The 458,615-nt window shown below is 65.7% G+C and carries 403 protein-coding genes, 1 tRNA gene, 2 pseudogenes and 1 riboswitch (2 of these 407 cut by a window edge); of the genes and pseudogenes, 218 read left to right on the forward strand and 188 right to left on the reverse strand.

The window, feature by feature from the left end; all coding sequences use genetic code 11:
* From AUL30_RS00840 to AUL30_RS00855, 4 genes and pseudogenes are all read left to right on the forward strand, one after another.
* Positions 1-630, forward strand: the 3' portion of a protein-coding gene (locus AUL30_RS00840; protein WP_062225838.1) for a low temperature requirement protein A. Its footprint begins 558 nt before the window's first position; only the last 630 of its 1,188 coding nucleotides appear in the window; the start codon falls outside the window, past its left edge; its stop codon occupies positions 628-630.
* 177 nt (positions 631-807) lie between these two features.
* Positions 808-1,167: pseudogene (locus tag AUL30_RS00845) on the forward strand (amidohydrolase family protein); the annotation flags it as partial.
* Between the two features lie 216 nt (positions 1,168-1,383).
* Positions 1,384-1,917, forward strand: a complete 534-nt coding sequence (locus tag AUL30_RS00850; RefSeq protein ID WP_062225842.1) for a hypothetical protein — start codon at positions 1,384-1,386, stop codon at positions 1,915-1,917.
* Entirely contained in the window at positions 1,917-2,375 is a 459-nt protein-coding gene (locus tag AUL30_RS00855; RefSeq protein ID WP_062225844.1) for a DUF421 domain-containing protein, read from the forward strand. The genes AUL30_RS00850 and AUL30_RS00855 overlap by 1 nt, the downstream gene beginning before the upstream one ends.
* On the opposite strand, the gene AUL30_RS00860 is transcribed toward AUL30_RS00855, so the two are convergent.
* A complete protein-coding gene (locus AUL30_RS00860; RefSeq protein ID WP_062225846.1) occupies positions 2,369-3,439 on the reverse strand; it encodes an NAD/NADP octopine/nopaline dehydrogenase family protein in 1,071 nt (356 codons plus the stop codon). The two genes, AUL30_RS00855 and AUL30_RS00860, sit on opposite strands and share 7 nt — an antisense overlap.
* Before the next feature lie 211 nt (positions 3,440-3,650).
* Here AUL30_RS00860 and AUL30_RS00865 point away from each other — a divergent pair, with 211 nt between their 5' ends.
* The 11 genes from AUL30_RS00865 to AUL30_RS00915 all read left to right on the forward strand — a co-directional run bounded on the left by AUL30_RS00865 (position 3,651) and on the right by AUL30_RS00915 (position 14,851).
* Positions 3,651-4,757, forward strand: coding sequence for an extracellular solute-binding protein (locus AUL30_RS00865; RefSeq protein WP_062225848.1), 1,107 nt, complete (start codon positions 3,651-3,653; stop codon positions 4,755-4,757).
* 22 nt (positions 4,758-4,779) lie between these two features.
* A complete protein-coding gene (locus AUL30_RS00870) occupies positions 4,780-5,754 on the forward strand; it encodes an ABC transporter permease (RefSeq protein WP_062225850.1) in 975 nt (324 codons plus the stop codon).
* On the forward strand, positions 5,754-6,545 hold the full coding sequence (locus AUL30_RS00875) for an ABC transporter permease (protein ID WP_062225852.1): 792 nt from the start codon (positions 5,754-5,756) through the stop codon (positions 6,543-6,545). Before AUL30_RS00870 ends, AUL30_RS00875 begins: the two co-directional genes overlap by 1 nt.
* A complete protein-coding gene (locus tag AUL30_RS00880) occupies positions 6,545-7,627 on the forward strand; it encodes an ABC transporter ATP-binding protein (protein WP_062225854.1) in 1,083 nt (360 codons plus the stop codon). Before AUL30_RS00875 ends, AUL30_RS00880 begins: the two co-directional genes overlap by 1 nt.
* On the forward strand, positions 7,624-9,117 hold the full coding sequence (locus tag AUL30_RS00885) for an NAD(P)-binding domain-containing protein (protein ID WP_062225862.1): 1,494 nt from the start codon (positions 7,624-7,626) through the stop codon (positions 9,115-9,117). The genes AUL30_RS00880 and AUL30_RS00885 overlap by 4 nt, the downstream gene beginning before the upstream one ends.
* A 33-nt stretch (positions 9,118-9,150) precedes the next feature.
* Positions 9,151-9,630 (forward strand): CMD domain-containing protein, encoded by a 480-nt coding sequence (locus AUL30_RS00890; protein ID WP_062225866.1) that lies wholly within the window; start codon positions 9,151-9,153, stop codon positions 9,628-9,630.
* A 1-nt stretch (position 9,631) separates the two neighbouring features.
* Entirely contained in the window at positions 9,632-10,207 is a 576-nt protein-coding gene (locus tag AUL30_RS00895) for a peroxidase-related enzyme (RefSeq protein WP_062225867.1), read from the forward strand.
* A complete protein-coding gene (locus AUL30_RS00900; RefSeq protein WP_244490666.1) occupies positions 10,204-11,568 on the forward strand; it encodes an MATE family efflux transporter in 1,365 nt (454 codons plus the stop codon). Before AUL30_RS00895 ends, AUL30_RS00900 begins: the two co-directional genes overlap by 4 nt.
* 172 nt (positions 11,569-11,740) lie before the next feature.
* Positions 11,741-11,992: a hypothetical protein gene (locus AUL30_RS00905; protein ID WP_157069797.1), complete on the forward strand. Its 252-nt coding sequence runs from the start codon at positions 11,741-11,743 to the stop codon at positions 11,990-11,992.
* A 263-nt stretch (positions 11,993-12,255) separates the two neighbouring features.
* Positions 12,256-13,128, forward strand: coding sequence for a BUD32 family EKC/KEOPS complex subunit (locus AUL30_RS00910; protein ID WP_157069799.1), 873 nt, complete (start codon positions 12,256-12,258; stop codon positions 13,126-13,128).
* An 85-nt stretch (positions 13,129-13,213) separates the two neighbouring features.
* Entirely contained in the window at positions 13,214-14,851 is a 1,638-nt protein-coding gene (locus AUL30_RS00915) for an FAD-dependent monooxygenase (RefSeq protein WP_062225873.1), read from the forward strand.
* Here AUL30_RS00915 and AUL30_RS00920 read toward each other — a convergent pair.
* Positions 14,782-15,507, reverse strand: a complete 726-nt coding sequence (locus AUL30_RS00920) for an aspartate/glutamate racemase family protein (RefSeq protein ID WP_062226482.1) — start codon at positions 15,505-15,507, stop codon at positions 14,782-14,784. The two genes, AUL30_RS00915 and AUL30_RS00920, sit on opposite strands and share 70 nt — an antisense overlap.
* 418 nt (positions 15,508-15,925) lie before the next feature.
* Between AUL30_RS00920 and AUL30_RS00925 the strand changes: the two genes are divergently transcribed.
* The 6 genes from AUL30_RS00925 to AUL30_RS00950 all read left to right on the forward strand — a co-directional run bounded on the left by AUL30_RS00925 (position 15,926) and on the right by AUL30_RS00950 (position 24,568).
* A complete protein-coding gene (locus AUL30_RS00925) occupies positions 15,926-19,726 on the forward strand; it encodes a vitamin B12-dependent ribonucleotide reductase (protein ID WP_062226483.1) in 3,801 nt (1,266 codons plus the stop codon).
* Positions 19,727-20,083: 357 nt separating this feature from the next.
* Complete coding sequence (locus AUL30_RS00930; protein WP_083507588.1) at positions 20,084-20,932, forward strand: ABC transporter permease; 849 nt, start codon at positions 20,084-20,086, stop codon at positions 20,930-20,932.
* Entirely contained in the window at positions 20,929-21,687 is a 759-nt protein-coding gene (locus AUL30_RS00935; protein ID WP_062225875.1) for an ABC transporter ATP-binding protein, read from the forward strand. Before AUL30_RS00930 ends, AUL30_RS00935 begins: the two co-directional genes overlap by 4 nt.
* Positions 21,688-21,715: 28 nt before the next feature.
* Entirely contained in the window at positions 21,716-22,762 is a 1,047-nt protein-coding gene (locus AUL30_RS00940) for an ABC transporter substrate-binding protein (RefSeq protein WP_062225877.1), read from the forward strand.
* 4 nt (positions 22,763-22,766) lie between these two features.
* Complete coding sequence (locus tag AUL30_RS00945) at positions 22,767-24,134, forward strand: LLM class flavin-dependent oxidoreductase (protein ID WP_244490667.1); 1,368 nt, start codon at positions 22,767-22,769, stop codon at positions 24,132-24,134.
* 2 nt (positions 24,135-24,136) lie between these two features.
* On the forward strand, positions 24,137-24,568 hold the full coding sequence (locus tag AUL30_RS00950; protein ID WP_062225878.1) for an OsmC family protein: 432 nt from the start codon (positions 24,137-24,139) through the stop codon (positions 24,566-24,568).
* Here AUL30_RS00950 and AUL30_RS00955 read toward each other — a convergent pair.
* Complete coding sequence (locus tag AUL30_RS00955) at positions 24,565-25,146, reverse strand: DUF1349 domain-containing protein (RefSeq protein ID WP_083507589.1); 582 nt, start codon at positions 25,144-25,146, stop codon at positions 24,565-24,567. The genes AUL30_RS00950 and AUL30_RS00955 overlap by 4 nt on opposite strands.
* Positions 25,147-25,283: 137 nt before the next feature.
* On the opposite strand from AUL30_RS00955, the gene AUL30_RS00960 reads away from it, so the two are divergent.
* Positions 25,284-25,529: a hypothetical protein gene (locus AUL30_RS00960; protein ID WP_062225882.1), complete on the forward strand. Its 246-nt coding sequence runs from the start codon at positions 25,284-25,286 to the stop codon at positions 25,527-25,529.
* A gap of 21 nt (positions 25,530-25,550) precedes the next feature.
* Here AUL30_RS00960 and AUL30_RS00965 read toward each other — a convergent pair whose 3' ends face one another.
* Positions 25,551-26,282 (reverse strand): FadR/GntR family transcriptional regulator, encoded by a 732-nt coding sequence (locus AUL30_RS00965; RefSeq protein ID WP_062225884.1) that lies wholly within the window; start codon positions 26,280-26,282, stop codon positions 25,551-25,553.
* 164 nt (positions 26,283-26,446) lie between these two features.
* Between AUL30_RS00965 and AUL30_RS00970 the strand changes: the two genes are divergently transcribed.
* The 6 genes from AUL30_RS00970 (at position 26,447) to AUL30_RS00995 (ending at position 32,786) form a co-directional block, all read left to right on the forward strand.
* Positions 26,447-27,430 carry an arabinose ABC transporter substrate-binding protein gene (locus tag AUL30_RS00970; protein ID WP_062225886.1) on the forward strand — a complete coding sequence of 328 codons (984 nt, stop codon included), beginning with the start codon at positions 26,447-26,449 and terminating at the stop codon, positions 27,428-27,430.
* Positions 27,431-27,495: 65 nt separating this feature from the next.
* Positions 27,496-29,010 carry an L-arabinose ABC transporter ATP-binding protein AraG gene (gene araG, locus AUL30_RS00975; protein WP_062226486.1) on the forward strand — a complete coding sequence of 505 codons (1,515 nt, stop codon included), beginning with the start codon at positions 27,496-27,498 and terminating at the stop codon, positions 29,008-29,010.
* 6 nt (positions 29,011-29,016) lie between these two features.
* Positions 29,017-29,958 (forward strand): L-arabinose ABC transporter permease AraH, encoded by a 942-nt coding sequence (gene araH / locus AUL30_RS00980; RefSeq protein ID WP_062225888.1) that lies wholly within the window; start codon positions 29,017-29,019, stop codon positions 29,956-29,958.
* Positions 29,959-29,963: 5 nt separating this feature from the next.
* The gene (locus tag AUL30_RS00985) at positions 29,964-30,860 is read left to right on the forward strand and encodes an aldose 1-epimerase (RefSeq protein ID WP_062225889.1); all 897 of its coding nucleotides are present in this window, start codon (positions 29,964-29,966) and stop codon (positions 30,858-30,860) included.
* On the forward strand, positions 30,857-32,005 hold the full coding sequence (gene dgoD / locus AUL30_RS00990; protein WP_062225891.1) for a galactonate dehydratase: 1,149 nt from the start codon (positions 30,857-30,859) through the stop codon (positions 32,003-32,005). Before AUL30_RS00985 ends, dgoD begins: the two co-directional genes overlap by 4 nt.
* A gap of 4 nt (positions 32,006-32,009) precedes the next feature.
* The gene (locus tag AUL30_RS00995; protein WP_062225893.1) at positions 32,010-32,786 is read left to right on the forward strand and encodes an SDR family oxidoreductase; all 777 of its coding nucleotides are present in this window, start codon (positions 32,010-32,012) and stop codon (positions 32,784-32,786) included.
* 18 nt (positions 32,787-32,804) lie between these two features.
* Here AUL30_RS00995 and AUL30_RS01000 read toward each other — a convergent pair whose 3' ends face one another.
* Positions 32,805-33,752, reverse strand: a complete 948-nt coding sequence (locus AUL30_RS01000) for a DMT family transporter (protein WP_202814468.1) — start codon at positions 33,750-33,752, stop codon at positions 32,805-32,807.
* A 119-nt stretch (positions 33,753-33,871) separates the two neighbouring features.
* On the opposite strand from AUL30_RS01000, the gene AUL30_RS01005 reads away from it, so the two are divergent.
* Entirely contained in the window at positions 33,872-34,780 is a 909-nt protein-coding gene (locus AUL30_RS01005) for a LysR substrate-binding domain-containing protein (RefSeq protein WP_062225897.1), read from the forward strand.
* Here AUL30_RS01005 and AUL30_RS01010 read toward each other — a convergent pair.
* From AUL30_RS01010 to AUL30_RS01050, 9 genes are all read right to left on the reverse strand, one after another.
* Positions 34,777-35,910, reverse strand: a complete 1,134-nt coding sequence (locus AUL30_RS01010) for an extracellular solute-binding protein (RefSeq protein WP_062225899.1) — start codon at positions 35,908-35,910, stop codon at positions 34,777-34,779. The two genes, AUL30_RS01005 and AUL30_RS01010, sit on opposite strands and share 4 nt — an antisense overlap.
* A 45-nt stretch (positions 35,911-35,955) precedes the next feature.
* Positions 35,956-36,723 (reverse strand): enoyl-CoA hydratase/isomerase family protein, encoded by a 768-nt coding sequence (locus tag AUL30_RS01015; RefSeq protein WP_062225901.1) that lies wholly within the window; start codon positions 36,721-36,723, stop codon positions 35,956-35,958.
* A 4-nt stretch (positions 36,724-36,727) separates the two neighbouring features.
* Positions 36,728-37,939, reverse strand: coding sequence for a CaiB/BaiF CoA transferase family protein (locus AUL30_RS01020; RefSeq protein WP_062225903.1), 1,212 nt, complete (start codon positions 37,937-37,939; stop codon positions 36,728-36,730).
* 28 nt (positions 37,940-37,967) lie between these two features.
* Positions 37,968-39,248 (reverse strand): TRAP transporter large permease, encoded by a 1,281-nt coding sequence (locus AUL30_RS01025; protein ID WP_062225905.1) that lies wholly within the window; start codon positions 39,246-39,248, stop codon positions 37,968-37,970.
* Between the two features lie 3 nt (positions 39,249-39,251).
* Positions 39,252-39,815 carry a TRAP transporter small permease gene (locus AUL30_RS01030; RefSeq protein ID WP_062225907.1) on the reverse strand — a complete coding sequence of 188 codons (564 nt, stop codon included), beginning with the start codon at positions 39,813-39,815 and terminating at the stop codon, positions 39,252-39,254.
* A gap of 77 nt (positions 39,816-39,892) precedes the next feature.
* A complete protein-coding gene (locus AUL30_RS01035; protein WP_244490668.1) occupies positions 39,893-40,870 on the reverse strand; it encodes a TRAP transporter substrate-binding protein in 978 nt (325 codons plus the stop codon).
* A gap of 64 nt (positions 40,871-40,934) precedes the next feature.
* Positions 40,935-41,378 carry a MaoC family dehydratase gene (locus tag AUL30_RS01040; protein ID WP_062225909.1) on the reverse strand — a complete coding sequence of 148 codons (444 nt, stop codon included), beginning with the start codon at positions 41,376-41,378 and terminating at the stop codon, positions 40,935-40,937.
* A gap of 119 nt (positions 41,379-41,497) precedes the next feature.
* Positions 41,498-42,547, reverse strand: a complete 1,050-nt coding sequence (locus AUL30_RS01045) for a LacI family DNA-binding transcriptional regulator (protein ID WP_157069800.1) — start codon at positions 42,545-42,547, stop codon at positions 41,498-41,500.
* 120 nt (positions 42,548-42,667) lie between these two features.
* Positions 42,668-43,330 (reverse strand): GntR family transcriptional regulator, encoded by a 663-nt coding sequence (locus AUL30_RS01050; protein ID WP_062225914.1) that lies wholly within the window; start codon positions 43,328-43,330, stop codon positions 42,668-42,670.
* 140 nt (positions 43,331-43,470) lie between these two features.
* On the opposite strand from AUL30_RS01050, the gene AUL30_RS01055 reads away from it, so the two are divergent.
* From AUL30_RS01055 to AUL30_RS01085, 7 genes are all read left to right on the forward strand, one after another.
* Positions 43,471-44,598, forward strand: coding sequence for a sugar ABC transporter substrate-binding protein (locus tag AUL30_RS01055; protein ID WP_244490669.1), 1,128 nt, complete (start codon positions 43,471-43,473; stop codon positions 44,596-44,598).
* Positions 44,599-44,664: 66 nt separating this feature from the next.
* Entirely contained in the window at positions 44,665-46,224 is a 1,560-nt protein-coding gene (locus AUL30_RS01060) for a sugar ABC transporter ATP-binding protein (protein WP_062225918.1), read from the forward strand.
* 56 nt (positions 46,225-46,280) lie between these two features.
* A complete protein-coding gene (locus tag AUL30_RS01065; RefSeq protein ID WP_244490698.1) occupies positions 46,281-48,317 on the forward strand; it encodes an ABC transporter permease in 2,037 nt (678 codons plus the stop codon).
* A gap of 5 nt (positions 48,318-48,322) precedes the next feature.
* On the forward strand, positions 48,323-49,108 hold the full coding sequence (locus AUL30_RS01070; RefSeq protein WP_062225923.1) for an SDR family oxidoreductase: 786 nt from the start codon (positions 48,323-48,325) through the stop codon (positions 49,106-49,108).
* The gene (locus AUL30_RS01075; RefSeq protein WP_062225925.1) at positions 49,108-50,055 is read left to right on the forward strand and encodes a 3-hydroxyacyl-CoA dehydrogenase; all 948 of its coding nucleotides are present in this window, start codon (positions 49,108-49,110) and stop codon (positions 50,053-50,055) included. The genes AUL30_RS01070 and AUL30_RS01075 overlap by 1 nt, the downstream gene beginning before the upstream one ends.
* A 22-nt stretch (positions 50,056-50,077) precedes the next feature.
* A complete protein-coding gene (locus AUL30_RS01080; RefSeq protein ID WP_062225927.1) occupies positions 50,078-51,037 on the forward strand; it encodes a BKACE family enzyme in 960 nt (319 codons plus the stop codon).
* Positions 51,038-51,080: 43 nt separating this feature from the next.
* Positions 51,081-51,959: an SMP-30/gluconolactonase/LRE family protein gene (locus AUL30_RS01085; protein ID WP_062225929.1), complete on the forward strand. Its 879-nt coding sequence runs from the start codon at positions 51,081-51,083 to the stop codon at positions 51,957-51,959.
* A gap of 5 nt (positions 51,960-51,964) precedes the next feature.
* On the opposite strand, the gene AUL30_RS01090 is transcribed toward AUL30_RS01085, so the two are convergent.
* The 5 genes from AUL30_RS01090 to AUL30_RS01110 form a co-directional block, all read right to left on the reverse strand.
* Positions 51,965-53,521 (reverse strand): GMC family oxidoreductase, encoded by a 1,557-nt coding sequence (locus AUL30_RS01090; RefSeq protein ID WP_062225931.1) that lies wholly within the window; start codon positions 53,519-53,521, stop codon positions 51,965-51,967.
* Entirely contained in the window at positions 53,518-54,087 is a 570-nt protein-coding gene (locus AUL30_RS01095) for a gluconate 2-dehydrogenase subunit 3 family protein (protein WP_062225933.1), read from the reverse strand. Before AUL30_RS01095 ends, AUL30_RS01090 begins: the two co-directional genes overlap by 4 nt.
* On the reverse strand, positions 54,080-55,936 hold the full coding sequence (locus tag AUL30_RS01100; protein WP_083507646.1) for a glycoside hydrolase family 15 protein: 1,857 nt from the start codon (positions 55,934-55,936) through the stop codon (positions 54,080-54,082). The genes AUL30_RS01095 and AUL30_RS01100 overlap by 8 nt, the downstream gene beginning before the upstream one ends.
* Positions 55,933-56,934, reverse strand: coding sequence for an SDR family oxidoreductase (locus AUL30_RS01105; RefSeq protein WP_062226489.1), 1,002 nt, complete (start codon positions 56,932-56,934; stop codon positions 55,933-55,935). Before AUL30_RS01105 ends, AUL30_RS01100 begins: the two co-directional genes overlap by 4 nt.
* A gap of 145 nt (positions 56,935-57,079) precedes the next feature.
* Complete coding sequence (locus AUL30_RS01110) at positions 57,080-57,994, reverse strand: LysR substrate-binding domain-containing protein (RefSeq protein WP_062225935.1); 915 nt, start codon at positions 57,992-57,994, stop codon at positions 57,080-57,082.
* Positions 57,995-58,165: 171 nt separating this feature from the next.
* Here AUL30_RS01110 and AUL30_RS01115 point away from each other — a divergent pair, with 171 nt between their 5' ends.
* The 6 genes from AUL30_RS01115 to AUL30_RS01140 are packed head-to-tail and all read left to right on the forward strand — an operon-like array spanning position 58,166 to position 65,912.
* On the forward strand, positions 58,166-59,701 hold the full coding sequence (locus tag AUL30_RS01115) for an ABC transporter substrate-binding protein (RefSeq protein WP_062225938.1): 1,536 nt from the start codon (positions 58,166-58,168) through the stop codon (positions 59,699-59,701).
* A gap of 15 nt (positions 59,702-59,716) precedes the next feature.
* Positions 59,717-60,631 (forward strand): ABC transporter permease, encoded by a 915-nt coding sequence (locus AUL30_RS01120; protein WP_062225940.1) that lies wholly within the window; start codon positions 59,717-59,719, stop codon positions 60,629-60,631.
* 17 nt (positions 60,632-60,648) lie between these two features.
* Positions 60,649-62,628, forward strand: coding sequence for a dipeptide/oligopeptide/nickel ABC transporter permease/ATP-binding protein (locus AUL30_RS01125; protein WP_192842985.1), 1,980 nt, complete (start codon positions 60,649-60,651; stop codon positions 62,626-62,628).
* On the forward strand, positions 62,615-63,664 hold the full coding sequence (locus AUL30_RS01130; RefSeq protein WP_062225945.1) for an ABC transporter ATP-binding protein: 1,050 nt from the start codon (positions 62,615-62,617) through the stop codon (positions 63,662-63,664). The genes AUL30_RS01125 and AUL30_RS01130 overlap by 14 nt, the downstream gene beginning before the upstream one ends.
* A gap of 50 nt (positions 63,665-63,714) precedes the next feature.
* A complete protein-coding gene (locus tag AUL30_RS01135) occupies positions 63,715-64,920 on the forward strand; it encodes an NAD(P)/FAD-dependent oxidoreductase (RefSeq protein WP_192842986.1) in 1,206 nt (401 codons plus the stop codon).
* Positions 64,921-64,961: 41 nt separating this feature from the next.
* Positions 64,962-65,912 (forward strand): M14 family metallopeptidase, encoded by a 951-nt coding sequence (locus tag AUL30_RS01140; protein WP_062225948.1) that lies wholly within the window; start codon positions 64,962-64,964, stop codon positions 65,910-65,912.
* Positions 65,913-65,929: 17 nt separating this feature from the next.
* Here the strand turns inward: AUL30_RS01140 and AUL30_RS01145 are convergent, their stop codons facing one another.
* The 9 genes from AUL30_RS01145 to AUL30_RS01185 all read right to left on the reverse strand — a co-directional run bounded on the left by AUL30_RS01145 (position 65,930) and on the right by AUL30_RS01185 (position 78,638).
* Positions 65,930-66,583, reverse strand: a complete 654-nt coding sequence (locus AUL30_RS01145; RefSeq protein WP_062225950.1) for a histidine phosphatase family protein — start codon at positions 66,581-66,583, stop codon at positions 65,930-65,932.
* The gene (locus tag AUL30_RS01150; RefSeq protein WP_062225952.1) at positions 66,580-67,683 is read right to left on the reverse strand and encodes an ABC transporter ATP-binding protein; all 1,104 of its coding nucleotides are present in this window, start codon (positions 67,681-67,683) and stop codon (positions 66,580-66,582) included. The genes AUL30_RS01145 and AUL30_RS01150 overlap by 4 nt, the downstream gene beginning before the upstream one ends.
* A 16-nt stretch (positions 67,684-67,699) precedes the next feature.
* Positions 67,700-69,409, reverse strand: coding sequence for an ABC transporter permease (locus AUL30_RS01155; RefSeq protein ID WP_062225954.1), 1,710 nt, complete (start codon positions 69,407-69,409; stop codon positions 67,700-67,702).
* A gap of 86 nt (positions 69,410-69,495) precedes the next feature.
* Positions 69,496-70,812, reverse strand: coding sequence for an ABC transporter substrate-binding protein (locus AUL30_RS01160; RefSeq protein ID WP_062225956.1), 1,317 nt, complete (start codon positions 70,810-70,812; stop codon positions 69,496-69,498).
* Between the two features lie 157 nt (positions 70,813-70,969).
* Positions 70,970-72,310 carry a sigma-54-dependent transcriptional regulator gene (locus AUL30_RS01165; RefSeq protein ID WP_062225958.1) on the reverse strand — a complete coding sequence of 447 codons (1,341 nt, stop codon included), beginning with the start codon at positions 72,308-72,310 and terminating at the stop codon, positions 70,970-70,972.
* Positions 72,307-74,205, reverse strand: a complete 1,899-nt coding sequence (locus AUL30_RS01170; RefSeq protein ID WP_062225960.1) for an ATP-binding protein — start codon at positions 74,203-74,205, stop codon at positions 72,307-72,309. The genes AUL30_RS01165 and AUL30_RS01170 overlap by 4 nt, the downstream gene beginning before the upstream one ends.
* Positions 74,202-75,455: an ABC transporter substrate-binding protein gene (locus AUL30_RS01175; RefSeq protein ID WP_062225962.1), complete on the reverse strand. Its 1,254-nt coding sequence runs from the start codon at positions 75,453-75,455 to the stop codon at positions 74,202-74,204. The genes AUL30_RS01170 and AUL30_RS01175 overlap by 4 nt, the downstream gene beginning before the upstream one ends.
* 115 nt (positions 75,456-75,570) lie before the next feature.
* A complete protein-coding gene (locus AUL30_RS19155) occupies positions 75,571-77,958 on the reverse strand; it encodes a sensor histidine kinase (RefSeq protein WP_083507593.1) in 2,388 nt (795 codons plus the stop codon).
* Positions 77,955-78,638, reverse strand: a complete 684-nt coding sequence (locus AUL30_RS01185; RefSeq protein WP_062225964.1) for a response regulator transcription factor — start codon at positions 78,636-78,638, stop codon at positions 77,955-77,957. The genes AUL30_RS19155 and AUL30_RS01185 overlap by 4 nt, the downstream gene beginning before the upstream one ends.
* Positions 78,639-78,749: 111 nt before the next feature.
* On the opposite strand from AUL30_RS01185, the gene phnD reads away from it, so the two are divergent.
* The 4 genes from phnD (at position 78,750) to AUL30_RS01205 (ending at position 83,891) form a co-directional block, all read left to right on the forward strand.
* Positions 78,750-79,703, forward strand: coding sequence for a phosphate/phosphite/phosphonate ABC transporter substrate-binding protein (gene phnD, locus AUL30_RS01190; RefSeq protein WP_244490671.1), 954 nt, complete (start codon positions 78,750-78,752; stop codon positions 79,701-79,703).
* 95 nt (positions 79,704-79,798) lie between these two features.
* Entirely contained in the window at positions 79,799-81,595 is a 1,797-nt protein-coding gene (locus AUL30_RS01195; RefSeq protein WP_062225966.1) for an ABC transporter permease, read from the forward strand.
* Complete coding sequence (locus AUL30_RS01200) at positions 81,595-82,692, forward strand: ABC transporter ATP-binding protein (protein WP_062225968.1); 1,098 nt, start codon at positions 81,595-81,597, stop codon at positions 82,690-82,692. Before AUL30_RS01195 ends, AUL30_RS01200 begins: the two co-directional genes overlap by 1 nt.
* Before the next feature lie 35 nt (positions 82,693-82,727).
* Positions 82,728-83,891, forward strand: a complete 1,164-nt coding sequence (locus tag AUL30_RS01205; RefSeq protein WP_062225970.1) for an ABC transporter substrate-binding protein — start codon at positions 82,728-82,730, stop codon at positions 83,889-83,891.
* A 42-nt stretch (positions 83,892-83,933) separates the two neighbouring features.
* Here AUL30_RS01205 and AUL30_RS01210 read toward each other — a convergent pair whose 3' ends face one another.
* A complete protein-coding gene (locus AUL30_RS01210) occupies positions 83,934-84,503 on the reverse strand; it encodes an ABC transporter ATP-binding protein (RefSeq protein ID WP_062225972.1) in 570 nt (189 codons plus the stop codon).
* A gap of 95 nt (positions 84,504-84,598) precedes the next feature.
* On the opposite strand from AUL30_RS01210, the gene AUL30_RS01215 reads away from it, so the two are divergent.
* The 7 genes from AUL30_RS01215 (at position 84,599) to AUL30_RS01245 (ending at position 91,228) form a co-directional block, all read left to right on the forward strand.
* Positions 84,599-85,282 carry a GntR family transcriptional regulator gene (locus AUL30_RS01215; RefSeq protein ID WP_062225975.1) on the forward strand — a complete coding sequence of 228 codons (684 nt, stop codon included), beginning with the start codon at positions 84,599-84,601 and terminating at the stop codon, positions 85,280-85,282.
* 32 nt (positions 85,283-85,314) lie between these two features.
* Positions 85,315-86,247 carry an alpha/beta hydrolase gene (locus tag AUL30_RS01220; protein WP_062225977.1) on the forward strand — a complete coding sequence of 311 codons (933 nt, stop codon included), beginning with the start codon at positions 85,315-85,317 and terminating at the stop codon, positions 86,245-86,247.
* An 84-nt stretch (positions 86,248-86,331) separates the two neighbouring features.
* Positions 86,332-87,483, forward strand: a complete 1,152-nt coding sequence (locus AUL30_RS01225; protein ID WP_157069853.1) for an ABC transporter substrate-binding protein — start codon at positions 86,332-86,334, stop codon at positions 87,481-87,483.
* 70 nt (positions 87,484-87,553) lie between these two features.
* Positions 87,554-88,477 carry a carbohydrate ABC transporter permease gene (locus AUL30_RS01230; RefSeq protein WP_062225982.1) on the forward strand — a complete coding sequence of 308 codons (924 nt, stop codon included), beginning with the start codon at positions 87,554-87,556 and terminating at the stop codon, positions 88,475-88,477.
* Positions 88,474-89,307 (forward strand): carbohydrate ABC transporter permease, encoded by an 834-nt coding sequence (locus AUL30_RS01235; protein ID WP_062225984.1) that lies wholly within the window; start codon positions 88,474-88,476, stop codon positions 89,305-89,307. Before AUL30_RS01230 ends, AUL30_RS01235 begins: the two co-directional genes overlap by 4 nt.
* 47 nt (positions 89,308-89,354) lie before the next feature.
* Entirely contained in the window at positions 89,355-90,236 is an 882-nt protein-coding gene (locus tag AUL30_RS01240; RefSeq protein ID WP_062225985.1) for a sugar phosphate isomerase/epimerase family protein, read from the forward strand.
* Positions 90,233-91,228, forward strand: a complete 996-nt coding sequence (locus tag AUL30_RS01245; protein ID WP_062225987.1) for a Gfo/Idh/MocA family protein — start codon at positions 90,233-90,235, stop codon at positions 91,226-91,228. The genes AUL30_RS01240 and AUL30_RS01245 overlap by 4 nt, the downstream gene beginning before the upstream one ends.
* A gap of 9 nt (positions 91,229-91,237) precedes the next feature.
* Here the strand turns inward: AUL30_RS01245 and AUL30_RS01250 are convergent, their stop codons facing one another.
* Complete coding sequence (locus AUL30_RS01250) at positions 91,238-91,648, reverse strand: winged helix-turn-helix transcriptional regulator (protein ID WP_062225989.1); 411 nt, start codon at positions 91,646-91,648, stop codon at positions 91,238-91,240.
* Positions 91,649-91,729: 81 nt separating this feature from the next.
* Between AUL30_RS01250 and AUL30_RS01255 the strand changes: the two genes are divergently transcribed.
* The 3 genes from AUL30_RS01255 to AUL30_RS01265 all read left to right on the forward strand — a co-directional run bounded on the left by AUL30_RS01255 (position 91,730) and on the right by AUL30_RS01265 (position 95,591).
* A complete protein-coding gene (locus AUL30_RS01255) occupies positions 91,730-92,461 on the forward strand; it encodes an SDR family NAD(P)-dependent oxidoreductase (RefSeq protein ID WP_062225991.1) in 732 nt (243 codons plus the stop codon).
* Positions 92,462-92,745: 284 nt separating this feature from the next.
* Complete coding sequence (locus tag AUL30_RS01260) at positions 92,746-93,963, forward strand: porin (protein WP_062225993.1); 1,218 nt, start codon at positions 92,746-92,748, stop codon at positions 93,961-93,963.
* Between the two features lie 302 nt (positions 93,964-94,265).
* Positions 94,266-95,591 (forward strand): MFS transporter, encoded by a 1,326-nt coding sequence (locus tag AUL30_RS01265; RefSeq protein WP_202814469.1) that lies wholly within the window; start codon positions 94,266-94,268, stop codon positions 95,589-95,591.
* A gap of 60 nt (positions 95,592-95,651) precedes the next feature.
* On the opposite strand, the gene AUL30_RS01270 is transcribed toward AUL30_RS01265, so the two are convergent.
* Entirely contained in the window at positions 95,652-96,431 is a 780-nt protein-coding gene (locus AUL30_RS01270; RefSeq protein ID WP_062225997.1) for a GntR family transcriptional regulator, read from the reverse strand.
* Between the two features lie 422 nt (positions 96,432-96,853).
* Between AUL30_RS01270 and AUL30_RS01275 the strand changes: the two genes are divergently transcribed.
* From AUL30_RS01275 to AUL30_RS01295, 5 genes are all read left to right on the forward strand, one after another.
* Positions 96,854-98,035, forward strand: coding sequence for a CaiB/BaiF CoA transferase family protein (locus tag AUL30_RS01275; RefSeq protein ID WP_062225999.1), 1,182 nt, complete (start codon positions 96,854-96,856; stop codon positions 98,033-98,035).
* Complete coding sequence (locus tag AUL30_RS01280) at positions 98,032-98,814, forward strand: enoyl-CoA hydratase (RefSeq protein ID WP_062226001.1); 783 nt, start codon at positions 98,032-98,034, stop codon at positions 98,812-98,814. The genes AUL30_RS01275 and AUL30_RS01280 overlap by 4 nt, the downstream gene beginning before the upstream one ends.
* A gap of 47 nt (positions 98,815-98,861) precedes the next feature.
* The gene (locus tag AUL30_RS01285) at positions 98,862-99,836 is read left to right on the forward strand and encodes a Bug family tripartite tricarboxylate transporter substrate binding protein (RefSeq protein WP_062226003.1); all 975 of its coding nucleotides are present in this window, start codon (positions 98,862-98,864) and stop codon (positions 99,834-99,836) included.
* A gap of 62 nt (positions 99,837-99,898) precedes the next feature.
* Entirely contained in the window at positions 99,899-100,381 is a 483-nt protein-coding gene (locus tag AUL30_RS01290; protein WP_083507596.1) for a tripartite tricarboxylate transporter TctB family protein, read from the forward strand.
* Positions 100,382-100,385: 4 nt separating this feature from the next.
* A complete protein-coding gene (locus AUL30_RS01295) occupies positions 100,386-101,903 on the forward strand; it encodes a tripartite tricarboxylate transporter permease (protein ID WP_192842987.1) in 1,518 nt (505 codons plus the stop codon).
* A gap of 37 nt (positions 101,904-101,940) precedes the next feature.
* On the opposite strand, the gene AUL30_RS01300 is transcribed toward AUL30_RS01295, so the two are convergent.
* Positions 101,941-102,336 (reverse strand): VOC family protein, encoded by a 396-nt coding sequence (locus tag AUL30_RS01300; RefSeq protein WP_062226492.1) that lies wholly within the window; start codon positions 102,334-102,336, stop codon positions 101,941-101,943.
* A 173-nt stretch (positions 102,337-102,509) separates the two neighbouring features.
* Here AUL30_RS01300 and AUL30_RS01305 point away from each other — a divergent pair, with 173 nt between their 5' ends.
* From AUL30_RS01305 to AUL30_RS01330, 6 genes are all read left to right on the forward strand, one after another.
* Positions 102,510-102,902 carry a GCG_CRPN prefix-to-repeats domain-containing protein gene (locus AUL30_RS01305; protein ID WP_244490672.1) on the forward strand — a complete coding sequence of 131 codons (393 nt, stop codon included), beginning with the start codon at positions 102,510-102,512 and terminating at the stop codon, positions 102,900-102,902.
* 62 nt (positions 102,903-102,964) lie between these two features.
* Positions 102,965-103,450 carry a hypothetical protein gene (locus tag AUL30_RS01310; RefSeq protein WP_062226007.1) on the forward strand — a complete coding sequence of 162 codons (486 nt, stop codon included), beginning with the start codon at positions 102,965-102,967 and terminating at the stop codon, positions 103,448-103,450.
* Between the two features lie 128 nt (positions 103,451-103,578).
* Positions 103,579-104,307, forward strand: a complete 729-nt coding sequence (gene gntA / locus AUL30_RS01315) for a guanitoxin biosynthesis heme-dependent pre-guanitoxin N-hydroxylase GntA (RefSeq protein ID WP_062226009.1) — start codon at positions 103,579-103,581, stop codon at positions 104,305-104,307.
* A complete protein-coding gene (locus AUL30_RS01320) occupies positions 104,304-104,912 on the forward strand; it encodes a DUF1989 domain-containing protein (RefSeq protein WP_062226010.1) in 609 nt (202 codons plus the stop codon). The genes gntA and AUL30_RS01320 overlap by 4 nt, the downstream gene beginning before the upstream one ends.
* Positions 104,913-105,051: 139 nt before the next feature.
* Positions 105,052-106,800 (forward strand): DEAD/DEAH box helicase, encoded by a 1,749-nt coding sequence (locus AUL30_RS01325; protein WP_407638251.1) that lies wholly within the window; start codon positions 105,052-105,054, stop codon positions 106,798-106,800.
* A gap of 136 nt (positions 106,801-106,936) precedes the next feature.
* Entirely contained in the window at positions 106,937-110,149 is a 3,213-nt protein-coding gene (locus AUL30_RS01330; RefSeq protein ID WP_062226014.1) for a helicase-related protein, read from the forward strand.
* Between the two features lie 3 nt (positions 110,150-110,152).
* Here the strand turns inward: AUL30_RS01330 and AUL30_RS01335 are convergent, their stop codons facing one another.
* Both AUL30_RS01335 and AUL30_RS01340 read right to left on the reverse strand, forming a co-directional pair.
* Complete coding sequence (locus tag AUL30_RS01335) at positions 110,153-111,256, reverse strand: HPP family protein (protein ID WP_062226016.1); 1,104 nt, start codon at positions 111,254-111,256, stop codon at positions 110,153-110,155.
* Between the two features lie 157 nt (positions 111,257-111,413).
* The gene (locus AUL30_RS01340) at positions 111,414-112,088 is read right to left on the reverse strand and encodes a GntR family transcriptional regulator (RefSeq protein ID WP_244490673.1); all 675 of its coding nucleotides are present in this window, start codon (positions 112,086-112,088) and stop codon (positions 111,414-111,416) included.
* Positions 112,089-112,386: 298 nt separating this feature from the next.
* Here AUL30_RS01340 and AUL30_RS01345 point away from each other — a divergent pair, with 298 nt between their 5' ends.
* The gene (locus AUL30_RS01345; RefSeq protein ID WP_192842989.1) at positions 112,387-112,860 is read left to right on the forward strand and encodes a DUF4142 domain-containing protein; all 474 of its coding nucleotides are present in this window, start codon (positions 112,387-112,389) and stop codon (positions 112,858-112,860) included.
* Positions 112,861-112,935: 75 nt separating this feature from the next.
* Here the strand turns inward: AUL30_RS01345 and AUL30_RS01350 are convergent, their stop codons facing one another.
* Complete coding sequence (locus AUL30_RS01350) at positions 112,936-113,844, reverse strand: PhnA-like protein (RefSeq protein WP_083507598.1); 909 nt, start codon at positions 113,842-113,844, stop codon at positions 112,936-112,938.
* A 174-nt stretch (positions 113,845-114,018) separates the two neighbouring features.
* On the opposite strand from AUL30_RS01350, the gene AUL30_RS01355 reads away from it, so the two are divergent.
* Both AUL30_RS01355 and AUL30_RS01360 read left to right on the forward strand, forming a co-directional pair.
* Entirely contained in the window at positions 114,019-114,558 is a 540-nt protein-coding gene (locus AUL30_RS01355) for a hypothetical protein (RefSeq protein WP_062226020.1), read from the forward strand.
* A 45-nt stretch (positions 114,559-114,603) separates the two neighbouring features.
* Complete coding sequence (locus tag AUL30_RS01360; protein ID WP_062226022.1) at positions 114,604-115,527, forward strand: bile acid:sodium symporter family protein; 924 nt, start codon at positions 114,604-114,606, stop codon at positions 115,525-115,527.
* A gap of 9 nt (positions 115,528-115,536) precedes the next feature.
* Here the strand turns inward: AUL30_RS01360 and AUL30_RS01365 are convergent, their stop codons facing one another.
* The 4 genes from AUL30_RS01365 to AUL30_RS01380 all read right to left on the reverse strand — a co-directional run bounded on the left by AUL30_RS01365 (position 115,537) and on the right by AUL30_RS01380 (position 119,036).
* On the reverse strand, positions 115,537-116,445 hold the full coding sequence (locus AUL30_RS01365) for a 3'-5' exonuclease (RefSeq protein ID WP_062226024.1): 909 nt from the start codon (positions 116,443-116,445) through the stop codon (positions 115,537-115,539).
* A gap of 73 nt (positions 116,446-116,518) precedes the next feature.
* A complete protein-coding gene (locus AUL30_RS01370) occupies positions 116,519-116,851 on the reverse strand; it encodes a hypothetical protein (RefSeq protein WP_062226026.1) in 333 nt (110 codons plus the stop codon).
* 113 nt (positions 116,852-116,964) lie between these two features.
* A complete protein-coding gene (locus tag AUL30_RS01375) occupies positions 116,965-117,741 on the reverse strand; it encodes a porin family protein (protein ID WP_062226028.1) in 777 nt (258 codons plus the stop codon).
* 65 nt (positions 117,742-117,806) lie between these two features.
* Entirely contained in the window at positions 117,807-119,036 is a 1,230-nt protein-coding gene (locus AUL30_RS01380) for an ROK family protein (RefSeq protein WP_062226030.1), read from the reverse strand.
* Between the two features lie 178 nt (positions 119,037-119,214).
* Between AUL30_RS01380 and xylF the strand changes: the two genes are divergently transcribed.
* The 6 genes from xylF (at position 119,215) to AUL30_RS01410 (ending at position 126,002) form a co-directional block, all read left to right on the forward strand.
* Positions 119,215-120,258 carry a D-xylose ABC transporter substrate-binding protein gene (gene xylF / locus AUL30_RS01385; RefSeq protein ID WP_062226033.1) on the forward strand — a complete coding sequence of 348 codons (1,044 nt, stop codon included), beginning with the start codon at positions 119,215-119,217 and terminating at the stop codon, positions 120,256-120,258.
* 62 nt (positions 120,259-120,320) lie between these two features.
* Complete coding sequence (locus tag AUL30_RS01390; protein WP_062226035.1) at positions 120,321-121,622, forward strand: sugar ABC transporter permease; 1,302 nt, start codon at positions 120,321-120,323, stop codon at positions 121,620-121,622.
* A complete protein-coding gene (locus AUL30_RS01395) occupies positions 121,619-122,422 on the forward strand; it encodes an ATP-binding cassette domain-containing protein (RefSeq protein WP_062226036.1) in 804 nt (267 codons plus the stop codon). The genes AUL30_RS01390 and AUL30_RS01395 overlap by 4 nt, the downstream gene beginning before the upstream one ends.
* Before the next feature lie 30 nt (positions 122,423-122,452).
* A complete protein-coding gene (locus AUL30_RS01400; protein WP_062226037.1) occupies positions 122,453-123,214 on the forward strand; it encodes an SDR family NAD(P)-dependent oxidoreductase in 762 nt (253 codons plus the stop codon).
* A gap of 106 nt (positions 123,215-123,320) precedes the next feature.
* Positions 123,321-123,983, forward strand: coding sequence for a YdcF family protein (locus AUL30_RS01405; protein ID WP_062226038.1), 663 nt, complete (start codon positions 123,321-123,323; stop codon positions 123,981-123,983).
* A gap of 153 nt (positions 123,984-124,136) precedes the next feature.
* Positions 124,137-126,002 (forward strand): putative bifunctional diguanylate cyclase/phosphodiesterase, encoded by a 1,866-nt coding sequence (locus AUL30_RS01410; protein ID WP_062226039.1) that lies wholly within the window; start codon positions 124,137-124,139, stop codon positions 126,000-126,002.
* 110 nt (positions 126,003-126,112) lie between these two features.
* Here AUL30_RS01410 and AUL30_RS01415 read toward each other — a convergent pair whose 3' ends face one another.
* The 3 genes from AUL30_RS01415 to AUL30_RS01425 all read right to left on the reverse strand — a co-directional run bounded on the left by AUL30_RS01415 (position 126,113) and on the right by AUL30_RS01425 (position 127,852).
* Positions 126,113-126,322: a hypothetical protein gene (locus AUL30_RS01415; RefSeq protein WP_157069802.1), complete on the reverse strand. Its 210-nt coding sequence runs from the start codon at positions 126,320-126,322 to the stop codon at positions 126,113-126,115.
* Between the two features lie 107 nt (positions 126,323-126,429).
* Positions 126,430-126,639, reverse strand: a complete 210-nt coding sequence (locus AUL30_RS01420; protein WP_062226041.1) for a cold-shock protein — start codon at positions 126,637-126,639, stop codon at positions 126,430-126,432.
* 193 nt (positions 126,640-126,832) lie between these two features.
* Entirely contained in the window at positions 126,833-127,852 is a 1,020-nt protein-coding gene (locus AUL30_RS01425; RefSeq protein WP_062226042.1) for an LLM class flavin-dependent oxidoreductase, read from the reverse strand.
* 286 nt (positions 127,853-128,138) lie between these two features.
* On the opposite strand from AUL30_RS01425, the gene AUL30_RS01430 reads away from it, so the two are divergent.
* The 8 genes from AUL30_RS01430 (at position 128,139) to AUL30_RS01465 (ending at position 137,320) form a co-directional block, all read left to right on the forward strand.
* Positions 128,139-129,233 (forward strand): transporter substrate-binding protein, encoded by a 1,095-nt coding sequence (locus AUL30_RS01430; protein WP_062226044.1) that lies wholly within the window; start codon positions 128,139-128,141, stop codon positions 129,231-129,233.
* Entirely contained in the window at positions 129,230-129,835 is a 606-nt protein-coding gene (locus AUL30_RS01435) for an ANTAR domain-containing response regulator (protein WP_062226047.1), read from the forward strand. Before AUL30_RS01430 ends, AUL30_RS01435 begins: the two co-directional genes overlap by 4 nt.
* 1 nt (position 129,836) lies before the next feature.
* Positions 129,837-130,715 carry an ABC transporter permease gene (locus AUL30_RS01440; RefSeq protein ID WP_062226496.1) on the forward strand — a complete coding sequence of 293 codons (879 nt, stop codon included), beginning with the start codon at positions 129,837-129,839 and terminating at the stop codon, positions 130,713-130,715.
* A complete protein-coding gene (locus AUL30_RS01445; protein ID WP_062226049.1) occupies positions 130,715-131,635 on the forward strand; it encodes an ABC transporter permease in 921 nt (306 codons plus the stop codon). Before AUL30_RS01440 ends, AUL30_RS01445 begins: the two co-directional genes overlap by 1 nt.
* 84 nt (positions 131,636-131,719) lie before the next feature.
* Positions 131,720-133,309: an ABC transporter substrate-binding protein gene (locus AUL30_RS01450; RefSeq protein WP_244490699.1), complete on the forward strand. Its 1,590-nt coding sequence runs from the start codon at positions 131,720-131,722 to the stop codon at positions 133,307-133,309.
* Positions 133,299-134,243 carry an acetamidase/formamidase family protein gene (locus AUL30_RS01455; RefSeq protein ID WP_062226053.1) on the forward strand — a complete coding sequence of 315 codons (945 nt, stop codon included), beginning with the start codon at positions 133,299-133,301 and terminating at the stop codon, positions 134,241-134,243. Before AUL30_RS01450 ends, AUL30_RS01455 begins: the two co-directional genes overlap by 11 nt.
* On the forward strand, positions 134,240-135,994 hold the full coding sequence (locus tag AUL30_RS01460; RefSeq protein WP_157069804.1) for an ABC transporter ATP-binding protein: 1,755 nt from the start codon (positions 134,240-134,242) through the stop codon (positions 135,992-135,994). The genes AUL30_RS01455 and AUL30_RS01460 overlap by 4 nt, the downstream gene beginning before the upstream one ends.
* A 108-nt stretch (positions 135,995-136,102) precedes the next feature.
* Complete coding sequence (locus tag AUL30_RS01465) at positions 136,103-137,320, forward strand: YeeE/YedE family protein (RefSeq protein WP_062226057.1); 1,218 nt, start codon at positions 136,103-136,105, stop codon at positions 137,318-137,320.
* Positions 137,321-137,325: 5 nt separating this feature from the next.
* Here AUL30_RS01465 and AUL30_RS01470 read toward each other — a convergent pair whose 3' ends face one another.
* The 7 genes from AUL30_RS01470 to AUL30_RS01500 form a co-directional block, all read right to left on the reverse strand.
* Complete coding sequence (locus AUL30_RS01470; RefSeq protein WP_062226059.1) at positions 137,326-138,192, reverse strand: EamA family transporter; 867 nt, start codon at positions 138,190-138,192, stop codon at positions 137,326-137,328.
* A gap of 2 nt (positions 138,193-138,194) precedes the next feature.
* Entirely contained in the window at positions 138,195-138,875 is a 681-nt protein-coding gene (locus AUL30_RS01475) for an ABC transporter permease (protein WP_062226497.1), read from the reverse strand.
* 5 nt (positions 138,876-138,880) lie between these two features.
* Positions 138,881-139,552 carry an ABC transporter permease subunit gene (locus AUL30_RS01480; protein ID WP_062226060.1) on the reverse strand — a complete coding sequence of 224 codons (672 nt, stop codon included), beginning with the start codon at positions 139,550-139,552 and terminating at the stop codon, positions 138,881-138,883.
* On the reverse strand, positions 139,549-140,925 hold the full coding sequence (locus AUL30_RS01485; RefSeq protein WP_062226061.1) for a M20/M25/M40 family metallo-hydrolase: 1,377 nt from the start codon (positions 140,923-140,925) through the stop codon (positions 139,549-139,551). The genes AUL30_RS01480 and AUL30_RS01485 overlap by 4 nt, the downstream gene beginning before the upstream one ends.
* A gap of 55 nt (positions 140,926-140,980) precedes the next feature.
* The gene (locus tag AUL30_RS01490) at positions 140,981-141,760 is read right to left on the reverse strand and encodes a transporter substrate-binding domain-containing protein (protein WP_062226062.1); all 780 of its coding nucleotides are present in this window, start codon (positions 141,758-141,760) and stop codon (positions 140,981-140,983) included.
* A 66-nt stretch (positions 141,761-141,826) separates the two neighbouring features.
* Positions 141,827-142,960: an aminotransferase gene (locus tag AUL30_RS01495; protein WP_062226063.1), complete on the reverse strand. Its 1,134-nt coding sequence runs from the start codon at positions 142,958-142,960 to the stop codon at positions 141,827-141,829.
* Between the two features lie 32 nt (positions 142,961-142,992).
* Positions 142,993-143,940 (reverse strand): ornithine cyclodeaminase, encoded by a 948-nt coding sequence (locus AUL30_RS01500; RefSeq protein ID WP_062226064.1) that lies wholly within the window; start codon positions 143,938-143,940, stop codon positions 142,993-142,995.
* A gap of 108 nt (positions 143,941-144,048) precedes the next feature.
* On the opposite strand from AUL30_RS01500, the gene AUL30_RS01505 reads away from it, so the two are divergent.
* Entirely contained in the window at positions 144,049-144,618 is a 570-nt protein-coding gene (locus tag AUL30_RS01505) for a helix-turn-helix domain-containing protein (protein ID WP_062226065.1), read from the forward strand.
* Between the two features lie 61 nt (positions 144,619-144,679).
* Positions 144,680-145,891, forward strand: a pseudogene (locus AUL30_RS20040) (MFS transporter); the annotation flags it as partial.
* Between the two features lie 94 nt (positions 145,892-145,985).
* On the opposite strand, the gene AUL30_RS19160 reads toward AUL30_RS20040, so the two are convergent.
* Positions 145,986-146,942: a LysR family transcriptional regulator gene (locus AUL30_RS19160; RefSeq protein ID WP_083507599.1), complete on the reverse strand. Its 957-nt coding sequence runs from the start codon at positions 146,940-146,942 to the stop codon at positions 145,986-145,988.
* 117 nt (positions 146,943-147,059) lie between these two features.
* Between AUL30_RS19160 and argH the strand changes: the two genes are divergently transcribed.
* Genes argH through AUL30_RS01535 form a run of 4 tightly spaced genes read left to right on the forward strand, consistent with a single transcriptional unit; the run spans position 147,060 to position 150,968 of the window.
* Positions 147,060-148,478 carry an argininosuccinate lyase gene (gene argH / locus AUL30_RS01520; RefSeq protein ID WP_062226068.1) on the forward strand — a complete coding sequence of 473 codons (1,419 nt, stop codon included), beginning with the start codon at positions 147,060-147,062 and terminating at the stop codon, positions 148,476-148,478.
* A 14-nt stretch (positions 148,479-148,492) separates the two neighbouring features.
* Positions 148,493-149,329: an amino acid ABC transporter permease gene (locus tag AUL30_RS01525; protein ID WP_062226498.1), complete on the forward strand. Its 837-nt coding sequence runs from the start codon at positions 148,493-148,495 to the stop codon at positions 149,327-149,329.
* Between the two features lie 3 nt (positions 149,330-149,332).
* On the forward strand, positions 149,333-150,106 hold the full coding sequence (locus AUL30_RS01530) for an amino acid ABC transporter ATP-binding protein (RefSeq protein WP_062226069.1): 774 nt from the start codon (positions 149,333-149,335) through the stop codon (positions 150,104-150,106).
* A 22-nt stretch (positions 150,107-150,128) separates the two neighbouring features.
* The gene (locus AUL30_RS01535; RefSeq protein WP_062226070.1) at positions 150,129-150,968 is read left to right on the forward strand and encodes an ABC transporter substrate-binding protein; all 840 of its coding nucleotides are present in this window, start codon (positions 150,129-150,131) and stop codon (positions 150,966-150,968) included.
* Positions 150,969-151,082: 114 nt separating this feature from the next.
* Here the strand turns inward: AUL30_RS01535 and ssb are convergent, their stop codons facing one another.
* Complete coding sequence (gene ssb, locus AUL30_RS01540; protein ID WP_062226071.1) at positions 151,083-151,643, reverse strand: single-stranded DNA-binding protein; 561 nt, start codon at positions 151,641-151,643, stop codon at positions 151,083-151,085.
* A 247-nt stretch (positions 151,644-151,890) separates the two neighbouring features.
* Here ssb and uvrA point away from each other — a divergent pair, with 247 nt between their 5' ends.
* Entirely contained in the window at positions 151,891-154,767 is a 2,877-nt protein-coding gene (gene uvrA / locus AUL30_RS01545; protein ID WP_062226072.1) for an excinuclease ABC subunit UvrA, read from the forward strand.
* Here uvrA and AUL30_RS01550 read toward each other — a convergent pair.
* Positions 154,729-156,261: a bifunctional ADP-dependent NAD(P)H-hydrate dehydratase/NAD(P)H-hydrate epimerase gene (locus tag AUL30_RS01550; RefSeq protein ID WP_062226073.1), complete on the reverse strand. Its 1,533-nt coding sequence runs from the start codon at positions 156,259-156,261 to the stop codon at positions 154,729-154,731. The genes uvrA and AUL30_RS01550 overlap by 39 nt on opposite strands.
* 136 nt (positions 156,262-156,397) lie before the next feature.
* Here AUL30_RS01550 and AUL30_RS01555 point away from each other — a divergent pair, with 136 nt between their 5' ends.
* Both AUL30_RS01555 and glnA read left to right on the forward strand, forming a co-directional pair.
* Entirely contained in the window at positions 156,398-156,736 is a 339-nt protein-coding gene (locus AUL30_RS01555; RefSeq protein WP_062226074.1) for a P-II family nitrogen regulator, read from the forward strand.
* 44 nt (positions 156,737-156,780) lie between these two features.
* Positions 156,781-158,190, forward strand: a complete 1,410-nt coding sequence (gene glnA / locus AUL30_RS01560) for a type I glutamate--ammonia ligase (protein ID WP_062226075.1) — start codon at positions 156,781-156,783, stop codon at positions 158,188-158,190.
* Positions 158,191-158,855: 665 nt separating this feature from the next.
* On the opposite strand, the gene AUL30_RS01565 is transcribed toward glnA, so the two are convergent.
* Positions 158,856-159,737 (reverse strand): alpha/beta fold hydrolase, encoded by an 882-nt coding sequence (locus tag AUL30_RS01565; RefSeq protein ID WP_062226076.1) that lies wholly within the window; start codon positions 159,735-159,737, stop codon positions 158,856-158,858.
* Positions 159,734-160,990 (reverse strand): serine hydroxymethyltransferase, encoded by a 1,257-nt coding sequence (locus tag AUL30_RS01570; RefSeq protein WP_062226499.1) that lies wholly within the window; start codon positions 160,988-160,990, stop codon positions 159,734-159,736. The genes AUL30_RS01565 and AUL30_RS01570 overlap by 4 nt, the downstream gene beginning before the upstream one ends.
* Before the next feature lie 255 nt (positions 160,991-161,245).
* Between AUL30_RS01570 and parE the strand changes: the two genes are divergently transcribed.
* Positions 161,246-163,288, forward strand: coding sequence for a DNA topoisomerase IV subunit B (gene parE, locus AUL30_RS01575; protein ID WP_062226077.1), 2,043 nt, complete (start codon positions 161,246-161,248; stop codon positions 163,286-163,288).
* Positions 163,288-163,806 carry a hypothetical protein gene (locus tag AUL30_RS01580; protein WP_062226078.1) on the forward strand — a complete coding sequence of 173 codons (519 nt, stop codon included), beginning with the start codon at positions 163,288-163,290 and terminating at the stop codon, positions 163,804-163,806. The genes parE and AUL30_RS01580 overlap by 1 nt, the downstream gene beginning before the upstream one ends.
* Positions 163,807-163,845: 39 nt before the next feature.
* On the opposite strand, the gene AUL30_RS01585 is transcribed toward AUL30_RS01580, so the two are convergent.
* The 5 genes from AUL30_RS01585 to AUL30_RS01605 all read right to left on the reverse strand — a co-directional run bounded on the left by AUL30_RS01585 (position 163,846) and on the right by AUL30_RS01605 (position 170,081).
* Complete coding sequence (locus AUL30_RS01585; protein WP_062226079.1) at positions 163,846-164,871, reverse strand: acyltransferase family protein; 1,026 nt, start codon at positions 164,869-164,871, stop codon at positions 163,846-163,848.
* 91 nt (positions 164,872-164,962) lie between these two features.
* A complete protein-coding gene (locus AUL30_RS01590) occupies positions 164,963-165,895 on the reverse strand; it encodes a sugar phosphate isomerase/epimerase family protein (RefSeq protein WP_062226080.1) in 933 nt (310 codons plus the stop codon).
* Between the two features lie 38 nt (positions 165,896-165,933).
* Positions 165,934-167,445: a glycerol-3-phosphate dehydrogenase gene (locus AUL30_RS01595; RefSeq protein WP_062226500.1), complete on the reverse strand. Its 1,512-nt coding sequence runs from the start codon at positions 167,443-167,445 to the stop codon at positions 165,934-165,936.
* On the reverse strand, positions 167,445-169,091 hold the full coding sequence (locus AUL30_RS01600) for an FGGY-family carbohydrate kinase (RefSeq protein ID WP_062226081.1): 1,647 nt from the start codon (positions 169,089-169,091) through the stop codon (positions 167,445-167,447). The genes AUL30_RS01595 and AUL30_RS01600 overlap by 1 nt, the downstream gene beginning before the upstream one ends.
* 27 nt (positions 169,092-169,118) lie before the next feature.
* Positions 169,119-170,081 (reverse strand): sugar-binding transcriptional regulator, encoded by a 963-nt coding sequence (locus AUL30_RS01605; protein WP_062226082.1) that lies wholly within the window; start codon positions 170,079-170,081, stop codon positions 169,119-169,121.
* Between the two features lie 474 nt (positions 170,082-170,555).
* On the opposite strand from AUL30_RS01605, the gene AUL30_RS01610 reads away from it, so the two are divergent.
* The 9 genes from AUL30_RS01610 (at position 170,556) to AUL30_RS01650 (ending at position 185,002) form a co-directional block, all read left to right on the forward strand.
* Positions 170,556-171,212 (forward strand): DUF2291 family protein, encoded by a 657-nt coding sequence (locus AUL30_RS01610; RefSeq protein WP_062226083.1) that lies wholly within the window; start codon positions 170,556-170,558, stop codon positions 171,210-171,212.
* Positions 171,209-172,744 (forward strand): sugar ABC transporter ATP-binding protein, encoded by a 1,536-nt coding sequence (locus AUL30_RS01615; protein WP_062226084.1) that lies wholly within the window; start codon positions 171,209-171,211, stop codon positions 172,742-172,744. The genes AUL30_RS01610 and AUL30_RS01615 overlap by 4 nt, the downstream gene beginning before the upstream one ends.
* Before the next feature lie 29 nt (positions 172,745-172,773).
* Positions 172,774-173,865 carry an ABC transporter permease gene (locus tag AUL30_RS01620; protein ID WP_062226501.1) on the forward strand — a complete coding sequence of 364 codons (1,092 nt, stop codon included), beginning with the start codon at positions 172,774-172,776 and terminating at the stop codon, positions 173,863-173,865.
* 125 nt (positions 173,866-173,990) lie between these two features.
* Complete coding sequence (locus AUL30_RS01625; RefSeq protein ID WP_062226085.1) at positions 173,991-174,941, forward strand: D-ribose ABC transporter substrate-binding protein; 951 nt, start codon at positions 173,991-173,993, stop codon at positions 174,939-174,941.
* Positions 174,942-175,036: 95 nt separating this feature from the next.
* Complete coding sequence (locus AUL30_RS01630; protein WP_062226086.1) at positions 175,037-175,891, forward strand: DeoR/GlpR family DNA-binding transcription regulator; 855 nt, start codon at positions 175,037-175,039, stop codon at positions 175,889-175,891.
* Positions 175,892-175,973: 82 nt separating this feature from the next.
* A complete protein-coding gene (locus AUL30_RS01635) occupies positions 175,974-177,503 on the forward strand; it encodes an FGGY-family carbohydrate kinase (RefSeq protein WP_062226087.1) in 1,530 nt (509 codons plus the stop codon).
* Positions 177,503-178,276 carry a DeoR/GlpR family DNA-binding transcription regulator gene (locus tag AUL30_RS01640; RefSeq protein WP_083507600.1) on the forward strand — a complete coding sequence of 258 codons (774 nt, stop codon included), beginning with the start codon at positions 177,503-177,505 and terminating at the stop codon, positions 178,274-178,276. The genes AUL30_RS01635 and AUL30_RS01640 overlap by 1 nt, the downstream gene beginning before the upstream one ends.
* Positions 178,273-179,934 carry a glycerol-3-phosphate dehydrogenase/oxidase gene (locus AUL30_RS01645; RefSeq protein ID WP_062226089.1) on the forward strand — a complete coding sequence of 554 codons (1,662 nt, stop codon included), beginning with the start codon at positions 178,273-178,275 and terminating at the stop codon, positions 179,932-179,934. Before AUL30_RS01640 ends, AUL30_RS01645 begins: the two co-directional genes overlap by 4 nt.
* A gap of 85 nt (positions 179,935-180,019) precedes the next feature.
* Entirely contained in the window at positions 180,020-185,002 is a 4,983-nt protein-coding gene (locus tag AUL30_RS01650; RefSeq protein ID WP_062226090.1) for an Ig-like domain-containing protein, read from the forward strand.
* Positions 185,003-185,067: 65 nt separating this feature from the next.
* Here AUL30_RS01650 and AUL30_RS01655 read toward each other — a convergent pair whose 3' ends face one another.
* The 4 genes from AUL30_RS01655 to AUL30_RS01670 form a co-directional block, all read right to left on the reverse strand.
* The gene (locus AUL30_RS01655; RefSeq protein WP_062226091.1) at positions 185,068-185,505 is read right to left on the reverse strand and encodes a 6,7-dimethyl-8-ribityllumazine synthase; all 438 of its coding nucleotides are present in this window, start codon (positions 185,503-185,505) and stop codon (positions 185,068-185,070) included.
* 74 nt (positions 185,506-185,579) lie between these two features.
* Positions 185,580-185,709, reverse strand: a riboswitch (FMN riboswitch).
* Between the two features lie 68 nt (positions 185,710-185,777).
* Complete coding sequence (derI, locus tag AUL30_RS01660) at positions 185,778-186,239, reverse strand: D-erythrulose-4-phosphate isomerase (RefSeq protein ID WP_062226092.1); 462 nt, start codon at positions 186,237-186,239, stop codon at positions 185,778-185,780.
* Between the two features lie 17 nt (positions 186,240-186,256).
* The gene (locus AUL30_RS01665) at positions 186,257-187,021 is read right to left on the reverse strand and encodes a triose-phosphate isomerase (protein ID WP_062226093.1); all 765 of its coding nucleotides are present in this window, start codon (positions 187,019-187,021) and stop codon (positions 186,257-186,259) included.
* A 3-nt stretch (positions 187,022-187,024) separates the two neighbouring features.
* The gene (locus AUL30_RS01670) at positions 187,025-187,792 is read right to left on the reverse strand and encodes a DeoR/GlpR family DNA-binding transcription regulator (RefSeq protein ID WP_062226502.1); all 768 of its coding nucleotides are present in this window, start codon (positions 187,790-187,792) and stop codon (positions 187,025-187,027) included.
* Positions 187,793-187,953: 161 nt separating this feature from the next.
* On the opposite strand from AUL30_RS01670, the gene fba reads away from it, so the two are divergent.
* Positions 187,954-188,991 carry a class II fructose-bisphosphate aldolase gene (gene fba / locus AUL30_RS01675; RefSeq protein ID WP_062226094.1) on the forward strand — a complete coding sequence of 346 codons (1,038 nt, stop codon included), beginning with the start codon at positions 187,954-187,956 and terminating at the stop codon, positions 188,989-188,991.
* A gap of 3 nt (positions 188,992-188,994) precedes the next feature.
* On the opposite strand, the gene AUL30_RS01680 is transcribed toward fba, so the two are convergent.
* From AUL30_RS01680 to AUL30_RS01695, 4 genes are all read right to left on the reverse strand, one after another.
* Positions 188,995-189,957: an aminotransferase class IV gene (locus tag AUL30_RS01680; RefSeq protein ID WP_244490675.1), complete on the reverse strand. Its 963-nt coding sequence runs from the start codon at positions 189,955-189,957 to the stop codon at positions 188,995-188,997.
* Positions 189,958-190,020: 63 nt separating this feature from the next.
* Positions 190,021-190,485, reverse strand: a complete 465-nt coding sequence (gene queF, locus AUL30_RS01685; RefSeq protein WP_062226096.1) for a preQ(1) synthase — start codon at positions 190,483-190,485, stop codon at positions 190,021-190,023.
* Between the two features lie 84 nt (positions 190,486-190,569).
* Positions 190,570-192,369: a monovalent cation:proton antiporter-2 (CPA2) family protein gene (locus AUL30_RS01690; protein WP_062226097.1), complete on the reverse strand. Its 1,800-nt coding sequence runs from the start codon at positions 192,367-192,369 to the stop codon at positions 190,570-190,572.
* Positions 192,370-192,414: 45 nt separating this feature from the next.
* Positions 192,415-193,089 (reverse strand): HAD family hydrolase, encoded by a 675-nt coding sequence (locus AUL30_RS01695; protein ID WP_062226098.1) that lies wholly within the window; start codon positions 193,087-193,089, stop codon positions 192,415-192,417.
* Here AUL30_RS01695 and AUL30_RS19900 point away from each other — a divergent pair.
* Both AUL30_RS19900 and AUL30_RS01700 read left to right on the forward strand, forming a co-directional pair.
* Entirely contained in the window at positions 192,994-193,287 is a 294-nt protein-coding gene (locus AUL30_RS19900; RefSeq protein ID WP_192843005.1) for a hypothetical protein, read from the forward strand. The genes AUL30_RS01695 and AUL30_RS19900 overlap by 96 nt on opposite strands.
* Complete coding sequence (locus tag AUL30_RS01700; protein WP_062226099.1) at positions 193,284-193,730, forward strand: YqaA family protein; 447 nt, start codon at positions 193,284-193,286, stop codon at positions 193,728-193,730. The genes AUL30_RS19900 and AUL30_RS01700 overlap by 4 nt, the downstream gene beginning before the upstream one ends.
* Here the strand turns inward: AUL30_RS01700 and AUL30_RS01705 are convergent.
* The 6 genes from AUL30_RS01705 to AUL30_RS01730 all read right to left on the reverse strand — a co-directional run bounded on the left by AUL30_RS01705 (position 193,727) and on the right by AUL30_RS01730 (position 200,764).
* The gene (locus AUL30_RS01705; RefSeq protein ID WP_062226100.1) at positions 193,727-194,617 is read right to left on the reverse strand and encodes a PfkB family carbohydrate kinase; all 891 of its coding nucleotides are present in this window, start codon (positions 194,615-194,617) and stop codon (positions 193,727-193,729) included. The two genes, AUL30_RS01700 and AUL30_RS01705, sit on opposite strands and share 4 nt — an antisense overlap.
* A gap of 39 nt (positions 194,618-194,656) precedes the next feature.
* Positions 194,657-196,147 carry a sensor domain-containing diguanylate cyclase gene (locus AUL30_RS01710; protein ID WP_062226101.1) on the reverse strand — a complete coding sequence of 497 codons (1,491 nt, stop codon included), beginning with the start codon at positions 196,145-196,147 and terminating at the stop codon, positions 194,657-194,659.
* Between the two features lie 117 nt (positions 196,148-196,264).
* Positions 196,265-197,737: a M81 family metallopeptidase gene (locus AUL30_RS01715; protein ID WP_062226102.1), complete on the reverse strand. Its 1,473-nt coding sequence runs from the start codon at positions 197,735-197,737 to the stop codon at positions 196,265-196,267.
* 9 nt (positions 197,738-197,746) lie between these two features.
* On the reverse strand, positions 197,747-198,574 hold the full coding sequence (locus AUL30_RS01720; protein WP_062226103.1) for a carbohydrate ABC transporter permease: 828 nt from the start codon (positions 198,572-198,574) through the stop codon (positions 197,747-197,749).
* Positions 198,574-199,449 carry a carbohydrate ABC transporter permease gene (locus AUL30_RS01725; RefSeq protein WP_062226104.1) on the reverse strand — a complete coding sequence of 292 codons (876 nt, stop codon included), beginning with the start codon at positions 199,447-199,449 and terminating at the stop codon, positions 198,574-198,576. The genes AUL30_RS01720 and AUL30_RS01725 overlap by 1 nt, the downstream gene beginning before the upstream one ends.
* A gap of 97 nt (positions 199,450-199,546) precedes the next feature.
* The gene (locus tag AUL30_RS01730) at positions 199,547-200,764 is read right to left on the reverse strand and encodes an ABC transporter substrate-binding protein (RefSeq protein WP_157069858.1); all 1,218 of its coding nucleotides are present in this window, start codon (positions 200,762-200,764) and stop codon (positions 199,547-199,549) included.
* 215 nt (positions 200,765-200,979) lie between these two features.
* Between AUL30_RS01730 and AUL30_RS01735 the strand changes: the two genes are divergently transcribed.
* The 7 genes from AUL30_RS01735 to mazG all read left to right on the forward strand — a co-directional run bounded on the left by AUL30_RS01735 (position 200,980) and on the right by mazG (position 206,991).
* Entirely contained in the window at positions 200,980-201,732 is a 753-nt protein-coding gene (locus AUL30_RS01735; RefSeq protein WP_062226106.1) for an SDR family oxidoreductase, read from the forward strand.
* A 13-nt stretch (positions 201,733-201,745) separates the two neighbouring features.
* The gene (locus AUL30_RS01740; protein ID WP_062226107.1) at positions 201,746-202,816 is read left to right on the forward strand and encodes an ABC transporter ATP-binding protein; all 1,071 of its coding nucleotides are present in this window, start codon (positions 201,746-201,748) and stop codon (positions 202,814-202,816) included.
* Positions 202,813-203,721: a MurR/RpiR family transcriptional regulator gene (locus tag AUL30_RS01745; protein ID WP_062226108.1), complete on the forward strand. Its 909-nt coding sequence runs from the start codon at positions 202,813-202,815 to the stop codon at positions 203,719-203,721. The genes AUL30_RS01740 and AUL30_RS01745 overlap by 4 nt, the downstream gene beginning before the upstream one ends.
* Before the next feature lie 17 nt (positions 203,722-203,738).
* Entirely contained in the window at positions 203,739-204,233 is a 495-nt protein-coding gene (locus AUL30_RS01750; protein WP_062226109.1) for a hypothetical protein, read from the forward strand.
* An 84-nt stretch (positions 204,234-204,317) separates the two neighbouring features.
* Positions 204,318-205,361: an NAD(P)-dependent alcohol dehydrogenase gene (locus AUL30_RS01755; RefSeq protein WP_062226110.1), complete on the forward strand. Its 1,044-nt coding sequence runs from the start codon at positions 204,318-204,320 to the stop codon at positions 205,359-205,361.
* A gap of 35 nt (positions 205,362-205,396) precedes the next feature.
* Positions 205,397-206,098: an SDR family oxidoreductase gene (locus AUL30_RS01760; RefSeq protein WP_062226111.1), complete on the forward strand. Its 702-nt coding sequence runs from the start codon at positions 205,397-205,399 to the stop codon at positions 206,096-206,098.
* 29 nt (positions 206,099-206,127) lie between these two features.
* The gene (gene mazG, locus AUL30_RS01765; protein WP_062226112.1) at positions 206,128-206,991 is read left to right on the forward strand and encodes a nucleoside triphosphate pyrophosphohydrolase; all 864 of its coding nucleotides are present in this window, start codon (positions 206,128-206,130) and stop codon (positions 206,989-206,991) included.
* A 12-nt stretch (positions 206,992-207,003) separates the two neighbouring features.
* On the opposite strand, the gene hflX is transcribed toward mazG, so the two are convergent.
* The 8 genes from hflX to dusB all read right to left on the reverse strand — a co-directional run bounded on the left by hflX (position 207,004) and on the right by dusB (position 217,565).
* Positions 207,004-208,383, reverse strand: coding sequence for a GTPase HflX (hflX, locus tag AUL30_RS01770; protein ID WP_062226113.1), 1,380 nt, complete (start codon positions 208,381-208,383; stop codon positions 207,004-207,006).
* 12 nt (positions 208,384-208,395) lie between these two features.
* Positions 208,396-208,629 (reverse strand): RNA chaperone Hfq, encoded by a 234-nt coding sequence (hfq, locus tag AUL30_RS01775; protein WP_039194400.1) that lies wholly within the window; start codon positions 208,627-208,629, stop codon positions 208,396-208,398.
* A gap of 186 nt (positions 208,630-208,815) precedes the next feature.
* On the reverse strand, positions 208,816-210,192 hold the full coding sequence (gene trkA / locus AUL30_RS01780; RefSeq protein ID WP_062226114.1) for a Trk system potassium transporter TrkA: 1,377 nt from the start codon (positions 210,190-210,192) through the stop codon (positions 208,816-208,818).
* Positions 210,193-210,208: 16 nt separating this feature from the next.
* Positions 210,209-211,570, reverse strand: a complete 1,362-nt coding sequence (gene ntrX, locus AUL30_RS01785) for a nitrogen assimilation response regulator NtrX (protein ID WP_062226115.1) — start codon at positions 211,568-211,570, stop codon at positions 210,209-210,211.
* A gap of 22 nt (positions 211,571-211,592) precedes the next feature.
* Entirely contained in the window at positions 211,593-213,821 is a 2,229-nt protein-coding gene (locus tag AUL30_RS01790) for a sensor histidine kinase NtrY-like (RefSeq protein WP_062226116.1), read from the reverse strand.
* 75 nt (positions 213,822-213,896) lie between these two features.
* The gene (gene ntrC, locus AUL30_RS01795; protein ID WP_062226117.1) at positions 213,897-215,345 is read right to left on the reverse strand and encodes a nitrogen regulation protein NR(I); all 1,449 of its coding nucleotides are present in this window, start codon (positions 215,343-215,345) and stop codon (positions 213,897-213,899) included.
* Positions 215,345-216,475: a two-component system sensor histidine kinase NtrB gene (locus AUL30_RS01800; protein WP_062226118.1), complete on the reverse strand. Its 1,131-nt coding sequence runs from the start codon at positions 216,473-216,475 to the stop codon at positions 215,345-215,347. The genes ntrC and AUL30_RS01800 overlap by 1 nt, the downstream gene beginning before the upstream one ends.
* A 4-nt stretch (positions 216,476-216,479) precedes the next feature.
* Complete coding sequence (gene dusB, locus AUL30_RS01805) at positions 216,480-217,565, reverse strand: tRNA dihydrouridine synthase DusB (protein ID WP_083507601.1); 1,086 nt, start codon at positions 217,563-217,565, stop codon at positions 216,480-216,482.
* Positions 217,566-217,760: 195 nt separating this feature from the next.
* Here dusB and AUL30_RS01810 point away from each other — a divergent pair, with 195 nt between their 5' ends.
* The 3 genes from AUL30_RS01810 to AUL30_RS19620 all read left to right on the forward strand — a co-directional run bounded on the left by AUL30_RS01810 (position 217,761) and on the right by AUL30_RS19620 (position 219,865).
* The gene (locus AUL30_RS01810) at positions 217,761-218,948 is read left to right on the forward strand and encodes a bifunctional 2-C-methyl-D-erythritol 4-phosphate cytidylyltransferase/2-C-methyl-D-erythritol 2,4-cyclodiphosphate synthase (RefSeq protein WP_062226119.1); all 1,188 of its coding nucleotides are present in this window, start codon (positions 217,761-217,763) and stop codon (positions 218,946-218,948) included.
* The gene (locus AUL30_RS01815) at positions 218,938-219,432 is read left to right on the forward strand and encodes a CinA family protein (RefSeq protein WP_062226120.1); all 495 of its coding nucleotides are present in this window, start codon (positions 218,938-218,940) and stop codon (positions 219,430-219,432) included. Before AUL30_RS01810 ends, AUL30_RS01815 begins: the two co-directional genes overlap by 11 nt.
* Before the next feature lie 163 nt (positions 219,433-219,595).
* Positions 219,596-219,865 (forward strand): hypothetical protein, encoded by a 270-nt coding sequence (locus AUL30_RS19620; protein ID WP_157069806.1) that lies wholly within the window; start codon positions 219,596-219,598, stop codon positions 219,863-219,865.
* 16 nt (positions 219,866-219,881) lie between these two features.
* Here AUL30_RS19620 and AUL30_RS01820 read toward each other — a convergent pair whose 3' ends face one another.
* The 9 genes from AUL30_RS01820 to eno all read right to left on the reverse strand — a co-directional run bounded on the left by AUL30_RS01820 (position 219,882) and on the right by eno (position 229,130).
* Positions 219,882-220,331 carry a type II toxin-antitoxin system RatA family toxin gene (locus AUL30_RS01820; RefSeq protein ID WP_062226121.1) on the reverse strand — a complete coding sequence of 150 codons (450 nt, stop codon included), beginning with the start codon at positions 220,329-220,331 and terminating at the stop codon, positions 219,882-219,884.
* Positions 220,332-220,340: 9 nt separating this feature from the next.
* Positions 220,341-221,318: a lipoyl synthase gene (lipA, locus tag AUL30_RS01825; RefSeq protein WP_062226122.1), complete on the reverse strand. Its 978-nt coding sequence runs from the start codon at positions 221,316-221,318 to the stop codon at positions 220,341-220,343.
* Positions 221,319-221,425: 107 nt separating this feature from the next.
* Positions 221,426-221,680: a GlsB/YeaQ/YmgE family stress response membrane protein gene (locus tag AUL30_RS01830; RefSeq protein ID WP_062226123.1), complete on the reverse strand. Its 255-nt coding sequence runs from the start codon at positions 221,678-221,680 to the stop codon at positions 221,426-221,428.
* Positions 221,681-221,807: 127 nt separating this feature from the next.
* Entirely contained in the window at positions 221,808-223,259 is a 1,452-nt protein-coding gene (gene lpdA / locus AUL30_RS01835; RefSeq protein ID WP_062226124.1) for a dihydrolipoyl dehydrogenase, read from the reverse strand.
* 43 nt (positions 223,260-223,302) lie between these two features.
* A complete protein-coding gene (locus tag AUL30_RS01840; RefSeq protein ID WP_062226125.1) occupies positions 223,303-224,694 on the reverse strand; it encodes a pyruvate dehydrogenase complex dihydrolipoamide acetyltransferase in 1,392 nt (463 codons plus the stop codon).
* Between the two features lie 56 nt (positions 224,695-224,750).
* Complete coding sequence (locus tag AUL30_RS01845; RefSeq protein ID WP_062226126.1) at positions 224,751-226,199, reverse strand: pyruvate dehydrogenase complex E1 component subunit beta; 1,449 nt, start codon at positions 226,197-226,199, stop codon at positions 224,751-224,753.
* 14 nt (positions 226,200-226,213) lie between these two features.
* A complete protein-coding gene (gene pdhA, locus AUL30_RS01850) occupies positions 226,214-227,305 on the reverse strand; it encodes a pyruvate dehydrogenase (acetyl-transferring) E1 component subunit alpha (RefSeq protein WP_083507602.1) in 1,092 nt (363 codons plus the stop codon).
* A gap of 163 nt (positions 227,306-227,468) precedes the next feature.
* The gene (locus tag AUL30_RS01855) at positions 227,469-227,777 is read right to left on the reverse strand and encodes an FtsB family cell division protein (RefSeq protein ID WP_062226127.1); all 309 of its coding nucleotides are present in this window, start codon (positions 227,775-227,777) and stop codon (positions 227,469-227,471) included.
* A 72-nt stretch (positions 227,778-227,849) separates the two neighbouring features.
* Positions 227,850-229,130 carry a phosphopyruvate hydratase gene (gene eno, locus AUL30_RS01860; RefSeq protein ID WP_062226128.1) on the reverse strand — a complete coding sequence of 427 codons (1,281 nt, stop codon included), beginning with the start codon at positions 229,128-229,130 and terminating at the stop codon, positions 227,850-227,852.
* A gap of 182 nt (positions 229,131-229,312) precedes the next feature.
* Here eno and AUL30_RS01865 point away from each other — a divergent pair, with 182 nt between their 5' ends.
* Together AUL30_RS01865 and AUL30_RS01870 are read left to right on the forward strand one after the other, a co-directional pair.
* On the forward strand, positions 229,313-232,906 hold the full coding sequence (locus AUL30_RS01865; RefSeq protein WP_192842990.1) for an FG-GAP-like repeat-containing protein: 3,594 nt from the start codon (positions 229,313-229,315) through the stop codon (positions 232,904-232,906).
* A gap of 108 nt (positions 232,907-233,014) precedes the next feature.
* Positions 233,015-233,713, forward strand: a complete 699-nt coding sequence (locus AUL30_RS01870) for a glutathione S-transferase (RefSeq protein WP_062226130.1) — start codon at positions 233,015-233,017, stop codon at positions 233,711-233,713.
* A 1,327-nt stretch (positions 233,714-235,040) separates the two neighbouring features.
* On the opposite strand, the gene kdsA is transcribed toward AUL30_RS01870, so the two are convergent.
* The 4 genes from kdsA to tpiA all read right to left on the reverse strand — a co-directional run bounded on the left by kdsA (position 235,041) and on the right by tpiA (position 239,104).
* Entirely contained in the window at positions 235,041-235,874 is an 834-nt protein-coding gene (gene kdsA, locus AUL30_RS01875; RefSeq protein ID WP_062226131.1) for a 3-deoxy-8-phosphooctulonate synthase, read from the reverse strand.
* Between the two features lie 22 nt (positions 235,875-235,896).
* On the reverse strand, positions 235,897-237,525 hold the full coding sequence (locus AUL30_RS01880) for a CTP synthase (RefSeq protein ID WP_062226132.1): 1,629 nt from the start codon (positions 237,523-237,525) through the stop codon (positions 235,897-235,899).
* Between the two features lie 114 nt (positions 237,526-237,639).
* Positions 237,640-238,233: a preprotein translocase subunit SecG gene (secG, locus tag AUL30_RS01885; protein WP_062226133.1), complete on the reverse strand. Its 594-nt coding sequence runs from the start codon at positions 238,231-238,233 to the stop codon at positions 237,640-237,642.
* A 112-nt stretch (positions 238,234-238,345) separates the two neighbouring features.
* On the reverse strand, positions 238,346-239,104 hold the full coding sequence (gene tpiA / locus AUL30_RS01890; protein ID WP_062226134.1) for a triose-phosphate isomerase: 759 nt from the start codon (positions 239,102-239,104) through the stop codon (positions 238,346-238,348).
* Between the two features lie 200 nt (positions 239,105-239,304).
* Between tpiA and AUL30_RS01895 the strand changes: the two genes are divergently transcribed.
* The 6 genes from AUL30_RS01895 to lexA all read left to right on the forward strand — a co-directional run bounded on the left by AUL30_RS01895 (position 239,305) and on the right by lexA (position 245,532).
* On the forward strand, positions 239,305-241,197 hold the full coding sequence (locus AUL30_RS01895; protein ID WP_062226135.1) for a SurA N-terminal domain-containing protein: 1,893 nt from the start codon (positions 239,305-239,307) through the stop codon (positions 241,195-241,197).
* Positions 241,194-242,228 carry an anthranilate phosphoribosyltransferase gene (gene trpD, locus AUL30_RS01900; protein ID WP_062226136.1) on the forward strand — a complete coding sequence of 345 codons (1,035 nt, stop codon included), beginning with the start codon at positions 241,194-241,196 and terminating at the stop codon, positions 242,226-242,228. Before AUL30_RS01895 ends, trpD begins: the two co-directional genes overlap by 4 nt.
* A complete protein-coding gene (gene trpC / locus AUL30_RS01905) occupies positions 242,225-243,037 on the forward strand; it encodes an indole-3-glycerol phosphate synthase TrpC (protein ID WP_062226137.1) in 813 nt (270 codons plus the stop codon). Before trpD ends, trpC begins: the two co-directional genes overlap by 4 nt.
* Positions 243,034-243,528, forward strand: a complete 495-nt coding sequence (gene moaC, locus AUL30_RS01910) for a cyclic pyranopterin monophosphate synthase MoaC (protein WP_062226138.1) — start codon at positions 243,034-243,036, stop codon at positions 243,526-243,528. Before trpC ends, moaC begins: the two co-directional genes overlap by 4 nt.
* Positions 243,525-244,730: a molybdopterin molybdotransferase MoeA gene (locus AUL30_RS01915; protein ID WP_062226139.1), complete on the forward strand. Its 1,206-nt coding sequence runs from the start codon at positions 243,525-243,527 to the stop codon at positions 244,728-244,730. Before moaC ends, AUL30_RS01915 begins: the two co-directional genes overlap by 4 nt.
* A gap of 76 nt (positions 244,731-244,806) precedes the next feature.
* On the forward strand, positions 244,807-245,532 hold the full coding sequence (gene lexA, locus AUL30_RS01920) for a transcriptional repressor LexA (RefSeq protein WP_062226140.1): 726 nt from the start codon (positions 244,807-244,809) through the stop codon (positions 245,530-245,532).
* Here the strand turns inward: lexA and AUL30_RS01925 are convergent.
* Positions 245,489-247,708: a ComEC/Rec2 family competence protein gene (locus AUL30_RS01925; protein ID WP_192842991.1), complete on the reverse strand. Its 2,220-nt coding sequence runs from the start codon at positions 247,706-247,708 to the stop codon at positions 245,489-245,491. The genes lexA and AUL30_RS01925 overlap by 44 nt on opposite strands.
* Before the next feature lie 173 nt (positions 247,709-247,881).
* On the opposite strand from AUL30_RS01925, the gene gltX (AUL30_RS01930) reads away from it, so the two are divergent.
* Both gltX (AUL30_RS01930) and gltA read left to right on the forward strand, forming a co-directional pair.
* Positions 247,882-249,306 (forward strand): glutamate--tRNA ligase, encoded by a 1,425-nt coding sequence (gene gltX, locus AUL30_RS01930; protein ID WP_062226142.1) that lies wholly within the window; start codon positions 247,882-247,884, stop codon positions 249,304-249,306.
* A 177-nt stretch (positions 249,307-249,483) separates the two neighbouring features.
* A complete protein-coding gene (gene gltA, locus AUL30_RS01935; protein ID WP_062226143.1) occupies positions 249,484-250,773 on the forward strand; it encodes a citrate synthase in 1,290 nt (429 codons plus the stop codon).
* A gap of 313 nt (positions 250,774-251,086) precedes the next feature.
* Here the strand turns inward: gltA and lpxB are convergent, their stop codons facing one another.
* The 14 genes from lpxB to AUL30_RS02005 all read right to left on the reverse strand — a co-directional run bounded on the left by lpxB (position 251,087) and on the right by AUL30_RS02005 (position 265,485).
* Positions 251,087-252,265: a lipid-A-disaccharide synthase gene (lpxB, locus tag AUL30_RS01940; RefSeq protein ID WP_062226144.1), complete on the reverse strand. Its 1,179-nt coding sequence runs from the start codon at positions 252,263-252,265 to the stop codon at positions 251,087-251,089.
* Between the two features lie 3 nt (positions 252,266-252,268).
* Positions 252,269-253,171 (reverse strand): LpxI family protein, encoded by a 903-nt coding sequence (locus AUL30_RS01945; RefSeq protein ID WP_157069808.1) that lies wholly within the window; start codon positions 253,169-253,171, stop codon positions 252,269-252,271.
* Positions 253,141-253,947, reverse strand: a complete 807-nt coding sequence (gene lpxA, locus AUL30_RS01950; RefSeq protein WP_062226145.1) for an acyl-ACP--UDP-N-acetylglucosamine O-acyltransferase — start codon at positions 253,945-253,947, stop codon at positions 253,141-253,143. Before lpxA ends, AUL30_RS01945 begins: the two co-directional genes overlap by 31 nt.
* Positions 253,948-253,951: 4 nt before the next feature.
* Entirely contained in the window at positions 253,952-254,419 is a 468-nt protein-coding gene (gene fabZ / locus AUL30_RS01955) for a 3-hydroxyacyl-ACP dehydratase FabZ (protein ID WP_062226146.1), read from the reverse strand.
* Positions 254,416-255,471: a UDP-3-O-(3-hydroxymyristoyl)glucosamine N-acyltransferase gene (lpxD, locus tag AUL30_RS01960; RefSeq protein ID WP_062226147.1), complete on the reverse strand. Its 1,056-nt coding sequence runs from the start codon at positions 255,469-255,471 to the stop codon at positions 254,416-254,418. Before lpxD ends, fabZ begins: the two co-directional genes overlap by 4 nt.
* A 147-nt stretch (positions 255,472-255,618) precedes the next feature.
* A complete protein-coding gene (gene bamA, locus AUL30_RS01965; RefSeq protein WP_062226148.1) occupies positions 255,619-258,036 on the reverse strand; it encodes an outer membrane protein assembly factor BamA in 2,418 nt (805 codons plus the stop codon).
* Between the two features lie 213 nt (positions 258,037-258,249).
* Positions 258,250-259,389, reverse strand: coding sequence for an RIP metalloprotease RseP (gene rseP, locus AUL30_RS01970; RefSeq protein WP_062226149.1), 1,140 nt, complete (start codon positions 259,387-259,389; stop codon positions 258,250-258,252).
* 34 nt (positions 259,390-259,423) lie between these two features.
* Positions 259,424-260,275 carry a phosphatidate cytidylyltransferase gene (locus AUL30_RS01975; RefSeq protein ID WP_062226150.1) on the reverse strand — a complete coding sequence of 284 codons (852 nt, stop codon included), beginning with the start codon at positions 260,273-260,275 and terminating at the stop codon, positions 259,424-259,426.
* A 3-nt stretch (positions 260,276-260,278) separates the two neighbouring features.
* The gene (locus tag AUL30_RS01980) at positions 260,279-260,965 is read right to left on the reverse strand and encodes an isoprenyl transferase (protein ID WP_062226151.1); all 687 of its coding nucleotides are present in this window, start codon (positions 260,963-260,965) and stop codon (positions 260,279-260,281) included.
* 68 nt (positions 260,966-261,033) lie between these two features.
* Positions 261,034-261,591, reverse strand: a complete 558-nt coding sequence (gene frr, locus AUL30_RS01985; RefSeq protein ID WP_062226152.1) for a ribosome recycling factor — start codon at positions 261,589-261,591, stop codon at positions 261,034-261,036.
* Between the two features lie 42 nt (positions 261,592-261,633).
* Positions 261,634-262,341 carry a UMP kinase gene (pyrH, locus tag AUL30_RS01990; RefSeq protein WP_083507606.1) on the reverse strand — a complete coding sequence of 236 codons (708 nt, stop codon included), beginning with the start codon at positions 262,339-262,341 and terminating at the stop codon, positions 261,634-261,636.
* Positions 262,342-262,626: 285 nt separating this feature from the next.
* On the reverse strand, positions 262,627-263,553 hold the full coding sequence (tsf, locus tag AUL30_RS01995) for a translation elongation factor Ts (protein WP_062226154.1): 927 nt from the start codon (positions 263,551-263,553) through the stop codon (positions 262,627-262,629).
* Between the two features lie 195 nt (positions 263,554-263,748).
* Positions 263,749-264,534, reverse strand: coding sequence for a 30S ribosomal protein S2 (gene rpsB, locus AUL30_RS02000; RefSeq protein ID WP_062226155.1), 786 nt, complete (start codon positions 264,532-264,534; stop codon positions 263,749-263,751).
* 162 nt (positions 264,535-264,696) lie between these two features.
* Positions 264,697-265,485 carry an EipB family protein gene (locus tag AUL30_RS02005; protein WP_062226156.1) on the reverse strand — a complete coding sequence of 263 codons (789 nt, stop codon included), beginning with the start codon at positions 265,483-265,485 and terminating at the stop codon, positions 264,697-264,699.
* A gap of 94 nt (positions 265,486-265,579) precedes the next feature.
* Here AUL30_RS02005 and AUL30_RS02010 point away from each other — a divergent pair, with 94 nt between their 5' ends.
* The 4 genes from AUL30_RS02010 (at position 265,580) to AUL30_RS02025 (ending at position 268,550) form a co-directional block, all read left to right on the forward strand.
* Positions 265,580-266,047, forward strand: coding sequence for a RidA family protein (locus AUL30_RS02010; RefSeq protein ID WP_062226506.1), 468 nt, complete (start codon positions 265,580-265,582; stop codon positions 266,045-266,047).
* A gap of 13 nt (positions 266,048-266,060) precedes the next feature.
* Positions 266,061-266,783, forward strand: a complete 723-nt coding sequence (locus AUL30_RS02015; protein ID WP_062226157.1) for a glycerophosphodiester phosphodiesterase family protein — start codon at positions 266,061-266,063, stop codon at positions 266,781-266,783.
* A gap of 54 nt (positions 266,784-266,837) precedes the next feature.
* Positions 266,838-268,028, forward strand: a complete 1,191-nt coding sequence (locus AUL30_RS02020; RefSeq protein ID WP_062226158.1) for a GNAT family N-acetyltransferase — start codon at positions 266,838-266,840, stop codon at positions 268,026-268,028.
* A gap of 96 nt (positions 268,029-268,124) precedes the next feature.
* On the forward strand, positions 268,125-268,550 hold the full coding sequence (locus AUL30_RS02025; protein ID WP_062226159.1) for an HIT domain-containing protein: 426 nt from the start codon (positions 268,125-268,127) through the stop codon (positions 268,548-268,550).
* Here the strand turns inward: AUL30_RS02025 and AUL30_RS02030 are convergent.
* From AUL30_RS02030 to AUL30_RS02050, 5 genes are all read right to left on the reverse strand, one after another.
* Positions 268,543-268,905: an AzlD domain-containing protein gene (locus AUL30_RS02030; protein ID WP_083507608.1), complete on the reverse strand. Its 363-nt coding sequence runs from the start codon at positions 268,903-268,905 to the stop codon at positions 268,543-268,545. The two genes, AUL30_RS02025 and AUL30_RS02030, sit on opposite strands and share 8 nt — an antisense overlap.
* Entirely contained in the window at positions 268,902-269,654 is a 753-nt protein-coding gene (locus tag AUL30_RS02035) for an AzlC family ABC transporter permease (protein ID WP_407638259.1), read from the reverse strand. The genes AUL30_RS02030 and AUL30_RS02035 overlap by 4 nt, the downstream gene beginning before the upstream one ends.
* 105 nt (positions 269,655-269,759) lie before the next feature.
* Entirely contained in the window at positions 269,760-272,243 is a 2,484-nt protein-coding gene (clpA, locus tag AUL30_RS02040; protein WP_062226160.1) for an ATP-dependent Clp protease ATP-binding subunit ClpA, read from the reverse strand.
* Between the two features lie 8 nt (positions 272,244-272,251).
* Entirely contained in the window at positions 272,252-272,644 is a 393-nt protein-coding gene (clpS, locus tag AUL30_RS02045) for an ATP-dependent Clp protease adapter ClpS (protein ID WP_407638252.1), read from the reverse strand.
* A 257-nt stretch (positions 272,645-272,901) separates the two neighbouring features.
* Positions 272,902-273,252, reverse strand: coding sequence for a phasin family protein (locus AUL30_RS02050; protein ID WP_062226161.1), 351 nt, complete (start codon positions 273,250-273,252; stop codon positions 272,902-272,904).
* 290 nt (positions 273,253-273,542) lie between these two features.
* Between AUL30_RS02050 and AUL30_RS02055 the strand changes: the two genes are divergently transcribed.
* Complete coding sequence (locus AUL30_RS02055; protein ID WP_062226162.1) at positions 273,543-275,117, forward strand: D-alanyl-D-alanine carboxypeptidase; 1,575 nt, start codon at positions 273,543-273,545, stop codon at positions 275,115-275,117.
* Positions 275,118-275,149: 32 nt separating this feature from the next.
* The gene (locus AUL30_RS02060) at positions 275,150-275,416 is read left to right on the forward strand and encodes a hypothetical protein (RefSeq protein WP_062226163.1); all 267 of its coding nucleotides are present in this window, start codon (positions 275,150-275,152) and stop codon (positions 275,414-275,416) included.
* Between the two features lie 14 nt (positions 275,417-275,430).
* Here the strand turns inward: AUL30_RS02060 and AUL30_RS02065 are convergent, their stop codons facing one another.
* Positions 275,431-275,868: a DUF1489 family protein gene (locus AUL30_RS02065; RefSeq protein WP_062226164.1), complete on the reverse strand. Its 438-nt coding sequence runs from the start codon at positions 275,866-275,868 to the stop codon at positions 275,431-275,433.
* A gap of 101 nt (positions 275,869-275,969) precedes the next feature.
* Here AUL30_RS02065 and AUL30_RS02070 point away from each other — a divergent pair, with 101 nt between their 5' ends.
* Together AUL30_RS02070 and AUL30_RS02075 are read left to right on the forward strand one after the other, a co-directional pair.
* Positions 275,970-276,677 (forward strand): DUF599 domain-containing protein, encoded by a 708-nt coding sequence (locus AUL30_RS02070; RefSeq protein WP_062226165.1) that lies wholly within the window; start codon positions 275,970-275,972, stop codon positions 276,675-276,677.
* Positions 276,674-276,949, forward strand: a complete 276-nt coding sequence (locus AUL30_RS02075) for a DUF3253 domain-containing protein (RefSeq protein WP_062226166.1) — start codon at positions 276,674-276,676, stop codon at positions 276,947-276,949. The genes AUL30_RS02070 and AUL30_RS02075 overlap by 4 nt, the downstream gene beginning before the upstream one ends.
* On the opposite strand, the gene AUL30_RS02080 is transcribed toward AUL30_RS02075, so the two are convergent.
* Entirely contained in the window at positions 276,932-277,723 is a 792-nt protein-coding gene (locus AUL30_RS02080; RefSeq protein ID WP_062226167.1) for a YdcF family protein, read from the reverse strand. The genes AUL30_RS02075 and AUL30_RS02080 overlap by 18 nt on opposite strands.
* A 165-nt stretch (positions 277,724-277,888) precedes the next feature.
* Here AUL30_RS02080 and AUL30_RS02085 point away from each other — a divergent pair, with 165 nt between their 5' ends.
* Positions 277,889-278,872 carry a heparan-alpha-glucosaminide N-acetyltransferase gene (locus AUL30_RS02085; RefSeq protein ID WP_062226168.1) on the forward strand — a complete coding sequence of 328 codons (984 nt, stop codon included), beginning with the start codon at positions 277,889-277,891 and terminating at the stop codon, positions 278,870-278,872.
* A gap of 3 nt (positions 278,873-278,875) precedes the next feature.
* Here AUL30_RS02085 and AUL30_RS02090 read toward each other — a convergent pair whose 3' ends face one another.
* Both AUL30_RS02090 and mgtE read right to left on the reverse strand, forming a co-directional pair.
* Positions 278,876-279,268, reverse strand: a complete 393-nt coding sequence (locus tag AUL30_RS02090) for a MerR family transcriptional regulator (RefSeq protein WP_062226169.1) — start codon at positions 279,266-279,268, stop codon at positions 278,876-278,878.
* A 67-nt stretch (positions 279,269-279,335) separates the two neighbouring features.
* Positions 279,336-280,751 carry a magnesium transporter gene (gene mgtE / locus AUL30_RS02095; protein ID WP_062226170.1) on the reverse strand — a complete coding sequence of 472 codons (1,416 nt, stop codon included), beginning with the start codon at positions 280,749-280,751 and terminating at the stop codon, positions 279,336-279,338.
* A 137-nt stretch (positions 280,752-280,888) separates the two neighbouring features.
* Between mgtE and AUL30_RS02100 the strand changes: the two genes are divergently transcribed.
* Complete coding sequence (locus AUL30_RS02100; RefSeq protein ID WP_062226171.1) at positions 280,889-281,539, forward strand: precorrin-8X methylmutase; 651 nt, start codon at positions 280,889-280,891, stop codon at positions 281,537-281,539.
* Here the strand turns inward: AUL30_RS02100 and AUL30_RS02105 are convergent.
* Positions 281,532-282,716 (reverse strand): CaiB/BaiF CoA transferase family protein, encoded by a 1,185-nt coding sequence (locus AUL30_RS02105; RefSeq protein ID WP_062226172.1) that lies wholly within the window; start codon positions 282,714-282,716, stop codon positions 281,532-281,534. The genes AUL30_RS02100 and AUL30_RS02105 overlap by 8 nt on opposite strands.
* A gap of 300 nt (positions 282,717-283,016) precedes the next feature.
* On the opposite strand from AUL30_RS02105, the gene AUL30_RS02110 reads away from it, so the two are divergent.
* On the forward strand, positions 283,017-283,967 hold the full coding sequence (locus AUL30_RS02110) for a crotonase/enoyl-CoA hydratase family protein (RefSeq protein ID WP_083507610.1): 951 nt from the start codon (positions 283,017-283,019) through the stop codon (positions 283,965-283,967).
* Between the two features lie 15 nt (positions 283,968-283,982).
* On the opposite strand, the gene AUL30_RS02115 is transcribed toward AUL30_RS02110, so the two are convergent.
* The 3 genes from AUL30_RS02115 to AUL30_RS02125 all read right to left on the reverse strand — a co-directional run bounded on the left by AUL30_RS02115 (position 283,983) and on the right by AUL30_RS02125 (position 289,466).
* The gene (locus tag AUL30_RS02115) at positions 283,983-286,517 is read right to left on the reverse strand and encodes a sensor histidine kinase (RefSeq protein WP_062226173.1); all 2,535 of its coding nucleotides are present in this window, start codon (positions 286,515-286,517) and stop codon (positions 283,983-283,985) included.
* Positions 286,518-286,560: 43 nt separating this feature from the next.
* The gene (locus AUL30_RS02120; RefSeq protein ID WP_062226174.1) at positions 286,561-288,711 is read right to left on the reverse strand and encodes a two-component system response regulator; all 2,151 of its coding nucleotides are present in this window, start codon (positions 288,709-288,711) and stop codon (positions 286,561-286,563) included.
* 176 nt (positions 288,712-288,887) lie between these two features.
* Positions 288,888-289,466, reverse strand: a complete 579-nt coding sequence (locus AUL30_RS02125; RefSeq protein ID WP_062226175.1) for an NADPH-dependent FMN reductase — start codon at positions 289,464-289,466, stop codon at positions 288,888-288,890.
* Positions 289,467-289,668: 202 nt separating this feature from the next.
* On the opposite strand from AUL30_RS02125, the gene AUL30_RS02130 reads away from it, so the two are divergent.
* The 3 genes from AUL30_RS02130 to AUL30_RS02140 all read left to right on the forward strand — a co-directional run bounded on the left by AUL30_RS02130 (position 289,669) and on the right by AUL30_RS02140 (position 294,009).
* Complete coding sequence (locus AUL30_RS02130) at positions 289,669-291,084, forward strand: UDP-glucose dehydrogenase family protein (RefSeq protein ID WP_083507611.1); 1,416 nt, start codon at positions 289,669-289,671, stop codon at positions 291,082-291,084.
* Between the two features lie 233 nt (positions 291,085-291,317).
* Positions 291,318-292,436: an HlyD family secretion protein gene (locus AUL30_RS02135; protein ID WP_062226176.1), complete on the forward strand. Its 1,119-nt coding sequence runs from the start codon at positions 291,318-291,320 to the stop codon at positions 292,434-292,436.
* A gap of 10 nt (positions 292,437-292,446) precedes the next feature.
* Positions 292,447-294,009: a DHA2 family efflux MFS transporter permease subunit gene (locus tag AUL30_RS02140; RefSeq protein ID WP_062226177.1), complete on the forward strand. Its 1,563-nt coding sequence runs from the start codon at positions 292,447-292,449 to the stop codon at positions 294,007-294,009.
* Between the two features lie 22 nt (positions 294,010-294,031).
* Here AUL30_RS02140 and AUL30_RS02145 read toward each other — a convergent pair whose 3' ends face one another.
* On the reverse strand, positions 294,032-294,406 hold the full coding sequence (locus tag AUL30_RS02145; protein ID WP_157069810.1) for a hypothetical protein: 375 nt from the start codon (positions 294,404-294,406) through the stop codon (positions 294,032-294,034).
* Between the two features lie 102 nt (positions 294,407-294,508).
* On the reverse strand, positions 294,509-295,273 hold the full coding sequence (locus tag AUL30_RS02150) for a WecB/TagA/CpsF family glycosyltransferase (RefSeq protein WP_062226179.1): 765 nt from the start codon (positions 295,271-295,273) through the stop codon (positions 294,509-294,511).
* Positions 295,274-295,544: 271 nt separating this feature from the next.
* Between AUL30_RS02150 and AUL30_RS02155 the strand changes: the two genes are divergently transcribed.
* On the forward strand, positions 295,545-296,096 hold the full coding sequence (locus tag AUL30_RS02155; RefSeq protein WP_062226180.1) for an NADPH-dependent FMN reductase: 552 nt from the start codon (positions 295,545-295,547) through the stop codon (positions 296,094-296,096).
* On the opposite strand, the gene AUL30_RS02160 is transcribed toward AUL30_RS02155, so the two are convergent.
* Both AUL30_RS02160 and pcsA read right to left on the reverse strand, forming a co-directional pair.
* Positions 296,087-297,067: a quinone oxidoreductase family protein gene (locus tag AUL30_RS02160; protein ID WP_062226181.1), complete on the reverse strand. Its 981-nt coding sequence runs from the start codon at positions 297,065-297,067 to the stop codon at positions 296,087-296,089. The two genes, AUL30_RS02155 and AUL30_RS02160, sit on opposite strands and share 10 nt — an antisense overlap.
* Positions 297,064-297,795, reverse strand: coding sequence for a phosphatidylcholine synthase (gene pcsA, locus AUL30_RS02165; protein ID WP_062226511.1), 732 nt, complete (start codon positions 297,793-297,795; stop codon positions 297,064-297,066). Before pcsA ends, AUL30_RS02160 begins: the two co-directional genes overlap by 4 nt.
* Before the next feature lie 220 nt (positions 297,796-298,015).
* Here pcsA and AUL30_RS02170 point away from each other — a divergent pair, with 220 nt between their 5' ends.
* Entirely contained in the window at positions 298,016-299,215 is a 1,200-nt protein-coding gene (locus tag AUL30_RS02170) for a UbiH/UbiF family hydroxylase (RefSeq protein ID WP_062226182.1), read from the forward strand.
* 54 nt (positions 299,216-299,269) lie between these two features.
* Complete coding sequence (hspQ, locus tag AUL30_RS02175) at positions 299,270-299,611, forward strand: heat shock protein HspQ (protein WP_062226512.1); 342 nt, start codon at positions 299,270-299,272, stop codon at positions 299,609-299,611.
* A gap of 15 nt (positions 299,612-299,626) precedes the next feature.
* On the opposite strand, the gene AUL30_RS02180 is transcribed toward hspQ, so the two are convergent.
* Positions 299,627-300,220 (reverse strand): TetR/AcrR family transcriptional regulator, encoded by a 594-nt coding sequence (locus AUL30_RS02180; protein WP_062226183.1) that lies wholly within the window; start codon positions 300,218-300,220, stop codon positions 299,627-299,629.
* A gap of 69 nt (positions 300,221-300,289) precedes the next feature.
* Between AUL30_RS02180 and AUL30_RS02185 the strand changes: the two genes are divergently transcribed.
* Positions 300,290-300,883 carry an NAD(P)H-dependent oxidoreductase gene (locus tag AUL30_RS02185; protein WP_062226184.1) on the forward strand — a complete coding sequence of 198 codons (594 nt, stop codon included), beginning with the start codon at positions 300,290-300,292 and terminating at the stop codon, positions 300,881-300,883.
* Between the two features lie 93 nt (positions 300,884-300,976).
* Here AUL30_RS02185 and AUL30_RS02190 read toward each other — a convergent pair whose 3' ends face one another.
* Positions 300,977-301,612: an invasion associated locus B family protein gene (locus tag AUL30_RS02190; RefSeq protein ID WP_062226185.1), complete on the reverse strand. Its 636-nt coding sequence runs from the start codon at positions 301,610-301,612 to the stop codon at positions 300,977-300,979.
* 190 nt (positions 301,613-301,802) lie between these two features.
* Here AUL30_RS02190 and AUL30_RS02195 point away from each other — a divergent pair, with 190 nt between their 5' ends.
* Entirely contained in the window at positions 301,803-303,638 is a 1,836-nt protein-coding gene (locus tag AUL30_RS02195; RefSeq protein WP_062226186.1) for an extracellular solute-binding protein, read from the forward strand.
* A 103-nt stretch (positions 303,639-303,741) separates the two neighbouring features.
* Positions 303,742-305,280: a cryptochrome/photolyase family protein gene (locus AUL30_RS02200; protein WP_062226187.1), complete on the forward strand. Its 1,539-nt coding sequence runs from the start codon at positions 303,742-303,744 to the stop codon at positions 305,278-305,280.
* Here the strand turns inward: AUL30_RS02200 and AUL30_RS02205 are convergent.
* The 8 genes from AUL30_RS02205 to AUL30_RS02240 all read right to left on the reverse strand — a co-directional run bounded on the left by AUL30_RS02205 (position 305,274) and on the right by AUL30_RS02240 (position 312,786).
* The gene (locus tag AUL30_RS02205) at positions 305,274-305,639 is read right to left on the reverse strand and encodes a TfoX/Sxy family protein (protein WP_062226188.1); all 366 of its coding nucleotides are present in this window, start codon (positions 305,637-305,639) and stop codon (positions 305,274-305,276) included. The two genes, AUL30_RS02200 and AUL30_RS02205, sit on opposite strands and share 7 nt — an antisense overlap.
* Positions 305,640-305,646: 7 nt before the next feature.
* The gene (gene sufA / locus AUL30_RS02210; RefSeq protein ID WP_062226189.1) at positions 305,647-306,027 is read right to left on the reverse strand and encodes a Fe-S cluster assembly scaffold SufA; all 381 of its coding nucleotides are present in this window, start codon (positions 306,025-306,027) and stop codon (positions 305,647-305,649) included.
* Positions 306,028-306,081: 54 nt separating this feature from the next.
* Positions 306,082-306,465: an SUF system Fe-S cluster assembly protein gene (locus AUL30_RS02215; protein ID WP_083507648.1), complete on the reverse strand. Its 384-nt coding sequence runs from the start codon at positions 306,463-306,465 to the stop codon at positions 306,082-306,084.
* Between the two features lie 11 nt (positions 306,466-306,476).
* Complete coding sequence (locus AUL30_RS02220; protein ID WP_062226191.1) at positions 306,477-307,721, reverse strand: cysteine desulfurase; 1,245 nt, start codon at positions 307,719-307,721, stop codon at positions 306,477-306,479.
* Positions 307,722-307,782: 61 nt separating this feature from the next.
* Positions 307,783-309,018, reverse strand: coding sequence for a Fe-S cluster assembly protein SufD (gene sufD / locus AUL30_RS02225; RefSeq protein WP_062226192.1), 1,236 nt, complete (start codon positions 309,016-309,018; stop codon positions 307,783-307,785).
* Position 309,019: 1 nt separating this feature from the next.
* On the reverse strand, positions 309,020-309,775 hold the full coding sequence (sufC, locus tag AUL30_RS02230) for a Fe-S cluster assembly ATPase SufC (RefSeq protein ID WP_062226193.1): 756 nt from the start codon (positions 309,773-309,775) through the stop codon (positions 309,020-309,022).
* An 84-nt stretch (positions 309,776-309,859) separates the two neighbouring features.
* A complete protein-coding gene (gene sufB, locus AUL30_RS02235; RefSeq protein WP_062226194.1) occupies positions 309,860-311,389 on the reverse strand; it encodes a Fe-S cluster assembly protein SufB in 1,530 nt (509 codons plus the stop codon).
* A 158-nt stretch (positions 311,390-311,547) separates the two neighbouring features.
* Positions 311,548-312,786, reverse strand: coding sequence for a cysteine desulfurase family protein (locus AUL30_RS02240; RefSeq protein WP_244490676.1), 1,239 nt, complete (start codon positions 312,784-312,786; stop codon positions 311,548-311,550).
* Between the two features lie 166 nt (positions 312,787-312,952).
* Between AUL30_RS02240 and AUL30_RS02245 the strand changes: the two genes are divergently transcribed.
* Both AUL30_RS02245 and tyrS read left to right on the forward strand, forming a co-directional pair.
* Positions 312,953-313,627, forward strand: a complete 675-nt coding sequence (locus AUL30_RS02245; protein ID WP_062226196.1) for an alpha/beta hydrolase — start codon at positions 312,953-312,955, stop codon at positions 313,625-313,627.
* Positions 313,628-313,688: 61 nt separating this feature from the next.
* A complete protein-coding gene (gene tyrS, locus AUL30_RS02250; RefSeq protein WP_062226197.1) occupies positions 313,689-314,930 on the forward strand; it encodes a tyrosine--tRNA ligase in 1,242 nt (413 codons plus the stop codon).
* Positions 314,931-314,948: 18 nt separating this feature from the next.
* Here the strand turns inward: tyrS and AUL30_RS02255 are convergent, their stop codons facing one another.
* The gene (locus AUL30_RS02255) at positions 314,949-318,290 is read right to left on the reverse strand and encodes an AsmA-like C-terminal region-containing protein (RefSeq protein ID WP_062226198.1); all 3,342 of its coding nucleotides are present in this window, start codon (positions 318,288-318,290) and stop codon (positions 314,949-314,951) included.
* A 200-nt stretch (positions 318,291-318,490) separates the two neighbouring features.
* Here AUL30_RS02255 and AUL30_RS02260 point away from each other — a divergent pair, with 200 nt between their 5' ends.
* Positions 318,491-318,961, forward strand: coding sequence for a peroxiredoxin (locus AUL30_RS02260; RefSeq protein WP_062226513.1), 471 nt, complete (start codon positions 318,491-318,493; stop codon positions 318,959-318,961).
* Positions 318,962-319,030: 69 nt separating this feature from the next.
* Here the strand turns inward: AUL30_RS02260 and prfB are convergent.
* From prfB to AUL30_RS02275, 3 genes are all read right to left on the reverse strand, one after another.
* A protein-coding gene (gene prfB, locus AUL30_RS02265; protein ID WP_157069811.1) for a peptide chain release factor 2 occupies positions 319,031-320,159 on the reverse strand; the annotation gives its coding sequence in 2 pieces (ribosomal slippage) (positions 319,031-320,089 and positions 320,091-320,159; 1,128 coding nt in all).
* A gap of 87 nt (positions 320,160-320,246) precedes the next feature.
* Positions 320,247-322,658: a penicillin-binding protein 1A gene (locus AUL30_RS02270; RefSeq protein WP_062226200.1), complete on the reverse strand. Its 2,412-nt coding sequence runs from the start codon at positions 322,656-322,658 to the stop codon at positions 320,247-320,249.
* A 232-nt stretch (positions 322,659-322,890) separates the two neighbouring features.
* Positions 322,891-324,081, reverse strand: coding sequence for an N-acetylmuramoyl-L-alanine amidase (locus AUL30_RS02275; protein WP_062226201.1), 1,191 nt, complete (start codon positions 324,079-324,081; stop codon positions 322,891-322,893).
* 491 nt (positions 324,082-324,572) lie between these two features.
* Between AUL30_RS02275 and AUL30_RS02280 the strand changes: the two genes are divergently transcribed.
* Complete coding sequence (locus tag AUL30_RS02280; RefSeq protein ID WP_062226202.1) at positions 324,573-327,302, forward strand: Rne/Rng family ribonuclease; 2,730 nt, start codon at positions 324,573-324,575, stop codon at positions 327,300-327,302.
* Between the two features lie 130 nt (positions 327,303-327,432).
* Here the strand turns inward: AUL30_RS02280 and AUL30_RS02285 are convergent, their stop codons facing one another.
* The gene (locus AUL30_RS02285) at positions 327,433-328,605 is read right to left on the reverse strand and encodes a pyridoxal phosphate-dependent aminotransferase (RefSeq protein ID WP_062226203.1); all 1,173 of its coding nucleotides are present in this window, start codon (positions 328,603-328,605) and stop codon (positions 327,433-327,435) included.
* A gap of 107 nt (positions 328,606-328,712) precedes the next feature.
* Here AUL30_RS02285 and AUL30_RS02290 point away from each other — a divergent pair, with 107 nt between their 5' ends.
* From AUL30_RS02290 to aat, 5 genes are all read left to right on the forward strand, one after another.
* Entirely contained in the window at positions 328,713-330,083 is a 1,371-nt protein-coding gene (locus AUL30_RS02290; protein WP_083507618.1) for a M48 family metalloprotease, read from the forward strand.
* A 37-nt stretch (positions 330,084-330,120) separates the two neighbouring features.
* Entirely contained in the window at positions 330,121-330,876 is a 756-nt protein-coding gene (locus AUL30_RS02295; RefSeq protein WP_062226204.1) for a DsbA family protein, read from the forward strand.
* Between the two features lie 89 nt (positions 330,877-330,965).
* A complete protein-coding gene (gene accB / locus AUL30_RS02300) occupies positions 330,966-331,454 on the forward strand; it encodes an acetyl-CoA carboxylase biotin carboxyl carrier protein (RefSeq protein ID WP_062226205.1) in 489 nt (162 codons plus the stop codon).
* 85 nt (positions 331,455-331,539) lie between these two features.
* Positions 331,540-332,892 carry an acetyl-CoA carboxylase biotin carboxylase subunit gene (accC, locus tag AUL30_RS02305; RefSeq protein ID WP_062226206.1) on the forward strand — a complete coding sequence of 451 codons (1,353 nt, stop codon included), beginning with the start codon at positions 331,540-331,542 and terminating at the stop codon, positions 332,890-332,892.
* A gap of 4 nt (positions 332,893-332,896) precedes the next feature.
* On the forward strand, positions 332,897-333,574 hold the full coding sequence (aat, locus tag AUL30_RS02310) for a leucyl/phenylalanyl-tRNA--protein transferase (protein WP_083507619.1): 678 nt from the start codon (positions 332,897-332,899) through the stop codon (positions 333,572-333,574).
* A 4-nt stretch (positions 333,575-333,578) separates the two neighbouring features.
* Here aat and AUL30_RS02315 read toward each other — a convergent pair whose 3' ends face one another.
* A complete protein-coding gene (locus AUL30_RS02315) occupies positions 333,579-334,226 on the reverse strand; it encodes an outer membrane protein (protein ID WP_062226207.1) in 648 nt (215 codons plus the stop codon).
* A 176-nt stretch (positions 334,227-334,402) separates the two neighbouring features.
* On the opposite strand from AUL30_RS02315, the gene uvrC reads away from it, so the two are divergent.
* The 4 genes from uvrC (at position 334,403) to AUL30_RS02335 (ending at position 337,840) form a co-directional block, all read left to right on the forward strand.
* On the forward strand, positions 334,403-336,448 hold the full coding sequence (uvrC, locus tag AUL30_RS02320; protein ID WP_062226208.1) for an excinuclease ABC subunit UvrC: 2,046 nt from the start codon (positions 334,403-334,405) through the stop codon (positions 336,446-336,448).
* A 75-nt stretch (positions 336,449-336,523) separates the two neighbouring features.
* Positions 336,524-337,105, forward strand: coding sequence for a CDP-diacylglycerol--glycerol-3-phosphate 3-phosphatidyltransferase (gene pgsA / locus AUL30_RS02325; RefSeq protein WP_062226209.1), 582 nt, complete (start codon positions 336,524-336,526; stop codon positions 337,103-337,105).
* Between the two features lie 26 nt (positions 337,106-337,131).
* The gene (moaD, locus tag AUL30_RS02330; RefSeq protein ID WP_062226210.1) at positions 337,132-337,383 is read left to right on the forward strand and encodes a molybdopterin converting factor subunit 1; all 252 of its coding nucleotides are present in this window, start codon (positions 337,132-337,134) and stop codon (positions 337,381-337,383) included.
* A gap of 1 nt (position 337,384) precedes the next feature.
* Positions 337,385-337,840: a molybdenum cofactor biosynthesis protein MoaE gene (locus AUL30_RS02335; protein WP_062226211.1), complete on the forward strand. Its 456-nt coding sequence runs from the start codon at positions 337,385-337,387 to the stop codon at positions 337,838-337,840.
* A 70-nt stretch (positions 337,841-337,910) separates the two neighbouring features.
* Here AUL30_RS02335 and ndk read toward each other — a convergent pair whose 3' ends face one another.
* Complete coding sequence (gene ndk, locus AUL30_RS02340) at positions 337,911-338,333, reverse strand: nucleoside-diphosphate kinase (protein WP_062226212.1); 423 nt, start codon at positions 338,331-338,333, stop codon at positions 337,911-337,913.
* Positions 338,334-338,422: 89 nt separating this feature from the next.
* Positions 338,423-339,112 carry a glutathione S-transferase family protein gene (locus AUL30_RS02345; RefSeq protein ID WP_062226213.1) on the reverse strand — a complete coding sequence of 230 codons (690 nt, stop codon included), beginning with the start codon at positions 339,110-339,112 and terminating at the stop codon, positions 338,423-338,425.
* A 110-nt stretch (positions 339,113-339,222) separates the two neighbouring features.
* Here AUL30_RS02345 and AUL30_RS02350 point away from each other — a divergent pair, with 110 nt between their 5' ends.
* On the forward strand, positions 339,223-341,109 hold the full coding sequence (locus AUL30_RS02350) for an ABC-F family ATP-binding cassette domain-containing protein (RefSeq protein ID WP_062226214.1): 1,887 nt from the start codon (positions 339,223-339,225) through the stop codon (positions 341,107-341,109).
* A gap of 43 nt (positions 341,110-341,152) precedes the next feature.
* Here AUL30_RS02350 and AUL30_RS02355 read toward each other — a convergent pair whose 3' ends face one another.
* Positions 341,153-341,605: a DNA polymerase III subunit chi gene (locus AUL30_RS02355; protein WP_062226215.1), complete on the reverse strand. Its 453-nt coding sequence runs from the start codon at positions 341,603-341,605 to the stop codon at positions 341,153-341,155.
* A gap of 7 nt (positions 341,606-341,612) precedes the next feature.
* Entirely contained in the window at positions 341,613-343,106 is a 1,494-nt protein-coding gene (locus AUL30_RS02360; RefSeq protein WP_062226216.1) for a leucyl aminopeptidase, read from the reverse strand.
* Positions 343,107-343,348: 242 nt separating this feature from the next.
* Here AUL30_RS02360 and AUL30_RS02365 point away from each other — a divergent pair, with 242 nt between their 5' ends.
* From AUL30_RS02365 to rsmA, 6 genes are all read left to right on the forward strand, one after another.
* Positions 343,349-344,539: an LptF/LptG family permease gene (locus tag AUL30_RS02365; RefSeq protein ID WP_062226217.1), complete on the forward strand. Its 1,191-nt coding sequence runs from the start codon at positions 343,349-343,351 to the stop codon at positions 344,537-344,539.
* Positions 344,536-345,618 (forward strand): LPS export ABC transporter permease LptG, encoded by a 1,083-nt coding sequence (gene lptG / locus AUL30_RS02370; RefSeq protein WP_062226218.1) that lies wholly within the window; start codon positions 344,536-344,538, stop codon positions 345,616-345,618. The genes AUL30_RS02365 and lptG overlap by 4 nt, the downstream gene beginning before the upstream one ends.
* A 52-nt stretch (positions 345,619-345,670) precedes the next feature.
* Positions 345,671-348,067, forward strand: coding sequence for an LPS-assembly protein LptD (locus AUL30_RS02375; RefSeq protein ID WP_244490677.1), 2,397 nt, complete (start codon positions 345,671-345,673; stop codon positions 348,065-348,067).
* Positions 348,068-348,172: 105 nt separating this feature from the next.
* The gene (locus AUL30_RS02380) at positions 348,173-349,102 is read left to right on the forward strand and encodes a SurA N-terminal domain-containing protein (protein WP_083507620.1); all 930 of its coding nucleotides are present in this window, start codon (positions 348,173-348,175) and stop codon (positions 349,100-349,102) included.
* Between the two features lie 6 nt (positions 349,103-349,108).
* Positions 349,109-350,146, forward strand: coding sequence for a 4-hydroxythreonine-4-phosphate dehydrogenase PdxA (gene pdxA / locus AUL30_RS02385; RefSeq protein WP_062226220.1), 1,038 nt, complete (start codon positions 349,109-349,111; stop codon positions 350,144-350,146).
* Entirely contained in the window at positions 350,143-351,000 is an 858-nt protein-coding gene (gene rsmA / locus AUL30_RS02390; RefSeq protein ID WP_062226221.1) for a 16S rRNA (adenine(1518)-N(6)/adenine(1519)-N(6))-dimethyltransferase RsmA, read from the forward strand. Before pdxA ends, rsmA begins: the two co-directional genes overlap by 4 nt.
* Here the strand turns inward: rsmA and AUL30_RS02395 are convergent.
* The 8 genes from AUL30_RS02395 to fabD all read right to left on the reverse strand — a co-directional run bounded on the left by AUL30_RS02395 (position 350,986) and on the right by fabD (position 358,150).
* On the reverse strand, positions 350,986-351,660 hold the full coding sequence (locus AUL30_RS02395) for an endonuclease III domain-containing protein (protein ID WP_244490678.1): 675 nt from the start codon (positions 351,658-351,660) through the stop codon (positions 350,986-350,988). The two genes, rsmA and AUL30_RS02395, sit on opposite strands and share 15 nt — an antisense overlap.
* Before the next feature lie 8 nt (positions 351,661-351,668).
* Complete coding sequence (gene gmk / locus AUL30_RS02400) at positions 351,669-352,346, reverse strand: guanylate kinase (protein ID WP_062226222.1); 678 nt, start codon at positions 352,344-352,346, stop codon at positions 351,669-351,671.
* Positions 352,343-353,230 (reverse strand): YicC/YloC family endoribonuclease, encoded by an 888-nt coding sequence (locus AUL30_RS02405; RefSeq protein ID WP_306302728.1) that lies wholly within the window; start codon positions 353,228-353,230, stop codon positions 352,343-352,345. The genes gmk and AUL30_RS02405 overlap by 4 nt, the downstream gene beginning before the upstream one ends.
* Before the next feature lie 22 nt (positions 353,231-353,252).
* The gene (gene mltG, locus AUL30_RS02410) at positions 353,253-354,371 is read right to left on the reverse strand and encodes an endolytic transglycosylase MltG (protein WP_306302729.1); all 1,119 of its coding nucleotides are present in this window, start codon (positions 354,369-354,371) and stop codon (positions 353,253-353,255) included.
* A 207-nt stretch (positions 354,372-354,578) separates the two neighbouring features.
* Entirely contained in the window at positions 354,579-355,841 is a 1,263-nt protein-coding gene (gene fabF, locus AUL30_RS02415; RefSeq protein ID WP_062226224.1) for a beta-ketoacyl-ACP synthase II, read from the reverse strand.
* A gap of 237 nt (positions 355,842-356,078) precedes the next feature.
* Positions 356,079-356,315 carry an acyl carrier protein gene (locus AUL30_RS02420; RefSeq protein ID WP_060601679.1) on the reverse strand — a complete coding sequence of 79 codons (237 nt, stop codon included), beginning with the start codon at positions 356,313-356,315 and terminating at the stop codon, positions 356,079-356,081.
* A 150-nt stretch (positions 356,316-356,465) separates the two neighbouring features.
* Positions 356,466-357,203, reverse strand: a complete 738-nt coding sequence (gene fabG / locus AUL30_RS02425) for a 3-oxoacyl-[acyl-carrier-protein] reductase (RefSeq protein ID WP_062226225.1) — start codon at positions 357,201-357,203, stop codon at positions 356,466-356,468.
* A gap of 2 nt (positions 357,204-357,205) precedes the next feature.
* Positions 357,206-358,150: an ACP S-malonyltransferase gene (gene fabD / locus AUL30_RS02430; protein ID WP_062226226.1), complete on the reverse strand. Its 945-nt coding sequence runs from the start codon at positions 358,148-358,150 to the stop codon at positions 357,206-357,208.
* Between the two features lie 336 nt (positions 358,151-358,486).
* Between fabD and rpsF the strand changes: the two genes are divergently transcribed.
* The 10 genes from rpsF to AUL30_RS02480 all read left to right on the forward strand — a co-directional run bounded on the left by rpsF (position 358,487) and on the right by AUL30_RS02480 (position 368,337).
* Positions 358,487-358,921, forward strand: coding sequence for a 30S ribosomal protein S6 (rpsF, locus tag AUL30_RS02435; protein WP_062226227.1), 435 nt, complete (start codon positions 358,487-358,489; stop codon positions 358,919-358,921).
* Positions 358,921-359,169: a 30S ribosomal protein S18 gene (rpsR, locus tag AUL30_RS02440; protein ID WP_039193423.1), complete on the forward strand. Its 249-nt coding sequence runs from the start codon at positions 358,921-358,923 to the stop codon at positions 359,167-359,169. Before rpsF ends, rpsR begins: the two co-directional genes overlap by 1 nt.
* 134 nt (positions 359,170-359,303) lie before the next feature.
* On the forward strand, positions 359,304-360,254 hold the full coding sequence (locus AUL30_RS02445) for a hypothetical protein (RefSeq protein WP_062226228.1): 951 nt from the start codon (positions 359,304-359,306) through the stop codon (positions 360,252-360,254).
* A 30-nt stretch (positions 360,255-360,284) separates the two neighbouring features.
* Positions 360,285-360,875, forward strand: coding sequence for a 50S ribosomal protein L9 (gene rplI, locus AUL30_RS02450; protein WP_062226229.1), 591 nt, complete (start codon positions 360,285-360,287; stop codon positions 360,873-360,875).
* A gap of 238 nt (positions 360,876-361,113) precedes the next feature.
* Complete coding sequence (locus AUL30_RS02455; RefSeq protein ID WP_062226230.1) at positions 361,114-362,595, forward strand: replicative DNA helicase; 1,482 nt, start codon at positions 361,114-361,116, stop codon at positions 362,593-362,595.
* Between the two features lie 38 nt (positions 362,596-362,633).
* A complete protein-coding gene (gene alr / locus AUL30_RS02460) occupies positions 362,634-363,761 on the forward strand; it encodes an alanine racemase (protein WP_062226231.1) in 1,128 nt (375 codons plus the stop codon).
* A gap of 5 nt (positions 363,762-363,766) precedes the next feature.
* Complete coding sequence (gene radA / locus AUL30_RS02465; RefSeq protein ID WP_062226232.1) at positions 363,767-365,158, forward strand: DNA repair protein RadA; 1,392 nt, start codon at positions 363,767-363,769, stop codon at positions 365,156-365,158.
* Positions 365,159-365,221: 63 nt separating this feature from the next.
* On the forward strand, positions 365,222-365,836 hold the full coding sequence (locus tag AUL30_RS02470) for a CvpA family protein (RefSeq protein WP_062226233.1): 615 nt from the start codon (positions 365,222-365,224) through the stop codon (positions 365,834-365,836).
* Positions 365,837-366,085: 249 nt separating this feature from the next.
* Positions 366,086-367,567 carry an amidophosphoribosyltransferase gene (purF, locus tag AUL30_RS02475; protein ID WP_062226234.1) on the forward strand — a complete coding sequence of 494 codons (1,482 nt, stop codon included), beginning with the start codon at positions 366,086-366,088 and terminating at the stop codon, positions 367,565-367,567.
* A 29-nt stretch (positions 367,568-367,596) separates the two neighbouring features.
* Positions 367,597-368,337 (forward strand): SDR family NAD(P)-dependent oxidoreductase, encoded by a 741-nt coding sequence (locus AUL30_RS02480; RefSeq protein ID WP_062226235.1) that lies wholly within the window; start codon positions 367,597-367,599, stop codon positions 368,335-368,337.
* Positions 368,338-368,350: 13 nt separating this feature from the next.
* Here AUL30_RS02480 and pssA read toward each other — a convergent pair whose 3' ends face one another.
* The 4 genes from pssA to AUL30_RS02500 form a co-directional block, all read right to left on the reverse strand.
* The gene (pssA, locus tag AUL30_RS02485) at positions 368,351-369,154 is read right to left on the reverse strand and encodes a CDP-diacylglycerol--serine O-phosphatidyltransferase (RefSeq protein WP_062226236.1); all 804 of its coding nucleotides are present in this window, start codon (positions 369,152-369,154) and stop codon (positions 368,351-368,353) included.
* 10 nt (positions 369,155-369,164) lie between these two features.
* Positions 369,165-369,863: a phosphatidylserine decarboxylase gene (locus AUL30_RS02490; protein ID WP_062226237.1), complete on the reverse strand. Its 699-nt coding sequence runs from the start codon at positions 369,861-369,863 to the stop codon at positions 369,165-369,167.
* A gap of 62 nt (positions 369,864-369,925) precedes the next feature.
* Entirely contained in the window at positions 369,926-371,755 is a 1,830-nt protein-coding gene (locus tag AUL30_RS02495; RefSeq protein WP_192843002.1) for an ABCB family ABC transporter ATP-binding protein/permease, read from the reverse strand.
* Positions 371,756-371,936: 181 nt separating this feature from the next.
* Complete coding sequence (locus tag AUL30_RS02500) at positions 371,937-373,169, reverse strand: LysM peptidoglycan-binding domain-containing protein (RefSeq protein ID WP_062226239.1); 1,233 nt, start codon at positions 373,167-373,169, stop codon at positions 371,937-371,939.
* 200 nt (positions 373,170-373,369) lie between these two features.
* Between AUL30_RS02500 and AUL30_RS02505 the strand changes: the two genes are divergently transcribed.
* The 5 genes from AUL30_RS02505 to AUL30_RS02525 all read left to right on the forward strand — a co-directional run bounded on the left by AUL30_RS02505 (position 373,370) and on the right by AUL30_RS02525 (position 379,366).
* Positions 373,370-374,752 carry a BCD family MFS transporter gene (locus AUL30_RS02505; protein WP_062226240.1) on the forward strand — a complete coding sequence of 461 codons (1,383 nt, stop codon included), beginning with the start codon at positions 373,370-373,372 and terminating at the stop codon, positions 374,750-374,752.
* 77 nt (positions 374,753-374,829) lie between these two features.
* The gene (locus tag AUL30_RS02510) at positions 374,830-375,978 is read left to right on the forward strand and encodes a DegT/DnrJ/EryC1/StrS family aminotransferase (protein ID WP_062226241.1); all 1,149 of its coding nucleotides are present in this window, start codon (positions 374,830-374,832) and stop codon (positions 375,976-375,978) included.
* Positions 375,979-376,158: 180 nt separating this feature from the next.
* On the forward strand, positions 376,159-377,568 hold the full coding sequence (locus AUL30_RS02515) for a circularly permuted type 2 ATP-grasp protein (RefSeq protein WP_062226242.1): 1,410 nt from the start codon (positions 376,159-376,161) through the stop codon (positions 377,566-377,568).
* Between the two features lies 1 nt (position 377,569).
* Positions 377,570-378,511 carry an alpha-E domain-containing protein gene (locus AUL30_RS02520; RefSeq protein WP_062226243.1) on the forward strand — a complete coding sequence of 314 codons (942 nt, stop codon included), beginning with the start codon at positions 377,570-377,572 and terminating at the stop codon, positions 378,509-378,511.
* A gap of 114 nt (positions 378,512-378,625) precedes the next feature.
* The gene (locus AUL30_RS02525) at positions 378,626-379,366 is read left to right on the forward strand and encodes a peptidase (RefSeq protein WP_062226518.1); all 741 of its coding nucleotides are present in this window, start codon (positions 378,626-378,628) and stop codon (positions 379,364-379,366) included.
* Here AUL30_RS02525 and AUL30_RS02530 read toward each other — a convergent pair.
* Complete coding sequence (locus AUL30_RS02530) at positions 379,363-379,722, reverse strand: gamma-butyrobetaine hydroxylase-like domain-containing protein (protein WP_062226244.1); 360 nt, start codon at positions 379,720-379,722, stop codon at positions 379,363-379,365. The two genes, AUL30_RS02525 and AUL30_RS02530, sit on opposite strands and share 4 nt — an antisense overlap.
* A 119-nt stretch (positions 379,723-379,841) precedes the next feature.
* On the opposite strand from AUL30_RS02530, the gene moaA reads away from it, so the two are divergent.
* From moaA to AUL30_RS02575, 9 genes are all read left to right on the forward strand, one after another.
* A complete protein-coding gene (moaA, locus tag AUL30_RS02535) occupies positions 379,842-380,864 on the forward strand; it encodes a GTP 3',8-cyclase MoaA (RefSeq protein ID WP_062226245.1) in 1,023 nt (340 codons plus the stop codon).
* A 145-nt stretch (positions 380,865-381,009) separates the two neighbouring features.
* Entirely contained in the window at positions 381,010-381,222 is a 213-nt protein-coding gene (locus tag AUL30_RS02540) for a YMGG-like glycine zipper-containing protein (protein WP_062226246.1), read from the forward strand.
* A gap of 254 nt (positions 381,223-381,476) precedes the next feature.
* Positions 381,477-382,400, forward strand: coding sequence for a DMT family transporter (locus AUL30_RS02545; RefSeq protein WP_244490679.1), 924 nt, complete (start codon positions 381,477-381,479; stop codon positions 382,398-382,400).
* Positions 382,400-383,599, forward strand: a complete 1,200-nt coding sequence (locus tag AUL30_RS02550) for a multidrug effflux MFS transporter (protein ID WP_244490680.1) — start codon at positions 382,400-382,402, stop codon at positions 383,597-383,599. Before AUL30_RS02545 ends, AUL30_RS02550 begins: the two co-directional genes overlap by 1 nt.
* Positions 383,596-384,201 (forward strand): molybdenum cofactor guanylyltransferase, encoded by a 606-nt coding sequence (gene mobA, locus AUL30_RS02555; RefSeq protein ID WP_157069813.1) that lies wholly within the window; start codon positions 383,596-383,598, stop codon positions 384,199-384,201. Before AUL30_RS02550 ends, mobA begins: the two co-directional genes overlap by 4 nt.
* Positions 384,202-384,306: 105 nt before the next feature.
* Complete coding sequence (locus tag AUL30_RS02560) at positions 384,307-385,104, forward strand: ABC transporter substrate-binding protein (protein WP_062226248.1); 798 nt, start codon at positions 384,307-384,309, stop codon at positions 385,102-385,104.
* 72 nt (positions 385,105-385,176) lie between these two features.
* Positions 385,177-385,887, forward strand: a complete 711-nt coding sequence (locus AUL30_RS02565) for an ABC transporter permease (protein ID WP_062226249.1) — start codon at positions 385,177-385,179, stop codon at positions 385,885-385,887.
* On the forward strand, positions 385,884-386,675 hold the full coding sequence (locus AUL30_RS02570; RefSeq protein WP_062226250.1) for an ABC transporter permease: 792 nt from the start codon (positions 385,884-385,886) through the stop codon (positions 386,673-386,675). Before AUL30_RS02565 ends, AUL30_RS02570 begins: the two co-directional genes overlap by 4 nt.
* Before the next feature lie 60 nt (positions 386,676-386,735).
* Entirely contained in the window at positions 386,736-387,614 is an 879-nt protein-coding gene (locus AUL30_RS02575; protein ID WP_062226251.1) for an NAD(P)-dependent oxidoreductase, read from the forward strand.
* A gap of 30 nt (positions 387,615-387,644) precedes the next feature.
* Here the strand turns inward: AUL30_RS02575 and AUL30_RS02580 are convergent, their stop codons facing one another.
* On the reverse strand, positions 387,645-388,130 hold the full coding sequence (locus tag AUL30_RS02580) for an Lrp/AsnC family transcriptional regulator (protein WP_062226252.1): 486 nt from the start codon (positions 388,128-388,130) through the stop codon (positions 387,645-387,647).
* 159 nt (positions 388,131-388,289) lie between these two features.
* Here AUL30_RS02580 and AUL30_RS02585 point away from each other — a divergent pair, with 159 nt between their 5' ends.
* The gene (locus AUL30_RS02585) at positions 388,290-388,997 is read left to right on the forward strand and encodes a retropepsin-like aspartic protease family protein (protein WP_062226253.1); all 708 of its coding nucleotides are present in this window, start codon (positions 388,290-388,292) and stop codon (positions 388,995-388,997) included.
* Positions 388,998-389,019: 22 nt separating this feature from the next.
* Here the strand turns inward: AUL30_RS02585 and dusA are convergent, their stop codons facing one another.
* Positions 389,020-390,063 (reverse strand): tRNA dihydrouridine(20/20a) synthase DusA, encoded by a 1,044-nt coding sequence (gene dusA, locus AUL30_RS02590; RefSeq protein ID WP_157069815.1) that lies wholly within the window; start codon positions 390,061-390,063, stop codon positions 389,020-389,022.
* A 145-nt stretch (positions 390,064-390,208) separates the two neighbouring features.
* Here dusA and AUL30_RS02595 point away from each other — a divergent pair, with 145 nt between their 5' ends.
* The 7 genes from AUL30_RS02595 to AUL30_RS02625 all read left to right on the forward strand — a co-directional run bounded on the left by AUL30_RS02595 (position 390,209) and on the right by AUL30_RS02625 (position 397,458).
* The gene (locus AUL30_RS02595; RefSeq protein ID WP_062226254.1) at positions 390,209-390,391 is read left to right on the forward strand and encodes a hypothetical protein; all 183 of its coding nucleotides are present in this window, start codon (positions 390,209-390,211) and stop codon (positions 390,389-390,391) included.
* Between the two features lie 86 nt (positions 390,392-390,477).
* A complete protein-coding gene (locus AUL30_RS02600) occupies positions 390,478-391,926 on the forward strand; it encodes a cryptochrome/photolyase family protein (RefSeq protein WP_062226255.1) in 1,449 nt (482 codons plus the stop codon).
* A 97-nt stretch (positions 391,927-392,023) separates the two neighbouring features.
* Positions 392,024-393,061: a cysteine synthase A gene (locus tag AUL30_RS02605; protein ID WP_062226256.1), complete on the forward strand. Its 1,038-nt coding sequence runs from the start codon at positions 392,024-392,026 to the stop codon at positions 393,059-393,061.
* 14 nt (positions 393,062-393,075) lie between these two features.
* Positions 393,076-393,939, forward strand: a complete 864-nt coding sequence (gene sseA / locus AUL30_RS02610; RefSeq protein WP_062226257.1) for a 3-mercaptopyruvate sulfurtransferase — start codon at positions 393,076-393,078, stop codon at positions 393,937-393,939.
* Positions 393,936-394,508 (forward strand): GNAT family N-acetyltransferase, encoded by a 573-nt coding sequence (locus AUL30_RS02615; protein ID WP_062226258.1) that lies wholly within the window; start codon positions 393,936-393,938, stop codon positions 394,506-394,508. Before sseA ends, AUL30_RS02615 begins: the two co-directional genes overlap by 4 nt.
* Before the next feature lie 34 nt (positions 394,509-394,542).
* A complete protein-coding gene (locus AUL30_RS02620) occupies positions 394,543-396,450 on the forward strand; it encodes a bifunctional 2',3'-cyclic-nucleotide 2'-phosphodiesterase/3'-nucleotidase (RefSeq protein WP_062226259.1) in 1,908 nt (635 codons plus the stop codon).
* 15 nt (positions 396,451-396,465) lie between these two features.
* On the forward strand, positions 396,466-397,458 hold the full coding sequence (locus tag AUL30_RS02625; protein ID WP_062226260.1) for an alpha/beta hydrolase: 993 nt from the start codon (positions 396,466-396,468) through the stop codon (positions 397,456-397,458).
* Positions 397,459-397,479: 21 nt separating this feature from the next.
* On the opposite strand, the gene ilvA is transcribed toward AUL30_RS02625, so the two are convergent.
* Positions 397,480-398,733, reverse strand: coding sequence for a threonine ammonia-lyase IlvA (ilvA, locus tag AUL30_RS02630; protein WP_062226261.1), 1,254 nt, complete (start codon positions 398,731-398,733; stop codon positions 397,480-397,482).
* Positions 398,734-398,825: 92 nt separating this feature from the next.
* Entirely contained in the window at positions 398,826-400,655 is a 1,830-nt protein-coding gene (gene ade, locus AUL30_RS02635) for an adenine deaminase (RefSeq protein WP_157069817.1), read from the reverse strand.
* A 116-nt stretch (positions 400,656-400,771) separates the two neighbouring features.
* Between ade and AUL30_RS02640 the strand changes: the two genes are divergently transcribed.
* Together AUL30_RS02640 and AUL30_RS19625 are read left to right on the forward strand one after the other, a co-directional pair.
* Complete coding sequence (locus AUL30_RS02640) at positions 400,772-402,208, forward strand: aldehyde dehydrogenase family protein (RefSeq protein WP_192843003.1); 1,437 nt, start codon at positions 400,772-400,774, stop codon at positions 402,206-402,208.
* A 139-nt stretch (positions 402,209-402,347) separates the two neighbouring features.
* On the forward strand, positions 402,348-402,515 hold the full coding sequence (locus tag AUL30_RS19625) for a hypothetical protein (protein ID WP_157069819.1): 168 nt from the start codon (positions 402,348-402,350) through the stop codon (positions 402,513-402,515).
* A gap of 69 nt (positions 402,516-402,584) precedes the next feature.
* Here the strand turns inward: AUL30_RS19625 and AUL30_RS02645 are convergent, their stop codons facing one another.
* The 7 genes from AUL30_RS02645 to AUL30_RS02675 form a co-directional block, all read right to left on the reverse strand.
* Complete coding sequence (locus AUL30_RS02645) at positions 402,585-403,352, reverse strand: PRC-barrel domain-containing protein (protein WP_062226263.1); 768 nt, start codon at positions 403,350-403,352, stop codon at positions 402,585-402,587.
* A gap of 479 nt (positions 403,353-403,831) precedes the next feature.
* On the reverse strand, positions 403,832-404,590 hold the full coding sequence (locus AUL30_RS02650) for a glycosyltransferase family 25 protein (protein ID WP_192842992.1): 759 nt from the start codon (positions 404,588-404,590) through the stop codon (positions 403,832-403,834).
* Positions 404,591-404,764: 174 nt separating this feature from the next.
* The gene (locus AUL30_RS02655) at positions 404,765-405,274 is read right to left on the reverse strand and encodes a hypothetical protein (protein ID WP_062226265.1); all 510 of its coding nucleotides are present in this window, start codon (positions 405,272-405,274) and stop codon (positions 404,765-404,767) included.
* 72 nt (positions 405,275-405,346) lie between these two features.
* Positions 405,347-406,063, reverse strand: a complete 717-nt coding sequence (locus AUL30_RS02660; RefSeq protein WP_062226266.1) for a hypothetical protein — start codon at positions 406,061-406,063, stop codon at positions 405,347-405,349.
* A gap of 77 nt (positions 406,064-406,140) precedes the next feature.
* Positions 406,141-407,169 carry a hypothetical protein gene (locus tag AUL30_RS02665; RefSeq protein WP_157069821.1) on the reverse strand — a complete coding sequence of 343 codons (1,029 nt, stop codon included), beginning with the start codon at positions 407,167-407,169 and terminating at the stop codon, positions 406,141-406,143.
* A gap of 44 nt (positions 407,170-407,213) precedes the next feature.
* Entirely contained in the window at positions 407,214-408,743 is a 1,530-nt protein-coding gene (locus tag AUL30_RS02670; protein WP_244490681.1) for a hypothetical protein, read from the reverse strand.
* 16 nt (positions 408,744-408,759) lie between these two features.
* Positions 408,760-409,728, reverse strand: coding sequence for a glycosyltransferase family 2 protein (locus tag AUL30_RS02675; protein ID WP_062226268.1), 969 nt, complete (start codon positions 409,726-409,728; stop codon positions 408,760-408,762).
* Positions 409,729-410,023: 295 nt separating this feature from the next.
* Between AUL30_RS02675 and AUL30_RS02680 the strand changes: the two genes are divergently transcribed.
* The gene (locus AUL30_RS02680; RefSeq protein WP_062226269.1) at positions 410,024-411,625 is read left to right on the forward strand and encodes an O-antigen ligase family protein; all 1,602 of its coding nucleotides are present in this window, start codon (positions 410,024-410,026) and stop codon (positions 411,623-411,625) included.
* A gap of 18 nt (positions 411,626-411,643) precedes the next feature.
* A complete protein-coding gene (locus AUL30_RS02685; protein ID WP_192842993.1) occupies positions 411,644-413,005 on the forward strand; it encodes an oligosaccharide flippase family protein in 1,362 nt (453 codons plus the stop codon).
* Positions 413,006-413,584: 579 nt separating this feature from the next.
* Here AUL30_RS02685 and AUL30_RS02690 read toward each other — a convergent pair.
* The 4 genes from AUL30_RS02690 to AUL30_RS02705 are packed head-to-tail and all read right to left on the reverse strand — an operon-like array spanning position 413,585 to position 418,131.
* Entirely contained in the window at positions 413,585-414,433 is an 849-nt protein-coding gene (locus tag AUL30_RS02690) for an ExeA family protein (RefSeq protein WP_062226271.1), read from the reverse strand.
* 45 nt (positions 414,434-414,478) lie between these two features.
* Entirely contained in the window at positions 414,479-415,300 is an 822-nt protein-coding gene (locus tag AUL30_RS02695) for a P-loop NTPase family protein (protein WP_062226272.1), read from the reverse strand.
* Positions 415,301-415,311: 11 nt separating this feature from the next.
* Positions 415,312-416,850 (reverse strand): GumC family protein, encoded by a 1,539-nt coding sequence (locus tag AUL30_RS02700; RefSeq protein WP_157069823.1) that lies wholly within the window; start codon positions 416,848-416,850, stop codon positions 415,312-415,314.
* 60 nt (positions 416,851-416,910) lie between these two features.
* Complete coding sequence (locus AUL30_RS02705) at positions 416,911-418,131, reverse strand: polysaccharide biosynthesis/export family protein (RefSeq protein WP_062226274.1); 1,221 nt, start codon at positions 418,129-418,131, stop codon at positions 416,911-416,913.
* A 314-nt stretch (positions 418,132-418,445) separates the two neighbouring features.
* Here AUL30_RS02705 and AUL30_RS02710 point away from each other — a divergent pair, with 314 nt between their 5' ends.
* The 4 genes from AUL30_RS02710 to AUL30_RS20045 all read left to right on the forward strand — a co-directional run bounded on the left by AUL30_RS02710 (position 418,446) and on the right by AUL30_RS20045 (position 423,439).
* Complete coding sequence (locus AUL30_RS02710) at positions 418,446-419,438, forward strand: glycosyltransferase family 2 protein (protein ID WP_062226275.1); 993 nt, start codon at positions 418,446-418,448, stop codon at positions 419,436-419,438.
* A 351-nt stretch (positions 419,439-419,789) separates the two neighbouring features.
* The gene (locus AUL30_RS02715; protein ID WP_157069825.1) at positions 419,790-421,007 is read left to right on the forward strand and encodes a glycosyltransferase family 2 protein; all 1,218 of its coding nucleotides are present in this window, start codon (positions 419,790-419,792) and stop codon (positions 421,005-421,007) included.
* Positions 421,008-421,146: 139 nt separating this feature from the next.
* On the forward strand, positions 421,147-422,580 hold the full coding sequence (locus tag AUL30_RS02720) for an undecaprenyl-phosphate glucose phosphotransferase (RefSeq protein WP_062226277.1): 1,434 nt from the start codon (positions 421,147-421,149) through the stop codon (positions 422,578-422,580).
* 142 nt (positions 422,581-422,722) lie between these two features.
* Entirely contained in the window at positions 422,723-423,439 is a 717-nt protein-coding gene (locus AUL30_RS20045) for a helix-turn-helix domain-containing protein (protein ID WP_244490682.1), read from the forward strand.
* Between the two features lie 17 nt (positions 423,440-423,456).
* Here the strand turns inward: AUL30_RS20045 and AUL30_RS02730 are convergent, their stop codons facing one another.
* Both AUL30_RS02730 and AUL30_RS02735 read right to left on the reverse strand, forming a co-directional pair.
* Positions 423,457-424,107 (reverse strand): 4'-phosphopantetheinyl transferase family protein, encoded by a 651-nt coding sequence (locus AUL30_RS02730; protein ID WP_083507623.1) that lies wholly within the window; start codon positions 424,105-424,107, stop codon positions 423,457-423,459.
* A complete protein-coding gene (locus tag AUL30_RS02735; protein ID WP_062226279.1) occupies positions 424,104-428,690 on the reverse strand; it encodes a MupA/Atu3671 family FMN-dependent luciferase-like monooxygenase in 4,587 nt (1,528 codons plus the stop codon). The genes AUL30_RS02730 and AUL30_RS02735 overlap by 4 nt, the downstream gene beginning before the upstream one ends.
* Before the next feature lie 306 nt (positions 428,691-428,996).
* Between AUL30_RS02735 and AUL30_RS02740 the strand changes: the two genes are divergently transcribed.
* Positions 428,997-435,455 (forward strand): type I polyketide synthase, encoded by a 6,459-nt coding sequence (locus AUL30_RS02740; RefSeq protein WP_062226280.1) that lies wholly within the window; start codon positions 428,997-428,999, stop codon positions 435,453-435,455.
* 230 nt (positions 435,456-435,685) lie between these two features.
* Positions 435,686-437,377 (forward strand): GMC oxidoreductase, encoded by a 1,692-nt coding sequence (locus AUL30_RS02745; protein WP_062226281.1) that lies wholly within the window; start codon positions 435,686-435,688, stop codon positions 437,375-437,377.
* A gap of 22 nt (positions 437,378-437,399) precedes the next feature.
* On the opposite strand, the gene AUL30_RS02750 is transcribed toward AUL30_RS02745, so the two are convergent.
* Positions 437,400-438,599 (reverse strand): glycosyltransferase family 4 protein, encoded by a 1,200-nt coding sequence (locus tag AUL30_RS02750; RefSeq protein ID WP_062226282.1) that lies wholly within the window; start codon positions 438,597-438,599, stop codon positions 437,400-437,402.
* A gap of 120 nt (positions 438,600-438,719) precedes the next feature.
* A complete protein-coding gene (locus tag AUL30_RS02755; protein WP_062226283.1) occupies positions 438,720-439,556 on the reverse strand; it encodes a UDP-2,3-diacylglucosamine diphosphatase in 837 nt (278 codons plus the stop codon).
* 167 nt (positions 439,557-439,723) lie between these two features.
* On the opposite strand from AUL30_RS02755, the gene AUL30_RS02760 reads away from it, so the two are divergent.
* On the forward strand, positions 439,724-442,033 hold the full coding sequence (locus AUL30_RS02760) for an NADP-dependent malic enzyme (RefSeq protein WP_062226284.1): 2,310 nt from the start codon (positions 439,724-439,726) through the stop codon (positions 442,031-442,033).
* Between the two features lie 60 nt (positions 442,034-442,093).
* Here AUL30_RS02760 and gltX (AUL30_RS02765) read toward each other — a convergent pair whose 3' ends face one another.
* Together gltX (AUL30_RS02765) and AUL30_RS02770 are read right to left on the reverse strand one after the other, a co-directional pair.
* Positions 442,094-443,476, reverse strand: a complete 1,383-nt coding sequence (gene gltX / locus AUL30_RS02765; RefSeq protein ID WP_062226285.1) for a glutamate--tRNA ligase — start codon at positions 443,474-443,476, stop codon at positions 442,094-442,096.
* 37 nt (positions 443,477-443,513) lie between these two features.
* Complete coding sequence (locus tag AUL30_RS02770) at positions 443,514-443,831, reverse strand: hypothetical protein (protein WP_157069826.1); 318 nt, start codon at positions 443,829-443,831, stop codon at positions 443,514-443,516.
* 160 nt (positions 443,832-443,991) lie between these two features.
* On the opposite strand from AUL30_RS02770, the gene AUL30_RS02775 reads away from it, so the two are divergent.
* A complete protein-coding gene (locus AUL30_RS02775; RefSeq protein ID WP_083507624.1) occupies positions 443,992-444,639 on the forward strand; it encodes a DedA family protein in 648 nt (215 codons plus the stop codon).
* A 90-nt stretch (positions 444,640-444,729) separates the two neighbouring features.
* Here the strand turns inward: AUL30_RS02775 and AUL30_RS02780 are convergent, their stop codons facing one another.
* The 5 genes from AUL30_RS02780 to rpiA form a co-directional block, all read right to left on the reverse strand.
* Entirely contained in the window at positions 444,730-446,112 is a 1,383-nt protein-coding gene (locus AUL30_RS02780; RefSeq protein WP_062226287.1) for a class II 3-deoxy-7-phosphoheptulonate synthase, read from the reverse strand.
* Positions 446,113-446,300: 188 nt separating this feature from the next.
* Positions 446,301-446,936, reverse strand: coding sequence for a gamma-glutamylcyclotransferase family protein (locus AUL30_RS02785; protein WP_062226288.1), 636 nt, complete (start codon positions 446,934-446,936; stop codon positions 446,301-446,303).
* Positions 446,933-448,327 carry a glutathione-disulfide reductase gene (gene gor, locus AUL30_RS02790; protein ID WP_062226289.1) on the reverse strand — a complete coding sequence of 465 codons (1,395 nt, stop codon included), beginning with the start codon at positions 448,325-448,327 and terminating at the stop codon, positions 446,933-446,935. The genes AUL30_RS02785 and gor overlap by 4 nt, the downstream gene beginning before the upstream one ends.
* Before the next feature lie 134 nt (positions 448,328-448,461).
* Entirely contained in the window at positions 448,462-448,950 is a 489-nt protein-coding gene (locus AUL30_RS02795) for a DUF2059 domain-containing protein (RefSeq protein ID WP_244490683.1), read from the reverse strand.
* Positions 448,951-449,089: 139 nt separating this feature from the next.
* Positions 449,090-449,788, reverse strand: coding sequence for a ribose-5-phosphate isomerase RpiA (gene rpiA / locus AUL30_RS02800; protein WP_062226291.1), 699 nt, complete (start codon positions 449,786-449,788; stop codon positions 449,090-449,092).
* A gap of 148 nt (positions 449,789-449,936) precedes the next feature.
* On the opposite strand from rpiA, the gene AUL30_RS02805 reads away from it, so the two are divergent.
* Both AUL30_RS02805 and AUL30_RS02810 read left to right on the forward strand, forming a co-directional pair.
* Positions 449,937-450,629: an HAD-IA family hydrolase gene (locus tag AUL30_RS02805; protein WP_244490684.1), complete on the forward strand. Its 693-nt coding sequence runs from the start codon at positions 449,937-449,939 to the stop codon at positions 450,627-450,629.
* A gap of 68 nt (positions 450,630-450,697) precedes the next feature.
* Positions 450,698-450,772 (forward strand) — tRNA-Val (locus AUL30_RS02810).
* Between the two features lie 381 nt (positions 450,773-451,153).
* Here AUL30_RS02810 and AUL30_RS02815 read toward each other — a convergent pair.
* Positions 451,154-451,720, reverse strand: coding sequence for a LysR substrate-binding domain-containing protein (locus tag AUL30_RS02815; protein ID WP_062226293.1), 567 nt, complete (start codon positions 451,718-451,720; stop codon positions 451,154-451,156).
* Positions 451,721-451,746: 26 nt separating this feature from the next.
* Here AUL30_RS02815 and AUL30_RS20050 point away from each other — a divergent pair, with 26 nt between their 5' ends.
* From AUL30_RS20050 to AUL30_RS19630, 4 genes are all read left to right on the forward strand, one after another.
* A complete protein-coding gene (locus AUL30_RS20050) occupies positions 451,747-452,100 on the forward strand; it encodes a hypothetical protein (protein WP_062226294.1) in 354 nt (117 codons plus the stop codon).
* A 79-nt stretch (positions 452,101-452,179) separates the two neighbouring features.
* The gene (locus AUL30_RS20055; RefSeq protein ID WP_407638253.1) at positions 452,180-452,512 is read left to right on the forward strand and encodes an ABC transporter permease subunit; all 333 of its coding nucleotides are present in this window, start codon (positions 452,180-452,182) and stop codon (positions 452,510-452,512) included.
* A 79-nt stretch (positions 452,513-452,591) separates the two neighbouring features.
* The gene (locus AUL30_RS02830) at positions 452,592-453,155 is read left to right on the forward strand and encodes an amino acid ABC transporter ATP-binding protein (protein ID WP_062226524.1); all 564 of its coding nucleotides are present in this window, start codon (positions 452,592-452,594) and stop codon (positions 453,153-453,155) included.
* 505 nt (positions 453,156-453,660) lie between these two features.
* Complete coding sequence (locus AUL30_RS19630; RefSeq protein ID WP_157069828.1) at positions 453,661-453,921, forward strand: hypothetical protein; 261 nt, start codon at positions 453,661-453,663, stop codon at positions 453,919-453,921.
* On the opposite strand, the gene AUL30_RS19180 is transcribed toward AUL30_RS19630, so the two are convergent.
* Together AUL30_RS19180 and AUL30_RS02835 are read right to left on the reverse strand one after the other, a co-directional pair.
* Complete coding sequence (locus tag AUL30_RS19180) at positions 453,918-454,910, reverse strand: GSCFA domain-containing protein (RefSeq protein ID WP_083507626.1); 993 nt, start codon at positions 454,908-454,910, stop codon at positions 453,918-453,920. The two genes, AUL30_RS19630 and AUL30_RS19180, sit on opposite strands and share 4 nt — an antisense overlap.
* 112 nt (positions 454,911-455,022) lie before the next feature.
* Positions 455,023-456,297, reverse strand: a complete 1,275-nt coding sequence (locus tag AUL30_RS02835; protein WP_083507627.1) for a polysaccharide pyruvyl transferase family protein — start codon at positions 456,295-456,297, stop codon at positions 455,023-455,025.
* A gap of 220 nt (positions 456,298-456,517) precedes the next feature.
* Between AUL30_RS02835 and AUL30_RS19185 the strand changes: the two genes are divergently transcribed.
* Positions 456,518-458,615: the 5' portion of a capsular polysaccharide export protein, LipB/KpsS family gene (locus AUL30_RS19185; protein ID WP_083507628.1), read on the forward strand. The gene runs 230 nt beyond the window's last position; only the first 2,098 of its 2,328 coding nucleotides appear in the window; it begins with the start codon at positions 456,518-456,520; its stop codon lies off the right edge, out of view.

Raw genomic sequence — 458,615 nt, forward strand, 5'->3', positions numbered from 1 at the left:
GGCTTCGCCCTGCCCGGTCTGGGCCGATCCTCGACGCGCGACTGGACGATCGAGGGCGGGCATCTTGCCGAACGCTGCCAGCTTTTCGTCATCGTCGCGCTCGGCGAAACCCTGCTCGCGACCGGCGCCATGCTGGCCGACGCACAAAGCTGGGATATGCAGGTTGTCTCTGCGATGCTGGCAACCTTCGTCGGCACGATCGCCATGTGGTGGCTCTATTTCGGAACGTCGAGCAAGGATGCCGTCGCCACGATCACCCGCTCGGAGGATCCAGGCCGCATCGGCGCCTATTTCCACTATGTCCACGCGATCCTCATTGCCGGCATCATCGCGACCGCGGTCGGCAATGACCTCGTCATGGCCCACCCGCATGACGGGGTGAAGCCTGCCTATGGCCTCGTTCTGTCGCTCGGACCGATCATCTATCTCGTCGGCAGCGCGATCTATAAGAAGATCGTCTACGGTAAGGTCGCTGTCTCACACATTGTGGGTGTGATCCTTCTTGCGGGGTTGATCCCCCTTCTCCTGGACACCCACCTTCTGGTTGCGGGGTGGCTGACCAGCATCGTGCTGATCGGCATCGGCTTATGGGAAGGCCGTATCCGACGACCCGGCAAGCTTGGCGCCTGAGGCCAAGCCCTCCGGCACCTCACGGTCAAAGGTCGAAACGACCGTAAGCGGGTGACCCCCGTCGATCCGATGCTGATGGTCTGGTCTGCAGGGACCCGAAAGTCTAGAAGCGGGGTGATCGTCGGCCGCGACGAGCGCGTCGACGTCATGACCGCCCTGTAGGCCGCAACGCCGGTAGCGGTATGGCAGTATCGCGAGGAAGACAAGAAGGGCTCCATCGAAATCGGGAAGTTGGCGGATCTCGTGATCCTCAACCGAAATCCGGTGACTTCGAAGGTCGACGACATCCCTGGCATCAAGGTCGTCGAGACGTTCAAGGAAGGCGTCAGCGTCTACAGCCGTACGGAACAACAAGGCGGTCTCCCCGGGCCCATGGGTCCGCGGCTGGGCGCAAAAGCCACCAGGACGGCATTCCGTGTCGATGACGGGCAAGGTATGATCCTCGGCTGCTTCTGTTGCGGTGGTTTCGCCGGTCTGGACGCAAAGAAAGCGGCGGAAGCGATGACGCTGGTTGCCGATAGCCGTTTGTTCGCGTGACGCCGGCGGCTGTCCCCAATATTCCATAGCGTTGTCCTGCGGGGAGTGGCGACCATCACCGGGACCGATGTCGTCTCCAGCAGCGGCCGGACCCTTTTTACATTCGAAAAGCCGGCTTAGGGCACGGGACTGCCTGGCCGGCCATGCGACCACGCTGGACGGCCATGCAGTGCAGCCTAATTCAAGGCTCAGGAATGCTGAGCGGACATTGCGCCCTTGCCCGAAGACAGACCCTCCTTTCCCGATCGCCTGGAAGACCGCCACATCGCGCCGCGCGGTGGGTTCCATCGGCATGCGAGCGTCATTTCCGTTGCCGTGCTCGGGGCCCTCATGGCCGCGGCGCTGGCCGGTGTCTTCGGCGGGCATGCGCCGGACGACATCGTCGTCGAGGGTGACGGTGTCCGGCTGCGCATCACCTTCCCGGAGACGATCCGCAATGGCGAGTTCTTCGAGACGGAGTTCGAGGTCACGGCCAGAACAAACGTGGAGGACTGCGTCCTTGCCTTATCGCCGTCGCTGATCCGCCGGCTGACGCAGAACTCCATGATCCCGGCGGCGGCCGACGAGACCTTCGAGGATGGGCTCTACGCCTTTTCCTACGGGCCTCTGAGCCAGGGCGAGACACTGAACGTCAAGGCGGACTTCCAGATCAACCCCGATCTGTTCCTCGGCAATGCCGGCTCCGTCGCCGTTCGGGACGGAGCGCGGCGCATCGCGGAGGCCGCCGTCACCATGAGGGTATGGCCGTAATGGATATCGTGCTGCGCGCGAGCGTGATGTTCGCCATCCTGTATGCGCTGATCCGGCTGCTCGGCAAGCGGGAGCTCGGCCAGATGACGCCCTTCGAGTTCGTCGTCCTGGTGGTCATGGGCGATCTCATCCAACAGGGCGTCACCCACAATGATTTCAGCCTGACGGGCGCGACGCTTGCCATTGCGACATTCGCCTTCTGGGGACTGGTCCTGAGCTGGACGACCTATCTGTTCCCGAGGGCCGAGCGCTTCCTGGACGGCGAACCGCGCATCGTCATCCGCGATGGCGAGTTGATCGAGGAGAACCTTCGCCGCGACAGGATCACCCGCGCCGAGATCGAAAGCGAAATGCGCCTCGCCGGGATCGCCACCATGCGCGATGTGCAATGGGCGATCCTCGAGCCGCAAGGCAAGTTCAGCTTCATCCGCCGACCCGGCGGAGCGCAGGATCAGTAGCCCGATCGCGTCAGGGCCTCCAGCGCCTCGCGCGACAGACTGTCCAGCGCCAGGGCGGGCAGAAGATCGTTGTCCTGCGTCAGGTCGCGGCCGCATGCGGCCGAAAAAATCGCGATCCCGGCCTCGTGCAGCGTTGCGGGGCGACCGGCGATCCTGCCCAGGAGCGCCGTCGGGTACAGGCCGAAGGGCACATCCTCATAGATGTAGCGCGAATCCATCGTGGCCGGCCCGGAGCCATTATGGCCCTGCCGGTGCATTTCCTGGTTCATGGCGCTCACGCTGTCCTCCGGGACATGGAACGACAGGGAGAAATGCTGCCGGACCGTGCGGACCTCACGCCCGAAGCAGTCTGCGATCGCCAGACGTTCGGCGTCCAGCGCTTCGATGAAACGGCCGACGGCCGGTGTCACATGCTCCGCCTGGCTCCACACCTCGCCCTTCTCCATGCGCGTGAGGTTGAGGAGCGCGATGCCGAGATGATTCTGCGGATTGAGATTGGACAGCGCAATAGCCATCAACCCATCCCGCGCGACAAACCTGTCCCCGAACAGATCGACGAGGAGGCGACCGCAGGCCTCAGCATCGCCGTCCGGCAGGCAGGCATAATCGACCTTCTTGCGCACGGTCGCGACATTCACGCTGTCATCCCCGCCGAGCCGCCCCGTCGTCAACGTGGTCCCCCAGGCAATGATCGGCAGCTTGATGCCGCGTTCCGCCATGAGCCGGGAGAGATACAAGGCACCGAAGGAGGCGTGCGAGGAGAAGATGACCGTCTGCCCGTTCACGAGATAGGGCGCCACGGCATCGAGCACCGCCTTGTGGCCATAGGCCGGCAACGCAACCAGAACGACCTGCTGGCCCGCAACAGCGGCCTGCGCCGATCCGGCCCAGCCCACGGCGAACTCCCCCTCAATGGCCTTGCGGGCGGTGAGCAAACCGCCGGCGGAAAGCGGCTTGAGGCTCTTTCCGGATGGCGACCAGACAGTCGGCTCGTGACCGCTCTGCGCCAGATAGGCCGCTGTACCGGCGGCTACGGCGCCTGCGCCCAGAATACCAACCTTCATCGTGTCGACTCCCGCGTTAGAACCCTTACCTGGATATCCGTCAGGACATACGTTGTGCAACCACAGGTTTGCGCATAATCTGGGCACGAGATGAGATTCCGGGAAAGGAAGACGGCTTCGCAATGCCAGGAGTTCTGGAACGGTCGTTTCCGACAGCCCGCGCGAAAACCGTCACCCATGGTCCATCGCACTTCAACCAGGAGATAATGTAATGAGCTTCGACCGGCCTAGCAGACGCTCGACCCTGAAACTCATGGGTGGGGCCGTCGGGCTCCTTGCGACGCCGTACATCATCCGCCCCCGCCCGTCCTGGGCGCAGTCGAACACGTTGAACATCACCACGTACGACAAGTTCATCCCGGAGGATTTCCTGCAGCGCTTCCAGCAGGAAACCGGCATCAACGTGCAGATCCGGCTGACGGACGATCAGGGCAAGCAGTACAACCTCCTGGCCGCCGAGGGCGCCAACCCGACGACCGACATCGTCACGGTGGTCGGGCACCGCTATTCGCAGTTCCTGAACTCGAACCTTCTGGCGCCGATCGATACGGGCCGGATCGCCAGCTGGAACAAGCTGATCCCCTCCTACCAGGATGCGCCGTGGCTGCGGATCGACAACTCGATCTGGGGCCTGCCCATCCTGGCCGGCTTCGAATGCCTGGCGCGCAACACCGACTATGTCGAGGATGTGGACAGCTGGAGCGTCATGTTCGACGATGCCAACAAGCAGGCGACGTCCTACATCGTCAGCGACTTCCTCTCCATCACCATGAAGTACATGGGGTTCGACGGCGATTACGTGACCTATGTCGACAAGCCGCAGGAAGCCCAGGAGGCGACCAACAAGGCGCGTGACTTCCTCATCGCCAACAAGGACAAGGTGCGCCGCTATTACGACGCCGGGTCCGAGGTGCAGCAGATGTTCATCAACGAAGACATCTACGTGGCGCAGGCATGGTCCGGGCCGATCTCCAAGCTGATCATGGAAGGCCATCCGATCGCCCAGTCGGTGCCGAAAGAAGGCACCTACGGCTTTGTCTACACGTTCAACGTGGTCAACAACGCGGCCAATGCCGACAATGCCTACAAGTTCCTGGAGGCGGTCGCCGCTTCGCCCGAAGTGGGCGCCGCGATGACCCGGCAATCGGGCTTCAGCTCCACTTTTGCCGGGGTGGATCAGATCCTCGACGAGCGCGAGCGCGCGGCGTCCGTGCTGCCGCCGGAACAGGTGGAGCGGATCACCTTCTTCTCGTCCATCAACCGCGACATGAAGAACGAGATGATCGACAGGGCCGTTGCCGAGATCAAGGCGGCCTGATCCGGTGACGACTCCCGAAAAGTTGAGCGGCGCTCCCCCCTCGGGGGCGCCGGCTCGCGCAAATGCGCGCTACGCTGGTTCCTGGGGCCGGCTCGTCGCCTCCCCGACCTATCGCAACACGTTCGGACGCCTGTTCGACAGCCGTACCGGGCGGCTCGCTCTCCTGTTCAGCGTGCCGGCCATCTGGTTGATCGTGTTCGACCTCGGGCCGGTGTTCCAGCTCGTGCGCATCAGCCTGATGAGCCAGTACCCCATCGTCCACGAGGGCGGTTCGGCGCTCACACTCGACAATTTCCGCGTCTTCTTTGCGGAGCCGCTCTACTTCACGCCGCTGATCCGCTCGGTCCTGTTCGCCTTTGCCGTGACGGCGGTCACGCTCCTCGTGGTCTATCCGGTGGCCTACTACATCGCCAAGATCGTCCGGCCCGAAAACCGCACGCGCGCGCTGCTCCTGCTGCTGATCCCCTTCTGGGCGGGTGAGATCATCCGCACCTATTCGGTGATCATGCTTCTGGCCAATCGCGGGGCCGTCAATTTCGCTTTGCGGGAGCTGGAGCTGATCACCCGGCCCATCCCCATGCTCTACAATTACTATTCGCTGTCCTTCGGCATCGTCTACCTGGTCTGCCTCTATATGCTGCTGCCGCTCTATTCGGCCCTGGAGAAGATCCCGACGCCTCTTTTGCACGCCGCCGCGGACCTTGGCGCCGGGCCTTTCACACGATTCCGCCGAATCGTCCTGCCCCTGTCGCGCGATGGAATCGTGTCGGGCTGCTCGCTCGTCTTTCTGACGACGATCGGTGTCTTCGCAACGCCGATCCTTCTGGGCGGCCCTTCCACCGGATTGTTCCCGGAGACGATCGCATCCTTCTTCCATGGCGCCAGTGACAGGTGGCCGGTCGGCGCCGCCATGTCGGTGGTGATGCTGGTCCTGTCGCTCGGCATTGCCGGCATGTTCATGGCGATCGTCGGTCGCCGCAACGTAAGGTTCATGTGATGGGACGCCTCGCAGACGGGCCACGACTGGCCCTCTCCGCCGCCTACTGGATCTTCGTCCTGTACCTCCTCGGCCCGCTTCTCCTGATGACGGCGCTGAGCTTCAAGGACGCGAATTTCATCTCCTTCCCCATCGGGGATACGACGCTGGCCTGGTATGCGCAGGTGGTCCAGGATCAGCAGTTCCTGTCCGCGCTCTGGTATTCGATCCTGATCGCCGCGGCGGTGACGCTGGTGTCCACCGTGGTCGGCGTCTGGATCGCCATGCTGGTTTCGGCCGAGAATATCTGGTTCCGCGCCGGGATCTTCGCCATCGCCTGCCTGCCGGCGGTGGTTCCGGGCATGATCTCGGCCATTTCCATCCGCATCTTCGTGGCGACGATCGACATGCCGACCGGCACGGCGGCGATCATCCTGGGACACAGCATCCACGCCGTGCCCTTCGTGATGATCATGGCGCTGACCCGGCTGCGCACCATGCCGGCCAATCTGGTGGATGCGGCCCGTGATCTCGGCGCCGATGCCTTCGTCGCCTTCTGGCGGATCACGCTGCCCTATCTCAAGCCGGCCATTTACGGCGGCATGATCTTCGCCGCGCTTCTGTCCATCGATGATTTCGTGCGGACCTTCTTCCTGGGCGGCTATCGAACCACCATTCCCATGCTCATGTTCGCCAAGCTGCAAGGCGGCATGAGCCCTGAAATCAACGCCATGGCGACGCTGATCCTTGTCGCGACGGCCGTGATCGGCCTTTACGCCGAATATGCGACCCGCCGGGCGAGGAGCCGTTAATGACCAAGGTTGCCGAGTTCATCGACGTCACGAAGATCTATGGCGGCGCCACGGCGGTCGACAGGCTGAACCTGTCGATCGAGCCCGGGCAGTTCGTCACGCTGCTGGGGCCTTCGGGCTGCGGAAAATCCACCACGCTGCGCATGCTGGGCGGTTTCGAGATTCCCGATCATGGGCGGATCATGCTCGGCGGACGTGACGTGACGCGCGTTCCGCCCAATCGGCGCAACGTCAACATCGTCTTCCAGGACTACGCCCTTTTCCCGCACATGAATGTGCGCCAGAACATCGCCTTCGGGCTGGAACTGAAGGGCATGGCATCGGACGCCATCGAGCGGCGCGTGCGCGAGCTGCTCGACCTCGTCGAACTTGGCCCCTTTGCCGAGCGCATGCCGACCGAACTGTCCGGCGGGCAGCGCCAGCGCGTCGCCCTCATCCGGGCACTCGCGCCCGATCCTGAAGTGCTACTCCTCGACGAACCCTTGTCCGCGCTGGACGCCAAGCTGCGCCACCAGATGCAGGTGGAGCTGAAGAGCATTCAGAAGCGGACCGGCAAATCCTTCCTCTTCGTCACGCACGACCAGGAAGAGGCGTTGACCATGTCGGACCTGATCGTGGTGATGAACAAGGGGCGGATCGAGCAGATGGGCGCGCCGGAAGCCTTGTACCGCAACCCGGAAACGCGCTTCGTCGCCAACTTCATCGGCGATACCAACATCCTGTCCGGCCGGATCGCCGGAACGGATGGCGCGCGGATCGTCCTGGACTGGGGGCCGCGGCGGGTCGTTGCACGCGCCTGCGCCACGCCGGCAGGCGCAGGCAAGGCGGCGGAAATCGCCATTCGTCCGGAAGCGATCACCCTGTCCGCCGCCGCGCCGTCGCTGGACAACGCCTATCGCGCCACCGTGCGCGAACGCATCTTCAAGGGCAGTCATTCCCTCGTATCCGTGGCGCTGGAAGACGGGGCCGTGCTGGATGTCGTCGCCGATGCGTCCGGTGCGACGGAACTGGCCAACGGCCCGGTCTGGGTCGGCTTCTCGGCCGAGGATGCCGTGGTCCTGCCGGCGGGAGCCCCGTCATGACCGACCCGCTCACCGCCGCCCCGCCGCGCCTGCCGGACGCTGATGCGCGGCTGGCGGGTCTGGAAGCGCGTCTGGCCGAGGATCTGGCTCTCCTGAACTACCCACCGGCCAACTGGGTCCCGCCGCGCCGGGCGCAAGGAGACGACAGGCCGGTCAGTGACGTGGTGGTGATCGGCGCCGGAATGTGCGGCCTCGTGGCCGGCTTCGCCATGCTGCGCGCGGGCCTGTCCAACATCCGCATACTCGATCGGGCGCCGGCGGGGCAGGAAGGCCCCTGGGTCACCTATGCGCGGATGGAAACCCTGCGCTCGCCCAAGCAATTGCTGGGGCCGGCCTATGGCATGCCCTCGCTCACCTTCCAGGCCTGGTACAGGGCCAATCACGGCGATGCGGCCTGGGATGCCCTGTTCCGCATTCCGCGGCCCATGTGGATGGATTACCTCAACTGGTACCGCAAGGCGCTGAACCTGCCGGTGCAGAACGGCATGGACGTGACCCGCGTTATCCCCCGGCCCGACGGGCTCTTCGAGCTGGAGATCGCCCATGGCAGCCGGCCCGGGGTGCTGACACGGCGGGTGGTCATGGCCGGTGGCCGCGAAGGGCTCGGCCGGCCGACCATCCCGGAATTCGCCAGGCGCCTGCCGCGCGACCGCTGGGCCCATTCGTCCGATAGGATCGATTTCGACGCGCTGAGGGGCAAGCGCGTCATCGTCATCGGTGTCGGCGCATCGGCCGTCGACAATGCGGCCGCCGCACTGGAAGCCGGCGCGCGCGAGGTGCGCCTTCTGGCGCGCCGGCCGGTCATGCCCACCGTCAACAAGCTCATGGGCGTCGGCTCCTATGGGCTGACCGCAGGCTTTGCGGCCATGGCGCCAGAATGGCGCTGGCGCATCATGGCCTATGCGAACCGGCAGCAGACGCCGGCCCCCAGCAACTCGACCCGGCGCGTCAGCCGCCACCCGAACGCCTATTTCCACTTTTCCGCAGGCATCGCAGAGGCCCGCGCCGCCGATGGCGAGATCGTCCTGACGACCCGGTCGGGCCGAACCTTCCATGCGGACTACATGATCCTCGGAACCGGCTTCACCGTCGATGTAAGAGCCCGCCCGGAAATCCTTGAGATGGCAGATGAAATCGCCCTCTGGAAAGATCGCTACACGCCCCCGCCGGACGAGGCCGACGAGGCCCTGGCGGCCTATCCCTGGCTGGTGGAGGATTTCTCCTTCACGGAGCGCCAACCGGGTGCGGCGCCCTATCTTGCCCGCATCCACTGCTTCAACTTTGCCGCGTCCTTGAGCCTCGGCAAGGTTTCGGGCGATATCCCGGCCATCAGCGAAGGGGCGCAATGGCTGGTCCGGGGCCTGTCGGCGGCCTTGTTTAAGGACGATGTCGACGCGCACTGGCAGGCGCTCCTGGCCTATGAGAAGCCAGAACTGACGGGCGACGAATGGACCGATGCCGACGCGCAGGCCACAGCGCGCAGCGCCTGACGCCCGCGAGGGACCCGCAATGAGGATGAAGTGATGGAAGATGCAATCGACCGGATCGCCGGGATCGCCGAAGGGTCGGACCTGTTCGACCTGCGCGGAGAGCGGGAGGAGATATTGCGCCTCAGCCAGACGAGCTTTGCCGCGAGCCTCTTGCCGCAGGATGCGGGCGATCTGCCGCCTGCCCTGCGCGCCGCGCTTGCCGCACGCATGTCCCGGCTGACGCAGGATGCGGCGGCGGCGGCGCTCTATGACGGCATGATCGGCGATGCGCCGGAGGCGATCCGCGCCCTCGCCGATCCGGCTCACAGCCCGGCTGATGCGCAGCTTGCCGCGATGGCCGAGCGCGCCGACAAGCTGACCCTGACCCCCGAAGCGGCGACCCGGGAGGACGTGTCCCGGCTGCAGGCGGCCGGCCTGTCGACCCGTTCCATCGTATCCTTGACCGGGCTGATCGCCTTCGTGAATTACCAGTTGCGCGTTGCGGCCGGTCTTCGTGCGTTTAAGGGGAACTGACATGGCGCAGGCTTTGAAGGACTTCACGCTCGATCCGGTTGGCTGGCAGCCCTATGTCGAGCCAGTCAGGCTGGACGAGGCAAGCGAAGCGCAGCGCGACGCGTTGAAGGTGACGCCGTCCAATCGCAAGATTTCCGATTACGTGCTCGTGCTGGCCCATGATGCAGAGATGCTGCGGGAGCGCACGCCCCTCTTCAACGACATCATGTATGCCAAGGGCGGATTGTCGCGCGGCGAGCGGGAGCTCGGGTCCCTTTCGGCATCGGTCATGAACCATTGCATCTACTGCGCCTATGTCCACGCCACGCGCTATATTGCCGAAACGGATCAGCGCGAGGTGGTAGAAGCGCTCTATGCCGACAAGGACGCCGCGCGCCTGCCGGAGCGCGAGCAGGCCATCGTCGACTATTCCATCAAGCTGACGCGCGCGCCGCATAGCCTGGACAGGTCCGACACGGAGCGCCTGCACGCGGTCGGCCTGTCGGATCTGGAGATCCTCGATCTCATCCACGCGGTGGCGATTTTCGGCTGGGCCAACCGCCTTATGCACACGCTGGGCGAAGCGATCGAAGGGTGACGACCGGCACGCTGCCTGACACAGGTGATGCGGCGGGGGGCAGTTCGGCCACCCGCCCGTTCCACGTGACGAACGGGTCCGTTCTTTCCATCGCCATTCCGATGATGCTGACCCATCTGTCGACGCCCCTGGTCGGGCTTGTGTCGACGGGCGTGGTGGGGCAGCTGGGTGATGCCGCGCTGGTCGGCGGGGTGGCGCTGGCGGCGGTCATCTTCGATGTGGTCTTCGTATCCTGCAACTTCCTGCGGGGCGCCACGACCGGCTTCACGGCCCAGGCGGTCGGCGCGCAGGACCGCGCCGAGGAGCAGTCGATGCTCGCCGGCGGCATGGCGATCGCGCTGGCGATCGGGCTCCTGATCCTGGCCTTCCACGCACCCATCGGCAGGCTCGGACTTTCGCTTCTGAACGCCGATGGCGCTGTCGCCGAGGCGGCGATCACCTATTTCGCCATTCGTGTCTGGTCGGCGCCCTTCGTCCTGTTCAACTACGTCGTCTTCGGCTGGATCCTCGGCCGGGGAGAGGCCGTGGCGGCGCTCCTTCTGCAAACGCTCCTGAACGGGCTCGGCATCGGGCTCGCCGTCTGGCTGGTGCTGGTGGCGGACCAGGGCGTTGCCGGAGCGGCCTGGGCCTCGCTGATCGCCGAGGCGCTGACATCGCTGGCGGCGGTGGGTCTTGTTCTCAGCCGCTGCGAACGCGGTTCCTGGCAGCTTCACCGCCTGAAGGATCTGAGCCGCGTGAAGCGTCTCTTCAGCGTCAATGCGGACATGCTCGTGCGCTCGGTGGCGCTTCTGGTCGGCATTTCCTTCTTCACGCGGGAAAGCGCCCAGTTCGGAACCGACATTCTGGCCGCGAACACCATTCTGTTGCGCTACTATTTCCTGGCCGTGTCCTTTCTGGATGGCGTCGCTGCCGCCGCCGAGCAATTGGCGGGCCGCTCTGTCGGGGCCCGTGACCGCGCCGCCTTCGAGCGGACGGTGCGGCTGACGACGATCTGGGGCGTCGGCTTCGCGGTGGTCATGGCGCTCGCCATTTTGAGCACCGGGCCGATGGTCATAGACCTGATGGCGCCGACGCCTTCGGTCGAAGCGGCGGCCCTCGCCTTCCTGCCCTGGGCCGTCGCCCTGCCCCTGTCGGGCGTGATCGCCTTCCAGATGGACGGAATCTTCATCGGCGCCACCTGGTCGCGGGAAATGCGCAACATGATGCTCCTGTCGCTCGGCATCTACATTGCCGTTGAGAGCTTCGCCACGCCGGCGCTCGGCAATCATGGCCTATGGCTGTCCCTGCTCGTCTTCCAGGGGGCCCGCAGCATTTTCTTTCGACTGTGGATGATCCGGCTGGTTCCCCGCACCTTCGCCTGAGGGTGGGCGCCGCAAGTTGCTGGCGGCGCAATACTTTATGGGGCGGCGGTCATGCCATGCAAATTGGCTCGCCAGCTTAGCATGTATGTGCGCGTTCCAATTGTGTTCTTGACGTCACAATTGATCCTCCCAAGTACCGTCGCCATAAGGGACAAACCTGATGGAGATGGAAATGCGCCGACTTCGCACTGCACTTGTGGCCACCGCTCTGGTTTCGACACTCGGTCTTGCCGCCTGCAACAAGAACGAGAACGCGACGGAGACCACGCCGCCCGCCGGAACGGCGACCACGCCGCCGGCCACCGGCACCGATACCGGCACGATGGGCGGAACGACCGGAACCACCGGTACGGGGACGACGGGCACTGGCACTACAGGAACTGGCACCACGGGCACCGGTGGCACGACGACCCCCGCCCAGTAAGCAGGACCCGAAGAACGGGATGGGCTCCGGCCCATCCCGACATGCTGCACCCGCGGTCATGCAATCGTGACTGCAAGGCCCGCGCCCGCAATCGCTGGGCTCCTGCGCGTCCAGGGCACTTGCGGGCTCGCTCGAAACCCCTTCTCTCGAATACAGTGTGACAGAACAACTACAGGTTGTTCGCCTGCTCTCTGTTACAGTTCCATGACATGGGAACGACGCAGGCTGTATCGGCTATGTCCACTCCGCCGCAGAACGGGCCGATGACACTCGAGCAACGTGCCGCTGCACCCGGTCCCAGGATCGAGCGGCATGTCGATAGCGGGCGTGTCGTCTGGATCAAGCGGCTCGGTGTCGAGCCGCCCGGCTTCGGGCAGCGCCTGCATGCGGCGCTGTCGCGCCTCATGCCCGTTGCAAGCTGGCGTGCCTCTCGGCTCGTTGACGGACAGGGGCTTCTGGAGCGGGAACTGCACAAGCGCGCCGCGTTTCAGGACAATGGCTTCAAGATCCCCCCGCTTGTTCTGGTGTATGGCACGACGCTCGTCACGCTCGATGTGGGGCCGACGATTCTCGACCGCCTGCGGATGGCCGATGCGGCCGACGACATCGCGCTGAACGAGCGGCTCGTCGTCCTCCTGGCTGCGGAACTCGGCAGGCTGCATGCCGCCGGCCTGTGCCATGGCCGGCCCCACCCGCGTGACATGGCGCTCGACGGCAACGAGATCGTCTTCTTCGACTTCGAGGAGGAACCGGAGGCGGTCATGCCGCTTGCGGATGCGCAGGCACGCGATGTGTGGCTGATGTTCTTCCAGCTCACGGCGCTGACCCGATCGTCGCGGGCCGTGCGCCGCGCCTTCTGGGCCTATCGGCGGCAGGTCGGCTCGGATGTCCTTGTCAGCCTGGACCGGATCCTGCGCTTTTCCCGCCTTCCGCTGCGCCTGTGCCGGGCCGTGGGACGCATTCATCTGGGCGGCGACATGCGCCGCTTCATGGGGGCGACCCTGTTCCTGACCGCAGCGATGATTGCCCCGGACGTGCCCCATGCGCAGGGCTGGCAGGAGCGGCCCCAGCAGCCCGCCATGCGCAGTGTCATGCAGGACCGCCCGGAGGACGAGGACGGCACGCCCAAACATTGAGCCTTCATCGTCCGCCGGTGCTTGCAACGCCGGAACTCACGGTTCAATCATGCCGGGGATGCAACTCCGGATTGTGAGGAGTGTGATGGCGGGGGATATTCTCGTGGTCGGGGCGGGGCCTGTTGGCCTTTCGCTCGCGCTTGGTCTTGCGCGGCATGGCGTCGCCTGCCGCATTATCGACAGGCTGGTCGAGCCGCTGCCCTACTGCCGGGCCATCGGCATCACGCCCCGCACGCTGGAAGTTGCGGAGGCCATGGGCTTTGCCCGTGACATGGTCGATGCCGGCCTGTGGCTGACGGGCATGCGCTCCGTCGTCCAGGGCTATCCGGCACAGGATCGCCTGGCGCCCAACCTCGGCCTGCCCTATGCCGAACTCGGCCTTCCACAATATGAAACGGAACGCATTCTGACATCCCATCTGGAAGCGCATGGCGTGCGCGTCGAGCGCGGCCTGACGCTGACTGCGCTGAACCAGGATTCAGATGGCGTCGACGCTGTCCTCGATGGGCCGCAGGGCGGCGCTGCGCGCTTCTCCTATGTGGTCGGCTGTGACGGCGCACACAGCGCCGTGCGCAAGCTTGCGGGCATCGGTTTCGAGGGCGATGCCTTCCCTTGGCCTTTCATGCTGGGCGATGTGCGGATCGACTGGGATCTTCCCTACGGCCACGCGTTGCGGGCGCTGCGCCTGCACGAGGATGCGCCGCCGGACATGTTCATTGCCATCCCGCTGCCGGAGCGGGGCCGCTACCGCGTGTCCATGATGGCGCCGGAGGCTTTGGTCGGCTCCGGCGGATCGGACCACGGCATCCAGGCCGAGATGAAAGGGCCGAGCCTTCAGGATTTGCAGGCCATTGCCGATGACCTTCTGCCCGGCAAGCCGCCTCTGTCGGATCTGCGGTGGTCATCCATCTTCAAGATCAGCATGCGGCTGGCGTCCCGGTACCGGCAAGGCCGGCTCTTCCTGGCCGGAGACGCCGCCCATATCCATCCGCCCACCGGCGGCCAGGGCATGAACACCGGCATACAGGACGCCTTCAACCTGGCATGGAAGCTTGCCGCTGCCGTCACCGGCCGTGCGGCACCGGCACTCCTGGACAGTTACGAGGCGGAGCGCCGCCCGGTCGGCGCGGATGTCGTGGCGCGCACACGCGCCGCGAGCGAGGGCTATGGCCGCGAGGGCGGCCACAAGCCGGACCCGCTGGTGGACGCACAGATCCGCGTCCAGTACCGGGAGAGCCCCATCGTCATGCACGGCAATGCGCCCTTGCAGGAAGACCGGCTCGGCGCAGGCGATCGTGCGCCGGACGCGAACGGATTGCGACGGCGCGGCCTCGGCTTTCCGCTCCACCTCTTCGAACTTCTCAGCGACACGCAGCACACGCTCCTGATCCAGCCGGGCCCGGATGCGGCCACCACGCCGGAAGCTCTTGCCGGCGATGTCGAAACACTGCGGGCTGCCGCCGGCGGCCGCCTTGGCGCGGTCGTCATCCTGCCGGCGGGCGCACAAGCGGTCGAGAGCGGCCCGGACCTCCTGCAGATCGTCGATGCGGAAGGTTCATTCGCCGCGGCCTATGGCGCGGGCGTGTGGCTGGTGCGGCCGGATGGCTATCTGGGGTGGTGCGCCGACGGGCTGGGTGAGCCCGGGCTGCGCGCCTATTTCGAGACGATCTTCGCCCCATCCGCCGTGCCCGACAGCGCCCAGTCGACGGCGGCTGTTGCGTGAAGCGTCGTGGTATCGAAGAGCGGCAGCGGCGTATCGCCCGGCTGCACCAGGAGCATGATCTCCGTGCAGCCCAGAATGATGGCCTGCGCGCCGCGGTCCGCCAGGCGCGCCATGATCTGCGCGTAAGCCTGGCGTGATTGCGGGCGCACGATGCCCGCCACGAGTTCGGTGTAGATGATCTCGTGCACGCGGGCGCGGTCGTCCGCGTCCGGCACGATCACGTCGAGCCCGTGCCGTTCTGCGAGCCGGCCCTTGTAGAAGGCCTGCTCCATCGTGAAGGCCGTTCCCAGAAGGCCGACCTTCCGAATGCCTTGCGCGCGGATCGCCTCTCCCGTTGGGTCGGCGATGTGCAGTAGCGGAATGCGAATCGCCGCCGTGACCTCGTCGGCCAGCCGGTGCATGGTGTTGGTGCAGATCAGGACAAAGTCGGCCCCGCCCCGCTCCAGCGCCACGGCCGATTCGACGAGCTGGTCGGCCAGCGCCTCCCACGCCCCTTCATGCTGCAGCTTCTCGATCTCCCCGAAGTCCATGGACCACATCAGGCTGCGGGCCGAATGCACGCCGCCCAGGCGCTGACGCACGTCCTGGTTGATGATTCGGTAGTATTGGGCCGTGCTTTCCCAGCTCATTCCGCCGATCAGGCCGATGCACTTCATGACGCTTGCCTCCAGCATATCCCTCGCATGAGTGGATAGTTGGCTTGGTGTGCAACTGTCCACAGAGCTGTCATGGCAAGTGGCTATGATGGGTTTGCCCGTTATCCACAAGCCAGTGGCTGAGAAACTCAGACTTTTGAGGACGGGGTCGAAGGACCGATTGCCGCCTGCCGGGGACGGCGATAGCTTGCCCTTTCAGGCCGCAAGGGATCGGCAAAACTGGCGTCGATGTGGCCAAAATACGCCTTGCCTCCTGCCACGGATCAGCGGTAACCACTATATATAGAAATCTGCGCCGCACGCGGCACAAGGTTTAGTTAATCAAAGCCGTTCATGGTTGGGGTACTGCAAGGCGGCCCGGATGGGCCCTGCAGTGTGGAACCAGCCAGACGTTGCCGGAAAGGATCGAAGGATGGGCATGAAGATCGAGCGCCGCTACACCAAGGCGGGCCAGAGCCCCTATGCGGATGTCGAGTTCCGCAAGGCCACGAGCGAGATCCGCAACCCTGACGGGTCCGTCGTCTTCCGGCTGGAGGGAATCGACGTTCCCGCGCAGTTCAGCCAGGTCGCGAGCGACATCCTGGCGCAGAAGTATTTCCGCAAGGCCGGCGTGCCCAAGACGCTCCGCAAGGTCGAAGAGAACGACGTTCCCTCCTGGCTCTGGCGCTCGGCGGCCGACGAGGATGCCCTGGCCGCTCTTCCGGAGGAGGAGCGTCGTGGTTCGGAAATGGATGCGCGCCAGGTCTTCGACCGGCTGGCCGGCACCTGGACCTATTGGGGCTGGAAGGGGGGCTACTTCGCGTCGGAAGAAGACGCCCTCGCCTTCCGCGACGAGCTGGCCTTCATGCTCGCCACCCAGAAGGTCGCGCCCAACTCTCCGCAATGGTTCAACACGGGCCTGCACTGGGCCTATGGGATCGACGGTCCCGGCCAGGGCCATTTCTATGTCGACTACCGGACGGGCGAGCTGACCCGCTCCGCCTCCTCCTATGAGCACCCGCAGCCGCATGCCTGCTTCATCCAGTCGGTGGACGACGATCTGGTGAACGAAGGCGGCATCATGGACCTGTGGGTCCGCGAGGCGCGCCTGTTCAAATACGGTTCGGGCACGGGCAGCAACTTCTCGGCGCTGCGCGGCGAAGGCGAGCGCCTGTCCGGCGGTGGCAAGTCATCCGGCCTGATGAGCTTTTTGAAGATCGGCGACCGTGCGGCGGGCGCCATCAAGTCGGGCGGCACCACGCGCCGGGCGGCCAAGATGGTCGTCGTCGATATCGACCATCCCGATATCGAAGCCTACATCCAGTGGAAGGTGCGCGAGGAAGAGAAAGTCGCGGCGCTCGTCACCGGGTCGAAGATCGTCTCGCGCCACCTGAAGGCCATCCTGTCGGCATGCGTCAATTGCGAGGGGCCAGAGGGCGACTGCTTCGAGCCGATGCGCAACCCGGCGCTGAAGCGCGCGGTGCGCGATGCCAAGAAGGCCCAGGTGCCGGAAAACTACATCAAGCGCGTCATCCAGTTCGCGCGGCAGGGTTTCACCGACATCGAGTTCCCGGTCTACAACACGGATTGGGATTCGGAAGCCTATCTGACCGTGTCGGGCCAGAACTCCAACAACTCCGTCCGCGTGACGGACGAGTTCCTGCGCGCCGTGGAGGATGATGGCGAGTGGAGCCTGAAGGCGCGCATCACCGGCAAGGTGACCAAGACGGTCAAGGCGCAGGAGCTTTGGGACCAGATCAGCTACGCGGCCTGGGCCTCGGCCGATCCCGGCATCCAGTACCACACGACCATCAACGACTGGCACACCTGTGCCGCCGCGGGCGAGATCCGGGCCTCGAACCCGTGCTCGGAATACATGTTCCTGGACGATACGGCCTGCAATCTCGCTTCGCTGAACCTGATCCAGTTCCGCAACGCCAAGGGCCAGTTCGATATCGAGAGCTTCGAACACGCCACGCGGCTCTGGACGATCGTCCTGGAAATCTCGGTGACGATGGCGCAGTTCCCCTCTCGGGAGATTGCCCAGCGTTCCTATGACTACCGCACGCTCGGCCTTGGCTTTGCCAATATCGGTGGCCTTCTGATGACGGCGGGCATTCCCTACTCCTCGACCGAGGGGCGCGCCATCTGCGCGGCCATCAGCGCCATCATGACGGGTCAGTCCTACCGCACCTCCGCAGAAATGGCCGGCGTGCTCGGCGCCTTCCCGGATTATGAGCGCAATGCCGATGGCATGCTGCGCGTCATCCGCAACCACACCCGCGCCGCACAGGGCATTGCCAACGGCTATGAGGGCCTGTCGATCGATCCGGTCCCGCTGGACCACGCATCCTTGAAGGACCGCAAGCTGTCCGCCCGCGCCAAGGCCGTCTGGAACGAGGCGCTGGAGCTGGGGCAGAAGAACGGCTTCCGCAATGCGCAGGTTTCGGTCATCGCGCCGACCGGCACGATCGGCCTCGTGATGGATTGCGACACGACGGGCATCGAGCCGGATTTCGCGCTGGTGAAGTTCAAGAAGCTCGCCGGCGGCGGCTATTTCAAGATCATCAACCGTGCCGTGCCCGACGCGCTGCGCACGCTGGGCTACCGCGAAAGCGAGATTGCCGAGATCGAAGCCTATGCCGTGGGCCACGGCAATCTGGACCAGGCGCCCGCCATCAACCCGGGCAGCCTGAAGGCCAAGGGCTTTGGCGATGAACAGGTCGCTGCCGTCAATGCCGCGCTCAAAAGCGCGTTCGACATCAAGTTCGCCTTCAACAAGTGGACGCTGGGCGAAGATTTCTGCCGCGACGTGCTCGGCATCAGCGACGAGCAGCTCAACGATTTCAGCTTCGAGCTGCTGCCCTTCCTCGGCTATTCGCGCAAGGATATCGATGCTGCCAACATCCACATCTGTGGGGCGATGACGCTCGAGGGCGCGCCCTTCCTGAAGGACGAGCACCTGCCGGTCTTCGACTGCGCCAATCCGTGCGGCCGCATCGGCAAGCGCGCTCTGTCGGTCGAAAGCCACATCCGCATGATGGCGGCGGCGCAGCCCTTTATCTCGGGTGCGATCTCCAAGACCATCAACATGCCGAACGATGCGACGGTGGAGGATTGCGCCGCATCCTACATGCTGTCCTGGAAGCTCGCCTTGAAGGCCAACGCGCTCTACCGCGACGGCTCCAAACTGTCGCAGCCGCTCAACGCCTCTCTCATCGCCGATGACGAGGACGATGACGACCTGGTGGCCGAGGCCACCGAGGCGCTCCTGGCCAAGCCAGCGCCGGCCCGCGCCGCCGAGGTTGCGGAGCGGATCGTTGAGCGGATCGTGGAGCGGGTGATCCGCGAGCGCGAGAAGCTGCCGAACCGCCGCAAGGGCTACACGCAGAAGGCCATCGTCGGCGGACACAAGGTCTACCTGCGCACCGGCGAGTTCGACGACGGGCGTCTGGGCGAAATCTTCATCGATATGCACAAGGAAGGCGCCGCCTTCCGTGCGATGATGAACAACTTCGCCATCGCCATTTCGCTTGGCCTGCAGTTCGGCGTGCCGCTGGAAGAATATGTGGATGCCTTCACCTTCACGCGCTTCGAACCGGCGGGCATGGTCCAGGGCAACGAGCTGATCAAGAATGCGACGTCCATCCTGGACTACGTGTTCCGCGAGCTCGCCGTCTCTTACCTAGGCCGCCACGATCTGGCGCATGTCCAGCCCGAGGATGCGACCGCATCGACGGTCGGACGCGGGGTAGAGGGCGACAAGCCGGCCAACCTTCCCGTGTCGCATGGCATGGTCCGCGGCAACACGGCGAAGTTCCGGGTTGTCTCCTCCAGCGAACCCGCGGGCTCGGCCGCCTCGCCCGCATCGCGCCCCACAAGCGTCCAGCCCACGGCCCTGCGCGGCCAGCAGCCCACAGCCGCTGCACGCGGTGTCGTGATGGGCGCAGGCGGTGCCGGCGCGGCAACGGCCTTCAAGCGCAACTTCGAAACGGCGCCGCTCGACGTCGCCGCTCCGGTGGAGGATGTGTCGCCGGCCCAAGGCCTGTTCGATCAGCCGGTCGAAAAGGGCGCGACGGCCCGTGACATCGCCAATGTCACCACCGCCGAACGCCGCGCACAGGCACTGATGAAGGGCTATACGGGCGAAAGCTGCTCGGAGTGCAACAACTTCACCATGGTCCGCAACGGCACCTGCCTGAAGTGCGACACCTGCGGCTCGACAAGCGGCTGCTCCTGATCTGACGGGCCGCACCGCGGCAGAGGCTTCATCACGAGCATAAGCGAAAGGGGCGGCTATCCGCCCCTTTTGCGTTTCATGCCTTGGCATGCGATATCCGAACGCTGCGCGAGCCTCTGATTCCAAGCGCACAGAATTCCTCGTGTCTTGGACATCGCATGGGCAGCTTCCGCATCATGTTTGCGCCGGCTGCCGCTGAGCAGAAATCTTCTTCTCCACGTGTCTCAAACTAAGCAAAGCGCCACCACGCCAGCGCGCTTTCGCCAATCTACAAATAGTCTATCAATTTAATGCAATGATGGCTGGCGGCCGCGCCTTTCGGGCCAAGCAGTCTCAGAATGCAGGACGCAGTTGGCGATGACGCAAGCGGAAAACGAGGCCATCCTGCGGGGAACCGGTGACGATCGTCCTGCGCGAAGCATCGATTGGCGACGGTTCGGATGGCACCTCCTGCCCTGGCTGCTTCCGCTCGGCCTGGTCCTACTCTGGCACTGGGCGTCGACGACGGGTGAGTTGAGCCGAAACGTCCTGCCGGGACCACTGGAGGTGGTGCAGGTGGCCGGGGCGCTTATCGAGCGCGAGCAGTTGCAGCACCATATCCTAGTCAGCCTGCGCCGGGTGGCGCTTGGTTTCGCGCTTGGTGCCTCCGTCGGGTTGGCGCTCGGGATCGTCGTCGGCCTGTCGACGACCGCCCGGCAACTGGGTGACCTGACGATCCAGATGGTCCGCACCGTACCGCACCTCGCGCTGGTGCCGCTGATGATCTTCTGGTTCGGCATAGGGGAAGAGCCGCGCATTCTCCTAGTGGCGCTCGGCGTGGTCTTTTCGGTCTATATCAACACCGTCGCCGGCATTCGCAGCGTCGATCCCCGTCTGGTCGAGATGGGGCGCAGCTACGGCCTTTCACGGGCGCAGCTCGTCTGGTCGGTGATCCTGCCGGGGGCTTTGCAGCAGATCCTGACCGGAATTCGCTACGGGCTGGGCGTCGCCTGGCTCACCCTCGTCGTCGCCGAAACGATCGCCTCCCGCGAGGGGCTTGGTTTCCTGGTGCAGGATGCGCGGGAACTGCTCCGCCTCGATGTCATCGTCCTGGCGATTCTAATTTACGCTCTTGCCGGTTGGCTCGCCGATCTTCTGACACGCCGCCTGGAAGCGCGCCTTCTGAAGTGGCATCCATCCTACGGTGCCGGGGCGAAGGCACGATGAGCGGCGCGTCCATCCGGCTGCAGAATATCGAGCGCAGCTTTGCCGGCAAGCGCGTCCTCAGGAATGTCAGCCTGGACGTGCCCGCTGGCGCCTTCGTATCGCTGATCGGGGCGAGCGGCGTCGGCAAATCGACCCTTCTTAAAATTGTGGCGGGGCTGGACAGGCAGGCCGGCGGGACGATGACCCTCAGCGCGGGGACGGACCGTGCGGATGTGCGCATGATGTTCCAGGAAGACCGGCTGCTGCCGTGGCGCACCGTGCTCGGCAACGTCACGCTCGGCACCAACGGGCAGGATGCCGAAGCGGCGGAGCTGCTGCGCGCGGTCGGTCTTGGCGGGCGTGAGCAGGACTATCCGTCCGTCCTGTCCGGTGGGCAGCGCCAGCGCGCCGCCCTGGCGCGCGCACTGCTGCACCGTCCGGATGTGCTCCTGCTGGATGAACCCTTCGGGGCGCTGGACGCACTGAACCGCGCCGCCATGCAGGAGCTTCTGTCCAGGCTTCTGGCGCAGGCGCCGCGCACCGTTCTTCTGGTGACCCACGACGTGGAAGAAGCGCTGCTTCTGTCCGACCGCGTTATCGTCATGCGCGAGGGGCGTATCGTCCGCGACCTGACGCCGCCCGGCCAGCGGCCAAGACCACGCGGCGACGCCGAACTGGCCCTTCTGAAGGAGGAACTCGTCGCCAGTCTCCTGCAGGACGATGAGACAGCGTCACCCTCGCTGGGAAGCAGCCATGCCCATGCTCGCGCAAGCTGAAACAACAGCGATATAAAGGAAGATTCCCATGCTGACCTTGGACAGACGGAGCCTGCTTGCCTACGGCTCCTCCACCTTTGCGGCCTTGAGCCTAGGATTGCCGGCGCGCGCGCAAGCCGGGCCGGACGTCACCATCGCCATCATCGGCGACGGCAGGACCGGCCCCTGGGCGGCCGCGCGCGCTAACATTACCGGCTTCCGTTTCGAAGAAGCCATCGGCGCGACGGCACGCTGGCAACCCGGCTTCACGGCCTCGCTCCCCGTCATGGAAGCCATCCGCTCGGGCGATGTGGACTTCACCTTTGCGACCTCGACCGCCGTCGTCAACGCGATCGATGTCGGCGTGCCGATCGTTCCCATTGCGGCCTTCCCCCTGCCCGTCGATACGGTGGACGGATTGGTGCGGGCCGATTCCGGCATTGATGGGCCAGCCGACCTCAAGGGAAAGCGCGTCGCCTATCAGCGCGGGACGACGGGGCATTTCAGCCTACTGAAGTATCTGGAGAGCGGCGGCGTCGGCTTCGACGAGATCGAGGGTGTCAGCCTGTCCGGCGCGGACGGTTTCACCGCTTTCTCGCAGGGCGAAGTCGATGCCTGGTTTCACTGGCAGCCCGCCGCAACGATTGGGCTCGCACGGCTGGGGGACCAAGTGCGCAGGCTGGAACATGTGCCGACCTATGACTACGCCTTCTATGTCGCGCGGGAGGGTTTCTACGAGGCCCATCCCGACGTCGCCATCCGTCTTGCCGCGGCCGTCCGCGAAGTGCAGCGCCGGATCAACGCCGACCCTGCCGGCACCGTGGCGCTGTGGGCCGCCAATGGCGGCTTTGCGGCCGGCAGCATCGAGGCACAGGCCTTCGAGACGCTCCTGACGCAGAAGCGGGTTTCCGAATCGACGGCGGTGGACCTTCACCCTGTCGACGAGCGGGCCGCCAAGGCGACGCAGGTTCTGGCCGACAGCTTCCATAAGCATGGCGTGCTGCCCCGGCCGGTCGATGTCAGCGCCTTCCTCCTGGATGCCCGGTTCGATGCCCTGAGGGGATCGGTGGCCGAAATCCTGGCAGCAAAAGGCTGACGCCATGACGACCTATGCCGCACAAGAGATGCATCTTGCCGCCTTCATCATTGCCGGTCCAGGCCGGCCCGGTGGCTGGCGCTACCCGCAGTCCGAGGATGGGTGGCTCGACCTCGATTATTACAGGCGCATCGCCGAGACGCTGGAGCGCGGGCGCTTCGACCTGGCTTTCTTTGCCGATATCCTGGCGGTTCCGAACCGCTACCAGGCTTCGATGGACAGCCAGCTCCGCTACGGCGCGCTCGGTTCGCTGCGGCTGGAACCCCTGCAGGTTCTGGCGACCATGGCGGCGGCAACGCGCCATCTCGGCCTCGCCGCCACCAAGTCGACCTCCTATTACGAGCCGTTCGATGTCGCCCGGGGGATCGCGACGCTCGACCACTTGAGCGCGGGCCGGGCGGCATGGAACATCGTGACGTCGTTTCAGGACGCGGAAGCCCGCAACTTCTCACGCGGGGCCCACATTCCACGTGACAGGCGCTACGACCGCGCGGACGAGTTCCTGGAAGTCACGCACAAGCTCTGGGACAGTTGGGAGGACGGCGCACTCGTCGCCGACCGGCAGACGCCGCTCTTCGCTGATCCCGCCCGGGTTCACCCGATCGGCCATGAGGGCGAATGGTTCAGTGTCGACGGCCCGCTCAACGTGCCGCGTCCGCCGCAAGGCTACCCGGTCCTCATTCAGGCCGGGGCATCCGAGCGCGGCCGCGACTTTGCGGCGCGTTGGTCCGACGTCATCTTCGTCACCCATTATTCGCTGGACAGTGCCATCGCCTTTTCGACCGAGATGAAGCGCCGGGCCGAACTCCATGGGCGCAACCCGAAGGACCTGAAGATCCTCCCCGGTATCACCCCGCTTGTCGGAGAAACGGAAGCGATCGTCCGGGAGCGCAAGCAGGTGCTTGCCGAGCGCATCGAGCCCGAAGCCGGCTTATCCACCCTCTCCTACCATCTCGATGTCGACCTGGCGGCCTATCCGCTGGACGAGCCCCTGCCGCAACTGAATGTGCCGGGCGTGACCGGCCATTATGACGAGATGCGCGAAGCCTCGGACAAGGGCGCGCTGCCGCTTCGTGAAGTGGGCCGCATGTATGCCAATCGCTATGAGGGCGATTTCGTGGGAACGCCCGAAGCCGTCGCGGACCGGATGCAGGAATGGCATGCGGCCGGCGCCTGCGATGGCTTCATGGTCGCCGCGCATTGGCAGCCCGGCGCCTTCGACGATTTCGTCCGCCTGGTGGTGCCGGAACTGCAGCGGCGCGGCCTGTTCCGCAAGGAGTATACGGGCCGCACGCTGCGCGACCATCTGGGACTTGCCCGTCCGCCGGCTGGCTCCTGGCGGACCGAACGCAAGAAAGCAAAGGCAGCGTAACGATGACTGAACTCGATCCCGATATCGCAAGCCGCGTCAGCGGCCATGCCGATCGCCGTTTTGGCCGTGTCGTGCTGTCGGCTCGGCAGAACCATTTCGTCTCCGACGGGCGCGTGTCCCACGGTGGCGCGGGCGAGGCCATTTTTGCCGGGGAGCTTCTCCTGGCCTCTCTCGTGGCCTGCGGTCTTGGCATCGTTCACGAGACGGCACATGACCGGCAGGAGCCCAAACCCGATGTCGAACTGACAGCCCAGTTCCTGCGCGATCCGCAAGACGGCACCCGCTTTGCCGCGCTAACGCTGATTTTCGACTTCGCGGAAACGAAGCGCCCGCTGGCCGAACTCTATGTAGCGGCGTTTACGAGCCGTTGCCCGATCTACAACACATTGGCGCGCGGCGGGCCGATCGATGTGGAGATCAGGGCGCCAGGCTAACTCAGATCGTGCAGGTCCTTGCGCAGATGCTTCGTCAACGTAAAGTCGGAGAAGCGCACGGAAAGCCCGCCGCGTTCGGGCGTGCAGCAGATGGGCCCGACGCTGTACCGCTCGGTCACGGGGAACGGGCATAGCCGCACCAGCGGCCAGCGCGTTCCGTCCGTGGAGGCCTGGACGCGCAGGACCCCGGCAGCCAGCGAGACTCGCATCCAGACATCCGTCGGATCGCCTTCGAAACGGCCTGCCGCCCAGTCGGATCGCTCATCGGTCAACACGCTGCCAAGGAGCGCATGGCCGTCTGAATATTCGAGCCCGGCTTTGATCCAGTGCCGCGCATCGATCCGCACCATGATGCCCGCCTGGTCGTAGAGGTGCTCGAACTGCGCCCGGATGCGGAGCTGCGCAGTGAAGCCGTCGGCCGTCTCGAAGCCGAGGAAATGGCCGCTGTCCCGCGTGAAGCCGTAATGCGTCTCGCGCCAGAAATCACCGCCGGCATCCGTCACCACGGACAGGCCGGACGCGGTGCGTTCGGCCTGTCGCGGTTCGTTCAGCCAGGTGCCCGTGCGAAAATCCGTCATTGTCGCAAACTCTCTCATCATGCTGCTGCCGACGTTTAACTGCGCCATGATTGAAGATACATCCGCCTTGGCAATGGCGACCAGGTCGCTTAGGTGAGCCGGATCGCGGATCGTGAAACAAGCCACCGGAGAAACCCGTGCCCGAAAAGACGCTGTTCATCGTCCAGCAGTTCGAACGCAAGGGCAAGCGTCTGATCGCCGGGCGGCTGATGGAGTTCAAGACGGCGGAGGAAGCCGAAGGGCGGGCCGAGCGGGATGCCACGCGGACCGTCGGCGTCGTGGCGCTTCAGCAGACGATCGATACGGACACCGGTGAAATTGTGGAGGATCCGGTCATCCTTGCCCGCTACGGCGAACTGCCGGCCGATTTCGACCGGGATTAGGCCGGCGGCCGGACAGGCAGCTCAGCGCAGGCGGCTGAGGTCGCGCGCTGCCGTTTCCAGCATCTCCTCCGAGGCGCGGCGGGCGGCGGCGCCGTCCCGCATCCGCAGTGCCTCGACGAGGCGGCCGTGCACATCCACCGTGTGGAGGTGCGATTCCACCGAGCGGTTGGCGCGGTCGAGCGCACGCGTCAGAGCCGCATCGATGACGCCGGACAGCTGCACGAAAACGCGGTTGCCGCTCGCCCGCAACAGGATGCGATGATACTCGGCGTCGGCGGCGGTAAAGGTTTCGTCGTCATGCGGCTCGGCGTCGCGCATGATCACCCAGGCCTCATGCAGCGCGGCGATCTCTGCCAGGCTCGCACGTCTGGCAGCAAGTTCGGCCGCGAAGGGCTCCACCGCCCGTCGCGCTTCCAGAACAGCGGCCAGAAGCTCGGCGTCCACGACCGCGTCGCCCATCCACTCCAGAAGATCGGCGTCGAGAAGGTTCCACTCAGCCCGCGGACGGACCATCGTGCCGGCGCGGGCCCGGGCCCGCACCACGCCTTTCGATTCCAGCGTCTTCAAGGCTTCGCGCACGACAGTCCGGCTGATCGCGAACTCGCCGCAGAGGTCCTGCTCACGTGGCAATGTCGAACCTTCCGGAAAGCGCCCCTCCACGATCGCGCGCGCGAGCGCCGCAACGAAATCCCGCCCGACACGTGGCCGCGGACCCGCCTTGTGCGGTTTGATGTCGGTCGAGGCGAGTGGCATGGGCGCATAGCTCCTGTCTTGGCCGCCACTCTTCACCCATTTTGGCCAGTCCGACAACACTCCGAATAAGTCATACATTGCGATTGACTCGTCAGACCAGCCGAGCTTAGGTTCCGTCATGCGCCATGGGAGAGTATCGGCGCGAGCCATTCGGGAGGAAGCTCATGAAATTCTGGAAGCAGGCAATCCTTGCCAGCGCGGCCCTGCTGGTCGCGGTCGGCTCGGCCGGGGCGCAGGACGTCAAGATCGGCTTCGTCGTGAAGCAGCCGGAGGAACCCTGGTTCCAGGACGAATGGAAATTCGCCCAAGAAGCCGCCAAGGAGAAAGGCTTCACCCTCGTCGAGATCGGCGCCGAGGATGGCGAGAAGGTCCAGGCGGCGATCGACAATCTGGGTGCGCAAGGCGCGCAGGGCTTCATCATCTGCACGCCCGACGTCAAGCTCGGACCCGGCATCGTCGCAAAGGCAACGGCCAATGACCTGAAGCTGATGACCGTCGACGACCGTCTCGTGGACAGCGCGGGCGCGCCGATCGAGGACGTGCCGCACATGGGCATCTCCGCCACCAAGATCGGCGAGACGGTCGGCCAGGCCATCGTCGACGAGATCAAGGCGCGCGGCTGGGACATGGCCGAGGTCGGCGCGATCAAGGTTTCCTACGACCAGCTGCCGACCGCCGTCGACCGGGTCACCGGGGCGACGTCGGTCCTGGAGCAGAACGGCTTCCCTGCAGCCAACATCTACAATGCACCGCAGGCCAAGACCGACACGGAAGCCGCGCTGAACGCCGCGACGACCGTCATCAACGCCCATCCCGAGATCGAACACTGGGTGGCCGTCGGGCTCAACGACGAGGCCGTCCTGGGCGCGGTACGGGCGACGGAAAGCGTCGGCATCCCCGCCGCGAACGTCATTGGCGTGGGCATTGGCGGTGCGGAATCGGCCATCAACGAGTTCAAGAAGCCGAGCGTCACCGGCTTCTACGGCACGGTGATCATTTCGCCCAAGCGCCATGGCTACGAGACTGCGCTCAACATGTATGAGTGGATCGCGAACGGGAAGGAGCCCGAGAAGCTCATTCTGACCAGCGGCCAGCTCGCCACCCGTGGCGACTACGAGGCCGTCCGCAAGGATCTCGGCATCCAGTAAGGCACGGGACGGCCGCCGGCGCCCCTGCTTGGGCCGCCGGCCGCTCTTTCCATCCGGGGGTGATCATGGCCTTTCTCGAGTTCAAAGGGCTGTCCAAGTCCTATCCTGGCGTGCGCGCACTTTCCGATGTCGGCTTTTCCGTGCCCGCCGGCCACGTCCACGGCCTGATGGGAGAGAACGGCGCCGGCAAATCGACGCTGATCCGCATCCTGTCCGGCGACGCGCGGCCTGACGAGGGCACGATCCGCATCGACGGCGTCGAGCAGCGCTTTGCGTCCGCCCGCGATGCCTTCGATGCCGGCGTCGTCGTTGTCCATCAGGAGCTTCAGCTCGTTCCGGAACTGTCGGTGGCCGAAAACCTGCGCCTTGGCCGGTTCCCGGCCCGCGCGGGCATCGTCGGCTTCCGCGCCCTGTATGACGAGGTTGCCCGCACCCTGCAGAGCATCGGCGTCGACATCGACCCGACAGCAAAGGTTGCGAGCCTGTCGATCGGCGAGCGGCAGATGGTGGAGATCGCCAAGGCCGTGATGATCGACGCGCGGGTCATCGCGCTCGACGAGCCGACCTCGTCCCTGTCCTCCCGCGAGAGCGAAATCCTGTTCCGCCTGATTGCGCGCCTGCGCGCGGCCGGCAAGGTCATCCTTTACGTCTCGCATCGGCTGGACGAGATTTTCCGCTTGTGTGACGGGTGCACGGTGCTGCGCGACGGGCGGCTTGCCGCCCACCACCCGACCATGGAGCACGTGACCCGCGAGACGCTCGTGTCCGAAATGGTCGGGCGCGAGATTGCCGACATATGGGGCTGGCGGCCGCGGGCAGCCGGTGCCGTGCGCCTTTCCGTCGACAATCTGTGCGGCGCCCGCGTTCCCGAGCCACAATCCTTCGAGGCGAAGGCCGGTGAAATCCTCGGCTTCTTCGGCCTGGTCGGCGCCGGGCGCTCGGAACTGATGCGCCTTGTCTACGGCGCGGACGCCGCGACGGCGGGAACCGTCAGGATCGACGGCGAGGCGCTGTCACCGGTAACGCCGCGCCGGGCGATCCGCGCCGGCCTCGTCCTCTGCCCGGAGGATCGCAAGGCCGACGGCATCCTGCAGGGCCGCTCCGTTGCCGAGAACATCGCCGTGTCCTCGCGCCGCCACCATTCGCCGATGGGCATCGTGCGTCCCGCGCGCGAGGCCGAGACGGCCGACCGCTTCATCGCCTCCCTGCGCATTCGCACGCCATCGCGCCGCCAGGATATCGTCAACCTTTCCGGCGGCAACCAGCAGAAGGTGATCCTGGCCCGCTGGCTCTCCGAGCCGGACGTGAAGGTGCTGATCGTCGACGAGCCGACGCGCGGCATCGACGTCGGCGCCAAGTCGGAAATCTACGAGATCCTCTACGCGCTGGCCGAGAAGGGGATCGCCGTTGTCGTCGTCACCAGCGAGTTGCCCGAGGTGATCGGTATTTGCGACCGGGTGCTCGTGATGTGCGAGCGGCGCATCGCCGCCAGTTTCACGCGCGGGCAGCTTTCGGAAGCCGCGCTCCTTGCCGCCGCGCTGCCCGACCGCACGACACCCCGCTTTGCCGAGAAGGCCTGACCCGTCATGATCAAACGCATCCTCCTTGGCGAGCAGGGCTTGCTTGTCCTCTTCATCCTCGCCTTCGCCATCGTCTCGCTGACGGTCCCGAATTTCCTGACCGAGCGCAACATACTGGGCCTCCTTCAATCGGTCGTGACGATCGGCATCGTCGCCTGCACGATGATGTTCTGCCTCGCCTCGCGCGATTTCGACCTTTCGGTCGGCTCCATCGTCGCCTTTGCGGGCATGGTCGCGGTGATGGTCTCGAACGAGACGGGCTCGATCCCGCTCGGCCTTCTTGCCGCACTCATGGCCGGCACGCTCGTCGGTTTCGTCAACGGCATCGTCATTGCCAAACTGCGCATCAACGCCTTGATCACCACGCTGGCGACCATGCAGATCGTGCGTGGGCTCGCTCTGATCGCCTCGGACGGGCGCGCCGTGGGCATCAACGACCCGGCCTTCTATTCCCTGGCGCTGAGCCGCTTCCTCGGCATACCGACGCCGGTCTGGATCATGGCGATCCTCTTCGTCGTCTTCGCCTTCGTCCTCAACCGCACGGTGTTCGGGCGCAACACGCTGGCCATCGGCGGCAACCCGGAAGCTTCGCGCCTTGCGGGCGTGGATGTCGACTGGGGCCGTATCGGCATCTTCGCGCTGCAGGGGCTCGTCTGCGCGATTGCCGGCATTCTCCTTGCCTCACGCATTACGAGCGGCCAGCCGAATGCCGCGACGGGGCTCGAACTTTCAGTGATCTCGGCCTGCGTGCTGGGTGGCGTGTCGCTGGCAGGCGGCCGGGCGACGATGAGCGGCGTCATCGTTGGCGTCCTGATCCTCGGCATCGCCGAGAATGTGATGAACCTCCTGAACATCCAGGCCTTCTACCAATATGTCGTGCGCGGCCTGATCCTGCTCTTCGCCGTGCTTCTCGACACGCTGCGCTCGCGCGCCCTTGGACGACGCTGAGACGCATGGCCGCACTCTCGCTTTCCGCCGACGGGATCGAGGCGCGCGTCTCGACGCTGGGCGGGCGCGTCCTTTCCCTCGACTGGCTTGGGGCGGGAAACGGCCGCGTGCCAATCCTGTGCGCGGCGGCGGAGGGGGCAGGCGCCAAGGATCGGTCCGCCTTCCCGCTCGTCCCCTTCGGCAACCGGCTTGCCGAAAACGCCTTCCTTTTCGGCGGGCGTCTGCACAGGCTGGCGGCGAACACCGCCGATCCATTCTACCTGCATGGGGATGGCTGGCTTGCGGAATGGCACATTCTGGAAGCCGGTACAGCCGCCCTCACCCTCGGCTTTTGCCAAAAGGCCGGCCCCTATCGCTACGCGGCCCGCCAGGCGCTGGCGATCGAGGACGGCGCCATTCGCCTGACGCTGACGGTGGAGAACCGCGGCAAGGCACCGATGCCCTTCGGCATGGGTTGGCACCCTTTCCTGCCCCGCACGCCGCAGGCGCGCCTGCAACTGCGTGCCCGAAGCTTTCGAACCGAAGAAGCCGGACACCTGCCCGGCAGGACGGCGCCTCTGCCCGCCGATCTCGACTTCGCCGGTCCCGCGCCCCTTCCCGAACGTTGGGTCAACAACGCTCTGGAGGACTGGGACGGGCATGCGCGCATCCTCTGGCCGGAGCGTGGCGCCGCGCTGGCAATGGTTGCCGATCCAATCTTCGCCCACGCCTTCCTGTTCGTGCCGGACCGTGCCACGTTGCCCGGCCGCGAATGGTTCTGCCTCGAGCCGATGACCCATCGTGCCGGCGCGCACGGCCATGCGGATGGCGGCGGGCTCGTCGCCCTTTCGCCCGGCGAAGCCCTGTCCGGCGCCCTCCGTCTTGTCCCATCAGCCCTTCCCTCCGGGATCGCAAGCTCATGAAGATCACCAAGCTGACAACCTTTCTGGTGCCGCCACGCTGGCTGTTCCTGAAGATCGAGACCGATGAGGGCGTCACCGGCTGGGGCGAGCCGGTGGTGGAAGGGCGCGCTGCCACCGTCGAGGCGCTGGTGCACGAGCTTGCCGACTACCTCGTCGGCAAGGACCCGATGCGCATCGAAGATCATTGGACCGTTCTGTACCGAGGCGGCTTCTATCGCGGCGGGGCGATCCACATGAGCGCCTTGGCCGGGATCGACCAGGCGCTTTGGGACATCAAGGGCCGCGCGCTCGGCCAGCCGGTCCACCAGCTTCTTGGCGGACGGTGCCGCGACCGGATCCAAATCTATTCCTGGGTCGGCGGCGACCGGCCCGCCGACGTTGCAGCAAGCGCGCGACAGGCTGTGGCGAACGGATTCAAGGCCCTCAAGCTCAATGGTTGCGAGGAGCTTCAGATCGTCGGCGACCATGCCGCGATCGATCGCGCGGTCGAGACCATCGCCACCGTGCGCGAGGCGGTCGGCCCGCATATCGGCATTGGCGCCGATTTTCACGGCCGAGTCCACAAGCCGATGGCGAAGGTGCTGGTGAAGGAGCTCGAGCCCTATAAGCTGATGTTCATCGAGGAGCCGGTGCTGTCCGAGCATCGCGAGGCACTGCGGGAGATCGCCAACCATTGCTCCGTGCCGATCGCGCTCGGCGAGCGGCTCTATTCCCGCTGGGACTTCAAGGGCGTCCTCCAGGATGGTGTCGTCGACATCATCCAGCCGGACGTATCCCATGCCGGCGGCATCACCGAATGCCGCAAGATCGCGACCATGGCAGAGGCTTACGACGTGGCGCTGGCGCCTCATTGCCCGCTTGGCCCCATCGCGCTGGCCGCCTGCCTCCAGCTCGATGCGGTGAGCTACAATGCCTTCATCCAGGAGCAGAGCCTGGGCATTCATTACAATGCGGGGAGCGACCTTCTCGACTACGTCTCGAACCCGGAGGCCTTCGCCTATCAGGATGGCTTCGTCGCAATCCCGGACGGGCCCGGCCTCGGCATCGAGGTGGACGAGGCCCATGTCATCGAAATGGCGAGAACCGGCCATCGCTGGCGCAACCCCGTCTGGCGCCATGCCGACGGCTCCTTTGCGGAATGGTGAGCGCATGGCTGGCCGCCTGCAGAACAAACGCATTATGATCACGGGCGCCGCCCAAGGCATCGGGCTCGCCATCGCGCAGGCCTGCCACCGCGAGGGCGCCGCGCTTCTTTTGCTCGACCGGGATGGCACGCTCCTGGCAACAACCACCGAGCGGCTGCGGGCGTCCGGCGCGACCTTGTTCGAGGCGTCCGCTGACATTACCGACGCGGATGCGGTCGCACGGGCGGTTGGCGACGGTGCTGCAGCGATCGGCCCCCTCAATGCGCTCGTCAACAATGCCGGCATCAACGTCTTTTCCGAGCCGCTCGCCATGGACGATGCGGCGTGGCAGCGCTGCTTCGACGTTAATCTGAAAGGCGCCTGGAACTGTTGCCGTGCCGTTTTGCCCGGAATGATCGCCGCCGGCGGTGGCGCGATCCTCAACATCGCATCCACCCACGCCTTCACGATCATCCCGCACACCTTTCCCTATCCGCTCGCCAAGCATGCGCTCCTGGGCATGACGAAGGCGCTCGGCCTCGAATACGCGCCGCAGGGCGTACGCGTGAACGCGCTTGCGCCAGGCTATGTGGAGACGCAGAAGGTCATCGACTACTGGAACACGTTCCCCGACCCGCAGGCCGCCAAGGCGCAGACGCTGGCGCTGCACCCCGGCGGGCGCATCGCCACGCCGGAGGAGATCGCACTGGCCGCTGTCTTCATGATCTCCGACGAATGCCCCTTCATGAACGCCGCCTGCCTGACGGTCGATGGCGGCCTTAGCGTCCGACAGCATGAATGATGCATGAAGTGCCGGACTTCACGTCTGGCATCCGTCGATTTGCGATCTTGCATGGCGTGCCGACTGAAGCACCGCCACGCCGAAAAGGATCAACCCCATGGCCGCCGCATCGCGCCACCGGACCGGCTCGCCGACGAACAGGGCTCCGATGGCAAGGGACTCGACAGGCGGTATGTAGGTGACACCGGACGCCGCCACTGCCCCGAGCCGGTCGACGATCCGATAGTAGAGAATATAGGCCAGCCCCGTCCCGCACAGGCCAAGACCAAAGACCAGGCCGAGCCAAGCGCGCCTATCGGCAAAGACGGCGCCGACGCCGGCCAGATCGGTCGTGACGAGCAGGGCCAGAAGGGCGATCCCGGTCTGGTAGGTGGTCAGCGCCAACGGCGGCAATCCGAGCGGGCTGATGAAGCGGCGGGCATAGACGAAGGAGGCGCCGACGCTGAAGGAGCCTGCGATCATCCAGCCGATGCCGGCAGGATCGACGCTGCCGAGCGCCGGGTCCCAGGGCCGCGCGATCAGAAGAATCCCCATGAAGCCGAGGAGCGTTCCGCCGATCGACCGTGCGTTGATTGGCTCGGAGCGCAGGAAGACCATGGCCGTGACGAAGGTGAAGATGGGTATGGCCCCGCTCAGCATCCCCGCCACGCTGGACAGGAGGAGGACCGTGCCCTTGGCGAAGGCGATGTAATAGAAGGCCGTCGCCAGGACCGACATCACCGCGAAATGATGGACGTAGCGTATGTGTTTCCAGTGGAGGGCGCCGCCGGCAAGGCCTGCAATAGCCAGCGGCACGAAGCCGAACAGTACGCGCATCAGCACGATCTGCTCAGGAGAAATCAGCACGGCCGCCCATTTGGTGAAGATGAAGTTCGACCCCCAGATAAGGCCGAGAGCGGCGAAGGCCGCATAGGCCGGTGCGAAACCGTCCCCTGACATCGTGCTGGCAGCAATCCTTCCGGCCATGCCGAACCTCCCCTGCATCGGAGCCGTTGGAAAAGCTCCTGTCAGTTGTGGATATGGCATTGCCGGGGCACCCTGAACTATGCAGGAGTTGGCTCTCGATGCAGTAGGAAATCTCCTGGATGGGCCGCGCCCCGACACGCTTACCGCCCCTCAATGCCCTGCGCGCCTTCGAGGCATCGTCGCGGCATCTGAACTTTCGGCTGGCGGCCAAGGAACTCGGCGTCACGCAAGGCGCTGTCGCCCAGCATGTCCGCAAGCTCGAGGCCGAGCTCGGCCTGCGGCTCTTCGATCGGCTGCCACGCTCACTTGCCCTGACAGTGCCGGGCCGCAGTTACGCCGCCCAACTGCGCCGAGCCTTCGAACTGATGCATGAGGCCACGGTGGCGCTTCGCCCGGAGCCGGATCGGGTGACGATCAGCGTCACCCCCACCTTCGCGTCCAAATGGCTCCTGCCCCGCCTTCCGCAATTCGGGCAGGCCCATCCCGATATCGAACTGCGCATCCTGGCGACCGAAAGCCTGTCCAACTTCCAGAGCGACGGCGCCGATATCGCGGTCCGGCAAGGGCAGCCGCCCTTCGGGCCGGGGCTGTCGGCAGACCTCCTGTTCGAGCAGGAGGTCATTGCCGTTTGCAGCCCGGCCCTGTTACCGGCAGGAGACCCCTTCCTTCCGATCCATTCGCTCGATGCGGCAACGTTTCTGAACGACGCGCATGATCTATGGCCGGAATTCTTCGACCGGGTTCTCGCCCGCCATGTGCCGGCGAGCGCCCGGCAGCTCCGCTTCAGCCAGACTTCCCTTGCCATCGACGCCGCGGCCGCCGGCCAGGGGCTGGCCGTCGCGAGCCGCTTCCTCGTCGAGGGCGAACTGACCTCCCGGCGTCTCGTGCAGGCGCTGCCGGGAGCGATGCGCGGCACCATGGACGCGCATGTCGTAACCCTGCGCAAACCGCGCAACCCGCGCGCGACCGCTCATGTCAGGCAATGGCTTCTGTCGTATCGACCGCAGGGCGCGGACGCTGCCCGCTAGGCTGCCTGCGCCGCCCGATACAGTGCATTCAACGCGCGCACGGTGTCACGCGCGCCCTGCCCTTGCGCCAGCGCATGGGCCAGGCAGTCGGATGCCTGGACCTGGAACAGCATGTAGCCATTATAGCGCGGCCGCAGATACGAGGTTTCGAGCGCCGTGCGTGTCTTGCGATAGAAGTCGCAGACGTCCCGGTTCACGGTATCGTCCTCCCAGGCGGCGGCGTGGGCCGGTTGCCCCCCTGCGGCAGCGTAGGGCCCCTTCTGCGCCTCTTCCCCGGCGAGCCAGTAGGCAAACTCCATCGCCGCGTCGATATTGGCCGAGCGGGCCGAGACGGCAATCCCGGTGCCGCCGAGGGTCCCACCAATCCCCCCTTCGGACCCAGCCGACGGCACGGGCGCGAAATCGAGCCGGCGTTCGCGGAACCCGTCACGCGCATAGCTGACATAGCCATAGGTCAAGGGGATGGACGCAATGCGGCTGTCGGCACGTGCCATCGCCTCGCTCGCCTCGATCGGATCCATGTCCAGGCTTTCGCGCGGGATCAGGGTGAGAAGCTGCTGCAACAGGTCGTAGACCCGTACGCCGGCATCCTCGTCCACGAAGCGATCCGGGCTTTGGGCGCAGGGCGTTCCAAGATTGGCGGAAAGGGTGAAGAAGCACATGATCGCATGGGGATTGCGCAAGGGAACGAGCACGCGCCCCTCCCGCGCCAGATCGAAGATCTCCTCCAGTCGGCCGGGGGCCGTCGACAGAAGATCGGGCCGGAAGGCCTGGACCTGCGTGGCCGCATCGATGGGCAAAGCCCATTGACGACCTTCCCAGGTGTAGCTTGCAAATGATGGGCCAACGCTTCGCCGTGCCAGGGCCTGGCTCGCCTCTGCCCAGTTTGGTGCATCCAGTGGGTGGAGGCAGCCTTCGGAGGTGATCTGGCCCACATGCGGATGGTCGATCACGATCAGGTCGTAGGCGCGGGCCAGCTCCTCGACCGGATAGCTTTCGAAATCCTGCAGCGAGCGCTTGTCCCAGACGAGCTCCACGCCGGTCCGTTCGCGCCAGATGCGCGAACAGGCGATCATCGGGTCGTAGCCGCGTGGATGGCTCCACGTCATGCCTTTCAAGGTGACGGTCATGAAAGATCCTTCGGAAGGGTCGGCGCAGCGTGCCGGTTGGTCCTGTCAGCGCCGGTGGAAGACCGGCGCACGCTTGTCCTTGAAGGCGGCGCGTCCTTCCTGGGCGTCATCCGTCGCAAAACAGATGGTCTGAAGGTCCCGCTCATAGGCAATCGCCTGCTCCTGCGGCATGTTGTAAGCCGCGCGCAGGTTCTGCTTGGCCGTTTCGGCTGCGATAGGTGCGCGTGCGGCGATCGTCTCTGCAAGGCTGCGGGCGCGCGCCATGAGCGCATCACCCTCCAGGACCTCGCTGACGAGGCCCCAGTCCAATGCCGTTCGCGCCGGAACGGGATCGCCCGTCATCAGCATGATCGCGGCATTGGACGGGCCGATCGCATGTGCCAGGAAGGTTGCCATGCCCCCGCCCCCGATCCAGCCAAGCTTGATCTCGGGCGCCGCAAAGCTTGCGGTCTCGGAGGCGATGCGGATGTCGCAGCTTAAGGCCGTTTCCAGCCCGCCGCCGAAGGCATAACCGTTCACGGCACAGATGGTCGGCTTCAAAAGCCTTCGGATGGCATCGCAGTAATCCGGTCGGTTCCGGAACGCCCAGGGGCTGGCATAGCCATCGAGCTCCCGGATATCGGAGCCGGCGCAAAAGGCGCGCGTGCCGGCCCCGGTCACGATGACGACGCGGATCGTATCGCTGTCGTTGCAGGTTGCCACTGCGGCGAGGATGTCGTCCGCCATATCCGGCGTCACGGCATTCAGCTTCTGCGGCCGGTCGAGCGTGATGGTCGCGATCGGCCCGTCGATGTCGAAAAGAATGTCCGCCATCGGATCAGATCCTCGTCTCGCGCAGGACGCCGGCGTCCAGGAGTTCGTCAACCCGCTCCGGAGCGAAGCCGGCTTCGGAGAGAACCTCGCGCGTGTGCTGCCCGACCAGCGGCGTCGGCAGGTCCACGCGCGAGGGTGTCTTCGAGAAGCGGATGGGGAAGCCTGGCACCTTCACGCGGCCTTCGGTCGGATGGTCGTATTCGACGAAAGTGCCGTTGTGCCGGATCTGCGGATCGTCGAGGAGTTCGGCATAGCCATAGACCGGCCCGCACCAGATATCGGCCGCCCGCAGGAGCTCCAGCCATTCCGCCGAGCTGCGCGTCTTCAGCCGCTCACGCGTACGGGCGAAGATGTGGTCCCGCTGCGACCAGCTGTCGGTTTCGTCGTCCATTGTCAGGAAGGATGGCTCGCCGATGATTTCCCCGAAGGCCTTGAGCGGCGGGAAGGCCACGATGATATGACCGTCGCTCGTTTCGAACGCCCCATAGGGCGCCCGGATATAGACATGGGCATGCGGTTCGGCAGAACGCTGTTGCGGCTTGCCGGCGACGGTGAAGACCGAAAGCTCCTGCATCTGAATGGTGGCGATGGCGTCCAGCATGTTCACCTGGACGAGTTGGCCCTCTCCGGTCCGCTCCCGGTGCAAGAGGGCCGCGAGCGCGCCCTCGAAGGCGTTGTAGGCCGCCACGGCATCCACGAGGTACTGGCCCGCCGCCATGGGTGGCTCGCTCTCGCGGCCGGCCGAGCGCATGGCGCCGGACATGCCCTGCAGGATCAGATCCTGGCCGGGGCGGTTCACATAGGGCCCATCCTCGCCGTAGCCCGACATGGATACATAGATGAGGCGCGGGTTGATGGCCGACAGAGTCTCGTAGTCCACACCAAGGCGCTTTGCGACGCCGGGGCGATAGTTCTGCAGGAACACGTCGGCGTCCTTGACGAGTTGCAGAAGGATCGCCTTGCCCTCCGGCGATTTCAGATCGACGGCCAGTGAGCGCTTGTTCCGGTTGAGCGACAGGAAGGACACGTTGATCGCGTTGCCCTGCGCCCCGCCGGCCGATACGTGGCGCTGCCACTCGCCGGTGACCGGCTCGACCTTGACCACATCGGCTCCGAGGTCGCCCAGGCGCTGGGCGGCAAAGGGGCCGGCCATGGCAATGGAACAGTCGAGGACGCGGTAACCGGACAGGACGCCGGCCTTGTTGGACTGGTTCATGATATCCTCTTGAAGGCTGTTTTCCGGGTCAGCGGAAGTAGGTCGGCAGCCACATGACGATGGGCGACCAGTAGGTAATGACGAGCAGCATGAGCCCGAGCGGGATGTAGAAGGGCAGGATCGCCCGCACCATCTGCGAGAAGCGGATGTTGGCGATGTGCTGGCAGATGAACAGGATGACCCCCATCGGCGGCGTGATCGCGCCGATCAGAAGATTGACGATCATGATCACGCCCAGGTGGATCGGGTCGATGCCGTAGGCCGCCGCCAGCGGCAGCAGGGCGGGCGTCGCGATCAGGAGGACGGCGGTCGTTTCGATGAACAGGCCGACGATCAGAAGCGCGACGTTGACGATCAGAAGGAAGACGACCCAGTTCGCGCCGATGGACTCGAAGAATTCGAGCAGGCCCGACGTGTAGTTGCCGACCGAGATGATCCAGCCGAAGGGCACGGCCGATGCGATGATGAGCGTGAGGATGCCGGACGTCACGGCGCTCTGTCGGATGTGCATCATCAACGATGCCACCGTCAGGTCTCGGGTCCAGAAGCCGAGGATAATAGCGTAGATGACGGTCAGTGCGCCGAGTTCCGTCGGCGTGGCGAAGCCGAGCAGCATGCCCGCCGTCAGGAAGATGGGGGCGACTAGGGCCGGCAGCGCGCGCCAGAAGCTCGTCATGATGAAGGGTATGTTGGCGCGCGGCTCGGTCGGGGCGACGACCCGGCCCGTCGCTGCCAGCACCCAGACCAGGATCATCAGGGACAGGCCCATGGTCAGCCCCGGGATGATGCCGGCCAGGAAAAGCTGCGTCAGCGAAACCTGGGCCGTCACCGCATAGACCACCATGATCACGCTGGGCGGAATGACCGGGCCGATGATGGCGGACGCGGCGGTACAGGCGGCCGCGAAGGGCGCGCTGTAGCCGCGCTCCTTCATGTGCTTGATCTCGATCGTGCCGAGGCCCGCGGCATCGGCCTGCGCCACTCCGGACATGCCGGCAAACACCATGCTGCCGAAGATGTTGACCTGTGCCAGGCCACCGCGCACATGGCCGACCAGCGCCACGGCGAAAGCGTAGATGCGTTCGGCGATGCCGGCGCCGTTCAGGATATTACCGGCCAGCACAAAGAGCGGGATGGCGATCAGCGGGAAGCTGTCCAGCCCCGATGCCATGCGCTGAACCACGATCTGGATCGGCAGCGGCGACGCCAGGTCGATATAGGCCAGCGACGACAAAAGCAGCGCTATGGCGACCGGCACCTCGATGACGAGGAGCAGGAGAAAGGCCGCGAAGAGAAGAAGGATCGCCATGGCTCAACTCGCAGGAAGGGGAACGTCGTGCTCTTCCACCGGGAAGGGCTCGACAAGGGGTTGGATGTCGCCGAGCGCCAGCAGGCGGTACAGCCGGGCAAGACTGCACAGGGCGGTGACGAGCGCGAAGTAGAAGAGCGGGCCAGAGAAGAACCAGGCGCGCGGAACGTCGATCGGCAGCGATATGGTGGAGCTGCGCGCCTCGATCGCCATGACGCTCGGCGTGATCCAGGCCAGATACGCGCAACCCGCCGCAGTGACCGCCTGGCTGACGATCAGAATGTTGCGCAGGCCCCGCTCGCCGAAACTGTGGCTGATCAGCTCCACCTTGATCAGCTTGCCCTGCTTGGCCCCGTAGGACGCGCCGAGAAAGGTGATCCAGATGAAGGCGTAGACCGCAGCCTCTTCCACCCAGGTGATGGGGCGGCCGAAGGCGTAGCGTGTCAGTGTCTGGAGGGCGATGGCGACGATGATGAAGATCATCAGGCTCGTCAGCGCCGAGATTTCGATGCGCGCAACAAGCCGCACCAGCCGGGCAAGAACCCGGTCGATCCTTTGGGCCGTCATTCGACTGACTTTCGAAAGAGACAATGGTCGGAACGGGCGCGAGCCGGTGGCGCTGGTGCGGGCCGGCTCACCCACCGTCAGTTCAGCGCCTGGACCTGCGCCCAGAGGCCCTTGGGCCAGAAACCTTCCTCTTCGAGTTTCTGGACGGCAACTTCGGATCGTTCGCGCAGGGGCGCCACGTCGATTTCCGTAACGGTCGCGCCTTCCGCAGCCATTTTTTCCAGGGTTTGCGCCTGTTCGGCCGTGACGGTTTCCGTCTGCCAGCGCACGGCGTCCTGCGCCGCCTTGGTCAGCAGTTCCTGGATCTCGGGCGTCTGGCTCTGGAACCAGGCTTCATTGACCGAAATCTGCGCGATGATCCGCACATGGTCCGTGCGCACCACATGGCGCGCCGCCTCATGGAACTTGGCGCCGTACAGGGACGAGATGCCGCCTTCCGCCCCTTCGACGACACCGGTCGACAGGCCAAGGAAGGTTTCGCCCCAGGCGACGCGTGCCGGCGCAGTGCCCAGTGTTTCCCAGAGCGTGAGATAGGTCCGGATTTCCGGCACCCGCATCTTCAGCCCTGCAAGATCGTCGAGGTTGGCGATCGGACGCGTGGCGACCAGCACCCGGACCTGGCCCGGCGCGGCGGCGAGAACGCGGATCCCCTCCTCCGTCCGCAGTTTTTCGACAGCATCCGTAAAGATCGGGCTGTCGATGAACGCCTGCACATGGGCATTGTCCCGAAAGAGGAAGCCCCAGCTGGCGATGTTGAGCTCCGGCACCCAATTGGCGAAGAAGCTGAGATCGTCGCCGTAGAACTGAACAGCGCCGGTCATGACCTGCTCGATCACCTGCACATCGTTGCCGAGCTGCTCGCCCCGGATGAACTGCAGCTCGATCTCGTCTTTGCCACGCTCGTTCACCAGTTCGACGAAGTGCCGGTTCTGCCGGTCGTAGACCCCCTCCAGGGGGTCGGCGCCGCCGAACACCGCACTGACCTCTGCACGCGCCATTTGCGTGCCGGCCAGAAGCGCGAGCCCCGCCAGCAGGATGGTCCTTCTGATCGTCATGATGTTTCTCCCTCCCCGTTGCGAATGCCTGGCGCCCTCCTCGGCGCTGCACAGCATTCCGGCCCTAAGCCGCTCGTTCGACAATGCGAATGTGATCGCTAACAAGAACCGTCTCGCCGCGTTGATTGAGGACCTCGCAGCGCTCCGTCACGCGGCCGCATTGCGGGCGCTTCGGATCGTCTTCCTTGGCGACGACGGTGATCCGCGTGCGGATCGTGTCACCGATCATGACCGGGCGCACGAAGCGCAGCCGGTCGTGTCCGTAGCTGAAGGATGCGGGGTTTATCTCTCCCGCTGCCAGGCCGATGCCGATGGCAAAGATCATGGTTCCATGCGCGATACGCTGCCCGAAAGGGGTTTGCGCGGCGAACTCGGCATCCACATGATGCGGAAAGAAGTCGCCCGTATGCCCGGCATGGGTGACGATATCGCTTTCGGTAATGGTGCGCGATGCCGACATGCGAACATCGCCGATCCGGAACGCGTCGAAATACTTGATCTGCGACATCGGCCCTCCCAAGCCCCATCGGCAACGCCGGGTCAGAACCCGCACCCTTGTGATGTCGTCAGTAGTGTTAGCGGTATCATTCGTAGCCGTCAAGCGGCCTTGATCGTCTCTCTTTTGCTTTACGCGCTGCCACGGCGGATCAACCGAAACGGCATGACCGTCTGTCTTGGGCGCTCGCTGTCGCCATCGATCCGTGCCAGGATTTCGCGCGCCGCGAGGGCGCCCATTTCCTCGAAGGGAACGGAGATCGTCGTCAGCGATGGAATGAGTGCGTCGCCGTAGTCGTAATTGCCAAAGCCGCATATGGCGATCTGATCGGGAACGCCTATGCCCCGCCGGTTGCATTCCAGGAGCGCCGAGATGGCCATGTTGTCGGCGCTGAAGAAGATGGCCTGCGTCAGCGGTTCGGCCGCAAGGACCCTGTCCAGCGCGGCGATCCCGTCCGCCTGGCGCATCGGCAGATCGAGCTCGACGCGGACCACCGGCGCGAGACCGTCCTGCGCCAGCCGGTCGCAATATCCGGCATAGCGGGCATTGGCCCGGAAGTCCTGATCCTGCCGCCCGCCAACGAAGGCGAGCCGGGACAATCCACGCGTGCGGAACAGTTCCGCCACCGTGCGCCCGGCCTGGAAATTGCTGAAGCCGACGGACATGTCCATGGCGGGGCTGTCGCCGTCGAACGTCTCGACGATGGGTACGCCGCTGCGCTTCAGGAGCGCCGTGGTGCGTTCGGTGTGCTCTGTCCCGGTGAGGATGAATCCTTCGGGCTGGCGTTCCAGGAAGGATTGCACCAAGCGCTCCTCCCGCTCCTGCGAATAGTCGCTGTTGCCGATCAGCGTTGAAAATGAGCGCTCCTCCAGGACGCGCACGATGTGGTGGACTTCCTGGGCATAGACCGTTGCGGACAGACTCGGAATGATGACTGCCACGATGCGGCTGGCGCTGGAGGCCAGGAGCCGGGCGGCGCTGTTGGGAATGTAGTTCAGTTCGACGATGGCCCGCTCGACGAGCTGGCGGGTGGATTCGGCAACGAGCTCCGGCCGGCTGATCACGCGGGACACCGTCTGGGTCGAGGTGCCGGCAAGGCGGGCGACATCGCGCATCTTCACGCCGGAGGCGGAGGGCCGTTTGGTGCGGGGCTTGCCGGTCGGTGCTTTGCCTTGGGTCACTTCGATTCTGTCCCGGGTCGACGCGAAACGCTCAGGTCCCGCCGGGATCAAGCGGCGGACCAATCCTGATCTTTGGCACCAAACCGTGTTCAGGGGAACCGTCGCGCAGAAGCCCGACCGTCAGATGAGATCGCAAAGCACGTCGTAGGCGCCGCGCAGATCGTCCACCAGGGCGGCGGTCGCCGCATCGGCATCGCCCGTGGCGAGCGCGTCGTGCAGTGCCTGGTGGCGGCTGTTGGAGATCTGGAAGTTTCCCGATTCCCGTAGCAGGTGGAAATAGGGGCTGATCTGCAGCCATAGCCGTTCGATCATTCCAAGGAGGATCGGCGAGCCAGCCTGCGAATAGATCCGGAAGTGGAAATCGTAATTGGCGCCGACATAGAGCGCGGTATCGCTCGTCGCCTCGGCATGCCGAAGGCGCGCCAGGATGCGGCTGAGATCGGCCTGGAAGTCGGCGTCGGGCCGTGCGGCAGCCCAGCGTGTCGCCGTGGCCTCGACATCGAGCCGAACCCGCGTCAGATCGTCCAGGCGGGCGCGCGTCAGCTTGGGAACGCCGATCGTGCGGCCACTGATGACCGTCAGTGCCCCGGTTTCGGTCAGCCGCGTCAGCGCCTCGCGCACCGGCATGGGGCTGACATCGAAAGCGCTGGCCAGGCTTGCCACGGTGATCGACTGTCCGGGTGCAATTCCCCCCTCCAGTATCAGCTCGCACAGGCGGCGGAACACGCCGTCCTGCAGGGTTTCCTTCCGCAAGGGGGACAGGCGTTCGGAAAGCGCCGACATGCACGTACTCCGTTGATTTGCAGCGCACACAATAGCGCGCAAAAAGACGGACTTGAAGAGCGCACTGATTTTTGATCTAAAATCAAAATGCGACGCGAAGAGCGGTCACGGGGAGGTGATCCGGCGCGCCCAGGGAGGATATGATGAACACTGCGACCCGATTTGGGGCGTTGGCGGTGGCGCTCGGCCTGACGGCTGCCTTTGCGCCCGGCGCCCTTGCCCAGGAAAAGCACAAGATCTTCCTGTCGATGAGCTACATCGGCAATGACTGGCAGGCCGAAGCGTCGAACATGGTCAAGGCCATGGCCGCCTCCGCCGGTATGAAGGACAAGGTGGATCTGGAAGTTCAGGTTGCCGGCCCGAACGCGCAGCGGCAAATCCAGCAGATCAACGCCATGGTCCAGGCCGGGGCTGACGCGATCGTCGTCTACCCGATCTCGCCGACGGCGCTGAACCAGGTCGTCAAGAATGCCTGCGCCAAGGGCGTGAAGATCGTCGCCTATGATGGCGAGATCACCGAGCCCTGCGCCTACAACGTAACGATCGACCAGGCGGAAGCCGGGCGGCGGACGGCCGAATGGCTTGCCGAGCGCCTGGGCGGCAAGGGTGACATCGTTCTCGTGACGGGCGTTCCCGGAACATCGGTCGACACGGCCCGAACGGCGGCGGCCAAGGAAGTCTTCGCCAAATATCCCGATATCAAGGTTGTCGGCGAAGCGGTCGGCATGTGGAGCCAGGCCGTAGCGCGCACCGAGCTTTCCAAGCTGCTCGCCACGCGCAACTGGGATGGCATCGACGGGCTCTGGATGCAGGTCGGCTGCTACACCGCCAATGCCATGCAGCTGGAAGCCGGACGCACCGCCGAGCAGTTGAAGCCCTGCGCGGGTGAAGGATCCAATGGCGGGCGCATCCAGATGCTGCCGGCCGGGACGGAGGTCGAGGGTGCCGATGGCCCCTACGCCCCGCTCGGCGCTCCGCGCATCTCCTATGCCTCGCCCCCCTATTCCGGTGCTTACGCCCTGAAGCTCGCGGTCGAGATGCTGGACGGCAAGACCGACGTACCCCAGCACACGACCCTGCCGCTGCCGATCGTCACCAACGATACGGTCAAGCTGTGCGATACGGGTACGTGGCAGGAAATGAAGGATGGCTGCAACGCGTTCAAGCCTTCGCTCGTCGCCAATCCCGGCTGGTTCGCATCGATCTTCTCCGATCAGACGCCCGAACTCGGCCTGAACGCGGCGCTCGTCGGTCAGCCCGAGCAGTGAGACGAGACGCCCGGGCGTCTGCCGCCTTGCGGCGACGCCCGACCCGCTTTCGCAAGGAGGTCGACCGTGTCAGACACGTCCCCACCGCCGGCCATCAGGCTCGAGGCCGTGTCCAAGGCCTTCGGCGCCACCAAGGCCGTCACCGATGTCAGCTTTTCCGTGGCGCGGGGTTCGGTCCATGCGCTTCTGGGTGAGAACGGGGCCGGCAAATCCACGACGATGAAGCTCCTGTCCGGCCTGATCGCGCCGGATACGGGGCACATACAGATCGACGGCAGGCCGGTGCGCCTGGCAAGCCCGCGCGACGCGCACCGCGCCGGCATCCGCACGGCCTTCCAGGAACTGACCCTGGTGCGGGACCTGACCGTCCTCGACAATATGATGCTGCCGAATGCACCGGTTTCGATCCTGGGCACGCTGCGCCGTGGCGCAGTGGCCGATGACGTGCGGGCGCATTTCGAGCGCCTGCGCATCCATGTCGACTTGCAGGCAGAGGCCGGCAGCCTCGATCTGGCCATGCGGCAGAAGATCGAGATTGCCCGCGCGCTCTATCGCCAGCCCTCCATCCTCTTACTGGACGAGCCGACATCGGCTCTTGCGGGCAGCGACGTCGCATGGCTGGGCGGCATGATCGCCGAAGCGCGCGGGCGCGGCGTGACGGTGCTGTTCATCTCGCACAGGATGCCGGAGGTGCGCGATTTCTGCGATACGATGACGATCCTGCGCAACGGGCGCCATATCGCCAGCGGCGCCGTGGCGGACTTTACCGATGCCGAGGTCATCGAGCGGATCATCGGGCGCTCGCTCGACCAGACCTTCCCGCCGCGCCCCGACCGCAGCACGGCGACCCCGCCCGAACCCGTCCTGGAAACGCGTGGGCTCAGCGCCGGAGCCAAGCTGACGGGGGTGGACCTGGCCCTCGCGCCGGGTGAGATCCTGGGCGTCGCGGCGCTCCAGGGCATGGGGCAGCTCGATCTTTTCTCGGCCTGTTTCGGGGCCGTGCCGGTGACCGCCGGCACCCTCCTCGTCGATGGCCGCGCCGTGCATCTGTCGGCGCCCGCCGATGCCCTCCATCCATCGCTGCGCATCGGCTTCCTGCCGGAAGACCGCAAGACTCAGGGCCTGTTCCTGAAGCTCGACGGGGCGACCAACGCGACCTTGCCCGTCATCGACCGCTTCGCACGCAGGGGCCTCATCGACCGGCAGGCCGAGCGCGCCGCTGCGGAGCGCGTCTTCGGCACGGTGGATGTCTCTCCCGTCGCCGCCTTTACGGAGGCCGGGGCCTTTTCGGGCGGCAATCAGCAGAAGATCGCCATTGCCAAATGGCTGGTTGCGGAAAGCCGCATCCTGCTCCTGTTCGATCCGACGCGCGGCATCGATGTCGGCACCAAGCACCAGCTCTACGAATTGATGCGCAGCTTCGCCGATGCCGGCGGCGCGGTGCTGTTCCACTCCACCGAAATCCCCGAACTCGTCCATCTGAGCGACCGTGTCGTCGTGCTCTACGAAGGCCGGATCGTGTCCGAGCTGAAGGGCGCGGCGATCGACGAGCACGCAATCATGGCTGCGGCCCTCGGCGGCAATGCCGCCGCGCCGGGCAACGTCCACTCCGGAGCTGCGGCATGACCGATCGTCTGGCAGGTACGAGCGCGCAAAGGGCAAGCGCCCGCCCCGCTGCGCCGATGCGCTGGCTCGCCCGCAATCGGGGGCCGCTGGTTGCGCTCCTGGTCTTTGCCGCGCTCTTCGCGCTGGTCGACTGGATCAGCCCCGGGCCGATGACCTATTTCGACATTTCCTTCCAGGCGAGCGGCGGCACGCCCCTGGCGCTGGCGGCCATGGGCCAGACATTGGTGGTCCTGTCCGGCGGCTTCGACCTGTCGGCAGGCGCCGTCATTTCCCTGGTGAACGCCGTCCTGGCCGCCAACATGGACCCGGCCGACATGGAGGCCTCCGTAATTGTGTGGACGCTGGCCGGCATCGGCACGGGTATGCTCGTGGGCGCCTTCAACGGTGTCTTCGTCGCCTTCCTGCGGTTGCAGCCCATCGTCGTCACGCTGTCGAGCATGTTCATCGTGCAGGGCGTCACACTGCTCGTCCTGCCGCAGCCCGGTGGCTTCATCTCGCCCTCGCTGGGCAACCTCTATATGGGCGATGCCGTGCCGGAACTCCTGCCGGCCTCGCTCGTGCTCCTGGGGTGCGCCGCACTGTTCTGGCTGTGGCTGCGGCGCACCGGCTTCGGCGTCGCCCTCTATGCGGTGGGCAGCGATCCGGCGGCTGCCGCCGCAACCGGCGTGCGCGTGCCGCTCGTGCGCTTCGGCGCCTATGTCCTGGCCGGTGGCTTCTACGGTCTGTCCGGTGTGTTCGTCAGCGCGCAGACGGGTTCGGGCGATCCGCTGGTGGGCAATTCTCTGCTCCTGTCCATGTTCGCAGCCGTCGTCATCGGCGGCACGCGGCTCGGCGGTGGCAAGGGCGGGCTGACGGGCACGATCTTCGGCGCCTTCGTCCTGATGATCGTGGTCAACATCCTGCTCGCGCTCAACGTATCGGCCTATTACGCGACCATCGCGGAAGGCGGCGTGCTCCTGGCGGCCGTGCTGGTCGGTTCGTTCGGCCGCGGCTCGGTCCTTAACGCGCAACTCGCGCGCCTTCGGGGCGTTCTGGCGGCCCGGCGCTCCGGCACCCATGTCACCCAGCGCCCATCCGCCGACCGGCACCTGCCCTTCGTGGCGCAGCAGGGGCGCGAGCGTCCGACAACGGACCGGATCGCACCCCCGGCCTTCCTGAGGGCGAACGCGACCACGCTGCGCTTCGCGCTGCCGGCCTATCTGTGCCTTGTCCTCGTTCTTCTGGCCACGCAGTTCATCCTCGGCAACACGCTGACGAGCTGGAGCTTCTGGAACTCGCTTCTCGTCCTGTCCACCTTCCTGGTCATCCTGGCGCTGGGCCAGGGCAGCGTCATCCTGACGGGCGGGCTGGACCTGTCCGTGCCCTGGATGATCGGCCTGTCCGGCATTCTCCTGGCCGGCACGGTGCAGGGCTCCGACGCCGCCATGTTCTATGCCGTGCCCTTCGTGTTCGGCATCGCGGCCCTGATCGGGCTTCTGAACGGGCTCGGGGTCGTGGCGCTGGGCCTGTCGCCCATCGTGGTAACGCTGGCGGCCAATGGCATATTGCAGGGGATCGCCCTCATCTATTCCGGCGGGACGCCGTCGGGCTTTGCCTCGCCCGCCCTTCGCTGGCTCATGACGGGCCATATCGGCCCCATCACACCGGTGCTTATCCTCCTTGCCGTCTTCCTCGTCGCCGGGACGCTCATCCTCGGCCGCACGACGTTCGGCCGCCGGGTCTATGCAGTCGGCAACAGCCTGGAAGCGGCACGCCTGTCCGGCGTGCGGACCGGTCGGATCGTCGTCGGCGTCTATGTCCTGTCGGCCTTGTGCGCCGCGCTGGTCGGCATGCTCCTGACCGGTTTCTCGGGACAGGCGAGCCTTGGCATGGGCGATGATTACCTTCTGCCCTCCATCGCCATCGTGGTGGTGGGCGGCGCATTGATCACCGGCGGCCGGGGCCACTTCCTCGGCATGGTCGGTGGCGCACTCCTGCTCACCGCACTGCAAACGCTCCTGGCCGGTACGACCCTGCCCTATGCTTTCCGCGCCATCTTCTTCGGATGCGTCGTCCTGGCCGCGGTGATCGCCCTCAAGGAAAAAAGGACCTGACGCTCATGGCGACAAGTTTCGTAAGCGGCCTTCAAGGCCAGCGTGTCATCGTCACCGCCGGTGCGGGCGGCATCGGCGAGGCCGCGGTGCGCCTGTTGCACGATCAGGGGTGCCGCGTCGTCCTGTGCGACGTTGCGCAGGATGCGCTCGACCGCATTGCGGCCGAGCTGCCGGGCGTCACCTGCATCCGGGCGGATGTGTCCGATGAAGGCGATGTGCAGCGGCTCTTCGACACCGCCTTGAGCGTGCTGGGCGGGCTCGACGCGCTGATCAACAATGCCGGCATCGCCGGGCCCACGGGCGGCATCGAGGACATCGCGCCCGCCGACTGGCGCCGGTGCCTGGATATCGGCCTGACCGGGCAGTTCCTCTGCGCGCGGCTCGCCGTACCGGCCATCAAGGCGGCGGGTGGCGGCGCCATCGTCAACATGTCGTCCTCTGCCGGGCGGCACGGCTATGCTTTCCGCACCCCGTATGCGGCGGCCAAATGGGGCGTGATCGGCTTGACCCAATCGCTCGCCAAGGAGCTTGGCCCGCACAATATCCGCGTCAACGCCATCCTGCCGGGCATCGTCGAAGGGCCGCGCATGGACGGCGTCATCCGCGACCGCGCCGAAAAGGTCGGCATATCCTTCGACGCGATGAAGACCCGCTATCTGGAGACGGTCTCGCTCCGCCGCATGGTGACGCCGCAGGATATTGCCGGCTCGATCGCCTTCCTTCTATCCGATGCAGGGCGGAATCTGTCCGCCATGTCCTTCAACGTCGATGGCAATGTGGAGACGCTGTGATGGAGCGCGTCGCCATTGTCGGAGCGGGGCTGATCGGCCGCGCCTGGGCCATCACCTTCGCGCGGGCCGGATGCTCCGTCCGGCTGTATGACCCCGATCCGGCCGCCGTGCCGAATGCCCTCTCCTATATCGCCTCCGTCGTCGACGATCTGGCGACAAGCGACCTTCTGTCCGGGCGCAGTACGGCGGCGGTGCTGGACGATATCGTCGGCTGCGACAGCCTGGCCGATGCCGTGGCGGGCGTGCACTGGGTCCAGGAGTGCGGGCCGGAGAAGATCGACATCAAACGCGCCACCTTCGCGGAGCTGGATCGGCTGGCGCCGCCGGATGCGATCCTGGCGACCTCATCCTCGGCGCTTCTGCCCTCGGCGATATTCCCCCAATTGCAGGGCAAGGACCGTTGCGTCGTCGCCCATCCCATCAACCCGCCCTATCTCGTACCGGCGGTCGAGCTGGTCCCGGCACCGTGGACGGACCCGCGCGTGATGGAGCGCGCGGCCGATGTGCTGCGATCCATTGGCCAGGTGCCCCTGGTCATGGAGAAGGAGATCGACGGCTTCATCATGAACCGCCTGCAGGGCGCGCTGCTCGACGAAGCCTTCCGGCTGGTCGAAGGCGGCTATGCCAGCGCGGCCGATGTGGACCGCGGCATTGCCGACGGGCTTGCCCTGCGCTGGAGCTTCATCGGCCCGTTCGAGACCATCGATCTGAACGCCCCGGGCGGCATTGCCGACTATGTGGCGCGCTATGGCCCCATGTATGCGCAGCTTGCGCAGTCCATGGCCGTGCCGCCGGACTGGGCCCGCGCGACGGCTGAGGGCATCGAGGCCGAGCGCCGCGCCGCACTGCCCAGCCATGCGCTGACGGACCGCCAGCGCTGGCGCGACCGCCGCCTGATGGCGTTGCGCGCCCATAAGAAAACCGCCGATACGCAATTCGGCTCCTGACCGACAGACCGAGGATAGATCCATGCCATCAGATGCCAAGCCGACCACCGCCGCTCCCTCCGGCAAGGTCATCATCACCTGCGCGGTCACCGGGGCCATACATACGCCGACCATGTCGCCGCATCTTCCCATTACGGCCGACGAGATCGCCACCGACGCCATCGGCGCGGCGGAAGCCGGCGCGGCCATCCTGCACCTGCATGCCCGCAACCCGGAAAACGGGCGCCCGGACCAGACGCCGGACGCCTTCGCGCGCTTCCTGCCGCGGGTGAAAGCGGCCACCAACGCCGTCATCAACATCACGACCGGGGGCAGCCCCTATATGAGCGTTGAGGAGCGGGTGCGCCCGGCGGCAACGTTCAAGCCGGAAGTGGCGTCGCTTAACATGGGGTCCATCAACTTCGGGCTCTACCATCTGGCCCCGCGCTACGAGACCTTCCGCTTCGACTGGGAAAAGCCGCATCTGGAAGCCACGCGGGATCTGGTTTTCCGTAACTCCTTTAAGGACATCGAGTACATTCTTGAGACGTGCTACGACAATGGCACGCGCTTCGAGTTCGAGTGCTACGACATCGCCCATCTCTACAATCTGGCGCATTTCGCCGATCGCGGCCTCGTGCGGGCGCCGTTCTTCGTGCAGTCGGTCTTCGGTCTCCTGGGCGGCATAGGCACACACCCGGAAGACGTGATGCACATGAAGCGGACGGCCGACCGGCTGTTCGGGTCGGATTATCGCTGGTCGGTGCTGGGCGCGGGGTCGAGCCAGTTGCGGATTGCCGCCCAGTCGGCGGCCATGGGCGGCAATGTGCGCGTGGGCCTGGAGGACTCGCTCTGGGCGGGCAAGGGCAAGCTGGCGACCTCCAGCGCCGAGCAGGTCCGCATGGTCCGCCAGATCATCGAGGGGCTGGGTCTGGCCATCGCCACGCCGGACGAAGCCCGCGCCATCCTGCAACTGAAGGGCGGCGACAAGGTCTCCTTCTAGAGCCCGCAGCGCCGCCGGCGCCAAGACAAGAGGACGAAACGACATGCGCATTGAAGTTCTTCTGGACGTCAAGACGACGCTCGGCGAAGGCCCCCTCTGGGATGCCGAGCAGGAGCGGCTCTATTTCATCGACAGTTTCGACGGACGGGTCTTCCGGACCACCGTCGACGGCGCGGAGGTGCGCGCCTGGGACGTGCCCGGCAAGATCGGCTCCATGGCGCTGCGCAAGGATGGCCAGGGCGCCATCGTATCGCTCCAACAGGGCTTCCATGCGCTGGACTTTCGCAGCGGCGATTGCGAGCTGATCCACGATCCTGAGCCGGACAAGCCCGCCAATCGCATCAATGACGGCAAGGTGGACCGCCGCGGCCGCTTCCTTGCCGGGTCCATGGACACGATGGAGGAAGGGCCGTCCGGCGCGCTCTATCGGCTCGATCCCGATTTCACCGTTCACACGGTGGATACGGGGATCATCTGTTCCAACGGCCCCTGCTTTGCGCCGGATGACCGCACCTTCTATTTCGCCGATACATGGACAGGCGAAATCTGGGCCTATGACTACGACATCGAAACCGGCGCGGCGACCAACCGCCGTGTCTTCGCCAAGGTCGATACGTCCCGTGGCGGAGCGGCCGACGGATCGACCGTGGATGCCGAAGGCTGCCTGTGGAACGCGCTCGTCTATGATGGGCGCCTGGTGCGCTACCGGCCGGATGGCACGGTGGACCGCATCATCGACATGCCCGTCAAGAAGATCACCAGCGTCATGTTCGGCGGTCCGAACCTGGATATCCTTTTCGTGACCTCCATGGCCAAGCCGCCGCTGCCACGCTTTCCCGGTGACGGCCCCCAGCGCGGCAGCCTCTTTGCGATCCACGATCTGGGCGTCAAGGGTATCCCCGAACCGCGCTTCGGCGCCTGATGCCGTCAGGCCGGGCGGCCGGACAGGAAACTGTCGGCCGTCCGCAGGCTGAGCGCCATGATCGTCAGGGCCGGATTGGCAGCCAGGGCGCTCGGAAAGACCGAGTTGTCGGCGATCCAGAGATTGGGAACGTCGAAGGACCGTCCGAACGGATCCACCACGCCGGCATCGGCATGCGTGGCCATCCGGCATGTGCCGATCGTATGGGCGGTGCGTTCCATGACCCAGATGTCCGACGCCCCGGCCTCTTCCCACAGGGAGCGCATGAAAGCGACGGCATGGGCTTTCAGCGCACGCTCATTATCGCCGTAGGAAAAGCGGATCAGCGGCTTGCCCATACCTGACCCGTCCACCTCGTCCGACAGGGTCATGATATTGCTGTCGCTGGGCAGGCATTCGCCGTTGATGCCGATGCCGGCCAGCCGGTTGTAATCGTGCAGGTAATCCACGAGTTCGCGGCCCCATAAGCCGCGGCCGCGCGCCACTTGGTCGGCAAAGGTCTGCAGCACGACGCCAAGGCTCTGAACCAGGTAGCCGCCGGCAAAGTCGGCATCCTTCGGACGGATCATGTCCTCTGTGATCAGAGATGACGGATAGCCCCGGTTCATCCGTGTCTCGTGGTCGAAAGTGCCCCAGACCTGCGTGGCGACATGGGCCGTATAGTTGCGGCCGACCTGGCCGCTCTTATTGCCGATCCCGGTGTGCAGCAGGAGCCGCGGCGTTTCGATGGCACCCGCGCATAGGAAGACGGCGCTGCATTTCTGCCGGTGGTCGCGCCCTTCCTTGCGGTAGATGACGGCGCTGATGCGTCCCTGCCTGTCCGTTTCGAACCCATGCACCATGCAGTCCGGGCGAATTTCCGCGCCGGCCTCGACCGCCAGCGGCAGGAAGGTCACGTCCATCGACGCCTTGGACCCGTTGCGACAGCCCTGGTGGCAATAGCCGCAGCCGACGCAGGCATGGCGCGTTCCGTGCCCGTCCTGCTGCATGGGCCTCGACACCAGCGCCGCCGGTGCATCGGCATGCGTGATGCCGAAGCGCGCGCAGGCCTGCGCCATAAGCTGGGCCGGCGTGTTGCGCGCGACGGGCGGATGAATGTAAGCGCGGGTCGGATCCCAGGGATAGGAGGCCGGGCCCGACACGCCGATGAACCGCTCGACGGCGTCGTAATAGGGGACGAGTTCCTTGTAGCGGAGCGGCCAGTCGACCCCGTGCCCGCTGTCCGACTTCAGGCGGAGATCACGCGGATCGGCACGCGGAACGAAGGCGCCCCAATGGAGCGTCGATCCTCCGACGCCGATGCCGCTATTGTTGGCGCCGAAGGCTTCCGGCGTGTCGCCGCCGCTGATCCGCTCGTCCATCCAGTAGAGACTGCCCGAGGCTGTCTCGTCGGCGACATATTCGGTTTCCGGGTGGCGGTTGGCACCGGCTTCCAGCGCGACGACCCGCAGGCCCGCCTTCGCCAGCCGCGACAGGAGCGGCGCGCCGCCCGCGCCGGTGCCGATCACAACGGCATCGACGGTTTCATCCTCGTTGTAGCGCGCCATGGCGTCGAGATTCATCGGACATCCTCGATCTCGCGGTCCGTCCAGCCCTCGAAGGCTGCGCCGCTATGGGCACCGTTTGCGTGTCCCTCGTAGCCGATGGACGACATGGTGGCGGGATGCGCCACATAGAGCCGGACAGCATCGGACAGAAGCTCGGTAAACCAGTCGCTCAACTGCCCTGCCGTCATCGGCGCACCGGCGGGTGCATCGAAGGCGCCCTCCGCCACCTTCGCGAGCATGGCAGCCTGCCGGTCCGCCACCAGATCGGCAAAACCCGAAGCGCCGCCGGCCCGGGCGGCGGCGTCGAGGCTCGTGAGCGCATCCCGATGGGCGCGCGCATCGTCCGGCATCGTCTCCAGCCGCCACCCATTGTCGGAACCAGCGGCAAGGTCGGCATCGATCCGCTGCGCCAGATCGAGCCCGGCTATGGAATGCGGCACCATATGGGCGAGCACGGCCCGCAACGCCATGAGGTGGGATGGCGACAGAACCTTGGGCGCAGAGGCCGGGTCGTCGGCCTTGGCACGGTGTGCCAGAATGGCCTGGAGTTTTGCGGAAATGCGGCCGGCCGGATCACGCATCGCTCTGCCCTTCCTCATCATCGGGCGACTGCCCATAGGCGGTCGACATGGCCATGATATGCGCCAGGTGGCTGAGCCCCTGGGGCATGTTGCCCAGGAAGGCCCCGCTTTTTGGATCGACCATTTCCGGCAGGATCCCCGGCCCGCGAGCGAGGCTTTCGCCCAGCATGCTCAACCGTTTGCGGGCAGCCTCACCCTCGCCCAGCATGGCCCAGGCTTCGGCAGCCCAGTAGGAGCAGGCCAGGAAGCAGCCCTCTTCCTTTTCCGCGCCCGAATAGCGGTAGTGGAAGATGCCGCTGCCGAGCTCCCGGTCGATCGCCTCGAGCGTCTTGCGCAGCCGGTCGCGGCCATCGAAGCCGAAGCGCACCGCCAAAGCGAGCGATGCGTCGATGCGCGTCGAGCCCGGATACATGACGAAACTGCCGACAGACTCGGACCAGCAGTTCGTTTCGATCCAGTCCTGAATGCGGTCGCGCTCGCGCAGCCAGCGCTCCCGGCACGTCGTCGGCAACTGCCCGTCATCGGCCAGTTCCACGGCCCGCGCGAGCGCCTGCCAGCAGCTGATCTTCGACATGGTGTAATGCTGGATATCCTCCAGCTCCCATATGCCGGAATCGGGTGTGCGCCACAGGTCCGCGCATTCGTCGGCCAGGCGCGACAGGGTAGCTGCGCTGCGCGCGTCCAGTATGTTCCCGCGCTCCACGAAGCGGGATGCCGTCTCGAAGATATCGCCGTAGACGCCATGCTGCTTCTGCTTGGTCGCCGCATTGCCTGTCACGACGGGCCGCGAGCTGCGATAGCCCGGCATATCCCATTCCCGGATGTCGGTGACGAGCCCGCCATCGAGCGTGTAGCAGACCTGCGTTCCGTGCTCTTCGAGCTGGTTGAGAAGCCAGGAAAAGGCGGCCTTGGCTTCGGCCTCCGCGCCGGCTGCCAGGAAAGCCTTGATCGTGTAACCGGCATCGCGCACCCAGGCGAAGCGGTAGTCGTAATTCTTCGGCCCGCCGATCTTTTCGGGCAGTGAGGTCGTCGGTGCGGCGGCGATTGCGCCGGAGGGAGAGAAGAGCAGGAGCTTGAGCGCCAGCGCGCTGCGCACGAAGGCATCGCGATGCGCGCCATCATGGGTCACGCGCTCCGCCCAGACGCGCCACTCATCATGCGATATGTCGATCCGGGCGTCGATCTCGTCGATCGGCGGCACGACCAGCGGGCCGTCGCTGCAGGCCACGATGGCGACGACGCGCCGTTCCCCGGCGCTCACCGTGAAGGCGCCGCTGATGCATTCGTCGGACCAGTCGAAGGAAAGGCCATCCGTATGCAGGAACAGGCCGACGACCTTGCCGACATTGAAGACGACCTGCTTGCCGATGGTGGAATGATACGGGTTGACCGTATCCCCGCGCCGGCCCGGCCGCATCAGAAGGTTGAACCGGACCGATCCGTCAATGCCTTCGATCCGCCGTCCGAGCTCCGCCCAGGGGAGCCGCCCGGCCGTACCACTGTTGAGGGATTCGGTCAGGATCGCGGTTCCGCCCGCGGTCCGGAACGTCGTCTCCAGCACATTGCTTCCGTCCCGGTAGTGCTGCTCCACCTCGAAGGGCACGTCGGGGCTGATCGAGAACCGGCCGCCATTCTCGCCGTCCAGAAGACGGTCGAAGAGCGGCGGCGAATCCATATTGGGCACGCACCACCAGTCGATGGAGCCGTCTGCGCCCGACAGGGCGACCGAACGCCCCTCGCCGATCGCGCCGTAATCCTCCAGCGCCAGGTAGCCGTCGATCCGCTCGCCGGGCTTGCCCGGCACGGGCGTGCGAGACGCCGGGAAGAAGCGATCGAGGACCGCGTTCATCGGAACCGCCGCGCGGTGCAACGGGACAGGGCGCCGCCGATGAGCGCGCCCATTCCCACCAGCCCGCCGGCCACGGCCAGCTTGAACGCCGTGGCGCCACGGCTCGTCACGAACTCCGACGGCAGTCCGACCACATCCGCGCGGCGCGGCCCGTCGATGCGGGCCGGGCCGGCCACCGGCTCCGCCAGGTTACCCGTCCGGGGTGGCATGGGATCGCCCATCTGCGCCTCCATCATGGAGGCGGCCTGACGGTCGGCGAAGGCTGGCGCAAAGCGTTGGCCGAGTGCCATCATGATCGTGGAGCGTCCGACCCAGATTTCACGCTGGGGGGACCGGACGGCGGAATAGACCGCCTCCGCGCACAGGCGCGGATCGAACAGGGGATCGGGAATGACCTGCTCATGCCCGGTGCGATTGCGGGCCCAGCCAGGCTGCGGCGTGTTGACGCCCGGCAGGTAGACGACCGACAGGGTGATGGGCGAGCGCTCCGCAATCAGCTCAGCGCGCACACTGTCGGTAAAGCCGCCCACGGCCGCCTTGGCCGCGCAATAGGCTGCCTGAAGCGGCGCGGCCCGGAAGGCGAGCCCGGACGAAACCTGAACGATCCGGCCCCGGCCCTGCCGGCGCATCTGGCGAAGCGCTGCGAGCGTTCCGTAGACTTGCGAAAAATAGGTGGAAGCCGTGACCTGCCGATATTCTTCCGGCGTGATCTCGGCGGCCGGGGCGACGACCGTCGTCATGGCATTGTTCACCCAGGCGTCGATGCGCCCGAACCGGTCGATCACCTGCCGCGCCGCCGCTTCGACCTGCTCGACCTCTGCCACATCGGTCGGCAGGTCGATGACCGTGCCGCCCTTGCCTTCCAGCCCGGCTCTGGCCTGTCGCAGCCGCTCGGCATCCCGCGCCAGAAGCGCCACTGCCCAGCCTGCCTTAACGAACCGTTCGGCGATGGCAAGGCCGATGCCTGCGCTTGCGCCCGTAATCACTGCAACCTTCATATCGTCGCGTACCTTGTCTGCGCCGCCGCGGAAGGTCCGACGCGAGAGGCGGCGGAGGATCGGATGCGAACGGTCTTTGGCACTGCACAACGCATGACGGGGCGGGATGTTCGCCGCCTAAGAAATTTATCTGCGTGAAGCGGCGTCAGTCGGCCGCGGCGGCGACGATGGTGTCGATGGGCGGAATGCGCCGCATATGGTCGATCAACTCGTGCTCCATCAGTGATGGGGGCCGTCGCTGCGACCGCAGGAGAGAGATCGGCATGGAGATGCGCGGTTCAAAGCGCCGGCAGACGAGGCCGGGCCTGCGGCAGTAGTGATAGGTTTCGGCATCGACCAGACCGATCCCGACCCCCTCGCCCACCAGGTTGCAAAGCGTGCTTCCGAGCGAGACATGCAACCGCCGTTGAATCGTCACGCCGCTGGAAGCCAGCACGCTGTCGAGCTGCCGGGTGATGACATCGGTCGGCGACAGGGAAATAAAAGTCTGTCCGGCGAGGTCCTGCGGCTGGATAAGCTTTTGCGCGGCAAGCGGATGGGCCCGTGGCAGCACGACGCCCACTTCGATATCGACGATAGGCGTCCGCTGGATGGCGGGGTCGTTGGTCGAGGCTTGCGCCAGGCCCATGTCGATCCGGCCCTGGCCGACAAGCTGCGCCATCTGCGGGGATGAGAAAGCCTCGAAGGTCATGTTCGCCTCCGGGAAGCGCTCGATGAAGCGCGCGACGACCAGAGGCAACCACCGGTTGGACAAAGCCGGGATGACCCCGACCACGAGGCGGCCGTGCTTCAGGGTTGTCAGGTCACGCGCCACGCCGGACAGGTAGCGCAGCCCGCTGAAGCTGCGCTCGACCTCCGTATAGAAGGCGCGGGCTTCGACCGTCGGCACAAGGCCGTTCTGTGTTCGCTGGAAGAGCGGAAGGCCGATCTCGGCCTCCAGCGCGCCCAGCGCCTTGCTGACAGCCGGTTGCGAGATGCGCAGGCTGACGGCGGCCCCGGTGATGCTGCCCTGCTCCATCACCGCCTTGAAGAACTCCACCTGCCGATGTGTCAGCTTCATACATAGCCTCAGGTTATGGCAGTCGGAACATTATGAATTTGACGCAATTGCTAAGGGCGTACAAGCTTCCATCACCCACAGAAGAGATGCGCTTCCAGGCCCCGCCGACTGGCGGATGGCCAACGGAGAAACTTTGTCGAAAACCAGACCCTCGGTTGCGGAGATCATGTCATGACGAAACTGACGCACAGCATCCTTGCCAGCATGCTCGCATCGTTGATCTCCACCACCGCGATGGCACAGGTGCCCGCGCCCGCAGGCACGCTGACCGTTGCCGTCGGCGCCGATCCGGAAACCTTCGACCCGCATTTCAACGATCTGCCGACCGGCAACACGGTCGACCTGCATGTTCTGGAAGGCCTGTTCCGGCTGGACGCCGAGAACAACGTCGTCAACGAGCTCGCCACCGAACACGCCTTCTCCGAAGACGGGCGGACCTTCACCGTGAAGATCAAGGAGGGGCGCACATTCTCCAACGGCAACCCGCTGGATGCAGAAGCCGTGGCAGCGTCCTTCAACCGTCTTCTCGATCCGGCTGTCGGCTCGATCTATCGCGGCCTCTATTCCTCGATCGAACGGGTCAGTGCCGAGGATCCGACGACGGTGGTGTTCCATCTGGCGGAGCCGAACGGCCATGTCCTGCTGCTCCTGTCGTCCACCAACGCCACCATCATCGATACCAAGGCCCTGGCCGAGATGGGTGCCGAATACAGTCGGAAGCCGGTCGGCAGCGGCCCCTACATGGTCGACAGCTTCGTGGGTGGCGAGCGTTACCGCCTCGTTCCGAACCCGACCTATTCCGGTGATTTCCCGGCGACGCTCGAGGCGATCGACTTCCTCGTGGTGCCGGAGGACGGCTCACGCATGGCGCTCCTGGAAACCGGAGAGGTCGACGTGGCCGAGCGCGTTCCACCCGAATCCATCGAAACCATATCGAGCCTGGACGGCATGCAGGTGATGACACCGCCGAGCATGTTCTCCATCAATATGGAGATCGTCATGAAAGGGCCGATGGGAGACCCCCGTGTCCGCGAGGCGCTGAACCTTGCGGTGGACCGCGAGGGGATGATCCAGGGTATCCTCGGCGGCCTTGCGACGCCCTCGGTCACGATGCCGGGACCCGGCACGCAGAACGAGTTGCGCGTGACCTTCGATCCCATTCCCTTCGACCCGGAGCGCGCCAAGGCGCTGATCGAGGAAGCGGGTTACGCGCCGGGCGAGCTGTCGATCACCATGGTCTGCCCGAACGGCCGCTACATCAAGGACGCGCAGATCTGCCAGGCATTGCAGGGCTCGTTCCAGGCCATCGGCGTTACCGCAGCGGCGCAGGTCGTGGACCGCGGCACCTGGACGGAGATCGTCAGCCAGCCCGTGGCGGAGCGAACGGACAATATGGCGATGCTCGGCCGCGCAACGGCGGGCATGGACTACACGCTGTACCGCCTCTTCAAGTCCGGCGTCAGCGCCAACACGACGGGCTATGCGAGCCCCGAAGTCGATGCGCTGCTGGCGGAGGGACGTGCGGAGACGGACGTCGCCAGACAGAAGGACATTTACGGCCAGATCCAGCGCAAGATCTGGGAGGATCGGCCCTTCGTGTTCCTCTGGTACCAGACCCAGGCCATCGGCATCGCCGATCGTGTCACGGGGCTGGAGATCCAGCCCAACGAGACCATGCATTTCGACAAGGTGGCCGTATCGAACTGAAGCGGAGAGCCGGCCATGTTCGTCGTCAAACGCCTGTTGGCATCCATCCCGACCCTGTTCATCGTTTCCCTTCTGGTCTTCTGGTTCATCGACCTCATCCCCGGTGATCCGGCCCGCATCCAGGCCGGGCCGATGGCCACGACGGAGGAAGTCGAGGTCATCCGGGACCGCATGGGATTGAACGAGCCGGCGCTCGACCGTTACGCGAACTTCCTGACGGGGATCGTCAATCCGCAAACGGCGGTGTCGTTGCGGACGGGGCGGCCGATCTCCACCGAAATCGGGGAGCGCCTGCCCAATACGCTCATCGTCGCCATTGGCGGCCTGATCGTCGGCCTGGTGCTCGGCGCCATCGGGGGTGTGGCAAGTGCGCTGAAGCAGGGCGGATGGGTCGATACGATCATCTCGCTCTTCACTTTGGCGGGCATTTCCATGCCGATCTACTGGCTGGGGCTTCTCTGCATCTGGCTTTTCGCGGTTCGCCTCGGCTGGCTGCCGGCGGCCGGTGCATCGACACCCGCCCATTTCGTGCTGCCGATCCTGGCCGTCGCCACCCGGCCCGCCGCCATGTTCAGCCGTCTCGTCACCGCAAGCCTCCTGGAGGTGATGGGCAAGGACTACCTCGATACGGCCCGCTCCAAAGGCCTCAGCGAAATGCAGGTGATCCTGCGGCATGCGCTGCGCAACTCCTTGATCGCCGCCATATCGGTGGCCGGCGTGCAGTTCGGCGCCATGCTGGGTGGCTCGGTCATCACCGAAACGGTCTTCGGCATTCCGGGCGTCGGCCGTCTCCTCGTCGATGCCGTGTCGCGCGCGGACTACCCGGTGATCCAATACGCGATCCTGATGTTCGCCTTCTTCTTCGTGGTCATCAATCTGGTCACGGACATCCTGACCCAGTGGCTCGACCCACGGGCGCGCACCGCATGAGACGGGGGATGAAGACCATGACCGTGACCGCCGTCACACCGCTGGACGAGGCGCAGGCGCGCCCGGCCGGAACGAAGGCCCGCGCACGGCGCAACAGCGTGCTGCGCGCCCTGTTGCGCCAGCCCAAGGGCCTGATCGGCCTGTCGCTTGTCACCCTCTTCATGCTCATGGCGATCGTTGGCCCCTTCGTGGCGCCGTACGACCCTTACGCGCAGAGCTTCGCCACCACGCTCCAGGCGCCTTCGCTCACCCACTGGTTCGGCACCGACCAGCTCGGCCGGGACGTGTTCAGCCGCATCCTGACGGGCGCCCGGACCTCGCTCGGCATCGGCATCGGGGGCGTTGCCATCGCCTTCCTGATCGGCGTGCCCATCGGCATGTTCGCCGCCCTGCGGGCGGGCCGCGCGGATTTCCTGGTCATGCGCGCGGTGGACATCATGATGAGCTTTCCCGACATCGTCTTCGCCCTGGCGATCGTGGCGGTGCTCGGCGCCAATACGCAGAACGTCATCATCGCGGTGGGTGTCGTCTCCATCCCCGTCTTCGCCCGGACGGCCCGCGCCGTCACCAGCAGCATCCTGGCCGAGCCCTATATCGAAGGCAGCCGCTCGCTCGGCTGTTCGCCGGCACGGATCGTTCTGCGGCATGTCCTGCCCAACATCTCCGGCATCCTGCTCACCCTGGCGAGCCTTCTCTTCGCCACCACGCTCCTGTCGGCATCCGGCCTGTCCTTCCTGGGGCTCGGCACCCAGCCGCCGGAACCGGAATGGGGCACGATGCTGGGCGAAAGCCGCTCCTACCTGCGCTCCCATCCGCATCTGGCGACCTTCCCGGGCCTGTGCCTTGCGCTGGCCGCCCTCGGCTTCAACCTCCTGGGCGAGGCGCTGCGCAACATCTTCGACCCCACCTCGGTCCGTCATTCGCCGGCGGGGTCCATCTTCTCGGCCTTCCTCGGTGTGCGGCCGGTACGCCGCGCGCCCGGAAGTGACCGCACGGCCGGACGCGACGAGGCACCTGTGGAAGCGCGGGGCGTACGCGTCGCCTTCTTCGCCGACATTCATCCGATCGAGGTGCTGCGCGGCGTCGACTTTACCGCCGCGCGCGGTGTGACGACGGCCATTGTCGGGGAATCCGGTTCGGGCAAGAGCACCTTCCTGCGCGCAGTCGCCACGCTCCTGCCGGCGCAGGCCAGGGTGACGGACGGCACCATCGGCGTCGGCGGAACCGACGTGACGGGCTGCACGCCGGCGCAGATCCGCGAGCTGCGGCGGCGCCGGATCGGCATCGTCTTCCAGGATGCGGCGAGCGCTTTGAACCCGGTCATGACTGTCGGCGCGCAGCTCATCGAGGCGATCCGCGAAGGGTCGGACATGCCGCGTAAGGATGCATGGAGCAAGGCTGCCGCGCTGCTCGGCGATGTCGGAATTGGCGATGCGCAGAACCGGCTGGCCATGTATCCGCACCAGTTCTCCGGCGGCATGAAGCAGCGCATCGTCATCGCCATGGCGCTCGCCCAGGATCCCGACATCCTGTTGGCGGACGAGCCGACCAGTGCACTCGATGTCACCATCCAGCAGCAGATTCTCCTGCTCCTGCGCACCATCCAGCGCCGGCGCAACATGACGCTGATCCTGGTGACGCACGATCTGGGCCTCGTCGCCCGATATGCCGACGACGTGGCGGTCATGTATGCGGGCGAAGTGGTGGAGTTCGGCAGTGTCGCCGATGTGCTCACGCGCCCGGCACACCCCTATACGCGCGCCTTGAAGGATTCCTCGCCGGCAGAGGCGGGCAGCGGTCTGCGCAGCCGGCTGCCGAGCATTGCCGGCGAACCGCCCTTCGTCGGCGCGCTGCCGCAGGGCTGCGCCTTCCGCCCGCGGTGCCGGCTCGGCAACGGCCGGTCCGTCTGCGCACAGAGCGCACCGGCGGCCCGGCGCGTCTTCGCCCGCCTCAGCGCCTGCCATTTTGCAGAGGAAGAGTTCGATGCAGCATCCTGACGCCGCCCGGTCCTCTGCGCCCATCGTGGCGGCGAATGGCTTGAGCATGCACTTTGCCGAGCGGACGCGCTTTCTCGGCCGCGTCAAGGGAAACCCGCTCCGCGCCGTGGATGGCGTCAGCTTCCACCTGGAACGGGGCCGCTGCTTTGCCGTGGTTGGGGAATCGGGTTCGGGCAAGAGCACGCTGGCGCGCATGCTGGTGGGTCTGCTGCGGCCGACGGCGGGTGACGTCGAGCTGGCCGGGACGCGCCTGTCCACGGTGGACGAAGCCGGGCTGCGGGCCATGCGCCGGCGCGTGCAGCTCGTCCTGCAGGATCCCCGCGCCTCGCTCGACCCGCGCATGCGCATCGGCGCCGTCCTGGAGGAAGCGCTGATCGTCCACGGGCTCGGCCGGTCCCGGCAGGAGCGGCAGGACCGGATCATGCGCGCGCTGCGCCAGGTGGGGCTCGATGCCCAACATCTGGACCGCTTCGCCAACGAGCTGTCGGGCGGGCAGCGCCAGCGTGTCGCCATTGCCCGGGCCATCATCGTCGAGCCAGAGATCCTCGTCCTGGACGAACCCGTCAGCGCGCTGGACGTCTCGGTCCAGGCGCAGGTCGTGAACCTTCTGATGGACCTGCAGGAACAGCTCGGCCTGACCTACGTGATCATCACGCACGATCTGGCGCTGGTGTCGCACATGGCCGACAGCGTGGGCGTCATGTATCTCGGCGCCTTCGTGGAAAGCGGGCCGGTATCGGCCGTCGTCGCAGCGCCGCGCCATCCCTACACCAAGAGCCTCCTGTCGGTCGTGGCGACGAGCGATCCGCGCATCGAGCGCGACAAGCCCATCACCATACTGGAGGGGCAGATACCGAGCCCCCGCAACATGCCTTCCGGCTGCACCTTCCACACGCGGTGCCCGCTTGCCCGGCAGATCGCCGCGCAGGAGGGCGGGCAGACGGCCGTGCCCGCGCCCTGCGCCACCCAGAAGCCGGAACCCCGCCTCGTCCAGGGCCGGACGCTCACCTGTCACTACGCGGAACGGCTGGGCTGACCCGCCATCCGCTCCTATCGGCATCCAACACGAAAATGATTGGACTGAACATGAGCCAGCATATGCAGAGTTTTGAAACCGTCATCGTGGGTGGCGGCATCTATGGCGCCAGCCTTGCCTATGAGCTGTCCTCCCTCGGGAGGCAGGTCCTGCTCTTGGAAGCCGGCGAAATCGCCTCCGGCGCATCGGGCGGGCCGGGCGAGCGCGGCGTGCGGGCCAACAACCGCGATATCCGCGAACTGCCCGTCGTATCCCTGTCGATCGACCGCTGGCAGGAATTCCAGGATGCCTTCGAGGGCGGCGTCGGCTACCGCCGCGTCGGCGGATTGCAGGTCTTCGACCAGCCCTACGGCCTGCGTGAGCATGAAATTCGCGGCCGGCTCGAAGCGCGCGCCGCCATCCAGACCGCGCTCGGCACGCCGACCCGCATCCTGACCCGCGACGAAGTGGTGGAGATCGAGCCGGAAATGACCCGCTCCATCATCGGCGGCGTCTACTGCCCCAATGACGGGGTGGGCGACCACACCTTCGCGACACGCCAGTTCGCCAAGGCGGCAGAGGCCAAGGGCGCCACCATCCGGACCGGCGCACGCGTGGTGAAGCTCAATGCGGCCAATGGCCGGATCCGCTCCATCAGCCTGGCGGACGGGGAAGAGATCGGCGTCGGGGACAAGATCTTCCTCCTCGCCAATGCCGGGGCGCCGGCCCTCCTGGCCGAGCATATCGCCGGGGAGCTCCTGCCCCCGACCTGGAACCTGATGCCGCAGATGATGTATGTGACCAATCCGGAAAACCGGACGATCAAGCATCTCCTGTCGCATGCGCACCGCCGGCTGGCCATCAAGCAACTGCCCGATGGAACCATCATGCTGTCCGGTGGCGTAAGCGTGACCCACAAGGAGGGCCGCGTGGACACCGGCTCGCTCAGCTCCACGGCGATCAACCTGACCGACTCCATCATGACGCTGCCCTTCCTCGACCGGTCGCAGTTCATGCAGGTGGACGCCACGCGGGTGGATACCAATGCGCTGGACGACATCCCCATCATCGACAATCCGGCGCATCTGCCGAACCTCTTCTATGGCTATGCCTGGTCGGGGCATGGCTTCGCCATCTCGCTGGGTTTCACCAAGCTCTTTGCCGACTGGTCGCAAACGGGTGAGAAGCCCGAACTCCTCGAACCCTTCTCTCCGGCGCGCTTCCACCTTCCCGCCCCGGTCAAGGCCGCGCCCCGCCGCATGGCGCTGAGCGCGTGACGCCGCAGAACCCGACGGAGACAGACATGGATACAAGAGCGATGACAGAGCCTCGGCGCACCGAGCGCGACCTTCGGGACGTGATCGCGCAAGGCCGCGACTTCCTGCCCGAGACGATGACCGTGATTGAGAATGGCGAGGGCCCGACCGTCCTTGTCTGCGGCGGCATCCATGGGGACGAGTACGAGCCGCAGATCGTGCTGCGGCAGGTGGCGCGGGAGATCCGGCCGGAAATGGTGTCCGGCCGGCTCATCATCATCCCCTCCATCAACTTCCCCGGTGCGCAGCGCGGTCAGCGCCTGTCCACCCTGGACGGCGCCAATATGAACCGCACCTTCCCGGGCGCGGCCGATGGCAGCCCGACAGAGCGCCTCTCGCACTTTCTGAGCCAGGAGCTGTTTCCCCGATGCGATCTGCTGATCGATCTGCATACGGGCGGCAACGAGTACCGGGTCGTTCCATTGATCTTCGGCTTTTCGGACGATCGGTGCCGCACCGGCCCGGCTGAGCTGGAAAGCCAGATGGAGGCCTGGGGCTACCGGTTCATCCAGTATGTCGAGGGCGTCCCCTCCACGGCGGTCGGCTGCGCCCTGGCGCAGGGGCTCGCCTCCGTCGAAACGGAAGGCGGCAGCGGCGGGCCGATCGATGGCGCTGAACTATCCGAACTGCACGGCAATCTCATGCGCGGCCTTGCGCGGGCCGGGGTGATCCGCTCGGGGCCGCCCGCCAGCACGGCGGAGCCCATCCGCGTCCGCGTTGGGCCGCAGAACCAGTATCCCGCCCCGCGCGACGGGATCGTCGAGCACCATGTCGCCCTGGGCGACTACGTGCGCAAGGGGGCGCGGCTCGCGACACTGCATCCCGTCAGCGACAATGGCGACGAACCGCTCGTCATCCGTTCCGACGTCGATGGCTATGTGCTGCGGCAGAACGCCAACGCCTTCGTGAAGGCCGGGGCGCTCGTCGGCAATACGGGCTCGCCGGTGGATTAAGGGCGCCCGCGTCTCGGCTACAGGGCAGCCATCGTGCCCGGGCTCCGGCAGCCGAAGCGCAGCAGCGCTTCGGCCGTCGGGGCGATCGGCGTTTCCCGCCCGGGACACAGCCGGAAGGCAGTCGTCTGCGCCGCGCTATAGGCCAGGGCGTCCGCAGGGCCGACCCCGGAAAAGATACGCCGCAGCACATGCAGGCACACGCTGTGCGTGACGAGGACGTGCGGCCTGCCCTCCTGCAGTTTCGACAGGAAAAGTCTGAGGCGATCCTCCACGACGGCGCGGCTTTCGCCCCCACCGGCTGCCACGCTCCAGGCATCGGCGCGGTAACGCTTCCAGCCATCCGGATCGGCGTTGCCGATCTCGTCCCGCGTCAAGCCTTCCCACCGGCCGAAACCCATTTCGCGCAAGGCAGGATCGGGCCGGAAAGCGCGGAACGGTAAATTCCAGGCATCCGCCAGAAGGGATGCCGTCTGGACGGCCCGCGGCAGCGGGCTCATCCAGAACGCCATACGCCCGCTCGGGTCGATGGCCGGCTTCAGCGCCTCTGCCACGGCCCGTGCCTGCCGAACGCCTTCAAGGGTCAGGGGTTGGTCCTGCCACCCCTGGATCCGCCCTTCCCGGTTCCACTGCGTTTCGCCATGGCGAATGACGATGAGCTCCAGCCCGCTCATTCGGCAAGCCAGAGCGCGGAGCGTGGATCGAGCGATACGAAGGTCTGCGTCCCGGTATCGAGGAGCCGGTCGCCCGCCTGGAACGGCACGTCGACGAGGACCTCCGTCTGCCCGACCATCAGCCCGTAGCGTATGGTCGCGCCCAGGAACTCCCGGTGGCGCACCACGGCGTCGAGGCTTGTTGCGCCCGGTGCATCAACACCGATCCGCGCATATTGCGGCCGGAAGACCAGCCGCGCATTGTCGGGAACCGTCGCATCCTGCGGGATCGGCACGCGGCCGCCTCCCTCCACCTCGAAGAAGCGGCCTGCACCCTCACCGCTGACCCGCCCGGCCAGGATATTGGCCGTGCCGAGAAAGTTGGCAACGAAGAGGTTGGCCGGCTGCTCGTAGAGCTCCATCGGTGTGCCGACCTGCTGGATGCTGCCTTCGTTGAAGACGGCGATGCGGTCGCAGACCGTGTTCGCCTCCTCCTGGTCGTGGGTGACGAAGATCGTGGTCAGGTGCAGGCGCTGCTGCAGGTCCCGCAGCTCGCGGCGCACGCTGAGCCGCATCTTCGCATCGAGGTTCGACAAAGGTTCGTCGAGCAGGAGAACCTTCGGCTCGATGGCGATGGTGCGGGCCAGCGCAACCCGCTGTTGCTGGCCGCCCGACAATTGCGCCGGGCGCCGCTCCGCCAGATGGCTGAGCCCGACCAGGGCGAGCGCGGCATCGACACGGGTCTGCACCTCCCGGCGCGGCAGGCGCCGCTCCTCCAGGCCGAAGGCCACGTTCTGGCGCACCGTCATGTGCGGCCAGAGCGCATAGGACTGGAACACCATGCCGATGTTGCGCTTCCAGGGCGGCATGTCGAGGACATCCCGGCCGCCGATCCGCACCGCACCCTCCCGCGCGGTGTTGAAGCCGGCGATCAGGCGCAGCAACGTCGTCTTGCCGCAGCCGGAGGGCCCGAGGAAGGCGAAGAACTCACCGGGGCGTATGTCGAGGTTGATGTCCTTCAGGACATGCAGCGTGTCGTAATAAAGATTCACGCCGCGGATGGAGATGGATTGGCCTTCGGTTTCCAGGATGGAGGTGTCGACGGGCGCGGTCATGTTCATGAATGTCCTCCCAGGACTAGTTTTTGGCGCCGATCGCCTTCTGGCGGCGTTCGATGACGATGTGCGAGACGAGGGTGCAGACGGCCACGAGCACGACCGCGATGACGCCGAGCGCGGCACCGGGGCCGCGCCCCGCCGGCGACTGCATGAAGATGTAGAGGCCGTAGGCTATGGGTGCGTCCGAATTGCTCTGGATCAGCATCAGCGTGGCGGACAGCTCGACGGCGGCAGTGGAGAAGCTCGTCATGAAGCCGGCCAGGATGCCGCCGGTCATGAGCGGCAGGACCACCCGTCGAATGGTCCGCCAGCGCGTGGCGCCCATGTTTTCTGCCGCTTCCTCCAGCGATACGGAAATCTGCTGCATGGCCGCGTAGCAGGCCCGCAGCGCATAGGGCAGACGCCGGATGGCCAGCGCCAGGACGACGACGATCCAGAGCGTGGCCAGCGGCCGACCGTCCGGCATGGTCACGCCGTAGAAGGCCCGCAGATAGCCGATGCCCAGGACGACGCCCGGCACGGCGAGCGCCGCCATGGCTGCCCAGTCCAGCCATTGCCGGCCGATCACCTTGGTGCGCAGCACCAGATAGGCGATGGTGCCGCCGACGACCACGTCGATGAGGCCCGCCAGCGTGGCGTAGAGGAGCGTGTTCTTGATGTAGACCGAGCTTTCGCCGAAGACGCGGGCGTAATTGGCGATGGTGAAGCCATCGGGCAGCGGACTGAACGACCAGATGGTCGAAAAGGACAGAAGCAGAAGCCCGATATGGGGCGACAGGACCAGGAGCAGGATGAGCCCGACGACGCCATAGGCGATCACGGATTCACCGGCCGAAAGGCGTCGCTTGGCAAGGCCGCCGCCGCCGCGCTGGGTGGTCGAATAGTCCCGGCCGCGCATGGCGAGCGCCGAAAGATACATGGCAACGACCGATGCCACGATCAGGATGACGGAGATGACGTATCCCATCGGGTCGGTCAGGCCGACAGATGTGACGCGCAGGTAAGCCTGTGGCGCCAGCATGTCCTTGACATTCAGGAGCAGAGGCGTTGCCAGATCGTCGAAAACCTTGACGAAGACGAGCGAGGCGCCGGCGATATAGCCCGGCATGGCCAGCGGGAAGACGATCCGCCGGAAGAGCCGGAAGCCCGATGAGCCGAGGTTCTGCGCCGCCTCCTCCATGGACCTGTCGATATTGCGCAGGCTGGTCGACAGATTGATGAGGATGAAGGGGAAATAGTGCAGCGACTGGACGAAGATGACGCCGTTCAACCCTTCCATGAAGGGAATGCGGAAGCCGAACCAGTCATTCAGGAGAAGGTTCACCGTGCCGTTGCGGCCGAACAGGAGCTGCATGGCGACAGCGCCGACGAAGGGCGGCATGATCAGCGGGATGAAGCCGAGCGTCTGGATCAGGATCGCGCCCCGGAACTCGAAGCGCGTCGTCAGGACAGCGAGCGGCAGGGCGAAGACCGTGGCCCAGACGACGGACATGCCGGCCACGTAGAGCGAGTTGACGAAGGCGCGGCGGAACAGATCCGTCCGGAAGAAATCGACGAAGTTGATGACGGTGAAGGCGCCCGTGCCCTTTTCCGTAAAGGCCGTGTAGATCACCATCGCGGCCGGAACGATCAGGAAGGCCGCCAGGAATAGCGTGATGAGAATGACGACGAGGGTCTGACCGGGGCGCGCGGCGATACGCCGGGCCGGCGATGTGGCGGTCATGGCCATGTGCTTGGCTCCGTGGATGCCATCCCGCCCGGACAGGAGGCCGGGCAGGATGGGCGTCTAGGCTGGACGGTGAAGGGCGGCGGCGGTCAGTTGGCGAGCGCCGCGGCTTCCTCGGCCTTGGCCTTGGCGGCGGCATAGTTGCCGCTGGCAAAGCTTGCCCATTGCTGTTCCAGTTCGGCCTGGCGGGCGGTCTTTTCGTCACCGCCGGTGAAGGCGGCACGGATGCCCTCGCTGCTCGCCTCTTCCTCCGTCACCGGCATGGCCGCGATCAGCGCCTTAGCCTCGTCCAGAAGCGCCACGGCCTCCGGCGAGGGCGTATCGCCCAGCGCTTCCCGAGCCTCGTTCACCGCGCGGGAGGCCGACTTCAGATTGTCGAGCTGGAACGAGATGAGCTGGTCGAACAGCGTATCGACGACGGCCGTGCGGCTGGACGAACGGTCGGAATCGAAGGTCAGCATGGACTGGAACTGCGGATCCTCGAACGGGTTCGGATAGCCTTCCGGCGCATTGGCATAGGTGGCGGGATTGATCGGGAGGCGCCGGATGGTCGGCTCCAAGAGCACGGCCTGCCCGTCTTCGCTGAGCAGGAAGTTGACGAAGGCCTCTGCGCCTTCCTGGTTGGGCGCGTTGGAGACGATGCCCACATTGGCCGGCACGACCGTCGTGACGGACGGATAGGAGAAGCTGACGGGGAAGCCGCTGGCCTGGGCCGAGAAGGCGAAGAAATCGATCACGATGCCGATGCCGGTCTGGCCGGAATTGACGGCATCGGGCACGCCGAAGGAGCGGTCCGTGACCTGCTGCAGGTTGCCGCCGATGCCCTTCAGCGTGGCCCAGCCCGTATCCCACCCCTCGCCCTGCAGGATCGTCTCGATGGTCAGATGCGTCGTGCCGGAGCGCGAGGGCGCGGCGATGGCGATGTGATCGTAATATTGCGGCTCGATGAGGTCGCCCCATTCCTTCGGCGCTTCCAACTCGTTCGCGGCCAGGTAGCGGTCATTCGACATGATGCCGTAGCCCGATGCCGCGAAGCCGAAATAGCGCCCGTCCGGATCGTTCACCGGGTAGGCGCCGATCTTTTCCGGCAAACCCGTCACCGACGGTTTGAAGGCAGCCAGCAGATCGCCGTCCTTCAGCGTGTCGAAGGCATCGGGCGCCGAGGCCCAGAACAGATCGACCTGATTGTTGGATCGGGTTTCCTGCAGGTATTTGACGCCCGCGCTCGTGGCGCGGTTCTGGACATCGAGCGTGAAGCCGGGATTGACGGCCTCGAACTTGGCTTTGACCGGATCGGTGACATCCTTGGAGAACGAGGTCACGACCGTTACGGTGCCACCCTGCGCATAGGCCTGCGACGCGACAGCCGTCGTCATCGCCAGCGCGGCGATCAGTGTCTTCAACATGAAATTTCCTCCCAAGGTCCGCGACGTTGCTGCGGCCCGTCAGAGGCATTGCAAGGCCTATGCCAAACGCGAAAAGCTTGAGATGGCGGCCCGTGGTCGCCTGCCATGCGTCATGGCGGTAACACGCTTCAGGCTGCCATGGGTCAGAACGGTAACATCAGGGCGTCGCATCGGCGGCCGAGAGCGCGTGGCGGCGCATCTTCAGGTAGAGTGTCTTGCGGGAAATGCCGAGCATGGCGGCGGTTTCGCCGATCCGCCCGCTATTGCGCGCAAGGGCATCGGCGATGAGCGTGGCTTCGAACCTGTCCATCTGGACGTCGAGCCGCCGATCGTCGCCGAAGTCGACGGCAACCGGCATATCGGGAACATCTTCGAGCCCCAGGCAGAAACGCTCGGCCACGTTGCGCAGCTCTCGCACATTGCCCGGCCAGTCCCGGCCTTCGAGGTCCCGCGCCAAGGCTGCGGGGATGGACGGTGGGGCGATCCCCTCCCGCAGCGCAGCCAGGCGCAGGAAGTGCTCGAACAGCGGCAGGATATCGTCGCGGCGCTGGGCCAGAGGCGGCAATTCGATCCGCGCGATATCCAGCCGGAAGGCCAGATCGGCCCGGAACCGCCCCTCGGCCGCCAGCGCGTGCAGATCGGCCTTGGTGGCTGCGATGACCCGTATGTCGACCGGGCGCTCGGCATTGGAGCCGAGCCGGACGATCCGCCGTTCCTGCAGAACCCGCAGCATGCGGACCTGCGCCACGAGGGGCATGGATTCGATCTCGTCCAGGAAGAGCGTGCCGCCGGACGCATATTCGACCTGGCCGATGCGCCGCTCATTGGCATTGGTGAAGGCCCCGGCCTCGTGCCCGAACAGCTCCGCCTCGATCATGCTTTCGGGGATGGCGCCGCAATTGATCGCCACGAACCGCCCCTTGCGGTTCCCGAAATCGTGGAGCGCACGCGCGACCACTTCCTTGCCGGTGCCCGTCTGTCCATGAACGAGCACGTCCGCGCTGGCCGCGGCCACCCGTTCCAGGCGCTGGCGCAGAGCCTGCATCTGCCGGCTGTCGCCGATGAGGCGCGTCGCCCAGGTCGCGCCATCCTTGGCCTGACGCAGGTGCCGGTTCTCCAGCACCAGCCGGCGATAATCGAGCGCCCGGCGGGAGGTCTCGATCAGATGCACCGGGTCGGCGGGCTTTTCCAAGAAGTCCCAGACACCCTTGCGCATGGCCTCGACGGCCATGGGGATATCCCCGTGGCCGGTCATCAGGATCACGGGGAGTTCCGGGTCGAGGGTCCGCACCGCCGCCGCCAGGTCCATCCCGCTCATGCCCGGCATGCGGACATCCGACAGGACGATCGCATCGCAGGACGGGCCGAGCGTCGCCAGCGCCTTTGCCCCATCCGCAAAGGCGCTCACCTCCAGTCCCTCGATCTCCAGAACCTCGCGCCATGCGTCGAGAACGCTGACATCGTCGTCCACCATGACGACCCTGCCGCAGGCGGTCATGGCGCGATCTTCAGTCGAATGCGCATGATGGTTCCCCTTGGATCGCTGCGCGCGATCTGGAGAAGCCCTCCGAAATCGCGCATGATGTTGAAGCTGATAGAGAGGCCGAGCCCGAGCCCCGCCCCCGGCGCCTTGGTCGTGTAGAAGGGGTCGAAGATACGATCCCATGTCTGCGGTGCCATGCCGGGCCCCGTATCGCCCACGCTCAGGCTCGCCGTCATCCCCTCTCTTGCGAGGGCGATGGTGACGAGCCGGTGCTCGCGCTCCTTCACCGCATCGAGCGCGTTGGTCAACAGGTTGACGATCACCTGTTCCAGCCGCACCGCCTCCGCCAGCACCTGAATGGACGGCGCGTCCGGCAGATCGAGATGAAGCTGCACCCGCTCACTGTCGAACCGATGGTCGACGAGCGCGACGGCATCCCGCGCAACGCAGATCAGGTCCACTACGGCAAGCTCGGCCATGGGCCGGCGTGCAAAGCGCCGGATATGCGCGATCTGCCCGGACATGCGCCCCACCAGCCCTTCCAGCTTGGCGATGTTGGTTCGGGCCTTGGCGTGATCCCCCAACTCCGTCAGGCGGCCGACACTGTGCAGATGGGCGCGCATGGCGGCGAGCGGCTGGTTCAATTCGTGCCCGATCCCGGCCGCCATCTGCCCGAGCGCGGCCAGTTTGGCGGCCTGGATGAGTTCGGCCTGCGCCAGGCTGAGCAAGTCCAGCGCATACGAAAGATCGTCCAGCTCGTCGCGGCCGCGGCCTGGCGTGCCGGCGCCGGACTCACCCAGCGTGCCGGCCTTGGCGCCGAGGGCGCGGATCCGCTGCACGAGGTTCGCCCCGACATAGTAATGTCCGATGGCCATGGCGGACAGGACGGCCGCCATGGCGATCAGCACCATTGCCCAGCGGCCCGAGCCAAGGATCGCGCCGGCCTGATCGACCGTCGCGCCGGCCCGCCGCTCGACGCCGGACACGGCGCGCTCCACCGCCGCGCTCAACGCGGCGACGATCCGGCCGTTTTCCGCCGCCAGCGCATCCAGCCGCGCGGTTTCCAGAAGTTCGGTCCGCTTGACGTTGGCGATGCCGGACAGGGAGTCGGCCAGAGCGGCGATGCCATCGCCCAACTGGCGCGCCGTCTGCGCATCGGGCCAATCGCCCAGCGCCGTCGTCTGCCGCAGGAGTTCGTCCCGGCTGTCGCTCAGGAAGGCTTCCGCCTCCTGCAGCTCCTCCGGCGACCGCGCGCTCACCACGCGTGACAGGAGCCCGGTGGACAGGTTCGCCTCCGCCATCATGGACAGGAGCGCCTCGTTGCGGGACTGCTCCACCTGCGCTTCTGCCGAGCGGCCGTCCCGCAGGGCAATGCCGATGTTGAAGCGAATGTCGTCGACGAGCGGTCCGACCTCGTCGATCAGGTCGGCCTGCATCCAGCGCAGCTGCTCCAGGTCCGACTGCATGACCTCCTGCAGGGTGAAGCGCTTGCCGGCGGCGATGTCGATCGCGCCGAGCGTTTCACGGGCCCGCTCGGACGAGCCGGCCGGGAACACGCCGTCGAGGGCGCCGCCCATGGCATTGCGCAGCTCCTCCATCTGTTGCAGCGCCTGCACATAGACGCTCCGCCGCGTGCCGTAATCCGACCGGTCCGCCGCGCGCGTCAGCGACGCCGCCGCGCCGGCCAGGTCCGAGCCGGCGGCCGACAGCCGCGCCGTGAAGGCAAGCTGCGGAACCTGGCTTGACACGAAACCGCGCAGATCGTTCTCGACCCTTTGGAACACCAGCCACCCGACCAGACAGGCGGAAATGGCAAGTCCCACGATGCAGACGAAGCCGAGGGTCAGCCGCCCGCCAATGCCGATCCGCCACCGGCGGCCGCCCCCGGGCTGCGGCAGCGCGACGCTCATGGCCGGGCCCCTGGCGCCTGCAAGAGGCGTTCGGCCTCTCCCATCTGCCCCTCGAGGCGCCGCCGCAACTGCTCCACCAAGGCATTCTGGCTCGCGCTGCGGGCGATGGCGGGCTGCCAGACCTCGTGCTTGTCGGAAAGGATCAGCGCCTCGGCCTGCGAAAGGGCCGGCTCCTCGATCAAAGCACGCGCAGCATCGGCGCGTGCATCCGGCCGCAGGGCATCCAGATCACGCCAGATACGGGACAGGGCCCGGCGGCGGCGCACGACCTGCTCCTCGAACAGGAGGTTCACCAACTCGTAGCGGCGCGCCGACAGGGCAGCATCGAAGCCGGGCCCCTGCAAGCCTGGCGTGAGAGACTGGTTCAGGGCCGGGTGAACGGGTGTGCGGGCGATGGCGGAACTCGTCAGGAGACGCTGCCCCTCGAGCGACAGGACGAAGGTCAGGAAGCGAGCGGCATCGTCCGGATGGGCGCTGCGGGCCAGGATGCCGATGCTGGCCGGGACGACGAGCTCGGGCTCAAGGGGCTTGAAATGCGGGATGGAGACGGCATCGCGCGGCAAGTCGGCCAGGAAATCGATGGACAGGCCGATTGCGAAGCGGCGCTGCGCCACGCCGGACGCGACCCCGAAGCTGCGCGCCGTTACCGTGGACAAGTTGCCTCCCAGCCGGGACAGGATCGCCCAGCCACGATCCCACCCGTAATGCTGCAGGATGCGTTCGATCATCAGATGCGTCGTGCCGGAGCGTACCGGCGTGGCCATGCCGATCTGGCCGGCATAGCCGCGCTCCAGAAGATCGGTCCAACGCGCCGGCACCTGCAGCCCCGCTTTCTGCAGGGCGATCGGATCGTAGACGACACCGTAGCGCGCCAGGGAGAAGCCGCGAAAATACCCGTCCGGATCATCGACGGGATATCCGCCCGGCGCGCGCAGCCCGGTGGCCTCCACGCTCAGGCGGCGCAGCGCGCCAAGCGCCTTGAGCCGCTCGAAGGCGTCCGGGGAGGAAGCCCAGAACAGATCGGCCGGCGCCTGCGTGCGCTCCATGACGAAGCGCAGCCCGCTGGCCGTGTTGCGATGGATGAAGTTCAGGCGGATCTCCGGGTTGCGCGCCTCGAAGCTTGCCCGGAACGGTTCGGTAAAGGTGGCTGGATAGGAGGTGACCACCGACAGCGTCTGCGCCAAAGCGGGCATGGCGTATATCAGCCAGCACAGGAGCGGCAGGACAAGCCGCAGGCATCGACCCGGCATGATGATGCTCCCCCCGTCTGCAAGACGCCCCCGAACCTTTGATAGGCGCTCGAACCCACCGGTTCAATTCCGATCCGTTCCTCCCTCTGTCCGCACGCTCGGGATCGAAGCTCTTTCAGCGCCCCGTCACGACGGCCTGGAACCACCCGTCCAGAAAGCGGCTGCGCTTCAGACGGTCGAGGTAGACGAGGAGTTCCGGGCCGAGGCTGACGCGCTGCGTTGCCGGTATGCCGGCAGGCTGTACCGGTAGGATACCGGCCGCTTCCAGGCTGGCCCGGCCGGCAGGGGTCAGCAAAAAGCGCAGGATGCGCTCGGCGGCCTCGGCATGCCTGGCCGTCCTGGGAATGAGCGCCGTGATGGGAAGCTGCACGACGTCATCCTCCGGCATCAGGATGGTCACGGTCCGGGAATGGTTCATGGCCGCCCGCGCCTGCGACAGGGGAACATTGTAGGCGATGTCGATCCTGCCATCCTGCAAATCCTGCAGAAGATCGGACACGGTCTCGTAGATCCGCGCCTCTGCCAGCCCGAAAGCACTCGCGGTGCGCAGATACAATCCGCTGCGCAAGGCATCCTGCGCCGCCGTCGCGTAAGCGACCGCATCGATGCCGATATTGACGAGGCCGACCCGGCGCCGGAAGCGCCCCCCGTCATCCTCCAGAAGGGTGGCGAGGTCCGCCCGGCGCCGGGGAAACTCCGGCTGCCGGAACGCCGCGTTGCGGTAAAGGATGACCGCCGGGTCATAGCCGAGCGTGAAGACTTCCGAGCGCCAGTGACCGGCCCAGGCGTTGGCCGCCGTGAAAGCGCTCTGGTGCGCGAAACCCTCATTGGCGAGCATGACCATCAGGTCCGGCGTCGGGAGGATCAGAAGATCGACCGGCAGCTCGCCCCGCGCCGCGATCTGTGCCACGGCCTGGCTGGGAAGCGCCTGTGTGTAGGTGGGGTGAAGATCGGGGTAGACCGCGCCGATGGCCGCCAGCACCGCTCCCATGCGTTCCGTCGGCATGGAGCCCACCAGGGACAGCTGAGACGCCGGATCGGCCGCAGCATCCGGCGTGTTCGCTGCCGTTCCGGCCAGCGCCGCAAGCCATGCCAGGGCGATAAGACTGGCGCGGCCCCGGCTGGCTGGCGTGTCGTGCGCGAGCGGCAGCGCCACCTCCACCGTCAGGCCGCCGCCTGGCCTGTCCAGAAGCCGGATGCGCCCGGCGAAGGATGCCGCCACCGAGCGCGCAATGGCGAGCCCGAGCCCGGAACCGGATGCCTCGGTGCGCCCGCGCACGAAACGTCCGAACACCGCCCGCTTGTCCGCATCCGCAATGCCCTGTCCGCGATCCTCCACCAGGAGAAGGGCCTGTCCGTTCCGGCGCATGAGGCGGATGTCGACGGCGCCGTCCGTATGGACCAGGGCATTCTCGATGAGATTGCGGATCATTTCCCGCAAGGCGATCGGCTCGGCATGGACGGGTACCGCGTCGCGCGCAAGCTCCAGGCTCAGCCGCGATGCGCCGCCAGGCTGGTCATGCTCGAGATTCAGGCGGGTGGTTGTTTCCGCGATCACGCCGCGCAGATCGAGCGTCTCGCGCGCGCCCGATCGCAGGCTGTGGAAGGTCGTGGCATCGGCCAGGAGCTGGTTCGCCAGATTGCTGGCGCTCACCGCGTTGAGGTGGATCCTGCGCAGGCGATCGATCGCCTTGGGCGCGGTGGCTTCGTCCAGCGCCACCTCGGACTGCGCGCGCATCGCCATCAAGGGTGTGCGAAGCTGGTGGGCCGCATCCGCGGTGAAGGCCCGCATCGTGGACAGTGTGGCGTCCAGGCGCTCCATGAAATCGTTGAGAGCCGATACGAGGGAAGAGACTTCACGCGGCACCGGCCCCGCTATGGGCGCAAGGTCGGCCGCCCCCCGCTCGGTCAGGTCGCGCTCCACGGCACGCAGTGGCAGGAAGGCGGAGCGCACGGCAAACAGGATCAGGACGAAGGCGCAGAGCGACACGCCGGCAACCGGCCAGACGGCGTTCAGCGTCAGGCGCCAGCTCAGCTCCGAGCGCGCCTCGCGCGTTTCGCCCAGGAGAATCTGCACCCAGCCCCCGCCCGGCCATTCGGAGGTAAAGCGCGAAACCGTGGCGATGCGGACGGGCTCCTCGCGGTAGACGCTGTCGACGAAGCGGGTTTCCAGCCCCTCCCCGCCCACGACCTCCAGCCCCAGGATCGGCGAGCCGGTCACCAGCGATCCGTCAGGCGCGAGAATGCGATAGAAGACGCGGTTCAGCCGCGACGTGCCGAGGATGGCGAAGGCCGAATGCGGCAGATCCACCAGGACTTCGCCATTCTCGATTTCGATCGTGTCGGCGATGGTCAAGGCGGCGGCGCCCAGGACGCGATCGAACGCCTCGTCGGCGGCATTTTGTGTGTAAAACCGCACGGCCAGGAACATCAAAAGGCCGATCATCGTCAGCAGCGCGGCGCCGCTGACGAGAATGCGCCGCTGGATCGAATAGCGCATCATCCCGTCGGCCGCGCCGGCGCACTGCCAAGACTGTATCCTGCATTGCGCTGGGTTGCGATCTCCAGGCCACTCCCTGCCAGCTTGCGCCGCAGGCGGGAAATGAGAAGCTCGATCGCATTTGGCGATCCGGCATCGTCGTGGCGGAACAGGCGGTTGACCAGTTCCTCCTTGCCGACGACCTTGCCGAACCGGCTGGCCAGGATCTCGAGCGTCTCGAACTCGCGCTTGCCGAGGTCTAGCGGCTGCCCGCCGATCGTGGCCGACCGGGCGTTCAGATCGAGCGCCAGGGGCCCGTGCGTCACCAGCGCGCGCGATGCGCCCATATGCCGCCGCATGACGGTCCGGATCCGGGCGATGAGCTCGCGCAGGTCGAAGGGCTTGACGAGGTAGTCGTCCGCGCCGAGCGCCAGGAGGTCCAGCTTGTCGGCAATCTGGTTGCGGGCCGTGATGACGATGACCGGCTGTTCCACCCGTTGATCCCGCATGGCACGCAGCACCTCGAAGCCATTGCGGCGCGGAAGGTTCACATCCAGGACGATGACGTCGAAACCTTGCGCCAGAGCAAGCTCCTGCCCTTCCTCGCCGTCCGTGGCCAGGGTGACCGTAAAGCCCTGCGCTTCCAGCTTGGACATGATCGCATCGGCAATATCGGTTGAATCTTCAATTAGGAGTATGCGCATCGGCCATGGTTGCTGACAGGACTCTGACAGTCGATTGCCCTATAAAGCGGACCATCGTCAACGCGTTTAAACGCGTTGCGCCAGATGCTTAGTCTTTGGGAGGAGACTTCGGTGCCACGGCTGCCGGCTTTGTTCTTTCTTGCTTTCGGGCTCATGCTGTCGCCGTCCGGTGCAACCGCGGCGGATTGCGCACTGTCCGGCAACAAGGGCCTGGCGGTCTGCGACCGGGATGGGGACGGCGTGGCCAACAGCCCACAGGACCCGTCCCTCTGGCGCGATCCGGAAACACTGGTCTGGGCCTTTGCCCCCATCGAGGATCCGTCCGTCTACGCCGAACTCCTGCGCCCTTTCTCGCAGCATCTGGCCACGTGTCTGGACAGGCAGATCGTCTATTACCCCGTCCAGTCCAATGCGGCCGAGATTGCCGCCATGCGATCCGGCCGGCTGCATTTTGCCGGCTTCTCGACCGGCCCGACCGTGGCTGCCGTACGCCAGGCCGGCGCTGTCCCATTCGCGGCGAAGGGGTCGGACGGGCGGCTGCGTGGCTACCAGCTCATGGCCATCGTGCGCGCCTCCTCCCCGTTCCAGACGCTCAGCGATTTGAAGGGCCATCGCGTGGCGCATGAATCGCCGTCCTCCAACTCCGGCAATCATGCGCCCAGAGCCTTGTTTCCCGATCAGGGGCTCGTGCCGGGGCAGGATTACACGCCGCTGATGTCCGGCGGCCACGACCTGTCGATCCTGGGCGTCGTCAATGGCGATTACGACATGGCGGCCGTCGCCTCCGACGTCCTGCAACGGATGATCGAGCGGGGCGTCGTGGATGAAGCGGATCTGCGCATTCTCTACGAAAGCCCGCCCTTCCCGACCTCTTCCTTCGCCTATGCGCACGATCTTGCGCCCGCCCTCGCCGACAGATTGAAGCGCTGCTTCTTCTCGTTCCGCTTCACGCCGCAGATGCAAGCGGCGTTCCACGGCGACGAAGCCTTCGTGCCCATTCGCTACGACAAGGACTGGGCCGTCGTCCGCGCGGTGATCGAGGGAAGCCAAGCCGGCACCTTCTGACCTTTCTTCCAAGGGTGGTGTCCATGACCCGCGCGGCACGCGCCGCCGGGACAGGACGACGCTGTCCCAAAACGGCCTGTGATGGAAACTCTCTCATGAACGCATTCAAGGGCATGGTCTACCGAGCGAGGGTCTACAATTCGGACCCGACGGCCATACTCGGCCTCGTTCTTCTGGCCTTCTTCCTGATCGTGATTGCCGCGCCGGTGGGCCTGCTCCTCTACGACGCCGTGCATGTTCAGTTCGCCGACCAGGCTCGCGCCGGGCAAGATGTCGGTCAGTTCACGACCTACTACATCCAGCGCGCGTTCTTTTCACGCGTGGCGACCGATATCTATTGGATGCCGCTCTTCAATACGGCGAGCATCGCCGTCGGCTCGATCGTGCTGGCGCTCCTGATCGGGGCGCCGATGGGGTGGCTCGTCAGCCGGACGGATATGCTGGGCCGCCGATGGTTCGCCACCGCGCTCATCGTTCCCTACATGCTCCCATCCTGGACCTTCGCGCTGGCCTGGCTGACCCTGTTCAAGAACCGGACAACGGGCGGCCAGCCGAGCTGGATGGAGGCGCTGGGCTTTGCACCGCCCAACTGGCTCGCCTATGGCCAGTTACCGATCACCGTGATCCTGGCGCTGCACTACGCGCCCTTTGTCATCCTCCTGTTCGGAAACGCATTGCGGCAGTTCGATTCGTCGCTGGAGGAAGCGGCGCGGATGGTCGGTGCGCGCAGCCGCACGGTGGCGGCACGGATCGTCCTGCCGCTGATGCTGCCCTCCATCGTCTCGGCCTGCACGCTCATCTTCGCCAAGGCGCTGGGGGATTTCGGCGTTGCCTATGTGCTGGGTGTCCCCGTCGGATACGATGTCCTGGCGACATCCCTCTTCCGCAGCATATCGACCAGCCAGCAGGGAATGTCCGCAGTTCTGGCTGGAACGATCGTCCTGTTCGGCGCGCTGTCGATCGTCATCGACATGCGGCTCCTGAAAGAAGCCCGCAAGTTCGTGACCGTCGGCGGCAAGGGCGCGATGAACCGGCAGACGGCACTCGGCCCCTGGCGCGTGCCCGCTGCCGGGCTCGCACTTCTGGTCTTCGTCATCGGCGCGGCGATCCCGCTGGGCGCGCTCATGCTGACCACGGTCATGAAGGTGCCGGGCATCTTTACGCCCGACAATTTCACGCTGGACTTCTGGATCGGCCGCAACCTGAACACGACAGCGCTGCGGCAGGGCATCCTTCTCACGCCCGAATTCTGGACGGCGACCTGGAACACGCTCTGGATCGTCGGGTCGGCGGCCCTGGGGGCGGGCTTCCTCGGGCTCCTCGTCGGCTATGTCGTGGCGCGGTCTCCGATCCGCATCCTCGGCACCCTCCTGCGGCAGATCACCTTTCTGCCCTATCTGGTGCCGGGCATCGCCTTTGCGGCGGCCTATCTGTCCATGTTCGCCGTGCAGCGCGGCCCGATACCGGCGCTCTACGGGACCTCGGTCATCCTGGTGCTCGCCATCCTGGCCGACCAGATGCCCTTCGCCTCCCGCGCCGGCATCTCGGCCATGATGCAGCTCGGCAAGGATCCGGAAGAGGCCGCACAGAATCTTGGCGCGGGCTTCTGGCGGCGCATCGCCACCATCGTCGTTCCCATCCAGAAGGGCGCTCTCGTGTCCGGTGTCCTCCTGCCGTTCATATCCGGCATCAAGGGGCTGAGCCTCGTCGTCGTCCTGGCCGTGCCAGGCACCGACGTCCTGACGACATACGCGTTGCGCCTCGTCGATTACGGCTACAGCCAGGCCGCCAATGCGGTGGTGCTGATGATCTGCGCCATCGCCTTCTTCGGCACCCTCTTCGTCCAGAAACTCACCAGCAGCAGCCTGTCCGACGGGCTTGGAGGCAAGTAATGGCCAGCATCAGCATCCGCGACGTCGAAAAGCGGTACCAGCGCAGCGGCGCACCGGCGATCGAAGGTCTTGACCTTGAAATCGGCGACGGGGAGTTCCTCTGCCTGCTCGGCCCTTCGGGCTGCGGCAAGACGACGACCCTGCGCATGATCGCCGGGCTGGAACATCCGACGCGGGGCGAGATCGCCGTGAACGGGCGCAAGATCGTCTCGGTAGCGGAGGGGATCTTCACCCCGGCCGAAGACCGGGGCCTCGGCCTCGTCTTTCAGAGCTACGCGCTCTGGCCGCACATGACCGTCGAAGAGAACGTCGCCTTTGGCCTGAAGCTGAAGAAGGTGCCTGCGCCCGAGCGCGACCGGATCATCGGCGAGGTCACGGAAAAGCTCGGCATCGCGCGCTACCGCACCCGCCTTCCCTCGCAACTGTCGGGTGGCCAGCAGCAGCGCGTTGCCCTGGCGCGGATGCTCGCCCTCAAGCCGGAGGTGATCCTCCTCGACGAACCGCTCTCCAACCTCGATGCCAAACTGCGTCTGGAAATGCGGGCCGAACTGAAGCGCATCCACCGCGATATGAACGCGACCATCGTCTTCGTCACGCACGACCAGTGGGAGGCCATGACGCTGGCCACGACCATCGCCGTCATGAGCGAGGGCGAATTGCAGCAGCTCGGCACGCCGGACGACATCTACGAGCGGCCAGCCAACCGCTTCGTGGCGGAGTTCGTCGGCAACCTGCCGATCAATATCATCGATCTGTCCGCGCAGGGCTCGGCCCTGTCCCGCTGGATGCAGGCCTGCCTGTCCGAGTACCGCCTCGACCAGGCCGGCGCCGCGACGGTCGGTGTCCGGCCGGAAAACCTTCTGCTCGGCGCCGGGCACGGCGGCGCGGCCTTGGAGGCCACGGTGCAGGACGTCGTCCCAACGGGCGGAAGCTGGATCGTGGAACTGACGACAGGCGCCGAGAAGATCTTCGCCATCGCCGCTCAGGCGCCGGACGCGCGCATCGGCGACACGCTCAGCCTTCGGGTCGACCGCACCCGACTGCATCTCTTCGACATGAAGGGCCAACGGATCGGGCCGGCGGCACACGCGGCCTGACGCTCAGCAGACAACACCCAGGAGGAAGACCACCTATGACAACCCACTCTCGTTCCCGCAGCAGCGTGCGGGCAGCACTCATGGCGGCCCTGTGCGGCGCGACGGTCCTGGCAGGGCCGGCCACGGCTCAGGACGCAGCCGAGCTTGGCCTGCCCGACAGCGATTACTCGCTCGACAAGCTGATCGAGGCGGCCCGCAAGGAAGGGCCGATTGTCGTCGTCGATGCCACCGGCAAGATCGTCCAGATGGCCGAGCGCTTCACGCAGACCTATGGCGTCCAGGCGACGGGCGTCAAACTGGCTGGCCAGGAGCAGGAGCAGGTCATCCTGCGCGAGGCGGCGGCGGGCAATGTCCGGTCCGACGTGTTCAACATGAGCAATCTGCCGTCCGTAACGTCGCAGATCCTGCCGGAGGGCGCCGGAACGAGCTGGATGCCGCCGGACCTGAAGGAGGCCGTGCCCGCGCAGTATCAGAACCCGGCCATCACGAGCCTCAACCCTTGGGTCTGGGCCTATAATAGCGACGTCCACAAGGATGGTTGCCCGATCGACAATGTCTGGGCGCTGACGGAGGAAGCCTGGCGCGGCAAGATCGCCATGCCGGATCCGCTCCTGCGCAACGAGACCATGTTCTGGTTCAACCAGATGGAAGCCCATGGCGACGACGCGATGCGCGCGGCTTACGAGGCGCATTTCGGTACGCCGCTGGAAACCGACGAAGCCAGCGCCACCGCCGAATGGGTCAAGCGACTTGCCGCCAACAAACCCAATGTCACCCGCAGTGACTCGGACGTTGGCCCGATCGTCGGTGCTGCCGGCCAGGCGGAGCCGCCCATGGGCTTCCTCAGCGCGGCGATCTTCCGCGATGCCCGCCAGGATGGCTATGGCATGGCGATCTGCGATGGCCTGAAACCCTGGATCGGGCAGTTGACGCCGCGCGTGGCGGTGATCGCGACGGGCACGAAGCACCCGAACGCCGCCAAGCTGTTCGTGCACTACATGATGACCGGGGAAGGCATGGCGCCCCAGCTCATCGACGGGAAGCTGTCCAGCAATCGCAATGCGACCATGCCAGCGGAAGAAGCATCGGGCATCGCCGACAAGGTCGACCAGCTCTTCGTGCCCCATTCCGAAACGTCCGACAGCGACTTCTCGACGCTGCAGGACTGGCAGGACTTCTGGATCGTCAGCAAGCGCTGACGTGCCGGGGGCTGCGCCTGGCGCGCGGCCCCTTTTCCCCGTTCAGTTCAGGCGCTGGCCCGTCCCTGGGTCGAACAGGTGAACGTGGTCCGGCGCGCCGGACAGGCGCAGCCGTTCGCCGACTGCCACCGCCGACGTCCGGGGAAACTGGACCGACAGGGTCGCCCCGCCATCGGTTTCCACATAGGCGAAGGTCTGGCTTCCCAGCCGCTCCACGATGGAGACCGTGCCGGACAGCCAGGCGGGCTCACCATCCGCTACCGGGCCCATATCCTCCGCGCGCAAGCCAAGAACGATCTCGTCGGGATAGTTCGCAGCGGCGGGCTTGGGCAGGGGGATCGTCCCGTCGGGCAGCGACAGGGTGGCCGATCGTTCGTCCTGCGCCACGATGTGGGCCGGCAGCGTGTTCATGGTCGGGCTTCCGATGAAGCGGGCGACGAACAGCGTCTGCGGCCTGCGGTACAGATCGAGCGGCGCGCCGACCTGTTCCATATTGCCCTTGTTCATCACGACGATCCTGTCGGCCAGGGTCATCGCCTCGACCTGGTCATGCGTGACATAGAGGGTCGTCGCCTTCATGCGCCGGTGCAGCCGCGCGATCTCCAGGCGCATTTCCACGCGCAGCGCGGCATCCAGGTTGGACAGCGGCTCGTCGAACAGGAACGCGTCCGGGGGATAATTCGGCGCAACCGGATCGAGAGATTGTCATGAACATCGCCTTGGAAACGCATTCCTCCCGCCCGGGGCGGGCCAAGTCTTCCGTCGCCTTCGACGCGCTGAAGCGCGACATCATGCTCGGCGAACTGCCGGAAGGCCGGGCGCTGACGGAGCTGGAACTTGCGCGGCGTTTCCAGTGCAGCCAGGGCACCGTGCGCGAAGCGCTCCTGCAATTGCAGGATGAAGGACTCGTCATCCGCCAGGGCCATCGCGGCACCCAGGTATCGGCCTGCACCGAGGAAGAAGCGGTAGAACTGTTCCGCATCCGCCGCATGATCGAGATCCGGGGCGTGCGTCAGGCTGTCCGGGCGGGTCGTCGGACCCTGACGAGCGACCTGAACATGCTCCTGGCCAGGATGATCGATGTCGCGAAAACGGGCGATGAACTGTCGCTGGCGGCGCTCGACCGGGATTTCCACCGCCGGCTCTTTGCCGATGCCGATCTGCCGGCGCTCGATCCGATCCTGCATCGGTGCCTTGTCCACAACCACCGCTTCAAGATCTCGCGCACGGAAGCCTCGCGGCGGGACCTAAACCAGACGGCCCTGCGCCACGAACCGATCATCGCCGCCATTGCGGCAGGCGATGCGGAGGGCGCCGCTGAGGCGCTGGACCATCACATCGTGACCATCGTCGATTTTGGCCCCGCCATCTTCCCGGAGGCGCATTCATGACGCAGGCCATGTCCACTTAGCTTTCACCGTCCATGCAGGCGCTGACCGAGCGCATCGCGCGGGAGGACGGCCCCCGCCCCGACCCGACGATGATGGCCCCGGCGGAGGGACGCGCCGAGGCCGAGGATGCCAACCGCCGGTGGAACCGCAACCTTCCGCCGCTGGCGCGCAGGCAGACCCTGCAAAAGCCCGCGACCACGGATCCGCAATCGCCGGCCTGCGCAGTCGAGCTCCTGGTTCCACACCGGGCGCGGCCCGGCATCCTCATCTATGTCCATGGCGGCGGTTTCGCCTTCTGCAGCCCGGCGACGCATGAGCGCTGCGCCCGGGTCCTGGCCGTCGAATCCGGGCTTCCCGTGCTTCTGCCCGACTATCGCCTTTCGCCGGAACATCCCTTTCCGGCCGGGCTCGAAGATATCGTCTCGTGCCTGCGCTGCGTGCCGGACCTCTTGCAGGCCGCGGATCTGCCCTCCGGACCCGTGTTTTTGAGCGGGGATTCGGCCGGGGCGAACCTTGCCGTCGCAGCCATGCTGCACGAGGACGCTGCCGGGCGGGCGCTGCCGGCGGGCGCGGCGCTTTTCTACGGCGTCTACGACGCCGATTTCTCGACGCCGTCCTACAGCGTCTTCGCCGAGGGTCCGGGGCTGACATTGGGCAAGATGCAGCGCTACTGGGACTGGTATCTACCGGATGTGGCGGAGCGCCACGCGCCGCTTGCCGCGCCCGCCCGCGCCAGCGAGGCGGCCCTGAAGCGCCTGCCGCCGCTGCATTTGAGCGCGGCCGGTGTCGATCCCCTTCTGTCCGACAGCATCGTCTTTGCCGAGCGGCTGGCCGCTGTCGGGCGCGACGAGACGCTGACCATCCATTCCGGTGTCACGCATGGCTTCCTGCAGATGAGCGAAGACCTGCCGGAGGCGCAGGAGGCGCTGCGCGATGCCGGGCGCTTCCTGCGTGGCGGCGCCTGACGACCATTCGATAACAAAGGTTCTGGGAGGAACATATCCATGAAAAGGCTACTGCTCGCCGCGATCTCGTCGTCTGTTCTGGCGATGGGCGCAGTCTCGGCCCAGGCGGCCGAAACCGTCCGGTTCTGGTACCACTTCGACAATCCCGAAAACCCGATGGCCGACCTCATCGCCAGGTTCGAGGCCGCCAACCCGGACATCAAGATCGAAGCGGAGAACATTCCGTGGAACAGCTACTACGATAATCTCTATACGGCGCTGGTCGGCGGCAATGCCCCGGACGCGGCCATGGTGAAGCTCTTCGCCCAGCCGCGGCTCCTGGAAATGGGCGCCCTCGTTCCCTTGAGCGAGCGCATCGATGCCTGGCCCGGCAAGGCGGACCTCCTCGACAACCTCCTGACCCTGAACAAGGGCCCGGACGGGGCTGCCTATTACCTGCCGATCCAGTATGTCACGCTCTACCTCTATTACCGGGCGGATCTGTTCGAGGCGGCCGGGCTGCAACCGCCCAAAACCTGCGACGAGTTCCGCGAGGCGGCACGCACGCTCACCAAGGGGACCGACACCTACGGCTTCGGTTTCCGCGGCGGCAAGGGCGGCTGGGACCAGTGGGGAAGCTTCGTCTTCTCACGCGGGGCCAAGCTCGAGCCGGGCGGCCTGACGACGCCGGAAGCCATCGCCGCGAACCAGTGGCTGATCGACATGTTCCAGAAGGACAAGTCCATCCCGCCATCCGCGCCCAATGACGGCTTCCAGGAAATCATCGGCGCCTTCAAGCAGGGGCGCACGGCCATGACGATCCACCATATCGGATCGTCGAAGGATCTCGTCGCCGCGCTGGGCGACAAGGTGTCGGCCGTTCCGGTGCCGGCCTGCGACGGCAATGCCTGGACATCCTATGGCGACGAGTCGCTCGCGATCTTCTCCAACACCTCGGTCGAGGATGCCGCCTGGAAATGGATTTCCTTCCTGGCGGAGGGGCAGAACAATGTGGAGTTCGTCAAGGCGACCAACCAGATGCCGGTGACACGGAGCGGCTCAGACAACTGGACCGGGCACGAGAAGCGCTTCGTCGATGCCACGCTCCAGTCCCTGTCCTTCGCGCACGTCCTGCCGCAGACCTCCGCCACGGCGGATTTCGTCAACACGGACTGGCAGACGGCGATGCAGCAGGCGCTGACGGGGCAGATCACGTCGGAGGCGATGATGGAGCGGCTCCAGGGCCTGTTCCAGTAACGGGACGGCAGGGCCGATCCGCCGGCCCTGCCGCCTTTTCGAGCGACCCGTCCGACGAAAGGCCCCTGGCATGTCATCCGCCACCGACCTATCCGCACTCGATGCGCCGCGCCGCACGCGCTGGAAACTGCGTGCCACGCCCTACCTGCTGCTCGCGCCGGCGCTCCTCGTCACCTTCGTCGTGGTCTTCCTGCCCATGGCGGAAGCCGTGGTGACGAGCCTCTACGAGCTGGTCCTGTTTCGGCCCAATGCGAGCCGGTTCATCGGCCTGTCCAACTATGTCGCCCTTCTGAACGACCCGGTCTTCTGGACCGCGCTCTGGCAGACCTGCATCTGGATCGGCCTGACGGTCCCCTTGCAGATGGGCCTCGGGCTCGTCGCCGCATTGCTCCTGAACAAGGAGTTCGCCTGGCGCGGACTGGCGCGCGCTCTGGTCATCATCCCCTGGGCGCTGCCGAGCGTCGTGATCGCGCTCATGTGGCGCTGGATCTACGATCCCAATACCGGTGTGCTGAACGACATACTGATCCACCTGTCGATCATCCAGACGGCCGTGCCGTGGCTGGCCGATCCCGACCGCGCTCTGTATGCGGTGATCGCGACCCTCGTCTGGCAGGGCTTTCCCTTCTTCACGGTCATGATCCTTGCCGGCTTGCAGGGCATACCGCGCAGCCAGTACGAGGCCGCGTCGATCGATGGCGCCAGCGCCTGGCGGCAGTTCCGCCACATCACTCTGCCCGGCATCGCGCCGATCCTTGCCACGGCGGGGCTCCTGCGGATCATCTGGGTTGCCAATTCCATGGACGTCATCTTCGTCATGACGGGCGGCGGCCCCGGCTATGCCACGCATACGCTGCCGCTCTACGCCTTCATCAAGGCGCGCCAGAACCTCGATTTCGGCTACGGCACGGCCATCGCCGTCACCTTCACCCTGCTGCTCGGCCTGGTGGTTGCCGCCTATATCTTCCGGTCCATGCGGGAGGTCGAACGATGAACCGCGCAAGCTTCCTGCGCCACCTCCTGACCATCCATCTCCCGGTGATGGCGGTCGTCCTCATCGCCATCGGCCCCTTCGGCTGGATGGTGCTCACCTCGCTCACGCCCTCGTCCGACATCGTGGCGCGCGGCGTGGCCCTGCAGCCGGAGGGGTGGAGCCTTGCCAACTATGCGCGGCTGATGGAGCAGACGTCGTTCCTCGGCAATATGGGGCACAGCCTGATCGTCGCGCTCGGGACGGTGGTCCTCGGGCTCCTCGTCGCGGTGACGGCGGCCTACAGCTTCTCGCGCTTCCGCTTTGCCGGGCGGCGCTTCCTGATGCTCCAGTTCCTGCTGGTCAACATGTTTCCGGTGGTGCTCCTGATCCTTCCGCTCTTCATCATCATGCGCAAGGTCGGCATCCTCGACACGCATATCGGACTGATCCTGGCCAATGCCACGACGGCGATCCCCTTCGCGGTCTGGATGCTGACGAGCTACATTTCGGCCATACCGCGCAGCCTGGACGAAGCCGCGATGATCGATGGCTGCTCGCGCATGAAGGCACTGCGCCGGGTCATCCTGCCCCTGGCCCTGCCGGGCATCGTCTCCACGGGCATCTACATCTTCATCACCGCCTGGAACGAGTATCTCTACGCGTTGACGCTGGGTGGCCGGAACGTGCGCACCGTCACGGTCGCCATCCAGACGCTGATCGGCGAGTACCAGATCGAGTGGGGGCTGCTGGCCGCCGGCGGCGTCGTCGGCGCCATGCCGGCAACCATCCTGTTCCTGATCGTGCAGCGGCGCCTTGTCGGCGGCCTGACGCAAGGGGCCGTCAAAGGCTGATGACGGCCGCCCGAACCTTCCTTCCAAACCAGAGCCAAGGTCCTGCCATGAACCCGATCGGGTTGATCTCCATGCAATATGCCCGCCCCTTCACGGCGGAGCATTTCCCCCTTTTCGCCCGGATGAAGGCGCTCGGCTACGATTTCGTCGAGTTGCTGGTGCCGGAACCGGGCGAGCTCGATCCGCGCCAGACGGGCCAGGCCCTGCGGGATGCCGGGCTGGACGTCGTCCTGGCAGCCCGGGTCAACCTGCAGCGCAATCTCTGCTCGGAGGATGCCACGGCGCGCAGCGCGGGCGTGGACTATCTGCGCTATGCTGCCGACACCGCCGCCCAGATGGGGGCCACGATCGTCGGCGGCCCCTTGACCGGTAACCCGCTCGTCTTTGCCGGGCGCGCGCCCGCCCCGGTCGGCGAGGAAGAGCGGCTGGCCCGCAAGGAGCGGGCTGTGAGCGGCCTGCGCAGCGCCGGCGAACATGCCCGTGCGGCCGGTATCACCCTGGCAGTGGAGCCGCTGAACCGCTTCGAGAGCGATGTGCTCTCAACCACGCACCAGGCCATGGAACTTCTGGATGCCGTCGACCACCCGTCCATCGCGCTGATGCTCGACACGTTCCATATGCATATGGAGGAAGCCTCCATCGCCGAGGCGATCCGCCTGGCGGGGACGCGGCTCGTCCACTTCCAGGCCAACGAAAACCATCGCGGCTTTCCCGGTACCGGGATGACGGACTGGGTCGATGTCTGCCGCGCGCTGCACGAGATCGGCTATACCGGGCCCATCTCGCTCGAACCCTTCCGCCGCAACGACGACCGCTTCGGCGTCCCCTTCGCCCAGTGGCGCGCGCCGCACGAGGATGAAAGCGACAGGCTCGGCGCCGCCGCGGCCTTCATCCGTACCCATCTCACTCTGACGGAATACAGACGATGACCCTCAATATCGGTTGGATCGGCTGCGGCGTGCATGCCACGCAGATGCTGCTGCCGCAGCTCATGCGCCACGATGTCAGGCTGGCGGCCTTGTGCGATGTCGACGGCGCGCGCCTCCGCGATGCCGGACGCCAGTTCGGCGTGTCGGCGCTCATGAGCGACGCGCAGGCGCTGATCGACCATCCGGGGCTGGATGCGATCGGCATGGCCGTCGGGCCCGATCAGCACCTTGCCTTCGGCAAGGCGGCACTGGCGCGCGGACTGCCGGTCTTCATGGAAAAGCCGCCATCGGGCAGCGCCGCCGGTGCGCGCGAACTGGCGGCGGCGTCCGAGCGTGCCGGCAAGCCTTTGCTCGTCGGCTTCATGAAGCGCTATTCGGTCGGCAACCGCATTGCAGCCAACATCGTGCGGTCCGGCCGCTTCGGCGACGTGCTGGGCCTGACGGGCTACTACATGACAGCGCCAGGCTACTTCGCGGGGAATGTGGACTATACCGGCTTCCTGCTGCACCACTGCGTCCACTACATGGATCTCGTCTCCTTCTTCGTCTCGCCGGTCACGCGGATCGAAGCGCGCAAGGTCGAGAAGACGCCCGGGCGGATCCTCTTCCACGTCAATTTCGACTTCGAATGCGGCGCCATCGGGTCCGTGGCCATGGGCACAATCCAGTCACGCGGCGCGCCAGTGGAGAGGATCGAACTGATGGGCGATCATCAGCGTATCGAGGTGGAAAACGTCGTCGAAGTGCGGTGGAACCGCAATCCGCCATTCAAGGTGGCCGACCCCGAAGCGACCCTCCTGAACGAGGAGGACACGCTGACCTGGAAGCCCAACTTCACCGCGGCCGCGAGCGAGGATTACAAAGGCTATCACGCCATGCTGCAGGACGTGGTGCCGGCCCTTGCCGGTGCGACGACGCCCGCCCCGACCATATGGGACGGCGTCACCGCTATGGAGCGGCTGGAGGACATGCGGCGCAAGCTCGATATCTGATCGGCGGCGTCAAGCGCTCTTGCGCGCAGCGCCCGCCTGTGGGGCCTGCGTGTCCTGCGCAGGGCCGGATATCATGGCGTCACCATGCGTCAGGGCCCAGGCACAGAGTGCCTCGAAGGGCTGCCGCAGCGAATGGCCGAGCGGCGTGATCGCGTACTCCACGCCGATCGGCGCCGTCGGCAGGACGGTTCGCGTCACCAGGCCGTTGCGCTCCAGGCGCTTGAGCGCATCGGCCAGCGCCTTGTGCGTCACGCCGTTTAGTCGGCGCTTGATCTCGTTGAAGCGGGCGGGCTTCGGGCACAGGACGGTCAGGATCATAATCGTCCACTTATCCGCGATCCGGTCGAGCACCGGCCGGATCCGCACCATGTTCGCCCGCGCCTGCGCAGCCAGAATCTCCAGCTCGGTATCGTCCACCATATCTAGGCTCATGTAAGTGCGTTCTTGTGACTAGATATCGATTGTATATCTGACCTCCATCGTTAAACAAGGAGTGTTGCGATGGAACGGATGAACGGTAAGATCGCCCTGGTCGTGGGCGGCGCGCGGGGGATCGGGTATGCGGTGGCCAGGCGCCTGTCTGCGGAAGGGGCAACGGTGTTCCTGACCGGTCGGAACGCCGACGCGGTGGCGGACGCCGCGGCCAGGATCGGTGGCGCCGCACGCGGTCTGGTAGGAGATGCGAGCGTTCCGGCGGACCTTCGGCGCATGGTCGCCGAGGTGCAGGAACATGCCGAACGCATCGATGCGCTGGTGCTCAATGCCGGTCTGTCGGAACCGGCCACCATCGCGCAGGAGACGCCGGAACATGTCGACCGGCATTTCGATGTGAACGTCCGGGGGATGGTCTTTGGCATGCAGTCGGCGCTGCCCCTTCTGCCGGACGGGGGTTCCGTCGTGCTGATCGGCTCGGTCGCCGATCTTGCCGGCATTCCCCCATACAGCACTTATGCCGCCACCAAGGCGGCGGTCCGGTCCTACGCCCGTAGCTGGGCCGCGGAACTCGCACCCCGGCAGATCCGCGTCAATGTCGTCGCCCCCGGCCCGACCGATACGGACATGATGGCCGCCGTGGACGACGAAACCCGCCGTGCGCTCATCGCTCCCATCCCGCTCGGCCGCATGGCCCGGCCGGAGGAAGTGGCATCGGCCGTCCTGTTCCTCTTAAGCGAGGAGGCCAGCTACATAACCGGCACCGCGCTTTACGTGGATGGCGGCTACAAGCAGGTATGACCGTGACGGCGGCCGGAAAGCCCGGCCGCCGCCGCGGCGGGAGTGCTCCCCGTCGAGCACCGCTTCACTTCTGTACCGTCCGACTGCCAGTTTGTCGCAGGGCTGCAACACCATCCGTCAAACCAACCATCTCGTTGCTAAGTCTGGCTTCGTTTCGTTGCGACGCCAGCAATGTTCGTTCAACTTAAAGTTGAGCGTGGCCGAAGGGACAGAAGGTCGCGCCCGGGCGGGCCGGCAGGGGCCGATCCGTTTTTCGCTATGGCACACAGAGTGGGGACACAGAGATGAACATGAAGAGCCTCCTTCTCGGCTCCGCCGCGGCCCTTGTTGCCGTTTCCGGTGCGCGCGCGGCCGACGCCGTGATCATGGTCGAGCCTGAGCCGGTCGAATACGTTCGCGTCTGCGACGTGTACGGCACGGGCTACTACTACGTCCCGGGCACCGAAACCTGCATCAAGACCAGTGGTTACCTGCGCTTCCAATACAACGTCGCCGGCTCGCCGGTCACGAACTCGGAAGGCGATGACTACCAGGCTCTCTCCGCCGTCCGGGCCCGGATGAACTTCGACATCCGCGAGGAAACCGAACTTGGCACCCTGCGCGCCTATATCCGCCTGCAGGCACAGAACACCGGCGCGACCGGCACCGATGCATTCGAGATGGACCAGGGCTACCTGCAGCTCGGCGGCTTCCTGGCCGGTTACCGGGATACGCTGTGGTCCTCGGACATCGGCGGCATCGAAGACGGTCTGCCGACCGACGACGATCTCCCGGTCGGTGACTTCAACACCAACCAGATCTCCTACACCTTCGCGACCGGGGGCTTTGCGGCCACGCTCGGCCTGGAAGACGACGGCACGGGCGATATCGCCCCCGACGTGCATGGCAAGCTGGCTTACACCGGCGCCTGGGGCGGCGTGTTCCTGTCGGCCGTCTATGACGAGACCTTCAATGCCGAAGATCTCGGCGATATCGCGGACTTCTTCCCGCTGGTGCCGGCGCGCGACATCGATGGCAGCAATGACGCCTTCGCCATCAAGGCCGGCCTGACGCTGTCGGACCTCCTGGTGGCCGACTCGACCCTGAAGGTCGATGGTCACTGGGCGTCCGACCCGACGAGCTACGCCATCGTCAGCGGCTTCACCACCGCCGGCGGGCTGATCCCGAACAATCCGGACCTCGACAATCCGACGCCGGGCGCTGCGCCCCTGGTGCTCGAATGGTCGGTCGGTGCGGGTTACTCGCAGAAGTTCAACCGCCTGACGGCCGGCGTATCGGCCCGCTACGGCGAGACCTTCGACTACCTCTTCATCGATCCGTCGTCCCCGACGGGCGTGACCTTGAGCTCGGCCGAGTACTGGGCCGTGGTCGGCGATATCGGCTACGACCTGACCGCCAACATGAACGTGCTGGCCGAAGTGAAGTACCAGAACATCGACTTCGGCGGCATTTCATCGGACGACCAGACCTCCGGCTTCCTGCGCTTCCAGCGCAATTTCTAAGACCGATCGAGCCATCTGTCTGGAAAGGGGTCCGGCATTGCCGGGCCCCTTTTTTACGCCCGGCACACCCATGCGATGCCTGCGCCCAGATTGTTCGGCCACCTTAAGACTTACGGTTGACAGCCCAATTCCCGGCTCTTAATGGCCGGCCTCAACTCGCCGTGATCGAACGCTTGCGTTCCATCACGAAATTGGGACGGCCTCGGCCTGCCAGCGCCCGGACCTGCGGCGTGGCACGAGGGAAGATGGGAGTAACCCATGAAGACGACTGGTTGTTTTTGGGCAATGGCAGGTGCATGCGCATGAGCGAGACACGCTCGGGCAAGGCGCCCTCCGGCGCGACGAAGATCCGCTACTTCGTGCTCTTCATGTGCTTTTGCGGGTTGACCATCAACTATCTGGACCGCGCCAATATGAGCGTGGCCCTGCCCTTCATCGATGATGAGCTGGGGCTGAACCTGACCAACACGGAAAAGGGCCTGATCCTCGGCGCCTTCTTCTGGGCCTATGACGGCATGATGCTCCTGGCGGGCTGGCTGACCGACAAGCTGGGCGCGCGCCGCAGCTTCTCGCTGGCAGCCGTCTGGTGGTCGGTCTTCACGGCGCTGACACCGCTGGCCAACAGCTTCTGGAGCTTCTTCACCGTCCGCTTCTTCCTGGGTGCGGGCGAAGCGCCTGCCTATCCTTCGGCCACCAAGGCCGCCTCGCGCTGGTTCCCCACGAGCGAGCGCGCCTTCGCCACGGCGGTGATCGATTCCGGATCGCGCGTGGGGACCGTGCTCGCCCTGCCCATCGTCACGGCCATCATGGCCTTTGCGACCTGGCATTACTCCTTCGTCATCCTGGGCGCGGTCGGCATCGTCTGGGCGTTCTTCTGGTACGTCACCTACCGCGATCCGGAAGAGCAGCCCAAGGCCAACGATCTGGAGAAGCGCTACATTGCCGACAATGGCGGGCGCAGCGAAGACAATGACGATGCAGAGGCGCTTAAGATCCGCTGGGCGGACCTGTTCCGCTACCGCACCGTCTGGGGCATGATGATCGGCTTCTTCTGCCTGAACTTCGTCATCTACTTCTTCCTGACCTGGTTCCCGAGCTATCTGAAGACAGCCCGCGGGTTGAACCTTGCCGAACTCGGCCTTTACGGCATGTTGCCCGGCCTTGCGGCCGTGGTGACGGCCTGGATCGCCGGGCTGGCCGCCGACCGCGCCATCCGCAACGGCGCAAGCGTGACCACCGTGCGCAAGACGGTGATGGTCGGCGGCATGCTGGGTGGTTCGGCGATCCTGCCGGCGGCGCTGGTGGAATCGCTCCCGGCAGCGCTCTTCTTCCTGGCGGTTTCCTACAGCAGCCTCGCCATCGCGGCGACGGGCATCTGGTCCCTGCCGGCGGATGTGGCGCCGAGCTCGCGCCATGTCGCCTCCATCGGCGGCATCCAGAACTTCGCATCCAACATCGCGGGCATCATCAGCCCCTTCCTGTTCGGATGGCTCCTGGACAAGTTCAACGGCAGCTACACGCCGTCCTTCCTGATGGCGGCCGTGATGGCGCTTGTCGGCGCATTCTCCTACGCCTTCATCGTGGGCCGGGCCGAACCCCTGCCCGTCCTTCCGCCGCGCCGCGCCTAAGCTGATGCGGCCCGGCGGGCGACCGTCGGGCCGCACCCGCGCCACCCTAAGACGCAGGTTTTATGACGGGGTGCCACCGTTGGCGCCGACCGTTCGTCGCCGGCGCCGCGGAGCCGCCGGCCGTGAATCATCCGCGGCCTCCTGCGCATTGACGGCGCGTTCCATCCGCCCGCGCGATGCGATCAGATGCGCCCGCATCGCCTCCTCCGCCGCGAAGGGATCGCGATCGAGCAGCGCTGCAACAAGCGCCGCGTGCTCCTGCGCGGCGTCGACCGCCGCGCTGGTGCGGTACAGAAAGCGGAATATGTGCAGATGCACATGCAGGCTCTCGATCATCTCGGCGATGAAACGGTTACCACTGGCCGCGCCGATCAACTGGTGCAGCCGCGCATCCCCCTCGGCGAACTGGGCATATTCGACATCGCCCTCGACCGAGCGGGACATGGCCTGCGACATGTCACGCAAGGCCGCCAGCGTCTCGTCCGAACTGCGCTGCGCCGCAAAGGCTGCGGCCCGCGGCTCGACCAGTAAGCGCAGTTCGAACAGATCCCGGATCTCGGAACGCTTCAACAGCGGCGCGGCCCGAAATCCGACATTGGGGATCTTATAGGCCAGCTTCTGCGCCTCGAGGAGGTTCAGCGCCTCCCGAATCGGGGTCTGGGATATCTTCAACTCCCGCGCCAGGCCCTCGATGCCGATATGCCCATCGGGCGGGATCCGCATGGTGACGATCAGCGACAGAAGATGCTCATAGGCGGTTTCGACGAGCGACTTCGGAAAGGCTGGTGCCCGGATCGCGTCGCCGGGCGCGACCGTGAAGGCATGTGGGTTGTTCTTCATAAGGGCTCGTCCCCCGCAAACGCCGCATCCACGACTGGCCAGTCACGCTGACATATTCGATTCCCCATCAAATCGGCATGGAAGACCTTGTCAGAGCGGATGAGGACAGGATCATCACGGAACTATGATCCTATACGATTGTCGCATATTCGGTCACCCTAGCAAGCAGATATCTTTCTATTTGGCCGCCTATCGTCCCCGAATTCTGCCGACTACAGCACGTCAAACGCCCGGAAACCAGCCGTTTTCCGCAGCGGGCTCTGCGGCTGATCGCATGTACCTCCGACCGCAATCGTCCTCCAACGGACCATCAGACGCACTTGCAATCCCTATATCCTATATGATCAGGTGCCCTAGGACCGGAAGTTGCGGAGGGAGCGAGCCGCCGCCGGACCACATGATCGAATTGGGAGGATCCACCAGTGCCATTGCCCCTCGACGGTATCCGCGTTCTCGACATCTCGCAGGTCATGGCAGGTCCATTCTGCTGCATGATGCTGGGCGATATGGGTGCCGACGTCATCAAGATCGAGCCGCCGAAAACGGGGGATTCAACCCGGCATTCCATGGGGTTCAGACTGAAAGGCTCCGACAGCCCCGGCTTCCTGGCGCTGAACCGGAACAAGCGCAGCATCACCCTTGACCTCAAGACGCCGGAGGACCGGGAAGTGCTCTATGCGCTGGTCCGGACGGCCGACGTGCTGGTCGAAAATGCGCGCCCGGGTGTCGCGGCCCGGTTGGGGATGGACTATGCGACCCTCTGCGATATAAACCCACGGCTCATCTATGCGAGCATCAGCGGCTTCGGTCAGACGGGGCCCTGGTCGCAACGCCCCGGTTTCGACCTTATCGCGCAGGCTGTCTCGGGCATCTTGAGTTCGAACGGCTTCGAAGGCATGGAGCCGGCGAAGAACTCCATCGCCGTCGCCGACCTCGGCGCCGGCCTGTTTGCAACCTATGCCATCCTGAGCGCGGTCATTGGCCGGCAGGCGTCGGGACAGGGCCAGCACATTGACGCTTCCCTCTTCGAAGCGGCGCTCGGCCTGTCCATCTGGGAGACGACGGAGCTGTGGGGAACCCGCCGCTCTCCCGTCCCGATCGGATCGGCAAACCGAATGTCTGCGCCGTATCAGGCGGTCGAAGCGAGCGACGGATGGTTCGTGATCGGGGCTGCCAATCAGGGCCTCTGGATCAAGATGATCGCGGCCATCGGGCGGCCCGAACTCCAGGAGGATGAACGCTACGCAACCAATGTGGCGCGTCTTGCCAACCGCATCGCCCTGATCGAGGAGCTGACATCGACCTTCCGAACGCGGTCGCGGGACGCGTGGATCGGCATTCTCATGGATGCCGGCGTGCCGGCTGCGCCGATCCTCGACTATGGCGAGGCGGTCGCGTCGGAACAGGCCGTGGCGCGTGAGATGGTCCAGACCATCCCCCACCCTGTCGAGGGCACGTACCAATCGCTCGGGTTCCCGGTCAAGTTGAGCGGAACGCCGCAGGAGGTTCGGTTGCCGCCCCCGCTCCTGAACGAGCACGGCGACGAGATCCGCCGGGAACTGGTCGAAAGAGGTGTGCTGGCCGGCCCGGAGCTTGTGCGATGAGCGCGCCGTCGGTCATCGTCGGCAGGAGCGGACCCGTCACCGAGATCCGCTTCGACAACCCCGCGGCCCACAACGCGCTGACCACGGATATGTGGCACGAGATGCGGCGCGCCTGCGAAGCGGTCGCGCAGGATGCATCGACCCGCGTGGTCGTCTTCCGCGGAACGGGCGGCAAGGCCTTCGTATCCGGTACGGATATTTCCGGCTTCTCCGCGTTCCAGAGCGGGGCGGATGGGGTCGCCTACGAAGCCATGATCGACGCCTGCATGGAGGCGGTCGACAGGGTTCCGCAAACCACCATCGCTGTTGTGGAAGGTTGGGCGGTCGGCGGCGGGCTCAACATTGCCTGCGCATGCGATTTTCGAATCGCCACGACGTCCGCACGGTTCGGCTCTCCCATCGGCCGCACCCTCGGCAATTGCCTGTCCGCAGCCACCATTGCGCGCGTCGGCGCGGCGGTCGGCCTGTCCGTTGCCCGGCGTATGGTGCTCCTGGGAGAGATCATCGAGGCGGAAGAACTCGCTGCCAGCGGGTTCCTGCTGCGCGCCGTGGAGCCGGACGCGCTGGCGCAAACCCTCGACGCCGTTGCCGGCCGCGCCGCGGAAAACGCGCCGCTGACGAGCCGGGCCTTCAAGGAAACAGCCCGAAGGATCACGCAAGGCAATCTGCCCGATACGAGCGACCTGATCGAGCGTGTCTATGGCAGCGCCGACTTCAAGCGCGGCGTCGCGACCTTCCTGGGAAAGACCAGGACGCTGCCCGACTGGACGGGCGACTGACGACGACGCGCATCGAAACGAGATGACATGCAATGGGAGGAAACCGCATGCATTTTCTGAAAGCCACCGGGCTTGTCGCCATCCTGGCGCTCGGTCCGCTCAGCGCCTCGGCCCAGGAGGCCGAATGGACGCCCAGGCGCAACATCGAGTTCATCGTCCCCTACAGTGCGGGCGGCGGCAGTGACTTGAACGCACGTGCCCTTTCCGAGGCGATCCGCAAGAACCGGCTGATCCCGCGCAATATGATGATCCTGAACCGGCCGGGCGGCTCGGGCGCCGTGGGCAATTCCTATGTGGCGAGCCGCACGGCCGAGCCGCACACGCTCATGACGTTCAATTCCGGTCAGATGATGAGCATGCTGACCAACAACGCTCAGGTCCGGCTGGACAATATCACCCCGCTCGGAACGCTGGCGCTCGATACGCTGGTCTTCGTCGTGCGGGCCGACAGCCCCTATGAAAGTTTCGCCGATCTTGCCGAGGCCGCCCGCGCGGCGCCGCAGACCCTGACGGTCGGTGGCAGCGGCCGGGGCGGTGAAGACAATCTCGTCTTCGCCCTTGCCAACCAGCCGGCCGAAGGTGCCCTTCAATACGTTCCCTTCGAGGGCGGCGGGGACGCACTGGCCGCCGTGCTCGGCGGACATGTGACCGTCGGCATCTTCAACCCGTCCGAGATTTCCGCCCAGATCGAGGGTGGCAGCGTGAAGGGGCTCGGTATTTTCTCGGAGCAGCGGCTTGAAGGCGCGTTTGCAGAGGTTCCGACCTTTGTCGAGCAGGGCCACCCCGATGCGGTCTTCGAAATGTTCCGCGGCTATGCGGGGCCGCCGGACCTGCCGCCGGAAGCCATCGCCTACTGGAATGGCGTGCTCTCGCAGGTCAGCCAGTCGGACGAGTGGAAGGAAGACATCGAGCGCAACAGCCTCATCCCCGCCTACATGGATGCGGAGGAAAGCGCCGCCTTCTGGAAGCGCGAAGAAGCGCGTTACCTCGAGCTCCTGACCGACCTCGGCTTCATCCAGTAACTGCCCCCGTCGTGCGCGGGCGCCAAGGCGCCCGCCGCCGACCTTACCCGCGAGCGCGCCCCATGAGCGTACCCCAGAATTCCCCGTCGTCGAGCGGGTTCCGGATCGATGTCTGCGTGTCGATCGCGCTTGTCGCCATTGGCGGCATCTTCGCCGGCTTCGGCCTGTTCCATTACGGCGTCTGGATCAATCGAGGGCCCGGGCCGGGCTTCTTTCCCCTGCTGGCTGGCCTTCTGACGGCGATCCCCGCCGCCATCAGCCTGTTCGATACTGCGCGCGGCAGCGTCACGCCTTTGGTCTGGAGCAGCATGCTGCCGGCTGTCGGTGTCGTGGCGGCGCTTCTCCTGGTACCGGTCATCGGCATGGTGGAGGCGATGAGCCTCTTCATCCTGGTCTGGGTCCGCCTGGTGGAGAAGCGGAGCTGGCGCGATGCGCTCCTGTCGGCCATCGGCGGCCTCGTCATAACCCATCTCATCTTCTCCGTCTGGCTGGGCGTGTACTTCCCCGACAGCCTGGTTCCCTCCATCGTCACCTTGTGGAACTGAGGTCATGGATACGCTTCAATCGCTGATGGCCGGATTTGCCATCTCCCTCATGCCAGCCAATCTCCTGGCGGCGCTGATCGGCTCGGTGCTCGGCATCGTCATCGGCGCCATACCGGGGCTGGGCTCCGTCACGGCCATCGCGCTCCTTCTGCCGCTGACCTTCGGCGTGGAGCCGACAACGGCCATCATCATGCTGGCGGCGGTCTATTTCGGCTGCATGTTCGGCGGGGCCTACAGCGCCATTCTCATCAACATCCCGGGCGATGCTCCTGCCGTCATCACCGCGGTGGACGGGTATCCCATGGCACGCCGGGGCGAGGCAGGGCGTGCGCTCTTCGGCGCAAACTACGCCTCCTTCATCGGGGCGACGATCGCCATCATCATCCTGACCTTCACCGGCCCGCTCCTGGCCGGTTTCGGGCTTCGCTTCGGGCCGGCGGAAACCGCCCTCCTGATCCTGGTGGCGCTGACATCCATCGGCTGGCTGCTCGGCTCCAGCCCATGGAAGGGGCTGGTGTCGACGGGCCTCGGCATTCTTCTGTCGACCATCGGCATAGGCGTGACCTTCGGGCAGCCTCGCTTCACCTTCGACTCCATCAACCTGTTGAACGGCATCTCCTTCATCCCGCTGGTGATCGGCATGTTCGGTTTCGCGCAGCTGATGGAGATGGTGGGCACGAAACTCTCCGGCGAAGCGCCGAAATCCAGGGTCGGCATCCGGGAATCCTTTCCGTCACGGGCCGATGCCGCCGCGCTTTTCCCGCCATCGTTGCGCAGCGGACTTGTCGGAACGCTGACCGGCGTCCTGCCGGGTGCCGGCGCAACCGTGGGCAGCTTCTTCGCCTATATTCTGGAAAAGCGGATCGGCCGGAACCGGGCGCAGATGGGCAAGGGCTGCGTGGAGGGCGTCGTCGCCTCGGAAGCGGGGAACAACGCCGCTGCCGTGGGGTCCTTCGCGCCGCTCCTGTCGCTCGGTATCCCCGGCTCCGGAACGTCGGCCATCCTTCTGGGCGGCCTGATGATGTGGGGCCTACAACCTGGCCCCCTCCTGTTCCAGACGCAGCCCGATTTCGTGTGGGGCCTGATTTCGTCCATGTATATCGGCAACATCATGGCCGTGATCGCCGCCTTTGCGATCATCCCGTTCCTGATGCGGATCCTGTCCATACCGACCGGCATCCTCATTCCGCTGATCGCCATGGTCTGCGTGGTGGCGGCCTACAGCGTCAACGGAAATATGTTCGATGTCTGGTTCATGCTGGGAGTGGGTGTCGCGGCCTATCTGTTGAAGCTCGCAGACTATCCCGTCGCGCCGCTGCTCCTGGCCTTCGTGCTGGCGCCACGGCTCGAAACGAGCATGCGGCAGGCCTTCGATATCTCGAATGGCGGCCTGCACATCTTTGTCTCCAGCCCCATCGCCGTCGCCTTACTGATCGCCTTTGTCGCCGTCATTGCGATCCTTGCGGTTCAGCTTGCCAGGGGTGGCGGCGACGACGTCGAGCAGGCACCGAAAGGTTTCTGAACGGCCGTACCGACGAGGGCCAGCCAGTCGCCGGGTCTCAGGCGAAGCGCCAGGACCGTTCCAGAACCTCGATCCGGTAGCCGTCCGGATCCTCGATGAAGAAGAAGCGCGCCGCCCCGCCATCCGGGGCGTCGAGCGTCTTGATATCCCGCGGGGACAGGCCCGCATCCTTCAGCCGGGCGTGCTCGGCGCCGAGATCGTCCACCGATACCGCCAGGTGGCCATAGCCGTTGCCAAGGTCGTAGGGCGTCTGCGTGCCCTTGTTGACGGTAAGCTCCAGCTCGAAACCGCTTTCGGCATTGGACAGGTAGATCAGCGTGAAGCTGTCGAAGTCGATGCGATCGGCGACGTCGAGCCCGAAGGCCGTTTTGTAGAAGGCGACCGAACGCGCCTCGTCGAGAACGCGGATCATGGAGTGGATGAGTCTGGCCAAAGTGGGCTCCTTGCGCAAGGCGGCGATACGGAAGTTCACCATTAGCGTGACGACTGCGCGGGCGGAAAGAGGCTTCGTTCCGAGCGCATTCAGCCAAATATCCATGCTGGCTTATTGTGAAAGAACGCAACCGGTGATCTACTCCTTTGGGATCAGGGTCGAGGGTCGTTCGCATGCGCATCTCAGCAGCCATCGCCTTCGGCATCATCGCCGCCAGTTCGGGACCGGTCTTTGCCGAGGCACCCGTGTTCGAGAACCTGCCCATCATCGAGATTGCCGCCGGCTGCGGGCCCACCGCCTGGCGCGGCCCCTGGGGCGGCTGCCGGGATACGCCCTATTCCGGGCCGCTTCCCGGTGGCGGCTGGCAAGGCGGCGGCGCCTGCCCGCCCGGCTACTGGCGCGGGCCCTGGGGCAACTGCCGTGATACGCCCTATACCGGCCCGCTGCCGGGCGGCGGTTTCCAGGCTGGCGGCAACGGCTGTCCGCCCGGCTATTGGCGGGGACCATGGGGCCATTGCCGTGACACGCCCTATAGCGGCCCCCTGCCGGGCGGCGGGTACCGATGAGACGAGATGCGATATTTCCCGGGCGCAAGGGGCACGACATGCGACATGGATTGAGGATTGTATTGATCGGCGCGGCCATCGGCTTTGCGGCGCCCGCTTTTGCGCAGGTCGAAAGCCCGGCGGCCGAGCCGGCGATGGGCGGCCCGACGGACGCGCCGGCCTATCTGACCGATACGCCCGGCGACCTGGCCGCCATCCTCGACGCCCGGATCGCGGCCTTGAAGACCGTCCTGCAGTTGACGCCGGATCAGGCGGCACTGTGGCCCGCGGTCGAAGCGGTCATCCGCGACAATGCCACCAAGGCGCGCGCGCGGGCGGATGCACGGTATGAAGGACCCCAGCCCGCCGACTTCCTGGAGGTTCTGACCCGGATCACCCATGCGGAAGCCGAGCGCGGCGCCGGTATCAACGCCTTCGTCGAAGCCTTCGGACCTCTCGCGCAGAAGCTGAGCACGGAACAGATGCGCCGGGTCCCGCCCTTTCTGGGCATGATCGATTATCCTTATGGGGAACAGCCGAGCGCGCAGATCTGGATCGTCGAGGAATAGGACGCGACATTATTGCAGCCAAGCTTGGCCGTTTCATAGCCAGGCAGGGATTTGCTACCTACCGAAGAGGGCACAGACGGGAACGTTGCAGCATCTGCCCGGTTGGATGAGTCCGCAAAGGACATCCCATGCCGTTACGTTCCGCGTCCACTTCCTGCCCGGCTGAAGATCTGGCCCATTTCATCGAAGATCGGGACTTTCCCTGCGTCGGGGCCAAGTCCGCGCTCAAGCAGGGGCGGCTCACCGTCTATACGGCGCGCGACATGACGAGCGCCTGGGACGACCTGGAAATACAGGACCGGTTGATGCACTTCGCCTGGGCCTATAGCCAGGAACCGACCCTTTTCACGAGCTTCGCTGTCGTCTTCGAAACGCCGGACGATCTGTCGGAAGACGCCTTCGAAGACATGCTGTGGCAGCGCATCCAGTCCCTCGCCGACAAGGATGCATGGCGCGGGCAGGCGCTCGATCCGCGCGTCAGCTCCGACCCGAAGGATCCGCACTTTTCGTTGAGCTTCGGCGGGCAGGCCTTCTTCGTGGTCGGCCTGCTCCCGAAGGCCAGCCGGCCCGCCCGGCGATTTTCCCGGCCGACCATGGTCTTCAACCTGCACGATCAGTTCGAATGGCTGCGCGCGGAAAACCGATATGAGAAGCTGCGCACGTCGATCCTCGACCGGGACATCAAGCTTGCTGGCAGTGTCAACCCGATGCTGGCGCGGCACGGCTCGATTTCGGAAGCGCGGCAGTATAGTGGTCGGGCCGTGTCCGATGGCTGGCAATGCCCGTTCCACCGCAGGCCGGCATCCGACGCATTCGGGCGCCTTGCCAAGGCCGGACAGGGCGGAGGGGATCGATGAGCGAGTTTTCCGTCATAGCGCCGCGCAGCGGCTGCGCCTTTGCGCTGCGCGCAGGCGAAGAACTGACCGTGATCGACGCGGAAGGCGGCCAGGTGGCCGATCTTCTGGCGGTGAATGCGGCCGATACGCGCGAGATGCTGTCGAGCGGACGAACCCTCGACTATGCCGAGCGCATCTACCTGACCACGGGCGACAGGCTGTATTCCAACCGCTCCAACGTCATGCTGGAGATCGTGGAGGACACAGTGGGCCGCCACGATTTCCTGCTGACCCCGTGCAGCGAGGCCACCTTCCGCCTGTGCTACGACAATGAGCCGTCGCACCAGGGCTGCCACGGCAATCTGGCACATGCCCTCGCCCCCTACGGCGTGGAGCCGGACCAGATCCCCGTGGCCTTCAATTGCTTCATGAATGTCCCGGTGGACGGCGTGACCGGCAGTTTCAAGGTGCTGCCGCCGCTGAGCCAGGCCGGCGACCGGATCGTCTTCCGCGCCACGATGGACCTGATCATCGGGCTGACGGCATGCTCCGCGCCGGCCAGCAATGGCGGCACCTTCAAGCCGATCCACTATCGGATCGATGCGGACGCAACGGCACGGAGTTGAACGCGCAGCCGCAAGGCGCGGGAAAGGCAATGGAGATACGGTAGAACGAACGGCATGCCTTGACGGGATGGCGGTTGCAAGCGTAGCGATGGCTCTTTAGCCTGCCGCGCCTATGCCGTGGGCACCGAAGGATTCCGTATTGCCTTTCCGTTCTGCACATCCTGCCCTTGCCCGCGCGCTTGCCGGTCGAGCCTACACCGAAGCGACCCCCGTTCAGGCGGCCACCCTCGATCCCCAGATCGAAGGCCGCGATCTGATCGTCTCCGCCCAGACGGGCTCCGGCAAGACCGTCGCCTATGGCATCGCCATCGCCTCCGACATTCTGCCGCCCGACGGCCCGCTCGAACCGGCCGGCGAGCCGCGGGCGCTCATCGTGGCGCCCACGCGTGAGCTGGCCATGCAGGTTCGGCGCGAGCTGGAATGGCTGTATGCGCAAACCGGCGCGCGGATCGTCAGTTGCGTCGGCGGCATGGACCCCAGGTCCGAACGCACCCAGCTTCAAGCCGGCGCGCATATCGTGATCGGCACGCCGGGCCGGTTGCGCGACCATCTGGAGCGTGGCCGCCTCTTGATCGGCAAGCTGCGCGTCGTGGTGCTGGACGAAGCGGACGAGATGCTCAATCTCGGCTTCCGCGAGGATCTGGAATTCATCCTGGGCGCCACCCCGCGCGAGCGGCGCACCGTGCTCTTTTCCGCCACCCTGCCCAAGCCGGTCCTGGCCATGGCGCGGCAGTACCAGAACAACGCCCTGCGCATCGATGTGAAGTCCGACAAGGACGGCCACGCCGATATCGAGTATCGGGCCGTGCGCATCGCGCCCAATGAGAGCGAGCACGCGGTCGTCAACCTGTTGCGCTATGCGGATGCGCCGAGCGCCATCGTCTTCTGCAACACGCGCGAGACGGTGCGCCATCTGCATGCCGGACTTGTGGAGCGCGGCTTTGCAGCCGTGGCGCTGTCGGGCGAGTTGAGCCAGTCCGAACGCAACCAGACCATGCAGGCCCTGCGGGACGGCAAGGCCCGCGTCTGCGTGGCGACGGACGTGGCCGCGCGCGGGATCGACCTGCCCAATCTCGGCCTCGTCATTCATGCCGAGCTGCCCAATGATTCCGAGACCCTGCAGCATCGCAGCGGTCGGACCGGGCGTGCCGGGCGCAAGGGTGTTTCGGCGCTGCTTGTCCCGGTGTCTCGCCGGCGCAAGGCCGAGCGCCTGCTGGCGGAAGCCAATGTCCAGGCAAGCTGGGGCGCGGCCCCCTCCCCGGACGCGATCCGGCGCCTGGACGAGGAACGCCTTTTGTCCGATCCGATCTGGGCCGAACCGCCGAGCGACGACGAGCGCGACGTGGCAAGGCGCCTGGCCGAAGGCCGGTCCAGCGAAGAGATCGCCGCGCTTCTGGTGCGCATGTACCGCTCGCACCTGCCCGCGCCGGAAGACGTCTTCGATCCCGGCTTCCAGCGCGAGCCGAAGCCCGCGCATGATGGCAAGGACGGCAAGCTGCGTGCACCCCGCGCCCAGGGGCCGACCGTCTGGTTCCACATGGATATCGGCCGGCGGCACAATGCCGACCCCAAATGGGTGCTGCCGATGCTGTGTCGTCGCGGCCGTATCACGCGCGCCGATATCGGCTCCATCCGCATCTTCGACCGCGAGACGAAGTTCGAGATTTCGGCAGAAGCGGCCGAGCGTTTCGCCTCTGTCGCGCTGGGCGAGGCCGGTGACGATATCACCATCACCAGCGTCGATGGCGGCCCGTCGGGCGCACCGCGCAAAGGCAAGCCCTTCAAGAGCGGCGAGCGCTCCGGCAAGCCGGGGCGCCCGCCCCATGACGGGGAGCCGCGCGGGGCCGGCAAGCCGCGCAAGCCCTTCAACAAAGGCAAAGGCAAGTAACGACACTCTCGGCGGCGGCCGTTTCCGGTCGCCGCCACGCGCTTCCTTGCCGCACCCGGCAACCAAAGACACGCCCTCGTCCTTCTGACTCTGCCGGCTCCCGGGAGCTACGGCAGGCTGCGGAAAGTAGGGCGATATGCTGCAGAAACTCACGATCGAAACACAGCGCAACCAGGTGGAGGCGCTGCGTCCTCTGCGCCCGATCGGAGCCGTTGCGGCGATCCTGCGCCGGCAGGTCCTTGAGGCCAAGGGGCCGATGATCCTTTATGTCGCGCAGAATGCCCGACGCGCCGAGGAACTCTCCCGGCTTCTGCGCATCTTTGGCGGCCATGAGGCGGCCGCCAGCTTCCCCCGATGGGACGGGCTCGACGCCGACGATATGCCGGCCACCAGTCTGGCCGCCGGGCAGCGGATGAGCGTCCTGCGCTGGCTCATGAATGCCGATAAAAGACCACAGCTCCTGGCGACAACCGCCGAGGCCCTCCTGCGGCGCGTTCCGGCCCGTTCAGTCTGGCGGGACATGCATCTGGAATACCGCGTGGGCGATGCATTCGACCCTGCGCAGGCGTGCGAGCGGCTGGAGCATCTCGGCTACACGTTCGACGAGCGCGTCGATGCGCCGGGAGAGGCTGCCATTCGCGGACGCGTGGTCGAGATATTTCCCGCTGCGGCGCCACGGCCATGCCGTATCGAGACAGCGGACGGGGTCATCCACTCCTTGCGCGCCTATCACCCGGCGACCCAGCGCACGCAGGAGGCGATCGAACACCTGATCGTCGATCCCGCTATCGAAGAGGTTGGTAAGACGCCGGAAACCGTCTTCGACTATCTCGGCGATTGCCGGATCATCATCGAGGATGGCGTGGACCGCCGCGCCGACGATGTCCTGGCTTCGCTGGCAGAGGATGAGAACGCCGCGGCCCGCGCCATGACCCTGACGCATGCCGAATGGCAGACGCATCTCGGCCCCAGCCTTGCGGCGGTGGTGGAGGCCGCGCAGCCGGACGATCCGGACGCGCATGTCCCGGCCTTCGCCCTCGACGCCGCACCGCTCGATGCTTTGTGCGGCTTCGTCGAAGAGCTGCGCACCCAAGGCTACCAGTTCGTGCTGACCGGGCCCTCCGGCCAGGCGATGCGCCTGTGGAGCCGTCGCATTGCCCGGCGGCTCGGCATCTCTCTCGACATTGCCCATTGCTGGAAGGACGTGGAAGCCGCTGGCGCCGAGGCAGCGTTGCGGTTCGACGCGCCGATCCATGCCGGCTTCGTCGACCATGCCGCTCGCCGCGTCGTCATCGCGCTGCGGGATGTCGCCGGCCAGTCGGTCGGCGCGCCGAGCCGCCGGGATGCCGCCTTCCGCCGCGCCGACGAGCCGCTCAAGATCGGCGATGCCGTCGTCCATTTCGATCATGGCGTTGCTATGCTGGACGGCGTGGAGACCATGCAGGACGGCGACTCCGAGACCGAGGCGTTGCGGCTGCGATATCATGACGATGCCATACTTCTGGTCCCCTTCCGCGAGATCGGCTTCGTCTGGCGGTATGGCGGCCAGGACAGCGAGGTGGCGCTCGACCGCCTGACCGGAGACGGATGGGCCGCCAAGCGCGACCGCATCGTGCTCGAAACGACGCGCACGGCCGAGGCCATGCTGGAGGCGGTGCGGCAACGCGCCAAGCGGCGATCGGACCCGATCCGGCCAGATCCCGTCCTGTTCGAGCGCTTCTGCGTCGGCTTTCCATACGAACTTTCCGCCGGCCAGGCCGATGCTGCCGCCGATGTCGCGGCCGACCTTGCCTCCGGCCGGCCGATGGACAGGCTGCTCTGCGCCGATGTGGGCTTCGGCAAGACGGAGATCGCCCTGCGCGCCGCCGCCGCCGCCTGCCTTGCGGGACGTCAGGCGGCCATCGTCGCGCCGACGACCGTTCTGGCCCGCCAGCACTTCGAGACGGCCCGCAAGCGCTTTCAGCGCCTCGGTATCGGCGTGGCGATGCTTTCGCGGCTGCAGACGCCGGCAGAGGCCCGCAGCGTCAAAGCGGGACTGGCCGACGGGACGATCCATCTTCTCATCGCGACGCACGCGATCTGCGCCAAGGACGTCGCTTTCGCCGATCTGGCGCTGCTCGTCATCGATGAAGAGCAGCGTTTCGGCGCACGGCACAAGACGGCAATGCGCAATATGGCCGCGCAGGGGCACGTCCTGTCCATGACGGCAACGCCGATCCCGCGCACGCTGCAGGCCGGTTTCGTGGGCATGACGGAACTCAGCGTCATCGACACGCCGCCGCCCCGGCGCCTGCCCGTGCGCACGCGCCATATGCCCTTCGACCAGGAACGCCTTGCCGATATTCTGGCTGAGGAGGCGGCGCGCAAGGGCCAGAGCTTCGTCGTCTGCCCGCGTATCGAAGACCTGGAGCCCATGGCCGCCGCGCTCGCCGCCTGCGCACCCAAGCTCAAGGTCACCACCTTGCATGGGGATATGTCGCCGGCCAAGGCGGACCGTGCCATGCTGGATTTCGCAGCCGGCAAGGGCGATGTGCTGCTGGCCACCAACATCGTTGAGTCCGGGCTCGACGTGCCGAACGCCAATACGATCGTCGTCTTCCGGCCGGATCTCTTCGGCCTGTCACAGCTGCATCAGCTGCGGGGGCGTGTCGGGCGCGGCCGCCGCCGCGGAAGCCTGATCCTGATGACCGATCCCGGCACGGCGCTGACAGAGGCGGCACGGACCCGCATCCGCGTCCTGTCGCAGCTGACGACGCTCGGCTCCGGCTTCGACATCAGCCTGCGCGATCTGGACCTGCGCGGCGCGGGAGACCTGTTGGGCAGCGATCAGGCCGGCCATCTGCAGATGATCGGCGTCTCGCTCTATCGCCGCGTTCTGGAGCGTGCATTGGCCGTGGCCAAGGGCGAAGAGCCGCCACAGGACTGGCGGTGCGACATGGGCCTGTCCGTCCCGACGGCGATTCCGCAGGACTACCTGCCGGAGGCGGAACTGCGCATCGAACTGGCCGCCTCGCTCGACCGCGCGGACACCGAGGACGGGCTCGCCGCCCTGCGCGCCGAGGTGGAAGACCGGTTCGGCGCCCTGCCCGCGCCACTCCAAGCAGCCTTCGCAGTGGCGCAGCTGCGCCTGCGAGCGCAGATGCTGGGCATCCGCAAGCTGGATGCCGGGCCGCGCGCCGTTGCCGCCACCTTCACCCGGCACGATGCGGACCGGCTGAAGCGCCGCGTCAAACCACGCAAGGGTGAGCCGCTGCGTTGGGCGGAGCTGCGTCTGATCCTGGATGTCTCTTCGGACGATCCGGCACAGCGTCTCGACAATGCCCGGGCGCTCCTTGAGCGCCTGAGCTGACACTCAACGCGCTGGCGTGCCGCCTGTGCGTGTCAGGGCCAGCCGGCCCATGGCGCTGAGAAGATCCGTCTGGGAAATGATGCCGGCCACCGTCCGGTCGTCGTTCAGGATCACTGCGGCGTGGTGGCGGCCATCGGTCAAAACGGGCACCAGGCTCGCCACAGGCGCCGAAGGCGGCGCGCTGGGGCAGGGTTTCGCGGCGTCGACGACGGGTCCGTCCCGGCCGATCACATCCCGCAAACCCACCGCGCCCGCAAAGCTGCCGTTCGGCGCAATGATGGGCAGGATGCGCAGATTGCGGCCAAGCAGCAGCGCAAGCGCCTCTGTGCAAACGCTGTCCAACCGCACGCTCACCACATCGCGCGACATGACATTCTCGCAGATCAGATCGCCATGCATGCGCATGACGGTCTGATGCTCGATCTCACGCAACACGGTCAGGAGGTCTTCCGGGACGACATCCAGCGTCTCGTGCATGGCCGACAGCGCCGCGTCCACATCCTGTTGCTGGAAGCCCAGGCGAACCGCCGGCGGTGCATCGGCGGTGTGCTGCGGGTTTACCGCCGGCAGCGGGCGGTGGGGGTAGCTGCGCCCGAAGAGCCGGTGGAGTGAAATCCCTATCGCCACCAGAAGAGCGGAGTTCAGGGCAACCGGCACGGCCGCGAACCAGATGCCCCAATGCGTTATCAACGGGCCGCCCAGAACGGCGGTCAAAGCGGCAGCGCCGCCCGGCGGGTGGAGCGAGCGCGTCAGCGACATGACGGCGATGGCCAGTGCCACTGCCAGCCCGGCGGCAAGGGCCGGCTCCGGCACCATCGACGCGACAAGGAGCCCGCACAGGGCCGACAGGCCGTTGCCGCCGATGATCGGCCAGGGCTGTGCCAAGGGGCTCGCCGGCACGCAGAACAGAAGCACCGCCGACGCCCCGACCGGCGCGATCAGGAGCGCTCCCTGCGCTCCCTGGCCGACAAGAGCGGCGGAGCCGATTCCCGTCAGGGCAACAGCGGCGACCGCCGCAAAGCATGCCCAAAAGCGCTCGCGCAACGTGGCGCCAGGCAGGATGGGTCGGAAGATCACCGCGGCCAGCGCGGCGCGTAAATCGGACATGTCGAATTGTCGTTCCGTGATTGCTATCGGTTTGTGCGCGATCCTGCGCAATCGGCGCGCCAAGGCAAGGAACGCAAGCGCCGCCGCCGGTCGGCCATGCGGAAAATCCTTCCCATGGTGGCCCTTCGCGATACGCGCGCATGCGCCCGAACGCAGGTCACGCATATCCTTCCGGGTTCGGGCCTTCCGCGTTCCGGAAATAATCGGGGCTTGCCTCGATCACCTGGGGCAGATCGCCGATGATCTTGCGCAGGTGGCCCCGCATGGCGGCATCCGCTGCGGCTGCGTCCCGCGCTTCCAGTGCATCCACCACCGCCTGATGCTGCGCCAGGAGTGCAGGCAGCGGGAACGATCGGGCGCTCAGGTGGCGGACGCGGTCCATTTGTGTCTTCAAGGGCTGCAGGATATCCCAGCTTGCGCCTTGGCCTCCAGAGGTGGCGAGCTCCCGGTGGAAGGCCTCGTCGAGCGCCAGGAAACGCGCCGGATCTTCCGCGTCGGCGGCCGCCGCCTGCTCCCGCAGGGCTTGACGCAGACGGACGATCAGGGCGCCATCACCCCGCTCGGCAAGGAGCTTCACGATATCGGCCTCGACAGCCTCGCGTACGAAGCGAGCCGACAAGACGGCCGGAACGTCGATCTGGCTGACGAAGGTGCCCCGCTGCGGCAGGATCTCGAGAAGCCTTTCCTCGGCAAGCTTGATGAAGGCCTCCCGCACCGGCTGGCGGCTCACACCATAGGTGCTGGCCATCTCCGTCTCGGACAGTCGGGCGCCCGGCACGAGCTCACCCGTCACAAGCCTTTCGCGCAGGGCGTGGTACAGCCGGCGGCCCACCGGTTCCCCGCGAGTGCCGCCCAACCCGTGATGCATGATCGCCATCGGCAACACGCTCCCAACCGCCAACCGAACCGTCCTTACACCGAGCCGTCATGCAGAAGATCTACCCCTTCGGCAGGCAGCCACCGAAATAGCCACCGCCCGCATGGGAACGTCGGTATGACAGCCGCTCTTACCTTTCCGACGGGGCGGCCGGAAGGGCCTGCCCGCCATACGCAACCGGCACTGGGCCCGTCAGCCCGCCAGCCGACTTTTCGGGAACATGGATATGAACAGACGTATGCTCATGAGTGGCATGGCCGGCGCAGCCGCCGCCTCGGTCTTGCCCTTCAGTACGGCCGTCATGGCCCAAACTGCGGCCGCTCCGATGGACAAGGCCAAGCTGCCGATCCTGGCCGGGGGGGATTTTGCCACCGCCACCAGCCAATTGGCGCAAACCAAAGCATCGAACGCCGCCGTGCGGGAGTTTGCAAAGATGGAGATCGCCGAACAGGCTGCCGTCGCGCAGGCTTTCGGCGCACAGCCCGGATCGGCTGGCATTCCGGCAGACAAGGCTGCCATGCTGGAACAGCTTCAGGCTGCGAGCGGGGCCGCGTTCGACATGATGTATATCGATGGGCAGATTGCCGGCCATCGTGAACTGCGGGCCTTGCATCGCGCTTACGCGCGCTCGGGACAGGACCCCATGGCACGCGGCGCGTCCATGGTTGGCGTGACCGGCATCGACAGCCACCTGTTCATTCTGGAAAACCTGAAGCGCCAGATCTGATCCGACCGGCATATAGCTGAAATGACACATGGGCGGCAGCGATGCCGCCCATCCGTTTTTGTCAACGTCCGCGGATCAGACGCGCGGCCGAGCTGCAAGCGTGTGCGCGCGAACGACACCGGAACGGCCGCCCAGCCATCCGGCTGCGGCGCCGAGCACCAAAGCGAGCGCCGCCAGAAGGCTGCCCTTCGACGCCGCGGATGCGGCCGCATCGGCCGCTTGCGTTGCACGCTCCTGCGCCGTCTCCACCGCGGAGCGGTAGCGCTGCTCGATATCGGCCACCTGCTGCTGCGCCTCGGGCAGCGGAATGCCGCGCGCCTGGGCCAGTGCTTCGGCGGCTTCCTGGCGTGCCTGGTCGGCGCCATCGGCCCCGCCCGTCAAGAGCGCGCGAATGGCGTTCACGGCATTGGCCTGCAGCGCCTCCGGATCGGTTCCGGTGGCACGGACCTGGTTTTCGATGGCATCGAGCGGGTCGCCATCCGTATTGGCGATGGCGGGTGCCGCCGCCTGTATCGCAGTCTGCCCAACGCCGCCGATCGCCGAGGCGACCCCGCTGACCGCGCCGCCGACGATGGCCCCGACCGTCGTGGTGAGAAGGTACAAAACGACGAGGGTCGTGAAGGCCCAGGTCGTCAGGCCGTGCAGCGCCGCTGCAGTCCGGTCGGCGCGTCCCGACATGCGCGCGGCGACATAACCGCCGACGAAGGCGGCCACCAGTGCCGAACCCAGCGCCCACAGTCCCGCCCCGATGGAGAAAGATGCCGCCGTGGGGTTCTCTGCCGCGCCGGCCGCGGGATCGAGCACGCCGGTACCGATGCCCGTACCAACGAGGGTCAGGATAACCTGCGTCGCCAGCGCAATCGAAACGCCCGCGAAGATCGCGCCCCAGGATACGCGGTTCAAAGCGGCCGTGGCCGTGGCGGCGTCGGCAATGGAGGCCGTGCCGGCGGCGACGCGCTGCCGATCATTTTCATAGGATGCCATGTTCCGTTCCATCCCTCTTTTTTAAGACCGGCAGGACGCCGTTCAGACAGGTAGATGGCGGCCTGCCCTCGCAGGAACAGGGATCGTTGCGCGGCAATCGAATTCCTGCTTTTGCTACAGAAAGCGGGATATGCGGGCGCAGCGCTCGCTTTCCGGTTGCGGTGGGACCCGGCTATGAATCTGATCGTCAGTTTTCTCCCTTTTCTCGTCTTTGCGGTGGGCCTCCACTTGGGCTATGTCGCACTCGCTTTGTGGGGCGCCGCGATCGTCGCGGCGGTGCTGCTGGTGCGGGACGTCGCCATCAACCACAAGTCAGCCAAGATATTGGAGGTCGGCACACTGGTGCTGTTCCTGGCGCTGGCGCTCTATACGAGCCTGTCGGGCCGCGACTGGACCATTCCGGATATACGGCTGATCATCGATGGCGGCCTCTTCGCCATTGCGGCAGGCTCGCTCGCCATCGGCCGGCCCTTCACGCTGCAATATGCGCGCGAAGGGGCGCCCGCTTCCATCTGGCATTCTCCCGCCTTTCTGGCCGTCAATCAGCGGATAACCCTGGTCTGGTGTGCAGCCTTCCTTGTGATGGTGGCGACGGACGCGGCCATGATCTGGCTGCCGCAGATTCCGCAGCGACTGGATATCGTCGCAACCATCCTCGCGCTGGTTGCGGCGGTGCGCTACACGAAACACGCTGCGGGGAGCGCGGCAAACTAAGGCAAAGGCCACGCCCTGGCGGGGCAGCGCGACGACCGGGAGCTCATGCAGCGAATCCTTGCAACGATCCAGGACCAGCTGCTTCTCCTGGCCGTGGCCACGGCAGCGCTCGGCCTTGTCCTTCCGGGGCTTGGCCTTGTTTTGGCAGACCATATCGCGCTCCTTCTGGCGCTCCTGATGTTCGTCATCAGCCTGACCTTCGATGCGCAGGCCGTTCGGGCCATCCTGCGCCGGCCGGGCCGTCAGCTCTGGGCGCTCGGCCTCGTCTACGGCCCCATGTCGCTGGCGGGTTGGCTGACGGGACGCCTGTTTTTCGGGACAGGGCCGCTTGCCGCGGGGCAGACGCTCGTCGGCACGCTGCCGACGGATGTCTCCGCACCGTTGCTCGTCCTCCTGGCGCGGGGCAACGTCGCGCTTGCCGCCGTGCTGAACGCCGTCAACACGATCCTGTCGCCGCTGATCGTTCCGTTGCTGTTCCTGGCTTTGACCGGCATCGAACTGGCCGTGCCGCTCGGCGATATTGTCGTGGAGCTGGTCCTGGTCGTCATCGTCCCGACGGTTCTTGGCGTCCTTTTGCGCACGCGCTGGCCCCATGCCGTCGCCCGGCTCGATCCGGCGCTCCCCGCCGCGGGATCGCTCCTGTACCTCGCGCTTCTTCTGGCGGTGATCGGGCCGAATGCGGCCGTCATCCTCGGCTATGGCTGGTATGCGCTCGTCATTGCGCTGGCCGCTCTCATCCTGAACCTCATCGGCTATGCCGTCGGCTCGCTCGCGCTCCTGTTCGAGGAAGACCGCGCCGAGGTGACGGCTTTCCTATTCACGGTTGCCAAGAAGGAGTTCAGCATCGCGGCGGCCTTCGTCGCCTTCTCCGGGCTGCCGTCGGAGGTGGCGGTTCCGGCCGCCTTCTACGCCGTCATCCAGATGATCACCTCGCCGCTCGCGGCGCGGCTTCTGTCCCGCACAGGGTGACGGGCGGTTTCAAGCGGATTTAAAACGGTCCAGCGCCGTCAGGGTCTGGATCAGCGGGTCGGCGGCAGGATGCCGGTAGATTTCCCCGCGCAGGAAGGCGAGTTCGGCTTCGGCATCGGTTTCGTCCACCTCCACCCACCAGGCGCGCGGCCGGCCATCGCTGCCATCGGACCAGCGATAGCCGCGCTGCTTCAAAAGGTCCTTCAGGTCGAAGGGCGCATGTTCGGCATAAATCCGCCGGCGTGTCCGCGCACTGGCTGTCAGGAGGCGGGCGAAGGGGGTGCCGCCCCCTGTCGGCAGCGTATGATCGAGGATTTCCAGCAAGGCGTGGCAATCATCCACGGCGCGGTGCCCGTCATGAAACAGTCCGCAGCCGGACAGGAGGTAGGACAGCTTGCTTCCTTCGAAACCCAGTTCGCGCCAGGCAATCTCCGCATGCGAGCACGCCCAGGCCTTAAACGCGAAGGAACGGGCCAGGCCCTCGCAGAAGCGGCGGTCGAAGGCCGCGTTATGAGCAATGACGAGATCGGCCGGCGCCGCGAATGCCTCGAGAGCCGCCAGGTCGATTCGCTGTCCGGCCAGCATGGCATCGGTAATTCCCGTCAGGCTGACGATCTCCGGCGGCAGCGGCGCCTGCGGCTCGGAAAGCCCCTGGAACACCCCGACCACATCGCCGATCGTGCCGGCGTCATCATAGGTGAAGGCCACGGCGCCGACTTCGATCACCTCGTCCCGATCGTGCCGCAGCCCGGTCGTCTCGGTGTCGATAATGATGGCGAGCCGCGGAGCCAAGCTGTCCGCGCGCGCGATGACCGGGCGCGGATGCAGCTTGCGCAGGATCCGATACCGGCCGGTTTCCTCCAGCCGCCGGGCCAGCCTTTCATCCTCGTCGAAGCTGAAAAGATCGAGCTGGTTCATGCCGTCTGTCTCTGTCTGCCGGTATCGCCCTCCCTACCGCGCGAAAGCGGTCCGGGTCAAAGGCGCTCGCCCCTCAATCCTTCGTTTCGGAGGCAGAGGCCTTCTTCTGCTTGGCGGCCCAGTCGCGACCGGCATCGCCGCCCCATAGGAGCCACGCGACATAGCCGGCGGAGGGGTTGTCGTCATCGCCGAAATTGGCGGCGCGCTTGTCGACCTTGTGCCGCGCGAAGTAGCTGACCATCCGCTTGATCGTATCCTCGGACAGCTCCTTGCGATCCTTCAAGTCCCGCGCGCGGGCAACGCCCACCTGCGTGCCGCCGCGCTTGAACGCCTCGCGCAGCTTGAGGCCCTTTGCGGCCTGCGCGGCGACGGCCTGGGGTGGTTTGTTTTTCGATGTCTGCGCCATGATCCTTCGCCCTCGGCTCCCGGTTTTGCTTCGGGGCACAACGCGGATCGCCCTGCCTTCGATCCCACCGGGGCTGCGCGCCAGACAGGGGGTCCGATTGGCCGTTGCCGCGATCAGAAGCGGAAGGTGGTGCCGATGATCGGTCCGCTCATATCCACGTCGATGTTCAATCCGCGCCGGTCATAGTCGATGCTCTGGGTGCGGTAGCCTGCGGACAGGTAGACCGAGGGCGTCAGCTGAAAGTTGATCGTGGCGAAGCTCTGCCAGGTCAGTTCGCTGCCGATCTGGAAACCGCCGACATCCCCATAGGCGATGACGGACCAGCGTGGCGCAAAATCGTGGCGCAAGCGCACGGCGAGGATCGGATCGACCCATCCGCGCGATTCCGACAGGGTCTGTGGCAGCGGACCCAGCGGCGCTGGCAAATTCACCTCTGCCGTCACATCATAGGCGCGGGCCCCGGCCAGAAGGTCGAGGACGGTGTGGGGCGTTTCCACGACGCTGTAGCCGGCCAGTAGCGTGGCCGAAAACTGCCGCAGCGATGCATCGACCGGCAGCGTGACGCCGGCGAAGGGGATTCGCACATCGTGCGTTTCGGACACGGAGGCGTAGCTCATATCCCCGGCAAGGACGACGCGCCCGTGCCGGGCCGTGCCTGTCAGGAAGAAGGCCGCATCCAGATTGTCCAGAATATCCCCGAAGCTGCGTTCGAAAGAGCCGGCCGGGGCAGGTTCGCCGGGGTCTACGCTGCCCTGCACACCGACGGCCCAGACATAGGGGGTCACCTGGAAGCGCCAGGGCTCGGCCGTCTGAGCACAGGCGCCGGATGGCGTTGCCAGGCTCAAGGCGGCAGCGCCGAACAGGCCGGCACGGTAACTGATGGCTCGCATGTCGGACCTGGCCCTCCGGGCGCCCTGCAACGCAGAGGTCGCAGCGGCGCAGTCTTTTCGCAACCCTAGAAACCGACCGCCGTATTGGCAACCGAACTCTGCGCCGGAATGGCGTGGATATCGTCCACCCGGGCAAGGGCCAGGGCGACAGAGGCTTCCAGGATGATCTGGTCGACATCCGGGTAGACGCGAAACGGAACGTCCGCGCCCGATCCGGCAATGGCGCTTTCCCCTATGGCGGCGCGGATGGAAGGCTCCAAAAGATCCATGGCCAGCGCCCCGGACCCCACGAAGACGATCGGCAACGGATCGATCAAGGCGAAGAGACGGCCCAGACCATAGCCCAGCGCCTGCCCCGCCTGCGCGAAAGCCGCCAGCGCGCGCGCATCCCCCCGGCGCGCGGCCTCGGCCAGATCGCGCATCTCCACATCGGTGATGCGGCGTGCCGGCTGTGCCTCTTCATCGCCCCTTGCGGCGCGCCAGATGGCGTAATCGCCGGCATAGGCTTCGATGCAGCCGCGCTTGCCGCAACGGCAAGGCGCGCCATCCGGAATATGGTTCATATGGCCGAACTCCACGGCCGAGGAATGCGCGCCCTGGAAGGTCGATCCGTGCAGGCGCAGGCCCATGCCGACGCCAAAGCCGATGAAGAGCGTGGCGAAGTTGGAGAGGGTCGCCTCGCCGCTCCAGCGGAAGCGTTCCGGCATCAGCCCGCAATCGTTCATCACCAGGACCGGGGCGCCGAGCCGCTCCTCGATGGGGCCACCCAGGTCGATATCCCGGCCGCCGACGACGGGCGACCAGAGGAGCCGGCGGTTCTGTGCATCGGCGACGCCCTGCACTGCCACCACGACATGACGGAGCGGGCCGCCCGCCCCGCAGTCGCTCAAGCCTGCGCCGATCATGTCGGCGATGCGTTCGGCCAGGGCTGCGCCGGGATCGGTCATCAGGTCCACCCGCGCCTGCCGCATGGCCAGGATGGCGCCGCCATAGCCGGCAATGGTGACCGTCACCTCGCCCACGGCCACTTTCACGGCCGCGACGCGAGCCGCATCATCGTTCAGGCTCATGCTGATTTCCGGCCGGCCGCGGCGTGGCGCTGCCGGGGTTGCCGCACTCTCCACCAGGATGCCCTCGCGGACGAGATCGCCCACAATGTCGGAAGCGCCGGAATTCGACAGGCCGCTTTGCGCCGCAAGGCCACGGCGCGTCGACAGGCGCGCCTGGCGGAAATGCTCGATGGCCAGACGCCGGTTCTGGCGCCGGACGGCTTCCGAGTCCGATTTCGACAACATTAAAACCACCCTCCCGACGATCGTACGGAGCCCGCCGACCGCATTCTTATGACCCCACGTTGACACCAAGAAATCTATCTGTCACCTTTTTTCCGCGCCCTGGAATAATAGGCGCTGGCGGTTTCGGGAGTTCCGCCTTGGGAGTTGCAATGCCGCATGCGCGGCCTGGGAGGAAATTATGAAATTCACTCGTCTCGCGCTTGGCTGCGCGGCGCTTTCGCTCGTCCTGTCCAATGTCGCCATGGCGCAGGAAGGCAAGACCGTGGGCGTTTCCTGGTCGAACTTCCAGGAAGAGCGCTGGAAGGTCGATGAGGGCGCAATCCGCGCCGCCCTGGAAAAGGCTGGCGCCCGCTACATCTCGGCCGATGCGCAATCATCCGCGGCCAAGCAGCTCACCGACGTGGAAAGCCTGCTTAGCCAGGGCGCCGATGCGCTGATCATCCTGGCGCAGGATTCCAGCGCCATCGGTCCGGCCGTGCAGCGTGCGGTCGACGAAGGCGTTCCGGTCATCGCCTATGACCGGCTGATCGAGAACCCGGACGCCTTCTACATCACCTTCGACAACAAGGAAGTGGGCCGCATCCAGGCCCGTGAGGTGGAGAAGGTCGCGCCGACCGGCAACTACGTCTTCATCAAGGGCAACGCGGCCGATCCGAACGCCGACTTCCTGTTCTCCGGCTCGATGGAAGTCCTGAAGCCGAAGATCGACTCCGGTGAGATCAAGAATGTCGGCGAAGCCTATACGGATGGCTGGCTGCCGGAAAACGCGCAGGCCAACATGGAGCAGTTCCTGACGGCCAACAACAACGAGGTTTCCGCCGTCGTGGCGGCCAATGACGGCACGGCCGGCGGCGCCATCGCCGCGCTGGAGGCCCAGGGCCTGGCGGGCTCGGTCCCGGTGTCGGGGCAGGATGCGGACCACGCCGCGCTCAACCGCATCGCCCGTGGCACGCAGACCGTCACCGTCTGGAAGGACTCCCGCGAGCTCGGCCGCCAGGCGACCGAGGTCGCGCTGGAACTGGCCGACGGCAAGGCCATGGGCGATATCGAAGGCGTGACGACCTTCAATGGCGGCCCGAACGGGGTGGAGATGACCTCCCTCTTCCTGACGCCGGTAGCGATCACCAAGGACAATCTCGGCACCATCATCGATGCGGGCTGGGTCACCAAGGATGTCGTCTGCCAGGGCGTTGCCGCCGGGTCCGTGCCGGCCTGCAACTGAGCCATGTCCGGCGGGCGCGCCGCATCGCCGCGCCCGCCGGTCGCTCCACAAGGAACCGTACCATGACCGACACTTTGGAACGCCGCGGTGACGCGGGCGTCGGCGCGCGCCTGTCCAAGCTCATGCGCGCGACCGAGGTCGATACGCGCATGCTGGGCATGCTCGGCGCACTCTTCGTCATATGGATCGTGTTCGACATTTTGTCGGGCGGTCTTTTCCTGTCGCCGCGCAATCTGTGGAACCTGTCCGTCCAGACGGCCTCGGTGGCGGTCATGTCCACCGGCATGGTGCTGGTCATCGTGACCCGGAACATCGATCTGTCGGTCGGCTCCATCCTGGGCTTCACCGGCATGATCATGGCCGTGACCCAGGTGCAGTTCCTGCCGCCGCTCCTCGGCTTCGAGGGGCCCTTCAACTGGATCATCGCCGTGGCGGTGGGTGTCGTCGCGGGTGTCGCGATCGGCGGGCTGCAGGGTGTCATCATCGCCTATGCAGGCGTGCCCGCCTTCATCGTCACGCTCGGCGGCCTGCTCGTCTGGCGCGGCGGCGCCTGGTGGATGACATCGGGCAAGACCGTCGCTCCCATGGATTCCAATTTCCGCCTGATCGGCGGCGGGGCCGAAGGATCGCTCGGCGAAAGCTGGACATGGGCGCTCGCCGCCGTCGCCTGCCTCATCGTCTGCCTGTCCTTCGTGATGGGGCGCCGGCGCCGGCAGCGCTTCAAGTTCCAGCAGCGGCCGATCTGGGCCGAGGTGCTGCTCGCGGCTGTCACCTCCGGCGCGATCCTGGCCGCCGCCGCCCTGCTCAACGCCTATAAGTGGCCGACGGCGGTCGCGGCCCGCTACGCGCGGGACAACAACCTCACCGTGCCCGATGGCGGCCTGTCGATCGGCTACGGGCTGGCCATTCCGGTGCTCATTGCCATCGTCGTGGGCATCGTCATGACCTTCGTCACCACGCGGACCCGCTTCGGCCGCTATGTCTTTGCCATCGGCGGCAATCCGGAAGCCGCCGAGCTTGCCGGCATCAACACCCGCTGGGTGCTGACCAAGGTCTTCATGCTGATGGGCGGCCTTGCGGCGCTCGGCGCGGCCATCTCGACCGCGCGCCTGAACGCGGCCACCAATGCGCAGGGAACCCTGGACGAACTTTACGTCATTGCCGCCGCCGTGATTGGCGGAACGTCGCTCGCCGGGGGCGTCGGCACCGTGGCGGGCGCCATGATCGGCGCCGTGGTGATGCAGTCGCTCCAGTCCGGCATGGTGCTGCTCGGGATCGACTCGCCCTTGCAGGCCATCATCGTCGGCATCGTACTTGTGCTTGCCGTGTTTATCGACGGCGTCTACCGCAGGAGGACCGCATGAGCCAGGTTCACGAGGCACCGGCAGCCACCGGCGTGCCCCTCATCGACATGCGCGAAATCTCCATTTCCTTCGGCGGCATCCATGCCGTGGAGCGCGCCTCCGTCAACCTGTATCCGGGCGAGGTCGTCGCCCTTCTGGGGCACAATGGCGCGGGCAAGTCCACGCTCATCAAGATCCTGTCCGGCGCCTACAAGCGCGATAGCGGAGAGATCGACGTCAACGGAGCGCCCGCGCAGATCGGCAATCCGCGCGATGCCAAGGCCTACGGGATCGAGACGATCTACCAGACTCTGGCGCTTGCCGATAATGTGGATGCGGCCGCCAACCTGTTCCTGGGCCGCGAAATCATGACGCCCTGGGGCACGCTGGACGACGCGGCCATGGAGGCGGAAGCCCGCAAGGTGATGGGGCGCCTCAACCCGAACTTCCGGCGCTTCAAGGAGCCGGTGAAGGCCCTGTCGGGCGGCCAGCGCCAATCCGTGGCGATCGCCCGCGCGATCCTGTTCAATGCGCGCATCCTGATCATGGACGAGCCGACGGCTGCGCTCGGCCCGCAGGAAACGGCGCAGGTCGGAGAGCTCATCAAGGAGCTGAAGAAAGACGGTATCGGCATCTTCCTGATCAGCCACGACATTCACGATGTCTTCGATCTGGCAGACCGGGTCGTCGTGATGAAGAATGGCAAGGTCGTCGGCGAAGCGCCGACAAGCGCGGTCACCAAGGACGAAGTCCTCGGCATGATCATCCTGGGCAAGTGCCCGCCGGGCGCAACGCCCGGCCCCGGCGCCATGGCATCCTGAAACGAACCCCTCAAAGCAGGTATAGACATCATGAGTAAAATCGCCGTGGTGACGGGCGGAAACTCCGGCATTGGCCGGCATCTGGTCGAGGCCCTGTCCGGTGCAGGCTACGCAGTCGCCTTCTCCTGGCTCCACCAGCCGGAGCTGACCCAGTCCCTCGTCGAGGGCATCGAGGCGAAGGGTGGGCGCATCCTCGGGCTCGAATGCGATGTCGGCGACGAGGCGGCGGTGATCGCCTTCTATAAGGCGGTGCACGACTGGGCCGGAACGGCTCCGGACCTCCTCGTCAACAATGCCGGCATCCAGACCTGGGGCCCGCTCCTGGAGGTGCAGGTGGAGGACTGGGACGCCGTCCTCCGCGTCAATCTGAAGGGGACCTTCCTCAACACCCGCGAAGCCGCACGGCATATGGTGGAGGCCGGCAAAGGCGGCGCCATCGTCAATATCGGATCGGGCTGCAACAAGCTGGCCTTCGGCAACCTCGTCGCCTACACGGCGTCGAAGGGCGGCATCGAACAGTTCACCAAGGTTTCGGCGGTGGAACTCGGACCCAAGAATATCCGCGTCAACTGCGTTGCGCCCGGGGCCATCCTGAACGAGCGCACGGCGCAGGAGACGGGCGACTATGCCGGAAGTTGGTCGGCCATCACGCCGCTCGGCCGCGTCGGCACGCCGCAGGACCTGTCCGGGCCGGTCCTGTTCTTTGCGAGCGATGCGGCGCGCTTCGTGACCGGCCAGACTTTGTGGGTCGATGGCGGCGTCTTCACACAGGCCAATTTTCCGCGCTACTGATTGAGAGCCCATCCGCGCCACCGACAGGCCGCCCCCCGGCCAGAGCGTGGCGCGGGCGAGCCATCGGCCGGAGCATCGCGGCGTTCATGGCGAAGGATCGAGTGGGATGGACGCCGACAACCCCGTGCTGACGCAGGATGTCCTGAACGCCGCGCAGACGCTTTGGCGCTTTCACAACCGGGGCACGCCTTTGCGAAGGCGGGCCGATTGCATTGTCGGATTGTGCAGCTACGACCTGCGGGTTGCCGATCGCTGCGTCCAGTTGTTCCGGGCCGGCCACGCGCCGCATATTCTGTTCACCGGTGCCGTCGGCAACTGGACCCACGGCCTCTATGCCCGGAGCGAGGCGCGCGCCTTCCACGATCATGCGTCGCAGGCGGGCGTGCCGGAAGATTGCATGTCGCTGGAGGAACAGGCCCGCAATATCGGTGAGAACCTGCAATACGCCGCGGCCATGCTGGGCCCTGCCCCGACCGTCATCCTCGTGACCAAGCCACAGACGCAGATGCGCTGCCGCGCCAGCGCCGCGGTGCAATGGCCAGCGGCACAGGTTTGCGTAACAGCGCCGCAACACGACCTGTCCATACAGGTTCAGGCACCCGGCGGGTGGCAGCGACTTCTGGAAGAGATGGTGGGCGATCTCACCCGTATGGACCGATACCCCGCCTTGGGTTTCCAGCGTCCGGTCAGAATCCTGCAAACTGTCAGACATGCATATGATATTCTGGTGCGTGCTGGATTTACCGGCCATTTGCCCAAATTTGCCTGAGGGGCCTGGCCTGAGATCTTGACCTTATTCCTACCCGGCACACTTTCCGCTGAGCCGCTCGCCTCCGAACCGCTGGTTTGGGCCGATACCGGCGAACGGAGAACCGGTTTGAGTTACCAAAAGAAGTCCCCTGCGCCCACATCCAAAGGGAGTTTGACGGCCCCGGCACGGACGAGCACGTCCCGACGTCGGATTGCCGGGCTGGAATCCGATCTTGCATCGAGCAAGGCTGAGCTCGAGCGGGAGCGGGAGTGCCGACGCCTGATCGACGCGGTCAGCCAGACGGCCAGCGCCGCCATGGCGACAGATGACGCGCTGGTGCTGGTGCTGGAAGCCACGTCCAGAAGCATCGGGGCGCAGTTCTGCGCCTTCTACCGACGCGAGGCGCAAGGTTTCGTCCATTGGCTCGACGTTGCCATAGAGGACGCAGCATCAGGTAAGACCATGGCACGGCTGGCAAGCGCGTGCCGCCACACGATCGTAAGGATCGACGCCGAGGGTGCGCCGGATGCCATCCGGCAGGCGGCCGCGGAGGCGGCCGGACTTCCCATCGTGACGGCGATGCAGGTCTGCGCCGGGGGCGAAGTCGTGGCCTTGGCCCAGTTCTTCCGCCCCGGCAGGATCAGCGCCGAGGATGAACTGCCGGCCATCCTGTCACAGATCGGCCTGCAGATCGGCCATATCGTGGAACGGTATGATGCAAAGGCCGCGCTTCTGGCCGAAGGCGGGCACGATGCGCTCACCTGCCTGCCCAACCGGGCGGCCTTCACGCGGCGGCTGGAAGTTGCGCTCAACTCCGGGCGGCATGACAAGGCGCTTCTGTTCATCGATCTCGATCGCTTCAAGCTGATCAATGACAGCCTGGGCCACGTCGTCGGAGACCGCCTTCTGCAGGAGATTGCCCGCCGCTTCGAGGCTGCTTTGCGCGATGAGCCGACCTTCGTCATGCTGGGTCGCTTCGGCGGCGATGAGTTCACCGTCCTGTTGCGCAATCTGGACGATCGCGAAGCCGCCATGGGTGTCGCTCGGCGACTTCAGGCCTCGATTGCCGGACCTATCATGATCGACCAGGCGTCGATCCATACGAGCGCAAGCATCGGCATCGCCTTCCTGGAAGAAGGGCTGACCGAAGTGAACGATGTCGTGCGTGCGGCCGATCTGGCCATGTACAGGGCCAAATCCGATGGGCGTGCGTCGATCGGCCAATATGACGACACGTTGCAGAAAGTCGCGCGGCAGCGGCTGGCGCTTGAAAACGCAATGCGCGGCGCCATCGCCGGGCGGCAGTTCCGTTGCCACTACCAGCCGATCGTCTGCCTGCGCACGGGACGTATCCAGAGCTTCGAGGGTCTGGTGCGCTGGCACAATGGGCCAGACACGATCGTCCCGCCTGCCGAGTTCATCCAGGTGGCGGAAGAGACCGGCCTGATCGTCTCCATCGGCTCCCTGGTGATGGAGGAATGCCTTCAGACCCTGTGTCGGTGGGACGAAGAATTCGAAGACGGCCACAGGCTCGGCGTCAGCATCAATGTCTCGCCATTCCAGTTCCTGGATCCATGCTTCGAGGAACGCATCATCGATACGATCCGGGCGGCCCGGATCGACCCACGTCGTGTGACGCTGGAAATCACCGAAAGCGGCATGATCCGCTATTCCAACCGCGTGGCCAGCTTCCTGCGGACATTGCAGGCATTCGGGGTCGGGATCAGCATCGATGATTTCGGGACCGGCTACTCCTCGCTATCGGCCCTGCACACGCTGCCGCTCGATCGGCTCAAGATCGATAAGGCCTTCGTGGCGAACCTGAGCATCGCGTCCCATGGCAGGCAGGTGATCCGCACCATCCTGGACCTGTCCCGCAACCTTGGGCTCGACGCTGTCGCCGAAGGAGTCGAAACTGCGCAAGCGGAAAGGATGCTCCGCAATATGGGCTGTTCATTGGCGCAGGGTTATTACTACTCGCGGCCCGTTCCACTCACGGGCGTCGCGGCGCTGATCGACCGCTACGGCATTCTTTAGAACCGGTGGCCGCCTGTAGCAGGCGGTACGAAAGGTCCAGCGCCACCCTCATTCGCATGATCGATCGGCCGCGGCAGTCCGCGACCGGGATCGACTGTCGTATCATTGACTCAGCGCGCCGCCTTGCGGACGCGCTTCTTCTTTTCGACCGGAGCGGGCGCGGCGGCTTCTGCTTCCTTGCGCATCAGACGCAATTTCTCGGTTTTGGCGCGGCGCGCTTCCAGCTCGTTGGCGATCATCGACATGGCCGTGCCTTTGGCCGACTGGTCGATCCGCGGGTAACGCGGCTGGTCGTTGGTGACGGTCAGTTCTTCGGCCATGACGGCTCCTTGCGCATCGGGAAAGGCGGGAACGAAAAAGGCCGGGCGTTGCCCGGCCTTCGAAAGCATCACGGTGCCGCAGCGATCATGGGCACCTGGGACACCATTCAAGCAGACTGAAGGTTGTCGGCGGAAGCGCGGCCGGTGCGGCGGTCGGTGACGACCTCGTAGCCGATCTTCTGCCCTTCCTGGAGCTGCGGCAGGCCCGCACGCTCGACTGCCGTGGCGTGCACGAACACGTCGCTGCCGCCCTCATCCGGGGTAATAAAGCCGAAGCCCTTGGTGGTGTTGAAGAATTTTACAGTACCGGTAGCCATTTTGCGTCCGTTCACAAAGATGATGCGACCATGCCCAAATGCAGGCCGAGCGTGGAGTCGAATATGAAAGGAGTAAAATGGGCGCCGTGCTGAGCGCCATGTAAACCGCAGACCAAATTCGATGCTTTGTATATAGGTGACACGACTAGTTGAGGCAATGCCAAGCCTGTAAGAATGTGGCTCGGCTTCTGCCCTAACGCCAGCCGAGCGCGGGCGCGACATGGGTCAGGATCTGCTCGATCACATGGGCGTTGTACTCGACCCCGAGTTGGTTCGGCACGGTCAGGAGCAGCGTGTCGGCGGCGGCGATGGCTTCATCACCCGCAAGCTGTTCGATGAGCACATCCGGTTCGGCCGCATAGCTTCGCCCGAAGACCGATCGCGTATCGTCGATGATGCCGATCTGGTCCGAACCACCGGACCGCTGGCCGAAATAGGCACGGTCCCGTTCATCGGTGATGGCAAAGATGCTCCGGCTGACCGAGACGCGCGGCGTGCGCGCATGGCCCGCTTGTGCCCATGCCGCGCGAAAGGCCTGTATCTGCTCGGCTTGCTGGATATGGAACGGTTTCCCGCTTTCGTCCGTCTTCAGGGTCGAACTCTGGAGGTTCATACCCTGCTGAGCAGCCCAGACGGCCGTCGCGTTGGAGGACGCGCCCCACCAGATCCTGTCGCGCAGGCCCGGCGCATGGGGCTCGAGCCGCAGGCGGCCGGGCGGGTTCGGGAACATGGGCTGCGGGTTCGGTTCGGCAAAGCCGTTCCCCTTCAGCACCTCCAGCAGAACCTCGGCATGGCTGCGCGCCATGTCCGAGGCGTCCTGCCCCTCGGCCGGCTGATAGCCGAAGTAGCGCCAGCCATCGATCACCTGCTCGGGCGAGCCGCGGCTGATGCCCAGTTGCAGGCGGCCGCCTGAAATGAGATCCGCAGCGCCCGCATCCTCCGCCATATAGAGGGGGTTCTCGTAACGCATGTCGATCACGGCGGTGCCGAGTTCTATTCTGCGGGTCTTTGCAGCGGCCGCGGCCAGCAGCGGAAAGGGCGAGGCCAGTTGCCGCGCAAAATGGTGCACGCGGAAATAGGCGCCATCGGCGCCGAGCTCCTCGGCGGCCACCGCAAGTTCGATGGATTGCAGGAGCGCGTCGGCGGCCGAGCGCGTGCCCGACCCCTGCGCCGGCGACCAGTGCCCGAAGGATAGAAAGCCGATCGACTTCATGATTCTTGACCTCTGCCTGCGGCGCTGCGGCCGGGCGATTTTCCGTTCTACGTCACATAATGCGCTTGGCTTGCATCATAAACGGCGCTTTGCGCGCCAAAGGCTGAACGGTCCGTCGCCATTGTGATCAAATGGAAGGCACACGCGCTGCGTGCAGCAAATGCAACTTGACGCTCATGCCGTCTCTCGTATCATCGCTGTCACATAGGCCTTCGGGCCACGGCATTCGCGCCCCGTTCACCGCATGACCATGCGGTGTGCGGGGCTTTTTATTGGCAGGTCAGACATGCGACGGCCCATTCCCCTCGGCATCCTGTTCTCGCGCAGCGGCGATTACGCGCTCCTGTCGAGGACAAGCCACGACGGCGCCATGGCCGGCATCGAGGCCGTCAACGCGGATCCGCGCCGGACGATCCGCTTCGAGCCGCAGGAGCGCGACCCCGGGAGCCGGGCCGACGCCTATGGCCCGCTCTGCGCCGAGCTGTTGCAGATCGGCGGGCTCCGGCACATTGTCGGTTGCGTGACCTCCTCGTCCCGCAAGGAAGTGATCCCGCTCATGGAACGTCACGAGGCCATGCTCTGGTACGCCGCACCCTATGAAGGGTTCGAGGCGAATGAACGGGTCATCTACACCCATGCCTGCCCGAACCAGCATATCGTGCCGCTGCTCAACTACGCGCTGCCGCGCCATGGCCGGGAGGTTTTCCTGCTTGGATCGAATTACGTCTGGGGCTGGGAGAACAACCGTGTCGCGCGGGAGATCGTGGGCGCGTGGAACGGGCGCATTCTGGGCGAACGCTTCCTGCCGGTGGGCGATGGCGATGTCTCGCGCATCATTGCAGAGATCCGCGCGACCCGCCCCACGTTGATCGTCAACAACATGATCGGCCAGTCATCCTATGCGCTGCTGCGCGCACTCGCCGAGCTCGGGCGGGAGGATCCCGCCTTCCGGCCGGATCGCTGCCCGGTGCTGAGCTGCGATCTGATGGAGACGGAACTGCCGGCTTTGGCCGGCGCTGCGGAGGGCCATCTCGTCGTTGGCCCCTATTTCGCCGATCTCCAGCCACCCCGCTCGTCGATGGAAGCGGCCGCGCATGCCAGCGTGCTGGTGCTTGCCGATCTTATCGAGGCTGCGGACAGCGCGGACCCGGCCGCGCTGCGGCGCTTCATCGGGACGCGCGTCCACCAGACGCCGCTCGGTCGCCTGCAAATCGACGCGCGGACGCAGCACAGCCACCTTCCGGTTCTGGTCGGGCGCATCACGGGGAATCGTTTCGTGCCGGTCTGGCAGAGCCGCGAGCCCATCGCACCCGATCCCTACCTTTCCCATCACGATGCGCGCGGCCCCCTGGCAGAGCGCCCCTTGCGGGTGGTCTCATGAGGACGGGCGTCGGCATTCCGCATCTTGGCGGCGCGCAGGCCTTTGTCCTGCACCGTGAGCACCAGGACTGCACCACGCTGATCCGCCAGCTCGGTGCCATCGGCCTGGAGACGACCGCCGCCTGGCCCGAGCTCCCGCCGCAAGCCATGCTGGCGGACTTCGTCTTCTTCGATGCCGATATGGGCTTCGACCAGCAGATGCCATGGCCGACCGGGCAAGCGCCGATGCCGCTTATCGCCATGATGGGCAGCGAGGCCCCGGGTCGGATCGAATGGGCGTTGCGCCAGCGGGCGGACGCGCACCTGACCAAGCCGCTGCGCAATTCGGGCGTCTATGCCGCGCTCGTCATCGCGCGTCAGCGCTTCGACGAACGCGCCGGCCTGATGCGTGAGATCGCCGCGCTGCGCGCGCAGGTCGATGAGCGGCGCACCGTGCTGCAGGCGCTGCTGCGCCTGACCCATGAGGGCCTGAGCGAGGCTGAGGCCTATGACCGGCTGCGGCGCACCGCCATGGACCGGCGCATCACCATCGAACAGGCAGCGGCGACCCTGGTTGCCGGACCATCCGCGGGAGGTGCGCGTGAGCGAACCCGTCGCCTTTGACATGACCGTCGCCACCGGCGGGCCACCGCCTCAGGGGGTGATGAAGCGTCTCCTGCGCCGTCCGCTGGCTGTGGCGGGCCTGGCGATCATTTTCGGCACGGTGGCTGCGGCCCTGCTCGCCCCCGTCATCGCGCCCTTCGATCCGAACGCGCAGTTCTTCGACGCGCTGTCCTTGACCGGCGAGCCCCTGGCGCCCAACGCCACCTACTGGCTTGGCAGCGACCTCCTGGGCCGGGATCTTCTGTCCCGCATGCTTTACGGGGCCCGGACATCCCTGCTCATCGGCGTGGTGGCGAATGGCGCAGCCCTTCTGATCGGCACGATGGTCGGGGTGACGGCGGGCTATGTCCGCGGATGGACCGGCGCGGTGCTGATGCGCTTCACGGACCTGATGATGTCCTTCCCGGCGCTGCTCCTGGCCATCTGTCTGGCGGCCATCCTGCGCCCGAGCCTGTGGATCGTCGCGCTCGTCATTGCGCTGGTCAACTGGGTGCAGGTGGCCCGCGTCATCTATACCGAGACGAGCGCCATCGCCGAACGGGAGTTCATTGCGGCCGAACGCACCCTCGGCGCGTCGGGCCCGCGCATCCTGTTCCGGCATATCCTGCCCCACCTCCTGTCCACAGTGATCGTGTGGGGTACGCTCGGCATCTCCACCACAGTGCTACTGGAAGCCACGCTCTCCTATCTCGGCGTCGGCGTTCAGCCGCCCATGGCGTCCTGGGGCAACATCATCTTCGAGAACCAGACCTACTTCCAGGTCGCCCCCTGGCTGGTCTTCTTTCCCGGCGCGGCAATCCTGATCGTGGCGCTGGCCTTCAACCTCGTGGGCGACGCGCTGCGCGACGTGCTCGATCCGACCGAGCGGGGGCGTGACTGATGGCCCTGTACATCGCACGCCGCCTCGTCCAGGCGGCGCTGATCCTCCTCGGCGTATCGGCCATCACCTTCGCGCTGCTCTACTGGCTGCCCGCCGATCCCGTCCGCCAGATCGCCGGCCGCTCTGCCACGCCGCAGACGGTCGCCAACATCCGGGCGCAGCTCGGCCTCGACCAGCCATTCTTCGTCCAGTATGGCCGCTACCTCGCCAATCTCCTGCAGGGCGATCTCGGCCGCTCCTACCTGCAGCGCTCGGAGGTCAGCGAGTTGATCGCAGCCCGCCTGCCCGCGACGCTGATCCTGATGGGCGCGGGCATCCTGTGCGAATTGCTGATCGGCGTGACCATGGGCCTCTGGGCGGCCGTGCGGCGCGGCACCGTAACGGACCGCGCTTTGATGGTCGGCTCCTTCGTCGGCGTGTCTGCCCCACAATTCGTGGTCGGCCTTCTGCTTCTCTATGTCTTCGGCGTGCGGCTCGGATTGCTGCCGATCTCGGGCTACGGAAGCGCGGCCCATATCGTCCTGCCGGCGCTGACGCTCGGCATATTGGGGGCCGGCTGGTATGCCCGCATGGTCCGCTCGTCGATGATCGACGTCCTGCGCCAGGACTTCATCCGCACGGCCCGTGCCAAGGGCCTGTCGCGCCGCGTCGTTCTGTTCCGGCACGCACTGCCCAACGCCCTGCTGCCGATCGTCGCCATGATCGGCATCGACATCGGCGTCTTCATGAGCGGCATCGTCGTGGTGGAAAGCGTCTTCGGCTGGCCGGGTATCGGCCAGCTCGCCTGGCAGGCCATCCAGCGCGTCGACATTCCCATCATCATGGGCGTCACGCTGGTGTCCGCCTTCGCCATCGTCCTCGGCAATCTCGTCGCGGACCTTCTTGCCCCCTTCATCGACCCCCGCATCAAGCTCAGGTGATCTGTCGTCCCCTGCCTTCCTAACAAGGAGCATCGCGTGACCCGAACCTTCCGAACCTCCATCCTGTCCACCGCCCTCGCCGCCATCCTCGCCGTCGGAGCGCCGGCCATCGCGCAGGAGGCCGCTCCCAAGGCGGGCGGCGATATCGTCATTACCTACAAGGACGATGTCGCCACGCTCGACCCGGCCATCGGCTACGACTGGCAGAACTGGTCGATGATCAAGAGCCTCTTCGACGCGCTCATGGACTACGAGCCGGGCACCACGGAGCTGCGCCCCGACCTTGCCGAAAGCTACGAGATCTCCGACGACGGCACGGTCTTCACCTTCCACCTGCGGGACGGGGTGACATTCCACAATGGCCGCGCCCTGACGGCCGAGGACGTCAAATACACGCTGGACAGGGTGACCAACCCGGAAACGCAAAGCCCGGGCGCCGGCTTCTTCGGGTCCATCAAGGGCTATGACGATGTGGCCACCGGCAAGGCGACGAGCCTGTCCGGCGTGACGACGCCCGATGCCCGGACGGTGCGGATCGAGCTTTCGCGGCCCGATGCGACCTTCCTGCATGTGATGGCACTGAACTTCGCCCATGTCGTCCCACGTGAGGCGGTGGAAGAGTTCGGCCCCGATTTCGGCCGGCACCCGGTCGGCACGGGCGCCTTCAAACTGGCCGACTGGACGCTCGGCCAGCAGCTCGTCTTCGAAAAGAACGCAAACTACTGGCGCCAGGGCGTGCCGTATCTGGACAGCATCACCTTCCAGATCGGGCAGGAGCCCATCGTCGCGCTGCTGCGCCTGCAGCAGGGAGAGGTCGACATTCCGGGCGACGGCATCCCGCCCGCCAAGTTCCAGGAGGTCATGAACGATCCGGAACAGAAGGCCCGTGTGGTGGAAGGCGGCCAGCTCCACACCGGCTATGTCACGATGAACGTGCGGATGGAGCCCTTCGACAAGCTGCCCGTGCGCAAGGCCGTGAACATGGCCATCAACAAGGACCGTATCGTCCAGATCATCAACGGGCGTGCGGTCCCGGCCAACCAGCCCCTGCCCCCGTCCATGCCGGGTTACGTCAAGGACTATGAGGGCTATGCCTACGATCCGGAAGGCGCAAAGGCGCTTCTGGCGGAAGCCGGCCTTGCCGATGGTTTCGACACCGAGCTCTACGTCATGAACACCGATCCGCAGCCGCGCATCGCCCAGGCGATCCAGCAGGATCTGGCCGCCATCGGCATCCGGGCATCGATCCGCTCGCTGGCGCAGGCCAACGTGATCGAGGCCGGCGGCACAGAGGACGGCGCGCCGATGATCTGGTCCGGAGGCATGGCCTGGATCGCCGACTTCCCGGATCCGAGCAACTTCTACGGCCCGATCCTCGGCTGCGCCGGCGCGGTGCCCGGCGGCTGGAACTGGTCCTGGTACTGCAACGAGGCGCTCGACGCCCGGGCGGCCGAGGCGGACGCCATCGTCGATCCGGCCCGCGCCGAGGAACGCTACGCCGCCTGGGGCTCGATCTACACCGACATCATGAAGGATGCGCCCTGGGTGCCCGTCTTCAACGAGCAGCGCTTCACCATGAAGAGTGCCCGCATGCAGGGAGCGGACAACCTCTTCGTCGATCCGGTCCACATCCCGATCAACTACGATTATGTGAGCGTCAGCGATGTGCAGTAATTGCGACTATACGATCCACGGTCGCCACTTCCATTATGGCTGGGACAATTCTTTGCCGCCCGCCGAGCGGGTGGCGCCCGGCGCGCGCATCGAGTTCCAGTGTCATGATTCCTCCGGCGGGCAGTTGACGGCGCAGTCCGGCGTGGCGGACATCGCCGCGCTGGATTTCGGCCGCATCAACCCGGTGACCGGTCCCATCCACGTGGACGGGGCCGAACCCGGCGATGCCTTGAAGATCACGATCGAGGAGTTCAAACCGTCCGGCTTCGGCTGGACGGCGAATATCCCCGGCTTCGGCCTTCTGGCCGATCAGTTCACCGAGCCGGCGCTGGCGCTCTGGTCCTATGATGCGGCATCGCTGGCGCCGGCCGCCTTCGGCGTGCATGGGCGCGTGCCGCTCAAGCCTTTCGCCGGAACGATCGGCGTGGCCCCGGCCGAGCCGGGCCACCATTCCGTCGTGCCGCCGCGCCGGGTGGGCGGCAATCTCGATATCCGCGATCTGTCGGCGGGGACGGTTCTCTACCTGCCGGTGGAGGTTGCCGGGGCGCTCTTCTCCGTGGGCGATACGCATGCCGCCCAGGGCGACGGCGAAGTCTGCGGCACGGCCATCGAAAGCCCTATGAACGTCGTCCTGACGCTCGACCTCGTCAAGGATGCCCGGCTGAAGATGCCGCGTTTCACGACGCAAGGTCCGGTGACGCGGCATCTCGACGCCAAGGGCTACGAGGTGACGACGGGTGTCGGCGCCGACCTGATGGAGGGCGCGCGCCAGGCCGTTGCCGACATGGTGGAGCTCCTGGCGGGGCGGTACAACCTCAACCCGGTGGATGCCTATATGCTCGTATCGACCTGCGGGGACCTGCGGATCAGCGAGATCGTGGACCAGCCGAACTGGGTCGTGTCCTTCTACTTCCCACGCTGCGTGTTCGAATGATGGACAGGACGGTCGAAGCCGGGCCATTGCTCGATGTTGCGGACCTGACGGTCACGGTCGGCGGCACGCGGCATCCGCGCGCCGTCGTCGACGGCCTGAGCTTTTCCCTCCAACGGGGCGAGACACTCTGCCTTGCCGGAGAATCCGGATCAGGAAAATCCGTTACCTCACTGGCAATCATGGGTCTTTTGCCGCGGCCGGCCACCCGGCTTGCCGCCGGCTCGATCCGTCTGGCCGGCCAGGAGCTGACGCAGCTGGCCGAACCGCAGATGCAGGCCATCCGCGGCGCGCGCATTGCGATGATCTTTCAGGAGCCGATGACCTCGCTGAACCCGGTCCTGACGATCGGGCGGCAATTGACGGAAACCGTCCTGGCGCATCGCGGTGTCCCGGCCGCGGAGGCGCGCCGCATGGCCATTTCCGCGCTCGACGCCGTGCGCATACCGCGTGCTGCCGAGCGCATGGGCGCCTACCCGCATGAAATGTCCGGCGGCCAGCGCCAGCGCGTCATGATCGCCATGGCCTTGATGCTGCGCCCGGATGTCCTGATCGCCGACGAGCCGACCACGGCGCTCGACGTCACGGTGCAGGCCCAGGTGCTCGATCTCCTGCGCGAGCTGCAATCCGACCTTGGCACGGCCATTCTTCTGATCACGCACGATATGGGCGTCGTGGCGCAGATGGGTGCGCGTGTCGTTGTCATGCGGCACGGCCGCAAGGTTGAGGAGAACACCACTGCCGCCTTCTTCCGCGCGCAGGAGACAGCTTATGCACGGGACCTCCTCGCGGCCGTTCCACGGATCGGCGCCGGACCCGGCCACCAGCCCACGCGCCAGCTTGCGCCGGCCGCGCCCGTGCTCGACGTGCGCGGGTTGACGGTCAGCTATCCCGGCCAGTCCGGGCTTCTCATCCGCAAGGCGTCGCCGGTCCAGGCGGTCAAGGGCGTGTCCTTCCAAGTCGCAGCGGGTGAGACGTTCAGCCTGGTGGGGGAATCGGGCTGCGGCAAATCCACGACGGCGCGTGCGCTGATGGGGCTCGTGCCCTTCGGCGGAGAGGTCATCTTGGCCGGGGCGCCCCTGTCGGGGCGCGACGCGGCCTCCGCCCGCCAAGCGCGGCGCGATCTGTCCATGATCTTCCAGGATCCCTACGCCTCGCTGGACCCACGCATGACAGCGGGCGATCTCGTCCGCGAGCCGCTCGACATCCATCGTATCGGAACCCTGCCCGAACGCCGCGACCGCGTGGCAGACCTGTTCGCTCGCGTCGGCCTGCCGCAGGATGCGATGGGACGCTACCCGCACGAATTCTCCGGCGGCCAGCGGCAGCGCCTGGCCATTGCCCGCGCACTGGCGCTCCGGCCCCGGCTGATCGTGGCCGATGAAAGCGTGTCGGCGCTCGACGTTTCCGTCAAGGCGCGCGTCCTGGATCTCCTGCGTGTCCTGCAGGCCGAGTTCGGCATCGCCTACCTGTTCATCAGCCACGACATGGCCGTGGTCGAAAACATCTCGGACCGGGTGGCGGTCATGCTGAACGGGCGCATCGTGGAGACCGCGCCGCGCGACGTGCTCTTCAACGATCCGCGTCATCCCTACACGCAAAGGCTGATCGAGGCCGTGCCGGTGCCCGATCCCGCAGCTCGGCCGCGCCGGCGCCATGGCGGAGCCGCGCCTGCCGGCGGCGAGCTGCCCACCCCCTCCGGCGCATTGGCCGAAATCGCCCCGGGCCATTGGGTCGCCGGAGCGGCAGCGTGAAAGCCTGTTCCGGTCCAAGGCCGAATTACGCAACGCCATTCTTCGAAACCATAATGTAACCATACTATCTACCCGGATGTACCGATATTCATTCCGGGATATGACATCATGTCTTCCATAACCGCACCGACGCGGGATATCGCCGCGCCGTCTCTGGGCCTGTCCGGCTTTGGCGCGGCCGCGGCGCTGCTTCTCGGCACGCTGGCGCTTGGCCTGACCTTCGGCGCGCGCCAGGCCGCGCTGTTCCTGGTGGGCGGTGCCCTGGGGCTGGCGCTGTACCATGCCGCCTTCGGCTTCACCTCCGCCTGGCGTGTGTTCATCAGCGAGGGTCGTGGCCGCGGGCTGCGGGCCCAGATGGTGCTCCTGGCACTTGCCGTCGTCCTGTTCTTTCCCGTCCTCTCATCCGGCAGCCTCTTCGGCATGGAGGTTCGCGGCAACGTCTCACCGCTCTCCACCTCGGTGCTTGTCGGGGCCTTTATCTTCGGCATCGGCATGCAACTGGGGGGTGGTTGCGCGTCGGGAACGCTGTTTACGGCCGGCGGCGGCAATGCACGCATGCTCGTGACGCTTCTCTTCTTCATTGTCGGCTCGGTGCTGGCGACGATCAACTTCGACTGGTGGGTGTCCCTGCCCGGCTTCCAGCCCGTCACGCTGGTGTCGCTCGGCGCGCCGCTCGGCATCGCCGTGTCGCTTGCCATCTTCGCGGCCATCGCCGGACTGACCGTCCTCGTCGAGCGGCGGCGCAACGGCCAGCTTGAAGCCGCGCCACCCAGCCCGCGCCATGGCCTGGCGCGCTATCTGCGCGGCCCCTGGCCGCTGGTCTTCGGTGCCGTCGCGCTGGCCGTTCTGAACTTCGTCACGCTTGCCCTGGCCGGCCGGCCCTGGGGCATCACCTCGGCCTTTGCCCTGTGGGGTGCGAAGGCATCGCAGCTCGTCGGCATCGACCCGACGGCCTGGGCCTACTGGCAGATGCCGGGCAATGCACGCGCCTTGAGTGAAAGCGTCTTTGCGGACATCACCTCCGTCATGAACTTCGGCATCATTGCCGGTGCGATGCTGGCGGCTTCGCTCGCCGGGCGCTTCGCCCCCTCGCTGCGCATTCCGCTGCGCTCGCTCCTGGCGGCCGTCCTGGGCGGCCTCCTCCTCGGCTATGGCGCGCGGATCGCCTATGGCTGCAATATCGGCGCCTATTTCTCCGGTATCGCATCGGGCAGCCTGCATGGCTGGCTGTGGGCCGTGGCGGCCTTTGCGGGCAATGTGATCGGCGTGCGCCTGCGGCCCTTCTTTTTCGGAGAGGCACGCACCGCCCGGGGCGATGGCGCCTGATCCTGTCAGGCCGCGTCACCCTGTCGGCCCGACAGGGTGACGCCGACACTCGCCACAACCACGAGCGCCGTTCCGACGATCTGCAACAGGGCCAGCGGCTGGTCCAGCATGGCGGCACCGACAAGGGATGCCGCAGCAGGCTCCAGGCTCATCAGAATGCCGAAGGCGACGACCGGCATGCGGCGCAGGGCCGTCAACTCCATCGCATAGGGAAGCAGCGGCACCAGGAAGGCGATGCCGACGATCGCCCCGAACATATCGACGCTCAGCCCGGACCGTGCCGACAGGATGCCGAAGGGCGCACTGGCCAGGGCCGCCACCAGAAGGGACGCCGCAAGCCCGTCCAGCCCCTCGAATAGGACGGAGCTGCGCTTCATCAGGATGATATAGGCTGCCCAACCCGTGCCCGCGCCAGCGGCAAAGAGCATCCCCAAGGGTTCGCCGACCCAGCCCGTCCCGTCATGGGACAGGAACAGCACCCCGATGAAAGCCGCCGCAGGCCAGACGAGCCGCCATCCGCCGAGCCCGAAGGCGGCGACGGCAAGCGGTCCGAGAAAGTCGATTGCCACGGCAAGACCCAGGGGGATGCGCTCGATCGCCGAAAAGAAGCAGAATGTCATGCCGGCCATGGCGATGCCGAGCCCGACCGCTGCCGTCCATTGCCGGCGGTCGAAGGCCAGGAAACGCGGCCGCACCACGAGGGCCAGCACGACAGCCGCCACAGAAAAGCGCAGGAAGGCGGCCGTTGCGGGGCCGATCTCCCGGATCAGGCCGGCAGACAGTGCCGAGCCGAGCTGGATGCAGAGGATCGACACGAGGCAGAGCGCGACGCCGGTGGAAAGCCCCCGTGACGGGGCCATGGAGAAGCTCATGATCAGCGGCCCGGAATGGCGACGCGCCGTTCCAGAAGGCCGAAGACCTTGCCGAAAAGGGCGCCGAGCAAAAGGTAGATCGCCCCGGCGATCAGGAATGTCTCGAAGGGCGCGTAGGTGCGGGTCACGAAGGTCCGGGCAGCGCCGGTCATTTCCATGACGGTGACGGCGCTGGCAAGCGTTGACCCTTTCATGACCAGGATGATCTCGTTGCCGATGGCCGGAAGGACGGACCTGTACACCTGTGGCAGGACCACCCGCACGAGCAGCGCGAAACGCCCGAGCCCCAGCGCCTGGCCGGCCTCGACCTGGCCGGGCGGCAGTTGGCGCAAGGCGCCGGCCAGGAGTTCGGCCATATAGGCCGCCGAGTTCAGCCCGATGGTCAGGATCGAGCAATAGACGGCGCTGCGAAGGATCGGCCAGAAAATGCTGTCGCGGATCGCCTCGATCTGCCCGAGGCCGTAATAGACCAGGAAAAGCTGAACCAGCAGCGGGCTGCCCCGGACGGCGAATGTGTATGTGGCTGCCGGGCGGCGCAACCAGGGGCTTTGCGCATTGCGCGCCAAGGCCAGCGGCAGGGCGAGCACCTGGCCCAGCACGAACGCCGCCAGCGTGATGACCAGCGTGAGCTGGAACCCTGTCATGATCGTCTGGAAGGCCGGCAGGAAAAGATCGACGGACATGGGGATCACCGCGTCTGGGGCGAAAGGCGGCGGCGATAGGCATCCATCGCCAGGGTGGACAGGCCGGTGATCAGCACGTAGAGCGCCGCGGCCGCCAGATAGAAGGCCAGCGGCTCATGGGTGGCGCCGGCCGACACGACGGATTTGCGCATCAGCTCCTCGAGCCCGACCACGGATACGAGCGCGCTTTCCTTCAGGATGACGAGCCACTGGTTGCCGAGCCCGGGCAGTGCCCGCGCCATCAACTGCGGCAGGATGACAAGCCGGAAGGCGCGGGGGCGGTGGAGCCCGAGCGCCAGCGCGGCCTCCCACTGGCCATCCGGCACGCTGTTCAGCGCCCCGCGCAGGATTTCCGTCAAGTAAGCTGCGGACACGGCAGACAGGGCCACGATGCCGGCTGTCAGCGCGTTCACTTCCACATAGTCGCCGACGAGCCATGTCAGAAAGACCGTCCCGCCATAGAAGACCAGAAAGATGACGAGGAGTTCGGGCAGGCCCCGGATCAGCCCGACATAGGCCGCGATGATACGTTGCAGGGGCGCCGGGCCGAACACGGCCACCGGCGCCATGATGAGGGCGGCCAGGAAGCCGGTGACGAAACTGCCGGCCGCGACCACCAGCGTCACGCCGAGCCCCTGCAGGAGCTGCGGGTAGTAGAGTATCAGCGCCTCGATCATGCGCCACCCCCTTGGTGCCCGTCACTGCCCTCGGCGCATCTCTGCGACAGGCAGGCGAAGAAATCGCCGGCAAAGCCGATCATCATCTCGAACTGGTCGATGCGGATATTCTCGTCCGGCGCATGCAGCCTTGCGCCATGATGGGTCAGCCCCGCGCCGAAGAGCGTCGCCCCCATGCGGTGGACGAAGCTGTAGGCCGGGCCCGTGGCCGGGCTGCTCGGCTGGATGATGGGCGGCTGGCCGAACCATGTGTGCAGGAGCCGCTCGCCCGCCGCGACCGCCCAATGCGCGGGGTCGCTGCGCACGGCGAGCATTTCGTCGTCAAGGACGGTCATCTCCACGTCGTCGAAGCCGTGGCGGTCCAGATGCTGCCGGACGAGCCGCGCCATCACCTTGGGATCCTGCCCCGGCACGAGGCGGAAATCGAGCTTGGCGAAGGCTTCGCAGGGCAGCACCGTCTTGGTCCCTTCCCCGCCATAACCGCCATGGATCCCGTTGACGTTCAGGCAGGGGCTCAGGTTGAGGCGGGCGTAGAAATTGTCTCTATCCACTCCCTCGAGCAGACGCTCGCCGCCCGTTTCGCTCCGCAGCGCGTCGAGGCTGTAGGGTGGCTTTGCGACGAGCCCGGCAACACGGGCTTCCGGCGGCTCGACTGCGGCGTCGAACCCGTCGATCAATATGGTCCCGTGCGCATCGCGCATGGAGGTGATGGCGGCGGCCATCCGCCAGAGCGGATTGTCGAAGACGACGCCGAGACTGGAGTGGAGATCGCTCATCGCCGTCCGGCACTTGAGGTCGATCGCCAGAATGCCCTTGAAGCCCATCAGGACGACCGGCCGTCCGCCGGCATCGACCTCGCCATATTCCCACCAGCACAGATCGGCCCGCGTATCGGCAAAGCGCCGTTGCACGAAGCGGTCGAGGTTCGGACTGCCGATCTCTTCCTCGCCTTCCAGAACCCAGATCAGACGAAAGTTCAGCGGCGCGGGATGCTGCGCACGGAAGGCGCGCCAGCCGGCCAGGCGGCTGACGAACTCCCCCTTGTCGTCGGCGGCACCGCGGCCGTAAAGCCGGCCATCGCGCTCCGTCAGGTCGAAGGGCGGGCTCGACCAGAGGTCCAGCGGCTCTTCGGGCTGCACGTCGTAATGATTGTATATGACGAGGGTAAATGGCCCTTCGCCCGTCTGCGCGACGATGAAGGGTGCGGTCCCGCCAGGGTGGCGCTCGGTCTTGAACCCCGCTTCCGCCAACAGGCTTTCGACCTTGGTCGCGCAGGATTCCAGGGCCTCGCCGCGCGCGCTGACGGAGCGGATGGCCACGAGCTCGGCCAGATCCTGCCGCGCCTGCGCGATGATCCCGGGTTCGACTGTCATGCCCGCTTTCCGCCATGGGTGGGGCGGCGCGTCGCGCGCCGCCCCCCGTGAACCCTTACTTCTTGGCTATATCGTAGCCGAACCAGGTCTGGGAAATCTTCGCGATGGTTCCGTCCGACAGCATCCCCGTCACGGCTTGGTCGACCTTGCCCTTCAGCTCGGCATTGCCCTTCTTGAGCGCCACGCCCTGGCCGCTGCCGAACTCGGCAAAGTCGGCACTGGTCAAGAGCGGCCCGGCATAGACGAGCTTGTCCGCGCCACGGTCCTTGACCAGCGGCTCCCAGGCCGAGCGTTCCATGAGCCCGGCGTCGATACGGCCGGCCACCAGATCGTCCGCGACCTGGTCGGGCCGCTCATAGACGCGGATGTCGGCATCGGGGAAATGCGCGCGCACGACCTGCTCGTGCGTCGTGCCCGTCTGCACGCCGATCACCGCGCTCTCAAGCGCCTGCGACAGTTCCGCCGCCGTCTTGGCGGAGGCGGCGTCGGCACCGGCCGTCACCACGACGGCGTTCGGCGCGTCGGCATAAGCGACCGAGAAGTCGACCTTTTCCGCCCGTTCCGGGTTGATCGACACGCCGGAGATGACGAGATCGAACTTGCCGATCTGCAGGCCCGGCAGGAGCCCGTCATAGGCCTGGTTCTGCCAGGAACACGTCGCCCCGATGCGCTTGCAGATCTCGTCCCCGACATCCTTGTCGAAGCCGACGATCTGGCCTGCGGCATCGACCGATTCCCAAGGCGGATAGTCCGCGCTGGTCCCGATCCGCAGATCCTGTGCTCCGGCCGTTCCGGCCAGGAGCGATAGCGTCAGGGCAGTCAGAAGAAGTCGCATTCTCGTCTCCTATAAAGTGAAGGAATCCGCCCCGGCTTCGGGACGGAGCGGATCGTCTGCGTGGCCTCAGGCGGCCGCGGCGCGGCGGCGTTCGAAGAAGCGGGACATGCGCTTCAGTCCCTCGCGAAGCACCGCCTCGCTATTGGCGTAGCCGATGCGCAGCGTTCCTTCCATATCCATGGCGCTGCCGGGCGTCAGCATGACACCGGTTTCATCCAGAAGCTCGATGCACAGGGCCTCCGACGCTATGGGCAGATCGCAGTGCAGAAGCGCCGTGGTGCCCGAGCGGGGCTTGATCCAGTCGATGGAAGGTTCCGCATCGACCCAGTCGGACAGGATCGAGAGATTGGTGCGGGTGATGGCCTGGTTGCGGGCCAGAATCTTGTCCCGGTTTTCCAGCGCGATGGCCGCGAAATAATCGTCGAGCATGCCGACGCTGATCGTGTTGTAATCGCGGTGGATGGACACGGCATGCAGAAGCTCGACGGGCCCGACGATCCAGCCGAGCCGCAGCCCGGCCAGCGAATAGGCCTTGGACATGCTGCCGGTGCTGATCCCCTTCTCGTAGAGGTCGGCGACGGAGGCGGTCACGCCGTCACCTTCCTGGTCGATGCCGCGATAGACCTCGTCACACAGAAGCCAGGCGCCGCAGCCCCGGGCAATGTCCACGACGGCTTCCAGGAAGGCGCGGTCCATCAGCGAACCGGTCGGGTTGTTCGGATTGTTGATGACGATGAGCTTGGTGCCGGGCGTCGCCAGCGCGCGCAGCTCGGCAAGGTCGGGCAGGAACCGGTTCTCTGCCCGCAGTTTCAGGATCTGCACATCCGCGCCGTAGCTTTCCGGAATGGAGTAGTGCTGCTGATAGGTGGGCAGGACGGAGATGACCCGATCGCCCGGTTCGACCAGCGTTTCATGGACGAGCGCATTGGCGCCGATGGCGCCGTGGGTGATCGTGACGTTTCGCGCTTCCTGCCGCTCATACTGGGACGCGATCAGGCCGCGCAGCCTGTCGCTCCCCTCGATCGCACCATAGGTCAGCTTCATGGGCAGCAGTTCGTCGAGGATGGTCTGCGTCTTGCCGGCGATGGACAGAAGCTCCTGGACCGTCAGCGATTCCACGCAGGTTTCCGCCAGGTTCCATTCGCACTGGGTCTCATATCGGTTCATCCATATCTCGACCCCGAAATCCCGGATCTTCATGGCACTCTCCTGCGGTTCGTAACGTCAGCGTGTCAGTTGCTCATCACCGCCAGGACGGCGGCGGCAGCGGCGATATCTTCAAGGCCAAGGCCGACCGAGCGGAAGAAGGCCGAGCGCTCGCGGCTCGGCAGCGCCGCGCGCCCGCTCACGAGTTCCGGCAGGTCGCCGATCAGCCGGTCGGCGCTCCACACGCCGCTTTCGGTGGCCAGCACCATCTCGCCGGCAACACCGGGCGTCGTCTGCCGATAGTCGCAGTAAACATCCATCGCGCCCAGAAGCTGCGGGTCGATCTCGTGCGCCCTGGGCGCATTGGTGCTGACCGAGGTGACGAGGCAGCGCGCAGGAAGCCGGGCTATGTCGATGACCGGGGCGGCGGCCGATGTGCAAAGCATGACGACGTCCGCCCCTTGGGCCGCAGCGTCGGCATCCGTATGGAAGGTCACGGGGGTGCCGTCGCCGATCGTGCGCGGCGCGGCGTCCCGCCCCCGGCCGGAGCGTGATACGAGGCGGACCTCCCGCCACGGGCGGATCGACGCCGCATGCCGCAGATGGGCAAGCCCCACAGGGCCGGCGCCGACGACGGTCAGGATGCCTGCATCGGCGGCCGCCAGATGCTCGGCGGCCAAAGCGGTCGTGGCGGCCGTGCGCTCGGTCGTCAGGCGCGCGGCATCGCACACGAGAAGCGGCCGGCCCGTATCCATGGACATGAGCATCGTCCAGGCGGTGACGATGGCCCCGCTCGGCCCCGGAATATAGGGGGACAGCTTGGCGCCGAAGACCCGTTGCGGCGCCAGCACGCCGAGATAGGTGATGACGTCCCCACCGCCCTGCGGGAACAGGCTGAGCGTCTGCGGCGGCTGTACGGCGGCGCCATCGGCCAAAGCCGCGAACATCGTGCTCAGCGCGGCGCGCAGGTCGAGCCGCCCGAGCACCGCGTCCAGCATTTCGGCATCGACGATGCGCGGGGGTTCGACTTTCATGTCCAAGGGTCCATGATCGCAAGGGTCGATAATGATGCCGCCCGGTCCCTGTGGACCGGATCGGAAGAAAGCCTTTGATGCGCCGCGGCATCTGAGCTAGGAAAGCTTATGAGCAGTATATTGCGCAGTCAAGACGGATCGGATGTGCTGGCGCATGTTTCGGACAATCTGCGCCGGCTGCGGCTGGCGTCGGGCCTGAGCCAGGCAGCTTTGGCCAAGGCGTCCGGCATCAGCCGCCGCATGATCGTGTCGGTGGAAGCGGGCGAGGCCAATATCAGCCTGTCGAGCCTCGACAAGCTGGCTGCCGCCATGGGGGTCGGCTTCGTGGACCTGGTGCGCGACCCGGCGCGCGGATCGCAGGACGACATCGATCAGGTCACCTGGCGCGGCACCGCGCCGGGCAGCTCGGCCGTACTCCTGTGCTCGGCGCCCGCCGCGCGCGAGGCGCAGATGTGGCATTGGACCCTTGGCCCGGGTGACCGCTACGACGCGGAGCCCGACCCGCAGGGCTGGCACGAAATGATCTTCGTGATCGAAGGCACGCTCGACCTCGAACTGCACGATGACCTGCGGCGCCAGCCGGCCGGCAGCTATACCGTCTACGGCACCGACCGGGCCTACGCCTATGCCAATCGTGGCGAGGGGCCGGTGCGCTTCATCCGCAACGTCATTTCCTGAATGGCGGCAGGCACCAGAAAGGCCTATCCTCCCATCCCTCTAGGGAACGGAGGGTGGCCGCATGGCCGATGACGGGCGGAACACCTCCGGGCAGCGGGCCGTTCTGGCGGCGACGATCCTGGGCTCCAGTCTGACCTTCATCGACGGCGCAGTGGTGAATGTGTCGCTGCCAGCGATCGGCGCGCAACTCGGAGCAAGCTTTTCGGCGCTGCAATGGGTCGTCAGCGGTTATATGCTCACTCTGGCCAGCCTGATGCTGGCGGCCGGTGCGCTGGGCGACCGTTGGGGCCATGCCGTGGCCTTTTCGCGCGGGCTTGTCCTGTTCGGCCTTGCCTCGCTTCTTTGCGCCCTTGCGCCCGGTGTCGAGGTGCTGATCGGGGCGCGGCTGGCGCAGGGCGCGGCTGCGGCGCTGCTGGTCCCCGCCAGCCTTGCACTCATTGCCGATCATTTCAGCGGCGCAGCGCGTGGCCGTGCCATCGGCATCTGGGCCGCGGCCAGCGCCATGACGACGGCCATCGCCCCTCTGATCGGCGGCTTCATGATCGATTCCCTGGGCTGGCCCAGCGTGTTCCTGATCAACCTGCCGCTCGCCGCCGGTGCATGGTGGCTCCTGCGCGCCGCGCCGCCGCAGCCGCAATCGTCCCAGCCGCCGCGCGCCGATCTTGCGGGCGCGGCCCTGGCGACGCTGTCGCTCGGCCTGATCAGCTTCGGCCTCATCGCGCTTGGAGAAGGAGCCGGATGGCGGGGCGGCGGTGCGCTGATTGCCGGGCTCATCGTCCTGGTCGGCTTCGCTCTTCAACAGGTCCGGTCCGCCGATCCGATGATCCCGCCTTCCATGTTCCGAATCCGCCTGTTCGCAGGCGCCAATCTTCTGACGGTGCTTCTCTATGCCGCCTTTTCGGGCGGGTTGATCATGGTGCCCCTGGTGCTGATCGAAACGTCGGGCTTCTCTGCAGCGGCGGCCGGTGCGGCGCTCCTGCCAATTTCGATCCTGATGGGCCTGTTCTCCGCAAGCTCGGGGCGGCTTGCCCAGCACATCGGGCCGCGGCTGCCGCTGACGGTCGGGCCGCTCCTCTGCGCGGCCGGCTTTGCCATCATGGCGGGAACCGGCCCTTCCTTCGGCTACGCCGTCGGCTTCCTGCCCGGGCTCATCGTCCTCGGCCTCGGCATGGTGCTGACGGTCCCGCCGCTGACCACGAGCGTCCTGGACGCCGTGCCCGATACGCAGAGCGGCCGCGCCTCCAGCATCAACAACGTGGCGGCCCGCACGGGCGGCCTTCTGGCCGTCGCGGCCCTGGGGCTGGCAGTTGCAAGCGGGACCGGTGGCGGGATCGCCGGGCCGGCCGTGGGCGCGGCCATGCAACGGGTCATGCTTGCGGCGGCGCTCCTGTCGGCCGGCTCGGCGCTGGCGGGCTGGTGGGCGACCGGTCACGCGCCACCTCCTCGGCCAGCCAGTCGTGGAACAGGCGCAAGGCCGGCCGCGCCGGCCGCTCCGAAGGCCAGGTGAACCAGTAGGCGTTCGGGCTGCGAAAGCCGATGCCGCCCGCTTCCCGCAGGAGCCCGGCGGCCAGTTCCTCGGCAATCAGCCGGCGCGGAATCAAAGCCAGCCCCTGCCCCGCAATGGCGGCGCGGATCACCAGCGTATAAAAGCCGAACTCGACGATGTGGTTGGGCCGCTCGGGAAGGTCCAGGCCAGTGGCGTGCTGCCTGAGATCGGCCCACCGGTTCGGCGTGCCGGGATGTTCCAGCATGGTCGACGCCGCCAGCCAACGCTCTGCGCCGAGCATGTCGAGCTTGGCCAGATAGGAGGGTGCGCCGACCAGGCGCACATCCTGTCCGTTCACATACAGGGCATGCTCCCCGGAAAAGGGCGGTGCACCATACCGAAAGGCCGCGTCCGGCTCAGCCTGGCCCGGCGTGCGGAAGCTCGTGAACTGCACATCCACATGCGGATGGCGCTCGGCAAAGCGCGCGAAACGCGGCAGGAGCCACCTGTCGCCGAAGATTGGCAGCGTGTGAAGCCGCAGGACATGATCGTCACCCGCCAGCCGGGCGACCTCCAATGCGGCATCCTCCATGGCCTTGACGGCCAACCGCGCCTGCCGCACGTAGATCTCCCCCGCCGGGCTCAGCCGCAGGCCGGTCGGATCCCGCAGGAAAAGGGCCGTGCCGACCCGCTCCTCCAGCTTTGTCAGTTGCTTGCTCACAGCGCTCTGGGACAGGTTCACCACATCGGCCGCCGCAACGGTCGAGCCGCGTTCGGCAAGCGCCAGCAGAACCTTGAGTGATGTGGAGATCGGAAGCCGGGAGGAGAAACTCGTCATACCGATGGCTTAGACCGCCCTATGCCAGAATGGAATTCGGGGAGTGAAAAACTTTCATTTCCAGTTGCAGCCGGTCCCTGCCTAGTCTTCGTGCATGATCTTTTAGGAGGCACTCTAATGACATCGGCAGCCCTTTGGGGCGGGCGCTTTCGCGCCGCGCCCGATCCGGCGCTCACCGCCTTCTCGCGGTCCGACCCGAGCCATCTGCGGTTGTTTCCGCAGGATATTGCCGGCTCGCGTTCCCATGCGCGGGAGTTGAACCGCGCCGGCATTCTGACGGCGGATGAACTCACCTCCATGCTCCGCGCCCTCGATGCCATCGAAAGCGACATTGCCGATGGCATCAAGGTGCCCGCGCCCTCGGACGAGGACATCCACACCTTCATCGAGCGGCTTCTGATCGAGCGGCTCGGCGATCTCGGCGGCAAGCTGCGCGCCGGTCGCTCGCGCAACGACCAGGCCGCGAACAATCTGAAGCTTTATCTGCGGGACGAGGCCCGCCATATCGTTGCCGGCCTGATCGGGCTTTGCGAGGCGCTCGTGGCGCAGGCCGAACGGCATGTCGAGACGCAGGCCCCCGGCTTTACCCACCTGCAGGCAGCGCAGCCCATCGTCTTCGGGCATCAGCTTCTCGCCCATGCCCAGGCGCTCCTGCGCGATATGGACCGCTTCCTGGACTGGGACAAGCGCTCGGCGCGCTCCCCGCTCGGCGCGGCCGCCCTTGCCGGCAGCGCCATCGCGCTCGACCCGCAGGCCAGCGCGGCCGAACTCGGCTATGATGGCGTCTGCGAAAATTCCATCGATGCCGTCGGCAGCCGCGACCATGTCGCAGAGTTCCTCTTCGTGACCGCCATGATCGGCGTCGACCTGTCGCGCCTGTGCGAGGAGATCATTCTCTGGTGTTCGCAAGGGGCCGGATGGGCGCGCCTCGACGACCGTTTCGCCACCGGCTCCTCCATCATGCCGCAGAAGAAAAACCCCGATATCGCCGAGCTGACGCGCGGACGCAGCGCGCGGCTGATCGGCAATCTGAACGCCATGATGATCGCCCTTAAGGGCCTTCCTTTCGCCTATAATCGCGACCTGATCGAGGATAAGCGCGCGGCCTTCGAGACGGTGGATTCGCTGCACCTCGTCCTTCCCGCCATGACCGGTCTCATCGCCACGCTGAGTTTCGACACGGCGCGGATGGCACAGGCCGCAACATCGGGCTTCACCCTTGCCACCGAAATGGCGGACTGGCTTGCCCGGCGGGGTATTCCCTTTTCGCATGCGCATGAGATCACCGGCCGCGCGGTGCGCTATTGCGAGGACAAGGCGATCGGCCTCGACGCCCTGACCGATGACGACCTTGCCGCCATCGACCCCGCTTTGGATGGCGATGTGCGCCAGCACCTGAGTGTCGAGGCAGCGCTGGCCGCCCGCTCCGGCTTCGGCGGCACGGCGCCCGCCGCCGTCCGCCGGCAGATCGCGCGTTACGCGGCGGCCCTGGCCGGTCCACGGGCCTTCGCCACCGGTGGGAGCCGGCAGCCATGACGCACAGCGCCCCGATGATCGACCCGCACAGCGGCGCACCGCTCACGGTGATCGCCCGCCGTCATTACGGCCGCTGGCTCGCCACCGCGCTGATCCTGGCGGCGCTGGCGGGCATTGTGCGCGCCTTCGCCGTCGGGCAGATCGAGTGGCCCGTCGTGGCGCAGTTCTTCACGGCGCCGGCCATCCTGCAGGGCCTCGTCAACACCATCATCATGGCAATCGTCGCCATGGCGCTCGGCATCACGCTCGGCGTGCTCTTCGCCGTCATGGTCATGTCGCCCAACCCCGTCCTGCGCAACAGTGCGCGGGGTTACATCTGGTTCTTCCGCGGCACCCCGCTGATCCTGCAATTGCTGCTGTGGTTCAATCTGGCGCTCGTCTTCCCGACGATCGGGATCCCCGGCCTGATCGAGTTCCGCACCGTGGACCTCATCACCCCCTTCGTGGCGACGCTCCTCGGGCTCGGCATCAACCAGGGCGCCTATACGGCGGAGGTCGTGCGCGCGGGCATCCTGTCGGTCGATCACGGCCAGACGGAAGCCGCACAGGCCATCGGCATGGCGCGTCCGGCGGTTCTCCGGCGCATCGTCCTGCCCCAGGCGATGCGGGTCATCATTCCCCCGGTCGGCAATGAGTTCATCTCGATGGTCAAGCTGACCTCTCTTGCCTCGGTCATCCAGTATTCGGAAATCCTGCGCAACGCGCAGACGATCTACTTCGCCAACGGCCGGGTCATCGAGCTCCTGATCGTGGCGGCCATCTGGTACATCGCCGTCGTCTCCGTCCTGTCGGTCGGGCAGTTCTTCCTGGAGCGCCATTTTTCGCGCGGCTATGCAAAGGGAGGGCGTTGAACCATGGCGCAGGCAAAACCCCTGGTCGAAGCCTTCGGCCTGACCAAGACCTTCGGCACGCTGCGCGCGCTCGACGATGTCGCTCTGTCCGTGCCGCGCGGCGAGGTCCTGTGCATCATCGGACCTTCGGGCTCGGGCAAGTCCACCCTTCTGCGCTGCCTCAACCAGATCGAGAGGCCCGATGCCGGGCTGATCCTGATCGATCAGGAATTGGCCGGCTACCGGCGCGATGGTGACAGGCTCTACGAGCTGGATGACAAGGCCATTGCGCGGCAGCGGCTCGCGGCCGGCATGGTGTTCCAGCGCTTCAACCTTTTCAGCCACATGACCGTCCTGCAGAACGTGATGGAAGGGCCGGTCACCGTGCTCCGGCGGCGCAAGGCGGAGGTACGCCAGGAGGCGCTCGACCTCCTCGACCGCGTCGGCCTTGCCGACAAGGCGGGCGCCTATCCGAGCCAGCTTTCGGGCGGCCAGCAGCAGCGCGTCGCCATCGCCCGTGCGCTTGCCATGCGGCCCAAGCTCATGCTGTTCGACGAGCCGACCTCGGCCCTCGATCCGGAGCTGGTGGGCGAAGTGCTCACCGTCATGCGCGATCTGGCCGCCACGGGCATGACGATGATCGTCGTCACCCATGAGCTGGGCTTCGCCCGCGAAGTGGCCGACCGCGTCGTCTTCATGGATGCCGGGCGGATCGTCGAAGCCGGCCCGCCCGAACGCGTCCTGTCGAACCCGCAGGAAGAGCGCACACGCAACTTCATCGCAGCCGTCCTGTCCTGAAGAACCCACAAGGAAACCCGATATGAAACAGCCCCTCGCCGCCGCCCTGGTCCTGTCCGCTGGCCTCATCACGGCCGTGCCGGCAGTCGCACAGGAACTCCCCGCCCGGATCAAGGAAGCCGGCCGGATCGTCGCCGCGACCAACCCGAACTATGCGCCGATCGTCTACAAGGACCCGGCCACAAACGTCCTGCAGGGGCTCGATATCGACCTCGGCACCGCCATTGCCGAAGAGCTCGGCGTCGAGATCGAATGGCAGGAGACCGAGTTCGTCCAGATGCTGCCTTCGCTGCAGACGGGGCGCGTCGATATCGCGCTCGCCGGCATGTCGGACATCGCCTCCCGCCGCGATACGGTGGACTTCGTGGACTACATGTCGTCCGGCGCGCAGTTCTACACGCTGACGCAGCTTGCCGGGAGCATCAAGGAGCCGACCGATCTTTGCGGCAAGCGGGTCGGCGCATCGCGCAACACCAATTGGCCGTCCGACATCACGGCCTGGAGCGAAGCCAACTGCGTGGCGGCCGGGCTGGAGCCGATCGATGTCGTCGGCACGGAGGGCTCGGTGGACGCACGCACGCAGCTGCGCAGCCAGCGGCTCGATGCCGCCGTACAGGGCAACGAGACGCTGCCCTATTTCCAGAAGCTGGAACCCGATACCTATGTGTTGATCGGCGCGCCGATCACCCGGACGCTGGCCGGCATTCCCACGGTGAAAACGGAAGAAGGGGAACAGATCCGCGATGCGGTCGCCGGCGCCTTGAAGCGCCTCCAGGACAGCGGCCGCTACCAGGAGATCTTCGCCTCCTACGGGCTGGCCGAAAATGCGGTGGACGATATCCAGATCAACGCGGGCGAGTAGACCGCATCAGACCCGCCCGTCGGCCGTCTCGGCCGCGCGGGCGGGCTGCAATAGTCTTCAGGTCTTGAGACACGGCGCGGCGGCAACGCCGCGCCGTTCATGCGGGAACGTGGCTCAGAAGGGGATCTCATCATCCATGTCGCTGCCGCCCCCACCGCCGCCGCGGCCGCCACGATCGTCATAACCGCCACGGCCGCCGCCGCCTGATCCACCGCGATCCTCGTAGCCGCCGCGTCCGCCGCCGCCGCCACGGCTGCCGCCGCCCCCGCCGCCGCCGCGATCCTCGTAACCACCGCCGCCTTCGAAGCCGCCGCCGCCTTCGCCGCGACCGTCGAGCATCTGAAGCTCACCACGGAAGCGTTGGAGCACGACTTCCGTCGTGTAGCGCTTCTGGCCGGACTGGTCTTCCCAGGAGCGGGTCTGCAACTGGCCCTCGAGATAGACCTTCGCGCCCTTCTTCAAATACTGCTCGGCAACCTTGACGAGGTTCTCGTTGAAGATGACGACATTGTGCCACTCGGTGCGCTCCTTGCGCTCGCCCGACTGGCGGTCACGCCAGGTCTCGGACGTGGCGATGCGCAGGTTGACGACGGCATCGCCCGAGTTGAGGCGGCGAATCTCCGGATCGGCACCGAGATTGCCGACCAGAATGACCTTGTTGACGCTGCCTGCCATATGGAACCTCTTGCGAACCTGAACTATTCGGATGTCGGGCCGCGACGCTAGAACATCCGCTTCCGGCGGCCAAGCCAGGCGGAACGCCTTTCCGGGCGCCATCCACATGCGTCGCGACAATTGACTGGAACAAAGAAAGAACATACAAACGAATGCGTCAAGTGTTCCCGTCAGGCGCCTTTCAACATTGCCTTCCATCACCGATATGGGAGGGAACAGATTTTCCGATGTCAGACCCGGCCGGCCGATGAAAAACGTCATCTCCATTCGCGGTGCCCGCGAGCACAATCTCAAGAATGTCGATCTGGACATTCCCCGCGACAAGCTCGTGGTGATGACCGGCCTGTCCGGCTCGGGCAAGTCGTCGCTCGCCTTCGACACCATTTATGCGGAAGGCCAGCGGCGCTATGTCGAGAGCCTGTCGGCCTATGCCCGCCAGTTCCTGGAGATGATGCAGAAGCCCGATGTCGACCAGATCGACGGGCTCTCCCCCGCCATCTCCATCGAGCAGAAGACCACATCGCGCAATCCCCGCTCCACGGTCGGCACCGTGACGGAAATCTACGATTACCTGCGCCTTCTCTTCGCGCGTGTCGGCATCCCGTATTCCCCGGCCACCGGCCTGCCCATCGAAAGCCAGACGGTCAGCCAGATGGTCGACCGCGTGATGGAGCTGCCGGAGGGCACCCGGCTCTACCTGCTGGCGCCCTTCGTGCGCGGCCGCAAGGGCGAGTACCGCAAGGAGCTGGCGGAACTGCAGAAGAAGGGCTTCCAGCGCGTCCGCATCGACGGCACCTTCTACGACATTGCCGACGCCCCGGCGCTGGACAAGAAGTACAAGCACGATATCGACGTCGTCGTCGATCGCATCGTGGTGCGGGGGGATATCAAGTCCCGGCTTGCCGACTCGATGGAAACGGCGTTGAAGCTCGCCGATGGCATTGCCGTGGCGGAGTTCGCCGACACGCCGGACGATCAGGGAAAGCCGCAGCAGATCGTCTTCTCCGAGAAGTTCGCCTGCCCGGTTTCCGGCTTCACGATTCCCGAGATCGAGCCGCGCCTCTTTTCCTTCAACAATCCGTTTGGCGCCTGCCCGGTCTGCGACGGGCTCGGCTCGCAGCGCGCCATCGACCCCAAGCTCATCGTCCCGGATGAGAACCGTACCCTGAAAGCGGGCGCCATCGCGCCCTGGGCCAAGTCGACCTCTCCCTACTACACGCAGACGCTGGACGCGCTGGCGGCCGAATACGGCTTCAAGCTGACAGATCGCTGGTCAAACCTGCCGGAGGCTGGCCGCAACGCCATCTTGCACGGCACGGGCACGAAGAAGATCCAGTTCCGCTACAGCGATGGGCTGCGATCCTACAATGCGACCAAGAGTTTCGAGGGCATCGTTCCCAATCTCGAGCGGCGCTGGAAGGAAACCGACAGCGCCTGGTCGCGTGAGGAGATAGAGCGCTACATGTCGGCGACGCCCTGCCCGGCCTGCAGCGGCTACCGGCTGAAGCCGGAGGCGCTGGCCGTCAAGATCGCCGGTTGCCATATCGGCGAGGTCACGGCCCTGTCCATCCGTGGCGCCGCGGACTGGTTCGAGGCGCTGCCCGAAAAGCTGACCCAGAAGCAGAACGAGATCGCCGTCCGCATCCTGAAGGAAATCCGCGAGCGGTTGAAATTCCTGGTGGATGTCGGCCTGGACTATCTGACCTTGTCGCGCAATTCCGGCACCCTGTCGGGCGGGGAAAGCCAGCGCATTCGCCTGGCCTCGCAGATCGGCTCGGGCCTGACCGGTGTTCTCTATGTGCTGGACGAGCCGTCCATCGGCCTGCACCAGCGCGACAATGCCCGCCTGTTGGAGACGCTGAAGCACCTGCGCGATATCGGCAACACCGTCATCGTGGTGGAGCATGACGAAGACGCCGTCCTGACGGCGGATTATGTGGTGGATATCGGCCCGGCTGCCGGCGTCCATGGCGGCCAGGTCATCGCGGCCGGCACGCCGGATGAGATCATGGCCAATTCGCGCTCTTTGACGGGCCAGTATCTGTCGGGCGCGCTCGGCGTTCCCGTGCCCCAGAAGCGGCGCAAGCTGCAAAAGGGCAAGGCGATCAAGGTGGTGGGCGCGCGCGGCAACAATCTGAAGAACGTGACGGCCGAAGTCCCCATGGGTGTGATGACCTGCGTCACGGGCGTATCGGGCGGCGGCAAGTCCACCTTCCTGATCGAGACCCTGTTCAAGGCCGCGGCCCGCCGCGTGTCCAATGCGCGCGAGGTTCCGGCCGAGCATGACCGCATCGAGGGGCTGGAGCTCCTGGACAAGGTCATCGATATCGACCAGTCCCCGATCGGCCGGACGCCCCGCTCCAACCCGGCAACCTATACGGGTGCCTTTACGCCGATCCGCGACTGGTTCGCCGGGCTGCCGGAGGCCAAGGCGCGCGGCTACCAGCCCGGGCGCTTCTCCTTCAACGTGAAGGGTGGTCGATGCGAGGCATGCCAGGGCGACGGCGTCATCAAGATCGAAATGCACTTCCTGCCGGACGTCTACGTCACCTGCGACGTGTGTCACGGCAAGCGCTACAACCGCGAGACGCTGGAGGTGACCTTCAAGGAGAAGTCCATCGCCGATGTCCTGGACATGACGGTGGAGGAAGCGGTCGACTTCTTCGCCGCCGTGCCGGCCGTGCGCGACAAGCTCGTGACGCTGAAGGAAGTCGGGCTCAGCTACATCAAGGTCGGCCAGCAGGCGACGACCCTGTCGGGCGGCGAAGCCCAGCGCGTAAAGCTTGCCAAGGAACTGTCGCGCCGCGCCACGGGGCGCACCCTCTATATCCTGGACGAGCCGACGACCGGCCTGCATTTCCACGATGTTGCCAAGCTCCTGGAAGTCCTGCATTCGCTGGTGGACCAGGGCAACACGGTTGTCGTCATCGAGCACAATCTGGAGGTTATCAAGACGGCCGACTGGGTGATCGATATCGGGCCGGAAGGCGGCGATGGCGGGGGCGAGATCGTCGCCACGGGCACGCCGGAAGACGTGGTCAAGGAGGCCCGGTCCTGGACCGGGCGCTTCCTCAAGGAGCTCCTGTCACGCCGGCCAGCCGGGAAGGCTGAAGCCGCAGAGTGAGTAGAGCGCGCTGATCGCCCGGGGCATCTGCCCCGGCAGGTCTTCCGCGATCAGGCCGGGCCCGTGCAGGCGCGCGGCCACACCGTGAAGCCAGACCGCGGCGGCCGCCGCCTCGAAGGCCGGCACGCCATTGGCAAGCTGGGCGCCCACCAGGCCCGCCAGAACATCGCCCGTTCCGGCTGTCGCCAGAGCGGGCGTGCCCGTTTCGTTGATAAGGGCGCGGCCGTCGGGCGCGGCGATGACCGTGTCGCTTCCCTTCAAGACGATCACCGCGCCGCTCTGCCGCGCCGCGCGGCGGGCCATCTCGACCTTGCCGGCATTTTGCTCAGCGGCATCCTGCGGGAACAGCCGTGTGAACTCTCCCATATGCGGCGTCAGCACCAAATGGTCGGGCGCGGCAGCGCCGAGCTGGAACAGGTCGGCCGCATGGTCGGCGAAGGAGCTGATCCCATCGGCATCGAGCACCAGGGCACGACCCGCTTGCAGGATGCCGCGGGCATAGCTTCGCGCATCGGGCCCGATTCCGAAGCCCGGCCCCAGGACGAAAGCGTTGAGGCGCGTATCCGACAGATGCCCGGCCAGTTGCTCCGCGTCGTCGCAGCGGCGGAGCATGATGGCGGTGAGCTGGGCAGCGTTGACCGCCAGCGCCGAGCCGGGGGACATCAGTGTGACCAGCCCCGCCCCGCCGCGCAGAGCCGCCATCGCAGCCAGGCGCGCCGCGCCCGTGTGGCTGTGACCACCGGAAAAGACAACCGCGTGCCCGCGCGCATATTTATGCGCTGCGCGCGCCGGCACACTGAGTCGATCCGCCCATATTGCCGGATGGTTGGCGGCAAGCTGCGGATCGATGCGATCGAGGACGAGGTCTGGAATGCCGATATCGGCCACGTGCAACCGCCCGCACAGCGACGCGCCCGGCTCCAGGAGATGGGCCGGCTTGCGGCGAAAGAAGGTGATCGTCTCCGTGGCCGGCGCCGCCGTGCCGAGAATCGATCCTGTCGTCCCGTCGACCCCGCTCGGCAGATCGATGGCAAGGATCGGCAGGCCGGAAGCCGCCAGCCGCTCTACTGCCGCCGCATAGATGCCCTCCAGCGGCCGATCGAGCCCTGCGCCGAACAGGCCGTCTATGGCGAGGACATGGTCGGAGGGATCGAAATCACCGAGCGCGGCGAAGCGACCGCCCTGGATCTTCAACGCCTGCGCCGCATCGCCGCGCTTGGGGCTGACGTGAAGGAACAGCCGCACGTCGCGCCCCTCCTCGGCCAGGATCGATGCGGCCAGGATCGCGTCTCCGCCGTTGTTCCCGGGCCCGGCCAGAACGGCGATGGACCCACCGGCGGACAGGGCCTTGGCGCGCTCGGCGACGGCCTGGGCCGCCCGCTGCATCAGCGGGAAGCTGCCCGCGCCCAAATTTGCAGCGATATCATCTGCTTGGGCCATCTCCTGCGGCGTCAGCACGGCGTGTTCTTTACAGGAATTGCCCAACCAGATCATTTTTTGCACAGTCTGCCCGATATTTTTGCATGAAATTGAACAACAGACGGGCACTTCATCCCTTGCCTGCTGTAGCGTTCAGCATGACGACAGGATAGACAACCAATGAGCCCGCGCGTGGTTAGGAGAGGACCTCATGAAGAAGATCGAAGCCATCATCAAGCCGTTCAAGCTGGATGAGGTCAAGGAAGCTCTTCAGGATGTCGGTCTGCAGGGCATCACCGTCACGGAAGCCAAGGGCTTCGGGCGGCAGAAAGGTCATACGGAGCTCTATCGCGGGGCCGAGTATGTCGTCGATTTCCTACCAAAGGTTAAGATCGAAGTCGTGCTGTCCGACGAAGCCGTCGGCGCGGCTGTCGAAGCCATCCGCAAGGCGGCCCAGACGGGCCGTATCGGCGACGGCAAGATCTTCGTTTCCAACATCGAGGAAGCCGTGCGTATTCGCACCGGCGAAGTCGGCGTCGACGCCATCTAAACACCGGCCCTCAACGACTACTCGCCCAAACAGGAAGGACCAAAATGACTTCGGCCAACGACGTTTTGAAGCAGATCAAGGATAACGACGTCAAATTCGTCGACCTGCGCTTCACCGATCCGAAGGGTAAGCTCCAGCACGTCACGATGGACATTACCCTCGTTGACGAGGACCTCTTCTCCGAAGGCACGATGTTCGACGGCTCGTCGATCGCCGGCTGGAAGGCCATCAACGAGTCGGACATGGTTCTCATGCCCGATCCGGACACGGCCCATATGGACCCCTTCTTCGCGCAGTCGACCATGTCGATCTACTGCGACATTCTGGATCCGGTCTCGGGCGAATCCTACAACCGTGACCCGCGCAGCACGGCCAAGAAGGCCGAAGCCTATCTGCAGCAGTCCGGCATCGGCGACACGGCCTTCTTCGGACCGGAAGCCGAATTCTTCATCTTCGACGACGTGCGCTACAAGGCCGATCCGTACAACACGGGCTTCAAGCTCGACTCGACCGAACTGCCGTCCAACGACGACACCGAGTACGAGACCGGCAACCTCGGCCACCGTCCGCGCGTCAAGGGCGGGTACTTCCCGGTTCCCCCGATCGACTCCTGCCAGGACATGCGCTCCGAAATGCTGACCGTCATGGCCGAAATGGGCGTGGCCGTCGAGAAGCATCACCACGAAGTGGCGGCGGCGCAGCACGAGCTCGGCATCAAGTTCGACACGCTGGTCCGCAACGCCGACAAGATGCAGATCTACAAGTACGTGATCCATCAGGTCGCGAACGCCTACGGCAAGACGGCAACCTTCATGCCGAAGCCGATCTTCGGCGATAACGGCTCGGGCATGCACGTCCACCAGTCGATCTGGAAGGGCGGCAAGCCGATGTTCGCCGGCAATGAATATGCCGGTCTGTCGGAAAACGCGCTCTACTACATCGGCGGCATCATCAAGCACGCCAAGTCGCTGAACGCCTTCACCAACCCGTCGACCAACTCCTTCAAGCGCCTGGTTCCGGGCTACGAGGCGCCGGTCCTGCTCGCCTATTCCGCGCGCAACCGCTCGGCCTCCTGCCGTATCCCCTTCGGCCAGTCGCCGAAGGCCAAGCGCGTCGAGGTCCGCTTCCCCGATCCGACGGCGAACCCGTACCTCGCCTTCGCGGCCATGCTGATGGCCGGCCTCGACGGCATCAAGAACAAGATCCATCCGGGCTCGGCCATGGATAAGGATCTGTACGACCTGCCGCCGGAAGAGCTGAAGGAAATCCCGACGGTCTGCCGCTCGCTGCGCGAAGCGCTCGAGGCGCTGGACGCGGATCGCGATTACCTGAAGGCTGGCGGCGTGTTCGACGACGACCAGATCAACGCCTTCATCGAGCTGAAGATGGCGGAAGTGCTGCGCTTCGAAATGACGCCGCACCCGGTCGAATTCGACATGTACTACTCCGTCTAAGACGGGATATGGCAGGCCCCGGCCTGCCCTATCGTCTCCACGGTCCGAAGGCCCGGCAGCATCCCGCTGCCGGGCCTTCTTGCTTGATGCGCCCAACGCCACGGGGCGGCGAGGGCGTCTTGGCGGGACCGCAAAGGTGCGTAGCATCATGCCCGGATCGATGAGGCTTTCGGCGTCGCCGGAGCCCATCCAGGGAGTGCCGATCCTTAAAACCTCATGCGCAGAGATGTCAGGGTTTGGCGTTGCTGTCCCGCGAGCGCGCACGATGACATCGGAGCATTCAATGCCCCAACCGCACCACGCAGCGCGGAGCCTTCCGGCACGCCGCTCCCAACTGGCCGCACTCATGCAAGCGCCGGATACATCGCCTTGCAGCGGTGGCGGCTGCCGGCGCTCGCGGCCTATCAATCTCCGCCGAAGATGCTGAGCAGCACCGCTGCGGCCAGGCCGAGATAGAATTGCAGGCTGAAATCGCCGAAGAATTCGACCATGGATGACATCGCAACCTCCCTGTGCCGGTCTTGCGCCGGTTCGATAGAGTTGGTGCGAAACGGGGCCGGGCCCTCGCCTGTCATGTCATGTGTGGCGCGAAGGAGCAGCGCCGTTCGCATGAGGTCTATGGTAGCGCAGTTGCGCCTTGATGCAACGATCTCTGCTTGGCGGGCTCATGTCCGGGACAAAATCCAGTTCAGCGTGTCCCGCCAGTCGAGCATGCGGATGGGCGTGCCATGCGTCCCACCGTCGAAGCCGACGAACCGGATCGGATAGGAGGGTTGGCGCGCTGCCTTCCCCTCCACGATGGCCATTTGCTGGGCCGCGTCATAGACGCGATCCCGCGTTCCGTGCGCAATCAGGATCGGCAAGGCCCGCCCCTGCCGCGCGGCCAGCGCGCCGGACAGATCCGCCGCGCGGCTCTGTCCGCCCAGGATGACGAGGCCGGAGAGGCGCGGCGCCGCCTGCGGATCCCCCGCCACGCTCCAGCAGACCTGGCTGCCCATGGAGGCGCAGGCCATGACGATCCGCGTGCTCGGGAAGCGCCGCGCGATGTCTGCAACCAGCGCACTGGCGCGCGTCATATCGGGCGGGCCGAACAGGCCGGCGCTCATCGTCATGTACAGGCCGCCATTGCGGTCGGCGAGGTTCTTGAGCCGGTTGAAGTTGCCGCCAAAGCTCCAGTCGATCAGGCCGAGGCTGCGATCCCCGCCCTTGCCATGGACGAACAGGACGACGAAGCCCGGCTGACCGCCGCCACCGACCAGCCCGACCTCCACCGTTCCGGCGCTCGTGCGCCAGCTTTCCAGGCGCTCATGACGCTGCGGGGCAAGATCGACATAGTTGCGCTGGACACGCCGCTCGGGGACGGCATCCCGCCGGTCGATATCCTGGCCCTCATCATAGGGAACGTCGAGGATCCGCCCATCCGCGCGGCTTGCCGTTTCCGCGCGGTAGGCAAACAGCGCATCCTTGTACGGCGCGATGGGCTGCCCCTGCGCGACGGCGCCCGACACCAGGAGCGCAAGAGCGGTAAAGGCGATGGGCGCCTTCATCGATAGATGGGGAACCGGGCGCTGAGCGCGGCGACTTCGGACTGTATGCGTGACTGAAGCTGCGTATCCTCCGGGGCGCGCAGCAGATCGACGATGAACTGCGCGATCGTCGCGAACTCCGCTTCCCCAAAACCGCGCGCCGTGCCGGCATTGGCGGACAGGCGAAGGCCCGAGGGCGCTTCCGGCGGATGCGGATCGAAGGGGATCTGGTTCTTGTTCACCGCCAGGCCCGCGGCCTCCAGCGTATGGGCGGCGAGATCGCCCCGGATGCCGAGCGGCGACAGATCCGCCAGCATGAGGCCGATATCGGTGCCGCCGGAGACGAGCCTGAGGCCACCCGCCGCCAGCCCTTCCGCCAGTTGCCGCGCATTGGCGACGACGGCGGCGTTGTAGGTCGTAAAGTCCGGGCGCAGCGCCTCACCGAGCGAAGCGGCCTTGCCGGCCACGATATGCAGCATGACCGAGCCCTGGACGCCCGGGAAGATGCCGCCATTGATGCGCCGGGACAGCGCCTCGTCGTTCCACAGGACGAGGCCGCCCCGTGCCCCGCGCAGGGATTTGTACGTCGTCGTGGTGACGACATGCGCATGCGGGAACGGGTGCGGATGCAGGCCCGTTGCGACAAGACCGGCAAAATGGGCCATGTCGACCAGGAGATACGCGTCCACCGCGTCGGCGATGTCCCGCAGCACTTTGAAATCGATCGCCCGCGGATAGGCCGACCCGCCCGCGACGATCATTCGGGGCCGGTGCTCGAACGCCAAAGCGCGCACCTCGTCGTAATCGATCCGCTCGTTCTGCCGCGATACGCCATAGCGCACGATCCGGTAGTCACGCCCCGTCAGCGTGGCGGGGTGGCCGTGGCTGATATGGCCACCGGCGGCCGTATCCATGGACAGGATGGTATCGCCCAGTTTCAGAAGGCCCAGGAACGTCCCGGCATTGGCGTTCGAGCCCGAATGCGGCTGCACATTGGCGAAGCGGCAGCCGAACAGGCGCGTCGCGCGTTCGACGGCCAGCGCCTCCACCGCATCGGCAAATTCCGCGCCGCCGTAATAGCGCTTGTAGGGCAGTCCTTCGACGGTCTTGTTCGTCAACACGCTGCCCTGCGCTTCCAGCACCAGGCGCGAGACGAGGTTTTCAGACGCGATCAGCTCGATCCCGTCCTGTTGACGGCGCATCTCGCCCGTGATGGCGCGTTCGAGTTCCGGATCGGCGGAAAGGCCACGGCTGAAGTAATCTTGCAGGGACATGATCGACGCATCCAGAATCACGAGCCACGGGAGAACGATCTGAGCGCGGACGCCACCGCTTGTCGAGGCGCGATCCGTCAACCGGCACGGCCCGGACATCCGACCGGTACGAAACGCGAACAGGCTTAAGACAATGACTGTGGATTTGCGGCGCGTCCCCTTGTAGAACATTTCGTGAAATGTTCCCCTTTGACGGGAGCGTAGCAAAGGATTTGCGCGTGGCGGCAGTCGGGCATCGGACGGAAGGACCATGTCATGAGCGATGACCTGTTCTCCGGTTCGGCCGCGCGTGCACGCCCGGCCCCCGCTGCCGAGACGCCCGCCCCGCAGCGGTCCCGCTCGGGCGGACGCAACGCGGCGCTCGTGACCGAGACGGACTACACCGCAGCCGATATCGAGGTTCTGGAAGGGCTCGAACCGGTCCGGCGGCGTCCCGGCATGTATATCGGCGGAACGGACTCCAAAGCCCTGCACCACCTCTTTGCCGAGGTGATCGACAATTCCATGGACGAAGCGGTGGCCGGCCATGCCACCTTCATCGACGTGGCGCTCGATGCCGGCGGCTTTTTGTCGGTGACCGACAACGGGCGCGGCATTCCCGTGGACCCGCACCCGAAATACAAGGACAAGTCCGCCCTCGAAGTCATCATGACGACGCTGCATGCGGGCGGCAAGTTCGACTCCAAGGTCTATGAAACTTCGGGTGGCCTGCACGGCGTGGGCGTGTCCGTCGTCAATGCGCTGTCCGACGTCCTGGAAGTGGAAATCGCCCGCGGACGCCGCCTGTACAGGCAGAGCTACGCCCGCGGCCTTGCAACCTCGCCTCTGGAGGAAGTTGGCGAAACCCAGAACCGGCGCGGCACGCGGGTCCGGTTCCGGCCCGATCCCCAGATCTTCGGGGAAAACGCCACCTTCGATCCGGCGCGGCTCTTCGCCATGGCGCGGTCCAAGGCCTACCTGTTCGGCGGGGTGGAAATCCGCTGGTCCTGCGACCCATCGCTCCTGGGCGAGGCCGAGGTTCCGCCCAAGGCGACCTTCCACTTCCCCGGCGGGCTCAAGGACTATCTGGAAACCTCGATCGGGTCCGAGCATCGCGTGACGAGCCAGGCCTTTGCGGGCCGCACACAGAAGATATCGGGCCACGGCGCCGTGGAATGGGCCGTTTGCTGGACCGCCGCCGACGGCGCCGTCCGCTCCTATTGCAACACCATTCCGACCCCCGAAGGCGGCACGCACGAGGCGGGCTTGCGCAGCGTGCTCTTGCGCGGGATCAAGGCCTTTGCCGAAGTGTCGGGCAACAAGCGCGCCAGCGTCATCACCGCCGAAGATGTGATGGTCACGGCGTCGGCCATGCTGTCGGTCTTCATCCGGGAGCCCGAATTCGTCGGCCAGACCAAGGACAGGCTGGCGACGGTCGAGGCGCAACGGATCGTCGAAAACGCCATCCGCGATAGTTTCGACATCTGGCTTGCATCCTCTCCGCAGGATGCCGCGCGGCTGATCGACTGGGTCGTGGAGCGCGCGGACGAGCGACTGCGCCGGCGGGCCGAAAAGGAAGTCAGCCGCAAGTCGGCGACCCGCAAGCTGCGCCTGCCCGGCAAGCTTGCCGACTGCTCACAGAGCGGCGCGGCCGGGGCGGAGATCTTCATCGTCGAGGGTGACTCGGCCGGCGGGTCCGCCAAGCAGGCCCGCGATCGCATGCGCCAGGCCGTGCTGCCGTTGCGCGGCAAGATCCTGAACGTTGCCAGCGCCGGCCGCGAAAAAATGGGCGCCAACCAGCAGCTTGCCGATCTGATGCTGGCGTTGGGCTGCGGGACGCGCGGCAAGTACCGCGAAAGCGATCTGCGCTACGAGCGGGTCGTGATCATGACCGACGCGGATGTCGACGGCGCGCATATCGCCTCCCTGCTCATCACCTTCTTCTTCCAGGAGATGCCGGAGCTGATCCGCGGCGGGCACCTCTTCCTGGCGGTTCCGCCACTCTATAAGCTGAGTCAGGGCGGCAAGACCGTCTATGCCCGCGACGATGCCGACCGGGAACGCATCATCGCCCGTGAGTTCAAGGGCAAGGGCAAAGTCGAGATCAGTCGATTCAAGGGCTTGGGTGAGATGCTTCCATCCCAGCTCAAGGAAACGACCATGGATCCGCGCCGCCGGACCCTCCTGCGCGTCGTCATGGACGATCTGCCGGAAGCCGGAACCGCATCCGCGGTCGAGGCCTTGATGGGGAACAAGCCCGAGGCACGTTTCCGGTTCATCCAGGAGCGTGCCGCATTCGTTGAGGATCTGGACGTTTGATGCCGAACCCTACACGCCGCATCGCCATGATGCTGTGCCTTGCCCTTGCCACGCCCGCATTGGCACAGGCTCCCGCCCCCGAAACATCGGCGCCCGCTGCCGGCGCAGCGGTCCCGGCGGAGCCGGCAGCGCCTGCCGAACCGGCGGAGATTACGGCTCTTTCACCTTATATCAGCGATGTGCAGGTTCTCGGCCCCTGGACGGCAGAGAACGCGTCCGGCGTCTGGCGGACGGTGCTTCTGCAAAAGGCAGGCGAGCCCACCGGCAATCGATTCTTCGTCCAGCAACTCCAGGAAAATGACGGCACACTGTCCCTGGTGAGCTCGACCGAGATTACCGAAGTGGCGGAACTGGACGGCGCCATCGTCGGCTATCGTGCCGACCAGCCGAGCGAGGACTCCCCGTCCACCCTGTCGCTGTATCTGGACATCGTGCCGCTCGATGGCGAGATTTCCGAAACATACGAACTCTTCATGACCCCGGGTGAAGCCTATCGGTTCGGGCCGGCATCCAACTGACCGAATGACGGTGCCGCCGGACCGGCATTCAACCGACCGTCAAGCCCGTTTCGGCATCCGCGCCGTGACGGCTTGCGGCAGGGCATAGAGAAAGCGCAGGCCGGCCCGCTCGGCCACGCTATGCAGGGCCAGCGCTGCAGCGGTCGCCACTATCACCGTGAGTGGAACGCCCCAATAGCGCAGGAGCGGCAGGTCGGCGGCCTGTGCCGCAAGGAGCGCCGCCAGAAGAGAGACGATGGGGGTGTGCGCCACATAGATCGGTAGCGTGTTTCGGCCGAAATAGCTGAGCGTGCGCTCGGCTGGTGACCAGCGCGCCGCGAACAGGGCCACAGCGCTTGCCCCGACAAGCGCGGCAGCCGACAGCCCTGCCCGCGCCGCGCCGTAAGCCGCACCATCGAGCTGCGACACTGCGGCGAGAAGGCCGGCAAAGAGAACGCCGCTGACCAGCAGAAGCGCGCAGGGGCGCTGTGCCAGGAACGCGACGGCCGGGCGTCCATACCAGGCGCCCGCCATGAAATAGGGCGCGTAGGCGAGCACGTTGTGGTGTGCGAAACTCTCCACCGCCACGATCTGGCCGAATGTGGCGGCGGACAGGACCACCAGGACGGCAAGCGCCGGCGCGGCCCATGGATACAGTGCCTTTGCGATCAGTGCATAGAGCGCCAGAGCCCAGATGAACCACAGGCCGGAACTCGGTACGAGCCAGCCGGACAGGAGTTCGGCGTGGTCGGCCCCTTCCGATGGGGTCAGCGTGTTTTCGATCCCATAGCGGTAGAAGTAGAACCGCAGGATGCTCCACAGCGCAAAGAGGTAGGCAAAGAGCAGAATGCGGCGGCGGAACAGATCGCCCCAGCCACGCTGCAGCATGCCAGCGGCCAGAAAACCGGATAGGCAGAAAAAGAGTGGCATTCGGACCGGCTCGAGCAGCGTGTTCAGCTGCACGAAGGCGTAGGCCGCCTGCCCCTCGATCCGCAGGTAAAGCGTGGCGTGGTACACGACCACAAGAAGGATCGATGCGCCCTTCGCTACGTCCACCCACGCCTGGCGCGTGTCCTGTCCCGACATTGCGATCCTCCGTTTGGCTACGCCTTTCGGATGAAGACAACTTCAGGTGTACAACTTTTGGCGACGCAACAGAAGTGGTTGCACCGCAATATCAGCGGTGCAGGTCGCTTGCTCCGCTGTCGATATGCGGTGCCCAGAAGGCGATGCTTTCGGCGATGGCGGGGATGACCTCCCGGTCATTCGGCTCCCGCTCCTTGAAGGACAGTTCGAGGCAGATTTCGTTGTCGACCGCCCCGCCCTCGTTCAGCGCCTGCAGGAGCGGCTCGGGCTGGATGCGGCCCGTGGCGTTGTGCCTGGCCGTGAAGGGCCGGTGCCCGCTCTTGTCCATCGTGCTCTGCTTGATGTGGATGATGGGCGACAGGCGCGGCACGGCGCGGGCCCAGGCGTAAGGGTCGGTATCGTCCGGATCGGGCGAGGTGATGTCGCCATGGTCGATATCGGCCATCATCCACATGGGAATGGCCATGTCGGCCGCGCTCAGGCGCTCCTGGAGCGCCAGCGTATCGCGGATCGTGTGGCCGAACTCCCGCCCGACGGACATCGGCTCCCAGTAGACATAGGAGAGCCCGGCACCCTTGGCATGTTCGGCCACCTCGGCCCAGCAGTCGATAGCGATGGAAATGAGATCCTCGCGCCGGGTCGGATCGTCGTAATCGGCATAGGTGAAGATGGCGAACTGGGTTCCGACCGCCGTTCCGCCGAGATCGCCGATGATATCGGCGAAGGTCTTGAACCAGTCCACATAATAGCGCCGAACATCCCTGTCGGGATGGCCGAAATGGTTGAGGCGGCCATAGGGCCCCGTCATGCCGGACGTGACGCGGACGCCGGTGCGCGACAGAGCCGCCGACATGGCGCGCGTCAGCCTTCGGATGACGGGCGCCGGCCAGGACGGATTGATGAACTCATGCGTGAGTTGCAGATCGCGGATCCGCAGGTCACGGGCGACGGTGTCGATCAGATCGTCAGGATCGGCAAAGCGATTGACGAGCGGATTGGTGTTCAACGACAAGGTCAGGGGCATCAAATCATCCTGGCGGCTATGGTTAGGTCAGCGGACTATCAGGCCGCCGCGCGATCGGTCTCGTCCATCCACTCTGCGAAAGCCGCCTTTTCCGCCGGGCTGAGGTGCAGGCCATGCTTGGTCCGGCGCACCAGGATATCGTCCGCGGTGCGTGCCCATTCCTGCGCCATCAGGTAGCGTGCCTCCGCCTCGTAGAGGTCGCCCCCAAAATGGCGGCCGAGGCCATCCATCCCCGACGCCGTGCCGACCAAGCGCTCGGTCCGCGCTCCGTAGAGCCGCGCATAGTGGCGCAGCAGACGCCGCGGCATCCAGGGATAGGTCTGGCGCAGATCTTGCGCAAAGGCGACGAAATCGGCTTGCGCCATTTCTCCGCCGGGCAGCGGCGCATGCGCCGTCCACGGGCCGGACATCTGCGGGAAGTAGGAGGCGATCTTCTCGACGGCGTGTTCGGCGAGCTTGCGGAAGGTCGTGATCTTGCCGCCGAAGACGTTCAGGAGCGGCACACCATCCGTTTCGTCGAGGTCGAACGTATAATCGCGCGTGACGGCGGAGGGGTTGCCCTGGCCGTCATCGAAGAGTGGCCGCACGCCGGAGAAGGCGTGGATGACGTCGGTGCGGCGCAGCTGTTCCTTAAAGTAGCGGTTCACCACCGCCAGGAGATAGGCGATCTCGTCCTCTCCGGCGGCGACATCCTCCGGGCGCCCTTCATAGGGAATGTCGGTCGTGCCGATCAGCGCCATATCACCTTCATAGGGATTGATGAAGATGACGCGCTTGTCGTGATTCTGGACGAGATAGGCCTGCGTGCCCTCCCAGAACTTGGGCACGATGATGTGGCTGCCCTTCACCAGGCGCACATTGCGGGGGCTGTTGCTGCCCGTGACCCGCCCGGCAATGTCCTTGACCCAGGGGCCGCCGGCATTGACGAGCACGCGCGCGCGCACCTGGCGCTTGCTGCCCGTCTCGAGGTCCGTGAACTCGACGTGCCAGGCCTTGCCGTCGCGCCGCGCGCTGGTGCAGGCGGTGCGTGTCAGCACCTCCGCGCCCTTTTCACGCGCGCCGACGGCGTTCAGCACGACGAGCCGTGCATCGTCGACCCAGCAGTCGGAATATTCGAAGCCCCGGCGATAGGCGTCCTTGATCGGCGCGCCTTCCGGATCGCGGGCAAGGTCGAGCGTCCGGGTGCCCGGCAGCTTCTTGCGCCCGCCCAGATGGTCGTAGAGGAACAGGCCCAGCCGGACGAGCCAGGCCGGCCTGTCCTGCGGGCTGTGCGGCAGGACGAAGCGCATCGGCCAGATGATGTGCGGCGCCGCGTTGAGCAGCACCTCCCGCTCGATCAGCGCTTCGCGCACCAGGCGAAATTCATAATATTCCAGGTAGCGAAGGCCGCCATGCACGAGCTTCCCCGAGCGCGAGGACGTGCCCTGCGCCAGATCGTCCTTTTCACACAGAATCACGGACAGGCCGCGCCCGGCCGCGTCGCGCGCAATGCCCGCACCGTTGATGCCGCCGCCGATCACGACGAGATCGATCGTCTCCAAATCGTTCATCATGCACTCTCCTGCGCCGCATCGGCGGCTGCCATCGTCTGTTCCGTATGTTCGGGGCCCGCCGCAGATTCCATGTCGGCCTGCGGCCGCGATGCGGCCATCTCGTGCCAGACCGGCGCAAGCTGGCGCCGCGCCAAACGGTAGGCTTCGAAATTGCGGGCATAGAGCTGCGCGAGGCCGGCATCCGGCTCTTCCGGTGCGTCCAGAAGCGGCGTGACCCATTCGGCGATACAGGCGTCCATGCTGTCATAGGCGCCGATGGCGACGCTCGCCATCATGGCGGCGCCAGCGGCACCGGCCTCCTCACGCGCGCAGACGCGAACGGGTGCGCCGACGCAGGCGGACAGCACGGCGCGCAAGGCGCGCGAGCGCGCCGCCCCGCCCGTCAGGCGCAGTTCGGACGGCATCGGCCCCATGGCGGCGTAACAATCGCGCGTGGCCATGCCGAGACCTTCGACAACCCCGCGCAAGAGGTCGGGGAAGCGGTGCCCGGCCGAAAGACCCAGGAAGCTGGCCCGCGCTTGCGCATCGATGAAGGGACCACGCTCCCCCGTATCGGAAATATAGGGATGGTACAGAAGCGCACCGGGCGCGCTGCGGGCCATCCAACCATCGATCCGCGCGACGAGCTCCCCATGGCTAACCGCCGGCCCGAACTCCTGGATCAGATCACCGGCCAGGCGCAGCGCCCAGTCGATGTTCAGCGTGGCCGCCATGTTGGTCTGGACCTGGGTGACCATGTGCGGCGCCGGCAGAAGGATCACATAGCCGGTATTCTCGTCGTTCAGCGCAACCTCGTGATCGCGGACGGCGCGCATGTGGACGCCCGTCGATCCGACCGTCGAACAGGCGACATCCGCCGCGCCCGTATGGACGCCCGCGCCGAGCGCCGTCATGACCATGTCGACGAAGCCGAGGCTGACCGGCGTGCCCGCTCGCAGGCCGGTGGCCGCGGCAGCCTCAGCGGTGAGCGGCATGGTTTCACGCGTGCCGTCCAGGATGGGCGGTAGAAGATGGCGGTGGCCCGAAAGCCCCAGCGCCTCGATGACGGTGTCGTCATAGGCGCGGGTCCGGAAATTGCCGAAGGTGAAGCTGGCTTCGGACGGATCGGTGGCGCGCACGCCCGTGAGCTGCAGGAAGAGCCAGTCCTTGCAGTGCAGCGCGCACCCCGCCTCTGCCAGGAGCTCCGGGCAGGATTTTGCCATATGGGCAAGCTGCGCACCCTGCTGGCAGGTGTTGAGACCCGTTCCCGTGGCTTCGAACCTTGCACGCTCCAGCGGGCCGGACTGCAGTCTTGCCACGGTGGGCGCGGCGCGGGCATCCAGCCACAGCCACGCATCGGTGAAAGGGCGCCCGTCCCGGCCGACCAGCCAGGTTCCATCGCCCTGCCCCGTCACGGACACGGCCGCCACCCGATCGGCAAAGCCGTCATGCCGTTCGACAAGCTCGCGTATGGCCTGGGCGCAATCGGCCCAGGTGTCGTCCAGCGACTGGACGGCGGCACCGCCAGGCCCGTGCCGGTAGCGGTTCAAAACCGATGCGACGCCGAGCTGGCGGCCGGACAGGTCGAAGGCGACAGCCTTGATGACCGACGTTCCGGCATCGATGCCGATGATGATGTCCACACCCTCCCGACCGATGATCATGCCGCCTCCCGTCCTTTCCCGCTCATATCAGACCTGCCGCTCGTCCAGAATGGCCGCGGCCGTCCCCTCATCCGTGATGAGGCCCGACAGGATGCCGCTCGACAGGACCGAGCGGATGCCGTCGATCTTCGCCTCGCCCCCGGCAATGGCCACGACCCGCCGCTGCCGCAGAACATCCAGGCCCGGAGAAACGGTCCGCGCGGACAGCGCGGTTTCCACCGGCCGCCCGTCACGGTCGAAGAAGTGCCCCAGAAGCTCGCCGACGCCGCCCCCGGCCTGCACTTCCCGGATCTCGTCGATATCGATCATACGTGAGGCGACGAGCTGCGCATCGGGCTGCGCCGTGCCGACCCCCACCACCATGAGGTCCGCCCGCTCCGCCAACTGGAACACCTCCTGTACGCCGCGCTGCGCCAGAAGCACGTTCCGATCGGCGACGGTGTTGGCGAAGAACGGAACCGGCAGGACATAGGCGGCCGATCCGGTGCTCTGCGCCAGGCGGTGCATGACATCGTGCGGATTGGCCGAAAAATTGCGCGTCAGCCCGCCGAGGAGCGACACGAACTGAACCCGCCCCCCATCGATATGCGGCATGGAGGCGACAGCGGCAGCCAGGGTCCGCCCATGACCGAACCCGATCACCCCGCCATCCTGCTGCAGCGCCTCGATCTGCCGCCGCAAATATCCGGCGCCGGCCATGCCGAGCGCCCGCAGCGGCAGCCCGGATTCGTACAGATTGGGCACCACGTCGCAGAAACTCAGGCCGAAGCGGTCGATCAGCCGTTCCCCGGCCTCCAGACATTCGACCACGGCTCCGTCGATGGACACTTTGACAGCGCCGATCTGGCTCGCACGCGTGACGAGGCGATGGGCCTTGACGCCCGATACGCCCAGCCGGGCGGCAACCTCGGCCTGTGTCAGCCCGGCGCCGTAATGCAACCATGCCGCACGGATGGCCAGACTGTCGTCCGCCGGGCGCCGCGCTACCATGAATTCGTCCTCCGCACCGCGTTCATCCCGGTGAAATTTTTTCTAGCGTGCGAAACTTCTTTCACTTCTAAACAGCCAAGTCAACGCGTCGCTTACGGGCAGGGATGCTGGCATGGCGCCGTTCCGGGCGAAAGTCAAAGCCCCATGGTAAGGCATAAGAGGCTGTTATTATTGGCACTTAATGGCACCCCTGATGCCTCCCAGCGCATCAGCGTCTTCTGAACAACTGCGCCGCAGCAATCCCTCTTAACATCAATGAACGCTCTTATCACACAAAGATATCACATCCTCCGCTTGCGCCCCGGTGCGTTATCTGGATAATGCGAGCTGTCCGGGCTCGGAGGATTTGCCCGCGACGCATCGGGAGGTTGCCGACATGTCCGCTTGCACAGCCCTGCCGGGTTACGGCCGCCGCTGCGTCGGCGGCATGCGTCCGGCGCCGCTCATGACACCAAGCCAAGGGTGCCCACAGCAATGACGACCAAGGCCGTTTCCGCACCAACGCAGCGTGGCTTCCTGCGGCCCCGCAACATCGTCCTGACCGTCGCCGGCCTGGCGCTCGTGGCCGCCATGGCGCTGGACACGACCGTCGTGGAGATCGGCGCCGACAGCGCCTCCCGGGCGCAGGGCTTTTCCGCACAGACCTATGGCCCGCAGGAATTTCCGCGCATCCAGACGGCGATCGAGGGCAAGGCCGCCGATGCCGTGGCGCTCGCCACCCAGATCGCGCAGGACAAGGACGCTGCGGTTGCCGCCCACGGCACCCCGTCCGGCGTCGGCCCCGTCATGGCCGTGACCTTTACCGGCGTGGCGGGGGAAGCACGCTCGGGCGTTTACACCGTGGCCATCGACGGCATGCCGGAAGGCACCAATGTGCGCGTGCAGACCGGCCCGGCGATCAACGGCACGGAGCTGCGTGACGCGCCGGGCGATATCGCCTTCGGCCAGTTCACGAACCAGATCGAGTATCAGAATGCCGGCGCGGCGCTGAACGACGAGATGAAACGGCAGGTTCTGGAAGGGGTGGATACCACCGCCCTGACCGGCAAGACCATCGAGGTGACGGGTGTCTTCCGCCTGATCAACCCCAAGAACTGGCTCGTCACGCCGGTGCGGATGGCTGTCCGATGAGCGCTTTGGGCAAGGCCGTCGAGGGCCTGGGTGAAACCGTCCTGGCGGCACGCAACGTGGCCAAGAGCTACGGCAATATCCATGCGCTGAAGGGCGTCAACTTCGAAGTGCGGCGCGGCCAGGTCACGACCCTTTTCGGAGAGAACGGTGCCGGCAAATCGACGCTGATGCGCATCCTGTCCGGGGTGACGCCGCCCAGCTCCGGGGAGATCCTCCTGGACGGCGTGCCGGTGACCTTCGCCTCGTCCGTCGATGCGCGGGATCGCGGCGTCTCGATCATCCACCAGGAATTGAGCCTCGCCCCCAATCTGAGTGTGCGCGACAATATCTTCATGGGGCGCGAGCTGCGCGGCCCCACCGGCGTCGACTTCGCCGAGGAAGAGCGGCAGGCCCGTGCGCTGATGGAGGAGCTGGAAGAGGATATCGACCCGCTCACCCCGGTCGAGGAACTGCGCCTCGGCCAGCAGCAGATCGTCGAGATCGCGCGCGCTCTGTCGATTAATGCGCGCATCCTGATCATGGACGAGCCGACATCCGCGCTCAGCGCCTCGGAGGTCGAGGTTCTCTTCAAGGTCATTCGTGACCTGAAGGCGCGCGGCGTGGCGATCGTCTACATCTCGCATCACCTGGAAGAGGCGCTGCAGATCACCGACCATGCGGTCGTTCTGCGTGACGGCGCCATGACGGCGGCGGCGGAGCGCCGCAACATCGATCTGGAATGGATCGTCCGCCACATGGTGGGCGAGAACTTCGATCTCGGCGCGCCGCCGACCGGCTATAATTTCGGCCCCGTCGCGCTGTCCGTGCGCGATGTCAGCGTGACCGACAAATCCGGCATCGAGCTGGTGGACAGGCTGAGCCTCGACGTCCGCGCCGGAGAGGTCGTCTGCATCTACGGGCTCATGGGCGCGGGGCGGACCGAACTCCTGGAAGCCATCGCCGGACGCCAGGCCCTGTCGGGCGGCGCGATCGTCCTGGAAGATCGGGACGTCTCCCGGCTGAGCATTGCCGAGCGCATCCAGCGCGGCCTCGTGCTCATTCCGGAAGATCGTCAGCGGGATGGGCTCGTCCAGACCATGTCGGTGGGCACGAACCTGTCGCTCGCCAGCATCAAGGCCTTCACCCGCGGGCTCTTCACCTCCACCGCGCGGGAGGATGCACTCATCGCGGATTCGATCCGCCGCGTGCACATCAAGACCGGCGGCGCCGATCTGCCGATCGGCTCCCTCTCCGGGGGCAACCAGCAGAAGGTGGTCATCGGCAAGATGCTCGCCACGCTGCCCCGCGTCGTCCTTTTGGACGAGCCGTCCCGCGGGATCGACATCGGCGCCAAGGCGGAGGTTTTCAAGCTCCTGGCCGAACGCGCCCGGGACGGCCTCGCCGTCGTCTACTCGACCTCCGAAGTCGGGGAATGCCTGAGCATCGCGCACAGGATCATCGTCATGAGCCGCGGCCGCATCGCGGCGGAGTTCGGCTCGGACGTCACCAAGGAAAAGATCATGGCCGCGTCGGGCGAGGCCGTCGTCGCATGAGCAACAGGGAAAAGCGGAGCCAGCCGACCATGTCCGACACACGTTCAGCTTCCAGCAGGTCCGCCAGCGGCGGCGGAAGCGGTTTCGACGTTGCGCGCCTGCTTCTGGAAGGGCGCGCCTTCTTTGCCCTGATCGTCATCATTGCGGTCTTTTCCTTCCTGTCGCCGGTCTACTTCACGGTGAACAACTTCCTGGTCATGTCGTCCCATGTGGCGATCTTCGGCCTGCTCGCCATCGGCATGCTGCTCGTCATCCTGACCGGCGGCATCGATCTGTCCGTCGGCTCGACCCTGGGCCTGGCCGGCGTCGTCGCCGGCTACATGATGCAGGGCGTCAGCCTCGATATGTTCGGCGTCGTCCTGTACCCGCCGGTCTGGGCCGTCGTCGTGCTGACCGTGGCGCTGGGCGCCTTTGTCGGGGCGGTCAACGGGGTGCTGATCGCCGTCTTCCGGGTGCCGGCCTTCGTGGCGACACTGGGCGTCCTCTATGTGGCGCGTGGCGCGGCGCTGCTGATGACCAACGGCCTGACCTTCAACAACCTGGCCGGCCGGCCGGAACTCGGCAATACGGGCTTCGACTGGCTCGGCTTCAACCGCCTTTTCACCGTTCCCATCGGCGTCATCATCCTGATCGTCGTCGCGGTGATCGCCAGCATCATGCTGAACCGCACGGCCTTCGGCCGCTGGATCTATTCGACCGGCGGCAATGCACGCGCCGCCGAACTGTCGGGCGTGCCCGTCCGGTTCACGACCATGGCCGTCTATATCCTGTCGGGAATGTGCGCGGCGATTGCCGGCCTGGTCCTGTCCTCGCAGCTCACCTCGGCCGGGCCGACGGCCGGCACGACCTACGAACTGACGGCCATCGCGGCCGTGGTCGTGGGCGGCGCCGCTTTGACCGGCGGCCGCGGCACGGTGCGCGGCACGCTGCTGGGCGCCTTCGTGATCGGTTTCCTGGGTGATGGCCTCGTCATCATCGGCGTCTCGTCCTACTGGCAGACGGTCTTTACCGGCGCGGTCATCGTGCTGGCCGTGCTTCTGAACAGCATCCAGTACGGCCGGCGGCCCAAGCGCGCCGCCGCAACGCAGACCACGGCTCCGGCGGCGCCGACGCGGGCCTGAGCGGCCCGCCAACCCATGCGGCGGGATGCCGGTCACGGCGTCCCGCTTTCGCAGGCAGACCGGGTATAAGCGCCGCCACAGACAGGGCGGCACCCGGACAGAACACCCAAAGGGAGAGACAAGGCATGCGCAAATCCATCAAGGCCCTGCTTCTGGCAGGCATGGTCGCGATTTCCCCGTCCTTTGCGGCTTCGGCATCGGCCGAAGGCCTCATGACGGTGATCGTCAACGATCCGTCCAACCCCTACTGGTTCACCGAGGGCGAAGTCGCCTCGGCCACCGCCAAGGAGCTCGGCTACGAGGCCGTCGTGTCGGCCCATCGCGGCGATACGAACACGGAATCGAACCTCATCGACACGGCGATCACCAACCGGTCCGTCGCCATCATCCTGGATCCGGCCAATGCGGACGGCTCCGTCGGCGCGGTGCGCAAGGCCGTCAATGCCGGCATCCCGGTCTTCCTGGTGAATGCCGAGATCAACCAGGAAGGGCTCGCCAAGTCGCAGCTCGTGTCCAACAACGCCCAGGGCGCCGCGCTCGGTGCGCAGCAGTGGGTCGAGACGGTCGGCGACTCTGCCAAGTATGTGGAACTGCTCGGCGCGCCGTCCGACAACAATGCCGCGACGCGCTCCAACGGCTACACGACGGTGCTCAGCCAGTATCCGGACCTCGAGAAGGTCGGCCAGGATGTCGCCAACTGGGATCGTACCCAGGGCTTCAACCGCATGCAGAGCCTGCTCCAGGCCAATCCGGACATTAACGGCGTGATCAGCGGCAATGACGAAATGGCGCTCGGCGCCATCGCCGCCCTGAAGCAGGCCGGCAAGCTGCAGAACGTCACCGTCGGCGGTTTCGACGGCTCGCCCGATGCCGTGGCCGCGATCAAGGCCGACGAACTCGCCTACACCGTGCTGCAGCCGGTCGCTGTCTTTGCCGAGGAAGCGGTCCGCCAGGCCGACAACTTCATCAAGACGGGCAAGACCGGGGCCGACGCCGAGAAGCAGCTCTTCGATTGCGTCCTGATCACCAAGGACAATGTGGACAAGTACACCGCACCCTTCGTGCTCGAGCAGTAAGCATCTTGCGAAAGGGCGCCGCGAGGCGCCCTTTTCCTTTTCAGGCGTGCGGCCGGAAATACCGCACGTGTGATCGAACGAGTGGGGCACATGGCATGGCCGGCGAAAGACAGGGCAGCACCGAGCCGGAACTCCAGTCCCTGTTGAGCGACGAGAGCCAGGCCGACACGCGCCAGTCACGCCAGTTGGCGCGCCGCCAATCCATCGCCGAGGCGGTGATGGGCGAAGGCTCCATGCGGATCGAGGATATCAGCGCACGCTTCGGCATCAGCCTGATGACGGCGCATCGTGACCTCGACGAACTGGCAGGCCGCGGGCTCCTGCGCAAGGCGCGCGGCGTGGTCTCCGCCGCGCCGACCAGCCTGATCGAATCCAGCGACGTCTATCGTGCCAACCGCCAGCAGGCAGAAAAGGCCGCCATCGCACAGGCCGCCATGGCCTTCGTCGAGCCGGGACAAGCGCTGTTCCTGGATGATTCGACCACGGTGCACATGATGGCCGAGCACCTCCCGGCCAAGACGCCGCTGACCTGCATCACCAATTCCCTGACGCTCATGACCACGCTCAAGGGCCTGCGCGACATTTCGCTGATCGGGCTGGGCGGGCAATATTACAACTGGTGCAACGCGTTCATGGGCCGGATGACGACATTGGAGGTCTCGCGGCTGCGGGCCGACACGCTGTTCCTGTCCATGGCCGCGGTGACGGACGACATCGTCTTCCACCAATCGCCCGAGATGATCGAAACCAAGCGCGCCATGTTCAACGCCGCGGCCCGCCGCATCCTGCTCGTGGACAATACGAAGTTCGAGCGGCGCGCGCTGCATGGCTTTGCAGCCCTTGCCGAATTCGACACCGTCATCGTGGACGGAAACACCGCGCCCATCCATGTCGAGCGCATGCGCGCCAAGGGGATCGCCGTCGTCGTCGCGCCCATGCAGCCCGTGTGAGCGGCAGGGACGTAACATATATTGCTGTGAACTTCCCAACATTGTATGTTCATATTCGACATGGGGTGGGGAGGCGCGGGCCATGGTCTGCATTCTGGGTATCGACAGTGGACTGACGGTCACGAAGGCCGTCATCTTCGATGAAACGGGGCAAACCCTTGCCGTCGCGCGGCGGCGGATACCCCAAAGCATTCCCCGCCCCCGCCATGTCGAGCGCGACATGACCGGCCTGTGGACAGAGACGGCAGCCGCCATCCGGGAGGCGATTGCCGCCAGCGGCCGCCCGGCCGACGATATCGCGGCCATCGCGGCGACGGCCCATGGTGACGGATTGTATCTTCTGGACCGCAGCCGGCAGCCGCTCGGCCCGGGCATCCTGTCGCTGGACAGCCGCGCGGGCCAGATTCTGGATGGATGGAGCCGGTCCGACACCTGCGCGCGCGCCCTGGCGCTCACGGGCCAGGAGCCGCACCTTTCGGCGCCGTCGACGCTGCTGGCCTGGATCCGCGAAGAGGAGCCGGAGCGCTACGCGCAGATCGGCCATATCGTCGGTTGCAAGGATTGGCTGCGCTTCTGCCTGACAGGCACGATCGGCACAGACCGGACGGAGGCAAGCACATCCTTCACCGACGTGCAGAGCCAGGCCTATGCGCCCGAGGCACTTGCGATCTTCGGCCTCACGGCCATATCGCATGCGCTGGCGCCGGTGTCCGGCTCCGCCGAGATCGTGGGTCATGTCACGGCTGACGCAGCGCGCCAGACGGGCCTCCTGGAGGGGACGCCGGTCGCCGCCGGCCTGCACGACGTCACGGCCTCCGCGCTCGGGGTCGGCGGCCAGCGGCTCGGCACGGTGGACATCGTGGCCGGGACCTATTCCATCAACGAAGTCGTGTCCCATGAGCCGCGGGTCGATCCACGCTGGTTCTGCCGCAACGCGATCCAGCCCGGGCAGTGGAACGCCATGTCCATTTCTCCCGCATCGGCCACCAATTACGACTGGTTCCTGGACCGGCTCTGCGGCGCGGAGCGCCAGGCGGCAGACAGGGACGGCACGGACATTCACGCCGCGCTCGCGCGCGGCCTCGATGCGGCGCTTGCGCGCCCCTCCACGCTGCTCTTCCATCCCTTCCTGTTCGGCTCCCCCCATGGCAGCAGCGCCAGCGCGGGGTTCGTGGGCCTGCATGGCTGGCATGACCGCGATGATATGCTGCGCGCCGTGATCGAAGGCATCGCGTTCAACCATCGCTACCATGTCGATGCGCTGCACGACGCCTTCCCCTTCACCGGCGCGCGGCTGACGGGGGGCATTGCCCGCAACGCGACGGTCGCGCAGCTCTTTGCCGATATTCTAAGCTTGCCGGTGACCGTGTCGCAAACGGAAGAGGCCGCCGCCTGGGGCGCTGCGCTCTGCGCCGGCGCTGCCATCGGCCTGTTCGAAACGCCGATGGCCGATCCGCGCGGGGCTGCCGCCGACGGCAGGACCTTCCTGCCGCGCCCCGACCATGCGGCCGCCTATGAGCGCCGCTACACGGCCTATGCCGCGCTGACACAGGCGCTCGCGCCCGTCTGGCCGCAGCTCGAGGCCCTGGGCGACGCCGGGAGGGCTTCCTGATGCGCAGCGGCGACCGGCGCGACGATATCGCAGCCTATGTGATTGCGCATGGACAGGTTCGGATCGACACGCTCGTCGAGCATTTCGGCGTGTCGCGGATGACGATCCACCGCCATGTCGACCAGCTCGCCGAACGGGGTGTGCTGCGCAAGCTGCATGGCGCCGTCAGCGCCCAGCCTTCCGGCATCTATGAAAGCCTGTTCCAGTTCCGGACCGGCCTTGCCCAGAAGGAGAAGCTGGCTTTGGCCGAAGCCGCGCTCGCCTATGTCGAGCCCGGACAGGTCGTGATGCTGGACGATTCGACGACGGTCGCGGCCCTGGCGCCGCGTCTTGCCGCGCAGGCCCCGCTGACCGTCGTCACCAACAGCCTCGGCGCGGCGCAGGTGCTGAAAGCCGCGGACGGGATCGAGCTTCTCTGCCCGGGCGGCCAGTACCATGCCACCTACGATGCCTATATCGGTCATGTTTGCGAGACCGCCCTTACACGCATGCGGGCGGATGTGGCCGTGTGTTCGGCTTCCGCTGTGGATGGGCTGGACTGCTTCATCCAGGATGCCGGGGTCGTGCGCGTCAAGCAGGCCATGCTGGCCTCGGCCCGCACGCGCATCCTTCTGGTCGATCAGTCGAAGTTCGGCCGCACCGCCCTGCACCACTTCGCGCGGCTCGACATGTTCACCCATGTCCTCGTTGCCGGCGGCCTGCCGCCCGCGACGAGCCGCAAGCTCACCGAAGCAGGCATCCCGTTCAGAGAAGTCGGAAAGCGATCGACATGAGTTCCAACGTGCAAAGCTACGACGTGGTGATCTTGGGCGCGGGCGTGAACGGGGCCGGCCTGTTCCGCGATCTGTGCGAGCAGGGCTTGTCCTGCCTGATCGTCGACAAGGGGGATTTCGGCGGCGGCACGAGCGCGGCGCCGTCGCGCCTGATCCATGGCGGCATCAAATATCTGGAAACCGGGGAGTTCGGCCTGGTCCGGCAATCCACGCTGGAGCGCAACCTGCTTCTGCGCAACGCGCCGCATTGCGTCTACCCGCTGCCGACGCTCATCCCGATCTTCTCCTGGACGCGGGGTGCCTGGGCGGCCGTGCGAACGCTGTTCGGCTCGGCGACCGCACCGCGCAGCCGGGGCGCGGCCATCGTGAAGATCGGACTGTCGCTTTATGATCTCTATGGCGCGCGCCACCGTGTGATGCCGCGTCACAGGGTCCTGTCGCGGCGCAAGGCCCTGGCGGCGATCCCCGCGTTGACCCCCGCCATCGTGGCGGCCGGCACCTATTACGATGCCTGGATCGCACGGCCGGAGCGGCTGGTCTTCGAACTCGTCGCGGATGGCATTGCGGCCTCGCCGGGCTCGAAAGCCATGAGTTGGACCAGCATCCTCGGGCTCGAAGCGGACCGTATCGCGCTGGTGGCGGAGGATGGGCAGGAGGATACGGTGTCCGCCCGGATCATCGTCAATGCGGCCGGCCCCTGGATCGATCACGTCAACGCTGCGCTCGGCACGCCGAGCCGTCTGATCGGCGGCACCAAGGGGTCGCACATCCTCATGGACCATCCTGAGCTTGTGAAGATGCTCAGCGGCCGGATGATCTATTTCGAGGCCGATGACGGGCGCATATGCCTCGTCTACGACTATCTCGGCCGCGCGCTTGTCGGATCGACGGACATCAAGGCCGACAATCCCGACAGCGTGACCTGCGAGGATGCGGAGATTGACTACCTCCTGGCAAGCCTGAAAGGGCTCTTGCCGGGCCTCTCCTTCGACCGCTCGCAGATCGTCTACGCCTATAGCGGCATCCGCCCCCTGCCCGCCTCCGACGCGGCCAATGTTGGGCTGATCAGCCGCGATCATTCCGCGCCCGTGCTGGAGCCTGCGGGCGGGCGGACCGTCCCGATCATATCTCTGGTGGGCGGCAAGTGGACCACCTTCCGGGGCTTTGCCGCGGAGGTGGCCGACACGATCCTCGAGCGGCTCGGCCAGACGCGGCGCCGATCGACCGAGACGCTGCCTATCGGAGGTGGGCGGGACTATCCCGCCAACGGAGCCGCACGCCGGGCATGGTGCGCGGACTGTTCGCGGGAAACGGGGCTGGCGCCGGACCGGATCGCCACGCTCCTGGCGCGCTATGGATCGACGGCACGGGATATCGCGCGTCATGAGGCGCAGTTCGGCAGTGAAAGACTGGCCAATGCGCACGATTATGGGCTGGCCGAGATCGACTACATTCTTGCGAAGGAACAGGTGAAACACCTGTCCGACATCGTTCTGCGCCGCACGACGCTGGCCGTGACGGGCGCCCTCACCATGCGGGATATGCAAGCCATCGCACAGCGCGCCGCGCAGGTGCTGGGGTGGAGCGACGACCGGCTTGACGAGGAGGTCACGCAGACCGCCGCATGGTTGCGGGAAAGCGGACGCCTGCGTCTGTAAGCAACGCCTTCCAGCCGGGCACAGACCCGGCTTACATCTATCGTAAGTCTTATATCATGCGAAGGAATCCAACAGGAGACCTCGTATGGCCAAGCTCGATTCCGGAACCGCAGCGCCGAAGTTCGTCATCGTTTCTGATGGTCATCGGGTGGATGCTGCACAGGGCATGTCGACACGCGTCCGCGTCAAGGCAGGCGGCCGTTACAAGCTGCTGCAGACCGTCGAAGGATCGGGCGATCTCAAGCCTGTCGAGGACGTCGTCGCCGTTGCCTCCGGCAAGAATGACGGCGGCGATCTGATCCTGCTCCTCGACGGCAAGACCCAGATCGTGCTCGACGATTTCCTGACGCTTTGCAAGAATTCCAAGTGCTCGATCGAGCTGCCGGGAAAGGATGGCCACTCAGCGGTGCTGGACGGCAGTTCCGTGCCGCTGTCCAAAGCATCGGACGGCTCTGCGATCTACCACATCGCTGGTTCGGCAAGCAGCGTGACGGGGCTGACCCATGCCTTCGGCGATACGTTCATGGTGCTGAACGATCACGACACCGCCGGCACGTCCCTCCTGCACGATAACCGCATTCCCATCGTGCTCGGCGCGCTGGCAGCCGGCGGCGGCGTCGCACTGGCCGCAGGCGGCGGCTCCGGCTCGTCCCATTCGGTCACGCCCGATCCGGTCGATCCGGTCACGAGCACCGTATCCTTCCGCGTCGTGGCCGGCCCGGTCGCCGGACCGGTTCACTACCGGATCATCGGTGCGAAAGGGCTGGTGGCGGAGGGTGATACGGACGCTGACGGCAACGCGCGCGTGGTTCTGACAGGGGATCATTCCGGCCCCCTGATGATCGTGGCCAGCAACATCACACACACAGACGAAACGACGGGCCAGGCGACGCAGCTTTCCACTCCGCTCCGCAGCGTCTTCGTGATGGGCACCGCTGACAAGAGCGTCGTCGTATCGCCAGTGACGGAACTCGTCGCCCAGAAGCTCGGCATCGCTGGCGAGGGTCTTGCCGTCACGGCTGACCAGGTGACCTCGGTGACTGCTGCGGTCGCCTCCGCACTCGGCCTCGATGCGTCGGCCGGCGCGGTCACCGTCCTCGACGCTGCCTACAATGAAGCCGACGGGGTCAGCGCTGCCGAACTCTATGGCCAGCTCCTCGCCCGCCTGTCCGGGCTCGATCAAAGAACCGGCAGCGTGGCGGACACACTGGCGTTGCTGGCATCCGAGATCAGCGTCAGCGGCTCGACGGGAAGCCTGTCCGGCACCGGCGTCGCACTGCTCGACCAGGGAGCGGCGATCTTCGAGTCCGGCGTCAATAAAGAAGCGGCAACGATCATCAAGCCGGACGTGGCACTGGACGTTCCGGCCGCGAAGCTGACGGTCACCTTTCCGTCCAATAATCAGAACTCGCTGGAAGACTTCATCGCAACCCAGGCGCCGATCAACCGGCTGGTTGCGGACTTCATGGACGAAAATGTGGTGGCGCGCGTCAAGCTTCCGACGAACGCTGTCGCCGGCGACAGTCTGCGTGTCGTCATCAACGGGCACGAGACAAAGGTTCTGCAACTGACGCAGAAGCAGGTCGTGGCGGGGCGGGTCAATGTGGATATCAGCTTCGCCGATGTCCTCGACATCGGTGAGGGCATCGCCACCATCGACATCACGCTGAGCAATGGCGGGCCTGTCTCAGCCAAGTATTCGGCCAGCCTGGCGATCGACGTGACGGCCCCTGCCGCGCCAACGGCGGCGCTTCACCAGGATACGGGCGGTCTCGACACGGACTTCATCACCGGCAACGGTCGTGTCGATGTGAGTGGCCTTGAGAATGGCGGCCGCTGGGAATACTCGCTCGATGGCGGTGGAAGCTGGACGGCGGGTTCCGGCTCGTTTTTCGAACTTGCGCCGGGCAATCACCCCCAAGGTTCGGTTCGCGTGCGCCAGTACGACGCGGTAGACAACGCGAGCGAGCCTTTCGTAATGCCGGCGGTGCAGGTTCTTGCGCCACCCACGCTGGCCATCAGCGTCGACAGATCCACACTTCTCGCGGGTCAGACGGCTCAGGTCACCTTTACCTTCAGTAGCGCTCCGTCCAACTTCGCGTTGACGGATGTCGAAGTTGCCAACGGCACGCTGAGCGACCTTGTGGCGACAGGGTCCCCTACCGTCTTTACCGCCACGCTTACGCCGGCGGCGAATGTACAGGATGGCACCATCACCATAGCCGTCGCACAAGGCGCTTATGACGATCTGGCTGGCAATAGTGGCGCGGCCGCCAATCTGGCTGCACCGATCGTAGTCGATACGTCTGCGCCGTCTATCGTGTCCATTGCTTCCACCGCGTCAAGCGGCGGGATTGCCGGGCATTACAATGCGGGAGACACGATAGACTTCACCGTCACCTTCGACCAGGCCGTATCCTTCGCCGCAGATGGTCCGGAACCGGGCCTTCCACTCAATGTTTCTGGTGCTTTACGCGCAGCCTCCTATGTCGGGGGCAATGGGACCAGTGAACTCGTGTTCCGTTACACGGTGCAGGCAGGCGACCATGCCGAGGACGGACTGACCATCCCCGAGAATGCCCTTTCCACTCATGCCCCCCTCTTCAGGGACGCGTCGGGCAACGCCGCGTCACTGGACAGCCCCGCACAGGAATACATCGCGAGCCTGATCATCGACAACAGCGAACCGGAGCTCGAACTTACCAAGCCTGCGGATCAGGCGGCGCTGCGCAGCGACACGATCGTCCTGACCTTCGATGGTCCGGTCAGTGCGGGAACGGGTGCGATCCATATCAGCGACGGTGCGGGTGAGGTCCGAGACATCCCGATCAATGACAGTCAGGTCGTCATTTCCGGCAGCAAGGTCACCATCACGCTGTCAACGCCTCTGACCAATGGCGTCAGCTACCAGCTGACCATGCCGGCGGGCGTGCTGACGGACGTGGCCGGCAACAGTTTTCAGGGCATCGCTGCGGGAGGCTATGCCTTTACCCGCGAAGCGCCCATCGACCTGAATCTTAGCCAGGTTTATTCGGACAATCTCGGCTTCCGGATCGTCCCGGAAGGTCCGGAAGAAGTCCTGGGCTCGAAAGTTACCTATGCGGGGGATATCAACGGTGACGGCATAGACGACATATTCGTCGCTGCAGCAAACAACGATACCGGCTTCCTGAACGCCGGGCGTGGCTATGTCATTTTCGGCAAGGTCGGCGGGCTCGGCAGCGAGGTGCAACTCTCCAATATCGCCGCCGGCAGCGGTGGCTTCGCGATTACCGGAGAAGGTGCCATCAACCGACCTGGTGCCTATGCAGCGGCGCCGGCCGGCGACGTGAACGGCGACGGATATGACGATCTTGTTCTCGGTGGCGCGACCAACACACCCTATACCGGCGGCGGCCGCGCCTATGTCGTATTCGGAAAATCCGATGGAGCCGAAGTCAAGATTTCGAGCGTGAGCTCCGGCAATGGTGGCTTTGCCATCATAAGCGAGATGACCATGGCCGGCGCTGGCTACTCCGTTGGCGGTCTGGGTGACGTGAACGGCGACGGGCTGTCCGATGTTCTGATCTCCTCCTACATGACCGATAATAAGGCCGGTCGTGTGCATGTCGTCTACGGCAAGAGGGATGGGACGGCCGTCAACCTTTCGGACGTCACGGGCAGGAATGGTGGTTTTGCCATCATCTCAGAGGGAAATTCGAGCCTGGCGGGGTATGCGGTTGCGTCGGCTGGCGACGTCAACGGAGACAACATTGCCGATATGTTGATTTCGGCGACCGACGCCATAGGCGACAGCGGCACACGGAGCGGCGTGACCTACGTCGTGTTCGGAACAAGGCAGCCTACCGCAAACATCCAGCTTTCCGCCATTGCCGCGGGACAAGGCGGCTTCGTCATCCAATCCGGCGCCAGCAACACGGAAGCAGGTTACTCGGTCTCCACGGCGGGCGATGTAAACGGCGACGGTTATGCCGATATCCTCTTGGGCGACTTGGGATACGACGTCATCGGTCGCGCCTATGTCATCTTCGGCAAGAGCGATACCTCGGCGGTCCACCTGTCCTCGGTTTCGGCCGGCACGGGTGGGTTCGCGATCGCCGGGCACTGCAACTACGATGGCGTCGGCATCTCCGTATCCTACGCCGGCGACATGAATGGCGACGGCTTGAGCGATATCGTGGTCGGCGCTCGCCAAAGTGGTGATAATGGGCGGATGGTCGTTGTCTTCGGAAAGCACGATACATCCATCGTCGATATCAACACGGTGAAGGATGGCATCGGCGGCTTCGCTTTTCTTGGTGAAAGCGTGAGTTCCACGGCCGGCGCAATGGTGTCCTACGCCGGCGATTTGAACGGCGACGGTTTGTCTGACGTGATCGTGGCAGCCCCGTACATGGAGATTGACGGCGACATAAACACCGGGCGGGCCTATGTCGTCTTCGGAACGACGAGCGCTGATGTCTATACGACCGCGGTCGACAAGATGGGTGGCAACGGAGCGGACACCCTGTCCGATGATGGTGTTGCTAAAACACTGGTCGGCGGCGCTGGCAATGACGAGTTGAGCCTCAGCGCGAAGGGAAGCGTGGCGTATGCGGGCGCCGGCGACGACGTGATCATCGTTACACGTCAGGTGCTCGACGGCCTCATGGACCCGCAGACCAACCTCGATACAGTCTCGCGTATCGATGGTGGCGGGGGGATCGATACGCTCAAGATCGACGGAACGGGGTTGAACCGTGTGATCGACCTGAGCGAGATACTGCGTGGCGGCATCCTGAACGAAGGACGGCTCGCAAATATCGAAGTCATCGATATGACCGATGGAGGAACGAACACCCTCAGGCTGGCAGAGGCGGACGTTCTGTCTCTATCGTCCTTCAACGTCTTTGAGACTAACGGGAAGGCGCAGTTGCGTATTCTCGGCACTGCTGACACCACACTGGACCTGACACACACAGTGGCAACCGCCACCGTTACGGATATCGGCAACGGGTGGAACGCCGTCGATTTCACGAATATCCGACTTTACGTCCAGCAGGCCGTCCATATCGAGTTGCCCGTCTGATACGGGCGCTCGATCGCCGCTTCGGCCGGGCCGGCTGGCCCGGCCGCTCACGGCGTGCAGGCCGATCACATGTCGAGCGCGGCGATATCCAGAACGGCCCTCGCCGCCTCCTGCCCCTTCTTCACGAAATGGGCGGAGAAAAAGTCCCGATGTTCCGGCGTCGGCTGGAAGTGATGCGGTGTCAGCGATACGGAAAATGTGGGCACGCCCGTCGCCAATTGCGCCTGCATGAGCCCGTCGACCACGGCGGCCGCGACGAAATCATGCCGGTAGATGCCGCCATCGACGACGAGCGCCGCCGCGACGATCGCGTCGAAGCGCCCCGTGCGTCCGAGCTTTTGTGCCAGTAGCGGCATTTCGAATGCGCCGGGCACGTCGTAGACCTGGATTTCGGCCCCGGGCGCCGATGCGTCCATGGCCTGGCGGAAGCCGTCCAGGGCCTTGTCGACAATATCCGCGTGCCAGCGCGCCTTGATGAATGCGATTTTGAGTGGTCGTGTCATTGCGGCTTCCATCAGTTGCTGAAGGGAAATCGGGCCGCAAACAGGATTTGGGCATGCGCAAGCGCACGCCGTCTGCCCGTTCTCTCTCATCCGGACTATACCGTCGGCGCCGGAGTTTCACCGGACTCTGCTGACCCTGCCATGGGCAGGCGCTCGCGGGCTGTGACCGCCGGTGGGGAATTGCACCCCGCCCCGAGAACCGACACACCCGGCACGAATCGCCGGGTGCATCACTCATGATTATGCCCGGACGATCCGCCCGGGCAAAGTCGTCATGCGGAATGATACTTCCGGTCGAGCGCGTCGATAGCGTCGACATTGTCGGCCGACTTTCCATTCGGGTCGAAGCTGACGGAAAGGTAGGCGTCAGCGATGGACTTCGCCAGTTCCGCACCGATCACCCGCGCACCCATGGTGATGATCTGCGCATTGTTCGACAGGGCTGCCCGCTCGGCCGAATAGGTGTCGTGCGTCTGAGCCGCGCGGATACCCGGAACCTTGTTGGCCGACAGCGCCACGCCGATGCCGGTGCCGCAGCACAGGATGGCGCGGTCATAGGTGCCGTCGAGCACGCCGCTCGCGACGCGTTCGGACAGGTTGGCGTAGAGTTCGGACGAACCGGCGGGCGGCGTGCTCACATCCGACACTTCCAGCCCGGCCTTGCCGGACAGGTGTTCGGCAAGGGCCTTGGCCAGCGGCGCCCCGGCACTGTCACCGGCGATTGCGATCTTCATGTCTGTCTTCCTTCTTGTCAGAGCGATGCGGCGCAACGGTCGAGTATGTCGAGATAGCCTTCGACATCCCAGGCCGAGCGCCCGATGAACAGGCCGTCGATATGTGGGCAAGCGATCAGTTCGACGCAATTGCCCGGATTGACACTCCCGCCATAGAGGCAGGGAATGCGATGGCCCGTGACGGAGCGGGCGATCTCGATGATGCGGGCCTGGCGGTCATCGGCATAGTCGGCCGTGGCCGGCTTGCCATGTTCGCCGATGGCCCAGACCGGCTCGTAGGCGATCAGGATGGGACGCGCGGCCTGATCTGCGCCGAGCTTGCCGAGCGCTCCTTCGACCTGCCGGGCCAGGACGGCATCGGCTTGTCCAGCCTCTTTCTCCTCCTCCGTCTCACCGACGCAGATGAGCGGGATGAGCCCATGCGCCACGGCAGCGGCCACCTTCAGGCCAACGGTTTCGTCGGTCTCTCCGAAGTAAGCGCGGCGCTCTGAATGGCCGAGCTCCACGATGTCGAGCTTGCAATCGACCAGCATCGGCGCGGACACTTCACCCGTCCAGGCGCCAGCCTCCGCCCAATGCATGTTCTGCGCGCCGACCTTCACGTCGCTGTTTGACAAAAGGGCCTTCACCTCCCGCACCAGCGTGAAAGGCGGGACGATGAACCGCTGGATGCGCGGGTCCGCGGGCGCTTGCGCCAGCCGTTCGGCATAGGCGCGCCCTTCCGCCAGCGTCTTGTTCATTTTCCAACTCGTACCGATCCAGAGCCGGTTCGTCTGCGACATGATCTAATCCTTGTGCGCGAAGAAAAGTTTGATGCCCTCGTCCATCAGGGCCGTCGCCTTGTCGCCCGGGAGCGCATCCGAGGTGATGACGCCATCGAAGACGCTGAGGTCCGATAGGCGGTGCAGTGCGGTCCGCCCGAACTTGCGATGATCAACCATCAGGTAATGCACCGAGGACGAGGCGATCATGCCGCGCTTGACCTCAAGCACCTCCTGGTCCTGGTGAAAGGCCGTCCGCCCGTCGATGGCCGAACTCGACAGGAAGGCGACATCCGCGCGCAGCTCGGCAATGGCCTTTTCCGCGACCGTGCCGAAGAAACCGTTGAACTTCTTGGAGAAGCTGCCGCCCAGCGCCAGAAGGTCGATGCCCGGTTCCCCGGCCAGGCCTGTGATCAAGGCGAGATTGTTGGTGATGACTGTTAGCGGGCGCTTGTCGATCAGATGGGGGGCGATCATCTGCGAGGTCGACCCGTCATCCACCATGACGATCATGCGCCGCTCGATAAAGTCGGCGGCACGCTGTGCGATGCGGCGCTTCTCGTCGGCCGCGACGCGCGCGCGGTACCGGAAATCACTCTCGAACTGCCCACCGGCCTCGATCGTGGCTCCGCCGCGGATCTTGCGCAAGAGGCCGGCCGACTCCAGTTCGTCCAGATCGCGGTGGATGGTCATGGTCGACACGTCGAAGCAGCTCGCCAACGCCTCCAGCGTTACCGAACCTTCCCGGATCAGCATCTCGATGATCTCATGCCTGCGCTGTTCGGGCCGCACTGCGATCTCCTCCACCTGAAAGCAGATATAACACGCACTTTGAAATTTTCAACAATTATCATGTTATTTTGAGACCCAACTTGTGAAGTTTGCCTGTGCGCCCTATCCTCCCGCAGGAGACGGCGGGAAGAGGTCCGCCAGCGCCCAGGGGGGAGAGTTTTTTGGCCCGCATCTCGTTGAGACAGCTTCTCGATCACGCCGCAGAGAACGCCTATGGCGTCCCGGCCTTCAACATCAGCAACATGGAACAGGGCCTGGCCATCATGGCCGCGGCGGATGAGGCTGACGCCCCTGTCATCCTGCAGGCCAGCCGCGGCGCGCGCGCCTATGCCAACGACATCGTTCTCAAACACCTGATCGACGGGCTCGTGGCGCTCTACCCGCATATTCCCGTCTGCATGCATCTGGACCACGGCAACGGGCTCGCCACCTGCGTGACGGCCATCCAGAGCGGCTTCACCTCCGTCATGATGGACGGCTCGCTGAAGGCGGACGGCGCCACCCCGGCCGACTTCGCCTACAATGTCGACATTACCCGCAAGGTCGTCGAGGTTGCCCATTCCTGCGGCGTGTCGGTGGAGGGCGAACTCGGTGTCCTCGGCTCGCTCGAAACCGGCATGGGCGATCAGGAAGACGGCCATGGCGCGACGGGAACCCTGTCGCATGACCAGCTCCTGACCGATCCGGACGAGGCCGAGCGTTTCGTGGAAGCCACCGGCGTCGACGCCCTCGCCGTTGCCATGGGCACAAGCCATGGCGCCTACAAATTCTCGCGCAAGCCCGATGGCGACGTGCTTGCGATGGACCGGATCGAAGAAATCCACCGCCGGCTCCCCAACACGCATCTTGTCATGCACGGGTCGTCCTCGGTGCCGGAGGATCTGCAGGCCGTGATCAACGCACATGGCGGCGACCTGAAGCCGACCTGGGGCGTACCGGTCGAGGAGATCCAGCGCGGCATCCGCCACGGCGTGCGCAAGATCAACATCGATACGGACCTGCGCCTTGCCGCAACCGGCGCGATCCGCCGCGTCCTGTGGACGGACGCGGCCGAGTTCGACCCGCGGCGCTACATGAAGCCCGCCATGGAAGCCATGACGGCCGTCTGCCTGGACCGCTTCGACGCCTTCGGCACAGCCGGCCGCGCCGCCAGCATCCGCCCGCTCTCGTTGACGGCCATGGCGCGCAGCTATGGCTGAGCGTCAGTCCGCCCCGGCATAGGGTACCGCAAAGCTGTATGCCGGATCGTCGTGCAGAGCCCAGTAGCTTTCCCATATGGCGCGGGTGATCGGCCCGACCTGACCATCCCCGACGGGCTTTGCGTCGAGCATGGCAATCGGCATGATGCCACCTGCCGTTGTGCAGAGGAATATCTCGTCGGCCTTGTAGGCCAGGTCGACGGGCACGTGTTCGATCCGGACGCTTAAGGAGCGCGCCGCGGCGATGTCCAACACCGTATGACGCGTTATACCCTCCAGAACCCCGCGCTCCGGTGTGTAGAGGACCCCGTCCTTGACGATGAAGAGATTATAGCCGCCGCCTTCGGTCAGGTTGCCATCTCCGTCCGGCAGGATCGGCAAGGCAGCGCCCCGGTCGCGCGCTTCAAAAAGACCGCGGATGAAATCGCCCCATTGCAGGTTCTTGACCTTCGGATCGATCGCCCCGGGCGGAACGCGCCGCACGGTCCGGGTCACGATCGCGGTCCCGCCGACGCGCTGGATCTCCGGAGGCATGGCCCAGACATAGGGGACGGCAAAAAGGTAGAGCGCATTCTGCATCGTATCGGGATCGGCGCCACGCACGAAGCTGAGTCCGCGCGTGACGATAATCTCCACGAAGGCGTCCCTCATGCCGCTGACGGCCACCATATCGATCAGCTGCTCGCGCAGCGCCGCCCGTTCGACCGGCAGACGCATCCGCAACGTCCTGCAGCTTGCTTCCAGCCGGTCCAGATGATCGTCCAGCCGGAAGTAGCGACCATTCCACACTGCCGGAACATCGTAGGTCAGGTCGGAGTGCAGGAAGCCCTGATCGAGCAGCGGGATCCGGGCTTGTTCGATCGGCGTGTAGGCCCCATCGATCCAGGCGATGCCATGACGGTAGGGCGTCGGCGCTAGAGCAAAGGCCTGCAGCCGCTGCTCATAAGCGTGGATCATGGCATCCATGGCGACCATATTTCCCTCCGGGAGGTTCGACAGATGGGAGCGGCTAACCCGCAAGCATAAGCATCACCCCCGCCCGCGATAGGGCGGCACGCCCTGGTCCGGGAGGAAGATTCCGGCGGGCACCGGACCGGTCTGCCAGAACACGTCGATGGGAATGCCCCCGCGCGGGTACCAGTAGCCGCCGATGCGCAGCCATTGCGGCTCCAGGAGCGTTACGAGGCGCCTTGCGATGGTGATGGTGCAGTCCTCGTGAAAGGCGCCGTGGTTGCGGAAGGAGCCGAGGAAGAGTTTCAGGGATTTGCTTTCGACGAGCCAGTCCTGCGGCACATAATCGATGACGATATGCGCAAAGTCGGGCTGGCCGGTCATGGGGCAGAGCGAGGTGAATTCCGGCGCGGTGAACCGCACGCAATAGGCAATGCCGGCTTGCGGGTTCGGCACGCGTTCCAGCCGGGCCGAATCCGGATCGGTCGGCAGAGGCGTATCGTGGCCCAGTTGCGTCAGGCCTGCGGTGATATCGGGGTTCATCGAACTTGCTTCCTGAATGGTTTCCCGAGCGCGATACCATGGGATGAGCGGCACATCACGCCTGCCCAGGTGCCGCCTTTCGCCTCACTCGGCGGCCTGGCGCTCGCGCTCGCGGCCCTGGCGCGGCTTGACCAGCGGTTCGGGGCGCGGCTGCACATGGAGCTTTTCCCCGGCGGAGAAGATATCGCCCTGGCACTGCGCCTGAAGGCGCTCTTCATCCATCTGCCGGATATCGGCGGCAACCTCGTCCACGTCCAGGGCTATCATTCCAAGCGCACGCAGGCCTTCGGCGCCGAAGGTGATGGCGGATTCCACCGTTTCGCGCAGTTCGTAATCGACACCGGCGCGCCGCAACCGAATGGAATGTCCACGGTCATAGGCGCGCACGAGCAGCTTGCAGCCAGGGAAGTTCTCCCGCACCAGCTCCACGATCCGGTCGGCAGCGGCGGGCTTGTCCACACAGACCATGATGATGTCGGCCGTCGCAGCGCCGGACTGGCGCAGGATATCGAGCCGCGTGCCGTCGCCGTAAAAGACGGTGAAGCCGAACCGGCTCGCTTCCCGCACGCGGTCCGGATCGTTGTCGATCAGGGATACGTTCACGCTCTGCGCCAGGAGAAGCTGCGAGGCGACCTGTCCGAAACGGCCGAAGCCGATCATCAGGACCCTGCCCTTCAGGCCGTCCGGTTCAACGACACCGTCCAGGGATACGGCATCGTCCTTGAGCAGCCGATCGGCAGCAATGCCGATCAGCGGCGAAATGGCCATGGACAGAATGACCACGCTGGAGAAAATGGCGCTCTCCACCGTGCTGATGACACCCCCGCCCAGCGCGGCCGAATAGAGAACGAAGGCAAACTCGCCGCCCTGCGCGAACAGGGCCACCCGCCGGAGCGAATCCTTGTTTCCCGCACCGAACAGCCGTGCGACGAGGTAGATCCCGACCGCCTTGACCAATATGTACAGGGCCAGGAGCCCGATGATGATGGGCCAGCGTGCGCCGACCACGCCGAGGTCGAGCGACATGCCGACCGCCAGGAAGAACAGGCCCATCAGGAGCCCCTTGAAGGGCTCGATATCGGTTTCGATTTGGTGCCGGTAGCTCGACCCCGACAGCATCACACCGGCCAGGAACGCGCCCATGGCCATGGACAGGCCGGCCAGTTCCATGATGAGCGCAGCGCCCAGAACCACGAGCAGCGCACCGGCGGTCAGGACCTCCGAAATGCGCGCCCGGGCGAGGAGCGCGAAGAAGGGATCGAGCAGCCAACGCCCCGCGGCGATCAGGAGGACGACGGCAGACAGCCCTATGGCAACCGCGCGCAGCCCCGAAGCGCCGTCGGCCGCCGCCGTCGACGCGCCGAGGAAGGTGACGATGGCCAGGAGCGGCACGATCATCAGGTCTTCCAGAAGCAGGATCGACACGGCGCGCTGCCCCTGCCCGGTCGCCATTTCCCCACGCTCCTGCAGCGCCGACATGATGACGGCCGTCGACGACAGGACGAAGCCCGCACCGGCGATGAAGGCGACGGGCGCGGCAAAGCCGGCCACCATGCCCGCCCCCGTCAGGAGCGCGGTGCACAGGACGACCTGCGACAGGCCGAGCCCGAAGATCTGGCTGCGCATGGCCCATAATTTATGGGGCCGCATCTCCAGCCCGATGAGGAAGAGGAACATCACCACGCCGAGCTCGGACACGTGGAGAATGGTGGAGGGTTCCGTAAAGATGCCCAGGATGGACGGGCCGACCAGCAGCCCGCCGGCGAAATAGCCGAGCACCGAGCCAAGACCCAGCCGCCGGAAGAGCGGCACCGCGATGACGGCCGACGCCAGAAGAACCACCGCCGGACCGACGGTCTGCGACAAACCTGCTTCCGCTGCCATGCAAGCTCTCCACGCCCCGCCGACTGAAGACGGGGTGGGAGTGCCTCAACGGCGGCCGCCCACCTCGTCGATATGCACCAGGAGATCGGCTGGATCGGCATAGACCCGAAAGGCGCCGGCCTTCTGGAGTTCCTCGCAGCCGTAGCCTCCACTCAGGAGGCCGATGCCGAGGGCACGGGCGCGAGTCGCCGCAAGCATATCCCAGATTGCGTCACCGACCACCATTGCCGAGCCGATCGGCGCGCCGAGCCGTTCCGCCGCCGCCAGGAAGAGATCGGGATCGGGCTTGGCGTAGCGCACCTGATCGCGCGTGACGACCACGGCCTCGTCCGGATCCACCCCCAGCGCCTCGAGGTTGACCCGCGCCGTTTCCATCCGGCCGCTGGTGGCGATGGCCCAGGGGATGCGGTTCTCACTCAGCCAGTGCAGCAGTTCCCGGGCGCCCGGCAGCGGCTGCACGCTGGCCCTTTGCGCGCGATAGGCTTGTGCATGCAGATGGCGCAGGCGTTCGGCCTTCTCCACCGTCAGTTCCTGGCCCGTTTCACGCAGGAGCTGGTCGGTGAACAGGCCACCGCTCATCCCGATCCTTCGGTGGATCCGCCAGACGGACAGTGAAATGCCTTCATGATCCAGGGCCTGCTTCCAGGCAAGAACATGTTGATAGACGCTATCGACCAGCGTTCCGTCAAGATCGAAGAGGAAGACGGTGTCCATGCGCATGGCATGCTCCTGTGTTGTCGATCGAAGGACGATCCCCTCAACATAGTCCCACAGGCCCGTGTGACCAATTCGTGCGACGAGCCCCCGCTGTACGACGCGCCGATGAACGGCTATGGCGTCGGCACCGGCCACCTGGACCCCGATGTCATGCCGTTTGAAGACCCACAGCGCGGTGACGCGCGGCGGTGCCGAGCATGAGCGAGATCGCCGCCTATGGCGCCATGTTCTGGACGGCCCTCCTGGCCGCGACGATCCTGCCCGGCGCCTCCGAGGTCATGTTCGTCGCCTTCCTTCTGTCGAAGACCGGCGATCCCTGGATCATGCTGGCCTGCGCAACGCTCGGCAATACGGCGGGGTCGGTCGTCAACTGGTGTTGCGGGCGGTTCCTGGCAGCCTTTTCGGACAGGCGCTGGTTCCCGGTCCCGCAAAGCCAGCTCACCCGGTGGTCCTACCTCTTCGAGCGCTATGGCCTTGTCAGCCTTCTGTTCAGCTGGGCGCCGGTCGTCGGCGATGTTCTGACGGTGGCGGCCGGCATCCTGCGGGTGCCGCTCGGCCGCTTCATCGCCCTCGTCTTCATCGGAAAGCTGCTGCGCTACCTCGTCGTGGCAGCCGGCGTGCGGGCCGCCTTCGCGGCGGGCTAGGCGAAGACGTCGACTTGCGCGCCGGGGCGGGTCACGGCGATGGAAGCGGCGTTGCAGGCCGCAGCGATGGCCTCGTCCAGCGGCACTTTGCCGGCAATGCGCGCGGCAAGCGTGCCGGTGAAGAGATCACCCGCGCCGGTCGTATCGACGACATCCACCTTCGGGGCATCGAAATGCCGGAAGCGCCCGTCCCGCGCGAAAAGATCGACGCCCGCACCCCCCTTCGTCACCACGAGGTCCAGGCCGAGCGCCGTTGCCAGCTGCGCGAAATCATGGGCTCCGTCGCCGGCGATCCGGCCCGCCACTTCGGCCTCGTGCTCATTGACCACAAAAATGTCGGTGCGTGACAGAAGCGCCTTCAGCGCCACCGGATCGGTATCGTCCTCGGCCGGGGCGAAGTTGAAGATGAGGCGCGTTTCGTCCGGCAAACCTTGCGCGAAGGCGAGGTTCTCGACCATCGGCACTTCCATCTGCAGGACGGCCGCGCGAGCGCCGAGGCAGGCTGCCTGTGGCACTGCGCCGGCGGACAGATGCCGGTTCGCGCCGCTGGCAACGGTGATGGCGTTTTCCGCCTGCGCATCCACCGAGATGAAGGCCACCCCGGTCCGCTCATGGCTGCGCTGGACACCCGCTATGTCCACACCCGCTGCGTCCATGTTGCTCAGGCACTGATCCCCGAACGCGTCGCGCCCGACGGCGCCCAGCATGGCCACGCTCAGCCCATGCCCGCGCGCGGCATGTGCGGCGGCCACGGCCTGGTTGGCGCCCTTGCCGCCGAAATGCGTGTCGTAGCTTGGCGACAGGACGGTTTCACCCGGTCGGGCGATATGCGCGACCTTGGACACGAGATCCACATTGATGGAACCGAAGACGACGATGTGAGCCATGAGAAAGGTCCGTGGGACGAGAGGATGCTTCGACGGGTCTTAAGCCCTGTTGCGCCGTTGCGCGAGATCGCGGTGGTAGGCACGCTTGGCCTCGTACATCGCGCGGTCGGCGCGGCGTGCGGTCGATTCCAGGCTTTCGCCGTCCCGGTGCGTGGCAAGCCCGGCCGACAGGCTGAGATTGATCTGCGAGACGGAGTGAAACTGGTTGTTCAGCTCGCACAGTTCGTTCAGATCGGCCAGGACCTTCCGGCCGTCGGCTTCGTCGAGGCCGGGCAGGATCAGCGCGAACTCGTCGCCGCCGATCCGCGCAGCACTGGAGGGTGGCTCCACCAGCTTGCCCAGAACCTCTCCGGCCCGGCGCAGAAGGTCGTCGCCGGCCGAATGGCCGTGCGTATCGTTGACCTCCTTCAGATTGTTCAGATCCATGATCATGACGCTGACCGGGACGGTAACGTTGCGCTGAAGGCGGTTCAACTCGTCCACATAGAAGGAGCGGTTGTAGAGCTTGGTCAGCGGGTCATGCCGGCCAAGGAATTCGAGATAGGCTTCCGCTGCCTTGCGCGCCGTGATGTCCGTCAGCGCGACCTGCACGAGTGACCAGTCGTTCTCGGCCCCCGGCAGGACGGAGAATTGCAGCATCAGATGCAGTTCGCGGCCGTCCACCGTATAATTGACGACTTCCCGCATCTGGAAGAGCTGCCCGTTCCACAGGTCGATGAGCTGTTCCTTGAAGGGGTTGGTCATGCGGTCGCGGAAGACGCGCGGCAGGTTGTTCAGCAGCGTGCGCTTATCGGGCGCGCCGAAGAGGCGAATGGTCGCGTTGTTTACGTCGATCACGCGGATTTCGCTCATGCAACGGGTCACGAATTCCGGATGCACGTCGGTGAAGACACGAAAGTCCAGAATGCCCTGCCGCCGCACCTCGTCGATCAGGGTCTTGATTGCGGAAAAATCCTCGACCCACAGGGATACGGGGGAATGTTCGAACAGACCCCGGGCGAAGCGCTCGCTGCCGGCCAGGGCCTTGCGCGCGGACTCCCGCTCGGTCACGTTTTCCGTCGTGACAAGCACGCGCGACCAGTCTTCCTCGTGCCCCGGCAGGATGCGGCCGGACAGCTGGATGTTCAGCCGCTCGCCGGTCGCCGTGTAGTTGATCGCATGGCTGGAAAAGCGGGTCTGCCCGTTCCACAGCATCTCGAGTTCGCGGGCATGGGTGGTCAGCATATCGGCGCTGAAGATCGTATCGAGCCTGGCGACGAGTTCCTCGTGGTCGGCAACCTTGTAAAGGCTCAGCACCTGCGAGTTGACCTTGAGCACCCGGATCCTTTGGGAGCATGCGCGCACACGCTCCAGGTCCTGCATCAGGTGCGCATGGATATCGGTGACCCCATCGGCGCGCCACGTGTCGAACAGTTCGCGGACGGCGCTGTAATCTTCCAGCCACAGCGGCGACGGCGCCAGTTCGAAGTAATCCACCCCGCCCTCCTCACTCCCTCCGGAGGACACGATGGTCCCGTCGATGCTTCCCATACTGATCCGCCGCTCACAACCTGCGTCCCCAACCCTTCGATAATCGGTTCCCGTGCACATAAACAAGCACAAACGCGCAACCTTGGGTTGCAAGTCCGGCACGGCTCGCGCCTCGGCTCAGGCGAAAGGGTCTTCGATACGGGGCCAGATGGGACGCAGCATCTTGCGATAGGGCGTCGTCGCTGGGTTGGTCGGATAGGTCGACGGCGCGGCGATGTAGAGAATATCGGCGGCGATCGGTGCGAAGCCGGCGTGAAAGTGATTGGTTGACTTGACCAGCAATATCTCTTTGCCGGCAAAGTCCACGCCGAGATTGGTGAAGATGTCCGGCTCGTAAGTCTGGGTGCGGCTGGTGATCAGCACCACGTCCACCTCTGTCCCGGCAAATCGCACCACCGCCGCGCGGCCCAGCGTGACGCGGCTGTTGCGAAAGCTCTGCCAGCCCTCCTCCACGATCGCCTGAACCACCACATCGGCATCGATAGGCTCGCCCGACGCATCGCTGCACTTGCCCCCGATGCGCATGCGCAGCGACGCGCCGACGCCTGCGGCATGGGCGAAGGTCACCGCGACAGGATCCCAGATGGTCGCAACGCCGATGCTGCGATGGCCGCGCGCCAGAAGCGCCCGTAACAGATGCGTTCCGTCACCCGCCACGCCGCCACCCGGATTGTCCCATATGTCGCTGACGACGACGGGCCGCCGCTCAGCCCGCTGCACAGCCTCTGCCACCGCATCCATGCCGGGTTCGAGCTCCAGGATCGGCATGGCGGCGCGGCCGCGCATGGCAAAGAGTTCGGCGCCGAGCTCCGCCGCCAGCCTGTCGCCGGCCGGCCTGTCATCATCGCTCACCACCACGACGCGGCTTCCCATCTCGGGAACGTCGCCCGCCATGAAACCATGGATGAGAGAGATGGACAGGATGCGGTCGGTTCCCTGCAGGGCGCGGACACGATCCACCAGCCCACGCATGGGCTCGCGGCTCGTCGGGAAGATGTCGATCATCCGGCAGTCGTAGGAGGAGACCACGGGCCGGATCTCCCCGCGCAGCGTGCGCAGGGCCAGATCGACGACATGTTCGCCCCGCTCCTCGAAATCCGTATGGGGAAATTCGAGAAAGGCGGCAAAGAGATCGAGCGCCTTGACCCGCCGTTCCGTCAGGTGGGAATGCGGATCGAACTCGGCCGCCACCAGCACGTCGGGGCCGACACGGGCGCGCACCCGGTCCAGAAGATCGCCCTCCGGATCGTCGTAGCCCTGCGCGACCATGGCCCCGTGCAGCCCCAGCACGACCGCATCGACCGGCATGGCCGCGTCGAGCTGGCTTAAGATCTCGTCGCGCAGGCTTTCATAGGCGTCCTGACGGATCAGGCCGGCCGGCTCGGCCCAGCAGGCCGTGCCCTCGACCACCTCGAACCCCTCCGCGCGCCCGCGCCGCCGCAGGATCGGAATGGGAGAGGAGCACAGTGTCGGCGTGTCGGGGTGCTGGCCGGGGGGCGCATAGAAGGCGGCCTCGAAGGAGGAGCGATCCGTCGGAACCGGGGAGAAGGTGTTCGTCTCGGTGGCGAGAGAGGCGGTGAAGATGCGCATGGGGAGCCACTACTTTACGGCGCCGATGGACAGGCCGCGCACCAGGTAGCGCTGCAGCCAGGCGAAAGCGATGGCGACGGGGATCGTCGCCACGAAGGTCGCAGCCATGACGTGATGCCACTCGACCGTGTAGCGCCCGGCCACGAGCGAGAAGATCTGGATCGGCAGCGTGTAGCTGGCCTGGGTGCGCAGCATGGTTAGCGCAATGACGAACTCGTTCCAGGCATTGATGAAGGCGAAGATGGCCGTGACCACCGTGGCGGGCGCGGCCAGGGGCAAAAACACGCGGATCAGCGTCTTCCAGCGGCTGGCGCCCTCCATGAAGGCCGCTTCCTCCAGATCGCGCGGGATGGTGGCGAAGTAGCTCTGCAGCATCCAGACCGTGAAGGCGATGTTGAAAGCGGCATAGACCATGGCGACGGTGCTGACGCTGTCGATCAGGCCGGCCCAGGCGACGAGGCGGAACAGCCCGATGACGAGGACGATGGGCGACAGCATCTGCGTGACGATCAGAAATATGCGGAAGGCCGAGCGCCCGGCAAAGGTGAAGCGCCCCAGCGCATAGGCGGCGGGGATGGAGACGATCAGCGCCGCCGCCGTCGACAGGACGGAAATGATGAGCGAGTTCATCAAAGCCGGCCCGAAATTCGTGGCGCGCCACATGGTGACGAAATTCTCGAAAGCCAGCCTCGATGGCCACCAGGTCGGGTTCAACACTTCCTGCGCCGGCTTCAGCGCCGAGATCACCATGACCGCAAAGGGGAACAGCGCGACCACCACGATCGGCGACAGGCACAGCCAGCAAACCAGGCTGCGTCGCAGCTTCGCCGTGTCCATCATGCCACCTCCCGGCGCGTCGTCAGGCGCACATAGACGAGTGTGAACAGGAGCAGCATGGCGAACATCACCAAAGAGACCGCCGAAGCTTCCCCCAGCTTTCCGAGCCGGAAGCCGAGCTTGTAGAGATAGGTCACCAGAATGTCGGTGGAGTTGGCCGGCCCACCCTGTGTCGTGACCCAGATGATAGGAAAGGAGTTGAAGACGTAGATCGTGTTCAGCACCATGGCGATGTTGAGGAACGGCTTGAGCAGCGGCAGGGTGATCTTGCGGAACATGGCGAAGCGTCCCGCACCCTCCAGCGCCGCCGCCTCATAGAGATCGTCGGGGATCGAGGACAGGCCGCCGAGAAGGATGGTGACCGTGAATGGCACCGTCACCACGATGGCAATGAAGATCTGCATCGGGAAGGCCGTCGCGGCAGAGGCGAGCCACTGGATATTGCTGTCGATGAGGCCAAGGCCCATCAGGGCCGAGTTGAGCATGCCGCTTTCGCCCGACAGCGCCCAGCGCCAGACGATGGCCGTCATGGTCAGCGAAACGGCCCAGGGCAGCATCACGATGACCCGTGCGACATTGCGCCCGTAGAAGTCCTCGTTCAGGACCAGCGCCACCGGAACGGCGACGATGAGGGCGCCGAAGACGACGGCCGCCGTCCAGACGAGCGTGCGCCAGACCGCCGCGATGAAATCGGGATCGGCGAAGAGGCTTTGGAAATTGGCGAGCCCGACAAAATCGCGGATCTGGCCGAAGCGGTTGACGCTGTGGCTGGCGAGCTCCGACAGTTCGACGATGGGCCAGACGACGATCGCCGCCGCCAGAAGGAGGCTCGGCGCAATCATCAAATAGGGCAGGAAGGCCCGCTCTGCGCGCATGATCGGCTCTCCGGGCAAAGTCGAAGGGTCGGATAGGTCCAGGACGGGCCGCCCCTATGGCGCCCCGTCCGTGACGTGGTGGTTCAGCGCAGAGGCATTATTGCGCCAGGATGGCGTCTGCCCGTTCGGCGGCGGCTTTCAATGCGGCATCCGGCTCCGCCTGGCCGAGATAGACGGACTGGAGCGCATTGGTGGTGATGTCGGCGATCTCTTCCCATCCGGCGATCACGGGCGCGAAACGGGCGTCCGCAAGCAGGCTGGTGAAGACTTTCAGATCGGCATCGTCCACGAAATGCGGATCGGCCGCCTCTTCCTTTTCGACCGGCAGGAAGCCTTCATTGACCGTGAAGGCGACACGCTGCGGCGTCTGGAACAGGAAATCCAGGAACTGGAACGCCTCGTCCTTATTCTGCGAGTTCTGGAACATGATGATGGAATCGGTCACCCCGTAGGTGCCGCGGGCGCCGCCTTCGCCGGCCGGGATCGGCGCCACGCCATATTGCAGGTCGGGCGCCTCGTCGCGGATCTGGTTCGACAGGAAGGGCGCCGTCATGACCATTCCGAGCTTGCCCTGCTTGAACAGGTTCTGCACGTCCTCCCGCGAGTAGGAGGTGACGCCCGGCTGCGTGGCCCCCTCGTCGATCAGGCGCTTGTAGAGACGCGCAGCCTCCAGCGCGCCGGGCGATGACAGGCCGGACTTGCCGTCCATCAGGATCTCGGCGCCCTGCGACCACATGCCATAATAGTAATAGACGTCCGTCTCGATCTCCTTGCCCTGGAGTCCGAAGCCGAAGCGGCCATCGCCGAGCGCCGATATCTTCTTGGCGTCTTCCTCCAGCTCGGCCCATGTGGCCGGCGGAGCGTCGATCCCGGCTTCCTCGAACAGGGTCTTGTTGTAGTAAAGGGCGCGGGCCGAGGCGGCGATGGGCAGGCCGTAGGTCTTGTCGTCCATGACGGAGGGGGTCAGGAAGGTCGGGATGAACCGGTCCTTGAAGGCCGCGTCCATATAGCCGTCCAGTGGCTCGGCGATCCCCTGCTCCACGAAGTCCACGAGCCAGCGCGTGCCGATGATCGACAGGTCCGCATTGGCCCCGGCCGAAATATCGGTCGTCAGCTTCTGCAGGAGGTTGTCCCAGGGCACGACCTCGATCTCGACATCGATATCCGGATGGGCCGCCTCGAACTTCTCGACGACCTCCTGGAAATAGGGTCCGGTCTTGGCGGAATACTCCGCCACCGTGACGCGGACCGTCCCGGCCTGCGCCACGCCCGCAACGGCCAGAAGGGCCGTCGATGCGAGCGCCAGGGTCTTCATGCGTGTTCCGATGCTGCCAGACATGGGGCCTCTCCTCGCAGATCAATCGCGCCGGCGCCCTCCCAGGATGACGCCTGTGACGACGCATCATGGACCTGTAATTTTATTTCGCAAGATGGAAATTCGCGGCACCCGACCGCCGTTTTCTGTTGCTTTATTTCATTTGCAAGGTCAGTCTTCCGTCTCATCGACCCATTCCCGGAGGCGTGCGGCGGATGTTCAGGCTTGAGGACCGGCTCGTCGTTCTGACGGGCGCCACGGGCGGGATCGGCTCCGTGCTGGCCAGGCGCCTGGCAGATGCCGGCGCCCGGATCGTCCTGGCCGACCGCACACCGCCACTGCCGTCGGAGGGCACCATCGGCGCCCTCACCTTCGACATGGCCGAGCGCGGCGCCTGCGCGGCCGCAGCCGCCGAACTCCAGGAGCGGTTCGGGCTGCCCGACATCGTCATCTCCAATGCGGGGTTCACGCGGGCCGAAACGCTTGAGACGACGGATGGAGACGCCTGGGAGGCCGAGCTTGCCATCAACCTGTCCGGCGCCCGTCATTTCACCGATCCGCTTGTGGCGGGAATGCGAAAGCGCGGCCATGGGGCGCTCGTCTTCATCTCCTCGGTCAATGCGCTCGCCCACTACGGCAATCCGGCCTATGCCGCGGCCAAGGCCGGGCTTCTGGCCTATATGCGGGCCATCGCCGTGGAGGCCGGCCCGGACGGGGTGCGCGCCAATGCGGTCTGCCCCGGCTCCGTGCGCACACCGGCCTGGGATCACCGTTTCGAAAAATCGCCCGACATCGCGGCGGCCATCGTCCCGCTCTATCCGCTCGGCCGCATGGTGCGGCCGGAAGAGGTGGCCGATGCCGTCCTGTTCCTGGCCAGCGACGCGGCGTCGGGCATCACCGGCGTGGCGCTTCCGGTGGATGCCGGCCTGACGGCCGGCAATACCGCATTCATCAGGGCAATCGGCTGACGGAGGACGAGCCATGGCGGATTTGTCGCTGGAGCGCATCGGCAAGAATTTCGGGCCGGTCGAGGTTATCCACGCGCTGGACCTGATGGTTCGCGACGGGGAGTTCGTCGTGCTGGTGGGGCCATCGGGCTGCGGCAAGTCGACCCTTCTGCGCATGATCGCCGGGCTCGACACGATCAGCCGCGGCCGCCTGCATATTGGCGGGCGCGATGCCAGCGCCCTGCCACCGCAGAAGCGCAACATCGCCATGGTCTTCCAGTCCTATGCGCTGTTTCCGCATATGACGGTGCGCGAGAACATCCTGTTCGGCCCGGGCATTCGCGGCGATGCGCGGGCGCTGGCCGAGGAGCGGCTGGCAGCGGCGGCGCAGATGCTCAATCTCACCCCCTATCTGGACCGCAAACCCGGCCAGCTTTCCGGCGGACAGCGCCAGCGGGTGGCCATGGGCCGCGCCGTGATGCGCGAGCCGGACCTGTTCCTCTTCGACGAACCCCTGTCCAATCTCGATGCGCAGCTGCGCGTCCAGATGCGCACCGAGATCAAGGCGCTGCACCAGAAGCTTGGCACCACCATCATCTATGTGACGCACGACCAGATCGAAGCCATGACGATGGCCGACCGGATCGTGGTGATGAATGGCGGCCGGATCGAACAGGAAGGCAAGCCGCTGGAGCTTTACGACCGTCCGGCCAACACCTTCGTGGCGGGCTTCCTGGGCTCGCCGCCCATGAACCTCCTTGCGGCGCGGCTGGAGGGCGGCCAGATCCGGCTGGCCGACGGCGCAAGCCTTGCGACCGCCTTCCAGGGTGCGGCTGCCGGGGACGTCATCATGGGTGTGCGGCCGGAACGCTTCCGCCCGGCCGATGGCGGGCCTCTCGGGCTGGAGGTGGAGGTCGTCGAGCCGACGGGCGCCGAAACGCACCTCTTCGGAACGCTGGCGGGAACGCCGGTGCGGATCGTCGTCGCGGACCGGCTCGCCGCGCGGCCGGGCCAGCGCCTGGCGCTCGACGTATCGCCGGGGGATATCCACCTCTTCGATGCGGGGAGCGGTCGGCGCATCGAGGCGCCGACCCGCGCGGCATGAGTGCGCCGCCCCCGGACAAGCCGGCGCCGATCGCCTTCGACCTGATCGCGCGATTGCGGGCGATGGCCGAGGACGGCCCGCGCACGGCCCGTCATCTGGCGGCCTTCGCGCTGGAGAACCCGCATTTCGCCTCCACCGCCGCCATCGCCGAGATTGCCGGCCGGACCGGCACGAGCGAGCCGAGCGTCACCCGCTTTGCCCGGGCGCTCGGCTGCACCGGCATGGCCGACTTCAAGCTGCGGCTGGCACAGGCCATGGCTGTCGGCGGGCTCTACGTCAATGCCGCGCCGCCCAGCCCGGAAGAGCGCGAAACGCTCGTACTGCACGCGGTCTGCGATGCCGCACAGGCGGCCGTGGAACGGGCTCGCCGCCTGGCGGACATGGCTGCCATGTCCCGCGCCGCGAGCATCCTTGCGCAGAGCCGCCGCGTGTTGTGCTTCGGTTCGGGCGGCACGTCCTCGCTCCTGGCCATGGAAATGCAGAACAGGCTGTTCCGGCTGGGCCTCGACGTGCGGGCCGAAACCGACGGCCATATGCAGGCCATGCTGGCATCCGTCGCCGACCGCAGGACGAGCGTGATCGCGTTTTCGGTGTCCGGCCGCAACCGTCCGCTCCTGCGGGCCAACGCCATTGCCCGTGATTACGGCGCGCAGATCATCGCCGTGACGGCGCACGGCACGCCGCTCGCCGAAGCCTGCGACGTGGCGCTGGAATACGCCTTCCCGGAAGACGGCAACATCTACAAGCCGAGCAGCGGCCGCTTCGGCCTGCTGGCCACGGCCGACATCCTGGCCATGGCGACGGCCCAGACAATCGGCCCATCGATGCTGGAAGGCATTCGCCGCATCAAGCAGACCCTCAACACCCACCTTGCCGCCGATCCGAACCTGCCGGTCGGCGACTGACCGAAAAAGGACGCCCCATGGCCCCGACGCAGAACCCCTTCCCGCCCCAGGATCCTGACCGCCACGCCATCTGGGAGATGCTTGTGGAGCGCGATATCGACGCCTTCCTGGCGGCCGATTGGAGCATGGTCGAACAGGACTTCGTGCCCGACCGGTTCTTCGGGCTGGATGCCGGAAAATCCGAAATTCCCGATAGCTGGCGGCTGGGCTTCCCGACGCTCGACATCTACCGCGACGAATGGCTGCGCCAGGCCCGCGCCGCGCAGGGCGTGGCCTATGCCGAGCCCGTCCGGGAGGCGTTGTTCCGGGCCACCAATCTGCGGGACATCGATGTGGCGGGCGACAAGGCGGTGGCGCACAAGAAGTTTGACGGCACCATCGCACGGGCCGATGGCGGACAGGACATCCTGTCTTGGCAGACGCTGTACTTCTGCGCCAAGGTCGCGGGCACGTGGAAGCTGACGGGCTTCGTCGGCTACATGCCGTTCCCGCTTGGGCGCGCGCGCGGTTGAAAAGCGGCGCGGCGGCCGTGTCCATAGCTGACAAGCGTGGCGGGCCTCCTGTATGACGGGCCAATCGTCCGAGGAGAAGTCCGCATGGCACAGCAAACAGCATTGGTTCTGGAAAAGCAGCACGAGCTCCGCATCCGCGAGATCGATCTGCCGCTCGAGGTCGGTCCGCTCGATGTCCGCATCAAGATCCACACGGTCGGCGTCTGCGGCTCCGACGTGCACTATTACACCCACGGGCGGATCGGCAATTTCATCGTCAACGAGCCCATGGTGCTCGGCCACGAAGCGTCGGGAACCGTGGTGGAAGTCGGTTCGGACGTGCGCCACCTGAGTGTCGGCGACCGTGTCTGCATGGAGCCGGGCGTTCCGGACCCCAATTCGCGCGCGTCCCTCCTCGGCATCTACAATGTCGATCCGGCGGTGACGTTCTGGGCGACACCCCCCGTCCACGGCGTCCTGGTGGGCGAAGTCGTGCATCCGGCCAACTTCACCTTCCGCCTGCCCGACAACGTCTCCTTTGCGGAAGGCGCCATGGTCGAGCCCTTCGCGGTCGGCCTGCAGGCGGCGCAGAAGGCGCGGATCGCGCCCGGTGACGTCGGCGTGGTGATCGGCGCCGGCCCCATCGGCATCATGATCGCGCTGGCGGCGCTGGCCGGCGGCTGCGCGACGGTCTTCGTCGCCGACCTGATGGACGAGAAGCTGGAGATTGCCGGGCGCTATCCCGGGATCGTGCCGATCAACATCCGCAACCAGAGCCTGAAGGATGCCGTGAACGCGCAGACCAACGGCTGGGGCGCGGATGTCGTCTTCGAGGCGAGTGGCTCGCCCAAGGCCTGGGAAACCCTTCTGGAACTGCCGCGTCCGGCGGGCGTGGTGGTGGTGGTCGGCCTGCCGGTCCATCCGACGCCGATGGACTGGGCCACGGCCTCCACCAAGGAAGTGCGCTTCGAAACCGTGTTCCGCTACGCGCACCAATATCCGCGCGCCATTCAGATGATGGCGTCGGGCAAGGTGGACCTGAAACCCCTGATCAGCGAAACGATGCCCTTCGAGCGGGCCATCGAAGCCTTCGAGCGCGCGGCCGAAGGCCGCCCGACGGACGTGAAGCTCCAGATCACCATGCCCTGAGGGCAGTGGATACCAGCGGCGGAGGGACTGCCAGCATGACGACCAGGGTTGCCATCATCACCGCCGCAGGAAGCGGCATGGGCGAGGCTGCGGCGCGCCGGCTCGCACAGGACGGTTTCGGCGTGGCTATCCTGTCCTCATCGGGGCGCGGAGCGGCCATCGCGGAGGAACTCGGCGGTGTCGGCGTAACCGGATCGAACCAGTCCAACGACGATCTGCAGCGCCTCGTCGATGCCGCCATGGACCGATGGGGGCGCGTGGACGCCCTCGTCAACAGCGCAGGGCATGGTCCCCGCGCCCCGATCCTCGACCTGACGGACGAGGACTGGCACCGTGGGCTGGACGTGTATCTGCTGAACGTGGTGCGGGCGACGCGCCTCGTCGCGCCCATTATGGTGGCGCAGAAGGGCGGCACCATCGTGAACATCTCGACCTTCGCGGCCTTCGAGCCGGACCCTGTCTTCCCGACATCGGCCGTCTTCCGCGCGGGCCTTGCCTCCTACGCCAAGCTCTTCGCCGACCGTTACGCTGCCGACAATGTGCGCATGAACAATGTCCTGCCCGGCTTCATCGACAGTCTGGCGGAGAAGGCCGAGTTCCGCGAGCGCATTCCCATGGGGCGCTATGGTCGGGCAGACGAAATCGCGGCGACCATCGCCTTTCTCTGCTCTGCCGGCGGCGGATACATCACCGGCCAGAACATAAGGGTCGACGGCGGCATCACCCGCGCGGTCTGACCCATAGCCATCAGGAACGAGCACGCCACATGATCCCATCGCGCGATATCCAACGCCTGATCGACATCATGGCGGCTCTGAGGACGCCCGTGACCGGTTGCCCCTGGGATCTGGAGCAAAGCTTCGACAGCATCATTCCCTACACGATCGAGGAGACCTTCGAGGTCGTGGATGCGATCGAGCGGCGTGATGCGGACGATCTCAAGGAGGAACTGGGGGATTTGCTCCTGCAGGTCGTCTACTACTGCCAGCTTGCGCAGGAAGCCGGCCTCTTCGCCTTTCCAGACGTGGTCGAGGGCATTACCGCAAAGATGATCCGCCGCCATCCACACGTCTTCGGGGATGCGCAGGCGCGCAGCGCCGGCAGTGCCAAGGGCCAGTGGAACCGCATCAAGGCCGAGGAAAAAGAGCTCAAGGCCAGGCAGCGCGCCGAGCGGGTGCAGTCCTCTGCGGCCGATCCGGAATGGGCACCCAAAACGGCGCCGGAAAGGCCACCACTGCTCGACAGCGTCCCCGGCACCCTGCCCGCGCTCGCGCTTGCCACGAAGCTGCAACAGAAGGCTTCAACCGTCGGATTCGACTGGAAAGAATCGGCACCGGTTCTGGCGAAAATCCGGGAGGAGACCGACGAGTTCGAAGCCGCCCTGAAGGGCGGCACCGCCGCTGACCGAGAAGGCGAGCTTGGCGACATGCTCTTCAGCGTCGTCAACCTGGCCCGGCTGGAGGGCATCGATCCCGAGCGAGCCCTGCGCGCCACCATCGCCAAGTTCAGAACGCGTTTTGCCTACGTGGAACAGGAACTTCGCGGGTTCTCCGGAAGCGGCACCAAAGCCACGCTCGAAGAGATGGAATTGCTGTGGCAGCGCGCCAAGCAGAAGACACCGGCCGCCTGACGGCGGCGCGGCCTACCGCGTTTCGATGGAAAGCCCCGGATGGGTGCCGGCCAGGCGCCGCAGGTCCGAACGGGCCTGTTCGGTGATGCTCAGCGTCAGGGCAACGCCGCCATCCTCCAGATCCTCGCGGCCCGTCACCAGCGCATTGTCATAGACCCAGGGTAGAAGAGCCAGGCTGTCCGACGCCAGCTCCAGATGCAGGGCCTGGGCATCGCCCGCAATGCGATGCTCGATCTCCGACAGAAGGCCGGCCAGACCCTCGCCCGTCAGCGCCGAGACGAGATGGGCCCTGCGGTCCGGATGCGAGGCAGCGGCCGTCTCCAGCGCGTCCCGCGACGGGGCATCCAGAAGGTCGATCTTGTTCCAGACCTCGATCACATGATCGCTGTCGTCCGGGTCCACATCGAGGCTGGACAGGATCTTGCGCACATCGGATGCCTGGGCATTGGCCTCCGGATGCGACATGTCCCGCACATGCAGGATGAGGTCCGCCTCGATCACCTCTTCCAGCGTGGCGCGGAAGGCGGCCACGAGGTGGGTCGGCAGGTTCGAGATGAAGCCCACCGTGTCCGAGAAGATCACCTCCGTGCCGTGCGGCAGGGTCATGCGGCGCAGCGTCGGATCGAGCGTGGCGAACAAAAGATCCTTGGCCAGCGCGTCGGCGCCGGTGATCGTGTTGAACAGGGTGGACTTGCCGGCATTGGTATAGCCCACAAGCGCCACCACCGGGTGCGGCGCCTTCTTGCGCTTGGCGCGATGCAGCGTGCGCGTGCGGCGGACCTGCTCCAGGTCCTTTTCCAGCCGCTTGATCTTATCCTGCAGCTGACGGCGGTCGGCCTCGATCTGCGTTTCGCCCGGCCCGCCCAGGAAGCCCGCGCCACCGCGCTGCCGTTCCAGATGGGTCCAGGACCGGACGAGCCGGCCACGCTGATAGTTCAGATGCGCAAGATCGACCTGCAGCCGCCCTTCGCGCGTGCGCGCCCGCCGCCCGAAGATTTCCAGGATCAGGCCGGTCCGATCCAGAACCTTGGCGTCCAGCTCTTTCTCGAGGTTGCGCTGCTGCACGGGCGTGAGCGGGTGATCGACGATGACGAGACCGATCTCCTCGGCCGCCACAACGCCTTTCAGCTCCTCCACCTTGCCGGCCCCGATCAGGGTTGCCGGGCGCGCCTTGGCCACCGGCACCACCTCGGCGGCGACAATGTCCAGATCGATCGCCGCAGCCAGGCCAACAGCCTCGTTCAGCTTCTCATCGGCGCCGCGCCGCGCCGTTTCGCTCGGATCGTCAACCGGCGCGGGCTGGCGGATGATCGGTACGATCACGGCCGCGCGCGTGGGAACGCGCTTGTGCTCGATGGGGCCTTTGGGCCGGTCGGGATTGAATTCCGTCAATCAGGCATCCTGTTATTCTTCGCCATCATACATCTGCACCGGTTGCGACGGCATGATGGTGGAGATGGCGTGTTTGTAGACGAGTTGCGAATGACCGTCCCGGCGCAGCAGGACGCAGAAGTTGTCGAAGGAGGTGACGATCCCGGTCAGCTTGACGCCGTTGACCAGAAAGATTGTCAGGGAAATCTTCTGTTTCCGGACCGCGTTGAGGAAGACGTCCTGGAGGTTCTGCGAGCGCTCGGCCATCGCCAATCCTGTGGTTCGGTTTTCTGTTCTTCTTGGCCTCCCGATGCCTCACGGCACCGGCGGCTTACGACCGTTTGCACAATGCCTCATATAAGAGGCGATCGACCATCATGCGAGAGGCATCCGGTGCCGATTCATGCAAGCGCGAAACTATCAGCAGCGCCCCTTCGCTAAAAGGCGCGCGGCTCAAAAATACTCCAGGCTCACCCGGAAGAGTTGTTCCACTTTCTTGACCGCATGCCCCGCCGTGAAGATGACGACCCTGTCATGCGGCTTGATCTTGATCTGCCCATCCGGCCGGATGAAGCCGTTGGCCCGCCAGATGGCGCCGATGCGCAGCCCTTCCGGCAGGTTCAGCTCCCGCAGCGGCACGCCAACCAGGGGCGAGGTCTCCAGCGCCTCCGCCTCGATCAGCTCGGCCCGTCCGTCCAAAATGGAGTGGACGGCACGAATGCGACCGCGGCGCACATGCTGCAGGACGCGGGACACCGTCACCGAGCGCGGATCGACATAGGCGTCGATGCCGAGTGGCCGGGTGAAAGTCTGGAAGGCGGGGTCGTTGATCAGCGTCATGTTGGCGCGGCAGCCGAGCCGCTTGGCAAGGACGCTCGTCAGGATGTTGGCCTGGTCGTCATTGGTCAGGGCAACGGTCAGGTCCGCCCGGTCGACCGCCGCTTCCAGGAGCACGGAGCGATCGAGCGAGCTGCCGTGAAGGACGGTCGTGTGCCGGAGCTGATCGGCCACGACACGCGCGCGCTCGGCGCTTGCCTCCACCAGGCAGAGGCGCGCGGCCAGCCGCCGGTGCTCCATCTCCTGCGCCACATAGAGGCCGATATTGCCGCCGCCGGCAATGACGATGCGCCCCGCATCCGGCTCCTCGTGGCCGAACAGGAGCAGGGTCCGGCGGATGCGCGCCTTGTCGGCAACGGCATAGGCCAGATCCCCCGCGCGCAGCTCGTCCGCCGTGGATGGCACCAGGAGTTCGTCGTTGCGCAGGATGCCGACCACCGTGGCGCCGAGGTCCGGGAACAGCTCGGTCAACTGACCAAGCGGCTTGTTGATAACCGGGCAATCCTCCCGGCAGTCGATCGCCACCGTCACCACGGCGCCGTCGATGAAGGGGATGACGTCCATGGCACCCGGCAGCGCGATGCGCCCGAGCACCATATCGCCCACCTCCCGCTCGGGCGAGATGATGACGTCGATGGGCAGGTTCTCGGTCGAGAAGAGGTCCTGCAGATCGGAGCGCAGATAGGATTGCGAGCGGATCCGGGCGATCTTCGTCGGCACTTCGAAGACCGAATGCGCCACCTGGCAGGCGATCATGTTGACTTCGTCATACAGGGTCACGGCGATCAGCAGATCGGCCTGGGCGGCCCCGGCTTCCTGGAGCACTTCCGGGTGCGCGCCATGGCCGACGATGCCGCGTGCGTCCATGGACTCGCGGATCGCCTGGACGAGGCCGGGCTGCGTATCGATGACGGAAACATCGTGCCGCTCGGCCGCCAGGCGTTCGGCAATGCCGTAGCCGACCTGCCCCGCGCCGCAGATGACGACCTTCATGACGCCGCCGGCACCGTCATATGCCGAGCGACTTCAGCTTGCGGTGCAGGGCCGAACGCTCCATGCCGACGAACTCCGCCGTCCGCGAGATGTTGCCGCCGAAGCGGTTGATCTGCGCGACGAGATATTCCTTCTCGAACACCTCCCGCGCATCGCGCAGGGGCAGAGCCAGAATGCGTCCGTCGGACTGGCTGGGCGTGCGCGGCAGCATCTCGCCCACCTCGTGCGGAAGCATGTCCGCCGAAATGACCTCGTTGTCGTCCTGCCGCGACAGGATCATCAGGCGTTCGATGTTGTTGCGCAGCTGGCGGATATTGCCGGGCCAGTCGCTGGACTGCAGCACCGCCAGCGCCTCCGGCGAGAGCTCCTTCGGGCGGATGCCCGTCTGGTCGGAAATCTGCCGCATGAAGGTGTCGATCAGGAGCGGGATATCGGCGCGCCGGTCGGCCAGCGGCGGCACGCTGATCGGCACCACTGCGAGCCGGTGGTAGAGATCCTCGCGGAATGCGCCTTCCGACATGAGGGATTCGAGGTTCTGCGCGGTGGACGAGATGATGCGCACATCCACCCGCACCTTCTTGGCGCCGCCGACCCGCTCGAAGGTCTGCTCCGTCAGGACCCGCAGGATCTTGTTCTGCGTCTCGCGCGGCATGTCGCCGACCTCGTCGAGGTAGAGGACGCCGCCATGGGCCTCCTCGAAGGCGCCGACCTTGCGCTCGACGCCGGGGGGCGTCTCGGTGCCGAAGAGTTCCACCTCCATCCGGTCCGGCGTGATGGTGGCAGCATTGAGCGCCACGAAGGGGCCGGCGGCCCGGGCGGACGCGGCATGGATGGCGCGGGCCACCATCTCCTTGCCGGAGCCCGACGGGCCCAGGATCATGATCCGGCTGTTGGTCGGTGCGACCCGCTCGATGGTGGTGCGCAACTGGTTCATGACATGCGACTTGCCCACGAGTTCCGGAGAATCGTAGGTGCGCCGCTTCAGCTCCAGCACCTCGCGCTTGAGCTTGGAGGTTTCCAGCGCCCGTTCGGCCACGAGCACCAGCCGGTCGGCCTTAAAGGGCTTTTCGATATAGTCGTAGGCGCCGCGCCGAATGGCCGAGACCGCCGTCTCGATATTGCCGTGGCCCGAAATCATGACGACGGGCACTTCCGGATGCTGCGCCTTGATCGCCTCCAGAAGATCGAGCCCGTCGAGCCGGCTGCCTTGCAGCCAGATGTCGAGGAAGATCAGCCGCGGCACGCGATCCGCAATGGCGGCCAGCGCCGTGTCGGAGTTGCCGGCCACGCGCGTCTCGTGTCCTTCATCTTCCAGGATACCCGCTACCAGGTCCCGGATGTCGGCCTCATCATCGACGATCAGGATGTCCGATGCCATCTATCTTCACCACTTCGTCGTTTCAGTTCCTTGCGGCTGGCGCCGCTTTATTGTCCCCTGCGGCATGAGCCGCAGTCTCGTCCCGCTTGGCCGGCAGGCGGATGCGCACGCATGCGCCCCGGCCCCCCGGCCCGTCATCCAGTTCGATCGTCCCGCCATGTTCCTCGACGATCTTCTTGACGATCGCCAGGCCAAGGCCGGTGCCTTTCTCGCGCGTCGTCATATAGGGCTCCAGAAGCCGTTCGCGATGCTCGACGGGGAAACCTTTCCCATTGTCGATAATCTCGACCACGTGCCAATCGTCCCCGGCCTGCGCCCGGATGGTGATGGCCTTGTTGTCGATATCGGAATACTCGAAAGCCTCCACCGCATTCTTGACGAGGTTGCCGAAGGCCTGAGAAATCAGGCGCCCGTCGAACTCCCCCATCATAGGCCGGTCGCAAATATCGCTCGAGAAAGCGATGCCGTGATCGCCCATCTCGCGCAGGAAGACGGCCTCCTTCAGCGCTTCGCGCAAGTCCCGCAGCTCCATGCTGGGCTTGGGCATGCGCGCGAAGGACGAGAATTCGTCCACCATCCGGCCGATATCCGACACCTGGCGGATGATCGTATCCACGCAACGGTCGAACACCTCGCGGTCGTCGGTGACGAGCTTGCCGTAGCGGCGGCGGATGCGCTCGGCCGAGAGCTGGATCGGCGTCAGCGGGTTCTTGATCTCGTGCGCGATGCGGCGCGCGACATCGGCCCAGGCGGAGGAGCGCTGCGCTTCCACCAGATCGGTGATGTCATCGATGGTGACCACGCTGGAATGACCGTCCTGGCTGCCGCCGCCTTCGGATGTCACACGCACATCCAGCACGCGGTCCCGCTGCTTGACCTGTTCCTGGTACTCGCGCTTGCGCGAATGCGAGGCGCTTTGATAGATCGCCGCGATCGTCGGGAAGAGGTCGTCCAGGGACCGCCCGACGGCATCGCCCGCCTGGATGGCCAGGATGCGTTCGGCCGACGGATTCACCATGGAAATGGCGCCCTTGGCCGTCACGCCGATCACCCCGGCCGTGACGCCCGACAGGACCGCCTCGGTGAAGCGCCGCCGTTCGTCGATGACGTCCTTGGCGTTGATGAGCTCGGAGCGCTGGCTGCGCAACTGGCGGATCATGTTGTTGAAGGTGTTGGACAGGGAGCCGACATCGCCGTCGGAGGCCCGCACCGGCACCGACACGCTGAGATTGCCTTCGCTCACCTCATCCGCGGCGCTGATCAGGAGCCGGATGGGGCGCACCAGCCGGTCGGCGACGCCGATCCCGGTCCAGATGGCCGACAGGAGCACGATCAGCGTGATGCCGAGATAGAGCAGCGCGAAGGCGACCTGCAGGCCGAAGCGGTTCGCCTCCAGCGCCGAATATTCGGCCGTCCGCTCCTCCATCATGCGCAGGGCGGCGATGACTTCCGGGTCCACGACCCGGACCGTATAGAGGAAGATGTCCCCGAAATCACGCAGCTGCATGACCGCGCCGACGAGGTTCGTCACCCCGGGGGGAATGAAGACGAGATTGCCGTCGGCCGCCTGCTCCAGGGCATCGGCAGGCGGCGCCGGCAAGGGCCGCTCCACAGGCACGTCGGCGCGCAGGAGGGGGGAGCCGTCAGCGCGCAGGAGTTGCGCACCCAGCAGCGAACGCCCCTTTGCCTGCTCCGTCATCAGCTGCTCGAAGCCCGTCCGGTCCAGATCGTAGAGCCGGCGCTGGGCCTGCAGATCATAGGCCATGGACAGGGTGGACCCCTGCAGATTACGGGCGTTTTCGTTGACATAGGCCCGCGCCACGCTGATCGAGGAATCCACGATGGCGCGGGTGCGGATTTCGAACCAGCGGTCGAGCCCGAGGTCCAGGGTGATGCCGGCCACGATGGCGACGAGAATCGCCGGCGTCGCCGCGACGATGGAAAACAGCGCCACGATGCGCACATGCAGCCGCGATGCCGCCTTGCCGTCCCGCCGCGCACGCACCATCCGCGTAACCTCACGCGCAATGAGGCCGCACAGGAGGATGACGAAAAGCCCGTTGACCGCCGAGGCGATGGTGACCACCGTGTCCGTCGGAGCGATGGGCGTCAGGCCCATCAGAACGACGAAGGATATGGCGCCGGTAACCAGCGCGCCGATGACCGCAACGATGCCCGGGACGAGCATGAAGCGCCGCCGCTCGCGCAGAAGCGACAGCCCATCGTCAGAATGTGTTGCGTTTACCGCCATCGAGTCGCCAAACTTACCTCTCGTGGCAGTTTTGCAACGTAATGTGGTGGAATTGCAACGAGCCTTACGGAATTTTCACCGTATCGACCGGACCACCATCACATCCAGATCGCGGATCTTCTTGCGCAGCGTGTTGCGGTTCACGCCAAGTAGGTCCGCAGCCTTGACCTGGTTTCCACGCGTCGCGGCCAGCGCCGCGGCGATGAGCGGGTACTCGACCTCGCGCAGGATCCGGCCATGCAGCCCCGGCGGTGGGAGATCGTCGCCGAACGAGGTGAAATACTCCGTCAGGTAGCGCTCGACCGATGCGGAAAGGTCGATGGGCTTGCCGTTCTCGGCATCCTCGCCACCGGTCTTGGCCATTTCGTTCGACAGTTCATGCTCGACGAGCTCGGCCGTGACCTCGTCCTGTGGGTAGAGCGCGGACAAGCGGCGGATGAGGTTTTCGAGCTCGCGCACATTGCCGGGCCAGGCGTAGCGGCGCATCACGTCGAGCGCGCCCTGGCTCAGCGTCTTGCGGGGCAGGCCCTCCTTCTGCACCTGCGCAAAGAAGTGCCGGGCCAGATCGCCCAGATCCTCGATCCGCTCGCGCAGGGGCGGCAGCCGCAGGGGCACGACATTCAACCGGTAGTAAAGATCCTCGCGGAACTGGCCCCTCTGGATAAGCTGGCGCAGATCCTTGTTGGTGGCCGCCACGATCCGCACGTCGGTGGCAATGGCCGTGCGCCCGCCGACCACCGTGTATTCGCCCTGCTGCAAGACGCGCAGGAGCCGCGTCTGGGCCTCCATCGGCATGTCGCCGATCTCGTCCAGGAAGAGCGTTCCACCCTCGGCCTGCTCGAAGCGCCCGCTGGCCCGCGACTGCGCCCCGGTAAAGGCGCCCTTCTCGTGGCCGAACAGCTCGGACTCGATCAGATCGCGCGGGATGGCCGCCATGTTGATGGCGACGAAAGGCCCTTTGCGGCGGCGTCCGTAATCGTGCAGCGCCCGGGCGACGAGTTCCTTGCCGGTGCCGGACTCACCCGTGATCAGCACCGTCAGGTCGGTCTGCATCATGCGCGCCAAGGCGCGATAGATATCCTGCATGGCGGGCGAACGGCCGACCAGGGGCATGGACTCCCCGGCATTCTCACCGGCATCGGCGCGCGCATTGGTCTTCGGCTCGGCAAGCGCCCGCCGTACGATCCCGACCAGTTCGGACAGGTCGAAGGGCTTCGGCACGTAGTCGTAGGCGCCGCGCTCGGACGCCTTGATCGCCGTCATGAACGTGTTCTGCGCGCTCATCACGATCACCGGCAGGTCCGGCCGCGTGTTGCGGATGCGCGGCAGCGTATCGAACACGTCGCCATCGGGCATCAGCACGTCGGTGATGACAAGATCGCCATCGCCGGCCGAAACCCAGCGCCACAGCGTTGCGATGTTGGAGGTGACGCGCACGTCGAAGCCCGCACGCAGCAGCGCCTGCGACAGGACGGTCCGGATAGCGGCGTCATCGTCCGCGACAAGAATCTGGGCCGATGCCATCAGTCGTTACTCCCGGTAACAGGATTGCGTGTCGCCTCCGGCGGTTCCGTCCAGGCCGGCATGAGGACGCGGAAGGCGGTGTGCCCCGGCTGCGAGTCGCATTCGATCACGCCGCCATGGTCTCCGATGATCTTGGCCACCAGCGCCAGGCCGAGCCCGGTGCCGCTGGGCTTGGTCGTTACGAAGGGATCGAAGATGTGTTCGCGGATGTCTTCCGGCACGCCGGCGCCGTTATCCTCGACCGTGAATTCGAGCGGCAGCGTCACGCGCTTGCGGCTGCCCGGCACCGATAGGCGCACGCCCGGCCGGAAGGCCGTGGTCAGCTTGATCTCCGGTTCGTCAGCCGAAGCAGAGGCTTCCGCCGAGTTCTTCAACAGGTTCAGGAACACCTGAACGAGCTGATCGCGGTTGGCATAGACGGGCGGAAGCGATGGATCGTAGATCTCGGTAAAGCGCACATTGCGCGCAAAGCCGCTGCGCGCCAGCGTCTTCACATATTCCAGAACGGAATGAATGTTGACGGCCGAGCGCTCCACCGGCCGCTGGTCGGAGAACACTTCCATCCGGTCCACGAGCTTACCGATGCGCTCGCTTTCCTCCTGGATCAGCCGCGTCAGAACACGGTCTTCGTCCGAAGCCGCGGTTTCCAGAAGCTGCGCCGCGCCGCGGATCCCGGACAGGGGATTGCGGATTTCATGCGCCAGCATTGAGGCAAGCCCCGTGACCGTGCGCGCCGCCGAGCGATGGGTCATCTGGCGGTCCATTTTGTCGGCGATCGAGCGCAGCTGGATCATCACCGTCACCAGTCCGTTCCCGTCGGGAACGGCGGAAACGTACAGATCCACCAGCCGGTCCACCCCGATGCGGGGCGACGACAGGTCCACCTTGTACTCGCTGATCCGCGAGCCCTGCGCCCGCACCTGATCGATCAGCAGGAAGAGTGGGCTGTCGGCCGGGACGAATTCGGACAGCCGGCGCCGCCGCAAATAGCTCGCGCCGGCCGAAAAGAACTGCTCGGCATCCGAATTGGCATAGGCGAAGTAACCCTCCCGGTCGACAACGACGACGGGATGCGGAAGCGCGTTGAGGACTTGGAGGGGGTCGACGGTCGGGGTGTCTTGCGGTGCCACGGTCTCAGGCTGCCTCTCTGGATGGTTCGCTGAAGGCGGGTTCCAGCTCGGCCGCCGTCAGGCCGTGGAACAGGTCCGCAAGCCGGTCGAGGACCGCCTTCGGATCGCTTGCCCGCAGAAGTTGCGCCCGCAGCTCCGGCTCCTCCGCCACGCGCAGGGCGCGCGCGTCGAGGTACCAGCCGAGATGCTTGCGGGCATGGCGCAGACCGGTCTGCGTGCCGTAATGGCTGAGCATATCCTCGTAGTGACGGCAGACGAGTTCGGCCATGACCACGGCGGACAGGTCTGCCGCGGTGAGCCGGCCGGCCAGAAGGCCGGCGAGCCAGGGCCGTCCGCAGAGGCCGCGGCCGATCATCACCGCGTCGGCACCGCTGGCCGCACGGGCGCGCCGCGCATCGGCAAGAGACCGTATATCCCCATTCACGACCAACGGCAGGCCGATCGCCTCGCGCACCGGGCGGATCGCGCTCCAGTTGGCCTGGCCGGTATAGAAGTCCGCCCGCGTGCGGCCATGCACCGTTACCATGGCAAGGCCGATCCGCTGGGCATCACGGGCAATGTCGGCGGCGTTGTGGCTCTGCGCATCCCATCCGAGCCGCATCTTGACCGATACGGGGACGCCAGCCGCACCCTCCACCGTGGCAGCCATCAGCGCTCGGGCGAGTTCGGGCTCGCGCATCAATGCCGAGCCGCATTGGCCGCCCACGACCTTCTTGGCCGGACAGCCGAAATTGATATCGATGAGTTCGACACCCTCTTCCGCCAGCCGCCTGGCCGCCGCGCGCATCAGCGCCGGGTCACGCCCCGCCAGTTGCACGGCGCGGGGGCGACCGCCATCCGCCATGACGCGCTTCAGGCTCTCCCGCGTATCGCGGAGCAGCTCCCCACTCGCCACCATCTCCGAAAAGACAAGGCCGGCGCCGAGGCGACGCAGGATACGGCGGAACGGGACATCCGTGATTCCCGACAAGGGTGCGGCCAGGACGCGGCTGTCCAGGACGAGTCCGCCCAGCGCCAGGCCAGCTTCCGGGAGCTTGCCCGAACCGGTTCCGGGCGCGGTACCACAGGTTGTCGACGGGCGGGAGGTCATGTCGGAACTTTATATGGATATGCTCAAATCGCAAGCAGGAGTGTTTTTTATGCTGATATTTTCGCTGCGGTGCAACCTATTTGTGCGGGTGGCAGCCATGCGTGCGAACAACACAGGCCAAACGCTCAAAGCTTGCACTCGCCGGCATCCTGTGGTCCTGCCAGAAGCGGACGGAAGCATGGGAGGTGTGTAGGAGTGGACCAGCGTCGCAAGGGACTTGTGATCGTAGCAGCGGGGCGTGGTGAGCGTGCGGGGACGGCGGACGGTCCCAAGCAATACCGCCGCCTCGGCGACAAGTCGGTCCTGGCGCATGCGCTGGACTGTTTCCCGGACGGGCTTTTTTCGGACGTCGTCGTGGTCATTCACGCAGACGATGCGGAACTGTTCCACCGCCACGCGGGGGAGCGCGGCGTGCGCGCCGTGCCGGGCGGGCGGACCCGCCAGGAATCCGTCTTGCGCGGGTTGGAAGCGCTGGCGGATGCGGAGCTCGATCTCGTCCTGATCCACGATGCGGCGCGCCCATTTGCGCAACCCCTTGTTGCTCCAGTCCTTGCGGCCGTGGACGAACGGACCGGGGCCATACCCGCTCTGCCCGTCTCCGATACGCTCAAGCGCGGGTCCGAGGGCGGCTTTATCGCGCAGACCGTCCAGCGCCACGGCCTCTATGGCGCGCAGACGCCCCAGGGCTTTCCCTTCCAGCCGATCCTCGCGGCGCATCGCGCCGCGGCGGCCAGCGAGCGCGACGACTTCACCGACGATGCCTCCATTGCCGAGTGGGCCGGGCTTCCGGTACGGCTGGTTGCGGGGCTGGCAGAAAACGTCAAGATCACCTACGCGGCGGACCTCATCCAGGCCCGCCTGAGATTGAAGGAAAGGCAACCCATGCTCGATGTCCGGGTCGGGAACGGCTACGACGTCCATCGCCTCGTGCCGGGGGATCACGTCACGCTCTGCGGCGTTCGCATCGCCCATGACATGACCCTGTCCGGCCATTCGGATGCGGATGTCTGCCTGCACGCGTTGACGGATGCCCTTCTGGCGACCTGCGGCGCGGGCGATATCGGGGATCACTTCCCGCCTTCCGACCCGCAATGGAAGGGCGCCGCCTCCCGCATTTTCCTGACGCATGCGGCGCAGATCGTCGCACAGGCCGGCGGGCGCATCTGCAATGTGGATATCAGCCTGATCTGCGAGGCACCCAAGATCGCCCCGCACCGGGAGGCCATGCGCCAGGCCATCGCCGACATGCTCGGCCTGGCGCTCGAGCGCGTTTCCGTCAAGGCGACGACCAACGAGACGATCGGCTTTGTCGGCCGCAAGGAAGGCATCGCCGCCATCGCCACCGCCAGCGTCATTTTTGGGGAGGCAGAGAATGCGGGATGATGAGGGGCTGATCGAGGAAGCCGAACGGCTGATCCGGCAGGCGACTGAACTGGGCATCAAACTGGCTACTGCCGAGTCCTGCACCGGCGGCCTCGTCGCTGCCTATCTGACCGAGATCGCCGGATCGTCGGCGGTGGTCGATCGGGGGTTCGTGACCTATTCCAACGCCGCCAAGCACGAACTGCTCGGCGTGCCGATGACGGGGCTCGAAAGCTTCGGCGCCGTGTCGGAGGAAGTGGCCAAGGCCATGGCGCTCGGCGCGCTGGTCGCCTCGCGCGCAGACATCGCCGTATCGATCACCGGCATCGCCGGTCCCGGCGGTGGCAGCGCGGAAAAGCCCGTCGGGCTCGTGCATTTCGGCGCAGCGCGGGGCGACACCGTCCTGCACCGCAGGGAGCATTTCGGCGACATCGGGCGGCGGCGCGTACGCCTGATGAGCGTGGCGATCGCCTTCGATCTTCTGGACGCGTTGATGCGCCGCTGACCGGCGGCGGAAGCGGTCAGCCGGTGTAGATCTTCGCGGCGCGTTCCTCGAACGCCACGGAGAAGCGGCAGACAAACCCGTCGGGCCCGTCCATTCCAGGTCGCCGCGAGGCGATGCCGTCCTACACCGCAGGGAGCATTTCAGCGACACTGGACGGCGGCACATGCGCCGGATCAGCGCCGAAATCGCTCGATCTTCTGGACGCGCTGATCCGCCGTTGACGGACGGCAACAACCATCAGTCGGTATCGATCGATCTTTGCCGCGTACCTTGGAACGCCGCGCAGATGCGGGTTTCTCCGTTTCGGGACGTGCGTGGGGCGATACCATTCCGCACCGCAAGGCGCATTTCGACGACCTTGAACGGCGGCGCGTCAGATGATGCGCGTGCGGCGATTGCCTTCGATCTTCTGAACCCCTTGATGCGCCGCTGACCGGCGGCGGAAACGGTCAGTCGGTGTAGATTTTCGCGGCGCGTTCCTCGAACGCCACGGAGAAGCGGCGGAAGGCGTAGTCGAACATCGAGCCCATGACGAGGCCGAGCGCGCGGTTCTTGAATTCGTACTCGATGAAGAAGTGGACCTCGCAGCCGCCGCCCGCATGCTCGTCGAAGCGCCATTGGTTGCGCAGGAAGCGGAACGGCCCGTCGACATACTCCACGTCGATGCGCCGCTCATCCGGGTCGAGCAGGACCTGCGTGGTGAAGCTTTCGCGGATCATCTTGTAGGCCACGGTCATGTCCGCGACCAGCAGCGTATCGCCCTCCCGCTCCCGGCGCGTACGCACGGTCAGGCGCTCGCACAAGGGCACGAACTCGGGATAGCGTTCCACATCGGCGACGAGGTCGAACATCTGGCGCGGCGTGAAGCGAACGACCCGCGTGCTTTCGAATTTCGGCATGGGCCCTCTTCAAGCGGCCGCGGCGGCCTGCCGCGCAAGACGTGCGGCCCGCAGCCGCTCGAAATCCTCGCCGGCATGGTGCGACGAGCGAGTCAGCGGACTGGCGGCCACGACGAGAAAGCCCTTCGTATAGGCCACCGTCTCGTAGGACTGGAACTCCTCCGGCGTCACATAGCGGATGACGGCATGGTGCTTGCGCGTCGGCTGCAGATACTGCCCCATGGTGATGAAGTCGACATCGGCGGAACGCAGATCGTCCATGAGCTGCAGGACCTCGTTCCGCTCCTCGCCCAGGCCCACCATGATGCCGGACTTGGTGAAGATCGTCGGATCCAGCTCCTTGACCCGCTGCAACAGCCGGACCGAATGGAAGTAGCGGGCACCTGGCCGCACCGTCAGATAGTTGGACGGGACGGTTTCCAGATTGTGGTTGAAGACGTCCGGCTTGGCCGCCACGACAATCTCCAGGGCGCCGGGCTTGCGCAGGAAATCGGGCGTCAGGATCTCGATCGTCGTGTTCGGCGCGGCTGCGCGTATGGCGCGGATCGTGTCGGCGAAGTGCTGCGCGCCGCCATCGTCCAGATCGTCCCGGTCGACGGAGGTGATGACGACATGCGACAGCCCCATACGCGCGACGGCGCGCGCCACGCTGGCCGGCTCCTGCGGATCGAGCGCATGGGGCTTGCCCGTGGCCACGTTGCAGAAGCTGCAGGCACGGGTGCAGATGCCGCCCATGATCATGAAGGTGGCGTGTTTCTTTTCCCAGCAGCCGCCGATATTGGGGCAGCCGGCTTCCTCGCACACGGTGACGAGTTTCTCGGATTTGACGATCTCACGCGTTTCGGCATAGCCGCGCGAAACCGGCGCCTTGACGCGGATCCAGTCGGGTTTGGGCAGCACCTCGGTATCCGGGCGCTTGGCCTTTTCGGGATGGCGAAGCCGGGGCTTGGCCCCGGCCTGCGTTACGGTGTCGAGAAGGGTGACCATGGAACCTATTTAACCCCGGCAAGGGCCCGCTGCAATGCGGGGGCCGTCCGCATGCATCCGTTGCATGGCCCGCCTTCGCGGACGGGCGAGCCCGTCCGCTGCGCGGATCAGGCCCGGCCCCGAATGGCGCGCCACAGGAAGATCAGCAGGCACGCGCCCACGATCGCGACGATGAACTGCACGAGGTAGGTTTCTGCCGTATAGACCCCGAACAGGCTCAAGATGAAGTTCAGAAACAAAGCCCCGACAATGCCGAGGATGATGTTGGTCAGAAGGCCGATATTGGCCCCCATCACTTTCTCCGCCACCCAGCCGGCCAGGCCGCCGAGAATGATGGACATGATAATGCCGACGCCGTTCATGCAAGCCACTCCTGTCCAAGTTTCGCGCGGCCCGTGCCGCGCTCTAGCTTAGATGGACCGGTCGAGCCCCGGTCAAGGGCATTGACCGGCCGCGGCAACGCCCCGCCGGCCCGGCGTGTCCGCCGTGTCACATGTGGATCACACGTCCATAGGCATCCAGGACGCTTTCATGCATCGTCTCCGACAGGGTCGGATGCGGGAAGACGGCGTGCATCAGCTCTTCTTCCGTCGTCTCCAGGCCCATGGCGATGACGAAGCCCTGGATCAGCTCCGTGACTTCCGCGCCCACCATATGGGCGCCCAGGAGCTCGCCAGTCTTCGCGTCGAAGACGGTCTTGACCATGCCTTCCGGCTCGCCCAGCGCAATGGCCTTGCCGTTGCCGATGAACTTGAACCGGCCGATCTTGACCTCGCGCCCGCTTTCCTTGGCCTTGGCTTCGGTCAGGCCGACGCTCGCCACCTGGGGCTGGCAGTAGGTGCAGCCGGGGATCTGTGTCCGGATCATCGGATGGGCGTCGAGCCCCTTGATCTTTTCGACGCAGATCGTCCCTTCGTGCTCGGCCTTGTGGGCCAGCATGGGCGCGCCCGCAACATCCCCGATGGCATAGATGCCGGGTACGTTGGTCTTGCCGTAGGGATCGACCTTGATGATCCCGCGCTCGATCGTGACGCCCGCAGCCTCGAGGCCGAGCCCCTCGGTATTGCCCTGGACACCGACGGCGGAAATCAGCCGCTCGGCCTTCAGGACCTGCGAGGCGCCGCCTTGCTCCACCGTCACCTCGACACCGTCGCCGGTCTTGGTCACCTTGGCGACCTTGGCGTCGGACAGGATCTTCATGCCCTGCTTCTCGAACTGCTTGCGCGCCAGTGCCGCGATTTCGGCATCCTCGACCGGCAGGATCTGCGGCAGGAGCTCGACCACGGTGACCTCGGCTCCCATGGTGCGATAGAAGGACGCAAATTCGATGCCGATCGCTCCCGACCCCATGACGATCAGGGACTTGGGCATGGACTTCGGCTTCATGGCCTCGAAATAGGTCCAGATACGGTCGCCGTCGGGCTCGATCCCCGGCAGGACACGCGGGCGCGCCCCGGTGGCGACGATCACGTTGCGGGCCTTGTAGCTGCCGTGTCCCAGGCTGGTCTTCGGAACCGGGTTCTGTGGCTCGACGACCGGCTTGGACGCATCGCCCACCACGACCTCGACCACACCGCCCTTGGGCGCCCCGTTGATGCGCGCCTCGCCCCAGATCACATCGACCTTGTTCTTCTTCAGGAGCATGCCGACGCCGCCATTGAGCTGCGCCGATACACCACGTGAGCGCTTGACGACGGCGCCGATGTCGAAGCCCGGCTTCTCGATGTTCAGGCCGTAATCCTTGGCATGTTCGGCATAGTGGAAGATCTCGGCCGAACGCAGCAACGCCTTGGTGGGAATACAGCCCCAGTTCAGGCAGATGCCGCCCAGATGCTCGCGTTCCACGACCGCAGTGCGCAAGCCGAGCTGCGCCGCGCGGATCGCCGCGACGTAGCCGCCGGGCCCGCCGCCGATGATGAGGATGTCGTAGGTCTCTGCCATGTTCGTCTGTCCCTGCCCGTCCGCAACGTCACGCAAGGTCCGGTCAGACCAGCATGCCCATGGGATTTTCGATGTACTGACGGAATGCCGATAGGAGTTCCGCACCCAAGGCGCCGTCCACCGCACGATGGTCGGTCGACAGCGTGACCGTCATGACATTGGCGATCGTGATCTCGCCCTTGCGCACCACGGCCCGCTCCTCACCCGCGCCGACCGCCAGGATGGTGGCATGCGGCGGGTTGATGACGGCGGAGAAATCGCGAATGCCGAACATGCCGAGATTGGAGACGGCCGTCGTGCCGCCCTGGTACTCTTCCGGCTTCAGCTTGCGCGAGCGTGCCCGGCGGGCGAGATCCTTCATCTCGTTGGAGATGACGGAGAGCGTCTTTTCGTCGGCGCGCCGAACGATCGGCGTGATCAGCCCACCCTCGATCGACACGGCCACGCCCACATCGGCATTGCGATGCTTGAGCATCGCACTTTCCGTCCAGGAGACGTTGGCATCCGGCACGGCCTTGAGGGCGCAGGCCATCGCCTTGATGATCATGTCGTTGACCGACAATTTGTAGGCCGGCTTATCGCCCGCATCGGTGCGCACCATGGGCGCGGCTTCGTTGAGTTGCTTGCGCAGGGCCAGGAGTGCATCGATCTGGCAATCGACCGACAGGTAGAAGTGCGGCACAGTCTGCTTGGATTCCACCAGCCGGCGCGCAATGGTCTTGCGCATGCCGTCATGCGGGATCTCCTCAAAGGAGCCTTGCGCGAAGAGCTTGCGGACGGCGTCGTCTGACGCTCCCTTGGCCGGGGCCGACGCAGCCGGCGCTGCTGCAGCCGCCTGCGGCGTTGCCGCCGCCGGAGCGGCAGATTCCGCTTTGGCGCCGCCACCCTTGGCTGCCGCCTCGACATCGGACTTGACGATCCGGCCCTGCGGGCCCGACCCCGTCACGCCCGCCAGCTCGACCCCGAGCTCCCGGGCGATGCGCCGCGCCAAGGGCGAGGCAAAGACCCTGTCACCCTTTGGCGCAGAGGCCTGGGCGGGTCCTCGAGCGGGTGCCTCGGCGGATTCTTGCGCGGGCGCTTGAGCCGTCGTCAGCGTGGCGGTGGCAGGCTCGGACTTCACCTCGTCCTGGCTGACCGTCACGGCCGCGTCGGCCTTCGGATCGGCGGCGATGGCGCCGGCATCGGCGCTTTCGCCGTCGGCGGTCAGGACGGCGATGGTGGCATTCACCTTCACGCCTTCCGTCCCGGCGGGAACCATGATCTTCGCCACGGTTCCTTCATCGACGGCTTCGACCTCCATCGTGGCCTTGTCGGTCTCGATCTCGGCGATCACGTCGCCGGGCGACACCTTGTCGCCCTCCTTGACCAGCCACTTGGCCAGCGTGCCTTCTTCCATGGTCGGCGACAGGGCCGGCATCGTCACATTGATCGGCATCCGTCCAATCTCCTCAGATGGCCCTGTCGGGCATCGTCACTTCCAACAGCCAAGCCTTACGCGCGGTAGGTCACGGCCTTCACGGCCTCGATGACTTCCTTCACGGAGGGCAGCGCCAGCTTTTCCAGATTGGCCGCATAGGGCATCGGCACGTCCTTGCCGCACACTTTCAGGACAGGTGCGTCCAGGTGGTCGAAGGCGCGAACCATCAGCTCGGAGGCGATGTGCGATCCGACGGAGCCCTGCGGCCATCCCTCTTCCACCGTCACGCAGCGGTTGGTCTTGCGTACGGAGCGCACCACCGTGTCGATATCCAGCGGGCGGATGGTGCGCAGGTCGATGACCTCCGCGTCGATCCCCTCCTGGGCGAGCTGCTCCGCGGCGGCGACGGCGTAGGTCATGCCGATGCCGAAGGAGACGATCGTCACGTCCTTGCCCTTGCGGTGGATGCGCGCCTTGCCGATCGGCACGGTCCAGTCGTCGAGCTTCGGCACGTCGAAGGAGTGACCGTAGAGAATCTCGTTTTCCAGGAAGATGACCGGGTTGGGATCCCGGATCGCCGACTTGAGGAGACCCTTCGCATCCGCAGCCGTGTAGGGCTGGACGACCTTGAGCCCCGGAATATGCCCGTACCATGCGGCATAGTCCTGGCTGTGCTGCGCGCCGACGCGCGCCGCCGCGCCGTTCGGCCCGCGGAACACGATGGGGCAGCCCATCTGGCCGCCGGCCATATAGAGCGTCTTGCCGGCCGAATTGATGATCTGGTCGATCGCCTGCATGGCGAAGTTGAACGTCATGAACTCGACGATCGGCCGCAGGCCGGCAAAGGCCGCACCGACGGCAAGGCCCGCAAAGCCATGTTCGGTAATCGGCGTATCGACCACGCGCCGCGCGCCGAACTCGTCCAGCAGGCCCTGGCTGATCTTGTAGGCGCCCTGGTACTCGGCGACTTCTTCGCCCATCAGGAAGACGGTCTCGTCCCGGCGCATCTCTTCGGCCATGGCGTCGCGCAGCGCTTCGCGCACGGTCGTCTTCACCATTTCCGTACCGGCCGGGAATTCCTCGGCGTAATCGCCGTCCGCGTCACCGACCTCGGGATGCGTCAGACCCGCGGCCGGCGACGACTTGCCGGCATTCTCGGAAGCCTTGGGCTCGGAAGCCTTGGGCTCGGAAGCCTTGGGCTCGGCAGGCCTGGGCTCAGCCGCGGCCTCCTTGGCGGGCTCCGGCGCCTGCGGCTTGGCGGACACGTCGTCGGCGCTTTCCCCTTCCGCCACCAGGATGGCGATGGGCGCGTTCACCTTGACGCCTTCCGTTCCGGCCGGGACCAGGATCTTGCCGAGCGTCCCCTCGTCGACGGCCTCGACTTCCATCGTGGCCTTGTCGGTTTCGATCTCGGCGATGACATCGCCGGGCGCGACGGAATCACCTTCCTGCTTAATCCACTTGGACAGCGTACCCTCTTCCATGGTCGGCGAAAGGGCGGGCATCAGAATCTCGATCGGCATGGTGCAAAGCCCTCTCAGTTCGCCGCCTGCGGCACTTCGTCGGCATAGATGTCCGTCCACAGTTCGGACGGATCGGGCTCCGGATCGTTCTGGGCGAACTCAGCAGCATCCTGGACGATGTCACGCACGGCGCGGTCGATGTCCTTGAGTTCATCCTCGCTGACGCCGAAGGCCTCGACCAGGCGCTGGCGCACCTGCTCGATCGGGTCGGACTCGGCCCGCATCTTCTGCACTTCCTCGCGCGTGCGGTACTTGGCAGGGTCGGACATGGAGTGCCCGCGATAGCGGTAGGTCAGCATCTCCAGGATGATCGGGCCGTTTCCGGCGCGGCAATGCTCGACCGCAAGGTCGGCTGCCGCCTTGACCGCGCGCACATCCATGCCATCCACCTGGATGCCGGGGATTTTGAACGAGATACCGCGATGGGCGAAATTGGTTTCGGCCGAGGCGCGGCTGACGGACGTGCCCATGGCGTAACGATTGTTCTCGATCACATAGATGACCGGGAGCTTCCAGAGCGACGCCATGTTGAAGGCTTCGTAGACCTGGCCCTGGTTGGCGGCGCCATCGCCGAAATAGGTGACCGACACATTGTCGTTGCCGCGATAGGCATTGGCAAAGGCCAAGCCGGTGCCGATCGGCACCTGCGCGCCTACGATGCCGTGTCCGCCGTAAAAGTTCTTTTCCTTGGAGAACATGTGCATGGAGCCGCCCTTGCCGCGCGAATAGCCGCTGCGGCGGCCCGTCAGCTCGGCCATGACGCCGCGCGCTTCCATGCCGGTGGCCAGCATATGGGCGTGGTCGCGATAGGCGGTGATGATCTGGTCCCCGTCCTTCAGCGCAGCCTGCACGCCGACGACGACAGCTTCCTGGCCGATGTAAAGGTGGCAGAAGCCGCCGATGACGCCCATGCCGTAAAGCTGGCCGGCCTTCTCTTCGAAGCGGCGCATCAACAGCATTTCGCGGTAGGCCTGGAGATTCTCCTCCTTGGAGAACTCGGCCGGCGGCGGCGTGTCGAAATGCTGGAGCGTCTTGACGATTTCGGACTGGGAGGCCGTTACGGCCTCCGCGGACCGGACGGTGCTCTTTTGTTTGCCAGAAGCCATAAGCGCCTTCCCTTCCTCTGGACCCGTTCAAGGGTATCTGGGAAAACGCACTACACGCAATTGCGATGCAACGGCAAGCCAGCGGCATACGCTTAACCGAAATTCGATTAAACTGGCCGGCCGGGAGATGATTTAACTGAAATTGAGTTGATATTTTGCTGCATCAGCGAAGGAGGACGATCTCATCCTCCGTCGCCATGTTCAATGCACGCCGCGCGCGTTCATCCACCATATCGCGCTCCAGCGATCCGTCCCGCAAAAAGCGCACGCGTGTTTCCAGGGCCTGGCGCTCGGCCGTGTAGCGTTGAAGGTCGGCTTCGCGACGCTCCAGGAGAGCCGCCATTTCCTTCTTGGAATCGCTGCCGTAGCGCCCTTCCTGCGATTGCATCGCAAAATAGGCAAGAACGGCCATGGTGATGACCGGCACCACGAAGGGGCCGAGCCGCGATTTGCGCTTCTGTCTGGTACGCATTGGGGACATCTCCGACTGGTGCGAAGATGCCCCCAACAGGCTTAACAGGCGGTAAATCGCAACGGATTCACCTCATCCCCGGCGCTTCAGGATCGAGCGACCGGCATAGACAGCCTGGTCACCCAGCTCTTCCTCGATACGCAGGAGCTGATTGTACTTGGCCAGCCGGTCCGAACGGGCCAGCGAACCGGTCTTGATCTGTCCGCAATTGGTGGCGACGGCCAGATCGGCGATCGTCGCATCTTCCGTTTCGCCGGAGCGATGGGACATGACGGCCGTATAGCCGGCGCGCTGCGCGACGCTGACGGCGTCCAGCGTCTCGGTCAGGGTGCCGATCTGGTTCACCTTCACCAGGATGGAGTTGGCGACACCCTTCTCGATGCCTTCGCGCAAGCGCACCGAATTGGTCACGAAGAGATCGTCGCCGACGAGCTGCACGCGGTCGCCGATCCGGTCGGTTAGGATCTTCCAGCCGTCCCAATCGTCTTCGGCCATGCCGTCTTCGATGGAAATGATCGGGTAGGCCTCGGACAGTTCGGCCAGATAGGCGGCAAGCTCGGCGCTGGACAGTTTGCGGCCTTCGCCGGCCAGGTCGTAGACGCCGTCGTGGAAGAACTCCGTCGATGCGCAGTCGAGCGCCAGGAAGATATCTTCACCCGGCTTGTAGCCGGCCTTCTCGATGGAGGCGACGATGAAGTCGAGCGCCTCGCGCGCCGAGCCGAGATTGGGCGCGAAGCCGCCTTCGTCACCCACATTGGTATTGTGCCCGGCGTCCTTCAGCGCCTTCTTCAGGGTGTGGAACACTTCCGCGCCCATGCGCAGCGCTTCGGAGAAGCTCTCCGCGCCGACCGGCATGATCATGAATTCCTGAAAATCGATCGGATTGTCGGCATGCGCGCCGCCATTGATGATGTTCATCATCGGCACCGGCAGGACATGCGCGCTGGCGCCGCCCACATAGCGATAAAGGGGCAGGTCGGCGGCTTCCGCAGCGGCCTTGGCCACGGCCAGCGAGACGCCCAGGATCGCGTTCGCACCCAGGCGGCTCTTGTTGGGCGTGCCATCCAGCGCGCGCAGCACCGCATCGATGCGAATCTGATTCTCGGCCTCGAAGCCCGCGACGGCTTCCAGGATTTCCGAGTTCACGCCCGACACGGCATCCTGAACGCCCTTGCCGCCGTAACGCGCATCGCCGTCACGCAGCTCGACCGCCTCGTGCGCGCCGGTGGAGGCTCCCGACGGAACCGCGGCGCGGCCCATCGAGCCGTCTTCGAGGACCACATCCACCTCGACCGTCGGGTTTCCCCGGCTATCCAGAATCTCGCGCCCGATAATGTCGATAATTGCCGTCATGAAATGACTCCCAAGGGGGTGGTTTTCCACCCGCCTTTTAGAGCCTCGCCTCGCCGGTTGGAAGAAGCCGGGCCGACAAAAGCGCCGGTCGTATGCGGCCGGAAAGCCACAGGACGGCGCTGGCATATGTCATTTATCCTATATATGTTTTATGCAGTTCCGTGTTGCCGGAGATTTGTCACGTGCCTGCCCAACCCCTGAACGCCAAAGCCGCCGCTGCGGGGAATTTGCCCAACTACGTCCTTTCGGACGGGCGCTCCATGCGGCCCCTTCCCCTCGACGTTCAGGCGCAGCCGGGCGGGCGGTACAAGATTCTGCAGCGCAGCGGCAACGCCGTAAAGCCCGTTACAAAGCTCATCGCCATTGCCGACGGGGCCGACGGCAAGGCCGATCTTCGCCTGCTCCTGGACGACGGGACGCAAGTCACCATCCGCGACTTCTACCGTGTGGAGGATGCGCGCCTGTCGGCGCCGCGCGCCGATGGCGGGGAAGCCTCCATCGACCGCTTCACGCGCAGCCTGGCCGTCGGCGGCGACAGTCGGGACATCGTCCTCCTGAGCGGAAGCCCCGCAGACGTGACTGCCCTTGCAAAGCTTTATGCAGGGCAATTCGAGGTCCTGTCTCCCACGACGCTGTCGAATGCCATGATCTGGTCCGAGGAGCCTGCGGTCTCTGCCGCAACGCCCGGCAGCGCGTCCTTCTTGTCCAAGCTGTCCCTTGGCCCGATCGATGCCACCAGCGGTCTCGGCCTGCTGGCGGGGATCGGCGCCGTCGGCGCCGGTGTAGGGCTTGTCTCCTCGTCGTCGTCAAAGAGTTCCTCATCGACGGGCGCCAAGCCGGTGCTGTCGGTGGCCAGCATCGCCAAGGACAATAAGGTCAATGCGTCCGAGGCCCAATCCCCGGTCGTCATCTCCGGCACCACCAGTCATGTCGAGGACGGTCAGGTGGTGACGGTCAACTGGGGCGGTGTTGTCAAGACGGGCGTCGTCACAAGCGGCACGTGGTCCGTCTCAGTCGCACCGGGCGAAGTTCCGGCCGATGGTGACCACGCGATTAAAGTCTCGGTGACCAATCTGGAAGGCTTGTCCACAGAGGTGGCCGGCAATCTTCCGGTCGACCGTATAGGCCCGGCGATCGCTCTGAATACGACCGTCCTCAACAAAGCCGCTGTCACCAATGGCGGGACACTGACCGGAACGTCCGACCTTCCGGACGGCTCGGTCCTTTCCGTTACCGTGGGCACGGTCAGCAAGACCGCGACCGTCGCCTCCGGCAAATGGAGCGTTGCCTTCACAGCGTCCGACATACCAGCCAGTGCGACCTCGCTGTCCGTGACGGTCCAGGGTGCGGACAGCTTCGGGAACTCCAATCTCATCTTCGCCAGCCCCATCATCGACAAGACGGCGTCGCTGAGCATCAGCACGCCGTCCGTCGACGGGCGCATCAATGGTTGGGACCGCAAGTCCAGCGTAACTTTCCAAGGCACCGCCACCGGTATCGAGGAAGGGCAGACCGTCAACGTCAGCCTGAACGGCGTCAGCCATACCGTAACCATTACCAAAGGCGGCACCGTGTCGGCGCCCGTCTACGAATGGTCCGCCACCTTCACTGCCAGTGAACTGCCCGCCGCGGACGGGATATACACGCTCGCCGCAGTGGCGGCGGACAAGGCCGGGAACACGGCCACGCAGACGCTGAGCATCCCGGTGGCGAAAATCTTCGCCCCCGACGCCGCCAATGCCACGCCGGGCCTGGTCCTCAACGGCGACAAGACGGGCGATACCGCCGGGACGATCGTCGGCTGGGCGGGCGACGTGAACGGCGACGGCTACGACGATGTGATCGTTTCCGCACCGGATGCCGACCCGGCAAGCCAATCGAGCGCCGGCCGCACCTATATCGTCTTCGGCGGCACGGCCAGTACTGCCATCGACCTTTCAGCACTCGCCAATGCGGGCGGCGCCCCCAAGGGCTTTGCCATCGATGGCCGGGCCACGGGCGACGGGCTCGGCTATGCCGTGGCCGCACTCGGCGACATCAACGGCGACGGCCGGTCGGACATGATCGTCACCGCCCCCTTCAGCGATATGGACGGGCCTGATTCCGGCCGCGCCTATATCATCTTCGGCAAGACCGCGGGCGATACGCTGGCGCTCAGCAGCCTCACCCCATCGCAGGGCTTTGCCATTGCCGGCCTGTCCAGCGGCGATAAGCTCGGATCGAGCGCGGCCGCCATCGGCGATGTGAATGGCGATGGTTACGCCGATTTCCTGCTGGGGGCACCCGGTGCCAATGGAGGGAACGGCAAGGCCTATGTTGTCTTCGGCGCGTCGTCCATGACGAGCGTCCAGCTGTCCGCTGTCGCGGCCGGCAACGGCGGGTTTGCCATAGACGGTTTTTCCGGCGTGGCAGGGTTCGGCAGCCACGCCGCCGGCATCGGCGACATCAATGGTGACGGGCTGGCCGACATGGTGATCTCTGGCGGCTCGACAGCCAATACCGCCTATGTCATCTTCGGCCGCACATCCTCTTCCTCGATCGCCGTCAGCACGCTGACCGGCGGTAGCGGCGGCTTTGCCATCACCGGCGATACGGGGCAGATGATCGGCCTCAGCCTCTCGGCCGCCGGCGACGTCAATGGCGATGGTTTTGCCGACTTTGCCGTCGGCACCAACGGAACAGGTTCGGCCGGGCGCAGCTATGTCATCTTCGGCAGCTCGAACCAGGCTTCCATCAATCTGTCGAGCCTGAGCGGCAATCGCGGCTTCGCCATTGCCGGCGCAACGGCCAATGAACATGCCGGCACGTCGATCGCCTATGCGGGCGATGTGAATGGCGACGGCCTGGCGGATTTGATCGTCGGCGCGCCGGCCAGCGATGTGACCGGCACGAATGCCGGCCGCGCCTATGTCGTCTTCGGCAGGACGGGCTCGACCACGGTCGAGCTGAGCGCGCTTGCCGCCTCGGACGGCTTCGCCATTTCCGGGGCAGCGTCCGAAACGGATACGGGCCTCGGCGTCTCCTATGCAGGCGATGTCAATGGTGATGGCATTGACGATCTGATCGTCGGCGTTCCCCGCTCCACGGTCGATACGACGAAGGCGGCAGGCCAGGCCTTCGTCATCTTCGGATCGACGAACTCGACCTTCGTGCAAACGGCTTTCGACCTTGTCGGTACCTCCGCCAACGACCCGCTGCAGGACAATGGCGTCGCCATGAGCATCGCGGCCGGCACGGGCGACGATCTCTTGACCCTGACCGGCGCCAGCACGGCCTATGGCGGCGCTGGAAAGGACGTCTTCAAAATTTCCGGCGCGGCGCTGACATCGCTGACGGCACCCTTGGGCGGCGCTGCAAACCGGGTCGGACTGCACGGAGGCTCCGGCATCGACACGCTGATGATCATGGACAGTGGCGTGCAGCTTGACCTAACGAGTCTGGGATTGACGAACAACGGTGTTCCCAGCCTGTCCGGGCGACTGTCCTCCATCGAGCATATCGATATTGCCGGGCCGGTCGGTGCCAACAATACACTCAAGCTGAATCTGGCCAGTGTCGTCGGCATCACCGAAGACAGGATCCTGGCCAACCAGCCATCGCTCCATACACTCTTCGTGACGGGCGATGCTGGTGATGCCCTTACCCTGACGGACAAGGCGTCATGGACGAACACCGGCACCTATTCCGATCCAGCCCTCAGTGTCACCTACCAGATCCTGCAGCACGCGAGCGGAGCCGCGTCGATCTACTACGCCACAGGCATAACACTGACTTGATGATGAGCCCCGGCTTCGGCCGGGGCCTTACCGCCAAGCAGGCGCTCAACTGGGAACATGTCCCCACAGCCGCTCATTCCCGTCAAAGCAGAATGACGGGAGCCCCGTATGAGCGACTTCGACCTTTACTACTGGCCCCTGCCGTTTCGCGGGCAGTTTATCCGCGCCATCCTGGCCTATGCAGGGCAGGACTGGACGGAACACGACAGCGACGAAAATGCCGCCCTCATGGCGCGTCCGCCGGCCGACCAGCCGGTTCCCTTCACCGGCCCACCCGTGCTGATCGACAGGCGGACGGGCTTTGCCCTGTCGCAAATGCCGGCCATTGCGGGCTATCTGGGGGAACGTTTCGGCCTGACGCCAGACACGGTCGAGGCACGGGCCCTGGTGGCGAAGACCGCAAACGACGCCAATGACGTGATCGACGAGCTGACGCAGTTCGGTGGGCGGCAGATGTGGAGCGATGCTTCCTGGCGCGAATTTCGACCAAGATTGATCGGCTGGATGGCGCTGTTCGAGGAGATCGGCCAGCGCAACGGCCTGTCGATAAGTTCTGGCAATTATCTGGCGACGGCCGAGCCAAGCACGGCCGACATCATCGTCAGCACGCTCTGGTCCACGATGGGCGACCGCTTTCCACCCCTTGCCGACCTTTGCGAGGAAAAGGCGCCGAATGTCTGGGCGCTGAGCGAGCGCATGCAAAACAATCCGGCACTCGCCGCGCTACGCAGCCGTACGCGGGACACCTATGGAGACGCCTATTGCGGTGGCGAGATCGAGGCATCCCTGCGCAAGGTCATGCGGTAGATCGCTCGGGCAGACGTGGTTGTCCGACCTTCTCACCTGTCAGAAGTCCTTGCTAAGCCGCTCCAACGCCTGAAACCGCTTCACGAACATCGCCGTATCGCCGAGACGCCCCATGCTCGGCCCGTCCGAGGGCGCATGATCGGGCGACCAGTGGGCTTCGATGACAAGCTTCATAAAGCGATGGCAACAGCCGCACGCGCCAAGGTCAATACGAAGCCGCGCTCCCCGCCTGATGCACCCCCGGCGGCTGGACCGAAGCGTGAACCAACCGCATCCGGGATCCTTATGGAGACGCCTGTCGCGGCGGCGAGATAGAAGCATCCCTGCGCAAGGTCATGCGGTAGATCGCTCGGGCAGACGTGGTCGTCCGACCCTCTCACCTGTCAGATGTCCTTGCTAAGCCGCTCCAACGCCTGAAACCGCTTCACGAACATCGCCGTATCGCCGAGACGCACCATGCTTGGCCCGTCCGAGGGCGCATGATCGGGAGACCTATGGGTTTCGATGACAAGCTTTATAAAACGATGGCAACAGCCGCACGCGCCAAGGTCAATACGAAGCCGCGCTCCCCACCTGATGCTCCCCCGGCGGCTGGACCGAAGCGTGAACCAACCGCATCCGGGATTCTTTGGAGACGCATGTCGCGGCGGCGAAATAGAGGCTTTCCTACGCAGGATCATGCGGTGGATGGTTTGGGAAACCTTAAACTGTGCGGCCTTCCACCCGTCAGAGGTCTATGATTAGCGCCTGAGGCCGCCTTGGCACACCGTCATATCAATAAGATGGACCATGTTCGGCGCGCCTGATGGCGCGTTGTCGGGACCTGTCGGGTATCGATGAAAGCTCAACGACGCCGACGGTAACGGCCACACGGACCAGCGGCGATACGAAGCGACGCTCTCCTCCCGAGGCTACACCTGCCTACCCCCACTCCTGGACCAAAGCGCTAACCTACCACAGGCGAATTGCCCATTTGGACGCCTAGCACGGTGGCGAAGTCGAGGCATCCCGGCGTAAGGGCACGCGATAGATGCGTGTGCGGACGTGGGTCGCCCTGCCATCCGGCCTATCACAGGTCCTTGGTGAGCCCGTTGAGCGAATGTAGCCGCTGCAGCCCTTCCGTCATGCCGCGATGGACCATGTTGAGCCCGTCAGACAGCGCAACGTCGGCATCCTGACGGGTTTCGATGAACAGCCCGGCAACGCCGACGAGGAAAGGCGCACGCGGAGTTCTTTTGAAGACTCCTATCGCGGAGACAAGAATGAGGCACCCCGGCGCCGGGTCGTGCGGCTTGGCAGCCTTAAGCTGCCCGGCCTGCCCTGCCCGTCAAAGCTCCTTGGTGAGCGCATCCAGCGCCTGAAGCCGCTTCAGCAACTCCGCCATGTCGTCGAGATGGACCATGTTCGGCCCGTCCGACGGCGCATTGTCGGGGTCCTGATGGGTTTCGATGAACAGGCCGGCAACGCCAACGGCAACGGCCGCACGCGCCAGCGTCGATACGAAGCGGCGCTCCCCGCCCGAGGCTCCGCCTTGCCCGCCCGGCTGCTGGACCGAATGGGTCGCATCGAAGACGACCGGCAAGCCGGTCTCGGCCATGATGGGAAGGGCGCGGAAGTCGGAGACGAGCGTATTGTAGCCGAAGGTCACGCCCCGCTCGGTCAGCAAAACATTGGGGTTGCCGCTGTCAGTCACCTTGGCCGCGACATTGCGCATGTCCCACGGCGCCAGGAACTGCCCCTTCTTGATGTTGACCACACGCCCCGTTTCGGCAGCGGCGATCAGAAGATCCGTCTGCCGGCACAGGAATGCGGGAATCTGCAGGACATCGCAGACGGGCGCCACGTCCCGGCATTGTTCCTGCGTATGGACATCGGTCAGCACGGGCACGTCGAATGTCCGGGCGATCTCCTCGAAGATCGGCATTGCCGCCGCAAGGCCCATGCCGCGCCGGCCCTTGAGGCTGGTGCGGTTGGCCTTGTCGAAACTGGCCTTGAAGACGTAGCCCATGCCCAGATCGCTGGTGATGCGCTTCATCCGCTCGGCGATCATCATGGCATGATCCCGGCTCTCGAGCTGACAAGGCCCGGCGATCAGGGCGAAGGGCAGGTTCTGGCTGAACGTGACCTTGCCGGCCGTAACGGATGCGGGTGCGACGGACATGATGGTGCCTTCCGGCCTTCTGTCAGACGAGGCGCGAACGGACGACCGCCGCCTCGATGAAGGATGCAAAGAGAGGATGGGGCTCGAAAGGCCGGGACTTCAACTCCGGGTGGTACTGGACGCCGATGAACCACGGATGATCCCGCAGCTCGACCGTCTCCGGCAGGAGCCCGTCCGGCGACATGCCGGCAAAATCCATGCCCGCCGCCTCGAGCGGTTCGCGATAGGCGCGGTTGACCTCGTAGCGGTGACGGTGGCGTTCCGTGATCTCGCAGGAGCCGTAGATCTCCGCGATCCGCGAGCCCTCTTTGAGATGCGCCTCATAGGAGCCGAGCCGCATCGTGCCGCCCAGATCCCCCTTGGCCGCGCGCTTTTCCAACTCGTTGCCCTTCAGCCATTCGGTCATGATGCCGACGACCGGCTCGCTGGTCGGGCCGAACTCGGTCGAGCCGGCATTCTCGACGCCGGCCAGTGACCGGGCCGCCTCGATCACGGCCATCTGCATGCCGAAGCAGATGCCGAAATAGGGTACGTTGTGCTCCCGCGCGAAACGCGCCGCGAGGATCTTGCCCTCCGAACCGCGCTCGCCGAAACCGCCGGGCACGAGAATGCCGTTCACCCGTTCGAGATAGGGGGCGGGATCCTCCTTCTCGAAGATCTCGGATTCGATCCAGTCCAGCTTGACGCGCACGCGATTGGCGATACCGCCGTGCTGCAACGCCTCCATCAGCGATTTATAGGCATCCTTGAGGCCGGTATATTTGCCGACGATGGCGATGGTGACTTCGCCTTCCGGATTGCGGATGCCATCGACCACCTGGTGCCAGCGCTCCAGCTTGGGCGCCGGCGCGGGGTCGATCCCGAAGGCGGCCAACACTTCCGTATCCAGCCCTTCCTTATGATAGGCGATCGGCACGTCGTAGATCGTGGCGACATCGAGCGCCTGGATGACGGCCGTCTCCCGCACATTGCAGAAGAGGCTCATCTTGCGCCGCTCCTCGCGCGGAATGGCACGGTCCGCCCGGACGAGGAGGATGTCCGGCTGGATGCCGATGGAGCGCAACTCCTTGACCGAATGCTGGGTCGGCTTGGTCTTCAGCTCCCCGGCTGTCGGAATGTAGGGCATGAGGGTCAGGTGGATGTAGACCACGCCGCCGCGCGGCAGCTCGTTCCCCAACTGCCGAATCGCCTCGAAGAACGGGAGCGCCTCGATATCGCCCACCGTGCCGCCGATTTCGACGAGCACGAAGTCGACATCGTCATTGCCGTCGAGCACGAAGGCCTTGATGGCATCGGTCACGTGCGGGATCACCTGGACCGTGCCGCCGAGATAGTCGCCGCGCCGCTCACGGGCGATGATGTCCTGGTAGATGCGGCCGGTGGTAATGTTGTCCATCCGCGTCGCGGGCCGGCCCGTGAAGCGTTCATAATGGCCGAGATCGAGGTCCGTTTCCGCCCCGTCGTCGGTCACGAAGACCTCGCCGTGCTGCGTCGGGCTCATCGTGCCGGGATCGACGTTCAGGTAGGGATCGAGCTTACGCAGCCTCACACGATAGCCGCGGGCCTGGAGCAACGCTCCGAGTGCCGCTGATGCTATGCCTTTGCCAAGGGAGGAAACCACGCCGCCGGTGATGAAAATGTATCGCGCCATGGGCCTTCTCGATATCTGCTCGGAATGGAATATGCCAGTCAAAAATGACTGGCGGAATGGAAACGGGGCGCCTTGAGCGCCCCGTGGAATGTGGCTGAATGGGCGTCACAAGCCTTACTGGCCGGTGCCCTGGGAACCCGTTACGGGCTGCGCCGCGCCCTCGGCGTCCGGCGTCGTGGCAGGTGCAGCGTCGGCCGGCGCATCCGCGCCGGGCGCCGGCTGCTCGACCGGAGGCACGGTCGGCGTTTGCGCCGCGTTGGGGGCCTCGGGCGCCGGGTTGGCGGGGACGACGGGCTGGTTCGGCTGGGTCGTGCCGAAGGGCACCCCGCCTTCCGGCTCGGCCGGGCTTGCCGCCGGTGCCGGTGCGGTCTGCGTATCGGGCAGGCCGCCGAGCTGGTCCAGCAGCGACCCGCCTTCCGCCGGCTGGCCGGCCGGCGCGGTCTGTCCGGCCGGAACCCGGTCGAACACATCCGTCGGCGAGCCGCCATAGCGCGCCAGAATCGCCAGCGCCATGGATGTCGCAAAGAAGCAGGCGGCCAGAATCGCCGTCGTGCGCGTCAGTGCGTTGGCGGCGCCGCGTGCCGTCATCAGGCCGCCGCCGCCACCACCGCCCATGCCAAGGGCGCCGCCCTCGGAGCGCTGGAGGAGGACGACCACCACCAGGGCAAGGACGATCAAGAGATGGATAACGATCAGGACTGTTTGCATGGTGCCTTCGGCCTGCGGCTCTCTAACGGTTGCGGCGTCTCTTATAGGAGGCTACCGGCAAAGCCAAATGTTTTGACGCGGCCCGAAGGCGCATTCGACGCGGCCGGAAGGCTCACACAGCATGGATTGCCGCGCATATCGCCATGATATCGGCCGATTTCAAGCTGGCGCCGCCGACCAGCGCGCCGTCGACATCTTCCGCGGCCATGAGCTCGGCGCAATTGCCCGACTTCACCGATCCGCCATACAGAAGGCGCATCGCCTGCCCCACCTGCTCCCCGTATCGGCCGACCAGCGCCGTGCGCATGGCGCGGTGTACTTGCGCCACGTCTTCAAGGGTCGGCGTGCGGCCCGTGCCGATGGCCCAGACGGGCTCATAGGCCACGATCATGTCGGCGCCGGTTGCAGCATCGGGCAGCGAAGCAGCGAGCTGGCGCTCGATGACGTCCAGCGCGCGCCCGTCCAGCCGTTCGCTCTCTGTCTCGCCGACGCAGACGATCCGGATGAGCCCAGCCTCAGCAGCCGCCTGCGCCTTGGACCGCACCATGGCGTCTGTCTCCCCGAACAGGGTCCGCCGTTCCGAATGGCCAAGGATCACGTAACGCGCCCCGGCATCTGCGAGCATGGCCGCCGAGACCTCTCCCGTATAGGCGCCGCTCGGCGCGTCGTGGCAAGTCTGCCCACCAATATGGAAGGCGCCGTCGACCGCCGTCACAGCCGCGGCCAGAAGAGTTGCCGGCGGGCAGATCAGAAGATCCACATGGCTTGCCTGCCCTGCCCGCACGGCATCGCGCATGGCGTGGAGCTCGGACAGGCTTGCCCGGACCCCGTTCATCTTCCAGTTGCCGGCAACCAGCTTGCGACGCTGCATTGGATCGTTTCCTCCCTCGATCTAATCACCACGTGCGTTAAAGACTGCGACCGGCAAAATCAAACGCGCGGCTTGCGCCGATACGGCACTCCTTTCTATAGAGCCGGTGGGCCTATTGAGCCGGATGGGGTCGGCCCGCACCGGCTGACCGGATACGACGCGGGCGCGCCCCGCTTAGATGAGCAGGAGAACGTCCCGCGATGATGAACCAGTTGCGCAAGGGTGTCGGCGGTTTCACCGCCAAGCTGCTGCTGGCCCTTCTGGTGCTCAGCTTCGTCGTGTGGGGTATCGCGGACGGGTTCAACAGCGCCGGCAGTTCCAATGCCGTGGTCACGGCCGGTGGAACCGAGGTAACGACCAACGACTATCAGCAAGCCTATAACCAGGCCATCAACCGGGTGGCAGCGCAGTTGCAGCGCCGCCCGACGGCCGAGGAACAGGCCGGGCTGAACCTGGAAAGCCAGGTGCTGAGCCAGCTTGCCAGCGTCGCCGTCCTGGACGAGGAAGCCCGTCGCCTGGGCGTCGGCCTGTCCGATGCCGGCCTGGCGCAGCGGATCGCCGACGAGCCTGCCTTCAAGGATTCCTCGGGCAATTACTCCGCGGCAACGGCCCGTGCGGTCCTGCAACGCGCGAACCTGACGGAAGAACAATATGCCGCCGAAGAGCGGCGCATGTCCCGCCGCGTGCAGCTCATGTCATCGGTAACCGGTGGGCTGGCGCTGCCGAAAGCCTTCGTGGACGCGCTCGGCAACTATAATGGCGAGCGCCGGAGCATCTCCTACGTAACCTTGCCGCCGATTCCGGCCGACCAGATCGCCGATCCGGACGCCGCCACGATCGACGCCTTCTACGGGGATGTGTCGGAAGATTACGCGGTGCCCGAGCTGCGCAGTTTCAGCTATGTGGCCATCGTCCCGTCGGAACTCTTCGACCCCGCGACGATCACCGACGCACAGATCGAGGACGAGTATAACGCGAACGTGAACGACTTCACGACGGCCGAGCAGCGTCAGATCCAACAGATCGTCTTCCCGGACCGCGCCGCCGCGGATGCGGCCGCCGCGGAACTGGCGGGCGGCAAGAGCTTCGACGATGTCGCCGCCGACGCCGGCCGCAGCCAGAGCGATATCGCACTCGGCCTTCGCTCGGCCGACCAGATCCCTGACACGGTCCTGCGCGATGCCGCCTTTGCGCTGCCGTTGAACCAGCCCAGCGCCGTCGTGGACGGGTTGTTCGGCCCGGCCATTCTGCGCGTGACGGAGATCCGCCCCGCCAGCGTGCAGCCGCTCGACGCCGTGCGCGAGGATATCCGCCAGCAGCTTGCTGCCGTCCAGGCAAATCAGAAGGCGACGGAGGCCTATACGGCCATTCAGGAAGCCGTCACCTCGGGCGCGAGCCTGTCGGAGGCAGCGCAGGGCGCCGGCCTGCCGCTCGTCACCATCGACGGCATGGACCAGAAGGGCCGCAACGCGGATGGCGTGGAGTTTGCCAATCTCGTCGGCGGCAGCGACCTGATCACCGCAGTCTTTCTGGCGCAGCCCGGCATCGCCCAGGAGCCGGTCAACTTCGCGCAGGGCTCCTACGCCTTCTTCGACCTGACATCCATCGATGAGGCGCATGAGCGCCCGCTCGACGAAATCCGCGACCGGGTCGTCGCGGACTGGAAATCGGACGAGGCGGACCGCCAGCTCGAGGCGCGCGCCAAGGAGCTCGCCGATCGGATCAAGGGCGGGGAGACGCTCGCGGCCATCGCTACGGAGCTCGGCAGCACGGTTCAGAGCGCCTCGGCGATCACCCGGGCCACCGGTCCGGCGCAGATCGGCCAGCCCGCCACGGTGGCTGCCTTCCAGGGCCCGCAGGGCCATGTCGGCATCGCACCGGCCAACACGACCGGAAACTGGATGATCCTGCAGGTCGATGAGGTCGCGCCGCCGGCCGATCCTACCGGCGATGTCCAGCCGCAAATGGTGGAGCGCATGGCCGATCTGGCCCAGAACGATCTGCTCCAGAGCTTCGTCGGCCTTCTGCAGCGGGAGATCCCCGTCAGCTACAACCAGGGCGCCATCGACGCGGTGCGCGGAGTGGTTCGGTGACGACAGGGCTGAAGCCGCTTCTGGCCAAGGTCGCCAATGGCGAGGCCCTGAGCCGGGAGCAAGCCCGTTCGGCCTTCTCCGTGCTCATGTCGGGCGATGCGACGCCGGCGCAGATCGGCGGCTTCCTCATGGCGCTGCGCGTGCGCGGCGAAACGGTGGACGAGATCGCCGGCGCGGTCGATATGCTACGGGCCCATATGGCCCGGGTGGAGGATGTCGATCCGGAGGCCATCGATATCGTGGGCACGGGCGGCGATCATGCCGGCACGCTCAATATCTCGACCTGCACGGCCTTTGTCGTGGCGGGATGCGGCGTGACGGTGGCCAAGCATGGCAACCGGGCCTTGTCCTCCCGCTCGGGCGCGGCCGATGTGCTGACCGCCCTCGGCGTCGATGTGGACCTGCCCCCGCAGGCGATCAGCGGCGTGATACGGCAGGCCGGCATCGGCTTCATGTTTGCGCCGACCCATCATTCGGCCATGCGCTTCGTCGGGCCCACGCGGGTGGAACTCGGCACCCGCACCATCTTCAACATGCTTGGCCCCCTCGCCAACCCGGCCGGCGTCGGACGCATGCTGCTCGGCGTCTATGACGGCGCCTGGCTGGAAGCGCTTGCTATGAGCCTTGATGCGCTTGGCGCGCGCAAGGCCTGGGTCGTTCACGGCGAGGGACTGGACGAGATCACCCTGTGCGGCCGGACCGACGTCGTCGAGCTCGATGACGGGCGCATCCGCAGCTTCACCATCACCCCGGAAGAGTTCGGCCTGTCACGCTGCACGCTGGATGCCATCCGTGGCGGCGAGGGCCCGGAAAATGCACAGGCGCTGCGCAAGGTTCTGGACGGCGCTCCCGGCGCGTACCGCGATATCGTTCTTCTGAACGCGGGCGCGGCGCTCGTCGTGGCGGGGCGCGTATCCCATATGGCAGATGGCGTGGCCATGGCAGCAGGCGCGATCGACAGCGGTGCCGCGCGTGCCAAGCTCGACGCGCTGGTCGAGGCGACACGCGACGCCCGGAGGGCATTGGCATGAACGATATTCTGGCGCAGATCGAAGTCTACAAGCGCGAAGAGATCGCGGCCGCCAAACAGTCCGTCTCACTCTCCGAGCTGGAGGCACGGGCCCGCGTCCAGTCCGCCCCCCGGGGCTTTGCGGAGGCACTGGCACGGGCTGAGGCCGATGGCCGCTTCGGCCTAATCGCCGAAATCAAGAAAGCAAGCCCATCCAAAGGCTTGATCCGCCCCAACTTCGATCCGCCGCTGCTGGCCCGTGCCTACGAGGCTGGCGGCGCCGCCTGCCTGAGCGTCTTGACGGACGGCCCGAGTTTCCAGGGCTCACCCGCTTTCCTGACAGCCGCGCGCGAGGCGACGCACCTGCCCGCCCTGCGCAAGGATTTCCTGTTCGACACCTACCAGGTGGCGGAGGCGCGCGCCTGGGGCGCCGATGCGATCCTGATCATCATGGCGAGCGTGGACGATGTCCTCGCCGCCGAACTGGAAGCGGCGGCAGAAGCCCACGGCATGGATGTGCTGGTCGAGGTTCACGATGCCGTGGAGATGGAGCGCGCCCTGCGGCTGCGCTCCCGCCTGATCGGGGTGAACAATCGCAACCTGCGGACCTTCCATGTGGATCTGGCCATGACGGAGGCGCTTGCGCCGCTCGTTCCGGCGGACCGGCTCCTGGTCGGCGAAAGCGGCATCTTCACCCATGATGACTGCCAGCGCATGGCGCGCTGCGGCGTCCATAGCTTCCTGGTGGGCGAAAGCCTGATGCGCCAGGATGACGTGACGGCCGCCACGCGCCGTCTGCTCGGCCTGCCGATCCATGAGGACTTGGCATGACAGAGGGCGGGCTCACCCATATCGACGCCACCGGCGCGGCGACGATGGTCGATGTGGGCGACAAGGACATAACGCGCCGCGAGGCGGTCGCCGAAGGCCTGGTGCTGATGCGGGCTGAGACGCTCGCCATGATCGTCGACGGTACGGCGGCCAAGGGCGATGTCCTGGCCGTCGCGCGCATTGCGGGCATCATGGGCGCCAAGAAGACGAGCGAGCTGATCCCCCTGTGCCACCCGCTGGCATTGGACAAGGTGGCCGTGGAGCTTGCTGCCGAGCCCGCGCTGCCGGGCCTGCGCGTTACCGCGCGCGCCAGTGTGCAAGCCCGAACCGGGGTGGAGATGGAAGCCCTGACAGCCGTCGCGACAGCGTGCCTGACGGTCTACGACATGGTCAAGGCGGTCGATCGTGACGTATCGATCGGCAACATACGCCTTGTCTCCAAGACCGGCGGCCGCTCCGGCGACTGGACGGCATCGGCCCCGGCGCCATGAGCCTGCTGCCCTTCGAGGCGGCGCAGGCGCTGCTTCTGGAAGCGGTGGGAACGCTGGCGCGCTCGCAAACCTTAGCCCTGACGCAGGCCTTCGGCCGCGTTCTCTCCCGTTCGGTCGAGGCTTTGCGGACCCACCCGCCCTTCGACGCATCGGCGATGGATGGCTATGCCCTGCGCCATGAGGATGCATCCGTCGGCGCAATCCTGGAGGTCATCGGGCAATCGGCAGCCGGCGCCGCCTTCGACGGGATCGTCCGGAGGGGCCAGGCCGTTCGCATCTTCACCGGCGCGCCATTGCCCCAAGGGGCAGACACGGTGCTGATCCAGGAGGATGCGACACACGTCGACGGACGGCAGGTCCGTGTGGATGCCATGCCGGGACCGCGCCGCCACATTCGCAGCAAGGGCACCGATTTCAGGGCGGGCGATACGCTTCTGGCGGCAGGCGAGGAACTGACGGCCGGCGCGCTTGCCCTGGCGGCCAGCGGCGGCCATCCGATGGTTGACGTCGTCGACAAGCCGCGCGTCGCCGTTCTGGCCACGGGTGACGAGCTCGTCCTGCCCGGGGCAGACGTCGGACCGTCGCAGATCATCGCATCCAACCATTTCGGACTTATGGCGCTGATTGAGGCGAATGGCGGAGATCCGGTGGATCTCGGCATCGCGCCGGATGATCTCGATGCCATAGCCGGGCGTGTCCGGCAGGCCATTGCCGACGGGGCGGATATCGTGGTGACCATTGGCGGCGCCTCCGTGGGGGACCGGGACCTCGTGGCGCCGGCATTGCAGGCGCTCGGCATCCGGCTCGACTTCTGGAAGGTCGCCATGCGGCCGGGCAAGCCGCTCATGGCCGGCCGGCTCGACGATCGGCATATTATCGGCCTGCCAGGCAATCCCGCGTCCACCATGGTCGCCGCCACGCTGTTCCTGCGACCGCTCATCCGCCGCCTGGCGGGCCTGCCGGATGGCACGCAGATGCGGAGCGGCCGGCTCGGCGCGGATGTCGCCGCCGGCGGGGAACGGGCGGAGTTCATGCGCGCCACCTGTCGGCAGGACGCAACCGGCGCAGTCATCACCGCCCTGCCGCGCCAGGACTCGTCGCTTCTCTCCATCTACGCCGCGGCCGATGTTCTTCTGTTCCGGCCGGTGCAAGCAGCGGCGGCACAGGCCGGCGAAGCGTGCCTTTACATCCCCCTGGACTGACAGACGGGTTGCGGAACAGAGCTGGAACAGTTAGGTTTGTTCTGGTTTTGTTTTTTCCGATTCCCCGGGGGGCGCCGTGCTCACGCGCAAACAGCATGATCTCCTGATCTTTATTCATGAGCGGCTGCAATCGGCTGGCGTCCCGCCCTCCTTCGACGAAATGAAGGACGCGTTGGATCTGCGTTCCAAGAGCGGCATCCACCGGCTGATCACGGCACTGGAAGAGCGCGGCTTTATCCGCCGCCTGCCCAACCGTGCCCGCGCGCTGGAAGTCCTCCGCCTGCCGGAATCGGCATCGCGCACGGACAAGACCGGCGCAACGCCATTCCGTCCCAGCGTCGTCAGCACCTCCGAGCCTGCCCCGCCCGTCAGTCTGGCGGCGCGCCGGCAGGCCATGGCCGCCGCCGAGGTGGAGGAATCCGGTATCAGCATTCCCGTGATGGGCCGCATCGCGGCGGGCGTGCCGATCTCCGCGATCCAGAACAACACGCGCAACCTGCTTCTGCCGCCGGACATGATCGGCAGCGGGGAGCATTACGCGCTCGAAGTATCGGGCGACTCGATGGTCGAGGCCGGGATCCTGGACGGTGATACCGTCGTGATCCGGCGGGTCGAAACGGCGACCCCGGGCGACATCGTCGTGGCGCTTGTGGACGATGAGGAAGCCACGCTCAAGCGCTTCCGGCGCAAGGGCGATGCCATCGCACTGGAAGCGGCCAACCCCGCCTATGAGACACGGATCTTCAATTCCGAGCGCGTCAAGGTGCAGGGGCGTCTGGTGGGCTTGATCCGCCGTTACTGACGGCTTCCTCTGCCGTGTCCCTGCCCGGCTCCACGGCGGCGGCCTTTCGCCGGAGCGACTCGGGCCATGGCGCCAGGCGATGAAGGTTCCAGGCCTGTGGCGCCGGCGGAATGGCTTGCCGTATGTCCGAGCGGCCTGCGCCCAGATCGCGGATGGCGAGTGACCCCGAACGCCGAAGGGTTCGCAGCGTGATGAGCTTTGCCCCGGATTGGCACGTCCGCTCGCGAATGGCCCGGGCCACGATGGCAATGTCGCTCGTGGCGCATAGCGTTTCGGTGAGGGTGTAATCCTCCGTCCAGCCGATCCGCAGCCCCTGTGGCCCGCTCGCGCGGCAGATGGAATCCGCGCAGACGAACTCATCCTCCAGGAAGGGGCCGAAGGCGCTGGTCCACTGGTTCGCGATGAAGGGCCCGGGCGGCCGCCCCATCGGCCTCAGCCCCTCGGCCTTGACGATGGCAAGCTTTCGGCCATCCTCGTAGAGCAGCATGTCCGGCAATGGCGGGCGCGTCGTGGACAAGGCGAGTGCCAGGAGCGTGAGCGGCACAGCCAGCCATCGCAACGCACCCACCAGGAAGCAGGCGCAGAAGAGCGCCGCGGCATAGGTGATGAGTTCCTGGCCCGACATCAGCCCCGCGGCCCGATCCGGCAAGAGTGCGGCGGCGTGGCGCGTGACCACGAAAACGGCGTCGAGCCCCCATCCCATCAGAATAAGAAAAGGGGCATCCAGGCCGAACGGCATGGCCAGCATGGCGACGAGCCCGGCTGGCATCACCCAAAAGCTGAAGAGCGGCATGACGAGGATATTGGTGACGACACCGTAGGGCGCCGTGCGACCGAAATGATACGCCACGAAAGGCGTCGTCGACAGGCCTGCCACGGCGGAGGATACGATCGCGACGAGGATGAGCGCTCCCAGGCGGCCGACGGACAGCCCCTCGCCTTCCGTCTTGCCGAACCCGGCCAGAAGATGGCTTGCAACGCCGACCAGCGCGGCCGTGGCGGCGAAAGAAAGCTGGAAACTGGCCGACAGGGCTTCGTGCGGCGCCAGCGCCAGGACGATCATGGCCGCCAGGGAAACGTTGCGCAGCGTCAGTGCCGGGCGGTCCAGAAGGACCGCGCCCAGCATCAGGACGATCATGATGAAGGAACGTTCCGTCGCCACGTTGGGGCTGGCGATGGCAAGATAGGCCAGGACCCAGACCAGCGCGAAGGCGGCTGCCACCTTGCGCGGCGCCGGCCATCGGGACGGCCATGGCAGGAGGGCCAAAAGCAACCGCACGCTGCCCATGACGAAGCCTGCCACCAGCGCCATGTGATAGCCGGAGATGGACAGGACATGCGACAGGCCCGTGACGCGGAAATCCTTCGAGATCTGGTCCGGGATGGCGTCCCGGTCTCCCGTCACGAGGGCGGCAGCAACGGCGCCTGCCGGCCCGGTAATGACATCGTGAATGCGCTCCGTGATCCGGCTGCGAAAGGCTGCGAGGTGTTCCCAGACACCCTGCAACCCTACTGTGTCAGGCACGGCGTCGGGCGGTCCGAGCGCGAAGCCATAAGCGCCGAGACCGCCGAAATAGGCTGCGACGGCAAAATCGTAGGCGGTTGGATAGGCCGGCCCGCTGGGTGGCGACAGGCGAACGAGCCCCCGATAGCTGCCGCCGATGGGAATGGGTTCATGCGCCGAGGCGACGGTGATGCGAACCTCGCTCGGCGGCCGGGACAAGGTCGGCTCGAATGTCCGGGATATGCGCACGCGGTAGCGCCAGCGCCCGAGATCGTCGGCCTGGCGTTCCACGACCCGTCCCTCGATCCGCACCATGGCGGTTCCCGACAGGATGACGGCAGCCTCGCCGCGCATCTCCCATTGCGCCAGGACCTGCCCCGCCAGAGCCGCGGCAAGGAGAAGGCAGCCGAAGACGATCGGCCCCGCCGCCAGCACCGGGCGTCTGCGCAGAGCCGCGATGAGGGCGAGAAGCATCGCCATGGCCGCCAGGGCCGAACGCATGGATATGCGCCAGGATAGGAGATGATAGGCGGCAATGCCCAGGATAAGGGCGAGCGTGATCGCGTGCAGCCCTGTCCGCCTGGCGGCCTGCGCGTCCATCTGCAGGCGCAGCCAGCCGATGCAGGAGTGCAGGATCGGTCGCGTCCCGGCAATGCTGATCCTGTCGACCATCTCCCTCCCGACGGCGCCGAGCCGGTGCTTGTCTGAGCGCATCCCTATGCTACACAGCGGGCTGAACAGGTTGCAGCGTCCGGGCGGGCCGGGACACGTTCCGGAGCCGCTTATCCAAAGCCTTCGCCTGAAGGTTACGGCCCCTTGCAGCCGAGCAAACATCTGGAGTCGTCATGAACGAGAAGGTCGTCACCCGCTTCGCGCCGTCGCCGACGGGTTACCTGCATATTGGCGGTGCGCGGACGGCGTTGTTCAACTGGCTGTATGCGCGCCACCATGGCGGCAAGATGCTGCTGCGGATCGAGGATACGGATCGTGAGCGCTCCTCAGAGGCGGCGGTCAAGGCCATCATCGAGGGGCTGGCATGGCTGGGGCTGGACGCCGACGAGCCGCCCATTTCCCAGTTCGAACGCGCGGCGCGGCACCGGGAGGTCGCCGAGGAGATGATCGCCCGCGGGCAGGCCTATTACTGCTATGCCAGCCAGGCCGAACTGGACGAGATGCGGGAAAAGGCCCGCGCGCAAAAGCGCCCGCCCCGCTATGACGGCCGCTGGCGCGACCGGGATCCGTCAGAAGCGCCTGCCGGCGTGAAGCCTGTCATCCGGCTGCGCGCGCCGCTGGACGGCGAAACCGTCGTGCATGACCGCGTTCAGGGTGAGGTCCGCTTTCCCAACAAGGACCTCGACGACCTTGTCCTCCTGCGCTCCGACGGCACCCCCACCTATATGCTGGCCGTGGTGGTGGACGATCACGACATGGGGGTGACGCACATCATCCGGGGTGATGATCACCTGACCAATGCCGCACGCCAGACGCTGATTTTCCAGGCCATGGGCTGGGACGTGCCGGTCATGTCGCATATCCCGCTGATCCATGGCGCGGACGGCGCAAAGCTCTCCAAGCGCCATGGCGCGCTGGGGGTCGAGGCCTATCGTGAGATGGGTTACCTTCCGGCGGGCCTCAACAACTATCTCGTCCGGCTGGGCTGGAGCCACGGGGATGACGAGATCATGTCCATGGACGACATGATCCGCTGGTTCGATGTGGACGATGTGAACAAGGGTGCGGCGCGCTTCGACTTCGCCAAGCTGGAAGCGGTCAACGGTTACTGGATGCGGCATAGCGAGGATGGCTGGCTGGCCGAGACGCTGATGCGCGAACGCGACTTCCTGCCCAATGGCGACATCCTCCGCATGGCGGACGACGCAACGGTCCTGCGTTTGCTGACGGCTGCCATGCCGGGGCTGAAGGAGCGCGCCAAGACGCTCGTCGAGCTTGCGGACAGCGCTGCCTATCTTTTCGTCAGGCGCCCCCTGGCTCTGGAGGAAAAGGCGGAGCAGATCCTGGCCGATGGCGGCCGCGGCGTAATCGCCATGGTTCTTCCGGCCCTGCGTGCGGTGGACGACTGGAGCGTTCCTGCGCTGGAAGCGGCCGTCCGGCAGGTGGCGGAGGCAAACGGCCTGAAGCTCGGCAAGGTCGCCCAGCCGCTGCGCGCCGCGCTGACCGGTCGCACCACCTCGCCCGGCGTCTTCGACGTTCTGGCGGTACTGGGGCGCGAGGAAGCGCTGGCGCGGCTAGCCGATCAGTCGGGCGCCTGACGAGGGCGCCGATGCCAGAACGCGGCGCAGTGCGGCAGTTTTCGCTGCCACGCAAAAAAAGAGGGTGCGGAAAACTTGTTCGCATGCCGCGGACAAGTTAGGCATTACGTCCGAAATCGACGTATGCGCCGCGGATTCATCGCTTGGCTCCGCGGCTTTTCGAAGAAGGGATAACGCATGAGTGACGCCGCAAAGCTGCTGCTCGACGGGAAGGAAGCCGGTTTCGGCGTCCGGCACGGTACGATCGGCCCCGATGTCGTCGACATCGCATCGCTCTACAAGGATACGGGCGTCTTCACTTACGACCCTGGCTTCACCTCCACGGCGGCCTGCGAGTCGAAGATCACCTTCATCGACGGCGACGAGGGTGTGCTCCTGCATCGCGGTTACCCGATCGAACAGCTCGCCGACAAGGGCGACTTCCTGGAAGTCTGCTATCTGCTACTCTACGGCGAACTGCCGACCCAGCAGGAGCGGGAAGATTTCATCTACCGCGTCACGCGCCATACCATGGTGCATGAGCAGATGACGAAGTTCTTCACGGGCTTCCGGCGCGATGCGCACCCGATGGCCGTCATGGTTGGCTCGGTCGGTGCCCTCTCCGCCTTCTATCACGACTCGACCGACATTACCGATCCGCATCAGCGCATGGTCGCGTCGATCCGCATGGTCGCAAAGATCCCGACCCTGGCCGCCATGGCCTACAAATACCATATCGGGCAGCCCTTCGTTTACCCGCGCAACGACCTGTCCTACGCGGAAAACTTCCTGCATATGTGCTTCGCGGTCCCGTGCGAGCCCTACAAGATCAATCCGGTCCTGGCCAAAGCCATGGACCGGATTTTCATTCTGCATGCCGATCACGAGCAGAACGCCTCCACCTCGACGGTGCGGCTGGCTGGCTCTTCGGGCGCCAACCCCTTCGCCTGCATCGCCGCCGGCGTTGCCTGCCTGTGGGGCCCGGCCCATGGCGGCGCCAACGAGGCGGCGCTCAATATGTTGTCGGAGATCGGCAGCAAGGACCGTATCCCCGAGTTCATCGCCCGCGCCAAGGACAAGAACGATCCGTTCCGTCTGATGGGCTTCGGTCACCGGGTCTACAAGAACTACGATCCGCGCGCCAAGATCATGCAGCAGACCTGCCACGAGGTTCTCGACGAGCTCGGGCTGAAGGACGATCCGCTGCTCGAAGTCGCCATGGAGCTCGAACATATCGCGCTGCATGACGAGTACTTCATCGAAAAGAAGCTCTACCCCAATGTGGACTTCTATTCCGGCATCACCCTGAAGGCGCTCGGCTTCCCGACCACCATGTTCACGGTGCTCTTCGCCCTCGCCCGCACGGTGGGGTGGATCGCGCAGTGGAAGGAAATGATCGAGGATCCGCAGCAGCGCATCGGCCGTCCGCGCCAGCTCTATACCGGTGCGACGCGCCGTGACTATGTGGGTGTCGATCAGCGGAGCTGAAGTTACCGGCAATCGATCATACTCGATGGCGCGCCCCTGAAAGGCGCGCCATTTTTCTGAGCGCTTGAAAGGGCCCGTCGCCTTTCAGTGGCCGCGAAGCCGTACGGTGTCAGCGCTCGATGCGTGGCGAGGCGGAAAAACGAGCATCTCTATCTGCCATTTCTGGCACGACTTGCGCGCAAACATCGGCCGATGTCGTGCCACGGTCATACCTCGATGAAACTCGACGAATCATGAGCCGCAGAAGGGCGCGCCATTCTGCCAGCGCTCGAAAGAGCTCGTCGCGTTTGCGTGGCTGCCGAGCCGGACGGTATCAAGGCTCGACGTGCGACGGTCCGGAAAGCTGCGCATCGGCGCCCACCATCTCCAGCACGATCTGCGCGCTCGCCTCGCCCGGGCTCTGTGACACGGTCATGCGGCGACGCACCTCGGCAAAGCCCTCGAGCTGCGCCGCGCGTTCGGGCGTGTCGCTCAACAGGCGCTGGAGCCGCCGTGACAGGAGGTCCGGGCGCACGAATTCGTGGAAATGCTCCGACAGGAGCGGATGGTCCAGAATGTAGTTGGGCAGCGAGGCCGTCCAACCGGAGATCAGACCCCGCAACTGGTAAGAGACAGGGTCGAGCCGGTAGGTGATGACGGTCGGCACCGATGCCAGAGCCAGTTCCAGTGCGACGGTGCCGGAGGCTGCCAGCGCGGCGTCGGCCTCCTCGAAAGCCTGCCACTTCCCGGCCTCGCCGGTCACGAGCTGTGGCTGGACCGTCCAGGCCTTCAGCTTGTCGCGCACCAGGTGTTCGACGCGCGGCACGACCGGCAGGACGAAGCGCAGCTCCGGCATCCGTGTTGCAAGCTGCGCGACGGTGCGGCCGAAATCGTCCATCAGGCGGCTCACCTCACCCCGGCGGGAGCCGGGAAGGATCATCAGGAGCGGCGGAACACCGAGCTGCTTGGGAAGCTCCGCGCGGCGTTGCCAGATCGCGTTCAGGTGCGGATCGCTCATGATCGGATGGCCGACATAGGTCGCAGGCGGGCCGCCTGCCGCCTTGAGATAGTCGGGCTCGAAGGGAAACAGGCAGATGGTGCGGTCGACCGCGGCAGCCAGCGCCTTGGCGCGCTCCGGCCGATAGGCCCAGATGGCGGGCGGGACGATGTTGAGGATCGGCAGCTCCGGCCGGGCACGCCGGATCCGCGCCGCCACCCGGTTGGTGAAGGTGAAGCTGTCGATGGTCACGACGATGTCCGGATGTTCCGCCAGGATGCCATCGACCGTTTGCGACAGACGGCGAACGAGTTGCGGCAGCCGGGCGACGATGGCGCCAACGCCGATGATGGACAGTTCCTCGATGTCGAACAGGCTGGACAGCCCCTCCGCCTCCATCGCCGGTCCGCCCAGGCCCACAGGCTGCACGTTACCGATCCGCGCCCGCAGGCTGCGGATCAGATCGGCGCCGATCAGATCGGCCGAATGTTCACCGACGACGAAGCCGATCTTCATGGGTCACCCCTCCAATGGAAGGCCGAGAAGAAACATGTCTTCCCGGCCGACACGTTCCGTCAGCATGTCCAGATCGATGACGAGCGCCGCCCCAGCCGAGACGCCGATGCCGCTCAAGCCTGCTGCGCACGCCTGATCGATCGTCTCGGCGCCGATGCTCGGCAGGTCCAGGCGGTGGTCCTGTTGCGGCTTGACGGATTTGACGAGGACGAGCCGCTCGGACCGGCCGATGCGGCCGCGCTCACGCAGTGCCGCGACCCGCTCCAGCATATCCCGCGTGCCCTCGATCCCCTCCAGGGCGATGACCCGCTCGGCCGAGGCGACGGCCGCCTGGCCGATATCCAGCCTGCCGAGCTGCTGCGCCGCCTCTGCCGCGCGCCTCAGCGCAAGCTGTTCCGTCGGGTTCGGCATACGGCCGGCGATCAGCCCCTCGGGCGCCAGTAGCTCCGGCACGACGTCCTGCACGGCGTAAAGCGCGAAGCCGCGCCGTTCGAAGGCGCGGGTGACGGCCCGCAGCATCGTATCGTCACCGCCGCGCATGATCTTCAAAATTTCCGGCAGCAGAGCCAGCGTGCGGAGCGACGGCACCATGGAGCGGTAATCGGGACGGATGGAGATCGTGCCGCAGAAGACCAGATGCCGAACCCCTTCCCTGGCCAGGTAGGGAAAGACGTCGCCGGTCTGCGACCATTTCATGCGGCGGTGCCGATAGGCGCCCCAATCCTCGCGCCAGCCATCGCCCACGGCGATGATGACGGGTGTCCAGCCATGCCCACGCGCGCCCTCAGCCACGAGCCTTGGCAGCACGCCGCCGCCGGCTACGATGCCGAAGGGCTCGCCGGGCCGGGACGGCCGCGGCAGGTCGATGCGGCGGTTCAGGCCGGACGAGTCGAGCGCGGGAAGCATATGGCCCTGTCGCCACCGGACTTCAGGAAGCCGAGCAGATCCTGCACCAGCGGGTCGTCCGGATACTCCGTCTCGACCTCTTCCATGTTTTCCTTGAAAGTCAGGTCGTCGGAGAACAGCATCCGATAGGCCTTGCGCACATTGCGGATGGCGTCGCGGTTGAACCCGGCCCGCTTCATGCCGATGACATTCAGGCCTGCCAGATGCGCCCGGTTGCCGATCACCATGCCGAAGGGGATGACGTCCCCCTCCACTGCGGCCAGTCCGCCGACATAGGCGTGATGGCCCACCCGCGTGAACTGGTGAATGCCCGACCCGCCGGCGATGGTGGCGTAATCGCCGATCGTGCAGTGGCCCGCCAGCATGACGTTGTTGATCACCGTCACATTGTTGCCGACCACACAGTCATGCGCCACATGCGCCCCGGTGAAGAAGGAGCAATTGTCGCCGATGCTGGTCTCGGACCGGCCCTGCACGGTTCCGGGATTCATGGTCACGCTTTCCCGCACCAGGCAGTTCAGCCCGATCACCAACCTTGTATCCTCACCCTTGTACTTCAGGTGCTGGGGTGCATGGCCGAGAGAGGCGAAGGGAAAGATCTGGGCGCCGGCGCCGATCGTCGTATTGCCGGCCAGAACGACATGGGAGTGCAGCCTGGAGCCACTGCCGAGCGACACGCGCGGGCCGATATGGCAGAAGGGACCGATTTCGCAATCGTCGCCGATGCGCGCGCCGTCCTCGACGATCGCCGTCGGGTGAATGCTGGAGGATGCCATGGCGTCAGGCGGCCGCTTCGCTGGAGGCGACCATCGCGCTGATCGTGGCCTCCGCGACCTTGGCCCCCTCGACCTTGGCCACGCATTCGAAGCGCCATATGTTGCCGCGCTTCTTGACTTGGCTCACATGATATTCGAGCCGGTCACCCGGAACCACAGGCTTGCGGAACTTGGCGTTATCCACCGTCATCAGATAGACGAGCGCCGGCATGCCGCCGAGCGTCCGGGTGCAGATGGCCCCGGCCGTCTGCGCCATGCCTTCGATGATCAGCACGCCAGGCATGACCGGGTTTTCCGGAAAATGGCCCTGGAAATGCGGCTCGCTCGCCGTGACGTTCTTGATGCCGATGGCGCTGCGGTCGCCGTCAATCTCGATGATCCGGTCGACGAGCAGGAACGGATAGCGGTGGGGAAGCAGCGCCATGATATCCATGACGTCCATCTTTTCCATCACGCCTGTCGCTTCGCTCATTCTTTCCCTCCTGTCGAGCGCCCGGCCCGGGCCATGTCCCGCAGCCAGGTCACTTCGCGCCACCAGTCCCGCACCGGACGGGCCGGGACCCCTCCCCAGCGCGCGCCCGGCGGCACATCGCCTGCCACGGTGCTGACGCCGGCAATCTGAGCACCGGCGCCCACGGTCACATGTCCGCTGACGCCCGATTGCCCCCCAATAGCGACATTGTCGCCGATTGTCGCGCTACCCGCTATACCAACCTGTGACACGATGATGCAGTTTCGGCCGATCCGCACATTATGGGCGATCTGGACCTGATTATCGATCTTGGTGTTCTCTCCGATCACCGTGTCGCGCACGGCGCCGCGATCGATCGTCGAATTGGCGCCGATCTCCACATTGTCCTGGATGATGACCCGGCCGATCTGGACCTGCTTGAGGATCCCGTCCCGTCCCACCGCATAGCCGAAACCGTCCTGCCCCACGCGCACGCCCGGATGCAGGATGACGCGGTTACCGATCAGGCAATGCTGCAGGCTCGCATGCGCCCCGATCGCGCTGTCGCGCCCGATGCGGCACCCTGCCCCGATCACCGCATTGGCGCCGATCACCGTACCGGTGCCGATTTCCACATCCGGGCCGATCACCGCGAAGGGCTCGACGACGACGCCGGGCTCCAGGCGCGCGGCAGGGTCGATGCTGGCCTGCGGCGACAGGCCGACCGCACCGCTGAGCGCCATGGGAACGAGCGCCTGCGGGAACAGATGCGCACCGATGCGCGCGAACGCTGCCTGCGTATCGCGGACCAATATGTAGGGCTGTTCCGGCGGCAGCATTGCAAGGTTGCGCTGCGTGACCAGGATGGCGCCGGCGCGCGTGGATGCGAGATCGCCCGCATAGCGTGGATTGTCGAAGAAGCTGATGTCGGACGGACCGGCACGTTCCAGCGTGGCGATCCCGTCGATGGAGCGTTCGGCCGCGCCTTCGGGGAACAGGGTTCCCTCGCACAGCAATGCGAGCGCGCCGAGCTGGCGCACCTCGCCGCGCTTGAAGAATGAGGTTTCAACCATCGTATCGTTCCGGCCCGCGCTCTTGTTCCTGCGCGCTGGGCTCCTTGCGATCGAGCCTGCGCACGCTCTCACGTGACGAAACATGGAAACGGGGCGGCCTTGCGGCCGCCCTCATCCGTAACCCTGCCGTCTGTCCGGCGCGTTCTATCAGAAGCGCGAGGAGAAGCCGAAGGAGAATTCCTGCGTGCGGTCGAAATCTTCCTTCGCGATCGGATAGGCGTAGTTGACGCGGATCGGTCCGAAGGGCGACGCCCAGATCAGGCCGACACCGGCCGAGGCCCGCAGATCGAAGTCACCGCCGACAACGCCGGGCTGGTCGGAATATTCCGTGCCCCAGAGCGAGCCCGCATCGGCAAAGGCCGCACCGCGGAAGCCGAGATCGCGGGAGACGAGCGGCAGCGGGAAGGTTACTTCCGCACTGGCGTTCACGTAGTTCTCGCCGCCCAGCGCCACGCCGTTCTGGCGCGGGCCGATGCCCTGATACTTGAAGCCGCGGACGATATCCTGGCCCTTGAAGAAGTTGTCGAAGACGCGCAGATCGCCACCGAGCGCCGCGACATTGCCGCCACCGCCGCTGAGCTGGCCGATGACGTCATACTCTTCGTTCAGGAGCGAGAACCAGGACGCCTTACCCGTCGTGCGGATGAACTCCGCATCGCCGCCGACACCGGCAAACTCCTGCCCGGCCTGGATGAACAGGCCGTCACGCGGGGTTTGGGCATTGTCCAGCGAGTTGTAGGTCAGCGCGTAGGACACCGAGGAGGTCGAGTACGGGCTGTCGCAGATCGCCTGGTTGATGATTTGCGATGCCGTGTAGGCCGGAGCCAATGAACCAATGATGCCGCCAGCATCCGTATTGGCGCCTGCGCAGGTCTGGTAGAAGAGGTTACCAGCCGCATCATACTGGGCAACGCCCGTATCGTCGCCGAACCGCTCTTCCTTATAGTTGTACGCCACCTGCGCCGTCAGACGCTGTGTGATCGGCGCAGCCAGGCGCAGCGTGCCACCGGTCCGCTCGATATCGTAGTCGGAGGAGGAATTCTCCGTCCGGTAGATATCGAAGCCGGCGGCAAGGCGACGACCCAGGAAATAGGGCTCGGTGAAGGACAGGTTGTAGTTCCGCGTATCCTCGCCGAAGCCCGCGGAGATACGGACGAACTGGCCGCGTCCGAGGAAGTTGCGCTCGGTGATGCCCACTTCGGCCACCGGGCCGGGGTTTTCGCCGCCGGTCGTGTAGCCGCCGCCGACCGAGAACTCACCCGTCGACTGCTCGACGACCTGCACGACGACCACGACACGATCCGGCTCACTGCCGGGAGCCGTGGACACGTTGACGGTCTGGAAGAAGCGCAGCGCCTCGAGCCGCTGGCGGGCCCGCTGGATCAGCACCTGGTTGAAGGCATCGCCTTCGGACACGTCGAACTCGCGGCGAATGACGTAGTCGCGCGTCTTGGTGTTACCGCGAACCTCGATCCGCTCGATATAGGCGCGCGGCCCCTGATCGATGACGTATTCGACGCCGATCGTGTTGTTGGTGAAGTCACGGTCGCCGCGCGGGGTCACCTGCGCGAAGGCATAGCCCTGGGCCGCCACGGCGTTGGTCAGGTTGACGAGCGTGTCCTCGACCTTTTCGGCGCTATAGACGTTGCCGGGCTTGGTCTCCAGCTCGCTCTGCAGAGCGGCGGCGTCGATCCCCGGAACGGTGGAGTCGATATTGACGTTGCCGAAGGCGTAGCGCTCGCCCTCTTCCACCGTGATGGTGATGAAATATTCGTTCTTCGTGGCGTCGAGCTCGGCCACCGAGGACACGATGCGGAAATCGGCGAAGCCGCGATTGTAGTAGAAGCGGCGCAGCGTTTCCTCGTCGGCGCGCAGCCGGTCTTCGTCGTAGATGTCGCTCTTCTGCAGGAAGCCGAAGAGGCCCGTCTCACGCAGGGCGATGACTTCCTTCAGGCGGCGGTCGCCGAAGGCATTGTTGCCGACGAAGTTGATCTGCGCGATGCGGGTGCGATCCCCTTCCACGATGTCGAAGACGACATTGACGCGGTTGCCATCGGCCTGGACGGTGCGCACGGAGACCTGGGCGTCGCTGCGGCCGACGCGCGTATAGACGCTGCGGATCGCATCGACATCGGCCTGCGCCGTGGTCGCGTTATAGGCGGCGCGCGGCGCCGTCTGGACGACGCTTTCGAGCTGCTCGTTCTTGACCTTGGAGTTGCCCTGGAAAATGACCTGATTGACGATCTGGTTCTCGTCGACCTGGACGACCAGCGTCCCGCCGGACTGGCTGACGCGAACGTCGGAGAAGAGGCCGGTTGCGAAGAGGCGCGTCACGACCTGGTCGATATCGGCCGGGGTGACGTTCTGCCCGGGCCGGATCTGGCTGAGGTTGCGCACCGTCTCTGCGTCGACGCGCGATGTGCCGCGAACCTCGATCCGGTTGACGACCGCCGCCTGCGCAGCGCTCATGGCCCCGAGCTGGACACCCACAGTGGAAGCCGCAAGGATCGTCGAGGAAAGCGCCGCCGCCGACAAGGCGTTGAGAAGCTTCGAACCAGCCGTCATGGCTAAACCACCTTTTACATTTCTGCCGAGCAGGACGCGGACACACCCGAGAGTGCACCCATTGCCTTGTATCGGCTTTGCGGATGCGTTCAACCAGACTGGGCCCGAATCCGTTTAGGATTCACGAAAGCGTTGCCCAATCGACACGGCAACACCCAGCTATGGTTAACGATCGGCAAACCCCCTGATTGTCCCCTGATCGCCCCGTCGTCGCTAGCCGAGACTGAGCAGATCGTTCGAAAAAGCAAATACCATGAGCCCCATTACAAGGACCAGCCCGATTCGAAAACCGATCTCCTGCGTCCGTTCGCTCAAGGGTTTTCCGCGCGCCGCTTCGAACGCGTAGAAGAGAAGATGGCCGCCATCCAGAACCGGAATCGGCAGAAGGTTGAGCAGCCCGATGGAGATGGACAGAAGCGCCGCCATGTTGAGAAGTGTTGCAAAGCCGAGTGTCGCCGCCTGGCTCGACATCTGAGCGATGCGGATGGGCCCGCCGATCTGGTCGGCCGGCTGCGATCCGCGGAACAGGCCGCCGATGAAATCAACCGTACGTTCGGTCACGAACCAGGTCTGCGAGACGCCGTAACCGAGCGCCTGCGGCAGGGAAAGCGTTTCCACCCGGAAGGAGGAAGAGGCCTCCGTTGCCAGAATGCCCACAACTGGCATCGTGTATTCGTTGCCGAATGGATCCGTCTGGGTGCGCTCCACCGGCGTGACGGTGAGCGGAACCTCATTCCCCTGGCGCTGGACGATGACAGCAATGGGGATGTTGGCGCGTGACGCGACATGGCGCTGGAAATCGCTGAAATAGGCGATGGCCTCTCCGTCCGCGGAAACGATCCGGTCCCCCGGCTGTAGCCCCGCAGCCTGCGCCGGTGAACCCGCCTGCACTTCCGCCACGACGGGATCGCCCACGACACGGCCGTTGAAATAGGCGACGCCCGCGAAGATCGCGATGGCCAGAAGGAAGTTCGCAACGGGACCGGCCGCCACCGTCGCCGCGCGCCTGCCGACGCTGGCCGTCGGGAAGGCCCCGCGCCGGTCGGCCTCGCTTAAATTCTCCAATGCCGCCCTGTCGGGCATGGAGGCGGCGTTGTCATCGCCCAGGAACTTCACGTAGCCGCCCAAGGGGACGATGCAGAACTTCCACCGCGTTCCATGCCGATCGGTGAAACCGATCAACTCCCGCCCGAAGCCGACCGAAAAGGCCAGGATGCGGATGCCGCACCACCGGCCGACGAGGTAGTGGCCGAGCTCGTGAAAGAAGACGATCACCGTCAGCACGAAGAGGAACGGCACGATCTTGATCAGAGCCGTATCCCAGATCATGCCCGGCAATGCGGAGATATCCATTGCGTATCGACCTCAAGCCTGCGTTCAGACGCGGTTACAGGTGAAATATGGCGCGCGCGGGTTCGTCCAGTTCCTGGGCCAGGAGGCCGATCAGCCAGAGCGCACCCGTGGCGAAAATGAGCGCGTCGATCCTGTCCATGAGCCCGCCATGCCCGGGGATGAGACGGCCTGAATCCTTCACCCCGAAGCGGCGCTTCACCCAGGATTCATACAGATCCCCCGCCTGGCCGAGAACGGACAGGACCGCCGACAGGATCACAATGTCGAAGCCGGCCTTTCCAGACACGAGGACACTGTAGACGAGCCCCGCGACCACGCCGGCCAGAAGCCCTCCCACGGCGCCCGACAGCGTCTTCTTGGGCGATACGCGCGGCATCAGCTTCGGCCCGCCGAACGTCCGGCCCGTGAAATAGGCGAATATGTCCGTGGACCACACGACGCAAATCACGAGACCGAGTGCAGCGAGCCCTTCGACATCCTCACCGCGCACCATGCCGGGGGCAAGGCCGGCCACGGCCGCATAGACGAGCCCGCCGGCAACCCAGTCCGCCCGCTTCTCCCGCCGGTCGATGAAGGCGATGAAGAGCGCGACCGCGATGGTCACGCCGATGGCGACGAGCTCGAATCCGAACAAGAAGGCGATCAGCGCGATGGCCAGCGCGCGGCGCGCCAGATGAAACAGCGGACCAGCGCGGTGGCCACCGGTGATCCGCGTCCACTCGTCGAAGACGATGAAACCGGTGACGACACAGAGGATCTTGAAGGGAAAGCCGCCGATGATGGCGAGCGCCAGAACGGCCAGGCCGAGAATGAGGGCCGATATCAACCGGGGCTTCAGGTCCCCCCAGGATTGTGCGCGCAGGAAGCGTCCGATCTCCAGCCCCATGCGTCAGGACGCAATTTCTTGGCTGACACCACCGAAGCGTCGGTTCCGCGCGGCATAATCCGCCAAGGCGGATTCCAGCGCGTCCCGATCGAAATCGGGCCAGAGACAGGGAACGAAGACCAGTTCGGTATACGCGGCCTGCCAGAGGAGGAAGTTGGACAGGCGCTGCTCGCCGCTGGTGCGGATGATGACGTCCGGCTCAGGCAAGCCTGCCGTATCCATATGAGCATCCAGCACATCGGCATCAATCGTGGCGGCGGACAGTTCCCCGGCCGCCACGCGCTCGGCGATCCGACGCGCCGCGCGGGCGATCTCGTCGCGCGAGCCGTAATTGAAGGCGATGACGAGCACCGTGCCCTGGTTTGCGGCCGTGAGCGCTTCGGCCTCTTCCAGAAGGTTGAGGATGTCGGGCTGGAGATTGTCGCGCGCGCCGATGATGCGCACGCGCACGCCCTCACGGTGAAGTTCCGCCAGATCGCGCCGGATGAAGAGCTTCAGGAGCGACATAAGTTCGCCGACCTCTTCGCGCGGCCGGCGCCAGTTCTCGGACGAGAAGGCGAAGAGCGTCAGGACCTTGATGCCCATTTCCCCCACGGCGCGCACGGTAGCGCGCAGCGCTTCCACGCCGCGCCGGTGCCCCATGGTCCGAGGCAGACCACGGGCCTTCGCCCAGCGTCCGTTGCCATCCATGATGATGGCGACATGTCGTGGATGTGACAAGATCCTGAGCCTTCCCGAATTGCCGGCGAACGATCCGGTCAGACCTGCATGATCTCGGCTTCCTTGACCGTAAGAAGGCGATCGATCTCCGCCACGGTATCGTCCGTCAGCTTCTGCACCTTGTCGGCCGACTGCCGGCTCTCGTCCTGCCCGAGATCGCCGTCTTTCTCCAGCTTCTTCAGATTATCCATGCCATCGCGCCGCACGTGGCGCGCCGCGACGCGGGCGTTCTCCGCATAGGTATGGGCAACCTTGACCAGCTCCTTGCGGCGCTGCTCGTTCAGCTCCGGCAGGTTGATCCGCAGCGTCGTCCCGTCCGTAACGGGGCTGAGGCCGAGATTGCTGTCGCGGATGGCGCGCTCGACGGCACCGACCATGGACTTGTCCCAGACCGATACGGCGATCGTCCGCGACTCCGGGACGGTGACGTTGGCCACCTGGTTCAACGGCATGGCCGATCCATAAGCCTCGACCGTGATCGGATCGAGAAGGTTTGCCGAGGCGCGGCCGGTGCGAAGCCCCGCAAGATCGCTCTTGAAGGAGGAAACGGCCCCTTCCATGCGGCGAGTGAGTTCCTTCAGGTCGAATTGGGCCATGGTCAGTTCCTCTTGTCTTCAGCTTGCGGATGGATCCGCCGGTCAGTCCGAAACGATGGTGGCACGCCCCTGCCCGTTCAGGATGCGGGCGAATTCACCCGCCTCGTGAATGGAAAAGACGACGATGGGTATGCGGTTCTCCCGCGCGAGCGCAACCGCCGCAATGTCCATGACGGCCAGCCCCTTCTGGAGCACCTCGTCATGGGTCAGGGTCTCGAAGCGTTCGGCATCCGGCGTGGTCTTGGGATCGGCACTGTAGATGCCATCCACCTGCGTGCCCTTGAAGAGGGCTTCCGCCCCCATCTCGGCCGCCCGCAGCGCTGCCGCGGAATCCGTGGTGAAGAAGGGGTTGCCCGTGCCGCCGGCGAAGATCACCACGCGGCCGGCCTCGGCATGGGCGAGCGCGGCGCGCTGCGAAAAACTGTCGCAGATCTCGGGCATGGCGATGGCCGACAGGACGATGGCGTCCACGCCGATCTTCGTCAGCGAGGTGCGCAGCGCCAGCGCGTTGATGACCGTTGCGAGCATGCCCATGTGATCGCCGGTCACACGGTCGCCGCCCTTGGACGCCACGGCGACGCCGCGGAAGATGTTGCCACCGCCGATCACCACGGAAATGCGCACACCGAGATCCTGCGCCTGCCGGATGTCCGAGGCGATCCGGTCCACCACGGCCACGTCGATGCCGAAGCCCTGGCTGCCCATCAGGGCTTCGCCGGAAACTTTCAGGAGTACACTTTTGTAACGCAAGGTCTGATCCCCTGTAGAGCCCGCAGGCTAAACGTCAGGTTGCGAGCGATCGCCGCACTCTTCAAGGCTGGAACATGCCGGCGTGAAGCAATGTCGGCTTGCGATACAGGAAGCCCGTTCGCTTCACAAGCGCGAAGCTACGAATTCCAACGCTTTGAAAGGCCTGCAACTCCTGGCCTTCGGCCAGCCGGCGCCGGCGGTCGCCACGCGTGAAAAAGGGTGCCGACCGAACAGTCGGCACCCTTCCAAAGGTGATGCTGGCGCGGCGAAAGCCGCGCCGAAGGCTCACTTCTTGCCGGCAGCGGCGGCAACCTCGGCGGCGAAGTCGCTTTCCTCGCGCTCGATGCCTTCGCCGAGCGCCATGCGGACGAAGCCGGTGATCTTCGCCGGGGCGCCGAAGGTCTTCTCGGCTTCCTTGAGCGCGTTGCCGACGGTCAGGTCCGGGTTGATCACGAAAGCCTGGCTGGTCAGCACGACTTCCTCGAAGAACTTGCGCATCCGGCCTTCGACCATCTTTTCGATGATGTTTTCCGGCTTGCCCGACTGGCGCGACTGATCGACGAAGATCGCACGCTCGCGCTCGACCGTGGCGGGATCCACCTCGTCGTTGCTGAGCGCCAGCGGGCTCGTCGCCGCCACGTGCATGGCGACCTGACGGCCGAACTGCAGAAGGGCGTCCTTGTCGCCATCGGACTCGATCGCCACGAGCACACCGAGCTTGCCGAGACCGTCGGCAACCTGGTTGTGGATGTAGGGAGCCACGACGCCATTGCTGACCTGCAGCATGGCGGTCCGGCGCAGGCCGAGATTCTCACCGATCGTCGCCACGGCGTCCTTGACCGTGTCGGAGACGGACTTGCCGCTCGACGGCGCGGTCGCACCCGTGACCGCTTCCAGCGAACCGTCCGTGGCCAGGCCCACCTGGGCGATCTCGCGCACGAGGCCCTGGAAGGCATCGTTGCGGGCGACGAAATCCGTCTCGGAATTGACTTCGACCACGATGGCCTTCTGCCCGGACGAAGCAACGCCGATCAGGCCTTCGGCCGCCGTGCGGCCGGCCTTCTTGTCGGCCTTGGCAATGCCCTTCGCGCGCAGCCAGTCGATCGCCGCTTCCATATCGCCACCCGTCTCGGACAGGGCGGTCTTGCAGTCCATCATGCCTGCGCCGGTCTTTTCGCGCAGTTCCTTCACCATCGAAGCGGAGATCGTCATGGATAGGCCTTTGGCTTGTTCAGGGAGCGGCGCCTGAGCACCGGCTGCCGCCCTGCTTACTGAAAACGGATAGAAGATCGGACAGGGCCATTCGGCCCTTGAAACGAAACGGCGCACCGGCTTCCGGCGGAAGGGTGCGCCTCAAAGATGACGCCCGGATAACGGGCGTCATCCGCTATTGCCTCGACGCGAGCGTCAGGCGGCGGCGCTCTGCTCGCCAGCCTCGTCGCCCGAAAGGGCGGCTTCCTGCGGGACCTCTTCCATGGCGCCGATGTCGGCACCCATGGCGCCCTGCTGGCGGGCGATGCCGTCGACGGCAGCGCGCGCGATCAGGTCGCAATAGAGGGCGATCGCACGGGAGGCATCGTCATTGCCCGGGATCGGGAAGTCGATGCGGGAAGGATCGCTGTTGGAATCGACCACCGCGACGACCGGAATGTTCAGCCGCTTCGCCTCATCGATGGCGATGGCTTCCTTGTTCGTGTCGACGATGAAGATCAGGTCCGGCACGCCGCCCATGTCCTTGATCCCGCCCAGCGCGCGATCGAGCTTGTCGCGCTCGCGCTGCAGGGTGAGGCGCTCCTTCTTGGTGAAGCCCTGGGCTTCGCCGCTCAGGATCTCGTCGAGCTTGCGCAGACGCTGGATGGAGTTGGAGATGGTCTTCCAGTTGGTCAGCATGCCGCCGAGCCAACGCGCGTTCACATAGTACTGGGCCGAACGGTTCGCGGCATCCGCCACCAGTTCCGACGCCTGGCGCTTGGTGCCGACGAAGAGAACGCGACCGCCGCGGGCGACCGTGTCGGACACGGTCTGCAGGGCGCGATGCAGCATCGGCACGGTCTGCGACAGGTCCATGATGTGGATGTTGTTGCGCGCGCCGAAGATGTACGGCGCCATGCGCGGGTTCCAGCGATGCGTCTGGTGACCGAAGTGCACGCCCGCCTCAAGCAGCTGGCGCATGGAATAATCTGGCAAAGCCATTTTGAATCGTCCTTTGACCGGTTTGACCTCCACGGAATGAAGCGGACTTGCCGCCACCGGTGGGATCCGCCCGTCAGGCGAAACCCGGCTTCCGTGTGTGGAATAGCGCCGCGCATACACCAGCCTGCCCCGAAAGGCAAGCATACAGCGGCCAAGGCCCGGCTAACGGCAGTCGGGCGCCGACAGATAGGTAAGGCTGGTCAGGCTGCCCTTCAATGCATAATCCCCGAAGTCGAGCGTCATCTCGTCCGAGACGCCGTTCTCGTACAGGCGGTAGCGCGCCCGGAAGATCGGCAGGCCATCCTCGTCGCTGTCGCTGTTGAAGTAGGATTCGTCGACCGTCCAGGATGCCAGGCCGGCGAAGTCGCGGCCTTTATCGCCCGAAGCGCCGGTCGCAGCCGGCAGGATTATGGACGTGGTCGTCATGAGCTTCTCGGCTTCCGGATCGCCGTCGAAGAGCCGCGCTTCCACGAAGCGTTGGCCCTTTCGCGCGCGCTCGATCAGCATGGCCGTGTGATCCAGCGGAAAATGCGAGGCCGGCAGGCTGAAATCCCGGATGACCGGCTCCTGCAGGGACACCGTCGTGGCATCCTGTGCGTTGCTGGCCGTTCCCCGCACGGTGCCCTGATCCAGCCCGTCCACGAAGGTGGTCGTCTCGAACCGGTAGGCGCGGCCATTATCGGCCTCCACCGAGCGGGTGCGCTGGTCGGTCACGGTGGTTTCCCCATCCTTGTGGAAACGCGCCGCGAAGCGGTAATCGAGATCGTATTCGCCGCAGGCCTTGGCGTTCAGGGTCAGCGCGATGCGCCCCTCGACCGCCAGGATATCCTCCGTCTGGCCCGACAGGGACAGGTCGTAGACGGCCTGGTGGGGTCGTAACGGAGCAGCCCATGCCTGCGCTGCGATCCCGAGTGCGGCAGAGGCGGCCAAGCCGGCCAAGATCCGCTTCATAGTGCCAATCCCCATTGCCGGCGCGATGCCGATCCTCTTGCCTTCGCCCACGCCCCGCCCGACATTCGGCCTCCAGACAGAATCGGGAGCCCTCATGACAGATTCGATCGAAAGCCGCCTGGCCGCCAAGCAGCTCACCCTCCCCGTGGCGGCCGCGCCGGCTGCCAATTATGTGCCTTATGCCGTTTATGGCAACCTCCTGCAGACCTCCGGCCAATTGCCGATGGCCGAAGGCGGCCTTGCCGTCACCGGCAAGCTGGGCGAGACGCTGACCCTGGACGAAGGCCAGACCGCCGCGCGGCACTGCGCCCTGAACGTTCTGGCCCAGGCCAAGGCGGCGCTGGACGGTGATCTGTCGCGCATCCGCCGCCTGTTGAAGCTGACCATCTTCGTGGCGAGCGCGCCCCATTTCACCGATCAGCACAAGGTTGCGAATGGCGCTTCCGACCTTCTGGTGGAAGTCCTGGGGGATTGCGGACGCCATGCGCGCTCGGCCGTCGGCGTTCCGGCACTGCCGCTCGATGCCGCCGTGGAAGTCGAGGCACTGTTCGAAATTGCCTGACCCTCTGACGCCCATGGCCGCGCTCGCCTTCTTGACGGAGCGCCCCATCGCCCACCGCGGCCTGCACGACGGCAACCACCGTGTGGCGGAAAACTCCATGGCGGCGTTCCGCGCCGCCCTGTCCCACGGCTTCGCCATCGAGTGCGATGTCCACATTGCGGCCGATGGCATTCCCGTCGTCTTCCACGATCACGATCTGCAGCGCATGACCGGACAGGCCGGGACCGTCGGCGCGGTCACGGCCAAGGCCCTGTCGCAAGCCCGGCTTGCCGGGACGCAGGATCATGTCCCGACGCTTCAGGAGCTTCTGTCACTGGTGGCCGGGCGCGTGCCGCTGGTGGTCGAGCTGAAGGGCTCCGACGCTGCGACCGATTCGGGCTATGCCGCGGCCCTGCGCCCCGTGCTCCAGGACTATAGCGGCCCGCTGGCCCTCATGTCCTTCGACGACTGGCTGGTGGATCAGGCGCTGACGCTCGGCCCCCCGGTCGGCCTGACGGCCGAAGGGACACGGCCCGAGCTTCTGGCGCGGCACCGAAGCGTGTTCGAGCGGGGTTGCAGCTTCGTCTCCTACAATGTGCACCACATGCCCAACAGCTTCGTTGATTGGGTGCGCCAGGATCGCCATCTACCGGTCATCAGTTGGACGGTTCGCACGCCGGACGATGTGGAGCGCAGCCGGCGCCATGCCGACCAGATGACGTTCGAGGGGTTCACGCCGGACCCCTCCGCCGCCTGATCGGCGCAACGTCACTCGGGCAAGGCTGCTCCCACGACCCGCAAGGAGCACTGCATGAACGCCGGAAATGGACCGACAGACGCTGCGGGCACGCTGATCCGCGCCGTGGACAGCGTGACCGCCGTGCCCTCTGAGCGATGGGACGAACTCGCCGCCGGCGCCGCCGCACGGCCGAACCCTTTCGTCAGACACGCCTTCCTGAAGGCGTTGGAGGATTCGGGTTGCGTCGGCGCCGCCGCTGGCTGGCTGGCGCAGCATCTGGTGGTCGAGGGTGACCGCGGGGTCATCGGCGTCGTACCGGCCTATCTGAAGTCCCACAGCCAGGGCGAATATGTCTTCGATCATGGCTGGGCAGACGCTTTCGAGCGCGCCGGGGGCGAGTACTATCCCAAGCTGCAGGTCGCCGCGCCCTTTACCCCGGCCATGGGGCCACGCCTCCTGGCCGGGGCAGCCGGCGCGGAGCTCAGGACGCTTCTGGCGGCCGCCGTGCGCGGCTATGTGGACCAGACGGGCGCCTCGTCTGCGCATGCGACCTTCCTGGAGGCGCAGGACCGGGAAGCCCTTGCGCAGGCCGGCTTTCTGGACCGGTCGGACATCCAGTTCCACTTCATGAACCGCGGTTATGCAAGTTACGAGGAATTTCTCGCAAGTCTCTCTTCCCGCAAGCGAAAGGCACTGCGCAAGGAGCGTGCGGCCAGCCTTGCCAATGGGCTGGATGTCGAATGGTTGACGGGATCGGCCATCACCGAGGAAGCGCTGGATGCCATGTTCTCCTTCTACATGGATACGGGCGGTCGCAAATGGGGACGGCCTTACCTGAACCGGCAATTCTTCGGCCTCGTCGCCGAGACGATGGGCGACCAGCTCCTGTTGATCATGGCGCGGCGCGCGGGGCGCTACATTGCCGGCGCGTTGAACTTCATCGGCGTGGACCGGCTCTACGGACGCTACTGGGGCTGCTCGGAAGACCATCCCTTCCTGCATTTCGAGCTCTGCTACCACCAGGCAATCGACTACGCGCTGGCAAAGGGCCTCGCCGTCGTGGAGGCCGGGGCGCAGGGGGAGCACAAGCTGGCGCGCGGCTACGAACCCGTCCTGACGCATTCGGCGCATTACATCGCCCATCCCGGCCTGCGGCGCGCGGTGGCCGATTATCTCACGCGCGAAAACCGCGCCATGCTTGCAGAACAGGCCGCGCTTGCCGATGCGTCCCCCTTCCGCCAGGACGGCGGCGACGGCTCTTGAGATCGGCGCCATAATCCGGCACCCATGGCACAGCCGCTTGGGCCTGAAGGCACGAGCCACACTCCGCGCGGGTCGGCGCGCGGCCGAGGAGATACGATGACGAGCGCATACCAGGACGACAACATCTTCGCCAAGATCTTGCGCGGCGAGATCCCGAGCGTGCAGCTTTTCGACCTGCCGGAAGCCATCGGCATCATGGACGTGATGCCCCAATCGGCCGGCCACTGCCTCGTCATTCCCAAGGCCGCGTCACGCAATCTCCTGGATGCGCGCGACGAGGACCTCGCCCCACTGCTGCCCATCGTGGCGCGGCTTGCCCGGGCGGTGAAGACCGGCCTTCAGGCAGATGGCGTCGTGATCAGCCAGTTCAACGAAGCGCCGGCCGGCCAGACCGTGTTCCACCTCCATATCCATGTGATCCCGCACTATGACGGCGTTGCGCTCAAGCGCCATGGCGGCGCGATGGAGGATATCTCCGTGCTGTCCGAACAGGCGACGCGCATCCGCGCTGCCTTCAGATAAGGCCGGCCTGCCAGGCGCCGGCCAAGAGCAGGCCTTGCGAGGCCAGGATGCCGAGCACGATGCTGCGGCGCGCCAGGAGAAACGTCGCAAAGCCGAGCGCGAGCCCACCCACCCGAAAAACGGTCGGAATCTGTTCCAGGGTTCCGCCCGGATACAGGACCAGCCGGGCGATGACGGCCGCGACCAGCGCCGTGGCAATGGCACGCACAAGGCCGAGGCTGCGGGATGTCTCGGATATGCGGCCCGCTGACAGGACGCCCAGATAGCGCCAGATATCGGTCGGCAGCCAGCCGGCCAGGAGAATGAACAGGAAGGGCCACCAGGCGGCATCGACGCCGAAGAAGGTCAGGTTCATCGGGGCCCGTCCTCGATGCGCGGCCGGCTGCGGCGCGCCGCGCCCAAGGCCATCAGATGCGCCAGGACACCTCCGGCAATGCCGGCCAGGAGAATGTCCATGTCCGGCGCGATCCAGTGCGCCGGCGGCAGCAGCACGATGCCCACGAACAGGCCGTAGCGGCCCGATGCTTCCCGCGCCGAGCCGAACAGCGACAGGAAGAAATAGACCGGCGTCAAAAAGGCCAGAGCGCCGGTGACGATGGGCGGAAACTGCCCCATGAGGTTGAAGGCAACGGCGACGACGACCGTGTTCAGAAGGGTCAGCGTCACGGCGAAGCCTGCGAAGAAGACCGTCCGCTTGTCCCGCGGGACGCTCGGAAGGTGCTCCATCGCAAAGACCCAGCAGGTGATCGCCACGAAATGCGACAGCGCCATGAGCGACAGCTTGCTGCTGCGCGGCGTGCGCAGCTCAGGCATCAGGGCGACGACCATGGGCATCAGCCGCACGGAGGACAGTGCCACCGCCAGCGCGGCGGCCGGCAAAGTCAGCCCCGCCGTAATGGCGCCGACAATGATGATCTTGGCCGGCAGCGCCCAGATGGCGAAGGTCATGAAGGCGGCGTGGATCCAGTCCACGCCCGACTCGCGGGCCAGCCCGGCAAACCCGATCATCGAGATGGTCAGGATGATCGCAGGGACCGACAACAGTCCCCGCATGCCCTTCAGGATCCAGAACAGACTGCCGTCCCGGTCCAGCGTCCTTTCCAGTATCGCCACCCGCCTGCCTTCTTAACGTCGCGCTCCTCACTACACCGCCCGGCCGCGGCAATCCAGAGCACTAAAAAGGGGCCCGCGGGCCCCTTTCCAAGGTCTTCAGCTCTTGCGGGGCACCTTCGGCACCGTTCCGGTGCGTCGCGCTCCCTTGGGCAGGGTATCGGCCTTGGGTGGCGACGCGACGGCGACGTCGCCATCGTCGAACACTTCGGCATCGGCGTCGTCCTCGGGCGGGCGCTGGTTGCGCTTTCCCTTGGTCTCCGCCGTCCTGCGCAACCTGGCCGGCGCCTCGTCGGCGATGGCATCCAGTTTCAATTCACGCCCGTCCGGCCCATCGACCACGGTGACCTTGACGGTGCCGCCGCGCTTCAGCTTGCCGAACAGAACCTCGTCGGCCAGCGGAGTCTTGATGTATTTCTGGATGACGCGTCCCAGCGGACGGGCGCCCATCAATTCATCGTAACCCTTGTCGGCCAGCCAGACGATCGCCTCGGGCGCCAGGTCGAAGGTGACGCCGCGGTCCGAAAGCTGGGCCTCCAGCTGCATGACGAACTTCTGCACCACATCGTGCACGACGGGCGTCGGCAGCGATGCGAAGGGAATGATGGCGTCGAGCCGGTTGCGGAACTCCGGCGTGAACAGCCGGTTGATCGCTTCCAGATCGTCGCCCGTCCGGCGGCTCGGCGTAAAGCCGATGGCCGCCTTCTGAAGATCGGCCGCGCCGGCATTGGTCGTCATGATCAGGATGACGTTGCGGAAGTCGATCCGCTTGCCGTTGTGGTCGGTCAGCTTCCCGTGATCCATGACCTGCAGAAGGATGTTGAACAGATCGGGATGCGCTTTCTCGATCTCGTCCAGAAGCAGGACGCAGTGGGGATGCTGGTCGACGCCATCGGTCAGAAGCCCGCCCTGGTCGAAGCCGACATAGCCTGGAGGCGCGCCGATCAGCCGCGAAACAGTGTGGCGCTCCATATATTCCGACATGTCGAAGCGCAGGAGCTCGATCCCCAGCGCCGAAGCGAGCTGCTTGGCCACCTCCGTCTTGCCGACACCCGTCGGACCGGAAAAGAGGTAGCTGCCGATCGGCTTCTCAGGTTCACGCAGGCCGGCGCGCGACAGCTTGATGGCGGCGGTCAGGCTTTCGATCGCCCCGTCCTGGCCGTAGACGACACGCTTGAGCTGCGTATCCAGATTGGCCAGCACCTCCTCATCGTCCTTGGACACGGACTTTGGCGGGATGCGCGCCATTGTCGCCACCGTAGCCTCGATCTCCTTGACGCCGATCTGCTTCTTGCGCCGCGCCTCGGGCAGAAGCATCTGCGACGCGCCCGTTTCGTCGATGACGTCGATCGCCTTGTCCGGCAGCTTGCGGTCATTGATGTAGCGGGCCGACAGCTCCACCGCCGAACGGATCGCCTCATTGGTGAAGCGTACGTGGTGGAACTCCTCGAAATAGGGCTTCAGCCCTTTGAGGATGGACACCGCATCATCAATGCTCGGCTCCTTGACGTCGATCTTCTGGAACCGGCGCACCAGGGCGCGATCCTTCTCGAAGAACTGGCGGTACTCCTTGTATGTCGTTGATCCGATGCAGCGAATTGCACCCGAGGACAGCGCCGGCTTCAACAGGTTGGACGCGTCCATCGCGCCGCCCGACGTAGCGCCGGCACCGATCACGGTGTGGATCTCGTCGATGAACAGGACCGCGCCCGGATACTCCTCGAGTTCCTTGACGACCTGCTTCAGCCGTTCCTCGAAATCACCCCGGTAGCGCGTCCCGGCCAGGAGCGTTCCCATGTCCAGCGAGAAGATCGTGGCATCGGCCAGGACCTCGGGAACGTCGCCCTCGACGATCCGCTTGGCGAGCCCTTCGGCGATGGCCGTCTTGCCGACGCCGGGATCGCCCACATAGAGCGGGTTGTTCTTGGAACGCCGGCACAGGACCTGGATGGTGCGGTTGATCTCGTCCGCCCGGCCGATCAGCGGATCGATCCGGCCGGTGCGGGCCTTCTCGTTCAGGTTGACGCAGTAGGCACTCAGTGCGTCCTGCTTTTCCTTGCGGCGGCCTTCCTCTTCGTGCCCCTGTCCCATGGTCGACTGCTCGTCCTCCGTTCCGCGCACGGGGCGGCCTTCGCTCCCCCCGGGTCGCTTGGAAATTCCGTGGGAGATGAAATTGACGGCATCGTAACGGGTCATCTCCTGCTCCTGCAGGAAGAAGGCCGCGTGGCTTTCGCGCTCGGCGAAGATGGCGACGAGGACATTGGCCCCCGTCACTTCCTCGCGACCGGACGACTGAACGTGAATCACCGCGCGCTGGATGACGCGGTGGAAGCCGGCCGTGGGTTTGGAATCCTCGTCGTTGCTGTTGATCAGATTGGACAGTTCGGTGTCGATGTAGTCGACCAGCGCAGCGCGCAGGACATCCACATCGACGCTGCAGCCGCGCAGGACCGCGGCGGCGTCGGCATCCTCCAGGAGGGCCAGTAACAGGTGCTCGAGCGTCGCGAACTCCTGATGACGCTCATTGGCATATGTCAAAGCCTGGTGAAGGGATCGTTCGAGACTGGGAGAAAATGTCGGCAAGCTTCACCTCAATTCTTTTCCATCACGCATTGCAGCGGGTGCTGATGCTGACGGGCGAAATCCATGACCTGCGTGACCTTCGTCTCCGCGACCTCATACGTGAACACGCCACACTCACCCACGCCATGCTTGTGAACATGGAGCATGATCAGGGTGGCCGCCTCCCGATCCTTCTGGAAAAATCGTTCGAGAACATGAACGACGAATTCCATCGGCGTGTAATCGTCGTTGAGGAGAAGGACTCTGTAAAGACTGGGTCGCTTGGTTTTGGTTTTGGTACGCGTAATGACGGACGTCCCGCGATCACCATCGCCATCGCCGTTGCCCGCCTGCCCGGCTTGCAGCCGGGGCGCCCTTCGACCAGATTCCAAAACCCTGTCTCTCACTGCCACCATCGTCATGCACCGATATGTAATCACTGCCGGCGCCAATATAAGACGTGCCGCCGGGCGAGTTTCACCCCATCGGCCCCGTCTCCCATGACGCACGGATGGTTGCCAGCTTTTTGCGCGGGCGCAAGTCCCGATTAAGCCGCAGGGTCGGGCACGAACCACCCTTGAAGCGGCCCACATTGCATGGCCGGACATGCAAACGGGACCGCGACCTTCCGGCCGCGATCCCGCGCAGACATGTTTGGAGAATGGTGAAGCGCCGGCCTTCAGACCGTGCGGTTCAGGTCCGGCCGGGCGACGTTGGGAAAAGCGGCCTCGAGCGGCTTGTAGCTTTCCTTGGCAATGTCGGAGAAAATTTCGCCCATGCGGGTCGCTTGCGAGAGCCAGGCCTCGTAGGCCGTCTTGGCATAATCGCTCTGCAGTTCGATCACCTTATCGAGCGTGCGCACCTGGGCGAGCTTCTCGAAATGCTGGGCGGACTGCTCGTAAGAGCGCTTCGTGTAGTCGCCGGCTTCCACGGCGATCTGCTGAAAACCCTTGGTGACCGCCGAAACGGACTTCATCGCGCCGTCCACAGCCTCTTTGCCGAAGCGGTTCGTATCGTCGAAAAATTGCATTGTTTCACTCCCTTCGTTCCGCGGCAGGCCAGTAACCACCGTGCCACCAGACGTTTATATTGCACTGCACAAACACTTGCAAGCTCTTTGTGCGGCGCACACGAGCTGCGTGTTCACATTCGGTGGAGCGAACGCATTTTCGCCGATCGAATCCGGTGGGTAGTGCAAAGAAAGCAGCAACCATAAACGGATTGGTAAGGCTGCCCCGGTAGCTTTGAGTCATGACCGTTGCAGAAAAGCCCCGCAATCTGGGGTTGCATCCTGCCCCAAGAAGCAAGAGAGCCTCGCACGTGCCAGTCTTTCGTACACGTCTGAAAGCCGCCCTTTCCGGTCTCGCGCGCCAGTGCGGCGTTGCCGTTGTCGGCGTGTGCCTGCTGCTTCCGACTCTCGGAAGCACGGCCGCCGCGAACGAGAAATATGCGGCTTTCGTCATCGACGGAAACAACGGCAAGGTGCTGTTCAACCGCTTCGGCGACGATCTTCGTTACCCGGCATCGCTGACCAAGATGATGACCCTCTACATGCTCTTCGAAGCCATGGAGACGGGGCGTGCCAAGCTGTCGACGCCGATGAAGGTCTCCGCCTATGCGGCGTCCCGGCCGCCGACGAAGCTCGGCCTGCGGGCCGGCGGAACCTTGACCGTCGAGGAAGCCATTTTCGGCCTCATCACGCGCTCGGCCAACGATGCGTCGGTGGTGATCGCTGAATATCTGGGCGGCACGGAAACCCGCTTCGCCGAGATGATGACCGCAAAGGCCCGCAGCCTCGGCATGTCGCGCACCACCTTCCGCAACCCGCACGGCCTGCCCAATCCGGGACAGCAGACGACGGCGCGTGACATGGCGACGCTCGGCCTGTCCCTGCGGGAGCACTTTCCGCAATATTACAAATTCTTCTCGGCGCGCTCCTTCAAGTTCCGGGGCACGACGATCAACGGGCACAACCGCCTTCTCGGCCGCGTCACGGGCGTGGACGGCATCAAGACCGGCTACATCAACGCCTCCGGCTACAACCTCGTCACCTCCGTCTCCCGTGATAATCGCAAGCTCGTCGCCGTCGTGATGGGCGGGCGCACCGGCGCATCGCGGGATGCGCATATGACGGAACTGGTGCAGACCTATCTTCCGCAGGCCAGCCCGCGTTCGGGCGCACCGCTGGTCGCTTCCTGGTCGCCCGGCGGCAAGAGCTCCGCCCCGGCCGCGATCCAGCAGCGCGTGGCCACCCTGCCGGAGACCGGCCCCATGCCGACCATGCGGGGCGAGCTGATCGACAGCCGCGTGGCGACCGCCTACGGCTCCAACGCGGCCAGCGCGGTGAACGATGCCATCGCCACGCCGTCCAACCGTCCGCGCGTCGGACAGGACGCGCTGCGCCAGGCCATGCAGGAACGCGCCACGCCCCAGCAGCTCGTCGTACCGACCGCCAACGCCCTGGCGCCCGAACCCGCCCGCCGCCGCCCCGCCCCGCAGAACTTCGAGGTGCCGCAAATGCCCTCGCAGTCGCCCCGCACACCCGGCGCTCCGATCCCTCGGGCTCCCATTCCTTCCGCCTCGCTGGACAACCGCCCGACCGGCTCGATCGAAAGCCCGATCGCCGAGCGTGTGGCGGCCGCAACGCAGCGCGGCTGGATCGTGCAGATCGCCTCGACGCCCGCGCAAAGCACGGCCGACGCCATGCTGGACGAGGCCCGCCTCATCGCCGGCGCGGCCCTGGCCGATGCACGCCCCGTGACGGACGTCGTCGCCAACGGCACGAACCGCCTCTACCGTGCGCGCTTCGCCGGCTTCGACAGCCGCGAGGATGCCGAGGCGGCCTGCCTCGTCCTGCAGAGCCGTTCCTATCCCTGCTACGCCATTGCCAATTGAGCGGCAGCGCTTCAACTCATCCGAGGTGTTCCATGTTGACGGCCGACCCTGAAACCATCCTGCGCTCACCCGGCGGCGGACTGGACGGCAAGACCTTCATTTCCGATGCGGCGCTGCATCTGAACGAGCTTCGCGAGGGGCGTTCACGCCTGCGTGCCAAGGATCTGGTCAGTCTTCTCCTGTGCCATGGCGCACGCGCTTGGCGCTCGTCGCAGCCGCGGGCCAGGGTTCGGATCCGGGTGGACTCCCCGCTTGGCGGGCGGGCCCTGTCGCTGCGCGTCGGCAGCCTGGCGCGGTAGAAGGGCCCAACGGGCTAGAGAAGCCCCAGCGCCGCGAGTTCGCGGCGCAGCTCCGGCGGCAGGGCCGCGATCGAATCGTCCCCCGCCGACAGATCGTCAGGCGCATCGTCCGGCGTCAGGTAGCGCCACCCCTGAAAGGCGCGCCGTGGCTGCCACCGTGTTCGGATGAACTGCGGGGCGAGCACGATCAGGCACCGCTCGATACCATCGGCGCCGGTGACGGCATCGAACCGCAGGATCGGCTGGCGCAGCTGCACCTGCCCCTTGATCACCCAATATAGCGATCCGCCATCCAGGATCTCGGCAGCACGGCGCGGCGTGACGCGCGTGCGGTGTACCTGCTCGGCAGGCTCCCCGGCCGCGCGCGCCGCATCCAGGCGCTCTGCAACCCAGGCTTCCAGGTCCTCGACCGTTTCAACACCCACGCAGAGCTTGATCATGTGCAGCGCCATGGGCGCTCTCTTGCCTCCCGCATCCCGGCCGGTCAAGCATCGGGACCGGATACCGGCACAAATCGGTTCCCTCCCGTGCATGATTGGGATAGCCAGCCGCCATGACCTTGCTCGATACGTTCGATACGCTGAACCGGATTGCCTTCGCGATCTTCATCGCAGGGTGGGCGTCGTATAGTTGGCTTGCCGATTACAGCCCCCTCAGCCGCAACGGCCTGACCGCCCGGATGAACCACGAGCGGGCGCAATGGATGCGCACACTGCTCGGGCGCGACCTTCGGATGATCGACACGGCCATCATGGCCGGCCTGCAGCAGGGCACCGCCTTCTTTGCTTCAAGCTGCATCTTCGCCATCGGCGGCTGCTTCGCGCTGATGGGCTCGGCCGAGCAGATCGCCGTGATCGCACGGGATCTTCCCGTATCCGGGCTGGACGATCGCGGGCTGGTGGAGGCCAAGCTTCTGGGGCTGATGGTCATCTTTGCCCTCGCCTTCTTCAAGTTCGGCTGGGCCTACCGCCTGTTCAACTACTGCACCATCCTGATCGGCGCCATCCCCATGCGCTCGGAGGCGGAGGCCGATCCCGACGCGGCCGAGCGGGCCCTCGCGCGCGCGGCACGCATGAACATCATTGCCGGGCGGCACTTCAATTCGGGCCTGCGCACGGTGTTCTTCGGCGTCGCCTATCTTGGCTGGTTCCTCGGGCCCGTGGTGCTGATCCTCACCACGGCCGGGCTGGCCTTCATCCTGTATCGTCGCCAGTTCCGTTCCGATGCGCGCCAGGCGCTCGGGGAAAGAGAAGCCGCATGACCAGAGCCGACAAACCCGCCATCCGCGCCACCATCCTGTCGATGATCGCCGAACGCGCCGAGGGCAAGACGGTTTGCCCTTCGGAGGTCGCCCGCCATATTGCCGGGCAGGACGAAAAGGCGTGGCGCCTCCTGATGCACCCCATCCGCGCCGAGTCCGTGGCGCTGGCGCAGGCAGGAGCGATCACCATCTATCGCAAGGGACAGCCCGTGGACCCCGCAGCCTTCAAGGGCATCTACCGGCTCGGCCGCCCCTCAGGCGCGGGGGAATAAGGCGTCGGTGCGCCCCGTCATCCAATAGGCCAGGAGGCCTATATATTCCCGGATGGCGAAATGCACCTTCTCGACATTGCGGATCGAGGCGGTTGAGGGCCGCCAGACGGCCGGCCCGGACGGTGTCTGGTAATCCACCGGAAACGGAACGACATCGAAGCCCGCCACACGGAAGCAACCGATGGCGCGCGGCATGTGATAGGCCGAGGTGACCAGAAGCCACACCTCACCCTCCTGCGGCTGCGCCAGAGCGCGGGAAAAGACGGCGTTTTCCCAGGTGTTGCGGGACTGGTCCTCCAGGAGCAGCCGGTCGGCCGGCAGGCCGAGCGAGTCCAGAAGCAGGCGTCCGGCCACTGCCTCGCTGATATCCTCGAAGAGGATTTCCGCCGACCCGCCGGAAAACAGGACGCGGGCATCCGGATACTGCCGGGACAGGGCCACCGCGGCCGTCATCCGGTCGGCGGCGTCGTTCAGTTCCGGCACGCCGCGTGTGGCCGTGATCCGCGTATCGAGCGCGCCGCCCAGCACCACGATGCCATCGACCCGCTCGGGCAGTGGCGCGCGCGGCACCCGCTCCTCGAGCGGGCTCATCATCAGAAGGCCGAGCGGGCTGAGCGACATGACCGCCAGAAGCAGCAAGGCCGTGCCCGAAAGCCACAATCCGAGCCGCCGCCGCCGCATAAGCAGGGCCAGAAAGCCCATCCCGGCCAGGATCAGCACCACCACGAGCGGCTGGACCAGATACCAGAAGATCTTGGACAGAAGAAAGAACATGGGACAGACGCGCTCCGCAGCCCCGGCGGCCGCACCGGTCCTTCCTATCCTGCGAGCCTGAAGCGAGGGTAAAAGCCCTGCGCGACGTGAACGGCGGGGCGGGATTGCGGTTTGTGCCGGGACGGGTCAAACACGCTTTCTCGCAAATGCCAGGAAGGATGCGTCATGGGTGCGAATACGTCGTCGAAGACGGTGCGCAAGCGCATCGAGGCGCTCGATCTGGCACGTGGCATCGCGCTTGTCGCCATGGCCGCCTATCACTTCACCTGGGATCTGGAGTTCTTCGGCTACCTGGCGCGCGGCACCGCAAATTCCGGTGGCTGGCGTCTCTTTGCGCGGGCGATCGCCTCAAGCTTTCTCTTCATGGTCGGGCTGTCGCTGGTCCTGGCGCATTTGCGCGGCATACGCTGGCGCCCCTTCTGGATCCGGCTGGCGCAGGTCGGCGCCGGGGCGCTGGCCATTACCATCGTCACCTATTTCGCCACGCCGCAGAGCTTCGTCTTCTTCGGCATTCTGCATCAGATCGCCGTGGCCAGCCTGATCGGGCTGATCTTCCTGCGCTGCCCGCCAGTGCTGACGCTGGCCGCCGGCGTGATCATGATCGTGCTGCCGAACCTTTTCGTGACGGATGCGATGAATGGGCGCGCGCTCGCCTGGATCGGCTTTGCCGCGCGCGAACCCGTCTCCAACGATATCGTGCCGATCTTCCCCTGGACGGGCATCGTGCTCGTGGGCATGGCCGCCAGCCAATGGCTTGCCGCAACAAGCGGATGGCTGCGCATCAAGGCGCTGAACCCGTCCATACTCGGCCTGCGGCTGTTCGATCCGCTGCGCTGGATCGGGCGTCACTCGCTCGCCTTCTACCTGATCCATCAGCCGGTCAACATCGCCCTCATCGCCGGCTTTGCGCAGATCATGCCGCCCGATACGACTGTGGTCTTCCGGCAGGAATGCACCGCCGCTTGCTCCGCCCAGGGGCGCGATGGCGCCAGTTGTGCGCGCTATTGCGATTGCGCACGGACGGAACTGACCGACGCCGGCCTGTTCGAACCCTATATGAGCGGCCGGCTGACGGCCGACGAGGAAGATGGATTCCGCAGCGTTCTGGCACTCTGCACCGCACGCTACATTCCCTATGACGCCCCTTAAGCGTCAGGGCGCCGGCGCGATGCCGAGTTCGGCCATCCGGGCAAGGCAGGCTTCCTCCGCCTGTTCGAGCTCGGACAGAAGTTCCTGGATATCGCGGCGCTTCTGCTCCAGCTCGGCGCGCCGCTCGTTCACGCGGCGGGCAATGGCCCGAAGCTGCCCGGCTTCCCCGGGGGGCGAGCGATACATGCCGATGATCTCGCGGATCTCGGCGATGGAAAAGCCGAGCCGCTTGCCCCGCAGGATGTTGCGCAGAAGCTGCCTGTCGGAATGGCGGAACAGGCGCGTGCGGCCCCGCCGGATGGGCGCGATCAGCCCCTCGTCTTCGTAGAAGCGTATGGTCCGCGTCGATATGCCGAACTCTCGTGTGAGCTCGGTGATCGTGTAGTAATCGCGCATGCGCGGCCTTTCCGTCGTGCCCAGCCTGTTCTTGCAAGATTGACGTAAAAGTCAATCCGCGCGCATGTCAGGCCAGCCCGAACCACCATGTGGCAAGGCCGAGAAACCCGAAAAATCCAACGAGATCCGTTACCGCCGTGACGAAGACCGCCGAGGCGATGGCGGGATCGGCGCCGACCTTGTTCAGGACCAGCGGAATGAGGATCCCCGCCAGCGATGCCGCCAGCATGTTCACCACCATCGCCACCGCGATCACACCGCCAAGATCGGGATTGCCGCTCCACAGATAGGTGACCCCGCCGATCAGAAAGGCGATGGCCGTGCCGTTGAGAAGGCCGACCAGAACCTCGCGGCGCAGGATGCGGCCCGAATTGTGGATGTGGATATCGCGCGTGGCGATGGCGCGCACCGTGATGGTCATGGTCTGCGCCGCGGCATTGCCGCCCATGGATGCGACGATGGGCATGAGCGCAGCCAGGGCCACCATCTGCTGAATGGTGCCGTCGAACAGGCCGATCACCGATGCGGCCAGGAAGGCCGTGAACAGGTTGACGAAGAGCCAGGCGAAGCGCGAGCGCGCGGCCGTCACCACGGAGTCGGAGATTTCCTCGTCGCCCACGCCGCCGAGGCGGCGGAAATCCTCTTCGGCCTCCGCCTGGATGACATCGACGATATCGTCGATCGTCAGGACGCCCACCAGCCGCTCGTTCTCGTCCACGACGGCGGCGGACAGGAGATCGTACTGCTCGAAGATGTGCGCCGCCTCTTCCTGGTCCATTTCGGCCGGGATGGCGTGCCGCGTCGGATGCATGATGGCATCGATCTTCGACGGACGCTTGGCGCGTAGAATATCGTGCAGCCCGACCGCGCCGAGCAGCTTGAACGAGGGGTCGATGACGAAGATCTCCGAGAAGCGTTCCGGCAGGTCGTCATCGTCCCGCATGTAGTCGATCGTCTGGCCGACGGTCCAGAAGGGCGGCACAGCGACATATTCGGTCTGCATGCGGCGGCCGGCCGTCTCGTCCGGATAATCCAGGGCACGACGCAGCCGCAGCCTTTCGCGGAACGGCAGAAGATCGAGGATCTCATTGCGCTCGGCAGCGTCGAGATCTTCCAGAATGTAGACGGCATCGTCGGAATTCAGCTCGCCGACAGCCGCCGCCACCTGGCCGGGCGTCATCGCATGGATGATTTCCAGGCGGATTGCCTCGTCCACCTCGGTCAGCGCGGTGTAGTCGAACGCGTCTCCCACCAGGCGCACCAGGGCCTGACGCTCCTCGGTCGACAGATAGCCGAGCACGTCACCAAGCTCGGTCTCGTGCAGGGGGGCGACATGCGCGCTGAGGGCATCCCCATCGCCCGCATCGATTGCGGCGCGGAGCCTGTCCAGGAACGCCGCGTCGACGCCACCTTCTTCGTCGTAGATTCCAGGGCGTTCCAATCGGTCGGGATTGTCCTGAATGTCGTGTTCGCTCAACGCCATCCCCCGTCCATCCGATCCGTCGCTCTCGTCCGCACCTACATGGCCCACCACCAAGTTGCACCCCCCTTTCTGTAGGATCGACCCTGCGGTAGACGGAACGCGGCGGGCCGACGCCGCAGCGCAACACTTGGTGTCACATGCAACATCCCCCCGACGAAGAGTCCTATCTGCGCGATCCGGAAGAGATCTATCGCCGATCCTTCGCAACGATCCGCGCCGAGGCCGCGCTCGGCCATCTGGACCCGGCGGAGGCCAGTGTCGCCGAGCGCGTCATTCACGCTTGCGGCATGATCGACATCGTGGCCGATCTTGCCTTCACGCCCGGTGCCGCCGCTGCCGGCATCGGCGCGTTGGCGAGCGGCCGGCCCGTCTTCTGCGATGTCGGAATGGTCGCGCAAGGGGTCATCCGCCGGCTGCTCCCGGCCGACAATCCAGTTGTCGTGACGCTCGATGCGCCGGGTGTGGCGGAGCGCGCGGCGCGCTCACGCACGACGCGCAGCGCTGCGGCCGTGGATGACTGGCTCGATCGCATCGACGGCGCTGTCGTCGCCATCGGCAATGCGCCCACGGCGCTGTTTCACCTTCTGGATCGGATCGGGGCGAGCGGCCCCCGCCCGGCGCTCGTCATCGGCATGCCGGTCGGCTTCGTGGGCGCGGTCGAATCCAAGGTGGCGCTCGCGCAGCGCGGGGACATCGCCTCCATCATCGTCCACGGTCGGCGCGGCGGCAGCGCCATGGCCGCGGCGGCGGTCAACGCCCTGGCGCGTCTCGCCGGCGGGTCTAGCTGACGCCTTCGGGGGTCATGCCCAGTTCGCGAAGGATAGCGTCCGTATCCGCGCCGAGTGCCGGCGCCCCACGTGACAGCGCAAGCTGCGCATCGGAAAAGACGATGGGGGTGCGCACACCCGGAACGCTTCCCGCCGCCGCCTGCGGATTGCCGACGTCGATCCGCATGCCCCGCGCAATGACCTGCGGATCGGCAAAGACATCCTCGACATTGTTGATCGGCCCTGCCGGGACGCCGTGCTCCTCCATCCGCTGCAGGAACGCATCGCGTGCATGCTGGCGGATCAACGGCGCCAGGATGGATGTCAGGCGCGCCCGGTTGCCCACCCGGGCCGCATTGTCGGCAAACAGCGGATCGGCCGAAAGCTCCGGCCGGCCGAGCACCGCGCACAGCCGCTGGAACTGCGCATCGTTTCCGACGGCCAGGATGATATGGCCATCGCTCGTCTCGAAGACCTGATAGGGCGCGATGTTGGGATGCGCATTGCCCATGCGGTGGGGCGCTGTTCCGGAGACCAGGTAGTTGAGCGCCTGGTTGGCGAGGACGCCGGTCATGGAGTCCAGAAGCGCCATGTCGATATGCTGTCCCCGGCCCGTGCTCTGACGCTGCGCGAGCGCCGCCTGGATGGCGATGACGCCATAGAGCCCGGTGAAGATATCGGCGAAGGCGACCCCGATCTTTTGCGGCTCACCCCCCGGCTCCCCGGTCAGATCCATGATCCCGCCCATGCCCTGGACGACATAGTCGTAGCCTGCGCGTTGCGCATAGGGCCCCGTCTGGCCGAAGCCGGTGATGGAGCAGTAGACCAGACGCGGATTGGCCGCCATCAGCGTTGCATGGTCGAGCCCGTATCTGGCAAGCCCGCCAAGCTTGAAGTTCTCGATCAGGACGTCGGCCGTCGCGGCCAGGCGGCGGGCCGCCTCCTGCCCTGCCGGTGTGGCGAAGTCCAGGACGATGGAGCGCTTGCCCCGGTTGCAGGCATGGAAGTAGGCCGCATCCAAGTGGCCGCCGTCTCGTGCGGGCACGAAAGGCGGGCCCCAGCGGCGGGTATCGTCCCCACCGGGCGCCTCCACCTTGATGACCTCGGCGCCAAGGTCGGCCAGCGTCTGGCCGATCCACGGCCCCGCCAGGATGCGGGCAAATTCCACGACGCGCAGGCCGGCCAGGGGTGCGGACATGCACCCTCCTTGCTTCGAGTTTCTCACATATCCGCTCTACGATTTGCGCCCGCCGGCGGCAAGCGAGGGTGCTGGAGTTGCACTGCAAGGTGAGCGCCGGTGCCCACAACTTAAGCAAAGCGCAATTCATGATGGTTGCTAAGGCGACGGTACAGCCGAAAGATTAGTCGTTGTTCCAACTTATGGTTGCGGCGCACCCATTGCTGTCGAGGCGCGTTACAACAGAATAAGGGGCGTGTACTATCTGCCCCGGAACGTCCTCACAACATCCGCAAAAAAACTTGTCTTCAGGAGCCTCCCATGACCATCCAGTTCACCACCCCGTCCAACTCCTCTTTCGTTTCCACCTCCGGCGTCGGCCTGGCCGCGCGCGACGAATGGACTCCGCTCTACTCCGATATCGACCTGTCGCTCGATCGTGAGGACGGAATCTACTGGTGCTACCTGCAGCCGCAGTCCCGCCCCAGCGTCACCCCGGAACTCTTGCGGGACGTGACCTCCATGCAGACCATGCTGCGCAGCCGGCTGGCGCAGACGCCTGACGCGCAACTGCCCTTCAAGTACTTCGTCGTCGCTTCGCGCACCCCCGGCATCTTCAACCTCGGCGGTGATCTGCGGCTGTTCGCCGATGCCGTCCGCAAGGGCCAGAAGCTCCTGCTGCAGGCCTATGCCCATGCCTGCGTCGACATCGTCTGGAACAACGTCATCAGCTATGACAGCCCGGTCGTCACCATGGCCCTGGTGCAGGGCGATGCGCTCGGCGGCGGCTTCGAGACCGCCCTGTCCTGCAACGTCATCGTGGCGGAGCGCAGCGCCCGCTTCGGCCTGCCGGAAGTTCTGTTCAATCTCTTCCCCGGCATGGGCGCCTATAGCCTGATCGCCCGCCGCATCGGCGCGGTCGAAGCCGAACGCATGATCCTGAGCGGCAAGATCTACACGGCCGAAGAGCTGCACCGCATCGGCCTGGTCGATGTCCTGGCAGAGGACGGACAGGGCGAAGCTGCCCTGCGGGCCTATGCGGCACGCCAGTCGCGCAGCCACAACGCCATGCAGGCCGTGTTCCGGACGCGCAACCGCGTGTCGGCCATCACGCGTGAGGAACTGCGCGACGTCGTCAACATCTGGGTCGACGCGGCCATGCGCCTGACGCCGTCGGACCTGAAGAAGATGGAGCGCCTTGCCGCCGCGCAGGATCGTCGCTGCCGGATCAACCGCGCGGATGACAACGCCGCGCTGATCGCCGCCGAATGACGTGTGGCCAGAGCATCAAGCCCCGGCGTCCCTGTCGGAAATGAGCAGGGGGCGCCGGGCATGCTGACGCAGAAGGATCGAGCGGGCCGTTTCGAACTCCCGCTCGATCCGCTCGACGACGGACGGCCCGTTCTCCATAAGGTCTTCGGACGAACGCGGCCGCCAGCTCCGGCAGAACTCTGCCACCTGTAGAACGCCGATATTGCCCGCGCCGCTCTGCAGCGCATGGGCCTTTTCCGCATAGCCGGCGACATCGCCGGTCGCCGCAACCTCTCGCAATTCCAGCAAAAGCTGGCTGCCATCGGTCAGGAAGTCCGAGATCACCGCGGCCACGAATGCCGGCCCGCCCAGTGTCTCCAGGTTCTTCAGCATGGCCGTGTCCACATGCGCGTCCGCGTCGGGCGCCGAAGCGGCTTGCGTGACGGGCGGCGTGTCCGGCACGACCACCGGGCGGAAGGGCTGGCGTTCCCCCGGTTGCCCGTACTCGGCGTAAAGGGCGTCGATCCTGTCCAGGAGAACCGGCCCGTTGACAGGCTTGGTCAGGCAGGCGTCCATCCCCGCCTCTGCCGCGCGGTCCGCGGCGCTCTGCGTTGCATCCGCGGTCAGGCCGACAATGGGCAGATGCGGCCGGTCCAACGACATCATGCGATAGAGCTTCGTCGCTTCCAGCCCGTCCATCCCCGGCATGTTCAGGTCCATCAGCACGAATTCCAGCCCGCCCGCATCCATGGCGTCGAGGGCTTCCTGTCCGTCGACGGCCAGCTTCACGAAATGGCCGCCCGCTTCCAGGATACGGCTGATCACCTTCTGGTTCACGCGGTTGTCGTCGGCGAGCAGGATGCGCAATCCGCGTTCCCGGCGGGTGATGGCCGCCGGGGAGCCGGCCGCGCTCTGCTGGTCGAGCCCTGTCAGCCGCATGGCATGGCTGAGGCCGTCGGCAATCTGCGTATGGTCCACGACGCTCGTGAGCAGCCGGCGCAGGGCGATGGGCGGGAAGCCGTCGGTATCACGGTCGAAGCCGAAGATGCCGGCCGGCGTGGCGGTGCGCAGTTCCGTCACGGTCCGCTCCAGATCCTCCGGCTCCGGCCAGGCATGGAGCACCCCGGCAATGAGGACCACCGTATGCCGGATCTCGTCCGCCGCGGGCAGGATGATCCGCGTCATCGCCTCGTCCACGCTCGTTGCGCGCGCCACGGCGCCGACCGTCGCCGCCAGGTCGTCCATCGTCTCTGGCGGCACCGTGCCGAGCGGGTCCAGAAGCACGACCCGCGTTTCGGTAAGGAGCGAGCCCATGGGCTCGTCCTCCGCCATAAGCCGGACCGGCAGGCGTACCGTAAAGGCGCTGCCTTCCCCGCTCCGGCTCGAAACCTCGATCCGTCCCTTCTGCAGATCCACGAGTTCGCGGACGATAGCGAGCCCGAGCCCCGTGCCGCCGAAACGGTTGAGGATCGTGCTGTTGGCCTGCGTGAAGCGCTGGAAGATGACGGCCTGCTCGGCCGGCGACATGCCGATGCCCGTATCGCTGACCTCCAGCACCAGAAAGGGGGAACCGCCGTCGAACACGCAGTCGATCGACAGGGTCACGCTGCCTTGCGTGGTGAACTTGACCGCATTGCCGACGAGGTTGATCAAAACCTCACGCACGCGCCGCGCATCGGCTTCCAGCCTGGTCGGCGTGCGCCCCGTGGCAAACAGATGGAACTGCACGCCCTTGGCGAGCGCCTGCACCGCGCCGACATTCTTGACGCTGCCCACGAGCTCCAGCGGGTCGAAGGGCGCGATCTGTAGCGCGATCTGCCCGCTTTCGATGCTCGACAGGTCCAGCAGATCGTTGATCTGCGACAGGAGCGCGTTGGAGGCCGTCTGGATCGTGTCGACCATGTCGCGCTGGTCGCGCCGCAGCGTCGTATCCCGCAGGAGATCGGTCGAGCCCATGATGGCGTTGAGCGGGGTGCGCAGCTCATGGCTGACGCTGGTCAGGAAGGCGGACTTGGCCCGGTTGGCCTGTTCTGCCGCCTCCTTGGCGCGGGACAGGCTGCGGATCAGCGTCGCGGCATAGAGCGGCAGGATGACGATGCCCGCCAGAAGTCCACCGGACAGGAGCGGCTGGCTCTGCCAGTAGGGCGACAGGAGGACGACGACGCCGAAGCCCGCCGTCCCGATGGCCGTTGCGGAATAGAGATAGGCTTCGCCGTAGCGAAAGCCGTTCCCGAGGATGATCCAGTAGTAGAAGGGATAGAGGATCGCCACGGCATCCTGCCCGATGGCCAGGCCACAGGACAGAAGCACGAGATCCACCACCATGGCGATGATGCGCCGGGCGTTGGATATGCCCGGCTCGTACAGAAGATGCCCGAGCAGGAGGGTCGCCGCCACCAGATAGACGACCGAGATGGCGCGCGCCGCCAGCGCCGTATCCCCCACCGGCATGAAGAACAGCGTAAAGACAAGGATGGCAATGGAGATGAAGAATCGATTGAGCGTGATTTCATGTTCACGATCCGGCCGGTCGCGAAACCACTGAGCCCACCCTTTGATCAGTTCCGACAATGATCCGTCATATCCATTCTTGTGTGACGCAGTCGGATGATCGTCATGCCATCATTCCAACACGCCGCAGGTCTTCGGTCAGGGCGGCAAGGCAGGCCTCGGCCGTCAGCGGCCGGCCGAGATAGTAGCCCTGCGCAAATTCACAGCCTTCCTTGCGCAAAAATTCGAGTTGGTCCGCGCGCTCGACGCCCTCCGCCACGACATGCAGGCCGATACCGTGGGCCAGGCGTATAATGGCCCGCACGATGGCGGCGTCGGCCTCGCTCGACGGTACGGCCTCCAGGAAGCTGCGATCGATCTTCAGCGCGTCGATGGGCAGCATCTTCACCCGCAGCAGCGAGGAGTAGCCGGTTCCAAAATCATCCAGCGTCAGGCGCACGCCCATGGCCTGCAGCTGCTCCAGCCGCGGCGACGGGTTCAGCACCGGGTCGAAGAAGGTGTTTTCGGTCAGTTCCAGTTCCAGATTGGCGGCCGGCAGGCCCGTCTCCTGCAGAACGCGCGACACCATCAGGGGTATGTCGTCGTAATTGAACTGCACCGGCGCCATGTTGACGGCCATGGTGAGCGTGTCGAAGCCCATATGGCGCCACTCCTGAGCCTGGCGGCAGGCTTCCCGCAGGACCCATTCCGAGATCGGCGCGATGAGGCCGGTCTCTTCCGCCACGCCGAGGAATTCCAGCGGCGACAGCAATCCGCGCTGCGGGTGCTGCCAGCGGATCAGGGCTTCGACGCCCGAGATGCGGCCGGATGCAATATCGACCTGCGGCTGGTAGTGCAGGACGAACTCGCCGCGCGCCAGCGCATCGCGCATGGCCGCTTCCAGCATGGAGGACTCCACGATGCGCGCCCGCAAGCCCGCTTCGAAGAGCGCGTAACGGTTCCGCCCCTCCGACTTGGCCTGATACATGGCAAGGTCCGCGTTCTTGAGAACTTCGTTGACATCATGCCCATGCGGCCCGATCAGAGCGATGCCAAGGCTCGCCGTGGCGTTGACGCGGTGCCGCGCCACGTCGATCGGCTCCGACAGGAGTTCGACGACCCTGCGCGCCAGGCGTTCCGCATCCTCGACATCGTGAATACCCTCCTGCAGGAAGGCGAATTCATCGCCGCCCAGGCGTGTCAGCGTGATGCCATCATCGGCCAGGAGCTTCAGCCTGTGCGATATGGCCTGCAGGAGCTGATCCCCAACATAGTGACCGAGCGTGTCGTTGACCGTCTTGAACCGGTCGATGTCCAGGAGGTGTAGGGCATGCATGCGACCCTCGTTCTCCTGTTCCAGCAGCAGCGCCTGGACGCGGTTGCTGAGATAAGTCCGGTTGGGCAGGCCCGTGAGCCCGTCATGCAGGGCCAGCTCGCGCAGGCGTTCATGCGCCATCTTCTGCTCGCTGATATCGAGCGACGAGGTCAAGACGCCGACGACCTTGGAATTGGTGTCCAGGAGCGGGGATTTGGTCGTCAGGAAGTAGCGCTCGCTGCCTTCGGGCGAACGGATCATTTCCTCGAAGGACGGGTGCGGAAGGCCGCGCGTGAGCACGCTGCGCTCCACCTGGCGCAGGCGCTGGACATCCGTTCCCGCCAGCAGCGTTTCCGCCGGCAGTCCGACGCAGGTCGACGGATCGCGCCCCGCATAGACGGCGAACATGGCGTTGACGAAGACGCAGCGCCCGTCCCGGTCGGTCGCGCTGATCAGCGCCGGCACCGTATCGATCACCTGCGCCAGTTGTTCGCGGCTGTCGCGCACGGCGATCTGGCGGAAATACTCGCTGTCCAGGAGCCGTCGCTCGAGCGCCTGCGCCTTCAGCTTCACGCTTTGCTGCTGGCGCCGGAACTTCAGGAAGTTGCGGGCGCGGCTGACGAATTCCTCGTGATTGACCGGCGTTTGAAGGAAGTCGGTCGCCCCGGCCTCGAGCGCCATCAGCCGGAAGCTCAGATCCTCGTAGGCCGTCAGGACGATGATCGGAACATCGGCGGAGTTCGGCATGTCGCGCAGCCGGCGCGTCAGCTGGGCGCCGTCCATTCCCGGCATCTTGTAGTCGGTGATGATGAGGTCGGGTTCCCCCTCCTCCAGCCAGTCCAGCATTCGGAACGGGCTGGCGAATGTCTTGACGCTGACATCGTCTCCGGCCAGCTTCGACAGGCGGGAATAAATCCTCTGGTTGCTACCCTGATCATCAACAACGACTATCAATGACATGGGTGCAAATGCCTCGTTGGACAATTGCCGGAATCCGGCCGCCCGGACGGGCCGAATGCCCGCTCCGCTCGGCGCACTTTACCGGTATGGCTGCCCGAAAGAAAACGGAAATCATCCGCGCATGGCCGACCCGCAAAGGAAATGGCCATGCGCCGCCGCCGTACGGTGAAGCCTGATCAGGCAGGACCCGCCTGCGCCTTGGTCCGCGGCTCGGACGTGCGCTCGATCCACGCCTCGAAGCGGTCGATCCACTGCGTCAAGAAGGCGCGGGTCTTCTCGCAACTCACCGTTCCATCGTCCGCAAAGAGTTCCGGCTTATAGGTGAAGTAGACTTCCGGCTGCCCCATCAAGACCGTGTCGATCACGGTCAGAAGACCTTTCAGGGAATTCTGCGCAGCGGCCGTTCCCGTCGCGCCCGGGGTGGTGCCGATGACGGCGGACGGCTTGGCTTCCCAGGAGTTCTTGCCCCAGGGGCGCGTGCCCCAGTCGATGACGTTCTTGATCGCCGGCGTGTAGGCGCGGTTGTATTCGGGCGTTACGAACAGGACGGCGTCGGCCGCCTCGATCTCACGCTTGACGCGATGGACCGCCTCGGGCGCGTCCGGCCACAGATCGTCATTGTACAGGGGCAGATCGCCGATCTCCACGAAGCGGAAGGCCAGCTTGCCCTCGGCCAGCTTGCCGATCGCCTCGGCGAACTTGCGGTTGATCGACTCCTTCCGGAGGGATCCGACGAAGACGGCAACGGTTTTCATGAAAGGTCCTTTCCAGACTGTCTCTTGCAACGCACCTAGCCCCTCTTCCGGGAAAGGTGAAGTCTACGCCATGAAAACGCTGCGGCACTCTTTGCGCTGCCGGCCCCCGCTCCCCCCCGCCTGTCACATGGCTTCAACATAGGACGGGCTTAGTGCGCCAAGGACGAATCGCGGCCTTACGGCCGCAGCGGAGGTGGCCTGCATGCGCATCACCCTCATCGGCGGCGGCTATGTCGGCCTGGTTTCCGCGGCCTGCTTCGCCGATTTCGGACACAGCGTCGTCTGTATGGACAAGGATTGCGAACGTGTCGCAGCCCTGCGGCGGGGGCACCTGCCGATCTATGAGCCGGGGCTGGACGCCTTGGTGGCGGCAGGCACCGCCGCCGGCCGGCTGCGCTTCACCGATCGGATGGCCGATGCCGTGGACGGCAGCGACATCGTCTTCATCGCGGTCGGAACACCCTCCCGGCGGGGCGATGGCCATGCGGACCTGACCCATGTGGAGGCGGCGCTCCACGAGCTTGCGCCGCTTCTGCGGCCCGGCATGGTGGTCGCCACCAAATCCACCGTTCCCGTCGGGACCGGGGATCGCATCGCCGCTCTTCTGGCCAGGGCGGTTCCGGGCCTGTCGCCGCCCGTCGCCTCCAACCCGGAGTTTCTCCGGCAAGGCTCGGCGATCGACGATTTTCGGCGGCCCGACCGCGTGATCATCGGCGTCGAGGATGATGCGGCGCGTCAGGCGATGGCGAGTGTCTACCGCCCGCTGTCGCTCAACCAGGCGCCGATCCTCTTCACCGGGCGGCGCAACGCGGAGCTTATCAAATACGCATCGAACGCCTTCCTGGCCATGAAGATCTCCTTCATCAACGAAATGGCGGATCTGTGCGACGCCGCCGGCGCCGATGTCCAGGAGATCGCCCGGGGCCTGGGCATGGATCGTCGGATCGGTTCGAAGTTCCTGCATGCCGGCCCCGGCTATGGCGGATCCTGCTTTCCGAAGGATACGCAGGCCCTGCTGCGCACGGCGCGCGAACTGGGCACGCCCTTGCGCCTGGTCGAGGAAACCGCACGCCTGAACCGCCGGCGCAAGGATGGCCTCGCCGCACGCGTGGCGAGAGCCTGCGGAGGGTCGGTGCGCGGGCGGCGGATCGCGCTTTTGGGGCTTTCCTTCAAGCCCGGAACGGACGATATGCGAGAGGCCCCGTCCCTTCCGCTCGCCCGCATGCTCCGCACCGCCGGAGCCGAGGTGGTGGCGACCGATCCGCAAGCCCTGGCCAATGCGGCGCATCTTCTCCCGGACATTCAGCTCGTGACGGACCCCTATGTCGCGGCCCGGGGCGCCGACGCCATCGTCCTCGTCACCGAGTGGAACGTCTACCGCGCCCTGGACCTCGACCGGCTCGCGGCCGCCATGCGTGGGCGCGTCTTTGTAGACCTGCGCAATGTCTATGCCGACCGGCGGCCGGACCAGCACGGCTTTCTGTATCATGGCCTCGGCAAGCCCGGCCGCCCCGCCATCTCGCCGCTCGACACGCCGGCCGATGCCGTCTCGCTGCCGCAGCCCGGCTTTGCGCGGGATTCGATGCATCCGAAACCCGGCATGCAACCTACGCTTTAGGCAGTGCCAAAATTTATTTACCCTGGCGGTCTGGAACCCTTGCGACGATAGGGGTTACTTACCAAATTGCTTGCTGCAGGTCCTCTGGTTGAGTAGAGACCTCGGGCTCGAACATGGGACCGCATCGGCCTCCTTTCGCGCGGCAAGTGAACGGCAGTATATGCCGGCGGTCACAGGCGACGTCGAATTCCCCGTCGACGCCCGACGCGTTCCGCCGTCCAGGGGTTTTGGCAATGCTCAAGAAAACAGACGACGACGCGGTTTCCTCCAAGCCGGAAGCCCGGTCCGCCCCGCGCCGCGGCATCAAGCGCCTGGCGCTTCCGATCCTGGCCGTGGCTGTGATCGGGAGCGGCCTCTATTACGGGCATTACTGGTGGACGGAAGGACGCTTCCTCGTCTCCACGGACGATGCCTATGTCGCCGCTGACATGGCGCTGATCACCGCCCGTGTGACGGGCTATGTGACCGCCGTCCCGGTTCGGGAGAACCAGTCCGTCCGCGCCGGGGAAACACTGGTCGAGATCGATCCCGGTGACCTGGCGCTTGAGCTGAAGGCCGCGGATGCACGCCTGTCCACGCAGGAGGCAGCCATCACCCGCATGCGCGCCCAGCGCGATGCGGCGCGCGCCGCCCTGGTGGAAACGCAGGCCCGGCGTGAAGCGCTGCAATCGGCGGCGGCCGAAGCCGAGCGCAGCCTGGCCCGCGCGCAGGATCTGGCGCGCAGCGGCGCAGCGGCGCAGGCTGCGCTCGACCAGGCGCAGAATGCGCGTGACCAGGCAGCGGCGACGCTGCGCGGCGGTGCGGCGGCGATCGACAGTGCGCAGGCGAACATCGCCGTGCTCGACGCCCAGATCGCCGAGCAGGAGCGGACGCTGGAAGAACGCCGGATCGACCAGGAAACGGCGGCGCGCAACCTGACCTTCGCAGCCTTGAAGGCGCCGTATGACGGGGTGGTCGGCAATCTGTCCGTGCAGCCGGGTGATCTCGTATCTCCCAGCCGCCGCCTGATGACGGTCGTGCCGCTGGCGGATGTCTATATCGACGCCAATTTTAAGGAAACGCAGCTCGGCCGGATCGCGGTGGGCGACAAGGCCCATATCGAGGTGGACGCCCTGCCCGACCAGACGTTCATGGGAACGGTGGAATCCGTCTCCCCGGCCTCGGGCTCCGTCTTCTCACTGCTGCCGGCCGACAATGCGACGGGCAACTTCACCAAGATCGTTCAGCGCGTCCCCGTCCGCGTCCATCTGGACCCCGGCCAGGATAGCGATGGGCGGTTGCGGCCCGGCCTGTCCACGCAGGTGACCATCGATATCCGCACCGCGACGGGCGCGGCGACGAACGGCGGGTGAGGATCAGTCCATGTCCGCGATCGCGGCGCCGTTAGACGACAGCGTGCCCTTCAGCCGCATCGCGGCCTTCATGGTCATGGTCGTGGGCATGTTCATGGCGATCCTGGATATCCAGATCGTGTCCGCATCCCTTGCGGAGATCCAGGCCGGACTGTCGGCCTCCTCAGACGAAATTTCATGGGTGCAGACATCCTACCTGATCGCGGAGGTCATCATGATCCCGCTGTCGGGCATGCTCGCGCGGATCCTGTCGACGCGGGTTCTCTTCACGCTGGCGGCGGCCGGCTTCACCCTGGCTTCGGCCTTGTGCGCCACTGCCTCGTCGATCAACGAGATGATCGTCTACCGCGCGATACAGGGTTTCGTGGGCGGCGGCATGATCCCCAGCGTCTTTGCCGCTGCATTCACCCTGTTCCCGCCCTCGAAGCGGTCCGTCATTTCGCCGCTGATCGGCCTCGTCGCGACGCTGGCGCCGACCATCGGCCCCACCATCGGCGGCTATCTGAGCCACGCCATGTCGTGGCACTGGCTCTTCCTCGTCAACGTGCCGGTCGGCATCCTCGTCTCCGTCGCGGCCTGGAACCTGATCGATTTCGACAAGCCCGACTGGTCGCTCTTCTCGCATTTCGACTGGTTCGGGCTGGCGGCCATGGCGGCCTTCCTGGGCTCGCTCGAATATGTGCTGGAGGAAGGGCCACGAAACGACTGGCTGGACGACAGGACCGTCTTCGCACTGGCTGGCGTCACATTGATCGGGGGGCTCGGCTTCTTCTATCGCTGCTTCACGGCGCGGGAGCCGATCGTCGACCTGACGGCCTTTGCCAACCGCAACTTCGTGCTCGGCAGTCTCTTTTCCTTCGTCATGGGCGTCGGCCTTTACGGGCTGACCTACATCTATCCGGTCTACCTGTCCTCGATCCGCGGCTACGACTCCCTGATGATCGGCGAAACCATGTTCGTCTCGGGCCTCGCCATGTTCTTCACCGCGCCCATCGCCGGCATCCTGTCGGCCCGCATGGACCTTCGGCTGATGATGGTGATGGGCTTCGTGTGCTTTGCCGTCGGCACCTGGCTGATGACCGGCATTACCCATGACTGGGATTTCCGGGAACTCTTCATCCCGCAGATCCTGCGCGGCGTCGGGCTGATGCTGTCCATGGTTCCCATCAACAACATCGCGCTCGGCACCCTGCCGCCGCAGAAGATGAAGGGCGCCTCGGGCCTCTACAACCTGACGCGCAATCTCGGCGGAGCTGTCGGCCTCGCCGTCATCAACACGATCCTGACCGACCGGACGGTCCTGCACTATTCCCGCCTGTCCGACGCCGTCGCCTGGGGCCACCCGGCGGCCGAGGAGCGCATGGCGTCGATGAGCCAGTCGCTCGATGCGGCGGGGCTCGACGGCAGCATGGCGGCAATCTCGAACATGGCCCGCATCGTTCAGCGCGAGGCGCATGTCATGGCCTTCTCGGACGTCTTCCTGGTGCTGACGGTCCTGTTCGCCCTTCTGGCGATGCTCGTCATCTTCATCCAGAAGCCGGGAAAGGCACCGTCCGGATCAGGCGGGCATTAGCCCGCCCATCCGCGCGACGTGATCAGCCGCGGAGCCGGTACATTTCGGCGCGGCCGGTCATGGTGTGGTAGCAGCCTTCCTTTACGGTCAGGCCCATACGGTATCCGATGACCCGGATGGCATTGCCGCCCTGCCGGGCGGCCTCGGCCTTCATCCCGTTCAGGATCGAGACTTCCGCGGGCGGGTTCTCCGCCAAGTCGTCGCGGCAGCGTGTTACGGCGACGGTGCCGAGGGAACGCGCGTCGGCCGGCGGGTCGATGACGACAGAGATCGACATCAACGTGTCTGCCGGCACGGTTTCCAGACGCGATACGCTCGGTTCGGAACAGCCGGCCAGACTCAAGAGGGCCATGCCCAACAAGGACGGTCCCAATAGTGCGGCGCGGGGCACGGCCATGCGCATTCCCTCCATCTGACGCAGACAACCGACAAGCGTTGCGCTCTCTCAATAGCGCAACATAGGTTGCAGCGTGGAAAAAAGAGGGAGCGCGTGGGGATTTCAGCTGGATCGGCTGAAACGAAGGTGCTTGCGCGCGTCCTGCGCATATTGGCGTGCCGCTAGGCTGAAGATGGCCGGCCCGCGCACGAGGTAGCGCCGCCACATGCGTTTGGGATCGCTGGCCAGGCGGTGCAGCCATTCCAGGCCAACCTTCTGGAACGCCCGCGGTGCGCGGCGTTGCCGCCCCGTCAGAAAGTCAATGCTGGCGCCCACGCAGAGGCCGAACCCATGGCAGCGCCCGTGCCGGCGCAGATCCCGCGCGAAGAATTCCTGCTTGGGAAAGGACAGGCAGATCAGGATGAGATCCCATTCCGCCTTGGCTGTCATCTCGACGGCCGCAGCCCAGGCCGGATGGCCCGGCTTCATGCGGCCGCTCGGCAGGAAGGTGAGCGCGGCCTTGGGGTAACGCCGGCGCAACCGCCCGAATGCTGCCTGCGACGGGCCGATTACGGCAATGCGCAAGGCGGATGGTGCACCGGCGCCATCCGCATCGAGCCCCCGCTCGAGAATATCGCGCGTCAGGTCCGAGCCCGGGACCGGCGTCAGGCGGCGGCCGCTCGGCCGCGCCAGTGCCGACAGGATGCGGCTGTCGCAGATCTGGAGCGCGGCGCCGTCATACGCATCGCGAAGATCGTCATCCGCGCTGCCGTGATAGGTTACGACATGATCGACATTCGGCGTCACCGCATAGAAAAAGCCGGGCGTCGCCAGATGCTTACGTATCGCCCCCCGAATCCCTTCGAGGTCGGCGTCGAGAAATTGCATGCCTAGGAAAGGGACGACTGAAGCCATCGAGAGCCCGCGAAAAATATAGTAAAAAACTAAACAATCATTTTCGTATACCTACACAGACACTGCAATGCGACGAGAGTTTGGTAAATTCACGTTTCCGTGGCGTGGGATACTCTCATGGCTTGATGGTTCATCCTGCAAAGGGATAGTCTCTGCGGGTCGCCGCATCACCTTTTGGGCAAGGGTTGCCTGTCTGAAGCGCGGTTGACGCCTTTTGCAGCATGCTCAACGCAAGGGATAGGCCATGACACGGATCCTCGCAGTCTCGGGCAGCCTGCGCGCTGCGTCGTACAATACGGCCCTGGCGAAGGCCTGCGAGACGCTCGCGCCGGATGGGACCAGCGTCCTTCATACGACGCTGAAGGGCATCCCGCTCTACGACGGCGATCTGGAAGCGCAGGACACAATTCCACCAGCGGTGACAGCCCTCAAGGATGCCATCCGCGCGGCCGATGGCCTGATCCTCGTCACGCCGGAATACAACAATTCCCTGCCAGGGGTTTTCAAGAACGCGATCGACTGGACCAGCCGGCCCGCTGCCGAGATCGAAGGGCTTTATGGCGGTCGGCCCGTGGCACTGATGGGCGCGTCCATGGGCGGCTTCGGAACGATCCTCAGCCAGAGCGCCTGGCTCCCGGTCCTGAAGACGCTGGGAACCCGGCCCTACACCGGCGGGAGCCTCTTCGTGGCGCGCGCGCAGACCGTCTTCGACGCCGATGGACAGCTGGCGGATGAGCGGATCCGCCAGCAGGTCACGCGCTTCCTGGAGGGTTTCTCGCGCTTCGTTCAGGGCTGAATGGTGATGACCGACAGGCCGCTGGTGCGGCGGGACTCCAGGTCCTCGTGGGCGCGGCGCGCCTCTTCCACGGGGTAGGACTGCTTGATCTCAATCTTGACGGCGCCGGAGCCGACCACCTTGAAGAGCGAGCGCGCGCTGGCCTCCAGCTCCTCGCGCGTGGCAGTGTAGCCGTACAGGCTCGGCCGCGTCGCAAAGAGCGAACCCTTCTGGTTCAGGAGCGCCAGATCGAAATTCTCGATCGTTCCGGAAGACTGGCCAAAGGACACGAAAAGCCCCTGCCGCTTCAGGCAATCCAGGCTGCCGGGAAAGGTATCGCGCCCGACAGAATCGTAGACGACGTCGCATTTGCGCCCGCGCGTCAGATCCTTCACCGCCTCGACAAAATCGTCGGTGCGGTAGTTGATGACATGGTCGCAGCCATGCGCCAGGGCCTCGGCGCATTTTTCGGGCGAGCCGGCCGTGCCGATCACCGTTGCGCCGAGATGCTTGGCCCACTGCGTGGCGATGACGCCGACCCCGCCGGCCGCGGCGTGGAACAGAAGCACCGTATCCGGCCCGACCTTGAAGGTCCGGCGCAGAAGATACTCTGCCGTCATTCCCTTGAGCATGATGGCGGCGGCGGTTTCCTCGTCGATGGCGTCGGGCAGGTGCAGCGCCTGCGCGGCCGGCACGAGAGCCTCGTGCGCATAGGTGCCTTCACCGCCCGCATAGGCGACACGATCGCCGACCTTAAAGCCGGTCACGCCCTCGCCCACTGCGACGACGGTGCCCGCGCCTTCCTTGCCCGGCACGAAGGGCAGACGCGGCGCCTTGTAGACACCCTTGCGGAAGTAGACATCGATGAAGTTCAAACCTGCGGCGCGCTGCCGAACCAGAAGCTGGTTCGGGCCCGGCCGGGCCAGTTCGTGATCCTTCCAGACGAGCTTGTCGGGCCCGCCGATTTCCTCAACAACGATGGCTTTCGTCAAACCAACTGTCCCTTCTGATCCGAGTCGACGCCCTTGCCATCCAAGAACTGGACGATGGCGCCGATGGAGATGAGATATAGCCCGGTCACCACGATCGCGCCCTTCACGAAAGGCGGCGGCGCAAAATCGGCGGCGAGCGCCCACAGGCCGAAGATCGACCAGAGGGCAAATATCGTAAGATTGACAATGCGGTAGCGCTTCACGCGCACCGGGTGCAGGAACTTGACCGGGGCAAAGGTCGTCACCGCGCAGAACAGGACGACGATGAAGGCGACCACGGCAGGCGGCTGCACAGCGAACAGGGTGAAGACCACCATGTTCCACGTGACCGGGAAGCCCCGGAAGAAGTTGTCCTTCGTCTTCATCCGCGTGTCGGCATAATAGATCGCGCTGGTGATGACGATCAGCGCCGCCGCGACGAAGGACCAGGCATGCCCGATCATGCCGGACTGGTACAGCGCGAAGGCGGGGATCAGCACGTAGGTCGCATAGTCGATGATCGAATCCAGCATGTCGCCGGACCAGTCCGGCAAAACGCGCTTGATGTCGATGCGCCGCGCAATGGGGCCATCCACACCATCGACGAGCAAGGCCAGGCCGAGCCAGGCGAACATGGCCACCCAACGCTGTTCTGACGCGGCGATGATCGACAGGAAGGCCCAGAAGGCACCGCTCGCCGTCAGGAGATGGACGGAGAAAGCACGCCACTTTTCGAATGTCGTCACCACGGTGCCGGACTGAGCCTCGCTTGTTTTGGCCTGCAACTATGCTGGCCGATGGCATGAATGTCACGGGGTGCACCTTGTAGTGCAAGGCGTTACGGAAAGGAAACCGGCCCGGACGATCAATTCACGCTTTTGCCATGCATGGGAGCCTCTTGTCCCATCGCAAGCCTGCCTCCCTTGCGCTACATGCCCATGGAAGGAAACCAAGCGTGGGTACGCGGGCATGAGACGAGACGTCGCAGTCATCGGGGGCGGGTTGGCCGGGCTGACGGCCGCCCTGGCCTTCGCCAGAGCGGGTTTCGACGTGCTCCTCGCAGCGCCGGAACCGCCGCTGGACGGGCGGACGACGGCACTGTTCGGCCGTTCCGTCGCCTTTCTGCAACGCCACGGCCTGGGGCCGGAGGTCCTCGCCGCGGGTGCGCCCTTGCGCAAAATGCGAATCATCGACGACACGCGCCGCCTGCTGCGCGCCCCGAGCGTGACGTTTGAGGCCGCGGAGATCGGCCTCGATGTCTTCGGCATCAACATCCGTAACCGGGACCTCACCCGCATCCTGGCCGAAAGGCTCGTCGCCGAGCCGCGCCTGACCTGGCTGCGCAGCCCCCTGGAGGCGCTGGAGGCCGGTGACGATTGTGCCCGCCTGATCCTGGCCGACGGAACGTCGCACAAGGCCGGGCTTGTCATCGGAGCGGATGGCCGCAATTCGCAGGTCCGGACACAGTCCGGCCTGTCGCTGCGCCAGTGGAGCTATCCCCAGGCGGCCATCGTCCTGAACTTTTCCCATGCGCGGCCACATGAGGGCATCTCGACCGAATTCCATCGCCGTCCCGGCCCCTTCACGCTCGTGCCCCTGCCTGGCAACGTCTCCTCGCTCGTCTGGGTGGAACGCCCGGAGGATGTGCAAGGCCAGTTGGACGCGCCCCCGCAGACCCTCTCGCGCGTGATCGAAGGGCGGATGCATTCCATCCTCGGCAAGGTGGAGGTGGAAGGCAGCCCGCAAAGCTTCCCCCTGTCCGGCGGCCGGGCCAGCGCCCTGACCGCGCCGCGCGCGGCGCTGGTCGGTGAAGCTGCCCATATTTTCCCGCCCATCGGCGCCCAGGGGCTCAATCTCGGGCTGCGGGATGTGGAGGATCTCTTAAGTACCGCGCTCGACCACCGCGACGATGTCGGTGGGCGTACCATGCTCGCTGCCTATGCGCGGCGGCGGCACGGGGATATCACCCTGCGGACGGCCAGCGTGGACCTTTTGAACCGTTCGCTCCTGGCGGACATGCTGCCGGCGCAGATGGCCAGATCGGCCGGGCTCGGTCTTCTGGCAGCCCTGTCGCCGCTGCGCCGCTTCGCCATGCGGGAAGGCGTCGTGCCCGGGGCTGGTGTGCGCGGTCTTCCCAAAAGCCTCCAGGGCATGCCGCCGCGGCATTGACGACGTGTCCCGCGCCCGCTTGTACGGTTGCGCTGCACGCGCTATCGCTTGGCCATGTCACCTTCGCAACCCGTACAGAAAGCGCGCTTCAGCCTTGGCCAGATCGTCCGCCACCGGATGTTCCCGTTCCGTGGCGTGATCTTCGATGTCGATCCGGAATACGACAATACGGAGGAATGGTACTTGTCCATCCCCGAGGAAGCCCGGCCGCGCCGCGATCAACCCTTCTACCACCTCCTGGCCGAAAACAGCGAGAACGAGTACATCGCCTATGTTTCGGAACAGAACCTGGAGCTCGATGACAGCGGCACGCCGGTGAGCCATCCGCAGATCGCCGAACTCTTCGAAGGGCCTGTCGATGGCGCCTACCGCCTGAAATCCGAGCACCGGAACTAGATCGCCCTTTGCCGGTCAGGCTGTGGTGAGATTCAGAATGAGTCGCGTGAGCTCGGCCTCGCCCACGGCGTCCGGCAGATCGCCACGCAGTACGGCTTCGCTCAGAGAATCCGCCGCCCCCAGCATGGCCCATAAGCGCGCATCTTCGATCCTGCCGGCCGCAAGACAAGGTTCCAGGATCTGCCGGCACCGGCCGATGAACCGCAGCCGCGTTTCGCGCCGGAACGTCTCCAACTCTGGCGAACCTGCAAGGGCCGCGGCGACACCGGGTATGTCCGTCCCTTCGTTCAGCACACATTCGACATAGGTCCGGGCGATCGCCTGCGCGCGCGCCTCCAAGCTCATCGGCGCGTCCTTGAGGCTTTCCTCCAGAACGGCGTCGCGTCGAAGGTCGTAATCCTCGTAGAGCGCTTTCAGGAGTTGGTTGCGCGTGCCGAAATGGTCGTAGACCACAGGCCGCGTCACCCCGGATCTCTCGGCCAGATGGCCAAGCGTCAGCGCATCGGCGCCCTCCTGGCGCACGATCGCCCGGGCAGTCTCGATCAGTTGCGCCAGGCGATCGGCGCGCGGAAGCCGCTGACGGGCGGGCGGGCGCGAAGAATTCGGCATCGAGAAACCTACACTTTGTAACTTACAATCCGTATATTGCCTGTGTAGCATCGATTGAACGAGGTACACGTGCATATCCTGATCGTCACCGCCCATCCGGACACGAAGGCTTACACGCATGCCGCCATTGCGCGGTTCGTGGCGGGCCTGGAGACCGTCCCCGGGACCACGCATGAGATCTTGAACCTGTCGCAGCACCCCTTCGACCCGCGGTTCGGCAACCATGACAATGACGTCTTCAACGGGCGGGCGAAGGCCGGCCCCGATATCCTGGCCGAACAGGAGCGCGTCGACAGGGCGGATGCCCTCGTCCTCCTGTTCCCCGTCTACTGGTGGTCCATGCCGGCAGCCCTGAAGGGCTGGATCGACCGTGTCTTCATATCGGGATGGGCATTCGTGGACACACCGGGCGAGAAGACCGTCCGGCTCCTGGGACGGCTCAAGGGACGGATCATCGGCGTCGGTGGCGTCGACCTCGGCACCTATGAGCGCCGCGGTTACCTCGACGCCATGAAGGCGCAGCTTGTCCAGGGCATCTTCGGCTATTGCGGCATGGAGTCCCTCGGGATCGACCTCATCCTGCCGATCGATCCGGACGGCGCAGCAAAGGGGCTGCAAGACGCTTTCGATCTGGGACGGCGCACGGCTCTGGGAACGGCCTGATCCGATCCGGCCCGTGCGACCCTGACGAACGAAAACGGCCGCCCCCGATGTCCCGGAGGCGGCCGCAATCAGAACTCTATGTGGGCCTGCGGCTTACTGAGGGGCCGCTTCGCTGCCCAGCGCCTGGTTCTGCGCATCCTCGAACCGCTTGCGACGTGCCTCGGCCTGGCTCTGCAGCGCTTCGTTCAGCTGCTGCTGGCGCTGTTCGAGCTCCGGCTGCTCGCGGGGCGGGCCGTCATAGGCGCCAGTGAAGCCCTGGAGCGTCACGTTGATCGGGTTCGGCTGGCGCTGGAAGTTCGTGCTGGTCACCTTCATGGTGTTGCCGCGCTTCATCGAGGTGATCATCGCCTCGGACAGCTCGACCTCTGCGATGCAGCGATCGGGGAAGCATACCGAATAGTTCAGCGTCACGGCCGGATTGGTATCGACCTGGACCTGGACGCCGCCGGGGATCACCCGGCCGGTGGGCACGACGGCCTGGAACACCTTCTGGTTCACCTTGCCGGACACGTCGATCAGGTTGACGGCCGTGATGAGCTGCCGCGTATCGGCGATCATCGTGTACTGGGTGTTGCAGATCCGGTTGTCGCCCTGCGGGGTGCAGACCTTGAACCATTCGGCAGGCACGGATTGCGCGGAAGCGCCGGCGACCGGAAGGACCGCTGTCGCGAGCGCAGCGAAGCCGGTGGCAAGGGCGAGGCGGTGAATGTTCTTAAGACGGGTCTTCAAAGCCAAACTTCCTCTCGGCAATTCTGTCATCCCGGCGATCGGGGGTTCCCTTATAGGGATAGCCCGTGTTGCGCAAATGAGGCCGTTTAAAGACCCATCGCCGCCGCTGCGATAGACCCAACGCGCGCTGTAGGCAAGCGGAGTCAGTTCCGTTAGGTTCCCGCCCGTGCATCCTCTAGGGAATGATCGAATGCCGAAGGCCCGAACCGTTCTGCGCGCTAGCCTCAGCGCGCTTTTCATGCTTGCGGGCGTGACGGACCTTCATGCGCAGGATGCGGCGCCCGCCCATGCCATCGCCATGCATGGCGCGCCGGCGCTCGATGCCGGCTTTGCAAGCTTTCCCTTCGTCAACCCGGATGCGCCCAAAGGCGGCCGCATGGTCTACGGCGTCGTCGGCGATTTCGACAATCTCAACCCCGTCACCGTGCGCGGTGCGCTGACGACGGCCCGCGGCATCTTTGCCGATACCGAATTCGGCAATCTCGTCTTCGAGCCCCTCATGCTGCGCTCGCCCGACGAGCCCTTCACCCTGTACGGGCTGCTTGCCGAATCGGTGACGACGGATGCGGAACGCAGTTTCGTCGAGTTCCAGCTCGACCCGCGCGCCCGCTTCAGCGATGGCGCGCCCGTCCGTGTCAAGGACGTCCTGTTCACCACGCAGATGTTGCAGCAACAGGGCGTGGTGCGGCCGCAATATACGAGCTGGCTGTCACGCGTGGCGCGGATCGAGAAGGTGGGTGAACGGGGTGTCCGCTTCACCTTCAACGAACGGGCCGACCGCGAGCTTCCGCTGCTTCTGGCCGGCCTTCCGGTCTTTCCAGAACACGGCTTCGAGCGTGACACGTTCGGCAACACGACCCTGCGCCCACTCGTCGGCTCCGGCCCCTACCGCATCGCCACGGTGGAGCCGGGCCAGCGCATTGTCTACCGCCGCAATCCCGACTATTGGGCGCGGGACCTGCCCGTCAAACGCGGCCTCGACAATTACGACGAAATCGTCGTGGAATATTTCCGCGATGCCAACAGCCAGTTCGAAGCTTTCAAGAAGGGCATCTTCTACCTGTACCCGGATGCCAATCCCCGCCACTGGCGCACGGCCTACGGCTTCCCAGCGGTGACGCAGGGCCACATCATCCGCGAAACCTTCGCGACCGGCCGGCCGGCCGTGCTCAACGCCATGTTCTTCAATACGCGACGGGAAACTTTCGCCAATCCGCAGGTCCGGCGCGCCCTGGCCATGCTCTTCGATTTCGAATGGGCCAATGCGAACCTTTACTACGATGCCTTCCGGCGGACCTCCGGCTTCTTCGACAATACCGAACTGTCCAGCCTGGACCGCCCGGCCAGCGCCGGAGAGCGCGCCCTGATCGAACGGCTGGGGGTCGATATTCCGTCCGACATTCTCAGCGGCACCTGGCGGCAGCCCGTCAGCGACGGGACCGGCGGCGACAGAGCCGTCCTGCGCGCGGCAACCGATCTTCTGCTGGCGCAGGGCTACCGCTTCGACGGCGGCCGCCTCGTCCGCCCGGACGGCGCGCCGTTGACCTTCGAGATCCTGGTGCAGAACCTCGATCAGCAGCGCACCGCGCTCGCCTATGCGCGCACGCTGGCGCGGATCGGCGTGGCCGCGAACATCCGGCAGGCAGATGATGCGCAATACCAGCTCCGCAAACAGACCTTCGATTACGACATGCTCTTTTCGGCGTTCAACGGAACGCTGTCGCCCGGCGCCGAGCAGGTCGGCCGCTGGGGCAGTGCAGCGCGCAACGCCCCGGGGTCGTTCAACTATGCAGGCGTTGCCGATCCAGCCGTCGATGCGGCGATCGACGCCATTGTCGGCGCACGCACGCGGGAAGATTATGTCGATGCCGTGCGGGCTTACGATCGATTGCTTATTTCCGGCTTCTACGTCGTTCCGCTTTACTATCTGACGGATCAGTGGCTCGCGCGGTGGTCCTTCATCGAACATCCCGACCGTATTCCGCTGACGGGATACTACCTTCCCGCATTCTGGCGCGCGCCGTAACAAGCGGCAAGCCGAGCGACCAAAGGCCGCTGATCCTTGCAGCAGGCATGCTCGACGACATCTTAACCGCGGTTCTTAGCCAGCCACGGGAGCATAGTGCCGCATGGCCAGATTACGCGTGATCCTGGGGGACCAGCTCAGCCGGGATATATCCAGCCTGAAGGATATGGGCGATGGCGATGTCGTCCTGATGATGGAGGTTGCGGACGAGGCGACCTATGTCCGCCACCATCAACGCAAGATCGCCTTCCTGTTTTCGGCCATGCGCCACTTCGCCACCGAGCTGCGGCAGGACGGGGTCAGCGTGGATTATGTCCCGCTCGATGCGCCGGACAATAGCGGCAGCTTCACGGGCGAGGTGCGGCGCGCCATCGAACGGCATGCCGTGGACGGCGTGGTGGTGACAGAGGCCGGTGAATGGCGCGTGGAGTCCATGCTGGAAGGCTGGAGCACCCTTCTGGATTGCCCGGTGGACATCCGGCCCGACGACCGTTTCCTCTGCGCGCGGGACGCGTTCGAGGACGTATCCGGCGGCCAGGGCAAGCTTCTGATGGAGACCTTCTACCGCCGCATGCGCGAGCGCACGGGATACCTGATGGATCTGTCCGGCAAGCCAGAGGGCGGCCGATGGAATTTCGATGCCGACAACCGCGAACCGCTGCCCGAAAGCTTCGCCCTGCCCGATCGGCCGAGCTATCCGCCCGATGGGTGCACGCAGGAGGTCCTGGCGCTGGTGCGGGAGCGTTTCGGCAACCACTTCGGCTCGCTGGACGGCTTCGACTACCCGGTGACGCGCGCCCAGGCGCTCGGCTATCTGCGCTGGTTCGTGGACGCCGCCCTACCGAGTTTCGGCACCTACCAGGACGCCATGCGCCAGGGGCAGCCGCTCCTCTTCCACTCGCACCTGTCGGGGCTCATCAATTGCGGCCTCCTGAGCCCGGCCGAATGCTGCGGCATGGCCGAGGCGGCCTATCGCAGCGGCGATGCGCCGCTCAACGCCGTGGAAGGGTTCATCCGGCAGATCATCGGCTGGCGGGAGTTCATCCGGGGGATCTACTGGAGCCAGATGCCGCATTATGGCGAGAAGAACGCGCTGAAGGCGGAGCGCCGCCTGCCCGACTTCTTCTGGACGGGCCAGACCGATCTGAACTGCCTGCGCCAATGCATCGAGGAAACGCGGGACAACGCCTATGCCCACCACATCCAGCGCCTGATGGTGCTCGGCAATTTCTGCCTACTGGCCGCCATCGCGCCGGCCGATGTGCAGGAATGGTACCTCGTTGTCTATCACGATGCCTATGAGTGGGTGGAGATGCCCAATGTGGTGGGCATGATCCTGCATGCCGATGGCGGCCTTTTCGCGACCAAGCCCTATGCCGCTTCCGGCAACTACATCAACCGCATGTCCGACTATTGCGGCAATTGCCGCTACGACGTGAAGCAGCGCACGGGGCCGGACGCCTGTCCGTTCAACTACCTCTACTGGGATTTCGTGGCGCGCAATGCCGAGCGGCTGAAAGGCAACCGGCGGATGTCGCGAACCTATGCGACGCTGGCGCGCATGGATGAGGGAAAGGTTGCGGAGATGCGCTCGCAGGCCGATGCCTTCCTGGAAAGCCTGCCCAATTCCGGCGACTACTGAGCGCTCACCGCCCGTCGCTTGCGGGCGCGCCGCACGGGCGCGGCCCTGGACCGATGGCCGGCGGCAAGCGCCAGGGCGATCCAATGGTCGGCCTCGTCCGGATCGTCGAAGGCTGCCTCCGGGATCGTGTGATAGGGCATGATCACTTCTGTGCCGCCGGCATTGGCATAGGTGAACGGGCGGGAGCCGGCCGCACGGAACGCATCGGCGCTGTACGCGTCCGTCTTCAGATAGAGAGTATCGGACAGGACCAGGTCGATGATGACCGGCCCGTCATAAAGCCCGTAGCCGCCGAACATGCGGCGGCTACGGAAGCCCTCGACCGACCGGAACAGATCGCCCAGATCGTCGGGCCGCATGGCAGGATCAGGCCCCGGCCCCTTCCAGGAGCGCGCGATCGGCCGGCTTGAGCTCGACGGACTCGCCACAGCCGCAGGCCGATGTCTGATTGGGATTGTTGAAGACGAAGCCCGTGCGCAGCATCGTGACCTCGAAGTCCATCACCGTTCCAAGCAGGAACAGGACGGCCTCCGGCGAAACGAAGACGCGGGCTCCGTCCTTCTCGACGATATCCTCGCCGGCGGCGGGCCCGTCGGCAAAGTCGATCGTATATTCCATGCCGGCGCAGCCGCCGCGCTTGACGCCGACGCGCAGGCCGGCGCCCTCGGCACCGCCGCGCGACTGGACCACCTCGCGCACGCGGGCAGCGGCGGCTTCGGTCAGGTTCATGATGGCAAATCGGGCCATGCGGCTAACCTCGTGTCTCGGCGTCGTCGGACGCAGTATACGCGCCAGGGGCGGTCAGAACCAGCCGACCGCGACCTGCGCTTCCTCGCTCATGCGCTCGGGCGTCCATGGCGGATCGAAGACAAGCTCGACCCGGACTAGTTGGACCCCGCCCACGCTCATGACCGCATTCTCGACCCAAATGGGCATTTCCCCAGCCACTGGGCAGCCCGGCGCCGTCAGCGTCATCTGGATATCGACGCTGCGATCGTCGTCGATGTCGATCTTGTAGATCAGACCGAGTTCGTAGATGTCGGCCGGAATCTCCGGGTCGTACACCGTCTTCAGGGCGCCGATGATATCCTCGCTCAGGCGGGCGAGTTCCTCGGCCGGGATGGCAGAGCCCCCGCTCTCCGGCGCGGCGTCCGGCTCGGCCTTCTGTTCGATGGCGTCCGTCATGGCTTGGTCCTTCATGCGAAGAAGCGCCTGGCCTTGGCAAGCGCGTCGGCCAGGGCATCGACTTCGCCCTTCGTATTGTACATGGCAAAAGATGCACGGCAGGTAGACGTTGCACCGAAACGCTTCAAGAGGGGCTGCGCGCAATGCGTTCCCGCACGCACCGCCACGCCTTCCCGGTCGATGACCATGGACACGTCATGGGCGTGGATGCCCTCGAGGTCGAAGGCCAGAATGGCGCCCTTTCCAGGCGCCGTGCCGTAGATCCGCAAACCGTCGATCCGCGCCAGGCGCTCCTGCGCATAGTCGAGGAGCGTGGCTTCATGGGCGGCGATGTTCTCACGCCCGATCGAACGCATGTAATCCAGCGCGGCGCCAAGGCCGATCGCCTGGACGATGGGGGGTGTGCCGGCCTCGAAGCGATGCGGCGGGGCGTTGTAGGTCACACCCTCCTGCGTGACCTCGGCAATCATCTCGCCGCCGCCATTGAACGGCGCCAGCCGGTCCAGCGCCTCGGCATGGCCGTAGAGGACGCCGATCCCGGTCGGCCCATACACTTTGTGTCCGGTGAAGACGTAATAGTCGCAACCGAGCGCCCGGACATCCACCGGCAGATGCACCGCCCCCTGGCTCCCATCGACCAGGACGGGAACGCCCTGCGCATGCGCCAGCGCGACGACGTCGGCGACCGGCGTCACCGTGCCGAGCACGTTGGACATATGGGTCAGCGTCACGAGCCGCGTGCGAGGTGACAGGGCCGCCGCAAAATCCTCCGTCCGGATGGACCCGTCGTCCTGCACGGGCACGAAGACCAGCTTCACGCCCTGCCGCTCCCGCAGGAAATGCCACGGAACGATGTTGGAATGGTGCTCCATCACCGTCAGGACGATTTCGTCCCCCGGTTGGAACAGATGCGCCAGCCCGTAGGAGACGAGGTTGATCGCCTCCGTCGCCGACCGCGTGAAGACGATCTCGTCCACATGGCCGGCATTCAGGAAGGCGCGGACCTTTTCACGTGCGTCCTCAAAGGCTTCTGTTGCCTTGTTGGACAGATAGTGCAACCCGCGATGCACATTGGCATAGCCGTGTTCGTAGGTGTCGCGCATGGCATCCAGGACCTGGCGTGGCTTCTGGGCCGATGCGCCATTGTCCAGATAGACGAGCGGCTTGCCATAGACCTTCGTGGCCAGGATCGGGAAATCCTTGCGGATGGCCTCCACGTCATAGACGGGCGCGGCTTGGTCGAGGTCCAGAGACATGACGGTCCTTTCCGATCCTTCTGCCCGTGCGGCCGGTCTGGCCGGCCGCACGGTAAGGGGTTCAGTGCGTGGCGAGCCATCCGTCGATGCGCGCTTCCAGCGCCTCGACGATCGTCTCGTCTTCCAGTTCCTGCACGACCTCGTCCACAAAAGCCCGCACGAGAAGCGCGCGCGCCTCCCGCTCGGGGATCCCGCGCGACATCAGGTAGAACAGGTGGTTGGCATCGATCTCTCCGGCCGTAGCGCCATGCCCGCACTGAACATCGTCGGCGAAGATCTCCAGTTCGGGCTTGGCCGAAAAGTCCCCGTCATCCGACAGGAGCAGCGTGTTGCAGGCCAGCTTGGCGTCGGTCTTCTGCGCTCCGCGCGCCACCTTGATCATGCCCTGGAACACGCCATGGCCACCCAGGACGACGTTGCGGAAAATCTCCGTCGCCGTCGTATGCGCGACGCTGTGCGTCAGCGTCGTGGTAACGTCGATGTGCTGGCCTTCGGCCAGAAGGTTGACGCCGCGGATCTGGATGTCCGCGCCCTCGCCCTTCGTCTCGCAATGGATTTCCTGCCGCACCAAGGTGCCGCCGGCATTGAGCACGAAGACGCGCAGCTTGGAATCCGCACCCAGCGAAACGGTCAGCTGGCCAAGATGGGATTCCCCTTCCGCCTTTTCCTGATCGATGATCCACAAAACGTCCGCGCCATTGCCGAGCGCCAGCTCGCCGACGGATGTGGACAGGGTGCCGCCGCCGCTGCGCACGATCCGCTCCACGAAGGTCGCCGAAGAGCCGGCGCCGACCGTCACGCTGGCAAAGGACTGGGCACCTGCCTGGCCCGGCATGGCGCGAAGCTCCACAGGATGTGCCAGCGCAACGCCGTCCGCCACCTCGATGCGCGAGCCCGTTGCGCCCATGGCCGCATTGACCACGCGGATCGTATCGTGCGCGCGGTCCATGTGGTTCAGAACGCGGCTCCAATCCGGAGCGCGGTCGGACGGCGTTGCCGCCAGCCCGTCACGCAAGGCGGGTGCCGGCGCGCCGAGATCCACCACGATGCTGTGGGCCAGAAGCGGCGTCAGCAGCGTCGCGCCCGTATCAGCCGCCGTCGCACCGGCGCTCAAGGCCCGGTCGAGCAGCACGCGCAGGTCCGTGTAATGCCAGGCTTCAACGCGCCGGCTCGGCAGGCCGGCATCGCGCAGCGCCGTCAGCGCGGCGCGCTGGCCTTCGCTGGCGCTGCCGGCTTGCGCACGCTCGATCAGGGCAAGCTCGGCCGGCGTTCGTGTCTGTCCGCTCACCAATGCCATGTCAGGCCGCCTCCTCGATGATCTGGGAATAGCCCTGTTCTTCGAGCTGCAGCGCCAGTTCCTTGCCGCCCGACCGGATGATCCGGCCGCGATACAGGACATGGACGCTGTCCGGAACGATGTGCTCCAGAAGGCGCTGGTAGTGGGTGATGACAAGGAAGGCCCGGTCGGCCCGGCGCAGGGCGTTCACGCCGTCGGAGACGATCTTCAGGGCGTCGATGTCCAGGCCCGAATCCGTTTCGTCGAGGACGCAGAGCTGCGGCGCCAGGAGCGCCATCTGCAGGATTTCCGCACGCTTCTTCTCGCCGCCCGAAAAGCCGACATTGAGCGGGCGCTTGAGCATGTCCGGCTCGATGCGCAGGTCGGCGGCGGCATCCTTGACGCGGCGCATGAAGTCCGGCGTCGTCAACTCGGCCTCCCCGCGCGCCTTGCGCTGCGCGTTGAGGGCAGTCTTTAGGAAGGTCATGGTGGCGACGCCTGGAATCTCCAGCGGATACTGGAAGGCCAGGAACACGCCTGCCGCCGCACGCTCGGCCGGATCCAGCTCCAGGATCGACTCGCCGTTGTAGAGAATGTCGCCTTCGGTCACCTCGTAATCCTCGCGGCCTGCAAGGATGTAGGACAGGGTCGACTTGCCGGAGCCGTTCGGCCCCATGATGGCGGCGACTTCGCCGGCCTTCACGGTCAGATCGAGCCCGCGCAGGATTTCCGTGTCGGTATCGGCCACGCGTGCGTGAAGGTTCTTGATTTCCAGCATTAGGGTTTACTCACATCGATAGGGCGGTCCGCCGTTCGCGGACCATGACTGGCCAAACGGATTTCGAAACGCAAGCGTCGGCAATCAACCGACGCTGCCTTCCAGGCTGATGCCGATGAGCTTCTGGGCCTCCACCGCGAACTCCATGGGGAGCTGCTGGATGACGTCCTTGACGAAGCCGTTGACGATCAGCGCCACGGCTTCCTCTTCCGGGATGCCGCGCTGCGTGCAGTAGAAGAGCTGATCCTCTGAGATCTTCGAGGTCGTCGCCTCATGCTCGAACTGCGCCGTCGCGTTGCGCGCCTCGATATAGGGGACCGTATGCGCGCCGCACTCTTCGCCGATCAGGAGCGAGTCGCACTGTGTGAAGTTGCGCGCATTGGCCGCCTTGCGCAAAGCCGAGACCTGGCCGCGATAGGTGTTGTTCGACTGGCCGGCCGAAATGCCCTTGGAGATGATGCGGCTCGACGTGTTGCGGCCAATATGGATCATCTTCGTGCCGGAATCGATCTGCTGATGTCCGTTCGACACGGCGATCGAGTAGAACTCCCCGCGCGAATTATCGCCCCGCAGGATGCAGGACGGGTACTTCCAGGTGATGGCCGATCCCGTCTCCACCTGCGTCCAGGAAATGCGCGAGTTGGCGCCCCGGCAGTCGCCACGCTTGGTGACGAAGTTGTAGATGCCGCCCTTGCCGTCCTTGTCGCCCGGGTACCAGTTCTGGACCGTGGAATACTTGATCTCGGCATCGTCGAGCGCGATCAGCTCGACCACGGCTGCGTGAAGCTGGTTCTCGTCGCGCTGGGGCGCGGTGCAGCCTTCCAGATAGGACACGTAGGCGCCCTTGTCGGCGATGATCAGCGTCCGCTCGAACTGGCCGGTATTGCGCTCGTTGATGCGGAAATAGGTCGACAGCTCCATCGGGCAGCGCACGCCCGGAGGCACGTAGACGAAGGAGCCGTCCGTGAAGACGGCCGAGTTCAGCGCCGCGAAGAAATTATCGCCGACCGGGACCACGGTACCGAGATATTTCTGGATCAGCTCCGGATGCTCGCGCACCGCCTCGGAGATGGGCATGAAGATCACGCCGGCCTTCTCCAGCTCCTTGCGGAAGGTCGTGGCAACCGAAACGGAATCGAAGACCGCGTCCACGGCCACCTTGCGGCCGTAGCCGGCCTCGGTCGCCTCGCCCGTTTCCTCGTCCAGGGTGGACGGCTCGTCCGCACGGCGGACGCCGGCCAGGATCTCCTGCTCCTTCAAGGGGATGCCGAGCTTCTCGTAGGTCCGCAGGATTTCGGGATCCACCTCGTCCAGGGAGTTCGGGCCGGACATGGACTTGGGCGCCGCGTAATAATGAAGATCCTGGAAATCGATCTCCGGATAGTCCAGCCGCGCCCAGCCTGGGCTCTCCATGGTCTGCCAGCGCTCATAGGCCCGCAGACGCCAGTCGAGCATCCATTGGGGCTCGTCCTTTTTCTGCGAAATGAACCGGATGATGTCCTCGTTCAGCCCCTTGGGGGCGAGGTCCATCTCGATCTTCGTTTCGAAGCCGTACTTGTACTGGTCGACATCGATCCGGCGAACCTGATCGATGGTTTCCTGAACTGCTGGCATTCTCGTATCTCCATACTCGCCGGGGTCAAGGCCCGGTGGACGGCGTTTCGTGTGCCATGCCTATAGCGGTAGTTTATAACCGTTCAAATAGTGATCCCTGCAAAAAACTTGAATAGCAGATTCCTGTTTTGTGCATAGACCCGCATGGATTGCAGGTATCAGGCCGCGTCACTCCGCGGTGACGCAGCGGCCAAACGGCCGATCAAGCCCTTGGCAACGCGGCAGAAGGTTTCGATCTCGCCCGCCTCGGTATCGGGCCCGAGGCTGATGCGCAAGGCGCCGAGCGCCGGGTCCGCCACATACCCGCCCGCGACCATCGCCGCCAGGACATGGCTGGCGCCGATCTTGCCGGAGGAACAGGCTGAACCCGCCGACAGAGCGATTCCCTGAAGGTCGAAGGCGATCTGCAGGGTTTCGGCACGCATGGCGGGATGGGTAAAGGCCGTCGTATTGGGCAGGCGCAAGGCCCCCGCCCCCAGGATGCGCAGATCCGGCGCCATGGCCAGGAGCGCCGTTTCCAGACTGTCCCGCAGGCGCTGCGTGGACGCCCATCCGGCGCCGTCGGCCCCGGAGGCTTGCTCGGCCGCGATCTGCGCCGCGGCGCCGAAGCCGGCGATCAGCGGCAGGCTTTCCGTGCCGCCGCGCCGCCCGCGCTCCTGGCCGCCGCCGACCATCATGGCAAAGGGCCGCGTGTCTTCGTCCCGCAGGATGAGCGCGCCGATGCCCTTGGGCCCGCCGAACTTGTGGGCTGACAGGACCGCCGCGTCGATCCCGCAACTTTCGAGCTCGATGGGCAGGCGCCCGGCCATCTGCACCGCGTCGGCCACCAGAAGCACGTCATGACCCGCAAGGCTGCTCCGAATGGCCGCCATGTCCTGGACGACCCCGGTTTCACTGTTGGCCCAGCACAAAGCGAGGAGGCCAGGCTGCCCGGCCAGGTCCTGAAGCCACGCCTCCAGCGCAGACTGGAGCATTTGCCCGTCCGCGTCCACGCCGAGGCGTGTCACGCCCTGCGCGTCGAAACGCTCGCCGCCCCGTATGCAGGGATGATCCGTGTCCAGAACGGCGAGCCGTTCGACGCGCACCTCCCGGCCACCGCGCAGCCAGTGCGGCGACAAGGCCGTTGCCGCCGCTTCCGTTGCACCGCTGGTGAAGACGACCCCATCGGGCGATACGCCCGCCAGCATGGCGACGCTGTCGCGGGCCTTGTCCAGAAGCGCCTTGGCCGCACGGCCTTCCGCATGGACCGAGGACGGATTGCCGACGCGGCCCAGCGCGTCCATCACGGCATCGCGCACCGCCGGCAGCACAGGCGCCGTGGCATTATGGTCCAGATAGGTGCGTTGTGACCGACCGATCATTCCCGAGGGCCCCATGAGCCGCTGAGCGACTGCCAAGTCGCAAAATCCTTGAATTTGCGCTCTCGGACGGACTACATAGCGCATCCGAGAGGATCCAGGCAGTTTTGAATAATTCTAGCTTTTTGGAACCTAAGAGGCCGCGTTTCCTCCGTCAAGGCGCTGCCCGAACCGCGACGCCCGATCGATAGGATATCGACATACCATGCCCGAAGTCATTTTCAACGGTCCCGCAGGTCGCCTCGAAGGCCGCTATCAGGCCGCGAAGGAAAAGAACGCGCCGATCGCCATCGTGCTGCATCCGCATCCGCGCTTCGGCGGAACGATGAACAATCAGATCGTCTACAACCTCTTCTATATGTTCCAGCAGCGCGGCTTCACGGTCCTGCGCTTCAACTTTCGCGGCATCGGGCGGAGCCAGGGAGAGTTCGATCACGGCTCGGGCGAGTTGTCCGACGCGGCCGCCGCGCTGGACTGGGTGCAGACCCTCCATCCCGATTCCAAGAACTGCTGGGTCGCGGGCTATTCCTTCGGCTCCTGGATCGGCATGCAGCTCCTGATGCGCCGGCCCGAGATCGAGGGTTTCATGTCCATCGCGCCGCAGCCCAACAGCTATGACTTCTCCTTCCTTGCGCCCTGCCCCTCCTCCGGCCTGATCATCCATGGCGACAAGGACCGCGTGGCGCCGCCCAAGGATGTGCAGGGTCTGGTCGACAAGCTGAAGGCGCAGAAGGGCATCGTCATCACCCAGAAGACGATCCCCGGCGCCAACCACTTCTTCAGTGAGCATGCCGACGTCCTGATGGGCGAATGCTCCGACTATCTGGACCGGCGCCTGGCCGGCGAACTGGCCGACGCCCGCCCCAAGCGCCTGAAGTAACGCCTGCGGCAGAAGAACGCCGCCCCGTCTCCATCCTGACCAACTGCCTGGAATGCAAGCCATGAGCGCATACAAGTCCGATTTCCTGAACACGCTGTCCGAGCGCGGGTTCATCTATCAGGGTTCGGACCTTTCGGGCCTTGATGCGGTTGCGGCTGCGGGCGGGCTGACCGCCTATATCGGCTACGATGCGACGGCACCCTCGCTCCATGTCGGCCACCTCCTGCAGATCATGATGCTGCGCTGGCTGGAAAAGACCGGCGGACGGCCCATTGCGCTGATGGGCGGCGGCACGACCCGGATCGGCGATCCGAGCTTCCGCGACGATCAGCGCCCGTTGCTCGACGCCGCGGGCATTGCCCGCAACCTGGAAGGCATCCAGGGCGTCTTTGCCAAATATCTGGATTTCTCCGGCCCGGCGCGCATGGTCAACAATGCCGAGTGGCTGGACGAGCTCCAATACATCGATTTCCTGCGCGATTACGGGCGTCACTTCTCCGTCAATCGCATGTTGAGCTTCGAGAGCGTGAAGCAGCGGCTGGATCGGGACCAGTCCCTCTCCTTCCTCGAATTCAACTACATGATCCTGCAGGCCTACGACTTTGTGGAACTGTACCGCCGTTACGGCTGCCGCCTGCAGATGGGCGGGTCGGACCAGTGGGGCAACATCGTCAACGGCATCGAGCTGACGCGGCGGACCGCCGATGGAGAGGTCTTCGCACTCACCTCGCCGCTGCTGACCACCGCGTCGGGGGCCAAGATGGGCAAGACGGCCGGCGGCGCCGTCTGGCTGAACGCGGAGATGAAGAGCCCCTACGAATTCTGGCAGTACTGGCGCAATACGGAAGACGGTGATGTCGGCCGCTTCCTCAAGCTCTTCACCGAACTGCCGATGGACGAGATCGCCCGTCTGGCCGCGCTCGGCGGCTCGGAGATCAACGAGGCCAAGAAGGTCCTGGCCACGGAGGTCACGGCGCTCTGCCATGGTCGGGCCGCCGCGCTGGAAGCGCAGGAGACCGCCCGCACGACCTTCGAGGACGGGGCGCTTGCCGACAATCTGCCGTCCATCACCGTCCCCGCGGCCGAGCTCGCGGCTGGCGTCGGCATTCTGACGCTTCTGGTGCAGGCTGGCCTTGCCGGCTCGAACGGCGAGGCCCGCCGCCACATCCAGGGCGGCGCCGTGCGCGTGAACGATGCGGCACTCACCGACGATCGCGCGCAGTTCAAGGATGGGGACCTGCGCGATGGCGTTCTCAAGCTGTCGGTCGGGCGCAAGAAGCACGTCCTCGTCCGGCCCGCCTGAGAGCCCGAAGCGCCAGACCTATTCGTAGGCGAAGATCTGACGGAAGATACCCGGCGCGATCAGCGAGATCGGGTTGACCGTCAGCGTCGGCGCGCCGAACGGGCCGGCCAGCCGGTAGGTGATGCCGATCAGCCCGCCCTCGTTGCCATTGCCGAGAATCTGCCCGACCAGTGGCAGCGCGCCGAAGACGCGGTTGATGCCATAGGCCGGCATGAAGGACCCGGAAATATCGATGCGGCTGTCCCGGTCGTAGATCTGCCCGTCGAAGCTCGAACCGAAGACCGGCCCGCGGACGATCCCGTTGGCCACGCGCAGGGCGCCGTCGCGGTAGGACAGATCGGCCGAGGCCTGGTCGAAATAGGCCTGGCTGGTGCGCAAGTCCTTACCCACAGCCTGTGCCAGGCTTGCCTTGCCCTGCACGGGCGTCGATCCCACGATCCGCTCCAGCCGTGGCTCGTCGACCAGCGTGAAATCGAGCATGCGCAGCCGGCCGACATAGCCGCGATCCGCCGTTCCCGACAGTTCCAGAAGGGCGCGTCCGCCCTTCATGTTCGCGTAAAGGCCGGAGAAGGCCAGCAGCGCGCCGGTATTGGCACTGCTCAGGCTGATCGCATCCAGTCCGTCGCGCTTCGACAGATCGCCGGCGACCTGCCCTTCGCCCGCCACGCCGGAAATGGACAGCCCGACGAGGCGGCCGCTGCGGCTGGCGTAGTTCATGGCAAAGCGCTGCATGGCAACGCCGTTGAACCCGCCGAGACTGTCGATATTGGCGACCACGTCCAGGCTTCCACGCGCGCGCTTGCCGCTGCGATCCTGCCCGGCCGTGCTCTTCATATCCTGCAGGATGGGGCGCGCATCGAACTTGGAGCCTTTGATATCGATGGCGTAGCCGTTATCGGTCCGGCGTGCGGTCAGCTTTGCATCATCGCCCTGGTTGAGCGCCAATTGCGTCAAAGCCGCCGAGCGCAGGCCCTGCCCATCCGTGACGGCCGTTCCCGCCGCGGAAAAGCCGTCCCCCTTCAGCGTGATGTTGCTGAGCTTCGTCGCCTGCCCATCGGGTTGAAGGTCCAGCTCGAGCCGCGCAGCAACGCCCTTGCCCTTGCTCCAGGCGATGGTCGGGATCTGGATTGCCGCCTGGGTCAGGTCGGCGTCGAGATGCGTCGGCCCGTCGGCGATCCGCGCATTCAGCGCAAACTCGCCTTTGACAATGCCATCCAGCCCCGGCACCAGCTTGGCGAGGCGCTCCTCGTTCATGGCGAGCGCCGCGTCGATGCGGCGCGCCACGCCCGGATCGTTGCCGAAGGGAATGGTCAGCGCCAATTCGGTCGGGATGGAATCCATCAGGGCCGACAGCTTGCCCTCCACGCGGCCGGGGCGGATGGACAGGTCTCCCGTCATGGCCTCAAGATTGCGGCCTTCGATCGGGGAGCCGGGATTCGCCTTGTCCAGATGCGCCGTCACGCCCCAATCGAGAACCTGGTCCTCCGGCTCGATGTAGCGGCCGACCCGCAGGCTCGCCTGTGCGGCGACAGAGCCCGTCCCAGTCGCCTTCTTCGGATCGATGTCGAGCCGGCGTAGGGCGTTCAGCGGATCGCGTGCGGCGATGTCGAGGATCTGGGGCACATCGCCCCTGGCATTGATGGCAAGGTCGATCATCAGGTCGCGGCGGTAGCCGGTTGTCGGCTTGAACAGGGTGACGGTGGAATCGCTCAGCCGCACCGTTTCGAGCCCCTGGACCTGGGCCGTATCGACGGTCACCCGCGTCTCGTCCCCGCGCGTTTCCAGGCGCCCGTTGGCTGCGTAAAGGGGCGGCAGGGCGCCGACGGTCTTGAGGTCGGCGCCGTAAATGTCGAGATCGATTCCGAATTCGTCGTCCCGCGGCAGGCCGAGCTTACCGAAGGCAGCATCCAGCCGGTCGCGGCGGGTGTCGATCCGGATTGCGCCGGTGCGCACCTTTGCCGCATCGCCCATATGATCGAGCACCCAGCGCCGGGCGCGACCGGCAATGTTGAAGGGCCAGAATGCCTTGATGCTTGCGGCCGACAGGTTGGAAGCCGTCACGTCGAGCTGCGCCTTGGAGTCCGGCGCACCATAGCCGAACTGCGCCTCTGCCGTCAGGCTGCCGGCCTGCGTTGCCAGCGAAGCCTCGTCGAGCCGCAGAAGCCGCGCGGCGGGATCGAAGGTCCCTGCCAGGGCGAGCGTGCCGGTGCGCTCCGCGCCTGACCCCACCGTCGATCGCAGATCCGGTACGTCCAGATCGAAGGCGAGCCGGTCGAGCGCGGTGCCGCTTCCGGACGGCGCGGCGCTCACGGTTCCGCTTAAGGTGAAGGCGACATCGCGGAAGGCGAAGGGGCTGGGCAGGATGGTGACGTTCTCGGTATCGCTTCGGTAGCGCAGGGCAAGCCGCGCGGATTTCAGGCGCGTGTGGTTGGTGCCGAGCTGCAATGCGCCTGCCCCGGCATTCACCGTCAGTTCGGCGCTCATGGGGCCGTCATCCGCCTTGCGCGCAAGGTCGAGGCGCAGATCGAAGGGAATGTCGGTGCCGAATGGGCGTTCGTCCAGCGGATCGGCTTCGTCACCCGGCGGGGCGACATCGCGCAGTTGGAGCTGTCCGGACCGCAGCTCCATATGATCCAGGCGGCCGGTCTCGTCCGAGAAGCGCGCCTGCCCCGACAGGGTCACGGGCATCCCCGATACATCGATCGCGGTGACAAGATCGAGGCCGCCCGACTCGCTCCGGCGCAGTTCCGCCCGCGCCACGTGCAAGTCTTCCCCCGGGCCGTCCAGTTGTGGAATGCCGACGATGGAGATATCGGTGAACTCCAACGTATCGAAGTGGAAATTGCGCAGAACCCCAACGTGACGCTCGGCATTCTGGATCAGGCCGCCAATGCTGCGGCCGAGCAGCGTGTCCGGGCCGCTCGCGACGGGGGTGGTGCTCGGCGGCTGGGCGGCACTGTCCGTGGGACGCGGCAGGATGAGGGAATCGAGGTCGATCCGCGCGCCCGACACTTCGAAGCGGCCGAACTCCAACCCGCCGGAAACCAGCGGCACGAGGCGGATCGCCACCCCGAAATGATCGATGACCGTCTCTGCCTCCGGCCGGTCCCGGGGCGCCAGGCCGACATCGCTCCAGGTCACGGCAAGCGATCCGTCGCGGCGCAGTTCGTAGCTTTGATCCCCCAGGCGGGTCACGAAGCGCGGCCCCATCAGGCGCGCCAGCGCGCCTTCGGCGCGTGCCCGCACGACGGCCTGGCCGGCTTCGGTGCCGAGCAGGAAGAACGCGCCCCCGCCCACGACGATCAGTGCAATCAGAAGGAGGAGCGCCAGAAGCGCCAGTCCACGCCGCATCAGCCGCATGCGGGCAGACACGCGTGGGTGACAGGGTTGGCTCGGCCCGCAGCGGAAGGGAGCGGCGCTGTGCTCATCTAAAAACCAAGTCCCCCGGATTGCCGGAACGGGTTTGAAATCTTCCCCTTCCCGCCTGATACCATACCGCGTCGCCGGAGAATGCGTTATTTGCCTGTCCCATCGCAATGAGCCGAAAGGATGGCTGGACCATGGTCGCGATTGCCGCAGGACAGGATTGCCCCGACTTCTCGCTGCCGGATGCCGATGGAAAGCTGGTGACACCCGGCGCCCTACGCGGGCAGCCCTTCGTCCTGTACTTCTACCCCAAGAACGATACGCCCGGCTGCACGGTCGAGGCTCTGGATTTTTCCGCGCTTCTGCCGGAGTTCACCCGCGCGGGTGTCGCGGTCTACGGCGTGTCGCCCGATCCCGTCGCCTCCCATTGCAAGTTCCGCGACAAGCGCGGCCTGACCGTCCCCCTCCTGTCGGACGAGGAACACCGTTTGATCGCGCCGCTCGGACTGTGGGTGGAAAAGCAGACATTCGGCGTGCGCAAGATGGGCGTGCAACGCGCCACGCTCCTGTTCGACGCGCAGGGAAAGCTCGTCAAAGCCTGGCCGAAAGTCTCCGTCCAGGGGCACGCGGCCGAGGTTCTGGAAGCCGCCCGCGCCCTTGCCTGACGCTCGATACGACAAGGCCCGCCCCGGGCTGGGGCGGGCCTTCCTGTGTCTGCCAGTCGATGGGTAAGCTCAGTCGACATCCTCGACCGTGACGTCCCCGCCGAAGACGCGATGTGCCAGGGCGGCCTGGATGAAGTCGTCCAGGTCCCCGTCCAGCACCTCCTGCGGCGTGGTATGTTCCACGCCCGTGCGCAGGTCCTTCACCAACTGGTAGGGCTGCAGAACGTAGGAGCGGATCTGGTGGCCCCAGCCGATCTCGGTCTTGGAGGCGGCGGCCGCATTGGCCTTTTCCTCGCGCTTTTTGAGCTCTTCCTCATAGAGACGGGCCCGCAGCATGTTCCACGCCGTGGCGCGGTTCTTGTGCTGCGAACGCTCGCTCTGGCACTGGACCACGATGCCCGTGGCCAGGTGGGTGATGCGAACCGCCGAGTCGGTCGTGTTGACGTGCTGGCCGCCGGCGCCGGAGGCGCGGTAGGTATCGATCCGCACATCGGCTTCCGACACGTCCACCTCGATCGAATCGTCGACAACGGGATAGACCCAGACCGACGCGAAGGAGGTATGACGGCGCGCCTGGCTGTCATAGGGAGAGATGCGGACCAGGCGGTGCACGCCGGATTCGACCTTCATGCGCCCATAGGCATTGTGCCCCTTCAGGACGATGGTCGCGGACTTGATGCCGGCCTCTTCGCCGGAATTCTCTTCCAGCACCTCGACCTTCATGCGGGCGCGCTCGCCCCAGCGCATATACATGCGCAGGAGCATGGACGCCCAGTCCTGGCTCTCGGTCCCACCGGCGCCGGAATGCACTTCCAGATAGGTATCGTTGGAATCGGCCTCGCCCGACAGGAGCGTCTCGATCTCCCGCTGGGCGACCTCGCCCTTCAATCCGCGGATCGCACGCTCGGCTTCCTCGACGATGGACGGATCGCCCTCGTCCTCGCCCATGGCGATGAGCTCGATGTTATCGGACAGCGCCTGTTCGAGCCTGCGGATGCCCGAGATGGCATCGTCGAGGCGCTGACGCTCCTTCATCAGCTTCTGTGCCTCCTGGGGATTGTCCCAGATGGACGGATCTTCCGCCTTGGCGTTCAGTTGCTCCAGGCTCTTGACGGACTGGTCCCAGTCAAAGATGCCTCCTCAGCAGGCTTACGGCCTGCTTGATTTCGTCGACAATGGATTCGATTTCGGCTCGCACGCCGCAATCCTCACTTCACGGTTCGAATGGAAACGCGGCGGACCATAGGCACGCCGCGCATGGCTGTAAAGGCGGGACGCCTGCGTCCTAGAACAGGCCGCCCTGGCCGGTCACGATGGCTTCCTGCGCACGCTGCGAGACCCCGGGCGCGGGCGTGCCGGACTGCCCGTCGCCGATAACGCTGTAGACATCGGACGGGCCGGTGCCGGGCTTGAAGGCCTCCAGGACCGTGCCGGCCCCGCCGCCCGGCGCGGCCATGCCGGTGCGGCGATCCACGGCCACCTGCGTCATGCCGTCGGGAATGCGGAAATCGGCCACCGGCATGTCCTTGACGGCATCCGTCATGAACTCGGTGAAGATCGGCGCCGCCAAGCTTCCGCCCGTATTGCTGTCGCCCAGCGTGGACGGGTTGTCGTAGCCGATATAGACGCCGGTCACGAGGTCGGGCGTATAGCCCACGAACCAGGCGTCCTTCACATCGTTGGTGGTGCCCGTCTTGCCGGCCACCGGACGGCCGAGCTTGGACACGGATGTCGCGGTGCCATGCTGGACGACACCTTCCATCATGGAGGTGATCTGGTAGGCGGTCATCGGGTCGAGCACCTGCTCGCGTGTATCGACGAGCTCCGGCTCCGGCTGGTTGTCCCAGCTCTGCGCGTTGCAATTGTCGCAGCGGCGGTTGTCGTGGCGATAGACCGTATGGCCGTAGCGGTCCTGGATGCGGTCGATCAGCGAAGGCTCGATGCTGCGGCCGCCATTGGCCATGACCGAATAGGCCGACACCATGCGCATGACGGTCGTCTCGCCCGAGCCGAGCGCCATGGGCAGGTAGCGCCCCATCCGATCGTAGACGCCGAAGCGCTGCGCATACTCGGCCACGAGGTCCATCCCCATGTCCTGCGCCAGGCGCACTGTCATCAGGTTGCGGCTCCGTTCGATGCCGAGCCGCAGCGTGGACGGGCCGGCATAGTTGCCGCCGTAATTCTTGGGCTCCCAGACATTGCCCATCCCGTCCGGGATGGAAATGGGCGCGTCCAGCACGACGGAGGCCGGCGTATAGCCATTGTCGAGCGCGGCGGCATAGACGATGGGCTTGAAGGAGGATCCCGGCTGGCGCAGCGCCTGCGTCGCGCGGTTGAACTCCGATTCCGAATAGGAGAAGCCGCCGACCATCGCCTTCACGCGGCCCGTATGCGGATCCATCGCCACCAGCGCGCCTTCGACCTTGGGCGGCTGGCGCAGCACATAGCCCGAAGCGTCCGGCTTGGCTTCCACATAGACGACCTCACCCGGCTTGAAGGCATCGCCCACGGAGCGGCGGCCGAGCGCCCAGCGCATATCCGCCGCCGCAAGGTCGACCACCTCCCGCTCGTCGCCGAGGCGGCCGGATACGGCCCGGCGGGGCTGCAGCCCGACGGTCATGCTATCGCCGCTCGTGGCCAGAATGACCGCCAGGCGCCATTCCGGCACGTCCGAGAAAGCCTGCACCGCGCCCACGGCCACGCCCCAGTCGCCTGCCAGCTCCACCGTACCCACCGGCCCGCGCCAGCCCTTACGCTGGTCGTAGGCGACGAGCGCGTGCTGCAGGGCACGGCGCGCGAAGAGCTGCATTTGCGGATCGAGCGTGGTGCGAACCGACAGCCCGCCCTCATAAAGGGCGTCGACACCATAGCTTGCGATGATCTGGCGCCGGACTTCCTCGGTGAAATACTCGGCGGAAGCCAGGTAAGTGCCCGTCGGGCGGGGATTGACGTCGAGCGGCTTGGCCGACTCCGCCTCGGCCTGCTCACGGGTGATCTCCCCGTTCTCGGCCATGCGGGCGATGACCCAGTTGCGGCGCCCGAGCGCGGCATCCGGGTTGCGGAAGGGATTGTAGTTTTCAGGGGCCTTGGGCAAGGCCGCCAGATAGGCGGCCTCGTGGATCTCGAGCTCGGTGACGGACTTGTCGAAATAGGCGAGCGAGGCCGCGGCCACGCCGTAAGCGCCCATGCCGAGATAGATTTCGTTCAGGTAGAGTTCGAGGATGCGGTCCTTGGAATAGGCCTGCTCGATGCGCAGCGCCAGAATGGCTTCCTTGACCTTGCGCTCGACGGAGCGCTCATTGGTCAGGAGGAAGTTCTTGGCAACCTGCTGCGTGATGGTCGAGCCGCCCTGCATCGGGCCGCCGCGCACCAGCACCAGGGCGGCGCGCGCAATGCCCTCGATATCGATGCCGGGATGCTCGTAGAAACTCTTGTCCTCGGCCGACAGGAAGGCGTCCTTGACGCGCTGGGGGATCGCCTGGATCGGCAGGAACAGGCGCCGCTGGCGGGCATATTCGGCCATCAGGCTGCCGTCGTCGGCGTGGATGCGCGTCGTCACCGGCGGCTCGTACTGCGCCAGGACCTGATAATCGGGAAGGCCGGAGCTCATGCGGCCGACATAGATGGCCAATGCGCCCGCGACGATGAGCGCGAAGACGGCACCGATGCCGAAGAAGTAGCCGATCAGCCTTACCATTTGCTCATGCCTCGCGATCGACCGGCCCCGTTCTGGCCTGCGCCGTACCGTCCCCGTTTGTCCCAGGCCGCCAGCCGGCTCGCCTGTCGGCCGCACGGAAGCTCGTCATGTCGATGGCTTATAAATGAGGCGAGCCCATGTTGCGACAGGCCGCGCCCCGTTTCCGCAAACTTTACCATAGGTTGCGGCCAAGATGCGACGGTCTGGCCTTCGCCGCGCCCGGTTCAGGCGCTCAATCGGGCTTGCCTACGCCCCAGGCCGGCCCCCGCCCCTCCAGAAACCGCAGGATGGCACGGGCCGCCAGATCAGCGACTTTGCCCTGCCATTCACCGGACTGGACGAGCGTCTCGTCCTTGACGTTCGAAAGGTAGCCGAGCTCGAACAGAACGGAGGGAACGTCCGGCGCGCGCAGCACGCGGAAACCCGCCGAGCGATGCGGATTGTTGATCAACCCGATCCCTCCCGCTTTCAGGTCATCGACGAGCATTCCTGCAAAGGCAGTTGAAAATGCTTCGTTTTCGCGCCGCATCAGATCCACCAGAATGCCATGGATCTCCGGCGTGTCGTTTTGCCATTCGGGGCCGGCGAACCGGTCGGCTGCGTTTTCGGAATCGGCCACTTCGCCCGCAAGCTTGTCCGATGCGACATCCGAAAGCGTGTAGACGGTGGCGCCGCGGATCGTATCGTAGGCAATGGAATCGGCATGGATGGACACGAAAAGGTCCGCCCCCTGATCGCTGGCGATCTGCACCCGCCGCGCCAGCGGAACGAAGATGTCGGCGTCCCGCGTCAGAACGGGGTCGACATCTCCCTGCGTGGCCAGGGCTGCTTGCAGGGCGCGGGCAAAGGCGAGGTTGATGTCCTTCTCGTGAACGCCGGTCACGCCCGTCGCGCCATTGTCGATGCCGCCATGCCCGGGGTCGATCACCACGCGCCAGGCCTGCCGGCTGCGTTGCGGCGCCTCGAGGACACGGTCCTGGCTGCGCGCGGCAGCGTCGGCCCGCATCGCCTCGGCATAGGCGGACGGATCCACTGGACGCAACTCGAAGTTCAGTATGCGGCGCCCGTCCGGCGCCTCGACCCGTTCCACACCCGCCAGCACGTCCGGCGCCGTTTCGAACACGATCCGGTAACGGCCCTCGCCTGCCAGCCCGTCGCGCACATTGCGCACGACCGCGCCCCCTTCCACGGGCGGAAATGGCGTTGCCAGCACCGTATCCGGGAAATCCAGGACGATCCGGGGCGGGCCGTCCAGAAGGCGCATGGTAACGGCGACATCCTCCGTCACGCCGATCGACAGATTCGCCGCCTGCGCATGGGCGGAATAATGGACCGATGTAATCACCGTGGTTGCACCGGCCCCGGGCTGAAACCACATGAGCGCGGCGAGCAGGAACAGAATGCGTGACCAGAAATTCGTCATCTTACAGGCTTGGCACTTTCGTGGGCTGCAACTCTTGTTTCTGGCGCAGGCGCACCGTAAAAGCAAAATGAGACTTTTAGACAGGCGCGCCTGCCGTGCCGTGGACACACCGGAGCCGAGATGGCGTCCGGAGCGTGAAACGGGCTCGAGGAGCCGCCGACGGTCGATCGGGTCTCGCAACAAATCACTTCCGTCCGGCATGGCCCGGGTCGGTAGCTCATGCGGCGCTGAACGGCCAACCCCCGTGCGATGCGCCGGATTTCGTCGGTCGTCGCAAGGCGATCATATGACATAGGTTTCAGGTCGCGGACGCGTGCAGGCAGCAACTCTTCTTTACTCGACGGAACATGGCACGCCCCCACGGCGGCGCATTCCTGTCGATGCAGCCTTGAACGCCAAGACCGCGGCCTTTTCGGGCCCCCGCAGAAGGATCTCCCCAACGGTGCCATGCGCCGGAGATCGCGCGGCTTTCGCCCGGGAAAGCACACTCCATGCCCAACAAAATGTTGATCGACGCGTCCCACCCGGAAGAGACGCGCGTCGTCGTCGTACGCGGTAACCGGATCGAGGAATTCGATTTCGAATCCGAGCACAAGAAGCAGATCAAGGGGAACATCTACCTCGCCAAGGTCACCCGGGTCGAACCATCGCTCCAGGCCGCCTTCGTCGAATATGGCGGCAACCGCCACGGCTTCCTGGCCTTCAGCGAAATCCATCCTGATTACTACCAGATCCCCGTCGCCGACCGTCAGGCCCTGATCGAAGAAGAACTCGCCCGCGCATCCGAGGATGACGATGCGGACGAGCCGAAGGCCGATGCCAAGCCCGCACGCGCCCGCCGCAGCCGCAAGTCCGCCCAGGCGGCCGACGCGGACGAAGGCGAAAGCGTCTCCGAGCCCGTCGGCGCGGAAGCGGCCGCCGGTGATGGAGAGGCCGCCGCCCAGGATACGGAAGACAAGCCGAAGAAGGCCCCGGCCCGTCGGCGCCGCACGACCCGCAAGAAGGCCGATGCCGATGCGGACGCGCCCGTCGCACCCGCCGAGCCCACGGACGAGGCGCTTACCGCCGACCCCGAGGGCGCCGAAGCGGCCGAAGGCGAAGTGCCCGAAGCGCCCGTGACGGGCGATATCGACGTCCTGGTAGAGGATGATTCGGCTTCCAGCGTCGAGCAGATCGGATCCGAGGACGCGCTGGAGGAGGTGCCCGAGCGCCATCAGCGCACCTCGCGCAAGCAGTACAAGATTCAGGAAGTCATCAAGCGCCGCCAGATTCTCCTGGTGCAGGTCGTCAAGGAAGAGCGCGGCAACAAGGGCGCTGCGCTGACCACCTACCTGTCGCTGGCCGGCCGCTACTCCGTCCTGATGCCCAACACGGCGCGCGGCGGCGGCATTTCCCGCAAGATCACCAGCGTGACCGACCGCAAGCGCCTCAAGGACGTGGTGCGCGATCTGGACGTGCCGCGCGGCATGGGGATCATCCTGCGTACGGCCGGCGCCAACCGCACCAAGGCCGAGGTCAAGCGCGACTACGAATACCTGATGCGCCTGTGGGAAAACGTGCGCACGCTGACCCTTTCCTCGACGGCGCCGGCGCTCGTCTACGAGGAAGGGAGCCTGATCAAGCGATCGATCCGCGACCTTTACAACAAGGATATCGACCAGGTTCTCGTGGCCGGCGAAGCCGGCTACCGCGAGGCCAAGGACTTCATGCGGATGCTCATGCCGAGCCAGGCGAAGGTGGTCCAGCGGTACCAGGACCCCACGCCCATCTTCGCGCGGCAGGGAATCGAGGCGCAGCTCGACAAGATGCTGCAGCCCAACGTCACGCTTAAATCCGGCGGCTACATCATCATCAACCAGACCGAAGCGCTGGTGGCGATCGACGTGAACTCCGGCCGCTCGACGCGTGAACATTCGGTCGAGGATACGGCTCTTCAGACCAATCTGGAGGCCGCGGAGGAAGTGGCGCGCCAGCTCCGCCTGCGCGACCTTGCGGGACTGATCGTCATCGACTTCATCGACATGGAAGAGAAGCGGAACATCCGCGCCGTCGAGAAGCGCCTGAAGGATTGCCTCAAGGACGACCGCGCCCGCATCCAGCTCGGCAGCATCTCGCATTTCGGCCTGATGGAAATGAGCCGTCAGCGCATCCGCGCCAGCGTGCTGGAATCCACCACGCAGACCTGCCCGACCTGCAGCGGCATGGGCTATATCCGCTCGGCGTCCTCGCTCGCGCTGCATGTGCTGCGCACCATCGAGGAGCATTTGCTCAAGCAGGGTACGCACAACCTGGTCGTGAAGGTTCCGACCAGCACGGCGCTCTACATCCTGAACGAGAAGCGCCATTCCCTGGACGAGATGGAGCGCACCCACGGGCTGCGCATCACCATCCAGGCCGATGACGGCCATGGCCACCAGCACGTCGCCATCGAGAACGGGGCCGAAGCGCCGCGCAAGATCGTGGCCGAGCCGGTCCAGCCCCAGAGCGTCGAGCCGGAAGACGAGATCGACGTCGCGGCAGAGCCGGAGGAGACGGACGTATCCGACGCGCCGGTCAGCGCCACGACGACGGAGCGGGACGGCAACGAGGAACCCCGCCGCCGCAAGCGCCGCCGCCGGCGGCGGCGCGGCGATGGCGAGAATGGCAATGGCCATCGCGCACAGGGCACCGCAGAGGACGACTCCTCCGAGGATGATTCCCCGGACGATGACGACACGCTCGACGGATCGGACGCAGAGCCGGTCAAGGTCGCGACGCCCGGCGAGGATGCCGAGGGTGACGAGGCCGGGCAGGATCGCAAGCGCCGGCGCCGTGGCCGCCGCGGCGGCCGTCGTTCCCGCGAGGGTGCCGTGTCCGAGAACGGTGTGGATGCGGATGCGGATTCGCAGGCAGCGGACGCGGTGGTGACGGACGAAGCGCCGGATGCCATTGCGGAAGAGCCGGCCGCACAGTCCGAGCCGGTCGAGGCTCCGACGCCCGTGACCGCGGCGAACGACGATGCCGTCCGCACGGACGAGCCGGCACCGTCCGCGGACCCCGCCCCGGAACCGAGCGAAGAGCCGCAAGCGCAAGTGGCCGACGCAGCGCCGGCGGCGGCTGAGACGGCCGAGCCGATCAAACAGGTTCCGGCCGAGCCTGTGATCACCAGCAATGGCGATGACGGATCGGACGACGCCAAGCCCAAGCGCACGGGCTGGTGGGCACGCCGCAGCTTCTTCTAAGCTTTGAGCGCCACAGCGCTTCAATGCAAAGGCCGCCGTTCCTGGAAGGAGCGGCGGCCTTCTCTATTCAAGGCTGCATTCCACGACCGGCAGTCCCTAGATTTGGTCCCAAGGATTTCGGCCCGTCGGCTCAGCGGGCGTTGAGGAAGCCTTCCAGCCGGTTCAGCGCGTCGGCGACGCTGGCTGTCGAGCCGGCATAGGACAGGCGGACCGTATGGTCCCCTTGCGCCAGATCGAAGTCCAGGCCCGGCGTCACCGCGACATGGGCCTCGTTCAGAAGCGCCTCGACGAAGCCAGTGGATGACGTCCAGCCGGCCGGAAGGGAGGCATAGGCGTAGAAGGCGCCGTCAATCGGGGCGATGCCGGAGAAACCGAGGCGCGGCAGCCGGTCGATCATCAAGGCACGATTGTGCTCGTAGACGCGGCGCACCGCATCCAGCTCTGCCCGTGCATCGAAGGCGGCTTCCGCAGCCACCTGCGACACTTCCGGCGCCGAGATATAAAGGCTCTGGCTAATGCGCTCGGCGGCGCGCGCCAGCGCATCCGGCAAGACGAGCCAGCCGACGCGCCATCCCGTCATGCAGTAATATTTGGAGAAGGAGTTGACGATCACCGGCCGGTCGGAAAAGTCCAGTGCGGTGGCCGCCGGCTCACCATAGACGAGGCCATGATAAATCTCGTCCGAGATGAAGGTGATCCCCTCCCGGTCGCTGAACTCCACCAGCGCCTGCAGTTCGGCCCGGGGCGTGACCGTGCCGGTCGGATTGGCCGGGCTGGCGATCAGAACGCCGTCCAGCTTCTGCCGCCGGTGCTCATGAGCCAGTCGGTCGGCGGTCAGAATGTAACCGTCCTGCGGGCCGGTCGCAATTTCCACAGGTACCAGTCCCAGCGCCCTCATGATGTTGCGGTAGGCCGGGTAGCCCGGCGCGGCAATGGCCACGCGCGCACCGGGATCGAAAGCGGCCAGGAAGACGAGGTTGAATCCGGCCGACGATCCCGTCGTCACCATGATGCGCGATGGTGCGACGCTGACGCCGTAGCTTTCCCGATAATGTGAAGCGATGCGCTCCCGCAGGGGGGCGATGCCCATGGCGTCCGTGTAAGAGACCACGCCGTGCTGAAGCATCTGGCGTGCTGCAGCAAGCGAGGCCGTGGAGGCCGGCGATGAAGGCTGCCCGACCGCCAGGGAGATGATCGGCGCGCCTGCCGCCTTGAGCCGGTTGGCCTGCGACAGGACGTCCATGGCCCGGAAGGGCGCCACGTCGGAACGCGCGGACGGTGTCAACGGCGGTGGTACTTGCATCAAAAAGCCTCATAATGGCCGGAACATCATGACCGGTCTGTCAAGCTGACGCCCGGTAGACGAAGCCGGCGGAATGAGCGAATCGCATTGTGGGGGCCAGATTTAGCATGAAACGCATTTTCGGCCGCTTTGCGCGTAACCTCGTCGTGGTGGGCTGCGCATTTGCGACGGGGCTGATGCCCCTCGCCGCCGAGGCGCAGCAGCGGTCCAGATTGCCCGTGGTGCGTGATGCGCAGATAGAGGACCTGATCCGTGACTATGCCGAACCGCTCCTGAAGGCGGCCGGCGTGCCCTCAAACCGGGTCGAGATCGTGCTCGTGAACGATCTGTCGTTCAACGCCTTCGTGGCCGGCCGCCGCATCTTCATCAATACGGGCACGATCCTGAACTCCGAAACGCCCAACGAAACCGTCGGCGTGATTGCGCATGAGATCGGCCATCTGGCTGGCGGGCACCAGGAGCGCTTGCGCGACCAGCTCGCCCGCGCGCAGGTGATCGCCATCGTTGCCGGGCTGCTGGGTGCCGGCGTGGCGGTGGCGGGCGCGGCCGGCAGCTCGCGGGAGGCGGCGGGCCTTGGTGCGGGCGTCATGATGAGCGGCGGCGGCATCGCACGGCGCGGCCTCATGTCCTATCAGCGGACGGAGGAGATCACCGCCGATCGCTCCGCGCTGACCTATCTGCGCAAGACGGGCCAGTCACCCAAGGGCCTTTTGGACAGTTTCGAGGGGCTCCTGCGCAACAACATGCTCTCCGGGCGCGGCACCGACCGGTACCTGTCCTCCCATCCAGCGCCGCAGGACCGCATCGGCTTCCTGCAGACGGCGGCGCGTGAAAGCCCTTACTTCGACCGCAAGGATCCGCCCGAGCTGCAGCTTCGCCACGATCTGGCCCGCGCCAAGATCGCCGCCTATAACGGCGGAGCCACCCTCGTGCGGCAGACCTTCGGGCGCGATCTGCACAGCCAGCCTGCCCAGTACGGAGATGCCATTTCCACGCAGCTTTCCGGCGCGCCCTCCGGCGCGCTGGGCAAGATCGACCGACTGATCCAGGCCAGCCCGCGCAATCCGTGGTTCCATGAAGTCCGTGGCGAGATCCTGATGGAGGCGGGCCGCGGCCGTGAAGCCGCCGCCAGTTTCCGCAAGGCGGCGGAACTGGCGCCGGGGCGTTCCGGCCTGCTTCAGGCATCCATCGGGCAGGCGCTCGTGACGACGGGGGATCCGTCCGTCATGAAGCAGGCCATCACCGAGATCCGGAAGGGCCTCGACGTGGAGCCGAACAACTACAATGCCTATCGCTTCCTCGCCATGGCCTACGGCCAGACGGGCGATGTAGGCGCCGCCGAGCTTGCCACGGCTGAAGGTTACTGGCAGGCCGGGAACTTCCGGGAGGCCAAGGTCTTCGCGGCGCGGGCACAGCAGAAGTTGCGTCCCGGCACGCCGCAATGGCAACAGGCACAGGACATCATCGCCACGCGCTGACCGGCGCACGGCGCCACGGGTTTAAAGGACCACGCATTTGAAGAAACGTCTCGTGACCGCCACCGCCCTGGCGCTTCTCGCATCCGCCCCGGCGCACGCGCAGGAGTTCTCCGACACGCAGAAGAAGGAGATCTGGAACACGGTGCGCGAGTACCTCGTGGCCAATCCGGAAGTCCTCCTGGAGGCGATGGCCGCGCTGGAAAGCAAACGGGCTGCCCAGACGCGCGACCAGCAAAAGGTGGCGATCGCAGGGGCCAAGGATACGCTGTATGCGGCGCCGGAGGGCGCCACGCTCGGCAATCCGGAGGGCGACGTGACGCTGGTCGAGTTCTTCGATTACAATTGCGGCTACTGCAAACGTGCCCATGCCGACATGAATGCCCTTCTGGAGAGCGATCCCAACTTGCGCGTCGTCTTGCACGAGATCCCGGTCCTGGGGCCGGAATCGGTTGCGGCCAGCAAGGTGAGCCTTGCCTTCCGCAACCTGCATCCGACGCAGTATGGCGCCTTCCAGTCGCAACTCCTGATGTCCCGGTCGACGGCCGACGAGGCGCGCGCCATCACCGTCGCCAAGGAACTCGGCGCCGACGAAAAGGCTTTGCGCGCCGCCATGGCCGACCCGGCCATCGAGGCCGAACTCGATTCGGCCGCGCAACTGGCCATGGCGCTCCAGATCTCCGGAACCCCCTCCTATGTGATCGGTGACGAAATGGTTCCGGGGGCGGTCGGTGCTGACGCGCTGGCGGCCCGCATCGCCAACATGCGCGATTGCGGCAGCGCCAGCTGTTCCTGATCCCGCAAGATTTGACCCGCACACTTTTTTCCGGCGGCGCAATGCTCTATACGGCTGCAACGCAACGCACGGGCTCGCAAGGATAAGAAATGTCGAAGGAAGACAACGTCGTGGACCGGTCTCTCGTTCGTGAACTGGCCGATATTCTGAAAGATACCGACCTGACCGAAATCGAAGTCGAACAGGGCGAGCTGCGTATCCGCGTGTCGCGTCAGAAGGAATTTGCCGGCGGCGGCAACTACATTACGGCCATGCCGCAAATGGCGCCGCAATACGCTCCCCAGCCGGTTCCCGCCGGTGTTCCGTCCGCTGCTCCCGCGGCTCCCGCTGCGGCGGGCCCGGAAGCCGGCTCCGTCCCCTCGCCCATGGTCGGCACCGTCTACCTGGCGTCGGCGCCGGGTGCCAAGAACTTCGTGGAAGTCGGCCAGAGCGTGAAGGAGGGCGAGACGCTCCTGATCATCGAAGCCATGAAGACCATGAACCAGATCCCCGCTCCGCGCGCCGGAACGGTCAAGCGCATCTGCGTAGAGAACGGACAGCCGGTCGAGTACGGCGAAGCGCTCGTCGTCATCGGCTGAGGCACGCCGCACCGGCCGGGCCGAGGCCCGGCCCGACGCCAGGCCCGACCGGGGCTTTCGACCGGAAATCGGCGGAAAGGTTTTTATGTTCAACAAGGTCCTCATCGCCAATCGCGGAGAGATCGCCCTTCGTGTCCTGCGCGCCTGCAAGGAACTCGGCATCCCCACGGTGGCCGTTCATTCCACGGCCGACAATGCGGCCATGCATGTGCGCCTGGCGGACGAAAGCGTCTGCATCGGCCCGCCGCCGGCCCGTGACAGCTACCTGAACATCCCGCAGATCCTGGCAGCCTGCGAGATTTCGGGCGCGGATGCGGTCCATCCGGGCTATGGCTTCCTGTCCGAGAATGCCCGCTTCGCCGACATTCTGGAAGCGCACAACATCACCTTCATCGGTCCGCGCGCCAGCGATATCCGCACCATGGGTGACAAGATCGAAGCCAAGCGGACCGCGCAGGCGCTCGGCATTCCCGTCGTCCCGGGCTCGCCCGGCGCGGTGACGGAAGATGCCGAAGCCATGCGCATTGCGGCCGATATCGGCTACCCCGTCCTCGTCAAGGCTTCGGCCGGCGGCGGCGGGCGCGGCATGAAGGTGGCCCATACGGCGGAGGACCTGCCGCTGGCGCTCGCCACCGCCCGCTCCGAAGCCGCCGCGGCCTTCGGTGACGATTCGGTCTATATCGAGAAATACCTCGGCAAGCCCCGCCACATCGAAATCCAGGTCTTCGGTGATGGCGAAGGCAATGCGATCCATCTGGGCGAGCGCGACTGCTCGCTCCAGCGCCGGCACCAGAAGGTCTGGGAAGAGGCCCGTTCGCCGGCCCTGACCGACGAGCAGCGCGAGCGGATCGGCGAAATCTGCGCCGATGCCATGCGCAAGATGAAGTATCGCGGCGCCGGGACGATCGAGTTCCTGTACGAGAATGGCGAGTTCTATTTCATCGAAATGAACACCCGCCTGCAGGTGGAGCACCCCGTCACCGAGGCGATCACCGGGCTGGACCTCGTCCACGAGCAGATCCGCGTCGCGTCCGGCCAGGGCCTGTCCCTGACGCAGGATCAGGTCACCTTCTTCGGCCATGCGATCGAATGCCGGATCAACGCCGAGGATCCGCAGACCTTCGCGCCCTCTCCCGGCCAGATCAGCTACTACCATGCGCCGGGCGGCCTCGGCATCCGGATCGATTCCGGCGTCTATCAGGGCTATACGATCCCGCCCTTCTACGACAGCCTCATCGGCAAGCTCATCGTGCATGGCCGGACCCGCCAGGAATGCCTGATGCGGCTGCGCCGGGCGCTGGACGAAATCATCGTGGACGGCGTCAAGACGACCCTGCCGCTCTTCCAGCGCCTCGTCGACACGCCGGACATCCAGGCCGGCAATTACGACATCCATTGGCTGGAGCAGTTCCTGGCCGATCCGTCCAAGACGGCGTGACCCTATGCCGGGGGGCCGCGGCGTCGAACCTGCGATAACGCCCCGGCTGCTCCTGCGAGCCTATGCCAACGGCATATTCCCCATGGCGCAATCCGCGGACGATCCGCGGATTCACTGGATCGACCCGACCGAACGCGGCATCCTTCCCCTGTCGGACGTGCATGTTCCGCGCCGCCTGGCGCGGCGGCTGCGGGCGCGGCCCTACGACATACGCTTCGATACGGCCTTCCCGGCGGTCGTCGACGGTTGCGCGGAACCCGCCCCCGGGCGGATGGATACCTGGATCAACGCGCAGATCCGATCGCTCTATCTCGACCTCTTCCGGATGGGCCATGCCCACAGCGTGGAAGCCTGGGACGGGAGCGAGCTTGTCGGAGGGCTCTATGGGGTGAGCCTTGGCGGCGCCTTCTTTGGTGAAAGCATGTTCTCGCGGCGGACCGACGCGTCCAAGCTGGCGCTTCTGTATCTGTGCAACTGCCTGATCCGCTCGGGATACCAGCTTCTGGATACGCAGTTCCTGACCGCGCATCTGGTGCAGTTCGGCGCGGTGGAAATTCCCCGGCGGCGCTATCGCGCCCTTCTGGAGGCTGCACTGATGCAGGACGCCACATTCAATCCCGAGCCTCTGGCCGAGCCGGACGGCGTGATCGCCAGCCTGCGGCAGGCGGCAGACCAAGCCTGACGGATCAGAATTTCAACGCGACCCCGGCGCGGATCGAATGCTCGTCATAGCCGGAGGAAATCGTGACATTGCCAAGATCGTAATCACGGCGGTTGAAGTCCGTGTAGCGATACTCGACGCGGGAGGTCACATTGTCCCGCAAGGCCGCTTCGACACCCGCACCGATCGTCCAGCCGACATGGGTCGCGCTGTCGCTGGCGCCGGGCACCGAGAGCTCATTGTTCGCCACGGCGATGCCGCCGGTCGCGAACAGGAGGATCGGATCGTAGGTCACGCCAAGGCGGGCGCGGATCGATCCGAAGGCGTTGCCGCTAACGTCGAGCGGCGCGCCGCCGGAGCCCACAGACGCAGAACCGTCGGCGCCGCTCAGGCCTGCATCACCCTCCACGCCATAGACGATGCGGTCGGTCTGCAGATTGTAGCCCGCATAGATCCCGCCGATGAACCCATCGCCGCGCACCGTGCCACCGGCCGGCGCATCGAAATCGGCACGGCTGTACCCGACGAAGGCGCCGGCATAGGGCCCCGTCCAGATATACAGGTTCTGGGGTGCCGGCAGGGCATCGGCCGGCGCTGCGGGCGCCGGGTCGGCAGCCAGGGCCGGTCCCAGTCCGAGGCAGGCGGCGATAGCCAGGGAAACAAGCCGGATCATAACCAGACGATGCTCCACGCAAGCCTCACGCAAGGCTCGATCACGGGCTATCGTTATGCTGACAGCCCGTCGCTGCCAATTGCAGCAAAGCGACACTCTCCGGAAAAGCTCGTCCATGCCGACAGCGCGCCGTCCGATGGCTGCTTTTGGCGGACGCAACGCTTATATGATGCCCCATGACGTCCCATCCCGATGCCCGCATGACCAAGACCGACGACGACGAGCCCATGGTCGAGGACGACCTGGAATCGGAGGAGGAGATCGCCGAGGAACCGTCCGAGGACGCCTCCGCGCGACCGCAGATCCAATGGGACGATGCCGGGCGGGGAATCGACCAGGCGTTGCGCGGCGCAGAGCTGATCGCGGCGCTGGCGCGGCGGCTGCCCAATTCGCCGGGCGTCTACCGCATGTTCGACAGCGCCAACGAGGTTCTCTATGTGGGCAAGGCGCGCTCCCTGAAGAAGCGCGTCTCCAGCTATACGCGGATGGGCGGCCATACGAACCGCATTGCCCGGATGATCCGCGCCACGGCGCATATGGAGTTCGTCACCACGCGGACGGAAACGGAAGCCCTGCTTCTGGAAGCCAACCTCATCAAGCGCCTGCGCCCGCGCTTCAACGTCCTTCTGCGCGACGACAAGAGCTTTCCCTATATTTTCGTGCCGGCCGATCACGAGGCGCCGCCCATCCTGAAGCATCGCGGCGCGCGCGCGCGCAAGGGCAACTATTTCGGACCCTTCGCCTCGGCCGGCGCAGTCAGCCGGACGGTAAACGCCCTGCAGCGCGCCTTCCTGCTGCGCACCTGCACGGACAGTGTCTACCAGACGCGCACCCGCCCCTGCCTCCTGTACCAGATCAAGCGCTGTGCCGGCCCCTGCACGCGCGAAATCCCGCTGGACGAGTATGCGACCCTGGTTGCGGAGGCCAAGGGCTTCCTGTCGGGCCGCTCGAGCCAGGTAAAGCAGAGCCTGGCGCAGGCCATGCAGGATGCCTCGGCCGAGCTCGACTTCGAGCGCGCGGCCATCTACCGCGACCGCTTATCCGCTTTGTCGCATATCCAGAGCCATCAGGGCATCAACCCACAGGGCGTCGACGAGGCCGATGTCTTCGCCATGCATCAGGAAGGCGGCCTGACCTGCATTCAGGTCTTCTTCTTCCGGACCGGCCAGAACTGGGGCAACCGCGCCTACTTCCCGAAGGCCGACCCCAGCATCGAACCGTCGGAGGTGCTGTCAGCCTTTCTGGCGCAGTTCTATGACGACAAGCCACCGGCAGCGCTGATCCTCCTTCCCATCGAGGTCGAGGAAGAGGAGCTTCTGTCCGAGGCCTTGTCCAGCCGCGCCGGCCGCCGCGTGCGCATCAGCGTTCCGGCGCGCGGCGAAAAGCGGGACCTCGTGGCCCATGCGAGCGCCAATGCCAAGGAAGCCCTTGGGCGGCGGCTTGCCGAAACCTCCACGCAGACCCGCCTTCTGGAAGGCTTGAAGGAGACTTTCGCCCTGCCCTGGACGCCGCGGCGGATCGAGGTTTTCGACAACTCCCACATTATGGGCAACCAGGCCGTGGGCGCGATGATCGTGGCGGGGCCGCTGGGTTTTGCCAAGAATCAGTACCGCAAGTTCAACATCCGCAGCACGGACATAACGCCCGGCGACGATTTCGGCATGATGCGCGAGGTCATGAACCGCCGCTTCGCGCGGCTGATCCGCGAGCATGGCGAAGCCGGCCCCGTGGCGCCGGCCGCCGACGCCGACAGCGACGCGGAAATGCCGGCCTGGCCCGATCTCGTGCTCATCGATGGCGGCAAGGGACAGATCGCCGCCGTGCGTGCGATTCTGGAGGAGCTGTCCATCGCTGACAAGGTTCTGACCATCGGCGTTGCCAAGGGCGTCGACCGCGATGCCGGGCGGGAGCGTTTCGTTGTCCCCGGGCGCGAGCCCTTCACCCTGCCGCCGCGCGATCCGGTCCTCTACTTCGTCCAGCGCCTGCGGGACGAGGCCCACCGGTTTGCCATCGGCACCCACCGCGCCCGCCGGTCCAAGGAACTCGTCCGCAATCCGCTGGACGAGATCGCCGGTATCGGCCCGGCCCGCAAGCGTGCACTCCTGCACCATTTCGGCACCGCAAAGGCCGTATCGCGCGCCGCGCTGAACGACCTGCGCAAGGTGGAGGGCATTTCCGAGGCGATGGCGCGCCTCGTCTACAATCACTTCAACGGGTCCTGATTTGAGCTGCCGCGAGCCTTGACGTGGCGGCTTGCGGACGGTTCAAAGGACACGCGCGAAACCGGACAAGCATCTATGGCATCCAAGGCCCTCAACCTGCCGAACATCCTGACCTATGCGCGCATCGTCGCCGTGCCGCTGGTCGTGCTCTGCTTCTTCGTGGAAGGCCGGTTGCACGGCTCCGACACGGCCCGCTGGTGGGCTGTCTTCCTGTTCGTGGCGGCCAGCCTGACCGACTGGCTCGACGGTTACCTTGCCCGGGCCTGGCAGCAGACCTCCACCATTGGCCGGATGCTCGACCCGATCGCCGACAAGCTCCTGGTGGCCGCGGCGCTGCTCGTGCTGACCGCGGACCGCACCATCGCCGACTGGTCGATCTGGGCCGCCATCGTCATCCTGTGCCGTGAAATCCTCGTTTCCGGCCTGCGCGAATATCTCGCGGCCCTGAAGGTCAGCGTGCCGGTGACGCGGCTTGCCAAGTGGAAGACGGCCGCGCAGATGGTCGCCATCTCCTTCCTGCTCGCCGGCCCGGCCGGCGACGTGATCTTCCCTTACACGACCCTTCTCGGAAACATCTTCCTCTGGATCGCGGCGATCATCACCCTTTATACCGGGTATGATTATTTCCGCGCGGGGCTGCGGCACATCGACAGCTGAAAGCCCCGTGCGCCGGAGGGCGCATCATGAAGCTCGCTTACTTCGCCTCCATTCGCGAGACGATCGGCCTTGGCGACGAGGATGTCGCCCTGCCGGCTGGCGTTCAGACGGTGGACGATCTCATCCGCTGGCTGAAGACGCGTGGTGACAACTATGCCGATGCGCTGCATCCGCCGGAGCGCGTGCGCGTGGCGCTGGATCAGGAGCATGCGGGGCAGGATGCGCCGCTGCAGGGCGTGACCGAGGTCGCCTTCTTTCCACCCATGACGGGCGGCTGACATGAGCTGCGTCAGTGTCACGCCGGACCGCATCGATTTGGCAGCAGAGACACAGGGCCTGGGCAGCGATGGGGCACATGGCGCGCTCGTCACCTTCACCGGCTTCTGCCGCGACGAGGGTGGGCGCCTGTCGGCGCTGGAGCTCGAACACTACCCCGGCATGGCCGAGCGTGAGATCGAGCGAATCCTGGAACAGGCGCGCGCCCGCTGGACGCTTCTTGCCTGCCGGATCGTCCATCGCTACGGCCGCATCCTGCCGGGCGAGGAAATCGTCTTCGTCGCCTGTGCATCGACGCATCGCCAGGCGGCCTTCGAGGCGGCCGGCTTCATCATGGATTTCATGAAGACGCGCGCGCCCTTCTGGAAGCGCGAACACCTCAAGGACGGAACCGTCGGCGGCTGGGTCAGCGCGCGTGATACGGACGACGCGGCGACCGATCGCTGGCACCGCCTGTGACCCGGGCATAGAAAAGCCCCGCCGTCGGACGGCGGGGCTCTCTTAAATGATGTGACGCGGTGACTGAACGTCAGCCGACGATTTCGGTCTCGGCGAACCAGTAGGCGATTTCCTGCTTGGCGGTTTCCGGCGCGTCGGAGCCATGCACGGAGTTTTCGCCGATCGACAGGGCGAAGGTCTTGCGGATCGTGCCCTCGGCCGCGTCGGCCGGATTGGTGGCACCCATGATCTCACGGTTCTTGAGGATCGCGTTCTCGCCTTCCAGCACCTGGACGACCGTCGGGCCGCTCGTCATGCCTTCGACCAGCTCGCCGAAGAAGGGACGCGCCTTGTGGACGGCGTAGAAGCCTTCCGCCTCACGCTGGCTCATCCACACGCGCTTGGACGCGACGACGCGCAGGCCCGCCTCTTCCAGCTTCTGCGTGATCGCACCCGTCAGGTTGCGGCGGGTCGCGTCGGGCTTGATCATGGAGAAGGTGCGCTCGATGGCCATGGATTGTCCTTTATGCCTTGGATCAGTCGGAAAAGATGCCGCTCTATAGAGCCTGGTCCGGCGCGCGGCAAGAGCGCCGCCGCCGCGGATCAGGCGGCGGGAACGTTCCGCCCTTCCCCATCATGCAGGTCGAGGCACCGGCCGAACCAGCCCATAATCGCATCGTCCTGAGCAAGGGGCTGGAAGGTGGAGACGACACGCAACCACTGGAACGCGCCGAAAACGATATAGTCGGCAAAGCCCGGCTCGGCGCCGCTGATCCAGGGCTGGGCCTTCAACGTGGCGCGCAGCGGCTGCAACGCGCGGGAGAATGCCTCCACATGTTCGGGATCGCGGTGGACGATCTCTTCCAGTGGCATGCCGAAGAAGGCCTCCCGCGTCTTGCGGAAATGCTCCCGGTCCGCCTCGTCCAGGAGGGTGTAGATGTCCATCAGCGCCACGGAGGTGACGAAGGGATGGATCGTCCGCTGCGACCAGGACTCCACGAAGCGGGCCGCCCCGCGCCCTGCCTCGCTCCCGAAGAGCGGCTTGCCGTCCGGATAGGTCGCCTCCAGATATTCGGCTATGGCGAAGCTGTCCTGAACGACGTTCGGCCCGTCCCGCAGCACCGGCACCGTCCGGTCGAAGCCGCCTTCCACATGCCGCACCTTGGTGAAGGGCACCGCTTCGGTGCGGAAGGCCAGCCCCTTGTGCCGCAGCGCCATGCGGATTTTCCAGCAATGGGGCGAAAAGGGGCGTGTCGTGTCGTGCCCGACGAGTTCGTAGAGAATGATGTCCATCTGCCTGCCGTTCGAACGGTGACCGTTGCCCATGGCCATAGCATGGCATGGCCGTCCCGACAGGGGGGCCGCCCCCTTTCTTCACCGGCTGACCCGTGGCAAAAGCGGTCATGCTTCAGATCAGCGATATTTCGGCGCGCGTCGCCGGCCGGCTCCTCATCGACCATGCCAGCCTGACCATCCCGACCGGGACAAAGGCCGGCCTGGTGGGGCGGAACGGCACGGGCAAGTCCACCCTCTTCCGCATCATCACGGGTGACCTCGCGGCCGAGACGGGAGAGGTTTCCGTCCCGCGCAACACCCGAATCGGACAGGTGGCGCAGGAAGCGCCCGGCACGCAGGACAGCCTGATCGAGGTTGTCCTGAAGGCCGATCTGGAGCGGGTCGCGCTGCTGGCGGAGGCCGAGACGGCGAGCGATCCGCACCGGATCGCCGAAATCCACACGCGGCTGGCCGATATCGACAGCCATTCGGCCGAGGCGCGGGCGGCCGCCATCCTGGACGGGCTCGGCTTCGACGCCGCCGCACAGGCCCGGCCGGTGGCCTCCTATTCGGGCGGCTGGCGCATGCGGGTGGCCCTGGCGGCGGTACTTTTCGCCCGGCCCGATCTCCTGCTCCTGGACGAGCCGACCAACTATCTGGACCTCGAAGGCACGCTCTGGCTGGAAAACTTCGTATCGCGCTACCCGCATACGGTCCTCATCATCAGCCATGACCGCGATGTGTTGAACAACGCGGTCGATTCCATCATCCATCTGGACCAGAAGAAGCTGAACTTCTATCGCGGCTCCTACGATTCCTTCGAGCGTCAGCGGGCCGAGAAGCTCGAACTGATGCAGAAGCAGATCGTCAAGCAGCAGGCCGAGCGCAAGCATATGGAAGCCTTCGTGGAGCGCTTCCGCGCCAAGGCGAGCAAGGCGCGCCAGGCCCAGAGCCGCCTGAAGGCGCTGGAGCGCATGCAGCCGCTCGCCGCCATTCTGGAAGAGCATGTGACGCCCTTCGTCTTCGAGGCGCCGGAAAAGGTCCTCGCATCGCCCATCATCCGAATGGAAGGCGTCGCCGTCGGCTATGAGAGCCGGTCCATCCTGCGCGGCCTGAACCTGCGCATCGACCATGACGACCGCATCGCGCTGCTCGGCGCCAACGGCAATGGCAAGTCCACCTTCGCCAAGCTCCTGGCCGAGCGGCTGCAGCCCCAGGCGGGGGAAATCACCCGCGCCCCTGGGCTCAAGGTCGCCTTCTTCGCGCAGCATCAGATCGACGATCTGCGGCCCGACGAGACGGCCGTCCAGCATGTGCGGCGCCACATGCCGCAGGCGCCGGAGGCCAAGGTCCGGGCCCGCGTGGCACGCATGGGGCTCAGCACCGAAAAGATGGATACGGTCGCCGACAAGCTGTCGGGCGGGGAAAAGGCGCGGCTCCTGATGGGCCTCGCCACGCTCGACGCGCCGAACCTTCTGATCCTGGACGAACCCACCAACCACCTGGACATCGAAGCCCGCGAAAGCCTCGTGCGCGCGCTCAACGACTTTCCCGGCGCGGTCATCCTGATCAGCCATGACCGGCATATGGTCGAGGCAACCATGGACCGTTTGTGGCTGGTCGGCGACGGCACCGTCGCGCGCTATGACGGCGATCTTGAGGATTACAAGAAGCTGATCTTGTCCGGGCGGCGGAGCGGGTCGGGCACCGAAGCGGTCGAGGTGGCGGAACCCGTCCAGTCACGGGCGGATCAACGGCGCAGCGCCGCGGAAAAGCGCGAAGCCCTGAAGCCCCTGCGCAAGAAGATCTCGGCTCTCGAAATCCAGATGACCCGCCTGCAAAAGACGATCACGGAGCTGGACGCCCAGCTTGCCGACCCCGCACTCTACACGCGGGAGGCGTCCAAGGCGGCCGACCTCGGCAAGCAGAAGGCGCATGCCGCGCGCACGCTGGAAAAGGCCGAGGAAGAATGGCTCGCGCTCACCGAAGAGCACGAGGCGGCGATGGCGGACTGACCCCCGGCCGGCCGTCAGACCGTCTCACCCCACGGGCCAGCCGTCAGGCCTTCTTCACCCAACGCCTGTCTTCGGATTGCTGCCAGTAGGTCACCATATGGCCGGCGGCCTTCTCCACCTTCCACCGCGCGCGCGCAGCCGATAGCTGCTCCTCGTCCAGCCCGTCGAACAGATAGACGCCGCGCTCATAGGGGGAGAGGTCCTGCGGAACTGCGCCCTCCACCATGAAGCGCACATGCGCGTCGTTGGCCCGCTGCGCCGGATCGATGGTGATGAGGATCGGCTGCAGCGCAGCCGATCCTTCAGCGTCCGAGCCATGCGGCAGGAACGCATCGTCGCGGAAGACCCAGAGATGCTGGTCCAGTGCATTGCGGCGCTCTTCCGTCGCGGTCTGGACCACGACGCGCCAGGCGCGCGCCAGGCACCGTTCGAGAAGATCGGGAAGCGCATCCTCCATCCGGCTTTCGGTCAGATGATAGAAGAGCACCTCGGCCATGGCGGGCTCAGCGCGCTTCGTAATGGTCCGCCACGAGGCGGTTCAGCAGACGGACGCCGAAGCCCGATGCCCAGGACTGGTTGTACTCGTTGGAGGGCGAGCCCATCGCCGTGCCCGCCACGTCCAGATGCGCCCAGGGAACATCGTTGACGAAGCGCTTGAGGAACTGTGCGGCGGTGATGGACCCGGCCGCACGACCGCCGCCGATATTGCGGATATCGGCGAATTTGCCCTCGATCATCTTGTCGTATTCCTTGGCGAGCGGCAGGCGCCACACCTTCTCGCCGGTGGCGTCGCCGGCCGCGGACAGGCGCTGCGCCAGCGTATCGTCATTGGCGAAGAGCCCGGCATAATGATTGCCGAGCGCCACGATGATCGCGCCCGTCAGGGTGGCGAGGTTGACCATGAATTGCGGCTTGAAGCGGTCCTGCGTGTACCAGAGCGCGTCGGCCAGGACGAGGCGGCCCTCCGCGTCGGTGTTCAGCACCTCGATGGTCGTGCCGGACATGGCGCGCACGATATCGCCCGGGCGCTGCGCCCGGCCATCGACGGCATTCTCCACCAGCCCGACCACGCCGACGGCGTTGACCTTCGCCTTGCGGCCGGCCAGCGCCCGCATCAGGCCGACGACGGCGGCCGAGCCGCCCATGTCGCCCTTCATGTCTTCCATTCCGGCCGCCGGCTTGATGGAGATGCCGCCCGTGTCGAAGACGACGCCCTTGCCCACGAAGGCGAGCGGCGCCTCGCCCTCCGCACCGCCGTTCCAGCGGATGATCGCCATCCGTGCGGGCGAATCCGACCCCTGCGCCACGCCCAGAAGCGCGAACATCTTTAAAGCGCGCATGGCGTCTTCGTCGAGGATCTCGACCTCGAGCCCGAAGTCACGCAGTTCCTCGATACGGCGGGCATACTCGACCGTGGTCAGGATGTTGGCCGGCTCGTTCACCAGGTTGCGCGCCAGGACGACGCCCTCACCCACCGGCTCCACCACCGCGTAGGCGGCACGGGCGGCATCGGCGGCGTCCAGCTGGAAGCTCAGCGTCGACGGCGCATCCTTGGGCTTGTCGTCGGCCTGCTCGCCTTCCGTGGGTTTGCGGCTCTTGTAGATATCGAAATCATAGGCGCGCAGGATCGCGCCCTGTGCCAGCAACGCCGCCTCCTGGGCGCCATAGGCGCCGGCGATGGTCACGCTCGAGGCGCCCTTGCTGTGGGCGACGATGCTTCCGCCGAGCTTGAGCCAGTCTTCTTCCGTCAGGGGTTCCTGCCCCTTGATGCCGAGGAGAACGAGCTTGTCGAGGGCCCCGTCCGCCGGCGACAGGATTTCGGCCGAGGACAGGAGCTTGCCCTTGAACTTCGCAGCGCCTGCGGCGCGCGTGACGAGATCGCCGAAAGAGGCGGCCATATGGGCGGGGACGTCGAGGCCTTCGCCGACCAGGAGGACGAGGACACCCTCTACCGGAACGGAAGGCGCGGAAAAGGCGACGGATGGCGTGAGGGCCATGGAATGCTCCCTATGGATGGGGAATCAGTCTGCGAAGGGCGGATCCCTGTGAACGCCTATCTTGGAAATGACGCGGGCCATTGCAAGGGAGGCGCGCGCCGCGCGCTCGTTAAGCTTGTTCCTTTGCCCTTCTTTAGCCAAGCTCCCGCAATCTAAGGTTGAGCCCACCCACCGCCCGAACGGCGCATGTCATTGGAGAGACCCCTGCACAGGCGCGACGGAAGCGGATATAGGGACGGGCGATGAACATTCTGGAACGCTATATCCTGCGTCGCGCGGCCCTGTTCAGCGCCGCCTCGCTGGTCGCGCTCGTGCTGGTGGTCTGGGTTGTCCAGGTTCTCCAACGCGTGGATCTGGTGCGCTCGACGCTCGGCGCCGTCGGGGACATTCTGTGGATCGCCCTGATGCTGATGCCGGACCTTGCGGCCGGCGTCCTGCCCTTCGCCATCCTGATCGGCGCGATCCAGGCCCTGAATGCCTTCAATACCGATTCCGAGCGCTCCGTCATGGCGGCCGCCGGCGCCTCGCAATATGTGATCGCCCGGCCGATCCTTCTGATCGGCGCGGTTGCGGCGGGCCTCGTGCTCTTCAACTCCAACATTGTCGGGCCGGCCGCCTCAAAGGCGTTCCAGGATGGCGTGCGCTCCATCAACGCCAACGCCATTTCGCTCTTCCTCCAGCCCGGTCGGTTCGAACGGGTGCAGGACGGGCTGGTTATCAGCGTCGCGGATATGCGCGGCCCGACGATCGAGGGCCTGTTCCTGGCCGATACGCGGGACCCGGCGCTCGACGTCGCCTATTTCGCGCAGGAGGCCAATGTCGTCGACCTGAGCGGCGAATCCTACCTCGTCCTGAAGAACGGGCAGTTGCACCGCCGCACGACCAACGATGACGCGCTGTCGGTCATCGAGTTCCAGACCTACGCCTTCGACCTGGCGGATCTGCGGCCCGTATCGGCGCGGGACTGGATCCGCATGTCCGAGCGCAGCACCCGGGACCTGGCCAATCCCGATCCGAGCGATCCCCTGTACCAGACCCATCCCAACCGCTTCATCGAGGAACTGGCACTGCGCTGGAGCGACTGGCTCTATCCCATCGCCTTTGCGCTGTGGGCGGTGGTGGTCGCCGGCCCGCCGCGCACCAACCGCCAGGGAACCGGGCCGGCCATGCTGATCGGGCTGGGCGGCGGGCTCGTTCTGAAAGCGCTGGGCTTCGTGTCCCTTTCCCTCGTGGAGGCGAACCCGGCTTTCACGCCGCTCGTCTTCGGCCTGCCCTTCCTGTCGATCGTGACGAGCGCCGTGCTTCTGGCACGCAACACGAATGTCGTGGAATCGCGCTTCGTGCGCAGCGTGTCCGACAGGCTGCAGCAGCTTGCGGCCGCCGTCGCGCGCCTGTTCCCGCAGCGCCGGCGCACCGGAAGGCACGCAGCATGAGCCGCATGACGCTCAACCGGTATTTCCTGAAACTCTATCTGAAAAGCGTCGCCGGAACGCTGATGATGGTGTTTGGCCTGGCCTATCTGGTCGACCTGATCGAGCTCAGCCGCCGGGGCCGCTTCGACGATATCAGCTTCGGCACGCTGGCCGCGATCTCGGCGTTTCGCGTCCCGTCCTTTCTGGAACAGGCCTTCCCCTTCGTCATCCTGTTCGCGTCCATCTTCACGCTCGTATCCCTGAACCGGCGCATGGAGCTGGTGGTGACGCGGGCCGCCGGCATATCGATCTGGCAGATCCTGGCGCCGTTCCTTTTCGGCTCGCTGCTGCTCGGCATCTTTGCGACCACGGTCTACAATCCGCTGGCCAGCCTTGCGCAGATGCATTCGGCGCAGATAGAGACGCTCGTTGCGGGCGACCGCGCCGACGACAATGCCGACCGCACCCCCTGGTTGCGGCAATCGGGAGACGGGGTCAGCTCGATCCTCGGCGCCAAGGCGGTGTCGTCCGGCGGGATCGAGCTCGGCGGTGTCACCGCCTTCGTCCTGACGGATGACGGCGTTGCGCGCGAGCGGATCGATGCACCCCGCGCGACCCTGACCAACGGCGCCTGGGAACTGGCCGATCCGGTCGTGACGGTGATCGGCCAGCCGCCGGAAAAGCGGGCGTCCTACCGCCTGCCGACGACGCTTCTGCCGGAATATATCGAGCAGCGCCTTGCCGATCCGAACACGATCTCGGTGTGGGAGCTGCCCTCCAAGATCGAGGTGGCCCGCTCGCTCGGCTATAATGCAGACGCTTTTTCCATGCGTCTTTACACACTGTTGGCAAAACCTGCACTATTCATGGCAATGACGCTTCTTGCAGCCACGGTTGCGGTCCGCTACTCCCGCCTCGGGCAGTCCGGACCGGCCATCGTCGGTGGTGTCGCAGCCGGGTTCGTGCTCTACGTGGCCACGTTCCTTGCGCAGGCATTGGGCAGCAATTCCGTGGTATCGCCCGTTCTGGCGGCGTGGTTCCCGGTCGTGGCAGCAGGACTGTTCGGGGCGACATTCCTGCTCCATCAGGAGGATGGTTAGTATGATTGCGAGGGGGGCCTCGCGCCGCAGCGGGATCGGGGGACGATCCACCTTGAGCGGCGTTTTGCTGGCAAGCGCGGCCCTGTGCGCCATACTGGCGCATGGCGGCTCGGCAATGGCGCAGGAATCCCTCGGCGGGCTCGGCGTCAACGTGAACGTGAACGAGAGCGATCAGCTCTTCCTGGAAGCCGATACCGTCTCCTACGACAGCGACGCCGCGACGGTCACCGCCAGCGGTGGCGTGCAGATCGATTACGGCCAGTACAAGCTCGTCGCCCGGCAGATCGTCTACGACCAGCGCCTGCGGCGCCTGGTGGCGGCGGGCGATGTGGAACTGGTCGAGCCGGGCGGCAACCGCATCTATGCCGATGCGCTCGATGTCACCGACGATTTCGGCAACGGTTTCATCCGTGCCCTGCGCATCGAAACGCCCGAAAACACCCGCCTGGCCGCCGCAGAAGCGGTGCGGGAGGGTGATTCCGTCACGACGTTCGAACGGGGCGTCTACACGGCGTGCGAGGCCTGCGAGAAGAACCCGGACCGGCCGCCACTGTGGCAGGTCAAGGCGCGGCGCATCGTCTGGGACCAGCAGGAGCAGGTGATCCGCTATTACGGCGCGCGCTTCGAGCTCTTCGGCGCACCGCTTGCCTACCTGCCCTATTTCGCGACGCCGGATCCGACCGTCAAACGCCGCAGCGGTTTCCTGGCGCCATCCTACCAGCAGTCTGACAAGACCGGCTTCGGCCTGCGCGTGCCATACTATCTGGCCCTGTCGGACAGTTACGACGCCACGGTGGCGGGCACCTATTATTCCAAGCAGGGCTTCCTCGGCGAGGTCGAGTACCGGCAGGCCTTCGAGAACGGCTACTTCACGCTGCAGGCGGCCGGCATCTCCCAGAACAACCCGGAGGAGTTCGACGACTTCTGGTCCGACGGCGTCACCTTCCGGCCGGACATTCCACCCGAACAGCGCGGCATGGTCGGCACGACGGGCCGTTTTGCCATTAACGAGAACTGGACCTTCGGCTGGGATGCCCTCCTGCAGACCGATCCCAACTTCTCCAACACCTACGATATCGCCAATTTCGACGAGGTCTATCGCTCGTCGGAAGTCTACCTGACAGGGCTCGGCACGCAGAGCTTCTTCGACCTGCGGGCGCAGAAGTTCGAGGTCCAGACACAGAACACCTTCAACGAGGAAGTGCAGCCCTATGTGCTGCCCTCGCTGGACTACGAGTATATCGCCGAAGATACCGTCTATGGCGGCCAGGTGCAGTTCAACGCCAATGTCACGCATATCCGGCGCGACGACAGCTCCCCGGCCTCCCTGCTCCTGTGCGAGCCGGGAAACTACAGCGACGGTATTTGCAGCAGCCCGGAAGGCTTTCCCTACCGGACGGACGAGTTCCGGCGCAACATCCTGACCGGCAATTACAGCCGCGGCACGACAGAGGCGAGCTGGACGCGCGAGTTCATCACCAATGGCGGCCTGGTGCTGACGCCGTCGGGCAAGCTGCGGGGCGATGTCTACAGCGCCGACATGGGCGTGGACGGCTTCGACTACGGCACCACCTATTCCGACCTCGGCGCCTATTCGGTCGACAAGACGGGCGTGCGCGGCATGGCGACGGCGGCCATCGAGGCGCGCTACCCATACCTGATCCAGACGCAGAACACCTCCCACCTGATCGAGCCCATCGCGCAGCTTCTGGTGCGTCCCGACGCGGCGGAAGCCGGCATTCTCCCCAACGAGGATGCGCAAACGCTCGTCTTCAGTGCGGCGAACCTGTTTTCACACGACAAGTTCACCGGCTATGACCGGATCGAAGGCGGTACGCGGGCCAATCTCGGCGTGCAATATTCGGGCACCTTCGGCACCGGCTATTTCGTGAACGCCGTTGCCGGCCAGTCCTTCCACCTCGCCGGCACCAACCCCTACGCCATCGAGAACCTGGCTTTGGTGGGCTATGATTCGGGCCTGGAAACCGACCGCTCCGACTATGTGACAGGGCTTGCCCTGACCGTTCCGCTCGGCGTCACCCTGAGCGCCCAGGGCCGCTTCGACGAGGAAGACCTCGACCTGAAGCGCATGGACGTGACGAGCACCTTCAGTGCCGGCCGTGTCGGAGGATCGGTCACCTATTCGCAGATTGCCGCACAGCCCATTTACGGCCTGCCGGTGGACCGGCAGCAGGTGTCCACCTCGGCCAATGTCCGGCTGACGGATTCCATCCGCGCCTTCGGCTCTATCGGCTACGACATCGAGAACGAATCCATCATCTCGCGCAGCTTCGGCGTCGGCTATGCCGACGAGTGCTTCAGCCTGATCGCCCAGTATCAGAGCACCGACAGCCGCTACCAGCTCACCTCGTCGGAGAGCAAGGTGATGGTGACGCTGAGCCTGCGCACCCTGGTGGAAACGGATTTCAACTACAATCTGGGCGACTGAGCGCGGCAACCGGGGCTTGACCATTCTTTTGCCAAAGCTGTTTGATAAACGGCATGATGTGGTTAAAACACCGGCTGAACGGATGAACGGGAGCCCAAGACGTCGATGAGCATGAAGCGCCTTTTCGTGAGTGCGGCCCTCGCCTCCGTGGCCACCTTCGCCGCATTGGGCCCGGTGCCGATCATCGCTCCGGCCGCGCAGGCAGCGAGCGAGGTGAAGGTCGTCGTCAATCGTCAGGCGATCACCTCCTACCAGATCCAGCTTCGGCAGGCCTTCCTGCGGCTGCGCCGCGCCCCCGCCACCGCGGAGGCCGCCACCAAGGAGCTGATCGACGAAGCCGTGAAGAAGCAGGAGGTCCGGCGCCGGGGCATCAATATTCCCGATGCAGCCGTGGACCAGGCCTATGCGAACTTCGCGCAGCAGAACGGCTTGAGCCTGGCGCAGCTTGGCCAGCTTTTCGGTCAGGCCGGCTTCAGCGGAGAGGCGTTCAAGGATTACATCCGCGTTCAGATGGGTTGGGGCCAGGCCGTTCGCATGAACGTGCAGCAGGCCGAGCGGCTGAGCGAGCAGGACGTCGTGCAGCGCATGCTGCAGCAGGGCGGCGCGAAGCCCTCCACCACCGAATACACGCTGCAGCAGGTCATCTTCGTTCTGCCGCAGGGCGCCTCGCGGGAGCGGCGCACGACCGAAGCCAACAACATGCGTCAGCGCTTCCGCGGCTGCGACAACACCTTCCAGCTCGCGCAGGGCCTGCGCGACGTGACGGTGCGTGATCTCGGCCGTGTCGCCCAGCCGGAGCTGCCGCCCCGCTGGAAGGACGAGATTTCCCGCCTGTCGGCCGGCAACACCACGCGCCCGCAGGTCACCGAGCGCGGCGTTGAGTTCATCGCCGTCTGCAACACGCGCAAGATCTCGGACGATCATGCCGCACAGCTCGTCTACCAGGCCAAGGATCTGGAAAGCCTCAGCTCCCAGGAGCCGGACGCAGCGCTTCTGAAGAAGCTGCGTGACGCCGCCACCATCGTGCGGCGCTAAGCCGCCATGCCGCAGCCGGCTCCCCTTCCGCTTGCCGTATCGGTCGGCGAGCCATCCGGGGTCGGCCCGGACCTGATCCTCGCCTGCCATCACAACCGGCGTCTCTTCGGCCTGCCGCCCTTCTTCGTGGTGGCCGATGCCGACATGCTGGCCAGCCGCGCCGAACGGCTCGGCCTGCCTGCTTCCGTTGCGCGGATCGACCAGGCGGCCGATGCTGTGTCCGTCTTCGACGAAGCGCTGCCCGTGCTTCCCCTTGCAGCTGCCCATATGGACACGCCGGGCGAAACGCATGCCGACAATGCGGCCGGCACCATCGAATCCATCGAGCGGGCCACGGCCGAAGTGCTGGACGGGCGGGCCGGTGCGCTCGTCACGGCCCCCATCGAAAAGAAGGCGCTCTACGATGCCGGCTTCCGGCATCCGGGACATACCGAGTTCCTGGCCGCCCTGTGCGAGACGCGGCATCGCCGCGCCTATCTGCCCGTCATGCTCCTGACCGGGCCCGAGCTATCCACGGTTCCCGTCACCATCCATATCCCCCTGGCCGATGTTCCCGCTCAGCTGACGGAGGAAGCGATCGTGCAGACGGCGCGCATTGTCGCGCATCATCTGAAGATGGATTTCGGGCTCGATCATCCGCGGCTTGCCGTGTCCGGCCTGAACCCCCATGCCGGGGAACAGGGCGCCATGGGTACGGAAGACCTCCGGATCGTCCAGCCGGCTGTCGAGCGCCTGCTCGGCGAAGGGCTCGACGTCATCGGCCCCATGCCCGCCGACACCATGTTCCATGCCGAGGCCCGCAGCCGCTACGACGTGGCGCTCTGCATGTATCACGACCAGGCGCTGATCCCGGTCAAGACCCTCGGCTTCGACGAGGCCGTCAACGTGACGCTCGGCCTGCCGATCATCCGCACCTCGCCTGATCACGGCACAGCCGCCGCCCTTGCAGGAACGGGCAAGGCCCGCGCATCGAGCTTTATCGCCGCGCTCAACCTGGCGGCCCGCATGGCCCGCATCCGCGCCGGCAACAGACAGGACGCATGACCCAGATCGACATGCTGCCGCCGCTGCGCGAGGTGCTTGCCGCGCATGACCTGGAGCCCAGGAAGGCGCTCGGACAGAACTTCCTGCTCGATCTGAACCTGACCGCCAAGATCGCGCGGCAGGCTGCGCCGCTCGACGAGACGACCGTGGTGGAGATCGGCCCGGGACCGGGTGGCCTCACACGCGCCCTTTTGGCCGAAGGCGCCCGACGCGTCATTGCCATCGAGAAGGACACGCGCTGCCTGCCGGCCCTGCAGGAAATCGCAGACGCCTATCCAGGGCGCCTTGACATCCTGTCCGGCGATGCGCTTGCCATCGATATTGCGCAGCAGGCCAGCGGGCGCTTCAAGCTGGTGGCGAACCTTCCCTACAATGTCGGAACCCAGATCCTCCTGAACCTCGTGACCACAGCGCTCTGGCCACCGCAATGGGACTCGCTCACCCTGATGTTCCAGCGCGAGGTTGCCCACCGCATCGTCGCCCGTGCGGGCGACGACCATTACGGACGCCTGGGCGTCCTGTGCGGCTGGCGCACGGAGGCCGAGATCCTTTTCGACGTGCCGCCGCAGGCCTTCACGCCGCCGCCCAAGGTCACCTCCTCCGTCGTTCGATTGATCCCCCGGCCCGCCCCGGCGCAGGCATCACTCGCCACGCTTGAGGTTGTCACGGCGAACGCCTTCGGGCAAAGGCGCAAGATGCTGCGGCAAAGCCTCAAGGCGCTGGGCGGCGAAGCGCTGCTCCAGGCCGCGGGGATCGATCCGCAGCGGCGCGCCGAGACGCTGTCCGTTGCCGAATTCGTGACCCTCGCCAATCTGGTGGACCAGCGCAGGACGGCGAATTCAAAGGAAGGCTGAGCGGCGCACGGCCAGGCAATAGCGGTTCAGGAAGCAGCTTTCGCAAAGCGGACGGCGCGCCAGGCAGACGGACTTGCCGAACTGGATCAGCCAGAAATGGCCGTCGCGCAGCGCCCATTCAGGCGCCCGCTCTTCCAGCTCTTCGGCGGTGCGGTCCGCCGTCGTCTGGTGCGTCAGGCCAAGCCGGTTGCAGACGCGGAAGACATGCGTGTCCACGGCGATGACGGGGCGATCGAAGCAGAAGGACAGAACGATGTCGGCGCACTTGCGGCCGATGCCGGGCAGTAGCATCAGCGCCGCCCGGTCCGCCGGGACCTGTCCGCCATGACGTTCGATCAGTGCTGCGACAAGGCGCTTCAGGTTGCGCGCCTTGGCATTGTACAGGCCGCATGGCCGGATCGCCTCGGCAATTTGCGCTTCGTCCAGCGCCAGCAAGGTTTCGGGTGTATTGGCGCAGGCAAACAGCGCCTCTGCGGCAAGGGCCGTGTTGGCATCCCGGCTCTGGGCGGACAGGACGCAGGCGACCAGGGTGCGGAACCGGTCCGGCTGGCCCTTGGGGCCTTTCGCATCGGGCGTGCGCCCCGGCATGTGCTCCGCCAGCAGGCGGAAGACGGCCTCCACCTCGGCCTTGGTCAGACGGAGCGGCGGCGCGCGCGTCACAGGGGGCGTCAGGCCTCCATCAGCTTGTCGGCTTCCTCCAGGAGGGTCGCCGTGAAGTCGAAGAGGCCGGGCCGGCGGTCACGCCGCAGGCGCTCCGCATTGACGATGGACAGGACTGCGCCGAAGGCGCGGTCGAGATCGTCGTTGATGACCACATATTCGTAATCGCGCCACCGCTCGATTTCGACCTTCGCATTGCGCAGCCGCATCTGGATCGTCTCGGCCGAATCTTCGGCCCGCCTGTTGAGCCGCGCGCGCAGCTCGGCCATGGAGGGCGGAAGAATGAAGATGGAGACGATGTCGGTCTTGGCCTGCTCCTGCAACTGGCGGGCTCCCTGCCAGTCGATGTCGAAGAGCATGTCGCGGCCCTCGCGCATCGCCTTTTCGGCGGCCTCGCGCGGGGTGCCATAGAAATTGCCGTGAACCTCGGCCCATTCCAGAAGCGCATCGCCTGTCTGCAACCGCGTGAATTCCTCGCGGCTGATGAAATGGTAGTGCACGCCATCGATCTCGCTGGCGCGGCGCTTGCGCGTCGTGACGCTGACCGACAGGGAGAAACGGGAGTCCTGCTCCAGAAGGTTGCGCGCGATGGTCGACTTCCCCGCGCCAGATGGCGAAGAGATGACGAGCATCAAACCACGCCGCGCGATGGGCAGTGGAGATTCGGTATCGATCAGCGGCCTCATTCGATATTTTGAACCTGTTCCCTGAATTGGTCCACCACCACCTTCAGCTGCAGGCCGATGGCCGTCAGCGACGTGGCATTCGATTTGGCGCAGAGTGTATTCGATTCCCGGTTAAATTCCTGTGAGAGAAAATCGAGCCTGCGTCCAATGGGCCCACCCTCGGCCAAGAGGCTGCGCCCGGCTTCGATATGCGCGCGGAGCCGATCGATCTCTTCGCGGATATCGGCCCGGGTCGCAAGCAAGGCCGCTTCCTGCGCAAGGCGACCTTCGTCGAGATGAAGGCCAGTGCCAAGCAGAAGTTGCACCTGCTCGGTCAGACGCGCGCGGATCGATTCTGCGCTGCGGGACGGATCTTCCTCCGCCTCACCTGTCAGCGCGGCGATCTCGTCGAGCCGCTGGCGCAGCACCTGCGCGGTGGCGGCCCCCTCCTGCGCGCGCATTGCGATCAACGCTTCCAGGCTTGCGTCGAAGGCATCGAGCGCCACCTGCGCCATTGGCGCGTCGCAGACAGGCGTGTCGGCCTCTCCGGCATCCAATACGCCCTTGAGGCCAAGGAGCCCGTCGGCCGTCGGCGGCGCGGCATGTCCTTCGGAAACCAGAAGGCGAGCCTGTGCGACATAGGCCGACAGGACGTCCCGGTTGATGGCACGGCCGATCGTCCCGCCATCGCGCTGGATCTGGAGGGTGATCTGCACATTCCCACGTGACAGGCGCGATGCCGCCCGGCGGCGCGCTTCGGCCTCCACGGGCTCGAAGCCGGGCGGCAGCCGCCAGCGCAGATCGAGTCCCTTGCCGTTGACGGACCTGAGCTCCCACACGATGCGCCAGTCGCCAAAGGTTGCGTCCTGGCGGGCGAAGCCCGTCATGCTGCAAACGGGCTTCACGGGGCCGCCTTTCCTCGATGTGCTACTCGACGAGATCGGCGTCCTCCGCGGCGGCGGCATCCGCCGCGCCCTGCTGCCGCATGACCTCGCGGTAGCGCGCCACGTTGCGGTTGTGCTCGGCCAGGCTCGGTGCGAAGGCGTGCCCGCCCGTGCCATCGGCGACAAAGTAGAGATCGTCCGTATCAAGCGGATGGGCGACCGCCTCCAGCGCGGCGCGCCCGGGATTGGCGATCGGACCGGGCGGCAGGCCGTTGATCACATAGGTGTTGTACGGCGTGTTGCTCTGAATGTGGGAGCGCCGCAGCGGCTCGCCCGAAGGCTTTCCGGCGCCGCCCCAAATTCCGTAGATAAAGGTCGGGTCCGACTGCAGCCGCATGCCCTGGCGCAGGCGGTTGACGAAGACCGACGCGACATGCGGCCGTTCGGCATCCACCCCGGTTTCGCGTTCGACGATGGATGCGAGCGTGACGAACTCGTCCTTCGTTTCCACCGGCAGCCCCTCGGTCCGTCCTGCCCAGATCTCGTCCACGAGCCGCGCTTGCGCGGCGGCCATCTGCGAAACGATCTCGCCGCGGCTGGTTCCACGCGTGAAGGTGTATGTCTCCGGCAGGAGTGTTCCTTCGGCGGGCATGGGCGGCAGGTTCCCGACCAGCGTTTCATCGCCTTCCAGCCGGGCATAGATCTGCGCAACGGTCCAGCCTTCGGGGATCGTGACGGAATGCATGATGGAACGCCCGCTTTCGAGCTTCTCCATCACGCCCTGCATCGAGGTTCCGGGCGCGAAGGCGTATTCGCCGGCCTTCAACTGCCCGGCGGCGCCGGACATGCGCACGCCGGCCTGGAAGATCAGCGCATTGGAGACGATACCGGCCGCTTCGAGCCCGTCCGCGATGGAGGACAGCCCGCCGCCGCGCGACACCATGAAGGTGGCTTCCTGCGTGAGCGGACCACGGCGCTCGAACTGGAACTTGCCCCAGTAGAACGCGGCGGCGCCGCCCAGGACGGCGATGACGAGAAGGCTAAAGAAGAAGTTCAGGAAGACGACCACGGCGCCCCGGGAACGGCGGGATGGCGTCCTGCGCCCGCGCTTCGGCCCCTCGGACTGCGTTGGCGTCATCGTGCCCTTGGTCACATCGCTCACGGGTTGCTGGCCCTCAGGTCTGCAGTTTCGTTACAGGCGAAGCATGCGGCTCGGCCTTGCCGCCCGCGACGGACGGCGCGGTATCGAACCGGCGAGGCAATCCGCTACGCGACGCGCAAGCGACGGTGTACCCGCCCAATATGGCGAAAGGCAGGAGGATCGGCGCGCTGGCCAGCGTGATCCCGATCCCAGCCTGCGGATCTGCGCCTAATCGACCAGCCGCTTCAGCACCAGCGAGGCGTTGGTGCCGCCGAACCCGAAGGAATTGGACAGGGCGACATCGATCTGGCGCTCCCGCTTCACATGGGGGACGAGATCGATTTTCGTTTCGACGGCCGGCGTGTCCAGGTTGAGCGTCGGCGGGGCGACATTGTCGCGGATGGCCAGCGTCGAGAAGATCGCCTCCACCGCACCCGCAGCCCCGAGCAGATGGCCGATGGACGACTTGGTGGACGACATCGACACGCGCGACGCGCCAGCCCCGAGCAAGCGCTCGACGGCGCCGAGTTCGATCGTGTCGGCCATGGTCGATGTGCCATGGGCGTTCACATAGTCGATATCGGACGGATCCAGCCCGGCGCGCTTGAGCGCCGCGCGCATGCAGCGCTCGGCGCCTTCGCCATGCTCGGACGGCGCGGTGATGTGGTAGGCATCGCCCGACAGGCCGTAGCCCACCACTTCCGCGTAGATCTTCGCGCCTCGACGGCGCGCATGCTCCAGTTCCTCGAGCACCACGATGCCGGCACCCTCGCCCATCACGAAGCCATCGCGATCGGCATCATAGGGGCGCGAAGCGCGGGTCGGATCGTCGTTGCGGCCCGTGGACAATGCCTTGCAGGCGGCAAAGCCGGCCAGGGCGATCCGGCAGACGGGCGATTCCGTGCCGCCGGCCACCATCACGTCGGCATCGTCCAGCGCGATCAGCCGCGCGGCGTCGCCGATCGCATGGGCGCCCGTCGAGCAGGCGGTCACGACCGAGTGGTTCGGGCCGCGCAAATGATGGCGGATCGAAACATGACCCGATGCCAGGTTGATCAGCCGGCCCGGGATGAAAAAAGGTGACAGGCGGCGCGGACCACGGTCGCGCAGCGTGTAGCCGGCCTCCACGATGCCTTCGAGACCGCCGATGCCGGAGCCGATCAGAACGCCGGTGCGGGTCTGATCCTCGTCCGTCTCGGGCGCCCAGCCGGCATCGGCCAGGGCCTCGTCGGCGGCGCCGACGGCGTAGATGATGAAGGGGTCAACCTTGCGCTGCTCTTTCGGCTCCATGACGGAGTCGGCATTGAAGGTGCCGTCGGTGCCATCGCCCTTGGGGATCTGGCAGGCGATCTGGCAGGCGAGATCGTCGACGTCGAAATCGGTGACCCGCTGGGCGCCGCTCTGGCCGGCCAGAAGACGGCTCCAGCTATGCTCCACCCCATTGGCCAGCGGCGACACCATGCCAAGGCCGGTTATGACGACTCGCCTCATGCTGATTCCTTCGATGCGAACCTTGGGATCGGGCGTGTGACCCGCTCCGTCGGCCCGGACGGCGGGGCGCCGCGGGTGCGGGCATCGACCGCCTCATAAGAGGGTTTGCCCTTTCGGCGGGCGGCGCTTGAGGGCGCCATGCCCGCCGAACTGGTTCTGGGAACCGAACCCGTGGGCCGCCGCGACATGTCGCACGGCCTCATGGCCGCGCGGCGGCCGGTCCGGTCGGGTCGAGCCTTAGCTCTGGTTCTTCTCGATGAACTTCACGGCGTCGCCGACGGTCAGAATCGTCTCGGCGGCATCGTCCGGGATTTCCACGCCGAACTCTTCCTCGAAGGCCATGACGAGTTCGACCGTGTCCAGGCTGTCGGCGCCGAGATCGTCGATGAAGCTGGCGTTCTCCGTCACCTTCTCCTGCTCGACACCGAGATGTTCGACGACGATCTTCTTCACCCGTTCAGCGGTATCGCTCATATTAAATCCTCTAATGAGATGGGTTTCGCCGTTTTCGTTAGACGCCGCCGGACGGTTAATCAAGCGGTCAGGCTGCGGAGAGCTGGCGTTTGGCGGCTCCGAACCAAAAAACAACGCAATATCGGGCCGCATTGCGGCCCGACATTCCTATCAGATCATGGCCATGCCGCCATTCACATGAATTGTCTGGCCGGTAACATAACCGGCCTCCTGCGACGCCAGGAACAGCGCCGCAGCCGCGATCTCGTCCGGGGCACCCATGCGCTTCATGGGAATCGCGGACATGATCTGGTCCTTCTGCTTGTCGTTGAGCTTGCCCGTCATGGCGCTTTCGATGAAGCCGGGCGCGATGCAGTTGACCGTGACATTGCGCGAGGCGATTTCCTGCGCAAGCGATTTGGAGAAGCCGATCATGCCGGCCTTGGCCGCGCAGTAATTGGCCTGCCCGGGATTGCCCGTCACGCCGACGATCGAGGTGATGTTGATGATCCGCCCGTAGCGGCGGCGCATCATCTGATGGGTCAGCCCACGCGTGAGCCGGAAGGTGGCCGTCAGGTCGACCTCGATCACGCGGTCCCAGTCCTCGTCGGACATGCGCACGAAGAGCCCGTCCTTGGTGATGCCGGCGTTGTTGACCAGGATGTCGACGCCGCCGAGCTCCTGATCGGCCGCTTCGGCCAGGGCCGTCTGGTCGGCGCGCGAGCCGAGATCCGCCGGGAAGACGAGCGCCCGCTCGCCGAGCTCGGCCGCCAGGGCCTCCAGCTTCTCGCGCCGGGTGCCATGCAGGCCGACCGTCGCGCCCGCCGCGTGGAGCACGCGGGCGATGGCTTCGCCGATTCCGCCGCTGGCGCCGGTGACCAGCGCCTTGCGCCCCGACAGATCGAACATTCTCATTCCCCCTGAAGCTTCGTCATGGCTGCTTCCACATCGGCCGACGTGCCGACCGATTGCGCGGAAAGCCGCTTGTCGATGCGGCGCGCCAGCCCCGATAGCACCTTACCGGCCCCCACTTCAAACAGCATGTCGACGCCGTCCTCGGCAAGGAAGGTCATGCTCTCGCGCCAGCGCACCTGGCCGGTCACCTGTTCGACGAGCTGCGCGCGGATGCGCTCGGGGTCGGAAACGGGCGCCGCCAGCACATTGGCGATCAGCGGAACCTTCGGCGTGCGGATATCCACCGCGATCAATGCTTCGGCCATGCGGTCGGCGGCCGGATGCATCAGGGCGCTGTGGAACGGCGCCGAAACCTGCAGGGCGATGGCCCGCTTGGCGCCCCGCGCGCTGGCCAGGGCCATGGCCCGCTCGACCGCCGCCTTGTCGCCCGAAACGACGAGCTGGCCGCCGCCATTGTCGTTGGCGATCTGCACGCTGCCGCCCTCTGCCGCTTCCACGCACAGGGCCGCGACATCGTCGTGCTCCAGGCCGATGATGGCGGCCATGGCGCCGGCCCCGGGCGGGACCGCGGCCTGCATGGCTTCCCCGCGGATGCGCAGGAGACGTGCCGTCTCACCGATATCGAGCGAGCCTGCCGCCGCCAGCGCCGAATATTCCCCCAGCGAATGGCCGGCCACATAGGCCGCGCTGGCGACATCGAAGCCACGGGCTTCCATGGCGCGGAGCGCCGCCAGCGACACCGCCATCAGCGCGGGCTGGGCATTGGCCGTCAGGGTCAGCGCGTCCTCCGGCCCTTCGAAGATCAGCGTGCTCAGCTTCTCTCCCAGCGCGTCGTCCACCGCATCGAACACCGCGCGGCTCGCCGGCACGGTGTCGTAAAGGTCACGGCCCATGCCAACGGCCTGGCTGCCCTGCCCCGGAAATACCAATGCGAACGTCATGCGGATCCTTCTTCGAAAAGCGCCTCGTTACGGCCGGTCATTCAAGGAATGCAGCCCGGCATGTCAACCTTCCATGGCCGCCGAGCCTTGCGAAGGCATGAAAATTGGCGTAAGGGACGCGCCGTCAATGCCCGGATTTTGGCCGGGGGCTGAACGGAAGGGCGGCATAACATGCCGTCGGGGCCAACGCCCTGCTTCCCGTGTCCCCGCTCTCGACCGTCTCGCTAGACGCGCCTTTCCATGTTCGGCCTGCCTGGCCGCTTTCAGGGGGAGTCGCAGAGGCTTAGCCGCCGAAGCCCGGGCATAGAACGAAAGACAACACGGAAAGGCAAGAACATGGCGCTCTACGAGCACGTTTTCCTTGCCCGCCAGGACATCAGCAGCCAGCAGGTCGACGCCCTCGTCGATCAGTATCGCGGCGTGCTGGAAGCCAATGGCGGCAAGGTCGGCAAGGTCGAGAACTGGGGTCTGAAGACCCTCTCGTACCGCATCAAGAAGAACCGCAAGGCCTATTACACGCTGGTCAACATCGACGCCCCTTCCGCCGCGGTGGAAGAGATGGAGCGTCAGATGCGGTTTAACGAAGATATCCTGCGCTACATCACCATCCGCGTCGAAGAGCACGAAGACGCGCCTTCGGCCATGATGCAGAAGCGTGACGACCGTCCGCGCCGCGGCGACCGCGAAGGCGGCGACCGTGGTGACCGTGGCGACCGCGGTGGAGATCGTGGCGGCCGTGGCCGTCGCGAGCGCAATGAGGAGGCCGTCTGATGGTCGATATCGCACAGCTCCCGACCCGTCGCCCGTTCCATCGGCGCCGCAAGTCGGACCCGTTCGCGGCGAGTGATTCGCCGAAGATCGACTACAAGGACGTCCGTCTTCTGCAGCGCTACATTTCCGAGCGCGGCAAGATCGTCCCTTCGCGCATCACCGCCGTCTCGCAGAAGAACCAGCGTGAGCTGGCCCGTGCGATCAAGCGCGCGCGCTTCCTGGGCCTCCTGCCCTACGTCCTGAAGTAATCATGCGTCGGCGGCGGGCCCGGACGGGTCCGCCGCCGCGTTTTGCGCACCCTTCGGCAAGGCGCGTGACCGCAAACTTCCATGCCGAGTTGGGGCCATGCCCCTAACTGCGACAAGCAGGACAGCGACACCCTATGCAGAAATCCGCAATCCTCGTTTCCATTGCCGCCGGCCTTGCCAGCGCGCTCCTGTTCGCAGGCCTGATTGGCCAGGCGGCAGGCGGATTGCTGCTGCCCTTGTTGACCCCCCTCCCCATCTTCATCGCAAGCCTCGGCTGGGGCAGCGTCGCCGGATTCGTCTCCGTCGCCGTGGCGGCGACCGCCGTCAGCGCGGCCACCGGCTCGCTCATGGTCAGCATCCCGCTGCTGGTCGCCATGGGCATCCCCGCCGCCTGGATCGGCCATCTGGCGGGCCTGTCGCGCCTGCGCTCCGATATTCCCGCCCCGGCCAATGACGCGCGCCCGGCGCTGGACTGGTATCCGCTCTCACGCATCCTGATGGCGATCGTCGGCGCGGCCATCGCCGCCTGCGTGATTCTCGGCTGGATCATCGGCTTCAACCCGCAGGAGTTCGGCCCGGTGCTGGCCGAAGCGCTCGGCTCGCAAGCCGCGCTCGGCCCGGACAGCGAGGCCCAGCTCCAGGAACTCGGCGCGCTGGTGGTCCGGCTCGTGCCCTTCGTGCAGCCGGCGCTGCTCGTTGCCATGCTGGCCGGCCTTCTCTACCTGGCCGCGGCGCTGACGCGGGCCAGCGGCAAGCTTCCGCGCCCGCGGGACGATATCCCCTCCGCCGCGGGGCTGCCCCGCATTGCCCTGCCGATCTTTGCCGGCGCCCTGGCCTTTTCCTTCCTGGACGGTCTCGTCGGCCTTCTCGGCGCGGTGGTGGCGGGGGCCTTCGGCATGGCGTTCACGCTTGTCGGCCTGGCCGCGATGCATCGGCGCACGCGGGGCATGGCGGCGCGCGGGCTGCTTCTCTTCAGCGCCTATGCGGCGATCCTGCTTCTCTCCATTCCCCTCTTCGCCTTCCTGATTCTGGGGGCGGTCGATGTCGCCCGGTCCGGGACGGCGCCAGAGGGAAAACCATCCTGATTTTCGGAACAAGACTGAAAGGATCCGATCATGGAAGTCATCCTCCTCGAGCGCATCGCGCGCCTTGGCCAGCTCGGCGATACCGTCCGCGTGCGCGACGGCTATGCCCGCAACTACCTTCTGCCGACGGGCCGCGCCCTGCGTGCCAACGACGCCAACCGCGCCCGCTTCGAAGCGCAGAAGGCTCAGCTCGTCGCCCGTAACGAAGAGCGCAAGAGCGAAGCCCAGTCGATCGCCGAGCAGCTCAACGGCAAGCGCTTCGTCATCGTCCGCTCGGCCGGCGAGACCGGCCAGCTCTACGGCTCCGTCTCGGCGCGCGACATCGCCGAACTGGTGCGTGCCGAGGGCTATGCCATCAACCGCAACGCGGTCGAGCTGAACCTGCCGATCAAGGCCATCGGCCTCCACACGGTGGCCATCGTCCTGCATCCGGAAGTCGAATCGCGCATCGAGCTGAACATCGCCCGCTCGCAGGACGAGGCAGAGCGCCAGGCCCGCGGCGAGACGCTGACCTCGGCCGACGCCATCTACGGCCGTGACGAGGACGAAGACCTGGCGGACGAAGACGCCGAGGGCGAAGAGGACGAGGCCGAAACCGAGTCCGACGACGCCCGCGCCTGATGCGCGCCGATCGCCCCGTTGCGGGCGATCCACAGCTTATCCACATGCGCAAGGCCGGTCCCGACGGGGCCGGCCTTGCGTGTGCCGGGCCTTCCTCATTTTTTCCACACAGGTGGAGAAAACCCATGTATTTCGATGGTGAGGATCGTGCCATGGGCATGTTGCGGCCATCGTGTCGGCCTCGCTGACCCGCTAGGGTACCATTTTCGACGGCTCGGATCAGGAAAGGGCTTGGCGCATGGCCGATGCGGCGCGCAAGATCGACGAGAACGGCCCCGCCTACCGCGAGGCGCCCTCCAACATCGAGGCGGAGCAGGCGCTGCTGGGCGCCATTCTCGTCAACAACGACGCCTATTACATCGTCCATGACTTCCTGAAGCCCGAACACTTCCACGAGCCGCTGCACCGCGAGATTTTCGGCAAGGCATCGGAAATGATCCGGATGGGCAAGATCGCCAATCCTGTCACGATCAAGACCTTCATGGCCGCGAACGACCGGGTCGGCGACATCACCATCGCCCAGTACCTGGCCAGGCTGGCGGCCGAAGCCACGACCATCATCAACGCGGCCGATTACGGCCGGGGCATCTATGACCTGGCGCTGCGGCGCAGCCTCATCCGCATCGGCGAGGAAATGGTCAACGATGCCTTCGATGCGCCGCTGGACCTCGAGCCCAAGAAGCAGATCGAGGAGTCCGAGCGCAAGCTTTTCGAGCTTGCCGAAACCGGGCGCTATGACGGCGGGTTCCAGGCCTTTTCCGATGCCATGGCACTGGCCATCGAGATGGCCGGCGCGGCCAAGGACCGCGATGGCGGCCTGTCGGGCATCTCCTCCGGCATCCGGGAGATGGACCGGCGCATGGGCGGGTTGCAGCCTTCCGATCTGATCATCCTGGCCGGGCGTCCGGCCATGGGAAAAACCTCGCTGGCCACCAACATCGCCTTCAACATTGCCTCCGCCTACGAGCCGGCCGAACAGGCGGATGGCAGCTTCAAAGCCAAGAATGGCGGCGTCGTCGCCTTCTTCTCGCTGGAAATGTCGGCCGAGCAGCTGGCAACGCGTATCATTTCCGAGCAGAGCGAGGTGTCCTCCTCCAAGATCCGGCGCGGCAACATCACCGATGCCGAATATGCCAAGCTGGTCGCCTGTACCGAGATGATGCAGCGCGCCCCGCTCTATATCGACCAGACGGGCGGCATCTCGATCGCGCAGCTTTCGGCCCGTGCGCGCAGGCTGAAGCGCCAGCGCGGCCTGGACGTGATGGTGATCGACTATGTCCAGCTGATGCAGGGATCGTCCAAGAAGTCCGACAACCGCGTGCAGGAAATCACCGAGATCACCACCGGGTTGAAGGCCCTGGCCAAAGAGCTTTCGGTGCCGATCATCGCCCTGTCGCAGCTGTCGCGCCAGGTCGAATCGCGCGAGGACAAACGCCCGCAGCTCTCCGACCTTCGCGAATCGGGCTCCATCGAGCAGGACGCCGACGTCGTGCTCTTCGTGTATCGCGATGAGTACTACCTGCAGAACAAGGAGCCGAAGGCCGGCACGGAAGAGCATCTGAAGTGGCAGCAGCAGATGAACGAATCACGCGGCAAGGCTGAAGTCATCATCGCCAAGCAGCGCCACGGCCCGACCGGCACCATCCCCCTGGCCTTCCAGGCGGAGTTCACGCGCTTCACGGACCTTGCGGAAGAATCGCATCTTCCGGAACGGTTCTGAGCGCGACCGCGCCCAATTTCGCCTGTAACGAGCAGATCATGTCGCAAGCAAGCTTTCGTGGGCGCCGTCCCTTCGTCGAGATCGATTCCTGGGCCCTGAAATCCAACTGGCGTTCGCTGGCCATGCAGGCGCCGGACGCCCGCACCGGCGCGGCCGTCAAGGCCGATGGCTACGGGCTCGGCGGCGTCATCGCCGCCAAGGCGCTGTTTGCCGCGGGCTGCCGGGACTTCTTCGTAGCCTGGGCCGAGGAAGGCGCCGCGATCCGCGAGGCCATGCCGGGCAAGAACTGCCGCATCTTCGTGCTGCAGGGCCTCGACACCGAGGCTGCCCGCCTGTGCCGCGAGTATTTCCTCATCCCGATCCTGTCCACGCCGGAAGACGTCGATCTGTGGGCCGTGGCCGAGGGTGCGCGCGACCTGCCAGGCGTCGCCGGCCTGCAACTGGAAACCGGCATGCACCGGCTCGGCCTGAACGATGTGCAGTCCCGGCGCGCAGCCGAGCTGTCGGCCAGCGGCACGCTGGATCTGGCCCTTGTCATGAGCCATCTGGCCAGCGCCGACGAGCCGGCATCCAGCCTGCCTGAGGAACAGCTGGGCGAGTTTCGCAAGCGCGCGAACCGCTTTCCCTATGTGGCGCGGTCGCTTGCCAATACGGCGGCGATCTTCCGTGACCCGGCCTTCCATTTCGACCTGACCCGGCCGGGCATCGGCCTGTATGGCGGCGCGACGGAGCTCGATCCGAGCGGCGCATTGCGGGCGGTGCCGCGCCTCGTCGGCCATGTCCTGCAGGTGGCGGATGTAAAGCGCGGCGAACATGTCGGCTATGGCGGGACGGTGAAGCTGAAGCGCGCCGCCCGGATCGCGACGGTGGGCCTTGGCTATGCCGACGGCTATCCGCGCAGCGCCAACGAACCCGCGCGCACGGACGGCGCGCCCGTGCCGCGCGTCTTCCTGGCGGGCAGTTCCGCCCCGCTGATCGGCCGCCTGTCCATGGATATGAGCATGGTGGACGTGACGCAGCTCCCCGTGGATGCGGTTCGGCCGGGAACCGAAGTGGAGTTTTACGGCCCGAACGTGCCGATCGACGAGGTCGCGCAGCGGGCGGGCACCATCGCCTACGAGCTCCTGACCGCCATCGGCACGCGCGTCGCGCGGATCTGGATCTGAGCCCCATGGCCAAGGCGAAGGTCAACTTCATCTGCCAGAATTGCGGCGCGGTCTATAATCGCTGGCAGGGCAAATGCGATGCCTGCGGCGAATGGAACACCATCGTCGAGGAAAGCCAGAGCGGCGGCATCGGCGGCGGTCCGGCCACGGCCGGGCGGCGCAAGGGCCGCGCTTCGGCCCTGTTCCCCCTGTCGGGCGAAACCGAGGAAGCCCCGCGCATCGTGTCGGGCATCGACGAGTTGGACCGCGTCACCGGCGGCGGCTTCGTGCGCGGCTCCGCGCTGCTCGTCGGCGGCGATCCCGGCATCGGCAAGTCCACCCTGCTCATGCAGGCGGCCGCGTCGCTGGCGCGGCGGGGGCACAGCATCGTCTATGTTTCGGGCGAGGAAGCCGTCGCGCAGGTACGCCTGCGGGCGCAGCGGCTGAAGGCCGCCGATACAAGCGTGCAGCTGATGGCCGAAACCAATATCGAGGATATCCTCGCCACCCTGTCGGCCAACGGCAAGCCGGACCTTGTCATCATCGACTCCATCCAGACCATCTGGACCGACCTTGCCGATTCCGCCCCTGGTACGGTGACGCAGGTCCGCTCGGCGGCGCAGGCGCTGATCCGCTATGCCAAGTCGACCGGTACCGCAGTCATCCTTGTCGGTCATGTCACCAAGGAGGGGCAGATTGCCGGGCCGCGTGTGGTCGAGCACATGGTGGACGGCGTTCTGTACTTCGAGGGTGAAGGCGGCCACCATTTCCGCATCCTGCGCACCGTCAAGAACCGCTTCGGCCCGACGGACGAGATCGGCGTCTTCGAAATGGGCGATGGCGGCCTGCGCGAGGTTCCCAACCCTTCCGAACTCTTCCTGGGCGAGCGGAACGAAAAGGCGCCGGGCGCCGCCGTTTTTGCCGCTATCGAAGGCACGCGCCCCGTGTTGGTCGAAATCCAGGCGCTTGTCGCGCCCTCGCCGCTCGGCACGCCGCGCCGCTCCGTCCTTGGCTGGGACCAGCCGCGCCTTGCCATGGTGCTGGCGGTGCTGGAGGCCCATTGCGGTGTGCGGCTGGCGCAGCATGACGTCTATTTGAACGTGGCGGGCGGCTACCGCATCAACGAGCCGGCAGCGGACGTGGCCGTGGCGGCGGCACTCGTATCCTCCCTTGCGCAATCGGCCCTGCCGGCGGACTGCGTCTATTTCGGAGAGGTCAGCCTGTCCGGGGCGGTGCGGCCCGTGGCCCATGCCAATCTGCGGCTCAAGGAGGCCGAGAAGCTTGGCTTCCGGCGCGCCGTACTGCCGCATTCGGGCACGGACGCGCCGCGCGGCGGCAGTGTCTCGATCACGGAAGTCTCAGCGCTCGCCGATCTCGTGGCGCGGATCGCCAGCGGTCAGGACAAAAGCAATGCTTGATTTTCGCACCATCCGCGAGTGTAAGACTGGCTACGGAACTGAGCGCCAAGTCCAAGGAACGGCATGACCATCACCCTGCTCGACGTCGCCCTCGTCGTCATCACCCTTATTTCGGCGATCCTGGCCATGGTGCGCGGCTTCTCGCGCGAGGTGCTGTCCATCGTCAGCTGGGTCGTGGCCGCCGCGGCGGCTTGGTATTTCTTCCCTCAGCTCACGCCCTTCACCGCCCAGTATATCGACAATCACACGCTCGCCATGGCGGTCACCGCGCTGGCGATCTTCCTTGTGGTGCTGATCGTCGTCTCGCTGATCACCATGCACATCGCCGACTTCATCATCGACAGCCGGGTCGGCGCGGTCGACCGTATCCTCGGCTTCCTGTTCGGCGCGGCGCGCGGCGTCCTCCTGATGGTGGTGGCGGTCGTCTTCCTGAACTGGCTCAACCCCGACCAGCAGCACCCGCAGATCGCCGATGCGCGCTCCAAGCCCTTCCTGGACGATCTGGGTGCGGACCTCGTCGGCAGCATGGACGGGCTCGTCCAGTATGTGAACCGGCAGCTCGGACCGCCCCCGGCGGTAGAGACCGAAGCCGTCGGCGCGCAACCGGCGGAAGCACCGGCCGAGCCGGGATCGGTCGAAGACGCAATCACCGGTGCGCAGCAGCCTCAAGCCAATTGACGTTGCGGCCCGCCTGAGGCAAAAGCCTCTTGTGGAGAGGGAAGTCATGAATGGGCGCGACACTATCGCGCCTGTTTCGTTTTTCAGGTCGCGAATGCGCGGCGGGCCCACCATATGAGCCCGAGGGACCCGCGTGATGGTGCATCGGGGTCGGTTCGACCGGGCACCGGGCGTTTCCTGCCATAAGCAGGCTCGCCGCCGCGGCAAGCGGACCGCTCCAAGGGCCTTCGAGCCAGGAACGAGAGTGACATGGGCGAGACTCCTTTCGACGACATGGACGGCGACACGCTGCACGAAGAGTGCGGCGTCTTCGGCATTCTGGGCCATCCCGATGCCGCAACGCTGACCGCCCTGGGCCTGCATGCGCTGCAGCATCGCGGCCAGGAGGCGGCCGGCCTCGTCTGCTTCGACGGGCAGCAGTTCCATTCCGAGCGTCGGATGGGCCTGGTCGGCGATCATTATACCGACCCGGCCGTGCTGGCCCGCCTGCCCGGCGCCATGGCGATCGGCCATGTCCGCTATTCGACCACCGGGGAGACGGCGCTTCGCAACGTCCAGCCGCTCTTTGCCGAGCTGGAGGTCGGTGGCATCGCGATCGCCCATAATGGCAACTTCACCAACGGGCTGACGCTACGGCGCCAGCTCATCGCCGATGGCGCCATCTGCCAGTCGACCTCCGATACCGAGGTGGTGCTGCACCTGATCGCCCGGTCGCGGCAGACCCACTCGTCGGATCGCTTCATCGATGCGATCCGCCAGGTGGAGGGCGGCTACTCCATGGTGGCGCTGACGCGCACCAAGCTGATCGCGGCGCGCGACCCGATCGGCATCCGCCCGCTGGTGATGGGCGAGCTCGACGGCAAGCCCATCTTCTGTTCGGAAACCTGCGCGCTGGATATCATCGGCGCGAAGTATATCCGCGACGTGGAAAACGGCGAAGTCATCATCTGCGAGATCCAGCCGGACGGCTCCATCACGGTGGACAGCCGCAAAGCCGAGAAGCCGCAGCCCGAACGCCTCTGCCTCTTCGAATATGTCTATTTCGCGCGGCCGGACTCGGTCGTCGGCGGCCGCAACGTCTATGTGGCCCGCAAGGCCATGGGCCGGCATCTGGCGCAGGAAGCCCCGGTCGAGGCGGATGTCGTCGTTCCGGTGCCCGATGGCGGCACGCCCGCGGCAATCGGCTTTGCGCAGGAATCGGGTATTCCCTTCGAGCTCGGCATCATCCGCAACCACTATGTCGGCCGCACCTTCATCGAGCCGACGCAGCAGATCCGCGCCTTCGGCGTGAAGCTCAAACACTCGGCCAACCGCGCCATGATCGAGGGCAAGCGCGTCGTGCTCGTCGACGATTCCATCGTGCGCGGCACGACATCGGTGAAGATCGTGCAGATGATCCGGGATGCCGGGGCAACGGAAGTGCATATCCGCGTCGCCAGCCCGATGATCTTCTATCCGGACTTCTACGGCATCGACACGCCCGATGCCGACAAGCTCCTGGCCAATCAATATTCGTCGCTGGATGCCATGTGCCGCTTCATCGGCGCCGACAGCCTGGCTTTCCTGTCGCTGGACGGGCTCTACCATGCGGTCGGCGGAGAGAGCCGCAATGACAAAGCACCGCAATTCACCGACCACTATTTCACGGGCGATTATCCGACCCGGCTTCTGGACCGGGAAGCCCCGGTCAACAACGTGCATCGGCTCGCCGTCATGGCGAACCACGGCTGAAGCCGGCCGAGGGGGGACGAAGGACTGGCATGACGGGTAGGTTGCAAGGGCGCGTTGCGCTGGTCACCGGCGCATCGCGCGGCATCGGCTATTTCTTGGCGAAGGCTCTGGCTGCGGAAGGCGCCCATATCATCGCCGTGGCACGCACCGTCGGCGGGCTCGAGGAACTGGACGACGAGATCCAGTCCGCAGGCGGCTCCGCTACGCTGGTTCCGCTCGATCTGATGGACATGCCGGGCATCGACCGGCTGGGCGGAGCGATCCACGAGCGCTGGGGCAAGCTCGACGTCCTGGTGTTGAATGCCGGCGCGCTCGGCGTGCTGGCGCCGCTCGGCCATATCGAGGCCAAGACCTTCGACAAGACCATGCGCATCAACGTGGATGCGACCTGGCGGCTGATCCGCACGACGGACCCTCTGCTGCGCGCGTCCGATGCCGGCCGCGCTATCTACCTGTCGTCGGGTGCCGCCCATTCGACCAAGGCCTATTGGGGCCTCTACGCCGCAACCAAGGCTGCGGGCGAGGCGATGATCAAATCCTGGGCGAACGAAACGCGCAACCTGGCGCTGCGCGTCAACTCGGTTAATCCGGGCGCCACGCGCACGGCGATGCGGGCTTTGGCCATGCCGGGCGAAAACCCGGACACGCTTCCGCGCCCGGCCGATGTTGCGGCAAAGATCCTGCCCCTCGCCTTCCCCGATCTCACCGAGACGGGGCGGCTTTTCGACGTGCGGCAGGATCGTTTCCTTACCTACCACATGCCCGACTGAACCACCGGCCCCGTCAGCTCTGGCGGTGGGCCTGATCGGCTTTGCGAAAGGCGCGGATCGCGAAGGGCATGGTGAGGTAATAGGCGACGACGGACAGCGTCAGCGTTTCCCAGAAGTAGCTGAGCAGCAGCCCGATATAGAGGACGACCACCAGCACGACGGGCACGACGAAGTCGCGCCGTATGGGAATGCTGACCGTCTTGCCGGAATAGGTCGGGATGCGGCTGGCCATGAGCAGTCCGACGACGACGAGGTAGACGGCGGAGAACATGGCCGTCACCTGCGGGAAGCCCGTCGCTTCGCCACTGAAGCCGACATAGACGGGAAACAGCGCCAGCGCCGCGCCGGCCGGAGCCGGCACGCCGACGAAGAAGGCGCTTTTCCAGGCCGGGCGGTTCGGCTCGTCCAGCATGGTGTTGAAGCGCGCCAGCCGCAGGGCCGAGCCGCTGGCATAGAGCAGAGCCGCGATCCAGCCGATGGCCCCGGCATCGTGCAGTGTATAGGCGTAGAGAAGAAGCGCCGGCGCCACGCCGAAGTTCACGACGTCGGCGAGCGAATCCATCTCGGCGCCGAACCGGCTCTGCCCGTTGACGAGCCGCGCGATGCGCCCGTCGATCCCGTCCAGGAATGCCGCGCCCAGAACCAGCACCACGGCCAGTTCGAAACGGCCTTCGAAAGCATAGCGGATCCCCGTCATGCCGGCGCAGATCGACAGGATGGTGATGAGGTTCGGCAGGATATGCCGCAGCGGAATGCGCGAGTAATAGCGCACGCCGCTCGGCGGCTCGTCACGTGATGTCGTGTTGGTCGGCTCCATCGGCCCTCCTTCAGTCGCGGCGTGCCGGCCAGGTGGCCAGGCCGTCGCCATGTTCGGCGATGATCGTCTCGCCGGCAATGGCGCGCTGCCCCTCTGCCACGCGGGGAACGGTGCCGTCGGGAAGGTAGATGTCCAGCCGGGAACCGAAGCGTATCAGGCCGTAACGCTCCCCGGCCTCGAGCGATCCGCCCGCCCGCACAAAACTGACGATGCGCCGCGCGACCGCGCCGGCGATCTGAACGACGCCGACCTCTCCGAACGGACCGTTGATGACCATGGAGGACCGCTCGTTCACCTCGCTCGCCTTGTCGAGCTCGGCATTCTTGAACTGGCCTTCCCGGTAGCTGATCCGCAGGATGCCGCCGCGCACCGGCGCGCGGTTGATGTGGCAGTCGAAGACATTCATGAAGATGGAGATGCGCAGCAGCGGCTCGTCGCCGAGCTGCAGCTCCGCCGGCGGCACGACATGGCCGACGAGCGAGACGTGGCCGTCCGCCGGGCTGATGACGAGATGATCGGCCTGCGGCACGAGCCGCTCGGGATCGCGGAAGAAGTAGGCGCACCAGATCGTCAGGATCAGGAAAAGCCAGAAGAGCGGCTGCCACAGGAGGCCGAGCAGCAGCCCGGCCACGAAGAAGGCCGCGATGAAGGGATACCCCGCCCGGTGCACCGGCACGAGAGCGTTTCGGATCGACTGGATCATATCCATGAAATACCGTGGTCCTTCCTGACAGTCCGGCAGCGCGAGGGCTTGGCCGGGGTGTAGAGTGCTTACCGCCGCGGTTCAAGCGGATCGGCCGGGGCGCGCCGCTCGATAACGCCGAGCTGATCGGCTTCCCGGGCACGCCTGAGCGCTTCCTCGGCCTCGGTCGCCTCACGCTGCATCGCCCACATTTCCGCATAAAGCCCGTTTGCGGCCAGGAGCGTGCGGTGGCTGCCGCGCTCGACGATCTGACCCGCCCGCAGCACCAGGATTTCGTCCGCATCGATGATGGTGGACAGGCGGTGCGCGATGGTCAGCGTGGTGCGCTCGGCCGAGACGAGGCTGAGCGCCGACTGGATGTCCTGTTCCGTATGGGTATCGAGCGCCGATGTCGCCTCGTCCAGCACCAGGATGGGCGGGGCCTTCAGGATCGTCCGCGCAATCGCGACACGCTGCTTTTCGCCGCCGGACAGCTTGAGCCCACGCTCGCCGACCGTCGTGCGGTAACCGTCGGGCAGGCTTTCGATGAAGCTATGGATCTGCGCCAGTTCGGCAGCGTGACGAACCTCTTCGTCGGTGGCATCGACGCGGCCGTAGCGGATATTGTAGGCGATGGTATCGTTGAAGAGCACCGTATCCTGCGGGACGATGCCGATGGCGCCGCGTAGGCTGTCCTGCCGCACCGCCGCGATATCCTGTCCGTCCACCGTTATCCGCCCGGACGAAACGTCGTAGAAGCGGAAGAGCAGGCGCGAAATGGTGGACTTGCCCGCGCCGGACGGCCCGACGATCGCCACGGAACGGCCGGCCGGAACCTCGAAGCTGATGCCCTTCAGGATTTCCCGTCCGCTGTCATAAGAAAAGCGCACATCTTCGAAGCGGATCGTGCCGGCCGTCACGGCCAGCGCGGGCGCGCCGGGCGTGTCGCGCACTTCCTCGCTGACCTGCAGGAGGTCGAACATCTGCTCCATATCCGTCAGCCCCTGGCGGATTTCGCGGTAGACGAAGCCGATGAAGTTGAGCGGGATGGACAGCTGCATCAGGAGCGCGTTGATGAAGACGAAATCGCCCAGGCTCTGCGTCCCCGCCATCACCTCGCGCGCGGACATGACCATGGCGACGCCCATGCCGATCGAGAAGATGACGCCCTGGCCGAAGTTCAGCCAGCCGAGCGAGGTCCATGTTCGCGTGGCGGCATTCTCGTAACGCGCCATGGACTGGTCGAAGCGCTCGGCCTCCATCGCCTCATTGCCGAAATATTTGACGGTTTCGAAGTTCAGGAGCGAGTCGATGGCCTTGGTGTTGGCCTCGGTATCGCTGTCGTTCATTTCGCGGCGAATGTGGATGCGCCAGTCGCTCGCGCGGATGGTGAAGACGGAATAGGCGATGACCGTCAGCGCGACGACGAGGACATAGGCGATCCCGTAGGTCACGCCAAAGATCACCGCCGTGAGCAGGAACTCGATGAGCGTCGGCACCGAATTGAGGATCGTGAAGCGCACGATCGTCTCGATGCCCTTGGTGCCGCGCTCGATGATGCGCGACAAGCCGCCGGTGCGGCGCTCCAGATGGAAGCGCAGCGACAGAGCGTGCATGTGGACGAAGGTCTTGTAGGCCAACCGTCTGACGGCATACTGGCCGACGCTGGCAAAGAGCGCGTCGCGCAGCTGGTTGAAGGCCACCGAAACGATCCGCGCCACATTATAGGCGACGACGAGCGTCACCGCGCCGGTCAGGACCAGCGGCAGCCAGGCAAGGCCTGACGTGTCGCCATCCAGCGCGTCGGTCGCCCATTTGTAGAAATAGGGGACGCCGACCGTCAGGAGCTTGGCCAGGATCAGGTAGAAGCTGGCCCACAGGACGCGGGCGCGCAGGTCCGGGCGCTCCTGCGGCCACATATAGGGCCAGAGATTGCGCAACGTCCTGAACGTCGCGCCACTGTCGCCGGATACGGCGCGGGAAGTGGTATCGGTCACGTGAGTTGAGTTCCGGGAGCATACGGCGCGGTGCGCGCACAAGGCGCGCGGCGTAGAGCCGCTTACCTAATGTCAGGCATGGCCTTGCGCCAGTGGTGCCGGATCAGCCGCCGGCAGCCTCGTTCGTCACGGGCATGCGGAAGATTTGGCCGGGATAGATGAGGTCTGGATTGCGGATCTGATCGCCATTGGCAAGGTAGATGACCGTGTAGCGGCTGCCCGACCCGTAATTCTCGCGCGAGATGCGCCAGAGCGTATCGCCCTTGCGGATGATGACGCGCCCGTCCACCGGCTGCAACGCGCCGTCGGCGCCATCCGCCTCCCGCGTGATGGAGGGATCGAGCTTTTCGGCGGCGGACATGCCCGGCAAGGCCGGAGAGGCCGCGACCGCGGCGACACGCTCGCCGTCCGGGCGGCTGAAGGGGACTTCGGCCCGGCTGACGACATTGCCGGCCCTGTCCAGCACATCGGCGCGAACCACATGCTGGCCGACCGGCACGTCCTGCGTGGCCGATGCCAGGAATTCCTTCTTGTCGCCAACGGCCGTCTCGGCGACGAAGGCGTCGTTCAGATAGAGGCGGACCTTCTGGCCGGCCTTCGCCGTACCGGCGATGAAGAGGTGATCGCCCTCGATCTCGACCGCGCCGATTGCCGGCGCGTCGGGATTGGCTGCTGCGGCAACCCGGGCAGCCTTGTCCTGTGAGGGCATGGGCGGTTCAGCAGCGGCGGCCGGGGTCTGCGCCGCCGCAACCTCAAGCGCTTGCCCGGTACGGGGCGCCGCGATCAGGCGCGAGGGAGCATCCGGCGCTTCGAGCATGACGAGGAGTTCGGACTCGCGGCCCGGCATCGGTACGCTGATCACCGCGCGCTGTTCGGACAGGCGCTCACCATCCCCCTCGCCGGCGACGAGCCGCAGCTCGTGATCGCCGATGGCGAGATTCTGCGGCAGGGTCAGCGCAAACTCGCCCTGCGCATTGCTGCGCCCCTGCGCCACCACGCGCTCACCGTCGAGAATGCGCAGGGCCGTATCAGGCTCCATGCGTCCGGCGATGAGGGTTGCGCCATCGGGCTCCACCCGGATCACGTCGAAGCTCGGCGCGAGCGGGTCCGGCGCGGTCTTGTTGGCCGTCGTCGCCGCGGCGGGTGCGGCCGGCGCCGCATCGGCCGCGGGCGCGGCGTCCGGCAGGGCCGCCGGCACGGTCGGCGCGGTGCTGGCCAGGGCAACGCTTTCGGTCGCCACCGTTTCAGGGGCGCCGAAGTGCCAGTATCCGATGGCAAGCCCCGTCAGGGCGACGACACCGGTCGTGCTAAGGAGGACACCGCTCTTGCGTTTCATGCTAACTCCGCCGAGGGGCGTTCGTGCCGCGACTGCCGTTTCCGGCTTCAAGCGGCATTTTAACAAATCAATTGGCCCGGCAACAAGATGCGGGACCATGAGTCCTTCGACGGAAGACGACAAGCAGTCGGCACCCCCGTGTGCAACGGGCCCATAGCGCATATGTAGCACGGAACAGGCACGCAAGGCGAGGCAGCGGAATGGACTCTCGGCACGGCTGGCTAACGATCGTCCGGCTGGCCCTGGCGCAGACCGCCATTGGAGCGATCGTCGTGCTGACGACCTCGACGCTGAACCGGGTCATGATCGTGGAGCTGGGGCTGGCGGCGACGCTGCCGAGCTTTCTGATCTCGCTCCATTATACCGTGCAGCTCTCGCGCCCCCGCTTCGGCCACGCATCCGATGTCGGCATGCGCCGCACGCCCTGGATCCTGGGCGGTATCGCCCTCCTTGCCTGCGGCGCGCTCCTGGCAGCCTGCGCAACCGGCATCATGCGCACGGCCCCGATACCCGGCTATGCGCTGGCGCTCGTCGCCTTTCTGATCATCGGCGCGGGCGTCGGTGCCTCGGGGACCGCCCTCCTGACGCTGGCCGCCGCCATCGTGACGCCGGAGCGCCGCGGACCGGCGGCGACACTCATGTTCACCATGATGATCGCCGGCTTCGCACTGACCACGTCGCTCGCCGCGCGTTTTCTGGAGCCCTTCTCGATGATGCGGCTCATCGCCGTCACCGGCACGGTGGGCCTGTGCGCCCTCGTCTCCGCAACGCTCGCGCTCTGGCGGCTCGAAGGACAGGGCAGGACCGCCGCGCAACCCACTGAAGCACGGACCGGAGGCTTCAGCGGCGCCTTCGCCGGCGTCTGGCAGGAGCGCAGGACGCGCGGCTTTGCCTATTTCGTCTTCCTGTCGATGCTGGCCTATAGCGGCCAGGATGTCGTGCTGGAGCCGTTCGGTGGCATCGCCTTCGGCCTGTCGCCCGCAGGGACGACCCGCCTGGCTGCCTGGCAGAATGGCGGGACCTTCCTCGGCATGCTGGTGGTGGCGCTGGCCGGGGGGCTTCTGGGCCGGCGCTACCCCGATATTCTGCGTTGGACGGCCATTCTGGGCTGTGTCCTGTCCACCGCGTGTCTTCTGGCCCTCGCCGCAGCCCCGCTGGACGCTCAACGCTTTCCGATCTTCGGCGTCGGTGCCGTCCTCGGCTTCGGCCTCGGCGCCTTCACCATTTCGGCGATCGGCGCCATGATGGCCATGGCGGGTGGAACTTCCGGGCCTGAAGGCGACGGGCGACAGGGCCTGCGCATGGGTGTCTGGGGCGCGGCGCAGGCCATGGCCTTCGCCGGCGGCGGGCTGGCCGCGGGGCTGATGGTCGATATTGCAGGCTATGTCGGCGGCTCGGCCGTCATCGGCTATATGACGGTCTTCCTGTGCGAGGCAGCGCTGTTCGTGATCGCCGGCCTCCTGGCCCGCCGGGCGATCCGCACCGATCCCGCGCGCGCGACCGCGGCCTTTAGGAGCTCGCCCATCACGCAGCCGCAACCGGACGTGACAAACGTGAAGCCCCCGCACAGCCGCTCCACTTGACCCCGGCCGCAGATACGGTAGCCCTCCGCGCAGGGCGCGAAGCTTCAGGCACAGCGTCATCTGCGAGGACAGCCACCATGCAAGACCCGATTTCCTTCATCGACCTGGCAGCGCAGCAGCGGCGCATTCGTGACCGCATCGATGCGCGGCTCGCCCGCATCATGGATACGGGCGCCTATATTCTGGGCCCGGATGTGAAGGAGCTCGAAGCGGCCTTGTCCGACTATGCCGGCCTGGCGCATACGCTGGGTTGCGCGTCCGGCACGGATGCCCTGATGCTGCCGCTGATGGCCTGGCAGATCGGGCCGGGCGATGCGGTCTTCGTGCCGAGCTTCACCTTCGCCGCAACGGCGGAGGTCGTCGCGCTGGTGGGTGCGAGCCCGGTTTTCGTGGACGTCCTTCCCGACACGTTCAACATGGACCCGGAAAGCCTGGACCGGGCCATTCTGCAGATCCGCGATGCCGGGAAGCTGACCCCCAAAGCGATCATCGCGGTGGACCTGTTCGGGCAGATTGCCGACTACCCCTCCATTCGCGCCATTGCCGACACCTACGGCCTCAAACTGATTTCCGACGCGGCACAGGGTTTCGGCTCGACGCTGAACGGCGAGCAGGCCGGCCGGTTCGCCGACGTGGTCGCGACGAGCTTCTACCCGGCCAAGCCGCTCGGCTGTTATGGCGATGGCGGCGCCGTCCAGACGGACGATGCCGAGCTGGATGCCATCATGCGCTCGCTCCATGTGCATGGCCAGGGTACGGACCGCTACGACAATGTCCGGATCGGCATTACCGGGCGTCTCGACACGTTCCAGGCGGCGGTTCTTCTGGAAAAGCTGCCGCTCTTCGACGAAGAGATCGCCGCCCGCCAGCGCGTGGCCGAAATCTATGAAAAGGGCCTGCGGGACCTCGTCATCACGCCGGAGATCATGGACGGGGCCGTATCCACCTATGCCCAGTACACGATCCGCATCCGGGGCGGGCGGCGCGCGCAGTTCATGGCCCGCATGCGAGACGCCGGCGTTCCAACCGTGATCTATTACGGCAAGCCGCTGCACAAGCAGACGGCCTATCTCTCCTACCCGGTCGAGTCGGGCGCCCTGCCCGTCTGCGACGCGCTTTGCGAGGAGGTGGTGAGTCTCCCGATGCACCCGTACCTCGAGCGTGATACGCAGCAGCGAATCATCGACGCGGCCCGCGCGGCCCTGGACGACGCACGCGCTGCCTGACGGGCCGGCAGATCGTGCGGCAGGCTGCCTAAGCCGTGGGCAGCCTGCTACCCGCGGTCTATTGCCACCTTACAAAAAGGGATAAGGCCCCATTATCGGGCTTGGCTTTTGCCGTCGGTGCGACATTCTCAACATATCGTCGTCCATCATGCGGCGCGGGACCAATGGGGATTATGCCGAATGCCATTCGATGAGATGCTGGTGGATAATGGCACGGTGCGCGCCCCTTACACGCGCTTCCAACGATGGTTCGAGCAGCAGGACCCGCAGGCGCTGGCCAGCAAGGCCGGCGAGGCCGAGGGCTTCTTTCGGCGCACGGGGATCACCTTCAACGTCTATGGCCAGCAGGAAGCCGCCGAACGGCTGATCCCGTTCGACCTCGTGCCGCGGATCATATCGGGCGCCGAATGGGCGCCGCTCGCGGAAGGCATCGAGCAGCGCGTGAACGCGCTCAACGCCTTCCTGCACGATATCTACCACGATCAGGAGGTCGTCCGGGCCGGGGTTGTCCCCGCCAGCCTGATCGAGCGCAATGCCGCCTACCTGCCGCAGATGGAGGGCTTCAGCCCGCCGGGTGGGGTCTACACGCACATTATCGGCGTCGATCTGGTGCGGACGGGCGAAGGCCAGTTCTACGTCCTGGAAGACAATGCCCGCACACCGTCGGGCGTGTCCTACATGATCGAGAACCGCGAAACGATGATGCAGATGTTTCCCGAGCTCTTCGCGCAGAACCGCGTGCGCCCGGTCGAAAACTACCCGCGCCATCTGCGCCACTCCTTGTCCCGCGTGGCGCCCAGCGCCTGCGGCGGCACGCCGCGCATCGCCGTCCTGACGCCGGGCATCCACAATTCCGCCTATTACGAACATGCCTTCCTGGCCGATCAGATGGGCGTGGAACTGGTCGAGGGATCGGACCTCAAGAAGATCGACGGCCGCATCGCCATGCGCACGACGCAGGGCTATCTGCCGATCGACGTCCTGTACCGCCGGGTCGACGACGCCTTCCTGGACCCGCTCGCCTTCAATCCCGATTCGCTGCTGGGCGTGCCCGGCATCATGGAGGTGTACCGCAACGGCGGAATCACCATCGCCAACGCGCCGGGGACCGGCATCGCCGACGACAAGGCCATCTACTCCTACATGCCCGAGATCGTCCGCTTCTATACGGGCCGCGATGCCATACTGGAGAACGTGCCGACGCATCGGTGCGCCGAACCCGATACGCTGGCCTATGTCCTGGAAAATCTGGCCGAACTGGTGGTCAAGGAAGTTCACGGTTCCGGCGGCTACGGCATGCTCGTCGGACCGGCCGCCAGCCGCGAAGAGCGCGAGACCTTCGCCGCCAAGCTGCGCGCCAATCCGCACAATTACATCGCACAGCCGACCCTGGCGCTGTCCACCGTGCCCATCCTGGCCGAAGCCGGGTTGGCGCCCCGTCATGTGGACCTGCGGCCCTTCGTGCTCGTCAGCGACAAGGTGAAGATCATACCCGGCGGGCTCACCCGCGTGGCCTTGAAGGAAGGCTCCCTGGTCGTCAATTCGAGCCAGGGCGGCGGCACCAAGGACACCTGGGTTCTGGAGGACTGACATGCCGCTTTTGGGACGTACTGCAAACGGGCTGTTCTGGATGCAGCGCTATATCGAGCGCGCCGAGAACACGGCCCGGCTGATGGATGCCGGGCTGCGCCTTTCCCTGACCAACCTGTCCAGCGAGGCGGAGGAATGGAACTCCATTCTGGTCACGACCGGCGTTCTCGACGATTACAAGGCCCAGCACACGGAGTTTGACGCCGCCACGATCACCGAGTTCATGCTGCGTGACCCGGCCAATCCGTCGAGCATCCTGAACTCCATGGCCATTGCCCGGACCAACGGGCGCATGGTCCGCACCGCCCTCACGCGGGAGACGTGGGAAGCGATCAACGAAAGCTGGATGCTGCTGCGCGACAAGCTTTCGCGCCCGGTGGACGACCTGCCGGCGCTCCTGGAACTGGTCAAGCAGCGCTGCGCCCTGATCCGCGGTTCCTTCTACGGAACGATGCTGCGCAACGAGATCTTCGATTTCTGCAATCTCGGGACTTTCCTGGAGCGGGCGGACAATACGGCCCGCATCATGGACGTGAAATACTGGGTGCTGCTGCCGCAGCATTCCTCGGTCGGATCCTCGCTCGACAATTACCAGTGGGGCTCGATCCTGCGCTCCGTATCGGCCCTGCGCTCCTATGCCTGGGAATACGACGCGGAGTTCAAGGCCGTGGACATCATGGATTTCCTGATCCTGAACCGCCGCATGCCGCGATCGCTCGCCTATTGCTACCGGCTGATCGAGGAGAGCCTGGGCTATCTCAGCCGCGTCCACGACGGCGAGGTGGAAGCCCATGCGACCGCACGCCGGATCGCCCAGCGCCTGGAAGAAGCCAGTGTGACGGATATCATCGATGGCGGGCTGCACGAGTTCCTCGAAGCCTTTATCGTCGACAACAACCGCCTGTCGGACGAAATTGCCCGCGCATATCGTTTTCACAGTTGAAGCTCTGTGGAGACACCCTGTGGATTGCTGGAATGAGCGGCCCGCCTGGCCTATAGATCATGAGGATGGCCTGCCGGGGCCATGCGTCCGCTTTTCCTGCGCAGGTTCAAGACCATGACCTATTGCGTCGGCCTTCTTCTGAACAAGGGCCTCGTCTTCATGTCCGACACCCGCACCAATGCGGGGGTGGACAACATTTCCACCGTGACCAAGATGAAAGTCTGGTCGCGTCCGGGCGACCGGTTCCTCTGCCTCCTGTCGGCCGGCAACCTGGCCACCACGCAAGCGACGATCTCGCTCCTGGAAGAGCGGGGGCTGCACCCGTCCCAGCGCAACCCTTCGCTCTTCGAGCAGCCGTCCATGTTCCAGACGGCGATGCTGGTGGGCGAGACTCTGAAGGAAGTCATTTCCTACACGACGCCGACGGGGCAGCAGGCCGACAGCCGCTTTGCCGGCACGTTCCTGCTCGGCGGTCAGATCAAGGGCGGTAAGCCGCGCCTGTTCATGATCTACCCGGAGGGGAACTTCATCGAGGCCGGAGAGGACAACCCCTTCTTCCAGATCGGTGAGCACAAATACGGCCGTCCGATCATCGTGCGGACCTACGATCCCAACATGTCGGTCGAGAATGCGGTCAAGCTGATGCTCGTGTCTTTCGATTCGACCATAAAGTCCAACCTGTCCGTCGGAATGCCCATCGATCTGCAGACCTATCGCACCGATGCGCTCGAGGCGGGGTATCACCAGCGTTTCGACGAGCGGGACCCCTACTACCAGACCATTGCGAACGGATGGTCCTTCGCGCTCAAGGATGCGTTCGACAGGCTCCCCCCCTTCGTTCCGAAGGACGCTTAGCGAGACAGGCCCTTGGCCGCCAGCGCCTCCAGATACGCATTCCAGACCGCCTCCTGCCGGCCGGCCAGGTCGTGGAAGTAGGACCAGGTGAAGAGGCCCGTATCGTGCCCGTCGTCGAAGACGATGCGGATTGCGTAATGGCCCACGGGCAGGACATCGCGAATCGTCACGTCGCGCTTGCCGGCGACGGTGACGCGCTGCTCGGGTGAATGGCCCTGCACCTCCGCCGAGGGCGAACTCACCCGTAGAAGTTCGGCGGCAAATGTATTTTCCCGGCCCTCGGCGTCGATCAGCTTCAGGCTCCTGCGGTCCCGCGATACCACGATCCCCTTGGGCGGCGGTACGGTCTGGCTCATCACTCTTTTCCCTTCCGGGCGGTCGCGCACGGACCCGCACCTTGACCCCGGCCTACCGCGCTTCCAAATTCAGGACAAGTTCGCGACCTTTGGGAGCCTGCGTGGCGCATTTTCCGGCAATGACAGATACCCCGCCCCGCCCCGGACTCGTCGATCCGTTCGGCCGGGCGATTACCTATCTGCGCGTCTCCGTGACGGATCGCTGCGATCTGCGCTGCGTCTACTGCATGCCGGAGCATATGGAGTTCCTGCCCCGCAAAGACCTTCTGACGCTGGAAGAGATCGATCGCCTGGCCTCCGCCTTCATCGAGCGCGGCGTCAAGCGTCTGCGCCTGACGGGTGGCGAACCGCTGGTACGCAAGAACCTGATGAGCCTTGTCCGCTCGCTGTCCCGTCACCGCGTCACCGGTGCGCTGCAGGAGTTGACCCTGACGACCAACGGCACGCAACTCGAACGCCATGCGGCCGAACTGGCCGATTGCGGCGTGGAGCGCCTGAACATTTCTCTCGACACGCTGGATCATCACAAGTTCCGGCAGATCACGCGCTGGGGCGACCTTTCCCGCGTCATGGCCGGCATCGACGCCGCCCAGGCGGCCGGCATCGCGGTAAAGATCAACACCGTGGCCCTGAAGAACTTCAACCAGGGTGAAATCCCCCACATGATCCGCTGGGCGCACGGCCGTGGCATGGGGCTGACGCTCATCGAAACCATGCCGCTCGGCGAAACGGGCGAGGACCGGACCGACAGCTACCTGCCGCTTTCGCATCTGCGCGCCAGCCTGCAGGAGCGGCACGGCATGTCCTTGCGGGAATCGACCTATCGCAGCGGCGGGCCGGCGCGGTATTTCGAGGTTGCCGAGACCGGCGGCCGGCTCGGCTTCATCACGCCCATGACGCACAATTTCTGCGAAGGGTGCAATCGCGTCCGCGTGACCTGCACCGGCACCCTGTACCTGTGCCTCGGCCAGGAGGACAAGGCGGACCTGCGCGGCCCCCTGCGCGCATCGGAAGCCGACGACGCGCTCCACGCCGCCATTGATTCGGCCATTGCGACCAAACCCAAGGGGCATGATTTCGTCATCGACCGCGCGACGCGGCAGCCGGCGACGTCGCGAACCATGTCGCTCACCGGCGGTTGAGACCGTCGCGCACACCGCCGCCCCATTTTATCCGCATTGCTTGCACACTTATCCGTGTTGGAACGTGTGGGGGACTCTGCCGTTCCGCGGACAGCGCCCGCATCGGGCGGCACACACATTGGACCCCAGGGGAGTTCTCAGCACTATGAAGAAGTCTATCAAGCCCGTCCTGGCTCTCGCAGCCGTCGTCATGATCACCGCCGGCTGCACGCAGACCGAGCGTACGGTGAGCGGCGCGGCGATCGGTGGCGTCGGCGGTGCGGCGATCGGCAATGCCGTCGGCGGTGGCACCGGTGCCCTGATCGGCGGCCTGGGCGGCGCCGGCGCAGGCGCCCTGATCGGCCGCAACACCTACTGATATGGCGGTGGCACGCGGGCCTGCCCCGCGCGCCGTGCCGTCCTGCACCTATGTCGTGCCGATCATGCCGCCGCTTTCGTGGCGGCATTTTTCGTATCTGGCTCTCGCCCTAGCCGCGATTAGATCGTAAGACTTATCAGTGGCGGCCCGTTCGGGCACTTGCGTTCCGCAAAGCCTTCCATCGGAGCCCCGTTTCCGCCCTCGGGAGGCGGCATGGGGCGGTTTTTCACGCTCGCCGCGCCCAAGGTGCATTCGTGTCCACCCTCCGCCCCTCCGTCGAAGGCGCCAGTGCCGGCGACAATCTGAATGCCAGCCTGTTGATGATGGGGTCGACGGCGCTCTTCGTCATCAACGATACGCTGACCAAGATCGTGATGCAGGATCTGCCTCTGGCGCAGGTCATCGCCATGCGCGGCGTCATGGTCTGCCTTCTGCTCTTCGCCATCGCCTGGGTGCGCGGCGTCCTCCCCTCGCTCAGCGTCCTGAGCAATCCCTACGTCATCCTGCGCACGATCGCCGATGCCGTGACGACCTTCCTGTACATGCTGGCGCTGGCCAACATTCCGATCGGCAACGCCTCGGCCATCTACCAGGCCCTGCCCCTGGTCGTGACCGTCGGCGCCGCGATCTTCCTGGGCGAAAGCGTCGGGTGGCGCCGCTGGGTGGCGACCTTCATCGGCTTCATCGGGGTCATCATCATCGTGCGGCCGGGCATGGAGGGCTTCTCCATCTATTCCATCGCCGTTCTCCTGTCGGTGGTGTCCTCGGCCGCGCGTGACCTGGCGACCCGCCGCATGCCCCGCGGCCTGTCGTCCATCACCGTGGCGGCCATCACGGCGACCGCCATCACCGCGCTCGGCTGGATCGCCCTGCCCTTCGTCGGCATGGCGCCCTTCGAGCCCCTCCACGTGACCTTCATGGCGGTGGCGGCGGTGCTTCTGTCCTGCGGCTACATCCTGATCGTCGCGGCCATGCGGCGCGGGGATGTAGGCTTCGTCGCTCCGTTCCGCTACGCGGCGCTGGTCTTCGCGGTGCTGATGGGCTTCCTCGTCTTCAATGAACTGCCCGACCTCTGGGAGGTCGTCGGCTCGATCATCGTGGTCGGCTCCGGCCTCTACACCATCTATCGCGAGCGTCGACGGCGCGTCGTCAAGCCGATCAAAGCACAGGTTCACTGATGGATATGCGATCCGCACAGGCGCTGAAGTCCGTTCGGCAGGAACGCCCGCCCGCCCTTCTGGTTTTGGCGCTCGTGCTTGCCTCGGCCCTGTCGCCGCTCGCCATCAACATCTTCATTCCCTCCATGGCGTCGATCGCGGGCGATCTGTCGGCTTCCGCATCCACCGTGGCGCTGGGGCTTTCCCTGTACCTCGTCACGGTGGCCACGGTGCAGCTGATCGCAGGTCCCCTGTCCGATCGCTATGGCCGCCGGCCCGTCATGCTGGCGGGAATGGTGCTCTTCCTCATCGGCACGCTTATGTGCATCTATGCGGATAGCGCCGCCCTGTTCCTGGCCGGCCGCATCGTGCAGGCGGGCAGCGCCACCGGCATCGTCGTATCCCGGGCCATCGTGCGGGATCTCTTCGCCCGTGATCGTGCGGCCAGCATGATCGGCTACGTCACCATGGGGCTGGCGGTCGCCCCGCTGATCGGCCCGGCCATCGGCGGCATCATGGACAGCGCCTTCGGCTGGCAGTCCGTCTTCTGGCTGCTGGCCGCCTTCGGCGTGGTCACGCTGGCGATGATCGTGGCCAAGCTGCCGGAAACGGCGCACTCCATCGGCGCGCCGGTGCTCGTCCAGTTCGGGGCCTATCGCCTGCTCCTGCGTTCGGCCGCCTTCTGGCGCTACGCCGGCACGGCCACGCTCATCTCTGCCGTCTTCTTCGCCTTTCTGGGCGGAGCGCCCTTCATCGCCTCGCATCGCCTTGCCATGAGCCCGGCCGGCTACGGCATCTGGTTCATGGCCTGCTCGCTCGGCTATATTCTCGGCAACTTCCTGACCGGGCGCCTTTCGTCCCGCCTCGGCATCGAACGCCTCATGCGCGCCGGCACCTGGGTCTCCTTCCTGGCGACCCTGCCGCCACTCGTCCTCTTCCTCGGTGGGCACCTGTCGGCGGCAGCGCTGTTCCTGCCCATGCTGCTGGTCGGGCTCGGCAACGGGCTCGCCGTCCCGACCTCCACCGCCGGCGGCGTTTCGGTGCGGCCCCAGGCGGCGGGCGCCGCAGCCGGGCTTCTGGGCGCGGTGCAGATCGGCGGCGGGGCGGCAGCCTCCGCCATGGCCTCCGCCCTGTCGCACTCACATGTCGCGGTGGCGGCGCTCATGGCCGTCTTCGGGATCGGCGCCGTCCTGTGCGCCCATTGGCGGCCATCGGCATGATGATCGCCGGCCTGGTGCTCGCAGGCGGTGCCGGCACACGCATGGGCACGCCGCACCGTCTCAAGCCTCTGACGCTCCTGCACGGGCGGCCCCTCGCGGCCCATGCCGCCGGTGCGCTGGCCGGGCTCGATCCGATCCTTGTCAGCGGCCCCGCAGGCAGAGGGCTCGAAGCGCTCGGCTGGCCGGTCATCCGTGATCTGCGGGCATCGAGCCATGGGCCCCTGGCCGGGCTGGAAGCAGCCTATGCACACCTGTCCACGGCTTTTCCACAGGTAACCCACATTCTGTCCGTGCCCGGCGACACGCCCTTTCTGCCGCGCGATCTCGTCAGCGCCATGACCACGGGCACGGACGGGCGGATCGCCGTCGCGGCCAGCGGCGGCCAACTGCACCCGACGGCGGCGCTGTGGCCCATGACCGTTCTGGCCGGGTTGCGGACATGGATGGACGGCACCGAACGGCGGGCCTTGCGGGCCTTCATCGGCGCTGAGGAGTGGCGCGTCGTGGACTTCCCGGTGGCCGGGCCGATCGATCCCTTCTTCAACGTCAACACGCCGCAGGATCTTGCCGTCGCGGCCAGTGTGCCGCCACGGAACGCCTGAGCCGAGTCGGCTTGCCATTTGGCGCAGAAACGGCACTATCGCACCATTCTGCGGCACGCTTACAAACCGTGCCGAACCGCAGCAAAGATCATGAGGTACGACCCTATGCGCCTGATCCAACGGCTCCTGGTGGCCGCCGCGGCAATCGCCGTTCTTTCCGGTCCCGCCAGCGCGCAGGACTCCGACGCGGACAAGACCTGGACCGAAGTCCGGATCGGCACGGAAGGTGCCTACCCACCCTTCAACTTCATCAACGCGGCCGGTGAGGTCGAGGGCTTCGACGTCGATATCGCCAAGGCGCTCTGCGCGCAGATGAAGGTGACCTGCACCTTCGTCACCTCCGACTGGGACGGCATCATCCCGGCTTTGCAGAACGGCCGCTTCGACGCCATCGTCGCCTCCATGTCGATCACGCCCGAGCGTTCCGAGCAGGTCCTGTTCACCAACAAATACTACAACACGCCCGGCGCCATCGCCGTGCCCAAGGACAGCGAGCTGACGGAGGCGACGCCGCAGTCCCTTGCCGGCAAGACCATCGGCGCCCAGGGCGGGACGACCCATGCTCAGGCCGCGGAAGCCTACTTCCCGGATGCGGATGTGCGGGTCTACCCGACGGCCGAGGAATACAAGCTCGACATCGAGAACGGCCGTGTCGATGCCGTGACGGACGATATCGTCGTCCTGACCGACTGGCTGAAGAGCGATGCCGGCGCCTGCTGCAAGCTCCTGACCCAGCTTCCCGTCAAGGAAGAGATCTATGGCCCCGGCCTCGGCATCGCCTTGCGCAAGGGCAATGACAAGCTGAAGGCCATGTTCGACGAGGCCATCGTCGCCATCCGTGAGAATGGCGAATACAAGAAGGTCCAGGACAAGTATTTCGACTTCGACGTCTACGGCGAATGATCGAGCGCGCGGTGCGCGGGTTCGCCCGTGCACCGCGCCGGCCTGGCCCCGCATGCAGATGAGGCTCCACCCATGAACGAGCTGACGGCCCTCCTCGCCTATGGCGATGCAGGGTGGGGCGACGAGATCGTATCGGGCATCGTCATCACCGTCACCCTGGCGCTCGCGACACTGCCGCTGGGGCTCGTGGTGGGCCTCGTCATGGCGCTTGCCAAGCGCAGCGAGGATCCGGGCCTGCAGCTTTCGGCCAATATCTACACGACGATCTTCCGCGGCCTGCCCGAGCTTCTGACGCTGTTCCTCGTCTATTATGGCGGGCAATCGGCGCTGAACGCACTGACGGGGGCGAGCGGCCTGCCGGCGCTGACCATATCCAGCTTCCTGGCGGGCATGCTGGCGCTCGGCCTCGTCTTTTCCGCCTATGCGTCGGAAGTCTTCCTGTCGGCCTTCCAGGCCATTCCGGCCGGTCAGGCCGAAGCCGGCCGCAGCCTCGGCCTGCACCGGTGGGCGATCTTCTACAGGATCACCTTCCCCCAGCTCATGCGCCATGCCCTGCCGGGGCTGACCAATTGCTGGCAGAACCTCCTGAAGGATACGGCGCTGGTATCGGTGATCGGCCTTGCGGATATTCTGCGCCAGACGGGCGTGGCGGCGCGTGTGACGCGCGAGCCCTTCCTGTTCTTCGGCCTTGCCTGTGTGATCTTCCTGGTTTTGACCTTCGTATCCAACATCGGGGTCGGCCGCATCGAGCGCTGGACCCGCCGCGGCGAGGTGGTCCGATGAGCGCCGCCGCTTTGCGCCGTCGCCGCCCTGGCCTTGCCGGGGCGCTGGCCTTGAGCTTCTGGGCCGCTGTGGCGATCGGCATCGCCGTCTATCTTCATGCCTCGTGGAACCCGGCCTTCCTGGCCAATTACGGCATGCGCTACCTCGATGGCCTTTGGGTCACGGTGCAATTCGTCGTCCTGTCCTTCCTGTGCGGGGCGGTGCTGTCGGTGCCGCTCGCCTTCGGCCGCATGTCCGGCAACCGGCTGATCCGGGGCATCGCCTATGCCTATGTCAGCTTCTTTCGCGGCACGCCATTCATCGCGCAGATCTTCCTGATCTATTACGGCTTCGGCAGCTTTCGCGGCGCATTCGAAAGCGTCGGCCTGTGGTGGTTCTTCCGCGACGCCTGGTACTGCGCCATCTTCGCCATGTCCCTCAACACCGCCGCCTACCAGGGAGAGATCCTGCGTGGGGCGATCCGCAGCGTCCCGCGCGGCCAGTGGGAAGGAGCACGATCCCTCGGCATTTCCCCGTCGCTCGCCTTCGTGAAGATCATCCTGCCGCAGGCGCTCATGGTTGCGCTGCGGCCCTATGCCAACGAGGTGATCCTCGTCACCAAGGCGTCGGCGATCATCGCGATCATCACCATCTTCGATCTTTTCGGCGTGACGCGTCGGGCCTACAGCCAGACCTATGATTTCCAGGCCTATGTCTGGGCGGCGCTGATCTACCTTCTGATCGTGGAAACGGTGCGGAACCTGACCGCCCTTGCCGAACGCCGGCTGACGCGGCATCTGAAGCGCTAGAAGACGCCCTGCCCGCAACCGGCGGCGCGGCACAGACGATTTGCAAGGAAAGGTTCAATCATGGCGAATGTTGCGTATATCGGCCTTGGGGTCATGGGGTTCCCGATGGCCGGTCACCTGGCTCGCAAGGGCGGGCACGATGTCGCCGTGTACAACCGCACTGCCGCCAAGGCCGAGAGCTGGGCCCAAACCTATGGTGGCCGCGCTGCCGAAACGCCGCGCGCCGCCGCTGAAGGAGCGGATTTCGTCTTCACCTGCGTCGGCAACGACGATGATGTGCGCTCGGTGGTCTATGGCGATGATGGCATCCTTGCGGGCCTGAAGCCGGGCGCGATCCTGATCGACAACACCACGGCATCGGCCGAGTTGGCGCGTGAACTGGCCGAGGCCTGCCAGGCGCAGGATGCAGGCTTCCTGGACGCGCCCGTATCGGGCGGACAGGCCGGGGCGGAGAACGGCGTTCTCACCGTCATGGTGGGCGGGGAGCAATCGATCTTCGATACGGCCCGTCCCGTCATCGATGCCTATGCCCGCATGGTCGGGCTTATGGGGCCGGCCGGCTCGGGCCAGCTCGCCAAGATGATGAACCAGATCTGCATTGCCGGCCTGGTCCAGGGCCTGGCGGAGGCGGTTCATTTCGGACGCAAGGCCGGGCTCGACATCGAGGCGGTCATCGCCGTCATCTCCAAGGGCGCGGCCGGTTCCTGGCAGATGGAAAACCGCCATGCCACGATGATCGAGCAGCGGTACGATTTCGGCTTCGCAGCCGAATGGATGCGCAAGGACCTCGGCATATGCCTGAACGAGGCACGCAGCAACGGCGCGACGCTCCCGGTCACCGCACTCGTCGATCAGTTCTATGGAGAGGTGATCGCCATGGGGGGCCGGCGCTGGGATACCTCGTCCCTGCTGGCCCGGCTGGAGCGCAAAGACGATTGACGCAGCACGGCCGGGTCCGGGACGCCGTGGTCAGGCGTCCCGCTGATCCTTGTCCAGGATGAGATAGTCGAGCGGCAGTTCGGTCGTGTACTTGATCTGCTCCATCGCGAAGGAGGAGGAGACGTCGCGGATCTCGATCTTGGCGATGAGGCGCTTGTAGAAACTGTCATAGGCGGCGATATCCGGCACCACGACGCGCAGGAGATAGTCGATATCGCCACTCATCCGGTAGAATTCCGCAACCTCGGGAAACTCGGCCACCACCTCGGAAAAGCGCAGCAGCCACTCATTGCTGTGCGAGGAGGTGCGAACCGACACGAAGACGGTCACCCGGGCATTCACCTTCTGCGGATCGAGGATCGCCACGCGGCGCTTGATGACGCCCTCTTCCTCGAGCTTCTGGATGCGCCGCCAGCAGGGTGTTGTCGAAAGGCCGACACGCTTTGCCACGTCGGCGACCGCAAGGGTGGCGTCTTCCTGCAGGAGGCGTAAAATCTTTTTATCCAGGCGATCCATGGGCGTGTATCCGGTCGCGGCACGGGAAAATGATGTCCGCTTGTGCATGGTTGAGGCTGCTTTCGCAAGCGCTGCCTTTGCCTCGAGCCCCGTCCATGCCTATCTGCAAAGATCATCGCACAGCCGGCGAGCGCCAGGACAGGGAAACACGCAAGGATCATGAGAAGCGGCGCAGTCCTCCTGTTCACCCTGGCGTTGATCGGCGCCGGCCTCTTCCTCCTCATCACCGATACGGATGGCATGATCGGCGGCCTGGCACAGGATGATTTCGCGCGGCTCGTCTATCTCGGCGCCATCGTCGCGGTGCTCGGCAGTTCCGTCATCGTCATGTTTCGCGGCCATCTCGGCACCGCAGTTCGCAATGCGTTGTTCTGGACGGGCGCCTTCGTGCTCCTGATCGGCGCCTATGCCTATGGAACCGAGTTCAAAGCCTTCGGTGAGCGCTTCATGGGCGCGCTGGTGCCCGGCCATATGACGACGAGCCGTGAGGGAGACGCGCTTCAAGTGTCGGTCGGCCGGGGCTTCGACAATCACTTTCATGTCGATGCCGTCGTGAACGGGGTGGAGCTTCCCTTCCTGGTGGATACCGGCGCCAGCATGCTTGCCATGGACAGGGAGACGGCCCGCCGGATCGGCGTCGATCCGGACAAGCTCTCCTACTCGGCGCAGGTGCGGACCGCCAATGGCATCGCCAATGCCGCGATGATCCGGCTCGAAACCGTTGCGGTGGGCCCGATCGAGCGGCGCAACGTCACGGCCCTCGTCACCGAAAACGATGCCATCGGCGTCGGCCTTCTCGGCATGAGCTTCCTCGGGCAGCTCGCCTCCGTCGAGTTCCGGGGCGACAGGATGATCCTGACGGACTGACCGGCAGGCGGATGGCCCTTCCTCAGGCGGCCTGGGACAGGTCCACATGTTCGAGGGCTTCGAACAGGAGCTCGGGTCCGGCCCCGGGCCGCACCGCGCGGTCCGACAGGGCCTGCCGCCATGCCCTAGCGCCTGGACGCCCCGCAAAAAGCCCCAGCATATGGCGCGTTACATGCGACAGCCGCCCGCCTGCTGCCAGATGGCGCTCGGCATAGTCGGCCATTGCGGCGACGACGGCCGCCGGGTCGCTTGTCGGCGCGGGCGCGTCGCCGAAAAGCGGATCGACATTCATCAGATCCCCGGGGTTCTGGTAAGCCGCGCGTCCGAGCATGACGCCGTCCAGCCCTTCGGCGAGGCGGCGGCCTTCCGCGACCGAGCCGATGCCGCCATTCAAGCCGATAAAGCGGTTCGGCAGCCGCGCTTTCAGGCGCCGGACGCGCTCGTAATCCAGGGGCGGTATCTCGCGGTTCTCCTTCGGGCTCAGGCCCTTGAGCCACGCCTTGCGCGCATGGACCCAAAGCCCGTCGGCAGACGCAGCAAAGACCGCATCCGCCACCCGGTCGAGCGCTTCTTCCGGATCCTGGTCATCCACACCGAGCCTGCATTTCACCGTAACCGGTATCGTCACCGCCGCCTTCATGGCGGCGACGAGCTCGCCGACCAGCTCCGGCTGCAGCATCAGGCAGGCACCGAAGGTGCCGGACTGCACGCGGTCGGACGGGCAACCGACATTGAGGTTGATCTCGTCATAGCCGAAGGATTCGCCGATCCGCGCAGCCGCCGCCAGCTTGGCGGGATCGGAGCCCCCGAGTTGCAGCACGACGGCATGCTCGCAAGGATCGAAGCCGAGCAACCGCTCGCGTGGGCCGTGGATCGCCGCATCCGCCACCACCATCTCGGTAAACAGCACGGCATGCCGGGTCATCTGCCGGTGGAACGTGCGGCAGTGACGGTCCGTCCAGTCGATCATGGGCGCGACGGCGAAAAGTGGCAGACCGTCCTTGACACGATATGGCGTGCGGATGGATGGCGCAGCCCGGCTGGAAAGTGTATCAGGTGCAGACATGCGCGCCTTTTAGCGCGTTTTCATCGTCCGCACGATAGCTGGAATGCCGGATGCCCCGCAGGCAGCGGGATGCGGCATGGATGCCGGGTTGCGAAATGGGCTCCCGATCCCCATCTGAAGGGGGTCCCCCAAGAGGAAAATCACCATGTCCATGGCACGCATGACGGCTGAAGGCCGTCGCCTGCTCGCAAGCCTCGTCAGAGAGCCGAGCGGCGAGGTCGATAAAGACTTTATCGCGACCTTGTCGCGGCTCGGCTTCGTGGAACGGCGCGATACGCGCTGGCATGCCACCAAGTCCGGCAAGGACTATCTGAAATCCCAGCGCTAGAAGCATGGCGTGCGGCCCCGGCCGTTTGCGGAACGGCACGCCGCCCTACTTGTCGGTGACGTTTCCACCATATAGGCCGCTTCACCATGCGAGACGACGAGACTTCCCCGATCATCGTATGGCTGCGGCACGATCTGCGCCTCGACGACAATCCGGCATTGGCCCATGCCGCCGAAACCGGGCGCCCCGTCATCCCACTGTTCATCCTGCCCAAGGGCGACGGGGCCGTGCGCCCCTATGGCAGCGCGCATCTGTGGTGGCTGCACCATTCGCTCGAGGCCCTGGGCAAGGCGCTGGATGATTGCGGATCGCCCCTTGTCCTGAAGACGGGCGATACTCTGAAGATCCTGTCGCAGCTCACGCGTGAGACGGGTGCCGGTGCGCTCTACCTGAACCGGCGCTACGGGCCGGAGGCAAAGGCCATCGATGGTGCCCTGGCCGAGACGCTGGACGGCATCGAGATCGAGATTTTCGAGGCCAACCTCCTGCACGATCCCGATGCGGTGAAGACGGGCAGCGGCGGGTACTACAAGGTCTATACGCCGTTCATGCGCCAGGTCCTCGCGCGGCTGGACGAACAGCGCCACGCCATCGATGCACCCGAGCGCCTGACGCCGCCGAAAAAACGTGTGGCATCCGACGCGCTCGCCGACTGGTCGCTCCTGCCGACGAAACCGGACTGGGCCACGGGGTTCGGGCAATTGTGGACGCCGGGCGAGGCTGCGGCCAAGGAGCGGCTCGACACTTTCCTGGCCGAGGGGCTCGCCGACTATCCGAACGGCCGGAACATGCCCTCTCAGGACCGAACCTCCCGGCTTTCGCCGCACCTCCATTTCGGCGAAATCACACCGCTGCGCATCCTGGAAACGCTCCGCTCCCGCGCCGGCCACGTTAAGGGCGTGACGGACGAGGACCGCGAGGTCTTCGTCAAGGAACTCATCTGGCGCGATTTCAACCATCATCTCCTGCACCACATGCCGGACATGGCCTCGAAGAACTTCAACAAGCGCTTCGACGCCCTGGACTGGCAGGCACCCGGCGCGGCGCTCAAACGCTGGCAGCGCGGACAGACGGGATATCCGATCGTCGATGCGGGCATGCGGCAGCTCTGGCAGCTCGGCTGGATGCACAACCGCGTGCGCATGATCGTCGGCTCTTTCCTGGCCAAGGACCTTTTGATCGACTGGCGCGAGGGCGAGGCCTGGTTCTGGGACACGCTGGTGGACGGGGACGAGGCGAACAACACGTCCCAATGGCAGTGGATCGCCGGCACGGGCGCGGATGCGCAGCCCTTCTTCCGCATCTTCAACCCGGTGACACAGAGCGAAAAGTTCGATCCGAGCGGCGATTACATCCGCCGCTTCGTGCCGGAGCTTGCCGAACTGCCCGACGATCTGATCCACGCGCCGTGGAAGGCCGACAAGGCCGCGTTGGGAAAGGCGGGCGTGACACTGGGCAAGACCTATCCCGAACCGATCGTCGATCATGCGCAGGCGCGGGACCGCGCCAGCGCGGCCTTTCGCAAGCTGGGGTAACGGCTTCTGCCTTGCCTCCCGCAAGATGCATCCATAGGCTGGCCACGATTCGAATTGCGCCGGCCGCATGGCCCCTTATCAAAGCCGGATAGACCGTATGGAACGTAACCTTTCTGTCCTCGACACCATCGGGAATACGCCGCTCATCCGGCTGCGGCGCGCCAGCGAGGAGACCGGCTGCGAGATCTGGGGCAAGGCGGAGTTCATGAACCCCGGCCAGTCCATCAAGGACCGCGCGGGCCTCTTCATCATCCGCGATGCAGAGGCGCGCGGCCTGATCAAGCCGGGCGGGATCATCGTGGAGGGGACGGCCGGCAATACGGGCATCGGCCTGACGCTCGTCGCCAATGCGCTCGGCTACCGCACCGTTATCGTCATTCCGCAGACGCAGTCGCAGGAAAAGAAGGATGCTCTGCGCCTGATGGGCGCCGAGTTGATCGAAGTTCCGGCGGTGCCCTACCGCAACCCCAACAACTACGTGAAACTGTCCGGCCGCCTGGCCGAACAGATTGCCCGGACGCATGAGCACGGGGCGATCTGGGCCAACCAGTTCGACAATGTCGCCAACCGTGACGGCCATATCGTCACCACGGCCGAGGAAATCTGGCAGCAGACGGGCGGAGAGATCGACGGCTTCATCTGCGCCGTGGGCACCGGCGGCACGCTGGCCGGCACGGCCGCCGGGCTGAAGCGGCGCTCGGGCCATGTGCGCATCGGCCTGGCCGATCCGATGGGAGCGGCTCTCTACAACTATTACACGCAAGGGGAGCTGACGTCGGAAGGCTCGTCCATCACCGAGGGCATCGGCCAGGGGCGCATCACGGCGAACCTTGCCGACTTCGAGCCGGATTTCGTCTGCCAGGTGCCCGACGCGGAAGCCCTGCCGATCCTGTTCAACCTGGTGCATGAGGAAGGGCTGTGCCTCGGCGGATCGTCGGGGATCAATATTGCCGGGGCCATGCGGATGGCGCGCGATATGGGCCCGGGCCATACGATCGTCACCATCCTCTGCGATTACGGCAATCGCTATCAGTCGAAACTGTTCAACCCGGCTTTCCTGCGGGAAAAAGGGCTGCCCGTTCCCGATTGGATCGGCCGCGAACCGCAATTCGACATTCCCTTCGAAGCCGAGTGACGCGAAAGACGGCCATGACCGACAATCCTCTCCTCATCGATGCCAGGGCGCTGGCGCTGGCGCTGGACACGGTCAAGGTCGTCGACGCCTCCTGGTACCTGCCGGCGGATCGGCGCGATCCGGCTGCCGAATATGCGGAAGGCCACGTGCCGGGGGCCGTCTTCTTCGACCACGATGCCGTATCCGATCCGGATGGCGCCTTTCCGCACACGCTGCCCTCTGCCGCGCATTTCGGGGCAGCCATGGGTGCGCTCGGCCTGACCGTATCGGACGACATCGTCGTCTATGACGGCGCGGGTCTTTTCTCCGCCGCGCGGGCCTGGTGGCTGCTGCGCCGTTTCGGCGCGCGGAACGTGCGGGTCCTGGATGGCGGCCTGCCTGCCTGGCGCGCGGCCGGGCTGCCGCTGGAAAGCGGCTCGAAAAAGCCGGCACCGGCGCACTTCGCCGCCACGGATCATGCCGGCGACGCGCTCGACCTGACCGCCATGCGCGCGCTTGTGGCGGCCGGAACGGCACAGATTGCCGATGCGCGCTCCGCCCCGCGTTTTGCCGGATCGGCTCCCGAGCCGCGGCCGGGCGTGCGGTCCGGCCATATGCCCGGTGCGCGGTCCGTGCCCTATGGCGATCTCCAGGTGAACGGGCACCTGAAAAGCGCAGCGGAGCTGCGAAGCGCCTTCGAGGGCGCGGGCATCGACCCCGACGCCCCGGTCGTGACGAGTTGCGGCTCCGGCATCACCGCGGCGGTTCTGAACCTGGCGCTGGAATCGCTCGGCAATCGCGGAACGAAACTGTATGATGGTTCCTGGACCGAGTGGGGTTCGCAACCGGATACGCCGGTCGAAACCGGCCCGGCGCCGGAACGGGGTTTGAAGAATTGACGACAATCAGGACCGAGGTCACGCAGCTTGTCCTGCATTCGCTGCCGGATGGGGATACGCCGAAGCCCGAGGGTGTCGGCCAGCTCGACCTTTTGAGGGTGCGCAACATCCCGGTCGAATTCTATCGCTACCTCTATCGCGTCGGCCAGCCGCACCACTGGACCTCCCGCTGCCTGCCGGACAAGGCGCTGGCGCGGGAAGTGCATGCCGCAAACGTGCGGATCTACGTTCTGTATTGCGACGGCGCGCCGGCCGGCTGGTTCGAGCTGGATGTGGGCCGCGCGCCGCGCCAGACGCGGCTGGTGCACTTTGCGACCATGCCGGAATTTCGCGGACGCGGCCTGGCGCGCCATCTCCTGTCACGCGCCATCGTGGCCGGCTTCGAAGACGGGCCGAGCGGGCTGGTCGTCGAAACCAACACGCTCGATCATCCGGCTGCCCTGCCCCTGTATCGCAAGATGGGGTTCCGGCCGCTGTCCGTTCGGGAGGTCCTGACCATCGGCTTCCCGGATCCGGACCGTCCTGCCGACCCGGCCCAGAACGCTGGCACGCAGCCTTCGCGGGTTTGATGGGACAGGCGCGCCCAGGCCCCTTCACGACCCCATGCACCCCCGATCCGCCACCGCATCGACCAGCCATGCGCAGCTGCGCATCCTGGCGACAAGCGACCTTCACGCCTTCGTCCAACCCTATGATTACTTTACGGATCAGCCATCCCAGTCAGTCGGGCTGGCGCAGACGGCGGGGCTGATCAAGGCCGCGCGGGACGAGGCTCCGAACAGCCTTCTCTTCGACAATGGAGACTGGCTCCAGGGCTGCCCGACGGGCGACCGAGCGGTGCGGCAGAGGCATCGCGGCGCGGAGCGGACGCATCCGTGCATCAGGGCGATGAACATTCTCTCCTACGATGCCGCCACGCTTGGGAACCATGAATTCGACGACGGGCTCGATACCGTGCTCCACGCCATCGGCCAGGCACGCTTCCCCTTCGTCTGCGCCAACCTGACCCGCACGAAAAGGCCGGGCGATGACGCGGCTCCCAGCGCGATCGTGCCGCCCTTCGTGCTTCTGGACCGCACCCTGCGCATGGATGACGGCTCGTCCCGGCCGCTGCGTATCGGCGTGGTCGGCGTCCTGCCGCCGCAGGTCACGACCTGGAACGCACGCGTCCTGAATGGCAGCGTCTCCTGCCGCGACATGGTCGAGGCGCTGCGCGACATGCTGCCGGAACTGCGCGCCCGCGGCGCCGACCTCATCGTCGTGCTTGCCCATACGGGGATCGAGCCGACGGATCCGCAGGGCCGCTCCGGCCGCGAGAATGCCGCGCTGGAGATTGCCCGGCTGGACGGCATCGACGTCCTGATCACGGGCCACCAGCATCTGCGCCTGCCCGGCGCCGATTTTTCCGGCATTGCGGGTGTGGATGCGCAAGCGGGTCGCCTGCATGGCGTGCCGGCCGTCATGCCCGGCTGCTATGGCTCCGACCTTGGTATTGTCGACCTGACCCTGGCTCATGACCCAACCGGCTGGAGCACCCTGCGCTCGCATGCCTCCCTGCGGCCGATCAGCCGACGCCAGGATGGACGCACGGTCCCCCTCGTCACCGGCGACACACGGATCCTCGACGCGCTGGCAGAAGATCACCGCGACACGCTGGCCTTCATGCGCCAGCCGATCGGCAGGGTCGACAAACCCTTGCGCAGCTACTTCGCCCTCGTCACGAATGTCGCGCCGGTCCAGCTCATCAACCGGGCGCAGCGCGATCATGCGCGCCGGCTCATCGCCGGAACACGCTTCGAGGGCCTGCCAATCCTCAGCGCGGCGGCGCCGTTCAAGGCCGGGGGGCGCGGGGGACCCTTGTTCTACACGGATATTTGCGAGGGTGCGCTGGCCCTGCGCAACGTGGCGGATATCTATGCCTATCCCAACCGGCTGGACATCGTCGAACTGTCGGGCGAGGAACTCGTCGAATGGCTGGAAATGTCGGCGAGCCTTTTCAACCGGGTGGCGCCGGACAGGCCGGGGCCGCTTCTGCGCGCCGGGGCGGCGACCTATAATTTCGACGTGGTGGACGGCGCCACCTACGCCATAGACCTGACCGAGCCGCCGCGCTACGACGCGGAAGGCTGCCTTTTGTCACCGGCCCATCGCCGTATCGTCGATCTGATCATCGACGGCCGTCCGCTGGATCCGGCAGAAAGGCTCCTGGTTGCGACCAACAGTTTCCGCTCCTGCGGCGGTGGACATTTTCCCGGCCTGTCGCCCGAGCGGATCGCACTCTCGACAGCCGACGAAACGCGCGACATTCTCAGCGCATGGTTGAGCGCTCAGAGCTGCGTCGATGCATCGATACGACCCGGCTGGTCCTTCGCGCCAACGGGGGGAGCGCAGGTCCTGTTCGAAACGGGCACCGCAGCGCTGCCATATCTTGCCGATATTGCGCATCTGTCGCCCGAACCGCTCGGAACGACAGCGAACGGCTTTCTGAAACTCCGCCTGACCCTTCCCTGACCCATTAGGACGACCGTGAAGCGCCGCATCAGCCTGATTCTCGTTCTCCTTGCGCTGGCGACGCTCGCGGGCGCCGGCGTCTGGACATTCGGCCCCCGCGAGCCGGTGGCCCGCAGCGCCAACCCGCCCGCCATCGGCCCGGGCGATCCCGCCGCGTGGCTGGCATCCCAGGAAGCCGATATTCCCAACCTCAACCCGGCCGCGGCTAAGGAAATCATCTGGGCCTATCCCGCATCACGGGCGCGCACGCCCTATGCCATCGTCTATGTGCATGGCTTCTCGGCCACCAAGGCGGAGCTGCGGCCCGTGCCGGACATGGTCGCCAAGGCGCTCGGCGCCAATCTTTACTTCACGCGGCTTGCCGGCCACGGCCGCAACGACGCCGCCATGGCGGAGCCGACAGTCGGCGACTGGCTGGACGACCTGGCCGAAGCCGTCGCCATCGGCCGGCGGATCGGCGACCGGGTGATCGTCATGGGTACATCGACCGGCGGCGCCCTCGCCACCTATGGCGCGAGCCTGCCCGGCGTGATGGATGGTGTGGCCGGGCTGGTGCTCGTGTCTCCCAATTACGGCGTGCGCGACTGGCGCGGCTTCCTTCTGACCATGCCCTATGCGCGGCAGATCGTCCCCGTGATCAACGGGCCGGACTATGGCAGCGCGCCAGCCTCCCGCGCAGCGGACGAGGCCGCGCAAACCTATGGCTGGACCCGGCGCTTCCCCACCGTCGCGCTCCTGCCCATGGCCGCGCTTGCCGCAGCGGCGAAGGCCGTGGATGCGCAGAGCATCCATGTGCCGGCGCTCTTCCTTTATAATGATGGGGACATGGTGGTCGACAGTTCCGCCGTGCCGGCCATGGCCGCCCGCTGGGGAGCGCCGCACCAATTGCTCGCCATCGATGATACGGCGGACCCGTCGGGCCACCTCCTGGCCGGGGACCTGCGATCCCCGGCAACCAACGCACGCGTAGCCGATGCCATCATACAGTTCATCCGCAGTCTCGACTGACCGGGACGGCTGCCATGGCAGCTAGATGAGGAGATCGGCGAAGACCTGGTTCTCGGTGATATCCTGGTAGCGGATACCGGCCTCGTCCATGCGCTTCAGAAGGCTCGGGAAGTTGTCGGCGTTCCGGGTCTCGATCCCCAGGAGGATCGAACCGAAGTCCCGCGCGGACTTCTTGAGATACTCGAAGCGCGCAATATCGTCGTTCGGACCCAGAAGACCGAGGAAGTCCTTCAGCGCGCCGGGCCGCTGGGCAAGGCGCAGGACGAAATATTTCTTCAGGCCCTCGAAGCGCAGGGCGCGCTCCTTCACGTCCGGCAGGCGCTCGAAGTCGAAATTGCCGCCCGACACGACGAGGACGAGCGTCTTGCCACGGATCAACTGCTTGAGCGAGCGCAGCGCATCGATGGCGAGCGCGCCGGCCGGCTCCAGGACGATACCCTCGACATTGAGCATTTCCAGCATGGTCTGGCAGATGCGCCCTTCCGGGCTCAGCACCACATGGTCGGACGGAAAGCCGCTCAGCCGCTCCAGCGGCAGGGCCCCGATCTCCGCCACGGCCGCACCGTCGACGAAGCCGTCGATCTGCGGCAGCTTCACGCGCCGCCCTTCGGTCAGGGCCGTCTTCAGGCTGGGCGCGCCGAGGGGCTCCACGAAACGGAAATCCGGTGCCGACGGGCCGGCGAAGAAGGTGGTCACGCCCGAGGCGAGCCCGCCGCCGCCGACCGGCATGACGATCATGTCGATCGCCTCGCCCTTGAGCTGACGCTCGATCTCCAGCCCGACGGTCGCCTGCCCCTCGACGATATCCGCATGGTCGAAGGGCGGCACCATGGCGGCGCCGCTGACGCGGGCATACTCCCGGGCGGCGGCGTAGCTTTCGTCGAAGAAGTCGCCGACGAGCTCGATCTCGATCGCCTCGCCACCGAAGATGCGTGTCTTCTCGATTTTTTGCTGGGGCGTCGTCACCGGCATGAAGACGCGGCCCTTCAGGCCGAAATGGCGGCAGGCGAAGGCAAAGCCCTGGGCGTGGTTGCCGGCGGATGCGCAGCAGAAGCTGGCCGAGGTTTCCCCGGCCTCCAGCCGCTTGCGCATGAAATTGAAGGCACCTCGGATCTTGTATGAGCGGACCGGGGTAAGATCCTCACGCTTCAGGTAAATTCGCGCGCCATACTGCTTCGAGAGATGCTCGTTGCGTTGCAGGGGCGTCGCGGGGAACAGCCGCCTCAGTGCCTCTTCGGCCTTGGCGACGCCCTCCCTGAAAGTCTCATCCGTCATGATGGGGTCCGAAAAACGATGTCACGCCGCACGTGTCAGGCCGGGCAGCCGGAACGTGCAGGACAAGGCTGTAGAACCTTGGGCGGCAACACTCAACCCGTTTCGCCGCCGACAAAAAGCGGCACCTTGCGGAAGGTCTCCACGTCGATGAGCCCCTGGTCGGAAATCCGCAAAGCGGGAATGACGACGAGGGCGAGCAGCGAGTGCTGCATATAGGCATTGTTCAACGTGCATCCCGACGCCCGCATCGCCGCCATCAGGCCTTGCGCCTTTTCGGCCACGACCTCCGCCCGCTGGTCCGACATCAGGCCGGCGATCGGCATTTCGACCAGGGCCTTTTCCTCCCCGTCCGCATAGAAGACGACCCCGCCGCCGATCTCGGCCAGCCGGTTGGCAGCCAAGGCCATGTTGTCCCGGTCGGTTCCCACGACGATCATGTGGTGGCTGTCATGCGCGACGGTCGATGCCATGGCGCAGGCGCCCGTATAGCCGAAGCCCGATACGAAGGCGTTGGTGACCTGGCCCGTCGCGCGGTGGCGCTCCACCAGGGCGATATGCGCGACATCGCGGGCGGGATCGGCCGGCACATAGCCGTCGCGCGTGTCGAGTTCCACCGTCAGAGATTGGGTCGGGGCCTGGTTCTCGACCACACCGATCAGACGGGCCGTGACCTGAGCCGTATTGCCGGGCGCGGGCACGGCGAAGCGCTCGGCCGTCAGCGGCCCGGCCACATGAACCGTGTTGCGCGCCATGTCCGGATAGGCAAAAGGCGCCAGATCGACCAGGAGTTTGCCATCCTCGGCCATGCGGCGGCCCCGCGCATAGACGGCATCGATGGTCAGGCTCGCCAGATCGGAGACGATCAGGAAGTCCGCCCGCCGCCCCGGCGTGACGGAGCCGATCTCCCGCTCCAGGCCGAAATGCTCGGCCGTGTTCAGCGTGGCCATCTGGATGGCCGTCACGGGTTTCAGCCCCTGGGCGATCGCGTGGCGCACGACACGGTCCATATGGCCATCATGCACCAGCGTGCCGGAATGGCTGTCATCCGTGCACAGGATGAAGTTGCGCAAATCCAGCCCGCGCTCGGTGACGGCGCGGATCTGCTCGGCCACGTCGTACCAGGCCGAGCCAAGGCGCAGCATGGCCTTCATGCCCTGCCGCACGCGGGCGATCGCGTCTTCCATCCGTGTGCCTTCGTGGTCGTCCTGCGGTCCGCCTGCGACATAGCCGTGAAAGGCGCGGCCGAGATCGGGCGAGGCATAGTGCCCGCCGACGGTCTTGCCGGCGCGCAGCGTGGCCGCGATGCCGCCGACCATGGTCGGATCGTTGGCGGCGACACCGGGGAAGTTCATCACCTCGCCCAGTCCGATGATGCCCGGCCAGCCCATGGCCTCGGCCACGTCCTCCGGGCCGATGCTGGCGCCGGCCATTTCCAGGCCGGGGGCGGATGGCACGCAGGACGGCATCTGGACCCAGACATTGATCGGCTGCGCCACCGCCTCGTCATGCATGAGGCGCACGCCGGCCAGGCCGAGCACATTGGCGATTTCGTGCGGATCGATGAACATGGAGGTCGTGCCGTGGGGAATGACCGCACGGCAGAACTCCGTCACGGTGATCATTCCGCTTTCCACGTGCATGTGCGCGTCGCACAGGCCGGGCACCACATAGCGGCCGGCGGCGTCCAGAACCTCAGTATCCGGCCCGATCGTATGGGTGGCGTCCGGCCCGCAATAGGCGAAGCGCCCCTGCCGGACAGCGATGTCCGTCGCCTCCACCACCTCGCCCGAATGCACGTTCACCCAGCGCGCATTGCGGATCACGAGGTCGGCCGCGCTCCTGCCCATGGCCACGTCCACAAGTTCCGCGGCGCAGTCCACGAAGGCCGTCATCGTCTGTGTCCGGTCGGCTGCCATGTCCATTCTCCATCGATCGCGCGCATCCGCCTGACTGTCTAGCAGGGCGCGGCGCGAGGGGCTATCGTCGGTCGAAAGCGCCGCCTGCTGCGGCAACAGGGGGAGACGGCATGTCACGAACCATTCCGGACAAGCGCAGCTTCTATATCGACGGAGCGTGGGTCGCACCCGTGCGCGCGCACGATCTCGACGTCATCGATCCGTCCACCGAGGAAGCGGTGGCCGTGATCAGCCTGGGCAACCAGGACGATACGGACAAGGCCGTCGCCGCCGCCAAGGCCGCCTTCCCCGCCTGGTCGCGCTCCGAACCCGCCGAGCGCCTGGCGCTTGTCGAAAGGATCCTGTCCATCTATCAGCGGCGCGCCGACGAGATGGCTGCCGCGATCAGCCTGGAGATGGGCGCACCGAAAGATATGGCGCTGACCTCGCAGACGGCTGCCGGAACCGGCCATATCCGCAACTTCATCGAGGCCTTCCGTCACTTCGAGTTCATCCGGCCCCTCGGGCCGCATGCCCCGACATCGATGGTCGCCTTCGAACCGGTCGGCGTGGTCGGCCTGATCACGCCGTGGAACTGGCCGATGAACCAGGTCACGCTCAAGGTCATTCCCGCCCTCCTGGGCGGCAACTGCTCGGTCCTCAAGCCGTCGGAGATCGCCCCGCTATCCTCCATGCTCTTTGCCGAGATTATGGACGAAGCCGGCGTGCCGTCCGGCGTCTTCAACCTCGTCAATGGCGATGGCAGCGGTGTGGGTACGCAATTGTCGACCCACCCGGATGTCGACATGATCAGCTTCACCGGCTCCACGCGCGCGGGCATCGCCATTACCAAGGCCGCCGCCGATACGCTCAAGAAGGTCGTGCTGGAACTCGGTGGCAAGGGCGCCAACCTGATCTTCGCCGATGCGGATGCCGATGCCGTCGCGCGCGGAACGCGGCATTGCTTCAACAATTCGGGCCAAAGCTGCAACGCGCCCACGCGCATGTTCGTCGAGCGGCCGGTCTATGAAGAGGCCGTGGCGACAGCCGCCGAGATTGCCAGGAACACCAAGGTCGCTTCTGCCGACCAGCCGGGCCGGCATATCGGCCCGGTGGTCAGCAAGACGCAGTGGGACAAGATCCAGGGCCTGATCCAGGCGGGCATCGACGAAGGCGCGCGGCTCGTTGCCGGCGGAACCGGCCTGCCCGAGGGAGTCAATCGCGGCTACTTCGTCCGGCCGACCGTCTTCGCCGACGTCTCGAACGACATGACCATCGCCCGGCAGGAAATCTTCGGCCCGGTCCTGTCCATCATCCCCTTCGATACGGAAGAGGATGCCGTGGCCATGGCCAACGATACGATCTACGGCCTGACCAACTACGTCCAGACGTCGGATGGCGCGCGTCGCAACCGCCTGGCGCGGCAGTTACGCGCCGGCATGGTGGAGACGAATGGCGAGTCGCTCGGGGCGGGTTCCGCCTTTGGCGGGGTCAAGGCCAGCGGCCGGGCACGCGAAGGCGGTATAATGGGCCTGGAGGAGTTCATGGATTCCAAGCAGATTTCCGGCTGGAGCCGGTAACGCGTCGGAAGGCACGCGTCTTGATTATAAGCTAAACTTACTTGTATTCACTCGGGCACGACCCCAGATCGGGGGACGTCGCGCTGGCCGCAACTGTAGCGAGCGCGGCTGTGCCGCAATCTCCATCGGGAAACGCCCTATGACACACAAAGACGATGTGACTCCAACGGCGCCGCACGACATCTTCCCCATCGTCAGTTCCGGTGGCGCCAGTTCCGTCAGCATTCCGTCCGGCGCTGCGGCAGAGGCGCAAGGCACGCCGGAGGACACATCTTCACGCAAGCCGGGCCATCTGCCGGAGGCATAGGAAATCCCCGGCCCGGCGAATGCCGGACCGGGGCTGGACGTTCGGAAAGCCTTCGACTGTCCGAGTGCCTTACTCGGCCGATTCGAACTCCGGCGCATCTTCGAGCTGGTCGCGGGTGTAATTGACCTGGATGTGGTCGATGCCCGCGCCGGACCAGCCCCATCCGGTGCCGCCGGCCGTATCGGTCGTTGCGGCGGTGGTGCCCGTCGCGGCCGTACCAGTCGTGGCCGTGCCGGTCGTAGCCGCTCCGGTCGTGGCGCCCGTTGCGCCCATGCCGGTCCCTGTCGGCGCGGCGGCCGGGTCAGCGCCTTCCGTTCCGGTCGTCGCCCCGCCGGCCCCGGTCGTGGCCGCGCCACCCGTGGCAGCAGAATCATTCGCCGCGGCATCCTGCGCCATCACGAATTCGAGCTGATCGTTGGCAATGGCCACATCCTTGGTACCGATCCCGAGAAAGCCGCCGACACCCACCACGATCGCCTGGACCTGGCCCTGGTTGTTCAGCAGAAGGTCGTCGACCGTGCCGATGTTCTCACCGTCCGCGCCGCGGACATTGGCGCCCATCAGTCCGGAACCCAGCATCTGCGTTCCCTCCTGATAGGTGATGAAGCCGCTTTCGCCGGCTGCCCCGCCCTGCGCCGCCATGTCGCCGCCGCCCATCGCACCACCGGCCGCGTCGGGCTGTGCACCCGGCTGGGCGCCATCGGCAGGCATGGGGGTGGTTCCCTCGGTCTGCGTGGCGGGATCGGTCGCCGGCGCGGCAGGGGTTGCCGTCTGCGCGAATGCAGGTCCGGCCATAGCGACCGAGGTGACGAAAGAGGCGATAATGAGCTTGTTCATAGCAATTTCCTTGTGAAAGGTTCACGAGGCAAACAACCTGAACAGGCGCATCGTTCCGAACAAACTCGTTAGCTGCATGATAGTGGTGCGGACGACGGGGATCGAACCCGTACTCTCCAGGAGAGGCAGATTTTCGTACCACTTCGACTTTCGCCGCCGCTTGCGCGTTCGTGGTCTGGACTGTCCCTTCGCCTTGGCCGTCAGGCTTTAGGCGCCACCCGTCCAGTCTCTACACCTTCCCTCCCTGGCGGGAGGGCTTGGCTCGGGATTGGCCTGGGGCATGCCTGCCCGTTAGCGTTCCCCGAATTTGAGCGGTTCTACGTCGCGGATTTCCCCGCGCGCACTCCAAATCGTAAAGTCTGCTGCGTCTACCAGTTTCGCCACGTCCGCCCGACGACGCGCCATGAGTGCAAGCCAGCAGGCATGGCGGCGCCGAACGCGGCATATCTAGCCCAGATCGGCTTCATGCGGAAGCTGCATCAGGCGAAGCGGTTCTTGATCTGGCGCAGCCGGCGGACCAGGGGCTCGACACCGGGAATGCGATCGGGCCAGCCCTGGAGCTGGATATCCGTGCGGGAGGAACGCTGAAAACCCAGCGATTCCCGCGTCACGAAGGTTGAGAATTGCGGGTAGGCTGCGCGGAACCAATTATAGGCGCCGTCCACATGCATCGGCCCCCCGTCGGGTGATCCCGCGGGGCGTTCCAGAATCGCTTCCAGATAAGGAATGGCGCGCAGGATCGCCTCCCGTTGGAATGCGACGATGTGCAGGCAGATGATGCTGTCGGATGCCGGAACCTCGACGAGCAAGGGGCCGGATCGTGGGATGGCCGTCAGCTCCGGCGGCCGGAAACCGTAGACCATGCCCCAGTCGCGCGATGAAAGTTCCGCTGCAAGTCCAGGTATCAACGCATTGACATTGCGCGCAAAATTCAGATCGTCCTCCAGCACGAGGACGGCGTTCCAATTCTCGTCCCGGGCCAGCTTGAGGACGCCGAGATGGCTGAGAAAACAGCCCCGCGTTCCGATATTGGGGAACCCGGCCGCCTCGGACGGCCGGATCCCGTTGAAGATGGTGACCGATGGGTGGTCGAGCGACAGGCCGATGCGGCGCAACTGGGCGTCTATCTCGGCCCGCCGGTCGGCGCGTTCCGGCAGGTTGATCACCACGATACGGTCGAAGACCGACAGGAGCGCCGGCCCCGTTGCGCCGAAGTTGGCCCGAACTGGATTCGTCATATGTGCGATCACCGGCGCTGACATGGTGGGATGGGACCGCGCATTCCAAGCGCGGCGAACCATGCCACTGTGGACGGCCAGGCCCATGCACAACAAGTTCGCCTTCCAGTTCCGGCATCATACTTTCGTATGAAGCGCCCGGGCGGCGTCATCCCGAAGCGGTCGGCCTGGCGCCTAGCCGCGCGCGTCGCGCTTGGCCTGGGCATCCCTGACGAACTGGGATACGCGCCCTGCTTCCATGGAACTGCCGATCTTGCGGGTCTTGTCGCTTTCCACCGGTTGCATGCCGCGATTGCGGGTTCTGCCGGCACCCGGGCGCTCGGGCCGCCCGGCGGCGCGCTTCAGTTCGAGCGCGCGTGCGGCGTTGTCCTGAAGGCCGGCACGCCGCTCGGCGGCCTTGCGCCGTGCCAGTTCCTTATTGAGCCGGCGGACGGCCTCGGCCAGAAGACCAGCCTTCTGCCGCATGCCCGAATTGTCGTGATCGAAACCACCGCCGCGCCGCGCATTGCGCCTGGCGCGCGATGCGAGCGCCTGCGCCCGGTCCCGCCGTTCGCGCAGGCGGCCGAGCGTATCGCGCAGGTCGGACTGGCTTGCGGCCTGCAAGGCGGGGTGATGCGTCGCCTCGACCAGTTCGCGCTCGCTCGTATCTAGAATGCGGGCTTCGTCCTTGATGCGGGTGCTCATCTCTCTTCCTTCGATTGTTATCGACAAGAGATGAAATTGCCCGGGCCATGCAGCCGTTCCGTCACGACCCTGTCAGTGGCGCGGGCGGCGTCGGGGCCGGCCCGCCAGGGCCAGGAACGTCGTCATCAACGGCGTGCGTGGGTCCGCCCGCAGGCTGCGGGGGATGCCGGCCGGCTGGCGGTGCGCCAAAGGCCGGGTGGAAACGTATGTTCCAAGGTTGCGATGCGCGGACCGGAACGCCAGGAGAAGCGATGCCATATCGTTGAGCTCATCGCCCGCCAGAAGGACCTCTCCGGCGCGGCCCCGCATCCACGCGGCCAGCGCAGAGGCCCCGCGCCGCGACAGGCCGATCAGGCCCCAGCCCACCACCGCTTCCCCCGGCAGGATTGGACGCAAGGGCGCCGCTCCCTCGCCGGCATCTTCCTCGCCCTGAAGGAGAAGATCCCAGCTCACGCCGGACAGCGCGTCCAGGGCGGCCTTCAAATGGGAGAGTTCGCTGCGCGACATGCGGGTATCGGCACGCAGGACCATCAGCGTCTGGCGGCCGGATACGACGAAGCCGTCCAGAACCGCCAGAAGCGGCCCTGCCTCTTCGGGCGCACCCGGCGGCGTCGGGGCGGAAGCGTCCGTCACGAGCCGGTCCATGAGCTCGCCGACCATCTCCACGCCCAGTCCAAGCATCGGCAGAAGGGCGGTGACCTCGCGCCGATGGACCGTCCGATCCGGCCCCGGCACCAGACGCACCATGTCGATGCGCGTCAGTATGTCGATGTTCGGTCCCGTCTGCATTCGCCCCCCATGCCCGGCCAGAGTTCAGCAAGGGGCGTTCCGCCTGCCTTTGCGTCCTGACTTTGAAGCCGTCTCATTCACCCTGTCGCCAGGACACGCTTTCCACGTTCGGCACCGTGCAGGCGCTCGTCCTTGCGGATCATCCGGGCGGCGGCCAGCAAGGCGCCGCTGCGCATGTCGACGACCGGTTCGGAACCGAGCGCCGACAGGCGGATTCCCATCTGGCCGCGTCCCGGATGAACGGGGGGCCAGATCTCCACCGAGAAGTAGCGTGCGGCGCTGCGGTCGATATCGCCCCAGAACTGCACGACGACACCGCCGGGCATCAGCTCGGGCAGGCGTGAAACGGCGTTCAGGTCCAGCCGGTACTCGCGCGATGGCGTCATGGCCAGGATGACCGCCTCGAACGGGCCTTGCGATACGGCATCGAGCGACCCGGCCGTCACGATCTGCGCGCCGGCCGCCCGCAATCCCGTTTCCAGGACATCCTGCATCTCGTTGTCGCACAAAAGCAGGCAGCGGCTTTGTTCCGGCAGCAGCCCCGCCTGGCGCATCTGCAACAGGCAGAGCGGCGCCAGAAATTCGGCAATCCCCGATTCCGGATCGGCGATGTTGACGGCAGCGACCTGCATGTCGAAGGCGCCGCGCTGGCTGAGATCCAGCCCGCCCGATACGGCGCCGCGACTATCGAAGAGCATGGCCAGGACAGAGCTGGGCGGCAGCATGGACAGAAGCGCCGGCTTGATCAGCGAAGACTGCCGTTCGACCGCGATGATGTCGACCTGGCGCGCCATTGCGGGCTCGACCGTCTCGGTGAAGTCGATCCGGCTTTCCAGCCCCATTTCCGCGCTTGCGCGGCGGATCATCGCCTCGACCTGCGCGCTGCGAACGGTGGCCCGCAGTGGCCCGGCCGCGATGATGCGTGCCGCACCGGCCCGTGCGGCCGCCAGGATGGTGACGAAATCCTCTTCCGTCCGGGCATCGGTCAGGACGCTCAGGCCGGACAGGTCCAGTCCGATATCCGCGCGCCGGCGATCGACGATTTCCAGAAGGCGGCCGCTGGTGGAATCCGCCCAGATCATATTGTTCTCATGTGTGTCTGACATGGTCGCCGCCGGTACTGTGAACGCGTGCAGGGAATGGGTTCTCGTTACGCACGGATTTGATCGTGCACGGCGTCCCATTTGGGCGAGGAAGTTTCGGCCTCCGTTTCCAGAAGGCCCCAGGCGCCCCATTTGGTCGGCTCGCCCATGGAGGTGTAGAGCACCATCAGCCCGCCGCCCGCCTCGCGCCAGTTGGCGAGGTATCGGCGGTAGAGCTCGCCCATCCGCGGATCGCGGTTGGCAGCGGTGAACAGGGACACGAGCGCTTCGTTGTTTTCCAGCCCGCCGACGCCTGCCAGATGCTGGCCGGCCTCGTAGGCGACGAGCTCGAGCCCGTATTGGCGCGCCGTTTCCGCCTGGATGCGCATGGTTTCCCGGTTGCGCGTATCGATCTCTTTCGACAGTTCAGCAAAGAGCTGATCGAGCGACCAGCGGGACACCGCCTCGCCGCGCTCCTGCGAGCCGAAGCCGTATCCAAAGTAAGGCGCGATGGCGAGCACGTCGGCATGCTTGCGCGCATCGCCCCAATCCAGAACATTCTGGCTAACCCAGGGATTGTCCGACTGAGCGACATAGACGCCGAGGATCCGGTCCCGATCGTCTCCGAAGACGTCCTCGAAGATGGACAGGATCTCGCTCGTGCGCTGGGAGTAGAAGCGAAGCTGCGCCTGGAAGGCATTCTCGGAATAGCCGCGCTCCAGGCCCTTGTCACGGGCGTAGGCCGCCTGCTGGAACGACGAGTTCCAGACCTCGTTCGAATATTCGACATAGACCTGCAGGTCCTTGTCCAGACCGTCATGGACCATCTGCGCGAAGGCGCGCACATAGGCGTCGTCGGCCAGATGCGGAAGCGTGAACCAGGGCTTGATGCGGGCGCGATTGGCCAGCGCGATCATGGTTTCCAGGGGGATACCCGTTTCCGACAGCGCGAAGCGGCCGGGCTTGGGGCGGCTTTCCCAGTCGGAATGGACCGAATTGTTGGTCTGCATCCAATCCATGAACCGGACCGTGCTCATGCCTTCCAGGCGCTGCAGGAACGGCGCGCGGAAGAGGTCCGTGCCCTCGAGCGATTCCACGAGGCGTAGGTTGCGGATCGGATCGGAGGGATCGGTTTCCACGATGCGGCCGATCAGCGGCCCGCCGCCATGGCTGACGCGGATCGTATCGTAGCCGCGGCGCCGTTCGTCCAGCGTGCCGCCGGCCGAATAGTCCAGCCGCCCCTTCCCGTCATAGACGACGTAGAGCTTGTGCGGCAGATGCGCCCGGTGGCTCGTGCCGATCAGGAAGCTTTCCAGGTAGCTGCTCGGCGGAACCTCGCGCGGATAGGCATCCGGCGTCATGGGCGGCAGCGGCTCGTCCCAGGTGAAGGAGGTGTTGAGCCGCTGCAGGCGCCAGCGCGACGCGCTGGTGGCAAGGTTGGTGAAGGGCTGTTCGGTCGTCCAGTAGTCCACGCCGGTCAGGTTGAGGCCGAGGGACATTTCCGCGGCCTGCGCACGCGGAGCAAAACCGGCAAGCCCGCCCGCGACGGCCATGCCGGCGGGAAGGAGCTTTACGAATGTGCGGCGATCGATCGTCACGTTGGTTGCTCCGGTTTCAGCGGGAAAGCGCGCCGTGGCGGCGGCGGATGGCGCTGTGGCTCAGGAAATCGCGGAAGAGACGCGGCGGCACGTCGTCACCGGGGCGGATGGCCTTGCGCACGCGCCGCAGCCCGAACCCTGCCACCCAGGCAAGATCGGCCATCACCGCGTAGGAGCGGCCGTGATTGGACAGGAAGTACCGCCGGCGTGACTCGAACCAGTAGGCCGGCCGGCGCGGCAGCCTGGTGTCCTTGCGCGTGACGTTGGTCGATTGCCCGACCAGGTGGACCACGCGGCTCTGGGGCACATGCCAGCATTCCCAGCCCGCCCGCGCGGCGCGCAGGCAGTAATCGACCTCTTCGTAATAGAGGAAGTAATCCTCGCTCATCATGCCGATCTGACGGGCCATGTCGCGGCGGATGATGAAGCTTGCGCCGCTGACCCAGTCGACGCGGATCGGCGCGTCATTGACCTGCGGCACGTAGGTCCAGCGCGACAGGAGGCGCGAGGCCGCCCTCAGGCGGATCTCGCTTTCGAACTCGCCGAGCGGGTTGGGGAAGCGGAAGGCGCAGGCCTGCGCGGTGCCGTCCGGATCCTCGAGCCGGCTGCCGGCGATGCCGGCGCGCGGATGGGCCTCCATGAAGGCTGCCAGCGCGGCGACCGCGCCCTGCCGCGCAACCGTGTCCGGATTGAGCAGCAGGATGTAGTCGGCAATGGTGCCGTCGGCTTCCAGAAACTCGATGCCGCGATTGTTGCCATAGGCAAAGCCGCCATTGACCGTCAGCGGCAGGAAGCGCACGCGCTCTCCTGCATCGCGGGCGGCGATGCCGGTTGCCAGGCGGTCGGCGGAATCGTCGCCCGACGCGCCATCCACCACCAGGAGCCGCGTGCCGTCCGGCAGCGTCGGATCGCCCACCAGCGAGTCCACGGCGTCGAGCACCATGTCGGGGGTTCGATAGTTGACGATGACGATGTCGAGCTTCATCGGCCCGCACTCTCCGGCTATGGGGTTCCGGCGTCGCGGCCGAAAGAAAATGGCTCTTAAGAAATGCGGCACCGGCCCTCTTTCGGGACCATGCCGGGAACATGAAGCATTTATGCCGGAGGCCGCACGCAAATAGCGACTTGGCCAAAGGGGGGTATGCCTCCTGCCATCGGAGGACACACACCCCCCATCGTTCGAATTGTCGTGACTTCCCTGCCGACGATAAGAATGCCTACGACAAAATTTGTAAGAGCCGGTCCGGACGCGGGCGATTTTCATCAAGGAGCGACCCGCCATGGGCGAGTCCATTGCCGCAATCCTCTACATCAATGCGGGCAGCCTCATTCTGTTCGCACTGGCCATCAAGCTGTCGCACGGCATCGTCGCGCGCCAGACGATGGTCACTTGGGCAGGGCTCTGGGTCCTCACCACGACGGTGATGTTCCTCAGCCCGAACTTCTGGGTCTTCGCCTTCCTTGCCTTCCTGATCGGCTGGTACGGCCGCAAGAAACTGCCGGGCAATGACGGCCTCCTGCTCTTCATCGTCCTGATGTTCGCCGCGCCGAACCTCGTCACGCGGCTGCCCGGCTTTGCGGGCATCAACACGCTTCTGGACCTGACGCCCCAGCGCATCCTGGCCCTTGCCATCCTGGTGCCGGCGATGCCGCAGCTCCTGCGCATGGAGGTTCCGAACCGGCTCCGGATCGTCGACAAGCTGGTGATCCTGATCACCATCCTCGTGACCGTTCTGAGCTACCGCCACTACGAGGCGAGCATCACAGATACGGTCCGGCGCGGCATTTCGCACTCGCTGGACATCGCCGTTCCCTATTTCGTCTTCAGCCGCTGCCTGACCAGCGCCGCCGACCTGCGCAAATCCTATGTGGCCTTTGTGTTCGGGACGCTGCCCTTCCCGGTGATCGGCATCCTCGAATTCCTGCGCCAGTGGCGCATGTACAATCCGGTGGCCGAGCGCTGGGGCGCCGAGCTCATCCAGTCCTATCTCTTCCGGGAGGGGATGCTGCGCGCTGCGGGCCCGGCGATCGAGGCCATCGCCTTCGGTTTCGTCTGCATGATCGGCGCCGGCTGCGCCTTGATCTACCTGTCCCGCGAAAGGCGTAGCCTTTTGTCCTACATCCTGATCGGAGCGCTGTCGGTCGGCCTCGTGGTCAGCCTGTCGCGCGGGCCATGGGTCGGCGCGGCCGTCATGCTGGCCGTCTATATGGTGGCGCGCCCCAAGGCGATTTCCGCCACCATGCGCAGCGTCCTTTTGGGCGGCGTCCTTCTGGTGCCGCTCCTGATGTCGCCACTCGGCGACGGGATCCTGCGCTACCTCCCCTTCGTCGGCACGGTCGAAAACAACAATGTCGAGTACCGCCAGGCGCTGATCGACAATTCCATGGCGATCATCGGCCGCTATCCCTTCTTCGGATCGGCCAACTTCCTGACGGAGCCCGAGATGCTGTCCATGCGGCAGGGCCAGGGCATTATCGATGTCGTCAACACCTATGTCGCGCTGGCGCTGGAATTCGGGCTGGTCACGCTGGCCATCTTCGCGGCGATCTTCCTGATCACCGGGCTGGCCGGCTACCGCCTGGCGCGGCGGCCGGGGCCGCTGGGCGACATGGCGCGGATCTGGGTCGCCCTTCTGGCCGGAACGCTCGTCACCATCGCGACGGTGAGCAGCGTGTCCTATATTCCGCTCATCTACTGGATCCTGGCAGGGCTTGGTGTCGCCATCGCCCGGGTCGCCGTAGCGGCAAGCGTGGAGGATGTCCCCTCCGCCACCCGCCCGGCGGAGCCGCGCTCCGGCCTGCGGGTGATCGGCGCCGGCGCCTATGCGCGCTCCACCCCCACCTCCGGCGACCTTGCCGGCGCAACCGACATGAGGGGCTGAGCCATGACGGCAGATGCCATGACTTCCCCGCTGCGGCGCCGCGTGTCCTCGGCCGGCTTCTGGAGCATGAGCCAGTTCGGCGCGCAGCTTGCGCTGCGCATGATCTCGAACATGATCCTGACGCGGCTTCTCCTGCCGGAGGCCTTCGGCCTCATGGCCGTGGTGGGCGTGCTGACGGTCGCCCTGGCGCTCTTTTCGGACCTCGGGATCGGGCAGAACGTCATCGTCCACAAGCGCGGTGGCGAACCGCTCTTCCTGAACACCGCCTTCACGGTGCAGGTCATTCGCGGCTTCGTCATCTGGACGCTGGCCATCGTGGCGGCGCTGATCATCGCCATGCTGGCACCGCTCGGCGTCTTCGCCGCCGATACGGTCTATATGGACCCGCGCCTGCCGGCCGTGCTGGTGGCCGGCTCCTTCGGCGTCGTCCTGCAAGGCTTCGAATCCACCCGCATCCACGAGGCGCGGCGCAATCTGCAACTGCGCCGGCTGACGGAAATGGAGTTCGGCGTGCAGATGGTCGCGCTTGTCGCCACCGTCGGGCTGACCTGGGTCTGGCCGAGCATCTGGTCGCTCGTCCTCGGCTCCCTCGCCTCCGCCCTGGCGCGCACGGTGGCCAGCCATATCGTGCTGCCGGGGCAGCGCAACCGGATCGGCTGGGACACGAGCGCCTGGTGGGACATTTTCGGCTTCGGGCGCTGGATCTTCCTGTCCTCGCTGATCGGCGTCCTCTTCACCACCGGCGACAGGCTCCTGCTCGGCGGGCTGGTCGATGCCAACACGATGGGCCTCTATGCCATTGCCGGGCTGCTGCTCAGCGTCTTCCAGATGGCGGTCAACACCCTGTCGAGCTCGGTCGTCTTTCCGGCCTTGAGCGAACTTGCGCGCGGCGATCTCGGCGCCTTCCGCAAAGCCTATTTCCCCTTCCAGGGCGGCATCGATGCGCTGCTCGGCCTGGCGGCGGGCGGGCTCTACGTCACCGCGCCGCTGATCGTCTCCATCCTCTACGATCCGCGTTACGCGGAGTCCGGGCAGATGCTCGCCATCCTGTCGGTCGGGCTCATCGGCATGCGCTTCTGCGTGGTCGAGCAGTGCTACATGGCGCGCAATCGCATGAAGTACTACCTCGCCTCCAACATGGCGCGGCTGATCGTGCTGGCCATCGGCCTGCCCGTCGGCCACATGCTGGGCGGGGTCCAGGGTGCACTCTGGGGCATCGTCGCCGCGCAGTTCGCCGGTTGGCCCATCGCCGTCCTGTTCAAGCTTCGCTACGGCCTGGTGGACTGGCGCTTCGAGCTCCTGCCTTTGCCGGCCATCGGGCTCGGCCTTCTGCTGGGCGAAGGCGTTGTCCTTCTAGCCCCGTCGATCGGCCTTAGCTGAACCGGTACCCGGCGCGGGCCGCGCCGCAGGCCTTCCAACCCCACGCAGATGCGCAAAGGCCGTCCCCGGCAGCACCGAGGACGGCCTTTGCGCGTGCCGTAAACCGCTGCCGGCCTTGGCGGCGGCCCGCCGACCGGGCGGCCCGTCTGTGCCCCGCATCGATCCGTGCGACGGGCGGGTCGGCGTAAGTCACGCGCCTTGCCCCACCTGCCTGACGGACCGGCCTTCCTGACGGCGAAGAGCCTCTTCCCGCAACCGCCGCACCGGCTTCAAACGCCGTCGCAGAAAGGCGACGGCGTTTGAAGCCACGGCGGGGACTCCTTCATCGCCAGTGGGCGAGGCCCGTGGCGTGTTCTGCTCTGCTCTCGTAGCAGACCGTTCGCGACGACATCGGCCGGTACGTTAACGCTAGAACCGTTCGCGGGCGCCATGCCAGAACGTGCGCAGATGAGCCGCGGTCGCCTCGATGGACAGACCGTCCCTCCGCAGGAATCGTCCCATGCCAGGCGCACAACGAAAAGGCCCCGGAGCGATCCGCTCCGGGGCCTGTCCTGTCAGTGACCTTACCGCTTGCGATGGTCAGATCGTGCCGGCCACCGGCACATGATCGCTGTGCGAACCGAAGACACCGTGCTGCGCCCGGTCGGCGATGACCTGGTGGACGATGCGCGGCGTGACGAGGGAGGCTTCCTCGGCATAGGCGTAGACGAGGCACCGATCCGCCAGGACGTTCATCAGGCGCGGCACGCCCTTCCCGTCCTCGTGGATCATGCGCTTGGCCTCGTTGGAGAAGAGTTCGCGGTCGCAGCCGGCCACGCGCAGGCGATGATCGAAATAGAACATCGCTTCCGACGCCTGCAGCGCCGGCAGGTGGAAGTCCGAGGACACACGCTGCGCGAACTGCTCCATGCCCGGCCCCTGCAGGGTGGCGCGCAGCTCCGGCTGGCCGACGAGGATGAGCTGCATCATCATGTCTTCGGTGTTGACGTTGGAGAGCATGCGCAGCTCCTCCAGGCGCTCGGCGTCGAGGTTCTGGGCCTCGTCGACGATCAGCACCACCCTGCCCTGGCGCGCGAATTCGGAGGTCACGAATTCCGAGTAACGCTTGTACTGGCCGGCATAGGATCCATCCTCGAAGTTCTGGCCGAAGGCCATGAGGATCCACTGCAGCATGGAGCTGTTGTTGCGCGGCGTGTGGCTGATCAGCCCCGTGCGCACATCCGGGCCGAGACTGCCCAGCAACTGGCGGATCAGGGTCGTCTTGCCGGAGCCGATGGCCCCGGTGATGACCGTGAAGCCGGCCTGGTTGACGATGCCGTATTCCAGCATGGAGAAAGCCATCTGGTGGTTGCGGCTGAAATACAGGAAACGAGGATCGGGAAGGATCGAGAAGGGTTTCTCCCGCAATCCGAAATAGGCTTCATACATGGCGGGCTCCTCTTGCCGAACGCTGGGAGTGCTTCGGACAGTGGCTCACATTCCGTGAGGCCGGGCCTTGTTCATGACGACCTGCATGCGCGCGGTCGACGGCAGGAAATTCTTGCAGGTTTCCAGCTCCTGGACGCTGGTCCGCCCGACGGCCAGGACCATCAGGACCAGATCGGCCAGCGGCAGGATGGGGGCGGCTTCGTCCCCTTCCAGCATGGGCGGCATGTCCAGGAACAGGATGTCCGGGCGCAGCTCGCGCTTGACCGTTTCCACGAAGGAGACGACATCCACGCCGGCCGGCGGGGTGATGAGGTTGACCACCGCACCGCCTGCGCGGGCGCGCCGGATCCGGTCCACCAGGGCGCCGCCATCATCGGCCTTCACGCGCGGCAGGCCGAGCGTGTCGCACAGGCTGTGCGTCCCGTGGCGCAGGTCGATCACCACCGCCGACTGCTTGCGGCTGCGCGCCAGCGAGAAGGCCAGGTTGGCGGTCATGGTCGTCACGCCGCAGCCACGCGTCGGCGCCGTCACGGCGACGACCTGCGGCAGGTCCGCCTTCAGGAGCCCGAGCATGTGATTGCGCAGGATATCGAAGGCGCGGGTGCGCGGGTCCGCCTTGTCGAAGGCCACGACATTCTCCGCCAGGAGCTTGTGCGACGACAGGGAAAAGGCGGGGCCGTCATTGTTGACGTCCAGCGCCGCGATAGCGCCGGCATCCACCTGGAACAGCCCGCTGACGCGCTGGGCCCTGGTGGCGCGCGGGTCGCGCTGGTCCCGCTGCGTGGAGGCGATCGGTGCCGGCGCGGACGGCGCTGCCACCGGCGAAGCGGAACGAGCGCGTTGAAGTGCTTCTGTGACGCGATCCATGGGTCAGATCCTCAAGCGACGCGGGCGGCGATCGGAGCGGCGGGGTTGGCCGTCCCGAAGGACGGCCCGGTGTGGGACAGAAGGGCAAGCGCCAGGAACAGCGCGGGAGTGACGAGGCCGAGACGGCGCATCAGCTTCCCACCCCGCGGCTGCAGGTCGGGGATGACCACCACGGACTGGCCTTCCAGCGCGCGGCGCAGATCGAAGGTGCCGCGGATGGAGCGGTCGAGAACGTCCGACAGCCACAGGCACGCGGCGCCGACACCGGCCGCCAGTCCCAGGACCAGCAGCATCAGCTTGGTGCGGCTGGGCGCGCTCGGATAGAGCGGCGCCTCCGGCGCTTCGACGACCTGGATCTGGTTGGAGTTGTTGTCTTCCTCCAGCCGCAGGCCGATCCGCGCGGCGTCGAGCTTGGCGCGCATGTCTTCCAGGCTGCGCTGTGCGCCGTCCCGATCGCGTTCCAGCGCCGACATCTGCGATTCCACTTCCGGAGCGCGGGCCAGGGTCGACCGCAGCCACTCGATCCGGCTGGAGATTTCGTCGCGCTGCTGGACGAGCGCCTCGCGGCGCGGCTTGGCGAGCTCGATCCGCTCGGAGATGAGGCCGAGCTCGGGGTTCTGCGCCACCGGATCGCTCGCAGCGCCGCTATCGGCGGCCGCGGCCTGGGCTTCCAGATTCTCGATGCGGGACTTCAGCCCCCGGATCTCCGGATGGGCGTCGGCCATGGTCGAGGACTTGGTGGCCAGTTCCGTGCGCAGGGCCTGGAGCTGCGTCTGCCGGGCGGCCGCGGCCGTGTCGGCCAGGGGCGCCTGCCAGCGATACTGGGCTTCCAGAAGCTTGATCTCGTCGTCCAGGCTCGCAATGGAGCGGTTGACGCCGGCCAGGTCCTGTTCGCGGGTGTTCAACTCGACCGCGAGCGTCTCGACCCGGCTCGGCAGCGCGTCGCCATTGGCTTCCAGGAAGGTCTGCCAGGTCCGGTCCCGCTCCTCGAGCCGCTGGTTCAGCGCGGCGACTTCCCGCTCCAGGAACTGCGAGGTGTCGGCCGCGGTCGCCGTACGGCTGCTGCGGCTTTCGCGGATGATCATGTTGACGATTTCGCTCGCCGTTGCGGCCGACAGCTCGCGGTCACCATAGGAGAAGGTGACGCGGAAGATGGAGCGGCCCGCATATTGCTGTGACTCTTCCGTCGCCACCGGAATGATGGCGATCTGCCGGCGGACGAGGTCCGCGAGGCGAGAGTCGCTCATGCCCTCGCGCAGCTCGGGAAAGAGGTTCATCCGCTGGACGAGCGCCAGGAGGTTGTCACGCGCCAGGACGCGCTGCTCGATGAACTGGAGCCGTTCGCTGGCCACGTTGGACGTGATGAGCGGGTTGGGGCCCTGGTTCGACCGCACCTCGATGATCGCTTCCGACGTGTAGCTTCGGGGAAGCTGCATCACCACGAAAAGGCCGATCAGGACCACGGCGACTGCCGGGACGATTGCCACCAGCGGACGCCGCAGCGCCAGCTCGACATAGTATTTCAGGTTCTGGATGATCTCGTTGTCCATGCCACGCTCCATCTGCGCGGGTGGCGACCCGTGAGAGGTTGATACGAAAAGGGTCGGGCTTCAGTTGCCGGACGGCTGGGTGCCGTCGGCCAAGGCCGCGGAACGCTGTCCACCCTGCTGATAGGTCACGCGGACGAGGTCGCCGGGCTGCAGGAGGGTCGTTTCCTCCGCGGGTGCCTCGGTCACCTTGCCGTCATGCGTGCGGATGACGGTGAAGCCGGCCGTGATGCCACGGCGCTCCGCCATTTCCGTATTGCGATAGATCGACATGACGCGCTCGGCTTCGACCAGGCCGTTGCGGGCCGCTTCGAGCTGCCGCTCGCTTTCGTGCAGCTCCGCCAGGAGCGAGGACTGCCGCGTCGTGAAATAGGTATCGATCCGCGACCGCTCGTTGACGCTGGTGCTTTCCAGCGCGCTGAGCTCGCTCTGGAGCTGGTCGCCCTGCTCGTTCAGCTCACCCACTTCCGCCTCGAGCTCGAGCTGCGCGGATTTGTGCGACAGGCCCTTGCTCACCAGAGATGCGGTGGCCGCCAGGCGCTCCTTGGCCAGGGCGACGCGGTTCTTCACGCTCTCGATCTGCCGGCGGATCGCGTCGGTGCCCGAGACACCGAAATCGTTCAGCTGCTGCTGGACCCGCTTCTGCGCCTGGAATTCTGCGATATGCGCATCCAGAACCTGTTTCTCGCGGTTCAGGAGCGTCACCTTCTCGGCGTCGGACAGTTCCGGCAGCGCGTCGTCGGGCAGGATCACCTGCTCCTGGCCGGCCAGCTCGGAGTTGATGCGGGCGATGCGCACCGTCAGCTCCGCAATGTTCTTGCGGCTCTGGTCGATCTGCCCCTCGACCACCACGGCCCGGTCCTGATCACGCGCTTCCATCGGCGTGCGGTACAGGCCGCCGGCCACGGTCACGGCATGAAGGACGGTCATGGTGGGGCGGTACGGGAAGGCGCCGGGCGCATCCACATCACCCACCACATAGACCATCGGCATATGCTGCGGTCCGGGCTTGAGCATCACCGAAAGGTTCAGCTCACCCTTGAAGAAGCCCGCAAGCTTTTCGGTCAGGGTGGCCTCGAGCTGATCGACCGTCTGGTCCTGGGCCTGGATCTGGCCCACCAGCGGCAACGACAGGTTGCCATCCGGGCTGACGACCGCGTCGCGGTTCATACGCTCGTCCTGGGCGACCCAGATCTCGACTTCGTCGCCTGGCTGCAATTTGTAGGTGTCGGCGCGGGCGGCGACGGAAACAAAGGACAGGCAAATGGAAATAATGAATATCATCAATCGCATGGGTCGGCTCCGGGCGATAAAAATGGTCCCGTGGGAAAAATCGGAATAAACTAATCCACGCAAAGGACGCCGTGCTGCGGGCTTGCGTTTTAACTACAACTGAAAATAGAGGAATCTGGCCGTCTTGGCCCGTACGCAATTAGCATTAGGCGGGCCCCCGTCCGGCGCATGCCGGGCGGTCTTCACCCTCCACTGGCGGACTTCTGGCGGGCTGCCACGACAGGCATTCTAAAGAACGTCTCCCCGAACGGATCTTCAAACGCGTGCCCAAGAGACCGGGCGGGCTCTGCGATGGATGCGAGGACATGCAAAATTCGAATCGCCAGCCTGCACGAACAGGCATCGTCGTCATCGGCCGCAACGAAGGGGGCAGACTCCTCGCCTGCCTCGACTCGCTCGGCGAGGCCGTGACGCGCACGGTCTATGTGGACAGTGGCTCGACCGACGGCAGCCCGCAGGCCGCCCGCGCGCGCGGCGCGCAGGTCGTGGATCTGGACATGACGCGTCCCTTCACCGCGGCGCGTGCGCGCAATGCGGGCTATGAGCGCCTGTCGCAGGAGTTTCCGGGGCTCGACTATATCCAGTTCGTCGATGGCGACTGCGAGCTCGATGCCGGGTGGCTCACCGCCGCGGCGCGATTTCTGGATTTACATGGCGATGCCGCCATCGTGGCAGGCCGCCGGCGCGAGCGGGCGCCGCAGGCATCCGTTTACAATGCCATGGCCGACCGCGAATGGGACGTGAGTGAAGGCCCGCAGGAGGAATGCGGCGGCGATTTCCTGATCCGTGCCACCGCCTTTGCAGACGCCGGCGGCTTTAACCCGGCGCTGATCGCCGGCGAGGAGCCGGAGCTCTGCGTCCGGCTGCGTGCGCAAGGGTGGCAGGTCCACCGCATCCGCGCGGAGATGACGCGCCACGATGCGGCCATGACGCGATTTTCGCAGTGGTGGCGCCGCAATGTGCGCGGCGGACACGCCTTCGCCGAAGTGTCCCGCATGCACAGGCGTTCGCCCTACGGCATTTGGAAGCGGAGCGTGTCACGCGCGGTCATGTGGGGCGGCGCCATTCCGGCAGCGGCCCTCGGCGCAGCACTGTTGCACCCGGCGGGGCTTCTCATCCTGTCCGCCTATCCGCTGCAGATCGCTCGCATGGCGGGACGTGCCGGGCCGGGCCAGCCGGACAACTGGCGCCATGCTTCCTTCACCATCCTCGGCAAGTTCCCGGAAATGCAGGGTGTGCTCAGCTATGAGTGGAACCGGCTGCGCGGGCGCCGCCGCACCCTGATCGAGTATAAGTAGCACTCCCACGGGTGAGGCAACCTACGCCCCACCCTACTGCTTTCGGTGCGCATCTGAGGCCGCCCCATCGATTCGGTGGGGCGGCCTTTGCATTTGCCGGTCCCATAAGGCGTGGCGCGGCGGCGCCGAAAGCGGTGTCGCCAGCCCCCGGATGATACGGCCTCCCATCGAAAGGCGGGATGGGTCCCTGCACCTTAAGGCTGCATCCGGTCGTGAAAGGATGCGCGCGACAGGACTCAGATGGCGTCGGTGCTAATGCCGAAGGCCAACTTGGCGGAGCGGCTGCAACTTGAGATTCTGCTCTCGTTTTCAAAGCCTTGCTGAAGCAGGGCGGACCCGGGGGTTTCACTCGTGGCGCAATTGCTCAATATGCTTTTTCTGGCCGTCAACGGCGCGTTGGCGGTTCCCGCCACCATTTACGGTACCGAAATCGCGGCCGGCTTCCTGCCGCGCCGGAAGGCCGTTCCGGCATCCATCGACCGGCGGCCTTCGGTCGCGGTGCTGGTGCCCGCCCATAACGAAGAAGCCAATATCCGCTCGACGCTCGACACCGTCCTGCCGCAGATGCGGGATGGCGATCGCGTCGTGGTGGTGGCCGACAATTGCGAGGATCGCACCGCCGAGCTTGCCCGCGCTGCCGGCGCGGAAGTGGTGGTGCGCTACGATCCGCAGCGGCGCGGCAAGGGCTATGCCCTGGATGCGGGCGTGGCCTTCATCGCCAAGCGGCCGCCGGACTGCCTTCTGATCATCGACGCCGATTGCACGCTGTCTCCAGGCAGCGTCGATATCCTGCTGCGCCAGGTCGCGGCGACGAACAAGCCGGCCCAGGCCATCTACCTCATGGGCGCTCCGGCGGGCGCGCCCCTGGAAACCCAGGTGGCGGCCTTCGCCTATGTCATCAAGAACCATGCACGGCCGCTCGGCCTCTGCCGGCTGGGCATGCCCAACCAGCTGATGGGCACCGGCATGGCCTTCCCCTGGAAGGCGCTGGAAAAGGTGGATCTGGCAAACGGCCACCTGACCGAAGACCTCAAGCTTGGGCTCGACCTCGCCCAGGAGGGGTATGAGCCGTATCTGTGCGAGGATGCGCGGGTCACCAGCGAATTCCCCTCGACCGAACAGGGGCTGAAGTCGCAGCGCTCGCGCTGGGAAAGCGGTCATCTGTCCATGCTGTACCGGGCCATCGGCGGCTTTTTCAAGCCGGGGGTCCTGCGCCAGCGCGGCGCGCTCGTCCTGTCGCTCGACATGATGGTGCCGCCGCTCACCCTGCTCCTGATGCTAATCATGCTCATGCTGATCGTCACCGGCCTCTTCGCTGTCTTCAGCGGGCATGTCGGCGCGCTCATCCTGGCCCTGATCAACGTGGCCGTCGTCGGCTTCGCCTCCTTGGCGGGGTGGTTCCGATATGGCCGCGATATCCTGCCGGCGCGTGCCTTCGGGCACATCGCCACCTACGCGCTCGGCAAGATCCCGCTTTACGTCAACAAGCTCATTTTGCGGCGCGACAGCTCGGCCTGGGTTCGGACCGATCGCAATCGCACGAAGCCGTCAACGCAATTGCATCCGTAAGGGCGCCCGCGTGGCGCCCGTGTAATCGGCACGCCGTTCGCCCCTCGGGGTGACGGCGGCGCCGACAAGACCCTTTCAACCGATCGACAGCCTCGACCCGGCGCTTCCGGGCCGAACGGTCCCTTATTGCGAGGCCGCAATGGCGCTTATCGAAAATCCGTCGCAGGTCGTAACCTCCGCAGCCGGCCATCGCCGGCGTTCCGGCAGGACGCTGCACTACGAATCCGTTTCCACCGCGGTTGCGGCCCTCGATGCGCTGCTCATCGTCGCCAGCAGTGTGGCGGCGGGCATGGCCTATCACTGGCTGGCCTTCGGGGTGGTCATCGATCCCTCGCCCTGGTTCGGCGTCGGCATCACCATCGCCGCATCCTTCGTCATGGTGATGAACGCCCGCGGCCTCTACCGCCCGACGGCGCTCCTGTCCTTTTCGCTCCAGATCCGCTCCATCCTGGCGGCGGGCATCGGCATCATGGCCTTCCTGGCGGCGGTCGCCTTCTTCCTGAAGATCGGCGAGGTCTTCTCGCGCGCCTCCATGATGGCCTTCCTGCTTCTGGCGGTCACCGTCCTGTGCACGAGCCGGATCATCCTGAAGCGCACCCTGCGCTCGGCCATCGCGCACGGTCTGTTCCAGATGAAGCGGGTCCTGCTCATCTGCGGCGAATCCTTCGGCTACGAGAAGCTGGCTTCCGAAGTGTCGGGTTACGGCCTGTCGGTGCAGCATGTCCTGCGCTGCCAGAACGATGATTTCTCGGTCCTGTCGGGCGCCTTCGGCTCGGGCATCAACTTCTCGGTGGATGAGGTCCTGGTGGCGACGCCGGCCGCCAACCTGCCCAATATCGACATGCTCCTGACGGAGCTGCGCGCCCTGCCCCTGCCCATCAAGGTCGTGGTCAGCGATCTCGCCACCGGGCTCGTCGCCCAGTCGATCCGTCATATTGGCGGCAACATCGCCTTCGAGGTGCAGCGCCGCCCCCTCACCATCGTCGAGCGTATGATGAAGCGCCTCTTCGACATTGCCTTCGCCGGTACGGCACTCCTGTTCTTGGCGCCGCTCCTGGCCGTCGTGGCCATCGCCATCAAGCTGGACAGCCCCGGCCCGGTCTTCTTCCGGCAGATGCGCCGCGGCTACAACAACGAGGCGTTCCGCATCGTCAAGTTCCGGTCCATGCGCGTCATGGAAGATGGCGACACCGTGCGCCAGGCCCGCCGGGACGATGACCGCATCACCCGCGTCGGCGCCTTCATCCGCGCCAAGAGCATCGACGAGCTGCCGCAGTTCTGGAACGTCCTGATGGGCCAGATGTCGATCGTCGGTCCGCGCCCCCACGCCGTGGCACATGACCGGGAATACGACCTGATCCTGCGCAAATATACCTTCCGCCGGCATGCCAAGCCGGGCCTGACGGGCTGGGCGCAGATCAACGGCCATCGCGGCGAAACGCCGACCTTGAGCCATATGGAGGCCCGGCTGACCTATGATCTGTGGTACATCCACAACTGGTCGTTCTGGCTGGACCTGCGCATCGTCGGACGGACCGTCATCGAGATGCTGAACTCCAAGACCGCCTACTGACGCGGCCGCGCCACGCACCGGACACTGCAAGGCCCCTGTCGCCAAGGCGACGGGGGCCTTCGCATTTCTGGGCGGCGCAGCGGGTCGGCATGGCCGTCGCATGACTGGACATGCCGGGCACGACATGCGGTATGCTCCGGCAATGCGAGACGCTGACGATACCCCCGCAGGCACGCGCCCGATCCAGTCGATCACGCGTGCCGTGGCGATCCTGGAAATCATCGCACGTGAGGGCGGGGCCGCGTCCCTGAAAGAGATTGCGGACCGCACCGGACTCGGCAAGACCACGGCCCACAACATACTGCGCACGCTGGGCGAGCTGGGTTATGTCCGGCGGCGCGTGGGAGACACCCGCTATCACCTGGGCGGCCGCATCCTGAACCTTTCACGCATGGCCGGTGACGACAGCGCGCTTCGCAACCGACTGCGCCCGGCCCTGGAGGCGATCGCCCACAAGAGCGGAGAGACGGTCTACCTGGCCGTGCCGAGCGCACTGCGCCTGGTGCTTGCCGGCCTTGCCGTATCGCTCGCGGCCCTGCCCTTCACGGCAAGCCAGCTCGTTCCGATGCTCGGCAACATGTTCGTATGCGGCATCTTCGCCTTTGCAACCGCGCCCATCGTGCAGGCGGGCGTGGTGGCGGTGGCGCAGGCGGAAGCGCCGGATGCGGTGGGCACGGCGTCCGGCTTCAACATCGCCGCGTTCAACCTTGGAATCGCGGCGGCCTCCTTCGTCGGGGGGCGTCTCGTGGCCGGCCCGGGATTGCTGGTGACACCCTGGGCCGCCCTCGCCGCCGCGATCGTCGCCTTCGGTATGGCCCACGCGATGGGCCGGGCGAGCCGCCCCGCAGCAAGCGCCTAGGCGTTGGACGGAAAGGCTCAAAGCGTGATGGCAGTCACCACATGCTCCGCCGTCACGCAAAGCCGCCCGGCCCAGACCGTCCCGGCGCGGAAAGGGCCGATATCGGCCTGCCAGGTGGCCGTGAAGGTGCCAGCCGCCGGCTCGGCCCGAATGTCGAAGATCTCGAAGCCGAAAAGCGTTCGGGTGACAGGATACTGCGCCTTGTAGCAGCATTCCTTGGCGCTGAAGACGATCCGCGCCATCCACCCCGCATCTTCCGCGCCGAGCGCGCTAAGCCGCGCGCGCTCATCCGCAAGGAGCACCGTGTCGAAGAGTTCGGCGGGCAGCGGTTCGGCCTCCTCGATGTCGAGGCCCAGCATGCGCACCTTCTGCCCCGCGCGCGCCAACGCCACGCCGCACAGGCGCGGCGAATGGCTGATCGAGCCGATCAGCCCGGCGGGCCATTGCGGCGCCCGATCCGCCCCCGCCGGGATCGGCAAGGGCGCCAAGCCGAGCGCCTGCATGGCCCTGCGCGCCAGGACCCGGCCGGTGGCGAACTCCGCCTGCCGGCGTGGATGGGCGCGGGCCATGGCGCTCGCCTCCAACGGCAAAAGCCCCTCCGCCCCAAAGGGCGGAAGGGCTTCTGCAGTCGCAATCGCTGGGCTGAAAAGGCCCGGCAGCAAGCTCATCCCGTCTCCCGCATCCGCGTGATGCCGCCGCGGCGTTCGTTCATGGCGTTCCGCCGCATGGCAGCACGATCGGCCACCCTGTTCAAGCGCTCGTCCGCGCCGCTATCGCCGCCAATATGAGCCGACAGGGCGCCGGCCGTCGGGAAGCGGAACAGATCGGTAATGGTCAGTTGCGGCGCGACGGAGGCTTTCAGCTCCCGATGGGCCTGGACCGCCAGCAGCGAGTGGCCGCCAAGGGCGAAGAAGCTGTCGCCAAGCCCGACCCGATCGACGCCCAGGATCCGCTGGAACACTTCCACCACCGCGCGCTGGACCGCATTGTCCGGCGCCTCGTAGACCGCGGGCGCGGCCTTCGCCTCGACCGCATCGGGCCGGGGCAGCGCCTTGCGATCCACCTTGGCGTTCGGCGTCAGCGGGAAGGCGTCGAGCGTGACGAAATGCGCCGGGATCATGTAGTCCGGCAGATCGCGGGCCAGGGCGGCACGCAGGGTCTCGTCGCCGACGGCCGCGCCCTCGACCCGCAGATAGGCCACCAGGCGCACATCGTCCTGCCGGTCCTCACGCGCCATGACGACGGCCTCGGCCACGCCGGGCACCGCGTTCAACCGCGTCTCGATCTCGCCCAGTTCGATGCGGTAACCGCGCACCTTCACCTGATGATCGGCCCGGCCGAGGAAGTTCAGCGTACCATCCGGGGCGAAGGAGACGAGATCGCCCGTCCGGTACATCCGCCCGCCTGCGAAGGGGTTGGGCAGGAAGCGTTCGGCCGTCAGATCCGGCCGGTTCAGATAGCCGCGCGTCACCCCGTCGCCGCCGATATAGAGTTCGCCCGGCATGGACGGCGGCACCGGACGTCCCTGATCGTCGAGCGCATAGAGCTGCGTGTTGGCGATGGGCCGGCCCAGCGGCACGACACCGTCGACGGCGTGGACCTGCAGCGTAGAAGACCAGATGGTTGTCTCCGTCGGCCCGTACATGTTGTCGATCGTGGCGCCCGACATGCCTGTCAGATCCCGCACGAGCGCGCCATGCAGCGCCTCCCCGCCCAGGAAGAGATGCCGGACGGCCGAAAGCGCCGCACGGTTTTCGTCCGAGTTCAGGAACATGCGCGCCATGGAGGGCGTGCACTGCAGATGCGTCACGCCGTGACGAGCGATCAGCTCCGCGAAGCCGCCGGAGGTTGCGAGCGCCGGCGCGGCTGCGGCCACGCCGCGATTGCGCGCGACAAGCTCTGCCAGCGGCCGAAGACCGGCCAACGCCGTCTCCGTATCCACCCCGAAGTCGATCAGGCAGGCGACGTCATCGACCCCGATCGCGGCGATCTGGTCCAGGCGCCGGGCACCGTCGTCGATCGTGCCGAACAGGCCGGAATCCTCGAAGTAGCGCTGGAAGGCGAATTCCAGGATGGCGTCCACCTCGTCCGCGGCGAGCGAGCGCAGGTCGATATCCATGGCATTGCTCGCGCCGGCGGGGCGCTTGAAGGCCGGGAAGGCCCAGGCATACTGCTTGATTAGCGCGGCGGCGCTGCGCAGATACTCCTTCATGGGCTGACGGGCGGCATCGCGCACGCTTTCACGGTCCTTGCCGATCAGCGTATGCAGCATCAAGGTCACCTTGAACGCGGCCGGGTCGCGCCCGCATTCGCGCAGGGTATCGCGGTAGATGCGGATCTTGTCGGCCAGCTCATCGACAGACTGGCCGAGCAGATGGGTCAGGACGTTGGCGCCGGCACGGGCCGCGTCGCGGTAGGTGTCCGGGTTGCCCGCCGTGGTGATCCACACCGGCAGTTCGGGCTGCACCGGGCGCGGCTGCGTCACATAGGAAGCGGTGCCGGCGCCGAAGTCGAAATCCACCGCATCGCCGCGCCACAGGCGGCGCAGCGTCTCCAGATCGCGCAGGAGCGCGGCCTTGTTGTTGGGCGGGACATTGTCCGGCCGCAGGGCAAAATCTTCCGGCATCCAGCCCGATGCCACGGCGATGCCGACGCGGCCGTCGCTCAGATTGTCGAGGACGGCCCATTCCTCCGCCACGCGCAGCGGATGGTGCAGCGGCAGGACGCAGCTCCCCGCCCGGATAGCCAGGTTGCGCGTTACGGCCGCGACGGCCGCACCGGTGACGGCCGGGTTCGGATAGGGTCCGCCAAAGGCATGGAAGTGGCGCTCGGGCGTCCAGATGGACTGGAAACCGTGCTCGTCGGCAAAGCGCGCGCCTTCCAGAAGGAGGCGGTACTTGGCCGGGCCGGCACCGTCGTCATTGCCCCAGTAGAAAAGGCCGAAATCGAGAGGCCGCAGCGTACCCGGAAGGTCGTGCGCGGTGGCCGGCGCGGTTCCCTCTCCCGAATAGACCACGACCTTGAAGCCGCGCGACAGGGTCCAGAAGAGTTCCAGCACCGAAATGTCGAAGGACAGGCTCGTCACCGCCAGCCAGACGGGCTGGTCAGCCCCGTCGACGCCCTGGATGCGATCGTCCATCCCGGCGAAGAAATTGACGGCGTTGCGGTGCTCGACCATGACGCCCTTCGGCCGGCCGGTCGAGCCGGAGGTGAAGATCACATAGGCAAGGTTGTGCGCCCCGGCCGTGGCGGCGGGGCGGTGCTCCGGCCCCTCCTGCGCCAGGACATCCTCGATGATCAGCGTGCGTACGCCGGCCAACGCGGGGCTGTCGGCCAGGCTGCGCTCGGTCAGCACCACGGGGGCGGCGCTGTCCTCCACCATCATGGCCAGACGGTCGGCCGGGAAATTCGGATCCAGCGGCACGTAAGCGCCGCCGGCCTTGTGGATCGCCAGCGCCCCGACGACGAGATCGACATTGCGCCCGACATGCAGCCCGGCCAGGATATCGGGGCCGACGCCGGCGGCCCGCAGGGCATGCGCCAGCCGGTTCGCGCGGGTTTCGACCTGCGCATAGGTGAGCGCCGTATCGCCATGCACCACCGCCACCGCATCGGGCGTGCGGTCGGCCTGATCCTCGATCAGCCCGTGCAGCGTGGCGGAACGGTCATAGGCGCGGGCCGTGTCGTTCCAGTCGTGGAGCACCATGCGGCGCTCCTGATCGCTCATCAGGGGCAGGTCCGCCAGACGCGCGGCCTCGTCGAAGCCATCGGCCAGAACGCCGAAGCGGGCGGCCAGGGCATCGGCGGCGGCATCGTCGAACCGGTTGCGATCGTGGATCAGCATGGCCCGCCCTTCGGCGAAGGCGAAGGTCAGCGCCGTACCGGGGACGAGTTCGGCAATGTCGGACAGGCCGACGGCCAGCGCCGGCGCGGCAAGGCCCCGCGCCCGGCGCGGCAGATCGGCAAGGCATGCGCCCCGCGCCTTGACCTCCGAAAGATCCGCGGACAGGCGGCGGGCGAAGTCGCCGACGGTCTCGTCGGCCCGCACCTCCACATGCAGCGGAACGGACGGCAGGAAGAAGCCCGGGAAAGCTGCGTCCGCATCGGCGATCGTGTGGTGGCGAAGCGCCAGGTCGAAGGCGGATGCGCCCGACAGGCGCGCCAGGAGCGACGCGGCCACCTCGGCCGTGGCGCGCGCGCCGGTCAGTGCGATCCGCCGGGGCTCCACCGGCGCCTCGACATGGCCGATGCCGGGCAGGTCCAGATCCGCCACCCGGGCGAGCTGGCGGCGGAAGAAGGCTTCCGTGCCGGCGGCGTCCTGACCGATGCGCTGCAGGCGCTCGGCGTCCTCTTGGTTGAGTTGCGGCAGGACCGCGCCGGGCCGCAGCAGCGCCGACAGGGGCCGGCCGGAGCCCGAGGCCCGCACCCGCACCGGACGGTCGGCCGTGGCGATGACGACCTCATCGCCCTCGATATCCATGACGGTTCCGGGGACGCCGCGGGATGCGGCCTCCACCACGCTCACGCTTTCGACCGTATAGACGCCGTCTTCGACCAGGAGCTTGGCCGTCGTCAACGGATTGTCGTAGCCGGGGCCGAAGTCCAGCGCACGGGCGAGCCTCGATACAGCATCCGCGCCCTGATCGAAGGGCAGCACGCCAAGGCCCGCCGGCCGCTGGCGCCGCGCGAAGAGCTGGCGGCCCTCCTGATGCTGGGCCTCCGGGCGCAGCGTGCCGTCTTCCAGCCCGGGCAGCATCTGCGAAAAGGCGGCAAGCCCGGCTTCGAAACATTTGGTGTTGAGCGTCAGGCCCGTATCGTCGGCCGCTATGTCGAAGTCGGCGCGCGCGTAGATGCCACCTTCGTCGATCCCGTCCGTGATCGCATGCCAGCTGATGCCGTGCCGGCCCTCCCCGGCGATCAACGCCCAGCTCGGCGTGTTGAGGCCCGCATAGCGCGGCAGCGGCCCGTCATGGAAGTTGATCGCCGCGCGGCGGGCCCGCTGCCAGACGATCCGCGGGATCATTCGCAGATTGGCGATGCTGAAGAGGTAGTCGAAACCGAAGGGGGACAGCGTCGTCGCCAGATCCTCGCCCCATTCCATGGCCGGAATGCCTTGCGCCTGCGCAAAGGAGCGAATGGCCGGGTTGGCGGTGACGATGGCGCTGATGGAATGGCCACGGGCTGTCAGCAGCTTGCCGCACTCGACGAGCAGGGACTCGTCGCCAACCAGAACGCATTGAAAAGCTGCCATCGCAATCGGCTCCGAATATTCATTTTTGAAATATCAGGCCGGACTATGGTCAGCCCCGCAGCGCGAGATCAATTTGTCCTTCCGGTGGCAACGGAAGGATGCGGTTGGGTGCATGCCTTACGTCGGATGGCGTAGGGTGCTCCACAATAATATCCGTTCGGCATAAGCCCTCCCTCTCCAAAAGCTATCATGACGGACAGGTCGCGACCGCCTACCCCTATGGCGACGCGGCGCATGCATTTTCAGCCGCCAAAAACTTTTCACGAAACGACCGGCCGGACCGGTCAACCATTTTGGGCGGACGACATGGTCGACGAAGAGATTTCACCCAACGACATCGCCATTGTGGGCATGGCTCTGCGGGTTCCGGGGGCACGGGACGTCTCCACCTTCTGGAAGAATCTCTGCACGGGCGTCGAATCGGTCCGCAGCCTGTCGGCCGAGGAACTGGCCGAGGCCGGCGAATCGGCCGAGCGAATGCACCATCCCAATTATGTGGCCCGGACGGCCGATCTGGAGGGGATGGAGATGTTCGACGCCGACTTCTTCGGGCTGAGCCCGAAGGAAGCGGCGATTATGGACCCGCAGCACCGCCAGTTCCTGGAATGCGCCTGGGAAGCCATGGAAGATGCGGGCCGCACGCCCGGTACGAGCACCGGCCCGGTCGGCGTCTTTGCCGGCTGCGGCATGGGCAGCTACTTCTACTTCAATGTCTGCAGCAACCGGCAGCTCGTCGACGAGACGGGCATGTTCCTGCTGCGCCACACCGGCAACGACAAGGACTTCCTGTCCACGCGCGCCTCCTTCACCTTCGATCTGCGCGGGCCGAGCGTCAACGTGCAGACCGCATGCTCCACCTCGCTCGTGGCCGTGCATTACGCCTGCCAGAGCCTGATGAGCGGCGAGTGCGACATGGCGCTGGCCGGCGGCGTCACGATCGAGCTGCCGCACCGCCGGGGCTATGTGTTCCAGGACGGCGAGATCCTGTCGCCGGATGGCCACTGCCGCGCCTTCGACCATCGCGCTGCCGGCACCGTCTTCGGCAGCGGCGTGGGGATCGTCGCGCTGCGCCGCCTGTCGGATGCGCTGGCCGATGGCGACATCATCCACGCCGTCATCAAGGCCAGTGCGCTGAACAATGACGGCGGCACCAAGGCCGGTTATCTCGCGCCCAGCGTATCGGGCCAGGCCGAGGCGATCGTCGAGGCGCAGGTCCTGTCCGGGCTGCCCGTGGATACGATCGGCTATGTCGAATGCCACGGCACGGGCACCTATCTCGGCGATCCGATCGAGGTCGAAGCCCTGACCCAGGCCTTCCGGCAGGGCACGGACAAGACGGGCTTCTGCCGCATCGGCTCGGTCAAGACCAATATCGGCCATCTGGACACGGCCGCCGGCGTGGTGGGGCTGATCAAGACGGCGCTCAGCGTCAAGCACGGACAGATCCCGCCCAGCCTGAACTACGAGCGTCCCAACCCCTCCATTCCGTTCGATACCTCGCCCTTCGTCGTCAACGACCGGTTGAGCGACTGGCCGAAGCTCGGCGGGCCGCGCCGCGCGGCCATCAACTCGCTCGGCGTCGGCGGCACCAATGCGCATCTGATCCTGGAACAGGCGCCGGCCTCGGCCAATCATGGCGGCCGGCCGGCCAGTGCCGAAAATGACAATGTGCCGCGCCTGCTCGTCTTTTCCGCCAAGAGCCGCAAGGCGCTGGACGGTGCCGTGGAGCGCCTGGCGGCGCGGCTCGGCGCCGATTCCTCGCTCAGCCTTGCCGATGCCGCCTTCACGCTCGGAACGGGCCGCAAGAGCTTCGAGCACCGGCGCGTGGTGGCCGTGCGCGGGCGGCAGGACGCCATCTCCGTCCTGTCCGATCCGGAAAGCCGGCGCCCGCAAACCCACACCGCACTCGACACGAGCGCCGGCGCCGTCTTCATGTTCCCCGGCGGGGGAGCGCAGCATGCCGGCATGGCGGCCCGCCTCTATGCCGAAGACAGTGCCTTCCGCGCCACGGTCGAGGAAGGGCTCGCTGCCCTGGCGCCGGATGCCGCGCGGGAGATCCGGGCCGCCTGGCTCGACGCCGCCCTCGGCGATCCGGCCGCCGCAAGGACGATGCTGAAGCCGTCCGTGCAGTTGCCGGCTATCCTGATCATCGAGATCGCCGTCAGCCGGCACCTCATGGCCCACGGCATCCGCCCCGCGGCGCTGATCGGCCATTCCATGGGCGAGAACGCGGCGGCCTGCATTGCCGGTGTCTTCAGCTATGCCGATGCGGTGCGCCTGGTGCGCCTGCGCGGGGAGCTCTTCGACACGATCGCGCCGGGGGGAATGCTCAGCGTTCCGATGGACCCGGCGGCGCTGCGCGCCTGCCTGCCGGCGGAGCTGGACCTCGCCTCCGTCAACGCGCCGCAATTCTGCGTCGTCTCCGGCCGCAACGAGGATCTGGAGCGGTTCCGCGAGACCCTGCGCCAGCAGGGGGTGGATGCCGCGCGCGTGCCCATCGACATCGCCGCGCATTCGCGCATGCTCGATGTCATCCTGCCGCGCTTCGAGGCATTCCTGCGCTCGATCCGCCTGTCGGCGCCGCGCATTCCCATCATGTCCAACCTGACCGGCACCTGGCTGGCCGATAGCGAGGCGACCGATCCGACCTACTGGTGCCGCCACCTGCGCAGCACCGTCGAGTTCGCCCGCGGCATGGCCGCCCTGAGCGAGGAGAGGACCCGCATCTACATCGAGGTCGGGCCCGGCCGTGCCCTGTCCAGCCTTGCCAAGGCGCAGGGCAGCATCGATGCGAACCTGATCATCAACGCCCTGCCCCATGCGGACGAAGGCGCCGACGACCGGTTGAGCCTGATGACGGCGCTGGGCCGCGCCTGGGCGACCGGCCTTGCCGGCACCTACGCACCGCTCTGGAGCATGCCGGGCGCACGGCGCGCATCGCTGCCGACCTACGCCTTCCAGCACCGCCGCTACTTCATCGAAGCGGCAGCGCCCGAGAGGAGCGACGCGGACACGACACCGCTCCTGCGCCGCGACGATATTGCCGACTGGGGTTGGCGGCCTGTCTTCAAGCGCTCCATCGCCGACATCGAAAGCGACCTCGTCACCGAGCCGCGCTTCTTCCTCGTCTTCCTGGACGAGACGGGCACCGGGGCCGCGCTGGTGGAACGCCTGCGCGCCGAAGGCCATCGCGTGGCAAGCGTGCGGCAGGGCGACAACTTCGCCCGGCGCGCCAAGGATGATTACGTCCTGTGCCCGGAAGGCGGACGCCCCGGCTATGACGCGCTGTTCAGCGGCCTTGCCGCCGATGGGGAACTGCCGTCGGAGATCCTGCATCTCTGGCTCCTGACCGACCGGGAAACGCACCGCGCCGGTTCCAGCTTCTTCCACCGCAACCAGGAATGCGGCTTCTACAGCCTGCTCCACCTGGCGCAGGCCATGGCGGATGCCGGCCTCGGCGCGCCGTTGCATGTGACGGTGGCCACCAACGGCATGATGCGCGTGGGCGACGAGGCCCTGCCCTATCCGGAAAAGGCCACCATCCTCGGCCCCTGCCAGGTTCTGCCGCAGGAAATGCCGGGCGTGACGGTGCGCGTCGTCGATTGCGACCTGCCCTTGGCGTCCGATCATCCGCAGGACCGCCGCCGGCTGTTCAAGCGCAGTTCGGCCGTGGCGCAGCCGCGGCCGGTCGATACCGTCCGGCACCTGTGGGACGAGCTCATGTCCGCCCCGGCCACCGAGCGGGTGGCCTACCGCAAGGGCGAGCGCTGGACCGCCGGGCACGGCCGCCTCAAGCTGCCGAGCACGGGCGAAGTCCCCTTCCGCGAGGGCGGCAGCTACGTCTTTACCGGCGGCCATGGTGATCTTGCCCTGGCGCTCGGCAACGAACTGGCGCGCCGCTACCGCGCCGACATCACGCTCATCGGCCGCCGCAGCCTGCCGCCGCGTGGCGAATGGGCCGCCCTGCGCCGAGCGCTTCCGCGCGGTGACCGCACCCGCCGCGTCATCGAGGGTGTCGAAGCCATCGAGGCGCTGGGCAGCCGCGTTCTGGTGCTGACGGCCGATGTCGGCAACCAGGAGGCGATGTCCGCCGCTATCGCCGACGTCAAGCGCAGCTTCGGGCGCATCGACGGCGTGTTCCACACGGCCGGCCTCGTCAAGGACGACCTGATCCCCCTGAAGACGGAGATGGAAGCCGAGGAAGTGATGGCGCCCAAGGTGCACGGCACCGAGGTCCTGGCCGCCTGCCTGGACGCGGAGACGATCGACTTCCTCGTCCTCTTCTCGTCCACCAGCACGGATACGGCGCCGGCCGGGCAGGTCGACTACGTCGCGGCCAACGCCTACCTGAACGCCTTCGCCGAAAGCTGCCGCGGCCGCCCGGGCCGGCGCACCCTGGCCGTCCACTGGGGTGTCTGGGACGAAACCGGCCTTGCGGCCCGCGCCATGGGCCGCCAGGGTCACGAGGCGAGCCGCGAAGGCGGCCCGGCGCTCGGACCCATCTTCACCCACTGGGTCGCGGACGAGGATGGCGTCGAATGGCTGGAGCGGGACCTGTCGCCCCAGCGTGACTGGCTCCTTGCCGAGCACCGCCTGGCGGACGGACAAGCCCTCCTGCCCGGCACCGGCTATATCGAACTCATGGCAGAGGCCGCACGGGAATACGGGCTTGAGGGTGGCCTGCAGCTCTCCGATCTCGTCTTCCTGCGCCCGCTGGACGTGGCCGACGGTGCGCAGAAGACCGTCCGCCTGCGGCTCGAGAAGCGGCGGGACGGCTGGCGCGCCGAGGTCGTGGCGGCAGCGCCCGGCATGGCCTTCCAGCGCCATGCCGAGGCGGTCCTGACCCCCATGGACCTGCCGGAGCGCACCATCGAGGAAGCCGCCCTGCGTGCCCGTTGCACCCAGCGCAGCATTGCCCCGCGCGGCGGAACGCTGATCGCCTCGCAGGAAGCGCATGTGCGCTTCGGTCCGCGCTGGCGCGTCCTGCGGGAACTGGCCCTCGGCCCGTCCGAGGCGGTGGCGCGGCTGGTCATGGCGCCGGAAGCCGAGGGCGACGACATGATCGTCCATCCGGCCCTCCTCGACATCGCGACCGGATGCGGCATGGACCTCATCCCCAGCTACAAGGCCGATGCCGGCCTGTGGGCACCGGCATCCTACGGCAACATCCGTCTGCATGCGCCACTGGGTGAAGAGATCGTCAGCCATTTGCGGCTGGCCGAGGATGATGGCCTGGGAGACGGCTACGCCGCCTTCGACGTGACCATCGCCAATGCCGACGGCACCGTGGCAATGGAGATCGAGCGTTTTATCGTCAAGCGTCTGGACGGTGCGATGAGCTTCGGCCAGGCCGATTCCGCCGCCCAGCCCGCACGCAAGGCGCCCGCCGCCGCCTCGTCCCCCGCGCTGGCCGCTCTGGCAGCGCAGGTGGCGCAGGGTATCCGGCCGGCGGAAGGCTTCGAGGCGCTGGCCCGCGCCATGGCAACGCGCGAAACGCAGCCGATCATTTCCTCCATGGATCTGAACCTGTTGATCGCCCGCGCGGCACGGCCCGGCGACAGCGAGGCACGGCCATCCCAGCTCTTCGAGCGGCCGGCCCTCGAACGCGACTATGTCGCCCCGCGCGACAGCGTGGAGCGCAAGCTGGCGGAGTTCTGGCGCGAGCTCCTGGGCGTCCAGGAGATCGGCGTCGAGGACAGTTTCTTCGACCTTGGCGGCCATTCGCTGATCGCCGTCCGGCTGTTCCGGATGATCCGGCAGAGCTATGGGCTGGATCTGCCGATCTCGGTCCTGTTCGAGGCTCCGACCATCGCCAGCTCGGCGGCGCTGATCCGCGAGCGGACCGGCGTGAGCGACGATGCCGATGACGCCCGGCCGGCCGCCGCTGCGAGCGATGTGCGCCGCATGACGCATCTCGTGGCCATGCATCCCGGCCGCGACCAGAAGGCGACGCCCTTCTTCCTGTGCGCGGGCATGTTCGGCAACATCCTGAACCTGCGCCATCTGGCGCTGCATCTGGGCGTCGATCGCCCGGTCTATGGCCTGCAGGCGCGTGGCCTCTACGGGATGGAGGCCCCGCACGAGACCTTCGAGGAAGCGGCAGCCGATATCGTGGCCGAGATCCGCAGCATCCAGCCGGAAGGGCCCTATCTCCTGGGTGGCTTCTCGGGTGGCGGCCTGGTGGCCTTCGAGATCGCTCGGCAGCTGACCGAGGCGGGCGAGACCGTGGACCGGCTGATCATGCTGGACACGCCCCTGCCGACCCAGCCGGAGCTCAGCCAGATCGACCGCCTGGACATGAAGCTGCAGGATCTGAAGCGCAACAAGCTGTCCTTCGTCTCGCAGTGGTGGCGCAACCGCCAGCTCTGGGAAAAGGAGCAGCGGGAGCGTGAGTCGGCCGCCGCGCAGGAAAGCGGCAGCGCGCAGTTCCACAACCTCAACATCGAGTCGGCCTTCCGCCGCGCCCTGCAGCGCTACCAGGTCCGCCCCTATGCGGGCGCGGTGCATCTGTTCCGTCCGGTGCCCGATGTCGTCTACCGCCTCCGCGACGGCCGGCGCCTCCAGGAGGGGCGGACCATCGTGCTCGACGACAATGGCTGGACCCCCTATGTAGGCGAACTCATCGTCTCCATCGTGCCGGGGGATCATGACGGAATGGTCCTGGAACCCTGCGTGCGCGTCCTGGCGGCACGGATGCGGCAGTGCCTGTCAGAGGCGCAGACGCCGGCGCGCGAAAGCCAGGCGCTCCTGATGGCCGCCGAGTGAGATGACACAGGCGGAGCGCGCCATGCGGTGCGCCCCGCCTACGCCTTTGGACTCTGTAACGTTGCCGTGAAAGTAGAGATTGCCGGCAACGCATTTTTCGATTTCAATCGGTACGTATCAAAGAAGCGCCGGTGACCCGTCAGGGTCAGCTTGGCCATTGGCTATTTTTTTCGTTTTCATCCTGCGTTGACAGGCCGCGTGCTGGCCAACCCATTTCGGAACTGAACCATATGATCCACGATGGTTTCGACGGTCTTGGAACGCATTTTCCAGGCGTGTGCATTATCGGGGCCGGCCCCATCGGCATTGCCCTTGCGGTAGAACTGGAGCGCCAGAACGTTCCGGTCCTGATGCTGGAATCCGGCGGCCACCGCCAATCGCCCAGCATCCAGGCCCTTGCGGAGGCCGATTTCGCCGAGCCCGACCGGCATGACGACATGCGGATCGCCACGGCGCGCGCGCTGGGCGGCACGTCGAACCTGTGGGGCGCGCGCTGCGTCATCTACGATCCGATCGACTTCATGCCGCGGCCGGGCCTGGTCGATGCACGCTGGCCGATCACCTATGACGAGCTCTTCCCCTTCTACGCCCGCGCCTGCGAGATCGCCAATACGGGCAACGTCGTCTACACGGCGCCGATCGACGGGCTCGCCGTTGCCGATGACAGCTTTTCGCTCGACACGCTCGAGCGCTGGGCCAACGAACAGAAGCTGCACGTCACCCACCGCCGCACGCTCAGTGAAAGCAAGCTGATCGACGTTCGGCTGGAAGCCGTCGTGACCGATATCGGCATTGCCGATGGCCGCGCCGACAGTGTCGAGATCGCCCGGCCGGACGGCTCGGAGCGCCGGCGCATCAAGGTCGAGCGGCTGGTCGTGGCGGCCGGCGGGCTGGAGACGACGCGCCTCCTGCTCGCCACGCAGCGCAAGAACACGGCCCTGTTCGGCGGGCTCGACGGCCCGCTGGGCCGCTATTACATGGGCCATCTGATCGGCGAGATCGCCGACATCACCATGGCGACCGACGAGCTGGACCGCGCCTTCGACTTCTTCGTCCACGACAGCGGCTCCTATGTGCGCCGCAGGTTCGTGCCGAGCGAAGAAACGCAGCTGCGCGAAGGTGTCCTAAACACCGCGCTCTGGCCGGTGGTGCCGCCGGTGGCAGACCCCCGGCATGGCAGCCCCTTCCTGTCGCTCGTCTACCTGGTCATGACGCTGGGTCCGGTGGGCCGGCTCGTCGTTGCAGAGGCCATTCGCCGACGCCATATCCCGGACCAGCCGGAACATATCCGTGCCCATCTGGCCAACGTCCTGCGCGGCGCGCCCGAGGCGGTCGGACAGGCCTTCGGCTTCTTGAAGCGCCGCTACGGCCGCCGCGAGCGCCTGCCCGGCCTGTTCGTGCACAACCGCAACCGCCGCTACGGGCTGTCCTACCATTCGGAGCACAGCCCGGATCCGCTGAGCCGCGTTTGGCTGACCGACAAGGTCGACGCGCTCGGCCTGCCGCGGCTGGAGATCGACCTGCGCTTTCCGCGTGCCGACGCCCAATCCGTCGTCAAGGTCCACGACCTGTTCGAGGACTGGCTCGGCAAGACGGGCCTCGGCACGATCGAGTACCGCATGCCGCGCGACCAGCGCGTGGCCGGCGTTCTTTCGCAGGCGCGCCACGGCACCCACCAGATCGGCATGACGCGCATGGCTGCCAATCGCCGCGAGGGCGTGGTGGACCGCCACCTTCGCAGCTTCGATCTGCCCAATCTCTATGTCGCCAGCACGGCCGTCCTGCCGACATCGGGTCAGGCCAATCCGACGCTGACCGGCATGGCGCTGGCCGTCCGCCTGGCGCAGAGCCTGGCGGCCGAAAGCGCCGGTAAGGTCCGCGCCTTCCCGGTCAACCCCATGCGCGAGACGGTCGCGGCCTGAGGGCCGCGCCGCACCACCGCCTTCAGGCCGTTTCGATCAGGCTTTTGAGATAGGCCGCTTCCTGCGAGAGGTCATGGCGCTTGAGCACGAGCGCCTGCCCGCGCCGGCCCATATCGGCGCAGGCGACATCTGGCGCCGAAAGGCACCGGCGCATCGCATCCGCCGCCGCCTCGACCGATCCGGCGGCAAACAGCCAGCCGGTTTCACCCTCGCGCACCAGTTCGGGAATGGCAGCGATCTCCGTTGCCAGGACAGGACGGCCGAGCGCGTAGGCTTCCATGATTACCACGGGCAGGCCCTCGGCGAAGCTCGTCATCACCATGGCGCGGCCGGACAGGATGTGCTGCCGGACCTTCGCGCCGCTGGCCCAGCCGGTGATCTGAACCACGCCCTCCAGGCCCTCCGCCCGGATCAGCGCCGCGATCTGCGGGCGCAACTCACCATCTCCCACCAGGACGAGCTCCAGCGGCACACCCTCCCTGTGCAGGACGCCCGCCGCCTGGACCAGGATGGAATGGCCCTTCTGGGCGCCGAGCCGGCCGACGCAGACCAGGCGGTTCGGATAGGCGGGCGGCGGCACGTCCTCGAGCGCATAGCCCGGCGTCAGCCCGCACCGCACGATGCGCACCTTGCTCCAATCCTCGAAGGCGGCCCAGCGGAAGATCTGGCTGGCGCAGAAATCGCTGATGGCGGCGACGAAGCGTGCCCGGGCCGTCTTCTCGCCCAGTTTCATGAAGGCCGGCGCGTCGAACTCGTCCGGGCCGTGCACGGTGAAGCTGTAGCCGATGCCCGACAGGCCGGACGCATACATGGCGACCTCGGCCGAGTTGGTGCCGAAATGGGCGTGGATATGCCGCGTGCCCGAGGCTTCGAGCCACTCGACCAGAAGGCAGGCCTCGGCCAGCGTGATGGCGTGCACGGGCGCGCTGCGATCGCTCCGGCGCATCATGGACAGGCACAGCCTGGCCGTGCGCCAGAAGGCGCCGGGGCGGCGGACCATCTGGCGCAGCGTGGCGCGCAGCAGCGGCACCGCGCCGTCCTTCAGAAGGTAGTCCGTGCGCGCCTGCTCGGCCAGATCGTCGGGGTCCACGAGCTCGGCATCCCAGCCGCGCATCGCCGTGCGCCGCACCGACATGCCGGCGCTTTCCAGCGCCATGATTTCCCGCCGAATGAAGCTGTGGCTCGTCTTCGGGTACTGATTGATGAGGTAGGCGACGTCCATGCCTGACTTTTCCGATGCAGCCGAGATGGTTTACGCCGACATGCATACAAGGTTCGGCCGCCGCGCGCCGCCTTTTCGAGGGTGGCAGGCCTGTCCGTCTTTGGAGGTAAGGGCGCTCCGTCAGGCCGCGACGGCGACGCCGCCGGCGCCTGCCGCATGGGGCTGCGCTGCCGCCTGCCCGGTCCAGCGGATCAGCTCGAATGTGCCGTCCGGCCGCTCGCCGATGGCCGTGCAGCTTTCCACCCAGTCGCCCGTGTTGATGTAGGCAATGCCCGCCCTTTCGCCGATGGCGGCATGGTGGATGTGGCCGCAGATCACGCCGTCGCAGCCCCGGCGCTGCGCTTCGCCGGCCAGCGCCTCCTCGAAGGCGCCGATGAAGCTGACGGCGTTCTTGACCTTCAGCTTGGCCCAGGAGGACAGCGACCAGTACGGAAAGCCCAGGCTGCGCCGGACGCGGTTGAAGACGACGTTCACCGCGATCGCGGCATCGTAGGCCCAGTCGCCCAGATAGGCGATGAGCCTGGCATTGCGCACGACGACGTCGAACTCGTCGCCATGCATGACCAGGAAGCGGCGCCCGTCGGCCGCTTCGAACACATCGGTGAGCCGAACCTCGATCCCCCCGAAATGCTCGCCGGGGAACGGCCGCAGGAACTCGTCGTGATTGCCCGGAATATAGACGACCCGCGTTCCCTTGCGCGCCTGGCGCAGCAGCTTCTGCACCACGTCATTGTGCGTGGCCGGCCAGTGCCAGGAACGCCGGAGCCTCCAGCCGTCGACGATATCGCCCACAAGGTAGATCGTGCCGGCAGAATGATGCCGCAGAAAGTCGACCAGGAGTTCCGCCTGCGCCGCCTTGGAGCCCAGATGGACATCGGACAGGAAGAGCGTGCGGTACTGTTTGACGAAGGGCGCCGCGATGGCGGGCGAACCCGGTTTCTGCGGGTTTGGCTGCATGCGCTTCGAGCTCCCCTGCCAGTGCCGGTGCATCCGGCATGCCCGATTCCCATGACATCCATATGATGGGAAGCGGGATGAGCAGGAGCGCAATGGCCCTTTGCAGGGCATGGAGCATGTTCTACACGACACGGGCGACGTTGCGTTTTGCCGCCGAGAGGAAGCCGATGCCCGGAACAGAAGAAATCCAGCCCAGCCAGTCCAATCACGAACTGGATTCGCAGGCTCTTTTCTACCACCGCTATCCGCAGCCGGGTAAGCTCGAGATCCGTCCGACCAAAACGCTCGGCAACCAGCGCGACCTGGCCCTGGCCTACTCGCCCGGCGTCGCCGCGCCCTGCAAGGAGATCGAGCGCGACCCTTCGCTCGCCGCCGAATATACCAGCCGCGCCAACCTCGTCGCCGTCATCTCCAACGGCACGGCGGTGCTGGGGCTCGGCGATATCGGCCCCCTCGCCTCCAAGCCGGTGATGGAGGGCAAGGCCGTCCTGTTCAAGAAGTTCGCCGATATCGACGTCTTCGACATCGAGGTCGACGCGCATGAGATCGACCGGCTGGTGGATGTCGTCGCCGCGCTGGAGCCGACCTTCGGCGGCATCAACCTGGAGGACATCAAGGCGCCCGAATGCTTCGAGGTCGAGGAGCGGCTACGCGCCCGGATGGGCATTCCCGTCTTCCACGACGACCAGCACGGCACCGCCATCATCGTCGCCGCCGCCGTGCGCAACGCTCTGCTCCTGGCCGGCAAGAAGATCGAGGACGTCAAGATCGTCACGTCCGGCGCGGGCGCGGCCGCTATCGCCTGCCTGAACCTCCTCGTCTCGCTCGGCGCCAGGGTCGACAACATCACCTGCACCGATATCGAGGGCGTCGTCTACAAGGGGCGCGAGAAGCGGATGGACCGCTGGATGGCGGTCTATGCCCGGGAGACGGAGGCGCGCAGCCTCGCCGAGGTGATCGACGGCGCGGATATCTTCCTTGGCCTGTCGGCCGGCGGCATCCTCAAGCCCGAGCTCCTGGAGAAGATGGCCGAGCGGCCGCTCGTCCTGGCGCTGGCCAATCCGACGCCGGAGGTCATGCCCGACCTTGCCCGCGCCGTGCGGCCCGACGCCATGATCTGCACCGGCCGCTCGGATTTCCCGAACCAGGTGAACAACGTCATCTGCTTCCCCTTCATCTTCCGCGGCGCGCTGGACTGCGGCGCGACCTCCATCAACGAGGAGATGAAGATCGCCGCGGTGGACGCGATCGCCGAACTGTCGCGCGAGGAAGTGTCGGAAGTGGCGGCCAAGGCCTATGGCGCGGAAACGCCGGTCTTCGGCCCTGACTATCTGATCCCCTCGCCCTTCGATCCGCGGCTCATCCTGAAGATCGCCCCGGCCGTCGCCCGCGCGGCGGAAGCCACGGGCGTCGCCGCCCGCCCCATCGCCGATTGGGACGCCTATCTCGACAAGCTGAACCGCTTTGTCTTCCGCTCCGGCCTCATCATGAAGCCGATCTTCGCCGTGGCCCGCAAATCCGGCAAGCGCATCATCTTCTCGGACGGCGAGGACGAGCGCGTGCTGCGCGCAGCCCAGGTCCTGATGGAAGAGAATATCTGCCAGCCCATCCTGATCGGCCGGCCGAACGTCCTGCAGACGCGGCTGGAGCGCTTCGGCCTGCGGATCCGTCCGGGCAAGGATTTCGAGGTGGTCAACCCCGAGGACGATCCGCGTTATCGCGACTATGTGGACGATTACTTCGCCAAGGTCGGGCGGCTCGGCGTCAACCCGGACACCGCCCGCACCATCGTGCGCACCAATACGACGGTGATCGGCGCCATCTCCGTGTCGCGCGGAGAGGCGGACGGCCTCATCTGCGGCCTGGCCGGCCGCTTCTCGCGCCATATCCGGGATATCCGCCATGTCATCGGCGCCGCGCCGGGCGTCTCGCGTATTTCCGCCCTCAGCCTTCTGATCACGCAGTCGGGGCCGCTCTTCTTTGCCGACAGCTACGTGCAGGAGGATCCGTCGGCGGCCGATATCGCCGAATTCACGCAGCTCGCCGCGCTGGAACTGCGCCGCTTCCACATCGACCCCAAGGTCGCGCTCCTGTCGCACTCCAATTTCGGCACGGGCGAAACGGAAGACTCGATCAAGCTGCGCGAGGCGCTTGGCATCGTCCGCGCCGCCATGCCGGACCTGGAGATCGACGGCGAAATGCACGGCGACGCCGCCCTGTCGGAAGAGCTGCGCATGCGCGTCATGCCACAATCCACCTTGAGCGGGACAGCCAATCTGTTGATCTTCCCGACGCTCGACGCAGCCAACATCACCATGAATGTGGTGAAGGCCATGACGGACGCGCTGCATGTCGGGCCCATCCTTCTGGGCACGAACTCGCCGGCCCATATCCTGACGCCGTCGGCCACCTCGCGCGGGGTGGTGAACATGGCGGCCATCGCGGTTGCCGAAGCGGTGCAGAAGCGCCGTCCCTGACGCAGGGGCGAGCAGCGGCCGGCGCCAGGCGCCGTCCGCCGCTATGCCGTGGAAGGACTCTTAAGGGCGGCGCGCCAGGACGCGCTCGCGCCCGATCAGCGGCAACAAAGCCGCCAGTTCCGGGCCGTGGTCCCGGCCCGTCAAAGCCAGCCGCAACGGCGCAAAGAGCGCCCGCCCCTTGCGCCCCGTGGCGGCCTTGACCGCCCCGGTCCAGGCCTGCCAGCTCTGCGGGCCGAGCGGCCCGTCCGGCAGGAGGTCGAAGGCCTGCGCCAGGAAGGCGGCATCGTCACCGCCAAGCTCCGCGCGATCCGGCGCGTCAAAGACGATGCGAGCCCATTGCGCGGCGTCCGCCACCTTTGCGCAATTGCCCCGCACGGCCAGCCAGAACGCATCCGCTTCTTCGGATGGAACGCCCATATCCGCCAGTTGCCCCGCAACGCGCTCCGTCGGCAGCGCGTGGACGAGTTCGGCATTGAGCCGGTCCAGCTCGGCCGGGTCGAACTTGGCGTTGGATGCGGAAATGGCGGCAAGGTCCAGCCGCGCGCCAAGGGCGGCAAGGTCCCCCATGGGCTCGATGGCGCCGGCAGCCCCCACCAGGACGGCGAGCGAGGCGATGGCCATGGGCTCATAACCATCCTGGCGCAGGGTGCGGATGGACAGGGCGCCACTGCGCTTGGACAGGCCCTCGCCGTCGATCGTCGTCAGGAGATTGTGGTGGCCGAGCGTGGGGACCGCATAATCCAGGGCCTCGAAGAGCGCGATCTGCACGCCGCTGTTGGTCACATGGTCATCGCCGCGGATGATGTGGGAGATGCCAAGTTCGCCATCGTCCACGACCGAGGGCAGCGTGTAGAGATAGGTCCCGTCCTCCCGCATGAGGACGGGATCGGACAGGGACGCCAGATCCACGGTCAGCGGCCCACGGACGAGATCGTTCCAGCCGATATCGGTGCGCTGGGGCGCGAAGGGATCACCCTTAAAATTGGGCAGGAGGAAGCGCCAGTGCGGGCGGCGCCCTTCCGCTTCCAGGGCGGCGCGCTCGCCTTCCGTCAGCCGCAGCGCGTCACGCCCGTAGACGGGCGGCAGGCCACGGGCCATCTGCCGCTTGCGCTTGCGCTCGAGCTCGTCCGGCGTCTCGTAGCAGGGGTAAAGAAGGCCTTTGGCCTTCAACGTGGCGGCCGCGCGGTCGTAGAGGGCGATCCGCTCGGACTGCCGCACGACAAGGTCCGGCACGATGCCGATCCATTCCAGGTCCTGTGCGATGGCGTCCGCAAAGGCGCGCGTGGAGCGGCCGGCATCCGTATCGTCGTAGCGCAGGACGAACCTGCCTTGCGCCGCGCCGGACCGCTCTTTGGCATAAAGCCAGTTGAACAGCGCGGGGCGCAGATTGCCGATATGGATGTAGCCCGTCGGGGACGGGGCGAAACGTACGGTGAGCGTCATGGAGTGGAGCCTTATTCCCCACCCAGGCCGAAAGCAATCACACCGTCATGCCGCGCTGGACGAAGGGCGTCAGCACGCTGGTGACGATCAGGAAGGCGGCGATGGCAAGGCCGCAGCTCAGCACCACCACACCGAAGATGAGCTGGCGCATGGCATGCCGCCGGTCCGGCTCGGCCGCCGGGCCATAGGCCCCGGCCCGTCCGACGGCAGCGGCATCGGACCAGAAGGGCGGCCGGTCCAAGAGTTCCGTCCGGATCCGCCGGATGGTCAACAGGCAACGCACGAGAAACAGGAGGCCGACAGCGATGGCGGCAAGCGCAATGTCCTCCAATGGAGGGATCAGCATAATGGACATGCCTCCTTGTGTGGCGGTTCGATAGATGCTTAAGCATCCGCGCGCAGGGCGGCAAGGCGGGGTTTGGACCTGGCCATCCGCCCGCGCGGATTGAAACCGTCGTCCCGGTCCCGATATCAGCGGTCAGCCGCCAGATGCGGGCTGGGCATGCGGAGGCATCTTGTACGAAATCCTCGGACTCATCGACCGGTTCGGCCTGGTCATCGTCTTCGTAGGGACCTTCTTCGAAGGCGAGGTCTTCGCCATCATCGGCGGCTTTCTGGCCTATCGTGGCAGCCAGAGCCTGCAGGTCGTGATGAGCCTGGCCTTCACGGGCTCCTTCCTGGGCGATCTCGCGGTCTTCCTCTTCGCACGCTATTTTTCTAACCACCGCTGGGTGCAGCGCTGGATCCGCAAGCCGAAATTCGCCAAGGCGCTGCGCCTGGTGGACCGTTTCCATGCCTATTTCGTCATCGTGAACCGCTACGTCTACGGGCTGCGCATGCCGGGGCTCATCGCGCTTGGCCTGTCGAGCATCACCGTGCCGCGCTTCCTGGTGCTCAACTTCATCGGCGCGGGGCTCTGGGCGGCGATCTTCACCTCCATCGGCTATGTCTTCGGCTACTCGATCAGCTCCGTCTTCGCGCAGCTCGAAGCGGTGGAACATGCTGCCATATACATCCTCATCGGGATCGCCGTCATCCTGGCGCTTTATCTTGCCTGGCGCCAGTTCGGCCCCATGCTGCGCGGCACGCCGCGCAACGAGCGCGATGGCGGCATGGTCGGCCATGTCGGCCCGGTTCGGGACGACGAAACACTTCCACGCTAAGAGCCAGCAGACATGACAAAAGGCCGGCACCGCCTTCGGGCGGTGCCGGCCTTTTTTGTTTGCAGACCGGTGGCGCGATGGCCGGAATGGTCAGAAGTTGACGACCTGCGAGGCAGGCTTGCGCTCATGCTCTTTCTTGACCAGCTCCGCCACCAGGAAGGCCAGTTCCAGGGCCTGGTTGGCGTTGAGCCGCGGATCGCAATGAGTGTGGTAGCGATCCGACAGGTCTTCGGCCAGCACGGGCCGCGCGGCGCCGCCCGTGCATTCGGTCACATCCTTGCCCGTCATCTCGACATGGATGCCGCCCGGATGGGTTCCCTCGGCGGCGTGCACGTCGAAGAAGGCCTTCACCTCGGCCAGGATCCGGTCGAAGGGCCGGGTCTTGTAATCGTTCACGGTGATGGTGTTGCCGTGCATCGGATCGCAGGACCAGACGACCTTGCGGCCTTCCGCCTCCACCGCGCGGATGAGGCGCGGCAGGTGGGCTTCCACCCGCTCATGGCCGAAGCGCGTGATCAGCGTCATGCGGCCAGGCTCGTTCTGCGGATTGAGCCGGTCGAGCAAGCGCAGGAGATCGCTCGCCTCCAGGCTCGGCCCGCATTTCAGGCCGATCGGGTTGCGGATGCCGCGGCAATATTCGACATGCGCGTTTTCGAGCTGGCGGGTGCGATCGCCGATCCAGATCATGTGGCCGGAGGTCGCGTACCATTCGCCGCTCGTCGAATCGACGCGCGTGAGCGCCTGCTCGTAGCCGAGCAGGAGCGCCTCGTGGCTGGTGAAGAAATCCGTCTCGCGCAGGGCGGGATGATTCTCCGAATTGATGCCGATTGCCCGCATGAAATTCATGGTTTCGGAAATGCGATCGGCGATCTGGCCATAGCGTTCGGCCTGCGGCGAGCCGGACAGGAAGCCGAGCATCCACTGGTGAACATTGTCCAGATTGGCATAGCCGCCCTGGGCAAAGGCGCGCAGAAGGTTCAGCGTGGCGGCGGACTGGCGGTACGCCATCTCCTGCCGCTCGGGATTGGGGATGCGCGAGCCATCCTCGAACTCGATGCCGTTGATGATGTCACCACGGTAGGACGGCAGCGTCCGGCCGTCCTTCGTCTCGGAATTGGACGAGCGCGGCTTGGCGAACTGCCCCGCAATGCGGCCCACCTTCACGACCGGCGACGCGGCGGCAAAGGTCAGCACCACGGCCATCTGCAGGAAGGCGCGGAAGAAATCCCGGATATTGTCGGCACCGTGCTCGGCGAAGCTTTCGGCGCAATCCCCGCCCTGCAGGAGGAAGCCCCGCCCCTCGGCCACTTCGGCCAGAGCGCGTTTCAGCTTCCGCGCCTCACCTGCAAAAACGAGCGGCGGAAAGCTGGCAAGGCGCTTCTCTGTTTCAGCCAGGGCGGCTGGATCCGGATAATCGGGAACCTGCTCGATGGCTTTCGAGCGCCAGGTCGCCGGTGTCCAATCCTTGGTCATGCCACTTCTCCATTCTGCCGCCGGGCTTCTCCCCGGACAATCTCGTGCAGAGCCTCTTCGTTTGCTGCTTCAGGTTCCGCATTCGCGGCAAACAGCCGGCCGATGCCGGATGCCTCAGGCCGCGTGCGACGTTCTATAAGCACCAATGGGCTGTTATGTCACGGGAAAAGGCGGCCCTGCCGCACCGCTCACTCCGCTGGCCGGACGCGTGCGCCGCGCTCATGCAACAGCCTGTCGAAGAGCGCCGCCTCACGCAGGGTCAGCGTCACCGGGCGCGGATAGCGCGGCGCTTGGCGATCGGCCAGGACGGTAGTTTCGAAGCCTTCCGTCTCCGCCACGAAACGCCTGAGCCCGACCTCGTCATAGAGGTCCAGGAAGCCCTGCATGACGGCGTCGAGATAGGATTGCAGGATCGTGGCCCCGACCTCTGAGGCCGTCGCCGCATCGCGCCGCGCCTCATAGATGAAGAGCGGCACGGCGAAGGGCGCGGCATCCGCTATGACCACGCGCTCCGGCAGAACCACGCGCCGCAGATAGCCCGCTTCCCGCTCGTCGACCAGCGGAAGATGGTCCGCGTGATCGTAGACGACGACGCCCTCCACATCCGCCGTTTCGTCCGGCCGCACCGACAGGAGCGCGGGAACGGGGTCCGGGCGGGGCAGCCAGAAGCGGCGCCAGCCCATGGCCCGCGCCTTGCGGATGCCCAGGAACCGCGTGCGCAGCGTGCGTTTGTTGACGAGCGACCCATAGCCGAAATAGGCCACGACCCGCCCCTCGGCCGCCAGGCTGGCGAGGGCCGGATCATCCGGGTGGATCGCGCTCACCGCCCCTGGACCTCGCCGTCGATCACGCTGTAGCTCGGCTCATACATGGTCACGAGCTCTTCGGCCGCGGTCGGATGCACGGCCATGGTCCGGTCGAAATCATCCTTGGTCAGGCCCGCCTTGACGCAGATGCCGAGCACCTGCACCAATTCGCCCGCGTCGGGTCCCAGAATGTGCGCGCCGATCACCTTGCGCGTTTCCCCATCCACCACGAGCTTCATCATCATCTGCTCGTTGCGGCCGGCCAGGATGTTGCGCATGGGGCGGAACCGCGCCAGGTAGATGTCGAGGTGGCGGTACTTGTCCACGGCGGCGCATTCGGGCACGCCCACCGTGCCGATTTCCGGCTGGGAGAACACGGCCGTCGGCACGGTTTCGATATCCGGCATCGTCGGCTTGCCCAGAAACTCCGTATCCACGAAGCACATGGCCTCGTGAATGGCGACGGGCGTCAATTGCAGGCGGTTGGTGACATCGCCCAGCGCCCAGACATTCTGCGCCGTGGTGCGGGAATAGTCGTCGATCTTGATGGCGCCCAGATGGTCGAGCTCGACGCCGGCGGTCTCGCAGCCCAGATTCTCCGTATTGGGCTTGCGGCCGACAGCAAGCATGACCTCGTCCGCATCCAGCCATTCGCCACTTTTCAAGTGCGCCTCGAAGCGGCCATCCGGCTTCTGGCGCACCTCCTGGAGCGTATCCTCGCAGCGTATGTCGATGCCCTTGGCGCGCATGGCCTGCGCCACGCCTTCACGCAGGTCCGTATCGAACCCGGCCAGAATATTGTGCCCCCGATAGATGAGCGTGGTCTGCACGCCCAGGCCGTGGAAGATGTTGGCGAACTCCACCGCGATATAGCCGCCGCCCAGAATGACGATGCGCTCCGGCAGGCGCTTCAGATGGAATGCCTGTTCGGAGGTGATGCAATGCTCGGCGCCCGGCATGTCGGCGAAGGGATTGGGCCGCCCGCCCACGGCGATGAGCACCCGCTCGGCGGTGACGCGCTGATCGGTCGCCAACAGGCGGATCGTGTTGGGCCCTTCAAGGACGGCGCGGCTCTTCAGGATCTGCGCGCCGGCCTTTTCGAGATTGCGGCTGTAGATATCCTCCAGCCGCTGGACTTCGGCGTCCTTGGCCGCCATCAGCGAAGACCAGTCGAACGCCGTTTCGCCGACCGACCAGCCATAGCCGCGCGCATCCTCGAAATGCTCGGAATATTGCGAGGCGTAGACGAAGAGCTTCTTGGGGACACAGCCGCGGATGACGCAGGTTCCGCCGAAGCGGTATTCTTCGGCAATGGCGACGCGATGGCCGAGCGCGGCCGTGCGACGCGCGGCCCGGACGCCGCCCGACCCGCCTCCGATGACGAAAAGGTCGTAGTCGAAGCGGCTCATCGTCTTCCCCATGATCGGTGACGGCGGGTGCGGCCAACGGGCGGAATTACGGCGCCCGTCATGTCGGGATGCGGGGTTCCCCGCACCGGATGTCAGATGGCGGCGGCGGGGCTCATGCGCCCCGCGCCCCGGTCTTACTGGGCGGGCTGCGCGGCCGCGGCGGCCGGGGCGAGCTTGCGCATGCCCTCGTCGGAGGAGCGGCGCAGATCCCGCACGATTCCGTTGGCCCAGATATCGGCGGCGGACATGGTTTCCCGCACGGCGGAAGGCCCCTGCGCCAGGAGCTTGCGCCCGGCCTCCGAGGTGTAGAACTGGGTGATCTCCCGCAGTTCCTGCTCGGTGAAGATCTTGGCGTAGACGCGGGCGATCTCGTTTTCCAGATCGGCGCGGCGCGGTGCGAGCGCGATGGCGTTGTCGTCCACCATCTGCGAAATCTGCGACTGGAGATTGGGGTTGTTGACGATCAGCTCCGCCTTGATCTGCGTCGCGGCGTTCAGGAGGATCTGGTCGAACTGCTCGGTCGTGTCGATCGCGTCGACGGCCTGGCGGGCCGCGGCCAGGTGCGATGGGCTGACTTCCTGCGCCATCGCGGGCAGGGCCACCAGCGCGGACAGGACTGCCACGGCGCAAACGGCCCGACGCAACTTGAGGCTAAGAACTTTCAAAGTCCCATCTCCATGGATTCGAACATGAGCTGACGGCTCACTAATCAATAAACATGCACCGGGAAAGCCCCTTCGCCGGACGGATGCCGGCAAAAGGTCACGAACCCAGTGTTCTGATACCCGACGCATCGGCCAGGATGACTGTATTTGCAAGGCCCAGGAACAATCCGTGCTCGACGACGCCGGGCACGGCATGCAGTGCCGCCGAGAGTGCTTCTGGATCGGGAATGCGGCCAAAAGATGCATCGATGATGACATGCCCGCCATCGGTGAAGAAGGGCTCCTCGCCCTTCTTGCGCAGGGTGAGACTGCCGGTCAGCCCCATCAGGCTGGCGGCCTTTTCGACGGCGAGATACGTGGCGACGAGCCCGAAGCCGTTCACCTCGATCGGCAGGGGAAAACGCCCGAGCGTCTCGACCGCCTTGGACGCATCGGCAATGACCAGCATGCGCGCGCTTGCGGCCGCCACGATCTTTTCGCGCAGGAGCGCGCCGCCGCCGCCCTTGATCAGCCGCAGCGAAGGATCGACCTCGTCCGTGCCGTCAATGGCAAGGTCCAGCTCCGGCGCCTCGTCGAGCGTGGTCAGCGGTACGCTGAGCTGCCGGGCAAGGCCCGCCGTGCGCTCGGATGTCGGCACACCGACGATCGACAGCCCCTCCGCCGCGATCCGCTCGGCCAGAACGCGCACGAAGGCTTCGGAGGTCGAGCCCGAGCCGAGGCCGAGCGTCATGCCGCCTTCCACGTGCTGCAACGCCGCCCGCGCCGCTGCTTCCTTCCACTGTGCCGCGTCCTGCATGGTGCTCCCCGGAGTGATGATTGCGCGACGATCCGGCACCCTCGTAGCGGCTTCGACCCTTAATGTCGATCAGCGCCGCGCCTTGACGTGAGCCTCCCGCGCACGCTTGATGGCGGCCCATCGCCCCCGACACGTCATGGTTGCGCTTTTGCCTTTACCCCCCCTCGCCGTATTCGATCTCGACGGAACGCTCGTGGACACGGCGCCCGACCTGACCGCGAGCCTGAACCATTGCCTGGCGCGCCGCGCCATGGCTCCCGTCACACTCGACATGGTACGCCCGGCGGCCGGCCACGGCTCCCGCGCGATGCTCAAACTCGCTTATGGCCGGGCGGCCCGCGACCTTGGCGATGACGAACTGGAAGACCAGGTCTCCTGCTTCCTGGCCTATTATGAAGAGAACATCGCCGTGCACTCCCTGCCCTTTCCGGGCGTGGTCGCGGCGATGGACCAGCTGGCACAGGACGGTTGCCGCCTGGCGATCTGCACGAACAAGAGCGAGTCCCTCGCCCGCCATCTCCTCGATTCGCTCGGCCTCTCGACCCGCTTCGCTGCCATTGCGGGCTACGACACCTTCGGCGTCCGCAAGCCGGACGCCCGCCACCTGACGCGAACGATCGAGGCCGCCGGCGGCGACCCTGCCCGCTGCGTGATGATCGGCGACACGCAGACCGACATCGACGCGGCCGTCAATGCGGGCATCGCATCCATCCTGATGGCCGGCGGCTACGACGCCACGCCAGCCGCCCGCGCCCGCGCCACGCAGGTCCTGGACAGCTTCGACGCCCTCACGCCGGAGCTTTTCCGCAAACTCACCTGCGAACGACGAATAGCAACTTGACGCCAGCGTGGAACGCCGACTATATCGGCGCACTTTCGCACGGCCGCTCACAGCGCGCTTAGTGCAGAGGGCGCGTAGCTCAGCGGGAGAGCACCTCGTTCACACCGAGGGGGTCACAGGTTCGATCCCTGTCGCGCCCACCATTCAAAACAAGCACTTAGCGACGTTTTGCGAAGTTCCCTGTGTGTCCAGCTGGCTGTTCCTGCGGGCATTTCCAGGCACTCCGCGAACGGCCAACTCTGGAAGCTCATTCCGTTACCAGCGCGGATGATCGAAGCTCGATCTGAACCGCCCGGTGTCTGCTCGCTCCCCACGTTCAGGAAGCGAAATCGACGGTGAGTCGGTGCGATAACGGAACCTCCAAGACGCGTCGGTCGTACACGGCAATGTGTCACGCTGGGGCCGGGTCGGTAACCGACCGCCAATGGTGGCACTCCACCGCACCCCTTCTCAAGCTGGGTCTGGCGACGGATCGTACCTCTTCTTGGATTTTGCGAGCATATTGCAGGAGTGGTTGGAGATTTTCATTCGCCCGACGTCCAGCCACGTCGTGTCCTTGCCATCGGAAGCGCGGCAATGAAGCTGCGGACGATGGCGCCGCGTTGGCTCGCCGGCGAAAACAGGACGAAGCTTCGGAAGGGGATGTCCGGCTTGAAGGGACGCAGCACAACGCCGCGCTCGGCGAAGCCGTCCACCGACTGTGGGTTGACGATGCCGATGAGGACGCGCTCAAGGACCAGAGCGCACATGGCCGTAGGATAGATCGTTTCCACGACGAGCCGCGGCCGGGCACCGGCCTTTTCGGTTTCGGCATCCAGCCGGCGCCGCGAACGAACTTCCGACGATAAGGCGATGTCGTCGGCGCCATCGAAGTCGGCGGGCTCGGTCACCGGCTTGCGGGCCAGCGGATAGTTCGGCGGCATCGTGCAGAGCGCCGGGAAGTTGTCTAAGAGCGCATGGTCGACCCGGTAGCAGTCGGCCTCTTCGGCCGCGAGGCCGATATCGTAAAGGCCGCTCGCGACATGGTCCCGCACGCTCGCTGAGGAGGCGACGGTCAGGGTGATCCCCACTTCCGGGTGCTTCTGCCGCAACAGGCGTATGGCGCGCGGTACAAGCGTTGAGCCCGAGGCAGCGAGGCGCGCTCCGGGGCGTTCGCCTGGTCGGCGCCTGGACCGTTCTGCTTCTTCTGATGCTTGTCCTCATGTTCGGCGGCGTGTTCGGCCTGACCTATGTGCAGACGGGGCGTTGGGGCGGCCTGCCCGTCACCCAGCTTCTGGCCGTCCTGTCGCGCGGGCTCGGCTTTCCCTTCGCGGTCCTTTTGGCGCTCGGCCGTCCCTCTTCGCTGCCGGTCCTGCGCTGGGTGTCCACCGGCACGATCGAAATCGTACGCGGACTGCCCTTGATCGGCCTTCTCTTCGTCGCGTCGATCCATCTGCCCCCGCTCCCCTCCCCAAGGGCTGACGATCGATAAGCTCGGCCGCACGATCGCGGCGCTGACGGTCTTTTCGGCGGCCGACCTTCCGGACATTCTGCGCGGAGGCTTTCAGCGCGTGACCAACGGCCAGGGCCAAGCGGCCCGTGCGCTCGACATCCCGGCCTGGAAGGCCGTCTGGTACATCGTCCTGCCGCAGGCGATCCAGAAAGTCATTCCGCCACTGACCAACACTGGGATCGGGATCGTGATGAATACGAGCCTCGCCTCCATCGTCGTCGTCTCCGACATGCTGAGCGCGGGATGCGGAGCGGCCACCGACCCCGCCTGGCCGGCGCCTTATACGGAAACCTACCTCTTCGTCGCCGGTGTCTACGTCGTCATCTGCTACGGCGTCTCGCGCCATTCGCTCTGGCGGGAAACGCGCCTTAGAGAAAGAGAACGCCGATGAGCCTGGCCCCAGACACCCGCGCCAGCCGACCCTTCATCGACATCCGCGCGCTCCAGAATGGTACGGCCCGTACCATGCGCTGCGCGATGTCCACCTGCAGGTGGCCGAGGGCGAGCTGATCGCCCACTGCGGCCCATCTGGCTCCGACAGGTCGACGCTGATCCGCTGCGTCAACAGGCTGGAGGACTTTCAGAGCGGAGAGATCGCCGTTGCCGGCAAGCGGCTCGATCACAACTTGAAGAACATCGACGCGGTGCGGCGCGAGGTCGGCATGCACTACCTTGAGCGCGTTCGCATTCCCGAGCAGGCCGGCAAGTTCCCCGGCCAGATCTCCGGCGGCCAGGAACAGCGCGTCGCCATCGTCCGGGCCCTCTGCATGAAACCCCGTGCCATGATGTTCGACGAGCCGACCCCCACTCTCGACGCGGAGATGGTGAAGGGGGTCCTCGACACGATGGTGTCGCTGGCGGAGGACGGGATGACCATGATCGTAGTCACGCACGAAGTGAGCTTCGCCCGCCGCGTCGCCGACCGGGTCTTGTCCATGGAAGGGGGATCGATTGTTAGAATTGCTGAACCGGACCGGTTCTTTGACGCCCCGCAGAATCAGAGGATGCGGCGGTTTCTGGAGATGATTCTGTGAATGAACTGGCAGCCATGAGTGACGTGGCAGAATCAGATTGTCTGACCTGATCGACACTGTGTCATCAGCTTGTGCGTGGCGGTGGCCGCATCAACCCTCGAGTACCGAAACTCGTGGGAGTTCGCCAAGTTTTTACTATGCGCCGACAAAAAACTCGCATGGTAGACCATCACAATCTTCAAGGATGCAACAATCTCAACTGGAGGCCTGATACGCATTAATTGTGCGTCAAATTACCCATAACCTGTAACGATCCGCATAGCCTTGAGTGAAATCAGAACAGTGCAAATGATGTCCGGAGCTATGCGAATGTGACGACGTTTTAGTATCCCTACCTCGGCATATAAAAACCCTGCTGATACGGACTGGCATCAAATCCAATTGAGGGGTAGACCTCATCTCGGCAGCTGCGGGCGCAACGACCTCAAGATCTCGGTCCCATGCGACCATCCCCTTCGGGCGCTGCTTAAAAGGTGGCAAAAGAAGTATGTAACGGAGAGCGCGCATGTCGACGCAAGAAGTCTACGTGATTCAGCCGTATAAGCGAGTGAAACGACGTTTAGTGGCGGAGCAACCGACGCATTGTAAGTCTGCAGACGAAGCAATGCTGCGATTAACGAGACTGCGCGACCGAGATACGGTCGCTGGCGCAATTGCGTTCTCAATCATCGTCGATACTGAGACTGGCGAAACGCATGATGATCCGCGGACGCTGGGGCGGTTCGGCGATCTCCCGCCCCAGTTTGGCGATGAAGATGATGCCTAATCAATGTAAAGTTCGACAAAGCGTCCTATCACAGCATCAACGAGCGCTGGCTGCACGTGGGCGCCATCGGACTTCCAGGCAACCTCTGGTTTCGCCAAACTAACCATCTCGTAGGAAGGAAAATAGTCAACGTCCGTATGCTGTGAAGCAATCTGTCTAGCGGCCGTCACCAACGTTGATTTAGAATATACATTCGCCGATATCACGTCCATACCGCTGTATGTCCCGCTTAGCGGCACAGGAGATACAGTCAGAATAGTCCTGACCCTGCCATTGGTTTTGTTGCGTACAGTCGCGATTGACGCGTTGATCGCTTCAATTACGGATACGGCATCAGCGTTGAAAAATGAGAAGCGGCTTTGTCCGTACCGCTGTGTCTGACGTGCTCCTGCAGGACTTCTGTTCGTGAAGATACCTGAAGCGTCGTCGCGCCATGATTCGGTATACCCGAGCGTCATAATAAATACGTCAGCTTCCGGCAACAGTTGATACGTACTACGAAGTTGTGTTCTAACGTTTAATAACTCACCCTGCGTTAGAAGGCGCAGCCCAGATAGCAGCATATCCGCCCATACGTCTTCTGCCTCACTTATCTGGAGAGCGCCGATAGTCTGCCAATCTTCCCGGTCGGCATAGGACAACAAATCTCGCATGGAATGCGGATTATAGGCGTTCAATGCACTATTTCGGTTATCCGGACCTTTGGCAGCGTAATACTCACCGGGAATTTTGCACTCCGTGTTGAGAACGTTCATTTCACGCGAGATCAAAGCGCGTTCGACGTTCCGCGCAAAACAGGAACCGATAGTGAAATACGCGGCATCCTTAGGAAGTTTGAACTTAGGAGTATGCTTTATTTCCGGAACTTGGCCCCTATGGATCCTTTCAAATCCTGACTGCCCGTTTCCCTTGGTAACCGGATATGAGCGCGCCTCGTTCCTGGTAATTGCTTCCCAGGCTGCCGCAAAAGGTATGAATGATCCTATCATCTAGCCTACTAGCTTTTGTTGGTTGTCGCAATTTTCGTCGCTCGCAGAATCAACGTAATATGCCGGAAGCCAAGCGACTTCGCAGGCGAATCCACGTTTACCTTTCCACTATTCACGCGACCTTTCGAATTTTCTTCAAAGCCGATGCAACAAACCCTGGCTTCGAATTACTTTTTTTCAGAAGGTTTGATGGGATCAAGATACGATCAGCGATCTCTAGGCCGGCCCCTTCGACCGCCTCGTAGAATTTGCTTAGAGAGTTAACGTATTTTAGGTGAAACTGCTCAATGCGCTCTTCGGACAAATGCTGCGATACCGCAGCATCCACACCAATCTTACCGAACTCGCCAAGCTCGCAGGCTGGAATCCCATGGTGTTCAGCAAGCTCGTTTACGCGGGCATCCGAGTAAAGAACAATTGCAGGCCGTCCAACTTGCATTGCAGCTACGCCCCCGTGGATACGATCGCCCACGTACAATTGATGTTGATTGGCCGCTACGCGCCAAGCCGAGGATTCAGTGAATGAGAAGTAGCGTCTAAACGGTACCTCAATGCCTAGCTTGGCGGTTAGGTAGCGTGAAACCGCAGCCCTATCTAATGTCTGAGCCGCATCATTCCAAAGTCCGGGTACGTCGAGTAAGTCGGTGTAATTCTTCGGCTCGCCCTGAAATACGTACGAAGGTCGATGCCCTTTAAAACCACGGATAAGCGTCAGAGCCCTTTCTTTCTGCGAGGCACCGGTAAGCATGTGGCCGGCGGTTAGGATCAAATCGTAATGCGACGGCGACTTGATTGCTAAAATATTGCGCGGATACGCAAACATGCTTGGGCAGCCGATGGCCTGCGGACTCTCAAATCCGACCGAATTAAGCCAGCTTTTGGTATGAACGCCTCGGACACCGAAAAGAGCAGCCTTTTTATCCACAACCTTCATCATATCCATGACGGATTGACTAATCTGCGAGGCGTCCCCAGCCTTCAACTCATCCTGTATACCGGCCCCTACAACATAGAATGGTATTTCAAGCTGCTCTAATAGTTCCGCCATACCAGGTTCCTCTGATCCCGGTCTAAATATATTCGACATCGTAATGACAACACCGTCGAAATTTTTTCTAAGTTGATCGGCGACTTTCTTAGGGCTTTTTACTTCGTTGAGTATCCGCAGCAAATTGACCTGCGCCGACCCACCCCGATCATATGACAAGGTCTGAAGCATAGCTGCTCGATGGATCATGTTGCCAGAGTTGCCGATCGAGTTAAACGCTGACATGTGATCGCGAATGGTCGATCCTATGGCTGGCAGCGTCCCTGTGGAATGAGGATTCGCCGATTTGACCGTCGGTTGTGTCTGGGCCTGCCGGAAAAATGCTAATCGCTTTGCCATACAATCATCTGCTCGTGTATTATTGCCGTGTCATCCATTTAACGCGATCCGCTACAAATTGCTACCGTCACATGGTGAGGACGCGACGCCTTATATACGCTTGAAACATTGTGATAAAAAATGCCACAATGCGAACGGTTTCGGCTACAATCATCAACACCCTATACGCTTTTGAGTCTCAGGTCTGGTTGCGTTTACAACGAGTGAGCATATCAGTAGAATGTCCGACGTTACAATTTTCGATGATCGCAGCCGTGGCGATGCGGTCCTGACGTGCATTATTCCGTTCCGCTATCTTGATGAGCGCCCGGAAAACGTGGAGCGATTTAAGCACCCGCTACTAGATACAGAGCGCCCCAGCGCAGTAGTATTCCTTGTCGTTGATGACGGGTCACCAATATACTCGGTTGAACGAACACGCAGGATCTGCGAGGAGAACGGCTACTCTTACGTATATCTAAACACTTCCCTGCGACAGTTTTCTGTAGGTAGATGCCGAAACGTTGGTACACAGCATAGCAGGTCTGCATATGTGTTTATGCAGGACATCGACTTGATGCCATACAAAGGCTTCTATCGCGACCTTTTGAATGAAATATCCGTTCAGGGACTGCATGGATGCGTAAACCGCTTCATCATGGTTCCATACGTCTTCCTTTCAGAACGTGGAACGACCGAGTACTTGGCGGCAGATGAAGATACCCGTAAGCAGGAATTTCTTCACCGTGCACTCGTTTCCGATATCCGATATGTAGATAAGTATTCTAGCGGCACATCAGCCAATCTCTACAACAGGATATGGTACCTTTCGTGCGGTGGCAACGATCCGGAATTCGAGGGCTGGGGTTACGAAGATATAGAATTTAATACAAGAGCGATACGCCATAGCCGATATTTTCCAATCTCGCGTGATTGGTCTGTCGAGAAGTATAACTTCAATAGTGTTGTAGAGTGGCGAACCTACAAGGCGGCTTACCGACTGCATGGCGACCTCTGTCTCTTCAAAGGTATTGTGCTATTCCACGCCTGGCATCCGGTGATTCAAAGTTCTGAATATATGCAGAAGCAAACTGCAAACCGAGACCTGTTTATAAAGAAGCTGAAGTCATTCCCCTCAACTGGATCTCAGCCACCGGCCCTGCAGTCGGAGGTTCATGACACTTGGATATGCTTCCGTGAGAATGCCTTTACAACACCTCGTCTCGCGCGGAGCGCACTAGGGAAGGTAGTTCGGCTAGACGAAAATAGCATCACTTCAAAGGGTGAGCTGCATGAGATGCTTGAACGGCATCAGGCTCGTGGATATCTTATGTTCAATCCGTATCAAACCGAGCACATGCTGCGCCTTTATGGCTGGATGAGGGAAGATGAGATTACCTATATCGTTGCAGAGAGAGGCGCTCTGCCAGGTTCATGTTTTTTCGATCCAAGCGGATTTCTGGCTGACAGCGAGTCCTATAGTAAGGATGCCTGGAGCGAGCCGCTCACAGTCGAAGACATTGAATTTGCCGACGCAAAGCTTGCCGAACTTTCAAGCGCGACTACGCAACTTGAGGCTCAGTCACCATCTATAGGAGTTCAGGCACTTCGAACAAGATTGAGGATCCCGGAAAAAAACATAGTCGTTTTCGTGGGCCTACAAAGACCTGGGGATACTGTAACGCGTTTCTTCATCGAGGGACCGACGTACCAGGAATTTTTAGAGCAAATTCGCGTCTTCGGGCGAACGGCTCCCCAGAATATCTCTTTGGTTATAAAAAAGCATCCGCTGGAAGACGAGATTTTGGACGTCGATAAGGCCATTGTTGCAGATAATGAGAATATTGACGACCTTATTGGTTTGGCCGATCTCATTTGGACGTTCAACTCGGGTGTCGGTATCATGGCAATGATGGCGAACAAGCCGGTAGCTTATAGCGGTAAATGTTTTTATGCAGTCGAGTCCGTAAACTGGAAGTGCCATACTGCGGGGGATGTCCTCAACATCGTACAATCTCATCCCGTAGTCGACCGGTCGAAGGCGCTTCAGTTTCTCCGACATCTGGTTTCCCGGGTCTACTCGTTCGGGGAACAGGTAACCAAGCCGGTGCGAATGCCTGACGGTAGCAGAATGACAGCTACGATGGATATTCGATTCGAAACGCTGCGATTGCCAAGTATTGTTTTGAACGCTCCTAGTCAAAAGAAGGCAGTCGTAGGTTGGGACTCTCTCCTTTTTGACCGATATAGATTTGCAGAACGTCAAATCCTCAACGAGGAGAAATCGACATCCGCTTCGCGCCGCTCGGAACAACCATACACTGCGCCCTCCGACCCCA

This window comes from Aureimonas frigidaquae (assembly GCF_001463905.1).
Taxonomy (GTDB): Bacteria; Pseudomonadota; Alphaproteobacteria; order Rhizobiales; family Rhizobiaceae; genus Aureimonas; species Aureimonas frigidaquae.

Excerpts from the sequence above, each read along its gene's own strand:
- AUL30_RS02720 (WP_062226277.1), top strand. The coding sequence starts at position 421,147 with ATGGCGCTTATCGAAAATCCGTCGCAGGTCGTAACCTCCGCAGCCGGC.
- AUL30_RS01635 (WP_062226087.1), top strand. The coding sequence starts at position 175,974 with ATGGTCTGCATTCTGGGTATCGACAGTGGACTGACGGTCACGAAGGCC.
- aat (WP_083507619.1), top strand. The coding sequence starts at position 332,897 with ATGCCGGGGGGCCGCGGCGTCGAACCTGCGATAACGCCCCGGCTGCTC.
- AUL30_RS01690 (WP_062226097.1), bottom strand. The coding sequence starts at position 192,369 with ATGGCAGCGGAAGCAGGTTTGTCGCAGACCGTCGGTCCGGCGGTGGTT.
- AUL30_RS02735 (WP_062226279.1), bottom strand. The coding sequence starts at position 428,690 with ATGGCAGCTTTTCAATGCGTTCTGGTTGGCGACGAGTCCCTGCTCGTC.
- AUL30_RS01350 (WP_083507598.1), bottom strand. The coding sequence starts at position 113,844 with ATGGCATCCTATGAAAATGATCGGCAGCGCGTCGCCGCCGGCACGGCC.
- fabZ (WP_062226146.1), bottom strand. The coding sequence starts at position 254,419 with ATGAGCGAAGCGACAGGCGTGATGGAAAAGATGGACGTCATGGATATC.
- AUL30_RS01625 (WP_062226085.1), top strand. The coding sequence starts at position 173,991 with ATGCGCAAATCCATCAAGGCCCTGCTTCTGGCAGGCATGGTCGCGATT.
- purF (WP_062226234.1), top strand. The coding sequence starts at position 366,086 with ATGGGCGAGACTCCTTTCGACGACATGGACGGCGACACGCTGCACGAA.
- AUL30_RS02705 (WP_062226274.1), bottom strand. The coding sequence starts at position 418,131 with ATGATATTCATTATTTCCATTTGCCTGTCCTTTGTTTCCGTCGCCGCC.
- AUL30_RS02740 (WP_062226280.1), top strand. The coding sequence starts at position 428,997 with ATGGTCGACGAAGAGATTTCACCCAACGACATCGCCATTGTGGGCATG.
- AUL30_RS01095 (WP_062225933.1), bottom strand. The coding sequence starts at position 54,087 with ATGCGTGATCCGGCCGGCCGCATTTCCGCAAAACTCCAGGCCATTCTG.
- AUL30_RS02155 (WP_062226180.1), top strand. The coding sequence starts at position 295,545 with ATGACACGGATCCTCGCAGTCTCGGGCAGCCTGCGCGCTGCGTCGTAC.
- AUL30_RS02680 (WP_062226269.1), top strand. The coding sequence starts at position 410,024 with ATGGGCGAGTCCATTGCCGCAATCCTCTACATCAATGCGGGCAGCCTC.
- AUL30_RS02655 (WP_062226265.1), bottom strand. The coding sequence starts at position 405,274 with ATGAGCACCCGCATCAAGGACGAAGCCCGCATTCTAGATACGAGCGAG.
- AUL30_RS00950 (WP_062225878.1), top strand. The coding sequence starts at position 24,137 with ATGACTGAACTCGATCCCGATATCGCAAGCCGCGTCAGCGGCCATGCC.
- AUL30_RS02650 (WP_192842992.1), bottom strand. The coding sequence starts at position 404,590 with ATGACGAATCCAGTTCGGGCCAACTTCGGCGCAACGGGGCCGGCGCTC.
- xylF (WP_062226033.1), top strand. The coding sequence starts at position 119,215 with ATGAAATTCACTCGTCTCGCGCTTGGCTGCGCGGCGCTTTCGCTCGTC.
- mobA (WP_157069813.1), top strand. The coding sequence starts at position 383,596 with ATGATGATCGCCGGCCTGGTGCTCGCAGGCGGTGCCGGCACACGCATG.
- AUL30_RS02530 (WP_062226244.1), bottom strand. The coding sequence starts at position 379,722 with ATGAGCCAGACCGTACCGCCGCCCAAGGGGATCGTGGTATCGCGGGAC.
- secG (WP_062226133.1), bottom strand. The coding sequence starts at position 238,233 with ATGCAAACAGTCCTGATCGTTATCCATCTCTTGATCGTCCTTGCCCTG.
- AUL30_RS01405 (WP_062226038.1), top strand. The coding sequence starts at position 123,321 with ATGGACGCCGACAACCCCGTGCTGACGCAGGATGTCCTGAACGCCGCG.
- AUL30_RS02145 (WP_157069810.1), bottom strand. The coding sequence starts at position 294,406 with ATGGCCGTGCCCCGCGCCGCACTATTGGGACCGTCCTTGTTGGGCATG.
- AUL30_RS02205 (WP_062226188.1), bottom strand. The coding sequence starts at position 305,639 with ATGCGGCCCGACGATCTGGGCGATCTGTTCCGGTCGGTCGAGGGCTTC.
- AUL30_RS01110 (WP_062225935.1), bottom strand. The coding sequence starts at position 57,994 with ATGAAGCTGACACATCGGCAGGTGGAGTTCTTCAAGGCGGTGATGGAG.
- AUL30_RS00865 (WP_062225848.1), top strand. The coding sequence starts at position 3,651 with ATGAGCTTCGACCGGCCTAGCAGACGCTCGACCCTGAAACTCATGGGT.
- AUL30_RS01250 (WP_062225989.1), bottom strand. The coding sequence starts at position 91,648 with ATGGTGGACGATACCGAGCTGGAGATTCTGGCTGCGCAGGCGCGGGCG.
- AUL30_RS01120 (WP_062225940.1), top strand. The coding sequence starts at position 59,717 with ATGTTCGTCGTCAAACGCCTGTTGGCATCCATCCCGACCCTGTTCATC.
- AUL30_RS01455 (WP_062226053.1), top strand. The coding sequence starts at position 133,299 with ATGTGCAGTAATTGCGACTATACGATCCACGGTCGCCACTTCCATTAT.
- AUL30_RS01400 (WP_062226037.1), top strand. The coding sequence starts at position 122,453 with ATGAGTAAAATCGCCGTGGTGACGGGCGGAAACTCCGGCATTGGCCGG.
- trkA (WP_062226114.1), bottom strand. The coding sequence starts at position 210,192 with ATGAAGGTCGTCATCTGCGGCGCGGGGCAGGTCGGCTACGGCATTGCC.
- rseP (WP_062226149.1), bottom strand. The coding sequence starts at position 259,389 with ATGGATATCTCCGCATTGCCGGGCATGATCTGGGATACGGCTCTGATC.
- AUL30_RS01365 (WP_062226024.1), bottom strand. The coding sequence starts at position 116,445 with ATGAACCAGCTCGATCTTTTCAGCTTCGACGAGGATGAAAGGCTGGCC.
- AUL30_RS01055 (WP_244490669.1), top strand. The coding sequence starts at position 43,471 with ATGATGAACACTGCGACCCGATTTGGGGCGTTGGCGGTGGCGCTCGGC.
- dusA (WP_157069815.1), bottom strand. The coding sequence starts at position 390,063 with ATGTCTGCACCTGATACACTTTCCAGCCGGGCTGCGCCATCCATCCGC.
- AUL30_RS02140 (WP_062226177.1), top strand. The coding sequence starts at position 292,447 with ATGTCCGCGATCGCGGCGCCGTTAGACGACAGCGTGCCCTTCAGCCGC.
- AUL30_RS00970 (WP_062225886.1), top strand. The coding sequence starts at position 26,447 with ATGAAATTCTGGAAGCAGGCAATCCTTGCCAGCGCGGCCCTGCTGGTC.
- AUL30_RS01230 (WP_062225982.1), top strand. The coding sequence starts at position 87,554 with ATGTCATCCGCCACCGACCTATCCGCACTCGATGCGCCGCGCCGCACG.
- AUL30_RS02620 (WP_062226259.1), top strand. The coding sequence starts at position 394,543 with ATGCACCCCCGATCCGCCACCGCATCGACCAGCCATGCGCAGCTGCGC.
- AUL30_RS02285 (WP_062226203.1), bottom strand. The coding sequence starts at position 328,605 with ATGCAAGTACCACCGCCGTTGACACCGTCCGCGCGTTCCGACGTGGCG.
- AUL30_RS01390 (WP_062226035.1), top strand. The coding sequence starts at position 120,321 with ATGACCGACACTTTGGAACGCCGCGGTGACGCGGGCGTCGGCGCGCGC.
- AUL30_RS02780 (WP_062226287.1), bottom strand. The coding sequence starts at position 446,112 with ATGACCAAGGATTGGACACCGGCGACCTGGCGCTCGAAAGCCATCGAG.
- AUL30_RS02665 (WP_157069821.1), bottom strand. The coding sequence starts at position 407,169 with ATGTCAGACACACATGAGAACAATATGATCTGGGCGGATTCCACCAGC.
- rsmA (WP_062226221.1), top strand. The coding sequence starts at position 350,143 with ATGACCCAGATCGACATGCTGCCGCCGCTGCGCGAGGTGCTTGCCGCG.
- AUL30_RS02505 (WP_062226240.1), top strand. The coding sequence starts at position 373,370 with ATGGACTCTCGGCACGGCTGGCTAACGATCGTCCGGCTGGCCCTGGCG.
- AUL30_RS02150 (WP_062226179.1), bottom strand. The coding sequence starts at position 295,273 with ATGCAATTTCTCGACGCCGACCTCGAAGGGATTCGGGGGGCGATACGT.
- AUL30_RS01195 (WP_062225966.1), top strand. The coding sequence starts at position 79,799 with ATGAACGCATTCAAGGGCATGGTCTACCGAGCGAGGGTCTACAATTCG.
- AUL30_RS02695 (WP_062226272.1), bottom strand. The coding sequence starts at position 415,300 with ATGGATCGCGTCACAGAAGCACTTCAACGCGCTCGTTCCGCTTCGCCG.
- lpxA (WP_062226145.1), bottom strand. The coding sequence starts at position 253,947 with ATGGCATCCTCCAGCATTCACCCGACGGCGATCGTCGAGGACGGCGCG.
- fabG (WP_062226225.1), bottom strand. The coding sequence starts at position 357,203 with ATGTTCGATCTGTCGGGGCGCAAGGCGCTGGTCACCGGCGCCAGCGGC.
- AUL30_RS01125 (WP_192842985.1), top strand. The coding sequence starts at position 60,649 with ATGACCGTGACCGCCGTCACACCGCTGGACGAGGCGCAGGCGCGCCCG.
- AUL30_RS01415 (WP_157069802.1), bottom strand. The coding sequence starts at position 126,322 with ATGGCCGAAGAACTGACCGTCACCAACGACCAGCCGCGTTACCCGCGG.
- fabD (WP_062226226.1), bottom strand. The coding sequence starts at position 358,150 with ATGACGTTCGCATTGGTATTTCCGGGGCAGGGCAGCCAGGCCGTTGGC.
- AUL30_RS01695 (WP_062226098.1), bottom strand. The coding sequence starts at position 193,089 with ATGCGCATGGACACCGTCTTCCTCTTCGATCTTGACGGAACGCTGGTC.
- AUL30_RS02255 (WP_062226198.1), bottom strand. The coding sequence starts at position 318,290 with ATGCGGCTGATGCGGCGTGGACTGGCGCTTCTGGCGCTCCTCCTTCTG.
- argH (WP_062226068.1), top strand. The coding sequence starts at position 147,060 with ATGACATCGGCAGCCCTTTGGGGCGGGCGCTTTCGCGCCGCGCCCGAT.
- kdsA (WP_062226131.1), bottom strand. The coding sequence starts at position 235,874 with ATGTCCGTCGCACCCGCATCCGTTACGGCCGGCAAGGTCACGTTCAGC.
- AUL30_RS01130 (WP_062225945.1), top strand. The coding sequence starts at position 62,615 with ATGCAGCATCCTGACGCCGCCCGGTCCTCTGCGCCCATCGTGGCGGCG.
- AUL30_RS01025 (WP_062225905.1), bottom strand. The coding sequence starts at position 39,248 with ATGGCGATCCTTCTTCTCTTCGCGGCCTTTCTCCTGCTCCTCGTCATC.
- AUL30_RS01170 (WP_062225960.1), bottom strand. The coding sequence starts at position 74,205 with ATGAGCGTCGCGCTGCCGCAGCCCGGGGGCGGCCGCCGGTGGCGGATC.
- AUL30_RS01220 (WP_062225977.1), top strand. The coding sequence starts at position 85,315 with ATGCAGGCGCTGACCGAGCGCATCGCGCGGGAGGACGGCCCCCGCCCC.
- lpdA (WP_062226124.1), bottom strand. The coding sequence starts at position 223,259 with ATGGCAGAGACCTACGACATCCTCATCATCGGCGGCGGGCCCGGCGGC.
- AUL30_RS02515 (WP_062226242.1), top strand. The coding sequence starts at position 376,159 with ATGCCATTCGATGAGATGCTGGTGGATAATGGCACGGTGCGCGCCCCT.
- AUL30_RS02355 (WP_062226215.1), bottom strand. The coding sequence starts at position 341,605 with ATGGCCGAGGTGCTCTTCTATCATCTGACCGAAAGCCGGATGGAGGAT.
- gltA (WP_062226143.1), top strand. The coding sequence starts at position 249,484 with ATGAGTGACGCCGCAAAGCTGCTGCTCGACGGGAAGGAAGCCGGTTTC.
- AUL30_RS01185 (WP_062225964.1), bottom strand. The coding sequence starts at position 78,638 with ATGCGCATACTCCTAATTGAAGATTCAACCGATATTGCCGATGCGATC.
- AUL30_RS02550 (WP_244490680.1), top strand. The coding sequence starts at position 382,400 with ATGGATATGCGATCCGCACAGGCGCTGAAGTCCGTTCGGCAGGAACGC.
- AUL30_RS02595 (WP_062226254.1), top strand. The coding sequence starts at position 390,209 with ATGTCCATGGCACGCATGACGGCTGAAGGCCGTCGCCTGCTCGCAAGC.
- AUL30_RS01330 (WP_062226014.1), top strand. The coding sequence starts at position 106,937 with ATGCTGCAGAAACTCACGATCGAAACACAGCGCAACCAGGTGGAGGCG.
- AUL30_RS00885 (WP_062225862.1), top strand. The coding sequence starts at position 7,624 with ATGACCGACCCGCTCACCGCCGCCCCGCCGCGCCTGCCGGACGCTGAT.
- AUL30_RS01290 (WP_083507596.1), top strand. The coding sequence starts at position 99,899 with ATGAGCGTACCCCAGAATTCCCCGTCGTCGAGCGGGTTCCGGATCGAT.
- AUL30_RS00880 (WP_062225854.1), top strand. The coding sequence starts at position 6,545 with ATGACCAAGGTTGCCGAGTTCATCGACGTCACGAAGATCTATGGCGGC.
- AUL30_RS02560 (WP_062226248.1), top strand. The coding sequence starts at position 384,307 with ATGCGCCTGATCCAACGGCTCCTGGTGGCCGCCGCGGCAATCGCCGTT.
- ilvA (WP_062226261.1), bottom strand. The coding sequence starts at position 398,733 with ATGACGGATGAGACTTTCAGGGAGGGCGTCGCCAAGGCCGAAGAGGCA.
- AUL30_RS00985 (WP_062225889.1), top strand. The coding sequence starts at position 29,964 with ATGGCCGCACTCTCGCTTTCCGCCGACGGGATCGAGGCGCGCGTCTCG.
- AUL30_RS19620 (WP_157069806.1), top strand. The coding sequence starts at position 219,596 with ATGCGCCGGATCAGCGCCGAAATCGCTCGATCTTCTGGACGCGCTGAT.
- trpC (WP_062226137.1), top strand. The coding sequence starts at position 242,225 with ATGAACGATATTCTGGCGCAGATCGAAGTCTACAAGCGCGAAGAGATC.
- ssb (WP_062226071.1), bottom strand. The coding sequence starts at position 151,643 with ATGGCAGGCAGCGTCAACAAGGTCATTCTGGTCGGCAATCTCGGTGCC.
- AUL30_RS01165 (WP_062225958.1), bottom strand. The coding sequence starts at position 72,310 with ATGACCGCCTGCGGCAGGGTCGTCATGGTGGACGACGATGTCAGCGTT.
- araH (WP_062225888.1), top strand. The coding sequence starts at position 29,017 with ATGATCAAACGCATCCTCCTTGGCGAGCAGGGCTTGCTTGTCCTCTTC.
- lpxB (WP_062226144.1), bottom strand. The coding sequence starts at position 252,265 with ATGAAGATCGGCTTCGTCGTCGGTGAACATTCGGCCGATCTGATCGGC.
- dusB (WP_083507601.1), bottom strand. The coding sequence starts at position 217,565 with ATGACCTCCCGCCCGTCGACAACCTGTGGTACCGCGCCCGGAACCGGT.
- AUL30_RS00935 (WP_062225875.1), top strand. The coding sequence starts at position 20,929 with ATGAGCGGCGCGTCCATCCGGCTGCAGAATATCGAGCGCAGCTTTGCC.
- AUL30_RS00855 (WP_062225844.1), top strand. The coding sequence starts at position 1,917 with ATGGATATCGTGCTGCGCGCGAGCGTGATGTTCGCCATCCTGTATGCG.
- AUL30_RS02080 (WP_062226167.1), bottom strand. The coding sequence starts at position 277,723 with ATGTTCTTTCTTCTGTCCAAGATCTTCTGGTATCTGGTCCAGCCGCTC.
- AUL30_RS02605 (WP_062226256.1), top strand. The coding sequence starts at position 392,024 with ATGGAACGTAACCTTTCTGTCCTCGACACCATCGGGAATACGCCGCTC.
- AUL30_RS01335 (WP_062226016.1), bottom strand. The coding sequence starts at position 111,256 with ATGTCCGATTTACGCGCCGCGCTGGCCGCGGTGATCTTCCGACCCATC.
- AUL30_RS00915 (WP_062225873.1), top strand. The coding sequence starts at position 13,214 with ATGGCGGGGGATATTCTCGTGGTCGGGGCGGGGCCTGTTGGCCTTTCG.
- AUL30_RS00890 (WP_062225866.1), top strand. The coding sequence starts at position 9,151 with ATGGAAGATGCAATCGACCGGATCGCCGGGATCGCCGAAGGGTCGGAC.
- AUL30_RS02470 (WP_062226233.1), top strand. The coding sequence starts at position 365,222 with ATGACCATCACCCTGCTCGACGTCGCCCTCGTCGTCATCACCCTTATT.
- AUL30_RS01485 (WP_062226061.1), bottom strand. The coding sequence starts at position 140,925 with ATGACAGTCGAACCCGGGATCATCGCGCAGGCGCGGCAGGATCTGGCC.
- AUL30_RS01395 (WP_062226036.1), top strand. The coding sequence starts at position 121,619 with ATGAGCCAGGTTCACGAGGCACCGGCAGCCACCGGCGTGCCCCTCATC.
- AUL30_RS01370 (WP_062226026.1), bottom strand. The coding sequence starts at position 116,851 with ATGGCGCAGACATCGAAAAACAAACCACCCCAGGCCGTCGCCGCGCAG.
- AUL30_RS01705 (WP_062226100.1), bottom strand. The coding sequence starts at position 194,617 with ATGGCTCACATCGTCGTCTTCGGTTCCATCAATGTGGATCTCGTGTCC.
- AUL30_RS00965 (WP_062225884.1), bottom strand. The coding sequence starts at position 26,282 with ATGCCACTCGCCTCGACCGACATCAAACCGCACAAGGCGGGTCCGCGG.
- frr (WP_062226152.1), bottom strand. The coding sequence starts at position 261,591 with ATGGCCCAATTCGACCTGAAGGAACTCACTCGCCGCATGGAAGGGGCC.
- AUL30_RS02575 (WP_062226251.1), top strand. The coding sequence starts at position 386,736 with ATGGCGAATGTTGCGTATATCGGCCTTGGGGTCATGGGGTTCCCGATG.
- AUL30_RS02060 (WP_062226163.1), top strand. The coding sequence starts at position 275,150 with ATGTTGACGGCCGACCCTGAAACCATCCTGCGCTCACCCGGCGGCGGA.
- AUL30_RS01760 (WP_062226111.1), top strand. The coding sequence starts at position 205,397 with ATGACGACCAGGGTTGCCATCATCACCGCCGCAGGAAGCGGCATGGGC.
- AUL30_RS02050 (WP_062226161.1), bottom strand. The coding sequence starts at position 273,252 with ATGCAATTTTTCGACGATACGAACCGCTTCGGCAAAGAGGCTGTGGAC.
- AUL30_RS01840 (WP_062226125.1), bottom strand. The coding sequence starts at position 224,694 with ATGCCGATCAATGTGACGATGCCGGCCCTGTCGCCGACCATGGAAGAA.
- gmk (WP_062226222.1), bottom strand. The coding sequence starts at position 352,346 with ATGAGGCCGCTGATCGATACCGAATCTCCACTGCCCATCGCGCGGCGT.
- AUL30_RS02510 (WP_062226241.1), top strand. The coding sequence starts at position 374,830 with ATGCAAGACCCGATTTCCTTCATCGACCTGGCAGCGCAGCAGCGGCGC.
- mgtE (WP_062226170.1), bottom strand. The coding sequence starts at position 280,751 with ATGGCGTTGAGCGAACACGACATTCAGGACAATCCCGACCGATTGGAA.
- AUL30_RS01090 (WP_062225931.1), bottom strand. The coding sequence starts at position 53,521 with ATGAATCTCGACGCCATGGCGCGCTACAACGAGGATGAAACCGTCGAT.
- AUL30_RS01895 (WP_062226135.1), top strand. The coding sequence starts at position 239,305 with ATGATGAACCAGTTGCGCAAGGGTGTCGGCGGTTTCACCGCCAAGCTG.
- AUL30_RS02245 (WP_062226196.1), top strand. The coding sequence starts at position 312,953 with ATGCCCGAAGTCATTTTCAACGGTCCCGCAGGTCGCCTCGAAGGCCGC.
- dgoD (WP_062225891.1), top strand. The coding sequence starts at position 30,857 with ATGAAGATCACCAAGCTGACAACCTTTCTGGTGCCGCCACGCTGGCTG.
- bamA (WP_062226148.1), bottom strand. The coding sequence starts at position 258,036 with ATGACGGCTGGTTCGAAGCTTCTCAACGCCTTGTCGGCGGCGGCGCTT.
- AUL30_RS01135 (WP_192842986.1), top strand. The coding sequence starts at position 63,715 with ATGAGCCAGCATATGCAGAGTTTTGAAACCGTCATCGTGGGTGGCGGC.
- AUL30_RS01640 (WP_083507600.1), top strand. The coding sequence starts at position 177,503 with ATGCGCAGCGGCGACCGGCGCGACGATATCGCAGCCTATGTGATTGCG.
- AUL30_RS01590 (WP_062226080.1), bottom strand. The coding sequence starts at position 165,895 with ATGCCCCTGACCTTGTCGTTGAACACCAATCCGCTCGTCAATCGCTTT.
- AUL30_RS01360 (WP_062226022.1), top strand. The coding sequence starts at position 114,604 with ATGCAGCGAATCCTTGCAACGATCCAGGACCAGCTGCTTCTCCTGGCC.
- AUL30_RS02015 (WP_062226157.1), top strand. The coding sequence starts at position 266,061 with ATGGCCGCGCTCGCCTTCTTGACGGAGCGCCCCATCGCCCACCGCGGC.
- pdxA (WP_062226220.1), top strand. The coding sequence starts at position 349,109 with ATGCCGCAGCCGGCTCCCCTTCCGCTTGCCGTATCGGTCGGCGAGCCA.
- AUL30_RS01730 (WP_157069858.1), bottom strand. The coding sequence starts at position 200,764 with ATGAAGACCCTGGCGCTCGCATCGACGGCCCTTCTGGCCGTTGCGGGC.
- AUL30_RS01595 (WP_062226500.1), bottom strand. The coding sequence starts at position 167,445 with ATGAACGATTTGGAGACGATCGATCTCGTCGTGATCGGCGGCGGCATC.
- uvrC (WP_062226208.1), top strand. The coding sequence starts at position 334,403 with ATGACGTCCCATCCCGATGCCCGCATGACCAAGACCGACGACGACGAG.
- AUL30_RS01375 (WP_062226028.1), bottom strand. The coding sequence starts at position 117,741 with ATGCGAGCCATCAGTTACCGTGCCGGCCTGTTCGGCGCTGCCGCCTTG.
- AUL30_RS02710 (WP_062226275.1), top strand. The coding sequence starts at position 418,446 with ATGCAAAATTCGAATCGCCAGCCTGCACGAACAGGCATCGTCGTCATC.
- AUL30_RS01815 (WP_062226120.1), top strand. The coding sequence starts at position 218,938 with ATGCGGGATGATGAGGGGCTGATCGAGGAAGCCGAACGGCTGATCCGG.
- sufA (WP_062226189.1), bottom strand. The coding sequence starts at position 306,027 with ATGGCCCGATTTGCCATCATGAACCTGACCGAAGCCGCCGCTGCCCGC.
- sufD (WP_062226192.1), bottom strand. The coding sequence starts at position 309,018 with ATGGCATTGGTGAGCGGACAGACACGAACGCCGGCCGAGCTTGCCCTG.
- AUL30_RS01715 (WP_062226102.1), bottom strand. The coding sequence starts at position 197,737 with ATGCGCATCTTCACCGCCTCTCTCGCCACCGAGACGAACACCTTCTCC.
- AUL30_RS01105 (WP_062226489.1), bottom strand. The coding sequence starts at position 56,934 with ATGAAGGTTGCAGTGATTACGGGCGCAAGCGCAGGCATCGGCCTTGCC.
- AUL30_RS01115 (WP_062225938.1), top strand. The coding sequence starts at position 58,166 with ATGACGAAACTGACGCACAGCATCCTTGCCAGCATGCTCGCATCGTTG.
- AUL30_RS00930 (WP_083507588.1), top strand. The coding sequence starts at position 20,084 with ATGACGCAAGCGGAAAACGAGGCCATCCTGCGGGGAACCGGTGACGAT.
- AUL30_RS01565 (WP_062226076.1), bottom strand. The coding sequence starts at position 159,737 with ATGAAGGCGCCCATCGCCTTTACCGCTCTTGCGCTCCTGGTGTCGGGC.
- AUL30_RS01435 (WP_062226047.1), top strand. The coding sequence starts at position 129,230 with ATGAGGACGGGCGTCGGCATTCCGCATCTTGGCGGCGCGCAGGCCTTT.
- ntrX (WP_062226115.1), bottom strand. The coding sequence starts at position 211,570 with ATGGCATCGGACATCCTGATCGTCGATGATGAGGCCGACATCCGGGAC.
- queF (WP_062226096.1), bottom strand. The coding sequence starts at position 190,485 with ATGAACCCCGATATCACCGCAGGCCTGACGCAACTGGGCCACGATACG.
- AUL30_RS02570 (WP_062226250.1), top strand. The coding sequence starts at position 385,884 with ATGAGCGCCGCCGCTTTGCGCCGTCGCCGCCCTGGCCTTGCCGGGGCG.
- ndk (WP_062226212.1), bottom strand. The coding sequence starts at position 338,333 with ATGGCCATCGAGCGCACCTTCTCCATGATCAAGCCCGACGCGACCCGC.
- AUL30_RS01735 (WP_062226106.1), top strand. The coding sequence starts at position 200,980 with ATGTTCAGGCTTGAGGACCGGCTCGTCGTTCTGACGGGCGCCACGGGC.
- AUL30_RS01080 (WP_062225927.1), top strand. The coding sequence starts at position 50,078 with ATGCCATCAGATGCCAAGCCGACCACCGCCGCTCCCTCCGGCAAGGTC.
- AUL30_RS00920 (WP_062226482.1), bottom strand. The coding sequence starts at position 15,507 with ATGAAGTGCATCGGCCTGATCGGCGGAATGAGCTGGGAAAGCACGGCC.
- AUL30_RS01755 (WP_062226110.1), top strand. The coding sequence starts at position 204,318 with ATGGCACAGCAAACAGCATTGGTTCTGGAAAAGCAGCACGAGCTCCGC.
- glnA (WP_062226075.1), top strand. The coding sequence starts at position 156,781 with ATGACTTCGGCCAACGACGTTTTGAAGCAGATCAAGGATAACGACGTC.
- lptG (WP_062226218.1), top strand. The coding sequence starts at position 344,536 with ATGAGCCGCATGACGCTCAACCGGTATTTCCTGAAACTCTATCTGAAA.
- AUL30_RS01150 (WP_062225952.1), bottom strand. The coding sequence starts at position 67,683 with ATGAACATGACCGCGCCCGTCGACACCTCCATCCTGGAAACCGAAGGC.
- AUL30_RS01240 (WP_062225985.1), top strand. The coding sequence starts at position 89,355 with ATGAACCCGATCGGGTTGATCTCCATGCAATATGCCCGCCCCTTCACG.
- AUL30_RS19630 (WP_157069828.1), top strand. The coding sequence starts at position 453,661 with ATGTCGACGCAAGAAGTCTACGTGATTCAGCCGTATAAGCGAGTGAAA.
- AUL30_RS01035 (WP_244490668.1), bottom strand. The coding sequence starts at position 40,870 with ATGACGATCAGAAGGACCATCCTGCTGGCGGGGCTCGCGCTTCTGGCC.
- AUL30_RS20045 (WP_244490682.1), top strand. The coding sequence starts at position 422,723 with ATGCGAGACGCTGACGATACCCCCGCAGGCACGCGCCCGATCCAGTCG.
- araG (WP_062226486.1), top strand. The coding sequence starts at position 27,496 with ATGGCCTTTCTCGAGTTCAAAGGGCTGTCCAAGTCCTATCCTGGCGTG.
- AUL30_RS01585 (WP_062226079.1), bottom strand. The coding sequence starts at position 164,871 with ATGTCGGGACAGGACACGCGCCAGGCGTGGGTGGACGTAGCGAAGGGC.
- lpxD (WP_062226147.1), bottom strand. The coding sequence starts at position 255,471 with ATGGTTGAAACCTCATTCTTCAAGCGCGGCGAGGTGCGCCAGCTCGGC.
- tsf (WP_062226154.1), bottom strand. The coding sequence starts at position 263,553 with ATGACGATCTCCGCTTCGATGGTGAAGGAACTGCGCGAAAAGACCGGC.
- AUL30_RS02290 (WP_083507618.1), top strand. The coding sequence starts at position 328,713 with ATGAAACGCATTTTCGGCCGCTTTGCGCGTAACCTCGTCGTGGTGGGC.
- pgsA (WP_062226209.1), top strand. The coding sequence starts at position 336,524 with ATGGCATCCAAGGCCCTCAACCTGCCGAACATCCTGACCTATGCGCGC.
- AUL30_RS02020 (WP_062226158.1), top strand. The coding sequence starts at position 266,838 with ATGAACGCCGGAAATGGACCGACAGACGCTGCGGGCACGCTGATCCGC.
- AUL30_RS00955 (WP_083507589.1), bottom strand. The coding sequence starts at position 25,146 with ATGACGGATTTTCGCACGGGCACCTGGCTGAACGAACCGCGACAGGCC.
- AUL30_RS01040 (WP_062225909.1), bottom strand. The coding sequence starts at position 41,378 with ATGTCGCAGATCAAGTATTTCGACGCGTTCCGGATCGGCGATGTTCGC.
- AUL30_RS01975 (WP_062226150.1), bottom strand. The coding sequence starts at position 260,275 with ATGGGGCTGGAGATCGGACGCTTCCTGCGCGCACAATCCTGGGGGGAC.
- AUL30_RS01355 (WP_062226020.1), top strand. The coding sequence starts at position 114,019 with ATGAATCTGATCGTCAGTTTTCTCCCTTTTCTCGTCTTTGCGGTGGGC.
- AUL30_RS02490 (WP_062226237.1), bottom strand. The coding sequence starts at position 369,863 with ATGGATATGATCCAGTCGATCCGAAACGCTCTCGTGCCGGTGCACCGG.
- accB (WP_062226205.1), top strand. The coding sequence starts at position 330,966 with ATGTCGAAGGAAGACAACGTCGTGGACCGGTCTCTCGTTCGTGAACTG.
- AUL30_RS01630 (WP_062226086.1), top strand. The coding sequence starts at position 175,037 with ATGGCCGGCGAAAGACAGGGCAGCACCGAGCCGGAACTCCAGTCCCTG.
- AUL30_RS01915 (WP_062226139.1), top strand. The coding sequence starts at position 243,525 with ATGAGCCTGCTGCCCTTCGAGGCGGCGCAGGCGCTGCTTCTGGAAGCG.
- AUL30_RS01160 (WP_062225956.1), bottom strand. The coding sequence starts at position 70,812 with ATGTTGAAGACACTGATCGCCGCGCTGGCGATGACGACGGCTGTCGCG.
- AUL30_RS01085 (WP_062225929.1), top strand. The coding sequence starts at position 51,081 with ATGCGCATTGAAGTTCTTCTGGACGTCAAGACGACGCTCGGCGAAGGC.
- AUL30_RS02755 (WP_062226283.1), bottom strand. The coding sequence starts at position 439,556 with ATGCAGCCAAACCCGCAGAAACCGGGTTCGCCCGCCATCGCGGCGCCC.
- AUL30_RS01470 (WP_062226059.1), bottom strand. The coding sequence starts at position 138,192 with ATGAGCTTCTCCATGGCCCCGTCACGGGGGCTTTCCACCGGCGTCGCG.
- AUL30_RS00995 (WP_062225893.1), top strand. The coding sequence starts at position 32,010 with ATGGCTGGCCGCCTGCAGAACAAACGCATTATGATCACGGGCGCCGCC.
- AUL30_RS02350 (WP_062226214.1), top strand. The coding sequence starts at position 339,223 with ATGCTTCAGATCAGCGATATTTCGGCGCGCGTCGCCGGCCGGCTCCTC.
- AUL30_RS01480 (WP_062226060.1), bottom strand. The coding sequence starts at position 139,552 with ATGATCGAGGCGCTGATACTCTACTACCCGCAGCTCCTGCAGGGGCTC.
- AUL30_RS01495 (WP_062226063.1), bottom strand. The coding sequence starts at position 142,960 with ATGAAGATCCGGGATTTCGGGGTCGAGATATGGATGAACCGATATGAG.
- AUL30_RS01610 (WP_062226083.1), top strand. The coding sequence starts at position 170,556 with ATGACGACCAAGGCCGTTTCCGCACCAACGCAGCGTGGCTTCCTGCGG.
- AUL30_RS02360 (WP_062226216.1), bottom strand. The coding sequence starts at position 343,106 with ATGGCCCTCACGCCATCCGTCGCCTTTTCCGCGCCTTCCGTTCCGGTA.
- AUL30_RS01880 (WP_062226132.1), bottom strand. The coding sequence starts at position 237,525 with ATGGCGCGATACATTTTCATCACCGGCGGCGTGGTTTCCTCCCTTGGC.
- AUL30_RS02690 (WP_062226271.1), bottom strand. The coding sequence starts at position 414,433 with ATGTATGAAGCCTATTTCGGATTGCGGGAGAAACCCTTCTCGATCCTT.
- AUL30_RS01555 (WP_062226074.1), top strand. The coding sequence starts at position 156,398 with ATGAAGAAGATCGAAGCCATCATCAAGCCGTTCAAGCTGGATGAGGTC.
- gntA (WP_062226009.1), top strand. The coding sequence starts at position 103,579 with ATGCCGTTACGTTCCGCGTCCACTTCCTGCCCGGCTGAAGATCTGGCC.
- AUL30_RS01745 (WP_062226108.1), top strand. The coding sequence starts at position 202,813 with ATGAGTGCGCCGCCCCCGGACAAGCCGGCGCCGATCGCCTTCGACCTG.
- AUL30_RS01065 (WP_244490698.1), top strand. The coding sequence starts at position 46,281 with ATGCGCTGGCTCGCCCGCAATCGGGGGCCGCTGGTTGCGCTCCTGGTC.
- AUL30_RS01420 (WP_062226041.1), bottom strand. The coding sequence starts at position 126,639 with ATGGCTACCGGTACTGTAAAATTCTTCAACACCACCAAGGGCTTCGGC.
- AUL30_RS01345 (WP_192842989.1), top strand. The coding sequence starts at position 112,387 with ATGGCCGGCGCAGCCGCCGCCTCGGTCTTGCCCTTCAGTACGGCCGTC.
- AUL30_RS01155 (WP_062225954.1), bottom strand. The coding sequence starts at position 69,409 with ATGGCCATGACCGCCACATCGCCGGCCCGGCGTATCGCCGCGCGCCCC.
- AUL30_RS01580 (WP_062226078.1), top strand. The coding sequence starts at position 163,288 with ATGCCGAACCCTACACGCCGCATCGCCATGATGCTGTGCCTTGCCCTT.
- AUL30_RS01615 (WP_062226084.1), top strand. The coding sequence starts at position 171,209 with ATGAGCGCTTTGGGCAAGGCCGTCGAGGGCCTGGGTGAAACCGTCCTG.
- AUL30_RS02335 (WP_062226211.1), top strand. The coding sequence starts at position 337,385 with ATGAGCTGCGTCAGTGTCACGCCGGACCGCATCGATTTGGCAGCAGAG.
- AUL30_RS00875 (WP_062225852.1), top strand. The coding sequence starts at position 5,754 with ATGGGACGCCTCGCAGACGGGCCACGACTGGCCCTCTCCGCCGCCTAC.
- AUL30_RS01425 (WP_062226042.1), bottom strand. The coding sequence starts at position 127,852 with ATGAAGTCGATCGGCTTTCTATCCTTCGGGCACTGGTCGCCGGCGCAG.
- AUL30_RS02130 (WP_083507611.1), top strand. The coding sequence starts at position 289,669 with ATGCGCATCACCCTCATCGGCGGCGGCTATGTCGGCCTGGTTTCCGCG.
- AUL30_RS01145 (WP_062225950.1), bottom strand. The coding sequence starts at position 66,583 with ATGAGCGGGCTGGAGCTCATCGTCATTCGCCATGGCGAAACGCAGTGG.
- AUL30_RS02675 (WP_062226268.1), bottom strand. The coding sequence starts at position 409,728 with ATGAAGCTCGACATCGTCATCGTCAACTATCGAACCCCCGACATGGTG.
- AUL30_RS02835 (WP_083507627.1), bottom strand. The coding sequence starts at position 456,297 with ATGGCAAAGCGATTAGCATTTTTCCGGCAGGCCCAGACACAACCGACG.
- AUL30_RS02455 (WP_062226230.1), top strand. The coding sequence starts at position 361,114 with ATGGCCGATGCGGCGCGCAAGATCGACGAGAACGGCCCCGCCTACCGC.
- AUL30_RS02220 (WP_062226191.1), bottom strand. The coding sequence starts at position 307,721 with ATGTCTCTGGACCTCGACCAAGCCGCGCCCGTCTATGACGTGGAGGCC.
- rpsF (WP_062226227.1), top strand. The coding sequence starts at position 358,487 with ATGGCGCTCTACGAGCACGTTTTCCTTGCCCGCCAGGACATCAGCAGC.
- AUL30_RS01530 (WP_062226069.1), top strand. The coding sequence starts at position 149,333 with ATGGCGCAGGCAAAACCCCTGGTCGAAGCCTTCGGCCTGACCAAGACC.
- AUL30_RS19155 (WP_083507593.1), bottom strand. The coding sequence starts at position 77,958 with ATGATGCGCTATTCGATCCAGCGGCGCATTCTCGTCAGCGGCGCCGCG.
- AUL30_RS01570 (WP_062226499.1), bottom strand. The coding sequence starts at position 160,990 with ATGTCCCTGCAAGATTACTTCAGCCGTGGCCTTTCCGCCGATCCGGAA.
- AUL30_RS01725 (WP_062226104.1), bottom strand. The coding sequence starts at position 199,449 with ATGCGCGCAGAGCGGGCCTTCCTGCCCTATTTGATGATTGCGCCGAGC.
- sufC (WP_062226193.1), bottom strand. The coding sequence starts at position 309,775 with ATGCTGGAAATCAAGAACCTTCACGCACGCGTGGCCGATACCGACACG.
- AUL30_RS02195 (WP_062226186.1), top strand. The coding sequence starts at position 301,803 with ATGCCGAAGGCCCGAACCGTTCTGCGCGCTAGCCTCAGCGCGCTTTTC.
- uvrA (WP_062226072.1), top strand. The coding sequence starts at position 151,891 with ATGAAAAACGTCATCTCCATTCGCGGTGCCCGCGAGCACAATCTCAAG.
- AUL30_RS02700 (WP_157069823.1), bottom strand. The coding sequence starts at position 416,850 with ATGGACAACGAGATCATCCAGAACCTGAAATACTATGTCGAGCTGGCG.
- AUL30_RS02565 (WP_062226249.1), top strand. The coding sequence starts at position 385,177 with ATGAACGAGCTGACGGCCCTCCTCGCCTATGGCGATGCAGGGTGGGGC.
- AUL30_RS01490 (WP_062226062.1), bottom strand. The coding sequence starts at position 141,760 with ATGCGACTTCTTCTGACTGCCCTGACGCTATCGCTCCTGGCCGGAACG.
- AUL30_RS01535 (WP_062226070.1), top strand. The coding sequence starts at position 150,129 with ATGAAACAGCCCCTCGCCGCCGCCCTGGTCCTGTCCGCTGGCCTCATC.
- AUL30_RS01270 (WP_062225997.1), bottom strand. The coding sequence starts at position 96,431 with ATGAAGAACAACCCACATGCCTTCACGGTCGCGCCCGGCGACGCGATC.
- AUL30_RS02120 (WP_062226174.1), bottom strand. The coding sequence starts at position 288,711 with ATGTCATTGATAGTCGTTGTTGATGATCAGGGTAGCAACCAGAGGATT.
- AUL30_RS00945 (WP_244490667.1), top strand. The coding sequence starts at position 22,767 with ATGACGACCTATGCCGCACAAGAGATGCATCTTGCCGCCTTCATCATT.
- AUL30_RS01285 (WP_062226003.1), top strand. The coding sequence starts at position 98,862 with ATGCATTTTCTGAAAGCCACCGGGCTTGTCGCCATCCTGGCGCTCGGT.
- AUL30_RS02585 (WP_062226253.1), top strand. The coding sequence starts at position 388,290 with ATGAGAAGCGGCGCAGTCCTCCTGTTCACCCTGGCGTTGATCGGCGCC.
- AUL30_RS01010 (WP_062225899.1), bottom strand. The coding sequence starts at position 35,910 with ATGACCGTCACCTTGAAAGGCATGACGTGGAGCCATCCACGCGGCTAC.
- AUL30_RS02260 (WP_062226513.1), top strand. The coding sequence starts at position 318,491 with ATGGTCGCGATTGCCGCAGGACAGGATTGCCCCGACTTCTCGCTGCCG.
- AUL30_RS02420 (WP_060601679.1), bottom strand. The coding sequence starts at position 356,315 with ATGAGCGATACCGCTGAACGGGTGAAGAAGATCGTCGTCGAACATCTC.
- AUL30_RS01000 (WP_202814468.1), bottom strand. The coding sequence starts at position 33,752 with ATGGCCGGAAGGATTGCTGCCAGCACGATGTCAGGGGACGGTTTCGCA.
- AUL30_RS01205 (WP_062225970.1), top strand. The coding sequence starts at position 82,728 with ATGACAACCCACTCTCGTTCCCGCAGCAGCGTGCGGGCAGCACTCATG.
- rpsR (WP_039193423.1), top strand. The coding sequence starts at position 358,921 with ATGGTCGATATCGCACAGCTCCCGACCCGTCGCCCGTTCCATCGGCGC.
- clpS (WP_407638252.1), bottom strand. The coding sequence starts at position 272,644 with ATGACGATGGTGGCAGTGAGAGACAGGGTTTTGGAATCTGGTCGAAGG.
- AUL30_RS01295 (WP_192842987.1), top strand. The coding sequence starts at position 100,386 with ATGGATACGCTTCAATCGCTGATGGCCGGATTTGCCATCTCCCTCATG.
- AUL30_RS00860 (WP_062225846.1), bottom strand. The coding sequence starts at position 3,439 with ATGAAGGTTGGTATTCTGGGCGCAGGCGCCGTAGCCGCCGGTACAGCG.
- AUL30_RS02125 (WP_062226175.1), bottom strand. The coding sequence starts at position 289,466 with ATGAAAACCGTTGCCGTCTTCGTCGGATCCCTCCGGAAGGAGTCGATC.
- AUL30_RS02760 (WP_062226284.1), top strand. The coding sequence starts at position 439,724 with ATGCCCGGAACAGAAGAAATCCAGCCCAGCCAGTCCAATCACGAACTG.
- AUL30_RS19625 (WP_157069819.1), top strand. The coding sequence starts at position 402,348 with ATGACACACAAAGACGATGTGACTCCAACGGCGCCGCACGACATCTTC.
- pssA (WP_062226236.1), bottom strand. The coding sequence starts at position 369,154 with ATGGAGCCGACCAACACGACATCACGTGACGAGCCGCCGAGCGGCGTG.
- AUL30_RS02685 (WP_192842993.1), top strand. The coding sequence starts at position 411,644 with ATGACTTCCCCGCTGCGGCGCCGCGTGTCCTCGGCCGGCTTCTGGAGC.
- AUL30_RS01235 (WP_062225984.1), top strand. The coding sequence starts at position 88,474 with ATGAACCGCGCAAGCTTCCTGCGCCACCTCCTGACCATCCATCTCCCG.
- AUL30_RS02500 (WP_062226239.1), bottom strand. The coding sequence starts at position 373,169 with ATGAAACGCAAGAGCGGTGTCCTCCTTAGCACGACCGGTGTCGTCGCC.
- AUL30_RS01550 (WP_062226073.1), bottom strand. The coding sequence starts at position 156,261 with ATGATCTGGTTGGGCAATTCCTGTAAAGAACACGCCGTGCTGACGCCG.
- gor (WP_062226289.1), bottom strand. The coding sequence starts at position 448,327 with ATGAGCCGCTTCGACTACGACCTTTTCGTCATCGGAGGCGGGTCGGGC.
- AUL30_RS01870 (WP_062226130.1), top strand. The coding sequence starts at position 233,015 with ATGAGCGACTTCGACCTTTACTACTGGCCCCTGCCGTTTCGCGGGCAG.
- tyrS (WP_062226197.1), top strand. The coding sequence starts at position 313,689 with ATGAGCGCATACAAGTCCGATTTCCTGAACACGCTGTCCGAGCGCGGG.
- AUL30_RS00940 (WP_062225877.1), top strand. The coding sequence starts at position 21,716 with ATGCTGACCTTGGACAGACGGAGCCTGCTTGCCTACGGCTCCTCCACC.
- sufB (WP_062226194.1), bottom strand. The coding sequence starts at position 311,389 with ATGCCAGCAGTTCAGGAAACCATCGATCAGGTTCGCCGGATCGATGTC.
- AUL30_RS01665 (WP_062226093.1), bottom strand. The coding sequence starts at position 187,021 with ATGTCGCAGACGAACCGGCTCTGGATCGGTACGAGTTGGAAAATGAAC.
- AUL30_RS02100 (WP_062226171.1), top strand. The coding sequence starts at position 280,889 with ATGCAACATCCCCCCGACGAAGAGTCCTATCTGCGCGATCCGGAAGAG.
- AUL30_RS02645 (WP_062226263.1), bottom strand. The coding sequence starts at position 403,352 with ATGAACAAGCTCATTATCGCCTCTTTCGTCACCTCGGTCGCTATGGCC.
- sseA (WP_062226257.1), top strand. The coding sequence starts at position 393,076 with ATGACCGACAATCCTCTCCTCATCGATGCCAGGGCGCTGGCGCTGGCG.
- AUL30_RS01245 (WP_062225987.1), top strand. The coding sequence starts at position 90,233 with ATGACCCTCAATATCGGTTGGATCGGCTGCGGCGTGCATGCCACGCAG.
- AUL30_RS02180 (WP_062226183.1), bottom strand. The coding sequence starts at position 300,220 with ATGCCGAATTCTTCGCGCCCGCCCGCCCGTCAGCGGCTTCCGCGCGCC.
- AUL30_RS02540 (WP_062226246.1), top strand. The coding sequence starts at position 381,010 with ATGAAGAAGTCTATCAAGCCCGTCCTGGCTCTCGCAGCCGTCGTCATG.
- ade (WP_157069817.1), bottom strand. The coding sequence starts at position 400,655 with ATGGACATGGCAGCCGACCGGACACAGACGATGACGGCCTTCGTGGAC.
- AUL30_RS01700 (WP_062226099.1), top strand. The coding sequence starts at position 193,284 with ATGAGCGAGATCGCCGCCTATGGCGCCATGTTCTGGACGGCCCTCCTG.
- rpiA (WP_062226291.1), bottom strand. The coding sequence starts at position 449,788 with ATGCAGGACGCGGCACAGTGGAAGGAAGCAGCGGCGCGGGCGGCGTTG.
- AUL30_RS01750 (WP_062226109.1), top strand. The coding sequence starts at position 203,739 with ATGGCCCCGACGCAGAACCCCTTCCCGCCCCAGGATCCTGACCGCCAC.
- AUL30_RS02580 (WP_062226252.1), bottom strand. The coding sequence starts at position 388,130 with ATGGATCGCCTGGATAAAAAGATTTTACGCCTCCTGCAGGAAGACGCC.
- AUL30_RS01790 (WP_062226116.1), bottom strand. The coding sequence starts at position 213,821 with ATGGCGGTAAACGCAACACATTCTGACGATGGGCTGTCGCTTCTGCGC.
- AUL30_RS01620 (WP_062226501.1), top strand. The coding sequence starts at position 172,774 with ATGTCCGACACACGTTCAGCTTCCAGCAGGTCCGCCAGCGGCGGCGGA.
- AUL30_RS02170 (WP_062226182.1), top strand. The coding sequence starts at position 298,016 with ATGAGACGAGACGTCGCAGTCATCGGGGGCGGGTTGGCCGGGCTGACG.
- hfq (WP_039194400.1), bottom strand. The coding sequence starts at position 208,629 with ATGGCCGAGCGCTCGCAGAACCTCCAGGACGTCTTCCTCAACGCGGTC.
- AUL30_RS01020 (WP_062225903.1), bottom strand. The coding sequence starts at position 37,939 with ATGAACCAGTCCAACAAGGCCGGCGTCCTGTCCGGTTACCGCGTCCTC.
- gltX (WP_062226285.1), bottom strand. The coding sequence starts at position 443,476 with ATGACGCTCACCGTACGTTTCGCCCCGTCCCCGACGGGCTACATCCAT.
- AUL30_RS02075 (WP_062226166.1), top strand. The coding sequence starts at position 276,674 with ATGACCAGAGCCGACAAACCCGCCATCCGCGCCACCATCCTGTCGATG.
- AUL30_RS01680 (WP_244490675.1), bottom strand. The coding sequence starts at position 189,957 with ATGGATGCCATGATCCACGCTTATGAGCAGCGGCTGCAGGCCTTTGCT.
- AUL30_RS01945 (WP_157069808.1), bottom strand. The coding sequence starts at position 253,171 with ATGCTTCCCGCGCTCGACTCGTCCGGCCTGAACCGCCGCATCGACCTG.
- AUL30_RS01460 (WP_157069804.1), top strand. The coding sequence starts at position 134,240 with ATGATGGACAGGACGGTCGAAGCCGGGCCATTGCTCGATGTTGCGGAC.
- AUL30_RS02200 (WP_062226187.1), top strand. The coding sequence starts at position 303,742 with ATGGCCAGATTACGCGTGATCCTGGGGGACCAGCTCAGCCGGGATATA.
- hspQ (WP_062226512.1), top strand. The coding sequence starts at position 299,270 with ATGTCACCTTCGCAACCCGTACAGAAAGCGCGCTTCAGCCTTGGCCAG.
- AUL30_RS02745 (WP_062226281.1), top strand. The coding sequence starts at position 435,686 with ATGATCCACGATGGTTTCGACGGTCTTGGAACGCATTTTCCAGGCGTG.
- AUL30_RS02495 (WP_192843002.1), bottom strand. The coding sequence starts at position 371,755 with ATGTGGCCGCAGGAGCGCCCGGACCTGCGCGCCCGCGTCCTGTGGGCC.
- AUL30_RS02600 (WP_062226255.1), top strand. The coding sequence starts at position 390,478 with ATGCGAGACGACGAGACTTCCCCGATCATCGTATGGCTGCGGCACGAT.
- AUL30_RS01845 (WP_062226126.1), bottom strand. The coding sequence starts at position 226,199 with ATGCCGATCGAGATTCTGATGCCCGCCCTTTCGCCGACCATGGAAGAG.
- AUL30_RS01605 (WP_062226082.1), bottom strand. The coding sequence starts at position 170,081 with ATGGTAGCGCGGCGCCCGGCGGACGACAGTCTGGCCATCCGTGCGGCA.
- gltX (WP_062226142.1), top strand. The coding sequence starts at position 247,882 with ATGAACGAGAAGGTCGTCACCCGCTTCGCGCCGTCGCCGACGGGTTAC.
- AUL30_RS19180 (WP_083507626.1), bottom strand. The coding sequence starts at position 454,910 with ATGATAGGATCATTCATACCTTTTGCGGCAGCCTGGGAAGCAATTACC.
- AUL30_RS02525 (WP_062226518.1), top strand. The coding sequence starts at position 378,626 with ATGACCTATTGCGTCGGCCTTCTTCTGAACAAGGGCCTCGTCTTCATG.
- AUL30_RS01655 (WP_062226091.1), bottom strand. The coding sequence starts at position 185,505 with ATGACACGACCACTCAAAATCGCATTCATCAAGGCGCGCTGGCACGCG.
- AUL30_RS01140 (WP_062225948.1), top strand. The coding sequence starts at position 64,962 with ATGACAGAGCCTCGGCGCACCGAGCGCGACCTTCGGGACGTGATCGCG.
- AUL30_RS01175 (WP_062225962.1), bottom strand. The coding sequence starts at position 75,455 with ATGCCGGGTCGATGCCTGCGGCTTGTCCTGCCGCTCCTGTGCTGGCTG.
- AUL30_RS02215 (WP_083507648.1), bottom strand. The coding sequence starts at position 306,465 with ATGACGGACGCCATCGAACAGAAGGCCGAGCCGGACGCCGCGCCGGAG.
- parE (WP_062226077.1), top strand. The coding sequence starts at position 161,246 with ATGAGCGATGACCTGTTCTCCGGTTCGGCCGCGCGTGCACGCCCGGCC.
- tpiA (WP_062226134.1), bottom strand. The coding sequence starts at position 239,104 with ATGCAGCGTCGCAAGCTGGTTGCCGGCAACTGGAAGATGAACGGGGTC.
- AUL30_RS01100 (WP_083507646.1), bottom strand. The coding sequence starts at position 55,936 with ATGAACGCGGTCCTCGATCGCTTCTTCCCGGCGTCTCGCACGCCCGTG.
- AUL30_RS01265 (WP_202814469.1), top strand. The coding sequence starts at position 94,266 with ATGAGCGAGACACGCTCGGGCAAGGCGCCCTCCGGCGCGACGAAGATC.
- AUL30_RS02065 (WP_062226164.1), bottom strand. The coding sequence starts at position 275,868 with ATGGCGCTGCACATGATCAAGCTCTGCGTGGGTGTTGAAACGGTCGAG.
- AUL30_RS02730 (WP_083507623.1), bottom strand. The coding sequence starts at position 424,107 with ATGAGCTTGCTGCCGGGCCTTTTCAGCCCAGCGATTGCGACTGCAGAA.
- AUL30_RS19160 (WP_083507599.1), bottom strand. The coding sequence starts at position 146,942 with ATGACGAGTTTCTCCTCCCGGCTTCCGATCTCCACATCACTCAAGGTT.
- AUL30_RS02005 (WP_062226156.1), bottom strand. The coding sequence starts at position 265,485 with ATGAAGCGGATCTTGGCCGGCTTGGCCGCCTCTGCCGCACTCGGGATC.
- AUL30_RS01830 (WP_062226123.1), bottom strand. The coding sequence starts at position 221,680 with ATGAACGGCGTCGGCATTATCATGTCCATCATTCTCGGCGGCCTGGCC.
- AUL30_RS01320 (WP_062226010.1), top strand. The coding sequence starts at position 104,304 with ATGAGCGAGTTTTCCGTCATAGCGCCGCGCAGCGGCTGCGCCTTTGCG.
- AUL30_RS01015 (WP_062225901.1), bottom strand. The coding sequence starts at position 36,723 with ATGGCGGACATTCTTTTCGACATCGACGGGCCGATCGCGACCATCACG.
- moaD (WP_062226210.1), top strand. The coding sequence starts at position 337,132 with ATGAAGCTCGCTTACTTCGCCTCCATTCGCGAGACGATCGGCCTTGGC.
- AUL30_RS01740 (WP_062226107.1), top strand. The coding sequence starts at position 201,746 with ATGGCGGATTTGTCGCTGGAGCGCATCGGCAAGAATTTCGGGCCGGTC.
- AUL30_RS01500 (WP_062226064.1), bottom strand. The coding sequence starts at position 143,940 with ATGAAAGTCGAACCCCCGCGCATCGTCGATGCCGAAATGCTGGACGCG.
- AUL30_RS02025 (WP_062226159.1), top strand. The coding sequence starts at position 268,125 with ATGACGAGCGCATACCAGGACGACAACATCTTCGCCAAGATCTTGCGC.
- AUL30_RS02445 (WP_062226228.1), top strand. The coding sequence starts at position 359,304 with ATGCAGAAATCCGCAATCCTCGTTTCCATTGCCGCCGGCCTTGCCAGC.
- AUL30_RS01650 (WP_062226090.1), top strand. The coding sequence starts at position 180,020 with ATGGCCAAGCTCGATTCCGGAACCGCAGCGCCGAAGTTCGTCATCGTT.
- rpsB (WP_062226155.1), bottom strand. The coding sequence starts at position 264,534 with ATGGCTTTGCCAGATTATTCCATGCGCCAGCTGCTTGAGGCGGGCGTG.
- AUL30_RS02365 (WP_062226217.1), top strand. The coding sequence starts at position 343,349 with ATGAACATTCTGGAACGCTATATCCTGCGTCGCGCGGCCCTGTTCAGC.
- AUL30_RS01255 (WP_062225991.1), top strand. The coding sequence starts at position 91,730 with ATGGAACGGATGAACGGTAAGATCGCCCTGGTCGTGGGCGGCGCGCGG.
- moaA (WP_062226245.1), top strand. The coding sequence starts at position 379,842 with ATGACAGATACCCCGCCCCGCCCCGGACTCGTCGATCCGTTCGGCCGG.
- AUL30_RS01210 (WP_062225972.1), bottom strand. The coding sequence starts at position 84,503 with ATGCGCCTGGAGATCGCGCGGCTGCACCGGCGCATGAAGGCGACGACC.
- AUL30_RS01645 (WP_062226089.1), top strand. The coding sequence starts at position 178,273 with ATGAGTTCCAACGTGCAAAGCTACGACGTGGTGATCTTGGGCGCGGGC.
- AUL30_RS02315 (WP_062226207.1), bottom strand. The coding sequence starts at position 334,226 with ATGATCCGGCTTGTTTCCCTGGCTATCGCCGCCTGCCTCGGACTGGGA.
- AUL30_RS01600 (WP_062226081.1), bottom strand. The coding sequence starts at position 169,091 with ATGATCATCGGTCGGGAGGGTGTGGACATCATCATCGGCATCGATGCC.
- AUL30_RS00925 (WP_062226483.1), top strand. The coding sequence starts at position 15,926 with ATGAAGATCGAGCGCCGCTACACCAAGGCGGGCCAGAGCCCCTATGCG.
- AUL30_RS02070 (WP_062226165.1), top strand. The coding sequence starts at position 275,970 with ATGACCTTGCTCGATACGTTCGATACGCTGAACCGGATTGCCTTCGCG.
- AUL30_RS02275 (WP_062226201.1), bottom strand. The coding sequence starts at position 324,081 with ATGACGAATTTCTGGTCACGCATTCTGTTCCTGCTCGCCGCGCTCATG.
- AUL30_RS01215 (WP_062225975.1), top strand. The coding sequence starts at position 84,599 with ATGAACATCGCCTTGGAAACGCATTCCTCCCGCCCGGGGCGGGCCAAG.
- AUL30_RS01465 (WP_062226057.1), top strand. The coding sequence starts at position 136,103 with ATGTCTTCCATAACCGCACCGACGCGGGATATCGCCGCGCCGTCTCTG.
- AUL30_RS02770 (WP_157069826.1), bottom strand. The coding sequence starts at position 443,831 with ATGTCCATTATGCTGATCCCTCCATTGGAGGACATTGCGCTTGCCGCC.
- AUL30_RS02270 (WP_062226200.1), bottom strand. The coding sequence starts at position 322,658 with ATGGTAAGGCTGATCGGCTACTTCTTCGGCATCGGTGCCGTCTTCGCG.
- AUL30_RS01050 (WP_062225914.1), bottom strand. The coding sequence starts at position 43,330 with ATGTCGGCGCTTTCCGAACGCCTGTCCCCCTTGCGGAAGGAAACCCTG.
- AUL30_RS01030 (WP_062225907.1), bottom strand. The coding sequence starts at position 39,815 with ATGACGGCCCAAAGGATCGACCGGGTTCTTGCCCGGCTGGTGCGGCTT.
- AUL30_RS01505 (WP_062226065.1), top strand. The coding sequence starts at position 144,049 with ATGAGCAGTATATTGCGCAGTCAAGACGGATCGGATGTGCTGGCGCAT.
- AUL30_RS02750 (WP_062226282.1), bottom strand. The coding sequence starts at position 438,599 with ATGGACGTCGCCTACCTCATCAATCAGTACCCGAAGACGAGCCACAGC.
- AUL30_RS01475 (WP_062226497.1), bottom strand. The coding sequence starts at position 138,875 with ATGTCCGTCGATCTTTTCCTGCCGGCCTTCCAGACGATCATGACAGGG.
- fabF (WP_062226224.1), bottom strand. The coding sequence starts at position 355,841 with ATGAGGCGAGTCGTCATAACCGGCCTTGGCATGGTGTCGCCGCTGGCC.
- AUL30_RS01280 (WP_062226001.1), top strand. The coding sequence starts at position 98,032 with ATGAGCGCGCCGTCGGTCATCGTCGGCAGGAGCGGACCCGTCACCGAG.
- AUL30_RS00895 (WP_062225867.1), top strand. The coding sequence starts at position 9,632 with ATGGCGCAGGCTTTGAAGGACTTCACGCTCGATCCGGTTGGCTGGCAG.
- AUL30_RS02280 (WP_062226202.1), top strand. The coding sequence starts at position 324,573 with ATGCCCAACAAAATGTTGATCGACGCGTCCCACCCGGAAGAGACGCGC.
- AUL30_RS02105 (WP_062226172.1), bottom strand. The coding sequence starts at position 282,716 with ATGTCCGCACCCCTGGCCGGCCTGCGCGTCGTGGAATTTGCCCGCATC.
- AUL30_RS02010 (WP_062226506.1), top strand. The coding sequence starts at position 265,580 with ATGACAGATTCGATCGAAAGCCGCCTGGCCGCCAAGCAGCTCACCCTC.
- AUL30_RS02030 (WP_083507608.1), bottom strand. The coding sequence starts at position 268,905 with ATGAACCTGACCTTCTTCGGCGTCGATGCCGCCTGGTGGCCCTTCCTG.
- AUL30_RS01380 (WP_062226030.1), bottom strand. The coding sequence starts at position 119,036 with ATGTTGTCGAAATCGGACTCGGAAGCCGTCCGGCGCCAGAACCGGCGT.
- AUL30_RS01980 (WP_062226151.1), bottom strand. The coding sequence starts at position 260,965 with ATGGATGGCAACGGACGCTGGGCGAAGGCCCGTGGTCTGCCTCGGACC.
- AUL30_RS02085 (WP_062226168.1), top strand. The coding sequence starts at position 277,889 with ATGGGTGCGAATACGTCGTCGAAGACGGTGCGCAAGCGCATCGAGGCG.
- AUL30_RS01440 (WP_062226496.1), top strand. The coding sequence starts at position 129,837 with ATGACCGTCGCCACCGGCGGGCCACCGCCTCAGGGGGTGATGAAGCGT.
- radA (WP_062226232.1), top strand. The coding sequence starts at position 363,767 with ATGGCCAAGGCGAAGGTCAACTTCATCTGCCAGAATTGCGGCGCGGTC.
- AUL30_RS01720 (WP_062226103.1), bottom strand. The coding sequence starts at position 198,574 with ATGGACACGGCGAAGCTGCGACGCAGCCTGGTTTGCTGGCTGTGCCTG.
- AUL30_RS01820 (WP_062226121.1), bottom strand. The coding sequence starts at position 220,331 with ATGCCGAAATTCGAAAGCACGCGGGTCGTTCGCTTCACGCCGCGCCAG.
- AUL30_RS01305 (WP_244490672.1), top strand. The coding sequence starts at position 102,510 with ATGCGCATCTCAGCAGCCATCGCCTTCGGCATCATCGCCGCCAGTTCG.
- AUL30_RS01225 (WP_157069853.1), top strand. The coding sequence starts at position 86,332 with ATGGGCGCAGTCTCGGCCCAGGCGGCCGAAACCGTCCGGTTCTGGTAC.
- AUL30_RS01925 (WP_192842991.1), bottom strand. The coding sequence starts at position 247,708 with ATGGTCGACAGGATCAGCATTGCCGGGACGCGACCGATCCTGCACTCC.
- AUL30_RS02480 (WP_062226235.1), top strand. The coding sequence starts at position 367,597 with ATGACGGGTAGGTTGCAAGGGCGCGTTGCGCTGGTCACCGGCGCATCG.
- ntrC (WP_062226117.1), bottom strand. The coding sequence starts at position 215,345 with ATGGCATCGGCCCAGATTCTTGTCGCGGACGATGACGCCGCTATCCGG.
- AUL30_RS01260 (WP_062225993.1), top strand. The coding sequence starts at position 92,746 with ATGAACATGAAGAGCCTCCTTCTCGGCTCCGCCGCGGCCCTTGTTGCC.
- AUL30_RS02345 (WP_062226213.1), bottom strand. The coding sequence starts at position 339,112 with ATGGACATCATTCTCTACGAACTCGTCGGGCACGACACGACACGCCCC.
- moaC (WP_062226138.1), top strand. The coding sequence starts at position 243,034 with ATGACAGAGGGCGGGCTCACCCATATCGACGCCACCGGCGCGGCGACG.
- AUL30_RS02090 (WP_062226169.1), bottom strand. The coding sequence starts at position 279,268 with ATGCGCGATTACTACACGATCACCGAGCTCACACGAGAGTTCGGCATA.
- AUL30_RS01070 (WP_062225923.1), top strand. The coding sequence starts at position 48,323 with ATGGCGACAAGTTTCGTAAGCGGCCTTCAAGGCCAGCGTGTCATCGTC.
- AUL30_RS02110 (WP_083507610.1), top strand. The coding sequence starts at position 283,017 with ATGACCATCCAGTTCACCACCCCGTCCAACTCCTCTTTCGTTTCCACC.
- AUL30_RS01710 (WP_062226101.1), bottom strand. The coding sequence starts at position 196,147 with ATGGGAAGCATCGACGGGACCATCGTGTCCTCCGGAGGGAGTGAGGAG.
- lipA (WP_062226122.1), bottom strand. The coding sequence starts at position 221,318 with ATGGTCACCCTTCTCGACACCGTAACGCAGGCCGGGGCCAAGCCCCGG.
- rplI (WP_062226229.1), top strand. The coding sequence starts at position 360,285 with ATGGAAGTCATCCTCCTCGAGCGCATCGCGCGCCTTGGCCAGCTCGGC.
- AUL30_RS01075 (WP_062225925.1), top strand. The coding sequence starts at position 49,108 with ATGGAGCGCGTCGCCATTGTCGGAGCGGGGCTGATCGGCCGCGCCTGG.
- AUL30_RS00905 (WP_157069797.1), top strand. The coding sequence starts at position 11,741 with ATGCGCCGACTTCGCACTGCACTTGTGGCCACCGCTCTGGTTTCGACA.
- AUL30_RS01855 (WP_062226127.1), bottom strand. The coding sequence starts at position 227,777 with ATGCGTACCAGACAGAAGCGCAAATCGCGGCTCGGCCCCTTCGTGGTG.
- AUL30_RS19900 (WP_192843005.1), top strand. The coding sequence starts at position 192,994 with ATGATCCAGGGCCTGCTTCCAGGCAAGAACATGTTGATAGACGCTATC.
- AUL30_RS00910 (WP_157069799.1), top strand. The coding sequence starts at position 12,256 with ATGACACTCGAGCAACGTGCCGCTGCACCCGGTCCCAGGATCGAGCGG.
- AUL30_RS02520 (WP_062226243.1), top strand. The coding sequence starts at position 377,570 with ATGCCGCTTTTGGGACGTACTGCAAACGGGCTGTTCTGGATGCAGCGC.
- AUL30_RS02660 (WP_062226266.1), bottom strand. The coding sequence starts at position 406,063 with ATGCAGACGGGACCGAACATCGACATACTGACGCGCATCGACATGGTG.
- accC (WP_062226206.1), top strand. The coding sequence starts at position 331,540 with ATGTTCAACAAGGTCCTCATCGCCAATCGCGGAGAGATCGCCCTTCGT.
- pdhA (WP_083507602.1), bottom strand. The coding sequence starts at position 227,305 with ATGGCTTCTGGCAAACAAAAGAGCACCGTCCGGTCCGCGGAGGCCGTA.
- AUL30_RS01430 (WP_062226044.1), top strand. The coding sequence starts at position 128,139 with ATGCGACGGCCCATTCCCCTCGGCATCCTGTTCTCGCGCAGCGGCGAT.
- derI (WP_062226092.1), bottom strand. The coding sequence starts at position 186,239 with ATGAAGATCGCAATCGCCGGTGACAGTGCCGGGGCGCCGCTGGCCAAG.
- AUL30_RS01200 (WP_062225968.1), top strand. The coding sequence starts at position 81,595 with ATGGCCAGCATCAGCATCCGCGACGTCGAAAAGCGGTACCAGCGCAGC.
- AUL30_RS01005 (WP_062225897.1), top strand. The coding sequence starts at position 33,872 with ATGGGCCGCGCCCCGACACGCTTACCGCCCCTCAATGCCCTGCGCGCC.
- AUL30_RS01445 (WP_062226049.1), top strand. The coding sequence starts at position 130,715 with ATGGCCCTGTACATCGCACGCCGCCTCGTCCAGGCGGCGCTGATCCTC.
- eno (WP_062226128.1), bottom strand. The coding sequence starts at position 229,130 with ATGACGGCAATTATCGACATTATCGGGCGCGAGATTCTGGATAGCCGG.
- mazG (WP_062226112.1), top strand. The coding sequence starts at position 206,128 with ATGATCCCATCGCGCGATATCCAACGCCTGATCGACATCATGGCGGCT.
- AUL30_RS01525 (WP_062226498.1), top strand. The coding sequence starts at position 148,493 with ATGATCGACCCGCACAGCGGCGCACCGCTCACGGTGATCGCCCGCCGT.
- AUL30_RS02380 (WP_083507620.1), top strand. The coding sequence starts at position 348,173 with ATGAGCATGAAGCGCCTTTTCGTGAGTGCGGCCCTCGCCTCCGTGGCC.
- AUL30_RS02135 (WP_062226176.1), top strand. The coding sequence starts at position 291,318 with ATGCTCAAGAAAACAGACGACGACGCGGTTTCCTCCAAGCCGGAAGCC.
- alr (WP_062226231.1), top strand. The coding sequence starts at position 362,634 with ATGTCGCAAGCAAGCTTTCGTGGGCGCCGTCCCTTCGTCGAGATCGAT.